The organism is Paenibacillus endoradicis, from assembly GCF_024721975.1.
The window spans coordinates 749727-1211099 of the sequence record NZ_JANQBB010000001.1; the positions used below are offsets into that span (position 1 = coordinate 749727).

General features: G+C 37.4%; 461 protein-coding genes, 8 pseudogenes, 1 riboswitch and 1 other annotated feature (1 of these 471 cut by a window edge). Of the genes and pseudogenes, 262 read left to right on the forward strand and 207 right to left on the reverse strand.

The genetic code is table 11. The annotated features are described in order from the left end of the window. From NV377_RS03360 to NV377_RS03375, 4 genes are all read left to right on the forward strand, one after another. Positions 1-152 carry the 3' end of an extracellular solute-binding protein gene (locus tag NV377_RS03360; protein ID WP_373425789.1) on the forward strand. Its footprint begins 1231 nt before the window's first position, so 152 of the gene's 1383 nt are visible here — the last part of the coding sequence; its start codon lies beyond the left edge, outside the window; the stop codon is at positions 150-152. A gap of 90 nt (positions 153-242) precedes the next feature. Then, entirely contained in the window at positions 243-1142 is a 900-nt protein-coding gene (locus NV377_RS03365; RefSeq protein ID WP_258199748.1) for an ABC transporter permease, read from the forward strand. Positions 1143-1154: 12 nt separating this feature from the next. After that, positions 1155-2036, forward strand: coding sequence for a carbohydrate ABC transporter permease (locus NV377_RS03370; protein ID WP_258199749.1), 882 nt, complete (start codon positions 1155-1157; stop codon positions 2034-2036). 38 nt (positions 2037-2074) lie between these two features. Continuing rightward, the gene (locus NV377_RS03375; RefSeq protein ID WP_258199750.1) at positions 2075-3115 is read left to right on the forward strand and encodes an endo-1,4-beta-xylanase; all 1041 of its coding nucleotides are present in this window, start codon (positions 2075-2077) and stop codon (positions 3113-3115) included. A 288-nt stretch (positions 3116-3403) separates the two neighbouring features. Here NV377_RS03375 and NV377_RS03380 read toward each other — a convergent pair whose 3' ends face one another. After that, the gene (locus NV377_RS03380) at positions 3404-4003 is read right to left on the reverse strand and encodes an HAD-IA family hydrolase (RefSeq protein ID WP_258199751.1); all 600 of its coding nucleotides are present in this window, start codon (positions 4001-4003) and stop codon (positions 3404-3406) included. Between the two features lie 70 nt (positions 4004-4073). After that, entirely contained in the window at positions 4074-5270 is a 1197-nt protein-coding gene (locus tag NV377_RS03385) for an MFS transporter (RefSeq protein WP_258199752.1), read from the reverse strand. 250 nt (positions 5271-5520) lie between these two features. On the opposite strand from NV377_RS03385, the gene NV377_RS03390 reads away from it, so the two are divergent. From NV377_RS03390 to NV377_RS03430, 9 genes are all read left to right on the forward strand, one after another. Further along, on the forward strand, positions 5521-7884 hold the full coding sequence (locus NV377_RS03390) for a DUF8725 domain-containing protein (RefSeq protein ID WP_258199753.1): 2364 nt from the start codon (positions 5521-5523) through the stop codon (positions 7882-7884). A 29-nt stretch (positions 7885-7913) separates the two neighbouring features. Continuing rightward, positions 7914-8846 carry an ABC transporter ATP-binding protein gene (locus NV377_RS03395; protein WP_258200354.1) on the forward strand — a complete coding sequence of 311 codons (933 nt, stop codon included), beginning with the start codon at positions 7914-7916 and terminating at the stop codon, positions 8844-8846. Continuing rightward, positions 8843-9757, forward strand: coding sequence for an ABC transporter permease (locus NV377_RS03400; protein WP_258199754.1), 915 nt, complete (start codon positions 8843-8845; stop codon positions 9755-9757). Before NV377_RS03395 ends, NV377_RS03400 begins: the two co-directional genes overlap by 4 nt. 126 nt (positions 9758-9883) lie before the next feature. Beyond that, positions 9884-11491 carry a DUF8809 domain-containing protein gene (locus NV377_RS03405; RefSeq protein ID WP_258199755.1) on the forward strand — a complete coding sequence of 536 codons (1608 nt, stop codon included), beginning with the start codon at positions 9884-9886 and terminating at the stop codon, positions 11489-11491. 135 nt (positions 11492-11626) lie between these two features. Continuing rightward, positions 11627-12619, forward strand: a complete 993-nt coding sequence (locus tag NV377_RS03410; RefSeq protein WP_258199756.1) for an AAA family ATPase — start codon at positions 11627-11629, stop codon at positions 12617-12619. Positions 12620-12751: 132 nt separating this feature from the next. Then, on the forward strand, positions 12752-13810 hold the full coding sequence (locus tag NV377_RS03415) for a DUF58 domain-containing protein (RefSeq protein ID WP_258199757.1): 1059 nt from the start codon (positions 12752-12754) through the stop codon (positions 13808-13810). Between the two features lie 32 nt (positions 13811-13842). After that, on the forward strand, positions 13843-15765 hold the full coding sequence (locus NV377_RS03420) for a vWA domain-containing protein (RefSeq protein ID WP_258199758.1): 1923 nt from the start codon (positions 13843-13845) through the stop codon (positions 15763-15765). Next, the gene (locus tag NV377_RS03425) at positions 15755-18760 is read left to right on the forward strand and encodes a vWA domain-containing protein (protein WP_258199759.1); all 3006 of its coding nucleotides are present in this window, start codon (positions 15755-15757) and stop codon (positions 18758-18760) included. The genes NV377_RS03420 and NV377_RS03425 overlap by 11 nt, the downstream gene beginning before the upstream one ends. A gap of 144 nt (positions 18761-18904) precedes the next feature. After that, positions 18905-19216 carry a rhodanese-like domain-containing protein gene (locus NV377_RS03430; RefSeq protein ID WP_258199760.1) on the forward strand — a complete coding sequence of 104 codons (312 nt, stop codon included), beginning with the start codon at positions 18905-18907 and terminating at the stop codon, positions 19214-19216. A gap of 125 nt (positions 19217-19341) precedes the next feature. On the opposite strand, the gene NV377_RS03435 is transcribed toward NV377_RS03430, so the two are convergent. Continuing rightward, positions 19342-19608: a DUF3953 domain-containing protein gene (locus NV377_RS03435; protein ID WP_258199761.1), complete on the reverse strand. Its 267-nt coding sequence runs from the start codon at positions 19606-19608 to the stop codon at positions 19342-19344. Between the two features lie 205 nt (positions 19609-19813). Between NV377_RS03435 and add the strand changes: the two genes are divergently transcribed. From add to NV377_RS03455, 4 genes are all read left to right on the forward strand, one after another. Then, on the forward strand, positions 19814-20860 hold the full coding sequence (gene add, locus NV377_RS03440) for an adenosine deaminase (protein WP_258199762.1): 1047 nt from the start codon (positions 19814-19816) through the stop codon (positions 20858-20860). A gap of 76 nt (positions 20861-20936) precedes the next feature. Beyond that, a complete protein-coding gene (locus NV377_RS03445) occupies positions 20937-22262 on the forward strand; it encodes a deoxyguanosinetriphosphate triphosphohydrolase family protein (RefSeq protein WP_258199763.1) in 1326 nt (441 codons plus the stop codon). A gap of 371 nt (positions 22263-22633) precedes the next feature. Then, a complete protein-coding gene (locus NV377_RS03450; RefSeq protein ID WP_258199764.1) occupies positions 22634-24910 on the forward strand; it encodes a heavy metal translocating P-type ATPase in 2277 nt (758 codons plus the stop codon). Positions 24911-24915: 5 nt separating this feature from the next. Then, on the forward strand, positions 24916-25590 hold the full coding sequence (locus tag NV377_RS03455) for a sulfite exporter TauE/SafE family protein (protein WP_258199765.1): 675 nt from the start codon (positions 24916-24918) through the stop codon (positions 25588-25590). A 55-nt stretch (positions 25591-25645) separates the two neighbouring features. Here the strand turns inward: NV377_RS03455 and NV377_RS03460 are convergent, their stop codons facing one another. From NV377_RS03460 to NV377_RS03470, 3 genes are all read right to left on the reverse strand, one after another. Further along, complete coding sequence (locus NV377_RS03460; RefSeq protein WP_258199766.1) at positions 25646-25990, reverse strand: hypothetical protein; 345 nt, start codon at positions 25988-25990, stop codon at positions 25646-25648. Between the two features lie 150 nt (positions 25991-26140). Then, the gene (locus NV377_RS03465) at positions 26141-26593 is read right to left on the reverse strand and encodes an AraC family transcriptional regulator (protein ID WP_258199767.1); all 453 of its coding nucleotides are present in this window, start codon (positions 26591-26593) and stop codon (positions 26141-26143) included. Between the two features lie 90 nt (positions 26594-26683). Beyond that, positions 26684-27526, reverse strand: coding sequence for an AraC family transcriptional regulator (locus NV377_RS03470; RefSeq protein WP_258199768.1), 843 nt, complete (start codon positions 27524-27526; stop codon positions 26684-26686). A gap of 202 nt (positions 27527-27728) precedes the next feature. Between NV377_RS03470 and NV377_RS03475 the strand changes: the two genes are divergently transcribed. Then, entirely contained in the window at positions 27729-29027 is a 1299-nt protein-coding gene (locus NV377_RS03475) for an alpha-glucosidase/alpha-galactosidase (RefSeq protein WP_258199769.1), read from the forward strand. Between the two features lie 222 nt (positions 29028-29249). Then, complete coding sequence (locus NV377_RS03480; protein ID WP_258199770.1) at positions 29250-30248, forward strand: aminoglycoside phosphotransferase family protein; 999 nt, start codon at positions 29250-29252, stop codon at positions 30246-30248. An 80-nt stretch (positions 30249-30328) separates the two neighbouring features. Here NV377_RS03480 and NV377_RS03485 read toward each other — a convergent pair whose 3' ends face one another. Next, positions 30329-30823, reverse strand: a complete 495-nt coding sequence (locus tag NV377_RS03485; protein ID WP_258199771.1) for a hypothetical protein — start codon at positions 30821-30823, stop codon at positions 30329-30331. A gap of 205 nt (positions 30824-31028) precedes the next feature. Then, positions 31029-31237: riboswitch (cobalamin riboswitch) on the forward strand. Between the two features lie 145 nt (positions 31238-31382). Between NV377_RS03485 and NV377_RS03490 the strand changes: the two genes are divergently transcribed. The 10 genes from NV377_RS03490 (at position 31383) to NV377_RS03535 (ending at position 41481) form a co-directional block, all read left to right on the forward strand. Continuing rightward, complete coding sequence (locus NV377_RS03490) at positions 31383-32381, forward strand: ABC transporter substrate-binding protein (protein WP_258199772.1); 999 nt, start codon at positions 31383-31385, stop codon at positions 32379-32381. A 2-nt stretch (positions 32382-32383) separates the two neighbouring features. Further along, on the forward strand, positions 32384-33427 hold the full coding sequence (locus tag NV377_RS03495) for a FecCD family ABC transporter permease (protein ID WP_258199773.1): 1044 nt from the start codon (positions 32384-32386) through the stop codon (positions 33425-33427). Continuing rightward, complete coding sequence (locus NV377_RS03500; protein ID WP_258199774.1) at positions 33424-34206, forward strand: ABC transporter ATP-binding protein; 783 nt, start codon at positions 33424-33426, stop codon at positions 34204-34206. The genes NV377_RS03495 and NV377_RS03500 overlap by 4 nt, the downstream gene beginning before the upstream one ends. Before the next feature lie 6 nt (positions 34207-34212). Beyond that, entirely contained in the window at positions 34213-35283 is a 1071-nt protein-coding gene (cobT, locus tag NV377_RS03505; protein ID WP_258199775.1) for a nicotinate-nucleotide--dimethylbenzimidazole phosphoribosyltransferase, read from the forward strand. Between the two features lie 4 nt (positions 35284-35287). Continuing rightward, the gene (gene cobU, locus NV377_RS03510; protein ID WP_258199776.1) at positions 35288-35872 is read left to right on the forward strand and encodes a bifunctional adenosylcobinamide kinase/adenosylcobinamide-phosphate guanylyltransferase; all 585 of its coding nucleotides are present in this window, start codon (positions 35288-35290) and stop codon (positions 35870-35872) included. Then, positions 35869-36858, forward strand: a complete 990-nt coding sequence (gene cbiB, locus NV377_RS03515; RefSeq protein ID WP_258199777.1) for an adenosylcobinamide-phosphate synthase CbiB — start codon at positions 35869-35871, stop codon at positions 36856-36858. The genes cobU and cbiB overlap by 4 nt, the downstream gene beginning before the upstream one ends. Then, entirely contained in the window at positions 36831-37676 is an 846-nt protein-coding gene (gene cobS, locus NV377_RS03520; protein ID WP_258199778.1) for an adenosylcobinamide-GDP ribazoletransferase, read from the forward strand. Before cbiB ends, cobS begins: the two co-directional genes overlap by 28 nt. Before the next feature lie 95 nt (positions 37677-37771). Beyond that, positions 37772-38881 carry a threonine-phosphate decarboxylase CobD gene (gene cobD / locus NV377_RS03525; RefSeq protein ID WP_258199779.1) on the forward strand — a complete coding sequence of 370 codons (1110 nt, stop codon included), beginning with the start codon at positions 37772-37774 and terminating at the stop codon, positions 38879-38881. Further along, positions 38871-39626, forward strand: a complete 756-nt coding sequence (locus NV377_RS03530) for an adenosylcobinamide amidohydrolase (RefSeq protein ID WP_258199780.1) — start codon at positions 38871-38873, stop codon at positions 39624-39626. The genes cobD and NV377_RS03530 overlap by 11 nt, the downstream gene beginning before the upstream one ends. Positions 39627-39708: 82 nt before the next feature. Beyond that, positions 39709-41481: a copper amine oxidase N-terminal domain-containing protein gene (locus NV377_RS03535; RefSeq protein WP_258199781.1), complete on the forward strand. Its 1773-nt coding sequence runs from the start codon at positions 39709-39711 to the stop codon at positions 41479-41481. Between the two features lie 212 nt (positions 41482-41693). On the opposite strand, the gene NV377_RS03540 is transcribed toward NV377_RS03535, so the two are convergent. Next, entirely contained in the window at positions 41694-42131 is a 438-nt protein-coding gene (locus NV377_RS03540) for a hypothetical protein (RefSeq protein ID WP_258199782.1), read from the reverse strand. A gap of 377 nt (positions 42132-42508) precedes the next feature. Here NV377_RS03540 and NV377_RS03545 point away from each other — a divergent pair, with 377 nt between their 5' ends. The 4 genes from NV377_RS03545 to NV377_RS03560 all read left to right on the forward strand — a co-directional run bounded on the left by NV377_RS03545 (position 42509) and on the right by NV377_RS03560 (position 46226). Beyond that, positions 42509-42787: a DUF1294 domain-containing protein gene (locus NV377_RS03545; RefSeq protein WP_258199783.1), complete on the forward strand. Its 279-nt coding sequence runs from the start codon at positions 42509-42511 to the stop codon at positions 42785-42787. Next, entirely contained in the window at positions 42787-43944 is a 1158-nt protein-coding gene (locus NV377_RS03550) for a DUF3900 domain-containing protein (RefSeq protein WP_258199784.1), read from the forward strand. Before NV377_RS03545 ends, NV377_RS03550 begins: the two co-directional genes overlap by 1 nt. A 111-nt stretch (positions 43945-44055) precedes the next feature. Beyond that, positions 44056-45375: a hemolysin family protein gene (locus tag NV377_RS03555; RefSeq protein ID WP_258199785.1), complete on the forward strand. Its 1320-nt coding sequence runs from the start codon at positions 44056-44058 to the stop codon at positions 45373-45375. A gap of 68 nt (positions 45376-45443) precedes the next feature. Further along, the gene (locus NV377_RS03560; protein WP_258199786.1) at positions 45444-46226 is read left to right on the forward strand and encodes an undecaprenyl-diphosphate phosphatase; all 783 of its coding nucleotides are present in this window, start codon (positions 45444-45446) and stop codon (positions 46224-46226) included. A 135-nt stretch (positions 46227-46361) separates the two neighbouring features. Here the strand turns inward: NV377_RS03560 and NV377_RS03565 are convergent, their stop codons facing one another. After that, positions 46362-47009, reverse strand: a complete 648-nt coding sequence (locus NV377_RS03565) for a TetR/AcrR family transcriptional regulator (RefSeq protein ID WP_258199787.1) — start codon at positions 47007-47009, stop codon at positions 46362-46364. Between the two features lie 126 nt (positions 47010-47135). Here NV377_RS03565 and NV377_RS03570 point away from each other — a divergent pair, with 126 nt between their 5' ends. From NV377_RS03570 to NV377_RS03585, 4 genes are all read left to right on the forward strand, one after another. After that, complete coding sequence (locus NV377_RS03570) at positions 47136-49304, forward strand: MMPL family transporter (RefSeq protein ID WP_258199788.1); 2169 nt, start codon at positions 47136-47138, stop codon at positions 49302-49304. Between the two features lie 274 nt (positions 49305-49578). Beyond that, complete coding sequence (locus NV377_RS03575; protein WP_258199789.1) at positions 49579-50313, forward strand: hypothetical protein; 735 nt, start codon at positions 49579-49581, stop codon at positions 50311-50313. Positions 50314-50386: 73 nt separating this feature from the next. Then, positions 50387-51043, forward strand: coding sequence for a hypothetical protein (locus NV377_RS03580; RefSeq protein WP_258199790.1), 657 nt, complete (start codon positions 50387-50389; stop codon positions 51041-51043). Between the two features lie 259 nt (positions 51044-51302). Beyond that, positions 51303-51575: a hypothetical protein gene (locus tag NV377_RS03585; protein ID WP_258199791.1), complete on the forward strand. Its 273-nt coding sequence runs from the start codon at positions 51303-51305 to the stop codon at positions 51573-51575. A gap of 108 nt (positions 51576-51683) precedes the next feature. On the opposite strand, the gene NV377_RS03590 is transcribed toward NV377_RS03585, so the two are convergent. After that, complete coding sequence (locus NV377_RS03590; protein ID WP_258199792.1) at positions 51684-52304, reverse strand: DedA family protein; 621 nt, start codon at positions 52302-52304, stop codon at positions 51684-51686. Between the two features lie 108 nt (positions 52305-52412). Here NV377_RS03590 and NV377_RS03595 point away from each other — a divergent pair, with 108 nt between their 5' ends. The 3 genes from NV377_RS03595 (at position 52413) to NV377_RS03605 (ending at position 56851) form a co-directional block, all read left to right on the forward strand. Continuing rightward, the gene (locus NV377_RS03595; RefSeq protein ID WP_258199793.1) at positions 52413-53861 is read left to right on the forward strand and encodes an MDR family MFS transporter; all 1449 of its coding nucleotides are present in this window, start codon (positions 52413-52415) and stop codon (positions 53859-53861) included. 62 nt (positions 53862-53923) lie between these two features. Then, positions 53924-54667: a phosphoribosylformimino-5-aminoimidazole carboxamide ribotide isomerase gene (hisA, locus tag NV377_RS03600; protein WP_258199794.1), complete on the forward strand. Its 744-nt coding sequence runs from the start codon at positions 53924-53926 to the stop codon at positions 54665-54667. Between the two features lie 243 nt (positions 54668-54910). Further along, the gene (locus tag NV377_RS03605; protein WP_258199795.1) at positions 54911-56851 is read left to right on the forward strand and encodes an elongation factor G; all 1941 of its coding nucleotides are present in this window, start codon (positions 54911-54913) and stop codon (positions 56849-56851) included. Between the two features lie 94 nt (positions 56852-56945). Here the strand turns inward: NV377_RS03605 and NV377_RS03610 are convergent, their stop codons facing one another. Both NV377_RS03610 and NV377_RS03615 read right to left on the reverse strand, forming a co-directional pair. Further along, on the reverse strand, positions 56946-57092 hold the full coding sequence (locus tag NV377_RS03610) for a small acid-soluble spore protein P (protein ID WP_373425802.1): 147 nt from the start codon (positions 57090-57092) through the stop codon (positions 56946-56948). A gap of 51 nt (positions 57093-57143) precedes the next feature. Further along, a complete protein-coding gene (locus NV377_RS03615; protein WP_258199797.1) occupies positions 57144-57491 on the reverse strand; it encodes a hypothetical protein in 348 nt (115 codons plus the stop codon). A 295-nt stretch (positions 57492-57786) separates the two neighbouring features. On the opposite strand from NV377_RS03615, the gene NV377_RS03620 reads away from it, so the two are divergent. Together NV377_RS03620 and NV377_RS03625 are read left to right on the forward strand one after the other, a co-directional pair. Further along, positions 57787-58518 carry a ZIP family metal transporter gene (locus NV377_RS03620; protein WP_258199798.1) on the forward strand — a complete coding sequence of 244 codons (732 nt, stop codon included), beginning with the start codon at positions 57787-57789 and terminating at the stop codon, positions 58516-58518. Between the two features lie 489 nt (positions 58519-59007). Then, entirely contained in the window at positions 59008-60417 is a 1410-nt protein-coding gene (locus tag NV377_RS03625) for an MFS transporter (RefSeq protein WP_258199799.1), read from the forward strand. 66 nt (positions 60418-60483) lie between these two features. On the opposite strand, the gene NV377_RS03630 is transcribed toward NV377_RS03625, so the two are convergent. Continuing rightward, positions 60484-61656 carry an ROK family transcriptional regulator gene (locus tag NV377_RS03630; RefSeq protein ID WP_258199800.1) on the reverse strand — a complete coding sequence of 391 codons (1173 nt, stop codon included), beginning with the start codon at positions 61654-61656 and terminating at the stop codon, positions 60484-60486. A 190-nt stretch (positions 61657-61846) separates the two neighbouring features. Between NV377_RS03630 and uxaC the strand changes: the two genes are divergently transcribed. Both uxaC and gnd read left to right on the forward strand, forming a co-directional pair. Then, positions 61847-63250, forward strand: coding sequence for a glucuronate isomerase (gene uxaC / locus NV377_RS03635; protein ID WP_258199801.1), 1404 nt, complete (start codon positions 61847-61849; stop codon positions 63248-63250). A 61-nt stretch (positions 63251-63311) separates the two neighbouring features. After that, entirely contained in the window at positions 63312-64724 is a 1413-nt protein-coding gene (gnd, locus tag NV377_RS03640) for an NADP-dependent phosphogluconate dehydrogenase (RefSeq protein ID WP_258199802.1), read from the forward strand. Between the two features lie 131 nt (positions 64725-64855). Here gnd and NV377_RS03645 read toward each other — a convergent pair whose 3' ends face one another. Next, positions 64856-66082 carry an AraC family transcriptional regulator gene (locus NV377_RS03645; RefSeq protein ID WP_258199803.1) on the reverse strand — a complete coding sequence of 409 codons (1227 nt, stop codon included), beginning with the start codon at positions 66080-66082 and terminating at the stop codon, positions 64856-64858. A 208-nt stretch (positions 66083-66290) separates the two neighbouring features. On the opposite strand from NV377_RS03645, the gene NV377_RS03650 reads away from it, so the two are divergent. From NV377_RS03650 to larC2, 10 genes are all read left to right on the forward strand, one after another. Next, entirely contained in the window at positions 66291-67181 is an 891-nt protein-coding gene (locus tag NV377_RS03650) for a sugar phosphate isomerase/epimerase family protein (protein ID WP_258199804.1), read from the forward strand. A 1-nt stretch (position 67182) separates the two neighbouring features. Beyond that, on the forward strand, positions 67183-68325 hold the full coding sequence (locus NV377_RS03655; protein ID WP_258199805.1) for a Gfo/Idh/MocA family protein: 1143 nt from the start codon (positions 67183-67185) through the stop codon (positions 68323-68325). Positions 68326-68346: 21 nt separating this feature from the next. After that, positions 68347-69207, forward strand: coding sequence for a sugar phosphate isomerase/epimerase family protein (locus NV377_RS03660; RefSeq protein ID WP_258199806.1), 861 nt, complete (start codon positions 68347-68349; stop codon positions 69205-69207). A 251-nt stretch (positions 69208-69458) separates the two neighbouring features. Next, positions 69459-70727 carry a nickel pincer cofactor-dependent isomerase, group 22 gene (locus NV377_RS03665; protein WP_258199807.1) on the forward strand — a complete coding sequence of 423 codons (1269 nt, stop codon included), beginning with the start codon at positions 69459-69461 and terminating at the stop codon, positions 70725-70727. A 29-nt stretch (positions 70728-70756) separates the two neighbouring features. Next, positions 70757-71527: an SDR family oxidoreductase gene (locus NV377_RS03670; RefSeq protein ID WP_258199808.1), complete on the forward strand. Its 771-nt coding sequence runs from the start codon at positions 70757-70759 to the stop codon at positions 71525-71527. Positions 71528-71694: 167 nt separating this feature from the next. Further along, positions 71695-72498, forward strand: a complete 804-nt coding sequence (gene larE / locus NV377_RS03675) for an ATP-dependent sacrificial sulfur transferase LarE (RefSeq protein ID WP_258200355.1) — start codon at positions 71695-71697, stop codon at positions 72496-72498. A gap of 93 nt (positions 72499-72591) precedes the next feature. Beyond that, positions 72592-74064, forward strand: a complete 1473-nt coding sequence (locus tag NV377_RS03680; RefSeq protein ID WP_258199809.1) for a gluconokinase — start codon at positions 72592-72594, stop codon at positions 74062-74064. Positions 74065-74153: 89 nt separating this feature from the next. Beyond that, positions 74154-74924, forward strand: a complete 771-nt coding sequence (gene larB, locus NV377_RS03685; protein ID WP_258200356.1) for a nickel pincer cofactor biosynthesis protein LarB — start codon at positions 74154-74156, stop codon at positions 74922-74924. After that, entirely contained in the window at positions 74905-75900 is a 996-nt protein-coding gene (larC, locus tag NV377_RS03690; protein WP_258199810.1) for a nickel pincer cofactor biosynthesis protein LarC, read from the forward strand. The genes larB and larC overlap by 20 nt, the downstream gene beginning before the upstream one ends. Before the next feature lie 34 nt (positions 75901-75934). After that, complete coding sequence (larC2, locus tag NV377_RS03695) at positions 75935-76405, forward strand: nickel pincer cofactor biosynthesis protein LarC2 (protein ID WP_258199811.1); 471 nt, start codon at positions 75935-75937, stop codon at positions 76403-76405. A 163-nt stretch (positions 76406-76568) separates the two neighbouring features. On the opposite strand, the gene NV377_RS03700 is transcribed toward larC2, so the two are convergent. Further along, positions 76569-77048, reverse strand: coding sequence for a DinB family protein (locus tag NV377_RS03700; RefSeq protein WP_258199812.1), 480 nt, complete (start codon positions 77046-77048; stop codon positions 76569-76571). Between the two features lie 58 nt (positions 77049-77106). Then, complete coding sequence (locus NV377_RS03705) at positions 77107-77682, reverse strand: MepB family protein (protein WP_258199813.1); 576 nt, start codon at positions 77680-77682, stop codon at positions 77107-77109. A 397-nt stretch (positions 77683-78079) separates the two neighbouring features. On the opposite strand from NV377_RS03705, the gene NV377_RS03710 reads away from it, so the two are divergent. Both NV377_RS03710 and NV377_RS03715 read left to right on the forward strand, forming a co-directional pair. Continuing rightward, complete coding sequence (locus NV377_RS03710) at positions 78080-79066, forward strand: ring-cleaving dioxygenase (RefSeq protein WP_258199814.1); 987 nt, start codon at positions 78080-78082, stop codon at positions 79064-79066. A gap of 15 nt (positions 79067-79081) precedes the next feature. Further along, entirely contained in the window at positions 79082-79696 is a 615-nt protein-coding gene (locus NV377_RS03715; RefSeq protein WP_258199815.1) for a flavin reductase family protein, read from the forward strand. A 79-nt stretch (positions 79697-79775) separates the two neighbouring features. Here the strand turns inward: NV377_RS03715 and NV377_RS03720 are convergent, their stop codons facing one another. Further along, positions 79776-80690, reverse strand: a complete 915-nt coding sequence (locus NV377_RS03720; RefSeq protein ID WP_258199816.1) for a LysR family transcriptional regulator — start codon at positions 80688-80690, stop codon at positions 79776-79778. A gap of 129 nt (positions 80691-80819) precedes the next feature. Here NV377_RS03720 and aroC point away from each other — a divergent pair, with 129 nt between their 5' ends. The 23 genes from aroC (at position 80820) to NV377_RS03835 (ending at position 98210) form a co-directional block, all read left to right on the forward strand. Beyond that, positions 80820-81875, forward strand: a complete 1056-nt coding sequence (gene aroC, locus NV377_RS03725) for a chorismate synthase (RefSeq protein ID WP_258199817.1) — start codon at positions 80820-80822, stop codon at positions 81873-81875. 519 nt (positions 81876-82394) lie between these two features. Continuing rightward, positions 82395-83195: an inositol monophosphatase family protein gene (locus tag NV377_RS03730; protein WP_258199818.1), complete on the forward strand. Its 801-nt coding sequence runs from the start codon at positions 82395-82397 to the stop codon at positions 83193-83195. A 42-nt stretch (positions 83196-83237) separates the two neighbouring features. Next, the gene (locus NV377_RS03735) at positions 83238-84044 is read left to right on the forward strand and encodes a class I SAM-dependent methyltransferase (RefSeq protein WP_258199819.1); all 807 of its coding nucleotides are present in this window, start codon (positions 83238-83240) and stop codon (positions 84042-84044) included. Positions 84045-84075: 31 nt separating this feature from the next. Continuing rightward, positions 84076-84636 (forward strand): ATP-binding protein, encoded by a 561-nt coding sequence (locus NV377_RS03740; RefSeq protein WP_258199820.1) that lies wholly within the window; start codon positions 84076-84078, stop codon positions 84634-84636. Between the two features lie 20 nt (positions 84637-84656). Continuing rightward, on the forward strand, positions 84657-85076 hold the full coding sequence (locus NV377_RS03745) for an HIT family protein (protein ID WP_258199821.1): 420 nt from the start codon (positions 84657-84659) through the stop codon (positions 85074-85076). Positions 85077-85121: 45 nt separating this feature from the next. Continuing rightward, positions 85122-85649 carry a GNAT family N-acetyltransferase gene (locus tag NV377_RS03750; protein ID WP_258199822.1) on the forward strand — a complete coding sequence of 176 codons (528 nt, stop codon included), beginning with the start codon at positions 85122-85124 and terminating at the stop codon, positions 85647-85649. 120 nt (positions 85650-85769) lie between these two features. Next, positions 85770-86582, forward strand: coding sequence for a class I SAM-dependent methyltransferase (locus NV377_RS03755; protein WP_258199823.1), 813 nt, complete (start codon positions 85770-85772; stop codon positions 86580-86582). A 9-nt stretch (positions 86583-86591) separates the two neighbouring features. Then, positions 86592-87311, forward strand: a complete 720-nt coding sequence (locus tag NV377_RS03760) for an alpha/beta fold hydrolase (protein ID WP_258199824.1) — start codon at positions 86592-86594, stop codon at positions 87309-87311. 257 nt (positions 87312-87568) lie between these two features. Then, positions 87569-88552 carry a DUF3626 domain-containing protein gene (locus NV377_RS03765; RefSeq protein ID WP_258199825.1) on the forward strand — a complete coding sequence of 328 codons (984 nt, stop codon included), beginning with the start codon at positions 87569-87571 and terminating at the stop codon, positions 88550-88552. A gap of 197 nt (positions 88553-88749) precedes the next feature. Continuing rightward, positions 88750-89127: a VOC family protein gene (locus tag NV377_RS03770; protein ID WP_258199826.1), complete on the forward strand. Its 378-nt coding sequence runs from the start codon at positions 88750-88752 to the stop codon at positions 89125-89127. Between the two features lie 110 nt (positions 89128-89237). Further along, positions 89238-89675: a hypothetical protein gene (locus tag NV377_RS03775; RefSeq protein WP_258199827.1), complete on the forward strand. Its 438-nt coding sequence runs from the start codon at positions 89238-89240 to the stop codon at positions 89673-89675. After that, positions 89675-90130, forward strand: a complete 456-nt coding sequence (locus NV377_RS03780; protein ID WP_258199828.1) for a RidA family protein — start codon at positions 89675-89677, stop codon at positions 90128-90130. The genes NV377_RS03775 and NV377_RS03780 overlap by 1 nt, the downstream gene beginning before the upstream one ends. 158 nt (positions 90131-90288) lie before the next feature. After that, on the forward strand, positions 90289-90717 hold the full coding sequence (locus NV377_RS03785) for a VanZ family protein (RefSeq protein WP_258199829.1): 429 nt from the start codon (positions 90289-90291) through the stop codon (positions 90715-90717). Positions 90718-90725: 8 nt separating this feature from the next. Continuing rightward, positions 90726-91157 (forward strand): VOC family protein, encoded by a 432-nt coding sequence (locus NV377_RS03790; RefSeq protein ID WP_258200357.1) that lies wholly within the window; start codon positions 90726-90728, stop codon positions 91155-91157. A gap of 333 nt (positions 91158-91490) precedes the next feature. Continuing rightward, a complete protein-coding gene (locus tag NV377_RS03795; RefSeq protein ID WP_258199830.1) occupies positions 91491-91907 on the forward strand; it encodes a hypothetical protein in 417 nt (138 codons plus the stop codon). Further along, positions 91904-92371: an SRPBCC family protein gene (locus NV377_RS03800; protein WP_258199831.1), complete on the forward strand. Its 468-nt coding sequence runs from the start codon at positions 91904-91906 to the stop codon at positions 92369-92371. Before NV377_RS03795 ends, NV377_RS03800 begins: the two co-directional genes overlap by 4 nt. Positions 92372-92602: 231 nt before the next feature. Then, on the forward strand, positions 92603-93055 hold the full coding sequence (locus NV377_RS03805) for a hypothetical protein (protein WP_258199832.1): 453 nt from the start codon (positions 92603-92605) through the stop codon (positions 93053-93055). A 375-nt stretch (positions 93056-93430) separates the two neighbouring features. After that, positions 93431-93664 carry a DNA-directed RNA polymerase subunit alpha C-terminal domain-containing protein gene (locus NV377_RS03810; RefSeq protein WP_258199833.1) on the forward strand — a complete coding sequence of 78 codons (234 nt, stop codon included), beginning with the start codon at positions 93431-93433 and terminating at the stop codon, positions 93662-93664. An 80-nt stretch (positions 93665-93744) separates the two neighbouring features. Further along, positions 93745-94356, forward strand: a complete 612-nt coding sequence (locus NV377_RS03815) for a hypothetical protein (RefSeq protein WP_258199834.1) — start codon at positions 93745-93747, stop codon at positions 94354-94356. 47 nt (positions 94357-94403) lie between these two features. Further along, positions 94404-94703, forward strand: coding sequence for a hypothetical protein (locus NV377_RS03820; protein ID WP_258199835.1), 300 nt, complete (start codon positions 94404-94406; stop codon positions 94701-94703). 144 nt (positions 94704-94847) lie between these two features. Next, a complete protein-coding gene (locus tag NV377_RS03825) occupies positions 94848-95219 on the forward strand; it encodes a hypothetical protein (protein WP_258199836.1) in 372 nt (123 codons plus the stop codon). Positions 95220-95321: 102 nt separating this feature from the next. Then, a complete protein-coding gene (locus tag NV377_RS03830; RefSeq protein ID WP_258199837.1) occupies positions 95322-96089 on the forward strand; it encodes an HAD-IIB family hydrolase in 768 nt (255 codons plus the stop codon). Positions 96090-96227: 138 nt separating this feature from the next. Next, positions 96228-96441: a binding site (T-box leader), on the forward strand. Between the two features lie 50 nt (positions 96442-96491). Further along, complete coding sequence (locus NV377_RS03835) at positions 96492-98210, forward strand: proline--tRNA ligase (RefSeq protein WP_258199838.1); 1719 nt, start codon at positions 96492-96494, stop codon at positions 98208-98210. Between the two features lie 138 nt (positions 98211-98348). Here NV377_RS03835 and NV377_RS03840 read toward each other — a convergent pair whose 3' ends face one another. Next, positions 98349-98780: a MarR family winged helix-turn-helix transcriptional regulator gene (locus tag NV377_RS03840; protein ID WP_258200358.1), complete on the reverse strand. Its 432-nt coding sequence runs from the start codon at positions 98778-98780 to the stop codon at positions 98349-98351. Positions 98781-98967: 187 nt separating this feature from the next. Between NV377_RS03840 and NV377_RS03845 the strand changes: the two genes are divergently transcribed. The 38 genes from NV377_RS03845 to NV377_RS04030 all read left to right on the forward strand — a co-directional run bounded on the left by NV377_RS03845 (position 98968) and on the right by NV377_RS04030 (position 133758). After that, positions 98968-100494 (forward strand): MDR family MFS transporter, encoded by a 1527-nt coding sequence (locus NV377_RS03845; protein WP_258199839.1) that lies wholly within the window; start codon positions 98968-98970, stop codon positions 100492-100494. 11 nt (positions 100495-100505) lie between these two features. Continuing rightward, on the forward strand, positions 100506-103001 hold the full coding sequence (gene uvrA, locus NV377_RS03850) for an excinuclease ABC subunit UvrA (protein ID WP_258199840.1): 2496 nt from the start codon (positions 100506-100508) through the stop codon (positions 102999-103001). Between the two features lie 144 nt (positions 103002-103145). Next, positions 103146-103952 (forward strand): DUF2797 domain-containing protein, encoded by an 807-nt coding sequence (locus tag NV377_RS03855; RefSeq protein WP_258199841.1) that lies wholly within the window; start codon positions 103146-103148, stop codon positions 103950-103952. 18 nt (positions 103953-103970) lie between these two features. Next, entirely contained in the window at positions 103971-104615 is a 645-nt protein-coding gene (gene rnhA / locus NV377_RS03860; protein ID WP_258199842.1) for a ribonuclease H, read from the forward strand. Positions 104616-104644: 29 nt separating this feature from the next. Continuing rightward, positions 104645-105115: an SRPBCC family protein gene (locus NV377_RS03865; protein WP_258199843.1), complete on the forward strand. Its 471-nt coding sequence runs from the start codon at positions 104645-104647 to the stop codon at positions 105113-105115. A 112-nt stretch (positions 105116-105227) separates the two neighbouring features. Continuing rightward, positions 105228-106448: a GNAT family N-acetyltransferase gene (locus NV377_RS03870; protein WP_258200359.1), complete on the forward strand. Its 1221-nt coding sequence runs from the start codon at positions 105228-105230 to the stop codon at positions 106446-106448. Positions 106449-106570: 122 nt separating this feature from the next. After that, a complete protein-coding gene (locus NV377_RS03875; RefSeq protein ID WP_258199844.1) occupies positions 106571-107134 on the forward strand; it encodes a GNAT family N-acetyltransferase in 564 nt (187 codons plus the stop codon). 77 nt (positions 107135-107211) lie between these two features. Continuing rightward, positions 107212-107835, forward strand: coding sequence for a hypothetical protein (locus tag NV377_RS03880; RefSeq protein ID WP_258199845.1), 624 nt, complete (start codon positions 107212-107214; stop codon positions 107833-107835). 470 nt (positions 107836-108305) lie between these two features. Further along, entirely contained in the window at positions 108306-108503 is a 198-nt protein-coding gene (locus tag NV377_RS03885) for a copper ion binding protein (RefSeq protein ID WP_258199846.1), read from the forward strand. An 18-nt stretch (positions 108504-108521) separates the two neighbouring features. Beyond that, a complete protein-coding gene (locus tag NV377_RS03890; RefSeq protein ID WP_258199847.1) occupies positions 108522-110954 on the forward strand; it encodes a heavy metal translocating P-type ATPase in 2433 nt (810 codons plus the stop codon). A gap of 30 nt (positions 110955-110984) precedes the next feature. Beyond that, on the forward strand, positions 110985-111851 hold the full coding sequence (locus tag NV377_RS03895; RefSeq protein WP_258199848.1) for a DUF8832 domain-containing protein: 867 nt from the start codon (positions 110985-110987) through the stop codon (positions 111849-111851). Between the two features lie 31 nt (positions 111852-111882). Continuing rightward, entirely contained in the window at positions 111883-112506 is a 624-nt protein-coding gene (locus tag NV377_RS03900) for a nitrite/sulfite reductase domain-containing protein (RefSeq protein WP_258199849.1), read from the forward strand. A 28-nt stretch (positions 112507-112534) separates the two neighbouring features. After that, positions 112535-112738, forward strand: a complete 204-nt coding sequence (locus tag NV377_RS03905; RefSeq protein WP_258199850.1) for a heavy-metal-associated domain-containing protein — start codon at positions 112535-112537, stop codon at positions 112736-112738. 370 nt (positions 112739-113108) lie between these two features. After that, entirely contained in the window at positions 113109-114587 is a 1479-nt protein-coding gene (locus tag NV377_RS03910; RefSeq protein WP_258199851.1) for an Lsa family ABC-F type ribosomal protection protein, read from the forward strand. Positions 114588-114644: 57 nt separating this feature from the next. After that, positions 114645-115364 (forward strand): SDR family NAD(P)-dependent oxidoreductase, encoded by a 720-nt coding sequence (locus tag NV377_RS03915; RefSeq protein ID WP_258199852.1) that lies wholly within the window; start codon positions 114645-114647, stop codon positions 115362-115364. 311 nt (positions 115365-115675) lie between these two features. After that, on the forward strand, positions 115676-116314 hold the full coding sequence (locus NV377_RS03920; protein WP_258199853.1) for a nitroreductase family protein: 639 nt from the start codon (positions 115676-115678) through the stop codon (positions 116312-116314). A 142-nt stretch (positions 116315-116456) separates the two neighbouring features. Beyond that, positions 116457-116885, forward strand: a complete 429-nt coding sequence (locus NV377_RS03925; RefSeq protein WP_258199854.1) for a MarR family winged helix-turn-helix transcriptional regulator — start codon at positions 116457-116459, stop codon at positions 116883-116885. A 59-nt stretch (positions 116886-116944) separates the two neighbouring features. Next, positions 116945-117241, forward strand: coding sequence for an antibiotic biosynthesis monooxygenase family protein (locus NV377_RS03930; protein ID WP_258199855.1), 297 nt, complete (start codon positions 116945-116947; stop codon positions 117239-117241). A 284-nt stretch (positions 117242-117525) separates the two neighbouring features. After that, the gene (locus NV377_RS03935; protein ID WP_258200360.1) at positions 117526-118653 is read left to right on the forward strand and encodes an NAD(P)/FAD-dependent oxidoreductase; all 1128 of its coding nucleotides are present in this window, start codon (positions 117526-117528) and stop codon (positions 118651-118653) included. 91 nt (positions 118654-118744) lie between these two features. Then, a complete protein-coding gene (locus NV377_RS03940; RefSeq protein ID WP_258200361.1) occupies positions 118745-119149 on the forward strand; it encodes an RrF2 family transcriptional regulator in 405 nt (134 codons plus the stop codon). Positions 119150-119373: 224 nt separating this feature from the next. Further along, positions 119374-119928 carry a biotin transporter BioY gene (locus NV377_RS03945; RefSeq protein WP_258199856.1) on the forward strand — a complete coding sequence of 185 codons (555 nt, stop codon included), beginning with the start codon at positions 119374-119376 and terminating at the stop codon, positions 119926-119928. Positions 119929-119958: 30 nt separating this feature from the next. Continuing rightward, complete coding sequence (locus NV377_RS03950) at positions 119959-121440, forward strand: AMP-binding protein (protein WP_258199857.1); 1482 nt, start codon at positions 119959-119961, stop codon at positions 121438-121440. Next, the gene (locus tag NV377_RS03955) at positions 121437-122588 is read left to right on the forward strand and encodes a thiolase family protein (protein ID WP_258199858.1); all 1152 of its coding nucleotides are present in this window, start codon (positions 121437-121439) and stop codon (positions 122586-122588) included. The genes NV377_RS03950 and NV377_RS03955 overlap by 4 nt, the downstream gene beginning before the upstream one ends. Continuing rightward, positions 122585-122989 (forward strand): FAS1-like dehydratase domain-containing protein, encoded by a 405-nt coding sequence (locus tag NV377_RS03960; RefSeq protein ID WP_258199859.1) that lies wholly within the window; start codon positions 122585-122587, stop codon positions 122987-122989. The genes NV377_RS03955 and NV377_RS03960 overlap by 4 nt, the downstream gene beginning before the upstream one ends. Further along, positions 122967-123305, forward strand: a complete 339-nt coding sequence (locus NV377_RS03965) for a MaoC family dehydratase (RefSeq protein ID WP_258199860.1) — start codon at positions 122967-122969, stop codon at positions 123303-123305. The genes NV377_RS03960 and NV377_RS03965 overlap by 23 nt, the downstream gene beginning before the upstream one ends. Before the next feature lie 2 nt (positions 123306-123307). Next, on the forward strand, positions 123308-124129 hold the full coding sequence (locus tag NV377_RS03970; protein ID WP_258199861.1) for an SDR family NAD(P)-dependent oxidoreductase: 822 nt from the start codon (positions 123308-123310) through the stop codon (positions 124127-124129). Next, positions 124130-124930, forward strand: a complete 801-nt coding sequence (locus NV377_RS03975) for an energy-coupling factor transporter ATPase (protein WP_258199862.1) — start codon at positions 124130-124132, stop codon at positions 124928-124930. After that, positions 124915-125763: an ATP-binding cassette domain-containing protein gene (locus NV377_RS03980; protein ID WP_258199863.1), complete on the forward strand. Its 849-nt coding sequence runs from the start codon at positions 124915-124917 to the stop codon at positions 125761-125763. The genes NV377_RS03975 and NV377_RS03980 overlap by 16 nt, the downstream gene beginning before the upstream one ends. Then, the gene (locus NV377_RS03985; RefSeq protein WP_258199864.1) at positions 125764-126552 is read left to right on the forward strand and encodes an energy-coupling factor transporter transmembrane component T family protein; all 789 of its coding nucleotides are present in this window, start codon (positions 125764-125766) and stop codon (positions 126550-126552) included. A gap of 16 nt (positions 126553-126568) precedes the next feature. Beyond that, positions 126569-126880, forward strand: coding sequence for a CHY zinc finger protein (locus NV377_RS03990; protein ID WP_258199865.1), 312 nt, complete (start codon positions 126569-126571; stop codon positions 126878-126880). A 29-nt stretch (positions 126881-126909) separates the two neighbouring features. Next, complete coding sequence (locus NV377_RS03995; RefSeq protein ID WP_258200362.1) at positions 126910-127869, forward strand: NAD(P)H-dependent flavin oxidoreductase; 960 nt, start codon at positions 126910-126912, stop codon at positions 127867-127869. Beyond that, complete coding sequence (locus NV377_RS04000) at positions 127857-128168, forward strand: hypothetical protein (protein WP_258199866.1); 312 nt, start codon at positions 127857-127859, stop codon at positions 128166-128168. Before NV377_RS03995 ends, NV377_RS04000 begins: the two co-directional genes overlap by 13 nt. Positions 128169-128531: 363 nt before the next feature. After that, entirely contained in the window at positions 128532-128693 is a 162-nt protein-coding gene (locus tag NV377_RS04005; RefSeq protein WP_258199867.1) for a hypothetical protein, read from the forward strand. Continuing rightward, positions 128653-130515, forward strand: coding sequence for a hypothetical protein (locus NV377_RS04010; RefSeq protein WP_258199868.1), 1863 nt, complete (start codon positions 128653-128655; stop codon positions 130513-130515). The genes NV377_RS04005 and NV377_RS04010 overlap by 41 nt, the downstream gene beginning before the upstream one ends. A gap of 112 nt (positions 130516-130627) precedes the next feature. Continuing rightward, entirely contained in the window at positions 130628-130801 is a 174-nt protein-coding gene (locus NV377_RS04015; RefSeq protein WP_258199869.1) for a hypothetical protein, read from the forward strand. Between the two features lie 245 nt (positions 130802-131046). Next, positions 131047-131682, forward strand: coding sequence for a TVP38/TMEM64 family protein (locus tag NV377_RS04020; protein ID WP_258199870.1), 636 nt, complete (start codon positions 131047-131049; stop codon positions 131680-131682). 205 nt (positions 131683-131887) lie between these two features. Next, on the forward strand, positions 131888-132658 hold the full coding sequence (locus tag NV377_RS04025; protein ID WP_258199871.1) for a class I SAM-dependent methyltransferase: 771 nt from the start codon (positions 131888-131890) through the stop codon (positions 132656-132658). A gap of 149 nt (positions 132659-132807) precedes the next feature. After that, the gene (locus NV377_RS04030; RefSeq protein WP_258199872.1) at positions 132808-133758 is read left to right on the forward strand and encodes a stalk domain-containing protein; all 951 of its coding nucleotides are present in this window, start codon (positions 132808-132810) and stop codon (positions 133756-133758) included. An 85-nt stretch (positions 133759-133843) separates the two neighbouring features. Here the strand turns inward: NV377_RS04030 and NV377_RS04035 are convergent, their stop codons facing one another. Both NV377_RS04035 and NV377_RS04040 read right to left on the reverse strand, forming a co-directional pair. Beyond that, positions 133844-134389: a TetR/AcrR family transcriptional regulator gene (locus tag NV377_RS04035; RefSeq protein ID WP_258199873.1), complete on the reverse strand. Its 546-nt coding sequence runs from the start codon at positions 134387-134389 to the stop codon at positions 133844-133846. A 226-nt stretch (positions 134390-134615) separates the two neighbouring features. Beyond that, positions 134616-135164 (reverse strand): TetR/AcrR family transcriptional regulator, encoded by a 549-nt coding sequence (locus NV377_RS04040; RefSeq protein WP_258199874.1) that lies wholly within the window; start codon positions 135162-135164, stop codon positions 134616-134618. Positions 135165-135404: 240 nt separating this feature from the next. Between NV377_RS04040 and NV377_RS04045 the strand changes: the two genes are divergently transcribed. The 5 genes from NV377_RS04045 (at position 135405) to NV377_RS04065 (ending at position 141022) form a co-directional block, all read left to right on the forward strand. Further along, positions 135405-136574 (forward strand): MFS transporter, encoded by a 1170-nt coding sequence (locus tag NV377_RS04045; RefSeq protein ID WP_258199875.1) that lies wholly within the window; start codon positions 135405-135407, stop codon positions 136572-136574. Positions 136575-136851: 277 nt separating this feature from the next. Beyond that, on the forward strand, positions 136852-138012 hold the full coding sequence (locus tag NV377_RS04050) for an MFS transporter (RefSeq protein ID WP_258200363.1): 1161 nt from the start codon (positions 136852-136854) through the stop codon (positions 138010-138012). Between the two features lie 245 nt (positions 138013-138257). Continuing rightward, positions 138258-139472: a chromate transporter gene (locus tag NV377_RS04055; protein ID WP_258199876.1), complete on the forward strand. Its 1215-nt coding sequence runs from the start codon at positions 138258-138260 to the stop codon at positions 139470-139472. A 236-nt stretch (positions 139473-139708) separates the two neighbouring features. Further along, positions 139709-140035: a PadR family transcriptional regulator gene (locus NV377_RS04060; RefSeq protein WP_258199877.1), complete on the forward strand. Its 327-nt coding sequence runs from the start codon at positions 139709-139711 to the stop codon at positions 140033-140035. A gap of 6 nt (positions 140036-140041) precedes the next feature. After that, positions 140042-141022, forward strand: a complete 981-nt coding sequence (locus NV377_RS04065; RefSeq protein ID WP_258199878.1) for a permease prefix domain 1-containing protein — start codon at positions 140042-140044, stop codon at positions 141020-141022. A gap of 212 nt (positions 141023-141234) precedes the next feature. Here the strand turns inward: NV377_RS04065 and NV377_RS04070 are convergent, their stop codons facing one another. Beyond that, positions 141235-141891 (reverse strand): YwrJ family protein, encoded by a 657-nt coding sequence (locus tag NV377_RS04070; RefSeq protein WP_258199879.1) that lies wholly within the window; start codon positions 141889-141891, stop codon positions 141235-141237. 30 nt (positions 141892-141921) lie between these two features. Next, positions 141922-143271 carry an arsenic transporter gene (locus NV377_RS04075; protein WP_258199880.1) on the reverse strand — a complete coding sequence of 450 codons (1350 nt, stop codon included), beginning with the start codon at positions 143269-143271 and terminating at the stop codon, positions 141922-141924. 443 nt (positions 143272-143714) lie between these two features. On the opposite strand from NV377_RS04075, the gene NV377_RS04080 reads away from it, so the two are divergent. From NV377_RS04080 to NV377_RS04185, 23 genes and pseudogenes are all read left to right on the forward strand, one after another. Continuing rightward, positions 143715-144725 carry an aminoglycoside phosphotransferase family protein gene (locus tag NV377_RS04080; RefSeq protein WP_258199881.1) on the forward strand — a complete coding sequence of 337 codons (1011 nt, stop codon included), beginning with the start codon at positions 143715-143717 and terminating at the stop codon, positions 144723-144725. Positions 144726-144747: 22 nt separating this feature from the next. Then, positions 144748-145323, forward strand: coding sequence for a hypothetical protein (locus NV377_RS04085; protein ID WP_258199882.1), 576 nt, complete (start codon positions 144748-144750; stop codon positions 145321-145323). Between the two features lie 189 nt (positions 145324-145512). Continuing rightward, complete coding sequence (locus NV377_RS04090; protein WP_258199883.1) at positions 145513-146919, forward strand: MBOAT family O-acyltransferase; 1407 nt, start codon at positions 145513-145515, stop codon at positions 146917-146919. 35 nt (positions 146920-146954) lie between these two features. After that, positions 146955-148241, forward strand: a complete 1287-nt coding sequence (locus NV377_RS04095) for a DHHW family protein (protein ID WP_258199884.1) — start codon at positions 146955-146957, stop codon at positions 148239-148241. A gap of 633 nt (positions 148242-148874) precedes the next feature. Further along, positions 148875-150740, forward strand: a complete 1866-nt coding sequence (locus NV377_RS04100) for a non-ribosomal peptide synthetase (protein ID WP_258199885.1) — start codon at positions 148875-148877, stop codon at positions 150738-150740. 30 nt (positions 150741-150770) lie between these two features. Beyond that, a pseudogene (locus NV377_RS25875) lies at positions 150771-151193 on the forward strand (glycosyltransferase); the annotation flags it as partial. Continuing rightward, a complete protein-coding gene (locus NV377_RS04105) occupies positions 151194-152180 on the forward strand; it encodes a glycosyltransferase (RefSeq protein WP_258199886.1) in 987 nt (328 codons plus the stop codon). Then, positions 152173-157740, forward strand: coding sequence for a non-ribosomal peptide synthetase/MFS transporter (locus NV377_RS04110; RefSeq protein ID WP_258199887.1), 5568 nt, complete (start codon positions 152173-152175; stop codon positions 157738-157740). Before NV377_RS04105 ends, NV377_RS04110 begins: the two co-directional genes overlap by 8 nt. A 23-nt stretch (positions 157741-157763) precedes the next feature. Continuing rightward, on the forward strand, positions 157764-157961 hold the full coding sequence (locus tag NV377_RS04115; protein ID WP_258199888.1) for an MbtH family protein: 198 nt from the start codon (positions 157764-157766) through the stop codon (positions 157959-157961). Then, complete coding sequence (locus tag NV377_RS04120) at positions 157958-158674, forward strand: 4'-phosphopantetheinyl transferase family protein (RefSeq protein WP_258199889.1); 717 nt, start codon at positions 157958-157960, stop codon at positions 158672-158674. The genes NV377_RS04115 and NV377_RS04120 overlap by 4 nt, the downstream gene beginning before the upstream one ends. Before the next feature lie 246 nt (positions 158675-158920). Then, a complete protein-coding gene (locus tag NV377_RS04125) occupies positions 158921-159607 on the forward strand; it encodes a hypothetical protein (protein ID WP_258199890.1) in 687 nt (228 codons plus the stop codon). 4 nt (positions 159608-159611) lie between these two features. After that, positions 159612-160949, forward strand: a complete 1338-nt coding sequence (locus NV377_RS04130; protein ID WP_258199891.1) for an oligosaccharide flippase family protein — start codon at positions 159612-159614, stop codon at positions 160947-160949. Beyond that, positions 160946-162154, forward strand: coding sequence for a glycosyltransferase family 2 protein (locus tag NV377_RS04135; protein ID WP_258199892.1), 1209 nt, complete (start codon positions 160946-160948; stop codon positions 162152-162154). The genes NV377_RS04130 and NV377_RS04135 overlap by 4 nt, the downstream gene beginning before the upstream one ends. Before the next feature lie 54 nt (positions 162155-162208). Next, positions 162209-163111: a decaprenyl-phosphate phosphoribosyltransferase gene (locus NV377_RS04140; RefSeq protein ID WP_258200364.1), complete on the forward strand. Its 903-nt coding sequence runs from the start codon at positions 162209-162211 to the stop codon at positions 163109-163111. 208 nt (positions 163112-163319) lie between these two features. Beyond that, a complete protein-coding gene (locus NV377_RS04145; RefSeq protein ID WP_258199893.1) occupies positions 163320-163472 on the forward strand; it encodes a hypothetical protein in 153 nt (50 codons plus the stop codon). Between the two features lie 192 nt (positions 163473-163664). Continuing rightward, positions 163665-164744: an AI-2E family transporter gene (locus NV377_RS04150; protein ID WP_258199894.1), complete on the forward strand. Its 1080-nt coding sequence runs from the start codon at positions 163665-163667 to the stop codon at positions 164742-164744. Between the two features lie 303 nt (positions 164745-165047). After that, positions 165048-166136, forward strand: a complete 1089-nt coding sequence (locus NV377_RS04155) for a glycoside hydrolase family 11 protein (RefSeq protein ID WP_258199895.1) — start codon at positions 165048-165050, stop codon at positions 166134-166136. Positions 166137-166262: 126 nt separating this feature from the next. Further along, positions 166263-167333, forward strand: coding sequence for a polysaccharide deacetylase family protein (locus tag NV377_RS04160; RefSeq protein ID WP_258199896.1), 1071 nt, complete (start codon positions 166263-166265; stop codon positions 167331-167333). A gap of 170 nt (positions 167334-167503) precedes the next feature. Then, a complete protein-coding gene (locus NV377_RS04165; RefSeq protein WP_258199897.1) occupies positions 167504-169552 on the forward strand; it encodes a catalase in 2049 nt (682 codons plus the stop codon). A gap of 256 nt (positions 169553-169808) precedes the next feature. Next, a complete protein-coding gene (locus NV377_RS04170) occupies positions 169809-170240 on the forward strand; it encodes a MarR family winged helix-turn-helix transcriptional regulator (RefSeq protein WP_258199898.1) in 432 nt (143 codons plus the stop codon). A 127-nt stretch (positions 170241-170367) separates the two neighbouring features. Then, positions 170368-171390: an NADH:flavin oxidoreductase/NADH oxidase gene (locus NV377_RS04175; RefSeq protein WP_258199899.1), complete on the forward strand. Its 1023-nt coding sequence runs from the start codon at positions 170368-170370 to the stop codon at positions 171388-171390. Positions 171391-171620: 230 nt separating this feature from the next. Beyond that, entirely contained in the window at positions 171621-171797 is a 177-nt protein-coding gene (locus NV377_RS04180) for a hypothetical protein (RefSeq protein WP_258199900.1), read from the forward strand. Positions 171798-172170: 373 nt separating this feature from the next. After that, positions 172171-172713 (forward strand): pyridoxamine 5'-phosphate oxidase family protein, encoded by a 543-nt coding sequence (locus NV377_RS04185; RefSeq protein ID WP_258199901.1) that lies wholly within the window; start codon positions 172171-172173, stop codon positions 172711-172713. Between the two features lie 109 nt (positions 172714-172822). Here NV377_RS04185 and NV377_RS04190 read toward each other — a convergent pair. Beyond that, positions 172823-174084, reverse strand: a pseudogene (locus NV377_RS04190) (aminotransferase-like domain-containing protein). 312 nt (positions 174085-174396) lie between these two features. Between NV377_RS04190 and NV377_RS04195 the strand changes: the two are divergent. The 10 genes from NV377_RS04195 (at position 174397) to NV377_RS04240 (ending at position 182379) form a co-directional block, all read left to right on the forward strand. Continuing rightward, on the forward strand, positions 174397-174642 hold the full coding sequence (locus NV377_RS04195; protein WP_258199902.1) for a hypothetical protein: 246 nt from the start codon (positions 174397-174399) through the stop codon (positions 174640-174642). Between the two features lie 593 nt (positions 174643-175235). Further along, positions 175236-176276, forward strand: a complete 1041-nt coding sequence (locus tag NV377_RS04200; RefSeq protein WP_258199903.1) for an NAD(P)-dependent alcohol dehydrogenase — start codon at positions 175236-175238, stop codon at positions 176274-176276. 71 nt (positions 176277-176347) lie between these two features. After that, a complete protein-coding gene (locus NV377_RS04205) occupies positions 176348-176743 on the forward strand; it encodes a cupin domain-containing protein (RefSeq protein ID WP_258199904.1) in 396 nt (131 codons plus the stop codon). A 34-nt stretch (positions 176744-176777) separates the two neighbouring features. Further along, positions 176778-177635, forward strand: coding sequence for an aldo/keto reductase (locus NV377_RS04210; RefSeq protein WP_258199905.1), 858 nt, complete (start codon positions 176778-176780; stop codon positions 177633-177635). A 223-nt stretch (positions 177636-177858) separates the two neighbouring features. Continuing rightward, complete coding sequence (locus tag NV377_RS04215) at positions 177859-178488, forward strand: LLM class flavin-dependent oxidoreductase (protein WP_258199906.1); 630 nt, start codon at positions 177859-177861, stop codon at positions 178486-178488. A gap of 8 nt (positions 178489-178496) precedes the next feature. Then, a complete protein-coding gene (locus tag NV377_RS04220) occupies positions 178497-178691 on the forward strand; it encodes a hypothetical protein (protein ID WP_258199907.1) in 195 nt (64 codons plus the stop codon). Positions 178692-178842: 151 nt separating this feature from the next. Next, positions 178843-179169: a DUF3888 domain-containing protein gene (locus NV377_RS04225; RefSeq protein WP_373425790.1), complete on the forward strand. Its 327-nt coding sequence runs from the start codon at positions 178843-178845 to the stop codon at positions 179167-179169. A 174-nt stretch (positions 179170-179343) separates the two neighbouring features. Continuing rightward, a complete protein-coding gene (locus NV377_RS04230; RefSeq protein WP_258199909.1) occupies positions 179344-179673 on the forward strand; it encodes an ArsR/SmtB family transcription factor in 330 nt (109 codons plus the stop codon). Then, positions 179670-180065: an SRPBCC family protein gene (locus NV377_RS04235; RefSeq protein WP_258199910.1), complete on the forward strand. Its 396-nt coding sequence runs from the start codon at positions 179670-179672 to the stop codon at positions 180063-180065. The genes NV377_RS04230 and NV377_RS04235 overlap by 4 nt, the downstream gene beginning before the upstream one ends. A gap of 58 nt (positions 180066-180123) precedes the next feature. Further along, on the forward strand, positions 180124-182379 hold the full coding sequence (locus NV377_RS04240) for an ATP-binding cassette domain-containing protein (protein ID WP_258199911.1): 2256 nt from the start codon (positions 180124-180126) through the stop codon (positions 182377-182379). Between the two features lie 185 nt (positions 182380-182564). On the opposite strand, the gene NV377_RS04245 is transcribed toward NV377_RS04240, so the two are convergent. Beyond that, a complete protein-coding gene (locus NV377_RS04245; RefSeq protein ID WP_258199912.1) occupies positions 182565-182921 on the reverse strand; it encodes a GIY-YIG nuclease family protein in 357 nt (118 codons plus the stop codon). A gap of 89 nt (positions 182922-183010) precedes the next feature. Then, positions 183011-183802 (reverse strand): AraC family transcriptional regulator, encoded by a 792-nt coding sequence (locus NV377_RS04250; protein ID WP_258199913.1) that lies wholly within the window; start codon positions 183800-183802, stop codon positions 183011-183013. Positions 183803-184011: 209 nt separating this feature from the next. On the opposite strand from NV377_RS04250, the gene NV377_RS04255 reads away from it, so the two are divergent. The 10 genes from NV377_RS04255 to nadE all read left to right on the forward strand — a co-directional run bounded on the left by NV377_RS04255 (position 184012) and on the right by nadE (position 193918). Continuing rightward, positions 184012-185511 (forward strand): glycoside hydrolase family 43 protein, encoded by a 1500-nt coding sequence (locus NV377_RS04255; protein WP_258199914.1) that lies wholly within the window; start codon positions 184012-184014, stop codon positions 185509-185511. A 306-nt stretch (positions 185512-185817) separates the two neighbouring features. Continuing rightward, the gene (locus NV377_RS04260) at positions 185818-187002 is read left to right on the forward strand and encodes a cation:proton antiporter (protein ID WP_258199915.1); all 1185 of its coding nucleotides are present in this window, start codon (positions 185818-185820) and stop codon (positions 187000-187002) included. A gap of 396 nt (positions 187003-187398) precedes the next feature. Beyond that, complete coding sequence (locus tag NV377_RS04265) at positions 187399-188013, forward strand: alpha/beta fold hydrolase (RefSeq protein ID WP_258199916.1); 615 nt, start codon at positions 187399-187401, stop codon at positions 188011-188013. A 192-nt stretch (positions 188014-188205) separates the two neighbouring features. Beyond that, the gene (locus NV377_RS04270; RefSeq protein WP_258199917.1) at positions 188206-188670 is read left to right on the forward strand and encodes a CBO0543 family protein; all 465 of its coding nucleotides are present in this window, start codon (positions 188206-188208) and stop codon (positions 188668-188670) included. A gap of 138 nt (positions 188671-188808) precedes the next feature. Beyond that, positions 188809-189399, forward strand: a complete 591-nt coding sequence (locus tag NV377_RS04275; protein WP_258199918.1) for a DJ-1/PfpI family protein — start codon at positions 188809-188811, stop codon at positions 189397-189399. A gap of 137 nt (positions 189400-189536) precedes the next feature. Next, positions 189537-190319: an NUDIX hydrolase gene (locus NV377_RS04280; RefSeq protein ID WP_258199919.1), complete on the forward strand. Its 783-nt coding sequence runs from the start codon at positions 189537-189539 to the stop codon at positions 190317-190319. 115 nt (positions 190320-190434) lie between these two features. Then, positions 190435-190983, forward strand: a complete 549-nt coding sequence (locus NV377_RS04285) for a cysteine hydrolase family protein (protein WP_258199920.1) — start codon at positions 190435-190437, stop codon at positions 190981-190983. Positions 190984-191017: 34 nt separating this feature from the next. After that, positions 191018-192472, forward strand: a complete 1455-nt coding sequence (locus NV377_RS04290; protein ID WP_258199921.1) for a nicotinate phosphoribosyltransferase — start codon at positions 191018-191020, stop codon at positions 192470-192472. 1 nt (position 192473) lies between these two features. Further along, positions 192474-193085: a nicotinate (nicotinamide) nucleotide adenylyltransferase gene (gene nadD, locus NV377_RS04295; RefSeq protein WP_258199922.1), complete on the forward strand. Its 612-nt coding sequence runs from the start codon at positions 192474-192476 to the stop codon at positions 193083-193085. 14 nt (positions 193086-193099) lie between these two features. Next, positions 193100-193918 (forward strand): NAD(+) synthase, encoded by an 819-nt coding sequence (gene nadE / locus NV377_RS04300; protein WP_258199923.1) that lies wholly within the window; start codon positions 193100-193102, stop codon positions 193916-193918. Between the two features lie 35 nt (positions 193919-193953). On the opposite strand, the gene NV377_RS04305 is transcribed toward nadE, so the two are convergent. Next, complete coding sequence (locus NV377_RS04305; protein ID WP_258199924.1) at positions 193954-195369, reverse strand: catalase; 1416 nt, start codon at positions 195367-195369, stop codon at positions 193954-193956. 232 nt (positions 195370-195601) lie between these two features. Here NV377_RS04305 and NV377_RS04310 point away from each other — a divergent pair, with 232 nt between their 5' ends. Both NV377_RS04310 and NV377_RS04315 read left to right on the forward strand, forming a co-directional pair. Next, complete coding sequence (locus tag NV377_RS04310; protein WP_258199925.1) at positions 195602-196915, forward strand: Spo0B domain-containing protein; 1314 nt, start codon at positions 195602-195604, stop codon at positions 196913-196915. 240 nt (positions 196916-197155) lie between these two features. Beyond that, entirely contained in the window at positions 197156-198367 is a 1212-nt protein-coding gene (locus NV377_RS04315; protein WP_258199926.1) for an MFS transporter, read from the forward strand. An 87-nt stretch (positions 198368-198454) separates the two neighbouring features. On the opposite strand, the gene NV377_RS04320 is transcribed toward NV377_RS04315, so the two are convergent. Continuing rightward, positions 198455-199051 (reverse strand): TetR/AcrR family transcriptional regulator, encoded by a 597-nt coding sequence (locus tag NV377_RS04320; RefSeq protein ID WP_258199927.1) that lies wholly within the window; start codon positions 199049-199051, stop codon positions 198455-198457. Positions 199052-199361: 310 nt separating this feature from the next. Here NV377_RS04320 and NV377_RS04325 point away from each other — a divergent pair, with 310 nt between their 5' ends. Then, positions 199362-199493, forward strand: coding sequence for a hypothetical protein (locus tag NV377_RS04325; protein WP_258199928.1), 132 nt, complete (start codon positions 199362-199364; stop codon positions 199491-199493). Positions 199494-199589: 96 nt separating this feature from the next. Here the strand turns inward: NV377_RS04325 and NV377_RS04330 are convergent, their stop codons facing one another. Continuing rightward, positions 199590-200426 carry a helix-turn-helix transcriptional regulator gene (locus NV377_RS04330; protein ID WP_258199929.1) on the reverse strand — a complete coding sequence of 279 codons (837 nt, stop codon included), beginning with the start codon at positions 200424-200426 and terminating at the stop codon, positions 199590-199592. Positions 200427-200592: 166 nt separating this feature from the next. Between NV377_RS04330 and fabF the strand changes: the two genes are divergently transcribed. From fabF to NV377_RS04380, 10 genes are all read left to right on the forward strand, one after another. Beyond that, positions 200593-201834, forward strand: a complete 1242-nt coding sequence (fabF, locus tag NV377_RS04335) for a beta-ketoacyl-ACP synthase II (protein WP_258199930.1) — start codon at positions 200593-200595, stop codon at positions 201832-201834. Between the two features lie 150 nt (positions 201835-201984). Next, complete coding sequence (locus NV377_RS04340; protein ID WP_258199931.1) at positions 201985-202557, forward strand: TetR/AcrR family transcriptional regulator; 573 nt, start codon at positions 201985-201987, stop codon at positions 202555-202557. A gap of 52 nt (positions 202558-202609) precedes the next feature. Next, entirely contained in the window at positions 202610-203284 is a 675-nt protein-coding gene (locus tag NV377_RS04345) for an NAD-dependent epimerase/dehydratase family protein (protein ID WP_258199932.1), read from the forward strand. 71 nt (positions 203285-203355) lie between these two features. Further along, positions 203356-203829 carry a MarR family transcriptional regulator gene (locus tag NV377_RS04350; protein ID WP_258199933.1) on the forward strand — a complete coding sequence of 158 codons (474 nt, stop codon included), beginning with the start codon at positions 203356-203358 and terminating at the stop codon, positions 203827-203829. A 152-nt stretch (positions 203830-203981) separates the two neighbouring features. Further along, positions 203982-205217 carry an MFS transporter gene (locus tag NV377_RS04355; protein WP_258199934.1) on the forward strand — a complete coding sequence of 412 codons (1236 nt, stop codon included), beginning with the start codon at positions 203982-203984 and terminating at the stop codon, positions 205215-205217. A gap of 257 nt (positions 205218-205474) precedes the next feature. Further along, entirely contained in the window at positions 205475-205753 is a 279-nt protein-coding gene (locus NV377_RS04360) for a hypothetical protein (RefSeq protein ID WP_258199935.1), read from the forward strand. Then, on the forward strand, positions 205746-206861 hold the full coding sequence (locus tag NV377_RS04365; protein ID WP_258200365.1) for an alpha/beta hydrolase family protein: 1116 nt from the start codon (positions 205746-205748) through the stop codon (positions 206859-206861). Before NV377_RS04360 ends, NV377_RS04365 begins: the two co-directional genes overlap by 8 nt. Positions 206862-206884: 23 nt before the next feature. Then, positions 206885-207280, forward strand: coding sequence for a MerR family transcriptional regulator (locus NV377_RS04370; protein ID WP_258199936.1), 396 nt, complete (start codon positions 206885-206887; stop codon positions 207278-207280). Between the two features lie 247 nt (positions 207281-207527). Then, complete coding sequence (locus NV377_RS04375; RefSeq protein WP_258199937.1) at positions 207528-208367, forward strand: SPL family radical SAM protein; 840 nt, start codon at positions 207528-207530, stop codon at positions 208365-208367. 259 nt (positions 208368-208626) lie between these two features. Further along, the gene (locus NV377_RS04380; RefSeq protein ID WP_258199938.1) at positions 208627-209940 is read left to right on the forward strand and encodes an MFS transporter; all 1314 of its coding nucleotides are present in this window, start codon (positions 208627-208629) and stop codon (positions 209938-209940) included. Positions 209941-210051: 111 nt separating this feature from the next. Here NV377_RS04380 and NV377_RS04385 read toward each other — a convergent pair whose 3' ends face one another. After that, the gene (locus tag NV377_RS04385) at positions 210052-210645 is read right to left on the reverse strand and encodes a stalk domain-containing protein (RefSeq protein WP_258199939.1); all 594 of its coding nucleotides are present in this window, start codon (positions 210643-210645) and stop codon (positions 210052-210054) included. Between the two features lie 115 nt (positions 210646-210760). On the opposite strand from NV377_RS04385, the gene NV377_RS04390 reads away from it, so the two are divergent. Beyond that, positions 210761-211399 (forward strand): DinB family protein, encoded by a 639-nt coding sequence (locus NV377_RS04390; protein WP_258199940.1) that lies wholly within the window; start codon positions 210761-210763, stop codon positions 211397-211399. Between the two features lie 92 nt (positions 211400-211491). Here NV377_RS04390 and NV377_RS04395 read toward each other — a convergent pair whose 3' ends face one another. Beyond that, the gene (locus tag NV377_RS04395) at positions 211492-212046 is read right to left on the reverse strand and encodes a helix-turn-helix domain-containing protein (protein ID WP_258199941.1); all 555 of its coding nucleotides are present in this window, start codon (positions 212044-212046) and stop codon (positions 211492-211494) included. Between the two features lie 282 nt (positions 212047-212328). Here NV377_RS04395 and NV377_RS04400 point away from each other — a divergent pair, with 282 nt between their 5' ends. From NV377_RS04400 to NV377_RS04465, 14 genes are all read left to right on the forward strand, one after another. Continuing rightward, the gene (locus NV377_RS04400; RefSeq protein WP_258199942.1) at positions 212329-213561 is read left to right on the forward strand and encodes a Tm-1-like ATP-binding domain-containing protein; all 1233 of its coding nucleotides are present in this window, start codon (positions 212329-212331) and stop codon (positions 213559-213561) included. 1 nt (position 213562) lies between these two features. After that, a complete protein-coding gene (locus tag NV377_RS04405; protein ID WP_258199943.1) occupies positions 213563-214558 on the forward strand; it encodes a Gfo/Idh/MocA family protein in 996 nt (331 codons plus the stop codon). Then, on the forward strand, positions 214555-215313 hold the full coding sequence (locus NV377_RS04410; RefSeq protein WP_258199944.1) for a sugar phosphate isomerase/epimerase family protein: 759 nt from the start codon (positions 214555-214557) through the stop codon (positions 215311-215313). The genes NV377_RS04405 and NV377_RS04410 overlap by 4 nt, the downstream gene beginning before the upstream one ends. Before the next feature lie 50 nt (positions 215314-215363). Next, the gene (locus tag NV377_RS04415; RefSeq protein ID WP_258200366.1) at positions 215364-216293 is read left to right on the forward strand and encodes an ABC transporter permease; all 930 of its coding nucleotides are present in this window, start codon (positions 215364-215366) and stop codon (positions 216291-216293) included. 25 nt (positions 216294-216318) lie between these two features. After that, positions 216319-217200 (forward strand): carbohydrate ABC transporter permease, encoded by an 882-nt coding sequence (locus NV377_RS04420; RefSeq protein ID WP_258199945.1) that lies wholly within the window; start codon positions 216319-216321, stop codon positions 217198-217200. Between the two features lie 28 nt (positions 217201-217228). After that, on the forward strand, positions 217229-218710 hold the full coding sequence (locus NV377_RS04425; RefSeq protein ID WP_258199946.1) for a type 2 periplasmic-binding domain-containing protein: 1482 nt from the start codon (positions 217229-217231) through the stop codon (positions 218708-218710). Between the two features lie 19 nt (positions 218711-218729). Continuing rightward, complete coding sequence (locus NV377_RS04430) at positions 218730-219092, forward strand: cupin domain-containing protein (protein ID WP_258199947.1); 363 nt, start codon at positions 218730-218732, stop codon at positions 219090-219092. A gap of 40 nt (positions 219093-219132) precedes the next feature. Further along, the gene (locus tag NV377_RS04435) at positions 219133-219969 is read left to right on the forward strand and encodes a phosphoenolpyruvate hydrolase family protein (protein WP_258199948.1); all 837 of its coding nucleotides are present in this window, start codon (positions 219133-219135) and stop codon (positions 219967-219969) included. Positions 219970-220399: 430 nt separating this feature from the next. Further along, entirely contained in the window at positions 220400-221041 is a 642-nt protein-coding gene (locus NV377_RS04440; protein ID WP_258200367.1) for a matrixin family metalloprotease, read from the forward strand. A gap of 15 nt (positions 221042-221056) precedes the next feature. Next, positions 221057-221614 (forward strand): hypothetical protein, encoded by a 558-nt coding sequence (locus NV377_RS04445; protein ID WP_258199949.1) that lies wholly within the window; start codon positions 221057-221059, stop codon positions 221612-221614. A gap of 152 nt (positions 221615-221766) precedes the next feature. Beyond that, the gene (locus NV377_RS04450) at positions 221767-222231 is read left to right on the forward strand and encodes a hypothetical protein (protein ID WP_258199950.1); all 465 of its coding nucleotides are present in this window, start codon (positions 221767-221769) and stop codon (positions 222229-222231) included. A 163-nt stretch (positions 222232-222394) separates the two neighbouring features. Beyond that, entirely contained in the window at positions 222395-222724 is a 330-nt protein-coding gene (locus tag NV377_RS04455) for a PadR family transcriptional regulator (protein ID WP_258199951.1), read from the forward strand. Positions 222725-222737: 13 nt separating this feature from the next. Then, positions 222738-223664 carry a pentapeptide repeat-containing protein gene (locus tag NV377_RS04460; protein ID WP_258199952.1) on the forward strand — a complete coding sequence of 309 codons (927 nt, stop codon included), beginning with the start codon at positions 222738-222740 and terminating at the stop codon, positions 223662-223664. 118 nt (positions 223665-223782) lie between these two features. After that, entirely contained in the window at positions 223783-224610 is an 828-nt protein-coding gene (locus tag NV377_RS04465) for a polysaccharide deacetylase family protein (protein WP_258199953.1), read from the forward strand. 81 nt (positions 224611-224691) lie between these two features. Here NV377_RS04465 and NV377_RS04470 read toward each other — a convergent pair. The 3 genes and pseudogenes from NV377_RS04470 to NV377_RS04480 form a co-directional block, all read right to left on the reverse strand. Then, positions 224692-225052: pseudogene (locus NV377_RS04470) on the reverse strand (class I SAM-dependent methyltransferase); the annotation flags it as partial. A gap of 51 nt (positions 225053-225103) precedes the next feature. Continuing rightward, entirely contained in the window at positions 225104-226396 is a 1293-nt protein-coding gene (locus tag NV377_RS04475) for an arsenic transporter (protein ID WP_258199954.1), read from the reverse strand. Positions 226397-226411: 15 nt separating this feature from the next. Beyond that, a complete protein-coding gene (locus tag NV377_RS04480; protein ID WP_258200368.1) occupies positions 226412-226696 on the reverse strand; it encodes an ArsR/SmtB family transcription factor in 285 nt (94 codons plus the stop codon). A gap of 236 nt (positions 226697-226932) precedes the next feature. On the opposite strand from NV377_RS04480, the gene NV377_RS04485 reads away from it, so the two are divergent. Both NV377_RS04485 and NV377_RS04490 read left to right on the forward strand, forming a co-directional pair. Continuing rightward, entirely contained in the window at positions 226933-227382 is a 450-nt protein-coding gene (locus NV377_RS04485; RefSeq protein ID WP_258199955.1) for a MarR family winged helix-turn-helix transcriptional regulator, read from the forward strand. Between the two features lie 206 nt (positions 227383-227588). Continuing rightward, positions 227589-228992, forward strand: a complete 1404-nt coding sequence (locus tag NV377_RS04490) for an NAD(P)-binding domain-containing protein (RefSeq protein ID WP_258199956.1) — start codon at positions 227589-227591, stop codon at positions 228990-228992. A 136-nt stretch (positions 228993-229128) separates the two neighbouring features. Here NV377_RS04490 and NV377_RS04495 read toward each other — a convergent pair whose 3' ends face one another. Continuing rightward, positions 229129-230040 carry a helix-turn-helix transcriptional regulator gene (locus NV377_RS04495; RefSeq protein WP_258199957.1) on the reverse strand — a complete coding sequence of 304 codons (912 nt, stop codon included), beginning with the start codon at positions 230038-230040 and terminating at the stop codon, positions 229129-229131. Positions 230041-230217: 177 nt separating this feature from the next. On the opposite strand from NV377_RS04495, the gene NV377_RS04500 reads away from it, so the two are divergent. Next, complete coding sequence (locus tag NV377_RS04500) at positions 230218-230679, forward strand: VOC family protein (protein WP_258199958.1); 462 nt, start codon at positions 230218-230220, stop codon at positions 230677-230679. A 341-nt stretch (positions 230680-231020) separates the two neighbouring features. Beyond that, the gene (gene fabI, locus NV377_RS04505) at positions 231021-231791 is read left to right on the forward strand and encodes an enoyl-ACP reductase FabI (protein WP_308860052.1); all 771 of its coding nucleotides are present in this window, start codon (positions 231021-231023) and stop codon (positions 231789-231791) included. A 159-nt stretch (positions 231792-231950) separates the two neighbouring features. Here fabI and NV377_RS04510 read toward each other — a convergent pair whose 3' ends face one another. Then, the gene (locus NV377_RS04510) at positions 231951-232400 is read right to left on the reverse strand and encodes a DUF1569 domain-containing protein (RefSeq protein WP_258199959.1); all 450 of its coding nucleotides are present in this window, start codon (positions 232398-232400) and stop codon (positions 231951-231953) included. A gap of 340 nt (positions 232401-232740) precedes the next feature. Here NV377_RS04510 and NV377_RS04515 point away from each other — a divergent pair, with 340 nt between their 5' ends. The 14 genes from NV377_RS04515 to NV377_RS04580 all read left to right on the forward strand — a co-directional run bounded on the left by NV377_RS04515 (position 232741) and on the right by NV377_RS04580 (position 249380). Then, positions 232741-234369, forward strand: a complete 1629-nt coding sequence (locus tag NV377_RS04515) for an eCIS core domain-containing protein (RefSeq protein WP_258199960.1) — start codon at positions 232741-232743, stop codon at positions 234367-234369. Positions 234370-234715: 346 nt separating this feature from the next. Further along, a complete protein-coding gene (locus tag NV377_RS04520; RefSeq protein WP_258199961.1) occupies positions 234716-235732 on the forward strand; it encodes a D-alanyl-D-alanine carboxypeptidase family protein in 1017 nt (338 codons plus the stop codon). Between the two features lie 29 nt (positions 235733-235761). Further along, positions 235762-236754 carry an LCP family protein gene (locus NV377_RS04525; RefSeq protein WP_258199962.1) on the forward strand — a complete coding sequence of 331 codons (993 nt, stop codon included), beginning with the start codon at positions 235762-235764 and terminating at the stop codon, positions 236752-236754. 146 nt (positions 236755-236900) lie between these two features. Then, the gene (locus NV377_RS04530; RefSeq protein ID WP_258199963.1) at positions 236901-237983 is read left to right on the forward strand and encodes an endospore germination permease; all 1083 of its coding nucleotides are present in this window, start codon (positions 236901-236903) and stop codon (positions 237981-237983) included. Further along, a complete protein-coding gene (locus NV377_RS04535) occupies positions 237983-239461 on the forward strand; it encodes a spore germination protein (RefSeq protein WP_258199964.1) in 1479 nt (492 codons plus the stop codon). The genes NV377_RS04530 and NV377_RS04535 overlap by 1 nt, the downstream gene beginning before the upstream one ends. A 5-nt stretch (positions 239462-239466) precedes the next feature. After that, positions 239467-240636, forward strand: a complete 1170-nt coding sequence (locus tag NV377_RS04540) for a Ger(x)C family spore germination protein (RefSeq protein ID WP_258199965.1) — start codon at positions 239467-239469, stop codon at positions 240634-240636. Between the two features lie 227 nt (positions 240637-240863). After that, positions 240864-241421 carry a class I SAM-dependent methyltransferase gene (locus NV377_RS04545; protein ID WP_258199966.1) on the forward strand — a complete coding sequence of 186 codons (558 nt, stop codon included), beginning with the start codon at positions 240864-240866 and terminating at the stop codon, positions 241419-241421. 18 nt (positions 241422-241439) lie between these two features. Then, the gene (locus tag NV377_RS04550; protein WP_258199967.1) at positions 241440-242132 is read left to right on the forward strand and encodes a response regulator transcription factor; all 693 of its coding nucleotides are present in this window, start codon (positions 241440-241442) and stop codon (positions 242130-242132) included. Beyond that, positions 242129-243241: a sensor histidine kinase gene (locus NV377_RS04555; protein WP_258199968.1), complete on the forward strand. Its 1113-nt coding sequence runs from the start codon at positions 242129-242131 to the stop codon at positions 243239-243241. The genes NV377_RS04550 and NV377_RS04555 overlap by 4 nt, the downstream gene beginning before the upstream one ends. Before the next feature lie 432 nt (positions 243242-243673). After that, complete coding sequence (locus tag NV377_RS04560) at positions 243674-244909, forward strand: MFS transporter (RefSeq protein WP_258199969.1); 1236 nt, start codon at positions 243674-243676, stop codon at positions 244907-244909. Between the two features lie 23 nt (positions 244910-244932). Next, positions 244933-245619: a pseudouridine synthase gene (locus NV377_RS04565; protein ID WP_258199970.1), complete on the forward strand. Its 687-nt coding sequence runs from the start codon at positions 244933-244935 to the stop codon at positions 245617-245619. A gap of 260 nt (positions 245620-245879) precedes the next feature. Beyond that, positions 245880-247217, forward strand: a complete 1338-nt coding sequence (locus NV377_RS04570) for a spore germination protein (protein ID WP_258199971.1) — start codon at positions 245880-245882, stop codon at positions 247215-247217. Continuing rightward, positions 247210-248277, forward strand: coding sequence for a GerAB/ArcD/ProY family transporter (locus NV377_RS04575; protein ID WP_258199972.1), 1068 nt, complete (start codon positions 247210-247212; stop codon positions 248275-248277). Before NV377_RS04570 ends, NV377_RS04575 begins: the two co-directional genes overlap by 8 nt. Further along, a complete protein-coding gene (locus NV377_RS04580) occupies positions 248277-249380 on the forward strand; it encodes a Ger(x)C family spore germination protein (RefSeq protein WP_258199973.1) in 1104 nt (367 codons plus the stop codon). Before NV377_RS04575 ends, NV377_RS04580 begins: the two co-directional genes overlap by 1 nt. A gap of 108 nt (positions 249381-249488) precedes the next feature. On the opposite strand, the gene NV377_RS04585 is transcribed toward NV377_RS04580, so the two are convergent. Together NV377_RS04585 and NV377_RS04590 are read right to left on the reverse strand one after the other, a co-directional pair. Further along, the gene (locus NV377_RS04585) at positions 249489-249869 is read right to left on the reverse strand and encodes a DUF2178 domain-containing protein (RefSeq protein ID WP_258199974.1); all 381 of its coding nucleotides are present in this window, start codon (positions 249867-249869) and stop codon (positions 249489-249491) included. A gap of 59 nt (positions 249870-249928) precedes the next feature. Then, positions 249929-250138 carry a helix-turn-helix transcriptional regulator gene (locus tag NV377_RS04590; protein WP_258199975.1) on the reverse strand — a complete coding sequence of 70 codons (210 nt, stop codon included), beginning with the start codon at positions 250136-250138 and terminating at the stop codon, positions 249929-249931. A gap of 433 nt (positions 250139-250571) precedes the next feature. Between NV377_RS04590 and NV377_RS04595 the strand changes: the two genes are divergently transcribed. From NV377_RS04595 to NV377_RS04615, 5 genes are all read left to right on the forward strand, one after another. Further along, a complete protein-coding gene (locus NV377_RS04595) occupies positions 250572-251027 on the forward strand; it encodes an HIT family protein (protein WP_258199976.1) in 456 nt (151 codons plus the stop codon). Between the two features lie 414 nt (positions 251028-251441). Then, positions 251442-251780 (forward strand): ArsR/SmtB family transcription factor, encoded by a 339-nt coding sequence (locus tag NV377_RS04600; RefSeq protein ID WP_258199977.1) that lies wholly within the window; start codon positions 251442-251444, stop codon positions 251778-251780. A 280-nt stretch (positions 251781-252060) separates the two neighbouring features. Beyond that, the gene (gene paiA, locus NV377_RS04605; RefSeq protein WP_258199978.1) at positions 252061-252579 is read left to right on the forward strand and encodes a spermidine/spermine N(1)-acetyltransferase; all 519 of its coding nucleotides are present in this window, start codon (positions 252061-252063) and stop codon (positions 252577-252579) included. 142 nt (positions 252580-252721) lie between these two features. Continuing rightward, positions 252722-254284: an MFS transporter gene (locus tag NV377_RS04610; RefSeq protein ID WP_258199979.1), complete on the forward strand. Its 1563-nt coding sequence runs from the start codon at positions 252722-252724 to the stop codon at positions 254282-254284. Between the two features lie 54 nt (positions 254285-254338). Then, positions 254339-257491 (forward strand): MMPL family transporter, encoded by a 3153-nt coding sequence (locus tag NV377_RS04615; protein WP_258199980.1) that lies wholly within the window; start codon positions 254339-254341, stop codon positions 257489-257491. A gap of 349 nt (positions 257492-257840) precedes the next feature. Here NV377_RS04615 and NV377_RS04620 read toward each other — a convergent pair whose 3' ends face one another. After that, complete coding sequence (locus NV377_RS04620) at positions 257841-258236, reverse strand: MerR family transcriptional regulator (protein ID WP_258199981.1); 396 nt, start codon at positions 258234-258236, stop codon at positions 257841-257843. 112 nt (positions 258237-258348) lie between these two features. On the opposite strand from NV377_RS04620, the gene NV377_RS04625 reads away from it, so the two are divergent. The 4 genes from NV377_RS04625 to NV377_RS04640 all read left to right on the forward strand — a co-directional run bounded on the left by NV377_RS04625 (position 258349) and on the right by NV377_RS04640 (position 263332). Beyond that, positions 258349-259200, forward strand: a complete 852-nt coding sequence (locus NV377_RS04625; RefSeq protein WP_258199982.1) for a patatin-like phospholipase family protein — start codon at positions 258349-258351, stop codon at positions 259198-259200. Between the two features lie 770 nt (positions 259201-259970). Then, complete coding sequence (locus NV377_RS04630) at positions 259971-261002, forward strand: protein kinase family protein (protein ID WP_258199983.1); 1032 nt, start codon at positions 259971-259973, stop codon at positions 261000-261002. A 740-nt stretch (positions 261003-261742) separates the two neighbouring features. Beyond that, a complete protein-coding gene (locus NV377_RS04635; protein WP_258199984.1) occupies positions 261743-262018 on the forward strand; it encodes a hypothetical protein in 276 nt (91 codons plus the stop codon). Between the two features lie 285 nt (positions 262019-262303). After that, complete coding sequence (locus NV377_RS04640; protein WP_258199985.1) at positions 262304-263332, forward strand: polysaccharide pyruvyl transferase family protein; 1029 nt, start codon at positions 262304-262306, stop codon at positions 263330-263332. Between the two features lie 537 nt (positions 263333-263869). On the opposite strand, the gene NV377_RS04645 is transcribed toward NV377_RS04640, so the two are convergent. Continuing rightward, entirely contained in the window at positions 263870-264004 is a 135-nt protein-coding gene (locus tag NV377_RS04645; RefSeq protein WP_258199986.1) for a hypothetical protein, read from the reverse strand. A gap of 659 nt (positions 264005-264663) precedes the next feature. Here NV377_RS04645 and NV377_RS04650 point away from each other — a divergent pair. The 5 genes from NV377_RS04650 (at position 264664) to NV377_RS04670 (ending at position 271258) form a co-directional block, all read left to right on the forward strand. After that, the gene (locus NV377_RS04650) at positions 264664-266028 is read left to right on the forward strand and encodes a cytochrome ubiquinol oxidase subunit I (protein WP_258199987.1); all 1365 of its coding nucleotides are present in this window, start codon (positions 264664-264666) and stop codon (positions 266026-266028) included. Then, positions 266028-267041, forward strand: a complete 1014-nt coding sequence (locus NV377_RS04655) for a cytochrome d ubiquinol oxidase subunit II (RefSeq protein WP_258199988.1) — start codon at positions 266028-266030, stop codon at positions 267039-267041. The genes NV377_RS04650 and NV377_RS04655 overlap by 1 nt, the downstream gene beginning before the upstream one ends. Positions 267042-267056: 15 nt before the next feature. Next, a complete protein-coding gene (gene cydD, locus NV377_RS04660; protein ID WP_258199989.1) occupies positions 267057-268856 on the forward strand; it encodes a thiol reductant ABC exporter subunit CydD in 1800 nt (599 codons plus the stop codon). Continuing rightward, complete coding sequence (gene cydC / locus NV377_RS04665) at positions 268853-270577, forward strand: thiol reductant ABC exporter subunit CydC (protein ID WP_258199990.1); 1725 nt, start codon at positions 268853-268855, stop codon at positions 270575-270577. Before cydD ends, cydC begins: the two co-directional genes overlap by 4 nt. A gap of 327 nt (positions 270578-270904) precedes the next feature. Continuing rightward, complete coding sequence (locus NV377_RS04670; RefSeq protein ID WP_258199991.1) at positions 270905-271258, forward strand: type 1 glutamine amidotransferase family protein; 354 nt, start codon at positions 270905-270907, stop codon at positions 271256-271258. A gap of 431 nt (positions 271259-271689) precedes the next feature. Here the strand turns inward: NV377_RS04670 and NV377_RS04675 are convergent, their stop codons facing one another. Then, positions 271690-273498, reverse strand: a complete 1809-nt coding sequence (locus tag NV377_RS04675) for an FUSC family protein (RefSeq protein WP_258199992.1) — start codon at positions 273496-273498, stop codon at positions 271690-271692. 209 nt (positions 273499-273707) lie between these two features. Here NV377_RS04675 and NV377_RS04680 point away from each other — a divergent pair, with 209 nt between their 5' ends. The 3 genes from NV377_RS04680 (at position 273708) to NV377_RS04690 (ending at position 277287) form a co-directional block, all read left to right on the forward strand. Next, on the forward strand, positions 273708-275123 hold the full coding sequence (locus NV377_RS04680; RefSeq protein ID WP_258199993.1) for an MFS transporter: 1416 nt from the start codon (positions 273708-273710) through the stop codon (positions 275121-275123). Positions 275124-275497: 374 nt separating this feature from the next. Then, positions 275498-276697 carry a M20 family metallopeptidase gene (locus NV377_RS04685; RefSeq protein ID WP_258199994.1) on the forward strand — a complete coding sequence of 400 codons (1200 nt, stop codon included), beginning with the start codon at positions 275498-275500 and terminating at the stop codon, positions 276695-276697. Positions 276698-277023: 326 nt separating this feature from the next. Then, positions 277024-277287, forward strand: coding sequence for a hypothetical protein (locus NV377_RS04690; RefSeq protein ID WP_258199995.1), 264 nt, complete (start codon positions 277024-277026; stop codon positions 277285-277287). Between the two features lie 378 nt (positions 277288-277665). On the opposite strand, the gene NV377_RS04695 is transcribed toward NV377_RS04690, so the two are convergent. Then, positions 277666-278430, reverse strand: coding sequence for an IclR family transcriptional regulator (locus NV377_RS04695; RefSeq protein ID WP_258199996.1), 765 nt, complete (start codon positions 278428-278430; stop codon positions 277666-277668). Between the two features lie 60 nt (positions 278431-278490). Continuing rightward, complete coding sequence (locus NV377_RS04700) at positions 278491-279960, reverse strand: MFS transporter (RefSeq protein WP_258199997.1); 1470 nt, start codon at positions 279958-279960, stop codon at positions 278491-278493. 190 nt (positions 279961-280150) lie between these two features. Here NV377_RS04700 and NV377_RS04705 point away from each other — a divergent pair, with 190 nt between their 5' ends. Continuing rightward, on the forward strand, positions 280151-281242 hold the full coding sequence (locus NV377_RS04705; RefSeq protein WP_258199998.1) for an NAD(P)-dependent alcohol dehydrogenase: 1092 nt from the start codon (positions 280151-280153) through the stop codon (positions 281240-281242). Between the two features lie 91 nt (positions 281243-281333). On the opposite strand, the gene NV377_RS04710 is transcribed toward NV377_RS04705, so the two are convergent. Then, on the reverse strand, positions 281334-281501 hold the full coding sequence (locus NV377_RS04710; protein WP_258200370.1) for a winged helix-turn-helix transcriptional regulator: 168 nt from the start codon (positions 281499-281501) through the stop codon (positions 281334-281336). A 38-nt stretch (positions 281502-281539) separates the two neighbouring features. Here NV377_RS04710 and NV377_RS04715 point away from each other — a divergent pair, with 38 nt between their 5' ends. Then, complete coding sequence (locus NV377_RS04715) at positions 281540-281746, forward strand: hypothetical protein (RefSeq protein ID WP_258199999.1); 207 nt, start codon at positions 281540-281542, stop codon at positions 281744-281746. Between the two features lie 1183 nt (positions 281747-282929). Here NV377_RS04715 and NV377_RS04720 read toward each other — a convergent pair. From NV377_RS04720 to NV377_RS04735, 4 genes are all read right to left on the reverse strand, one after another. Then, the gene (locus NV377_RS04720) at positions 282930-283697 is read right to left on the reverse strand and encodes an Imm51 family immunity protein (protein ID WP_258200000.1); all 768 of its coding nucleotides are present in this window, start codon (positions 283695-283697) and stop codon (positions 282930-282932) included. Between the two features lie 529 nt (positions 283698-284226). Next, the gene (locus tag NV377_RS25990; protein ID WP_444850874.1) at positions 284227-285042 is read right to left on the reverse strand and encodes a DUF5713 family protein; all 816 of its coding nucleotides are present in this window, start codon (positions 285040-285042) and stop codon (positions 284227-284229) included. A gap of 415 nt (positions 285043-285457) precedes the next feature. Then, on the reverse strand, positions 285458-285760 hold the full coding sequence (locus NV377_RS04730; RefSeq protein WP_258200001.1) for a hypothetical protein: 303 nt from the start codon (positions 285758-285760) through the stop codon (positions 285458-285460). 301 nt (positions 285761-286061) lie between these two features. Further along, positions 286062-286415 carry an acylphosphatase gene (locus NV377_RS04735; RefSeq protein WP_258200002.1) on the reverse strand — a complete coding sequence of 118 codons (354 nt, stop codon included), beginning with the start codon at positions 286413-286415 and terminating at the stop codon, positions 286062-286064. A gap of 384 nt (positions 286416-286799) precedes the next feature. Here NV377_RS04735 and NV377_RS04740 point away from each other — a divergent pair. The 3 genes and pseudogenes from NV377_RS04740 to NV377_RS04745 form a co-directional block, all read left to right on the forward strand. Then, positions 286800-288227, forward strand: a pseudogene (locus NV377_RS04740) (purple acid phosphatase family protein); the annotation flags it as partial. Between the two features lie 42 nt (positions 288228-288269). Continuing rightward, the gene (locus NV377_RS25885; RefSeq protein ID WP_373425803.1) at positions 288270-288800 is read left to right on the forward strand and encodes an S-layer homology domain-containing protein; all 531 of its coding nucleotides are present in this window, start codon (positions 288270-288272) and stop codon (positions 288798-288800) included. 234 nt (positions 288801-289034) lie between these two features. Beyond that, on the forward strand, positions 289035-290081 hold the full coding sequence (locus NV377_RS04745; RefSeq protein ID WP_258200004.1) for a stalk domain-containing protein: 1047 nt from the start codon (positions 289035-289037) through the stop codon (positions 290079-290081). Positions 290082-290333: 252 nt separating this feature from the next. On the opposite strand, the gene NV377_RS04750 is transcribed toward NV377_RS04745, so the two are convergent. The 101 genes and pseudogenes from NV377_RS04750 to NV377_RS05240 all read right to left on the reverse strand — a co-directional run bounded on the left by NV377_RS04750 (position 290334) and on the right by NV377_RS05240 (position 364491). After that, on the reverse strand, positions 290334-290726 hold the full coding sequence (locus tag NV377_RS04750) for a serine hydrolase (protein ID WP_258200005.1): 393 nt from the start codon (positions 290724-290726) through the stop codon (positions 290334-290336). Positions 290727-291326: 600 nt separating this feature from the next. Further along, a complete protein-coding gene (locus NV377_RS04755; RefSeq protein ID WP_258200006.1) occupies positions 291327-293198 on the reverse strand; it encodes an ABC transporter ATP-binding protein in 1872 nt (623 codons plus the stop codon). Next, complete coding sequence (locus NV377_RS04760; protein WP_258200007.1) at positions 293182-294936, reverse strand: ABC transporter ATP-binding protein; 1755 nt, start codon at positions 294934-294936, stop codon at positions 293182-293184. The genes NV377_RS04755 and NV377_RS04760 overlap by 17 nt, the downstream gene beginning before the upstream one ends. 261 nt (positions 294937-295197) lie before the next feature. Beyond that, on the reverse strand, positions 295198-295542 hold the full coding sequence (locus NV377_RS04765; RefSeq protein WP_258200008.1) for a hypothetical protein: 345 nt from the start codon (positions 295540-295542) through the stop codon (positions 295198-295200). Continuing rightward, entirely contained in the window at positions 295520-296257 is a 738-nt protein-coding gene (locus NV377_RS04770; protein WP_258200009.1) for a hypothetical protein, read from the reverse strand. The genes NV377_RS04765 and NV377_RS04770 overlap by 23 nt, the downstream gene beginning before the upstream one ends. Positions 296258-296301: 44 nt before the next feature. Further along, positions 296302-297027, reverse strand: coding sequence for an MOSC domain-containing protein (locus tag NV377_RS04775; RefSeq protein ID WP_258200010.1), 726 nt, complete (start codon positions 297025-297027; stop codon positions 296302-296304). Between the two features lie 60 nt (positions 297028-297087). Next, positions 297088-297858, reverse strand: coding sequence for a nucleotidyltransferase domain-containing protein (locus tag NV377_RS04780; RefSeq protein ID WP_258200011.1), 771 nt, complete (start codon positions 297856-297858; stop codon positions 297088-297090). Between the two features lie 66 nt (positions 297859-297924). Next, the gene (locus NV377_RS04785) at positions 297925-298089 is read right to left on the reverse strand and encodes a hypothetical protein (protein ID WP_258200012.1); all 165 of its coding nucleotides are present in this window, start codon (positions 298087-298089) and stop codon (positions 297925-297927) included. A gap of 22 nt (positions 298090-298111) precedes the next feature. Next, positions 298112-298516, reverse strand: a complete 405-nt coding sequence (locus NV377_RS04790; protein ID WP_258200013.1) for a zinc ribbon domain-containing protein — start codon at positions 298514-298516, stop codon at positions 298112-298114. Between the two features lie 589 nt (positions 298517-299105). Further along, positions 299106-299768 carry a hypothetical protein gene (locus NV377_RS04795; protein ID WP_258200014.1) on the reverse strand — a complete coding sequence of 221 codons (663 nt, stop codon included), beginning with the start codon at positions 299766-299768 and terminating at the stop codon, positions 299106-299108. 26 nt (positions 299769-299794) lie between these two features. Then, positions 299795-300547, reverse strand: coding sequence for a DUF4184 family protein (locus NV377_RS04800; RefSeq protein WP_258200015.1), 753 nt, complete (start codon positions 300545-300547; stop codon positions 299795-299797). A 132-nt stretch (positions 300548-300679) separates the two neighbouring features. Continuing rightward, positions 300680-301297 carry a nucleotidyltransferase family protein gene (locus NV377_RS04805; RefSeq protein ID WP_258200016.1) on the reverse strand — a complete coding sequence of 206 codons (618 nt, stop codon included), beginning with the start codon at positions 301295-301297 and terminating at the stop codon, positions 300680-300682. A 140-nt stretch (positions 301298-301437) separates the two neighbouring features. After that, on the reverse strand, positions 301438-302313 hold the full coding sequence (locus NV377_RS04810) for an alpha/beta fold hydrolase (protein WP_258200017.1): 876 nt from the start codon (positions 302311-302313) through the stop codon (positions 301438-301440). A gap of 462 nt (positions 302314-302775) precedes the next feature. After that, the gene (locus NV377_RS04815; RefSeq protein WP_258200018.1) at positions 302776-303228 is read right to left on the reverse strand and encodes a GNAT family N-acetyltransferase; all 453 of its coding nucleotides are present in this window, start codon (positions 303226-303228) and stop codon (positions 302776-302778) included. An 84-nt stretch (positions 303229-303312) separates the two neighbouring features. Further along, a complete protein-coding gene (locus NV377_RS04820) occupies positions 303313-303567 on the reverse strand; it encodes a hypothetical protein (protein WP_258200019.1) in 255 nt (84 codons plus the stop codon). Between the two features lie 85 nt (positions 303568-303652). Next, positions 303653-304159, reverse strand: a complete 507-nt coding sequence (locus NV377_RS04825) for a DNA topology modulation protein (protein WP_258200020.1) — start codon at positions 304157-304159, stop codon at positions 303653-303655. A 99-nt stretch (positions 304160-304258) separates the two neighbouring features. After that, positions 304259-305071, reverse strand: a complete 813-nt coding sequence (locus NV377_RS04830) for an aminoglycoside adenylyltransferase domain-containing protein (protein WP_258200021.1) — start codon at positions 305069-305071, stop codon at positions 304259-304261. A 52-nt stretch (positions 305072-305123) separates the two neighbouring features. After that, positions 305124-305747, reverse strand: coding sequence for a M24 family metallopeptidase (locus NV377_RS04835; protein ID WP_258200022.1), 624 nt, complete (start codon positions 305745-305747; stop codon positions 305124-305126). 6 nt (positions 305748-305753) lie between these two features. Continuing rightward, on the reverse strand, positions 305754-306215 hold the full coding sequence (locus tag NV377_RS04840; protein WP_258200023.1) for an NUDIX domain-containing protein: 462 nt from the start codon (positions 306213-306215) through the stop codon (positions 305754-305756). A 39-nt stretch (positions 306216-306254) separates the two neighbouring features. Beyond that, positions 306255-306968, reverse strand: a complete 714-nt coding sequence (locus tag NV377_RS04845; RefSeq protein ID WP_258200024.1) for an HAD family hydrolase — start codon at positions 306966-306968, stop codon at positions 306255-306257. Positions 306969-307132: 164 nt separating this feature from the next. Further along, positions 307133-307456, reverse strand: a complete 324-nt coding sequence (locus NV377_RS04850; RefSeq protein ID WP_258200372.1) for a low molecular weight protein tyrosine phosphatase family protein — start codon at positions 307454-307456, stop codon at positions 307133-307135. 708 nt (positions 307457-308164) lie between these two features. Further along, positions 308165-308551 (reverse strand): hypothetical protein, encoded by a 387-nt coding sequence (locus NV377_RS04855; protein WP_258200025.1) that lies wholly within the window; start codon positions 308549-308551, stop codon positions 308165-308167. A gap of 286 nt (positions 308552-308837) precedes the next feature. Then, positions 308838-309425 carry an HD domain-containing protein gene (locus tag NV377_RS04860; protein WP_258200026.1) on the reverse strand — a complete coding sequence of 196 codons (588 nt, stop codon included), beginning with the start codon at positions 309423-309425 and terminating at the stop codon, positions 308838-308840. A gap of 29 nt (positions 309426-309454) precedes the next feature. Beyond that, positions 309455-309754 (reverse strand): antibiotic biosynthesis monooxygenase family protein, encoded by a 300-nt coding sequence (locus tag NV377_RS04865; RefSeq protein ID WP_258200027.1) that lies wholly within the window; start codon positions 309752-309754, stop codon positions 309455-309457. Positions 309755-309922: 168 nt separating this feature from the next. After that, complete coding sequence (locus NV377_RS04870; RefSeq protein WP_258200028.1) at positions 309923-310444, reverse strand: DinB family protein; 522 nt, start codon at positions 310442-310444, stop codon at positions 309923-309925. 9 nt (positions 310445-310453) lie between these two features. After that, positions 310454-311257, reverse strand: coding sequence for an aminoglycoside phosphotransferase family protein (locus tag NV377_RS04875; protein ID WP_258200029.1), 804 nt, complete (start codon positions 311255-311257; stop codon positions 310454-310456). Between the two features lie 122 nt (positions 311258-311379). After that, a complete protein-coding gene (locus tag NV377_RS04880) occupies positions 311380-311790 on the reverse strand; it encodes a GNAT family N-acetyltransferase (RefSeq protein ID WP_258200030.1) in 411 nt (136 codons plus the stop codon). Between the two features lie 4 nt (positions 311791-311794). Further along, positions 311795-312418, reverse strand: coding sequence for a hypothetical protein (locus NV377_RS04885; protein WP_258200031.1), 624 nt, complete (start codon positions 312416-312418; stop codon positions 311795-311797). Positions 312419-312628: 210 nt separating this feature from the next. Then, positions 312629-313177 carry a GNAT family N-acetyltransferase gene (locus NV377_RS04890; protein WP_258200032.1) on the reverse strand — a complete coding sequence of 183 codons (549 nt, stop codon included), beginning with the start codon at positions 313175-313177 and terminating at the stop codon, positions 312629-312631. Positions 313178-313375: 198 nt separating this feature from the next. Next, entirely contained in the window at positions 313376-313756 is a 381-nt protein-coding gene (locus tag NV377_RS04895; RefSeq protein ID WP_258200033.1) for a MerR family transcriptional regulator, read from the reverse strand. Positions 313757-313822: 66 nt separating this feature from the next. Continuing rightward, positions 313823-314803 (reverse strand): aldo/keto reductase, encoded by a 981-nt coding sequence (locus tag NV377_RS04900; RefSeq protein WP_258200034.1) that lies wholly within the window; start codon positions 314801-314803, stop codon positions 313823-313825. 114 nt (positions 314804-314917) lie between these two features. After that, a complete protein-coding gene (locus NV377_RS04905; RefSeq protein ID WP_258200035.1) occupies positions 314918-315391 on the reverse strand; it encodes a hypothetical protein in 474 nt (157 codons plus the stop codon). Between the two features lie 168 nt (positions 315392-315559). Then, complete coding sequence (locus NV377_RS04910) at positions 315560-316063, reverse strand: DinB family protein (RefSeq protein ID WP_258200036.1); 504 nt, start codon at positions 316061-316063, stop codon at positions 315560-315562. A gap of 157 nt (positions 316064-316220) precedes the next feature. Beyond that, positions 316221-316823 (reverse strand): GNAT family N-acetyltransferase, encoded by a 603-nt coding sequence (locus tag NV377_RS04915; protein WP_258200037.1) that lies wholly within the window; start codon positions 316821-316823, stop codon positions 316221-316223. Positions 316824-317101: 278 nt separating this feature from the next. After that, entirely contained in the window at positions 317102-317563 is a 462-nt protein-coding gene (locus NV377_RS04920) for an NUDIX domain-containing protein (RefSeq protein WP_258200038.1), read from the reverse strand. Positions 317564-317653: 90 nt separating this feature from the next. Continuing rightward, positions 317654-318163, reverse strand: a complete 510-nt coding sequence (locus NV377_RS04925; protein WP_258200039.1) for a DinB family protein — start codon at positions 318161-318163, stop codon at positions 317654-317656. Between the two features lie 103 nt (positions 318164-318266). Then, positions 318267-318920, reverse strand: a complete 654-nt coding sequence (locus NV377_RS04930) for a zinc dependent phospholipase C family protein (protein WP_258200040.1) — start codon at positions 318918-318920, stop codon at positions 318267-318269. 148 nt (positions 318921-319068) lie between these two features. Further along, complete coding sequence (locus tag NV377_RS04935; protein ID WP_258200041.1) at positions 319069-320622, reverse strand: cellulase family glycosylhydrolase; 1554 nt, start codon at positions 320620-320622, stop codon at positions 319069-319071. Positions 320623-320686: 64 nt separating this feature from the next. Further along, a complete protein-coding gene (locus NV377_RS04940; RefSeq protein WP_258200042.1) occupies positions 320687-321427 on the reverse strand; it encodes a class I SAM-dependent methyltransferase in 741 nt (246 codons plus the stop codon). Positions 321428-321603: 176 nt separating this feature from the next. Continuing rightward, a complete protein-coding gene (locus tag NV377_RS04945) occupies positions 321604-322044 on the reverse strand; it encodes a GNAT family N-acetyltransferase (RefSeq protein WP_258200043.1) in 441 nt (146 codons plus the stop codon). 454 nt (positions 322045-322498) lie between these two features. Further along, entirely contained in the window at positions 322499-323182 is a 684-nt protein-coding gene (locus NV377_RS04950; RefSeq protein WP_258200044.1) for a hypothetical protein, read from the reverse strand. Positions 323183-323353: 171 nt separating this feature from the next. Further along, the gene (locus NV377_RS04955; RefSeq protein ID WP_258200045.1) at positions 323354-323512 is read right to left on the reverse strand and encodes a hypothetical protein; all 159 of its coding nucleotides are present in this window, start codon (positions 323510-323512) and stop codon (positions 323354-323356) included. Positions 323513-323525: 13 nt separating this feature from the next. Further along, positions 323526-324317, reverse strand: a complete 792-nt coding sequence (locus NV377_RS04960; RefSeq protein WP_258200046.1) for a lipid II flippase Amj family protein — start codon at positions 324315-324317, stop codon at positions 323526-323528. 160 nt (positions 324318-324477) lie between these two features. Beyond that, positions 324478-325284, reverse strand: a complete 807-nt coding sequence (locus NV377_RS04965) for a phosphodiester glycosidase family protein (protein WP_258200047.1) — start codon at positions 325282-325284, stop codon at positions 324478-324480. Positions 325285-325870: 586 nt separating this feature from the next. Beyond that, positions 325871-326401, reverse strand: coding sequence for a DinB family protein (locus NV377_RS04970; RefSeq protein ID WP_258200048.1), 531 nt, complete (start codon positions 326399-326401; stop codon positions 325871-325873). A 67-nt stretch (positions 326402-326468) separates the two neighbouring features. After that, on the reverse strand, positions 326469-326912 hold the full coding sequence (locus NV377_RS04975) for a GNAT family N-acetyltransferase (protein ID WP_258200049.1): 444 nt from the start codon (positions 326910-326912) through the stop codon (positions 326469-326471). Positions 326913-327036: 124 nt separating this feature from the next. Continuing rightward, a pseudogene (locus NV377_RS25890) lies at positions 327037-327435 on the reverse strand (NUDIX domain-containing protein); the annotation flags it as partial. Positions 327436-327743: 308 nt separating this feature from the next. Continuing rightward, on the reverse strand, positions 327744-328535 hold the full coding sequence (locus tag NV377_RS04980; protein ID WP_258200050.1) for a phosphotransferase: 792 nt from the start codon (positions 328533-328535) through the stop codon (positions 327744-327746). 245 nt (positions 328536-328780) lie between these two features. Next, complete coding sequence (locus NV377_RS04985) at positions 328781-329392, reverse strand: hypothetical protein (protein WP_258200051.1); 612 nt, start codon at positions 329390-329392, stop codon at positions 328781-328783. A gap of 135 nt (positions 329393-329527) precedes the next feature. Then, positions 329528-331033 (reverse strand): annotated as a pseudogene (locus tag NV377_RS04990) (amidase family protein). Between the two features lie 18 nt (positions 331034-331051). Beyond that, positions 331052-331600, reverse strand: coding sequence for a GNAT family N-acetyltransferase (locus tag NV377_RS04995; RefSeq protein ID WP_258200052.1), 549 nt, complete (start codon positions 331598-331600; stop codon positions 331052-331054). A 70-nt stretch (positions 331601-331670) separates the two neighbouring features. Then, positions 331671-332216, reverse strand: a complete 546-nt coding sequence (locus NV377_RS05000; RefSeq protein WP_258200053.1) for a nucleotidyltransferase family protein — start codon at positions 332214-332216, stop codon at positions 331671-331673. A 163-nt stretch (positions 332217-332379) separates the two neighbouring features. Next, positions 332380-332784 (reverse strand): hypothetical protein, encoded by a 405-nt coding sequence (locus NV377_RS05005; protein ID WP_258200054.1) that lies wholly within the window; start codon positions 332782-332784, stop codon positions 332380-332382. Between the two features lie 234 nt (positions 332785-333018). After that, positions 333019-333468 (reverse strand): hypothetical protein, encoded by a 450-nt coding sequence (locus tag NV377_RS05010; RefSeq protein WP_258200055.1) that lies wholly within the window; start codon positions 333466-333468, stop codon positions 333019-333021. 55 nt (positions 333469-333523) lie between these two features. After that, a complete protein-coding gene (locus NV377_RS05015; protein WP_258200056.1) occupies positions 333524-333661 on the reverse strand; it encodes a hypothetical protein in 138 nt (45 codons plus the stop codon). A gap of 67 nt (positions 333662-333728) precedes the next feature. Further along, complete coding sequence (locus tag NV377_RS05020) at positions 333729-334157, reverse strand: GNAT family N-acetyltransferase (RefSeq protein ID WP_258200057.1); 429 nt, start codon at positions 334155-334157, stop codon at positions 333729-333731. A gap of 82 nt (positions 334158-334239) precedes the next feature. Beyond that, entirely contained in the window at positions 334240-334635 is a 396-nt protein-coding gene (locus NV377_RS05025) for a hypothetical protein (RefSeq protein WP_258200058.1), read from the reverse strand. Between the two features lie 166 nt (positions 334636-334801). After that, positions 334802-335068, reverse strand: coding sequence for a hypothetical protein (locus tag NV377_RS05030; protein WP_258200059.1), 267 nt, complete (start codon positions 335066-335068; stop codon positions 334802-334804). A 653-nt stretch (positions 335069-335721) separates the two neighbouring features. Next, positions 335722-335904, reverse strand: a complete 183-nt coding sequence (locus NV377_RS05035; RefSeq protein ID WP_258200060.1) for a hypothetical protein — start codon at positions 335902-335904, stop codon at positions 335722-335724. A 187-nt stretch (positions 335905-336091) separates the two neighbouring features. After that, on the reverse strand, positions 336092-336634 hold the full coding sequence (locus tag NV377_RS05040; RefSeq protein WP_258200061.1) for a hypothetical protein: 543 nt from the start codon (positions 336632-336634) through the stop codon (positions 336092-336094). A gap of 23 nt (positions 336635-336657) precedes the next feature. Next, entirely contained in the window at positions 336658-337053 is a 396-nt protein-coding gene (locus NV377_RS05045; protein WP_258200062.1) for a hypothetical protein, read from the reverse strand. A gap of 157 nt (positions 337054-337210) precedes the next feature. Next, the gene (locus NV377_RS05050; protein WP_258200063.1) at positions 337211-337663 is read right to left on the reverse strand and encodes a hypothetical protein; all 453 of its coding nucleotides are present in this window, start codon (positions 337661-337663) and stop codon (positions 337211-337213) included. Between the two features lie 30 nt (positions 337664-337693). After that, complete coding sequence (locus NV377_RS05055; RefSeq protein ID WP_258200064.1) at positions 337694-338479, reverse strand: Cof-type HAD-IIB family hydrolase; 786 nt, start codon at positions 338477-338479, stop codon at positions 337694-337696. A gap of 223 nt (positions 338480-338702) precedes the next feature. Continuing rightward, complete coding sequence (locus NV377_RS05060; protein ID WP_258200065.1) at positions 338703-339581, reverse strand: hypothetical protein; 879 nt, start codon at positions 339579-339581, stop codon at positions 338703-338705. Continuing rightward, on the reverse strand, positions 339582-339704 hold the full coding sequence (locus NV377_RS05065; RefSeq protein ID WP_258200066.1) for a hypothetical protein: 123 nt from the start codon (positions 339702-339704) through the stop codon (positions 339582-339584). 540 nt (positions 339705-340244) lie between these two features. Continuing rightward, entirely contained in the window at positions 340245-340541 is a 297-nt protein-coding gene (locus NV377_RS05070) for a hypothetical protein (RefSeq protein ID WP_258200067.1), read from the reverse strand. Positions 340542-340697: 156 nt separating this feature from the next. Next, positions 340698-341102, reverse strand: a complete 405-nt coding sequence (locus NV377_RS05075) for a GNAT family N-acetyltransferase (RefSeq protein WP_258200068.1) — start codon at positions 341100-341102, stop codon at positions 340698-340700. A gap of 35 nt (positions 341103-341137) precedes the next feature. After that, entirely contained in the window at positions 341138-341677 is a 540-nt protein-coding gene (locus tag NV377_RS05080; RefSeq protein ID WP_258200069.1) for a P-loop NTPase family protein, read from the reverse strand. A gap of 276 nt (positions 341678-341953) precedes the next feature. Continuing rightward, the gene (locus tag NV377_RS05085; protein ID WP_258200070.1) at positions 341954-342496 is read right to left on the reverse strand and encodes a hypothetical protein; all 543 of its coding nucleotides are present in this window, start codon (positions 342494-342496) and stop codon (positions 341954-341956) included. 40 nt (positions 342497-342536) lie between these two features. Then, entirely contained in the window at positions 342537-343337 is an 801-nt protein-coding gene (locus NV377_RS05090) for a GNAT family N-acetyltransferase (RefSeq protein ID WP_258200071.1), read from the reverse strand. A 34-nt stretch (positions 343338-343371) separates the two neighbouring features. Beyond that, positions 343372-343755: a nuclear transport factor 2 family protein gene (locus tag NV377_RS05095; protein WP_258200072.1), complete on the reverse strand. Its 384-nt coding sequence runs from the start codon at positions 343753-343755 to the stop codon at positions 343372-343374. A 49-nt stretch (positions 343756-343804) separates the two neighbouring features. Then, complete coding sequence (locus NV377_RS05100; protein ID WP_258200073.1) at positions 343805-344341, reverse strand: histidine phosphatase family protein; 537 nt, start codon at positions 344339-344341, stop codon at positions 343805-343807. Between the two features lie 337 nt (positions 344342-344678). Then, positions 344679-345158, reverse strand: a complete 480-nt coding sequence (locus tag NV377_RS05105; protein ID WP_258200074.1) for a GNAT family N-acetyltransferase — start codon at positions 345156-345158, stop codon at positions 344679-344681. A gap of 85 nt (positions 345159-345243) precedes the next feature. Then, complete coding sequence (locus NV377_RS05110) at positions 345244-345549, reverse strand: GRAM domain-containing protein (protein WP_258200075.1); 306 nt, start codon at positions 345547-345549, stop codon at positions 345244-345246. A gap of 274 nt (positions 345550-345823) precedes the next feature. Further along, the gene (locus tag NV377_RS05115) at positions 345824-346276 is read right to left on the reverse strand and encodes a hypothetical protein (RefSeq protein ID WP_258200076.1); all 453 of its coding nucleotides are present in this window, start codon (positions 346274-346276) and stop codon (positions 345824-345826) included. Positions 346277-346482: 206 nt separating this feature from the next. Further along, positions 346483-346611: pseudogene (locus tag NV377_RS05120) on the reverse strand (VOC family protein); the annotation flags it as partial. 93 nt (positions 346612-346704) lie between these two features. Further along, entirely contained in the window at positions 346705-347214 is a 510-nt protein-coding gene (locus NV377_RS05125) for a DUF6985 domain-containing protein (protein WP_258200077.1), read from the reverse strand. Positions 347215-347321: 107 nt separating this feature from the next. Then, complete coding sequence (locus tag NV377_RS05130) at positions 347322-347996, reverse strand: ATP-binding protein (protein ID WP_258200078.1); 675 nt, start codon at positions 347994-347996, stop codon at positions 347322-347324. 225 nt (positions 347997-348221) lie between these two features. Continuing rightward, positions 348222-348857, reverse strand: coding sequence for a histidine phosphatase family protein (locus tag NV377_RS05135; RefSeq protein WP_258200079.1), 636 nt, complete (start codon positions 348855-348857; stop codon positions 348222-348224). Between the two features lie 175 nt (positions 348858-349032). Next, complete coding sequence (locus tag NV377_RS05140) at positions 349033-349581, reverse strand: ATP-binding protein (protein ID WP_258200080.1); 549 nt, start codon at positions 349579-349581, stop codon at positions 349033-349035. 502 nt (positions 349582-350083) lie between these two features. Beyond that, positions 350084-350527, reverse strand: a complete 444-nt coding sequence (locus NV377_RS05145) for a hypothetical protein (RefSeq protein WP_258200081.1) — start codon at positions 350525-350527, stop codon at positions 350084-350086. Positions 350528-350704: 177 nt separating this feature from the next. Next, a complete protein-coding gene (locus NV377_RS05150; protein WP_258200082.1) occupies positions 350705-350884 on the reverse strand; it encodes a hypothetical protein in 180 nt (59 codons plus the stop codon). Between the two features lie 380 nt (positions 350885-351264). Next, complete coding sequence (locus tag NV377_RS05155) at positions 351265-351645, reverse strand: hypothetical protein (protein ID WP_258200083.1); 381 nt, start codon at positions 351643-351645, stop codon at positions 351265-351267. Positions 351646-351826: 181 nt separating this feature from the next. Then, complete coding sequence (locus NV377_RS05160) at positions 351827-352267, reverse strand: hypothetical protein (protein WP_258200084.1); 441 nt, start codon at positions 352265-352267, stop codon at positions 351827-351829. Positions 352268-352584: 317 nt separating this feature from the next. Next, the gene (locus NV377_RS05165; RefSeq protein ID WP_258200085.1) at positions 352585-352815 is read right to left on the reverse strand and encodes a hypothetical protein; all 231 of its coding nucleotides are present in this window, start codon (positions 352813-352815) and stop codon (positions 352585-352587) included. Between the two features lie 263 nt (positions 352816-353078). Further along, positions 353079-353387 carry a hypothetical protein gene (locus NV377_RS05170; protein WP_258200086.1) on the reverse strand — a complete coding sequence of 103 codons (309 nt, stop codon included), beginning with the start codon at positions 353385-353387 and terminating at the stop codon, positions 353079-353081. Between the two features lie 408 nt (positions 353388-353795). Then, complete coding sequence (locus NV377_RS05175; protein ID WP_258200373.1) at positions 353796-354104, reverse strand: GNAT family N-acetyltransferase; 309 nt, start codon at positions 354102-354104, stop codon at positions 353796-353798. 406 nt (positions 354105-354510) lie between these two features. Beyond that, on the reverse strand, positions 354511-355032 hold the full coding sequence (locus NV377_RS05180) for a DUF6886 family protein (RefSeq protein WP_258200087.1): 522 nt from the start codon (positions 355030-355032) through the stop codon (positions 354511-354513). A gap of 177 nt (positions 355033-355209) precedes the next feature. After that, positions 355210-355701, reverse strand: coding sequence for a GNAT family N-acetyltransferase (locus tag NV377_RS05185; RefSeq protein ID WP_258200088.1), 492 nt, complete (start codon positions 355699-355701; stop codon positions 355210-355212). 208 nt (positions 355702-355909) lie between these two features. Further along, the gene (locus NV377_RS05190) at positions 355910-356329 is read right to left on the reverse strand and encodes a hypothetical protein (protein ID WP_258200089.1); all 420 of its coding nucleotides are present in this window, start codon (positions 356327-356329) and stop codon (positions 355910-355912) included. 175 nt (positions 356330-356504) lie between these two features. After that, a complete protein-coding gene (locus tag NV377_RS05195; RefSeq protein WP_258200090.1) occupies positions 356505-357029 on the reverse strand; it encodes a hypothetical protein in 525 nt (174 codons plus the stop codon). Between the two features lie 143 nt (positions 357030-357172). Beyond that, the gene (locus NV377_RS05200; RefSeq protein ID WP_258200091.1) at positions 357173-357685 is read right to left on the reverse strand and encodes an NUDIX hydrolase; all 513 of its coding nucleotides are present in this window, start codon (positions 357683-357685) and stop codon (positions 357173-357175) included. Between the two features lie 594 nt (positions 357686-358279). Then, positions 358280-358567, reverse strand: a complete 288-nt coding sequence (locus tag NV377_RS05205) for a TIGR04104 family putative zinc finger protein (RefSeq protein WP_258200092.1) — start codon at positions 358565-358567, stop codon at positions 358280-358282. A 440-nt stretch (positions 358568-359007) separates the two neighbouring features. Beyond that, the gene (locus NV377_RS05210) at positions 359008-359193 is read right to left on the reverse strand and encodes a hypothetical protein (protein WP_258200093.1); all 186 of its coding nucleotides are present in this window, start codon (positions 359191-359193) and stop codon (positions 359008-359010) included. Between the two features lie 232 nt (positions 359194-359425). After that, entirely contained in the window at positions 359426-359764 is a 339-nt protein-coding gene (locus NV377_RS05215) for a hypothetical protein (protein ID WP_258200094.1), read from the reverse strand. Positions 359765-360006: 242 nt separating this feature from the next. Beyond that, positions 360007-360498, reverse strand: a complete 492-nt coding sequence (locus NV377_RS05220) for a hypothetical protein (RefSeq protein ID WP_258200095.1) — start codon at positions 360496-360498, stop codon at positions 360007-360009. A gap of 84 nt (positions 360499-360582) precedes the next feature. Beyond that, entirely contained in the window at positions 360583-360750 is a 168-nt protein-coding gene (locus tag NV377_RS05225; protein WP_258200096.1) for a hypothetical protein, read from the reverse strand. Continuing rightward, positions 360726-360914, reverse strand: a complete 189-nt coding sequence (locus NV377_RS25895) for a tyrosine-type recombinase/integrase (protein WP_373425804.1) — start codon at positions 360912-360914, stop codon at positions 360726-360728. The genes NV377_RS05225 and NV377_RS25895 overlap by 25 nt, the downstream gene beginning before the upstream one ends. Then, entirely contained in the window at positions 360850-361458 is a 609-nt protein-coding gene (locus tag NV377_RS05230; RefSeq protein WP_258200097.1) for a hypothetical protein, read from the reverse strand. The genes NV377_RS25895 and NV377_RS05230 overlap by 65 nt, the downstream gene beginning before the upstream one ends. A 126-nt stretch (positions 361459-361584) precedes the next feature. Beyond that, positions 361585-362172, reverse strand: a complete 588-nt coding sequence (locus NV377_RS05235; RefSeq protein ID WP_258200098.1) for a stalk domain-containing protein — start codon at positions 362170-362172, stop codon at positions 361585-361587. Positions 362173-362514: 342 nt separating this feature from the next. Continuing rightward, positions 362515-364491: a glycoside hydrolase family 127 protein gene (locus NV377_RS05240; protein ID WP_258200099.1), complete on the reverse strand. Its 1977-nt coding sequence runs from the start codon at positions 364489-364491 to the stop codon at positions 362515-362517. A 150-nt stretch (positions 364492-364641) separates the two neighbouring features. On the opposite strand from NV377_RS05240, the gene NV377_RS05245 reads away from it, so the two are divergent. Then, positions 364642-365511: a helix-turn-helix transcriptional regulator gene (locus NV377_RS05245; RefSeq protein ID WP_258200100.1), complete on the forward strand. Its 870-nt coding sequence runs from the start codon at positions 364642-364644 to the stop codon at positions 365509-365511. A gap of 135 nt (positions 365512-365646) precedes the next feature. Here NV377_RS05245 and NV377_RS05250 read toward each other — a convergent pair whose 3' ends face one another. From NV377_RS05250 to crcB (NV377_RS05260), 3 genes are all read right to left on the reverse strand, one after another. Beyond that, complete coding sequence (locus NV377_RS05250; RefSeq protein WP_258200101.1) at positions 365647-366636, reverse strand: glycoside hydrolase family 43 protein; 990 nt, start codon at positions 366634-366636, stop codon at positions 365647-365649. Positions 366637-366804: 168 nt separating this feature from the next. Continuing rightward, complete coding sequence (gene crcB / locus NV377_RS05255) at positions 366805-367167, reverse strand: fluoride efflux transporter CrcB (protein WP_258200102.1); 363 nt, start codon at positions 367165-367167, stop codon at positions 366805-366807. Continuing rightward, complete coding sequence (gene crcB / locus NV377_RS05260; protein ID WP_258200103.1) at positions 367164-367556, reverse strand: fluoride efflux transporter CrcB; 393 nt, start codon at positions 367554-367556, stop codon at positions 367164-367166. The genes crcB (NV377_RS05255) and crcB (NV377_RS05260) overlap by 4 nt, the downstream gene beginning before the upstream one ends. A gap of 131 nt (positions 367557-367687) precedes the next feature. Here crcB (NV377_RS05260) and NV377_RS05265 point away from each other — a divergent pair, with 131 nt between their 5' ends. The 3 genes from NV377_RS05265 to NV377_RS05275 all read left to right on the forward strand — a co-directional run bounded on the left by NV377_RS05265 (position 367688) and on the right by NV377_RS05275 (position 368797). Next, the gene (locus NV377_RS05265; RefSeq protein ID WP_258200104.1) at positions 367688-368011 is read left to right on the forward strand and encodes an alpha-helical endospore appendage domain-containing protein; all 324 of its coding nucleotides are present in this window, start codon (positions 367688-367690) and stop codon (positions 368009-368011) included. 31 nt (positions 368012-368042) lie between these two features. Continuing rightward, positions 368043-368384: an alpha-helical endospore appendage domain-containing protein gene (locus tag NV377_RS05270; RefSeq protein WP_258200105.1), complete on the forward strand. Its 342-nt coding sequence runs from the start codon at positions 368043-368045 to the stop codon at positions 368382-368384. A gap of 209 nt (positions 368385-368593) precedes the next feature. Continuing rightward, a complete protein-coding gene (locus tag NV377_RS05275) occupies positions 368594-368797 on the forward strand; it encodes a hypothetical protein (RefSeq protein WP_258200106.1) in 204 nt (67 codons plus the stop codon). Between the two features lie 23 nt (positions 368798-368820). On the opposite strand, the gene NV377_RS05280 is transcribed toward NV377_RS05275, so the two are convergent. Both NV377_RS05280 and NV377_RS05285 read right to left on the reverse strand, forming a co-directional pair. Further along, positions 368821-369618 (reverse strand): hypothetical protein, encoded by a 798-nt coding sequence (locus NV377_RS05280; RefSeq protein WP_258200107.1) that lies wholly within the window; start codon positions 369616-369618, stop codon positions 368821-368823. Then, entirely contained in the window at positions 369611-370336 is a 726-nt protein-coding gene (locus NV377_RS05285; protein ID WP_258200108.1) for an alpha-helical endospore appendage domain-containing protein, read from the reverse strand. The genes NV377_RS05280 and NV377_RS05285 overlap by 8 nt, the downstream gene beginning before the upstream one ends. A 223-nt stretch (positions 370337-370559) precedes the next feature. Here NV377_RS05285 and NV377_RS05290 point away from each other — a divergent pair, with 223 nt between their 5' ends. The 6 genes from NV377_RS05290 to NV377_RS05310 all read left to right on the forward strand — a co-directional run bounded on the left by NV377_RS05290 (position 370560) and on the right by NV377_RS05310 (position 379868). After that, positions 370560-371720 (forward strand): exosporium glycoprotein BclB-related protein, encoded by a 1161-nt coding sequence (locus NV377_RS05290; RefSeq protein ID WP_258200109.1) that lies wholly within the window; start codon positions 370560-370562, stop codon positions 371718-371720. Between the two features lie 200 nt (positions 371721-371920). Further along, positions 371921-372049, forward strand: coding sequence for a hypothetical protein (locus NV377_RS05295; protein ID WP_258200110.1), 129 nt, complete (start codon positions 371921-371923; stop codon positions 372047-372049). Positions 372050-372129: 80 nt separating this feature from the next. Next, positions 372130-373455, forward strand: coding sequence for a cytochrome ubiquinol oxidase subunit I (locus NV377_RS05300; RefSeq protein WP_258200111.1), 1326 nt, complete (start codon positions 372130-372132; stop codon positions 373453-373455). A gap of 11 nt (positions 373456-373466) precedes the next feature. After that, a complete protein-coding gene (locus NV377_RS05305) occupies positions 373467-374480 on the forward strand; it encodes a cytochrome d ubiquinol oxidase subunit II (protein WP_258200112.1) in 1014 nt (337 codons plus the stop codon). A gap of 5 nt (positions 374481-374485) precedes the next feature. Beyond that, positions 374486-374593 (forward strand): cytochrome bd oxidase small subunit CydS family protein, encoded by a 108-nt coding sequence (gene cydS, locus NV377_RS25900; protein ID WP_373425791.1) that lies wholly within the window; start codon positions 374486-374488, stop codon positions 374591-374593. A 118-nt stretch (positions 374594-374711) separates the two neighbouring features. After that, on the forward strand, positions 374712-379868 hold the full coding sequence (locus NV377_RS05310) for a beta strand repeat-containing protein (RefSeq protein ID WP_308860053.1): 5157 nt from the start codon (positions 374712-374714) through the stop codon (positions 379866-379868). Positions 379869-379917: 49 nt separating this feature from the next. Here the strand turns inward: NV377_RS05310 and NV377_RS05315 are convergent, their stop codons facing one another. Further along, the gene (locus NV377_RS05315) at positions 379918-380118 is read right to left on the reverse strand and encodes a hypothetical protein (protein ID WP_258200113.1); all 201 of its coding nucleotides are present in this window, start codon (positions 380116-380118) and stop codon (positions 379918-379920) included. Between the two features lie 80 nt (positions 380119-380198). Beyond that, the gene (locus NV377_RS05320) at positions 380199-381005 is read right to left on the reverse strand and encodes a helix-turn-helix domain-containing protein (RefSeq protein ID WP_258200114.1); all 807 of its coding nucleotides are present in this window, start codon (positions 381003-381005) and stop codon (positions 380199-380201) included. A 211-nt stretch (positions 381006-381216) separates the two neighbouring features. On the opposite strand from NV377_RS05320, the gene NV377_RS05325 reads away from it, so the two are divergent. Further along, positions 381217-382422 carry an MFS transporter gene (locus NV377_RS05325; RefSeq protein WP_373425792.1) on the forward strand — a complete coding sequence of 402 codons (1206 nt, stop codon included), beginning with the start codon at positions 381217-381219 and terminating at the stop codon, positions 382420-382422. A gap of 51 nt (positions 382423-382473) precedes the next feature. Here NV377_RS05325 and NV377_RS05330 read toward each other — a convergent pair whose 3' ends face one another. Further along, entirely contained in the window at positions 382474-383565 is a 1092-nt protein-coding gene (locus NV377_RS05330) for a metallophosphoesterase (protein WP_258200115.1), read from the reverse strand. 168 nt (positions 383566-383733) lie between these two features. Here NV377_RS05330 and NV377_RS05335 point away from each other — a divergent pair, with 168 nt between their 5' ends. Beyond that, positions 383734-384180, forward strand: coding sequence for a thiol-disulfide oxidoreductase DCC family protein (locus NV377_RS05335; protein WP_258200116.1), 447 nt, complete (start codon positions 383734-383736; stop codon positions 384178-384180). Here NV377_RS05335 and NV377_RS05340 read toward each other — a convergent pair. The 7 genes from NV377_RS05340 to NV377_RS05370 all read right to left on the reverse strand — a co-directional run bounded on the left by NV377_RS05340 (position 384146) and on the right by NV377_RS05370 (position 394234). Then, the gene (locus NV377_RS05340) at positions 384146-385069 is read right to left on the reverse strand and encodes a tyrosine-type recombinase/integrase (RefSeq protein WP_258200117.1); all 924 of its coding nucleotides are present in this window, start codon (positions 385067-385069) and stop codon (positions 384146-384148) included. The two genes, NV377_RS05335 and NV377_RS05340, sit on opposite strands and share 35 nt — an antisense overlap. A gap of 303 nt (positions 385070-385372) precedes the next feature. After that, positions 385373-386278, reverse strand: a complete 906-nt coding sequence (locus NV377_RS05345; protein ID WP_258200118.1) for an NAD(P)/FAD-dependent oxidoreductase — start codon at positions 386276-386278, stop codon at positions 385373-385375. A gap of 171 nt (positions 386279-386449) precedes the next feature. Further along, positions 386450-387235 carry a hypothetical protein gene (locus tag NV377_RS05350; RefSeq protein ID WP_258200119.1) on the reverse strand — a complete coding sequence of 262 codons (786 nt, stop codon included), beginning with the start codon at positions 387233-387235 and terminating at the stop codon, positions 386450-386452. Positions 387236-387414: 179 nt separating this feature from the next. After that, entirely contained in the window at positions 387415-391083 is a 3669-nt protein-coding gene (locus NV377_RS05355; protein WP_258200120.1) for a choice-of-anchor I family protein, read from the reverse strand. A gap of 411 nt (positions 391084-391494) precedes the next feature. Further along, positions 391495-392400, reverse strand: a complete 906-nt coding sequence (locus NV377_RS05360) for an alpha/beta hydrolase (protein WP_258200121.1) — start codon at positions 392398-392400, stop codon at positions 391495-391497. A 74-nt stretch (positions 392401-392474) separates the two neighbouring features. Further along, positions 392475-393197, reverse strand: a complete 723-nt coding sequence (locus NV377_RS05365; RefSeq protein WP_258200122.1) for a YebC/PmpR family DNA-binding transcriptional regulator — start codon at positions 393195-393197, stop codon at positions 392475-392477. A gap of 650 nt (positions 393198-393847) precedes the next feature. Beyond that, positions 393848-394234 carry a hypothetical protein gene (locus NV377_RS05370; RefSeq protein WP_258200123.1) on the reverse strand — a complete coding sequence of 129 codons (387 nt, stop codon included), beginning with the start codon at positions 394232-394234 and terminating at the stop codon, positions 393848-393850. Positions 394235-394731: 497 nt separating this feature from the next. On the opposite strand from NV377_RS05370, the gene NV377_RS05375 reads away from it, so the two are divergent. Both NV377_RS05375 and NV377_RS05380 read left to right on the forward strand, forming a co-directional pair. Continuing rightward, complete coding sequence (locus NV377_RS05375) at positions 394732-394905, forward strand: DUF4083 family protein (RefSeq protein WP_258200124.1); 174 nt, start codon at positions 394732-394734, stop codon at positions 394903-394905. Positions 394906-395270: 365 nt separating this feature from the next. Then, positions 395271-396478, forward strand: a pseudogene (locus NV377_RS05380) (IS110 family RNA-guided transposase). A gap of 216 nt (positions 396479-396694) precedes the next feature. Here NV377_RS05380 and NV377_RS05385 read toward each other — a convergent pair. From NV377_RS05385 to NV377_RS05410, 6 genes are all read right to left on the reverse strand, one after another. Beyond that, positions 396695-397585 (reverse strand): alpha/beta fold hydrolase, encoded by an 891-nt coding sequence (locus NV377_RS05385; protein WP_258200125.1) that lies wholly within the window; start codon positions 397583-397585, stop codon positions 396695-396697. A gap of 503 nt (positions 397586-398088) precedes the next feature. Beyond that, positions 398089-398700 carry a DUF2239 family protein gene (locus NV377_RS05390; protein ID WP_258200126.1) on the reverse strand — a complete coding sequence of 204 codons (612 nt, stop codon included), beginning with the start codon at positions 398698-398700 and terminating at the stop codon, positions 398089-398091. A 201-nt stretch (positions 398701-398901) separates the two neighbouring features. Next, complete coding sequence (locus NV377_RS05395) at positions 398902-399762, reverse strand: NAD-dependent epimerase/dehydratase family protein (RefSeq protein ID WP_258200376.1); 861 nt, start codon at positions 399760-399762, stop codon at positions 398902-398904. Positions 399763-399932: 170 nt separating this feature from the next. Then, complete coding sequence (locus NV377_RS05400) at positions 399933-400847, reverse strand: tetratricopeptide repeat protein (RefSeq protein WP_258200127.1); 915 nt, start codon at positions 400845-400847, stop codon at positions 399933-399935. A 263-nt stretch (positions 400848-401110) separates the two neighbouring features. Continuing rightward, the gene (locus NV377_RS05405) at positions 401111-401791 is read right to left on the reverse strand and encodes a hypothetical protein (RefSeq protein ID WP_258200128.1); all 681 of its coding nucleotides are present in this window, start codon (positions 401789-401791) and stop codon (positions 401111-401113) included. A 697-nt stretch (positions 401792-402488) separates the two neighbouring features. Further along, entirely contained in the window at positions 402489-402686 is a 198-nt protein-coding gene (locus tag NV377_RS05410) for a hypothetical protein (protein ID WP_258200129.1), read from the reverse strand. 1498 nt (positions 402687-404184) lie between these two features. On the opposite strand from NV377_RS05410, the gene NV377_RS05415 reads away from it, so the two are divergent. The 3 genes from NV377_RS05415 (at position 404185) to NV377_RS05425 (ending at position 406719) form a co-directional block, all read left to right on the forward strand. Continuing rightward, on the forward strand, positions 404185-404610 hold the full coding sequence (locus NV377_RS05415) for a MarR family winged helix-turn-helix transcriptional regulator (RefSeq protein ID WP_258200377.1): 426 nt from the start codon (positions 404185-404187) through the stop codon (positions 404608-404610). A 5-nt stretch (positions 404611-404615) separates the two neighbouring features. Beyond that, complete coding sequence (locus NV377_RS05420) at positions 404616-405050, forward strand: flavodoxin domain-containing protein (RefSeq protein ID WP_258200130.1); 435 nt, start codon at positions 404616-404618, stop codon at positions 405048-405050. Positions 405051-405198: 148 nt separating this feature from the next. After that, positions 405199-406719: an MDR family MFS transporter gene (locus NV377_RS05425; RefSeq protein ID WP_258200131.1), complete on the forward strand. Its 1521-nt coding sequence runs from the start codon at positions 405199-405201 to the stop codon at positions 406717-406719. A gap of 248 nt (positions 406720-406967) precedes the next feature. On the opposite strand, the gene NV377_RS05430 is transcribed toward NV377_RS05425, so the two are convergent. The 5 genes from NV377_RS05430 to NV377_RS05450 form a co-directional block, all read right to left on the reverse strand. Then, complete coding sequence (locus NV377_RS05430) at positions 406968-407453, reverse strand: GNAT family N-acetyltransferase (protein WP_258200378.1); 486 nt, start codon at positions 407451-407453, stop codon at positions 406968-406970. A gap of 202 nt (positions 407454-407655) precedes the next feature. After that, positions 407656-408594 (reverse strand): hypothetical protein, encoded by a 939-nt coding sequence (locus tag NV377_RS05435; protein ID WP_258200132.1) that lies wholly within the window; start codon positions 408592-408594, stop codon positions 407656-407658. 265 nt (positions 408595-408859) lie between these two features. After that, positions 408860-409444, reverse strand: coding sequence for a sugar O-acetyltransferase (locus NV377_RS05440; RefSeq protein ID WP_258200133.1), 585 nt, complete (start codon positions 409442-409444; stop codon positions 408860-408862). A 390-nt stretch (positions 409445-409834) separates the two neighbouring features. Beyond that, on the reverse strand, positions 409835-410200 hold the full coding sequence (locus tag NV377_RS05445; RefSeq protein WP_373425793.1) for a DUF6713 family protein: 366 nt from the start codon (positions 410198-410200) through the stop codon (positions 409835-409837). A gap of 263 nt (positions 410201-410463) precedes the next feature. Then, positions 410464-412020, reverse strand: coding sequence for an ABC-F family ATP-binding cassette domain-containing protein (locus NV377_RS05450; protein WP_258200135.1), 1557 nt, complete (start codon positions 412018-412020; stop codon positions 410464-410466). Positions 412021-412241: 221 nt separating this feature from the next. Here NV377_RS05450 and NV377_RS05455 point away from each other — a divergent pair, with 221 nt between their 5' ends. Next, on the forward strand, positions 412242-412529 hold the full coding sequence (locus NV377_RS05455; RefSeq protein WP_258200136.1) for a hypothetical protein: 288 nt from the start codon (positions 412242-412244) through the stop codon (positions 412527-412529). 200 nt (positions 412530-412729) lie between these two features. Here the strand turns inward: NV377_RS05455 and pyk are convergent, their stop codons facing one another. After that, complete coding sequence (gene pyk / locus NV377_RS05460; RefSeq protein ID WP_258200137.1) at positions 412730-414148, reverse strand: pyruvate kinase; 1419 nt, start codon at positions 414146-414148, stop codon at positions 412730-412732. A 142-nt stretch (positions 414149-414290) separates the two neighbouring features. On the opposite strand from pyk, the gene NV377_RS05465 reads away from it, so the two are divergent. Continuing rightward, positions 414291-415079 (forward strand): helix-turn-helix domain-containing protein, encoded by a 789-nt coding sequence (locus NV377_RS05465; protein WP_258200138.1) that lies wholly within the window; start codon positions 414291-414293, stop codon positions 415077-415079. A gap of 237 nt (positions 415080-415316) precedes the next feature. Further along, positions 415317-415958: a pentapeptide repeat-containing protein gene (locus tag NV377_RS05470; protein ID WP_258200139.1), complete on the forward strand. Its 642-nt coding sequence runs from the start codon at positions 415317-415319 to the stop codon at positions 415956-415958. Between the two features lie 70 nt (positions 415959-416028). On the opposite strand, the gene NV377_RS05475 is transcribed toward NV377_RS05470, so the two are convergent. Continuing rightward, positions 416029-417531, reverse strand: a complete 1503-nt coding sequence (locus NV377_RS05475; RefSeq protein ID WP_258200140.1) for a copper amine oxidase N-terminal domain-containing protein — start codon at positions 417529-417531, stop codon at positions 416029-416031. 178 nt (positions 417532-417709) lie between these two features. On the opposite strand from NV377_RS05475, the gene NV377_RS05480 reads away from it, so the two are divergent. After that, the gene (locus NV377_RS05480; protein WP_258200141.1) at positions 417710-418315 is read left to right on the forward strand and encodes a pentapeptide repeat-containing protein; all 606 of its coding nucleotides are present in this window, start codon (positions 417710-417712) and stop codon (positions 418313-418315) included. A 59-nt stretch (positions 418316-418374) separates the two neighbouring features. Here the strand turns inward: NV377_RS05480 and NV377_RS05485 are convergent, their stop codons facing one another. Further along, positions 418375-419184: a YqjF family protein gene (locus NV377_RS05485; RefSeq protein ID WP_258200142.1), complete on the reverse strand. Its 810-nt coding sequence runs from the start codon at positions 419182-419184 to the stop codon at positions 418375-418377. Positions 419185-419531: 347 nt separating this feature from the next. On the opposite strand from NV377_RS05485, the gene NV377_RS05490 reads away from it, so the two are divergent. Continuing rightward, a complete protein-coding gene (locus tag NV377_RS05490) occupies positions 419532-419936 on the forward strand; it encodes a hypothetical protein (RefSeq protein WP_258200143.1) in 405 nt (134 codons plus the stop codon). An 83-nt stretch (positions 419937-420019) separates the two neighbouring features. On the opposite strand, the gene NV377_RS05495 is transcribed toward NV377_RS05490, so the two are convergent. The 8 genes from NV377_RS05495 to NV377_RS05530 form a co-directional block, all read right to left on the reverse strand. Beyond that, positions 420020-421306, reverse strand: coding sequence for a DUF4179 domain-containing protein (locus NV377_RS05495; RefSeq protein WP_258200144.1), 1287 nt, complete (start codon positions 421304-421306; stop codon positions 420020-420022). Continuing rightward, positions 421299-421844, reverse strand: coding sequence for an RNA polymerase sigma factor (locus tag NV377_RS05500; protein WP_258200145.1), 546 nt, complete (start codon positions 421842-421844; stop codon positions 421299-421301). Before NV377_RS05500 ends, NV377_RS05495 begins: the two co-directional genes overlap by 8 nt. Positions 421845-422255: 411 nt before the next feature. Further along, the gene (locus NV377_RS05505) at positions 422256-422951 is read right to left on the reverse strand and encodes an SDR family oxidoreductase (RefSeq protein ID WP_258200146.1); all 696 of its coding nucleotides are present in this window, start codon (positions 422949-422951) and stop codon (positions 422256-422258) included. 94 nt (positions 422952-423045) lie between these two features. Then, entirely contained in the window at positions 423046-423600 is a 555-nt protein-coding gene (locus NV377_RS05510) for a GNAT family N-acetyltransferase (RefSeq protein WP_258200147.1), read from the reverse strand. 175 nt (positions 423601-423775) lie between these two features. Continuing rightward, the gene (locus NV377_RS05515) at positions 423776-428773 is read right to left on the reverse strand and encodes a DUF4132 domain-containing protein (protein WP_258200148.1); all 4998 of its coding nucleotides are present in this window, start codon (positions 428771-428773) and stop codon (positions 423776-423778) included. Positions 428774-428787: 14 nt separating this feature from the next. Next, the gene (locus NV377_RS05520) at positions 428788-429210 is read right to left on the reverse strand and encodes a hypothetical protein (protein WP_258200149.1); all 423 of its coding nucleotides are present in this window, start codon (positions 429208-429210) and stop codon (positions 428788-428790) included. 62 nt (positions 429211-429272) lie between these two features. Further along, positions 429273-429728 carry an OsmC family protein gene (locus NV377_RS05525; RefSeq protein ID WP_258200150.1) on the reverse strand — a complete coding sequence of 152 codons (456 nt, stop codon included), beginning with the start codon at positions 429726-429728 and terminating at the stop codon, positions 429273-429275. A gap of 516 nt (positions 429729-430244) precedes the next feature. Further along, positions 430245-431126: a radical SAM/SPASM domain-containing protein gene (locus NV377_RS05530; RefSeq protein WP_258200151.1), complete on the reverse strand. Its 882-nt coding sequence runs from the start codon at positions 431124-431126 to the stop codon at positions 430245-430247. A 210-nt stretch (positions 431127-431336) separates the two neighbouring features. Here NV377_RS05530 and NV377_RS05535 point away from each other — a divergent pair, with 210 nt between their 5' ends. Both NV377_RS05535 and NV377_RS05540 read left to right on the forward strand, forming a co-directional pair. Next, positions 431337-431714, forward strand: coding sequence for a DMT family transporter (locus NV377_RS05535; protein ID WP_258200152.1), 378 nt, complete (start codon positions 431337-431339; stop codon positions 431712-431714). After that, positions 431714-432028 carry a DMT family transporter gene (locus NV377_RS05540; RefSeq protein ID WP_258200153.1) on the forward strand — a complete coding sequence of 105 codons (315 nt, stop codon included), beginning with the start codon at positions 431714-431716 and terminating at the stop codon, positions 432026-432028. Before NV377_RS05535 ends, NV377_RS05540 begins: the two co-directional genes overlap by 1 nt. A 92-nt stretch (positions 432029-432120) precedes the next feature. Here the strand turns inward: NV377_RS05540 and NV377_RS05545 are convergent, their stop codons facing one another. The 3 genes from NV377_RS05545 to NV377_RS05555 form a co-directional block, all read right to left on the reverse strand. Further along, the gene (locus NV377_RS05545) at positions 432121-432339 is read right to left on the reverse strand and encodes a cold-inducible protein YdjO-related protein (RefSeq protein WP_258200154.1); all 219 of its coding nucleotides are present in this window, start codon (positions 432337-432339) and stop codon (positions 432121-432123) included. Between the two features lie 63 nt (positions 432340-432402). Next, positions 432403-433479 carry a lactonase family protein gene (locus tag NV377_RS05550; RefSeq protein WP_258200155.1) on the reverse strand — a complete coding sequence of 359 codons (1077 nt, stop codon included), beginning with the start codon at positions 433477-433479 and terminating at the stop codon, positions 432403-432405. Between the two features lie 94 nt (positions 433480-433573). Beyond that, positions 433574-434275, reverse strand: a complete 702-nt coding sequence (locus NV377_RS05555) for a DsbA family oxidoreductase (protein ID WP_258200156.1) — start codon at positions 434273-434275, stop codon at positions 433574-433576. 145 nt (positions 434276-434420) lie between these two features. On the opposite strand from NV377_RS05555, the gene xerS reads away from it, so the two are divergent. Then, the gene (gene xerS, locus NV377_RS05560) at positions 434421-435503 is read left to right on the forward strand and encodes a tyrosine recombinase XerS (RefSeq protein ID WP_258200157.1); all 1083 of its coding nucleotides are present in this window, start codon (positions 434421-434423) and stop codon (positions 435501-435503) included. 81 nt (positions 435504-435584) lie between these two features. After that, positions 435585-436571, forward strand: a complete 987-nt coding sequence (locus NV377_RS05565; RefSeq protein ID WP_258200158.1) for a YpdA family putative bacillithiol disulfide reductase — start codon at positions 435585-435587, stop codon at positions 436569-436571. Positions 436572-436717: 146 nt separating this feature from the next. On the opposite strand, the gene NV377_RS05570 is transcribed toward NV377_RS05565, so the two are convergent. From NV377_RS05570 to NV377_RS05660, 19 genes are all read right to left on the reverse strand, one after another. Beyond that, positions 436718-437959: an aminopeptidase gene (locus tag NV377_RS05570; protein ID WP_258200159.1), complete on the reverse strand. Its 1242-nt coding sequence runs from the start codon at positions 437957-437959 to the stop codon at positions 436718-436720. After that, positions 437956-439365: a Sapep family Mn(2+)-dependent dipeptidase gene (locus NV377_RS05575; protein ID WP_258200160.1), complete on the reverse strand. Its 1410-nt coding sequence runs from the start codon at positions 439363-439365 to the stop codon at positions 437956-437958. The genes NV377_RS05570 and NV377_RS05575 overlap by 4 nt, the downstream gene beginning before the upstream one ends. Positions 439366-439398: 33 nt before the next feature. After that, on the reverse strand, positions 439399-440565 hold the full coding sequence (locus NV377_RS05580) for a MalY/PatB family protein (protein WP_258200161.1): 1167 nt from the start codon (positions 440563-440565) through the stop codon (positions 439399-439401). Next, positions 440555-441034, reverse strand: a complete 480-nt coding sequence (locus NV377_RS05585; RefSeq protein ID WP_258200162.1) for a RidA family protein — start codon at positions 441032-441034, stop codon at positions 440555-440557. Before NV377_RS05585 ends, NV377_RS05580 begins: the two co-directional genes overlap by 11 nt. A gap of 19 nt (positions 441035-441053) precedes the next feature. Beyond that, the gene (locus NV377_RS05590) at positions 441054-441677 is read right to left on the reverse strand and encodes a helix-turn-helix transcriptional regulator (RefSeq protein WP_258200163.1); all 624 of its coding nucleotides are present in this window, start codon (positions 441675-441677) and stop codon (positions 441054-441056) included. A gap of 18 nt (positions 441678-441695) precedes the next feature. Then, complete coding sequence (locus NV377_RS05595; RefSeq protein ID WP_258200164.1) at positions 441696-443063, reverse strand: TldD/PmbA family protein; 1368 nt, start codon at positions 443061-443063, stop codon at positions 441696-441698. An 11-nt stretch (positions 443064-443074) separates the two neighbouring features. Further along, a complete protein-coding gene (locus tag NV377_RS05600) occupies positions 443075-444454 on the reverse strand; it encodes a TldD/PmbA family protein (protein ID WP_258200165.1) in 1380 nt (459 codons plus the stop codon). A 61-nt stretch (positions 444455-444515) separates the two neighbouring features. Beyond that, positions 444516-445475, reverse strand: a complete 960-nt coding sequence (locus tag NV377_RS05605) for an ABC transporter ATP-binding protein (RefSeq protein ID WP_308860062.1) — start codon at positions 445473-445475, stop codon at positions 444516-444518. A gap of 2 nt (positions 445476-445477) precedes the next feature. Then, positions 445478-446509: an ABC transporter ATP-binding protein gene (locus tag NV377_RS05610; RefSeq protein ID WP_258200167.1), complete on the reverse strand. Its 1032-nt coding sequence runs from the start codon at positions 446507-446509 to the stop codon at positions 445478-445480. Between the two features lie 11 nt (positions 446510-446520). Then, complete coding sequence (locus NV377_RS05615) at positions 446521-447453, reverse strand: ABC transporter permease (RefSeq protein ID WP_258200168.1); 933 nt, start codon at positions 447451-447453, stop codon at positions 446521-446523. A 12-nt stretch (positions 447454-447465) separates the two neighbouring features. Then, on the reverse strand, positions 447466-448386 hold the full coding sequence (locus NV377_RS05620; RefSeq protein WP_258200169.1) for an ABC transporter permease: 921 nt from the start codon (positions 448384-448386) through the stop codon (positions 447466-447468). Positions 448387-448486: 100 nt separating this feature from the next. After that, a complete protein-coding gene (locus tag NV377_RS05625; protein ID WP_258200170.1) occupies positions 448487-450163 on the reverse strand; it encodes a peptide ABC transporter substrate-binding protein in 1677 nt (558 codons plus the stop codon). A 463-nt stretch (positions 450164-450626) separates the two neighbouring features. Beyond that, positions 450627-452009, reverse strand: coding sequence for a hypothetical protein (locus NV377_RS05630; RefSeq protein ID WP_258200171.1), 1383 nt, complete (start codon positions 452007-452009; stop codon positions 450627-450629). Continuing rightward, positions 452006-453130, reverse strand: coding sequence for a DUF58 domain-containing protein (locus NV377_RS05635; RefSeq protein WP_258200172.1), 1125 nt, complete (start codon positions 453128-453130; stop codon positions 452006-452008). The genes NV377_RS05630 and NV377_RS05635 overlap by 4 nt, the downstream gene beginning before the upstream one ends. 9 nt (positions 453131-453139) lie before the next feature. Beyond that, complete coding sequence (locus NV377_RS05640; protein ID WP_258200173.1) at positions 453140-454099, reverse strand: AAA family ATPase; 960 nt, start codon at positions 454097-454099, stop codon at positions 453140-453142. A 95-nt stretch (positions 454100-454194) separates the two neighbouring features. Then, complete coding sequence (locus tag NV377_RS05645) at positions 454195-455124, reverse strand: polysaccharide deacetylase family protein (protein ID WP_258200174.1); 930 nt, start codon at positions 455122-455124, stop codon at positions 454195-454197. A 27-nt stretch (positions 455125-455151) separates the two neighbouring features. Further along, entirely contained in the window at positions 455152-456153 is a 1002-nt protein-coding gene (locus NV377_RS05650) for a phosphotransferase (RefSeq protein ID WP_258200175.1), read from the reverse strand. Positions 456154-456551: 398 nt separating this feature from the next. Next, complete coding sequence (locus tag NV377_RS05655) at positions 456552-458168, reverse strand: APC family permease (RefSeq protein ID WP_258200176.1); 1617 nt, start codon at positions 458166-458168, stop codon at positions 456552-456554. 646 nt (positions 458169-458814) lie between these two features. After that, complete coding sequence (locus NV377_RS05660) at positions 458815-459540, reverse strand: phosphonate ABC transporter ATP-binding protein (protein ID WP_258200177.1); 726 nt, start codon at positions 459538-459540, stop codon at positions 458815-458817. A gap of 142 nt (positions 459541-459682) precedes the next feature. On the opposite strand from NV377_RS05660, the gene NV377_RS05665 reads away from it, so the two are divergent. The 3 genes from NV377_RS05665 (at position 459683) to NV377_RS05675 (ending at position 461295) form a co-directional block, all read left to right on the forward strand. After that, on the forward strand, positions 459683-459907 hold the full coding sequence (locus NV377_RS05665; protein WP_258200178.1) for a hypothetical protein: 225 nt from the start codon (positions 459683-459685) through the stop codon (positions 459905-459907). A gap of 103 nt (positions 459908-460010) precedes the next feature. Further along, positions 460011-460733, forward strand: a complete 723-nt coding sequence (locus tag NV377_RS05670) for an HAD family hydrolase (RefSeq protein WP_258200179.1) — start codon at positions 460011-460013, stop codon at positions 460731-460733. Between the two features lie 139 nt (positions 460734-460872). Beyond that, entirely contained in the window at positions 460873-461295 is a 423-nt protein-coding gene (locus NV377_RS05675; protein ID WP_258200180.1) for a YhfM domain-containing protein, read from the forward strand. Positions 461296-461373: the final 78 nt, after the last annotated feature.

The following is a 461373-nucleotide window of genomic DNA, read 5'->3' on the forward strand; positions in this document are numbered from 1 at the left end:
TGGCTTCTCTCCAACAGATGGAGGAAGAAGTATTCACCAAAGTTATTATGGGACAATCAATCGATATATTCGATAAGTTTGTAGAAGACTGGAATAAACTTGGTGGAGAGCTAATTACAAAAGAAGTCAACGAATGGGCTGCCAAGCAGTAATATCGCTGCATCGATAATAATTATAGATCATGCGATGGGGGAAGCGTTTAGCGGCTTTCCCCATCTTTATTCTGGATAGGAGGTGACGTCATGTCCTGGAACAAGAAGCTACAGGAAATACCTTTTCACCTTATGTTAATTCCGGGGGTCGTCCTCACTATAATTTTCAGTTATGTACCGATTGCTGGTATCGTAATTGCCTTTCAGAAATTTCAGCCTGCGAAAGGTATTTTTAACTCGAAATGGATCGGATTCGATAACTTCGAGTATATGTTAAACATGCCGAATTTCACGAGCGTATTGTGGAATACGGTGTTTATCGCGATCATAAAAATTATAGCTGGTCTGATCGTGCCAATTGTCATAGCGCTTCTTCTTAATGAAGTGGCGAATGCTTTCTTTAAGCGGACGGTGCAGACGATCATTTATTTTCCGCATTTCCTATCATGGGTCATTCTCGGCGGCATCGTCGTAGATATTCTGTCACCGTCGAGCGGCATCGTTAATCAATTCCTTGGCTATTTCGGTATAAAGCCGATATTCTTCCTTGGAAACGAGAGTTGGTTCCCGTATACGCTTGTCATTTCAGATACATGGAAAAACTTCGGCTATGGTACGATCGTTTACTTGGCGGCATTGACCGCTATCAATCAACAATTGTACGAAGCTGCCGTCGTTGACGGAGCCAATCGTTGGCAACAGACGTGGCATGTTACACTGCCCGGTATGATGCCAATCATTACACTGATGACTGTACTTAGCTTGGGAGACGTGCTGAATGCTGGTTTCGAACAAGTGTTCAATTTATATAGTCCGATGGTCTACAGCACTGGTGATATTATTGATACCTTTGTCTATCGAATCGGTCTCATCGAAGCGCAGTACGGTGTTGCGACTGCGGTCGGTCTGTTTAAATCGATCATTGCTTTCGTTTTGATCGTATGGTCGAACAAGCTTGCGAACAAATATGCCGGCTATCGGGTTTTCTAAGGGGGTATCATTATGCATAAACTTTCGACCGGACGCAAAGTATTCCTCGTTGTCAACTTTACCGTATTATTCCTTGCTGCCTTATTGTGCATCCTGCCGCTGATCAACGTATTGGCAATCTCTTTCAGTTCGAAAGCAGCGGCGTCGGGCGGTTACGTTAATTTTTGGCCGGTGGATTTTACAACGGCTTCTTATCAATACGCGCTCTCAAAGCCCGAATTTCTAGCCGGCTTTCTTGTCTCGCTCAAACGGGTTGCGCTTGGGTATAGTATCAACATCCTGCTGGCGATTCTGACAGCTTACCCGCTTGCCAAGGAAAGATCGACATTCAGCTACCGTCATATATACGCATGGTTCTTTATCGTTACTATGTTGTTCAGCGGCGGCTTGATTCCTACCTATATCACGATCAAGGAAGTTGGATTGTTAGATTCAATCTGGGCGCTCGTACTTCCTGGCGCGGTACCGGTCTTTAGTGTCATTCTATTAATGAACTTCTTCCGCAATATGCCGAAGGAAATTGAAGAGGCGGCATTAATTGACGGAGCAGGCCAATGGCGCATTCTATGGTCAATCTTCTTACCGCTTTCGATTCCGGCAATTGCCACGATCTCGCTCTTCTCAGTAGTTGGACATTGGAATGCCTGGTTTGATGGTTTGATCTATATGAATTCACAGGCGAATTATCCGCTACAAAGCTATTTGCAGACAATTATTATTACGCCAGAGCTTAATGCGGTGTCAAGCAATGAACTGTTAGATATGAGCGAGGTGTCTGACCGTACTTTCAAGGCAGCACAGGTGTTCTTAGCGTCGTTGCCTGTACTGGTCATCTATCCTTTCCTACAGAAGTATTTCATGAAAGGTCTTGTTATGGGTAGCGTCAAAGGCTGATCGAGGCATTCGAATGAATAGAGAGGGAGCTGAAAGTTATGAAAAGGAATATCGGTTATGAACAAGTAGTCTCGGGTCAAAGTAACAGAGGAGAGATTCCGTCGCTGCATGAAGCGTTCGCCAAGGATTTTCCGATTGGTGCTGCAGTAAGTCCAGCAATTCTGGACTCTACGGGTTCGCTAATCGCCAGGCATTATAATAGCTTGACCGCCGAAAACGATATGAAGCCGATCGAACTTCAACCGGAGGAGAACGTCTTCACTTTCGAAAAGGCGGACCAAATCGTTCGATTCGCGAAAGAGCATAATATGCGTCTTCGTGGTCATACATTGGTGTGGCATAATCAAACGCCAGATTGGATGTTTGAAGGGCAAAACGGAGAACCTGCCGATCGGGAGCTATTGCTTGCTCGTATGAAGTTGCATATTGATACTGTCGTTGGGAGGTATCGCGGGGATGTCTACTGCTGGGACGTCGTGAACGAGGCGATTCAGGACAAAGAAGAGAATTTGCTTCGTCAAAGTCGCTGGCTCGAATTGGCAGGAGAAGAATATATACAGAAAGCTTTTGAATACGCGCATGCAGCGGATCCAAACGCATTGTTGTTCTATAACGATTACCACGAGACGGTTCCTACTAAGAGAGAAAAAATTTACAAGCTCGTGAAGGATCTTCTGGATCGCGGTACGCCGATTCATGGAATTGGCCTCCAGGCGCACTGGAATATTTACGAGCCGTCGATCGAGGATATACGAATCGCTATTGAAAGATATGCATCATTGGGCTTGCAATTGCACATTACGGAGCTTGATCTTCCGATGTTCGGTAATGATGATAAGCGTAGAGAGGTAATGACACCAACCGAAGAAATGATCGAGAAGCAGGCCAAGCAGTACGAGCAAATTTTCGAACTGTTCCGGTCGTATAAAGATGTGATTACGAATGTGACGTTCTGGGGAGCCGCGGACGATTATACTTGGCTCGATTATTTTCCAGGGAAAGAACGCAAAACATGGCCGTTTTTGTTCAACGACCAGCATGAGCCGAAGCCGTGCTTTTGGGGAGTAGTAGCCAAATAACTAAGTGGAGAACTGTATTTCAATGTTTCTCTTCATAGGTAGGACGAGGGAGTGACCAAGGTCACTCCCTCGTCCTTTTCGCAAACAAATCTATAACATGAAGATATAACAGATGACTTCTAGAATAGGCATAGGGTACTTAGAACGTAGAAAAGGAGTTAACCAGAAGGTCACTAATGTAAATGACAAAGGGTATTGTTGAGCTTAGAGGTATCGTCGTTTCTAAGTTCGGTAGGTAGATAGCGTATAAAGTAAAGTGGAGAAAACAAGTTAGCATACTATTGTTTATTATACTTGGCTATTGCTTGCTGATTGAAGTTGCGTGCTTAATGTAGCTATCCACTCTTGGCTCTGATCTGCTAAGAGGGTATGCCACCCTAACGACTTTGCAGCTAAGATATTACTTGCGCTATCGTCTACGAACCAGATGGATGATCCTTCTATAAATTGTTCATGAAGCAACTGAAACCATTTCGGATTTGGTTTGCTTAGACGGATTTGATCTGACACATGTGTCCATTTAATATATGGTTGATAAGGTGCTAACAAAGGCTGAAGCCAATCGCTAAGATGATTACTCATAATATGGATATCTGCTAGTTTAGACCAATACTCTAAGTAATCAAGGGCTGGTAATGGCTGTAGAGCTTGTGTTATTAGTTGACGCTGACTGTCCCTAGTAAGCTGAACACCATACGATTCTAACCATTGCCAAAACTCCCCCTCAGTACACTCCCCAGTCCAAAGCTTCTTACTAATTTCATTTTTATAGGAAGCGTACATAGTATCGACAGATATATTCGCTAAATTAGCTAAGTCTTGCCAGAGTCGCGGCGTAAGATTAGTAGCTAATACTCCCCCAACATCTAAAACTAAGATATTTTTCATTTTTTCTCTCCTTCTTGAGCTACCTCTTCATATTGAAGTCGATTAATCTACGTGAGTCTAATCATCGTTATCAAAGTGCGCTTTTTGAACGACCTCTTTGTTTTTTGAAATCTACGTAGAGCGACCACGGTATTACTATCAATGCACTAAAGGCAAGTATACTCCCGAATAAAAATCCACTATTAATTCCAAAGTTATCATTAAGAATGCCAGCAATAAGCGGGCCAGAGAACATACCTACTGAATAAAGTGCTTGGTATAATCCCATTGCTGTTGCTCTAACATTACTTTCCACTTTATAAATAGCGAAAGAGAGTAATAATGGTAGATGAAGACCTTGAGCGAATCCATTCAATAGTTGTGTAAAGTACATAGCTGGAAGTGAATCGACAAACATTAATGCTAACGTACAAAGTCCACTAATGAAGAAGCTGATCGCAAATGTACCACGATGATGAAACTTTTGCATAATGGGATAAGCAAATCTAGCAGCAATAGCATGTGGTATCATAAAACAAGCGATTAATATAGTCAACTGTGTACCTGTTGCACCAAGTTCAATCGCTTTAAGTGGTGTGAATCCAAACATCGTAATGAACAGCACGCCATGCGCAAGAATAGACAGGAGAGAGGCAAACAAGACGCGATGTGAACGGATAACTGATCCTATTTGTTTGATCGACATTCCTTTTTGTTCACTCGTTGGAGGTTTCTCGTATAATAGAAACGAGAGTGCCAACCCGATCGTACCTATCACTGCGCCGATAATAAAGGTCATACGATACTGATACATATCAGAGATCCAACCTGATGCCATCATCCCAATAAATTGACCTAGCACAGTATATAGGCTAATTTGCCCCATTGCTTTTGGCATTTCATGCTGTTCAAAATTGCTAGCATACATTATTGTGAACGCAACCCATGTTGAAGCACAAATACCAGCGACAGCTCGACCGAGTAATGGGAAAACTGCTAGATTAGGTACAAGAAATAGTAGACAACTACATACACTGCACAACATACCAACGACAATAAAAAGCTTTCTTTTCTGCAGATGGTCGGACAATATTCCGAGTGGAAAACGAAATAATAGTTGAATTAATCCATATGTAGCTAAGACTATTCCAATAAATTGAAAAGAATAATTCAAATTGGATAAATATGGTGTTAAAATAGGTACGTATATGTACATTGATATCCAGAAAGATAAGGTGACGAATAGAAAAATAACAGATTGAACGTTTCTAGATTGTAATTTGCTCATTTGTAATCCCTCCTTACAATAATGTAATAGAAGAAAATCACTTTGTCACATTATTATTTTGCAGTGGTTTACCCAAGTTTGTTCGTCTATTAGATATGAACGCTATGAAAGGGGTTTACAGTTCTTATTTGATTTGCAACTATTCTATTAATAGGGACGTTAATAATGTGTGAAGAAAGATGGATAAAGAAGGTAGATAGGCTCAAACGGATAATAATTAATATGGTTAATTAATGGAAGGGGAAAAATTGTGATTAACGTAAAAAAACAGAAAACATTGCTTTATGCACTCCTTATGCTTATTCCTCTATTGTTGTTGTCGATAACAAGCTCTTCATTAGTATTCGGTTCAACAGTAGAAAACAAAGTACCACAAAGTATACATATAGGAGCTAAGGTTGGGTACGATGGACAGTATCAAGTGGGAACTCCCACACCAGTATTTGTTACATTGAAAAATAGCTTTGATCGAGATATTAAAGGAGATCTAGTATTTAATATTAGTACGGATCATGGCAATACAGTTTCACATGTTGTTCCCGTTGAAATTGTATCTGGTAGTGAGATTCAATTGACTATGAATGTCGATGGTAATTTTGGTGCTAAGTTAAATTCATTCCAGTTTTTCGAAGGTAATATGGAAAAAGGAAAACTATTAGATGTAACAGGAGATATTAATCTTGTTGGTAAAAGCGTTGGGTCGTCCACAATGATAGGTATTATTTCTTCTGATCCTGATACATTGAATTTTCTATTGCTGCTAAAAGGACAAGGTTATGATCTTTCGACAGTCATCTTAAAAGAAGATTTTGTTGCTGAAACATCGGATTCATTAGAAATGTTTAAAGTACTAGTACTTAATGATGTTATAACTAGCACATGGTCAGAGCAGAAAGTAGATGCACTTAAAGATTGGGTGGCTAAAGGCGGAACGTTATTAGTTGGTGGTGGTGCCAACTACGGGCAAACAATGAAAGCTATTGAAGATATTGTACCTGTTAGTGGTCAAAATACAACTACGTTGGCAGATACATCGGCAATTGATCAATTTGCTCTATCAGAAAACCCACTTGGCCCAATTCAAATCACACAAGGAACATTAACTCGTGGTGAGTCGTTTGTAACGAGTAATAATAACCCGATTGTGGCTAGAAATACGGTAGGTAAAGGTACTGTATTCTATACAGCATTTGATCTGGGCTTAAAACCATTTTCGGTATGGGAAGGTAGAACTACTTTCATTCAAACGCTACTTTCTGAAAGTCTCATTCCGACAGCGGTATCGGGCAATTATTACTATGATGATCCGAGTAGGATATTACAGGAAGCTGTCAACTTTTTCCCTAGACTTGAAGCACCTCCTGTTATGATATTAATGTTAGTCTTTGCAATCTATGTATTTTTAATTGCACCAATTCTATATTTAATATTAAAACGTGTAGACAAGCGTGAATGGGCGTGGTGGATAATTCCAGCAAGTGCCGTGCTTACGACTTTTATAGTTATATACCTTGGAGCGATGAACAAAACAGAAAACTATGTTCATAGTGTTGATATTATCGAACAATCAGGAGATACAACGATTGTTAGAGGAATCGGATCCGTGTTCCTTGCAAGTAACAAAGATATCTCGATAGATGTTCCTAGTAATCAATATGTTAAGTTATCTCCTACCAATAGCTACGGTAATAATAACCCGTTAAAAAGTAATAAAGAGCATGTGATACGATATGATGGAGATCATAAAGAATTGCAATGGAATGAAAATAAATATTGGACAACGCGTAGTTTCTTGAAATCTCCTACTGTTTTTGAGAAAGATGAATTTAACCAAATCGACGTTTCTATCGAAAATCGTAATGATCAATTTATACTGATTATTCAGAACAATACCGGGGTCGATCTTTCACATCTATCGTTCATTAATGGTGGGAATGTAGAAGTTATTGGTCAACTTGATAATGGAGAAAGTACAGAACTCCCATTGACTTCACCTCTGCAATTTACAACTGGTAATCCATATAGATATTCTTATGGTAGTCAAATTTTCGCTCAATCTTCGAACTATTGGAAAGAATATGCTAGAGAATCTGCATTAATTGACAATGGAGCATCAATCGGTGACTCACTTAAATTAGTGGGCTTTAGCTATAGTGATCAGTCATTATATCAAGTTAACAATAAAAAAGTGAAAACAGATCAGTTAACGATGTGGAACGTTAATCTTGTAGATCTTATTCTAGAACAAATGCCTGATTCTTATCTCGTAGAGCCTATCGTAACGAGTGAAGAGAGTGCATCGCTTGAAATGCAAGGTGAAAACTCTTTCTATCTATTTAACGGTGCTATTCTGTTAACGTATCAACTGAATGGAACAAATACAGCAAATGCGACGGCTTCATTACAACCTATAATTGATCCGTATTACTTTAATAATTTTAACATGTCATTCTATAACGAGACGACACAAGCTTGGGATAAATATTCTGGTGAACCATCGATTAATATAGCAGATTACTTGAATGACAAAAACGCTTTAGTACTTAGAATTGAATCTATAAACGGTGGAGAAGGTGTTATTCCAACACTGCTTGTGGAAGGGGAATCACAATAATGAACGTAGAACAAGAACAACCACAATTGATGATTGAGATTAAAGGTCTTAGCAAATCATTCGGCAACTTCCAAGCGTTGAAAGGAATTGATTTGTCTATTAAGAAAGGTACCGTATTCGGATTTGTTGGTCCCAATGGAGCTGGTAAATCAACGACGATGTCGATTCTAGCTACGCTAATGATTCCGTCTTCAGGTTATGCAAAAGTAGATGGCATTGATGTTACAGAGCATCCGCATCTTGTTCGGAGAAAAATAGGCTATATGCCTGACTTCTTCGGCGTATACGATCAATTGAAAACAGATGAATACTTACATTTCTATGGAGCAAGTTATGGGTTAACTAAACCAGAACGTGATGTGCTTATTCCTCAGTTACTGGAACTTGTTAATTTATCAGATAAGCGTGAAGCGTATGTTGATTCATTGTCTCGTGGCATGAAGCAAAGACTTTGTTTAGCAAGAAGCTTAGTTCATGATCCTGAATTGCTTATTCTTGATGAGCCAGCTTCTGGCTTAGACCCACGCGCTCGTATCGAAATGCGTGAAATATTGAAAGAACTGAAAAGTATGGGTAAGACGATTATTATATCCTCTCACATACTGCCTGAACTCGCGGAGATGGTAGATGAAATTGGCGTAATCGAGCATGGGGAAATGATAGCAGTTGGTAATATTAGCAACATCCAGCAGCAATTAATGGCGAAACGACTAATTACGATCAAGTTAGCTAATGGTCAAGATCAACTAAAAGCATTTTTGAGTGATCATTCGCTTGTACAAGGTATGTTTGTAGATGGAGTGTCTGTTCAAGTTCAATTTGCCGGAAATGATGAGGAACAAGCTTTGCTATTACGGACAATTATTGAAGCGGGATATCCAGTTGTCTCATACCAAGAAGCTCAAACAGATTTGGAAGACATATTCTTAGCTATTACGAGAGGAGGAGCATCTGAACAATGAGTAGCATATTAGCAAATATGAAGCAGTTATTTATTAATCCGGTTCTTGATAAAGAATATCGATTAAGAATGCGATCCGCCAAATCAATGTGGACGATATTAAGCTATCTGTTTGCAATCGGATTGTTTGCAACAGCTACCTTCTTTATTGTCGGAATTGAGTCAAATGGAGCGGGTATATATACGAATGATTTTAATGATATTTTATTTATCGTAATGAGTTTTGCTCAACTAGGATTAATTGCATTTATGGCTCCAGGATTAACAGCTGGCGTAATAAGTGGAGAACGAGAGAAACAGACACTTAATCTGCTACTCACAACACAGCAAAGTTCCTCGTCGATTATTATTAGTAAATTAATTTCTAGTTTAAGTTTTATGTTCCTAATCGTGTTTAGCACATTGCCGATCTATGGCATCGTATTTTTGTACGGTGGAGTATCGCCTTCACAACTACTAGCTGTCTTCGGTTTCTTCCTCTTCAATATGCTTATATTTGGCGGGTTTGGAATTCTATTTTCAACATTGTTCAAACGTACTATGTTAGCAGTTATCGTGACGTATGGGGTTGTATTGTTCATGTTCGCAGGTACAGGTGTTATATTCTTGATCTGCTTCACGGCACTTCAAGATTATATTTATAGTGGCACACCGACTCCTGCATTTGTTGAATGGGTTATTCATATACTTGCATTCAATCCTGCATGTGCGTTACTAAGTATATTTGAACCGGAAATGTTTAAGGAAATGTTGAACAGAGCAAGTTCAACGCAAAAAGGATTTTTCGATTATGTACCGATGTGGTTAGAGTATATGTTGATTTATACTGTTGTCCTTGTTATTTGTTTATGGCAGGCGATTAGGAAGCTGAGACCGATATCTCGTAGAGGTCGTTCAAAAAGCGGAATTTGATAACGATGAGTATGCTTACGTAGCGTAGTCAACGTCGAATATGAAGAAAATCAAATTTTATATGCAGAAATGGAGTCTGAATCAGGGACTCCATTTCTGTTATTACGTATAGAGGGGAGTGAATAAATGACAACGCTCATTACCTTATTGAAACGGATTCAAGCGAGATGGAATAAAATATTTCTAGTTGCCTCACTTGTGAAGGCGATTGTATTAGGTAGTATCATCCCAATCTTGCTGCTCATCGTAAGTCGATTCGTACCAATTATATATAATGAATGGATTGCTATTGGATTATGGATAGTTAGTATTATTGTCATACTAGCGCTGAAATGGCGCAATCGAAGTGATGTGAAAAATGTTGCTAGACTAGTAGATATAGAACTAGGTCAGGATGCTGTCATAACAGCGTTGGAACTGGAAGACGCAGGGCAACCGAATCTATTTCAGTCGATGATTTTAGAGCAAGCAACGAGTGCAACTACGAAATATGAGCAAGATTTAAAGCTAAGATTACCAATGTCGTATGGTTGGAATATTCGAAAATGGATTTCATTAATGTCATTAACTATCGTTGTTCTTTTATTATTGACTCTACTTCCTAATGTACAGAATGATAAAGCGAAGCAAATTGTTGAAAATAAAAAAGTGATTGAGCAAGTTGAAGATCAGATTACTGATATGAAAGAAACAGTAGAAAAATCTGAGATTGATGAACCGACGAAGGAACAATTACTAGCTTCGCTAGATGAACTTCTGAGTCAGCTTGATATGAAGGAAGGCTTAACTTTAGAGAATGCTAACGAATTAGCAGAATCATTGAAAGCGTTAGAGCAACTAAAACAAGAGTCTTTAGAAAAGAAACAACAACTCGATCAACTTCAACAAGCTTTAGCAAATAATCCACAATTAGAAGAGTTTCAAAAAGCATTCAAAGAAAGTCTAAATAAACCTCAAGGTCAGCGTGAGCAAGCTTTGAAGCAAACGATGCAAAGCTTGGACAGTGAAACTGCGAAAGCATTAGCAGAAGCGATGGCACAGTTGTCAGAGCAGAATAATGAACTTGCAAAGCAGATGCAACAACTAGCGGAACAAGCGCAAAATGGCGAAATAAGTGAGCAGGCGATGAATGAACTAAGTGAACAATTGTCTCAACAACTATCCGCTGAGCAAATTGCTACATTAGCATCACAACTTAGCCAGCAAATGCAACAAGGTATGGGTGCTTTAAGTGAAAATATTGGCTCGTCTAATCAAGCATTAAGTGATCAATTATCTAATGCAATCGCACAAAATAACGCGAATAACGCTAATGCAGGCTCTCAAGGTCAACCTCCTTCTAGTAATAACCAAGGAGAGGGACAAGGCCAGGGTCAAGGACAGGGACAGGGTCAAGGCCAAGGACAAGGACAAGGACAGGGTCAAGGCCAAGGTCAAGGTCAAGGAAGTGGTACTGGAGGAGGAGCTGGAACAGGTTCTGGTAATCATTCGACGATAACAACTCCTCGCAAATTTGCAGGATCAAGTGAGACTAGTGTTGATGGTGGTCCTACTACAGGTGGAGATATCATGTCTGGTGGTTCTTCTCCTACAATCGAAGGATCACAAGGTGATTATGCTGAAGTGTTCCGTGAATATGAGACAGAAGCGAAAGATTCCCTAACGCGTACGACATTACCTGATCATGTACAAAGCAAAGTAAAACAATACTTTGACGCAATACAACCTAATTAGTTAAGAAGCTACTTTTCATGTACAAAGTAGTGTATCGAGTGGTCTATGAAAAGTTAAGATAATGCTTTCGAAGCTACTTTTCATTTACAAAGTAGTGTATCGAGTAACCAATGAAAAGTTTTAGGAGGGATTCATATGGAAGCGAAACAGCAAATAGATGAAGCCATGAATCAAATTACGCAGCTTCAAGATGAGATCGGAAAAGTTATTGTAGGTCAGAAGCAAGTTGTTGAGCAGTTAATCTGGTGTGTTATTGCTGGTGGACATGCGCTACTAGAAGGTATTCCAGGACTAGGCAAAACAATGCTAGTTCGGACACTTTCCGATGTGCTATCGTTACAATTTTCTCGTATACAATTTACTCCAGATCTAATGCCAGCTGACATTACAGGAACAACATTAATAGATTTTGGATCGCAAGGCATTACGTCACAACGATTTGGAAAAGGTCCGATATTCGGGAATTTAGTGCTTGCGGATGAGATCAACCGTGCAACACCGAAAACACAAAGTGCGCTACTTGAAGCGATGCAAGAAGGTACAGTTACAGCAGGTGGAGAGAGTTACTCTTTACCTAAGCCATTTTTTGTACTAGCTACTCAAAATCCAATTGAGCAGGAAGGTACATACCCACTTCCTGAAGCACAATTAGATCGTTTTCTATTAAAAATAGGAATTGAATATCCGAATCGTGATGAATTGAAGGAAATCGTACGTAGAACAACAGGGGCGAAAACACCAGAAGCACAAGTTGTAATGTCCGGCGAACAACTTCAAGCATTGCAAGCACTTGCTAAGCAGGTTGTTATATCAGAAGAAATGCTAGATGCGGCTGTTAGTATAACAATGCGTACACATCGACATGAAGAAGATGCTCCGCAAGAAGTGAAGCAATTCGTAAGATATGGAGCGGGACCACGTGCATTGCAATCACTAGTATCCATTAGTAGAGTAAGGGCACTATCGCAAGGTAGAGCGCATGTTTCATGGAATGATCTTGTAACTGTTGCTGCTCCAGTTCTACGTCATCGTATTGGACTTAGTTATGAGGCACAGGCACAAGGAATGCTGGGAGATCATATTGTTGCGAGTGTTATCACCTCTTTGGAAAAGGATCGGATGAAGTGAGAAAACCTCTATAGAAGCAATACAGTGATGAGCAACTGCGTTTTTAAGGTAGGTATTATCGCCAAATAGAATATGTCCAGCGTTGTCCTTGGAAATTAATACATTCTATTGTGGTAAGAGAGGGTGGCTATCATGTCTAATAGCTTACAGTCAAATAATAGTCAACAACAAGATGCTATGCAGTTGCTTCAATTATTGTTTCCCGATCAGAGCTGGTTATCTAAGCTTGATCAGATGATGATTCGTTCAAATTCTCGTGTCAAAGGAATGTTAGCGGGGAAGCGAAGATCGAGTCAGCTTGGAAGTTCTCTTGAGTTTGCAGATTATCGACCTTATGTTAGTGGCGATGATGTACGTAGAATTGATTGGAACTTGTATGGAAGAACGTCAAAAGCATATATTCGTCAATATTGGGATGAACAAGAAAGATCATTCAATCTTTATGTAGATAGCTCGAAATCAATGAGTAGTTTTGGTCGTGGTGACACTAATAAATGGCTTTTCGCGCTTAGATTTGCTGCTAGTATAGGATACCTATCTTTAATTTGTGAGGATCGTGTCCAAATAAATTTATTCAATGAACTGGAAGTGGTTGATTCTGTTCCTTCGTTATATGGTAAGCACGCCAAGTTCACTTTAATCAAACATCTCGGACAGCTCATTCATCATTATCGTAGTGAAGATGGTCATTCTATAGGCAATATAATCGGGCGTAAACGTGAAGGGTTAAACGAAGACATGAATCCATCTCGCTCTGACATAGATATGCAAGCGGATTGGAGCGATATGATGCGTGCTTTTCAATCCGGAGCATCATTACCGAGACGAGCAGGCGTTACGTGGCTTTTCAGTGATGGATTGTATGATGAAGGGTTAGAAAATTTGCTTAGTCAATTACAAGCAAGAGGTCAAGAGGTTGTTTTTGTACATATTCTGCATGCGGAAGAATGGAACCCTCAATTAGAAGGTGAATTAAAGCTCATAGATATTGAAACGAACCGAAATACCGAAGTCGCAATAACTCCAGCGATTTTAACTAAATATGAGCAAGGTGTAGCACAATTTCAACTCACATTAAAGCAATTATGCGAATCTCGCGGGATTGCCTATTACTGCATGAATAGTGGACAACCATTCACAGAGCAATTTATCGGATTATTAAGTAGTGGCGAAACGATTATCTATAAGTAGCAGTAGGAAAAGTTTTTAGGAGGTGGTTCTACTTGCAATGGCTTTCTGCATCATATGCTTGGTTTGGTATTTCTTTACTTGTTATTGTTGCGATGTATATATTGAAAAAAAGTTATCAACCTAGGATGATTTCAAATCATATTTTATGGCGTCGCGCACTACAAGAACAAGAAGCGAACAAACCGTGGCAAAAGCTTAAGAAACGCCTTTTATTATGGCTACAATTATTGGTAGCATTATGTATCGTAATTGCGCTAATGGAGCCAGTTATTGAAAAGCTGATTGCTAAAGATGAACACGTCATTGTTGTTCTTGATCGTTCAGCAAGTATGGTAGCGATGAATTCATCAAGCGGAGATAGTTATTTCCAATTAGCGAAAGATAGAATGATAGATTGGTTAAAAACTGAAGTAGCCGGTAGTCCAATTACACTTATTGTAAATGGTGAGTATCCAGAAATTATTACAAGTAGAGAAGAGCAAGCTGATAAAGTTATTAATGCCATTAAAGACCTACAACCTTACTACGGAGTATCTGATGATGAGACGACACTTTCGTTAGCGAGAGCATTAGTGACAGAAGATGAACAGCAAGTTATAAGTCTCTATGTAGATCAAAGTTTTAAGGGGACTTCAATACAAACTGAGACTACTCATTCTAACACTAGTAGAGAGTATTGGAACATTATTGGAAATGAAGAGGTTCATCGCAATGTAAATATTCGAAGTTTCACGATCAACTCGGATATTGCCAATGAGGCAGAAGGGTTTATAACGATTGCACACCCACAAGGCATGCAACAACCACTTACGTTAATTGTTACAGCCTATGATTCTAACAATAAAGTCGTCTCTACTGTGGAGAAATCTCAAATAGCCGGTTCAGGGCAATATACTACCGTTGAGCTTAATAAACTTCCGGTTAGTTATTATTACAAAGCAGAGGTAAAGGCTACCGATGGTGATCATAATATTAGTGATAATATGATGTATCAAGTACTGGCTGAGGATTCAGAGTATAATGTGCTGCTAATTTCTGAAGGTAATCTATTTCTCGAAAAAGCGCTACAGCTTATGAATGCAGACCTTACAAAGCTTGCACCTAGTAGTGAGCCTCCTACTGATTCGAAAAATAATCCATATCATCTAATCATAGTAGATGGGGACTACGATCGATTACAACTAGACCCAGCTTGGAGTAGCTATATAGCTAAGTATCCATTGTGGATTATCGATCATCCGAAGAAAGGGAATACTAGCTCAGCAGCACCTACATCACAAGAAGTTACTGTAACTGATCATGAGGTTACTCAATATATAACTTTCCAAGACACCTATATTTCGCAAATGAGAAAATTAACGAATACTGAGTTGAATTTCGGAACTGTCATACTTAAATATGGTGGCTTGCCTGCAATTATAGCAGGTTATGAGATGCAAAAACCGAGATTAAGATTCACATTCTCGTTACAAGATACGGATCTACCATTGCGAGCAGAATTTCCGATTTTAATGATGCAATCCCTGCAATATATGGCGAAAGGTACGTCTGATCAATTGGGTACTTATCTAGTTGGAAGTGAACCTGCCATTACACTATCTACGAATACTGCAAGTAGCTATTGGCAAGCAATGAGCGATACTGGTAGCACAGAGAAAAGTAACACGACGAGCTATGATCAACCTTTACTAACACCGGATGTTCCAGGGGTATATCAGTTAGTCGAGTTAGATAGTAACAATGAACGAGTACAAACGAGAGTTGCAGTTGTTCATGCGGAGTTATCTGAGTATTCATACTCAATGAATAGCCAACTTTCAGAGTTATCTCAAGAGCAATTACAATTAAGTGATGCTGGTGAAGGACAAGGATTGCAAAGTATTATACCTTGGCTTGCTATGCTTATTATGTGTTGTCTTGTGTTGGAATGGGAGGTGTACCGTCGTGGGCTTTAACGTAGAACAGCCATGGTGGCTATTATTAATTCTGATTATTCCAATATATGTATGGTACATGATAAAATATACAACTCGTTTAGTAGGTGCTCGAAAAGTAACTGCAATAACGATACGATCGTTGATACTATTACTCATTATTTGTTTAATTGCAGGAATCATGCCTTATAGTAGTAGTGATCGTAAAAATATCGTGTTTGCAGTCGATCGTTCCGCTTCAATTAGTAATAACGATCATGCACTCAACGTTGTCAATAATGCGATTTCTACTGGAGATGAGGAAAGCTATCAAGCTATTCTATCATTTGGTAATGGAATTGCGATCGATCGAACATTAACACCGTTACAATCATTGACACAGTTCCGTACGACTGTTGCAGAAGATGGAACTCAAATATCTAATGCATTACGTCAAGCGAGTGGGATGTTAAGTCAGCAAGGTGGCGGACGAATTGTTCTCATTAGTGATGGGAATGAAACGCAAGGTGATATGCTTCGCGAAGCTCAATTACTTCAATCTATGGATATCGCAGTTGATGTAGTAACACTTCCTTCACAGCAGGAACAAGATGTAGCGATTTCTGAGTTCAAAGTGCCTGGTCAACTGAAAGCGGGCGAGAAGTATCAGTTGTCTATCTCACTTGAGAGCACCACAGAGACTAATGCAGTATTGTATATCTATGAAGATGATGAATTGATGAATCAATATGATGTATCACTGCTACAAGGTGAGAATACATTCCTACTTGACCAGCTTGCGACAGAGGCAGGTTTACACAAATATCGTGCAGTAGTTCAAGCAACCAATGATCATGAGCCAATTAACAATACGGCATATGGTCTAAGTAGAGTAGATGGACCGGCAGGTGTATTAATTGTTGAGGGAAAAAAAGGTAGCTCTAGCAATATCGAGAATGCACTTGCCTCTTCGTATATTGGTTATAGAACTATTGTAACTGAAGAGTTAAGTTATGAACTAGCGGAATACGTACAGTATGATAGTATCATTTTTAATAATGTAAGTGCAGTGGATTTACCACAAAATAAAATGGACAATATTGAAACAGCTGTACGAAATTATGGTGTCGGTTTTATGATGCTCGGTGGTAGTAATAGCTACGGTTTGGGTGGTTATTTCGATACACCAATAGAGCGGATTTTGCCAGTTGATATGGAGTTAACAGGTAAACGACAACTACCAAAGTTAGGTCTAATTCTAGTTATCGATCATTCTGGTAGTATGAGTGGCGATAAGCTTGAGCTTGCCAAAGAATCAGCGATACGTACTGTTGAGTTGCTTCGTCCTGAGGATACGGTAGGTGTTATTGCATTTGATGATCGGCCAACTTGGGTTGTCACTCCAACGAAAGTAAGCAACAAGGATGAGATTATATCTTCTATTAGTTCAATTAACGCTGCAGGTGGAACGAGTATTTATCCTGCTCTACAGAGTGCTTATCAAGAGATGCTGACACTTGATAGTGAACGTAAACATATTATTCTCCTCACTGATGGACAGTCTGGTACCAATGATAATTACAAGCAGTTAACAGACGATATGCTTTCGAATATGATGACGATGTCTTCCGTCGCAGTAGGAAGTGATTCCGATACGAAGCTATTGGAAACCTTGGCGACTAATGCAGGAGGTCGTTATTATTATACGGAGGATCAATCTACCCTTCCTGCTATTTTCAGTAGAGAAACAGCGTTAATGACACGCTCATATATCGTTGATAAAACATTTGAACCAATCATTGGCTACGCTGGGGCGTGGAGTCAATTGTGGAACAATGGTGTACCTGATGTCGATGCGTATGTTGCAACAACTGCAAAGGATTTGGCTGAAGTATCGCTTTACACCCATATGGAAGATCCTCTTCTTGCAAGATGGAATGTCGGTGCAGGGAAAACCGTCGCATTTACAACTGATGTGAATGGAGAATGGGCTAGCTCGTGGATTAATTGGAGTGAGTTCCCTAATGTTTTTGTAGAATGGGTGAAGTGGACCTATCCACAATTCGTATCTTCTCCGTACACGATTGATGGTAGTCATAGCGCTCAATTATCGATTACAGGACATGATGGGTTGTCACGTGGTGATCTAGGGATGGTTGTACGTGATGGGGAAAGTGAACAAATTTATCCACTTATTCCAGTAAGTAATGGTCAGTATGAAGTTGATAGTGGCGTTCTTGATAGTGGCGTCTACTTTACGCAAATTGGTGAGCTTACATCTGTTGATGGCAGCAATACGATTCAAAATGGTGTGACTACAGGTTTTGTTGTTCCATACTCAGCGGAGTATCAATTGAATATGGATTCATCTGTGGGAGTAGAATCTATGACGGCGTTAGCAGAACTTACAGGTGGGCGTGTCATAGGTTTAGATGAAGCAGATAAGCTATTCCAATTTGCACCGACACAAGTGAAGCAGATCATTAATTGGAATAAAATGCTCCTGATCATCATTCTCTTATTATGGTTAGTTGATATTGGTAATCGTCGTTTATCATTGCCTTGGAAGTTCTGGTTAAATCGTGGATTAGCTATCGTTAAAGTGCAGCGCAAGACGCAACAAGTATCTCATCAAGCTGAGAATGAGACGATGTCACGACTATCCAAACGGAAAAATTCTAAAGAGCAATGGTATGCAAGTATGAACGGTAATAAAGAGTCTCAACAATGGAACGGGGAAAATGCGGAGAAGACTAATAAGCAACAAGTGGCTGATAATAGTGCGAAACATAATGTCGCTTATAAGGCTTCTAATGATACGAACAATGTTGCAAAAGCGTCGACTGATGTCGCTGTTAATGGTCGAAATGATAATAAACTTACTAAAAATCCTGATCAATCAACATCGACAACTTTGAATAAAGCTGCTAATAGCAATCATGTGGTTCAAAGTAATCATGTAGAGCAAGGTAATAAAACTACGGATAGAACGGATCATATGAATCGACTATTAGCTGCGAAAAATCGCAAGAAATAACTGTGAGAATAAGCAAGATACTAAACAAAAGATCCCGCAACATAGAAAAGATTCGAAAGCATACAAAAGATTGGACATCGACGCTTCCGTTATGTAAAATTTGAATATAAGCTAATATAGTCTTGAGAGGATGAACATAAAAGTATGATGAATGAAATTACAGCAGACGAATTACAAGCGAAACTTGAAGCGGGAGAATTGATTAACCTTATAGATGTAAGAGAACCAGATGAATGGGAAGCTGGTCATATCGAGCAAGCTCGTCTTATTCCATTGTCCGAATTCAATACGCGTGTGGAAGAAGTTCATGCTGTTGAGGGTGATGTTATTTTCATCTGTCGCAGTGGAGCTCGCAGTGGACGTGTATGTGAATTTATGCGTTTACAAGGTTTTGAAGTAACAAATGTGAGTGATGGTAATCTTGGTTGGCATGGTCCAGTAGTTTTGGGTCAATAATCAATAATATGAATATACCGTTCAAATGTGGTGAGATATGACTACATTTGAACGGTTTTTTTTATAAAATTAATCATCGAATGGTAGTTATTGTTTTTTCTTTCGCTGATCTTTTGGAATATTCTTTAGAAGAACACAGGGTACATATAGATTGAAACGGATATATTTAATGCTGATACAATAAAACTCATAAAAGCATATGTCTTTCGTTTTAACTGGAGTTCAGAAAAACCTACGACTAAGAAAAACAATCCTAAGAAGAAATTCATAATAGGCAATGCGTTAAACTTATCTGTTCTTGAACTATCGAAATAAAAAATATTATCAATTATAATATAGATTGCAATAATAACAGTTAGTAGCCCAAATAAAAATTTCATTTTTTTAAGCAAGGTATTACCTCCTTATTTTCCTATATTTACATTATATATTAATGTTTGTTATATATGTTGAAAAGAATAGTGTATGGATCGTTGTAGAATCCTAATGAAAGTAATAAATTGGGTTGATTACCATAGCATTTAGTGCCATTTCATGTTATATTAGCTAACAAAATATTTTTATCATCACATTTAAATTGAAAGCGAGCTGTGAACAATGACATTAACCTACGAACAATTACAACAAATGCCGAAAGTAGAGCTTCATCTTCATCTTGATGGAAGCATATTGCCTGCAACTTTAATTGAATTAGCTAGCCAGCAGAACATGTCATTGCCAACGACAGACGTATCTCAGCTCCTATCCTATATGATAGTGCCAGCGCAATGTGAAGATTTGAATCAATATTTAAGCACTTTTGATTTTGTACTGCCATTCACTCAGACCGCTAATGCGCTCGAACGAATCGCCTATGAAGTTGTCCAGCAATGTGCAGAGCAAAATGTTCGTTATGTTGAAGTACGTTTTGCACCACAATTACATGTTAACAAAGGCTTAACGGTAGCTGATACTTATCGGCATGTCATTGCGGGGTTACAACGCGGTGAACAACAATTTAATGTCGTAGCACGCTGCATTGGTATTTGTTTGCGAGGTCATAGTGCTGAGCATAATATGGAAGTAGTAGAGGAAGCCGCAGCATTTATTAATAAAGGGCTTGTTGCAGTTGATCTTGCAGGTGCAGAGGCAATGTATCCACCAATGCTATATCGTGATATTTTCGATAAAGCACAACACCTTAACCTCCCTATAACGATTCATGCGGGAGAAGCAGGTGGCGCTCAAAATGTTGACGTATCAGTACATGAACTAGGTGCAACCCGAATTGGACATGGTGTCCGAATACAAGAAGATTCTAATATATTTAATGACATTAACAACCTTCAAATCCCACTTGAATTTTGTCCGATTAGTAATTTGCAGACGAAAGCAATCGAGAGCTGGGAGAAATATCCGTTAGTTCATTACTTGAATTCAGGTATCATAGTTACTGTCAATACGGATAATCTTACCGTTTCAAATACGAATCTGACAAAGGAACTGTGGACGCTACAGCATAAATTATCACTTTCATTAGAGCAGTTACTGCAGCTTCAATATAATGCTACACATGCTGTATTTCTTGAACAATCATTGAAAGTCGCTTTTATTGAGAAGATGGAAGAAGAATTGAAATGTTGGAAAGCTAAGTTCGGACACTAATCATTGCGATGAGCGATTCAGTGATAGGTAAGTATGTAATAACAAGCTTGATACAACAAGAGAAGGAGGTAAAACGATGAAAAGCATTCGTAAATACCGTCTTAATGATATAGATCATATTAAATCTAGTGAAGATCGAGAAGAGTATGAAAAAGATTATGCAAGGTTAATTCAATCTCCAGCTTTTCGTCGATTACAAGGGAAATCTCAAGTTTTCGGTGCTGGATCAGGTGATTATTATCGTACACGATTAACCCATTCCATCGAAGTATCGCAAATTGCTAGAGAAGTATCTCGTAAATTGGGTAAATTATATCCGTTTCTCAATCAAGATATCCATCCAGGATTAAAAATAGTACCAGAGGTAGTAGAGATAGCATCTCTTGCTCATGATCTCGGACATCCGCCGTTTGGTCACAAAGGCGAGGAAGTACTGAACGAGTTACTACAAGAGAAGTATGGAAGTCATTATGAAGGGAATGCACAGAACTTCCGCATTCTGATGTTTCTGGAGAAAAGAGCAGGAAGCGATAAAGGGCTTGATCTAACTGCAGCAGCATTGCTTGCCATTAATAAATATCCTTATCTCATTGGTGAGAATGGAAAACAAAAAGGGGTATATAAAGCGGAATGGGAAGGCATCTCGTATTTACGAGATTTATGGAAAATTCCAGAGGGATGTCGAACGCTTGAAGCGCAATTGATGGATCTATGTGATGATATCGCCTATTCTACTCATGATATCGAGGATGGTATTCGTGCAGGAAAGATTCAATTAACTGAAGATTTTTTGTTAGATACCAGATTAATCGATAATGTTGTATTAGAAATTGTGAATGATCCTGCTAGTATGTCTGCATTCCATTGGGCTAATATCGATATTCGTCAAATGGTTAGCAATGTACTTGATGAATATTACTTACAATGGAAACGAATTTATGACAAGTACGGTCGTGAAGTTTCTCGTTCTCGTCGTGAGATGAAAGCGCAATGGGTGAATCACTTCGCTTCGCTCGTAGGAATTATTGATGATCCGCATACGATTGGTTGGAAGAAAGTTACGTTTGTTAAAGACGGAGTCGAAGATGTGTATGCCCTTCGGACGATGGAAATATTGAAGAAACTTGCGTGGGTAACGATGATCAAAGATTTTCGTGTACAGCGGCTACAAAAGCGGAGTGAAAATATGCTTCATAAGCTTTGGGATAGCTTAGAAGATGAAGCGGCAGGAAGGTTGATTCTTCCTCCAGATTGGATAGAATCTTATGATCTTCTAAAACATGAATGGCCATGGGAGAAATTAATTACCGACTACATTGCGGGAATGACCGATCATTACGCTGAGAAAGTATATACCGAATTATTTGCCAGTCGTAGCGGTTCCATCTACGAACGGGACTAACTAAGCATGATTAGCAACTTTCGATCATACAGTATAAGACAACCTTCATTTAGATGAAGTTCAAAAAACGGGATTTGATAACGATGTGATGCAGGCGGCATATTCGGCATCGAAGGTGCCATTCATCAGTTGTTCCAGTGCTCACGTACCAATAACGTACGTTGTGCGCTTCACTTCCTTAACTTCATGGCATCTTCTCGGTTCTGAAAGCCCGCTTTTTGAACCTTTATTGGAAGAGGAAGTTCAAACAGTAGAATTTGCTAACGATGATTGTCTTCATATCATATTCTACAACGAATATGAAGCGAACTCCTCCTTTTTGAGCATGCTTTAGATGAAGGTACTACTACTTGCCGATCGGAGGCGCATTTATGGAGCAGAAGCTTGACCAGGAATATTCAGAGGAAATTGTCTTATCCGTTCAGGGAATGAGTTGCTCTGCTTGTGCAACTCGGATTGAACGTAAGCTGACACGTATGCCAGGTGTTGAAGAAGTAGCGGTTAGTTATCCACTTAGGACGGCATGGATTCAATCTTCAAGTAGAGAGATCAATGTCAAGCAGGTAATGAAATTAATAGAGCAGCTTGGATTTCTAGCACATGTTCATCAGTCAACCATCGAAGATATGAAACAAGAGAAACGTTTGCTACAGCGAAGACTATTGTGGGCAAGCGTTTTTACTTTGCCGTTAATATGTTCGATGATTCAACATTTCGCTCCTCTACATGGCTTGATGAACATAATTCCAAACTGGTTATTCGCCCCGTGGTTACAGCTAATTTTGGCGACGATCGTACAATTTATAATCGGAGTTCCATTCTATATTAGTGCTTATCATGCGATAAGAGAAAAGCTCGCCAATATGGATGTACTTGTTGTCATTGGTACGACATCGGCATATTTGTATAGTCATTACGAAGTATTGCGCAATGGGCTTGATGGAATATGGCAATATGCAAGCTACGATACGGCTGCACTTTACTTTGAAAGCTCTGCTGTCGTCATTACAGCCGTATTACTAGGGAAATATATTGAATTAAATGCTTCACTTAAGCTACAGCAAGAACATGATGCATTTGCAAAATTAGAGGTAAATGAGACGATTGTAGAGCGAAATGGTCAGTTACAGTCTATTCGTACAGAGTTTGTTAAAGTAGATGATATTGTTCATGTCCAGGAGCAACAGTACATTCCTGTAGATGGTTTCGTACAGCGTGGTGAAGCTTATGTGGAGGAAGCTTTACTAACAGGGGAACAAGGTCTCATAAGTAAGGGATCAGGGGATCGCGTATGGGCAGGAACGTTTCAAGCGCAAGGTACGCTCGTATTGTTGACTACTGCAACTGGGCATCAGACGATGTTGAATCGAATCCGGGAACTTGTAAGGCAAGGGCAACGCTCTAAGACAAGCATACAGCGTCAAGTTGATAAAGTGATACGTTGGTTTGTTCCGGCGATTCTACTATTAGCGGCAAGTACATTGCTTTGCTGGATCGTTTGGGGTGAAGCTGGTACTTTGAGTGAAGGGGTGTTTAGTGCACTTGCTGTACTTCTTGTGGCATGTCCTTGTGCATTAGGGCTTGCCGCACCAATCTCACTGTCGATAACGAGTAGTAGACTTGTAAAGCATGGGTTAATTGTGAAAGATGCTAGCGTACTTGAGCGGCTTGCCGATGTCGACGCTGTAATATTTGATAAGACAGGCACATTAACAGAAGGAAAGTTAAGTATTAGTTATTTGAAAAGCTTCAATATCTCACGTATCCAGCTCTTAAATTATGTAGGCGCATTAGAACAGAAAGAAGAACATCCCATTGCTCATGCTATTCAAATGGAATTGCGGTCACAAGACGCTCGTGCTACATTGGTTCCAAAAGTTGAGCGACTAACATCATATCCAGGTAGAGGTGTAACGGGCTATATTGCTAATCATCAATTTATTGTAGGTAATGAGCGCTTACTAGAGCAACATCATATTAAGCTTCCTGCATATATCGTAGAGATTGCTGCAGAACGATTGATACATGGCGAAACGCTAATTTATTGTATTCAAAATGAACGTTGTGTTGGCTTGATTGGTCTATCCGATGGACTAAAACGCTCCGCAAAGAAAAGTATCGCACTGTTGCAAAAGCTAGGTGTGCATGCCATTATGGCAACTGGAGATCATCCTGCACCAGCATATCGCATTGCTAGAGAAGCCGGAATTTCTGAAGTCAATGCAAAGCTATTACCAGAACAAAAGCTAGAATTGTTGCAAAAACTACAAGCCAATGGCTCTATTATTGCAATGGTAGGCGATGGATGGAATGATGCTCCAGCGTTAGCAAGTGCACATATCGGTATCGCGATGAGTAATAGTACTGAAGCGGCGCTTCATGCAGGGCATATGACATTACTATATTCACAGCTAACGAGTATCCCGATATCCATCGAGATGAGTCGAATGACTGTACGTAATATTAAACAAAATCTTGGATTTGCGTTAGTCTACAATAGCATTATGCTTCCCTTTGCAGCACTAGGATTTTTAGAGCCATGGATGGCAGGTATCGCGATGGCATTAAGTTCAGTCTGCGTTGTGTTCAATGCTCTTTCATTGCATGTTCGTCTGAATCGTGCCGAGAGAGCCGTGGAATCAGTATGATGACAATGAGCAGTATGATCTTAGTAGTAATGACAGGTCTACTAAGTAGCGCACATTGCATCGGCATGTGTGGTGGTATCGTTACAGCAGTTACGCTGCAATCGCCACTTTCAGCTACAAAAACAACACTTCTTTATCATGCTGGTCGAGCGTTTTCCTATACGTTATTCGGAATCTTACTTGGTGCTGTTGGCTCATTTGTTGAAGTAGCGGGACAAATAGCAGGTATGAAAGGGATCGCATCAATTGTTGGCGGTTGTTTTCTATTATTATGGGTATGGCGTAAATTTCAAATTCCAGGGATGAGCAAGTTGTCAGCGAAATTACATAAGAATTTATTTAATGGCGTTAAATACATGCGTGGAGGTCAACAGTGGTATGTGCTGGCGACCGGTGTTGCATTCGGTTTCTTGCCATGTGGTCTTACCTATGCGATGGGGATTGAAGCCGCGGCGACTGGTCACTGGTATACGGGTGGGCTTACGATGTTGTTATTTGCCGTTGGGACATTTCCAGCGCTTCTTCTAGCGGCATCGGTCTCCATCGTCGCTAGTAAGAAATGGCGGAAAGTGATGCGTGAACTAGGAACTTGGACTGCTGTAATTATAGGTATTATCTCTATTATGCGTGGGTTGGCTGCAGGTGGGATTATCCCGTCAATACATCATTGGTTGTGGTAGCGCATCGGGTTTCATTGCGCAGTAGTTGAAGATTACTTAAATGAAAACAACAGCCTTAATCGGCTGCTGTTTTCATTTTTTTTGCTTTATAATAAGAACCATTATCAAGTACTGCAATATAATCGATTGGCTCGACATCCTTTATTTTAAATAGTTTTGTTCCTTTTTGATACTTATTGGAAAAAAGATTCGGTAGATCATCACTTTCATTCGTAGAGTGTATTTTTATTGCTCCAATTTCACTCTCAACCTCAGTAATGACTTCATTGGTCATCGTATAAACTTGATTATTCCAAGTCACAACCTCATAGGCCCAACTTTGCAATTGGTTTGGATTCGAATTTGAACATGCCACAAGCAACAAGATCGAAGTAAGTAATAATACTAACGATTTTTTCATCCAAATCCTCCTTGTATTATATGATTAGTATCTTATGATAGTAGTACCTCTGTTTCTATTCTTCATCAAAAGACGTTTACAATCATTGTAAGGTTGCGGGAATTCAAGAAATTATATGGAATAATATTACAAGATGACTGTAGGTTCGAACTATAACGATTTAACAGGTACACATATATCGCAATAATCATATGCAGTCATCTCACTACTGTATCTTTCTAATATCGGTCTGTTATCTATTTGATAGCCAACATTCTGCAAAGTTGGGAAAATTTCAGCCCACGCTTTCTGAATATCTTCTGCCGTATGTTTAACTTTGTAAATAAAATAATCCCCTCCTGAAAGTTCACCTTCACCAATTGAATCGTCAATTTGATAATCTTCTGAAATGACAATACAAGCATCGTATCTACAATATTGAGGTGGTGTTGTTTCAGGATTATCTTGCGAAATTCCAAAAATAATTCCTGATGTGTAAAGGTTTTTCTCCTTAGCCCATGTCTTTAACTTCTCCATTGCTTGAATGTTTGCAGGGCCATATGGACCAACTTGTCGCACATAGGCAATACGAGATTGTGGAAGAGTTTCAATGGTATGTTTCATAGTCTCATTCTCCTTTTACTGTAAGTTATTGCTACATTTCGAATACTATTATGATATAAAAAAATAATCAATTACTTTTTTGGAAAATGCTTAATGCCCATATTTCTTCTCATATTCTGTAGGTGAAACTCCATTGTGTCGTTTGAAAAGCTTAGAGAAGTAAAGCGCATCGTTAAAACCTACTGCTTGAGCCACTTGATTAACAGGGATATGTTGAGCAAGTAATAATTGAGCTTGCTCTAGTCTTACTTTAATAAGATAAGCTAATGGTGAAATTCCTATCGTTTGCTTAAATAATTTACAGAGATGACTACGATGATATCCAACACGTTGAGCTAATTCTTCAATCGTAATTGGCTGTGGATAATGATAATCGATATACGCAATAGATTCCTCAATCTGTCGCTCTGAGGTTACTTTATGATCAAATTGATTTGATTTGAAAGGTTCATTTGCTTGACAATACTTTGCAAGCAGCAATTGAAGATAACCACTTGCTTCTAGCGAAGAATAGAGCTCATTAGAAGAGAGTAACGTAATAATTTGTTCGATGTACGGATAAATTTCGTCAGTCGATAAAGATTGAACGATAGGATGCTTAGTGGTGATGTTACTACGCTGCAAAATATGTTTGAACCGATTACCTTTGAATCCAATCCAACAATATTGCCAGGGTTCATGTTTATTAGAGGTATACTGCACAGATTCACCTGGAAAGATGAAAAAACTATCTCCACTAGTTAGAGAATAAGTATTTCCTCCAACTTTCATCTCACCTTTGCCTGCTATTACATAATGCACAATATAATAGGGATGAATTAATGGCCCCATATTGTGTAACGCATTTGTTTGAGCTTGTCCTGCAAATAAAATATCGTCAATTTGAGGATCGAAGCTCGTATGAATACTCAATAACTGTAACGTCTCACTCATGGAAAAGACCCCCATAATATTATTAATATTTCAGTAAGTTAATACAACTCTAACTACATAATAGTAAAATGAAAGAAAACTACAAATGTCCATATAACGATTCGAAAAGTCTATATGCGTTATTGTAATTAATAGATATATTATAAAGGAGAAATGCTTATAACAACAACTAATTTTCAATTCGAAAGGTAGGGAAATATCAATGTCTAAAATTACTTTTCTAGGTGCAGGAAGTACTGTCTTTGCAAAAAATGTACTAGGTGATGTAATGTTAACTCCTTCATTACAAGGTTTTGAATTGGCATTATTCGATATTGATCCAACTCGCTTGAAAGAATCCGAAATTATATTAAAAAATGTATGTGAGGCTGCCGGTAGTTCATGTCGCATTGTAGCGTATTCTAATCGTAAAGAAGCCCTGAAAGGCGCAACGTATATCGTTAATGCGATTCAAGTAGGTGGCTATGATCCATGCACGATTACGGATTTTGAAATTCCGAAGAAATACGGGTTACGTCAAACGATAGCGGATACTGTTGGTATCGGCGGTCTGTTCAGAAATCTTCGCACAATTCCAGTAATGATGGAGTTTGCTAGAGATATTAATGAGGTTTGTCCAGACGCATTGTTCTTGAACTATAGTAATCCGATGGCAGTATTAACGAATGTGATGAATACACATGGTGGAGTAAATACTGTAGGACTTTGTCATAGTGTGCAAGTATGCGTACAAGATTTATTGAAACATTTGGAAATCGACAATAGCGGCATTAGATCTAAAATAGCTGGTATTAATCATATGGCATGGTTGCTTGAAATAACAAAGGATGGTCAAGATATTTATCCTGAAATTAAGCGTCTCGCTCGTTTGAAACAAGGTGAGAAGCATCATGATATGGTACGTTATGAACTGATGGTCAAGTTCGGTTACTACATTACGGAATCAAGTGAACATAATGCTGAATATCATCCTTACTTCATTAAGTCGCAATATCCCGAGCAAATTGAACGTTTCAATATTCCTCTTGATGAATATCCTCGTCGTTGTGTTAATCAGATCAATGAGTGGAAGCAGAAGCGGGATGAAATTATGAACAATGCTTCTCTTGAACATTCTCGCACACATGAATATGGATCTTATATAATGGAAGCGATCGAGACGAATATTCCTATTAAAATAGGTGGTAACGTCATGAATACAGGACTTATTACGAATTTACCGAAAGAAGCTTGTGTAGAAGTACCATGTCTTGTTGATGCAAATGGCGTTCAACCAACTTACATTGGTGATCTTCCTCCACAGCTTGCTGCACTTAATCGCACGAATATTAACACACAACTATTAACGATCGAAGCTGCAATAACAGGTAAAAAGGAACATATCTATCACGCAGCACTACTTGATCCTCATACTTCAGCTGAATTGTCGATAGATCATATTATTGCACTGTGCGATGAGTTGATCGAAGCACATGGTAGCTGGTTGCCGACGTATAAGTAATTACCAAAATGCAGTTCAGTTGATATTAACTACAAGCGCGATAGATTAGCTAGAGAACGTAAATTGAAGATACCTCCAAATATACGATTAGCTTTTCGCTTCGTATGTTTGGAGGTATATTTTTCTGTGCTGAATTAATTTGTGTCTATGATGAACAGAGTGTTATTCTATTCATTGACTTGAAGTGTAACTATACATATTTGGATAAAGGGAGGAATTAAAGTGGAACTGCATCTCAATGAGAATCAGATCAAGAAATGGGTCGTAAGAAACGCTGATTCATTAGGATTAGATGAATCGAAGTTAGATGTTCGTTATATTTACAATCCAGGCGGTTTTGTTAATCAATCTTACCGTGTATCTGATGGCCAAACAACTTTACAGATTAAACTAGCACGTACTGAAAAAGCACACAGACTCAAGCAGTGGGCATCAATAAGTGAACATCTGTCTACTCATTATAACGTTCCAAAATTAATAGAAGTAATCACAGAAGAAATAATAGAGGGCTACACTTTTGGTTTAGTGTTTAATTATATTGAAGGGAAATCATTAAGTACGTTAACTAATGCAAATCCAATTATAGAAAATGTATTACACTCGCTTCATCATCTACATACTGATCAAGCAATCCAACAGATGATTCGAACCGATAAGCAAGAATACTCTTATGCTGATGCATTTGCGCAGGAATATATCAGTCGATTCCAAGAAGATCTAGACATCATTAGATCCCAGCAGCATTTGCTTGATTTTGTAACATCAGATTCAATTACTTGGTTTGAGTCTGAAGTAGAAGCATTAGAACAATTGGTACGTTCTACGCCTTCATTTCAGATGAAAGCTACAGATATTGTTCATAACGATATTAATTGGGAGAATGTATTAGTAGATAACGATAATGAGTTTTGGATTATCGATTGGGATGACTTAACGGGATGTGGTGATGCGGCAATGGATTACTCCGTATTCTTATGGACGAAATATAATAAACAAGAGTGGCCATATTGGAGCGAACGAGTTTTAACATTGGCAGGTGTGGAGCTATTCGAAAGGTTAGAATACTATTTCAGAGCAAAACTATTGGATAATGTCATTGATTTACTTGCTGATTATATTGAAGCAGACAATATACCCGAACTTAAAGAAATAACTCAGAAGCGGGCTAAAGAGATTCATCTCAGTGCCTACTCCGAGTATAAGAGAATATACGCGCGATAACTACTATGTGTGCTTCAACCTCTGAACACAAGGATTCCTAGGTAGCGAATATGAAAGCGAATAATCATGGAAAGTACAGACTACTTTACATCGAATGTGAAAGCTAAATGTATCGCTTCGTCTTGGGGTTGATCATCATACGTAACTGTTGCTGTAGCGACCCAAAGTCCAGGCATAACAGGAATTCCTTCGCCATGGTAAATACCGTGCTCATCAGGCGTCATCATGAATTGAATCGTTCCACAATCCATCCTCAACATATTAAGTGTAACGGATACTTTAGTATGTACTGGTAGCGTATTACTGTTGAATTGTTGATTTAATTTTCCGTTTTCTGAATCTGAACCTGCTTCTGGCAGTAGTTGTAACGAGAACGCACTATTTGTCAGAGCAACGGCGGCATCATCATCTATTTCAAATTGTAATTTCCCTAGTGATGTTGCATTCGTTGTGGTTTGTTTCTGGAGTGATTGATCGCGTACATTTGTACCTTGTGCCACAATATAGCTATAACCTACCCCGAATACTAGTACAAATACAAGCAGGACAAACAGTCTAGTTTTCCATTTGGTCACAAGATCCCCTCCCAAAAATTTTCGTGGTTACTTACTTTTCATTGGATATGAAAAGTAGCATCAGAATCACAATTTAATAGCTAGTTCGCAACAAAACTCTAGTTTAGTCAATATTGTAGTTAATATGTTATATGTTGAGATGCTTGCTCTTTATGTATAGGTGACATCATACAGTAAAATCGTGTATAGTAAGACAGTGAAACAATTGAATAGCGTGTACTTAGGTTCTATCTTGCATATTGCATAATAGATGAAAAGGGAAGCTGGTGTAATTCCAGCGCGGACCCGCCACTGTAAGAATGGATATACGTTGTATATCGAAGTAATGTCATTTGTCACTGGATAACAATGATCTGGGAAGACGATATTACGATTCGTTCAAGTCAGGAGACCTGCCTAAGGAAAATATAAGCATATTCCTACGTGGACTTAGGAGGTGTTGGATAAACTTAAACTTTATGAACTTATCGTTTAAGTAAAGGCGTCTCCAACATCGGAGGACGCTTTATTTTGTTGTACACGCATTTGAATTGAATAAAGAAAAAGGGGATAGGAACAAATGATTTCGAATTTTAAGAAAGCTCTACAAAGCAATAAAGTTGTACTAGTATTGATGTTAGTTATGATGTTAGCTCTTACTGCATGCGGTAATAACGCAGCAGAAGGTAATAAACAGAATCAAGGGGCTAACAATCAGAATCAACAAGTAGAAGATACGAATGGCGCAGCAAATTCTGAGTCAGTCTATCCGATGACATTAACTGATGCAACGAACACTGAAGTAACCCTTACAGAAAGTCCAAAAGCAATCGTATCGATTGTACCAAGTGAAACAGAAATTCTGTTTGCTATCGGCTTAGGAGGAAATGTTGTAGGTGTGGATGAGTATAGTAATTATCCTGCAGCAACAGCTGATATTGAAAAAGTAGGAGATTTCACTACTAATATAGAAGCAGTAATGGCATTGGAACCAGATATTGTGCTAGCTTCATCTAGTATGAATGGTGATGCGATCACGAAATTACGTGAACTTGGAATTGTGGTGTATGCATCTAACCCAATTACATATGACGAAGTAGTTGCCCATATTAATCAACTAGGAGTATTATTAGATGCACAAGCACAAGCTGGAGAAGTTGCGGCTGAGATGAATAAGGTCAAAGAAGATATTGTTGCTAAAGTAGCAAATGCTGAAGATCGTAAAGTTTACTTAGAGTTCTCTCCGGGTTATACGGTTGGTTCTGGCGAATTTTTAGATGATCTTGTAACGCTTGCTGGTGGTATCAATGTTGCTAACGGCCAACCAGGATGGTTCGAAGTTGATGCTGAAGCGGTTATTACTGAAAATCCAGCAGTTATTATTTATCCTGATTTTGGAGAGGAGCAAAGCTCTATTCTAGCAGGTATTCAGGCGCGTCCTGGTTGGGAAGCGATTGATGCTGTGAAAAATAATGAAATGGTTATGGTTACTAATGATCCGTTAGTTCGTGTAGGTCCACGCCTAACGCAAGGATTATCTGAAATTGCAGCTGCCATTCATCCAGAGCTATTTCAATAAATATGAATAAGAAACTAATCGGATATGGAGGAGCAGCAATGCTCCTTCTTTTTATAACGATCATTACAGCAATTTCCCTCGGCTCATCAGGTATCTCATTGGCTGATGTGTGGGGGATATTGTGGCATTCGCTTCCTTTTAATGATGATGCACAGCTCTATTATTCGAAAGGTGAGATAGCAATTGTCACGCAAGTTAGGCTTTCTCGTGTGCTACTCGCAACCTTTGTAGGAGCGTGCTTAGCATTAGCAGGAGTCGGCTTTCAAGGAGTCCTTCGTAACCCTTTAGCAGATCCCTATACACTTGGTGTCGCTTCGGGAAGCTCTGTAGGGGCAGCATTTATTATATTAATGGGTTATCAGATGCTAATCGGATTATGGACAATTCCACTTGTTGCTTTTGGAACTGGCATTGCGACGTTGTTCGGAGTCATTGCATTAGCCAAATCTCAAGGATCAATGCAAATTCAGACTCTTGTACTAGCTGGAGTGATTATACAATCGTTTCTAGGTTCATTTGTCTCATTAATGGTGTCAATGTCAAATGGCGTTGTGAATGAAATATTGTTCTGGATTATGGGTTCTATCTCTATGAAAAGTTGGGAACATGTCTATATGCTATTCCCATTTGTAATCATAACACTACCGATTCTCATGTATTATGGTCAAATTTTGAATTTACTAGCTCTTGGCGAACGCGAAGCTGCATATATGGGTGTCAATGTTGAACGTAGTAAAATCATCGTCCTTATTGTTTGCACATTATTAACAGCTGCGGCTGTATCTGTGTCAGGTGTTATAGGTTTTGTAGGACTTGTTGTACCTCATATCATCAGATTGATAGTAGGTCCAGATTATCGGATTCTTATTCCGCTATCCGCTATAGGCGGGGGGATTTATATGATTATGGCAGATACTATCGCTAGATTAGCGTTAAGTCCTAAGGAGTTGCCACTGGGTGTTATTACAGCATTAATTGGTGCGCCAATCTTCTCTTACTTATTAACTAAGAAAAACCGTAAGGAAGGCGGTGTTCAACCCTTATGATTAGGGCACAGTCATTAAGCTACAATTATGATGAGATTAATATTTTTCGGGATTTGAACTTTGCTTTCGAAATGAATCGATTTTATGGCATTATTGGTCCAAATGGAGCGGGTAAGTCAACGTTTCTCCAACTTCTAGCAGGGATTAGAAAGCCAACTACCGGTTCTGTTCTGTTTCAGGAGCAACCTATTCATCACTTCCCACGTAAAATAATTGCTCAGAAGATTGCTGTGTTACAGCAGGGTGGTCTTCCGCCGCTTGGATTCTCCGTACGTGAAGTTATTGAAATGGGCAGATTTCCTTATCAAAGTTGGCTTGGTGGTGAAAAGGCTAACATAGATGGTATCATTGAAGAAGCTATACAATTAACGGGGTTAACTAATCTCGTGCATCGTAAATTAGATCAACTAAGCGGTGGCGAGCGTCAGCGAGTCGCTTTAGCGAAATTGATTGTACAGCAGCCGGAAATTATATTACTTGATGAGCCGACAACATATCTAGATATTGGCTATCAGCAAATTATTATGGATGTTGTGAAAAGCTGGCAGCAACAAAAACAATTATTAGTTATCGCGGTTATGCATGATCTGAATGTATCTGCATTGTACTGTGATCAGTTACTAGCATTACACAATGGACAAATCATAGCTTCTGGTACACCTGAGCAAGTACTTACTACAGATAGAATGAAAGAAATGTATAATGCATCTACCGTTATCATTGAGCATCCAGTTAACCAATCACCACAGTTATTGTTATCGCAAACTAAAGGAGAATGATTCATTATGGAAAAGTGGACAGAACAACAATTACAACAATACATTTCATACATTCAGTTACCTGATGAACAATTTGCTCAGCAAGCAAGAGAACATTCTGATCAATTAACAAAACCACCTGGAAGTCTAGGAAAGCTAGAAGTTATTACGGCACAATTAGCTGCAATTACTGGGAAGTTATGGCCAGATCTTAGTCGTCGAACTGTCATTATTATGGCTGGTGATCATGGTGTATGCGACGAAGGAATTAGCGCATTTCCACAATCGGTTACTCCGCAAATGGTACATAACTTCTTAAATGGTGGAGCTGCTGTTAATGTGCTTGCAAGAGGAGCTCATGCTGATGTTGTATGTGTAGATATTGGCGTAGCAGCTGAGCTTGAACATCCTCAATTACGTTCTCACAAAATCAGGTATGGCACAGCGAACATGGCAGTAGGTGCAGCGATGTCGCGTGAGGAAGCAATTCAGGCTATTCAAGTTGGAATCGAAGTGGTAGAAGAGCAATATGGACAAGGTGTCCGTATGTTTGCTACTGGTGAGATGGGAATTGGTAATACGACGGCAAGTGCTGCGATTGTAAGTGTACTAGCTAACATTGATGCTACTTCAGCAGCAGGTAGAGGGACAGGCATTAATGACACAATGCTTCAGCACAAAATTAATATTATTGAACGTTCGATTGCAGTGAATGCACCTGATGAGAATGATCCGCTAGATGTTCTCTTAAAAATAGGCGGTTTAGAAATTGCGGGCTTAGTCGGTGTAATGATCGGAGCAGCTAGAAACCGTTGTCCCGTTATTATTGATGGATATATTTCAACAGCAGCCGCATTAATCGCAGCCAAGTTAAGTACAAACGCAGCTCGATATATGATTGCTTCACATCAATCCCAAGAACAAGGTCATGTTCATGCGCTTGCTTCTATTGGCCTACAACCTATGATTCAACTGGATCTTCGAGTTGGTGAAGGAACAGGGGCAGTATTATGTTTCCACTTCATCGATGCTGCATTAAGCTTGATGCAAGAGATGGCAACCTTTGCGAGTGCTGGAATTGATGGTAGAGAGGACTAGATAGATGATTATACTCGTTACAGGCGGCGCACGCAGTGGCAAAAGTCATTTTGCTGAACAGTTTGCTAGCTCGTTATCCAATCAAGGCATCTATATCGCAACTGCACAAGCGTTTGATCAAGAGATGAGCGATCGTATCGCATTACATCGCAATCAACGTGACAATGAATCCTTTCAATGGGCAACTTGGGAAGCGCCATTAGAGCTTACACAATGTCTAGAAAGCATTCGTAATCATACGATAGATAGTGAATTGCATGAAAACCCAGTTATATTAATTGATTGTATGACATTATGGCTCAGTAATTGGTTCATGGAATTAGATGTGGAACATCAGGGAACTGATAAATTGCTCGAAGTGATCCATACATTTCTTCAATATTTGCAAGATTATCCTTACTCTGTTGTTATCGTTAGCAATGAGGTGGGGAACGGTATTGTACCGATGAATAAATTAAGCAGAATGTATCGCGATGAAGCAGGTCGCCTTAATCAACGAATTGCTGCACTAGCAGATAAAGTGTTTCTCGTTACAGCAAGTATTCCGATTGAGTTGAAATCGTTAGCTTACAAGTTGGAGGAACAATGATGTGGTATAGCTTGCAAGAATGGTTACTTATCATCATTGCTGCCATTCTAATTGATTGGGTAATCGGAGATCCGAAATGGCCAACACACCCTGTTATTTGGATGGGAAGATGGATTAAGTGGCTACAAGGGAAACTGTATCATTCTGAGCGCAATTATAGTACTCGCTCGCTTTTGTATAGAGGATTGATTCTTACGGTAAGTACAGTCGTGCTCGTTGGCATTATAATGGTCAGCATTCATTTACTGACCTATGCTATTCACCCATGGCTATCTTATATTGTCTCCGCTTGGCTATTATCAACGACTATTGCTGTAAAAGGATTGAAGGATGCAGGTAATCTAGTCCATGATCCATTAATAAGCGGTGATATGGATAGTGCTCGCCGCTATGTAGGTTACATTGTTAGTCGAGATAGTGAAGTAATGGATGAAAGTGATATGACGAGAGCTACAGTAGAAACGATTGCCGAAAATATTGTCGATGCTTTTGTCTCTCCTATATTTTGGGCGTTAATTGGTGGTGCTCCACTAGCGATGGTTTATCGTGCATGTAATACACTAGATTCAATGGTTGGTTATCGAAATGAGAAGTTTGAATATTTTGGAAAGTGTTCTGCTCGACTAGATGATATACTTAATTATATTCCAGCGCGTCTAACTGGATTAATTATTGTTACGATTGCTTGGTTACATCCAAAGCTCGATGGACGTAAATGTTATCAATCCATTATAACTTTTGCTAAAAAACATCCTAGCCCTAACAGTGGTATTCCTGAATCAGCAGTTGCCGGAGCACTTCATATTGAATTAGGTGGACGCAATCGTTACTTCGGTCAGTGGCATGAACGCGCACGATTAGGCTGGCCATCACAGCCATTACAAGCGATTCATATTAAGATGAGTATTAACGTATTATACGGTGTACGTATTTGGATTTTAATAGGAGTGATCGCAGTTTGGTTAATGATGAGCGTGAACAAATAAAACCATATATCTATGGATGTGTTGCAGCAATACAGTTTCTAACGATATTGCCTATTCGAATGCGGATCGAATTTGAAAAAAACATTCTACATAAAAGTGTTATCTTTTTCCCTGTAGTTGGTGCATTGATCGGGTTAATTGTTAGTATTTGTGGATGGGGAGTAGGCTATGTAGCTCCACCTATGGTTGGAGCATTATTGTTAGTAATATTATGGATCGCTTTGACAGGCGGATTGCATTTAGATGGACTGATGGATAGTGCGGATGGATTATTAAGTCGAAGAAGTAAAGATCAGATGCTAGAGATTATGAAAGATAGTAGAGTTGGCGCTTTTGGAGTCATTAGTGCAATTATCAACATTGCACTAAAATGGTCAGCTCTAGTATATTTGCTGCAAGAAGTTGCAACTAAGCAACTTTCGATCGCTTGGCTAGTATTAATTATTATTGGAACAGCGATGTGGAGCAGATGGTGGATGGTCATTGCTGTTTCAAGCTGGAAGCCAGCGCGAAGTAATGGTTTAGCATCTATGTTTCATGGGATCAAACGTCAGTATGTCAGTGCAGCGACGACAACGTCATTATTCTTGTATTTAATGCCATTAATGTTTTATGTTATTAACATTCCTATTTACAAAGACATTCTATGGTTAGCGCTGCTAATACCTATGTCTTCTGCAATTGTTGGATGGGTCGTAGCTAAATGGATGAAAGCCAAATTAGATGGTTTAACAGGAGATACGTATGGAGCAATGACAGAGATAATTGAAAGTGTGAACTTAATAATCGCTGTTATGTTTGTATACACTGTTTTATAGTTGTAACGGTCTACAATGATCTTAATTCAATATAGAAACGATAACTAATGGTATGTTTAGGTAACGTCTAGGAAATAAAGGAAGGAGGAAAACAATTGCTCGAAAGATATGGACACGGTGGTGATTTGCTATCTGCCTCCGAATTATATGGTATTCATGAAGATCATTTATTAGATTTCAGCTCCAATATGAATCCATTAGGACCTCCTCAAGTCGTAGCTGATATATTGTCGCAATATATGCAACATATTACGAAGTATCCTGATCCAGCGATTCGTCAACTAAGATCAACGATTGCAAGTAAGCATCTAGTAGACCTCGAAGAAGTTATCGTAGGGAATGGAGCAGCTGAGTTGATCGATCTTGTTGTTCGTTATTTCCAGCCGAAAACCGCAGCAATTGTTGCGCCTTCTTTCATAGAATATGAACAAGCATTACAGAAAAATGGCTGTAAAATTACTTACATCGAAAGTGAAGCTGTAAATGGATTTACTCCAAATGAACAACAAGTAGATAAGTTAATTCAACAACAATCGATTGAACTCTATATGCTTGGACATCCGAATAATCCAACAGGGCAACTACTAAGTGAACAGATGGTTACGAATCTGCTTCGTTCAGGCGCTATTGTTGTACTAGACGAAGCATTTCTAGATTTTCATCAACATGAAGATGAACTGAGTTGGATTTCAAAAGTAAGTAAGTACCGTAATCTATTTGTTATCCGTTCAATGACGAAATTCTATTCGATACCTGGCATACGACTTGGCTATATGATCGGTGCAGTTAATCAACTACAACATATGAAGCAGATGCAGTATCCATGGAGTGTGAACTCATTAGCACAATTAATTGGACATGCTGTATTGCAAGATCAATCATATGCTAGTGAGTCAAAGTCTTGGTTAGTTGAGGAAGCAAATTGGATGTATGAGCAACTCGCTTGTTTACATGTTAAACCATTTCGGACGGTTACCAATTATATATTAGTTGATCTCGCATATGGTTACGAAATCACGGCCTCTGAGCTGCAACAGTTAATGGGTAAGCAAGGTATATTAATTCGTGATGCTAGTACTTTCAAAGGATTACAATCTTCATATATTCGATTAGCGATAAAGTCTCGACAACAAAACATCCATTGTATTAGTGTATTAACCAATATTCTATCAACGCATAGAAAGGATGTTGGAGATGAATTGTAATGATATAGAAAGTGTAGCGTTGCAGTATACGATTACTCAGCCATTCCAGCATGGAATCAATCAGTTTTCTTCACAGTTTCAGCAACATTTATCGGCTAGATATCGTCATAATAGTATTGTGATTGAAAGTGACATGCCTTTGAAAGTGATCAGCAGTGCTGTGTGGAATGGAGGATTACATACCGCTCAAGCCTTTGTTAATTACCGGGTTCCACTTCATTATGAAAGCAATGATCCTATCAATGATATGCTTGAACTCATTGCTCATGAGAAGCTGTCGGAAGATAGTACTGTTGGACTAATGACTGCCGCGAAATTGTCTGATGCAGTAATCGGAGAATGGCATCAACAAGACTATAGCTTACTTGTTCTAGTTACATCTGGAACGTCTAATGCGGCTCGAGCAGGAATGTCTCGTCAGACGTACCCAGCATATCATGCAGGAACAATTAATATATTTGTCATTATTGATGGGCGATTAAGTGAATCAGCGATTATTAATAGTCTTATAACTGCAACTGAAGCCAAATGTGCAGCGCTTGCTGATTATGGGATAACAGAGCAAACCAATGGACTAATTGCTACAGGAACAACTACTGATGCTCTAGTCATCGCTTCATCACAACAACAATGTTACATTCAAGAGCATTTGTATGCGGGGACGGCCACTGAAATAGGCTGCCAACTTGCAGAGCTTGTGTACAATTCGGTTTACAAGGCAGTTTCATCACAACATGAGCAATAACAAAACATAATTCGCTTTGAATACGATATTCACATAAGTGCATCGTATATCGAAGGTAATGGAAAGCATCAGGAGGCTAACAATGCGTAAAAAATGGGTAGCATTAGTTTTAAGTACAAGTATTCTAGCAGGTTCGGCATTTGTCGTTCCAGAGCGAAATGTGGCAAATGCCATAGCAACAAGTACAGCTCAAGTTGTTCTCTATTTAGACAAGAAGGAAGCATTTCGTAATGGACAGCAAGTAACTTTAGATTCTCCTGCTACGGCAATCTCAGGAAAAACATATTTACCTGCCAAATTTTTAGGAGATACATTTGGCATGGATGTAACCTATAATGCAGCAGCTCGTTCTGTCAAAATGGTAACGGAAGATCATGTTATTGTTCTAGATACTAATAAAAATATTATTACGCTAGATGGTGTGACGCAGCCTAACAACAATATTGCTCGCATGATTAATGGTAGAATTATGGTGCAATTAACATGGCTTTGCGATGTTATGGGCGCCACGTATACTTATAATAATGAACAGAAAAAAGTTACAGTGACATACGTACCTAAAGCAAAAGATAATTATGATAAAGAACTAGGTTCAACTCCTGTTGCAAAGTTCTCTGTAGACAAAGAAACGTATAATATTGGCGAAACTATTACTTATACGAATCTAAGTTACGATCCTGACTCAGAGTCTGTCTCTTTATCATGGACCGGAAAGAAAGATGCTTTCTTTGAAGCGGGAACGTATGAAGTATCGCTAGTTGCAACTGATAAAAGCGGAAATAAAAGTAAACCTTATACAAAGAAAATCGTTGTAACAGATAGCGTTATGTTTGATGAATTTGAATACGGTGTATATTCTGGTAAAGCAGGTTCTTTTATTAAAGCATCAGATTCAAAATTCAATTCGCAAATCTTGCAAATACCACAAATTTCCAAAAAAACGACATATGACACAGCTCGTAAATTACTTGTAAGTGATAGTCCTGAAAATATTAGAACGTCAGGAATTTTATATCAAGATAATATTAATGGTAAAGCTCGTTTGTATGCTAACCATGTCAATAAATCAGGTAAAAATATGCAGTTCGCGATCTTAGCAACGAATAACGGATCTGAGCCAGTAACTTTGAAAACGACAAATGTTGGCGAAGTATTCCCATCGAAATATGCGATGCTGCTTGGCAGTGAAGCTGCGATTGACTTCTTAATGAATAATAAGATCACTGAAGAATTTGTTGTAAAACCAGGTGAGACTATCGTTTACCGTCAATTCCCAACATTCTTCCCAGAGTACGGTATTAATACAATGTATGATGTTGAAGCATCAGGTCAACTACAAATTACCTTTGCGGCAGATACAACTGCTAGTTCGAAAATGCTTTCGTTGAATAAATTAGCATATGATGGTCATGTTAGAGGAACATTTGAAGCTTCTGATATTCAATGGGATCTTGATTTGTCTAAAGTAGGCAATAAGAAGTTACAAAGACTTGTTATCGGTGATGGTAATGCCGATCCGTTCATTAATGGATATGATGTGCAACGGGATGTTGCAACGTCGCTATCTGGAAATTATGGAGCTGTCTATCGTATGACCATTAATAATCCAGGCAATATGACGGTATTGTTAAATGCAAGAGGAGGTTCTTTCAAAGGTGCCTTCAAAGTGAATGGACAGTTTGTGCGAGTGCCTTCTTCAGGCGTGCTAACACCATTTGACGGATTTGTATCGCTAGGACAAACTTCGACGAAAGATAAAAAATTAACAATTGAATTTAGTCCGCCAGCAGGATCTTCATTCCCGCTTAATCTTATTTTCTATCCGTTAGATTCAAGAATCGAACAAATGAAGTAGTATGATTAGATTCCTTGATGTAAGAAATTAAATTTTACACAATAAGAAACACCTTTAAGTAGGTATCGATTGGGTAAACCAATCGTACAACTTAGAGGTGTTTTTAGTTTTATATACATGCGCAGTGGTTTGAGTAATAGTGTTCGTCTAATGTATGGAAAGGAGGAAGCAGATTAATGGGTAGAAATGTATGAGTAGTATTGCAGTAATTACTAATACCCAGATAATAGAAAAAATGAAGTAATTCTACGATCTTCTATTCCAGGAGCATAAGTAGGTTCTTGGCCGATAACTATATCTGATACAAATGATCCTTTGTTGTCAATATAAAGTCTATATACTCGATCTCCTACCGATGCAGATGAACCATAGTCTTTATTATAACTTTCAATAATATTAAATTTATCACCTTCAAACATACCAATAGAAAGTGAATCATTATTAATCTCTTGGTGCGTAGCACAGTGAATTTCATCATGACTAAGGAAGTTCCAATGGTCAGATATCCGTATGACACCCTCAGGTTTATATCCCCAATCTACTTCTTTGTTATAGAAACTTTTGCTATACGGGGACTTGTGCACTTCCTTAAAGTTCTGATTAATGAAATCACATAATGCAAAGATAGCGTCTTTGTCTGCATTTCTCACAGATCATCAATCTCCTTTAGTATTTAATTACATCTTCGTTCTTACTCCATCTTCAAGGTATTTAAAAGCCTGCTTTTGGAACATTCGCTTACAGTAGATTATACCGTATTACTAACTATAAACCTAATCGTAGGAACGATTAACACATCATGATCAACTATTTTCCAGCAGTCGAAGAGTAGTTCAAATTCAATTTAGGTGCAAAGTAGGGAAGGACTGTAGTAGAATATATATACTACCGTCTAGTTGAAATTAATAGAGGTTAGGTTGATAAAGTAGATTCTACTGATTTTTTTATATACATATTATGTTAGGTCTCTTCATGGATCTTTTGAAAAATCGTAGCGCATATTTTTATAGAATGAGGAGGCAACAACGTGGATACTTTGTATTGGATAGTAGGTTATATTCTGTTTCTAAATGTGTATTTGTACTGGATAATGGGTAAGGATAAAGAAAGTGCACGTCGTAATACTGCACGTATTCCTGAACGCCATATTTTTCTGTTTAGCGCATTAGGCGGAGCAGTTGGTACGTATATGGCAATGTATCATTTCCGTCATAAAACTAAACATCGTAGTTTTAAAATTGGTATTCCCGTTATGATCATTATTCATATTATACTTGCTATTTTAATCGTAGGAGCGTTGAACTAATGGATTTTCGTATGAATTACTTATCATTTTTCGTTATTCAGTCGGAAAGTGATAAAGGCTCTGTTGGTAGTTATAAAGCTTTCAAACATTATCAAACGATGGATGGAGACGAATACGCTGATAGTGCGTTAAAAGAGTTTCTCGATGAGGAATTTATTAAAATTGTTAAGCGTAAAGTAGAGCGTCATCCTAATACTCCTAACGCTCCAACTAAAGTCGGTATGTTTATGGTTGAACCAGGATATGAGTTAGGCAGCAATGGAAATTATAATTTGTTTCAACGTATTCGTGAAGCAGATCACAAAGAAAGATTTCATAGTTTAACTGATGAACTTGTACGTGTCTATATGGATACATCAGCTGTTCGAGGCGGTGCATTTATCGTTGCATCATGTACTCTGAATACGTTTTTTGATGAGCCTTTTCTGTTTATTTTAAAATGTGACTTTGAACCAAAAATTGCTCGTATATCTGATGAGAGAAGCTTGATTGCTCAAGTGGAAATGGCATTTAGTGCGCGTAGCATTAAGTCAATTCAGTATCCTCATATGGAGCAAGAGGGCATCCTCGAGCGTTGGGAACTGAAAATCCATCAAGCATCGCATGCAAGATACTTTGAAGATTTTTTGAAGTATGTCAGCTATGAGAAACCTATTCCAGAAGTTGTTAGTGAACAAGTCGTTGAAATGGTCCATCAGTATATCGAAGAGAAATGGCAAGACAATGTAAGCAGTGAACGTTCTCAAGAGGAAAATGCAGTTGAGGTATGGGCTGCAAGTGAGAAGCGGGAATTGCAAGAATGGTGGACACCACAACAAGTAGAAGAAGCCAATTATTCCCTCATTCAACAGAAGGAAGACTTAACGATGGCGTTCAAAGTAGGAAACGTATCTATTAAAGGACTATTAGCAGATTATGGAGTATCGGTACATATCGCCAAGCATAATGGACGTTATGTTGCTGTTATTGAAGGTGATGCGTTGCAATTCGAGAAAGGGATGTCTCCAGTTGAATTGTTGGCGCCACCACCTCTGGAAGACATTATGGAGATCATTGGTACGAAAGTTTCAGATACAGCGGATGGGACTGATTCATTTGATACAGCTAATGAAAACGTTCAGCCGGTTGAAACTAATGATGATACACCCCCATGGTAATAGCAATTTTTATTGTATAGAGTAATGGGCACAAAGCATTTGAATGCATAATAACTCATCTCTGAGGAGAATCTATTTCGGTATATGGTACTCGAAAGGAGCTCTGAAGAGATGATTTTGAACTTAATTGTATTTCTTGTGTTATTAATACTAACAGCTTTTTTCGTTGCGACGGAATTTTCCATAATACGAGTTAGACCGAGCCGAGTTCAGCAAATGGTTGCAGAAAACATTAAAAATGCAAAAGCAGTGGAAATCGTAACGAAGGAACTCGATGGCTATTTATCTGCATGCCAGCTTGGTATTACGATTACTGCATTAGGACTTGGTTGGTTAGGTGAACCAACGGTAGCAAAGGTACTTCATCCTTTGTTTGTTAAATTACCGATTTCTACTGAGATTAGTGATATCATTGCATTTATTATCGCCTTTCTGTTTGTAACTTTTCTTCATGTAGTCTTTGGTGAACTTGCACCTAAAAGCATTGCAATTATTAAATCAGAAGCATTGGCGTTGAAACTTGCTCCACCAATTATTTGGTTTCATAAGATAGCTTACCCATTTATATGGGTGCTTAATGGTTCCGCCAATGCGTTAGTAAAGCTGATGGGATATACATTAATGAGCGAAACAGATGCTCATAGTGAGGAAGAGATTCGCCTAATACTGAATGATAGCTACGAGAATGGCAAAATCAATAAAAGTGAATTTGGATTTATGAAAAATATTTTTGACTTTGATGTTACATTAGCACGAGATATTATGGTGCCACGAACGGATATGGTATGTGTTTTTGTTGAAAATAGTACAGACGTGAACATAGATACGATTATGCAGGAACGATATACTCGCTTTCCAGTCGCTCAAGGTGACAAAGATAATATTATCGGGTTACTTAATACGAAGGTATATTTATTTCAACATATTACTAAAGCAGAAGAGCATCCGGACGTTACTAAATTGATGCAAAATGTATTGTCTGTTCCGGATACGATTCCAATTCGTAAATTGCTTACGATTATGCAACGAGATCAGATTCATATGGCTATTTTGCTCGATGAATATGGTGGTACATCAGGATTAATTACTATTGAAGACATTATCGAAGAAATCGTGGGTGAAATACGCGATGAGTTCGATTCAGATGAACGAGAAGAAATTGATCGTATCGATGAGAGACGTTTTCTTGTTGAAGGTCGCGCACTAATTACTGATGTGAATGAGATGACAGGCTTGGATTTGGATGTAGGAGAAACGCATACCATTGGAGGCTGGTTGTATCAATTACAACCGGATCTAGATGAAAATATCGAGTGGAAGTATGCCGACGCCACTTTTATTATTCGTGAGCGAGATGAAAATCGCATTCGCAGTATAGAAATTATTGTTGAGGCACAAGAACCAGAAATGTCTGGACTCGGTCATGCATAGAATAGAGAATGTACAAGCAGAAGGTTTGTACAAATTCTCATTCTAAAGACGAGAAGGAGTGTGTCTAAGTGTTGGATTTAATTAAAGCAATTATTATGGGTGTTGTGGAGGGTCTGACGGAGTTTTTACCGGTTTCCTCCACAGGCCATTTGATTTTAGTTGGTCATTTGTTAGGATTCGAAGGAGAGCGTGCTAAGACGTTTGAAGTTGTAATTCAGTTTGGTGCAGTACTAGCAGTTCTCGTACTATATTTCAAAACATTTATGAAAGTATTGCAATTCAAATTAAATAAAGGTATGAATTTCATACATATATTACTAGCTATGTTACCTGCAAGTATTATTGGCTTATTACTTCATTCTGTAATTAAGCAATATTTGTTCGGTCCATCTACAGTGTTGATTGGTCTAGTACTTGGCGGTATTTTAATGATTGTTGCAGAAAGAAGTAAGCGTGAAGTCACAGCGGAAGAAATAGATGATATTAGCTACAAACAAGCTTTCATTATCGGATGTTTTCAAATTTTAGCGTTATGGCCTGGATTTTCACGTTCTGGTTCTACAATCTCAGGTGGTATTTTGGCAGGAACAAGTCAGAAGGCAGCTGCAGAATTTACATTTATAGTATCAGTACCGATTATGGGGGCAGCGAGCTTGCTTGATCTTATTGACAATCGTGCGGGTCTGACAACGTCTGATTTGCCGTTATTCCTAGTCGGATTATGCGCATCATTCATTGTCGGAATGTTAGCAGTTGTAACGTTCGTTAACTTGATGAAAAAATTAAAACTATCATGGTTCGCATACTATCGTTTCGTACTAGCAGCAGTATTTGCAATAATAATTTTATAAGTTAAGGTTATCGTTGAATCTAAACTTCAAGTGCAATGCAGGCGTTCGTAAGCCGAGAAGATGAAGCTATTTATCGGAAGGCGGAATCGCAAGTCGCTATCAAAGGCTGCAAAAGAGGGACAACCAATGAGTCTATTACATAGACTCATTAGATTGTCCCTCTTTTTGTATACCTGTCCACAATATTTCAATCATCTGCGCTACCAGTTGTTCCACAGGAATTTGTTGCTGTTTAAGATTAAGATGGTTTTTCATCGTCAATAATGCTACAAATGTGTGTGCAAGTACGACGGGTGAGTGATGATTCGTTATTTCACCACTAACAATACCATCTTGGAAAGCATCATGGACAATATCATGAAGTTTTTTCTCCGCTTTCCGAATATTTTCGGTCTGTTCGTCAGATAATTCAACAGCGGCATCACGCATCATAGATTCAAAATCAAGATGGGCATTACTCATTTGTCGAATGGCGATTTTAATTAATTTATCTTTCAAAGGCATATCTTCATTTAATATTTTAGCGGTTGCATTATGTGCGATCGTCATTACTGCAACAAGACACTCCGTAAATAATTCTGATTTATTATTGAAGTAGTAATAAACACTAGCCTTCGTGATTCCACATGCCTTCGCAACAGATTCTAATGATACTTTTTCATATCCGACCTCCATAAATAAAAAAGCACCAGTTCTTAAAATGCTCATTTTCGTAGGTGATTGTTCAACTTTTGGTCTACCTGGTTTACGCTTTGGTATAGAGTTAGGTTGGTTTTCGTTCATAACGAGCATCCCTTCATCAAAAATTCATTAAATAATATGTTGATTTATTTACTAACTAGTATATATAATTAATTAACCGAACGGTATAGTAAATTAATTAGTGAATACGAAATGGAGGAAATATTCATGATTCAACGTATTGCAGCTTGCTTTACAGGCAAGATCAGCAAGTGGGTTACACTAGTAGTATGGATATTAATTGCGCTTATATTAACCTTAACATTACCTAGTGTAGGGGACAAGGTGCAAAATAATGCGGCTAATTTACCGAGTGATGCACAATCTGTATTAGCAGATCAAGTTATACAAGAGTATTTCCCGAATTCCACAGGTGTGCCTGCCTTATTAGTATGGCATCGCGACGCTGGATTAACCGATGAAGATTTCTCTATTGTACGACAATTAGCTGAGGAACTAACGAACAGCCCATTACCTGCACAAGAAGCGATTATTCCATTGCATATGGGCATTCCGATTGAAGTATTAACGTCAGAAGATGGTAGTACACTTATATTACCAATCACATTTACTGATGAGACAGAAACTGAAGTGCTGAAAGAAAATCTCAATCACATAAGAGAATTCATTAACGAACAAGCTGGCGCAGATATATTTGAAGCTGATCTAGCAGATGGCTTATCAGCAAGATTTACTGGTCCAGTCGGGATTTCTGTTGATGCAACAGATCTATTTTTAGACGCAGACATTATATTACTAATCGCAACTGTGTTGCTTGTACTCGTTCTATTATTACTTATTTATCGATCTCCGATTCTTGCCTTCATTCCGTTAGTTGGTGTAGGCTTTGCTTACCTTGTGACGAGTCCGATACTGGGCTGGTTAGCTGGAAAAGGTTGGATTACTGTAGATTCACAAGCGATAAGCATTATGACTGTATTATTGTTTGGTGCAGGAACGGATTATTGTCTATTCCTAATTACTCGCTATCGCGATGATTTGCGACATGAGAAAAATCCGAGAACGGCATTGATTCACGCGTTCAAAAATGCTTCCGGAGCAATTGCTATGAGTGGGTTTACTGTTGTGATGGCATTACTTGTATTGTTATTTGCGCAGTATGGTTCATCTCACCGTTTTGCAATTCCATTCTCACTTTCGATCCTAATAATGGGAATTGCAAGCTTAACACTAGTTCCGGCTATATTAGCGATTCTAGGTAGAGCTTCATTTTTCCCTTTCATTCCTAGAACAGAGGAAATGGAAGAAGAAAGAGCAATTAAACGTAATAAACCAGTTAAAAAACAAAAAACTCAACATCGCCTATGGGGGAAGATCGGTACTTTTGTTACTGAAAAACCTTGGCTAGTAATCTCCATTACGATGATTGTATTAATTGTACTCGCTGCCTTCTCGACACAAACGAAATATAAATACGATCTATTATCATCCTTCCCCGACGATATGGAATCAAGAGAAGGATTTACTATTATCGGACAGACGTATACACCTGGTGAGCTTGCACCGATCACAGTCATTGTGAAAGATAATACTGATGTAAATGCACTAGCTAATAAAGTTGCAGCTCATGAACTAGTTAACAACGTTACAGAAGCAGTTGTTAGTGAAGTAGATTCAACATATAGCTCATTTGAAGTAGTTCTAGATATTGATCCTTATTCAACTGATGCGATGGCCTATATTCCTAATTTGGAAGAGCAGTTAACTACTGAGTTGGGTAACACTGATAACTTTTGGATCGCAGGTCAAACAGCAGGTCAATATGATAATCAACAAATTAATGATAGAGATAATAGTGTCATTATGCCAATTGTTATCTTATTAATTATTATCTTGTTATTAGCTTATCTTCGTTCAATCATTGCGACAATATATCTTGTGATTACCGTATTAGTGTCATTCTTAGCAGCACTTGGACTTGGTTGGATCATTCTTCACTATGGTCTTGGTATAGATGCGATTCAAGCGGCAATTCCATTATACGCATTCGTATTTCTGATCGCGCTTGGTGAAGATTATAATATCTTTATGATCTCAGGTATTTGGAAGAAAGCGAAAACAATGCCATTGAAACAAGCTGTCAAAGAAGGGGTAGCTGAGACAGGTGAAGTTATTTCATCTGCTGGATTAATTCTAGCAGGAACATTCTTTGTTCTAACTCAAGTACCGATTACAATATTATTGCAATTTGGGGTTATTACGGCGATTGGTGTATTACTTGATACATTTATCGTTCGTCCGTTCCTTGTACCAGCGCTTACTGTTGTCTGTGGAAAATGGGCATTCTGGCCAAGTAAGCATAATACTAAGAAATAATTTGATAAATATTGTAAAATGTAACATTTTTCCTCCTAATATCGTTCTATCTAATAGAGAACGATATTAGGGGGATTTTTCATGTCAATCAATATTTACTTCATTAGTTAATCAAAAGTTGATAAATATGTTCTATATTGAAGTGTCCTATTGTTCTAGCTGAAATGTTAATGTTCAGAAAAAACAGGAAATAATATATGAAGTGTGGTTCAAGAAATTAGTTTAAATGATTCAGTCAAATGTTGATTAAGTGAAGAGTAGGTGATGGCGAAACATGGAATTGAAAAGAATAAAAATCGTACATCTGTTTGTAATGGTTATAGTACTACTGAGTGGAGTTATGGTTGGTGAACATAAAAGTGCATATGCATGTAGTTGCGCTGTTGGACCAGGAAGTTTTGAAGATGAACTAGCGGATAGTGACTATGTATTCGATGGTGTTGTAACGGACAAGAAAGAAGAAAGTTCATTTCTAGGATTTAAGAGTTCAGATGAACCAGTAGAATGGACGTTTCAAGTGAACGGATCATGGAAAGGTGAAGTTACTGAAATTATGCAGGTCACTTCAGCTCAATCCTCAGCTAGTTGCGGTTATGAGTTCAAAGTAGGAAAACGTTATGCAGTATTTGCTAGTGAGGCGGATGGCACAATCAAAGTCACATCGTGTAGCAAAACATTAATTATTGCAGATAACTCTGACATTTTCACTGAGTTAGGATCATATAAAGATGAATTTAATGTCCCACCTATTGATGATCTTGTAGAAGAGATAGTGGGTGATCCTAATTCATCCGTCGCACATAATCCCCGCACAATCAATGAAGAGGGAGATAATACAGTTACGCAGATAACAATTACTGATCAGAACGGGGCACTTTATAGCGAAGAAACAACTCAAAAAGATTCTATTGAAAAAGTTAACGAAAACGGTATAATTACATTCGTTGTTGTGTTGTTACTATTTATAATGCTTACTGGAATGCTCATTTACAGAAAAAGAAGGAATTAGTAAGAGATTAGAGTTTTGCTCAATAGCGTGAAAGATTAGCTAGTATAATGAGTAGGAAATGGAGGACTAGAAAGTGAAGTGGAAACATCTTGTCCATGTTTTTTTAATTGTTATTTTACTATGTAGTGGATTAATGATTAGTGAACGAAATAGTGCACATGCCTGTACTTGTTCAGATCCCGGGAGCTATGAAGAGGCTTTAGAAAAGAGTGATTGGGTATTTGACGGTGTTGTGACAAATAAGAAAGTAAAAAGCTCACTATTAGGAATACAAAATTCGTCTAGTCGAGTAGAATGGACGTTTCAAGTGAATGGTTCTTGGAAGGGTGAAGTGACTGAACTTATTAAAGTCTACTCAGCCCAATCATCCGACAGCTGTGGCTATGGATTTAAAAATGGAAAACGTTACGCAGTATTTGCAAGAGATGTGGATGGCATAATAGAAGTCTCTTCATGCAGCAAAACATCAATAATTGCAGATAACTCTGACATTTTCACAGAATTAGCTTCTTATAAATTCGAAATTAATGTCCCACCAACAATAGATTCTGTAGATCATAGTGAGATTGATCCTAGCTCACCGGATTCTATCGTGAAAATTGCAACAGAAGAAGAAGTAAAGCAAAGTATTCAAGATAGAAAGACGATGTTAATGATCGCATTTGTCATTGTAGGTTTATTATTTATCGTTGGTGCTTTTGTGCTTATACGTAGAATTAGTAGGAGATAATGGATTATATGGGCTAACCTATCTGCTACTCCCATGATCTAGCGCAGATAACAGTTGAAATATACATAGAAGTAAGTGTATGCTGTTGTATACAGTGTTATTTCGATACTATAACAAAAAGTTAGCTATGCTTACGAAGTGACTTTTTGTTACGTAGAAGTTGAACAAGCAGCAACAAAAAGTTAGCTATGCTTACGAAGTGACTTTTTGTTACGTAGAAGTTGAACAAGCAGCAACAAAAAGTTTAGGAGGATATATAATGAATGTACAAATATTACATGCAAAAATGACACATACGAAAGAAGATGGTCATGTAGGGGCTGTTCACTTTCAAGTAGAAGGTCATCCCAAACCTTATGAGATGGCATTACATAAAAGTAGAAAAGCTAAAGAGTGGGGTTATGGATTATTTTTCTTAGCTGGTTCAGGTGATGAAGAGCTATTGCTTGAAGTTGAAGATGAAATTGAAGAAAATGATGAATTGTATGAGCAATTAGTTGAAGCGGCTCTAGCTGCATTGGAGCAAGAATAACAGTGTAGTCAATGTTACAATAAGAAGCCGTATCAAAGGACTACCTTTTGATACGGCTTCTTATTGTCAAAACTATAAAAGCTGTACATTACAGTGTCTGTCATTACGTTATTTTGATTGATTTCCATCTGAATGCTTCAATTTGTATCGACGAATTCCACGTATTAAAAGTATACTTAACATAATAGCGCCTAAAGTGAAAAATAATGCTTCATATTGACTAATAAGTACTATAAACTCGGGAATACGGTCACCAACGAAATGTCCTAGTGTGAAATAAATCGACGTCCACAGAGTTGCAGCTGAAAAAGCAATAAGTGAGAATTTAGAGAATCTCATATTGTTCATTCCCATTACATAAGGTGTTGCATGTCTAACAAATGGGAAAAACACACTAATTGGAATAGCATATAAGCCGTATTTATCAATGAGATAATCTGACTTCTTAATAAACTTCCCAAATTGTTGTTTCTTAGAAAACCATTTCCCAAGTCGACTACTCGTAAAGCGGCCTAAGCTATAGTTGAATGTCATTGCTGAACAAATACCGAGAGTCACCATAGCAAAAGCAATCGGAGAATCCATTACTTCAGCTTCAGAAAGTGCGCCTGCGGTTAACACAACAGCTTCATTTGGAATTGGTAAACCAATTAATCCGAGACATAGAACTAGAAAAAGTGCGATAGGTCCTATCGTCTCAATAATCTCTAATAGTAAATCATAACCCACATTCATTCTCCTTGATTCAAAATCTATAATCAATTAATTGTATCATAACCATCATCAGAAAAGCTTAATCTAACATTAAAGTTTCGTGACGAAAGGGAGTATGTAGTTTTGAAACCGTCTAGCCTAAAAGTAGTAATAGCACTATATCTCACTACTTTTCTAGCTGCAATAGAAGGTACGATCGTTTCTACTGCAATGCCAATTATTATGGATAATTTAGAGGGCGCCGAATTGTATAGTTGGGTCAATACGATCTATTTGTTAGCAATGGTCGTTGCAACGCCGCTGTATGGTAAGCTCTCTGATATTTATGGTCGTAAGTTATTAATTAGTATTGGCATCATAATATTTATTATCGGTTCAGCACTATCAGGTATTGCTTGGAATATGTCCAGTCTAATTGTATTCCGCGCAATACAAGGTTTAGGTGGAGCAAGTCTCCTTACATTACCAATGGTTATTATTACGGATCTGTTTCAAGATCAACAACGGTATAAGATTCAAGGGTGGCTCTCTAGTATATGGGGAGTAGCGGGTATACTTGGCCCATTAACAGGTGGTCTATTAGTAGATTATGTATCTTGGCGTTCAATTTTCTATTTAAACGTACCGTTTGCCTTAATAGCACTTGTGCTTATATACAAATTCTTGCCTAATCATTTTGCCAAAACAATAAGTAGGATTGATGTTAAAGGAATTTCTACGTTCTCTATCGGTATCTTATTGCTACTCTATGGATTGAATGGGTTTGTAGAACACGATGACATATCGGCCAAATGGTTATACGGCATATTGATGTTTATAGCATTGATTTGTCTCTATACTTTTGTGAGAGTAGAGAAAAATGCGAATGACCCATTTATTCCGTTAGAAATTTTTACAAATAAAATGTTCCGCTTTACACTAATTTCAGGATTTGTATTATCCGCAATTACGGTAGCAATTATCTTCTATATCCCATTGTGGATGCAACATGTGAAAGGATTTTCGGCAACGGGTTCAGGATTAATTATGATTCCTTTGTCGATTACATGGCCATTAGGTTCAATTCTAGCTGGTCAATTCGCGTTTCGTTATGGAATGAGGAAAATGGGATTAATCGGGTCTATCTTTTTATTACTAGGTAGTGGGGCTATGGCGACGATTACAGTGGATACTTCGCCCATTCTTATTATGATCTATATATTAATTTCGGGAATGTCCTTTGGTGTTTTATTATCTTCATTCTCATTCTTAGCATCAGCAGTTGCTAGTGAAAAGGTAAGAGGAGCAGGTTTGTCCGCAGTACAACTTTTCCGTTCACTCGGACAAGCTGTAGGACTTGTTTTATTTGGAATGTTACTCTATAGTCAGACCAAATCGCCACAATATGTTAGCTTATTAGAAATAAGTTTGCGACAAATCTTTGGTGCAATTGCGATAATATCGCTCTTGTTGGTGATCTATATTACTTGGGCATTACGTAACAAAGAATTACTAGCATCATACAATTTTGCAGGAGAACCCAAAACAACTAAAGTTAAGCAGGGAGCTCAAGTATCAGCGGATAGAAGTTGAGACAGCCAGTTTGATATGTTAATGTGATAGATAACAGTAGAGATAGAATAGGAGAATGTAACTTGAAATTCAGACCTTGTATTGATTTGCATGATGGAAAAGTGAAACAAATCGTGGGAGAAACGTTAAACAATCAACTTGTTGAAAATTTTGTATCTGAATATTCCTCTAGTTACTATGCAAAGCTATTTGAGAAGGATCAGTTGCGCGGGGGACATGTTATTATGCTCGGTCCTAATAATGAAGCAGCAGCCAAGGAAGCTTTAAGTGCTTATCCGGGAGGCTTACAAGTTGGTGGAGGAATCACTGCAAGTAATGCTTTACAATACTTAGATGCAGGGGCTTCACATATTATCGTTACTTCCTATATTTTCAAAGATGGTGCTTTGAACTGGGATCACTTACATGCAATCCTAGATGTAGTAGGCAAAGATCGATTAGTTATCGACTTGAGCTGCAAATCTAAAGAGGGTAAGTGGTTTGTCGTTACGAATCAATGGGAGCAATTCAGTGATTTTGAAGTTAATCAACAAAATATTACTGAACTTGAGAAATACTGTGATGAATTTTTAGTTCATGCGGTTGATGTTGAAGGTAAGCAGTCAGGTATTCAACAAAGTCTTGTTCGTGATCTAGCCCAGTGGACGACAATACCAACAACATATGCTGGTGGAGCCAGGTCTCTAGAAGATATCCAGTTGTTTGAGCAAATTAGTCAGTCCAAACTAGATTTGACGATAGGCAGTGCATTATCAATCTTCGGTGGCGCTTTGCCATATGAATCGGCATTGGCAGCATTCAAATAATTTGAACTTAAATAAGTACTCATTGCAAATAGTTATAAATAGCATTGAATGTCATTTTTATAGAGATGACATCAATGCTTTTTTTGTTAATAATTATTTTTGTAAAAACAAAATTTATAGATGAATAGCCTTCATTCGAATTAATTTCAATCTAAGGCTATTTCATTTCTCATGCTATAATAATGAGAATGAGTATTGAATAAGATGTCCGAGGATACTACATATGGGGGTCGTATATTAGATATGAACAAAACAATTGGAATATTAGCGCATGTCGATGCTGGCAAGACGACCTTTTCAGAACAATTACTATATCATACCAACAGTATTAAGCAGCGTGGTCGAGTCGATCATCAAAGTAGTTTTCTTGATAGCCATGAGATTGAAAAGCAAAGAGGGATCACAATTTTTGCAGATCAAGCAATATTAGAATATGAACAATCACTCTATTATCTTATCGACACACCAGGCCATGTCGACTTTTCCCCCGAAATGGAAAGAGCAATTCAAGTGATGGATGCTGCAATTATTGTCATAAGTGCTGTCGAAGGGGTAGAAGCTCATACAGAAACCGTTTGGGAGCTTCTGAAAAAACATCAAGTTCCAACCTTTTTCTTTATTAATAAAGTTGATAGAACTGGTGCTAATGTTGAACTAGTCATCGATGAGATTCGTCATCAATTAACTGGAGATGTATGTGCGGTTACTACTTCGATAGCAACTGGAACGATGAATGACGATGTTATTGAATGTATAGCTGAACGTGATGAAGGATTGCTAGAACGATATATGCAGCAAGGGTATGAATGGGAAACATGGTCAACTAAGATGAGGAAGATGATTCAATCTTGTGAAATTTATCCATGCTTTACTGGTTCAGCATTGCAAGATATAGGAGTTAAAGAGTTTATAGAGAACTTAGACTTTTTAACGGTTACGGACTATCGCAATGAACTTGCATTTGCAGGACAAGTATATAAAATTCGTTATGATGAGAGCGGAACGAGAGTAACTTATATTAAAGTATTAAGTGGAGTATTGAGTGTGCGAGACGAGATTGATTATGGCGATGGGGAACAAGAGAAAGTAACTCAAATGCGTCGTTATAATGGAAAGCTATTTCAACAAATCAATCAAGCTGTTGCGGGGGAAATCATTGCTCTTACTGGTTTGACAAAAGCTGTTGTCGGTGATGGATTAGGCGTATTGCAAGAGAAGGCAACATATGAAATGTTTCCACTGTTACGGTCTAAAGTAGTTTTTGAAGCAGCCATTAATGTGAAAGAATCATTGAAGTATTTTCGTATATTAGAGGCGGAGGATCCTTCACTTAATGTGATCTGGGAAGAAAAACTTCAACACATTCAGTTGCATGTTATGGGAAAAATTCAGTTAGAAGTGTTGGAGCAAGTTGTGTTTGATAGATTTGGGCTCCACATAACGTTTGAAAAACCAGAAATTATTTATAAAGAAACAATTTCGGCGGAAACTGTAGGGTATGGACACTTTGAGCCACTTCGACATTATGCCGAAGTACATTTGAGAATAGAACCTGCAGGACGGAATAGCGGTATAAGTTTTGAGAGTGTATGTCATGCTGACCATCTAACGGTAGGATTACAAAACTTAGTAGGGCAGCATCTGTTAGAAAAAGAACATCATGGCTTACTAACAGGATCTGCGCTTACTGATATGAAAGTAACCTTATTAACTGGACGAGATCACAATAAGCATACACATGGTGGCGATTTTCGCGAGGCTACATTACGTGCGTTGAGGCAAGGTTTGGAGAAGGTAGAAAATATACTTCTTGAGCCTTATTATCAATTTAAAATTATTGTACATATTGAACAAATGGGCAGAGTATTATCTGATATTCAATCTGCTTATGGAAGTTTTGATCCACCTATGACAGATGGAGATAAAGCGATTCTAGTCGGTAAGGTACCCGTAGATACTTTCATGGAATATAGCTCAACTCTTGCCTCTTTTACACAAGGTAAAGGTAGAATTCAACTAACGTTTGCTGGTTATTTTCCCTGTCACAATGAACGTGAGGTTATTGAACGGATTAGTTATGATAAAAATGCTGATCCCGAATATAGTTCTTCTTCGGTATTTTGTGCGAAAGGAACAGGTTACACGGTGAAATGGGATGAAGCTGAGCAGATGATGCATTGTTAATAATTAAGCATTAGATAGCTATATAGCGGACTTCGTTTGACTTATAACAATAACATGCACCCCGTAGGGTGCATGTAAGGAAACAAGTTATACTTTAAGAACCTTCACCATGGTTATTGCGTGAATGATTATGATTTTTTACCTTTTTAGAACCTGAAAGAGGTTCGTTTGGATGTTTAGGATCTTTATGATTATTATCATTGTTGTGCTGATCACCGATGTTGGGATCAACTGTAAACATGGTTTTTGACATAAATGTTCCTCCTAAAACTTCTCATTAGCTGAGCTTTAGTTAACGTTGTGTTAGTTCTTTCAGATGTTGTGCACATTCGTGAATGTGTTTAACATAGTCTTTAGCTAAAGACTGAATAATATCTGACTGTTCGTCGGTTGACTGCTGATCCTTTTCCACGTCAATAAATTCAACATGAACTTCACGATCATCGACATATTTACATCTAAAATCAAAAGAATAATGAGTTCGTCCAGCATTTTCGATGTGAATTAATAATGTATCTGGAAATTTCGCATCGGCTTGGACAGTGCATTCATCCGATGATTTTAATAAAGTTGAGAGCTTTTCTTGCCAAGCAGTAACTAAATCTTCGGCACTAATTGTAAGAACTTTCGTATCACTCATTGATCTCACCTCCAAAACGTATTATGTCTATATGCAGCAAGTCATATACAGTGTTTTTGTGACAATGATTGGGGAGTCTGTTAGCAGCATTAATTTTGTAATTATATATAGTTTGGCTATAGACAATCAGTGTCTAAATTCGAGAATTGTATATAATAAGTTTAATTAATGTAATGAGTTAGATGAAAATAAATGGTATTAATAACAAATATAACTTTTGTTGATTATAGGGCTCATAGTAGAATATACAGAGGGAAATAAATGCACAAAGTTAAATAAAGGAGATCACTACAATATGCTAAGTGCGTTGATAGGAAGTTTCATATCTGCCATGGCGACAGTACTAGGTGCAGTACCATTACTATTCGTTAAACAATTGTCTGAAAAATGGAAAGATATATTAATTGCATTTACAGCAGGGATTATGGTTTCAGCTACGACTTTTGGATTAATCCCACAAGCGTTACTAGAAACGAATCTGCTCATTATGACTTTAGGTTTACTATTCGGTATCGTTGTGCTTGATTTGTTAGAGAAAAATATACCGCATATCGATGTGGAGCGTGGTAAAAGTGTTAAATCGTTTGATTCAAAATCTTTACTTATCATTATAGCGCTAATTATTCATAACATTCCAGAGGGACTAAGTACAGGTTTTAGTTATGCCAGTTTGAATGAAGGTCTTGGACCTCTGATCGCCATTGCTATTGGAGCACAGAACATCCCAGAAGGACTTATACTGGCAGTTTTCCTTATGCAATCGAAAGTAAGCAAGTGGAAGACTTTAGCTATTGTAACGATTACCGGATTAGTTGAAGTAGTTTCTGCTATTATTGGTTATTTCACAGCAACATACATTCAATGGTTAATTGGCTTTGGTTTATCATTTGCAGCGGGTGCGATGTTATTTATCGTTTACAAAGAATTGATACCTGAAACACATGGTCACGGATATGAAAGACCGGCTACATATTCATTTATTATCGGACTTCTAGTTATGATCTATCTTAGTTATTTCGTTAGCTAATAACATGTAAAAACATCCTATAATTGTAATTATTACAAGCATCTTATCGAGTAAAGGCGCTAAAAGGCCTACTAGATAAGGTGCTTTTTTATATAAAAATTTACAATTACGTAATTATAGTTATGTTAACTAAGTTCATTTAAAACAAATGGCTATAAGAGCAAAAACTGAAACCCCAAAAAATTACAAGCAAAAACACTAAATCCAAAAATAAATGAAATGCTAAAAATCCTAGATTAACTTCAATTGTGTATTTTAATTTAGGTGAAGAAAGATAATAAGTGAGGGAGAAACAGTGATTAACAAGTCATATAAAATTTACTTGTACCTTACTGTTGAAAACATAATATGTGGAATAATATTTTGATTTTAGTTGTTGACGCTTACATAAAAGGGTGATATATTTCTATTAATTAGTTTAGTAAACTAATCAATTAGAGAGAGATAGAGTTTATACTTCTATTTCACAAAATTATTGGGGGAATGACAATGTCTGCACAACATGAACAGTCAATGAATCAAAACAGACAAAATCGAGCGTTTGGAATGAGGGACAAACTCGGTTATATGTTCGGTGATTTTGGAAACGATTTCTTTTTTCTTTTAGTTTCATCTTTTCTTATGGTGTATTACACTGATATTTTTCATCTTAACGCAGCACATGTAGGTATTCTTTTCCTCATTGCAAGAGTATGGGATGCATTTGCTGATGTAGCATGGGGAAGATTTATTGATTCAAGAAAATCAAGTAAGCATGGGAAGTTCAAACCATGGATATTAAGAATGTCGTTTCCATTAGTTCTTTCTGGCATTTTAATGTTTATTCATATTCCTGGTATGGGAAATACATTCTATCTTGTGTATGCATTTGTTACTTATCTTCTATGGGGAACTTTATATAGTACTGTAAATATTCCTTATGGATCAATGGCATCTGTTATAACTGGCGATGTTATGGAACGAACAACATTATCAACTTATCGTACAATGGGATCAATGCTTGCGAGCTTAATTATTACAGTAGGCGGACCATTTATTATTTTCGTAGATAATCAGGCGGTAGCAGGGAGATTTACGTTAGCTGCAATATTGTTTGGTATATTATCAATAGCTTGTTATATTGGTTGCTACACTCTTTCCACCGAACGTATTACGCAAGTGAAAAATCCTGAAGTAAAAGCTGATTTCAAGAAAACATTAAAAAGTTTCTTGAAAAATAAACCATTACTTTCAATGCTAGTTGCTTCATTGTTATTTATGATGTGTACGATGTTACTGAGTGCGGTTAACGTATATTTATTCAAAGATTATTTTAACAGTGCTGCAAAAGCGTTAAGTATAAGTGGATTGATGCAAGTAGCTACTGTCTTTATAGCAATACCTATATCCAAGCCTTTAGTCCATCGCTTTGGTAAGAAAGAAGTTGCGACGGTAGGAATGTTACTTGCATCTATCGTATATCTAATTCTCTTTTTCTTACCAGACATATCTGCTCTGCAATATATTGGAATTGCAGCAATTGGAATGTTCGGTTATTCGTTCTTTAACCTTGTGGTATGGGCGTTTGTAACAGATGTCATTGATTATCATGAATACCTAATGGATATGAGGGAAGATGGTACAGTTTACTCTGTATATTCTTTCTCAAGAAAAATTGGTCAGGCAATCGCCGGTGGTATTGGTGGATTTGCTTTAACGTACGTCGGTTATCAGTCTGACGCAGCTGTACAAAGTGAAGAAGCACTGAAAGGTATTCACAATCTTGCAACTATAGTTCCATCAATAATATACTTTATTATTTTTCTAGTCATGTTATCATTGTATCCCCTTACTAAACAGCGTACAAAAAAATTAGCTGAGGATCTAGCGGAGCGTAGAAAAAACAAAAGTATCACATAGCACAACAAAAACAGGAGCTACTTCAACAACGTTGAAGTAGCTCCTGTTTTTGTTGTAATTTATTTATTAATAATTAGTTGCCTCGTAAGGTAAATTCAACACAGAAACATCTAAAAATACTTGAATAGCTAGAGCACAAGCACCCAACACACAAGATTTTCTACCAATTATCGAAATAGATAATTCACGGCAATGACTGATTTTCGAATGTAAATTATTGTGAATTGCGTTCGTAGCATCAGGATATAGATGTAGTAATTCGCTATCAATAACAATAACTTCTGGATTGTAAATATTTATCATATTATTCAATCCGATGGATACATATCGAATAAATTGCTGCAATATTATCATAACTTGTTCATCGTCATCCGCAATCCATTGTGCTACTTGGTCATATGTTACTGATGAAACTCCTTTGACCTTTGCAAGTCGATCGATAATAATTAGATCGGAAGCATAACGTTCCCAGCAACCATGATTACCACATGCACATTCATTACCATCTGGAACAATGATCATATGACCGATTTCACCAGCAAAACCATCATGGCCTCTTACGAATTTGTTATTCATAATCATCCCAAGACCTATACCTGAGTAGAAAGTTGCAGTTAATAAATTTTCAGTATCATGATGTGTAAAGATTCGTTCGGCAAATGCACTTAAGTTCGCATTGTTCTCAATATGAAGAGATAAGTTTATTAATTTCTCCAAATCACGCTTAAGTTGAACATCATTCCAGCCAAATTGAGGGACGAAGTGGACAATCTCGTCATTACCCACTAGTCCGTGCACTGCAACACATACACCAACAATGCCATATCGAGCATCATCATATTGAATAGCGTAGCGATTAATATTTTCTGCAAGGATAACAACAATTTCATCATAGTTGTTAGTATGTAATGCAATATTCTCATGGGCAATAATCGTACCTAATAAATTTGTCAACGTGTAAGTGATTTGTTGATGATCTAAATCAATACCAAGTGCATAACCAGCTTCCGCATTAAGAGATAGCATGATTGGTTTGCGGCCAACGGCATTATGCTCAAGATGTGTTTCAATTACTAATCCATCATCTAATAAATCAGCAACTTGTACAGAGATAGTAGCCCTAGTTAAATCGACTTCTTTAGCAAGATCTGCTCGAGAGATCATTCCTTTATTAACGATTTCTTTAATAATTAAAGAACGATTAATTTTTTTTATATACGAAGCATCGCCAGTAATCATGAATAGCCCCCTAATTTATTTACATCATGCCGTTCAAGTGTATAGTTATCAATCATTATACAGTTGAAACAATCATTTGACAAAAGGAAATAGAATTGATAAATTGATTATATAATTAATTAGGTTACTAAACAAACTAATTATCTTCACCTCTGCATTATATATTAATTTACTTAAGGAGGATATAAATATGGAGAAATTTATGAATGATTATTTTATGTTATCCAATGAAACTGCTAAACAATTATATGATGACGCAGCAAAAAATGCTCCGATTTTCGATTTTCATTGTCACCTCGATCCTGAGCAGGTATGGGTAAACAAATCATACAGCAATATGACTGAGATATGGCTGGCAGGTGATCATTACAAATGGCGTGCGATGCGTATGCATGGTATTGGAGAAAGATATATTACAGGGGATGCTTCCGATTGGGAAAAATTCAAAGCATGGGCAGAGACAGTTCCTTATTTGTTAGGAAACCCGTTGTATCATTGGACTCATTTAGAATTGAAAAAATACTTTGATATTGATTTGCTGCTTAGTCCTGAAACAGCAGAGCAAATTTGGAATGACTGTAATGCAAAACTTCAACAAGATGATTACCGCGCAAGATCATTTATAGAGAAATCCAATGTGAAGTTTATTGGAACGACAGATGATCCATTATCAGATCTTAAGTATCATCAATTGTTAGCCGAAGATGATTCGTTTGATACGATTATTGCACCAACATTCAGGCCCGATGGCGCTTTGAATATTGATGCTCCTACATTCTCTACATGGGTTAAACAGCTAGAAGAGATAACAGGAAACAGTATTGCGTCATTAAACGATTTTGTAACTGCCTTAAAAGAACGTGTTAATTATTTCCATGAACATGGTGGAAGAGCATCCGATCACGATATACCATTCTTAATCTATCGTGCAGTAGAAGAAACTGAGGCTGAAACTATTTTCCTGAAAAGATTGCAAGGTTCATCGTTAGATGAACAGGAAATTATCTCCTATCGTGCATACTTGATCACTGAGCTAGGCAAGATGTATGCAGAGAAGCAATGGGTTATGCAACTCCATATGGGAGCGATTCGCAACAATAACACCAAGTTGTTCCGTCAATTAGGTAAAGATGCTGGATTCGATTCTGTAGGCGAAAGTAATTTTGCTGAAGGTGTCTCCAAATTACTGGACGGTTTAGAGTTACAAGATGCATTACCTCGTACAATTCTTTATAACTTGAACCCGAAAGATAATGCTGTTCTTACTGGAATGTTAGGCAATTTCTATGAAGAAGGTATTCCTAGTAAAGTGCAATTTGGTTCAGGTTGGTGGTTTAACGACCACATAGACGGGATGGAGAAACAAATGCGAGATCTAGCTAATGTTGGATTACTGACACATTTTGTCGGAATGTTGACCGATTCTCGTAGCTTCCTATCTTATACTAGACATGAGTACTTCCGCAGAATATTGTGTAATATGTTCGGACAATGGGTAGAGAGTGGATTGATTCCAAACAATAAAGAATTTAACAATAAAATTATAGCTGATATTTGTTATGGTAATGCTCATCGATATTTCCTAGACAGATAGATACAAGCACGAAAAGAAACAAAGCATGAATCGAAAGAATAACTTTAAGGAGAGAACTATCATGTCAAAACAACAAATTGGTGTAATTGGATTAGCAGTAATGGGCAAAAATTTAGCATTAAATATTGAGAGTAGAGGATATACCGTTGCTGTATTCAATCGTTCATACGATAAAACAGAGCAATTTTTACAAGAAGAAGCCAAAGGTAAACAATTTATCGGCGCAAAAACGATGGAAGAGTTTGTTGCATCATTAGAATCACCTCGTAAGATTTTATTAATGGTGCAGGCTGGTAAAGCTACAGATGCAACAATTGATGCATTGAAACCGTTGCTTGATAAAGGTGATATTATTATCGATGGTGGAAATACTTATTTCCAAGATACAATTAGACGTAATGCTGAATTGCAAGAACTAGGTTTCAACTTCATCGGTACAGGCGTTTCTGGTGGTGAAGAAGGCGCATTAAAAGGACCTTCTATTATGCCAGGAGGCAAGGAAGAAGCCTACGAATTGGTACGTCCAATTCTAGAAGCGATATCTGCTAAAGTTGGTTCTGATGCTTGTTGTACGTACATCGGACCTAATGGTGCAGGTCATTATGTGAAAATGGTGCATAACGGAATCGAGTATGGTGATATGCAGCTTATCTCTGAAGCCTATTACATCTTGAAAAACGTGTTGAATCTGAACGCTGATGAGCTGGCAGAAGTGTTCCAAGAGTGGAATAACGGAGAACTAGACAGCTATCTAATTGAGATCACAGCTGATATCTTCCGCAAAAAAGATGAAGAAACAGGTCAACCGTTAGTAGACGTTATTCTTGATAAAGCTGGACAAAAAGGAACAGGAAAATGGACAAGTCAAAATGCACTTGATCTAGGAGTACCGCTTCCGATTATTACAGAGTCCGTATTTGCTCGTTACATTTCAGCACTTAAAGATGAGCGTATTGTAGCTAGTCAAAAACTTACTGGCCCAGAAGCTACTTCATTTGACGGAGATCGTGCTGCTTTGATTGAACAAGTTCGTAAAGCGTTATTCTTAAGTAAAATTTGTTCATATGCTCAAGGTTTTGCGCAAATGCGTACTGCATCTGAAGAATATGATTGGAATCTTCGTTACGGAGATATTGCAATGATTTTCCGTGGTGGCTGTATTATCCGCGCACAATTCTTGCAACAAATTAAAGACGCATATGATGCTGAGCCAGCACTTGCTAACTTACTGCTTGATCCATATTTCAATAATATTGCGGCGAACTATCAATCAGCTTTGCGTGATGTTGTATCTATTGCAATTCAAAAAGGTATTCCTGTACCTGGATTTGCTAGCGCAATCAACTACTATGATAGCTACCGCGCAGAGACATTACCAGCAAACTTAATTCAAGCACAACGTGATTACTTTGGTGCTCATACGTACGAGCGTAAGGATAAAGCAGGTACTTTCCATACACAATGGATGGTATAGAAATTATATAGAGATACCATTGGATAGATTAGTGAGAAATCTTCATTTGTGCGAAAGATATCAATAATGTAGAGCCATTTCAAAGTGTCATGACACTTTGAAATGGCTCTATTTGCTTAAAGACTCTACCCTCATTGGCGATATTGATGTGGGGTAACTTCATAGTGCTTCTTGAACACTTTAATAAAGTAATTCACATCATTATAGCCTACCATATGCGAGATATCTGTAATGGATAGGTTTTCATTGTTCATCAGCTGTAGCGCTTCCTTCAGTCTTATATGGTGAATGTAATCGGGGAAGGTTAGGCCAGTTTCCTTCTTAAAAGATCTAGACAATTCATACTTGTTAATCCCCACCTCGTGAGCAACTATAGCCAGTGTTATTTCATCGGTTAGATGCCATCTGATGTATTCTAGTGCTTTACGAATGAGTGGAGAGTAGGCGCTTAGCGATAACTGCTGTACTAATTTACAATATTCCAAGCACATATTGTCTTGGAGTAATTCGAGTTGTTTAATACTAGTAGTCTTTTCAATTTGAATTGCAAATTTTTCTGAAATGCTATCGATATATATTGGATGGACCCCGCCGTTTTCAGTTGCTTTGCGAAGAAGAGTATTTCTTACGAAGCTTAAATTTTTTCTTGATCGGAGTGGATCATTAGGGAAGCGATCAGGTAATGGATATTTGGGTTGATCGTCTTTAATTAATAATTGCTCTACTAATGATAAATTACCCTGCTGGACAGCTCCTATCAAATTGTTCTCGTTACGGTAACGCTCTTCAACAATATGTTTTTTCTCGATGTTCTCAATTGGAGACGACAAGGAGTTATTTGAAGTGATATAGTTTTTGCTCTCAATAGTTACATGCGACTTAGAAGATAGAGATGAATGTTGGAATATATATTGGATGAACTCAATAATATGATTGAGCTTTTCATTGCTTATTAATGGTAATGACAAATAATATTGCTGAATCAATGATAATAACGAAAGAGGCCACTGATGTTGGAAAAGTATATCTTGTACTTGAATCATGGAAGGGTCTGTTTGTAGAAAAGGACCAACGATCATTGTACCTTTTTCTTGATCATTAAGTTGAAGAAAAACTGTAATATATAACAATTGCTGTGTGGTGGTATTTACATGAATATGATACTCATTCTTATCAGTTTGAAGCAGTATATTAGAACGAACTGCTTCAAATAGATACTGCAGCGGTTCAGGTATATGCATTGGTCCATAAGCCATCACCATTTTGTGATTAGCATCCATATAAATTGTTTCCATGTCTGAAAATGTATAGGTAAACTTCAAAAGTTGATCTAACTGTTGTACTTGTGCAGGGATCATATAATCAATTCCTTTAAGTAGTTTTAATAATATATCAACATTTTACTATTTAACGCAATAATATGCGAGTAATATAAAGCGTTTTCTTTTATACTGAACTTATTCAATAAAAATAAAAAGTTAGCTTATGCTTTCGATGTACTTTTTATTTTAGAAGTATTTCTAGTCGTAGAATCAATAAAAATAAAAAGTTTTAGGAGAGATGGAGTTGTATAATGACAAGCTACACATATCTGGATTCTCGGATGAAATCTCATCTGACTTTGTAACTCAATTGCAAGCTGTTCGAAAGCTTGATATGAATTATTTATCATTACGTGGTATTGATGGACGAAATATTGGTGATTACTCGCTTGAAGAGATTCAAGAAAAGGTGTTGCCGAAGTTAAATGAATATAAGGTCGCTGTATCTTCAATAGGATCACCTATTGGGAAAATCTTTATTACCGATGATGAAGGATTTACGAAACAACTTGATCTACTAGATCGTTTATGTCAAATTTCGAATTTGTTAGATTGTAAATACATTCGAATTTTTAGTTTTTACATTCCTAAAGGTGAAGAAGCAGATCAATACCATAATAAAGTAATCTCACAAATAAGCCAATTTGCAGCAATCGCTGCAAAGTATAATGTCACCTTGCTCCATGAGAATGAAAAAGATATTTTTGGTGATATCGCTAGACGTTGTAATGAGATGTTAGTGGAGGTTAATTCACCTTATTTCAAAGCGATATTCGATTTTGCGAATTTTGTCCAATGTGGTGAAGATACTTGGAATTGTTATCAGTTATTAAAACCTCATATAGAGTACATTCATATTAAAGATGCAGTTTCAACTAGTCAACAGAACGTCGTATGCGGTACTGGGGAAGGGAAGATTAAAACTATTCTAGCTGATCTTATTGATAAGGGTTATGAAGGCTTCCTGACATTAGAGCCTCATCTAGTATTATTCGATTCGTTGAAAGACTTAGAGCTAGAAGCCGCTGAAGATATTATTAAAGAAGATAAAGGTTTAACTGGAGAAGAAGCATATGCATTACAATTCCATGCACTAGTTGACATACTACAATCTATTGAGAGTGAGGCAAAGTAATATGACAAATGTAAGAATGGGAATTATCGGTGTCGGTGCACAAGGCGCAGCTTATGCACAATTTATAACTGAAGGTAAAGTGAAAAACATGGTGTTAGGTGCCCTTAGTGATGCTGACCCTGCTAGAAAGCAATGGGCTACTGACAACTATCCAGATGTTCCATTTTTCGATAATTATATCGATATGCTTGATAGTGGCACGGTTGATGCAGTCGTTACATGTGTGCCTCATTTCTTACATCCTGAGATCGGAATTGCTGCACTGCAACGTGATATACATGCATTACTTGAGAAACCTGCAGGTGTATATACGAAGCAAGTAAGAGAATTGAATGAATATGCAAAAACCAAACCAGAAGTTGCTTTTGGAATTATGTTCAACCAACGTACTAATCCTTTATATCAAAAATTGAAACAGCTAATTGATGATGGTGAGATTGGAGATATCCGTCGCACGAACTGGATGATTACAACATGGTGGAGACCACAAGGTTATTACGATCAAAGTGCATGGAGAGCAACGTGGAAAGGTGAAGGTGGTGGTGTTCTTGTTAATCAGGCGCCACATCAGCTTGATCTACTTCAATGGATTGCTGGTATGCCGTCTAAAGTTTATTCTAATGTGAAATATGGTTATCAACGTAACATATCTGTTGAAGACGAAGTTACTGTTATGATGGAGTATGCCAATGGTGCAACTGGTGTTTTCGTAACATGTACGCATGATATTGTGGGAACGGATCGTTTCGAGATATTAGGTGACAAAGGTAAAATTGTTGTTGACGATAGCAAGAAAATTACGATTAAACGACTAACCAAGCCTGAGCGTGAGATGAGTGATACGATGAGTATGGCTGACGTGATGAACATCTTTATGGGCGGGAAGTCAGACGATATTTACTCTGAGGAAGTTATTGAATTTGAAAGTGTATGGGGAGCACAACATATTGCTGTATTTGAGAATTTCGCAGCACATATTGTCGAAGGTTCACCACTGTTAGCTCCTGGAAGTGACGGTATTCATGGTGTGGCATTAGCGAATGCGATTCATCTTTCTAGTTGGTTCAACAAAGAAGTAGAGTTGCCAATAGATGAAGAATTGTATTTGTCAGAATTGAATAAGAAGATCGCAGCTGAACAATAATCTGAATGGAGTGAATACGTGATGACGAAGCAATCGAAGATCGGTGTGCAAATGTTCAATTTGAAACAAAAAGTTGAAGAGTTAGGCGTATATGCAACACTTGAGAAATTACATGAATTAGGGTTTCATTCCGTTGAAGTGACGCAAATTGCGATGACTTCAGAAAATGTAGCACAATTGAAAAAAGCTAGTGAAGATTTTGGTATTCAAATTGCAGCAGTATCTGCTCCATTGAACAAAGGTGCAAACGATCCCGGAGAATCATTAGAAACTCATTTCGATAAAATAGTAAATGATTGCAAGGAACTAAAGTGTAAGTATATTCGAATCGGGATGATGCCCCTTGCCATTATGGGACATAAAGATCAAGTGATGCAATATATTGCAGAAGCTGAAACTATGGCTCATCGTCTAGCAGAATATGAATTGGAACTTTATTATCATAATCATCATGTTGAATTTGAGAAGTATGATGGAGAGTATCTCATTGATATGATGCGTAATCATACAACTAAGCTAGGGTTTGAACTTGATGTTCATTGGATTCAGCGTGGTGGAGAAAATCCTGTCGCAGTTATTAATCGCTTCAAAGATCGTATCGGATTATTGCATTTGAAAGATTATCGTATCGGAAGATTAGAAGTGGGCGAAGATGATCTTAAGGATATATCCAAATTCATGCAAAAATTTACTAACATTATTCAGTTTGCTGAATTGGGACAAGGCTCATTAGATATACCAGCAATAATCGATGCAGGGATAGATAGTGGAGTCAAACACTTCTTCATTGAACAAGATGATACGAACGGTAGAGATCCTTTTGATTGTCTACAAGATTCCAAACAATATCTAGTTAGACAAGGTTATGCTGATTGGATTTAATAATTAATTAAGCTTAAAAAGTATGTGGGAGCTGGTAAACTAGCGCTCACATACTTTTATGCTATACAGATAGTAATAAATAGCCCTAAATAGCAATTATCGCGTTGACGTATAGGGTATCCAATGATATTATTTAATTAATTAGTTTACTATACTAATTAATAGACAAAAGTAATTATTTGCTTTAATACATGCAAGTTACTTATTTGGTAAAATTATAAATAAAACATACGAAATGGAGTGATATATTTATGGGTATTCTTCAAGAGCTTGTAAAAAATATTCCTGTTCCAAAAATGGCAAAAGTAAAGGTTACTTTTGATAATAGTCATATTGATAACTTGAGTGAACAATTGTTAGTAAAATTAGAACGTGATGAAATTGTTCATCAGATTAAACCAGGTATGGAAATCGCGATTGCAGTTGGTAGTCGTGGTCTTGATCGTCTTGTTGAATTAACGAAATGCACAGTGCAATTTCTACAAGATCATGGAGCAAAACCTTTCATCGTACCTAGTATGGGAAGTCATGGTGGCGCTACGGCTGAAGGACAAAGCGAAGTTCTTGCGCATCTAGGTGTAACAGAAGAAACTGTTGGTTGTGAGATTCGTTCTTCGATGGAAGTTGTGAAGTTAGGTGAACTGCCTAATGGTCTTCCTGTCTACGTAGACCAATATGCTGCAAGTGCAGACGGGATTGTAGTTATTAATCGTATTAAACCACATACTGCATTCCGTGGTCCAGTTGAGAGCGGCATTATGAAAATGATTAGTATCGGACTTGGAAAACAAAAAGGTGCTGAAGCTTGTCACCAACTTGGTTTCAAATATATGGCTGAAAATGTTCCCGCGATGGCGAAAATGATTATGGCAGAAAAACCAATATTGTTCGGTGTTGCGACAGTTGAAAATGCGTTTGATAAAGTGGCGGTCGTTGAAACATTAACACCAGCAGAGATTATCGAGAAAGAAGCTAGCTTGCAAGTACAAGCAAAAGCATTGTTACCGAAATTATTTTTCGAACAATTAGAAGTGCTTGTCATTGATCAAATTGGCAAAAACATTAGTGGTGATGGTATGGACCCTAATATTACAGGGCGCTATCCTACTCCTTATGCTCATGGCGGTCCTGATGTTAATAAAATGGTTGTACTTGATCTTACACATGAGACCGAAGGAAATGCGAACGGCGTAGGTACGGCAGATTTTACAACGCAACGTCTAGTAGACAAAATGAACCTTGAAGTAACTTATGCGAACGGACTTACTTCTACTGTAGTTGCACCTACAAAGATCGCTACTACTTTAGCCAATGATAAAGAAACAATACAAGCAGCGATTAAGACTAGTAACATTCTCGATTTTACAGAAGTGAAAATGGTTCGCATTAAAAATACATTAGTCTTAAGTGAAATTGAAGTATCAGAAGCACTAATTGACTATGTAAACCAACATCCACAGATGGAAGTTGTATCTCCATTGTTTGACTTACCTTTCGATGATAAAGGGAATTTGTGGTAGTAAATATAACAACTAAGGGAGAGATTATAATGAGTAAATTATTCGACTTAACAGGCAAAACAGCAGTAGCTATTGGTGGTAATAGTGTGTTGGGTTCTTCTATTGCTCATGGATTAGCCGAACATGGAGCAAAAGTAGCTATCGTTGGTCGTAACATGGAAAAAGCAGAAGAAGTAGTAAAAGCTATCGTTGACAACGGTGGAGTAGCAAAAGCTTTCCAAGCGAATGTTAGTGAGCGTGAATCTTTACTACAAGTAGCGACCGACATTGAAGCTTGGTCAGGTGGTTGGGACATTTTATTGAATGCACCAGGTAAGAATAGCAGTACACCTTTTCTTGAACTAGAAATGGATGAGTACGATGATATTATGGATGTTAACTTAAAAGGTATCATTCAAGCATGTCAAATTTTCGCTCAGAAAAATATTGAGCAGCAACGTTCTGGTAGCATTATCAATATTTCATCTGTTTCTTCAACAACACCACTTTCTAGAGTGTTTACGTATTCCGTTTCTAAAGCAGCTTTGAACAGTGCAACACAATATTTGGCAAAAGAGTTTGCACTTCATAATATTCGTGTTAATGCACTTATTCCTGGCTTCTTCCCAGCGGAACAAAATCGTAAAATTTTAAACCCTGATCGCATAGAATCAATAATGAAGCACACGCCAATGCAACGCTTTGGAACACCTGAAGAATTACAAGGTGCAGCAATATGGCTTGCTTCAGAACAAGCATCAAGCTTCGTAACAGGGGCATTGATTCGAGTAGATGGCGGATTCGGAAGCATGACTATTTAATGATGCAAGAAATAAATGAAAAGTTTTAGTGAATGCTTTCGATGTACTTTTCATTGCAGAGTTGGTAATCTATAAGTAAATGAAAAGTTAGGTATTTGCTTTCGAAGTACTTTTCATCACGAAGTCGTTATTCAAGAAGTACTTGAAAAGTTGGAGGAGGAGAAATGATGCTGACAGCGAAATATGAAAAGCTACAATCTATTTTGCGAGAAATGCAAAGTGTTGTTGTTGCATTTTCTGGTGGGGTAGATAGTACATTTTTGTTAAAGGCAGCCGTAGACACATTAGGTAGCGATCATGTTATTGCTGTTACGGCAGATTCAGAGACATATCCTTCGAGTGAATTAGAAGAAGCGAGAGAACTAGCGTCTCTTATTGGAGCTACACATGTAGTTATCGAAACTTCCGAGTTAGCGATTCCAGGGTATTCAGAAAATAATAAAAATAGATGTTACTTTTGTAAAAGTAGTTTATTCGATCATATACTACCAATTCTTGAAGAGAGAAATTACAAAAATATTATATACGGTGTAATCGCCGATGATCAGAATGAGCATCGTCCAGGTATGCAAGCTGCGAAGGAACGTGGCGTTAGAGGTCCACTACTTGAAGCAGAACTTTATAAAACAGAAATAAGAGAGTTATCCCAATCCGCAAACTTACCTACTTGGTCGAAGCCTTCTTTTGCTTGTTTATCATCACGTATCGCATATGGTGAACAGATTACGAATGAGAAGTTACAAAAGATTGATGCTTCTGAACGTTATCTGAAATCATTAGGTATTCGCCAAGTAAGGGTTCGTACTCACCAGGAGATTGCAAGAATTGAAGTGGAATTATCGGATATGCCAATTCTTCTTGAAAATCATGAGGTAATCGTTGCACAATTACAGTATTATGGATATAAATATGTCACAATGGATCTATTAGGATACCAAAGTGGCAGTATGAACAAAGTACTCGCACTTTAAAGTAACTATAAAGTACTGAATAATAAAAACCACTATTCGCTGTGGTTTTTATTATTCATGTTCATAGACATATATCTGAAAGGAAGATCAGCAATGGGAAGGCAACTTGTAATAGGAATTGATCTAGGAACAACGAGTGTAAAAGCGTGCGCATTTCAGACCGACGGTCATGTGATAGCTGAAGTTGAAGAGATGACTAAGACGGAATACCCCAAGCAAGGTTACGCCCAGCAAGATGTTGAACTTATTGAACGCTCTTCAGTCTTAGCGCTTAAACGATTGATCGCAGAGGCTAATATTATTGAAGGGGAGCTCTTGGCTATTTCCTTCTCAGCAGCAATGCACTCTCTAGTATGTATTGATGAATCAGGTACACCGATTTCACCACTCCTTACATGGGCAGATGGTCGAAGCACAGATCAAGTTAAAGCGTTATCAGATGTGGACAAACAACATTACTATGAGATAACAGGAACTCCTGTACATCCTATGACTCCGTTTACTAAGCTACTTTGGATGAAAGAAACTAACTATGCTCCTTATCTTGCAGCAACTTACTTTATGTCTGCCAAGGAATATATTATATATAAATGGTTTGGTAAGCGTTTGATTGATTATGCAATGGCTTCGGCGACAGGTCTTTTTAATCCGAATACGCTGCAATGGGAACCAACATTACTACAACTAACGAATATTGTTAGCGATCAATTATCAACAATCGTTGAACCGACAACTATTCTTACGGAACTAAGTTCTGATATTGCAAAAGAAGTGGGGATTTCAGCTTCAGTTCCTTTCGTTATTGGCTCTGCAGATGGTCAACTTGCTAATCTAGGTAGTGGTGCAATATTACCTGGTGAAGTTGCTATTTCTGTAGGTACAAGTGGTGCTATTCGTCAATTCACTTCATCGTTCCAAGTAAGTGAGACACAATCTACATTCTGTTATTCATTTAGCAGTGATTCCTTCATTGTAGGTGGTCCGACAAACAACGGTGGCGTTGTCTTACAATGGACAAAAGATCTATTACAATATGATGGTGATTTTGCTGCATTTATATCCGAATCAGAGAAATCTGAAATTGGTTCAGAGGGGCTAGTATTTCTGCCTTATTTGAATGGGGAACGAGCACCATTATGGGATCAAGCAGCGAAAGGTAATTTCTATGGCTTATCAATATCGCATCGACGTGAACATCTTATTAGAGCGGTATTAGAAGGAATTACTTTAAATCTATATCAAATAGGCAACGCTCTTGAACAATCGATTGGGCCAACTCATAAAGTTTTTGTTAATGGTGGATTATCAAGATCACCGGTATGGTTACAAATGTTAGCGGATATATTCAATGCAGAGATATACGTATCTGAAAGTCACAATGGTGCCGCTTGGGGAGCTTCATGGACAGCACTAGTTGCGCTTGGATATGCATCATCTTTTGAAGATATTAAAAACTATACTCCTATGAATGAACCAGTCGTTCCGATTGCTGAAAATAGTGAGAAATATAAAGCGATTTATGAAAAGTACATTTCTGTACAGCAAGTCGTTGCACAACTATTTTAATGTCAATAATATATTAATGCTTCCGAAGTACTTTTCATTAACACGAAGTATAATTGAAAGCTATATGAAAAGTTTTAGGAGTGATGATGTTGCTAGAAGATATATTGAAACAAGTACAAAATGGACAATTAACTATAGATGCAGCGAAGCAACAATTAAGTGCTTTCGAAGATTTAGGCTTTGCTAAAGTTGATCATGATCGCAAGAAGCGACAAGGATTTCCTGAAATCATTTATGGGGAAGGCAAAAGTTCAGAGCAGATTATTGCGATAGCTAATGCGATGCTACTTAGAAACGATCAAGTGCTTATTACACGCATTACAGCAGATAAGGCTAGTGAAGTGCAGCAATCGATTCCACAAATGGTCTATCATGCCGAGGCGCGTATTTTATACTGGGTGCAAGATTTTCTCAAAAAAGATCAATCAAAACAATATATTGCTATTGTTGCAGCAGGCACATCAGATATAGCTGTAGCTGAAGAAGCAGCTGTAACAGCTGAGGTGCTTGGATGCCCTGTACATCGTATATACGATGTAGGTGTCGCTGGCATTCACCGCTTATTATTCCATGCGGAAGAAATTCAAAATGCGGTAGCCTCAGTTGTCGTTGCTGGTATGGAAGGTGCTTTACCAAGTGTTGTTGGAGGATTAGTTTCTCATCCAGTGATAGCAGTACCAACAAGTGTTGGCTACGGTGCTAATTTCAATGGTCTATCAGCATTATTAACGATGTTAAATTCTTGCGCTTCCGGTATTAGCGTAGTAAATATAGATAACGGGTTTGGCGGAGGATATAATGCCGCGTTAATTCATAAACTCAGCGAGAGAGGTCAATATAATGAAAACACTTTATCTTGATTGTATAAATGGAATCAGTGGAGATATGTTTATCGGAGCATTAATTGATGCTGGCGCTGATGCAACAATAATGCAAGAAGAGCTGAAAAAGCTTAACATACATGATGAATACACATTATCATGGGTAAAAGTTATTAAAAATGGTATTTCAAGCACGAAATTTGATGTGCATTTGGTGAATGAGCATAGTCACGAGCATGATCACGATCATGGACATAGTCACAGTCATGAGCATACACATGATCACGACCATGGACATAGTCACAGTCACGAGCATACACATGATCACGATCATGGGCATAGTCACAGTGATGAGCATACACATGATCATGAACATGGACATAGTCACTCGCACGAGCATACACACGATCATGGACACAGTCACAGTGATGAGCATACAAGTCACACACACGATCATAGCCATAGCCATGGGCATGGGAACAGTCACACTCATGATCATTCTCATGACCATCGCTCATACAAAGATATTGTGAGTATGATCGAAAAGTCACAATTGTCTGAAGTTGTGAAAGATACTTCATTACGCTTGTTCCGAAAAATTGGAGAGGCGGAAGGGTTAATTCATGGACTTCCTCTAGTTAAGGTTCATTTTCATGAAGTAGGTGCTGTAGATTCGATCATTGATATCGTTGGAGCAGCAATTTTACTTGAACAACTTCAAATTGAAGTTATCAAATCATCATCAGTTCCAGTTGGCAATGGAAAGATTCATATCGATCATGGTATTTATCCTGTTCCCGCTCCCGCTACATTAGAGATTATGCGAGGCGTTCCAATTGAACAGTCAGATCTTCGCTCTGAATTAACTACTCCTACTGGTGCCGCTTTTGTTGCAGTACTTGTTAAAGAGTTTGGTAATCTACCGTCAATGAAAGTTCAAACAGTTGGTTATGGAGCGGGTACAAAAACCTTCCCTAAACACCCTAATGTACTTAGAGTCATAATTGGTGAGTAGTACACCATTGTCTTAATAGGAGGGAGTGAAACGGATGGAGAAAAATCATCCACCATCGCATGAGCATGTCGATGATCAAATGTATAAGTTAGAAGTTAACTTAGATGATATTCCAGGCGAATGGCTAGGTTATGTGATGGATTTACTTCTTAATAACGGAGCAAATGATGTATATTATACACCGATATTTATGAAGAAAAATAGGCCGGGGACATTATTACAACTACTTTGTTCTATTGATAAATTAGATGCTATGAAAGATATTTTGTTTCGTGAAACAACAACTCTAGGTATCAGATATTACCCTTTGACGGTACATCGCTTAGAGCGAGATTATGAACAAGTGGAAACTGAATGGGGCACGATCAACGTCAAGAAAGGATTCTATAATGGACAACTCGTTCAATGGGCTCCTGAATACGAAGATTGTAAAGCAATCGCGACATCTCATCAAATTCCACTTAAAGAAGTGTACGCTGCCGTTAGAAGACATGAAACTCGTTAAAGGGCGAAGGATTGAGCTTGATAGGCTGTCTGTATTAAATAATAGTATTGAAGTGAACCACCATTTCTAATTCAGCAAGCTGAGTTAGAAATGGTGGTTTTTAATACATATACCGATGCGTGAATATGGTGTTTATGTGAAGGCTCGTTATTCTTGAGATATTTTACATACTAATCTCTCTATTAATGAGATTTCTTCCAATAAAACTTGAGCTAGCTGGTGTTACGCCAAGTTCTCTTGCCCAAAGTGATAATTGTCCAATATGATGAACTTCATGAACTAATAAATGCTTGAATATTTCCTCTTTGCTATACGACTCATGCATCCAAGAAGGATATATCTTGTCCTCGACGTCTTCATACTTCCAATGATTTAAATACCCTTTTATCTCTTCTCTTAATTGACTAGATAAGATTGAAATGGATTGAAGATCGTTATATCTATCAAAATCTAGTGGTAAATCGGGTTTATTAAAAATAGCTCTAATCCAACTATATTCAACATCGATGATATGTAAGAATGTCTTTAGTATTGAGCCTATTCCTGCTTGACGATCTTTAACAAGCTCATCATTTGACACTACTTCAAAATTCTTGAGATACTCATCTCGAACTTCCCAGTTGTACAGGATAAGACTTATCATTATCTCATTCCTTTCAAAATTGTTTTTAATGCTCTTTCGAACTTCACCTAACGTAATGTTAACGAAGTGGTGTATACAATTTATGGATACGTTCATTGTCTACTGGAATATGTATAGACATGTCTAAGAAATAAAGTAATTGCCATTTCTGAGTGTTTTGTGCTTGTCGACTAGTAGGTGCATCCCAAGGTGGATATATACGGATCGCTCTTTTCCCACCAACTCCTTGATCGGATAAAATGTTCTTATCACGTAATACAGATGATGGAAACACAAATTGACCAAAGTTGTTGCCTTCACGAGCGCAAATGACATAATAATCAATGGCTTCAGAAATGTCATACGGCTGTATTATTCCATTCTCATCACGCTCCCATATCGTTACAAATTGACCGACCTTGGTAGGTGTAATCTTCGCGACACGAAACCTGATATTAAGTGAGTTAAGTTTAACGTGATAGGAGCCATATTCTGCATTGTGTAGTTCTGGTTGAAGTTGAGTACATTGTAATTTAGGTGTCACGTAAATACGTTCTATTGCTTCTATAAGATCACCATGCCATGGGGTAGAAGTCGTTAAGACATCATTCAAGTTGGTGTATGTCTTAGATATAGCTAAGTTATTTTCAGTCATTAGATGAGCTCCTCCAGATGTTCATATCAATTGTAAATCGTTCGTTTATTATTATACTCAACATTATAGAACGTAAGTTCGCTATTTTCAATGCTACATATTTTCAATCCTTACTAAGTGAATTGACAATCCCAGGCCAAATTCAGATGTTAGATAAGAAGGGATTGACAAAGAAACAGAGATGATATAATATTATCTTAAAGTTAAGACAATATTTCGCAAATGACTTAACAACGTAACAACTCATATCCAATGTGAATATATATTAAGCGTTAATAAGGGAAAAGAGTAGTCGTTAAAACTGTCTTATATCTTAAAATTAAGATACATGACAATAACTCATAACTATATCTCATTAATCGAGTACACTAAAATGGACTTACTGGAGGGATTCATAATGAATCAATTAAAAGGTATTCACCACGTAACAGCAATAACAAGTAGCGCAGAGAAAAACTATGAGTTTTTCACTAATGTATTAGGGATGAGACTTGTTAAGAAAACAGTTAACCAAGATGATATTCAAACTTACCATTTATTCTTCGCTGACGATAAAGGATCTGCCGGTACTGATATGACATTCTTTGATTTTCCAAACATTCAAAAGGGAGTTCACGGTAACAATGAAATATTCAAAACATCTTTCCGTGTCCCAACAGATGCAGCGATCGATTATTGGGTAAAACGTTTTAATCGGTTGAATGTGAAGCATACCGGAATTTCTGAACAATTTGGTAAAAAGACTTTATCATTTGTAGATTTTGATGATCAGCAGTATCAAATGATCTCAGACGAACATAATATTGGAGTTGAGTCTGGCACTCCTTGGATAAAGGGACCAATTCCATTAGAATTCGCAATCACCGGATTAGGACCGATCTTCGTGAGAATTAGTGATTTTGTTTATTTCAAACAAATGTTAGAAAAAGTAATGTTATTCGAGGAAATTGCTTCAGAAGGATCGAATCACTTATTTGAAGTAGGTGAGGGGGGTAACGGTGCTCAAGTTATTGTTGAGCATAACATAATGCTTCCACCATCTCGTCAAGGTTTTGGCACAGTACATCATGCTGCATTCCGTGTGGCGGATCGTGAGGTGCTTGATGAGTGGACAGAACGTTTTGCTGATTTCAATTTCCACACATCTGGATATGTTGATCGTCATTTCTTCGAATCATTGTACGTACGTGTAGCACCCCAAATCTTGTTCGAATTTGCTACAGATGGTCCGGGCTTTATGGGTGATGAGGAGTACGAGACAGTGGGAGAAAAGCTATCGTTACCACCATTCCTTGAAGGTAGACGTGAGCAAATTGAGAAGTTGGTTAGACCTATTAATACAGTCAGAAGCACGATTGAATTTACGAAAGAATATGAAGGCTAAGTAAGGAGTGGTCGCATGATCTCTATTCATCCACAACAACAAAGTGAGCGAGATAACTATAAATTGTTAGTTGGTACAATTATTCCAAGACCAGTTGCTTTTGTAACGACATTATCAGATCAAGGGATAATTAATGGCGCACCGTTCAGCTATTTCAATATCGTCTCATCTAATCCTCCAATGGTATCGTTATCGGTACAGCGTCCTGAAGGACGACTGAAAGATACAGCTCGGAACATATACGATTGCAAAGAGTTCGTCGTTCATATTGTTGATGAATACAATGTATCTTCGATTAATGAAACGGCAGCATCTTTACCTCCAGATGAGAGCGAATTAGAGCTTGCTGGATTATCACTTGTCACGAGCAGTGTAGTTAACGTACCTGGAATTAAGGAAGCAAAAGTTCGGATGGAGTGTAAACTTGTTCATGCGCTTCCATTAGGGGGAAATCAAGAAGGAATAGCCGGCTCTGATCTATTCATTGGCGAAGTGGTTATGTTCCATATCGAAGAATCAATCTATGAAGAAGGTCGAATAGATGCAAGTGAGTTAAAGGCGGTTAGTCGATTGGCAGGTAATAATTACGCTAAAATCGGTGAAACCTTCTCAATCGAAAGACCGAACTGATCTATTAATATAAAGACCCTTATGTTCAAGTAATATTGAATGCAACTAGCCTATTGTAAAAACAGATAAGAAGCTCTTGCTAATCGCAAGAGCTTCTTACTTTGTCAGTAGGATTACCTGGTCTTAAATATTGCATAAAAGTTTCAGCTGCTATAGATAACTTCGTATGTTCACGAACAGCAAAACCAATACTACGAGAAGGTAACGAACTATCTATCTTAAGTTCAAATAACGTTCCTCTTTGTAATTCATCTTGAACAAAAGATCGACTAATAAAGGCAGCTCCATAGCCTAATCTCGCAAATTCTGATAATAACTCAATACTACCTAATTCAATGTCAGGAGTTACAGATATCCCTTTAGCGGCAAACCACTGATCGATAAATATTCGAGTACTACTACCAGGAGATAATAGAATTAAAGGGATCTCAGCAAGCTCTTGGATCGTAATCAACCGAGTGGACCATTGTTGATAGGCTTTACCAACGACAAATATATCCTCAAGCTCCACTAGCGTTTGAATATTCAAGTCAGCATCTTCGATAGGCATATGTACGAGCGCAAAATCAATTTCACCTTCTTTTACTCGCTTCGTAATTTCGGGAGTTTTCCCTCGTGATAAACGGATTCTAATTGCAGGATGTTCACTGTGAAAAGTATTCAACTGTGGAAGGAGTAGATGCTTAATCAGGGAATCACTTGCACCTATTCGAATTTCACCTACATTAAGCTGCTTAAGATTTTGTAAATGCTTCTGCCCGGAATCAAGCATATCGAATGAATGCTCTACATATCTAAGCAAAGCTTGTCCCTCCTCGGTTAACTCTACACCTTTAGAAAGCCGATGAAACAATTGAACTTCTAACGATTCTTCCAGCTGCTTAATCGCATAGCTCACTGAAGGTTGGGTAATATGAAGTTTCTGGGCAGCTTTTGTCAGATTTTTATGCTGTGCTGTATACATAAATATTCGATACCACTCTAAATTAATCATTTGATATAGAACACCTCTATGGCAAATTAGTAAAATTTCAATTTCACTTATTGCAAGTATCTCATTATAATAAAGATATATCAACATTACAGTAGTTTGATCAAGAAGTTTTAGGAGGCAGATCATATTATGGCAGGTAATACTTTTGGAGAGAATTTTAGAATTACGACTTTTGGTGAATCACATGGTAAATCAGTAGGAGTAATAGTAGATGGCGTAACGCCAGGCGTAGAAATAGACGAAGCCTATATTCAAAAGCAAATGGATAGAAGAAAGCCGGGTCAATCTTCCGTAACAACTCCACGTAAAGAATATGATATTATTCAAATTCAATCAGGAGTTTTTGAAGGTAAAACAACAGGCGCGCCACTTGCAATTATGCTTCATAATCATGATATGAAATCAGAAGCATACAGCGAGATTCAACACTCATTCCGTCCAGGACATGCAGACTTTACATATTTGCAAAAGTACGGCATTCGCGATCATCGTGGAAGCGGGAGAGCGTCAGGCAGAGAAACAGCCGGTCGTGTAGCGGGTGGTGCAGTTGCTCGTAAACTACTTGAAAATCGTGGTGTACAAGTTGTAGCATTCACGAAGCAAATTGGCGATATTAAAGCAAACTCATTCAATGAAGAGTTTATCGAACAAAACCCAGTGCGTACTTCTGATCCTGAAGCGGCTCAGCAAATGATTAGTAAGATTGAGCATCTAGCTTCAATTGGAGATAGTTGTGGAGGTATCGTAGAATGTCGTATCCGCGGTGTAGACCCAGGACTTGGTGAACCTGCATTTGATAAATTAGATGCAGAACTTGCTAAAGCAATGCTTTCTATCGGCGCAGTTAAAGGCATAGAGTTTGGTGCAGGTTTTGCTGCTGCCAGCATGTTAGGTAGTGAGCATAATGATGCAATGAATAAAGATGGTTTCTTGTCTAACAATGCTGGTGGTATTGTCGGAGGAATCAGCACTGGTCAAGAAATAGTTTTCCGTATTAGTGTTAAGCCTACATCATCTATCTCTGTAGCACAACGTACGATGAATGAACGTGGTGAAGAGATCGAGATTAAAACTGAAGGTAGACATGATCCATGTATTTGTCCGAGAATCGTGCCTGTCGTTGAAGCAATGGCTTGTCTAGTAGTAGAAGATCTATACAAAAGACATGCAGCCGTTCGTTTCTAGCACATCGAAACAACTAAGTATAGAAGCTAAAGAAAATATCTGTTCGTCGAGTCATTGGCGAACAGTTTTTTTTGTATATAGCCATACTGACCCAAAACTATAGTGAACTGGGATTACTCGTATTGAAGGATGGTTGATAATATCACTAGCGCAAGAACTTGAAGATGGTCGTACGATTTTTGATATTAATCCTTCAGTTAATCAGATTTTGAAATTGATAAGCTGAACTTTGAAGTTCTGAAGAACAATCGTATCATCAAAAGACCAGCTGGGTCGAATGCTAATATTGTTGAACGTATAATAAGGTTTCCAATAAATAGGTCAAATGAATGGGAGAGTCACTTCTTGAAAAAGATTGATGTATGGCAGCAAGACTATATGCTAAAAAATATGATGCAATTCTGAAAATTCCTCATCAATATTCTATTGCCATATTAAGGTATTCAACGTTATAATTGTCTGAATATTCGGAAATGGGATTTGTTTCAAATTACTATTTAAATAATGATGAGGTGTTTAATGGACGTTCAAATAATTAATGAGGCAAGAAAATTATGTGAATCAATCATTATACAAGCCGGACACTTAGCAAAAAGTAAATTCGATAACTATAACAGTTTAGAAATGAAAGATGAGTTCGGAGATGTAATAACTGAGGTTGATCATTTGACTGAACAATTAATTGTCAATGCGATTCTAACCGCATTTCCAGACCATCAAATTCATAGTGAAGAAATTGGCGATCTAGGAGTACCAAGTGAATGGCTTTGGTTAATAGATCCACTAGACGGGACTAACAACTTTGTAATTGGTCTTCCGGTATTTTCTACGTCAATCACACTAATGTATCGATTTGAGCCCGTTCTTGGAGTTATCTATGAATCGATGACAGAACGATTATTTATTGCTGAGAAAGACAGTGGAGCAACATGCAATGGATTACCAATGATAGTTACAAATAACACTAAGTTGTTCAAAGGTAATATTGGCTGGATTCAAGGTCATAAAGTTCAAAATGAAGAGACTGCGGTTCGGTTGAGACATTATATAGATGTGAAATTCAAGCGAATGTTGAGACTTTGGGCTCCAACATTGCAATGGTGTATGTTAGCAAAGGGAGATCTTGATGGGATTGTTTTATATAATTCTGAGGGCGACGATCTATATTCTGGAATTTTAATGGTTAAGGAAGCTGGCGGAATCGTCATTGATTTTGAAGGTAATGACTTTATAGGTATGAACAATGAGCCTTATTTAATCGCATGTCATCCAGACCATAAAGATGACCTCCTAAGAGTAGTTAACGAAGGTTTACGCTAAATATTACATTTTATATTACTAAACTAGAATGAGGGATTCGATATGCAAACGACTTATACATTTGATGCATTTGAAGACAATTTAAAACACACTGAAATAGAAAGACTTACTAAAAATGTTGATATTCATTCGAAAACAATAACGGATATTTTCCTTAATCACGGGTTAATTCATTCGAATAAAGTACTTGATGTTGGTTGTGGAACTGGTGCGATGCTTAATTTATTTGCTGATATGTTACCACAGGTCGAATTTATAGGAATAGATAGTAGCAAAGATATTCTAACAAACTTAGAATGTAAGCAGCAAAATAACGTCACAGTATTACAAGCTGAAGCAACGGCATTACCATTTGAAGATAACACTTTTGATTTTGTTTATACACGCTTAGTTCTTATGCATAATCAACAACCCGAAAATATAATTCAAGAAATGAGACGAGTCTGTAAACCTAACGGAACCATAATATGTGTAGATGTTGATGATGAGACGATGATCTTCTATCCATTTGCCCATGAATTTTCGGAGTTAATTCGAGCTAATGTACAATACTCAAAAATGAACGGTACAGATCGATTAATTGGAAGAAAGTTATTTTCTCTATTCAAATCAGTTGGTATAGACGCAGTTAAAGTCATTACCGACACTAGTGATTTCACTGGGTTTTATGATGAAATTCCATTCCCGTTACGATTAGCAATGGGCAGAGAACAAGCAAGGCATCTCGTTCAAGAACAATTAATTACAGAAGCACAACGTATGGACCTCGTCCAGAAAGTCGAAACTTTCTGCCAAGATGCTAATAGATTTTATTCAGGTTCATTCTTTTATTGTATTGGTACCAAATAAATTACTCCTTAATGAAAGAGGCGCAAGTGATATGAAATTAATCATCATATTTGGACCACAGGCTGTTGGGAAAATGACCGTAGGACAAAGCCTTGCTGAGATTACTAATCTGAAGCTTTTCCATAATCATATGACGATAGATTTAGTGTCTAATTTCTTTGATTATGGAAGTTCATCAGGTAAACGGCTGGTTAATTTGTTTCGACAAGAAATATTTGAAGAAGTAGCAAAAAGCGATCTTGAAGGTCTAATCTTCACATTTGTATGGGGACTGGATCTTGAGGGAGATTGGGAATATGTTAGACAGATTAGCTCTTTATTTGAAAATGAAAATGGGATTGTATATATGGTGGAGCTTGAAGCAGATCTAGATACACGTTTGGAGAGAAACAAGAGTGAAAATAGACTACTACATAAACCTACTAAACGAGATATGGTAAGATCTGAGCATGATCTAATAAAAACTATGAAAAACCATAGATTAAATTCTCAACCAGATGAAATCCAATCAGATCATTATTTGAAGATTAACAACACGAACATATCTCCATCAGAAGTAGCGACTATGATCCGCGATACATTTAATCTGTAAAATGTGAAAGGCGGGAAACTATGAGTTGTCTTGGATGTCAATTAGCGAATGGTAAAATCCCTTCGCAAATCGTCTATGAAAATGAACTAGTTACTTGTATTCTAGATATAGCACCACTGAACGATGGTCATTCTCTTATTTTGCCTAAAAAGCACTATAGTGAACTTGATGAAATAGATGAACAAACTCTTCAAGCAATTATGGTAGCATCAGTTTATCTTTCCAAAGCAATAAAAAGCATTTACATGCCTAGTGGTGTATCGATTATGCAAAACGGTGGCTCATTTAATGATTTAGATCATTATCATATGCATATTTTCCCAAGATATATTGGAGATGGTTTTGGGTGGACAGAGCCGACCAATCTATCACTTAACAATTTAGAAACGGTTAAACAACTCATAATGGATCATATCAATCAAATAATCACCATTAATTAACATCATTAATTATCTTAAATAATTAACTATGCCTGAGGTGCGACTATGAATACTATAAATATTAAGCAACTTACGAAGAGAGAAGAAGCGGAATTGTTGGACTTACAATTCTCTGTACAATTTCCATGGTATAGTCGAAGTGATTATTACCATAACTGTCTGCTAGAAAATGAGAGTGGCAGAAGAGTAACGTTAATCGCTTACTTCAATGACCAACTTGCTGGTTGCTGCCATCTGCTTTATGAATCTAAGTATCCTTATTTCTTACAAAATAATATTCCAGAAATTAATGACCTGAGTGTTTTTCCAGAGTTTAGAAGAAACAAGATTGCAAGTACTCTATTGGATGAACTTGAGAGAATAGCGTCTCTTACTAGGATTAATGTTGGTTTGGGTGTAGGTTTGTATCGAGACTATGGTAACGCGCAGAGAATGTATGGTAAGCGTGGCTATATTATGGATGGCTATGGACTAACATATAACAACGAGTACATACCCCCAGGAAAGACTGTCCAAGTAGATGATGAACTACTAGTGTATATGGTAAAGTCATTGAACTTATACTACAAATAAACAATACAAGTGGTCCCAATCAATCAAGAATTTGGGAATTCCATTAATGGTATGGTTAATTTATTATGGGATAAATTGGGTAGTGGGTTGTTTGAAAGTCAATAGTGGAGGCGATTCCTAATGAGTATTATCATTGATTACTACAATAAGTTTGACGAGTGGGGTCGTCTTGATCGAGAACCATTGGAATTTATAATCAATATGCATCATATTCGAGCTAATTTACCTACAGCAGGTCGTATACTTGATAATGGTGCAGGACCTGGAAAGTACTCAATTGAACTAGCCAAACAAGGCTATCAAATAACGCTATCTGATCTAACACCGCGATTAGTGGAGGTTGCACAACAAAAGGCAACAGAGTTCAAGCTTATAGATCAATTTGAAGGATTTCACGTTATGGATGCTTGCGACTTAAGTTCATTTACAGATGAACAATTCGATGCCACAATTATGCTTGGTCCAATGTATCATTTGCAAAGTGAAAAAGCTAGAATCCAAGCTATTCAAGAATTACATCGAGTAACTAAGTCAGGTGGAGTTGTCTTTGTAGCATTTATGTCGAGAACAAAATTTCTACATACATCGTTGCATTATCCACTATTTTGGAAACCTAACCATACCTCGCAAGGGATAAGCACGTTTCTAGAAACGGGAGTATTCAATCATATTGATGAAGGTCGATTTACTGAAGCCTACTACTATCCCATTGAGGAAATAGCTACGTTTATGGAAGTTCAAGGTTTTCATACGGATAAACTAGTTGGCTCTAGTAGTGTAGCTACAAGCATGTCGAAGGAACAATGGGATTACTGGAAAGACAGAGGGGAAGATGAATTTAATACAATTATGAATATCATATTAGAGCAGTCTGACAATCCATACATTCTAGGAAGCTCTTCACACATAATGTACATTGGTAGAAAACAATAGATATTGAAGGTGAACCCGCTGAAAATACGTTCAGAAATAATACAATCCAACGTAAATATTCATTACTTAGATTCCAACGAAGATGCCGATCCTTCCTTAGTTCCACTACTAATATGTCCTGGGCTATCTGAGACTGCTGAAGAATATGAAGAGCTTCTTCATGAAATTTGGCCAAGACGAGGCATCGTATTGTCGTTCAGAGGTAGAGGACTCAGTTATTCTCCAGTTGTTGGTTATGATTTAGAGGATCATATCAAGGATATCGTCAACGTTGTGCAACACTCAGGATTAACTAACTTCCACATTTACGCATATTCAAGAGGTGTTTCCTATGCTCTAGGCTATATCGTACAACATCCCGATTATATTCATAAAGTGATACTACAAGATTATCCACCAGAACATAAAGAGATGGAAAATAACTGGGCTGATGATTATTACAATAACTATATTATTCCATTTAATAGGACGAGAAATATAACTCGGGAAGCAGTTAATGGAATTGGAACTGAATCTACAACGTTCAAATTTTCTGATTTTATTGAAAAGAATGCACTTATTGTTAGAGGTACCCAAGTAGGAACATTGATTAATCTATCTCATATGAAGCAATATGAAACATTATTCGCTCATATCGACGAAGTTCAATTTATGAAATCAGGACATGATATTCGAAATACAGAAAAACAAAAGTTGTATGAAACTATACTACGTTATTTGAATTGTTAACCAAGTATGACCATCCATGTAGTAAGGAATACAATGTTGTTACATTTACGACAGTCTCGATGGCGAGGAGCTCTCTCATGACGAACTAGCAATATCAATTTGAAAACGAGGAGGACTGAAAATTGGATGAAAGCTTATCCCAGTCTACCCGTGCACTGACTACGTTGACAGCGGCACAGGCGCTTGCACTTAATCATGTTAAATCGAACGCTGTGCTAATGCGATGTCGCGCGCGTGAGTCAGCGGAGAAAATTCTAATGCGTACTGGCGTGAACCCTTTGACTTTTGATGATCTCCTGTCGAGCATTGGTATGCACGCTCGTGTCACATTAAACTTCCATCCGGACCGAATTCTGCCTAGCGGTCTGACCGTTGTTGAGGGCCTACTGCGAGATGGAACCTACCATAGTCAATTTGTGACCAGTGTTTCCAATGGAAGTCGTACGGCGTTCTCAGGCGGTGATCGCGATCGCTGGGAGGAAAAGCTTTTCGGTGGAGTTTACCAGTCGGGCGGCGTACGAGACTACGAGCGGCCGAAATACGGTGCTCTCAACCTAATGAATTATGTGGATGGTGCATCCCCACGATTTGGCTCATGCTACTTTCGACTGCGCCCTCATATATTGAGCCGTTGCACATTTACATTCGGTGATAGTCATACCGATTCGGAGCATATAGGGACGATAGATACGCTCGATACGGTGTTAGCAGAGCTGCTAGGAAACACCTACATCACCGGCGAAGCGCTTGGCTCTTTAAATATTGATGTACCTACGCTTGTAAAAAGTCTTCTCAAGCTACACGAAGTTACACCCGCCGATGCTTGTGCTGTTCTTGGACGATCACTAGATGACTACATTGAGACTCAAGTCCATGGAGACATCAAAATGTCCAGGGATGTCGAGGCTCTAGTCGCGGACTCGTCGTTTAAAGAGACGCAGATTGGTGATCAACTTGAAAACTTGTGTTCTAAATATAATGTAAACCTAGCTTGGTATCCTGGTTTTAGGATTTCAGTGCAGGCTGTGCCGGACGATTTTCGGGGCCTTGCGATGCCTCCTTTTGCAAAACGTGTGAATCGGGGATTCGCTACAAGACCTGGTGAGATAGACGCAGCCACGTTGGGCAGAGCAGCAGCAACACTCCACTATAATCCTGAAAGTTGGCAAGACTGGGGCACTCCTAACGAGACATCCCAGCACTTCAAACAGCTGTGGCACATCCTTGTGAGATACGGATGACCTGTATATTAAAGAAATCATATTTCCGACATAATTGGTAGCTGTCGAAATGGATGCTGTAATAAACTAGCACATTATCAAACCATTATTATACATTTATGATATAATTTTTATATGTTGTTCTAATCAATGAAACGTATATATTCGGAAAAGTTAATGGTGTTAATCATTATATTATAGCGAAGGATGATGACAAATTGATTAAGGGAATACATCATGTTCAAATTACAATTCCAAAAGATACGGAACAAGAAGCTAGACTTTTTTATTGTGAAGTATTGAACTTACCAGAAATAGAAAAGCCCGCTTCCTTGCAAGGTAGAGGTGGATTTTGGATTCAGGTTGGTGACCGTGAGGTGCATATTGGTTCAGAAGATGGGGTTGAACGAAACCTTACCAAAGCACATATCGGCTATGAAGTTATTGACTTATCTGTTATTAAAAATATTCTCATTGAACATGGCATCACCATTATTGAGTGTGTTCCTATTCCTGGATATGAACGATTTGAGTTTAGAGATCCATTTGATAATCGGGTTGAATGTATTCAACGTGTCGTTCAAAGCACAGATTAATAGATTCACAAAAGATATTGTTGCATCGATAGGTTTTCTAATTGTCATCATGATAATTTCACAATAATTCAGACTTAACTAACTATTAGTTACTATTTGGAGGATTGATCATGAAAAATTTTGCAATACGATTAATACCCGCTACAGTACATTGCATCCTTACTTTATTATGCTTAAGTTTACTATTGAAAGCAGATCATTCTAATGTCAATTCTGAAGTTACTACAGCTTTTATTGTACTTATATTGACTTCTGCGGTTAGTACTTCACTTATTTGTAAAGGAACTTGGAAGGTAATGCGCACATCAGTTACAACCTATACTTTGTTTGCTCTAATATTTGGTGCTGCTACGATTACAAAACTAGAAATTGCGCTTGAAACGTTGTTTCTTCCTAGCTTTGTATTCTGTCTTCTTGTGTTATCCTATTCCTTACTCACTATCGTAATCGGAACAATAATTGGAATAATTGCTTATCGTATGACGACTAGAATTATACATAATAGAAACCAAACAAAACCAATCGTTCAAGTAAATGAGGGAATGTAATGACTAACTTAATAGATGAAAGATTAATGGTATTAAATATCGAATTACCTAAAGCAAGTAACCCTGCTGGGAAATATACAAATTTCGTCATTGTTAATGGATTAATGTTTGTCTCTGGGAAAGGACCTAGTGGTAATCCCAAAGGGAAGTTAGGCAGTACATTTACAACAGAAGAAGGATATCAATTTGCTCGCAATACGGGTATAGAGTTATTAGCGGTATTGAAAGACGCATTGGGTAGTTTGGACAAAGTGAAAAGAGTTGTTAAGCTTCAAGGTTTCGTTAATGCAGAGCCCCACTTTGAAGAGCATCACAAAGTATTGAATGGTATTTCCGACTTAATGTATGATGTTTTCGGCGAGAAGGGTGTACACGCAAGATCAGTATTTGGCGCTGTGAGCGTCAGAGAAAACTTGCCAATCATTGTAGATTCTATCTTTGAAGTGGAGAAGTAAGCTTAGCAATAGAGAAATACATATGAAGCAAACTCGTATAAGACATTACTTAGTACTGCTTCTAATCGTTGTCATGGTGTAAATTTCAATTACAATCTCTACAGTACCTCTCATTCTTTCTATGATGAGTTAGAATCTAATTTGGTAGGACGTTAATAATGAAAGCTAAATATTCTTTAATACTTTTAATTCTATACACGTTGTTGCTTGTCTATTGGATGCTCTTCGGTTTTGGGAGGAGTCAGCAAATACACTATCAATACAATTTAATACCTTTATCTACAATCATTGAAATGTTTCAACTTTATCCATTGTTGAGTAAGCCACTATTGATCAATATTATAGGAAACATTATTGTATTTGTTCCGGTGGGCATATTACTACCAACACTAATTAATAAGAAACTAATTGTTCTTATTTTCGTATTTCTTATTGGAATAACGATAATGGAACTATCTCAATTATTATTGCGGAGAGGTAGTTTAGATGTTGATGATTATCTTTTGAATAGTATAGGTTTCATGTTAGGATATATCTTTGTAATCTCTAACCGTAAAAGGAAAATAAACATTAATAATCAAAGGTAGGGATAATGATGAATAGAATTAATCTTATTACACTTGGTGTACGTAACTTGAATGAATCTCTAAAGTTTTATCGTGATGGCTTAGGCTTCGAGACGACAGTAAGTGAAGAAAATCCTGGTATTGTATTCTTCAACAATGGTGGTACTAAACTATCATTGTACGCAATAGATGAGTTAGCTAAAGATATTAATGAAGAGCAGCCTCCGACAGTAACTGGTTTCTCAGGACTTACGTTAGCTTACAATGCTAAGAGTCAAGCAGAAGTAGATGACATTATGAAGAAGGCAGAAGCAGCGGGTGGGACGATCGTTAAAACTCCTCGACTTGTTTTTTGGGGTGGCTATAGTGGATATTTTGCTGATCCTAATGGTTTTTACTGGGAAGTTGCTTACTCTGAACATTGGAAGTTCGATGAACATGACATGCTAATTATTGAATAATTATTGTTAGCGTTCAATATTCTTAGAGAGACGCTAACTACATACAACTTATAACAAACACACCTAGCTAATCATGCATACTTAGCTAGGTGTGTTTGTTATTTTGAAACATATTTTCCAAAATTACGTCTATGTTTATGATTCCATATATTAGCGATAAGAATGGAGAGGTGTATCTAGATGCAATTTATAATTATTTTACTACTATTAATAATCATTATATTGTTGCTTGATATAAGCAGCAGAATCCCAAGGAGAGATTATGTGAAAGAGGCTATGCAACGAGATAAAGATCTTCGTGATCAATTTCACGACCAATGAGGAGTCGCAACTATGACAGCTTCTAGTGTAACTAGATCATTAGTGATGATATTACTAGTGCCAATACTCTTTATCATTATTAATGAGCTATTGTTCTACTTTGTATATCGTGATAGCCTTCCTTTTAATTACATGCTCCTTCTATTTTTGATTACTACTGGCCTTTTAACCTATATAACGTATATAAGTTATGCAAAACGTTACCTAGGGCTTGCGTTCATTAATATTATTAGTAGTCCAATTCTATATTTCTTCTTTCTCTTAGCTTTTGGAGGTTCAACGGAAGTTCAGGGAGACGATTATCTTGTTGGATTTAATCTTATAACTCAATTAGCTTTCACAATATTTTCGTTAATTAGTGGAACGATTTTAGGGGTGCTTATTAAGCTCATTACATCTACAAGAACGATAGAAGTGGAAGATAGGTGATTGTTATTATAACCATCATTGAAGAAATACTAATTGCAGCTCCAGTTGAAGTATGTTTTGATGCGAGCCGAGACATACAATTACATACGAAAACAGTTTGGCCACTTACCAGAGAAATCATTGTCTCTGATAGAAAAACTGGATTGTTGGAGCATAACGAATTGATAACATTCGAAGCTCGTCATCTCGGTATAAGGCAGCAGTTAACCTCTAAAGTTGCTGAGTATATGTATCCTAATTACTTCGTAGATGTTATGCAGAAAGGTGCATTCAAGCAACTATCACATCAGCATGAGTTCGAACAACACTCTAATGGCACATTGGTTCGAGATATCCTGCAGTTTCAATCACCTTATGGCTGGATTGGGTCATTCATTGATGCAATAGTTCTCAAACATTATATGCGTTCATTTCTGCGCTACAGACAGAGATCTCTAAAGGAATATATTGAAAACTCGATGTAAGAGTTAGTATAAAAGGGTTAAGTGTTAACATCATTGTATAGTACTTTATTATCTTTCATTTGATTGTATATTATTGTAAACTTACATAATGTGTGTAATTTCCACGTGCAATGATGATACAACTAAAATGTAATAATAGTAGAGATGCATAGTCTAGTTAATTAGATGTCTTTACTTATAACTTTTACTAGAAGGAGAATACAACAGCTTTAATAGAGACGAGGTGAAACATTGTCAACTTATAAGTATATATTTCGAAAAATAGTTACTGCACTTATTTGCTCACCGCTACTCTCACTGTGGATTGCATGGCTTAATGGACCGACTGAGAATGCTTCACAAATATCTATGATGTTATCGTTACTGTACATCGTAGTTCCGGTATATATAACCATTGGCATAGGTAGCTCTATTCTTATTGATAAATTATCTAATAGGATGAGCATGCGCTTTAAAGTTTTAAGAGCGTTAGTAAAGATATTATTGTATAGTATTGCCGCTGCTATTACGTATCTAGTGTTTCTAATATATTTCAGTCCATCATTGGACCTGAGTTTAATTATTAGTCATTCTATTTTCTTTCGAATGTGCTTAGTTGGTGCAATATTTTATTCATTAGTTGATGCAATACTTACTATTTTAACCGATAAGAAAAAAACAGTACCAACTTACATCGATATATAGAAAATTCAATTAGTTGAAGTATAGACAATTCAATTATCTGTTTCAGTGAATGAAGTAATAGTTTATTAGACTATGTATGTAGTTATTGTATTCACCTAAGAATAGGAGTGTTTTTATGAAAGTACTGATAGCACTGATGTATGTAATATGTTTTGGGTTAGGTTCATCTTTATTTCTTAATACATTATGGATTAGAATTGGCCTAATATGTGTTGCCCTAATGATTGACCTTATTCTATCTGAGAAACTCAACAAGAAATTTGGACTTGGAATGGCATTATTTTTCATAGGTGGCATACTCGGTTATACCATTAAACTATTTATCCTATAGTAGTAACATTAGAATAATAATATTAATGAATAGGAGGAACTATCGTGAGTTCACAACTTTCAGAACATCAACTACCTAAAGGGTTGTCGCAGCCTGCAATAAGAGCACTACTCAGTGCTAATATTCGAACAGTTGAAGATGTTAGTAAGTATAGTACTAATGAACTACTGAAATTACATGGGTTTGGTCCTAAAGCAATACGTATCCTTCAACAATCACTTGATGCAGAAGGATTGCATTTTGTCTCATCAAACATTTTTGAGGAGAAAGATTGTTAACAATTAATACTCTTTATATTAAGATGTAGGAATGAGTTCTTAAACTGAATGTGTGAACTAAACGTTTGGAGGAAGTACATATGAAATATTCTAAATATCTTATCATGATCGTGATCATAGGTGTAGCCATGCAATTGCCCACACATTTAGAGTTAACTATCGGTGAGCAATTATTTCTGTGGCTGAACATTCCTATTAATTCTAATGGTGAAACAGGTTTTCATTATCCAGTTATAGGATTTTTCGCAGTCTTGGTTAGTCTAATCGTACTTCGAAGGATACATATAACAAAATATCCAAAGTTATTTTTCCACTCGATATTATGCATTGTGATTGTAATGGTCATTTTTCCTTCTGTCACGAAGGGAGTGAGTTATGCTGTCTTCTATTATTCCTCTTCTACTGCTGCGATTGATGTGACAAAAGAGAGATGCGATTTAACAATAAACGACTCTCTCGTTGAGGGATCATGTAGTATGACTGTATTCAATTATGGGAATGTAAATCAAATTGAAGTCGTACCTATTTTATCAATTGATAATGATCATTCAAAGAAAATTGATTTTGATCCGAATACTGTCCAACTAATTCCCCATACAACAAGAAACCTCACATTTAAAGTTACCGGTATAGCTACTGAAATAACTTCAGCGGATTTACATTCACCCGTTGATGTTCGCATCATTAATTAAGTTAATTAGAAAATACCTAGATGACATTGGAATAGGAGACGTACATAATGTGGGAAATAGCGATTAGCTTATTAACTTGGTTAGTTGGATTATGCTTAGTCATCATGTTAGTGTACTGGATTGTATCCAGTGCTATTGACTCTTCAAAATTAACTACTGAAGTAAATGAATTAAAACAGCTCGTCCAGCAGTTAATTAATGATAGAGAAAATCCAGCCAATACTACCAGACAAGGACAGATCGAAATATTTACAGATCAATGTCCAGCTTGTGGTGCGTCTATATCAGAAGAAACTACGTCTTGTCCAGAATGCGATCTAGTATTTCTCAGTAAAGCGGATTCGTAGTACTGTGGAGAAAACACTAGTTAAAGCTGGTATTTATGCTATTCTTGTTAATTTTCTAGTTGCTCTCTTAGATTGAGTCGAATATAATGAGTCAGTAATGATTACCTCTTATACATAATTAATTGCTTTCAAAGGAGAGTAGACGTGAACCGATTAAGCTCATTTCGATTTCTTACATATGCCTCGATTGTAGTAACGATTATATGTTTCATCTATTCCATCATTACATATCATGATAATAAAAATACTATAGCTGTAGGTTTTTTAATTCTTGCAATTATACTAACCTTTCTAAGCATACTATTGTTACTTGATCTATATAGTACAACTAGAAATACTGTTAATGCTGAAGTTATCTCCATATATGGGAGAGATATGAGAATAAGATTGAGTAATAGTAAAGAAATGACTATTCGTATAGCAAAGCGAGAGTATAAGTTATACAAAGTAGAAGATCTTCTTACAGTAGATCTCACTACTCGGACGAGACAAATCATTTCTTTACATAAAATTTAACCTAGAAGCAATAAGGTCCGCTTAGGATCTTATTGCTTCTTTCATTCGTAATATACAAATACAGTAAGATTTAGATTACATAGAATTGAGAGTGTGATAATAATGAACTATATATTTGATCTCGATGGAACGATCTGCTTTAAGGGCAAACCTTTAACACAGCATATGGTGCGGGCACTACAGCAACTTGAATACATTGGACATGCTATAATATTTGCTTCTGCTAGACCAATACGTGATTTACTACCGATCCTCCCAGAATCTATGCATCATTTTCCGATGATTGGAGGGAATGGAGCATTTGTCGTTCCTGGTGAGTTAAAGATTTCTACTACTTTTTTTGATCCAGCTATAACGGAAGCACTTTTACAACTCATCAGGAAGTACAACGCAGATTATCTTATCGATAGTAGTTGGGACTATGCCTATTACGCTAGGAAAGAGTACGCGATCCGTGGAAATTTAGATCCTCAGCAAAGAGCTGTAAATAAATCATTAGACAGCTTAGAAGGCTTAGTTAAAGTAGTCATCTTACATAGTGAAGACAATGAAGAGATGTTGAAAGAACTTACGAAGTTACCCGTAGTGATTTCGAAACATGGCAATGAGGATATTATCGATATAAGCCCACAAGGAATTGATAAATGGGCTGGAATTCAAGCATTAGGTATAGCCCCATATGACTATATCGCGTTTGGTAACGATGCGAATGATCTTTCGATGTTCACTTTTGCGAAGTACTCGGTTTGTGTAGGCAATCATCCTCAATTAGGAGAACTAGCGAACGAAGTTATCGTATCCGATGAGGAACAGGTAATAAGCAAAATTGTAAATATATCAAATAACGAAGTTCTCAATGCAAATGAATGAATATTATAGGTACATAACATGATTTGCTATATAACTAGATGACGCTAGTAAATCCAGTGAATAGTGTAATTACGAATAAATAGTTATCATTATTGATCTTTATATACAATTTAGTTATACTATTGAAAATAAAATATGAACAAAGCATTGATCAAGGCTCAGTAATTTCATTCGATGACCAGAGAGAAACTCACTAGCTGAAAGAGTTTTCATCCGATACAATCATGTCCTACCTTGAGAGCTATAATGGAGAGTAATACAACCATTATCGGAGTAATCCGTTATAAGATGAAGGATCATGATTGAATTCATGATCAAATTAGGGTGGTACCACGACGCATTCGTCCCTAGCGAATGCGTCTTTTTGTGTTTTATTATGAAAATATTGGAGCGTGTACGGCTATGAAACAAAGTAAACTTTTACTATCCACGTTACGAGAGTCACCTTCAGATGCAGAAGTGATAAGTCACCAACTTATGTTGCGTGCAGGTTACATTCGGCAGCTCGCTGCTGGAGTGTATGCGTACTTACCACTTGGAATTAAAGTATTACAACGAATCCAAAACATCATCCGAGAAGAGATGGATCAATCAGATGCGCAAGAATTATTAATGCCAGCTATACAGCCTATTGAATTATGGAAGGAATCCGGTCGGAATGAGGTGTACGGACCAGAGTTAATGAGAATCTCCGACCGCCATAATCGAGAATTCGCACTCGGACCTACGCATGAAGAAGTTATTACTTCACTAGTACGTAATGAGATTAACTCTTATCGTAGATTACCTGTGACATTATATCAGATTCAAACGAAATTCCGTGACGAACGTAGACCTCGCTTTGGACTACTACGAAGCAGAGAATTTCTTATGAAGGACGCCTACTCATTTGATACGGATTGGGAAGGATTAGATCATTCCTATAGAATTATGTATGATGCGTATCATCGTATTTTCACTAGAGTAGGACTTAATTATCGAGCAGTCGAAGCAGACGCAGGGGCAATAGGTGGAGAAGGAGGTACTCATGAATTTATGGCTTTAGCTGATATTGGAGAGGACACGATAGCAGCCTGCCGCTGTTGCGAATATGCAGCTAACCTAGAGAAAGCTGAGGCTAATCAACAGGTGCCAACATCAACCGATTATAATCCGCAAGTACTAGCAGATTTAGAGCAGATTCATACTCCACATACACGCACAATTGAAGAACTCGTACAATTTTTACTAGTAGACTCAAGGCAAATATTGAAGACGTTATTATATATCGCGGATAATGCACCAATTGCAGTCGTTGTACGCGGTGACCATGATGTCAATGAGATTAAAGTAAAACAGTACATGAATGCCGAAACAATCATGCTAGCTGAATTGGAGCAAGTCGAGCAGAGCATTAAATCAGAAGTTGGATACATCGGACCAATTGGATTAATGATTCCAATTCTTGTAGATGCTAGTGTACTTACAATTACGGATGGAATTGCAGGAGCAAATGTAGCAAACTATCATTATCGTCATGTCAATGTAGCTCGAGATCTTAATCTGACACATATGGGTGATTTCCGTAATGTTGTAGAAGGTGATCCTTGTCCACGTTGTGAGCAAGGAACACTACAACTACATCGAGGTATAGAAATCGGTCATGTCTTCAAATTAGGAACAAAATATAGCGAAAAATTGTCTGCAACGTTTCTAGATCAATCTGGTAGGGAGCAAGCAATGATTATGGGATGTTATGGCATCGGAGTTTCTCGTATTTTATCAGCGGTCGTGGAACAGCATCATGATGATCAAGGAATTATTTGGCCGATGGCATTAACACCATATCACGTTCATATTATAGTTATTTCTATTAAAGACGATGTTCAAATGGAGTTAGCCAAGCATATGACCGCACAGTTAGAGAAAAATGGGGTAGAAGTGCTTATCGATGAACGCGACGAGAGACCAGGGGTTAAATTCAAAGATTCTGATCTCCTTGGTATTCCTTATCGAATGGTAATTGGCAAAGATGCAATCAATAGAAATGTCGAGTGGGTAGAGCGTATTCATAATTCGAAAGAACTTATTACAGCTGATGCTGCAATTCAGCGTGTTAGGGAAAACATCATGCAACAATAACTCATCCAGCGCATATCCTCATAACAATGGATCGAAATGTTTAATATACCATAACAGGCACAAAGCAAGGACGTTATCCCTTATCAACATCAATCAAAGGGATAACGTCCTATTCATTACTTACATAAAAAATAATAGTTACTTCTTTACTCGCGGTTTTGCAGTCAGATGTCCAGTCTGTTCTTCGATCACGTTACCAGCTTCTTCTAAAAATTTGGAAATGAGTTCAAGCTCTCCAGCAGTATACTTAGATCCTAGAGCAATCATTGCTTCATGCAGCGGGTAATATGCATTACTGACTTCTTCTTTTTCCTCATATTGCGGGACAATAATCACCTTACGTCGATCATTAGGGTCATTTTCACGACGAACATAGTCGTGTTTTTCTAGTCGATCGATTAAAGCTGTCACGCTACCCGTTGTAAGTCCAGTTAATTTGGATAGTTCTCCAGCAGTAATTGGACCTTTCTCCCGTAATATATCTATTGATATATAATCATTATTGTATAATTCCAAATTGGTTGAGACCACTTGCTGATATAATACCGTTCGATTTCCTAAACCTCGCATCTTATTGACGAAATTTACTAAAGATTCGTTTGTTGGAATATTCGGTTTTCTTGACAAAAGCGTAACCTCCTTATAATATTAGTTTATCTTGATGGTCAAGATATTTGCTAGTCAAGATGTTAGTTTGTCGAGTTATTATTATGTACATAATAACGAATAGAATTCTAATTTGCAAAGGGGTTAACCAATGGAACTTAAAAAAAGTAATATTTCATTAGTTTTAGCAGGCTTATTATTAGCTATATTCATGTCAGCAATTGACAATACGATTGTAGCAACTGCAATGGGAACAATTGTATCAGAGCTTGGTGGCTTAGAAAAATTTGTGTGGGTAACATCAGCTTATATGGTAACAACGATGGCAGGGATGCCGATCTTTGGGAAGTTATCAGACATGTACGGACGTAAAAGATTCTTTATATTTGGATTAACTGTGTTTCTAATTGGTTCAGCTCTTTGTGGCTTAGCTCAGACGATAGAACAATTAAGCATTTATCGTGCGATTCAAGGTATTGGTGGCGGTGCATTAATGCCAATTGCTTTCACAATCATCTTCGATATCTTTCCTCCAGAGAAACGCGGAAAAATGGTTGGTATGCTAGGTGCGGTATTCGGTCTAGCAAGTCTAGTAGGACCTTTACTTGGTGCATATATTACAGACTCTATCGGCTGGGAATGGGTATTTTACATCAATGTGCCACTAGGTATCGTTGCGTTATTTCTAATTATAAGAAATTATATAGAAAATCCTATTCATACGAAGCAAAAGATCGATTGGTGGGGAGCATCAACACTTGTTATTGCGGTTGTCAGTCTAATGTTTGCTTTAGAACTAGGTGGGAATAAATACGATTGGAACTCTACTCCAATTATTACGTTATTCGCCAGCTTTGCGCTATTCTTCATTATATTCTTCTTTGTAGAATTGAAAGCAGAGGAACCGATATTACCCTTCTTCTTATTCAAACGTCGTTTATTTGCTTCATCGCAAATTTTGGCATTTTTATATGGCGGTACATTTATTATATTGACCGTATATATTCCAATCTTTATTCAAGCGGTTTTCGGTGGTTCGGCAACGAGTGCGGGTCTGTTTCTTACGCCGATGATGTTAGGCTCAGTTGCAGGTAGTGCGATTGGTGGTATTTTCTCAACGAAAACGAGTTACCGTAACCTGATGATATTGTCTGTTGTGTCTTACCTTTCGGGAATGTCACTATTAAGTACACTTACACCTGATACTTCTAGAATACTTCTTACGGTGTTTATGATTATTGTAGGTTTCGGAATGGGCTTCTCATTCTCATTACTACCTACTGCCTCACAACATAATTTGGAACCACGTCATCGTGGTACTGCTAATTCTACGAATGCATTTCTTCGTACACTTGGTATGACGATGGGAATTACAATCTTCGGTACGATTCAAAATAAAGTCTTTACTAATCAGCTAACAGAGAGTTTCAAAGACATGGGTGGTAGCGCTGATGCAGCAATGGCTAACATTGGTGATACCAGACAAATTTTCGAGCCTAGTGTGCGTGAAACGATACCAGCTGCAATTCTAGACAAGATTGTAGATGCGATGTCCAGCTCAATTGCTCATATTTTCTTGCTTGCAATTATTCCAATCGGAGTAGCTGTCATATTCGTATTTATGATGGGTAATTCACGTGTTGTTATAGAGAAAAAGCAAGATAGCCCACAACAGTAAGGAGAATTGGAATGAAGGATACGATATATATTAAAGGTGCGAGAGAAAATAATTTGAAAAATATCTCGCTTTCGATTCCAAAATATAAACTTGTCGTATTAACTGGACCATCTGGATCGGGTAAATCCACACTTGCTATGGATACTTTGCAAAGGGAATGTCAGAGACAGTATATGGAATCGATGGGGATGATGGCTGATACGATTAGCAAGCCAAAAGTTGAGATGATAGAAGGGCTTTCACCGTCGATAAGTGTGGGGCAACATGTAACGAATCGTAATCCACGTTCGACACTTGGAACTAGTACCGATATCTATATGTTCGTTCGATTTATTTTCTCACGATTAGGAGTTAGACATTGTCATGCTTGCAATGGAATAATAACACCTACTTTCGAACCTAATACGGCAATTCCTGATGAAGATGAGTATACGGATCATCAAGTAATTCATTGTCCACATTGTCATGTAGAGCTTGAAAAGTTAGGGATGTCACATTTCTCATTCAACAAGCCAGAAGGTGCTTGTGAAACATGTAGTGGTCTTGGTCATGTAGCAACAATTAATGAAGCTACCGTCTTTAATCAAGAGCTTAGTTTGAAAGATGGTGGAGTAGCTTCATTAAATGGTGTCCATCGTGATATTCAGACTCGTATTTTAGTGGCGGCAGGGAAACATTATGGGTTTGAGTTTGATCCTGAGCAACCATTGAAAGAGTATGGGCAAGCTCAGCATGATTTATTATATTACGGTGTCGAGAGTGAGAAGTTTAAGCGTCATTACCCTGATGTGAAGCCCGTTCAAGGCACGAAGTTCGAAGGCGTAATTCCTGGTTTGTGGCGTCGCTACAAAGAGAAGGAAGGCGAGTCAGGTGGTCAGGAGAAAGATGGCGGTTTCTTTCACGAACAGCTTTGTCATGAATGTCATGGCGCTCGTTTGAAGCATGAAGTGAGACTTGTTCAAGTAGCAGGTGCAACGATTACGGAAGTATCAGAATGGTCACTCGGTCAATTATTAGAGTGGACGGAGGGACTTATCGCTGCGTTACCTACAGAAGGGCTACATCTACTTGAACCGATCCTTCATGAAATGCCACTAAGACTTCGTCGTATTATTGATGTTGGACTTGGTTACCTCTCCTTAAACCGTCAAACGGTAACGTTATCTGGCGGGGAGGCACAACGATTGCGTCTTGCCTCCTTACTCGGTTCAGGACTAACTGGAGTACTATATATTCTTGATGAGCCAACAACTGGACTTCATCCAAGAGATACGAAAGGGTTAATCAGCGTACTACAACAACTACGTGATATGGGTAATACTGTACTCGTTATCGAGCATGATGTAGATATGATGCGCGCTGCGGATCATATCATTGATATCGGTCCTGGTGCAGGAGTAGATGGAGGAACTGTTGTTGGCGAAGGTAGCTTAGAAGATCTTATGATGTCACAGCACTCGGTTACAGGTGCTTATTTGCGAGAAGAACAATCTACTTCTATTATTAGATCGCGAAGACAAGGGGATGGTCAAGTCATCACAATCCATGGAGCTCATGCACGTAATGTCAACATCCCGAAAGTAACTATTCCGCTTGGTTGCCTTGTTTCGGTTACTGGGGTATCAGGTTCAGGTAAATCTACACTAGTATTCGACATTTTAGCGCAAGGAAATGCAGAAACTAAGCAGCAACTAGGATGCGAATCAATCAATGGATTCGCTGAAATCGGTAATGTCGTTATATTTGATCAATCTCCGATGGGTAGAATGCAAAGATCCAATGTAGCGACTTATACAGATGTATTTACTCATCTGCGTCAAATATTTGCTAACTTACCAGAAGCGAAGGAAAGAAAGCTAACAGCCAAACATTTCTCATTCAACACATCAGGTGGACGCTGCGAGACATGTCAAGGATTAGGAGTACTATCCGTTGATATGAATTTCCTACCAGACCTAGAAGTGAAATGCCATGACTGTAAAGGCAGAAGATTCACCGATGAAGTTCTGCAAGTTCAATTTAAAGGATTATCGATTTCTGATATTCTCAATATGTCGATCCAAGAAAGTTTACCAATATTACAAACGGAGAAGAAAATCTCTAGCTTAATTGAAATGTTATGTGAAGTTGGCCTCGGTTACCTTCAGTGGGGACAATCTGTCAAAACATTATCTGGTGGTGAAGGTCAGCGAGTTCGACTGGCGAAAGAATTGAGTAAACCCTCTAAGAAACATACGTTATATTTACTGGACGAGCCTACGACAGGACTTCATCCGTCAGATATTAAGCAACTTCATCTTCTATTAAGTAAGTTAGTTGATTCTGGCAATACGGTAGTTGTTGTGGAACATAGTTTGGAGCTTATTCGAGAATCCGACTGGGTCATTGATATCGGACCTGAGGGTGGAGCAGCAGGTGGAAAACTTATGGCTGAAGGAACGCCAGAGCAACTAGCTCGCGTATCATCTTCATATACTGGCATGTTCTTGAAAGAAATTCTTGCTTAACCAATTGTCCAAATTTGAACAGTATCGTCTTCAATCGTCTTCAATTTACAACCTCTACAATCGTAGGGGTTGTATTTATTTTTGTGCCAATACGTTATTATTAATAGAGTATTAATTCTCTATATGATTTGGAGTGTTTGCACCATGCAATATGATGGAATGTTAAGAGGCTTTACACATCAATATGAAAATCCCGTGCAATATAGCTTGAAACTGGACAAGACAGAGCTACCATGTAATGAGTGGATAGGTCAGCAACTTGAAATCAAATTTCTCGATGAAATAAGATGTATACATTGTAATCGTAAAATAAAAAAAACATATAATTCTGGTTATTGTTATCCTTGTTTTATCGAACTTGCAGAAAATGATCTTTGCATCGTGAAACCTCATGAATGTCATTTCGCTCAAGGCACATGCCGGAATGAACAGTTTGCTCAAGTTTACTGTATGGTACCGCATTATGTGTATTTATCTGTTAGTAGTGGTGTAAAAGTAGGTCTTACTAGAAAAGGTAATCAGTTAAAGCGCTGGGTTGACCAAGGTGCTATTCAAGCTATACCTATTGCTGAACTTCCTACGAGACAAATGGCGGGTGAACTAGAGTTTGAACTAACCCAATATGTACGCGACAAGACAGATTGGCGTAAAATGTTAAAGGATCAAGCAGATCTTGTAGAACTTTTAGAAACTAGAGATGAACTCTTCACATTAGTTACAGAAAGATTTCAGCCATATCTTATACATGATGCACTTATATCTGAATTCGAACATCCGAAGTTAAACTCTCCTGATAAGATTAAAACATACGATTTAGGTAAAACTCCGATTATTAAAGACCGCTTAATAGGAATAAAGGGAAATTACTTTATTTTTGAACATGCAGTTATCAATATGAGAAAGTTTTCAGGGTATAAAGTTAGCATTACAATAGGAGATCAGATTAATTAGTAGATAGGGGATTCAATAATGGTAAAGCAAAAGTATTATGTCGTGTGGAGCGGGAAAAAACCTGGAATATATATGAGCTGGCCAGAATGTCAACAACAAGTGCTTAAAGTATTTGATGCGAAATATAAAGCATTTGATACAAAGGATGCAGCAACAAAAGCATTTAAAGACGGCTGGGAGAAACATTGGGGACAAGGAAAAGCAAAAACAAGCTCCAAAATAAGTTCGAACAACGTCGTTAGTCCTAGTAGCGGAGAAATTGATTATGATGCGATCTCTGTAGATGTTGGCACAAGTGGAAACCCTGGGCCAGTTGAATACAAAGGAGTCGACACACGTAATAGTGAGATTATATTCTCTGTCGGTCCTATATCGAAAGGCACGAACAATCTTGGAGAGTTTCTTGCTATAGTTCATGCGCTTGCTTACCTCAAAAAAATTGGAAGTTCAAGAAATATATATAGCGATTCAGTTAATGCAATCAAATGGGTGAACAATAAAGCAGTTTCTTCTACATTAGTCCGCGATGCTTCTACACAAGAAATATGGGATTTAGTTGATCGTGCAATTGCTTGGTTACAGAATAACCAATACGACACCAAAGTGATGAAATGGAACACGAAAGAGTGGGGGCAGATTAAAGCAGATTATGGTCGAAAGTAACTCGAAAAATAGTCATTGGAGGTAAGCTGATGAGCACAACATTTACGACTTTAGTAGATGGAAAAACTTTAGCAACAATGGAGCGTGTGCTGAACCACTCTATTCATAATGTTTGGAATATGCTTACAGATAACAGTAAACTAACTCAATGGTTTTCGGAACTGAAGGTAGAAGATTTACGTATAGATGGTACCATTTCCTTCGATATGGGGGATGGTACATACGAATACATGAAAATTTTAGATGTACAAGCTCCTTATTTACTTCAATATACTTGGGCAGAAGATAACGTTCGATTTCAGCTTTCTGAAGTGGATGGGGGAAGCAAACTTATATTCTGTGAGGAAATTAGTAAAGTGACGGAGCATACTCCAAGAGATATAGCAGGTTGGCATGTCTGTTTAGATGTTATTCAAGCTATTCTTGATGGAGAAATAATCGAAGATCGAACGAAGATTTGGAGTAAATGGTATGAGCAGTACAAAGCTATATTACAGTAAATAACTGCATAGTGAATGCTTCTCAAACATTCCTCAATCATCATGTATTTATTGTGAAGATATTAACAATAATAACTAGGAATTCCGTAAGGATGAAGCGGAGGTATTTATGATGAGTCGTAGTAAGTTAAGAGACAGACTCAAATTGGCAAATGTAGAACCTAAGCACGGGGACCAATTTAATGATTTATTACGTTATGTATTTCAAGTAACTAATCGCGATTTACAAACCTTTGGCTGGGAAAATAGAGAAATTACTAAGTCTAAGTTAGCTGTGCTTAAACATGCAGATGTTTTTGGTTGGTTTGATAGAGAAAAATTAATTTCACAGTTAGCGATATACCCATTTCAAGTTAATATTTTTGGACGTATTTATGAGATGGGAGGGCTAACTGCTGTTGGAACTTATCCCGAATATGCTAACTTAGGCTTAATGAATCAATTAATGCTTCATGCTCTAACCAAAATGCGAGAGCATAAACAATCCATTTCGTTTCTTTATCCATATTCTATTCCTTACTATAGGCGAAAAGGCTGGGAAATTATTACGGATAAAATATCTTTTGAAGTTCCCGATACCCAGTTGCCTAAGACGAAGTATGTGCCAGGCAGTGTTGAAAGAGTTACTATTGACCATCCTGACATTAAGGCAATATATGAAAAGTTTGCTTTCTCTCATCATGGTGCGATGCTCCGAAACGAGTTAGCTTGGGAAGAGTATTTACGTTGGGATTTAGACGATATGACTGTAGCAATCTATTATGATGACAACGACTCACCGATGGGGTATTTGTTATATTGGGTTGCTGAAGAAATATTTTATATTAAAGAAATGGTATACATTATAGAAGAGGCACGAACTGGGTTGTGGAACTTTATTAGTGCTCATTTTTCAATGATTAAATTAGTTAAAGGCGACATTTACAAAAATGAACCGTTGTCCTTTATTTTAGATGATGGGGATATCAAAGAAACGCTTGCCCCTTACTATATGGCAAGGATAGTAGACATTAAATTATTCGTTGAGCAATATCCATTTCGGTGCCTAGATAAAGTATACGAACTAACTTTCAACTTAAGTGACCCTATGTTGGAATGGAACCAAGGAACCTTTACTTTGACTGTGGATACTACTGGCAAGGGGGAGCTTCGAGAAGGGGGTGTAAACCCTTCCTTAACTGCAGACGTCTCAGCATTAACTACAATGTTGATGGGTTACAAACGTCCAACGTACTTAGCAAGAATAGGGCGCATCCAAGCAGATGATAATTCAATCGAATTACTTGAACAATGGATTAGACAAGAGCACCCATACTTTTCAGATTATTTCTGAGAATAGATCCCTTTATAGTGATAGACACCATTAATCCCAAACCATTAAAGGTGACTATCGACTATAGTGGGACTTTTGTGTGAAAATAGTAGGTAGTGATATAACAACAAAAGAGGTGCAACATGACAAACGTACATATCATAAATTCTTCTATCAACAATGACGTATATGCTTCACATGCTGGTCCTGAAGATATGAATGTGATTCGCGATTTGATAGTAAAAACAGTAAGTTGGTTTGAAAGTATAGGTTCGACGCAGTGGAATAACCTGCCAAATGAGCAAGATGACCAATATCTTTTATCCGCTATTGCCAATGGTGAAATAATTATTTTTCGCAAAGCTGGAGAGACTGCTCTAGCTGGTTCTGTCATTTTGCAACAACATCCAAGCCAGTGGGATCAGAAACTTTGGGGAGAAGCAGCGACAAGCGAGAACAATGCGGTTTACTTGCATCGCTTTATTGTCAATCGCGAGTATGCTAGACAAGGTTTGGGGTTCGAAATACTGTCGTGGATTGATAATGGAATACAATTTACTGGAAGAGATAGAATTAGACTAGATTGTATCGCTCATAATGAAAAGCTTAATAATTATTATAAGCAATGTGGCTATACCACCATAAGTGAAAATGATGGTTTCATTATATATGAAAAGCTACACTCACAACGAACAACATCGAATTAGGTACAATGAGATGATTAGTGGGTATAATTGGCAATAATATCTTACTTATGCTAATATTTCCTATCAGGAGGGATGTTATGCGTACAATCGCTTGTCTTGTCATATTATTACTAGCTTTAACGGGGTGCACAACAGAACTACAAACCTCTGTTCCTGAGAAGAAAGATGAACCAACTGAAATTACTCTGACACCTGTTGAACTATTCAAAGGAGAAGAGGCCAAGTACAAACCATTTCTTGGTAACATGTGCGGTGCATTCAAACTGAGCTATAAAGGTAACAAACCAAATGCAAACTTGGATATCGATATATGGAAAAATGGAGAAAAAGTCGAGTCTTCCGGATCATTAGGAGATTTATTTTTCAGTTCAGAAAATCTAGAAAGCACAGAAATAGAAATTATTATATCCATTGATACGATTTCTATGGAAGGGCAAGACGATGTTAACCAAGTTAAAGTGAGTAAAATGAATGGCTCTGGTTCAAGCACTGCTATCTATACGATTCCTCGGGACAAAGAATTAATTACAAGAGGTTTACTGAATAACCCTAATGTCCTTACATTTACGACAGAAAATTCTGTTCCTTTATGGGGAATGCAATCAACTAGCGGCAATTATATTTCTGGTGGGGATTTATCAACAGAATCGTTAATTAAACTCGAACATGCAATCATCTTCACCTTACGCTTCGAAGATTAACTAAATATCGTATAGCATAACAATTTTGCTGCATTTTTTATAAACTAACAGACTATATAATAAGTTGCTAATTGCTTGAAAGAGTTTCCTTGCGGAGCTCTTTTTTGCAATTAGCATTGAATGGTGTATGTAGGAAAACTTTTGTTAGAACATCATATGAAAAGTTGCGTGATGGATCGTTAAAAAAGGATTCAACAAGAGAATCCTTTTTTAATACACTATCATATAGGGGGGGAGTATGTGAAGTGGTCATGCTTGAAACAAACAATCTCCTTCCTAAATACTTAATACAATGTGTGGAATTCTAATGAAATATAATAATTATGTTGACTTTTATAGGGTAGGGGGGTATACTATATTTACAGTGAGATGTTAACATTCAACTTTATCGTCAAGGTCGCTACTTGTGAGAACGCCAATGACATTTACATCTTATCTGAATAATTTGAACATTAAAGGAGAAATCATCAATGCAAAATATAGTTCTAGAAGTAGAAGGAATGTCTTGTAATCACTGTGTCAACTCAATTGAAAGTGCTCTTAAGGAACTTGGAGCTACAGGATCAGTCGATCTGAAAGCTAACACGGTTACTGTACAATTTGACGAAAGCAAGCTTACCCTGGATAACATCAAAGAAGCAATTGAAGAGCAAGGATACGAAGTCTAAAAACGAGGTGTTTATATAATGTCAACTACTGAAGCGGGTAAACAACAAACTTCGTTACAGATTACTGGGATGACCTGTGCCGCTTGTGCTAACCGTATTGAAAAAGGCTTGAACAGACTGGAAGGCGTGTCGGAAGCAAACGTGAATTTTGCAATGGAAAGAGCGACTATTTCTTATGATCCAACTAAAGTAGACGTAAGTAAGATGGAAGAAAGCATTGAAAAGCTAGGCTTTAGTACAGCAAAAGAAACGATAGAATTACAATTGGAAGGTATGACTTGTGCTGCCTGTGCACTTAAAATCGAAAAAACATTAAATAAACTACCTGGGGTAAGTAGCGCCAATGTAAACTTTGCAATGGAAACTGCCCATGTTGAATACAATCCAATTGATATTTCAGTTAATGATATGCAACAGCGAGTTGAAAAGCTGGGCTATAAAGCTAATCTTAAACAAGAACAAGGTGACCCTTCTGAGCGCAGAGCAAAAGAATTGTCAAGACAGAAACGGAAACTGCTCATCTCAGCAACTTTATCGCTTCCACTGCTATGGGCAATGGTCAGCCACTTTTCGTTCACCTCTTGGATATGGCTACCGAATCTCTTCATGAATCCGTGGTTCCAATTGATACTTGCAACTCCAGTGCAATTTTATATTGGTAGACAATTTTACATTGGCGCTTTTAAAGCACTTCGTAACCGTAGTGCTAATATGGATGTATTAGTATCACTAGGTACATCAGCAGCTTATTTTTACAGCTTGTACTTAACTATTGATTGGGCAATCAAGGGCGGCAGCGCTCATCATGGTCCTGCGATGTATTATGAGACGAGTGCAGTCCTTATTACACTAGTATTAATGGGCAAATTATTTGAATCATTAGCAAAAGGTAGAACATCAGAGGCGATTAAATCGTTAATGGGTTTACAAGCGAAGACAGCATTAGTTGTTCGAGATGGTCAAGAATTAACAATTGCAGTAGAAGAAGTACTTACAGGAGATATCGTACTTGTTCGTCCGGGTAATAAAGTACCTGTCGATGGTGAAGTATTGGAAGGTATCTCATCCGTAGATGAATCTATGCTCACTGGTGAAAGTCTTCCCGTTGAAAAGAAAGCTGGAGATTCCGTTATCGGAGCTACAATTAATAAGAACGGTATGCTTCGCATAAAGGCAACAAAAGTAGGCAAAGAAACCGCACTTGCTCAAATCATTAAAGTAGTAGAAGAAGCACAAGGTTCTAAAGCTCCAATTCAAAGGGTGGCAGATGTCATTTCGGGAATATTTGTCCCTATCGTGGTCGGAATTGCAGTTATTGCTTTCTTAGTATGGTACTTCATCGTAACACCTGGTGATTTTGCTGGGGCATTAGAAAAAGCTATCGCAATTTTAGTTATTGCTTGTCCTTGTGCTTTGGGTCTAGCTACACCGACTTCTATAATGGCTGGATCAGGACGTGCTGCAGAATTAGGAATCTTATTCAAGGGTGGAGAGCACTTAGAACAAACACATAAAATTGATGTGATTATTTTAGATAAAACAGGTACTGTAACTAAAGGGAAACCTGAGCTTACTGATGTCTTAGTTGAAGGAAACGAAAAGGAGTTTCTACGACTCGTAGGTTCAGCCGAGAAAAACTCAGAGCATCCTCTAGCAGAAGCAATTGTTGCAGGTATTGTGGAAAAAAATATTGAGCTTCCACTAACGGAATCATTCGAAGCAATTCCAGGTTATGGGATCAAAGCTATTGTCGAAGGTAAAGAATTGCTTATCGGTACTAGACGATTATTAGAAAAATTCGAAGTTGAAGCTAAACATATTTATAACACAATGTCTGCTTTAGAGGAATCCGGAAAAACAGCGATGCTGGTTGCTATCGATAAGAAATACGTAGGTATGGTAGCTGTAGCAGATACGATTAAAGAAACCTCACTTGCAGCAGTCAGTCGTTTGAAGGAAATGGGTATTCAAGTCATCATGATTACTGGCGATAACAAGCGCACAGCCAAAGCAATTGCGGCTCAAGTTGGTATTGAGCATGTCCTCGCTGAAGTTCTTCCTGAAGGGAAAGCGGACGAAGTGAAGAAATTGCAGGCACAAGGTAAGAAGGTAGCAATGGTCGGCGATGGCATTAACGATGCTCCCGCTTTAGCTACAGCGGACATTGGAATGGCAATCGGTACTGGCACGGATGTGGCAATGGAAGCAGCAGATGTGACGTTGATGCGTGGTGATCTTTCAAGCATACCAGATGCCATCTATATGAGTCGAAAAACGATGTACAATATTAAGCAAAATCTATTCTGGGCGCTCGGTTACAATACACTTGGTATTCCAATTGCAGCGCTTGGCTTATTAGCTCCATGGGTAGCAGGTGCAGCGATGGCATTAAGCTCAGTTTCTGTTGTGCTTAATGCACTTCGTCTACAACGTGTAAAAATACGCAACTAATTTTCAAGGGGAAATGGAGATAGTAATCGAATGTATAAGAACAAAATAATGTTCCTTTCAATAGTTCTTACTTTCAGTTTATTAACGGCATGTGGTACTAGCAACAATACAGCGGCAGATGATAATCATACTGCAGGTCACGTGGCAACACAAAATGATTCAAACGCAGCTGAACATAGCGGTCATGCAACTACTAAGCAAACAGAAAGTCATTTACAAGCTTCTTTTTCCTTCGATACAAATCAAACAAAAGCTAATGAAGAAACAACATTGACGATCCAAATTAATGATCATGATGGTCAACCTGTTAATAACTTTGAGCTAAACCATGAGAAATTGCTTCATCTCATCATGGTCAATGAAGACTTATCATATTTCAATCACATACACCCAGAATTTGTTGGTGACGGTAAGTTCACAATAAATACGACTTTCCCTGTCGGTGGAGAGTATAAGCTCTTTGCTGACTTTATTCCAAGCGGAGGGTCCAGCACTACGCTAAGTGAGCGGATACAAGTAGAAGGGAAAGAGAAAATTCCAGTCGCTATTACAGCTGACAAGAAGTTGGTAACAGAAGTTGATGGTAAAGAGATTACACTTTCGCTAAGCGGAACTAAGCCGAATGAAGAGGTAACGTTAACGTTTAATATAGTAGATGCTAACAGTAAGCATGGAATTGACAACTTAGAACAATACTTAGGTGCTGTCGGTCATGTCGTAATCCTTTCCGCAGATGCAGAGCAATATATTCATGTTCATCCGTTAGATGAGAAATCTACAGGACCAATTGCTGAGTTTGCTACATCATTCCCAACTAGCGGTACCTACAAGTTATGGGGACAATTTCAGCAAGATGGAGAAGTATTTACCGTTCCTTTCGTCGTTGATGTGAAGTAATTGGATAAATCCAACTAGAAGGAGTACCGAGATGTTAGACACGATAAAAATTGCAATAAGCCCACCAATCCAGGTGGGTGGAATTCTTTTTACTGTAGAGCAGCTTACCACAATCGGAGTTGTCTTAGGTCCAAATGTAAAGATTGAAATGACACCTTTTGGGCAACTTTATATGGAAGTTCCCTTAGTCGAGCGAGAATTAATTACAGAAAAGCTTGAGTATGCAGGGTTAGAAGTAAATCCCGCAGGATTTGTTACAAAAAGCTTAATTGCTTGTAATTTTTGTAAAGGTGCTGAGGAAGCTGGCCTTGCAGTAGCCCAAACTTTAAATGTTTCAATCGCAGGAATTAAGACACCGATGCCGATCAAAATAGGCTATGCTGGTTGTGCTCTTGGAACAAGCGAACCTTTATTGAAAGATATTAGTGTCGTCAAAATGCGTAATACGTATGAAATATTCATAGGTGGCGAACCGAAAGGACTCAAAGCCTCGCTTGCTCAATCACTAATATCAGGAGTACAGGAAGAGCAGCTTGTTCCGATTGTTATGGCACTTATTCATTACTATAATGAGCACGCTAAAGGAAAAGAGAAGTTCAAGAAATTCATTCAGCGCGTTACGCTGGAGCGTTTACAACAGTTAATCGCAACATAGCACAATAGACTACAAGGAGGTGAATCATATGCAAGAGGCAATCGTCAAAGTAGAAGGTATGTCTTGTCGTTCATGTGTGAATAAAATTGAAGGTGCACTTGATGCAATCGGTGTTGAAGCAAACGTAAATATGAAAGATGGCACAGTTAACGTGACATTTGATGCATCGAAAATAGACTTAGCAGTAATTGAGGGAACTATTAAAGCAAACGGATATTCTGTTTCCAAATAGAGAAAGTTCAATGCGCATTCTTTGTTACCTATTCGATAGAGGCAGTATCTTCTTCATCGAATAGGTACTTTTATTAATTCGTTTGAATTGTTGAATTTCCAAAATAACCATGATATGATACTTATAAATTAAGGATAGGGGCTGAAAAGAAGCATGTACAATTTCTTGTAGAAATATAAATTATTAAAACTATGAAGGCTTATTTTCGTATGTTTTATTTTTTATATGCAAGAAAGTTGCTACATCTTTTCACTCAGAAAATATATCCTACTCTAACTCTATTTTGGGTTAGTTTAACTGTATTTATTTGAGCTACAAGAATGGTAACTTTCTTGTAGCTCTTTATTTTTTTATACAGGAGGATTATATTATGTCATTAATTAATGTTACCAATCTGACGTTTGCCTATGATGGCAGCTACGATAATATATTTGAGAATGTAAGCTTTCAACTTGATACCGATTGGAAGTTGGGGTTTACCGGAAGAAACGGGAGAGGGAAAACAACGTTTATGGCGTTGTTGCAAGGGAAATATGAGTATAGTGGAAACATTTCTGCTCATGTTGGTTTTGAATACTTCCCATTCCATGTGCCTAACAAGGAGAATAATACGCTCGATGTCATCCATGAGATCTTCCCTGATTATGTTCATTGGAAATTAATGCGTGAACTATCATTGCTCCAAGTTTCTGAAGATGTACTGTATCGTCCTTTTGCCTCATTATCTAATGGTGAACAGACGAAGGTGCTATTAGCTACGTTGTTTATTAAAGAAAATAGCTTTCTTTTGATCGATGAACCAACTAACCATCTTGATATGCATGCAAGACAACTAGTCAGTAATTATCTCAATACGAAACGTGGTTATATATTAGTATCCCACGACCGCGCATTTCTCGATAACTGCGTGGACCATATCCTTTCCATCAATAAGACAAACATCGAGATTCAAAAAGGCAACTTCTCAAGTTGGTGGGAAAATAAAGCAAGACAAGATAACTTTGAACTTGCAGAGAATGAAAAGCTTAAAAGCGATATTAAGAGACTATCCCATTCTGCCAAAAGAACGGGCGACTGGTCCCATGAAGTAGAGAGAACGAAAAACGGTACAAGAAGTTCTGGCAATAAAATAGATAAAGGCTATGTCGGACACAAGGCTGCGAAAATGATGAAACGTTCTAAAGCAATTGAGCAAAGACAGCAATCTGCCATTGAAGAGAAGTCCAAACTGCTCAAAAATATCGAAGGTTCTGAGCGTCTCGAACTTGCACATCTTACTTATCATAAACACCAACTTGCTGAACTTGAAAATGTATCGATTTATTACCATGATAAGAATGTAATCTCTGATGTCAGTTTTACGATTGAACAAGGGGAAAGAATAGCACTTTCGGGTATCAATGGCTCAGGGAAATCAAGTATTATCAAACTTATTTGCGGTGAGGATATGAATTTTACGGGGAGTTTCAAGAAAGATAGTCAATTAAAAATATCTTATGTATCTCAAGATACTTCACATCTGCAAGGTAATTTATCTGAATATGCTGCAAATAATGGGATCGATGAGAGTATCTTCAAAGCAATGTTACGAAAGCTAGATTTTTCAAGAGTTCAATTTGAAAAGGATATTTCGACTTTTAGTGGAGGGCAGAAGAAGAAAGTACTCATTGCAAAAAGCATAAGCGAGAGGGCTCATTTACTCGTATGGGATGAACCACTTAATTTCATTGATGTTATTTCACGTATGCAAATTGAGGAGTTACTGCTAGAATATGCACCAACTGTTCTTTTTGTAGAGCATGATAGAGAATTTTGCAATAACGTCGCTACAAAGGTTGTTAAGCTTTAGAATAGCTTTTTTGTATGCTATTGGACGATTGTAGTAAGGGCATAAAAGGAGAATCAGATGAAAAAATATATTATTTTTGGCGCTAGTCAAGGATTAGGAGATGCTTTTGTTAAAGGACTACCAACTGCTGGAGATCATGTTTGGATAGTATCTAGAAGAAGACCTGATAGTTTGGATCTACAAGATGGAGTCCATCGAAGTTGGATTCAGGCAGATCTAGCTGAACAGCATGTTGCGAAGAAAATAGTAGCTTCACTTCAAGAAGAGATGTTAGATGTGCTCATATATAATGTAGGTATCTGGGAAAAGTCTGGGTTCGAGGATGAATATAACTTTGACCACGATGATCCTGTAGATATTGCTAACATTATTCACGTAAATATGACCTCAACAATAACTTGCATTCAAGCATTATTGCCTAATTTACGGAAATCGGAAGCAGGTAAGGTTATTCTCATCGGCTCTTCGGCTGGATTAGATCACACCAATAATTCTCAAGTTTCTTTTGTCGCTTCCAAATTCGGTCTACGTGGAATAACAAATGCCTTAAGAGAGCATGTAAGGAAGGATGGTATTACAGTCACTTGTATCAACCCAGGTGAGCTAGCAGCCGATATTCCTTATGAAGACGGTCCTGATAAGGCGATTAATGAATATAATGGAACCCGTATTCCAGTTCAAGATATGATATCACTTGTGAAGTGTGTAATTAGTCTTTCTAGAGCAGCTTGTGTTAAAGAAATTAATGTTCCTGCAATAACTGATACAAATGCATAATTGTAAGAATATGCTCCAACAGTTCTATTTATAGTACATGATAGTGAGTTTTTCAATAACGTCTCTACAATTGTTATTAAACTTTGACGTTGCTAGTTCTTTAATATGACTTCTATAGCACAATTCCAGATCAGCGGCGATGTAACTTCGTCGCTGATAATCCGACATAGACACAAGGTAAGTATTTACAAATGAATGAAAACAATTGCGTAATGTAATAAACTATATTATATTAGTTGATGTATCAACTATTGACTAATCAATTATTGATACATCAATAAAATAACCCATCTAAGAGGAGACTACACATCATGAGAAAATATCAGAAAACGAATGACTTTAATGAGATCCTAAACGGTCGTCGCTCGATCAAAGTTTATGACCCAAGTGTAAAAATCAGCCGTGAAGAAATGACTGAAATATTAGAACAAACTTCAACAGCTCCATCTTCAATTAATATGCAGCCTTGGCGCTTTGTCGTAATTGATAGTGAGGAAGGAAAAGCGACGATAGCCCCTCTTGCACAATTCAATAAAGACAAAGTATCAAGTTCTTCGGCAGTAATCGCTTTGTTTGCAGATAAAAACAATTTTGATTATTCTGAAGAGATTTATGGTACAGCAGTGGAATTAGGATATATGCCTGAAGAAGTTAAAAATGCTCAACTCGGTTATTTCAAAGGACTTTATGCTAACATGACTGATGAAGTAATGAAAGATACGATTATGTTGGATTCAGGACTTGTCGCTATGCAACTTATGCTTGTTGCACGTGCTCACGGATATGATACGAATCCAATCGGTGGTTATGAGAAAGAGCTTATTGCCGAGGCTTTTGGGCTTGACAAAAACCGCTACATCCCGGTGATGTTGATTACAATTGGTAAAGCTGCAAGTGAAGGGTTCCAATCCTATCGACTGCCTGTTGAAACAACTACGGTATGGAAATAATACAGACTCTCCTTTAGTACAAGTTGCAATATTTTATATAGTACTTTAATATATTAATTGATAGCTCAATGATTGAGTGCTCAACTGGAAGATATACATTTATGTATTTCTTAAATATATTAAGCACTCGGGAGGTCAATTGATGGATTGCGAATTTTCAGAACAAGAACATATTCTACACATTTTAAAAGGTTTAGGTAATTCAGTTAATCCTAAGTTTGAACGTTGTACCGGTATTAGCTCATCACGATACGATTTATTGTATCAATTATATATTGCTGATGAAGTGAATCAATCGACACTTCAAAAAGCAGTGAATATTGACAGTGCAGCTATCACTAGGCATCTAAAGCAACTTGAATTAGAAGGTATGGTTTCAAGATGGAAAAGCCAAGCTGATAATAGAGTTACTTTCGTTCGGCTCACAGATAATGGACGTAATCAGATTGAAGTTTACAAAAAGGAGAAAATTAATTTTCTATCCCAAATGATGCATGATTTTGATGCAGAGGAGTTAAAAATATTATCTAACATGCTCACACGCATGCAACACAATATTATTAAGTATTAAACTTATTATTTATTAGTTTTTATGTTCGAACCATAATAAAATAAAAAGGATGATTAGACATGATTATTATTCACGCAAACCTTCAAATTAAACCAGAGCAAGAACAAGCTTTTTTAGATGAAGTGAAAACACTTCTTGTAGCTTCAAGAGCAGAAGAAGGAAACATCAGTTATGAATTATTGAAAACTACAGAACAAGAACATCGTTATACAATGGTTGAACTATGGAAAGATATACAAGCTACGACGTCCCATAATATGAGTGAACATTTCACAGCTTTTACTCAAAAAGCCCCATTGTTTATGGCAGCGCCTATGGATCTTAAAGTGTTCAGCGGTGAACCATTAAAAGCTTAAGAAATATATCACATTGCATAAATAAAAACACGAAAAACAGCCGAAAAATTTCTGTCTTTCGTGTTTTTTCTATGATTAGAAAAATAGTTAGTTAATAATTTTTTCTCACCAAAAAAGAAGAACCTCGTGATTTATGTAGTTGAATCTATTGTATAATAGATTCAACTACTCTATAGCCGTTTTGAAGTACATACTTAAAATAGTTCCTAGCTAGAGATAGTCGATAAATTAATGTCATAAAATATTCGGAAATGGATATTATGATGAAGAAAAAGGATGGAATCATGAAGAAGGTCATCGTAATTGGATCAGGAATTGTTGGCGCATCTACCGCATATCAATTAGCAAAATTAGGTGCAGATGTTATTATAATAGATCGAAAAGATAAAGGACAAGCAACAGATGCCGCTGCTGGTATTATCTGTCCTTGGCTTTCTCAAAGGCGTAATCAGGCTTGGTATCAGCTAGCCAAAGCAGGTGCACGTTTTTATCCAGAATTGATAGCTGACCTAGAAAGCGAAGGAGAAACAGCAACGGGGTATTCACAAGTTGGAGCTCTAGTTATTCATAATGATTTGGAGAAGCTCAACAAAATAGAACAACGAGCACATTTACGTAAAGAGGATGCACCTGAAATCGGCACAATAACTCCACTTAACGATAAAGAAACTAAAGAACTATTTCCATTGTTAGATGAAGGCTATCATTCCATTCATATTAGCGGTGCTGCGCGTATCGATGGTCGTGCGCTTCGTGATGCTTTAATACGATCAGCAGAGAGAAACGGTGCCGAACTGATCAACGGAGATGCAACACTTCTGCATGAAGCCGACCGAGTAATAGGTGCATCTGTCGGTGAAAAAAGCTTCTTGTCTGATCAAGTTATCATTTGCGCAGGGGCATGGGCCAATCCATTGCTCCAGCCTTTAGGCATCAACTTTAAAGTAAGTTATCAAAAAGCACAGATTATGCATTTACAGGTTGAACACAGTCAAGACTCTGGCAATTGGCCAGTCGTTATACCACCAACGGACCAATATCTGCTTTCTTTTGATGATCAGAAAATTGTGATAGGTGCTACTCATGAGAATGATATAGAAGGATACGATACAAGGGTCACACCTATTGGAATGCAAGAAATACTTAATAAAGGACTTGAACTCGCACCTGAAATAGCCAATAGTACATTTGAGGAAGTAAGAGTTGGATTTCGTCCATTTACACCAGGATTCCTTCCTGTGATCGGTGCAGTTCCTGGCTGGGACGGTCTTCTGGCGGCCAATGGATTAGGTGCTTCAGGATTGACAATGGGTCCATTTATAGGAAATCAGCTAGCTAAATTGGCACTTGATTTGCCTTTAGATCTAGATATAACCGAATATAATATTGGAAATGCAATGGATGTTAGTTAGTCTCATTGCTGCACTTGAGAAGTTACAACTTGACAAATTAGCAACACTATAGATATTATGGACACAATAAGTCTTTAATCGAGGTGAAATGATGAAATTTACAAAAGCAACGAATTATGCGTTACACACAATGTTTATGCTCGTTGAAGCTTCTCCAGTTAAGCCTGTAGGCGTTCAACAACTCGCAGAGACCCAAGGTGTTTCTCCAACATATTTATCTAAAATTTTAACGAAACTTGTCAAATCTGGATTAATTGATTCCGTATCTGGAGCAAATGGAGGGTATCGATTATCTCGCAAAAAAGAAGAGATTACGTTTTTGGATATTATTCAAGCTATCGAAGGTTCTACTTCCTTATTTGAATGCAACTTTGTTCATGGCGAAAACTGTTCGATTCAAGCTGTTATGAAGGAAGCAGAGATGAAAATGGAGCTACATCTCAAAAACACAAAACTAACTGATTTGAGCCCAATGAAAATAAGAGCTCTTGATTGAAATAACGAGAACCCATAATGTAAGAAAAGGAGCAGCTTGCTAAGGCAACTGCTTCTTTTTTGTATGTAATCAATGGATGTTTCAAATGTACCAAGCTTAATTGTTAACCTAATTATTTAAAATAATGGTTTACAATGATCGGAAGTCGAGATATCATAAAGTTAATACATAGAAGTCGACTCTAGTAGGAATAAAATTTTCAATATAATGACGGAGGAAACAAGATGAAAACAAAAGAAATGGTATTTGCTGCATTATTCACTGCATTTATAGCAGTTTTAGGTATGATCCCACCAATTCCACTTGGGTTCATCCCGGTACCAATTACGCTTCAAACGCTTGGTGTCATGTTAGCAGGATGCTTTCTTGGCAAGAAAACGGGGACAATTAGTTTGATTTTATTTATCGTGTTAGTTGCTTTAGGATTACCTTTATTGTCTGGCGGTCGTGGTGGTCTTTCAGTATTTGTAGGACCGACTGCTGGTTACTTCCTAAGCTGGCCAATTGCTGCTTTTTGTATTGGGTATATGACAGAAAAAGTATGGTCGACGTTAAAGCTATGGAAACTTATCGTTATAAACATTGTATTCGGTGTTGTATTAATTAGTTTAATTGGAGCACCAGTTATGGCTCTTATTACACATACATCTATCTGGGCTGGACTTATTGGAGCTACTGCATTTTTACCAGGAGATATTATTAAAGCAATAATCGTAGCTATTATTGTGTTACAAATAAAAGCAATTAGCCCGATTGAGGAAAAAGTACAAAACTCATAATAATTGTAATGAACAATAGGGGGTTGAACGATGAATCTGGTAGAACCGTTACTACAGTATGCAGCGCAGCAACCCAATAAAATTGCATTATCCGATGGAATAAAGTGTCAATCGTATTCTAATTTGGTACGGAAGATGAAAAAAGTAGCACGAGGATTAATTCAAAATGGACTTACTCGCGACAACGTTGCGATTCTCTCTTCAAATCGTATGGAATTTGTAGAGGTTTTCCTAGGTACCATTTATGCAGGCTGTGTCCCTATCCCTATTGATCCCAAATGGAGTACAAACGATATAAGCATCATAATGCAGCAGTGTGAGCCTAAAGTTATATTTACAGAGACTGAATTTGCAAACAAGTTAGTCATGCAGGACAGTGACGTTCAACGCCTCACATTTTCTGACGACGATAATGGTTCGTATGACAACTGGTTACATCCTCTAAAGCCTGAAGCAACCATAGATGAATCCAATGAATTATTATTTATTGGATTTACTTCAGGTACAACAGGTGCGCCGAAAGGGTATTTACGCACACACTCATCATGGTTTAATAGCGTCAAGGCGACGAGTGAAGCTTTTCAACTAAACAACTTGGAACAAATATTAGCTCCAGGTCCATTTGTTCACTCCTTGTCGTTATTCGCCTTAATGCAGAGTCTACATAGTGGTTCAACTTTCCATATCGTAAAAGATTTTAATTCAGCATCTATTTTGCAGTTGTGCAAAGAGGTTCCCGATATGATTTTGTTTGTTGTGCCAACAATGATAGAATCCATGATGCAGCAAGGTTTACAAGGTAAAACACACATTCAAGCAATAATAAGCTCAGGTGGGAAATGGTCAGATGCATCTAAAATAAGGTGCAGTGAGTTCTTCAACGGAGCAAAGCTATATGAATTTTACGGTTCATCTGAAGCTAGCTATATCAGTTATTTAGATATTGATAATAAAGATAAATATAATTCCGTAGGTAAGCCGTTTTCAGGTGTTCAGATATCCATTCGTGATGAACAATTTCAGGAGGTAACTACTGGTATCATCGGGCAGTTATACATACGAAGTAACATGATGTTTGCTGGATATCATAAAATGCCCGAAGTAACTACGGCAGCATTCAGGGACGGATGGCTCATTATTGGCGATTATATGTACACTGATGAAGATGGGTACTTATATCTGGCTGGACGAGCACATAACAAGATAGTATCGGGCGGATTAAATATATATCCAGAGGAAATAGAAACTGTACTTCTACAAATCCCTGAAATAGAAGAAGTAATAGTGATTGGCATTGCAGATGAATATTGGGGAGAACAGGTGATATCACTAATAAAGTGGAATGGACAACAGCGTTTAACTTTAGCAAATATTAAAAAATTCTGTCGTCAACATTTAGCGAAATATAAAGCCCCAAAACAGATTATTACGGTAGATCAGTTCATCTATACGAGTAGCGGTAAGATTGCTCGTCAAGCAATGAAAGAATACACGAAAAGAGTGATGTTATGACAGAGGCTGTTATTGTTATGGCAAAACGTACGCCTATTGGTAAGATTGGTGGCGTGTTAAGTACTATTGAGCCAGAAGTATTATTGTCATCTCTTATTCAGCATATAGTAGCTTCAACGAAATTACCGTCCGACTTAATTGATGATGTTATAATTGGTAATGTGATTGGTCCTGGTGGGAATATAGCACGAGTTGCTTCGCTAGAAGCTGGGCTACCAGTCACAGTTCCAGGTGTAACCATTGATCGGCAGTGCGGGTCTGGTCTAGAGGCCATTAATATAGCTGCCCGATTCATTCAGAGTGGAGCAGGTGAAGTTTATTTGGCAGGTGGTGTTGAAAGTACTAGTCGAGCGCCATGGAAAATGACCAAGCCAGTAACGTTAATGGGAGTTCCGAAACTATACACACGAGCACAATTCACGCCTAACTGCTACGGTGACCCTGATATGGGAATTGCAGCAGAAAATGTCGCAAAACATTACGAGATTACTAGGGAACAACAAGATATATATTCCTTGAAGAGCCATCAAAAAGCGATTCAATATGAGCAATCTGGCCGATTTCAGCATGAGATTGTACCCATACAAGTCCAAGGTGCATGGGTTAACGTTGATGAGTGCCCAAGAGCCAATACTAGTCTCCAAAAGTTACAACAACTGAAACCAGTATTTCTGGAACAAGGGACAGTAACTGCTGGTAATGCTTGTCCCCTGAATGACGGGGCTGCTCTAGTCCTCATCATGTCACTTGAAAAATGTCGAGAGCTTGGACTTAAGCCTATTTTGCGTGTGGTGGATGCTCAAACTGCAGGGGTAGATCCTAATTACTTAGGTATAGGACCTGTTCCGGCGGTGCAAAAAGTGCTGAGTCGTCAGCATTTGACGGTAGACGATTTAGACATCGTGGAGTTTAATGAGGCATTCGCTTCACAAGTGTTGGCCTCATTGCAAGAACTTCGAATTCCACAGAAGAAAGTCAACCTTGGAGGTGGAGCTTTAGCAATTGGCCATCCATATGGTGCTTCTGGAGCGATTTTGATGACACGCTTATGTTCAGAAATGCAGAACAAACCATACAATAGAGGCCTTGCGACTCTCGGTATTGGTGGTGGGATAGGTATAGCAACACTAGTGGAGGCGGTCGAATGACTAGTGTTCAATTTCGTCTGCAAATTACGGAAGATTGGATTTCTCGTTATGCTCAAAGTATTGATTCACCACTGCAAACTATTAATAATCAACTTATTGCGCCCGCAACTATGCCGATTATTTTCTGGCGAGCATTCGAGATACCTTGGCTAGAGATAAATATGAGTGCACCCTTAATTCATGGTATGCAAAGTTTTATATATGAGAGTCCGATTATTGCGGGTATGAACTTGGATTGTGAATTACAGTTAACGAACATAGTTAAGAAGACAAGTAGAAATGGCTCACTAACACTTTATTATCACAAACTTATTTGTAAATGTGACGGGGCTATGATCGTAACAGCAGAAACAGTATTGATTCGAGTAGGTGATCAAGATGAAGAAACTAATAACAAGTAAAGCGATCAAACAATATGCGGCTGTTTCAAAAGATAACGCTGATATACATCTCAATGCTGAAATCGCTATGAAAACAGGCTATAAACGACCTATTGCACATGGAATGTATGTGATGGGTCTAGCACAATCAATATATCTAATCAATCATCCAACGAAATGGATCACAAACTATAGTATGAAATTTCAAGAGCCACTTTTAGTAGATACTGTGGTGATTTTCGAATATAAGGAATGCAACGGTGAAATCGTTGTGATCGTATCGATTGAATCTGGTGAAGTCATTGCATCAGGTGCTTTATCGGTGAAAGAGAGGTAATTATGACGAAAGTAGCCATTATTACTGGAGCAACGAGAGGTATAGGCCGTAGCATTGCCATTCAATTAAGTCATGTTGGTTATATAATAGTAGTTAATGGTACCAATCAATTATTAATCGACGATGTGTTACATCAGATTCATCGAATGGGTGGTCAGGCATGGGGTTATTGTGGCAACGTTGGAGATGCTGTAAAAGTCTCGACGATGATAGATTCCGTTATTGCTAAGTATGGTCGGATTGATGTATTGATACATAACGCTGGTAATCTACATGACCAACAATGTTTGCATATGACGGATGAACAGTGGCATTCTGTAATAAATGTTCACTTAAACGGCGCCTATTATTGCATTCAACGAGCGCTGTCTCATATGCAAAAAACTGGAGGTGACATACTATTAATGACCTCTACTGCTGGGTTACTCGGTTCTATTGGACAAGTGAACTATAGTGCGTCCAAAGCTGGAATACTTGGAATGGTGTGGACACTTGCTGCTGAACTAAAGCGTAATCGCATTAGAGTTAATGGTATTTCACCAGCTGCTTTAACCGATATGACTAGACCTATTATCGAGCATATGCAAGAAAAGTGTAAAAGTCGTAATGAACCTTTTCCAGATTATTGGAAATTGGGGGAATCAGATGATATTGCTCGCTTTGTAGTTACATTACTAAGTCAGCAGGATGCTGATTTAACAGGTGAAATATTTGGGGTTAACGGTTCGATGGTGACGAGGTGGCAAAAGCCGGAGCCAGTCTTTGTTGATAACAGCCTGGACTCATTTTTTGCAAATTGGCGACATGAGAAAGGAAAGAAATGAATGCTTACATTCGATCAAGTTCGTTTTTATTATAAAAAAGGACAGCCAGTTGTAGAGAATTTGGACTTAACAATTGAACAAGGAGAATTTGTAGCAATTGTTGGAGCAAATGGTTGTGGAAAATCAACGATTGCAAAACTAATGGATGGACTGTTGCTTCCCAAGGAAGGCAGCGTGAAATATAACGGTTTACACACTTCAAAGCAATCAGATCTAAATATGATTCATCAACAAATTGGCATTGTTTTTCAAAATCCAGAAGATCAATTTATTACCACAACTGTTATGGATGAAATCATATTTGGATTGGAAAATATACGTGTGCCGAGGGAGGACATCCATAGCAGACTGGATGATGCACTACGAGCTGTTCAGATGGAGGATTATAGAGAGATGATGCCGCATCAACTATCAGGTGGTCAAAAGCAAAGGGTGGCTATTGCGGCAATTTTGGCAATGCGTCCTAATGTTATCATTTTTGATGAGGCTACTTCTATGTTGGATACTCAAGGCAGAGATCAGATAATGTCCATTATGCATGAACTTCATCGCCAAGGGATGACTGTCATTGTCGTTACTCATCATATGGAGGAAGTACTTTATGCAGAACGTGTTTTACTCATTCATCAAGGTAGACTTGAATTTGATGGTGAACCAAGTAAGTTATTCTTAGAAATCGATATCGAGAAGTATCAGTTAGAGCTACCATTTGCAGTAAGAGTACACAATACCTTTCACCTCATATCGCCTGTTCGTGCAGATTGGAAGGAGATGATTCGGTTACAATGGTCTATCAACTAAATGATATTAGTATTAAATATAATGATCGCGTAGTTTTACACAATATCAATTGCACCATTCAAAGTAGCAAATGGATTTCAATCATTGGACAAACTGGGGCAGGTAAATCTACATTCGTCCAAATGTTGAAAGGTCTAATCCCCAATGTAACTGGAGAATACTTGATTGATCAGCAGCCTATTGTAAGAGATCGGAAAGGACAGATAAAAGTCATTCCCGATATAGGTTATGTTTTTCAATATCCGGAGCATCAATTATTTGAAACGACAGTCTATAAGGAACTTTCTTTTGCGCCGAAAATTAAAGGTTATTCAGATCAACAAATATTGAAATTAATTGAAGCTATTTTACCGCAGGTAGGTTTGACAGAAGATATTCTCCCGCAAGCACCATTTCAATTGAGCGGTGGTCAAAAACGCATTATAGCTATCGCATCGGTATTGATGATGGAACCCAAACTGCTAATTTTGGATGAACCAACAGCAGGTCTTGACCCAGTCAATAGAGTTAACTTATTACAACTACTACAACAATGGCAACAACAACATAATCGAACTATTCTATACGTATCTCACCAAATGAATGATGTTGCTGAGTATTCGGATGAAGTCATAGTTTTACACGAAGGGAAGCTTGAAGGGCATTTCGATACGAACCATTTATTTTTGGAGCAAGCGGAGCTATTGGAAAAACTCGGATTGTCACTACCTGAACCTGTTCAACTTTTAAAGTTAGTGGAAGAACTATCTGGACTAAATATTGAAGTTTCAAGCTGTAAGGAAAGGTATATTTTCGAGAAAGTATTGCCAATCTTACATGCAAGGAGTTTATAAATGGATAACAATGTATTAATAGGACAATATCGGGAGACGAACTCCATTTTTCATCGACTAGACCCACGTACTAAGATATTAAGTATACTACTCTTGATGGTTAGCTTCCTTTTGCTAGATTCGTTAGCTAGCTACACGATTGCAACGATCTTCGTAATAAGCATATTGTTACTATCAAAGATCCCTTTACATGTTTTTGGCAAAGGCTTGAAACCTATCTTTATCATACTAATGTTCACCTTTTTTTATCATGCAGCATTCACTCCAGGAAACGTCATTTGGTCTTGGTCATTTATCCATTTAACAGTGGAGGGGTTACTGAATGGAGTACGTTACGTTTGGCGTATCCTTTTGCTCGTCTTACTTGCCTCAATATTAACGTTAACTACAAAACCACTAACCTTAGCAGATGGCTTAGTTAAATTGCTGTCACCGCTAACTAAATTTAATGTGCCTGTGGAGCAGTTTGCATTAATGATCGTCATTGCGATTCGTTTTATCCCTACCATTTTTCAAGAACTACAACGTATCATTTTAGCACAAAAAGCTAGAGGTTATGATGTAACTGCTTTGCCGATTCACAAAAGAATCTTTGCATATATTCCAATGCTAATTCCGCTATTATTCACGATCATTCAGCGTGCTGAACAACTAACTTACGCGATTGATGCACGAGCATATGGTAATGGTAAAGGGAGAACAACTTTTAAATTGATGGAATTTCAACAATTGGATTATCTAATCGGCTTAATCGTTATTTTAATTATAGCTATTTTGCTGCTTTTATAGATTGGGGGGAGATAGAATGTTCATCTATGGGGATGTCATAGATAATGAAACACGTTGTGTTCATTATCATACGGAAAAAGATATTGTTGCTATCAAGTTTAAATGCTGTAATAACTATTATCCTTGCTACAAATGCCATGAGGAACATGCTAAACACAGCATCGAACGGTGGCCACTAAAGCAATTTGACGAATTAGCTATCCTCTGTGGTAGCTGTCACTCAGAAATAACGATTCATCAATATATGAATGCAGCAAATTGTCCTCATTGTGAGGCAATCTTTAATGAGCGGTGTGCGCTTCATTATCATATTTATTTCGAAGAGTAGCTTTCAGAAAGTGGGAGAGGGTGACGATGATGAATTGGGAGACAAGAGTAACCGAACTATTACAAATAAAGTACCCAATTATTCAAGGTGGACTTGCCTATCTAGCATATGCTGATCTCGCTTCAGCAGTTTCCAACGCAGGTGGTTTAGGTCAAATAACTGCTATGAGCTTGCCTAGTGACGACGCCTTGCTCCAAGAAATTAAACGTGCACGTACTTTAACAAACAAGCCATTCGGTGTTAATTTTGCTATTGGCATGCATGGTATTGATTATAAGGAGCGCGTCAAGATTGTAATAGATGAGCAAGTATCCGTGGTTACAATTACTGGAGGTGATCCTACAACAATATTACAGATGTTACAACCTACCAATGTCAAATCAATGGTGCTCGTTTCTTCGCGCAGACAAGCACAAAAAGCTGAACAACTAGGTGCATCCGCGGTTATTGTTGTTGGTCATGAAGGTGGAGGACACCTTGGACGTGATGATGTTGGCACGATGGTGCTCGTACCACAAGTCGTTGATGCCGTTAAAATCCCTGTTATTGCATCAGGAGGTATTGGTGATGGCCGTGGATGGATGGCTGCTTACGCGCTTGGAGCGGAGGGAATCGAAATGGGAACCCGTTTCATCGCCACTCAGGAATGTGTCGATGCATCTGCTTCATATAAAGAAGCAATAATTAAGAGCTCTGAGGTTGATACCTCTGTGATCAAACGTTCCATACATTCTCCTGCTAGAGTATTAAGAAGTGACTACACTGATAATATTCTCGCTATCGAAAAAGCTTCACCAACCTATGAGGATTTAAAAAACTACATTAGTGGTGAAGCGAACAAACGTTGGATTCATGAAGGAAAGGCCGAAGCAGGCTTTGGATGGGCAGGTCAGGTGATCGGCATGATCAATGATATTCCGACGGTTGCAGATTTGGTTGAACGAATGGTTAAAGAAGCAGAGCAAGTCCGAGGGAAATGGAGAGCATAGCGTTCAATGATGCTATTTATTATTTTGAAGATGTTGATGTCATCGTTATTTTTAAGCAAGAAGATACACATCTTGATATTTTCGATATTATAAGCAAACATAAAGTTGATTATGATATTATTTTGCACAGCATAGTTTCAGAGCAAACAGAGATTATTCATTTTTATTTCACACCTGATAACGATAATGAGCATCTGCAGATTGAGCTTATTTCAGAGTGTGATGATACATTGTTTGTACGTCCAATATGCAAATGTGAAACACCACATTTCTTAATGCCATTAACTTCACATGCATAACGGCTATTAGCTTAAATGTATTGGGGAACCGTTCGATGTATTTAAATGTTATATTGACCTACATCCTTTTTAGAGCTCGGTCTTTCGACCAGGCTCTTTTTTTGTGAAGTTTTTCTCAAAATTTCGATGTGGAAAATAATTGAATATAGTTATGGAAAAGTGCAACCATTCTAACTGGTAATCGTCATAATATAGAGGGAAAAATTGGGGGTAAATTATGGACGATCAATTATTTATGCGGGATTGGGCGTTATCTCAATATATAACAAACTTAGCGCGTACATACTTGGAACCAGAAATATCAGTTGATGAGACGATGAAAAAGTATTGAACTCACCAGAATACGATGACTGGTGTAGGGAGATGCGCATATTTGGCATTGCATGTGATCAACGATTTTATTATGAAGATATACATGGGAGATTAGGTATGAAAGTAACAGCTCAAAAATTAGGATATGAAATCGCACAGATAGGAGGTACTAATGGCAAATTTACGCTTAATGGTGTTAGTAATTATGTTTGAAGTACTTATTACCGCTTTATTTGTTCTCGGTATTTATTATGATTTTTCGATATTCCCTTTCTTCGAGACAGCGGTCACAACCGCAGGTCCTGTTGCACAATCAACTAGCTTCAACGCAACAATCCCGTTAAATATGCCTACGCTCTCAGATATTAAAGTCCCCTATACCCACTTACAAACTGGTACCCAGTCATGGGGAATGTTATCAATTCTGCTATCAGCAGTATTTGTAGTTTTACAAAGCTTTGTTCGCGGTATGTATCTTGGAGGGCTTAAAGGCTCCATACAAAAAGGAATATCGATACCATTGTTTGCCTGTGGACGAAAATATTTCAAAGGAATGCTAGCATGGTCGATATTCCAGTTAATAATGGGTTTATTAACATTTTTCCTAGCTGCAGTATTCTTTCCAATCGGCATAATCTTAATAGTTGCTTTGATGTTTTTCTCACTCGTACCTTATTTGATTGTACTTCAAGATATATCATTTAGTGAGTCATTGTCCAATGCACCTCGAATGTTTCGGCGCTATTTCTGGTCGATGTTTCCATTAGCTTTGCTTGCATTATTGGTCACATTTTTCATAAGTCTTACGAAATCATTGACAACACCGTGGGGGTATGCGATTCCGCTCGTTGCATATGCAATAGTTGGGACTTGGCTAATCGGGGAGTTTATGAAGCTACTCATCGTCAAGTTGCTGGAGAGTAATGAAAAGATTGCTGAACAACCATTTCATAAAGTCCGTACTAGCCGAATCTCAATATTTATTACCATCCTGCTAATACCAGTATTGGTTGGGGTCGGTATTTATTCTACATCTGGTAAGTATCTTAGTGCCTTTGACTGGGGTAGTAAAGATAAATTTGAAGGGATTTCTTACAATGCAAATTTCTCTGATATTTTCTATCTGTCGGATCAAGGGTACACAGCCTATGAGTGGCAAACAGGGGGTTTTAACATTGATATGAAACTTCCAGACTTATCAAGCGATCAAAAACCAAAACAATTACGAGGTATTGCCGATATTACTTGGCAGATCAATGAGGAAGTTCGTACTGTAAATGGAAACACGACAAATATTGATGCACAATCATTTACACGAGATAGTAAACTGTTGTACCGACTTGTTCAAGAAATTTCACTAGATGGTACGATTTACTATTCAAGCTTGAATGGCTCGGCATCGATCATTCAAGGGAGTGAAAATGCTCTAGAACCTTTATCTGTGCAGGTAATGATTAGCGGGGATGGAAGCAATATATTCGTGTTCCAATATCCAAATAACATTGATATCTCACAAGTTTTTTATGTTTCAGATAACGGAAGATACTTAATCCCGAGAATAAGTAATGTAAATCCGATGTATGTTAAAACTTACTGGTTCAGCCAACAACAAAAGGTTGAAGAAGTTTTTGAATTACTAGCATCTAAAAACAAATCAAATTATGTGAGTTCGTTTAACCGAATATATGTAGCGCTTGCTGTAGCGATGCAGGAAGCAGATGGTAATATGGTCTTAGATATTTTGGAAATGTCGAGACAGAACGATATAAATGTGAAAGCACCTGATTGGGATGAACGTCAGTGGACGGATTACTTACGGAAGCAATACGAAGGGACCAGCTTACAGCATTCATTGAATTATATGACCAAAGCTGGAACTCAATCTAGTTATGAAGCTAAGGAAGTATCTGAAAAAAGTAATGAGACGATCGCTTCCTATTTAGTCGAAGTACCATTCCCGAATGAGACGATAACTATCCATTATGAGGAGAACAAAGAAGATGGCAGATTGCTGTCCATCACCGTACTCGACTAACTGAATTTAATGTCAATCTGGTAATTTGAAACATACAGGGGAGTGTCAGTATAGATCTAGGCTTTATAACATATTCTAAGTTGTATGCGTAGAAGGAAGGGAGTGTTGCGATATGTCAGATGAAAAGAATTATATTCATAATGATCATGAACTTACTGATAATAATGATCAAAGGCAGAATAAAGTTCATGGCGGTGAGTACCGTAATGGTCGACTTAGCCAAATTAAAAATAATAACCCCGATGGTGATGAAGTACCGAATGAATTTATAAGTAAAAAAGAATAGTTTAGATTAATGAAATAGGAGCGAAATGGACTAATATGAACACAGCCATTTTCGCTCCTATTTCAATTTTTTATATTATAATTATTTCCATTCCGCAATCCTTCCAATAGGTAGACGCATTGCAAGATAGCCTAATAATAATCTTTATAAAAGATCCTATAACATATAAGGTTAAATTATAAGTTGACATAATGTACACTGAGAGATAGATTTAATGAAAGTAATTACTAGAAAGTGATCGGTATATGAAAACTTATAAATGGATAGCTCTTTTTCTTAATTTATCTTTATTTATCATACTCTTTCTAAATTCGGAAAGCTTAATGGGTTGGATAAGTGTACATGATGATAGCAGTTTGTTTATTGTTTTTTTTGTGAGTACGTTATTAGCGTCAATACCTGGAATTCCGTTTGGAATTGTAAGTGCTGTAATGGGTGCAAAGTATGGGATATTTCTAGGGACATTTATAAGTGTATTAGCATCAACTATATCCTCTGTAATTATCTATACACTATTTCGGTATTTATTGCTCCAACAAGGAAATAAGTTACTTAACAAATATCGATCAATTGCTCAATTTGATCGTATCATAAAGAATCACACATTTGGGATGATTTTTGTTGCTCGTATACTTCCTGTAATGCCTGCTTTTGTAGTTAATATCTATTCAGGCGTATTCGGTTTATTATTCAAGTCATTTTTCTGGGCAACAATGATAGGAAAAATCCCAGTTATGACTGTGTATACTTTAATTGGTGATAATATGTTATCTGGTTCTAGGGATTGGATCATAATCTCAGCAATTTATATCTTATTCATCATAATTATTTACTTCGCTTATCGATATTTTCTAAATAGAAGGGCTGTTAAATTAGAATAGAGCATCGATGTTCGGAAGTGATTCTTGACAGGAGTGTTGTATCATTGCTATTATAGATACTTAAAGTCTATGATGTGACGTGACAAAGCATATAACATTGAATTGAATTACTCATTAAAAAAAGTTTCTCTTTACCTCTCTATATTTATAGACATAATATATCTGGAAAGACTTTAAGGAATCATACAAAAAGGAGAATTTATCAATGAATAGTGAACTATCTAACAATAATTCCAACCCTGAATCAAATCATTATCAACTAAATTTTGTCACTTCTCTTGGGGCTGACGCTATGTTTTTGTTACAGCCTCAAAAAGGGGAACGAATTTTAGATTTGTGCTGTGGAAATGGGAATTTAACAGCACAAATCGCAGCTGCCGGAGCAATCCCTACTGGTATTGACCTGTCGGAAGACATGATCAAGCGAGCAAAGGGAAATTACCCGGATCTTAATATACATGTAGCCGATGCCACTCAATATCGAACGGATACTCACTTTGATGCTGTTTTCTCCAATGCTGCCATACACTGGATTAAAGATGCTCCAGCAGTTGCTTCCTCAATTTGGTTAGCACTTCGAGATGGTGGACGATTCGTAGCTGAATTTGCTGCTAGCGGCAATATTGCCGTAATTACTAACGCTATCAAGCAGGAGCTTCAGGCACATGGTTATGAATGGGAGGGACGGAATCCGTGGTATTTTCCTACTATTGGTGAGTATACTAGCCTACTGGAGCAGACTGGTTTCAGAGTTATGTTCGCTCAGCACTTTGATAAACTATCTCCCCTCAAAGGAGATGGAGGTATACGGAGATGGTTAGACGGGTTCAATGATCACTTCTTTCACGATGTCTCATCAACAGACAAAGCGTCGATCTACAATGCCATCGAAGATAGAGTTAAGCCTCAGCTAGAACAAGATGGGCAATGGTTAATTGACACATCCCGCATGCGTATTATTGCAATCAAAATTTGAATAGCATAACAGTTGAGTTCACTTATAGCCGCCAATGACATGGTGGCTTTTTTTACTTAAAAAGTTAACAATTTAGGTAAATGCAAAATTTTTGTAACATATATAATGCTACCTTCGTCTGAATATAAGAAAGGAGCTGTCTATTGATTATGAGAAAGTTTAAAGGAAAGATCATAGTATCGACCATAGGTATCTTTATTATGTTGTTAGTTATAGGTATGTTGGAGTTTCAATATGGCATGATTCAAAAAACAGTATATACATATAAAGTGAAACACTATCTTGAACAAACATATAACGAACCTATGATCTTGAAACGGGTTAATTACTTATGGGACAATATCGAACCTATCAGTGCTAGAGTATCCCCTAAGAGCTTAAGTAACCTTGAATTTATTGTATACCCAAGCAATGAGGATTCCTCAGAATTACGAGATAACTATATGCACACCCTATGGCTTTATCAGGCAAATGAAGATCTGAATACGAGTTTAATGGAGGTGGAAAGTGATTTCACTAAGCTACCTTATATCGACTTCACTTGTTGTGAAGTCGGCAGTAATAATGTCAGTTTAAGAGGGGGGAAAGTTTCTTCATACACAGAAGAAAATTTAACTTTCGATGTAACTTTCCAACTTAATCGAAGTATGCAGGTAAATGATTTCGAGCAGATGTACCAGATTATTACTGTATTAAAGCAAAAGGAGCAACCTACTTTTGGTACAATACTTTTTTTACTACAACCAGAAGATGAATCATATCGTATCGAATATAAAATACCAGGTGAATCTATAGAGAAGATTCATACTATAGAAGACCTCAAATCCTACAATGAGAGCCGCTTTCCGGCTAGACAGATTGCTTCTATGATCGGAGCTGAAGTTAAGTGGGATGCAACGACCTCACGGGTAGTATTTACTAAAGATGAAATCGTCTTGGACATTAATAGTTGGGGTGCAGAAGTTCTGATAAATGGAACTCCTGTTCAGAACCCATTACCCTCATACGCAGGAGACAAAGGGGAAATACTAGTTCCTGTAGCTATCTTAGAACAAGCATTTCAATTAGAAGTTCCCTTAATAATACCATCTTCTAAATGATTCTTTAACAGATTAAACGTTCTTATGACAAAGAAAATAGTAAAGAGGAGCAGCTTGCCACGGCATCTGCTCCTCTTTAATTGATCTAGATGTTTCTCTCTAACAATGAACCCAATTGTTCTGCTAATTGCTCGTGCGAGATAGGTCTTTCATTAGTGAACCACCATTCCACGACCCCTACATATGCCGATGCAACAAATCTAACGATAATATCTTCTTCAAATCCCTGGTTTATACCTTTGGTTAAATCCACTTCATTCGTAAACTCTTCGACAAGAAGATTTAAGAAACGATTTCGAAAATACGGAGCGCCTTTACTCGCTAACATCATCGAAAAGAAGGAGTAATTATTCTCAAAATATTCGGTCCACATCAGCGTTGACCCAATGAAGTCCATATCAGCTGCAGCATGGCATGATTCTCGGAGTTCATGGATATGCGATTCTATAAGCTTATCAAGCAAATCATACTTATCCAAGTAATGAAGGTAGATCGTTCCTCGGCTTACATTCGCTCTGTCAGAAAGTTCTTGGATGGTAATGTCATCAAACTTTTTCTCTGACATCAGATCAATAACTGCTTTTCTTAATGCTTCCTGAGTTTTGAGGATTCTTCTATCCACTTTAGTCATTAAAGTTCACCAACCTTCTGAAGATAATAAACAATTCTCAGCATTTGTTTATTACAAATCAAATTACACTAATCTAACATTTAAATGTTTTCTGTATAAGAAGATATTAATAGACATGAGTTCATTAATGTATCAATATTCATTATTGTACCTAAATCTGATTTTAATGTAAACAAAGAAGCAGTTCGCATTCAGCAACTGCTTCTTTGCTTTATCTATAATATAATTATGAAAGATTCGTTACCAACAACTTGTCAACTTGCTCGTCCATGACATGAGGAGGATAAGGCATATCGTTGTTGAACCACCATTCTACGATACCTACATAAGCTGGCGCAAAAAATTGAAGTAGTATATCTTTATTTATTCCACGTTTTTCACCCTCAATCATTTCCCATCCATTCTGGATATCATCAATTACAAATTCTAGGAAGCGTTTGCGAAAAAATGGTGCTCCTTTACTTGCTAACATGGATGAGAAAAATAAATAGTTACATTCAAAGTATTCGAACCAAGTCATTCCCCGATCTTTAGAATCCATTTCTGATTCGGATAAACATAGAACTCTTAGTTCGTTAATATGTTCCTCAATAAGTTTATCAAGCAAATCAAATTTATCCATGTAATGAAGATAGATCGTTCTGCGGCTAACATTGGCTCTATCGGAAATATCTTGTATTGTAATTTGATCAAATTTCTTTTCTGACATCAGTTCAATAATAGCTTTTTTAATTGCATCTTGAGTTTTTAGTATTCTTCGATCTACTTTAGACACTCATTAGTCACCTAGCTTTCAATTTAGTACACAATTATCTTCTAATTGAGCATTAATTCACAAAACAACATCTTTTAGTAATTGCGAATAATCTATAACTCCAATAATATTACACACGAGTGCAGTAATTCAACCAAGTGTATTGAAGCGGGAGATTGGTGCGAAACTGTTAATTTTATAATTTGAGATGTTTATATGATCAGTTAGATATATCCATAAATAGTGAAGGGGTTTTTATGTATGAGCAAGCAAAATAATTTATTTATCTATATTTTAATAATCGGAGTTTTTGGCATCTTAACAACTGAAATGGGAGTAATAGGGATATTACCTCAGATTGCAGATTACTTTCATGTCAGTGTTTCAAAAGCGGGGCTGTTAGTAAGTCTTTTCGCACTTGCAGTTGCTATTGCCGGTCCTACGATGCCGTTATTATTTTCTGGTATAAACCGCAAGACAGTAATGTTACTTGTACTCGGTATTTTTGTTTTGTGTAATATAATATCAATATTTGCACCAAGCTTTACCATCGCGATTATTGCTCGTGTTATTCCAGCATTTTTCCATCCTGTTTATTGTTCATTGGCTTTGACAGTAGCTGCTAGCTCGGTGAGTAAGGAAGATGCTCCAAAAGCTGTTTCTAAAGTCATGCTGGGAGTGACTGGAGGAATGGTTCTTGGAGTACCAATCGCAAATTATATTGCAAATGGAACTTCTGTAGAAATAGCAATGTTATTTTTCGCTATCGTAAACGCTCTAGCATTCATAGCTACTTGGATATTTGTACCAAGCATGCCCGTTACTGAAAAGCTTTCTTACGGATCTCAATTAAGCATATTAAAAAAGCCTATTGTATGGTTAGCTATTGTTGCTGTCGTATTCATAGCTTCAGCAGGTGCTAGTGTTAATAGCTACATTGCAGAGTATCTTGGCACCATTACTCATATCTCAGGTAAAACGTTGAGTTTGGTGTTATTTCTTTATGGCTTGGCTAGTTTAATTGGAAACTTTGCTGGAGGAAAGTTACTTTCTAAAAATGCAAGGCGAACGGTTATATTATTTCCTGTTGTATTAGTAATCGTTTATCTATTATCATTTCTAACCGGTACGTCTACTGGGCCAATGATGGCAACAGTCGTATTATGGGGTTTATTCTATGCAATTGGTAACTTGATTAGTCAATATTGGATAACCTCTGCGGCTCCTGAAGCTCCCGATTTCTCAAATGGATTGTTTCTCTCGTGTGGGAATTTAGGAATAACTATCGGTACTGCTGTAGGAGGAATGTTCATAGCGGGTATGGGCACACAATACATCGTTTTAGGAGGCGTGTTATTCTTGGTATTGAGTTTGTTAGCTATTTTACTAAGAATTTTTATCTATAGTTCTAGAAATCAATATTCTAGATAAGGACTTCAAACATGAATCCATAGTATTGAAATCAAAAGTACGGTAATAAATCTAATTGAATCATTTATTATAATGAACTAAATACAATAACTTGTTCATTAATAAACAAAAATCAGTATTTTAACAATTGAAAGCTTCATCTATACAGTTAATAATAAATATAGTTACTGAAGTAATGCTCTCCTGAGCATCAGCTATTTATAAAGTGATAATCTTACAGCAGAAAATGCTATAAGCGTATATAGAAATCAAGTTATCATTTGAGGAGGTCTGCATGATGGAACGCTTATGGACGAAGTCATTTATTCTGATGACTTTGAGTCTACTTTTTCTATTTACTGCTTTTTATATGCTGTATCCAACGCTACCTCTATTCATTAAAGAGATGGGCGGCAACGAGAAACAAGTTGGTCTTGTAATGGGGGCGTTAATGTTATCATCCGTTATTTTTCGTCCACTTGTCGGTGGGCTACTGGATCGGTTCGGTAGACGTCCGTTTATTATCTGGGGGCTAATCATATTTATAATTGCCATGTACATGTATAACTGGATTGGTGGAATCATCATGTTGATTGGACTAAGAATACTACACGGCATGAGCTGCGCAGTTTCTACAACCTCCATGATGACGTCTATTACAGACATGATTCCAACTACTCGTCGAGGAGAAGGCATGGGTTGGTTTAGCATCTCCATGACTTTAGCTATGGCTATTGGTCCAATGTTTGGACTTTGGATTATGCAAATCCTATCGTACGAAGCTATGTTTCTATTTGGAGTGGGACTCTCTACTATAGCGTTGTTTTTAACTTTCGGTGCGAAAATGCCGTTCAGACCAATCACGAACAGGAAGGGAATCCAAATTTTCGAAAAATCTGTCTTACCTGTCATGGCACCAATTTTCTTTCTATTCATTGCATATGGAGGTATTACCACGTTTGTTCCACTATTTGCTGAGGGTATCGAATTGAATTCCGGTGCATTTTTTATGGTCTATGCCGCAACACTGGCTTTGTCCCGTCCAATTGCCGGAAAATTATCGGACCGTAAAGGTGAGATATTTGTCATAGTGCCAGCTCTTATCATTACCGTTATAGCTTTAGTCGTCTTGAGCTTATCGACGAGTTTGTTCGGCATGCTTGTTTCGGCTGTTCTATATGGGATCGGCTTCGGATCAGCACAGCCTGCCCTTCAGGCAATAACACTTCATCTTGCTCCTGAGGATCGTAAAGGTGCTGCCAATGCTTTCTTCTCAACCGCTACTGATCTCGGTATTGGTCTGGGTGCAATTGGTCTTGGCCTCGTGTCCGAGTACATGAACTACAAAGTATTATTTATGGTTAGTGCATTTTCAGTAGTCATTTCCTTTTTACTGTTCTATTTTTATGTAAGACGTTTGTTGAGAAAAAAACATCAATCGCCTTTAGTTGAAAGTTGAGGCAGTTTCACTGTCCCCCAATAATAATGAAGAGCAGATACTCCGTTTAATAATTCTAATCCTTCTATTTATCACTTCGTACTTTCTAATGAAATCTGCTACTAGTTTATATATGAAGAGTTTGTAAATCGACTGTATCTTGACGATGATAAGCTTACAATATAATCATCTTTCAATGTCACCTTTCAAGTCGATGTTTTTTACTACAAAATTTTTCATTGAAATAAAAGGAGCTAGTAATCGTTATGGAGACACATCAAAAAGAGCTAATACCGCGTAAAAAGAACGGAAAGTTCACTACCCTCATTGAGGTATTTAGAGTATCTACAAAACTTGGCTTTACCTCTTTTGGAGGACCGATTGCACATCTAGGATATTTTCATAATGAGTACATACTGCGTCGGAAATGGATGGATGAACGAAGTTATGCTGATCTTATTGCGCTATGTCAGTTTCTACCGGGACCAGCTAGCAGTCAAGTCGGGATAGGCATAGGAATTGTAAGAGGAGGACTATTAGGCGGTGTTGTAGCATGGTTAGGCTTCACGCTACCCTCAATCATCGCCTTAGTGCTTTTTGCTTTTCTACTGCAAGGTTTTGATATAGGAAATTCAGGTTGGATTCATGGATTGAAAATTGTAGCTGTCGCAATCGTAGCTCAGGCCATACTCGGGATGGGGCAAAAGCTTACACCTGACCGTAATAGATTAACGATCGCAGTGATCGCTACAGTAATTACGTTATATTGGCAGACAGCATTTAGTCAGGTGCTGATAATTGTAGCAGCAGGTTTTATCGGGATATGGTTATATCAAAAAAAAGAAGAACATGAAGTTCATGAGTTGCATATTACAACAAGTCGTTCTGTGGCAATCGTCTGCTTATCCTTATTTTTCATCCTTCTTTTTGCATTACCTATGTTAAGTAAATGGGGCGGAGTCGAGTGGTTAACTATGTTCGATAGCTTTTACCGTACAGGTTCTTTGGTATTTGGAGGTGGGCATGTTGTATTACCACTTCTTGAGAGCGAAGTCATTGCTAATGAATGGGTAAGTGAGGCAGATTTTCTTACGGGGTATGGTGCTACTCAAGCTGTGCCAGGGCCACTATTTACATTTGCAAGTTATCTTGGAGCGATGGCTGGAGGATTATCCGGAGCATTTATTGCAACAACTGCAATATTTTTACCAGCATTTCTTCTTATTGCTGGGGCATTACCTTTTTGGAACGCCCTAAGAACTAATTTGAAGGTTAAAGGGGCTTTAGTAGCGATTAACGCAGCTGTAGTTGGTATTTTACTGGCTGCACTATATGATCCTTTATGGACAACTGCAATCTTGGAACCTAGTGACTTTGCACTTGCAACAATATTATTTGTTATGCTTGTATTTTGGAAACTTCCTCCATGGATCATAGTACTTACAGGTGCTGCAGGAGGTATACTGCTTAGTATTTGGTAATAATTCCAAAAAACGGTTAATCACCAAGAAGAATGATACAATGCAATATTATGGCATATATTAGGTTCATATCTATGATAGTGAGATACAGTCACAATATACTAGCTTATCCACGCCTTGACAACGGTGCGGATATTTTTTTGCCTAATTTCTCCCAAACTACTTCATCTGTCGTAGTAATTATGTTATACTTCAACTACTACGACAGATGAAGTAATTAAGGAGGGACACCATTTGTGATCAGCAGTGATGTTATACGTGGCTATAATGATACCCTCATCCTCTACATGCTGCTTGACGGTGAATCATATGGGTACGAGATTTCCAAAAATATTAGGCAGCTAACGCAAGAAAAATATGTCATGAAGGAGACTACTTTGTATTCCGCCTTCACCCGAATGGAGAAGAACGGGTACATTGAATCATTTTACCGGGATGAAAGCCAAGGTAAGCGACGCACTTATTATCGGATTACTAGGATGGGATTGACTTATTATAAGGAGAAATGTGAGGAATGGAAGGTTACGCAGGAGGTTGTAAACCAATTTATTAAGGAGTGGTGACAGAGCATGGAGACGATTAAAGTATATCTCGATAATATGTTCGCTGGTCTGCCAAAGACCGAGGAACTAGAGCATCTGAAGAAAGAGCTACTATCTGGTATGGAAGAGAAGTACCATGAGTTGAAGAGAGAAGGTAAGTCGGAGAACGAGGCAATCGGTATTGTTATATCAGAATTCGGTAATATTGAAGAACTGACAGCCGAGCTAGGTATTGATAAGAATAGACAGGAGTTTGATTTGCCTATACTGTCAGAAGAAGAGGCTTACGCATATACGACTGCCAGACGTAGCTCAGGGTTTTGGACTGGTCTCGGCGTTTTTCTTTGCGTGAGCGGGGTTGCACTATTAATTTTTCTTGATGCATTGTTTGAAAATAACTCAATTATGGGTGATAACAGTTCAATGGAAATGGGATTATTGTTGGGACTCATCGGAATGTTCGTGCTAATCGCGGTGGCTGTCGGAATGTTCATTTACAGTGGGATGAGACTTGACCGCTTCAAGAATCTGGAGCAAGGCTTCCAATTACCTTACTCTCTGAAGACGGACCTGCAACGTGGTCAGAACCTGTTCGCTCTGACTTATCGAATTTCAGTAATTATGGGTGTCTGTCTATGTGTGTTGTCGCCGACTTTAATTATTGCGGCAACATTTATCAACGATGACCTCATACTGTATGGAGTCTCTGCTTTTCTGGTGACTGTGGCTTTGGCAGTGTTCCTGTTCGTCTATTACGGTAATATTCAAGGAGCTTATACGAAACTGCTTGAGGAGCAGCAGACCTCCAAAGCAGAGAAGAAGGAATCTGAACGCATAATCGGAGCTGTAGCTGGAATCGTGTGGCCTTTAGCTACGGTGGTATTTCTGTTCACAGGCTTTGTCTATCAGCGATGGGACATCAACTGGGCTATATTCCCGATAACAGCCATCCTATTCGGAATGTTTAGTAATGTCTATCATATAATGAAGCGAAAAAAAGTCTCCTAAGCAAACAAACAGCCTGAATCCAGTGGAACACCTGGAATAAGCTGTTTAGTCTACTTCGATATTGTTTTATTGTTGCAATTACTAGTTAAATAACCAATCTTCTATGCTCATAATTGCATAAATTTTAGAAGCATTAGCTAGCCTTTTTTTGAACGACTTTCTTTTTTTTGAAGGTCGTTTTTTTTAACCCTCTATATGATAATTATATCGGATTAAGGCATATAGACTGTTTTTAGATGTTGAATATTCCAGCATTGCTTGTTTCCATCGGCAGTTATTAACTCCATGATTTGGCTGTTAGCCTTCTGGAGTAAGCCTATTTTATTAGGGTTATCTCCCATATCAAAAACAACTATATTGCCTTCGAATTTTTTACACTGTTCTGCAAATGTTCGAGATAAGGTGAAGTTGATTATTGGCAAGGTATGATTATTAAGAGAATATGGGGTGACATCATTGCTATATGGAATTAACCATTTCAAATGATTCATTGAAACAAACATCGCTTTGTAGACGGGAGAGTAGAATACGAAATAGTCATTCATAATACTAGTTAAATAGCCGTGGATAGATTTATTACCTGTAATATATATTTCTACAAAACTACCTTTTGCATGCTGTAGTGTTTTTCGAAAAGAGAGGTTATCCGTGTCAAGATCAATGGGAACTTTTGGAGGATTATCTGCTTCATTAATAGACGGTGAACCTTTTAAGCTTTGTATGTGGACTAACGGGATATAAAAGTAGCGCTGCTCGGATAATAATACAATTAGATCAGTTCCAACATCAATTAATGTTCCTATATATATGTTATTTCCAGAGATTTCTACTTCTACTTTTTCATTTATGAATGGGTAAAGATCATTCATATATAAAACCTCCAATTTTGATTATAGTCATTAAAATAACCAAGATACCCAGTAAAACAGAATAATTAAAGTGAAAATTACAGTGATCGGGATAACAATGGATGTTACCTTCAAATAGTCTCCCCAACTTATTTTAACTTTACCTTTCTTAAGAATGTGCATCCACATTAACGTAGCAAGCGTTCCAATCGGTAGTAGCAGTGATCCGATATCACTACCAATTACACTTGCTAGATATGAAATTTTCAGAGTAAGAGGATCTAGATTCATATTGGTTAAGGTAAGTGTTCCTACCATTAGTGCAGGATGATTATTGAATAAGTTGGAAAGGACAGACACCAGAATGCCCATCATGACACTCGCTTGAAGTAGATCTCCAGATATTATCGGTTGAAAAAAGCTTATTAGCATATCGGTTAACCCAATATTATGCAGCCCATATATAATGACATACATACTGAAGGCAAATATAAGGATATACCATGGTGTTTTCTTCAACATATCAGTAGGAGGGATTTTCAAGTAAATCCACCGCCAAGTTAGTAAAAAGATAGAACCAATAACTGCCATTAGTGGGACAGGAAAGTGGAAGTAGGACGCTACGAACAGACTAAGACGTACAAGAAATACAAATACTAATATATTTATCATGTACTTGGTTTGTTTCTCTTTCGGAATGAGTGGTCTGACTTCTTTTAAAGGATGATATCCTTTTTCAAAGGCATGATGCGAAAATCTTCTTGCTTCAGGTAACTTTCGCGGTAGTACGTGGTAAAAATAGGCAAAGAGCAATAATGAAAGGAGGACAAGCCCTAAAGTAGCGGGAACGAACATCATCGCTGTGTGCATGTAAAGATCCATATGAACAATTTTCAATGCAATCAGATTAACGATATTGCTAACTCCAATTGGTGCGCTTGAAGCAGTCGCGATTAAAGCTCCAGACAATAAATAAGGAATCTTTTGATGGTTTTTAAGTCCTATATTATGCAGCAACATCATTAATATCGGTGTTGTAATTAAAATGCTACCATCATTATTAACGAATAACGTCATTAGAAAACAAAGAAGGTTAGTTAACCAGAACAATCGGACACCTGAGCCTTTGGCGTATACCAACAATTTTTCAGCAGCCCAATGAAAGAAACCAAAACTTTCTAAAACGATTGCCATAACAATTGTAGCAATGATAGTCACGGCGGCACCGCCTATCGTTTCAGTTATGACTCCTAAATCGGTTACAGAAACGCTACCAGTAAGGAATACGATAATAGCACCAATAGTTGCTGGTATAGCCTCATTTACATGAGGACGCCAGAAAATGAAAGATACAGTACACAAAAAAGTAAGAATGGTAAGGGCTATCATAACATTGTGCATTAACTTCAACCTCTATTCACATAGAATTAGTCTCTTTTTCTCTCTCTCTCTTGAAGTTAAAGTTTCTCTTACTCTATGTTCATAGTACTCATCCTCCATCTTTAAGAGACTTATAGTCACATTTGTATTGTATGTACATGCATCCTAACAGGAGCTAAGCGGAATACCTATTTCTATTATTTTCAACGAATATCAAGTATTGATATATATCATTAGTAGATACATGCCATGGATAGCAAAATGTCATTTCACGAAGGATATCTAGGGGAAATGCCGAATATTTTAACAAATCATATTTCTAATAACAAAGTGAGGAACATAAGAGTTCCACAATATATGAAGTATAGTGACAAAAGTAATGATTGCTATGATAAAGATATAAAGCATTGCGTTAGAGAAATTATAGAGAAACTAAAAGGGGATTTTTAAGGAGAAAAACTAAAATGAGCGATGTACAGTACAATTTGCAATTCGAAAAACTATGTAATAATCTAACATTAGGCGAAATAATCGGTGTTCCCGAACCAATTTCGGGTGGACTCTTACATCGAATGTTTGCTATTGAAACAACGCAAGGAAAATATGCAATTAAAGCACTAAACCCTCAAATAATGTTACGACCAGTGGCAATGCAGAACTATATCAATTCAGAACGAATTTCTAATATTGCAGCTAATAATATCAATACACTTCCAGCGATTAAAGTTCACGGTACATCCATACATGAACTAGATGGTCAATTCTATCTTCTGTTTCATTGGATAGGTGGTAAAAGTTTGAAACCTCAAGAAATCAATAATTATCATTGTGAAAAGATCGGTACAATTCTTGCAGAAATACATATGACTGATTATTCTGAGTTAGGCATCCATAACGATTCTTTAGATGATCTTCAGCTATCGGATTGGAAATACTATTTGCAAAAGGGGCAGGAAAATAAGTTAGAATGGGCTAAAAATCTACTAGAGATCATTGATGATCTTGATATTTGGAATGTACGAGCTGTTCGTTCAGCTCAACTCCTTGCAAAGAATAGCGTTATAAGTCATAGAGATCTAGATTCCAAAAATGTGATGTGGGATAACAATACGCCGATAATTATTGATTGGGAAGCTGCTGGATTTATTCATGCTATGGTGGAAATGACTGAGACAGCAATTAACTGGTCTAAAAATATGGAAGGAAACATTGAAAAGAAGAGATTCACAGCATTTATTAGAGGTTATAAACACAGATATGGAGCATTAAATGAAAACTGGAACGTTATTTTTGATAATGGTTTTCTGGGGAAATTAGGATGGCTGGAATATAACTTAAAACGTTCATTGTGGATTGAGTGTACAGATGAAACTGAACAGCAACTGGGAACTGCTCAAGTGCTAGAAACAATTAACGAGATCATAGGCTATGCAAATATGATTCCTCAATTAGAAAAATGGATAACTAAGGAATAGGTATACGGGAGGATAGATAATAATGAGGGCATTATCAATTTCTTTACTTATTATTGTTGTTGTTATTTTATCTGGTTGTAATTCATCTGAACAGTTAAAGCCGATAAAAGAAGAAACTATTGATTTCGACATTAAAACTGCAATTGAAATGGTTGAAAAGAAAGAAAAACTTATCCTTGATATAGCGTTGAGAGAGAACCTTTCAAAAATTGATTATGATCAAGCAGAGAAAGCTTTGACCGAAGAGTTTGGTGATCGTGGTGAAGAAATTTTAACGATGTTCATTATAAATGATATGGATTCCATATCTGATACGTATGTAATGGCTGAGACATTTTATCCTACTGTTTTCCATGAAGGAATAGTTGTAACAGATGCGAGCATTTATAAGAGCTATTATGAGTATGAAAGTTTAAATATGACTAGATTAAGCATTAAAGAAGAATATATTGGTGATGACGAGAAGTTAAAAGGTTGGAACAGAGAATATATTTTCGATCAAAACGAAGAAGGTCAATGGGAATTCCATGGATTTTCTGGAACAGTGAATTTAATGGGAGAAGATTATGATATGGGTTATTTGGAGTTAAACTATTAAATGACATTAAATTACTGTTTATAGATAATAATCCTATTTCCGTTGATGAAGATCCAATAATTTTCAAATAAACATAAGATAGTTATAATTTAATTTTTGTGGTAAAATGTGTTTCGCGGTTGATGCTTTTATAAGTTTAATAGATTCAAGCAATCATTCACATAATTCAACAGTAGGGGGAAGCTAGTCTTGGTTTTTAGTTCAGTAATCTTTATATTTTTCTTTCTACCCCTTGTTCTTACCCTGTATTTCTCTGTTCCATTCAAATTCAAAAATAGTATTCTATTAATTTTTAGTTTAGTATTTTATGCATGGGGTGAACCAAGGTATGTAGTTCTAATGATCGTGTCCATAATCATTAACTATGGATACGGCATTTGGATTGAAAGGGCGGAGCACAAAGAGAAAAAACGAGTCTATATACTAGCGTTTGCAATCGTTGTAAATATCGGACTTTTAGGGTTTTTCAAATATGCTAACTTCGCCGTTAATGTAATCAATTCTGTCTTTCACACGACTCTTAAGTTGCAGGAGATACCACTTCCTATAGGTATTTCTTTTTATACGTTTCATGCACTCAGTTACTTAATTGATGTTTATAGGAAAAAAGAAAAAGCACAACGAAATCTGTTCAAATTGTCGCTTTATATTACCTTTTTCCCGCAACTTGTAGCAGGTCCTATTATTCGTTACAATGCTGTAGCTAAGCAACTGAGCAAACGGGTTTTCTCTTCAATACAATTCGCTGAGGGTATCCAACGATTTATTCTAGGCTTGTCCAAGAAAATACTGTTAGCTAACCCTCTCGGATCTGTAGCAGACAACGTGTTCATGAGTTCTACATCTGACCTTTCAACCGGTAGTGCCTGGATTGGTATTCTCGCTTATACACTACAAATCTATTTTGATTTCTCAGGATATAGCGATATGGCCATTGGTTTAGGTAAAATGTTTGGATTCGAATTCGCAGAGAATTTTAATTATCCTTATATAGCTAAAAGTATTTCGGAGTTCTGGAGACGCTGGCATATTTCTCTTGGGAGTTGGTTTAGAGATTATGTCTATATTCCACTAGGCGGAAGCAGAGTAGTTCGATGGAAGATGTATCGAAACTTGTTCATAGTATGGGCACTAACTGGGTTCTGGCATGGAGCAAGTTGGACCTTCATTGCTTGGGGCATCTACTATGGGGTACTTATTGCTTTAGAAAAAGCAGGTTTAGAAAAGCTACTTTCTAAAGTTTATCCATTAAACCATGTTGTCGTACTGTTGCTTGTCATGATAGGGTGGGTGTTCTTCCGGGCAGACAACTTTGGCTATGCAACAGATTTCATTGCTGCCATGTTCTATTCCCGTGGCAATGAAATATTCGATGCTCAAGCACTGTCATTGCTTTCTTTGAATTGGTTCTATTTCTTGATTGCTATTATGGTTTCTATGCCATTATTTCCGAAGCTACAGAAACTGAAATTTAATAAGTATATGACCAAAGTACAAGTCACGATAGCATTTCTTTTCTACTTTATCTTGTTCGCGGAAGTAATATTATATCTGATTAATTCAACATATAATCCGTTCTTATATTTCAGATTCTAAATATGTCACAACAAAGTTACCAAGGGAGTTTCTAAGTGAATAAATCTACTTCAATCGTTTATATGTGCACATTTCTAGTTATTATACTCGGCTTCTCAATTGCGACTGTTATTATACCGGATCGAAAATTTTCGACTAGTGAGAATAGAACGTTAAGTACGTTGCCTACGATCAGAGTCGATTCCTTAATCTCACGAAGCTTCTTCGAAGATATGAATCAGTATTTGAATGATCAAATTGTTTTTCGTGACGGGATGGTTAAACTATATCAGCGACAACAAAATTCCAAAATATTTAATGCTATGTTGTTTGAGAACATGCTTCACACAAATTCTCCGCTGAAACCGGAGGATGGGACAGAAGTTAAGGAATCACGAATTGTGTCCAAGCTTGTGTTGACCAACAATAAGTGGATGTTTCCAATTCCTAGCAAAGTCGTCTATACGAAACACATTGATGTTTCAACTACCAAATTAAACGAGGCAATAAAATTCGCCGAGGAACAAGGAACCGAAACTTATTTCGTATCTAACCCATCGAGAACAAAAGCATTAATGCATTTATATCCTACCTATTTACGAACTGATTCTTATGCGAAGTCCAAGGAATATTTCCTTTCTAAACTTGATAACAATATTAATGTCGTTAATGTTGGGAATAAGTTTGATACATTTACAAAAGCAGAATTGGAAGAGATGTACTTAGAGACCGATCATCATTGGAATATTAAAGGAGCATTCACTGCTTATCAAGAAATGATTACTCAAATTTCTAATAGGTCGCCTATATTCGAAGACGAGCCTATGACTCTAGATGAGATCAACATTTCTCAATTAGTAGACGGCAGATTTGAAGGTAGTTATAACAATCAGATTAATTTTGTTATTAATCCAAAGAAAGCAGATCGAACGATTATTTACGAGCCGAAAATACCTTTCGCTTTTTCTAATTTCGAAGTAATTAACAAAGATGGAACACAAACTATTACGGACTTTAACGATTTTTATGGATTTAAAAGAGGACGAAGTACGTATGCTTATGGAACCATCTATGGGGGGGACCGACAAAGAATCGCATATGAGAATCCGCAAGCAAACAATCAATTAAATGTTTTGTTGCTAAAAGATTCGTTCATGAATCCCCTAACTCCTTATTTAGCTCAGCATTTTAACAAACTAACCGTTCTCGATAATCGTTATTATTCGGAGTTTAGTTTGCAAAATGTACTAACTACAGAACATTATGATATGTTAATTATTGCTTTTCACGATGATAATCTGTTTAGTGGAAATTATGAGTTTGAGAAGAAGAACGACAATTAAGCTGTGTCTAAACCTTACTTTCAAAAAAGAGCTCCTGTCACCCATCACTAGGGTAGCAGGAGCTCTTTTTCTTTCAGAGTTTTAAATCAAGAATCTATAAAGTTCTCAATAAGGATTTTTTCAGAATGGTTTATGATATGTGATTTAGCTAAATATCGTTAAGCATTTACCATCACATTGGTCGCATCCTATGTCTAAAACTGATGCTCTATAGTATCGTAATTTAGAATTCTCTCTTGTGAATTCAATATCCCAAAACATTCATAAGTATGTAAATCTACAATGGCAACTCAATAGTCACCGAATAGTTCAATTGTATACAATTTGCTATCAACAAATACAGGATACTCAAGTATTGCTTCGTTTTCCCATACTTCATATTTTTCCTTCCAATGAATCCCCTCGGAATAATTCGTTCGAATTTTGATAGATGCTCCAATAATATCGTCTAATCGTACAATGATTTCTAATGAATAGAATCTAAATTCTATTTCGGAGAAATAACCATAATGGGTCATCTGAGCGTTAAAGTAGTCATTCCAGCATTAGTTCTTTCGATCATAGTGAAATAGTATAAAACTTATACATAAAATGTCAATTTAAACAGATTACTACAAATAGAGGAGTGATTGAATGCAATCAACAGGCTTGATACACCAGTTGTTCGAGCAACAAGCGGATCGTACGCCCTATCGTGAAGCGGTAAGATTCGAGGGGGTTGCGGTGACATACGAGGAGTTGAATCGCCGCGCAAATCACCTATCTTATCGGTTACGTTCGCTTCGTGTAAGACCAGACGTACTGGTTGGAATATGTATGGAACGTTCGATTGAGATGGTCGTCGCTCTTTACGGCGTCTTGAAAGCCGGGGGTGCATATGTGCCGCTGGATCCGGATTATCCGAAGGATAGACAAGACTATATGATTAAGGACAGCAAAGTAAGACTAGTCATTACGCAGCATCATTTTGCGAAACAGTTTGATGGGTTCGACGGTGATGTACTGATATTAGATGAATCAGAATCATTGGATAGATATGGAGAGGAGGAAGGGAATCCGAATATTAAGTTAGATGACAACCATCTTGCATATATCTTCTACACTTCGGGATCGACAGGTAGGCCCAAGGGTGCGATGAATACTCACGCCGCTATTCGGAATCGAGTTCTTTGGCTACAGCAAACTTTCCAGATGCAGCAAGATGATAAACTTCTTCAGAAATCTCCTTACAGCTTTGACGTATCCGTATGGGAATTTTTCTGGCCCCATATGTGCGGTGCATGTCTTGTCATGGCCAAGCCTAAAGGCCATCTGGATACTGCATATTTATGGGAGGTCATTAAGCATGAATGTATCACATTCGTACAGTTCGTCCCGACGATGCTCCAAACATTTTTGAGTGAGGATCAGACCGATGATCTCCCATTCCTAAAACATGTTTTTTTATGCGGAGAGCCGTTGTCTTCAGCATTAAACGAACGCTTCTGTCGTACGATGTCTGCACAACTTCACAACTTATATGGTCCAACCGAGGCAGCTGTATTCATTACTAATTGGACCAGCGACCGCAGCTTAGAACGTTCTGTCATTCCTATTGGGGCAGCGATCCCCGAAAACGCAATGTATGTCTTAAATGACCGCTATGAACCGGTCGCACTTGGTGAAATCGGAGAACTCTTTATTAGTGGCATTGGGCTTGCACGCGGCTATTATGGTAGACCGGATTTGACTGCTGAGCGATTCGTTCCCGATCCATACAGTAAGCAACCGGGAGCAAGAATGTACCATACAGGCGATCTTGGACGTTGGCTACACGATGGAAATCTAGAGTGTCTTGGCCGCAACGACGATCAGGTCAAGGTAAGGGGGTTCCGAATTGAGCTCGGAGAGATCAGCAATGTGCTTGAACAACATCCAGGCGTTCATCAAGTCGTAACAGTCGTCCGCGAGGATCAACCTGGTGATCAGCGAATTGTCACCTATTTTTTACCCAACCATACAATTTCCCCCTCCATAAGTGAACTAAGAAACCATCTTCAACAGCATTTACCAGACTATATGATCCCTTCATACTTCGTGGAGATGGAAATCTTCCCGCTAACCGCTAGTGGCAAGACAGACCGGAAGTTATTGCCGAGTCCTACGGTATCACGCCAAATGATTGGGCAGGAATATGTGCCGCCAGAGACTTATATTCAGAAGGAGCTTGCCTTAATCTGGTCCGGATTCTTCAGCTTTGATCAAATCGGGCTTGACGACGATTTCATCGACTTAGGTGGTCATTCTCTTGTTGCCACTCAGATTCTTGTCCGGTGCGAGCATCACTTTGGGCTGAAGGTATCGTTGAAGGATATGCTTACGCAAGGAACGACGATTCGCTCCCTCGCATCGATCCTAGAAGCCAAATTGCTTGCAGAGACTGATGATGCTGAAATCGAAGCGATGCTGAGCGAGATGGAACATCTTTCAGAAGCTGAAATCGAGGCACTGTTGAAGTAACAATCAACAGAAGTCAGGAGGAGAAGATTCGTGGCAAATTTTGTTCTTAGTACGCACATGACAAATGGAGATGTGCTACCATTCCTGCGGTTAGCGTCTGCACTTCGCAGACGTGGTCACAAGGCGACGCTAGTAACTCACGGCGCATTTGCATCGCTAGCTGAGAAGTCAGGCATAGCATTTCGCGGCATTGATAGAGCTGAGGAATATACAGAAATTATGAAAGATCTCTACATGATGGAGGATCCTCTCAACAAACCAGATCTCTATGAAGACTACCAACGCAAGTATTATTCGAAGGAGAAATTTCAGAAGGAGTATGACATCCTAACGGAGCTGTGCCAAGAGGAGAATTCCGTTCTGATTTGTAAAGATCGCGACGGCTTTGTAGCAATGATCGTCTCTGAGATGATGGCGGTTCCCATCGTCACCGGTGTGCTTGCCCCAAGCTATGTGACACAGCTACACATCTGGGAAGAACTTGGACTTGATTTTGCGATATCGCTAATAAATACATTCCGCAGAGATCTTGGACTTACTCCAGTCTCGAACTGGATGTCGTGGATGGGTGCAGTGAAAAAAAATATAGGCTTCTGGCATGAGAGCTTCGATGCTGCCGTTGAAGCTCCTGAATGGGCACTGAAAGTGGATACTGTTGGATTCCCACTAGCTGATGTTATCGAATACGAACCTTTACCAATTGATTTACTAGATTTTATTAACGCTGGTGAGAAACCGCTTTTGATTACAGGTGGTACAGGGAAAATGATCAAACCTAACTTCTACCAGGCGGCGATCGAGGGCGTTAAGCTGCTGGGGCAACGAACTATTCTAGTCACTAGACATGAAGAATTCATAGAAGGCGAATTGCCTGATTATATCCGCTGGTACAAAATACTACCGCTTGCAAGTGTATATCCGTTAGTCAGCGGTGTCATCCATCATGGTGGGATCGGTACAATTACGGGAGCTATGACCGCGGCAGTACCGCAACTTGCGCTCGCAGCAGATACGGATCGACCTGATAATGGAATGCGGATCAAACAACTGGGCATAGGAGATTATCTGCCACCTATACAGTGGGAACCTTCCATGATCGCAAATAGTTTGAAAGACATTCAATCTAACGCAGTACAGGAACGTTGCCGTCAGTTGGCCAAGGTCATAGCGGAGCATGATACGATGACTTCGGCTTGCTCATCCATCGAATCGGTAATCGGCAACCTTGATTATGCCATAGCCTCTGGTCAGCTGAGTGCTGACTATATCGCAGCGCAGCAACAGCAGTCTTTATTAAGCATAGTGACAGTAACCGATCATCGCCTGAATACAAAAAATCAGTCACTCACATCAGGTAAGCGTTCACTGCTTGCGCAGCGACTGGTGCAGCGCCAACTCGGTAGACATCGGTTGATTCCGAAGGAGGAGCTCTATGACTAAGACAATTGATCGACTCGAGCAGCTATCACCCGAACGCCGGGCGCTCCTAGCACTAAAGGCTAAACAACAGAAAGCTAAGGCGGCTGCAGCCACAGCCGTCATTCCCAAGCAACCTAGAGAAGAGGGTGAGAATAAATTTCCACTCTCATTCCCACAACAGAGAATTATGTTCTTCGAAGAGTATATGCCTGGGACTGAACGATATAATTTTGCCAACGGTTACAAGCTGATTGGTAAGCTAGACGTCACTTCCTTGCATAAAACACTTAACGAGATCATTAAACGCCATGAAATTATGCGCGCTGTTATTTCTTACGAGAACGACGATTACGTACAGATCATTCGACCAGAGTTTACAATTGACCTCCCGGTTATCGAATTGATCGATGAAAACAAAGTCTTCGAGCGTATGGAGAAGGAAGCCACGGCACCATATGATTTCCTGAACGGACCACTTGTGAAGGCGACACTATTCCGCCTAGATCCTGAAAAGCATGTACTGGTTTGGATGACGCATCACTTGATCTATGACGGCTGGTCTGCCGACGTATTCGACGAAGAGCTCCCAGCGATTTATCGTTCCTTCGTTCTAGAAGAACCGTTGGTACTACCAGAGTTGCCGATTCAATATCCGGACTTTGCCGTCTGGCAGAGGCAATGGATGACAGGAACGGAATATGATAATCAGCTGAGCTACTGGAAAAAGAAGCTGACGCCAGTACCGGCGACACTTGATCTGCCAACTGATTATCCGCGACCCTCGATTCAAGTTGAGCGCAAAGCAGGTTTCTTCAGCATGTCACTAGAACCTTCATTCTCACAGCGGATCCGCGATGCGAGTAAGCAACTTGGTTGCACGTCGTTTGTACTGCTTCTAGCTGCATATAAGGTGCTACTTGCAAGCTATAACGGAAAGAAAGAGATCGTTGTGGGGACACCCATGGCGAATCGAGGAAAGCAGGAAATCGAGAAACTTGCAGGTTTTTTCGCAAATACTGTGGCACTTCGCTCTGCAATTGACATGGGTGGTACCTTCAGCGACTTTATTGCGGCAGTTCGCGACACAGTGCTCGAGGCAAACGATCATCAGGATTTGCCGTTCGACAGGCTCGTTGATGAGGTGAATCCAGATCGTGTAATTGGCCATTCACTTTTCTTTGATACGATGTTTCTGTTCGAACGCCATGGTCAAGCAATGGTCGATCTACCTGACCTCCAAATTGTACCGTTCGTGGGTGATCGCACGAGAGGAGGAATGCTGGATTTAACGATGACAGTATTTGAGAATCAGAAGTTAGGAATGGAAGTAACTTTGACTTACCGCCTAGATCTATTCCGCGAATCAACAATCCAGCAAATGGCAGACCATTTTTGCAATATTCTGGAGCATGTCCTTGACAATTCAGAGCTGCCGCTTTATACAGTTGCAGCTCTTTCCGGAGATCAGCTGAGGAAGGTATTAGTCGATTGGAATGCCATAGAGACTTCACCGGCAGACCTCCAATTTCCACATCTGCTAGCGGAACGCCAGGCGAATCTTACACCTACAGCTATAGCCGTATGTTCTGAGGGGAATATGCTTACTTATCAAGAATTGAATGAACGAGCTAACCGCTTAGCGCATTATCTGCGACGTATGGAAATTGGACCGAATCATACTGTAGGTCTCTACATGGAACGAACAGTCGATATTATCGTTGGCTTGCTCGGTATCTTGAAGGCAGGGGGCGCATATGTGCCGCTCGATCCTAAGTTACCAGTAGATCGTTTGCGAATGATTGCCCAAGAAGCGGATGTATCCGTCATTGTGACCGAAGATTCCTTAGCGGATCTACAGCCACAATTCGATGATAAGGAATCAACACCAATACGCATGGTTTCACTGGACAGTGACTGGGTTACGATAGGTCAAGAAGATTCAAGTAATCCAGAAGTAGTCTCGAAGCCGAGTGATCTTATGTATGTTCTATTCACGTCAGGTTCGACGGGAACACCTAAGGGTGTAGCGGTCGAACACCGAAATTATGCCAATTATTTCGAAGGAATCATGCAACGTTTGGAGCTGAGGCAAGGCTTGAGTTTCGCCATCGTCAGCACGCTTGCAGCTGATCTGGGAACTCCAATGATCTGGGGAGCTTTGGCAACAGGAGGAACACTGCATGTCATCCCGTACGAACGAGCCGCCGACCCTGATGCCTTTGCTTCTTATTGCGAGACGTATCCAATTGACGTCATGAAGATCGTACCAAGCCATATGGAGCTACTTCTCGGAGTATCGAAACCCAGCGTCATTATCCCGCGTGAATGTTTGATTTTAGCAGGCGAAGCCTCACATTGGGGAACAATCGCAGAAATTCGTCGTCTTCATCCGGGTTGCCGAATTCAGAATCATTATGGACCTACGGAAACGACTGTTTCCGTGCTAACTTATGAGGTTCCAGTTGGTGGTAACGAGCAAGATCATCAAGCGGTACTTCCGCTAGGACGTCCGTTACCGAATGCACCTGCGTATGTCCTTAACGATTATCTTCAACCGGTTCCTGCTGGTTCAATTGGCGAGTTATATATAGGCGGCAGCGCAGTGACCCGCGGTTACTACGGCAGACCAGATTTGACAGCTGAGCGATTTTTGCCGAATCCATTTAAAGACCAGTTGGGAGATAGAATGTATCGCACTGGTGACCTCGTTCGCCATTTACCTAACGGGACAATTCAGTTTATTGGAAGAATGGACCAACAGGTTAAGATCCGTGGGTACAGGGTCGAAACCGGTGAGATCGAGCATGTTCTCCTGCAAGTAAAAGGATTGCATGACGCGGTCGTGACAGTTCGCGAAGATGAACCTGGAGACAAACGATTGGTTGCATATCTGGTACCCGAGCATCACTTCGTATCGCCCAGTCAGGACATGTCTCTGCTTGGAGCACAGATTGATCTAAAGGCAATTCGAAAGTACTTGAAAAGCGTTTTACCGGACTATATGTTACCTTCTGCTTTTGTCGAGATCGAACGACTACCGCTTAACGAAAACGGGAAGCTAGACCGTGCCAAGTTACCAGTTCCAAGTAATGAAAATCGTGTTGGCGATAGCGGATTTTCTGCACCAGAGACCAAGGAAGAGCATCAAATCGCCGCTGTTTGGAGTGAGGTGCTAGGTCTAGATAAAGTAGGGGTCAACGACGAATTCTTCGACCTAGGTGGAGATTCGTTCAAGGCGATTAAAGTTGTACGCAAGATGGGCAATTCGTTCAGCGTCATGGATCTCTTCCAATATCCGACGGTTCGTGAACTGGCGGAGCACCTTACATCCGGTGCGACGCGGAGCGACGACTTATTAATCGAATTTAAGAAGGCATCCAATATCGGGGGCAAAGCTATTACACTAGTATGCGTACCGTATGGTGGCGGTAGTGCGATCACTTTCCAACCGCTGGCCAAAGATTTACCACCCAACTATTCCTTGTTTGCCGTCGAATTGCCCGGGCATGATTATAGTCGACATGGTCAGTTGTTAGCCTCGCTAGATGAAACTACTTCTCGGATTGCTGAAGAAATTAAAAGCAAGGTCAAGGGTGAAGTATATCTCTATGGACATTGCTTAGGTGGCGCAATGGTGCTTCGTACAGCGCTGTTGCTGCAGCAAGCGAACGTAGAAGTAAACGGGGTCTTTATGGCGGGTACTTTCCCAGGAACTAGACTGCCATTTAAGCTGACGGAAAGGTGGCATCGAATGTTCCCGAGCGAGAAGTGGACATCTGATAAGTTCGCACGCGATATGCTCCGCGCTTTCGGTGGCTTTGATGACGAAATCTCTCCAGAAGAGCAGAAGTTCGTCCTTCGTAACTTGCGCCATGATGCTCGAGAAGCGGAGGATTATTACACTGCGCTCTACGCACTGCCAGAGAAACCGAAGCTAAAGGCTCCAATATCTTGCATTGTGGGCGGCGCCGATCGAATGACCGAGTTCTACGAGGAACGATATTTGGAATGGCAGGATTTCAGCGAGGATGTGGGATTACATGTTGTTGAGCATGCCGGGCATTATTTTCATAAACATCAATCCAATCTTGTCGTCAAAATCATCTCGCAGCAGATTCGCAATTGGGATGAAAATAGCGACTATGAGGGAAAACAATCGACTTTGAATCACTTCTCTCGTATCAATTCTGCAACTCAACATGCAACGCAACAAGAGCAGGATAAAAGGGGTGTTCAGCCAAGCGTAAAATCATTTCTGATGGTAACGTTATGCTTGATCATTGCCACGATAGGTACTTCGCTGACCGGATTCGCATTAGGAATATGGGTATACGATCGTACTGGATCAATCTCGGATTATGCGACGATCTCGCTTTATGCAATTTTGCCAACATTACTGCTACTTCCTCTAGCCGGTGCGGTTGTGGATCGCTACGATCGACGAAAGGTAATGCTTGCAGGACAGATGTTAGCGTTATGCTCATGCATCTTTCTTGCGACTATGCTTTATTTGGATGCGTTGTCGCTATGGGCGATATACGTGGCTGCGGGCGTGGGATCAATCGCTGGAGCTTTCACGATGCCGGCCTATCAAGCTGCAACAGCGCAACTCGTGCCTAAAAGGTACTTGGGACACGCGAACGGATTAGGACAGCTCGTTATGTCCTTGAACGGAATTATGGCACCAGCACTTGGTGGTGCTCTGGTCGTATTGATTGGACTGCAAACAATTGTCATACTCGATTTGGTGTTGATTAGTTTATCGATTATCATTTTGTCTCTAATCCGCTTCCCGAACCTGATGTTCAAAAAGCGCGAGGAACCGATGATCAGAGAAATTGTCGGAGGATGGAAATACATCATACAAAGGAAGAGCTTGATTGCGATGGTCGTGTTTTTCGTAGTCGTCAATTTCTTCATGAGCTTATATAACGTGTTGACGACACCTTTTCTACTACAGTTCATGACAGCTGACAAAGTAGGCATTGTTATTGCATTTGAGGGTGCAGGACTATTAATTGGTTCAATACTCATGTCGATATGGGGTGGCTTCGACCGCAGAGCGGACGGAATGGTAGGTTTCGTTATGTTGACTGGAGTATCAATCGTGATTGTTGGCATCTATCCATCACTTGTAACTGCAGCCATCGGATTATTCGGATTTGGTCTAGCGCTTGCGCTTATCAATACACACTGGCTTTCATTAATACAGACAAAGGTTGGGCTTGAGCTACAAGGACGCGTATTAGCAACGAACCAAGTTATGGCCTTCAGTATGCGTCCGCTTAGCTTCCTACTTGCAGGACCACTTGTTGCATCTGTTTTCGTTCCGCTAACATCGGCGTTACCAGCTGGTATAAATTCTAAAGGATTGTTTGGAACGGGAGATGGGATGGGCATCGGGCTGCTGATTACTTCGATTGGTGTCATCTTGTTCGTCTGGGGATTACTCGGCATGAGATATCGGCAATTGCGTCATATGGAGACTATATTGCCAGATGCAGTACCGGATGCCGTCATTATTCGAGATAAGGATCAGTTGCAGCACCAAGCAGATCGCCAAATAGGAGTAGGAATCTAATAGATGAATAAGGGAGGATACTGATGATGGAGAATCAATTGTCAGAAGAAAACTACAAAGTAGTTGTCAATGCTGAGGAGCAATATGCGTTATGGCCTGTGCACCTGCATAATCCATCGGGCTGGAGTAATGCTGGCAAGAACGGAACGAAAGAAGAATGCTTAGCTTATGTGAAGGAAGTATGGATTGACTTGACGCCGCTAAGCTTACGTCAAGCATGAGATCTGTCCCAGCTATATTTGCAGTTCGTATGGATAATTGTTCGGTTCAAGTGAACCTTGAGCGAATTGCACGCTGGTCTGCTCTTGTGCCAGTTGAACGAGCGCTTCGGATTGCACGGTTTCGGCATTGGGAGGATCAATGGCGATCGCTCGCCGGCGATATGTTGTTGAGTTTTATTCTGCGAGAGAAATACAGACTGCCTAGTCATCGGATGATATTTACTCAAAGCGCATATGGCAAGCCAAAATTGAGTGGGAATGACGTTCATTTTAACGTCTCTCATTCTGGTGTATGGGCGGTCGCAGCTTTCCACTCGGAGGCGATTGGCATCGATATTGAGCAGATAGCCATAGTGGATATGGAGCTTGCACGTTCGATATTCCTAAGCAACGAATATGAAGCATTATGTAGCCAGCCGGCTTATGAACGCGATCGTATGTTTTATATGATTTGGACTGCCAAAGAAAGCTACATCAAAGCTATAGGCAAGGGATTGTCAATACCTTTAGACTCGTTTAGCGTAGCTGGAACGCTTGGCAACGTTAGAAATAAACCTTCCGAGGTCGTAACTGAGTTTGGATCAACTGCATATTCAACTAACTGGCATTTGCGTCAATTTGAGCTGGATCCTGACTATATGCTAACGGTTTGCTCAACGTCGACGAATTGGCCAACCCGCTTGTTGGTATTAGATGCTACGCAACTGAACTAAATCATAAGTGCATGGGAGACTGTCGACTCTTTGGAGGCCGACAGTTTCTAAGTGCACGACTAAGACAATAATTTGAAATGTGGAAAATCTTTATAACGGTGTCGAGGGAAATAACATACCTTGTACTTACCGAAAGATAACGTCCATGCCTTTTGGAATGTTACTGAATAAAATGTGTGTTGCTAGTCGATTTGTATTTTGAAGTTAACTGTTTCAAAAGATATTAACAATAATGGAGGTATACTTATGGATTTAATTCGCAGACATTTATGGATCGCTTTTCTTTTACTAGGAATTGTAGGTTTCTTAGTTGTGTGGTTAGGAATTCCTCGTGAGCCGGAAATTGAGAAGCTCTGGCACTTGTTTGTTAAGTTGGCCAGTTATGGGTGTATTCTAGGTTGCATTGCATTTTTTCCAAACAAACTAAAATACGGTCATCTGTTGGTCTATGCACCGTTCATAGTTTTCTTGGGTTACTTAATTCCTAGAGTCAGTTTCTTCGGCGTAACAGGAAATGTTATAGTGACGAACTTCGAAACTGTTGGGGAATGGTATACGCTACTGTATTTGTTGGTCGTTCAAATGATCAACTTTTCCGTTGCCTTTGCATACCGAATGGGTGGAGGCACACCTGGAAAGACAATCAAAATTTCATTACTGGCGACCATCACACTATTCTCCGGATTTCTTGACTTAGCGTTCTATACGATTAATCCAGTGGAAATTCCAGAAGGCGGGTTGATTTATGCTCATCATATTATCGTATTTCTAGGATCCGCACCTTCTTATAATGAGACGATTTTGTTCGCAATTGCTCATATTCCGTTATTCCTATTAGTTGTATTTGCACCTCTAGATAAGTGGTTCGGCCAGATTTCCAATCGGGTGCAAAGTAAAGGTAAACAGGTAACAACGCCAGTAGTTAATTCCTAATTCCATGGAAGAAGAGACTATTGTCTTAACAGGTAAAGTAGGGCGTATAGCCGCCGTTATATCAATTTTCCGGAAACTGGTAAATAGGCCAGGGAGTACACTTTTTCTCCGGAATTTTAGCGTCACCTTCATCTTCAAGACATTATCTCTTTTACTGACGCTAGTCGTATATGTCATAAGTATTCGTGAGCTAGGTGTTATTACATGGGGGCAAATTGCGCTTATCGGTAGTGTTGCTAATATTATGCTAATTCCGCTGACCTTTGGCCTGCACAATGGTGTTATTAAGTATGTACCTGTTTCATCTGCGGATGAAACTAGGGAAATAATGGGAACAGCACTCATTGCTAACTTAGTGCCGTCATCCATTCTTACCTTACTGCTTGTTATCGCAGGACCGACTGTGGAGATCTGGTTTGGTTTCCCGCTTCAAAATTGGATAGCTACTGTTGCACTCGCTATGAGCATTAATATGTACATCTTGACCGAATCCTTTCTACGTGGGCAGCAGATGTTTTTCCGCCTGGGTATGTATAAACTACTCGGTTCTGTTGTGTTTCTAGGAGGGACTTTGTTTGGGATGTATGTATTAGGAGTTAAGTCCATGTCTAGCTATATGATTCCATTAATCGCACAAAATGTGTTCTTCTTTGTTAGTGCACTTGTGAAGAGTGGTCTAATTCCACTTCATTTTTCTTTAAAAACATTGAAAAAGCTTTTTTCCTACGGATTGCTCGTTATGCTGTCCTGGCTAATGTCAGCTTTGCTTTTTACGAGTGATTTATTTCTTGTAGCTCATTTTGGTGCTCAGTATGATCTCGGCGTGTATTCTGTCTATCAGAATACAATTCGAAATCTCTGTACGATACTGTTCCACGATGTATTCGCTGTCGTGTTTATGCCTATGGTAGCAGCAATGAACAGGCGAAAAGTTGATCGAATGATTATGAAATTTTCAATTCCAATTTTTATTGTAGTATGGCTTGGTGCGGCTATCGTGACGACTGTGCTTATTCTACTATATGGTAAGTCAATACCACTAGATTGGCTATATGTTTGCTTAACATCTGCTGGTATTGCAATGAATATGTTGTACCTTTTGATTAGCACGGTGATCTCACTAGATGGAGTCAAAGCAGCGAAATGGATTTTCACCGCACTCATTATTCCTATACCAGCAATGCTCTATCTTCAATATTTGTTTGTCAAACAATGGGGAATGATAGGTGGAATGAGCGCAGTTATTTTATTGAACGTATGTTTGGTCATCGTTCTTCGAATAACAGTACGGTATTTCTACCAGATCCAATCGGCTTCTAAGGAAGGAGATGTGTCCTTTTGATTAAGTATAGTGTAGTAATTCCAACCTATAATAATATGGTGTTGCTCAACAATACGCTGGAATCCCTTAACGACCAGCTTGATTTTGAGAATAATCAATATGAAGTTATCGTCGTAGATGACGGTTCAAGCGAAAACACATTGAATGCGATACAAGACACACCGAGAACTTATTCTTTTCAGTACATCTATCTGGAACGTACAACCGATTCCTGTCGAGCACGTGTGCGTAACATTGGGTGGAGAAAGGCTCAAGGTGTATTTGTTGTTTTTCTTGATGCAGATATGGTTGTCAACCGGAATTACTTGAGCGAGCTTAGCCGTTATGTTGACCAACATTCCGATCTAATTGTGATTTCCTACCGTTATATGTTGAAAGAACCGATTGCATTCGAGGATATCAAGTTAGGACGAATATTTGAAAAGAACTACCGAACACTAGATTATTTCGAAGCTCGTCACTTCGACAGCCAACAACATTCATTTAATCTTGCTACGCTCAAGCATCCCTGGCACTGCGTATATTCTTGCAATATGGCTCTTTCAAAAGAGAAACTAGAGTTGCTAGGTGGATTCGACGAAAGATACAAAGGTTGGGGAATGGAAGATACCGATATTGGATATCGATGCTATCGACTCGGGATGAGCATTGTTTCCCACCTAGGTATTGAGGCTTTGCATCAGTATCATGGAGAAGCGTTTGGCGATATAAAAAATCAACAGAAGATGTATGAGTGGGATAAAAACATTACACTTATGTACGAGATTCACCCTTATCTACACAAGGAGCTTCCTCGGTGGCGAATCAACTTCGCCTATTTTGCCCGCCGTGTTCCCAAATTGCTTATGCGGTCCGAACGTAATCGATTTGAATATCGATTTGACGTTCGACAAGAAGAAGAAATACCGGACTTAAAAGTTCAAATTATCGAGCTCTCAACTAAACCCGGGAACTTGATCGTCATATGGGATGAAGTTGAATCAGTGGACCTTCATTTATGGATTCAATTATTAGGATACACGCAGAGCGAAATCCGGTATTTTCCGAAATCATACATGCTTGAACAAGCGGAAATTCGTCAGTTCTTCAATAAGGTATTTCCATTAAAGAAAATTATCGTACTTAGCTACATGTGTCTGAAGTTGATTGGCAAAAAATTCTTCCGCTGGGCTACTGGGTTTCGGTTGCAACTGTCAAAGAAGTAAGCTTGATTTTCTATGTTCCTCACTAATAGGATGGAGGTGAGACGATAGGTGGAACTGGGCAAGGATGCCATCCAGTTGGAAAAAAGGCCTGATTTATATGAAGTAGCTATATTATTGTTTAAACAGCTTCGGCCTCGCCAGTGGAGTAAGAATCTGCTCGTTTTTGGAGCGTTAGTATTTTCCGTCGAAAAAATGAATATAGACGGCATATTAGCAAGTCTGATCGCGTTTCTTTTATATTGTTTAGTATCAGGTTGTGTATATATTCTGAACGATTATGTGGATATAGAGGCTGATCGCCAGCACCCTGACAAAGTAAAACGTCCGATGGCTTCAGGACGGCTTAATCCAACAACAGCTCTCGTTTTTGGAGGGTTTTTACTAATTATTTCGCTTACATTAGCATTGTATCAGGATATGTTGTTTGGATGTTTGCTTACTGCCTATTTCATTATGAATGTATCTTATTCACTTAAACTGAAGGATTTCGTTATCTTGGATATCATGATTATTGCTTGCGGATTTGGAATGAGAGCTTTAGGCGGAGGTCTTGTAATTAATGCGAGTTTTACATCATGGTTTTTGATGTGTGTTTTTTTTGTATCCCTATTTCTAGCAATCGGAAAGCGCAGACATGAGTTACTCCTACTAGAGCACGACAAAGGCTCCCATCGCAAGGTTTTAATTAACTATTCCGAGCCTTTGCTTAATCAATTATCTGGTATAGTAACGACCATGACGATCATGTCCTACTCGCTATATACTTTTGTATCTGACCAATCTATCTACTTAATGTGGACAATACCCGTTGTAATCTACGGAATGTTTAGGTATCTATACTTGGTTCATGTGTTAGGTAAGGGTGGGAAACCGGAAGAATTATTATATGAAGATAAAGGAATACTTGCTTCCATTTTGCTGTTCGGCATTTCAGTAGTGCTAATTCTAAATATTTAAAGTGTACTCAACCCAGAATGGTGGACTCTTAACAACAGTGGATCTATTTAGGAAGCCATTGAAATAGTCAAAAACTTATAAAAAGGGTAGCCATCTTCATGTATAAGAGGGTGGCTACCCTATTTAGGGGGATAATAAACTAGGTTGAATAGAACCTATTTCAGAAGAATGCATACATTAGGATAAACGACTAAAGGAAGTGATATCAATGAACAAAGACGCTCAAATTGAAGAAGCTAGAAATACACTAATAGGTAGATTATTTACATTAGGTGGGTCAGCTCTATTCTTAATTGGTTCTCTAATTATTGCAATCCTTGGGTATCAATCGTATATAAGTTTACTAGATCCAATCAACTGAACAAAAACACTCATTCACTCAAAGTAAGTTAGAAATACTTATCTAGAGTTTAACATGTGACAAATAGTGGAAAGACCTCCTTAGCGGAGGTCTTTCCACTATTTGCTTCTGATTCATTATTGTTGTATCTTAAAATATAATGCTTTGTTCATTCAACATGATGACGAGTTACTCATAAGGAGTTGGTATTTTTTGTTAAAAATTAATCATTTTATTAAATTATGTATCGCTGTGTTTATGATATTGGCAATCGTGTATGTGGGTACGCTTGTTGATTTTGTATTTAAGCCGATTTTATCGCTGGTAACTAACATAACGATACCATTAATGTTATCAGTATTTTTCTATTATTTGCTTCTTCCACTAGTTAATTGGATGGAAAAGAAGAAAATCAACCGTGCTATAGCAATTCTCCTAATATATTTATTTATAGCCATTCTATTAATTGGCTTCTTTATTGTCATTTGGCCAACATTCCGTACACAAATGCTTAACTTGTTTAATAATGCTCCTAACTTGTTAAACGCCTTAAACGAACAATTGAAAGAGATTGAGGAGAGCGGTTTCTTATCCGATTTTTTCCCAGCAGATGTAAGCCCTTTGACACAGATCACCAATTATGTGAATAAAGGTTTTATGATATTGACGAATTACATAACGAGTCTGTTTTCAGTTATTTCTAATGTAGCGATCGTCTTGTTTATTTTCCCTGTTATTCTTTTCTATATGTTGAAAGAGAGCGGAGGGTTTTCAAAAAAACTGGTCAAGTTTACACCGAAAAGATTTCATGAGGAAGCTACAGAAGTCGTAACAGACATCAATCAGTCGCTCAGTAATTTTATCGTGAGCAGAGTACTTATTAATCTAGCACTTGGTGTTCTGATGTACATTGGATTTCTTATCATTGATCTACCGTATGCACTTTTACTTACTGCCGTAGCAGTTATTATGAATTTCATTCCGTTTATCGGTGCTATCTTATCAGCCATTCCAATCATTATCATAGGATTCATTGAATCACCGTCCACCGCGATTTGGTCTCTAGTTATCATTTTAGTCGCACAACAAATTCAAGATAATCTTATCGCGCCTTATATTTTGGGAAAACAATTGGATATCCATCCAATAACAACGATAATAATCGTCTTGATCGGAGGAGATTTGGCTGGAATCTTAGGAATGTTATTAATCATACCTGTTTATATGACTATCAAAATCATTGTGATCAAAGTATATGAATTGTTCATCAAGCAGAAATGGGAAAATGCATAATTAAATTAACTATTTCGATCGTACATGGGGAATGTCCTTATGTACGATTTTTTTAGTTTATCATCGATGTAATATAACGGATTGTCCTATTGGACCTCGATTTTCCATTTTCAACCAAACGACTAAGTTTTTTATATTATAATCTAAATTTCTTCAGGTTAAATATTATCAATTTCTCTGATAAAGTAAGATTGTAATCGCTTTCAAATATAATTTGAGAGGAAGTGTAAACAAAGTCCAGCTACGGACTGCACCGCATCATAGTTAGACTAACCGTAATTTAACTAAAAGGAGGAAAGCCAAATGAAACAAAAAAGAATGAGGTTATTATTAACACTTTTCATTTGTTTTGTGCTTACAATCCCTGCAGTAATCGTACAGGCGGCAACAACGATAAACTCAAATCAAACTGGTACCCAAGACGGCTACGACTATGAGCTGTGGAAGGATTCTGGGACAACAAGTATGACCCTCAATAGTGGTGGTGCGTTCAGTGCCCAATGGAGTAACATAGGCAATGCGTTATTCCGCAAAGGTAAGAAATTCGATTCGACTAAGACACACTCACAACTTGGAAATATATCAATAAACTACAGTGCAACTTTCAATCCTGGCGGCAATTCCTACTTGTGCGTCTATGGGTGGACGAAGGATCCGCTCGTAGAATATTATATCGTTGATAGCTGGGGTACTTATCGTCCTACTGGAACGAAAAAGGGCACTATTACCGTTGATGGGGGAACATATGACATTTATGAGACCACTAGAACCAATCAACCTTCTATTATCGGCACTGCAACTTTTAAACAGTATTGGAGTGTCCGGACGTCGCAACGCACGAGCGGAACCATTTCTGTTAGCGAACACTTTAAAAAGTGGGAGAGCTTAGGTATGCCAATGGGTAAGATGTATGAAGTCGCACTTACGGTAGAGGGCTATCAAAGCAATGGAAGTGCTAATGTAACTAGTAACACACTTACTATCGGTGGCAGCACTGGTGGCGGTACGACACCAACTACTCCTCCAAGCTCTGGTACAAAGAAGGAAGCGGAGAGTATGACGAAAAGTGGGCAATACACAGGAAATATTAGCTCTCCGTTCACTGGAGTCGCTTTATACGCCAACAATGATTCGGTAAAGTATACACAAAATTTCACGACAGGTACCCATAACTTTTCACTTCGTGGTGCTTCGAATAACTCCAACATGGCAAAAGTCGACTTGAAGATCGGCGGACAGACGAAGGGCACCTTCTACTTTGGAGGCAGTAATCCAGCGGTCTATACAATAAACAATGTCAGTCATGGGACTGGAAATCAAGAGATTGAGCTCGTTGTTACATCCGACGACGGAACATGGGATGCTTACATTGATTATTTGGAGATCCAGTAACAATCCGAGAACGGTAATTCAATCGTTTTAGTTTTTCATTTGAATTATCACCAACTATTTAGAAGAAAAACCAACTTATTTTCCACGCTGGAATTTCTTACATTTTAATAAGAGGAGGTACTATATATGTTTAAATCAAAAATATTTAAAGTGGTAGCGGTTCTATCGCTCTTCGGAACGTTATTCTCCAATCCACTTATGCCTAACGCCATTGCTGCTGATGCTAACTGCCCGAACGGTTACGTGGGTCTGACTTTCGACGATGGTCCCAATGCAAGCAACACGACTAATCTACTCAATGCATTGAAGCAGGCAGGTTTGCGTGCAACCATGTTTAACTTGGGGCAAAACGCGCAAAATTATCCCTCATTAGTGCAGGCCCAAGTAGCTGCGGGGATGTGGGTAGGCAACCACTCCTATACTCATCCTCACATGACTACGTTGAGCAGCACGCAGATGTCTTCGGAAATCACACGGACACAGCAGGCGATCCAGTCGGCTACTGGAACCGCACCGAAGTTGTTCCGTCCGCCTTACGGCGAGACCAACGCTACCTTGAAGTCCATCGAGTCTCAGAACGGTCTTACTGAGGTCTTGTGGAACGTTGACTCTCAAGATTGGAATGGAGCTACTACCGCACAGATCGTAGCAGCAGTTGGCCAACTACAAAACGGAGACGTGATTCTTATGCACGACCAGTACCAGACTACGCTTCAAGCGATTCCACAGATCTCACAAAACCTCAAGAATCGCGGCCTATGCTCCGGGATGATTTCTACGAGCACTGGCAGAGCAGTTGCGCCTGATGGCGGAAGCGGTACGACTCCTCCAGGTACAGTAACAAAAGTGGAAGTTGAGAGTATGACCAAAGGCGGCCAGTACACGGGGAATATCAGTTCACCATTCTCAGGAGTTGCTTTATACGCTAACAATGATTTGGTGAAATATACACAAAATTTCACTACAAGTACCCATAATTTTTCACTCCGTGGTGCTTCTAATAATTCGAATATGGCCAAAGTCGACTTGAAGATCGGCGGACAAACGAAGGGCACTTTTTACTTCGGGGGGAGTAATCCAGCAGTCTATACCATAAACAATGTCAGTCATGGAACTGGAAATCAAGAGATCCAGCTTGTAGTAACAACCGATAATGGAACTTGGGATGCTTATATTGATTATTTGGAGATCCAATAAAACACTGAAAAAGGTACACGATGACTAATCCTCGTCAATAAGACTGGGATAAAAATCCGTCTAAAAATCAGTTGCCGAACAATAATCGGTGACTGGTTTTTTAGTTTCTTGTCAATCGAGTATATTCCTTTAATTGTACTCATAAATTTTATTGATAAGGAGGGTAATTAATGGATGATGAGCGTAAGGTTAATGAAAACAGTAAAAATGAACAGCTTGAATCATTTCGAGTGGATGATGAAGGCAAGTTCCTTACTACGAACCAGGGATTAAAGGTATCTGAAGATGAATTCTCATTAAAAGCTGGTGAACGCGGTCCTACACTATTGGAAGATTTTCATTTCCGTGAAAAAATAACACATTTTGACCATGAACGTATACCTGAAAGAGTTGTTCATGCACGTGGTTTTGCTGCACATGGAGTGTTCGAATTATACGAAGATATGAAAGATTTTACTAGAGCTAAATTTTTGCAGGATACAGCTGCAAAAACACCAGTTTTTGTTCGTTTTTCTACAGTGAATGGGGCACGAGGCTCTTCTGATACGGCTCGAGATGCGAGAGGATTTGCTACGAAATTTTACACAGAAGAAGGAAATTATGATTTAGTTGGTAATAATATTCCAGTATTTTTCATTCAAGATGCGATTAAGTTTCCAGATCTTGTTCACTCCTTTAAACCTGAGCCTGATAATGATATTCCTCAAGCTTCCACAGCGCATGATACCTTCTGGGACTTCGTAGCGAACAACCAGGAATCTGCACATATGATTATGTGGATTATGTCAGACCGAGCGATTCCAAGAAGTTTCCGTATGATGGAAGGATTCGGTGTACATACGTTCAGATTAGTGAATGATCAAGGAAAAGCACATTTTGTAAAATTTCATTGGAAGCCTTTATTAGGAGTACATTCACTAATATGGGATGAGTCCCATACTCTCGCAGGAATCGATCCAGATTTTCACCGTAATGATCTATGGCATGCCATTGAGAACGGTTTCTACCCAGAATACGAATTAGGGGTCCAAATTCTTGATGAAAAAGATGAATTTAACCTTGGTTTTGATATATTGGATGCAACAAAACTATGGCCAGAGGAAGTAGTGCCCGTACAAATTATAGGTAAGATGACATTAAACCGTAATGTAGATAATTTCTTTACGGAAACCGAGCAAGTTGCTTTCCATCTAGGAAATGTTGTACCAGGAATCGATTTTACGAATGATCCATTACTACAAGGTCGATTATTTTCATATTTGGATACACAGTTAATCCGTCTTGGCGGTCCTAATTTTCATGAAATACCAATCAATAGACCTGTTGTGCCTTTCCATAATAATCAGCGTGAAGGATATCACCGTCAAACGATTAATTTGGGAAAAGTGAGTTATCATCGAAATTCTTTAGCAGGAAATACTCCCAAACCTGCTAGTCCAGCTGAAGGTGGATATGAAACTTATCAAGAAAAAGTAGAAGGTAGAAAAATTCGTGCGAGAAGTGATAGCTTTAATGATCATTTTTCTCAAGCAACACTATTTTGGAATAGTATGAGTCCAACTGAAAAAAAACATATCGTTGATGCTTTCAGCTTTGAGCTTTCTAATGTTAAGAGTGAATCTGTAAGACAACAAGTTGTCGATATGTTTGCGAACGTGAGTTTAGAATTAACTAACTCATTTGCCCAATTTGTAGGAGCAAATCCTCCAACTTCAGGAGGTTCAAATGTTACGCAGTCTTCACCAGCACTTAGCATGGAGCATACTATCAACAGTCCAAAGACACTTACAGTCGCAGTTATTGTTACAGAAGGATTTAACGGGCCAAATCTTAAATATGTATTGAACCGTTTGACAGCTGAAGGGATCATGCCAAAAATAATAAGTGAAAAGATAGGTGTGGTTGAAGGAACCAATGGAATAACTTTAAAAGCTGAATATACATTTTTAACAGCAAAGTCAGTGCAATTTGACTCCGTTTATCTAGTAAGTGCTAGTAATGATAGTCAGAAGTTTAATCAACAAGCTGCTAATTTTATTGATCAAGCATATGCTCATTATAAACCGATTGGTGCAAGTGCTGGGGTGAAAAACTGGATGCAAACAAACAATTTAGCTGGTAAGCCTGGAGTAGTCATAGAAGATGATATGGTACAATTTACAAACGATTTTATAACTGCTATATCAAAACAGCGTTTTTGGAAAAGAAATATAATTTAGTGAAGGATATGTGTTAATAAAATTAATGAATGATTTGTTTAAGTTAGATAGTTGTTATATTATTGAAATGAGTCCGTCATGTAACGGGCTTATTTCAATTTCCACCTTTATCCGCTTGGCATACATTAAGAGAAGTTAATGAAAACGCTGGTTTCGCCACACAATAAAGGTTATACTATTTCTGAACAAAATATTGCAAGTTCAAGATGATCAATCGATCGATTAAATATTACGAAACAGAACAGGTGAATACTTGATGCATAATAATGAACTTTTGAATAATTGGTTGTCTCTATCAGATATCCAAACAAGCATTAATAATAAATTAGAGACTGCGTTACAAGATAAATATAGCTTATCCTTAAAAGAATTTTATGTTCTTTATTTTTTATCTCAAACTAGTGAAAAAAAATTAAGACTGCAGCAATTACAAGAAATGGTAGGTCTAAGTCAAAGTGCAATATCGAGACTAGTAGGTAGAATGGAAGCCAAAAATTGTGGTGCCTTGCAGCGAAGTATTTGTGAAGATGATCGGAGAGGTATTTATACACGCTTAACAGAGTTAGGCGAGAATAAATGTAAAATGGCGTTAGTTACTGTTAACGAAATTTTACAAGAGGTTCAATTACAGGAGGGACTCCAAAAAGAACTCCTAACGCTAATTCAACAACTTCAAATTACAGAATAAGTCATTTCACAGTGAAACAACGCGGAGTATACCACCGGGTTGTTTTTTATTTGACAAATAAAAAATCATCGTGTTACTATAAATGCATGCGCAAGCATATAAAATAAAATTTAAAGGAGTTTTTACGATGATTAATTTATTTACCCCATACAAGTTTAAAGGCATGGAGTTGAAAAACCGTATTATTATGCCACCTATGTGCCAATACTCGGTCGAAAAAAAAGACGGAGTTGCGACGGAATGGCATTATTTGCACTATGTTAGTCGAGCAGTTGGTGGGACTGGTATGATAATAATTGAAATGACTGATGTAGAACCGGATGGCCGAATCTCTGATTATGATCTTGGAATATGGTCTGATGAACAAATTCAACCTCTAAAAAGAATAGTAGACGCATGTCACGCATACGGTGCCAAGGTTGGAATTCAAATCGCTCATGCTGGACGTAAAGCTGAAGATGCAGTTGTTCCTGTAGCTCCTTCTGCAATTCCTTTTGATGAGAAGTCAAAAACACCAAGAGCACTTTCAACCGATGAAGTAAAAGGATTAGTAGAGAAGTTCCGTAGTGCAGCGAGAAGAGCTGTTGAAGCTGGATTTGATACGATTGAAATTCACGGTGCACATGGTTATTTGATCCATCAATTCCATTCACCACTTACAAATAAAAGGCAGGATGAATATGGTAAAGATCTTACCAAATTTGGCAAGGAAATTATTCAAGCAGTCAAATCAGAAATGCCTGAAGATATGCCTCTCATTATGCGTATTTCTGCAAAAGAGTATGTAGAAGGTGGCTATGGTATCAATGAAAGTATTCAGTTCTCTCGCGTATACAAAGATGCTGGAGTAGACATGTTCGATGTTTCGTCTGGTGGAGAAGGCCAAATCGCAGCGTGGGGCAGACCAGGGACACATGCAGCCTATCAAGTTCCTTTAGCTAAAGAAATCAGAAATGCGCTTGATGTTCCTGTAATTGCAGTCGGAAGACTTGACGATGCTATTCTCGCTAACGCTGTTATTGGTAATGAAGATGCTGATCTAGTTGCGGTAGGCAGAGGTATGCTGAGAAATCCATACTGGTCATTAGAAGCTGCAAAACAATTAAGAATAGAAACTACTGTACCGAAACAATACTCATTTGGTTTTTAAGGGAAAAGAAATTAGTATGAACTTAATCCGAAAAGTATATTAATAATATTGCTAACATAACAATCCGCGCCTAGCGCGGTTTTTTATTTTAAAGATATTTCGGTCATTTTTGGATATAAGTGATTAAAATATCAATACCCTATACTTCAGAAGATGGCAGCCATTTTACGAGTAGGATATATAGCCGTGCATACGAATATTCAGGTAAAGCAAATCGTGAGGATTATTTTATGGAAAGTAAAAAGTGTTTTGGTGTAGTTGGACAATTTCCAGCGATTACTCAAGTTTTATTGGGAACTACTTGGACGAATGCGCAGATTTTGGAGATACTTGAGTTCTATTATCTACAAGCGGAGAAAAAGTCTGAACAAACGCTAAAGGAACTGATACCATTACTTTGTAAATGAGTAGTTAATTGATGATTTTTCCCGATGTGTTGAACAAATAGTATTGTACATGATGAGGTTTGTGATGTCGTAATTTATATTAGAATTAATCGTATGTCTTTGCCTATCCTTTATTGCTAGTGAAGAAGTAGCGACCAAACTATAGAATGCTGTAAGTCCAATTCAAGCAAAGTATTGTTCATCTTAAAAAAGGTGCTACACTCATTAGCGCCTTTTTTGTGTTTATCGAGTGAATGTTAACGGTTAATGTACATCAGGCTTCCTAACAAAGAAAGTTATGGACTGCTTAATAAGTATATTTATGGATGTAACAATTCAATCCAAAGGCTGCTATACTAGCGAAAATAAATCAATATTATAGGAGTGGTTGAGAATGGATAGTGTTCGTTACAAGATAAGAGAAGTATTAGATAAGGACATCATTGATGCTTTTCTAAGGAAGGCGAGAATTGGTAACCTCGGCATGGTTGATGGGAAATTGCCCTATGTTGTTCCGCTCAATTTTGTATGGGTAAACGGGAAAATTTATTTTCATGGAGCATCAGGTGGGAGACGTAATCAAGTTATGAGCGAGAATAATGAGGTTTGTTTTACGGTTTGTGAAGAATATGGAACGATTACTGATCCAGTACCAGCTAAGACCGACACTGCATATATGAGTGTTATCATTTTCGGAAAATCCGAGCCCATCAACGATTTGGATGAAGCTACATATATGTTGCAGGAAATGTTCCTAAAATATGTGCCTGGTTATTATGACCGTCCGTTGTCCAAGCAACATGTAGACAAATATAGATCATCTATATTCAATTCCCCTGTTCAAGTATACCGAGTTGATCCCTATCATATAACAGCGAAGGGAAATCCGATTGAGGTAGAAAAAATGTACAAAGAGAAGAAACAGGTTAATGAATAATTGTATGAGCTTTGTGTCGTTTGGAAGTTGGTAATAGAAAGAAGGAAGTAGGAACATGAGTCACTTAGTAGAAGAGAAACTTAGATACGTACGGAGGGAGATGCTTGAATTATAACAGCATCTCCGCAAGACGATAAATACCTGTTTCTATTGATTTCTCATCAACTTTAGCGAACCCTAGCACCCATCCTTTTCGATCGCTTTCCAAACAATACGTACTAAGCGGATAAACCCGAACTCCTTTTTCTAGTGCTAAGTTTGTTGTCGTTTCTTCATCAAATGAGCAAGCGTCAATTGCTCCATAATTGGAAGATGACGATACGTTAATTCATGGACATGGGCAAGCTGGCTAATGGCAGTTGTTGGTCCAACAATCGCAGATATACGAATACCAGGCGCAATCATCTTGGAAAAACTCATCATATACAATGTGTTTTGTGGTTGTTGACTATATAAAGTTGGAAGGGGGCCTCCTCGATATCGAAATTCACTATCATAATCGTCCTCCACAATCCAAAATTGTTGCTCTGCAGCCATATGTAGTAATTGCTGCTTACGGGGTTCTGACATGATAACCCCAACTGCACACTGATGTGATGGCGTAACATAAACAAGCTTTGATTGAGGGTGAATGCAGTCAACTTGTATCCCGTAATCATCAACGGGGACTGGAACAACATTCATTCGACGAAATTTCATCGCCATCCATGCGGCAGGGAATCCAGGATCTTCTACAGAAACTGTTTCGCCTTCGTTCAAAAGCGCCTGGGCGATTAAATCAAGGCTATGTTGTGCTCCTGAAGTTACTATGATTTGATCAATATTAACGTATATTCCACGTTCAAGTGACAAATAACGTTGAATTTGTTCACGCAGCGGCACGAAACCATAAGCATTGCCGTAAGCCCAGCTGGTTAAATCTGTTTCTTTGGACGCTTGTAAAAATGAATGTCTCCAGTTTGTTTGAAATTGTTGGTCCAAATAGGGCTCATGCGGTGTGAAATCAATCTCTACTTCACGGTGTTCTTTGCCTCTGAACCAGCTTTGTAAATGGCTGACTGCATCGTTTAAGTGAGGTAATTCTGGGGTAATAGGACCTCGAGGGTTAACATTCTCTATAAAATTAGTTTTAGAAGTCCAGTCACTTATCCTTGTTCCACCACGCCTTGATGTAACTGTGTAACCACGACTGAATAACTCCTCATAAACAATCTGAATCGTTGAGCGGGAAACACCAACCAATTGCGCAAGTTCGCGAGAAGGTAGTAGTAATTCGCCAGGAAGCCATATACCGGTTGTAATATTATGAATAGCCTGGTCTAGTAGTTGTTGCCATATGGGGCGTTCGTCCTCACGATTTACTATTAGCACTCGTTTCACCTCTAATTGTATTCTCATTATAAATAAGGATTGTTAAATAGCATTATATATCAATACTATATAACAATCCATTAATCGAAATACGATTATAGTATCATTTAACCAAGCAATGTGATAATGAGTGTTACAAAATATTGAATATATTGGATTTTGAAAGATTGGCATATATATGTTAACATAATTTACTAATAACATACCTAATCTCACAACGAATCATACTTTTAATGTTGCTCCATTAGTAAGAGTCTAATATAAGTTTATCCCATTTTATGGCTGAGCATAGTTTCAATTGAGGTGAAATATATGAAGAAAAGTTACTATAGCACGATTATGTTTATCTCTATACTCCTAAATGTTGTATTGATCGTGTTTTTTATTAGTCAATATTCAAATCTTTTTGGTTCAAAAGATAAAATTTCTGCCTATTACAATAGTTTCTACGAAAGTGTGAGTACTTTGGATCGGACGTTAGATCAAATCGATGAATCTAAGGAAGACATGCAGATTATCAGTAATATGTATGAATCCAATATCAAGTTAGACATTTAAATGATCGTTTTGTCTATTTAGAAGATAATATAGGAAAATATTCGAAATTAGATTTGCCTGATATTAAAAATAAATTAGGTTTGATTAAATTCAATTACTACTCATTCATGCAAGATCAGATCTTGGATTACGATAAGGTTGAGTCAGAAAATTTTAAAGAATACAGAAAAGAAATTAAAGATTTTTTGGGGAATCTACCTGAAGAATATAGTGATTCCAAACAGTTCGTGCAAAAGTTCAATGATGCAGTTAAATCTTTAGAAATTATCCATTCGTTTTGATTAGATTGGCACTGAGAATGCAGAAAAACTCGACAATATGAGTTTTTCTGCATTCTTTTTTGTTTAAAAAGTGCTTGACTTGGAGTTAACCTCAACTGATAAAGTTTAGGACAAGGAGGGTTTATATTGCACTTAATGAGGAATTATTAGAGAAAAACAAAGCTATCTATACGATAAGACCGTTTTAATGAACAGTTTTAATAAATAAGTTTACTATTATACAAATGCGCTTATATTAACCATTGAATCAAAACTGAACGAGAGTATAATAAAAAACATCTCAGATTTATATATAAGGAGAAGAGAGAAACTATGTGTAAAACTCATGTATTAAGTGTTAAAGGTCCAAAAGCGCCTTTCGAAAAAACGATTATTGAACGTAGAGAGTTACGTGCAAACGACGTATTAATAGATATCAAATTTTCTGGAATTTGCCACTCTGATATTCATAGTGCATTTGATGAATGGGGAGGCGGGATATTTCCAATGGTACCAGGTCATGAGATTGCTGGAGTAGTATCAGCTATTGGGACTGAAGTTAAGCGATATAAAGTAGGAGATCGTGTCGGTGTTGGTTGCTTCGTTGACTCTTGTGGAGAATGCGAATATTGTCTTCGTGGAGATGAACAATATTGTACAAAAGGTGTAATTAACACATATAACTCACTAGATTATGATGGCAATCCAACATATGGTGGATATAGCCAAAAAATCGTTGTAAAAGAAGAGTTTGTTGTTCGTATTCCAGAAGTATTAGGTTTGGACGTAGCAAGCCCGCTATTGTGTGCAGGCGTAACAACGTACTCTCCATTAAAAAAATGGAACGTCTCGCCAGGCAAGAAAGTCGCTATCGTGGGAATGGGCGGTCTGGGCCATCTAGCTGTTCAATACGCACATGCTATGGGTGCTGATGTAACGGTATTAAGCCAGTCGATGAATAAGAAAGATGAAGCTATTGAATTTGGTGCTGATTATTACTTTGCAACAAGTGATCCAGCTACGTTTACAGAGCTAGCTAACAGCTTCGACCTAATATTAAACACAGTTTCTGCGAATCTTAACGTAGACGCATATTTATCTATGCTACGTGTAGATGGAACACTAGTGAATGTTGGCGCTCCAGCCGAACCAGATCAATTCAGTGTTTTTTCATTGATTATGAGTCGACGCAACCTCGCTGGTTCACTCGTTGGGGGAATTCGTGAAACTCAGGAGATGCTCGATTTCTCTGCACAACACGGCATTGCACCTAAGATCGAAGTTATTCGAGCAGATCAAGTAGACGAAGCGTATGAACGTGTCCTGCGTAGTGATGTGCGTTATCGTTTTGTTATCGATATGTCCACAATGTAAAGCCAATTGTTCTGCTAATACTTGGTAGGTTACAGTTCTTTCATTGGTAAAAGAGAAAGTAGGAATAAATAATGAAAAATGAACATTTAAGCAACAGCACAATATTTCCTTTGGGAGAAAAACTAGGCACAAACTTTATTGGCGATGCCTATTTACAAATGATACTTACCGATAGTTCACCACTAGATGCAGTGATAGGAAATGTTACCTTTGCACCTAAAGCTCGCAATAATTGGCACTCTCATAAAGTTGGTCAAGTACTATTAGTCACTGGCGGAGAAGGTTGGTATCAAGAAGAAGGTAAAGCTGCCCAATTACTTAAAACAGGTGATGTAGTTAACATTCCATCAAATGTGAAACATTGGCATGGTGCAACGAAATACAGTTGGTTTGTACACTTGGCCATTTCCCCAGGAGAAACGAATTGGTATGAATCTGTTGAAGATGAATGGTTCGACAAGTTGTAAACGTATCGAAGTAATATATAAATGAGGTGATTAAATGGACTATGTAACATTAAATAACGGAGTGAAAATGCCTATTTTGGGATATGGAGTTTACCAGATAACAGATCAGACTGAATGTGAAACATGTGTTGCTGATGCTATAAGTGTGGGTTACCGTTCAATTGATACTGCGCAAGCATACGGGAATGAAGAAGCGGTAGGTCGCGCGATTAAGAAAAGTGGAGTAGCAAGAGAAGAGCTATTTATTACAACAAAAGTGTGGATCTCTAACGCGGGATATGATAAGGCTAAATCATCCATCATAGAATCTATGAGTAAACTTCAATTAGATTATTTGGATTTAGTTCTTATTCACCAGCCATTCAATGATTACTATGGTACTTACCGTGCAATGGAGGAACTGTATAAGGAAGGAAAAATAAAAGCTATCGGTGTAAGCAATTTCTATCCGGACAGATATATTGACCTTGTTCAATTCACTGAAGTCGTTCCAGCTGTCAATCAGGTGGAAACTCATGTGTTCAACCAACAGATAAAAGCACATGAAATTATGAATAAATACAACACACAAATCGAATCTTGGGGTCCATTTGCCGAAGGACGTAACGATTTTTTCACTAATGTAACATTGCAAGCAGTTGGAGATACTCACAACAAATCTATAGCACAAGTTGCTCTGCGTTTTCTGATTCAAAGAGGTGTAGTCGTTATTCCAAAAACTACACATAGAAATAGAATGGAAGAAAATTTCAACGTATTTGATTTTGAATTGTCTGCTGCGGAAATGGAAAAAATAACTGCGTTAGATACGGGTGAAAGTGCATTTTTCTCTCACTATGATTCTAAAACTGTAGAGTTTTTAACTGATTACGGTAAGAAAGAATTGAAATAATCTTCGGTTCAACAGTAAGTCCTTGGTTGTCAAGCCAAGGGCTTTTTGCTTATCTCAATGTCTGATTCATCATTGTTAAAATTGGAATTAATCGGCTTTGACTAAACTTAGAGAGGTTGATATAGTTAGCAGACAAATAAATCGTACACGATTGAATAATGTGATATAGATTATTGTAACTAGAATGAAGTATTTAGGAGATACACCGGCCCTAGGTGTCGACTTGACGAATCGGCCACCTCAAAGTCCAATGGATCCTATGTTGGCATTAACAGTAATTGCAAGAGAGACTGAGCGTATAGGACTCGTAGCTACTTTGTCCACAACGTTTAATGATCCATATAACGTAGCCCGACAGTTTAAAGCTTTAGACGTCATAAGTCATGGACGTGCAGGATGGAACGCAGTTACTACTTCAAATCAAGCCGCTGCTGCCAACTTTGGTAGTCATGTTGCAAGCCAAACAGAAAGATATGAGAGGGCGCACGAGTTCATTCAGCTAGTTCAATCTTTATGGGGCAGTTGGGAAGAAGGTGCAATGAAACTAGACGTGGAAAGCGGCATTTATGCTGATATGGATAAGATTAAACCAATTAATTTAGGTGGAAAATACTTATCTTCTCATGGCCCATTACGGATTCCTCCATCTGAGCAAGGACAGCCTGTTATTTTCCAAGCAGGTGGTGGGAATGAGGGACTAGAACTTGCAGGTCTTTACGCTTCAGGCGTGTATGCTAGTCCATACGATATTCCCTCGGCTAAAGCTTATCGTGAAATGGTACGTCAAAGCGCAATAAACTTTGTGGGGTTATTAATTATCACCCAGTCGTTGCCGGAACTCCTGAGCAGGTAGCCGATTTTATGGAGCAATGGTATGTTTCAGGAGCGTGTGATGGCTTTGCAATCCAGCCAGATGTTAGCTTTGACGGTGTTGCTGATTTCGTAGAACAAGTCATTCCGATACTACAAAAGCGTGGCTTGTTCCATAAAGATTACGAAGGGACTACTTTACGCGAACATATGGGAGTAACCTATCAATATGGACTCAGATTATAGAAAATAACCATATTTCGTTATTTCTGTTATCTTTATTACAACTAAAAAGCATCTCCAGTAACTGTGGGGATGCTTTTTTTGTCTTTGCAGCTGACAAATTACGTGAGTGGAGTATGTTACTATACACGCACCCTATTGTATGTAAAAAAGAATGTGGGAAATCTTAATTTATAACATGACTGAAGATATAGGATCTATTTATTACCCTCAGTTTTTAACAATTAAACCTGAAATTGAAGGTAGGAAAATCAACATTATTAAAACAGAAAGAATAAATGGATTTAGAGGATTCATTCTTGAAATCACATTAGAAGTTGAACCCACAATGGCTCACCACGTCCCAGTAGGAAAAGATCTTTTAACTTATCAAATTTCCTATGGTCCAGTTGTGAGACTAATATTCTCAAAACATCTAGAGACATATACTTTGCCTGATGATTTACAGCAGTTTCAAGCTAGAAACGTATTCCAAAGATAAATTAAATCAATAGTTGACAAGACACCAAATGGTGACCTATTATTAAAAGGACACTAGATGGTGTCTAATTAGCAATTCTCTCCTTGTGGGCACTATTTCCGAAGAACCGCATACATTAAGGAATTTATGCAATTAACGACTGTCCCTTGGTAATACTATTTAGGAGCGGGTGTTGTGAGCGAGAACAACCAGTTACGGGATGTGTTTGACGCGATTGCAGATCCAACTAGGCGCCGGCTGATTCAACTATTAGCAGAGTCAGAGGAGATACCACTTCATGAATTAACGGTACAATTTCAAATGGGCCGGACTGCGGTTTCGAAGCATTTGACAATCCTTAAAGAGGCTGGACTGGTAATTGACCGAAAAGTTGGTAGAGAAACGCGATTTAGGTTAAACGCTGCTCCACTTAGAGAAATTCAAGATTGGGTGGCTTTCTACAGTAAGTTTTGGAATACGAATATGATGCGCTTGAAGCAACTATTAGAGGAGGAAGAAATATGAGTTTAAAATTAGAATTGGATTTTCAGTATACGGCAACGATTGAGAAGGTTTGGTCTGCCTTAACAGACGCTAACAAGCTTGCTAAGTGGATTTTGGCAAATGATTTTAAGCCTGTCGTGGGACACCGTTTTCATTTTCAAGCTGAGCCAAATGAATGGTGGGATGGTCTTATTGAAGGAGAAGTGCTAACCGTGGAGGGACCTAACCTGTTGTCCTATACTTGGGCAAGCGCAGGAGAGCAGCACACAGTAACATGGACTTTGCAAGATTTAGGGGATGGAAAAGTTAATCTTCATCTTGAGCAAACAGGATTCTCAAATCCTCAAGGACTCGAAGGTGCTAAGTATGGCTGGAGTGCATGGTGCGGCCAGCTTGAAAAAGCTTTGGATTAATAACAGAATCCGGTATTTACTTTAAGAACCAATTTACACTATCGGAAGGATGTTAGTCATGAGCGAATCTAATCAGGAATATATCGTTATCTCGGCTGCTAGAGAAAACAATCTGAAGAACGTATCTTTGCGGATTCCTAAGCGGAAGATAACGATTTTTACTGGTGTATCCGGATCTGGAAAGTCATCGATTGTATTCGATACGATTGCCGCAGAATCTACGCGTTTACTGAATGAGAACTTTAGTATGTTCGTACGTAATTTCCTACCGCGCTATCCGCAGCCAGATGCTGACGCGATTGAAAACTTAAGTATGGCTGTAATCGTGGATCAGAAACGACTGGGCGGAGGTTCCCATTCTACGATGGGTACGATTACTGATATCTCTCCCATTCTACGACTTCTCTTCTCAAGAGTAGGAAAGCCCTATGTTGGTCAAGCTCATATGTTCTCGTTTAACGATCCGCAAGGTATGTGCCTTGAGTGTAACGGAATCGGACGCAAGCTTGGCGTAGACATGAAAAAAGCAGTAGATATGTCAAAATCGTTGAATGAAGGGGCATTAATGCTTCCCGACTATACAGTAGACGGCTGGGATTGGAACATTGTCCTACAATCAGGCTCCTTTGATCCCGATAAGAAGCTAAGTGATTATTCAGAAGAAGAACTAGATTTATTACTATATGGCAAGGCGCGGAAAGTAAAGATGGATTTCGCTGGTAAGGCAACAAATATTACAGTTGAAGGCGTCATTGAGAAGTTCAGCAATAAATACATTAAGCAGGATGTGAAGACGAAGTCCGAGCGCACACAAAAAACTGTTGCACCGTTCATCACCGAGGGTCCTTGTTCCAGTTGTAAAGGCGCGAGACTCAGTCAAGCCGCACTCAGCTGTAGGATCAACGGACTTAATATTGCGGATATGTCCTCGATGGAGGTAGGAAAACTGAACCATGTCCTTCGGGAGATTGACGATGCGATCGCCACGCCGGTAATCAAGTCACTAACGGAACGTCTGCAGCATCTGGTGGATATCGGACTTGACTACTTGACTCTTGACCGCGAGACGGATACATTGTCTGGCGGAGAATCACAGCGCGTCAAGATGGTAAAACACTTGAGCGGCAGTCTCGTGGATGTTACTTATATTTTCGATGAGCCTAGCGTCGGCTTGCATCCCCGTGATGTAAACCGGTTAAATGCATTACTCCAAAAGTTACGCGACAAGGGTAATACCGTAATTGTCGTCGAGCATGATCCCGATGTAATTAAGGTGGCGGATCATATCGTCGATGTGGGTCCTTACGCTGGTAGCCGTGGCGGTACCATCATGTATGAAGGAAGCTATCAAGGACTACTAGAAACAAATACTTTGACAGGTACTCATATGAAACGACCGCTCCAACTGAAACAAGATTGCAGGCAATCATCAGGAAAGATGTCCATCAAGGATGCTTCACTGCATAACCTACAGAATGTGAGTGTAGATATTCCAACTGGAATACTGACTGTTGTTACGGGTGTCGCTGGTTCAGGCAAGAGCACGCTAATTAACGACATATTCCTTAGACAGCAGTCAGATGCAATCGTTATCGACCAATCAGCGATAGGCGTTTCAACACGTTCGAATCCCGCTACCTACACTGGCATTATGGATGATGTTCGTAAAGCGTTTGCTTCTGCGAACAAAGTCAATCAAGGCTTGTTCAGCTTCAATTCCAAAGGAGCTTGCGAGAATTGTCAAGGGCTTGGCGTTGTATATACTGATCTAGCATTCCTCGAAAGCGTAAAACTGCCGTGCGAAGTATGTGGCGGTAGACGCTTTAAAGATGAGGTACTTGAATACAAACTTAACGGTAAGTCGATTGCTGAAGTGCTAGAGATGACTGTGGAACAGGCATTGGAATTTTTTCAGTTAAAAGAGGTAGTTCGCAAACTCCAAGCAATGAGTGATGTCGGACTGAACTATATTACACTAGGCCAACCGCTCAGTACGCTTTCGGGCGGGGAATGTCAGCGCATCAAACTGGCAAGTGAGCTTCATAAAAAGGGTAGCATCTACGTGATGGATGAGCCGACAACTGGACTACATATGTCAGATATCGGTCACCTTTTGGAAATCATGAATCGCCTTGTGGATGCAGGCAATACGGTAATCGTCATCGAGCATAATCTCGATGTGATTAGCCAAGCCGATTGGATCATCGATATGGGACCAGACGGAGGTAGTAAAGGCGGCAACGTAGTGTTCGAGGGCACACCTGGGCAGATCATCCATGTGGAGCAGTCGATTACAGGGAAATACTTGAGATAATTCATAACTTGACTAAAAATCGCTACAATATAACTTAATTGAAATAGCAACAAAACCCGTATTCCATGAGTGAGCTGGAATACGGGTTTTGTTGTTTCTAATTGTTTTTAGCTAATTAAAATGTACATGGTTGCTTCTTTTGGGAAAATACCATACTCAGAAGAGTTAGGCATCTTCCTTATTCATTACTTGTAATACACTTTATCCATATTGTATCTCGCTCTACGGCGATTGATAATGAATGTCTCATAGATTTCCCGATCAACTGCATCTTCGACCAAGCAAACTTCGATTTTGAATATTTCATCGCGTTTGTCTTTCATTACGGATACTGAATCTTCGAAATGTTTCTTGATGCGAGGGCGTAGCTTACGCGCCTTGCCAACGAACAATAGCTCATCTTGCTCATTGTAGAACATAAAGATGCCGCCTAGTTCACGCGAAATAAGGTGAAAATCGGTAAAGCCGTAAATATTGCTAAGCTCAGGATTTTCTTGTTTCATAATAGTAACATCGGGTGTTGGTACAGTAATCTGAATCAAGCGTATTCACTTCCTCTTTCGTTATAAGTAAAATCGTATCATAAATCGAACAAGAATACACCTCATATAGCAATTCTGCAAAAAAATACTTAATCTGAATGAGAGTTTCGTGAATCTAATGCTAACAACTTCTGATATTTACGAGGAGAATAACCTGTGATTTGACGGAACTGGCGACTAAAATGTTCAATATTAGAATAACCGCATATTACTGCGATTTCGGCAATCCGATACGGACTATGGAGCAGCTTTTCCTTGGCAAGCCGAACACGGCATTGAATGACGTCATCCATACACGAAATGCCAAAGGTTGTCTTATAAATGGTTTGTAAATAACCAAGACTAAGGTGCACCTGTTCAGCCATAGACTGAACCATCCAAGGATGACCTGGATTGTTGTAAATCGCTTTACGAAGATTCAACAAATTTTGATAGTGCGGAGTATTATTCGAACTTTTCGAAGCTTCAATAAGTTTATTAATGATTATTCGGAATAAGTAATCCATAGTTAGCTCTCGATAGTCACAAGAAAAGAAATGCTCAGCCGAAAGAAGCTGAAACAATTGGTGGAAATATTCCGGGTCAGGCATAGGAAAAGGGACTCCATGTGGAAGCTTTGATTCCTTCAGATAAGTTTCGTCTGAATCAAAATGAATCCAGTCATTCCCATAGCTATCAGCACATGCTTGGTAGAGAATCTTCTGATGAGGTTGGAAGAGTACTGCGCAATTGGCAGGGTATTCCTTCATTTCATCATGAACCCAGAATTGGGCAGGCGTTCTAGTAAGAAGTAGCAACCAGGTGTTATGTCCATCAGGGACATCATAAACAAAATCAGCTGAATGGATGCCATCATACCCAGCATAGTGTATTGTTATCATGTCATTAACCTTTCTTAGAATAAATCAAATTTATGTCAGTATATATCATTCAATTGAATGTTGTCATTAACTTATAATTTTATGTAGTAGCTTTACTTTTTTACTACATCTTATATTGATGTGGCAGTAAAATAGTGTCATTCGATATTAGAAAAAATCAAAATATATTATAAGCATTAATTTATGGAAAACTATTATGAGGTGAAATCATGAAATTCCGCAATCCTATAGTTAAAGGCTTTTACCCTGATCCAAGTGTCTGTAAAGCAAATGATAAATACTATCTCGTTTGCAGTTCTTTTCATTATTATCCTGGAGTTCCTTTGTTCGAAAGTGATGATTTAGTTAATTGGAGACAAATTGGACATTGCTTAACAAGACAATCACAAGTTTATCTTGAGAATATAGAGAGTTCTGGAGGAGTGTTCGCATGCAACATTAGATATGATAATGGTCGTTTTTACATGACTACAACTAATAATTCCACCCAACAAAATTTCTACGTCTGGACAGATGATATATACGGAGAATGGTCTGAACCAATTAATGTGGATCAAGGCGGAATAGATCCTTCTTTTTATTTTGAAGGAAATTCAACTTACTTTATGAGTAATGGTATCGATGAAAATGGAAGAAATAGCATCTTTCAATGTGAGATAGATATCGAAACAGGAGAAAAACTTACACCTAGTCGTGTTATCTGGCATGGTACAGGAGGAAGGTATTTGGAAAGTCCTCACTTGTATAAAATCAACGATCTCTATTACTTAATGGCAGCAGAAGGCGGAACAGAATATGGTCATATGATTATCTATGCAAGGGGAGACTCTCCTTACGGCCCTTTTGAAGCTTATCTCAATAACCCGGTTCTAACAAACAGGAATCTTGGTGGATATGAGATTCAAGGTGTTGGCCATGGAGAGTTAATCCAAGATCACCATGGGAATTGGTGGATTTTTCATTTGGGATTTAGACAAATCGGTAGATGGATTATGCATCACCACCTAGGTAGAGAAGTATTTTTGATGCCAGTTACATTTCATCAGGATAAATGGTTTACGGTGGGAAGCGATGGTACGACGCAGGACGAAGTTGAAATAATGCATATTCCCAATACGACAAAACAGATTGAACAAACGCAATATACTTTTCATAATACAAAATGGGATATAGATTGGTGTTATTTACGTTACCCCGATAAAGCGAATTATATTGCTCAAGAAAGTGAATTGAAATTAAGAAGTTCACTGATTACATTAGATATGGCAAATTCACCGACCTTTATTGGATTGCGGCAAAGAGATTTCCATGTTGAAATTTCATGTGAAATTAGAGTCAATGATGGTGAGGCCGGAATAACACTATATATGGATGAAAATCATCATTATGATTTTGCTTTAAGAAAATCAGGTAATACAATCGAAGCCATTAAGCGTCTGAATATAGGAGATATTAAGTCCATACACAAACAATCAATTATTAATTCGAATATAGCAACTTTAAAAATTACTTCAAATCATGAAACTTACTCTTTTCAAGTAATAAGCGATGGCAAAGTAATTGATTTGGGTTTTGCGCAAACTAGATACTTATCCTCAGAGGTTGCCGGAGGTTTTACCGGTGTTGTAATCGGATTATATGCACAAGATGGAACTTGTTCTGAGTTTAATGACTTTAATGATTTCATATGTACTTACTTAGATGAATAATATTTGTTAATTTAATAATGGTCTATAATGAAATGCTCTGGAAATTAGATTTAGTTGGCAAGAGTTTAATTGAGTCAACACTTGAACTCTTTTTAATTTCACGTTATAATCATTAAAACTATACAAATGTTCAATTTGGAGGAGCCTGTCACCAAGGGTGTACTATGCTATTTTTTAGCAAAGTAGACCGTTGGTGACGGGCTTTTTGTGTTTAACTTTTCCTATGTACATGGGAGCAGTATCAAATTGAAATTACTGTGGCTTATTACAATAAGTAGTTTAACTACACATGAAGGGAAGATTTAGATGGAGTTCATTTTGTATTTAGTATTAATTCTCTTTTTCACAAAAATTGCCGGGCATTTATCTGTGAGGCTTGGTCAACCATCTGTTCTAGGTAAGTTGATCGTAGGTATTATTTTAGGACCCGCTGTATTAGGTTGGGTGGAGAGTACTGAATTTATCCATTATATATCAGAAATTGGCGTACTCTTGCTTATGTTTATGGCTGGTTTGGAGACTGATTTGAAGCAATTACAACAAAATTGGAAAGCTGCATTTTCAGTTGCAATAGCTGGTATTGTACTGCCTTTTATAGGGGCATATGGAGTAGCCGAGTTATTCGGATTAACTCAAAACTCTGCATTATTTATGGGCGTATTGTTTAGTGCAACATCTGTAAGTATTACTGTTCAAGTGCTGAAAGATATGGACAAATTAAATACGCGGGAAGGTACAACTATTTTAGGTGCTGCAGTAGTTGATGATGTTTTAGTAGTTATACTATTAGCAGTAATGATGAGTTTCATGGGTACAGGCGAAGAAATATCATTAGGATTACTTGTTGGTAAAAAAATACTATTTTTCGGTATCATTATTGTAGTGGGTTGGTTAGTTGTTCCGAAATTCATGAAATTATTATCAATGCTCAAAGTGACAGAACCGATCATTACAGTAGCATTAATCGTATGTTTCGCTTTTTCATATTTCGCTGACCTGATGGGTATGGCAGGCATTATAGGTGCTTTTGCAGCTGGTATTGCTATTTCACAAACAAACTTTAAGCATGTAGTGGAGACAAAAATAGAACCGATTGCATATTCAATATTTGTTCCTGTGTTTTTTGTAAGTATAGGATTGAACGTTTCTTTTGAAGGAGTGGGAGCTCAACTTGGCTTTGTTCTTGTCCTAACGATCGTCGCAATACTTACCAAGATGATCGGCGGAGCATTAGGAGCTCGCTTAACTGGATTTAATAATAGATCTTCAATGTCTATAGGAGCTGGAATGATCTCAAGAGGGGAAGTAGCGTTGATCATTGCCTCTACAGGTCTACAAGCAGGATTATTGCTACCTGAATATTTCACATCTGTCATTCTCGTTGTAATTGTAACAACGCTTGTTGCTCCACCAATATTAAAGTTGTTTTTCAAGGAGTCCGCAAAAACAATTATCAATAGAAACGATAAAGATTTTCACCAAAGTTTTTAAATTATTTCGCAAATGAGTGGATAGTTAGTTCTAAACGAATATACAAATTTTTAGAGGAACCTGACATTTAATTCGCAAGTGTATTTCTTAATAAAATACCGCTGATATCAGGTTCTATCTAATTTTATTTTTGTTAAGTGCAATAAAGATTAGTATAGAATAATGCTTCTGTTTCAATTTTTCAATATTCTACTGGAATTAACAATTACAGCTTTATTAGCTATTTAAGTACATTTGACCTTATACCTAGAGGTGATTATTATTAACGATCATACGATTTATAAAAGCAGAGAAGGTAGGCAAAAAATTCTTGACAACTACGATGCCTACTTGAAATTGTTTGATGAACAATTAGAGAGTGTTTATGTTGACACACGTTTTGGGAGCACGCATACGTTGGTCACTGGACCCGTATACGGAAAGCCAATCATTATATTTCAAGGAGGAAACTGCATTAATCCGATGACCTTATCATGGTTTTCTTCATTGTTTAAGGAATATCGAATATATGCACCAGATACAATTGGACATCCAGGATATAGTGCAGAAACAAGGGTTTCAGCTCAAGATGATAGCTTCGCTCTGTGGATTTCTGACCTGATGAAATACTTCAATGTAGATAAAAGTGCATTTATCGGTCCTTCCTATGGTGCAGGTATTATTCTAAGACTAGCTGCATTCATGCCTGAGAAAATCTCATGTTCGGTTCTTGTTTCCCCTGCTGGTATTCAGTTAGGTTCGAAAATGAAAATGATACAAAAAATCTTGCTTCCTATGATGTTGTTTAATATGACCTCATCTCAAAAGCAATTACAAAAGATTTCTGATGTAATGTCATATCATACGATGAAATCAATCGATAAGCTTATTATTGGTGAAATTTTCACACATGTGAAATTAGAACAGGATATGCCCAAACTTACAGAGAGCGAGGAGCTAATTAGTTATTTATCTCCTACAATGGTCATAGTCGGTAATCAAGATATATTCTTTCCATCAGAAAAATTATAAATAAGGCTAAAGCGATTATTCCCAACTTAGTAACAGTTACCGAGTATGAAATGGGTCATTTTCCTTCCGAGGATTACTTGGAGAAAATCAATAATGATATTAAGGAGTTCCTTAATTTAAACTATTGAATATGATTTACTAATAATATGTATCCTTTCTGATCATCATAGAAATGAAAGGATGTGTCGCACATTGTTCTCAAATATCATTATTGGTTTCCTTATTCCTTGGATTTTTGGTCTATATCTAATTAGAAAGGCTCCAGTTGTGATTCTTATTACATTACCCATTGCAAGTTTAGTTGCATTACTAATTAATATTTTTGGTTTTCACTTAAACTTTTGGTCATTTACCCCGTTTATTTCTGGTGAAGAATCGATGTCAGTGTTGCCCATGGATTTGGGATTGTATCCAGTAATCTCATGTTATATGATCCACTGGATAAGAATATCCCAAATAAACCATGTAGTCATATTATTTGTTGTAATTACCTTCACGACTTTCCTTGAATATCTCACATTGCTTATGGGAAAGGCATCATACAGTAACAGTTGGAATATCTATTGGACATTTATTTCGTATTTATTGGCATATGGTATCGTCTACGTGTATTATCGTATTCTATATAAGCAACATCGATTAATTCGCATACCGTAGTTGAATTCTGAAGATATAGAAAGAGAGTAAATAAAGTCTCAATTTACTTTTTATAAATTTATAGCTATAATATTTAAAATTTAAATAACGATGTTACTGATACAATAATGCAGAATGCTAGAGAAGGGGATGATTTATATGAAAAAGGTATGTTTACTATTACCGAATGGCTTTGAAGCTGTTGAAGCAAGTGTATTTACAGATGTAATTGGATGGAATAAGGCAGAGGGCGATGGATCAACTGAACTCGTAACAGTTGGAACTCGAAAAGAGCTAAAATGCACTTGGAATTTCACTGTAATTCCCGAAAAAATCATTTCAGAAGTAAGCGCTCTTGAATTCGATGCTTTAGCAGTTCCTGGCGGTTTTGAAGAGGCAGGATTTTACGAAGACGCCTTTAGAGCCGACGTGCTTGAATTTATACGGGAGTTCGATAGACAAGGAAAGATCATTGCTTCTATTTGTGTAGGCGCTCTATCAATCGGAAAAAGTGGTATTCTACAAGGAAGGAATGCTACGACCTATAATCTAAATGACCGGAAGCGTCAATCTCAACTAGAAGAAATGGGCGCCAATGTTATTCCGGATCAACCTATTGTAATTGATAATAATATTATTACATCTTTCAATCCTTCAACGGCCTTTGATGTTGCCTTTACTCTTCTAGAATTACTTACATCTACCGAAAATACAAACCACGTTAAGAAGCTCATGGGATTCCTCCAATAAGCAAAGTATGGATTAGTATAAGCAAATAACCATATTGAAAATTAATGGTTGACAAATACAAAAAGAAATAGTTTAATGAATTCAAGGATATTAATTAACAATTTGTTAATTGTAAATAAAAAACTAGGAGGGTAGAGATGAGCGCCCAGCAAAATAAAGCAGCACTTGAGCAATACAACGTTAAAGATTATCGCACACCAGATGGATATACAGCAGATATCGCGGTATTTACAATTGTTCCAATTGAGCAGAAGCCATTCTCTCCACCAGTTATGGATTTGCAGATGATGCTAATTCAACGCAGTATGCGGAACTCTGAAGGCAAACCCAATATCGAAGCAGGGAAATGGGCAATCGCAGGAGGATTTATCGATGAGACTGAAACGAGCTACATCGCTGCACATCGAGAGTTAGAAGAAGAAACAGGAGTAACGGATCTCCATATCGAGCACTTTGGTGTGTATGATAAGCCGGGCCGTGATCCTCGTGGTTGGATTATAAGTAATGCATTTTATGCCATTGTTCCTCATCATAAGCTTGAGAATCGAAAAGCAGGGGATGATGCTTCTGATGTTCGAATGTTTTCGGTGAAAGAAATTCTTTCGTTGGAATTAGCATTTGATCACAAGCAGATAATTCTAGATTCTATTGCTGTCATTTCGCAGAAGCTGTTACAAACGACAACGGCTAAAGAATTTTTACCAACGGAATTTACGTATTCTGAATTACAAGCTGTGCTTGCAACGGTAACAGATGATCCTGTTATTATGTCAAATCCATCTTTCATTCGTAAGATGAAACAACTTCCGTTTATTGAAGCGATAGAAGGAAAAACGGTTACACGTACTTCCAAAAGAAAGACTCAACTATACCGCTTTAAGGAAGTACCCATTAATTACTCGATTTACCACATGAGCTAATCAGGTGGTACTTTCTTTTAATCTAAATAATTAACAATTTGTTATTTGTTAATTATATTTAAATGAGTTATAAATTCTAATGAATTCTTTATTAATAAACAAGGAGGCGTTTACGATGAAAAGAGTGTTATTGAACATTGATTATACAAATGATTTTATTGCTACAAATGGAGCTTTAACCTGTGGAGAAGCAGGTCAAAGCATCGAAGCTGCAATTGTCTCTATTACAAATAAATTTATTCAAAACGGTGAAGATATTATTTTTACCATCGACGTACACGATGAAGGAGATACTTACCATCCTGAGACAAAATTGTTTCCACCGCATAATTTGCGGAATACTAATGGGAGAATGCTCTATGGACAATTGCAGCAGATTTACGAAGAAAGTCAAGACAGAGCTAATATACATTGGCTGGATAAGACACGCTACAGTGCCTTTGCGGGAACAACTCTAGATATGATGCTTCGTGCTAGAGGCATTGAGGAGGTCTACTTGGTTGGAGTATGTACGGATATTTGTATATTACACACTGCTGTAGATCTCTATAATCTTGGTTATCGCATTGTCGTTGTGAAGGATGCAGTAGCTTCATTTAATCAAGCCGGTCATGAATGGGCGTTAGGACATTTTCAACATACATTAGGAGCAACGATAAGTTAATACAAGTTATTCTACAATAAAAGGAGCGATTGAAATGAGATACAACTTACAGGATGATAGTGTAACACTTCACACTGATAGATACCAAATTAATATGGCAGAGGTATATTGGAGACATAATGAGCACCAGAAACAGGCAATTTTTGAAGTGTATTTTCGCAAGTTGCCGTTTGATAATGGCTATGCTGTTTTTGCAGGTTTAGAGCGGGTTGTACACTATTTACAAGATTTCAAATTTAGTGAAACGGATCTTCAATACTTGCGCGAAGAGGGCTATCAAGATGATTTTCTTACGTTTTTGAAAACGATTCGCTTTACTGGGAAGTTGCGAAGTATACGTGAAGGCGAGGTAGTATTCGCCAATGAACCATTAATGGTAATTGAGGCACCATTGGTAGAGGCTCAATTAATCGAAACAGCAATTCTCAATATTGTAAATTATCAAACATTAATCGCCACAAAGGCTAGTCGTTTGAAAAATATAATAGGCAATCAAACTGCAATGGAATTTGGTACACGTCGTGCACAAGAAATGGATGCTGCGATATGGGGAACACGTGCAGCCTACCTCGCGGGCTTTGATGCTACTTCTAACGTAAGAGCAGGAAAGCTATTTGGTATTCCGATTGCTGGAACTCATGCTCATTCTTTGGTTCAAGTGTACCGTGATGAATATGTTGCATTTAAGAAATATGCTCAGACACATCGAGATTGCGTTTTTCTAGTAGATACCTACGATACACTCAAATCAGGTGTACCTACTGCCATAAAAGTAGCCAAGGAAATGAAAGAACGCATTAATTTTGTAGGAATTCGATTAGATAGTGGAGACTTAGCTTATTTATCTAAAGAAGCACGGAAAATGCTTGATGGTGCGGGATTTAAGCATACTAAGATATATGCGTCTAATGATCTAGATGAAGATACTATTCTATCTCTTAAGCGTGAGGGGGCTTGCATTGATGTTTGGGGTATTGGCACAAAGCTCATTACAGCATATACGCAGCCAGCTCTTGGTGCAGTTTATAAGCTTGTACAAATTGAAGATGAAGGACAAATGGTGGATACGATTAAAATTAGTAGCAATCCAGATAAAATATCTAATCCTGGAAATAAGCAAATGTGGAGAATAATTAATATGGAAACAGGGATTGCAGAGGGCGATTACATCACTTTGATCAATGAAAATTTACCTCAGGACGAGATCAAGTTAGTTCATCCACTACACAGTCATATGAAGAAAACGGTAAAGAATTTTAAGGCAATTCAACTGCTGGTGGAAGTGATGGTAAAAGGAGAGTTAGTGTATGATCTTCCTACTCTAGACAATAATAGGGAGTATGCGAAACAGAGCTTAGCACTGTTCTGGGAGGAATATCGCCGCTTACTAAATCCTCCTATCTATCCAGTAACATTAAGTGATGCGTGCTGGAACAACAAACGACAGCTCATTGAAAAAGCATTATATCAAACGCGTGAGGAGAGATAAGATGAAGATTGGAATCTACGGCTCTTCCTTTGATCCAGTTACTAATGTCCACTTATGGACAGCAAGTACAATTGCTCATCGATGCAAATTAGATAAGGTCATTTTCTTACCTTGCTCTAGTAAACGTCAGGATAAGCACATGCAAACAACAGATGCGCATCGCATAGCAATGTTAAAGTTGGCTATTGCGGACAATGATAATTTTGAAATTGATGATTATGAATTTCAGCAATTAGGCTGGGAGATAGCAACTTACCAAACACTTCGTCACTTTAGAACGAAATATGTCGAGGATGACATTTATTTCATAATGGGCGCAGATTTACTCGTTGATATTGGGCAAGGAAAATGGCAAAAGTCAGAGGAGCTAGTGAAGGAAAACAAATTTATAGTGATGGCGAGAATTAATATCGATATGCTTTCTGTCATTGGTCGCTCGCCCATATTGCGTCATGTTGACGATGGTCAAACCTTTCACCTTGTAGATAAGGGGCTCACAATGGAAATTAGCTCAACGTATGTGCGTGAGGAATTTAAACTTGGCGGTGAAGCTCGTTATCTTATTCCTGAAAGTGTGTATGCGTATTTGAAAGATAACCATTTATATAGATAAGGGAGAGAAAAGATATGAAAACTAAAGCAGAGATTATAGCAGAGCTGCATGTTAGTCCAACTATTGATATTCAAGCTGAAATTCAAAAACGAGTAAATTTCTTGGTAGAGTACAGTGTGAAAACAAACACAAATGGCTTCGTGCTAGGCATCAGCGGAGGAGCAGATTCAACACTTGCTGGAAAACTCGCACAGCTTGCGGTAGATCAAATGAACCAACGTGGCTATAACAAAAAATTTATCGCTGTTCGTCTGCCCTATGGGGGGCAAATGGACGAGGAGGACGCGCAAAAAGCACTTGTCTTTATCGAACCAACAGAAAACGTGACGTTCAATATTGCTGCTGGGGTAGATGCGCTAACGGAAACTTATGAGCAGAGTGTAGGTAACTCTATTTCAGATTTCCATAAGGGCAATATAAAAGCAAGAGTTAGAATGATTGCACAATACGCCATTGCAGGAGAAAAAAATATGCTAGTTATTGGGTCAGATCACGCTGCTGAGGCTGTGACTGGATTTTACACTAAATTCGGGGATGGTGGTGCAGATATCCTACCATTGAGTGGATTAGTAAAATCTCAAGTTAGAATGATTTTGCAAGCATTAGGCGCAGAAAAGATTCTTTTTGAAAAGCCCGCTACAGCAGATTTGTTAGACGATAAGCAACAACAGTTAGATGAGGTTGAGCTTGGAATAAGCTATGACGTGTTAGATAAATTCCTTACCAATCAGCAGATTTCTGAAACCACTGAGCACCAAATTCGTGATCGTTATACGATAACAACACATAAAAGAGAGATGCCTGTAACCATATTCGATACGTGGTGGAAGTAAAAAAGGGGCCCTTAAGGGCCCCTTTTTGCTATTAATTATCCTTGTTGTAGTATTTGAATTTGTTTAGCAACACGTTCTCCTAATTGTGCAGATGCCTTGTAGAGATAGCCTATCACAATTTGCTCTATATCATTAGAGATTGTTGCTAAATCAATGGCTAGATTTTCTACGAGATGCTGCTGATCTTCCGGGGAAAGCTCTTCATAGAATTGACCTGCTTGCGTGAAATCGTCTGTAATAGGTATTTCAGAGCGTACGAGTTGCCCCTCTACGTATTTACCACTGCCACTTGTAATAAGTGATTCTGGTGTCCAACTCTGCTGATGATTAATAGGAAGCTTACGGAAATCAGGTCCTATACGTCTACGCTGTGAATCTGAATAAATATTTGCTCGCCCCTGCAGCATTTTATCTTCGGACAACTCGGCCCCATCTAGCAGATTAGATGGTGAAAATGCTATTTTTTCAACTTCATCCATAAAATTATTAGTGTTGCGATTGAGAACTAATCGTCCGACAGCTTGCAGAGGATATTGCTGTTCGTCCCACACCTTCGTATCATCAAGAGGATCAAAAGTTAATTTCACCTCATCACGAGGATCCATAAGCTGCACATAAAGTCCATATTCTACGAGTTCACCTGCAGCAAGTGTATCGTATAGATCTTTTCCTGCGTAATCTGGATTCTCACCAGCAAGCTTTGCTGCTTCTTGACGATCAATATATTCTAATCCAGCAATGGGAAGCCAGTGGTATTTCACATAGGTTGCATTTCCTTGAGCATTTCTCCATACATAGGTATTTACACTATGACCTCGAATGTGACGTAGACTCTTAACAGTACCGTAATCTGAGTAAAGCCAAACCAGAAAGTTTGTTGCTTCTGGTGCTCTAGCGATAAAACTCCAGAACCGTTCGGGGTCTATTAAATTATTCACAGGAGATGGAAGGAAAGCATTAATTGATTCTGGGAAGCGAATAGGATCTCGCACTGAAAAAACGGGAATATGATTGCAAAGGAGATCGAAAACACCTTGACCAGTATAAAATTTAGTTGAAAATCCACGCACATTGCGGGATGTATCTGGCGTACCTTGGTTGCTGACTGCTAAAGAAAATCTTACTGCAACTGGCACCTGATCTCCTGGATTTTGTAAAAAGCTAAGCTTGGTATGTGCTCCCATTGAGTTGATTGTTTCAAAATAGCCAAAAGCACCATAGCCTTTGACATGTACTGGACGATCAATAATTTTAGTATGTATAAATATTTCCATTGTCTCATGCAATTTGCTATCTTGTTCTAGTATCGGTCCTCTTGGTCCAACGGTTTGCGAATGCAAAGCTGCCGGAACATCTTCCTGCCAAGGCAAAGCTGACTGATCAGCTTCTAACCCCGTTGACTGCGTTATTTGCGCTGGAAGTCTATATGAAGATTCATCATTTGTATTCATAATTCAATCTCCCATCTCGTTTTTTCTTCAATTATTTACTATGCTCATGTATAACCAAATATGACAATATAGTACGAAAAACATAACGATTATGGAACTATATAAAGTCTTTAATATGCTAATAAAGTATTAAAATTCATAGTGTTATCAAATTAATAGTACATTTCTGTCTCGACTATCTATATAATAAAGTAGTAATCACACAATACTTCGACAGAATAGGAACTGAACATTGAAGCTTAGAAAAAAGTATCCCAGTAAAAGAATTATTATTTTTATGCTTATTTCCATTGTTATATTTAGCATTCTGACGGGCTCAAAATTACTCATCTCATACTATTCAACCGAAAATTCAGCGCGAATTACATTGGCGAAACAATATATTGAAATCGCAAATAATATAGCAGATGAATTAGATAAAAAAGCCTATGAAAAGTTTTTAGAAAATCCGCGAGTTAACGATGAAAATCGAGTGCAAATTAAGCAATTTTTGGAACTGTATCAACTGAAAATTAATTCACTTTTCACTTATATTTTGATGTTAGATGAAAGTAATATTTCGAAAGTAATGGTAACAGCAATGCCGAATGGTTTAGCTGAAATACCAATCGGTGCAATATGTACTGTTCCTGAAGCTCAGATTATACAAGCTAAAAACGGACAGAAATACTTTACAAAAATAATAAGCGGTGAACATAACACTTCGTATTTCTCTGTTGGTGTTCCATTCTATGACGATTATGGCAAAATTTTAGGTGTAGTTGGCATAGATATAGATGCTAAGGATCTAAAGCAAGTAAGCCATCAAGTAGTAATGAATAATCGAATTGCTTTCTTCATTGATATATTATTTGCTATTGTATTGATCTTAGTTGTGTTCTTATTACATAAGTGGTATAAACACAAATTAACTCAGGATCAAAAAGAAATTGAAAAAATGTATATCTCCGAGTTGGGTAAAATAGTAGGTACGCTAAAATCTAGCAGACACGATCTTATGAATCATATTCAAGTTCTTAATGGATTGATTTATTTGAAACAATATGAAAAAGCTGGTGAATATCTCAAACAGCTTACTGTTGATTCAAAAGCATTAGATGTATCACTACGGATACAAAATCCAGCATTAATGGTCATTTTGCAAAGTAAATGGGAACTGGGCCAGTCAAAAGATATTCATATTCAATTCGAAGTTGATCAAAGTGATTTCAGTCGAATTGAAGCCATGGATGTAGTCAAAATTCTCTCAAATCTATTAGATAATGCAATTGAAGCTGTTGATGTATATTCAGGTTTAGAGCCAAAGATAATTAAAGTTATTTGCAAAACGATTGGTGGTAAGTATATATTCTCTGTCGAAAATCCTACCCAGCTTTCCAGTAAGGAGTATAAGAGCTTATTTCAAAATGGATATACTTCAAAAGTAAATACTGATGGGTTAAGAGGAAATGGCTTAGATATAATTAGTAGAGTAACCATTAAATATTCGGGAGATATCTTTACTCATTATGAACATGAAAAGCTTACTATCCAAATTACGATTTAGTTTAACTATAAACTTTTTGAGCAATGGACATATCCCTAAGGGATGTGTCCATTTTTGCTTATAATGATATTTTTAAAAAGTTTTTGAATCCATTGGCACATTCATACGTATTTTACTTCATAATACTGAATGTTTGTTCTATATTCTCGAAGTTTGTGTACCATACTTATGTAGAAGACTATCGAACATTCATTATTCAAGCTAGAAAAACATATTCAATTGATACTTGGAGGATAATGAATGGAATTATTATTTAGAAACAAAGGTGCAATGATCCTATTAATGCTTAACATTTTCTTGTCTATGGCTGCTTTTGGCCTAGTTGTACCTGTAATGCCAAGTTTTATTGCAATGCTTGGTTTAGATGGAACTACTGTAGGCTTGTTAACTGCTGCATTTGCAGTAACTCAGCTCATATTTTCACCATTTGCAGGTAAACTTTCCGATTTACTTGGAAGAAAAAAGTTGATTGTTGTAGGATTACTAATCCTTGCAGCTTCAGAGGCGATTTTTGGACTTTCTAATTCAGTAGTCTGGTTATACGTATCAAGATTATTGGGTGGTATAGGGGTTGCTATGGTAATGCCAGCGGTGATGGCATTTACTTCTGATATAACAACTGAAGATGAACGTGCGAAGGGCATGGGGTTGGTGTCAGCAGCAATGTCTACAGGGTTTATTATTGGTCCTGGTATAGGTGGATTTCTTGCTGAATATGGAACGCGAGTTCCTTTCTATACTGCAGCCATTGCAGTGGCATTTGCTGCAATTCTCACCTTACTTGTATTACCTGAACCCCAGCGAATCAAAAGCACTCCTGCTTCAGAGCCAAAGACTACCAAACAAAGCATAGCTCAGCAATTTATTAGTTCTATGAAAGCACCATATTTCTTGGCACTAATTGTATTACTCGTTCTTGGATTTGCTCTTTCGAATTTTGAAACAGTATTCGGACTATTTTTAGATGTTAAGCATAATTCTGGTCCTAAAGATATTGCACTGATTATGACAGTCGGGGCAATTGCTGGTGTAATTATTCAAATAGGATTATTAGATCTTCTAGTTAAGAAGGTGGGGGAGATGAAAGTTATCTACCTCAGTCTAGTTGTTGCGGGAGTAGGAATTCTTGGCATCCTGTTCGTTAAAAGCTTTTGGTTACTACTAGTAGTCACAATTATTATATTTGCAGCATGTGATCTTTTGAGACCTGCAGCAGGAACATTTTTGTCCAAATTAGCCGGGGAAGACCAAGGTTATGTAGCCGGACTTAATTCTGCGTATACAAGCCTAGGTACAATTTTAGGCTCTAGCTTAGCTGGAATGCTTTATGACGTTAATTTGGTTCTTCCTTATATTGTTGCTGGTTTCACTTTGGTTGGTTGTTACGTAATACTAACGTTAGTACAGGCAAGATCAAACAGTAAAAGTAAGCTAGCAGAAGCGAAATCTTAAACTAACTATAAACGTAAAGCCCGATTCCTGGTGGAGTCGGGCTTTACGTTTATAGTTAGAGAATAAAATATTATTTAACATGGTTAACTATCTCTTTGCAAAACCATACAATAAAACATCAATAGCTTCCTTGTAGATCAACAACGTTTCCTTTAAGTCCAAGTCTCTGCATGTATAACTAAGTCCATTGACCATACCATCTAATATTTTTGCCAATCTTAAACTATCATGTTGCTTAAACTCATCAGAATTCATACCATCGAGCAATAATTGCTGACAGAATTGTATTCGCCCATTAAAACTCTTTTGAAGTCGTTCATGTACTTCACTATTTGATTTCTCACTAGTATAAAATTCATCTGCTACATTTGTTAACGGGTGATTAAATTCATCTTCGACTAAATGTTCTGCTAATCCATATAGCTTTTCAATAGTAGTTGTATACTTTTGTTTTTTGATCTCCCACTTATCTGCCCAATCAACTTCCCATTCATCTAACATATCTAGAAATAATCCTTCTTTACTTTTGAAGTGATAATAGATATTCCCTTTACTAAATCCAGTAATATCAGATATTTCCTCAATAGAAGTGGCGGCATAGCCTTTTTTAATAAATAGCTCTTTAGATGCTTCTAATATTCGTTTTTTTGTTTGAGTTGATTGTAACTGTTTCTTATTCATCATATCACTCCAAAACTTTGCTCACGAACTGCCCGTATCTTTTACACTTGTCATAATTATACATGAAGTATAATCATTTTGCGAAAGAGAGTTGTGCTGATATATGTATAATGTACCAATAGATTGGTTCTCTGTTATTCAAAGAGCTATCAGATTATTATGAGAGATACATGATTGCACAAAATAAAACTGACCAAAGACTTAGTTATAGGAGTAGTATTGTATACTTGATAGCAGGAATAAAGTATAGTGAGCCAATATTAAAGAAAAAATAATGTGATACACATAACCTAAGGGGGAAAATATACATTTATTGTTAAGACTTTTACTAATAGTAATCATTCTATTTGGTGTTTCATCATTTGTTTGGTTTCTATTAGGTGCGACGGCATACTTCCAACGAGGAATGGATATTACAACAGGAACTTCTAGAAAGCTGCAATAAAGTAATAATCAATAGCGAATATATGTAAATACGCTCCAAAGACACTTGATATTATATCAAGTGTCTTTGGGTTTAATAATAAGTTAAAGACTTTTCTTACCCTTCAAGTAGCTTACGCAGCTTCATCTCGGTAGATGAATTCTCAACAGGAGTATATATGCTTAGTCTTAAATCTGATTCACCTTTAGCTTGCAGAGAAGATAGATCAAAGACCATTTTTCCAGCCTTCGCATGTCGAAACTCGACCATAACTTCTGGTGCTTCACTAACCTCGCTTTGATTCCAGAGTTGTCTAAAATCTAGGTAATTACTCTCCATATGAGAAATGAATTCTGGATACCAAGGATCAGCAACATATTGACCGTAATAGGTGCGAAATATAGCGAGATAGTCTTTTACAAAATGTTCCCAATTTACTGCCAAACTGCGGAATTCTTTTTTAGTAAAGAGTAGGGAGATCATATTACGTTCTTGTTCAGGGATGAGCCGAAAATCAATAAATACATGGCAAGCTGCTTCATTCCAACCAATAATATTACAATGTCGATCTGAAACAATCGTGGGACAATATTTAAGCTCTTGTAATATTTTAAGCAGAGAAGGGCTAATTGCTGTAGATTCTCCAATTGAAAGCTTTGGATGAAATGAGTTATCTAAAGCAAGATCATATAGATATTTTCGCTCATCACTATTTAGTTTCAGCGCTCCTGCTATAGCATCCAGAACGGAAGCGGATACCTTAATGTCTCGTCCTTGCTCGAGAAAAGTATACCAACTGGTACTAACACCAGCTAATTGAGCAACCTCTTCTCTACGTAAGCCAGGTGTTCGCCTGCGAGAACCTGAAGGCATTCCGACACTTTGTGGGGAAATTTTTGAGCGCTGGTTTTTTAGAAAATCGGAAAGTGCTTTAAGTCTGGGTTCTTGCTTCATACAAACCTCCAAGGTAATTCATACCTATTTATATAGTAACCTGATTGAATTTCATTATTGTAACACTACTTATACTAGTATAACTGAAAACTGGTAATAGGATAAGGAAAGCGTACAATAAGGGAATCATAAGGATGTAAAGACAATATATTGGGGGGGATTTACGATGCATAGAGTAGTGATCACTGGCAGGGGAATAGCATCGCCGTTGGGTAATGAAGTAGATGAGTTCTGGAGCAATTTAAAAAAAGGTGTCTCAGGAATAACAACGATTGATTCATTTGATGTATCTCAATTTGGAACTCGTATCGCTGGATTGGTACGTAATTTTGATTCTGAGGAATTATTTGGTCGTAAAGAAGCACGAAAGATGGATAGATTCTGTCAATTCGGGCTGTATGCGGCCAAACAAGCGGTCCATGATGCTGAGCTTCCTTTGGATAAAATAGATTTAGAACGTCTAGGGGTGTACGTGGGTACAGGGATTGGTGGTATTCAGACACTAACTGATAATTATGATGCTTTCCTAAAAAGAGGGCCAGGTAGAGTAAGTCCAAGCTTGGTTCCAATGATGATCTCCAACATGGCAGCATCTCAGATCAGTATTCATTTTGGAGCAAAAGGACCAACTTTATCTCCTGTGACAGCCTGTTCAATCGGAAATACGGCAATTGGCGAAGCATTTCGGTTGATTCGATATGGAGAGGCAGATGTTATAATTGCTGGAGGCACAGAGGCTGCGATTCATCCTATATCATTAGCGAGCTTTGGTAATGCAACTGCGCTCTCAAAGAGAAATGATGATCCAAAGACTGCAAGTCGTCCATTTGATAAGGATCGTGACGGTTTCGTTATGGCAGAAGGGGCAGGTATTGTGGTTCTCGAATCATTGGAACATGCCATGAAAAGAGGGGCTAAAATTTATGGTGAAGTGATTGGGTACGGAGCTAGTTCAGATGCATATCATGTTGTTGCTTCGCATCCACAAGGCGATGGTGCGTTACTAGCCATGAAGAGAGCCTTACAGTCAGCATCCATTGATCCACTTGACATTGATGTAGTGAGTGCTCATGCAACGAGTACTGAGGTGGGGGATCTTGCCGAGACAAATGCGCTTAAGAGATTATTAGGTGATCAAGCAACTAAAGTCCCAATTACAGCAAACAAATCAATGCTTGGACATATGTTTGGAGCAGCAGGAGGAGTAGAAGCCATTGCTTTAATAGAGAGTCTTAGGGAGGGAATCATTCCCCCAACGATTAATCTGAACAATGCTGATATGGAGTGTGATTTAGATTACGTGCCAAATCATGCAAGGAGTGCAAACCTCAATGTTGGCTTGTCTAACTCATTCGGATTTGGTGGACATAATGCCGCAATTGTTCTGAAAAAATTTTCTGAAGCTTGACTTGAAGTTGAAAAGTTCAAAACAAAAGAGGTGCATTGTTTGCACCTCTTTTGTTTTGTTCAATAGCTCAGTGATAGGAGGATAAATGAAGACGACGCTCATAATAGCAGATTATTTGATTTTAAGTGAACGATCATTTATTATTGTTTTATGAGAATAAGAGATGAAAACAAAGTAGAGGCTATTTTTGATGCAACAATACAACTCGTAAATGAGATAGGGTTTGCGGAAGCGTCTATCTCCAAAATTGCCAAACGAGCAAATGTATCAGCGGCGACCATTTATATATATCATGAGAATAAGGATGATCTGCTTTATAAAACTTACTTGAAGATAAAAGGTAAGATGAGTGAAAGAATGTTTCAAAGTCTGGATGAAACTCGAACGGTAAAGGAGTGTTTTGATTTCATCATTAACAACTATGTTGAGTTCATACTAACCTATAAAGACTATTTTTTGTTCCTAGAGCAGATTATGACTTCACCGCTGCCTCAGAAATGGTGTCTAGATGATACTGCGAGTCTTTTTCAACCTGTTTTTGAAATGTTTGAAGTTGGCAAAAATCAAGGTTTATTCAAGCAAGAGGATGTTCGTATGTTAATTGTGTACTCCATCCTTCCCATAGCTGAGCTGGCAAAGGCACATGTGCAGAAAGGAACTCAATTTGAAAAACGACAATTGAATGCAGCTATCGCTATGAGCTGGGATGCCATAAAAGCGTAAAAACCTTCTAAAAGAGCGATAAGGATTAGTTATTCAAAGGAAGGATGTCAGTATGAAAGTAATCGTATATGGTGTAACAGGTATGATCGGACAGTTAGCATTAAGAGAATGTCTATTAGATCCAGAAGTAGAGAAAGTTATAGCAATTGTTCGTAAGTCAACGAATAACAAACACCCCAAATATCAAGAATTTGTGTTATCAGATATTTCAGACCTTTCTTCTATTCAGGGAAATGTGACTGGTTTCGATGCTTGTTTATATTTAATTGGTGTCTCCTCATCAGGTATGTCAGAAGCCGACTATACACGTATCACCTATGAAATGACGATAAAGAACGCTAAGCAATTAGTGGAATTCAATCCGAATATGAAAATAATCTATGTTTCTGGAATGGGAGCAGATAGTACAGAACAAGGAAAAGAGATGTGGGCACGAGTAGAGGGGAAAACAGAAAATACATTGCTTAGCATGCCTTTTAAAGCTGCTTATATGTTACGTCCAGCTGCAATTTTACCAATGCATGGTGTTCGTTCAAAAACAGCACAATATCGTATACTATACAATATAATCAAACCAATAAATCCGTTGTTAAAACGAATGAAGTCGGTATTAACGTCTGAACAATTAGGTCAGTTGATTTTGCATCTAGCTAAAAGTGGAACAACAAAAGAAGTACTAGAGAAAGAAAAGTTAAAAGAACTGGCATTATCGATTCAAAAAAAATAAGTATTTACTATTCTTGAAATTCAAACAATTATATAATAATGTTAATGCACCAACGGGTGGGAGGACAGGCAATGAACAAAGAAGAACAGGTTATATTGGGTTTTAGAGACCTTTATAACAAGATAGTATCGCTTAATAAGGATAAGATGGAACAAAGTCTTAAGGGTCATACGTCTTCTGAAGTGCATTGCATCGAATTCATTGAAAAAAATGTAGATTCCAACGTGACAAAACTTGCGGAGTCCTTTTATATGACTCGCGGCGCTATAAGTAAAATAACTCAGAAGCTCATAAAAAAGGGCATTATCGAAAGCTACCAGAAGTCGGATAACAAGAAAGAAATCTATTTTAGGCTTACTGAGCAAGGGAAAGATATTTATAAAATTCATGAGAACTTGCACCAAGAGTTTCATGAGCGGGATAAAGTCGTATTCGAGCAAATAACTGAAGAACAATTCGACAGTATGCTTAGCTTTGTAGAAACGTATAGTAGGCATCTGGATTCAGAAATAAAGAAACAGAGTATAGATCTCACGTCGCAATAAATTTGAAAGTATAAAATGAAACTACATGCAGTCCAACTCTATTGAGAATGGGCTGCATTTTTATTGTTTATTTTTGTTGACAAGGAAACAATTAGAAGATACTATTTTGTTGAAAAGGAAACAAAATAGTATCTTCTAAGGAGAGAATTTTAATGTCCATATCTAGATCACAAAATGAACCGAACACAGAACAAACCGTAGACAAACACGCTTTAATATTCGGTCTTATATCTGTGTTCCTTTGCGGTGTAGGCTTTAGTATCATAACACCTGTCGTCCCATTCTTAGTGGAGCCTTATATAAGCAATCCGGGAGACCAAGCTATTGTTGTTACGCTACTAACTTCTGTTTATGCATTTTGTGTATTTTTTGCAGCCCCCGTACTTGGAACTTTAAGCGACAAATATGGCCGTCGTCCATTGCTCTTAGCAAGCTTATTGGGGTCAGCAATTGGATACCTAGTTTTTGGCATAGGAGGAGCTCTATGGATACTTTTTGCTGGGCGCATCATAGAGGGGATAACGGGCGGTAGCATAGGTACGATCTTCGCTTATTTTGCAGACATCATTCCTCCGCAGCAGAGAACCAAATACTTCGGATGGGTGAGTGCGGTTGTTGGTGTAGGGACCGTCATTGGTCCAACGCTAGGCGGATTACTTGCCAAGTTTGGTTATGCTGTACCTATGTTTTTTGGAGCAATTATAACGTTACTGAATGTTGTTTATGGATTCTTTTTTATGCCTGAGAGTCTTACCAAGAGTAATAGACTGAAAAAGATTACCTTTATTAGACTTAATCCATTTTCACAGCTTGCAAACCTACTTTCAATGAAAAATCTAAACAGACTTCTTATCTCAGCATTTTTACTTTGGATACCTAACGGATCTTTACAGGCAGTTTTTTCACAATTTACAATGGATACTTTTAGTTGGAAGCCTGTACTAATCGGACTTATGTTTTCGATTATGGGCATCCAAGACATCATTTCACAAGGTTTCATAATGCCAAAGCTTTTGAAAAAATTTAATGATAATCAGATCGCTATTCTAGGAATGGTTTCGGAGATTATCGGCTACAGTCTTATTGCGCTATCTGCTTTATTCTCATTCTATCCTCTTTTTATCTCTGGAGTGTTTATATTTGGTTTTGGGGATTCGATCTTTGGGCCATCATTCAATGGTATGCTTTCCAAGTCAATCGATTCTAGTGAACAAGGACGGGTTCAAGGAGGTAGCCAATCTATTCAGGCTTTAGCAAGAATGATTGGGCCAATCATTGGAGGTCAGATTTATGTATCACTTGGGCATGCTGCACCAGCCTTTATGGGTATGATCCTTATAACAGCTGCAGTAGCAGTTATGTATAAGAGAAAACCGTACACAAAGTAATTTTAACTCTAAAGTTTGCAATATAGTAAAATTTAAGGCCAATCCTTCTGGATCGGTCTTTGATTTTAGATAGGGAAGAGGCTTTAAGGTGAACTACTTGACTATGAAGTATACTTCATAGTTTATCCTATACTTATATTGATTAGCAGTCTTTTATTTAGTGAAGGATTGAAGTAAAGGTGGAGGTTAAGTAATATGAGAATATTCGAAGTCATTTTGGTTGTAATGAGTATGGCCGCTGCTGGGGGCATTCTATTTTGGAGAAAAAGCCGGCGTCTGGACCTTGCAGCACTATCGTCGCTGGTACTGGTATTGTTGTTGCACGGAATCATCGAACATTATCGTTGGCAAATGATGCCTTCTTATCTAGTTACGCTGGTACTCTGCATCGTATTAATTGTGAGACTGTCCAAGAATCAAAAAAAGAGTCGGCCCCGATCGTATATACAGAGGGGACTGCTATCATTAGTAATAGTGGCCCTCAGCGCTGGTTCACTCTATTTGGGCAATTTATTGCCGATTTTTACAATGCCTGAACCGACCGGAACCTATGCGATCGGTACACTTTCTTGGCAATTAACAGACGAGGAACGTGAAGAGACATTAAATCCAGAGTCCGGAGGCAAGAGGGAAATGCTGGTGAATGTCTGGTATCCTGCTGATCCGGATCAGGTCAAAGGCAAGTCGAGGGAGAGTTATCCAGGCGAGCTAGGTGAAGCGATTAGTCTTGTCTTCGGAATTCCGAAACAGCTGTTCAACTATTTGACATTGGTTTCTACGCATGTCGTCGAGGGCGCAGAGTTGTCGATGACGGAAACTAGTTATCCGGTGCTGCTATACTCGCCCGGTATTAGGTCTACCCGATTCCAGAGCATGACGACAATAGAGGAACTGGTCAGTCACGGTTATATTGTGGTAGGTATTGACCATCCCTATACTTCCGCTAAAGTCTCACTTTCCGACGGACGAGACATTTATTATGTGCCAGAACCTGAGTTCACAACATCGGCTGAGGTTTACGAGAATAATGTCACAGGAGTTGGTATACGGGCAGAAGATGCCCGGTTCGTTCTGGATACACTTACGGAATGGAATCAAAAAGCTTCGGGCGGTATGTTCGCTGGTAAATTAGATTTGGACCGAGTTGGCATATTCGGACATTCTTACGGTGGCGCTACAACAGCCGAGGCGATGGCTTTGGATGAGCGGTTCAAGGCTGGTGTTAGCTTAGAGGGCGGATTCTGGGGGACTGTCTCCCATACCGGCTTGAAGCAACCCTTTATGTATATGATGACAGGTGAAACTGCAAACAGTCTGGACCCGTCTTATTCTGATAAGGAAGTCGTATTCTATGATGAGTTCGCTCCTGACCTTGATTTTGTTATGAGGAACAGCACCAAGGATACTTATTATTTGACTGTAGACAAGATGTTTCATCAGAGTTTCACAGATATTACCTTACTGTCATCGATGTTTGATCGTACGAAGATCGGATCCTTTCACAACATCGATATTACTAGGTCGTATGTACGTGCATTCTTCGATCAATATTTGAAAAGCGAGCATCAATCGCTTCTGGAAGGAGATTCATCAAGGTTCCCTGAAGTAAAGTTTGATCAGACGTATACTCACAAGAGAGGTTAAGCGACTAGATGGGAGGAGAAGGTATGCTAGGAATGAAGCGGAGCGAACTGTCTGCTCGTACAGGAGTTAGCATTGCGACTCTACGCTATTATGAGTGCATCGGTATTCTTCCGGCCCCTAAGCGGGCTCCCAACGGGTATCGAATGTATACGGAAGACTATGTGATACAAATTCAATTTATCAAAGCAGCTCAATCGCTTGGGTATGAATTAAAAGAAATCGGAGCAACGCTACAGCTTCTTGTTCGGGATATGGACATAGAGGCGTTGAAAGAGCTCGTAAGGAATAAAATTGTTGAAATTGAGACCAACATTCGAGAGCAGCAAAGGCTGCAAACACTGTTGTCTGGGTTATTGCAAACAAGCGATGAAGATATTCAAAATTTTATTTCATCTTTCAGAGTCTCTGAAGATTGTTAATAACATACCTGCCAGAACAGGCTGAGGGAGTCAGGAATGACTGTCTTACCCTGTTTCATCAATACATTAGTTGTAAATTAGAAAAGTAGGAGACACTCCAATTTTGCGCAATGCAAGTGAACATTAGCACTTAAGATTCAATTAAACCACCGATTACCTACGCTTTCTACGAAATTTCAATAGGTGTATAATGATTACGAGGAATACTTAAGAGTTATTAATTCTAAAGAGAGTGATATCGATTCATATGACCATTGAAATCAAAAATATATTGTCGAAGAAAATTTTAAGCGAGGCAAAAGGATATCTAGATATTGGATTTACACATACGTTGAATCCATACAGTGGTTGTGCTTTTTCTTGTAGCTATTGTTACGTAAGAGAAATGCCAATTCAAAAATTCAAAGATATTCCTTGGGGAGAATGGGTAGACATTAAAACAAATGCTGCAGAAAATTACCGAGAAGAACTTAATAAACTTCGCCGTAAGCACAAACCAGTGAATGTTTTTATGTCCTCTGCTACGGACCCTTACCAACCGATCGAGCGAAAGGCTGAAATTACTCGGGGAATTTTAGAAGCGATGATTGAATACCCTCCTGATTTGCTTCAAATACAGACACGTAGTCCACTCATCTTAAGAGACCTTGATTTATTAGTCGAGTTAAAGAAATCTTGCGAAGTATTTGTTTCAATGACGATAGAAACAGATCGGGATGATATTAAACAGATTTTTGCTCCGTTAGCGCCTGGAATCAAGTTGCGCTTAAAAGCATTAAAAAAAATGCACGAGGTAGGAATTACTACGCAAGCATCCATTTCGCCTGTATTGCCGTTTACCCCAGACTTTCCAAAATTGCTGGAGGGTATTGTAGATCGAATATGGATCGATACACTACATATTGGTGATGGATCGATGGGTAAACGATCGGAGCGGCTAGGAATGCCTCAGTTGTTTGCAGTAAATGGTTTGTCCGCGTGGTACCAGAGAGATATCCATATTCGAGTTGAGAAGTATTTTCTAAAAACGTTTCCTCTCGATATGATACATGTATCACGAAATGAAGCTTTTCCAAATCAGAAATAACTCTAAATTTTAAAAAGAAAAGTTAGATTTTGCTATAGGTATCATCGCAACAAAAATGTGTACTGAAGACATAGTAAAGAAGGTTGCCTCTTCTATTGAGACAACCTTTTTTCAATATATATACCCTCACCCTCTATTAATTCTATGAGGATTCTGCTAAGATTCTATTGTCTCAATATGAATAGTCATATTGTTGCTCGCATACATCCAGAATGGTTCGACGAAATAATTACTATAACTAGAAAGGTGGTACTACGCGATGACGCATGAACCCCAGAATAGAAGTAACAGTGGTGATCGCGCTTATGTCGATTCCACAGAGATGCAACGGAAGTTATATAAAAGATCCTTACTTATTATTGTCCTTTCACAAATTTTTGGAGGAGCTGGACTTGCTGCCGGAGTAACGGTAGGCGCACTGCTTGCGCAGGATATGTTAGGGTCAGAAAGTTATGCAGGCATTCCAACCGCATTGCTTACGCTTGGCTCTGCTTTGGCTTCATTGCTGGTAGGACGACTGTCACAACGACATGGACGCCGATTGGGACTTGCTGGAGGATTTATTACCGGAGGACTTGGAGCGATCGGGGTCATCACGGCCGCGCAATTGAATAGTGTAGCCCTATTGTTCGTATCACTGCTTATCTATGGAGCAGGAACGGCAGCAAACTTGCAAGCGCGATATGCAGGAACAGATTTGGCAATGCCGAACCAACGCGCCAAAGCGATTAGTATTGCAATGGTTTCAACTACTTTCGGGGCAGTTGCCGGTCCAAATACGGTTGAAGTTACGGGTCGTTTTGCCACGGCAATCGGTTTTCCAGCCCTTACGGGTCCGTTTCTATTAGCTGCCTTGGCATTCATCTTGGCGGGGGTAGTTTTATTGATCTTTCTTCGTCCCGATCCATTGCTTGTCGCTCGAGAGCTGGCTAAGAATACTATATTACCTTCTCGACTGGCAACCGACAATAAGAAACCACAGATTAATAACAACAGAGGGCTAGTTGTAGGGGCAGCGGTAATGGTATTGACCCAAATCGTCATGGTCGCGATTATGACAATGACTCCAGTCCATATGAAACATCATGGTCATAGCTTAGGAGATATAGGATTAGTTATAGGTATTCACATAGGTGCCATGTATTTACCATCACTTATTACAGGTGTTTTAGTCGATAAATTTGGTCGTACCTTCATGTCAATTACTTCAGGGGTGGTTCTATTATTCGCAGGAATTGTAGCTGCAATAGCGCCTCCTGATTCAATGGTTGTACTTATCATTGCTCTTGCATTACTGGGAATCGGTTGGAATTTCGGATTAATTAGCGGTACCGCAATTATTGTAGATGCAACTGATCCTACAACTCGTGCAAAAACTCAGGGAACTATAGATGTGTTAATTGCACTAGCTGGGGCCTCAGGTGGAGCACTCTCGGGTATGGTTGTAGCACATTCAAGTTTTGCAACACTTTCACTTGTTGGAGGTGGACTTGCACTATTACTTATTCCAGTTGTTATATGGTCACTAAGCAAACGAAATATACCAGCATCGCAAAATATTCCGTTTAACTAACTCAGTAAAATCGACTGTCCGAGTTGAAAACAAAAGGTTAATATATAAAAAAACATGACTAGGCTGCCAATAATATTTTGGCAGCCTAGTCATGTTTTTACTGTATTCGCGTTACTTGCTAAAACCAGCTATTTTCCATTGATTGTTTTCTTTTACTAATAGGTACTTGGACTGTGTGTATTTGAGCTTAGTATCGGCACTATCTTTGTAATAGAGATCAACCAACACATCCGTTTTTTCAGTTGTTGTGTTTTCAAAAATGAAGTGGTTCGTTATTAGAATATTTAGATCAGGGAATGTCGGAAAATTTTCAAGCCCTTCTTTAGTGAAGAGAGTTTCATATGCTGTTTTGTCCCCGGAATTAATTGCTTTCACTTGGCTGTTAATTAAATTTACAAATTCTTTATTAGGGCTGCTGAATTCTTTCTCCCCTTCGAGGTAAAAGTAATCATCATTGATTTCTATTTGCCCTTGTTTTGCATTCCACTTAATGTCTTTGTCGAGTAAATTGGTTACTTCACGTAGCGGAACATAAGTGGTGTCTTTATAGTTAAGTATAGGTGCAGTTGAATTATACTGCTCACCATTCACAATAATGGGGGCGGATAATTTCGTAAGGATATACTTCACTTCATCAGCAGCCCAAATAGTAGTCGCGCCAACAAAAACAAGCACAGACATTGCGATTATTACTTTCTTTTTCACTGAGTAATCACCTCCTTCCAAATTAAGGTGAATATTAACTTTTTTTCAAATTTCATTTCGATAAATAGAAAAAATAGGGGGATTTGTTATACTCATTAAAATTACTATTGCGACATTGATTGGTAAATCGTATCATTTATACAACATATTATCTGGTTATCATGAAACTGCTACTGAAGTTGATAAGGGGGGATTTAATCTGAAGGAGAACATAGTATGGAATGAAGATTTTATAGCCAAAGAGAAACTCACAAAGGAAGAAAGATTGATAATTATCTCTGAAATACCTCAAATTATCAATTCTATTAGAAAACTAGTTAACCCTTTGACTGAATCTCAACTTGAGTATACATATCGCGAAAGTGGATGGACAATTCGCCAAGTAATAAACCATCTCGTAGATAATGATATAAATGCATATTTTCGATTTAAGCGTGGATTAACCGAAAGTGATCCAATGGTAAGTTCTTATCGAGAAGATTTATTTGCAGAACTAATAGACTATCAAATAGTTCCCATCAATCGGTCATTATTGTTTCTAGAAATGCTACATCAAAGATTTTCATATTTATTAACTCATTTAGAACCTATTCAATACGATAAAACTATTTCTACGGAAGTGCTTGGTAGCATAACGCTAGACATAGCAATTCAAAGATTTGTGTGGCATAACGTTCATCATATTAAGCAAATTGATAAGGCTATACAAAAGAATATTTTTAACACTGAATCAAGTACCTATAAGAAGCAATAGTTAGTATTAAGTAGTTACTACTATGAAGTTGTTAGATGAATCTCTTCCTGAATGTTTTCTTCCTCAACGACTTCACCATAAAATAAATAATTCTAGTCGTTATTAGATTGTTCGGTAAAAATAGCAAGGTACACTACTTCTTCGGAAATCGGATATACACGATGCTCTTCCATAGAATTAAAATATAAAGTATCACCGGAAGTTAATCTATATTGTATATTCCCAACTTGATAGTTCATTTCACCAGAAATAACGTAAATGAATTCTTCACCCAAATGTGAAAAGGTATGCGTGTTGGGAGTTCCTTTATAGGCACGAAACAAGTAGGGTTGCATAAGTTTATCTCGTTTTGAGGGAGCAAAAGGAAAAAATGAATACCCTTTGTTAGTATCGATCCACTTATTAAGTGAATCGTATTGATCTTTTGTAACTAGTATAGTGCCTAAATCACTTTCATCTTCTAGTAAGTCTGCGGTTCTTACACCGAGAGCCGTAGCAATTTTCATAAGTGTTGCAACCGCAGGCATAGCTCCACCACTTTCAATCTTAGAAAGCATGCTTTTAGTAATACCAGCAATTAAAGCAATATCCTCTTGCGTTCGTTTTTGTTCTTTACGAATAAGACGAATTCTTCGGCCTAGTTCCATCCATAATCCTCCTATGATATAAGTAACATCTACTATAATTCAACTTATTAGAAAATTCAACAAAATGACAAAAACAAATAAATTGTCTTATAAATAGGGGCTTTATGTCGATAAATTTTTCGGTAAAAGCGTCATTAAACCCATTGTAAATATTTATATGCAGGAATATAATGAAATCAATTCAACTAGGTTGAATAAAATGTTAATAAGTTGAATTAGAATGGAGGTTTGTTGAATTTCATTCGTGTTAGTGCTGAATTTCAATTGATTGGAGGGAGCTGTATGGCAACTATCTGTCTTATTGGAGCAATGGATACTAAGGGGAAAGAATTTCAATTTTTAAAAGATCAAATCCTGATGCAATCGCATCAAGTAATTGTAATTGATACGGGAGTTATAGGAAATTCTCAAATTGAAGTAGATATAAATCGTCACGAAGTTATGGATGCGGTGAACGGTAGCATAGAAGAATTAATTGCGTTTTCAGATCGTGGTAAGAGCATTGGAAAAATGGCCGAAGGTACAAAACTTATCGTGCGTAAACTAATCGAAGAAAGAACTATTCAAGGAATAATTGGGATGGGCGGTACAGCAGGTACAACACTAGCTAGTACCGTTATGTTAGCCTTACCTATCGGTTTTCCCAAACTAATTATATCAACCGTCGCATCTGGTGATACCTCTAGTTATGTTGGCACGAAGGATATTATTATGATTCCTTCTATTGTTGATATTTCAGGAATTAATCGTATAAGTAAGCAGATTTTATCTAAAGCAGCTGGAGCAATGTGTGGCATGGTAGAAATGAAAGACTTCGAAAGTCTAGAAGAAAAGAATGGTGTTGTGAAACCAATTATTGCTGCTAGCATGTTTGGTAATACAACAACGTGTGTCGAGAACGCTAGAAACCTATTAGAGCAGCAAGGGAATGAAGTTCTCGTTTTTCATTGCACAGGAATTGGTGGGAAAACAATCGAGAGCTTGGTTGAAGGGAACTATATTGATGCAATTCTAGACATTACAACTACAGAATGGGCGGATGAGATTGTAGGAGGTATATTTGCAGCTGGCAATACACGGGGAGATTCCGCTGCAGAATTAGGCATTCCACAGGTGATCGTTCCAGGATGTGTAGATATGGTGAATTTCGGTAACATTGCAACCGTTCCCAAGAAATATGCAAGCCGTCAATTGTATGAATGGAATACGAACACTACCTTAATGCGTACCACTCCAGCTGAAAATAGATTGATAGGTGAAAAGCTAGCCGATAAAGCAAATTCAAGTCATGGACCCGTTGCATTTATTATACCAAAGCAGGGATTTTCCATTTTAGATAGTCCAGGACAATTGTTTTGGGACCCTGAAGCAGATGAAGCATGTATCCAGGCAATTAAAGAAAATATTAAACCCCATATTCAATATATAGAGCTAGATTGTAATATTAATGATCCGCAAGTGTCCGAATACGCAGTTTCTATATTAGTTTCAATGATGACGAAGGGGGAGAATTAGTATGAAGCAATACAAGGTTGGTTTAATTGGTGCAGGTGGAGTAACTGAATTACATTTAGAGGGCTATAAAGCACACCCTGAACGAATCCAAATCGAAGCGATTTGTGATCCGAATGAAACACTATTGAATCAAAAAGCCGAGCAATATCAAATTCCGAAGCGTTATACTTCAATCGAGGAATTTATTGCTAACAGTGAGGTTGATATTGCAATCGTCTGTACACCTACCTCCATTCGTAAGCAAGTAGTATTTCCTTTGCTAGAGGCAGGCTTCCCGTTATTTGTGGAAAAGCCTTTTTCAGATACGCTAGTTGAGGCTCAAGAGATTACAGATAAAGCAAAGAGCTTAAATATTCCAATAGCAGTGAACCAAAATTTCCGATTACATTTCCCATTCTATTTGGTTAAAGAGCTAGTAAAAAATAATCGAATCGGAAAAGTAAATAGTATGATTTTTAATAACTTTTTCTTTCGGCAAGACCAAGGTTGGAGAACTCAATGCGAACGAAATGCAATATCTGTCATGGGTATCCATTGGATAGACGGTTTTCGGCAAGTACTGGGTGAAGAGGCTACAGCTGTCTCTAGCCTTATGACTTCTTCAAATTCCATTCAGTGTGTAGGCGAAACAGATTCACATGTTCAAGTGGAATTCGAAACAGGGGCAATTGCTTCGTATACACAGAGCTTCTCTTCAGCCTTCAATCGTACGGAGTTAATCGTTATTGGAGAGACGGGCACATTACATTGCGAGCATGGCGCCGTACATTTATACGAGGTGGGAAATCGAACGGCTGTAGATAGCTTCAGTAATGATCTAAGTCGTGAGTATGCAACGTTTGATGGTCTAAATCAACTGATTGACTGGATCGAGACTGGTAAGGAATCAGCTAATAGTGCGAATGACAATCTAAAGACTGTAGCTATTTTGGATGCTGCTTATCGATCTAAAGTGGAAAATCGAAGAATTGAGCTTCACCAAGGAGTGATTCAATGAGTATAAAGATCGCTTTCTCCGCACCGACTGCCACTCCATCAGAACAAGATCAACTCTTTCAACAATATCAAGTCATTGGATATGATGGACTACAATTAAAGCATGGTCAGTATGCACAGTATTTGCTAGAACCTGAATTATTTCTAGAACAGTGGGGTCATCTTCCAGGTATTGCATCAGCGTTAATTATGGGAGGGCAGTTGAATGAAGAAACCATTCAAACTCTTAAACCTATTGTCAATTTTGCTAAGAAACTAGGAACGGATAAAATTGTGTTTTGTCATGGTGTAAGCAGAGCTACAGTAACTCATAATGATATAAAAGATTTTGGTAGAAAGCTTTCACAGATCGGACTGTATACCGCAGAACAAGGAGTAAAGCTTTCCTTACATCATCATTATGACCAACCCGTCATGTATCGTGAGGATTTTGATCTTTTTTTTGAGAATGCTGAGCAGGGTTCCATTGGTTTGACAGTAGATACTGCCCATTTGGTCAAATCTGGAATCGCGGATGTTGCTGAAGTGCTTTCTAGTTTTTCAAGTGTGATAGACAATATTCATCTTAAAGATATAAAAGGAAACGAATGGAAAGTGCTAGGTGAAGGTACGATTGATTTTACGACCATTTTCAATCAGCTTGCAAAACAAAACTATCAAGGTTGGATATCAGCAGATGAGGAAAGTGGGGGAGATCTGATCGTAGGTATGCAGTCCTGCTATTCCTTTATTAATTCAATGCTACATAAATCCTAACTAAGGCGAGTGATACGAACATGAATCATAGAGCCGAAAACGAACTAGTCATGGTTCATCAAAAACGAGATAGATATCAAAAGCTATGGTATGACTTAAAACGAGATAAATTTTTATACCTATTAATTGCTCCTGGTGTGCTCTATTTTCTAATTTTCAAGTATTTACCTATGTGGGGCGTTATTATTTCCTTTCAAAACTATAGCCCATATTTGGGAATTCTTAATAGTCCTTGGGTAGGTTTTGAGCATTTTCAAAGATTCTTTTCTAATCCAGATTTCGTTATCATTTTTCGGAATACGATGGTGATTAGTTTACTCAACTTAATATTTTTCTTTCCTCTACCAATTGTGCTCTCATTAATGCTAAATGAAGTGAGGAATCGTTACTTCAAGAGCGTTGTTCAATCTATCGTATATCTTCCACACTTTCTATCCTGGGTTATCATTGTCGGGATCTCCTTTCTTCTTTTATCGCAGACATCAGGAATTATCAATATGCTTATACAGTATTTTGGGTTTAGTAAATTTGATTTTCTTACAAATAGTAACGTATTTTGGATTGTGTTAACGGTTCAAAATATATGGAAAGAAACGGGATGGGGAACGATTATCATCCTAGCTGCAATTACTTCTGTGGATCAGCAACTGTACGAGGCTTCTAAGATTGATGGGGCTAATCGACTTAAGCAAATGTGGCATATTACTCTACCAGGAATCCGAAATGTAATTATCGTACTACTAATATTGCGACTTGGAAATATTATGGATGTTGGATTTGAACAAGTATTCCTTATGATGAACGGTGCTGTAGCGAATGTTGCCGATGTATTTGAAACCTATGTGTATCGTAACGGGGTACAAAATGGACAATTTAGCTATAGTACAGCAGTAGGGTTATTTAAATCTATTGTAGGACTTGTTTTAGTCATCATCGCTAACAAACTGGCGAAAAAGTTCGGTGAAGAGGGAGTCTATTAAGACTTAATGTTTGGGGGCTCATTTGATGAGGGAAAGCATTGAATCAAAAGTTTTCAATATCGCTAATACGATTATTTTAATTGGAATTGGTATTATTACACTATTTCCATTGTACTACGTTTTCGTTGTCTCATTTACGGATGCTAAGGAGTATGCCGATAAAAATGGCTTCATTCTATTTCCAACGGAATTTTCTACGGCAGCTTATCAGTATTTATTTACAACCTCCTCATTCATAAAAGCAACGGGGGTCAGTGTCTTTTTAGCAACAGTGGGTACTGCATTAAGTTTATTTGTGACAGCTGCGATTTCCTTCGGTCTATCAAGAAAGAGATTAAGAGGTCGTTCGTTTATTATGATTGGAATTGTTCTTACGATTCTATTTAATCCTGGTATCATTCCTCCGTACCTTGTTGTACGAGAATTTGGCTTAATTAATAGTGTATGGGCATTAATAATTCCAGTTCTTACAAGTGGTTGGTATGTATTACTCATGAAAAGTTTCTTTGACAGTATCCCTGTTGAGCTAGAGGAAGCTTCTATGATTGATGGGAATAGTGATTTAGGGACCTTTTTCAGAATTGTGTTACCGCTTTCAATTCCTTCGTTAGCTGCGTTTGGGCTATTTTACGCCGTTGCCTATTGGAATACTTTTTTCTCGGCTGTGCTATACATTCAAGATTATGCCAAGATGCCTCTACAGATTGTATTACGCAATATGCTCGTGGATTCTTCAATGTCAACATCAGGTGCAGCCGCTATGGAGATGATGTCAGAGGGGCACATACCTACCGAAACAATTAAAATGGCAGCGGTTGTAATTTCTACTGTCCCTATTTTATGTGTCTATCCATTTTTACAAAAGCATTTTGCGAAGGGCGTCATGCTTGGTTCAGTTAAAGGATAAGTAAAAAAAAGTTTTAGGAGGATCATTGATGAAAAGATATAATGGTCAATTGATAATTCTGCTATGTTTATTCCTTATCTGTCTTACAGTTCTATCTGCTTGTAGTACCTCATCTAAGGACAATGTAATTCATATTGTTTCTGATTTTACAATCGCTCAACCTCCAGCGGAAGATAGTCAAATTATTAAGGAAATTGAAAAGAAGACAGATTCTAAGTTAGATATTACTTGGGTGTCAGGTGTAAATTGGATGGATTATATCGATAGACTTAATGTTATTTTAAGCTCTGGCGATTTACCAGATCTATTAAAGCTTGATGATATGACGAATCCTTTATTTCAGCAACTGGTGGAGCATGGTGAGTTTTGGGATTTGACACCATATATCAAAGACTATCCGAATTTGAATAGTTATCCAGAAAATGTTTGGAAAAGTACAACAATTAACGGAAAAAATTACGTAATTCCTGTTTCGCGTCCACTCAATGGATTTGTGTTTTTTAATATTCGTAAAGACTGGTTAGATAAATTGAATTTAGAAGTTCCTAAAACTATTGATGATTTTTATAATGTTTTGGTGGCATTTAAGAATGCAAAACTAGACGGAAAAGATGAAACCTTTGGATACACGATGAGATCAGCTGATTCAATCGATGGTGTATTTACACATTCTAATGGCAGATGGAAGCTAGTAGATGATCAATTAATGGATGTGAACTTTGATCCAGGAACAAGAGAAGCCATCTTGTTTAAACAGAAGCTTTATAAGGAAGGGCTAATTCCAGCTGATTTTGCGGTAATGAAGGATAGTCAATTTTGGGATTTGGCAACTACAGGTAGAGCTGGAGTTACTGCCGAGACCATTGAAGCACAATTCCGTTGGACCCATGACCAGTGGAAAACAGATCCAACTGTAGATTGGCTACCTATGACTTCTCTAACCTATGAGGGGATTGAATATGTTCCACAATATCGTGGATACATCGGTGTACTTGCCATTCCTAAGAAAGTATCAGAGGAAAAGATGAAGAAAATACTTTCTGTTCTTGATTTTGGAGCATCTGAAGAAGGAGGGAACCTATCCTTATATGGAATTGAGGACGTTCATTACAACGAAGTCGATGGGTTAAAGGTAGCAACCGACCAAGCAGCGAAAGACAGTGTAGGTGTGGGGGCATTTGGGAAGTTATTCATGAAGTATGATCCATATATGTACGCTTATGCTCCAGGCATGACTATGGAAATCTTTGAACGAAATAAGGAAATTATTGATGCTAGATCAGCCGTGGCTTTTGAAGATCCGACGATTGGACTAGTTTCTGAAACCAACAATAAGCTTGGTGCGGATCTTTTGAAGAAAATGAATGATCTCAAAACACAAATTATTATGGATAAGGTATCAATTGACGCATGGGATCAGATCGTCATAGAAATGAAAAACAACCCTGATCATATTAAAATTACGCAAGAAATGAATGAAGCTTATCAAGCTAGATTACAAGCAAACTAAATAAAGGAGATGGAAAGTGATGGCTACTATTACACATTTGAAAGATCAGCAGGAGGAACGCGTACTGAATATGGAATGGGGTAAAATTCAATGGCTTTGCGGAAAGGAAATTGATCCAGAAGCTGAGTTGACATTTGGCATGGTGTATATTGAAGCGGGAAAGGAAAATGGTAGACATATTCATCCTAATTGTGAAGAAATCATTTTCGTATTATCAGGTGAATGTGATCACACACTAGGTGATGAAGTACACCATTTGGAGCCCGGAATGATGTTAAGAATACCGCGGAATGTACCACACAACGCTTTTGTTACAAGCTGGGAGCCTTGCCGCATGATTATTGCCTACTCATCTGGTGAACGTCAAACAATCGGAGAGTAGATATATAGATCAAAGTATAGAGTACGAAAGGAGAAACATAATGGAAATATCACAAATGCTACATCGCTTTAATCGTCAGATAGAGGCTGGGCAGGCTATTGTTGGTGCAGGGGCTGGAACTGGATTATCTGCAAAATGTGCGGAAATGGGTGGTGTAGACTTAATCATTATATATAACTCAGGTAGATATCGAATGGCAGGGCGTGGTTCACTCGCAGGTTTAATGCCATACGGAGATGCTAACCAGATCGTTGTAGAAATGGCATCAGAGGTTTTACCGATTGTAGAGCATACTCCTGTCTTAGCTGGTGTATGTGGTACTGATCCATTTCGATCGATGAGATTATTTTTAACGCAGCTAAAGGAGATGGGTTTTGCTGGAGTTCAAAATTTCCCAACCGTTGGATTATGTGATGGTCTATTTCGGCAAAATCTAGAGGAGACTGGTATGGGCTATGATCAAGAGGTTGAAATGATTCGTATAGCGCATGAACTAGGCTTATTAACTACGCCTTACGTATTTAATGAAGAAGATGCAATCAAAATGACAAAAGCAGGAGCCGATGTACTTGTTGCCCATGTTGGCCTAACAAGTAAAGGGGCGATCGGTGCTAAAACAACAATTAGTTTAGATGAAAGTGTTACAATTGTACAGAGAATAAGAGATGCAGCAGTTGCTATTAATTCTAGTATCATCGTGCTTTGTCATGGTGGTCCTATTTCTGAACCAGAGGATGCACAATATGTATTGGATCGGACAACTGGAGTAGCTGGTTTTTTTGGTGCATCTAGCATCGAACGCTTACCAACAGAATTAGCTATCACAGAACAAGTTAGAAGTTTTAAAAAGTTGATACATCATTCAATTATCTTATAGCTAAGTTGCATATGTGGCTGTAGTTCCGAGACCTGGTGCGATCATCAAACACAGCCCGCTGTGTCGACTTAATTTTGAATATTCTTCTAAAGATCCGCTCGCGTCACAGGTGAGTTGTTTAAAAATGTTAAAAAGAGACGCTATCCGAATGATTTGGATGGCGTCTTTGTGTTAATGGAATATAAAATACTCGATTGTGCATTCACCGGTAAAACATACATAGTACCTACAAACGTTGTTTGATATAGCGTTGACAGTCCTTTGAGACGGCTGTATATGACAACGAGGAGGGTTCATTAAGTAATCAAAAATTTCTTTAAAAACTTCAGTCTTTACTATAATTATTCAATGAAATTCAAGGAATGACTCTGCTATGATAGTCATAATAAACAACATATTAATTGGAAAGGTTGTGAATAATTTGAAATTTGTGTATAGACATAAAATTGGTTACAGGACGATACTTATTGCTATGATTCTTATTTGTTGTTCATTCTCTAGCGCAGCTGCTTACAGCTATTGGGGAAGCATTATCGGGTTTTACAAACTTGATGGAGGAGTTACCTCAGGTTACTATCATAATTTTGCTTCTAACATAACCCATAACGGAAAAAGCTACAATATGAAAACATCATTTGATAGTGCATTTTCAATTTGGATGTCAGATACAGAAGCTAACCTTATACCTTTACCTACAGGCTCTACAGCAACTCCGAAAATAACCGCTTACAGCTCGAGCTTCCCAGAAAAACCAAAATTATATGGATGGGCAACCATGTATAAAAATGGGGCCAATATCTCTCCATTACTAGGTGAAGGCGCACCTTCAAGTTCATGGGATAAAGCTTTTGTTTTTCTTAACGTTGATGGATTGGATGATTATGGAATGAATTATACAGCAAGTAGAGCGGTTGCTTTCCATGAAATTGGACATGCATTGGGTTTGGCTCATTTTTCGGGTCAGCCAAGTATTATGGATGATACTACTACAAATGGAGTTCTCAAAATACTTACTCAAGGATGGACTATTCCTCAGACCGATGATATCAATGGAATAAATAACTTATATTAGAGGAGGGACAAACCAATGAAAAAATACTTACCTTTACTTATGTTAATGATAACGATCATTTATGTTACTGGTTGCGCTTCGGCTCAAGATCCAAATGGCAAATTTGAAATCGGACCAGCGTACGATAGCTTATTATTAGGCGAATATGCAACACTTGATACAATGATGGTAGAATCTGAAACGATTGTAGAAGTAGTTAAAACAGATAAAGTGGAAGATTTAATTGATCAAAACGTTGATCTAACCCTTACTGAAGTTAAAGTTATCAACGTATTGAAAGGCGATTCAAGCTTGATAAAACAACATATACGAATATTGGATCTTAGACAAACTAGTATGGGACTATATGATAAGGAAGACCATTACGTTTTATTCCTATATCCGAAAACAGGCAGACTGGGCGATGATATTTATTCGATTGTAGGGGAATATCAAGGTAAATTTAAAGTAGATAGTAACAATAGACTGTATTATGACGCAGATCAGTATGGAGGATATAAAACTTTTCAGGACGAATTATCCAATCTTTCATTAAAACTTGCTACTAACAAGATTCATTCTTTGAGTGAATAATAAAATAAATGATCCAAATAATTAAGCGAGTCGACATATACCTTAGAAAAGAGGTGTCCCTTATTAAGCTTCTAGATAAAGCTCTGTTGTGTTGTTTAATCCTGCTGCTCATTACAGGCTGTGTTAAGAAGGATTCAGATGAAACGGGACTTATGGATACTGAAGGTCCTGATTCCTTCGAACAGATGATCAAGGAATCCGAGTCGATTGTAGTTGCCCATAGGACAGGAGTGGACACCATTATAAGCTCTGAAAATCAGATAAATACGGTTCGTTTTCAGATCGAGGTTTCAGAGGTACTAAAAGGAGATCTTGACCTTTCGCAGCAGAAAATAAAGATACAGACGCTTGAACAGCTTCGAGCGTGGAGAGATGAAGGACAGGAAAAGTATATTCTGTTTCTAGAACCTTATTCAAGGGAAGATGAAGAAAATGTTTATAGGGTAGTTGGGCTCACGTTTGGCGTACTTAAAATAGACGAGTTCAATCAAGTGTTTTGGAGTCGAGGTCTCAACCAAAGCGGAAGCGGGAATCTTTTTTACATGGATGAGGAATTTCGAGGACTCTCATTAGAAGATACCATTAATAAAATAAAGATGGCTATAAATAACAATTAGATATCTAATCATATGTATTTAAGACGGCAGAAATGCCGTCTTTTTGTTGTTCACGAATTGCGCAGTGATTGAAATTATTGAGTAGTATTAATAGTGTTTTGATTGAAATAGTACCTTGACTGTCATAGTAATATGTCGTATTATACAGTTGCGGGGTGATTAAATGAACGAGAACAAAATTACATCCGACCTGCTGCGCGGACATACCGACACGATGATTTTAAGGCTCTTATCCGAAGCTGACCGCTACGGGTACGAGATTGTCAAGTTGATAGCCGAACGCTCGGGCGGGGATTATGAATTAAAGGAAGCCACAATGTACTCTAGCGTCCGGAGGCTTGAGATAGACGGTGATATCGAGTGGTATTGGGGTGACCAATCACAAGGCGGCAGGCGAAAATATTTTAGAATAACCGAAAAGGGTAAGGAGACTTACGCCCGAAACAAAAACAACTGGGAGTACGCAAAGCGTGTGCTTGAAAATTTATTGTAAGGAGAGTGCATGTATGAATCAGAAATTGACGAATTATTTGAACGGCGTATTTACACCATATGATGGGGTAAAAAGCGTCACCGAATTAAAAGCGGACCTGCTCTCCGATTTACAGGAGAGGTACCGTGAACTTATAGAGGAAGGCAAAGACGATGATGCTGCCTTTAATATGACTATTGAGAGCATTGGCGACATTGAAGAAACGATACTGGAGGTCGCCAATCTTTCCCGCTCGCTGGAGCGGCAGCTACTGACAAACTTTAGCGCGAGCAACTTCCCAAAGAGCGACTTTGCTGGCGTTATTGCGCATAAAGGACAATTTAATGCTAGCACGTTACATGGTTCCGACTTCGCTGGCGCAGACTTGACTGGCAGTTCGTTTAATGCTAGTGACGTGAGCGAAACTATTTTTGCAGGTGCAGACTTGACCGGCAGTTCGTTTAATGCAAGTAATGCGAACGAAGCTATTTTTGACGGTGCGAATCTCACAGACTGTAGCTTTTCTGTCACACCTCTTGCAAATGCAAGCTTTAAACAATCGATCCTTGTACGAACCAACATTAGCAAGTCAGATCTAAACGGAGCAAAATTCAAAGACGTAAATTTGACAGATGTCACGCTAAACATGACCGATCTTAGAAATACGATCTTTGAAAGTTGTTCCTATATTGGCGTGAATTTCAAATATTCCGACCTGCGCGCGATGAATTTTGAAGGACAAAAATTTATAGGCGTTAAGTTTGACAAGTCATCATTAGACGAAATTTCGTTCAGGGGCGCTACACTCAAGAACGTGTCTTTTCAGGCGTATTTTTCATTGACTAATAAGTATTACCGTACGATCAAAACCATCTGCTTTGACGACGCAGTTATGGATAAGTTGACCTATGCATCCCTTAAAGGCATGGGAGCAGATCTATCAAAAGTTAAGGTTATATAAGGAAGGGTTTACACCAAAATCGTTCCTTAATTTAATCAATTGCAGGATTCTACTAAATGCCCTATAATCATTATTTATATTACTTAAGTAGAGAATGATAGGAATTGGAGTGTAGCAATTGTACCGTAAATCGTTTATTATCGTTCTAAGTTTTATCGTAATGATAGCTATTAGTTTAGTAGTTATTTTTACCATGACGGTGAATAAGACAACTGGGATAGCAGTACTAATGTATCATGACTTTGGTTACAGAGGTAATCCTGCCGTTATTAACAAAGAAGTTTTTGCTGATCAGATGAATTCACTTGCTGAACATGAATTTAACGTAATCTCTATGGAACAATATGTAGATTACATGGAAGGGAAAATTGAACTTCCTAAAAAATCAGTTTTGATTACATTTGACGATGGCTATGAAGATTTTTATGAGATCGCTTATCCAATTTTGCAACAACATCAGTTTCCTGCGACTAATTTTGTTGTGGTGAAATCATCAGACGAACCTAATCCGGAATACTTTCCGCATCTGACTTGGGATCAAATGAGAGAAATGAAAGCCAATGGGATGAGCTTTTATAGCCATACCTATGATTCGCATATAAAGATTAATGAAGAGGAAGATAAGTATCCATTATTAGCTAATTATCTAGAGGGCGAAACATCTTTGGAGTATAAAGCACGCGTTCGTGAGGATTTGGAAAATGCACAAAAGTTGCTTGTAAAAGAGCTAGGCGAACAAGCAAACATCTTAGCTTTTCCATATGGCAGCTACAGTGATGAGCTGCTAGAGGTAATGGATGAGATCGGTATTGATCATGCATTTACAATTAAACGTGGCATTAACGAACGTGGTGGAGATGGCATATATTATCGTATTAATGCAGGCTTATCTTCGTTAGATGGGGAAGGGCTTGTTAGAAAAATTGAGGAGTTTTATCAAAAATAGAACACGATAAAGCCATCGTTTACAAACTAAAACGATGGCTTTTTTCTAATCACACAGAGGCAGTATAATGAGCTTTATTCTAATTACAAATCCGGCTTTTGCTAAGGCATTCACATAGGTTGATAGTTCACGGTCCGATAATGTTAACGTACTTTCGTTAAGCGATACTGAATACCAGGATTCATTGAAATAACATTTTTAAAAAACAAGCGTATCATTTTCTGCAACAACACATTTATGTATAGGTAGACCTACCCCATAGTTCTGATGCTTTGCGTACCCCCTGATATTGCAAAGATTGATCGCTTCCACAGCCTATCTCCAGCATCTTTTTCCCTGAGACATCACCAAAAAGTTGGCATTGTACATCTGACACAAATGATCCATAAAGAGGGAGGGCGGTTGCTCCTAAGATATCATTTCCTTTTGTATCCCAGTACATAAGAAATAAACCAGTTTCTTTTCCATTTTTCAGATCTCCTTCGAAATTCAATTAGTGTATGATACTAAGCCATAAGTAAAGCCCTAATAGTGTACTAAATAGAACAGGGATTGTTAAAATGATTCCTATCTTAAAGTAATAGCCCCATGTTATTTTCACACCTTTTTTGGCAAGTACATGTAGCCACAACAAGGTAGCTAATGAACCAATTGGAGTGATTTTAGGGCCTAAATCAGAACCAATCACATTCGCATAAATTAGAGCTTCTCTTATCACACCACTTGTATTTGTGCCTTTAATTGCTAAAGCATCAATCATAACCGTAGGCATATTGTTCATAATTGACGAGAGTATGGCAGCAATGAAGCCAGTACCAATCGTTGCCACGAATAAACCTTGATCTGCTGTCCATTGAAACACTTTTCCAAGCTGTTCCGTAAGTCCAACATTTCTCAGCCCATAAACCACAACATACATTCCAATAGAAAAGACGACAACCGACCAAGGTGCTCCCTTGATCACTTTACCTGTTTGAACAATTGGACTTCTGCGTGCTGCAATAATAAATATGATTGCTGCTATACCTGCAATAATAGACACAGGAATATGGACAAACTCGCTTATTAGGTAAGCAATTAATAGAGCCGCTAATACAATCCATGATAGCTTAAACATGCGCATATCTTTTATTGCATGACGAGGCAGTTTTAGCTGGTTAAGATCATAGCTCTTAGGAATACTTTTCCTGAATAACAAGAATAAAACCAGTAAACTAGCACCAACTGCGAAGATATTCGGAACAATCATTCGACTTGCATACTCTGCAAATCCAATTCCGAAGAAATCGGATGAAACGATATTAACCAAGTTACTGACAACAAGTGGAAGAGAGGCCGTATCAGATATGAACCCGCTAGCCATAATGAATGGTAGTATCATTCGATCGTCAAATTTTAATGCCCTAACCATAGCAAGCACGATTGGAGTTAAGATCAGTGCAGCTCCATCGTTAGCGAAGAACGCTGCAACAGCTGCTCCTAGCAAAACGACATAAGTGAACATAAGATAGCCGTTGCCTTTAGCAAACCGGGCCATATGAAGGGCTGACCATTCAAAAAATCCAATATCGTCGAGAATTAGTGAAATAAGAATAACTGCTACAAATGCAAGTGTCGCATTCCATACGATACCGGTGACATCCCAAACGTCCTGTAGGTCGACGACGCCAAATAGAAGGGCAAGGGTTGCTCCACCAAGAGCAGAATATCCAATGTTTAGACCTTTAGGCTGCCAAATGACGAAAATGAGTGTAATAATAAAGATAATAGACGCAAAGACTAACATGTGATCCTCCTTGGCTTACTTACAACAATCCGGATTTAACTTATTTAATTGGTCTTTCATAGAAGGTAGCTCCTCAATAATACCTATTAAAAAGGGCTTATCCTCTACATTTAATGAATAATAAATCCATTGACTACGTCTGGTTTCTAAGACAAGTCCACCTGTTTTTAATTTTCTTAAATGCTGGCTTATGTTGGGTTGCGTCGTTTCTAGAATATCTACGATATCGCATACACAAAGTTCTTTCTCTTTAAGGAGAGCAAGGATGTTTAAACGTGTTCTATCGGCAAGTAACTTCATTGTTTCCGCAAGTGTTTCTATGTTTTTTGTCAAAAAATCTCACTCCTTTACTTTATCTCTAAATTTGGTGTGGCATTGACCACACTCTATACCGTTCCCTTACAGTTTTTATTATACATAGTCTTATATATAAGTAAACAATTATATTAGTGTTTGCTTATATATAAGTTATCTTTATTTGAAATAACTTGCAAACTGCAAGTATTTGATTTAAACTAATAGTAGAGGTGATGGCAATGGAGAATAACCCTAGAGAATTACTACAAATCATGGCTCGACGCTTTGGTTTGCTTAATAAAAACTGCTGTACCATAGGTAATAACGACATCTCATTAATTCAAAGTCATATTCTTTATGAGATTGCTCGTCAAAGTATACCATCCATGCAACAGGTCGCTGAGACACTGGGAATGGATATCACAACGTTCAGCAGACAAGTTCAAACTTTAATTAAAAAGAGCCTTGTTAAGAAGACACCTCTACCTGAAGATAGAAGAGTCTATATACTAAACTTAACCGTTGAAGGTAAATTTATTGCAGATGCCATCGATCAAATGATGAACGATTATTTAGAAGAAGTTTTTTCATTCATGAATGATATTGATAAGGAAAACGTAATGCGTTCCCTAAAACTACTCAACGAAAGTATGCTAAAGTCCAAAATGTGTTGTACACCAATGGGGTAATGTCATCATTGCTCCATTTGTTTTTCGATAATACTTGCAAAATGCAAGTAAATTCTTTAGAGAGCATGATTCACTTTTAGAGGAGGTGTATCCCATGACGATATTGAAACCTACGACTGATTAAATTGAACTTTCGAATAAGGGTGGAAGAAAAATCATCTCGATCAGAAATGAAAAATAACGATTCTAATGGAGGAAAAATCAATATGAAAAATATCGAATTTAAACAAACAGACTCTTGCTGTGTATCGCCTTCCATTAAGAAAGAGATGAATATACAACCCACTACAGAATCGAATCATTTACCAGTTGCAATCATTGGAGCGGGTCCAATAGGTTTAGCTGCAGCAGCGAATTTAGTGGAGCGCGGGGAGAAGTTCATATTATTAGAATCAGGCTCGCATGTAGGCAGTAACATTTCGGATTGGGGTCATGTACGTTTGTTTTCACCTTGGCAATACAATGTAGATAAAGCAGCAGCAAGATTATTGTCCCAACAAGATTGGAGTGCTCCATCTCCTGATGAATTGCCGACAGGGCAACAATTATTGGAGCAATATTTGATTCCATTAGCTAATCATATGGAAATTAAATCCCAACTTATACTAAATACTAAAGTTATAGGTATAAGTAGAAAAGATACAGATAAAATGAAATCGCAACTTCGAGATAGCAATCCCTTCGTGATTTATGCAAATGAGAAAGGTACAACACAACGTTATGAGGCCAAAGCAGTAATCGATGCAACAGGCACGTGGGGACACTCCAATCCTGTCTATGCAAGTGGTATCTTGACGAATGAAGAACAATCTCTGAGTACGAATATTTATTATGGCATTCCAAATGTACAAGGAAAAGATAAGGAAAGATATATTAGGAAAAGCATAGCTGTAGTTGGTGGTGGTCATTCTGCTTTAAATACTTTATTAGACCTTGCTCATCTCAAAGAGACTCATCCAGAAATGAATATCATTTGGATTATGAGGATGAACAGAGTAGAGGACGCATATGGTGGAGAAGCGAATGATCAACTTGAAGCAAGAGGGGAGCTAGGAAGTCGAATTCATCAATTGGTTAATTCCGAACAAATCCAGGTAGTTACACCATTTAAAATCCAAAAGCTAAGTCGAGAAGCTGGTAAAATGACGATTCATGGTGTATACAAAACAGAGAGTAGGGACTTACCGGGGATTGATGAGATTATTGTCAATACAGGTAGTCGACCGGATTTCTCATTCTTGCGAGAGCTTCGACTTAGTATAGATCAAGCAACAGAAAGCATAGAGACTCTTGCGCCGCTTATTGATCCAAATATTCATAGTTGTGGTACAGTTCGACCTCACGGTGAAAGAGAACTAAGACATTCAGAAAGGGACTTTTACATTGTAGGAATGAAAAGTTATGGTAGGGCTCCAACATTCCTTATGGCAACCGGTTACGAACAAGTAAGATCTGTTGTAGCATATCTTTCGGGAGATTATGAGGCAGCAGAGAAAGTCGAACTTGATTTACCAGAGACAGGTGTATGTAGTATTAATAATTCACTAACGAAAAAGGAAGAGAGCAGTTGTACAACTATTCCTACAAAGAACTCTTCTTGCTGCAGTTAAATAATCCATAACATGTGGTAATAAATGTACGATAAGAAATCAAACAGGGAACATTCATCACTTATTTGATGGCTGTTCCCTGTAAGCATTTTAAGACCTGTTAGTATTTAGGGAAAAATATTAAAGTGGGACCTTTTCAAGCATATTTCTCCATCATTTTATTTAAATAATTGCGAAAGTCATCAACATATGTTTTGGGCGCTATGATTTTTAAATGTATACCGAAGCTTGCTAAAAATTGAAATCCAATACTGTTTTGAGGAACGTAGATTGTTACTAAGAAAAACTCAGAACTATAGTTTTCAATACTCTTTCGTCCGTATCTTTCAATGAATTGATCTTTTATGCTAGGCGAAATCAATACTTTAATAGGGACTAGTTGCGGTTGATAATTTGCTTCATGTTCAAGTTCCAATAAAGAATCTCTAGGCTTAAATGTTTTTTCATCTATTTTAAGATTATCGATCCTATATAATTTAAAAGTTCTGTAACCCATACGATCTAAACAGAATCCTTTCAAATACCAACTCGTTTCGCTAAAATGAAGCTGGTATGGCTCGATAATTCTATTCGTTATATTGCCGTCTTTATCAATATAATCAAATAAAATTAACCTTCTCTTTAATATTGATTCTTGACATGACCTCAAAGTATGAAGAAGTTCAGAACGACCCTGCCAATCATAAAATGACAGTTGTATGGAAGCTTTGAGAGACAGTGGGCTAATCATTGCTTCTATTTTTTTTATCGTCACTTCAACTTCCTCGTTAATTAGAATTTGTTCTAATCCGCTTAACGCAGTTAATATATTTTCTAAATCGGAGCTACTTAAAAGACGTTTATCAATCTTGTATTCATCCATTATACCGTAGCCGCCATTAACTCCGTGGATAGAATAAATTGGAATGTTAGATAAACTTAGTGTTTCCATATCACGTAGAATCGTTCTTTTAGATACTTTAAATAATTGTGAGAACTCGGTTGTTGAAACAACATTTTTTTGCAGTAAGATCATTATTATAGATATTAATCTTTCGATTTTCTCCATTTTGGCCTCCCTAGCTCGAACAGTTATAAATAATCCATTTATGAAAACTCACAAAACTTCCTGATATTCCATTTTAGAAATAAAAAATAAATTTTTCCAAAGCTATAATAGGTGACAGAATAGTTGTCACCTATTATAGCTTATACTTCATTTATTACAAGAAGGAGGTTTTTATTTATGTCAGTTATTGCATACTTAAATTTTGATGGGAATACAGAGCAAGTCATTGAGTTTTATTCAGAAGCACTGAATTCAAGTGAAGTGAAAAAAGTAAAGTTTAAGGACTTTTCACAAGATCCAAACTATCCTTTGCCAGAAAATGAGTTGAATATGATTATGGAGTCATCGTTAGAATTCGCTGGTGGAAAAATAATGATGTCTGATATTCTACCCTCGATGAAGAGCGTAACAGGTGAGTTAGTTAAAGGTAACAATATTCTGATTAGTATCGTTATTGATGATAAACAGATACTGGAAAAATATTTTTCTAATTTATCTGTAGATGGTTATGTAATCATGCCGTTATCAGAAGTACCTTGGTCTTCCTGCTTCGGAATGTTGGCTGATAAATTTGGTGTTGTTTGGAAGTTTAATAGTGATGCTGATAAGTTTCTTAATAAGGTCATTTCTAAAACATAGTAACTTTTCACAAAAAATGGTCTTCAATTGAAGACCATTTTTTGTGCCTCTTGTCCTAACACATTTGGATATATTTAGGACGATAAGTTTGTGGCGATCTTACTATAAAGTTGACCGTATCGATTTTTAAAATAATTTATTGAGCTGTTACTATAGAATAATCAATGAAATGCCATTAAACTGATAATTTGATATAATGTAATTGATTATAGATGACCAATATATTGGTCATTAATAATCGAGTATTAATTACATCACGAAATTCTTGAAAAAGAGGTTATTTGATATTTGAATGATTATACGATTTCTGGAGTTTTTAGATTTGTCTAGGAGGATTAATAATGTTATTAAAAGAAAAAAAGATAGTTATTATGGGTGTAGCTAATGAGAGAAGTATTGCATGGGGTATTGCAAAATCTCTTCATCATCAAGGAGCTGAACTAATATTTACATACCGTAAAGAGCGATCTCTAGAAAAACTTGAAAAACTTCTAAAGGATAATGATATTACACCATTGTTTACTGTTTCCTGCGATGTACTAGATGATAACAGTATAAGATCTGCATTTATGGAAATAGAAAATGTTGCTGGTCAAATACATGGCGTTGTACATTCTGTGGCTTTTGCAGAGAAGGATGAATTACAAGGGGAGTATGTTAATACAACAAGAGAAGGATATATGTTAGCACAAAGTTCAAGTTCATATTCTCTAGTTGCAGTAGCAAGAGAATCCAAAAGACTTATGCTTGAGGGCGGAAGCATTGTAACTCAGTCCTATATTGGAGCTGAACGTGTTGTAAAAAACTATAATGTTATGGGTGTTGCAAAAGCGGCATTAGAAGCAAGTGTTAGATACTTAGCTGAGGATTTGGGCAAATATGGGATCAGAGTGAATGCAGTATCTGCAGGTCCAATTCGTACATTATCAGCAAAGGGTGTTTCTAGTTTTAACGACATCATGTCCACTATTGAAGATAGAGCTCCGCTCAGACGAAATACTGACCAAGATGAGGTAGGAGATGCAACGATGTTCCTCATTAGTAATCTTTCAAGAGGAATTACAGGTGAAGTATTACATGTGGATGCTGGTTATCATATATTAGGAATGTAATTATAGTGAAGATCCATGTATACCAACAAAGACATCCACCTAAGATTGAACTATCTCTGGTGGGTGTCTTTCATGAACCATAATTCTTGTATACTAGATAATTCAATATGATATTGTCTCCGATAAACGATGTACATCGATTCATGTTGTATGTAATGTTTAAACATCAAATTGTTTTAAATGATGGTCAAGATGCTTGTATATTCCTATACCCCATTGCTCAGAAGTTAGTTTCCCAAAAAAAGGATGTGGGTGCGCTGTGCACTTCTCTGGTCCGTTATTTTGGAATGTGATAATTTTTTGTTTAAGCTTTTCTTTTTCTATGTCAAACTCTCTATTGTCTGCTATCAAAATGGTTGGGATAGTAGACATATTACGGGGTAATGTCTTGTCATTGTACATGATTTGTTTTGCAAACCTTCCTACTATTATTCCTAACCAACTCCTAGGTGGAAAAGAAGTTCCCATTGCAATGTCTTGGAAAGATGAACAATGCGCTAGCATTTGGGCAACATTCATTTTTCCCCATTGTGGTTGTGAATTTGGACTCAATTTGTCAATTCGCTTTAAAACTTCTGCTGCACGCATTGGATTAAAAATAGTTTTCATTAGTGCATATCCCCTTTAGTTTAAGTGCATCTGTTCACAAACTTCCATATATCATTCATTTATTTCTATAGTTTCAGTTTACACTGAACTACTTAGTTGAGTTAGTCCTTTTACTACGAAACACCCTTAATTAAAAAATCCAAAAGGACAAAATGGTATAACTTTGTCTAAAGAGCTTAAATTGTTTTGTCCACTAAGTAAATATCCTATTCGATTTAAAGCTGGTAAAGTGAATATTCCTTATTTTAATACAGGAATCTAAATTAAACAGTTTCGAATGTTCTGCCTAAAATATTATGATATAATATTTTACAATTATAACAAATATTATGGAGGTTATATGAAAAAGTCCGACTTTTCAAAAAAGTCTGAAACACATGCAGCGGCACCGGTACAGCGTACTGCATATCACCAGCATGGCACCGGATCGAATGCGATGGTATCGGCATATTCGAAACATATTTTACAGCTGCAACGCATGGTAGGAAATCAAGCCGCCATGCTGTTGTTTGACGGCAATGGAGCTAGGAATCCGGTAACTCAGCGCGCAGTAGAAGATAATAAAACTGGAATGCCAAATGAGTTAAAGTCAGGACTTGAATCGATGTCAGGCTATGATTTGTCTGACGTGAAGGTTCATCATAATTCGGATAAGCCGGCAAAGTTACAGGCACACGCTTATGCGCAGGGTAACGATATCCATGTAGGACCAGGACAGGAGAAGTATTTGCCGCATGAGGGCTGGCATATCGTCCAACAAAGACAAGGCCGCGTGCAACCGACATTGCAACTGCAAGGCATGGCTATCAATAACGATCCAAGCTTAGAGAAGGAAGCCGATGTGATGGGCAGCAAAGCTTATGACCGGGGCAGTAGGGCGGGTGAGGGAAATGAATCACGTATAACAAATGCTTCTCTAGCATCACCTGTATTGCAAGGTGAATTTGGAATGGGTAAAGAAAGTAATGTTCCGGTAAAAAGGAATACGACCATCCGAGATAAGGCTATGCAACTGCTAAGTCGGAGTAATACCGATATAGCAATAACAACAACGAGACATGTTATTCAACGAGCTTTAACGCTCGATAATGCAGACTTTTCAGGGGTTAACAATATCAGGAAACTTGGAGGTGCAGCGGATGGCGCGTATTTGGTTGAGGATGACTCAGGCAAAATTGTCGTAAAAGTTGTCGCAAAAGTAGACAATACAGAGGGGATTGATAGTACGGTCATGTCTTACAATTTGGCCAAAGACTTCGGAGTTAAAATACCGAGCGCCCGTTACCTCAAGTTAGATACTGAAGAAGGTGAGGCTTTTATTGACAAAGCCAATTCATATCCCGATATTGATCTTGCAAAAAAACTGAAAGGCGCGAACGCTATCACACTCTGGGAATACATACCTGGAAAAATACTCGAAGAATTTAAGGGCAGAGCACTTGAAGATGAAGAAGTGAAAAAATTCAGAGAAAATACGGAAAATTTCGTCAATCTGGGGAAAATGCTCGTCTTCGACGCGGCCATCTTGAATGGAGACCGTTTTAAGGTAGAATCCGATCAAGAGGCCAACCCAGGTAACTTGATGATTGCGGACAATCAGCCAGTGGGACTAGATCAAGATTTCGCACATATCGATAATTTATTCTCTCCCGGAGAGACTCTTTCTCTTAATGACAAGGATGATTACGGGCATATGTTTGTAACTAAGCTCAAACCGCTTCTATCCAATCCGGCAGAATTGGCACAAAAATTAGTAGCAAAAATGGTAAAAGAAAGGTATGTTTTTTTTAGCGGTATGGACAGGCATATCACCGAAGGAATTCAACTAGGGATTGAAACCCTTAAAGTGCTTGCGAATAAAGACAATCTCCGTGTTGAAACATTAATTAATTGGTCCAAGACATTCAAGCCAGAAACTGATCTGGAAACTGATAAAGTAAAGGCATACTGGAATTCGCTCATAGGATAGTCGAATCTATCCAAGATGCGACTAGCTCCCTCCTGAAGCTACTTGCCCTAATATTAGCTTCAGGAGGGAGCTAGTCCGTTCGATTATTGTCGAGTAAGTGCCCCCAACAAAAACACCGCCTTTATAAGGCGGTGTTTTTGTTAAGCTATAACAGCTAATAGCTTGTTAAGATTACCAGTAAAGTAGAGATTAAATAAATGATATAGTTTAAATAGACGAGAAATAAAGACAATATACAACATTTTACGACATTGAACCGTCTATATAATAGTAGAGGTATGCTAGATTGGTTTTATATTCTAGTTTATTGTAAATCTACTATAAAATAATACGTAGGGAGTAGAGTATGAATACGCGAGTAAATCAACGAATGAGTCAACAGAAACATATGAAGAAACGTAGAAGAACATTATTTTTCTCTGTCGTATGCGTGGTTGCTATAGCGAGTTTTTTGTTAATTTGTTATGAGAAATCAATTACTCAAGCGCCTGAAGAAAATGTAGAAAATATAGTGCCTTCTAAAGAAAAACCTATACCTTCTGATCAACCTACAGAAGTACCGACAACGGAAGCACCGAACACCGAACCAACGACAACAGATATACCAGTTACAGAACCACCAATTCAGTCGAATAAGCCAGAGTCAACACCAAAACCTGAGGTAACTCCAAAACCTGAATCAACAACAAAACCTGAATCAACAACAAAACCTGAATCAACAACAAAACCGCAGGCAACTCCAAAGCCTAGTCCAGATTCTTCTGAAATTGCGGTAATTGCTAAGCCATCCAGTATTGGAGTATTGGTAAACAAGCAGAATAAGCTACCTGAAGATTATAATCCAACTGATTTAGTATATCCGGATGTTGCATTTATTTTCAAAGAAAAAATAGACAAACGTAAGATGCGCAAGGAAGCAGCTGGCGCATTAGAAGATATGTTTGCTGCGGCTAAGGAGGATGGTATTCACCTGGCGGGTGTATCTGCCTACCGTTCCCATGCCACTCAGACTGCATTGTTTAATCGTTATGTCAAAAAAGATGGCTTAGAAAAAGCAAGAACCTATAGTGCATATCCAGGTACGAGTGAGCATGAAACAGGGCTCTCGATTGATGTCTCTGGTAGTGATGGTAAATGTGCGGCTCAGGATTGCTTTGGAGGTACTGATGAAGCCGAGTGGTTAGATAAGCATGCTTCAGAATATGGATACATTATTCGTTATCCTAAGGGAGAAGATGCGATAACAGGCTATAAATATGAACCGTGGCATATTCGTTATGTAGGACAGGAGATTGCGCAAGAGATCGCAGATAATGGAATTACTCTTGAGGAGTATTATGGTGCCATTCCGGTTTCGAAATAACAAAAAAATATTAGGAAGGAACTAGAATAATGAACAAGAGAGTTAAAACAATTTCCATAGTAGCGATAGTGCTAATCTTGATAGCAACAGGAGTTTTTGCATTCCGTAAACCTTTGGCTATGCTTGCATTTAATATATTTCTATCCGATCGGGTCGCGAACACGTTAGAGGATAAGTCATATATGCCTCTGGAAGGAGAGGGAGATATATCTAGTACTATAGCAGAAACGCTGAACCCTTTTTCTGTTTTACTATTAGGTACAGATCAACGTAAAAATGAAACGGCGCGTTCAGATACGATGATTTATGCGGTGATAAGACCTCAAGAATCAAAGGTATTATTGGTTTCAATTCCACGGGATACCTATACTGAAATTATAGGAAAAGGAAAGAAGGATAAGATCAATCATGCCTTCGCTTTTGGCGGACAACGGATGGCGAAAGATACCATGGAGGCTTTGCTCGCCCATACATTAGACTACTATGCTACGATTAATTTTGTAGGATTAAGGAATGCGGTGGATGAGCTTGGAGGTGTGGAACTTCCGATTCAGAAGGATATTGTCAATAAAGGGATAGACCATGAAAAATTCACGATTAAAGCAAATCAGTCTATTTATAATGGTACGGATGCTTTAAATTATGTGAGATATCGTGAGGATAGTGATTTCAATCGTACGAAGAGACAACAGGTCTTCTTAAATCAGGTAGCTAAAAAGATGATGAACTTAAGCCAAATCATTAAGATTCCAAAATTACTTGATATTATGGGTTCTAACCTACAGACGGACATGCAACCTAAGTTCATTATTGATCTGAGCAAACAACTACTAACTGGAAACAAAGTTCAAATTACAAGTTATACCGTTATGGGTGAGAGCATACGATTGAACGGTATTTCTTATGACCGTGTGGATGAAAAAGATCTTAAATTTGCTCAAGATCTAATTGATAATTGGATGGACAGCAACATACCAACAGATCAGTTACTGTTGCCTGAAGATCAGGATAAAACAGAGTAACTTAAGTAAATAAAACAAAGAACGAGGGGTTCAAGCAGACAATATGCTTGGACTTTTTTGTATATTAATGAATCAATAATGCATAATAAAACCAGGTGAGGGGGAAAATACAAAATGCTGTTATATCACTCACCTGGAGGGAAGTTATGGATGTATCCTTTTCTAGACTTCAGATCATATTTTTGTTGATTCTATCACTTGGCATATCAAATCATGTGCTTGTCATTCCTCATCTTCTTAAGGATGCAGGACGGGATTCTTGGATCAGTATTTTGGCGGCCTATCTGGTATTGGTTGGGTGGAGCATTTTATTGTTTCTAATTCTAAAATCTTTACGCACTACATCGTTTAATCATTGGCTAATATCTCGTATGGGGATTTATGTTTTTTGGATAATTAGCAGTGCAATCGCTCTATATTTGCTTGTTGCTGGAATGATGATTATTTTTGATACTACGACAAACGTAAGCATATATTTCCTTCCTAATACACCAAGCATAATTGTTATTCTTAGCTTTATATTAATATCTTACAGCACGGCAAGATCGGGACTAAAAACGATTGTATATATGTCAACCGTATTATTGCCAATCGTATGGTTGTTGGGGATTTTCGTATCTATATCAACCATTGGCAGCAAAGACTATGGTATGTTACATCCGCTCTTTACGGAGGGTTTGAAACCTACTCTACGTGGAGGAGCAGTTGTGTTTGGCGGAAGTATAGATTTGCTGGTGATATTATTCCTCCAGCATAAATTGACTAAGCCAATGAACTATTTAAGTATTTTTGTGCTACTCACTTTATTAGTCGGCCTAATCTTGGGACCTACTATGGGAGCGATCTCTGTATTCGGCCCTTCCCAAGCTGCATATATGAGATTTCCCGCCTTTGAACAATGGAGACTAATTATGATAGGCACCCATATTAGTCATGTGGATTTTTTAGCTGTCTTTCAGTTGATGGCGGGGAGTATCGTTAGAACTTCTCTATTGATATATATTTTATCTGATATAATTGGAAACCAATTTCCAAAGTATCGACAAACTATTATGATTTGCGGCACAGTGATTATGTCCATACCCGCGATTTTTAAGGTGAGCGACATAAAGATGCAAGATATTATTCATAACTACTTCTACAAGTATTCGATTTGGTTTGGAGTAGCGTTAACAGTTGCTCTCTTTGCAGCAACCTATTTTCCACAAAGAAAGGGGAGCACAACATAATGAATCAATCTCCTGAGGAAACTACTCTTTTTGCAGAAATGGAAATAGATCTTCGCAATGGAAGTTTACTTGTTGATCAATTAAAGCAATCCTTTTCGCTATATGCGGACATTAAATTTCCATCCCTTGCGCAATTCGAAATGTCAGATAAATTAACGGCATGCTATTGCGAAGGAATGGTAGATAAAACTCAGTTAAATGAATATCTTACTAGGATATGTAAGTATATTAATGATAAAGTTTCCTATTCGATCGAAGGTAGAGGTAATTTTGAAGAATTACCTCTATTGGAAACAAAACATTCAATCGAAGATATGATTACAGGTCTGTTCACTGGTAACTTAATACTTTACCGTGAGGGGTCCACTCATTTCTGGTTGGCAGGTATATCCGACGTTCCGCAACGTTCTCTGCAAGAATCTAATACTGAAATATCGATAAAAGGGCCAAAGGATGCTTTCACGGAAGATATTTTCACGAATATATCTCTTATAAGAAAACGAATGCAAACGGGTTTATTATTCTGTGAACAGTTCGTCTTAGGGAGTTTAAGTAAGACGAATGTCTCCTTGATCTATTTAACAAATAAAGCAAATCCGGACATGATTATTGAAGCAAGAAAACGATTGAAAAATTTTCAAGCAGAGAGTGTAGTAAGCAGTGGTCAATTAGAGCAATGGATATCAGATCGAACGTTCTCACTGTTTCCTTTGATTGATTATATAGGACGACCCGATTTTGTTGTAGAAACGTTACTTCGTGGGAGATTCGCAATAGTTGTAGATGGTTCTCCCATGGTACTTATTGGGCCAAGCAACTTTCTGGAATTATTGAAAACTCCTGAAGATGTCCATTTCCCATATTTTATTGTTATGTTACAACGGTTACTACGGATTTTGGGTTTGCTACTTAGTATTTTCTTGCCGGGCTTTTGGATCGCAATTGCTTCCGTGAATCTGGACCAAATTCCATTTGAGCTATTGTCTACCGTAGTTGTTTCACGTTCTGGGGTTCCAATGCCATCATTTCTTGAAGCATTGGTGTTGTTATTTCAATTTGAGCTACTCCGAGAAGCAGGTGTTCGCCTACCAAAAGCCGTTGGGCAAACGGTGGGAATTGTCGGAGGACTTATCATCGGAGAATCTCTTATTCGTGCTGGTCTTGCATCTCCAACCTTGCTCGTCGTCATCGCTATTTCCGCAGTAGCTTCGTTTTGCTTGGTTAATCAATCTCTGTCGGGTACCGTTAGCTTGCTAAGATTAGGTATTTTGTTGGTATCCTCTTATCTAGGCATATATGGTTTCTTTCTTAGCATGTTCTCTATTTTGATTTACCTTTGCCGATTAGAATCTTTTGGGATGGCTTATTTAGAGCCGATATCTTCTTTACAAATTAAAGATTGGTTGTCTGCATTTTTGCTCGACCCATTCAGGAGATCTCGTGTTTCGTCATCGATGATCAATAAAGAGAAAAGGTGAGGTAGTTGATAAGTAAATCAATATTTGTCCTTGTTCTGTTGTTTGAGTTTTTTCTCGTATCAGGTTGTAGTAATACTGATGTCAAAAGTATTGAAAAATTGAATTATGTGTCTTCTATAGGTGTAGATTATGTAGATGGTAATTTTCATAGTTATCTACAGTTATTAGAGTTTCTTACTGTGGCTAAAACAGATTTTGGACAACAGTCACCTCCTAAAATATGGATAGGAGAAGGCATAGGATTGTCTTTTGAAGAGTCACTCTTTGATCTTTATCGAACTTCGCAAGAAAAAATATATTGGGGACATATGACGGCTATCGTGATAAGTGAATCAGCAATCAAGCAAGGGTTTGGAAACATTTACGATAGTTTTGTCCGTTATTATGAATTTCGTTTAACACCTTGGGTGTATGGTACAAGGGAGTCGGTGAAAGACATTTTTGCCATATCGGGATTTTTCCAACAGTCTCCACTAACGACTATTCTACATGAACCGCAAGGAGTCTACTCTCAAAATTCTTTAATACAATCAGTTAGACTTCATAGATTAATTAGTCAGATTAATGAGCCCGGATTCACATCTTGTATACCTACGCTTGTCGTAAACAATACGCAATGGAGTGAAAAATATCAAACTGAATCTAAATTAATGATTGACGGGGCTTTTTTCCTCAAAAACGATGAATTCCGTAGCTATATCCCCTTGGAAAAGCTGAATGGACTTCGTTGGATTCAGCAAGGTACGATACGAGCATCAATTGCCGTCCCCAATAAAGAGGAAGAAGATGTTCAAATGGCTATCGATAAACCGAAAACAAAATTGAAATTGGTCAAACAAGGGATCAAGCCGCAATATAACATCCTAATGAAGGCAACTGGGTCTATAATAAGTCGAACAAATGATAATCTAACGGAGTTACAACAATTAACCGACGAAACAAAGGCAGCAATCGAACAAGAGATAAGGGAAGTATACCAAATTGGTGTATCAGAGCGGACAGATATTTTGAACCTTGAGCACACTTTATACAGAAGTGACTACGAAAAATGGAAGGCCCTGTCCCCTGAGGAAGAAAATTTACTTACCGAAAATACGATCAATGATATCAATATTGACTTAAATATCACACATTCTAGTAGTATGAAAAATAAACGTATGGAGCGAAGTAAGTAATGAATTTGATGAAGAAATTAGACTATACGATATAGATATATACTCCAATATAGGAAAAGGCAGCTGTTAAATCAGCTGCCTTTTCCAAGCTAACGGGTAGATTAGTCTAATAGTAACGTTATTCTATAAACATTCTTAAGAATTCTTAAGATATTTCACCCCAATTTCTTTATTTTTTCTATATACACTAGGAATAAAATAAATCAAATGAACTGGGGCAGTTAACTATGAAAGCCGTATCCTTCTTATTTCAATATATTGTACATCCTAAAGAGGTTGGTGCTATACTTCCAAGTTCAACATATTTAGGGAATAAGATGATTGAAGGGATTAATTTCCATACAGCAAAGTATATCGTTGAATATGGTCCTGGCACTGGTGTGTTTACTGAAAAGCTGATACTAAACCGAGATCCTCAAACAAAATTGATAATATTAGAGAATAATAAACAATTTTATATGCTGTTAAAAGAAAAATATAAACACGAAACAAATATGATAATTATTAATGGATCTGCTGAAAATATTGTAAAGTACTTAAAAGAATTGGATATTCTATACGTCGATTATGTAGTTTCAGGTCTACCATTTGCAAGTTTACCAGTGCAAGCTTCAAATAACATATTGATAAATACACAGAAAATCTTAGGCAAGGACGGAGTCTTCATAACATTCCAATACACTAAACTAAAGAAGTCATTCATTGAACAGTTTTTCCCGAAAATTAAAGTGAAAAGAGAAATTAGAAATATGCCGCCAGCTTATATTTTTCAATGTACGAAGTAAAGGACTATGGAGGAATACATGAGATTAGAAACTAAAATATTAATTGTTGAAGATGATAAAGAAATAAGAGATCTTATAGCGGTCTATTTAGACAATGAAGGCATGATAACTGAGAAGGCAGAGAATGCCATTATTGCTTTGCAGCTTCTGGACAAGCAGGATTTTGATCTTATTATTCTGGACATTATGCTTCCTGAAATGGACGGAATAGAAGTATGTATGAAGATTAGAAAAGAACGACATCTCCCAATTATTATGCTTTCAGCAAAGTCAGAAGACATGGACAAAATACAAGGCTTAGCTGCAGGGGCTGACGATTACTTGGCCAAACCATTTAATCCATTAGAGCTTATAGCTAGAGTAAAGTCACAGCTACGGAGATACAAGAAATACAATACGGATAAGGACCGTAATGCACAGGTGATTGAAATTGGTAGTTTAACGATAAATACAGATACTCGACAAGTGTGGATTAGCCAACAGGATATCAGACTAACGCCTAAAGAATTTGACATCCTCGAACTGCTAGCACGTAACAAAGGAATTGTTCTAAGTGTTGAAAAAATATATGAGTCAGTGTGGAAGGAGAACTATTTCAAATCAGACAATACGGTTATGGTGCATATTACTAACATTCGAGAAAAAATAGAAGAGATCCCAAAACAACCAATATATATTAAAACGGTTTGGGGTGTAGGGTACACATTATGAAGGGCTTTCAAGTTAAAAGTAAATTAACTCATAAGCTGCTTTGGGCAATAAGTATTAGTTTAGTAGGTTCTCTTCTAATACTAACGGTCATTACTCGAGCTGTAGGTAATGCCATAGATCATTATAATGCTAATATAGATTTAAGCGAGATTAGTCATATTTACTTTTATATCATCTTTTTCATTCTGTTTGTTATTGTAATCGTATCATTTATTTCTATTTTTTTACTTTTAGCAAGATCAAAGCTTACTTATTTGAAGCATATAACGGAAAGTATTAACGATATTGCAAAGGGAGATTTGAGTTTGAGAATCGACATAAAAGGAAGGGACGAATTAACACAGCTTGCCTATAATATTAATGGTATGTCAAAGGACCTTGAGCACAAATTTGAACATGAACGACAATTAGAACGAGTGAAGAATGAATTGATTACAAATATTTCACATGATTTACGTACACCGTTAACATCAATAATCGGGTATTTAGGTTTATTGAAAAAGGGGCAGCATCAATCACAAGCTCAATATCAGGATTACCTTGAAATTACGTACTCTAAATCACTACGACTAAAGCATTTAATTGATGAATTGTTTGATTACACACGACTATCCGGACCAGATGTGAACTTAAATCTAAATGAGGTTGATCTATCTGCTCTTTTGCAACAGATCGTAGGCGAGTATATTCCTTTATTCGAGAAAGAAAATCTTACGGTGATAAAGACCATACCTATAGATACTATTTCTATAATGATAGATATTGAAAAAATGGTTCGTGTGTATGAAAACCTTTTTATGAATGTTATCAAATATAGTATAAAACCATCTGAGATAAAGATAACGCTTGAAGTAAAGAAATACAACGCTATAGTAATGGTACAGAATAGAGCACACAAGCCCCCAGTTGCAGATATGAATCAGCTATTTGATCGATTTTTTAGGGCAAACAGCACAAGAAGTGATAATAGTGGTTCGGGTTTAGGACTTGCTATTGCTAAAAGGATTGTTGAGCTTCATAAGGGAATCATTAATGCGAAATATGAAGAAGGGTGGATTCATTTTTCTGTAGAGCTTCCAACAAATACAGAGAAGCTACATTTAATTTAGATGCAATTTGACGATTATTCAATACAAATCTTACAATAATTATTGCTTTCCACCACAGTTCACTGCATATCCATTATGGAAACAGCAGAGTTTTGTGGTGCTTTTTATGTTTTTCTATACTCAGAAAGTATCTTTAGTTTTCTTTCTCCGTGGATGTGGGCTCTCATCACTCGTTTTTTCTTTGTTTACTTACTATAACAAATAAGCTAACAGCGTCTCAATAGCGAACAAAAATTCCATTTAAATCTGTATAGATGTTACTTCATATTTTTTCTCCATACTAAAGTGATGTGTTCCCATGGTAATATATAATATAGTTCGCTAAGATACGCCCATACTAATAATAGGCGATATTATTTCTTTTATTAAGTAACTATAATCGAAATGATCATGCCAAGCGGGTAAATATATAGAATACGAGGAGCAGAGATTATGAAGATATCAGCTTTATTACGCGAACCCAAACAACGTAAATTGTTGTTTAGTGCGGGGCTCAGCTGGCTGTTTGACGCGATGGAGGTTGGGATGATCTCCTTCATTGTTACCGCACTGGCTGTAGAATGGCATTTGGGTGCACAGCAGGTAGGAATAGTCATGGCTATTAATTCGATTGGTATGGCGGTGGGAGCAGCGATATCAGGGTTGCTTGCTGATCGATATGGACGAAGAGCGATTCTGATTTGGACATTGCTTATTTTCTCCATCGCAAGTGGCTTATCAGCATTGGCAACCAGTTTTGTCGTACTATGTGTACTACGCTTCATAGCTGGATTCGGCCTTGGCGGCGAGTTGCCCGTCGCCACTACGCTCGTATCAGAGTCAGTACCAATAAAAGATAGAGGTCGTGCGGTCGTTCTACTTGAAAGTTTTTGGGCATTTGGTTGGATTGCTGCGGCATTGATCGCTTACTTTGTTATTCCGGAATATGGCTGGCGTATGGCCTTTGTAATCGGTACATTTCCAGCTTTTTACGCACTATATCTTAGGAGAGCCATTCAAGACTCGCCAACCTTTAATAAACAGCAAAGTCGAAAGCTTACTTTTAAGACTAGGGTAGCATCTGTCTGGTCAGTAAAACACCGCAAGTCGACGATTACTTTGTGGATCTTATGGTTTACCGTAGTTTTTTCGTATTATGGTATGTTCCTGTGGCTCCCATCAATCATGTTGCTAAAAGGCTTTGATCTAGTAACAAGCTTCCAATATATACTGATCATGACACTGGCACAGATTCCAGGCTATTTTACCGCGGCATACTTTATTGAGAAATTCGGTCGAAAATTCGTACTTGTTGTTTATTTGCTGCTAACTGCGTTAAGTGCGGTGTGGTTTGGAAATGCAGAGACGGAAGGAATATTAATTGCGTCTGGAATTTGTCTATCTTTCTTTAACCTTGGTGCATGGGGTGGCATGTATGCCTACACACCAGAGTTGTATCCTTCGACAGTACGGGCGACCGGTGTGGGACTGGCTGCATCTTTTGGACGAGTTGGTGGCGTGATAGGTCCATTTCTAGTGGGGATGTTAGTTGCACGAGAAGTAGCAATCACCACTGTTTTCATGATGTTTTTTATTACAATCGTTATTGGAGCACTTACAGTACTGTTCTTTGGCAAAGAAACCAAGGGTATAGACCCTGATAAAGACGCTGCAACAGAGATAGCTTAGAATAGTAGGAAAGCAGGCCTAGCATGAGAATTAATAAATACATAAGTGAAACTGGATTTTGTTCGAGGCGGGAAACTGATCGATTAATTGAAGCAAAAAGAATTACGATAAATGGTATTGTATGTGAGGCAGGGACTGATGTAGATCCGAGTGATGTTGTACTTATTGATGGAGTTCCGATAGCTGGTAAAGCAGAGCCCGTCTATCTTGCACTCAATAAACCAATAGGGGTTACTTGCACAGCATCAAAAGAAGTGGCAGGGAATATTATCGACTTTATAAATTATCCTACTCGGATTTTTGCTATCGGCAGATTGGATAAAGCATCAGAGGGTCTAATTCTGTTAACGAACGATGGAGATATTGTTAATAAAATGATGCGCTCAGAGAATGGACATGAAAAAGAATATGTGGTGACAGTGGACAAGCCGATCACCCAATCATTCATAGAAGAGATGTCCAGCGGAGTACCTATTTTGGGAGTGATAACGAAGCACTGTGATGTTTTTCGAATAAATGACTATGAGTTCCGAATTATATTGACACAAGGTCTAAATCTTCAAATCAGGAGAATGTGCAAAGCTCTAGGATATAGAGTGCAGAGACTCGAGCGAGTTCGGATTATGAATATTACTATTGATGAATTAGATAAAGGGCAATGGAGAGAATTGGCAGGCGATGAATTAATAGCACTTTTCGCTCAATTATAATACACACAAGTGAAGCGGGATAATATCTATTGTGTTAAACAGAAATTAGGGGATAGAGATACAGATTTATAGCTAGAGCAGTGAAAATTTAAGTGTAGGCAGGAGACAGAACAGGACTTATTAATGCGATACTGACATTAAAATTGCAGAATATAAGAAAAGTAGCAGTTGCAAACCAGCAACTGCTACTTTTCTTATATGTAGAGTCCTGAATAAAGATTATTTCTGAAGAAATACTACTTTACAAGAGGTGGTAAAATTTGCAGCAAACCCATGGGCAAAATAAACAGAACATCGAAAAGCAACTCTGCGAGCGTTTAAAGATCAACTCGGACTTTGTCGAGAAGAATGTGACAGTAGCCAATCATCAATATAAAGGGTATTACCTCAACACTTTGGTCAATCTTCCAGCGACTCTATCCGAAATTAACCATAAAGTTCAAGGGGAACCCAACGAATCTTATGCGGATAAGTTCAGGTTCGAACGGGATCCATCCTTGGATCAATTATCGAACGAGATATTACAAGGTAAACTTGTATTGTTTGACATTGAAGGATTAGTTATGGTTATTTCGCCAGAAAAGTTGGATATCTCTAGGTCAGTAGGCCCCCCGCAGAGTGAAAATCCCCTTCAATCCGCATTTGATGCCTTTACAGAGGACATTGACATTAACCTCGGCATGCTGCGCAAAAAAATGGTAAGTGATCAACTGGTGATTGAGACCCGCTCAACTGGTGTAAGGTCTACCAAGAAACTTGCGGTTGTTTATATAAAGGGAGCCGCTCCAGATAGAGTAATCGAATCTATTCTAGGAAAACTTGAAGAAAACAAGGAACAGGAAGTGACAACGGTTCGGGATCTGCTGGGAGTCCTCGGGCACCCCAAATTTACAATTACACCTACCTACATATCTTCAGAGCTGCCCGGAGAAATGGTGCAGAACTTGATGAATGGAAGAGTGGTTATTCTGATTGACCAATTCTCTTTTGCCTTTGCATTTCCGGCAATTGTCACGGATTTGTGGTCCACTACCCTAGATGTAAATTATCCATATCTCTTTCAGATTTTTCTGAGAACGGTTCGTGCTATCGCCGCATTTCTCGCCATTACCCTCCCTGGATTGTACGTCGTACTGAATTCGGTGAACCCGGAATTGTTGCGCATCCAGTTGGCAATCACGGTAGCGAAGAGCAGGGAAGGAGTACCGTATCCGTCTTTAATTGAAATGCTACTGGTGATGCTGCTATTAGAGATGATTATCGAAGCGACCATTCGCTTACCCAAAAATATCGGTCCCACAATAACGATGATCGGTGGTATTCTCCTGGGCCAAGCCATCGTACAGGCCAAACTTGTCAGCAATCTGCTGCTCATCATTCTTGTTGCATCAGCCATTGCCAATTTCGCCCTTGTGGGATACATGAATACAACGGGAATACGAATATACAAATACGTGGTCATGCTTATCAGCACCTTTTTCGGAATATGGGGGCTTGAAGTAGCAATGATTTGGTTCGTACTTTATCTTGCCTCGCTGAAAATATCCACTGTTCCTTATTTGAGTTTCAGTGTGAAAGGAAAAGCTACGGATGAATAAGGCACATATACTTATGCTGTTCATACTGCTTCACTTGGCTTCTATTTTTGCAATTTTACCTGAACGCATCTTATCTTCGACTTCTGAAGGCCACTGGGTAGCCATCACAATTCTTTTTGTGACAGAATTGATGGTTCTTTGGTTATATATGAAATCGTTGCAGCCGTTTCCCGGGAAAAGCGCGATAGATATATGTTTGGCATCACTGGGAAATTGGGGGACAAGACTCGTCGTTTTACCGATAATCGTCTTTATGTTCATTGAAGTTCTGCTGCTTATGTACTTTCAAGAGGTGGAGATCAAAGCGGTGCTTCTTCAAAAAACACCAGCGCCGGCGACACTTCTCCTTTTTATCTCGCTTTGCTTCTATGCGGCTTGGAAAGGGTTGACTGTCATCATTCGAGCAAGTATCGCACTTAGCATACTTCTGATGCCGTTTATCGTTTTCTCTATATTGATCAGCATCCAGAATTTCCGGATCAGTTATATTTTTCCGATTTGGGATAGTCATTGGTCTTTTTTTGCCCAACCGGATTTTTACTTGTGTACGGTTATTTTTAGCGGATTTTTGTTCCTTGGCATGTTACCCTCGAAGCAGCGAATCAGCTTTGGCCAAATATCCCTTGCAATGGGGATCATTTTTGTGTTGGCAATGGGATCAGTATATGTTCCGCTAATGGTCTTTGGACATGAGACAGCGGTTAACCTCCAGTATCCGATGCTTATGTCATCGGATACAGTTGACTTGGAGTGGGTTATTTTCGATTGGCTTCCCAGCTTCTACGTGGTTGCCTCCAGCGCTCTTGGCTTGCTGAAGGTTTCTGTGTTGTTATGGATACTTGTTACGCTGGCGCATCGCCTGTTCTTACCCGGGATCGGCGCTGTCTGGATACTCGCAGTGATTTGTGCTGCTTTGTATCTTATTTCTATGATAATTCCAAATGTTGACGCTTTGAATCATTATTTTCATCTGAATACCATCGTTTGCGTCTATAGTGTCATAGGTTTTCCAATTATCGTATTTCTAGCGTCACTGCGGCAAAGAAAGCGGGTGATCTAGTGATATCGAAGTTGCTAAAAACACTTCTTGTAACGGCGTTAATGTGTATGCTGCTTGCAGGATGTTGGGATACGAAGGACATTAACAAACAATATTTACCTGTAGTTATGGGCGTGGGAAAAGGTGAGAGCGAAAAATATCGGATCGTTCTTCAGATCCCCGACGCGGCAGGGAAAACGCAAATATTGGACAAAGAAGCATCATCTATTAGTAAGGCTATTGACTTGATTCGGACCGATTCGGAGAAGAGCATTGACCTAGTACATTTGAGATTGTTACTGATCGACAAACAGATTGCCAGTGAAGGTATTGAGAATCTGATTAACTTTTCGGTAAGGGCAAATGACATTTCTATTAAAGGATTGGTCGCTATCATTGACGGTAATTTCGAAAAAACGATGTATCATCAAATATCGGCTACTCCAGAGGTTTCATCCTATGACTATTTTAGTCAGGATGCTGGGTGGACCCCTAATCAATCGATTGTTCGAATTTGGGAAGCTTACCAAAGCCTTCATTCTTATACCGAAGATATGGCACTACCAATGCTCAAAAACGGCGAGCGAACCTTATTCAGCTTTATAGGAACGGCTATTATGCAAGAAGACCGCATGGTCGGTACGCTGGATCAGGAAGAAACGCTGTTATTCAATCTATTTAAAGGAAGATATACGGGAGGAACCATTGAGGTAGCACAGAACACCAGCGTTCTGATTGACAATGCTAAAATTAAGCATCATGTCAATTGGAGGGAGCAGGGGCCGTTGCTTCAAACCGAAATCAAGCTTAATGTGCTGATTACAGAAAGCCCCGAAGGAAAATCCACGTCGATAATCGAAAAGGAACTGAGGGAACAACTTAGCAAGCAATTCAATGATACAGCCAAAAAAATTCGTTCCTTTGAATCTGATGTCTTGGGTATAGGCATGTTGTTTCGCCCTCGATTATCCGAAGAACAGCTAAAAGAATGGAAATCGAAATGGTTTCTGAAGTTAGAACAGGAAATTGACGTTAAAGTCAATGTACTGAACGAGATTTATTTTAAAGAGAACGCAACCGATCAACAGGAGCAGGGACGCATGCTAAAAAAAGAGGCAAAATAGCACGATAGCATTATCTGTATTGTGAATAAAGATACTAAGCGGGCAGTTAGTATTAGACTGGACCCCATAATTGAAAACAGTAGAGGACTAAGACCTGAAAATAAAGTCTTAGTCCTCCACTGTTTTTATTGTGGTGGAAATCCTTGTGAGAAGGATCACGATCAGTACTGCAAACAGAGTGATCGAAATCGTAACGTTAAAGAAGCCAAATACAATCGCCGCCAAAGAGACGGAAAACAAAGTCACGTACAAACTCAAAGAACTTGCCTTTTCCATGATAAGCTTCTTCCGTTCGTCATGCTCTTCGATGTATAGCGTCTTTAGCAACGATTCATTTCGCAGCGCAGCCCGCAATTTTTTCCCGAACAACAAAATTATGATCTGCATGCCGATAAAAATCCCAACTTGCACTCCGTGTACCAAATCGCCCGCGTCGCTTTGGAACTTATACCCGTACAGTGCAGTCAAAATAACGATCAGAGAAAACACACCGGTTGCACCGATAAGCCATCTTAATCTTCACTTTAAAACCGCCCGAAACTCTGTCATTACCCTTCAACCTCCACATCACTGAAATTAAACACATCTTCAATACTTAAGTGAAAATATTTTGCGATTTTATATGCTAGTACGAGCGAGGCAACATACTTCTCGTTCTCGAGCGAAGTTATCGTCTGACGCGTCACGCCGACCGCGAGTGCAAGCTCCTCTTGACTGATCTTGTGCTTTTTACGCAACTCCTGAATCTTCGTCTTCATGGTCTTGGTCCTCACCCCCCAAATGTATAGTTAACTTTACACTTTTAGTATAGTATGCTTTGCATTTAATGTAAAGCTCACTTTGCACAAATTGTAAAAATTGTACCTCTGTACCTGAGCAAGTGAAAGAAAAAGGAGCAGCTGAGTTGAAGATGGTGTAAATGTTGCTCTTGCATTAGCAGCTTTCACAGCAGGCATTGAAAAGCATAGGTAAATAGTTCATCCGCTATAGAAAAGACATGTTGGAAATTAACTGGAAGTAAAGATCGAAGAGTTATTTACAGGAAGATATTGTTAATTATAAAATTGAACTAATATCATTTTAAGACTTTAAATATTCAAGTACCGCGCTTGTTAAAAACCTATCGCCTCTTTGCAGGTGTAGGTTTTTTTATTTAGATTTTAATTTGACGATAAGGAAGTGCCTATTAAAATGATCTCTTCAAATGATTGCTTTATCTGCAGCAAACATAAAGGTCAACTTAAAGTAAATGGTGGGTGCATTTATGAAGATGAATTTGTGTATGTGGGGCATATTGGGTCTAATGAACCTTTAATTTATTTGGGCTACCTTATTGTGGATCTAAAGCGGCATGCGGCTGGTTATGGTGATATGAACGATGATGAAGCGCGCGCTATTGGATTTATTTTAAATAAGTTAGGTGGAGTATTAAAAAACTCAGAAAGTGCAGAACATATATATAGCTTTGTACAAGGTGACGCTTTTCCTCATTTTCATATTCATCTTATTCCAAGGTATCCTGGAACACCCAAAGAGTTTTGGCATCCAACAAATATTAGAAACTATAAAGAAGTACATGGTACAGTTAATCAAGTAGAAGAAATCTGTTCCAGATTGAGAAGTGTTTTTCAGCGTGAAATTGAATAGTCTAACAAATTTAAACTGGATTGGATCTGAACGAACATATCTTCATAAAAAATTGATGAACAAGTCCTTCAGTGAGCTATCTAAACTAGCTAATTCGACGCAATTCAGTTAGGCAGTCATTCCGAAGATGAGTACAGACCTAATAGATTATGCTCTTCACGTTGGCGATTTGGTGTGGTGTAGAATTCGGGTGTGATGTTGGTATTTATTAATATCTCAAAATAGTGCATAATCAAGTTTATAGGTATTTCTATTTGTACTATCGAGTTAAGTATTTCACACAATATTACACTAGACCTTCCCTTTTTTAGTAGGATAAGTATATGATATCTAAAATTCAACTTATTGAATTATCCTAAAATAAACGTTGACATGTGCGCACGAATGCATATAATAAATTTAGGAGGTAGCGTAATGGGATTAAATCTTGATCCAAATAAATGTAAAAAGCTGATCGAAGACAATATTGATATTGAGTTTTTTCGAGCAGTATTAGATCCAGTGCGGAGTGAGTTGTTGATTTTTCTTTCTGCAAATGGTGAAATGACGATCGGTGGTATTGCAGAATATTTTCCACAGAATCGTTCAGTTATTTCTCGGCATCTTGATTACATGAGTCGTTTTGATATCGTTCAAAGGAGAAAAGAAGGGCGAGAAGTTTATTACAAAACAAATAATAATTTCATTGTGAATAAATTTGAACAAACATCTAATAATATGAAAGCACTCATGAATTTGAATTTGAAATTGTGAATAAATTTGAATAAATAGCTAACAATATGAAAGCACTAATGATTTTGAAATAATGCAGTGCTTTTTAATTTAACGTATACGTGCAGTTGTACGCACGTATACATGAGAGTATTGTTTATTTTGATAAAATCAAATATGCACGACCTGGATTCTCCGAGAATGAAGTGAAAAAGATGTTTAACCTGATGCTAAGAGACAGATAAAATGTAGAAAAAGATTGTGCAATTGTAAAAAGGGAAACAAGAGAAACCATTAATTTCGTAAACGGAGGATAAATAAATTGACAATAAATATAAAAAAGTGCACGTTAGAATATCTAGGATTACTTCAAGAAATTAGTGTTGAAACATTTAATGAAACATATAAGAATCAAAACTCACCTGAAAACATGAAAACCTATATGGATAAAGCATTTAACACTAAACAATTAGAAGAACAATTATCAAATATCTCGTCGGAATTCTATTTTATTTATTCTAATGAGGAACTTGCAGGGTATTTAAAGTTAAACTTCAATAATGCTCAAACTGAAACAATGGGGAATAATTCGCTTGAGATCGAGAGAATCTATATAAGAAAAAAATTTCAAAAACAGGGTCTTGGAAAATATCTAATAAATAAAGCAATAGAATTAGCAATGGAACGGAATAAAGAGAAAATCTGGCTAGGGGTTTGGGAAAATAACGAGAGTGCAGTAACCTTTTATAAAAAAATGGAATTTGTTCAAACGGGGACCCACATTTTCAATATGGGGAATGAAGAACACCTAGATTTTATTATGTGCAAAACACTTATATAACATTTTCACTGTAGCTAATAGTAATGGTGTTCTGAAAAAGGGATAAATATGAAAGCACTCATGAATTTGAAATAATACTGTGCTTTTTATTTTAATAAAAGCGTGCATTTATGCACATATACACATGAGAGGAGTGTTTATTTTGATACAATCAAAAACAAAATGGTGGGTTTTAGCTACTGTTAGTTTAACCGTGTTTATGGCGATGTTAGATATTACAATTGTCAATGTTGCATTACCAGAAATACAACAAGATTTTTCATCGAATTTTTCAAATTTACAGTGGGTGTTGAATGCCTATACTTTAGTATATGCTGCAATGTTGTTGCCAGTTTCAAAATTAGGAGACATTATCGGACGTAAAAAAGTCTTTTTATTAGGATTGGGTATTTTTACGATTGGTTCTTTGGCCAGTGGATTTGCAAGCAGTGATATTTGGTTAAATATATTCCGTGGATTTCAAGGAATTGGTGGAGCAGCTATGATGTCATTATCATTAACAATAGTTACTTCTTCATTTCCTGAAAAACAAAGAGGACTTGCACTGGGTATTTGGAGTAGTGCCGTTGGGCTTGCTATTGCCGGTGGTCCTTTGATTGGTGGGGCATTAGTTGATAGTTTTGGTTGGCGATCTATTTTTCTAGTTAATATTCCTGTTGCGATTGTAGCAATTATATTAGGAATATTTGTTATTAAAGAAAGTGAAACTAACAAAAATGCAAAAATTGATATTTTAGGACTGATTTTTAGCACAGCCATGATTTTTACGATGATTTTGGCCTTAATTCAAAAATCGACGAATGGAGATTATGCATGGACTGATTGGCACATTTTAAGTCTACTTGGATTATCACTTGTTTTACTTATTGCTTTTATCATTACCGAAAGAAAAGTAGCACAGCCGATGATTGAATTATCTATTTTTAAGAATTGGACATTTAATGGGGCTAATATCGCGGCTTTTGTATTAGGTGCTGGACTATACGGAGGTTTTACCTACTTGACCATTCTTATGCAAAATTACATGGGGTATTCAGCTTTTGATACAGGTGCAAAAATGTTACTCATTAGTGGTTTTACGATAGTTCTTGGTCCAATTGCAGGAATTATCTCAGGTAAAATTGGTAATCGTTGGTTAGTTAGTGGAGCACTATTAATTGGTGCAATCGGAATATTTGTTATGCGTTATATGATCAAAGTTCCGTTTGAATGGAGCTATCTGATGCCTGGTTTTATTCTTTTAGGTATTAGCAATGCTCTAGTCAATCCACCTATTACAAATGCTGCTATGAGTTCAGTTGACAAAGAGTATGTAGGTATGGCTTCAGGTATCTTAAATGTCTTTAGACAAGTGGGTATCTCCTTTGGTGTTGTAATGCTGGGAATTAAATTAACGGAAGGTTATAACACTTCGTTGAACACTAATATTATGAATTTAGCCAATATTCCTACCGATTTTAAAAATCAAATGCTGGATGTTTTCCATAAAGCTGGAGCTTTTGGAGGTTCACAAATCTTTGGTAGCGAGCAAGCTGAAGCATTTAAAGCTATGCCAGCTTTTGAAGAAATGAAGACGCTCGTTTTTAATGCTTTTAATTCAGGTATGCAAAATGTAACGCTATTGATTGGTATCTTCTTATTAATTGGTACATTCGCGAGTGCAATTATGATTAAAAACAAGAAAAATACTCAGAATGGGAATTAATCTTCATTCATCTGATGAATTCTTAATTTTACTTTATTTGAAAGGTGATTATAAATGAGAACAATACTGAAATTTAAATGGTTGGTGCTTGCTGTTTGGCTAATCGCAGCGGTGGTACTTATGGCTACCGCACCGGGCATGCAGGATCTGGTACGAACAAAGGGGCAAATTAATGTTCCAGATGGGTACTCTTCTACCGTAGCCCGCGAATTAGAGAAAGCCATTGGGGAGAGCGACAGCTCTGGTGCCAGCAGCGGAATGCCAACCGTGCTTGTATTCCATAAGGATGAAGGGTTGTCAGCTGCAGATATTGCAGAGGTGAAGGACGGTATCGATAAGCTTAAGAGCGACGGAAAGTCGATCGGCGTGTTGTCGGTCACGACTCACTTTGATACCAAGGAGCTGGCAGAGCAGATGGTATCAAAGGATGGCAACACCATCATTGCCCTCGTTAATGTCGAGGCGGGCGACCGTGAACTCTCCGAGCTTCGAGACGGCCTGTACGGAGCGATCTCGGACGTAAAGGTGGAGCATTATTATACGGGTAACTGGCTAATATCCGAGGACGTTCTCCAAAGCTCGCAAGATGGACTTAAGAAAACAGAATTCATTACACTTGGTTTTATTCTAGTTATTTTATTCGTTGTATTCCGTTCGGCCATCGCGCCGTTTGTGCCGCTTGTAGCGGTAGGATTTACGTATTTAATTTCGCAGTCCATTATTGCTTTTCTGGTCGAATACTTCGACTTCCCGTTGTCTAATTTTACGCAGATATTTTTGGTCGCCGTATTGTTCGGGATAGGAACCGATTATTGCATTCTGCTCATCAGCCGCTTCAAGGAAGAGCTTGCCCATAGTGGCGGTGATAAGACGGAAGCGATCATCAATACGTACCGTACAGCAGGAAAAACAGTATTGTTTTCTGGATTAGCTGTATTGGTCGGTTTTTCTGCTATTGGCTTCTCTACCTTTATGCTTTATCGCTCGGCTGTTGCCGTTGCGATCGGCGTAGCTATTATGCTCATCGCTTTGTTTACGATTGTACCATTCTTTATGGCGTTGCTCGGAACCAAGCTGTTTTGGCCGGCAAAAGGCTCTTTGGAGCATAAGCCAAGCAAGCTATGGGGAACGGTCGGCAAGTTTTCCTTGAAACGTCCATTGTGGGCGCTCATTATATTAGCCGTCATTATTGTTCCGTTCTTAACAGCTTATAAAGGCACGATCTCTTTTAATTCGTTAGACGAGATTGGCTATAAATACGATTCGGTTAAAGCTTTTAATATCATATCAGACAGCTTCGGCCCTGGGGATTCACTTCCGACAACCGTAATTGTCAAAACCGATAAGCCGCTGGATACGCCTGAAGGGCTTGCTACGTTGGAGCAAGTAAGCCGAGAGCTGGCAAATACGCAAGGTGTAAAAGCAGTGCGCAGCGCTACTCGTCCAACAGGAGAGGTTATGGAGCAGTTTCTTGTCTCCGATCAAGTGGTAACTTTGGAGGAAGGTCTTGGCCAAAGTGGCGAAGGCTTAGGGAAAATTGGGGATGGGCTGTCAGAAGCAAGCAGCGCTTTGAATGAAAATGCGCCAAAATTGAATGAGGCCGTTGATGGCGCCGGACAGCTCGTTGTAGGCACCAATAAGCTGAAGGATGGCATTGTGCAGCTTGGTGATGGCTTGAAACGGATCCAGCAAGGCTTGAATATCGGCTCGGTCGGTGCGGACGAGCTTAGCGAGGGACTAAAGCAAGCGCAGTCGAGCGCCGAGCAGTTAGCTGACGCAAGCAAGCAGCTGCAGGTCAGCTATGAACAGCTGGGTGGAGGTCTTGGACAATTGACAGGTGCTTATACCGCCATTGCATCGGAGCAAGCGAAGCTTGCGGATGGTTTGTCAGGCGTCGAACAAGGGCTATCAGGCCTGCAAGAGAGCTACCCAGAGCTGCAAAATGATGAAAACTACAAGCAAGCTCTAAGCACACTGGCTCAACTGCAAGCGGGAGCTTCAGGCATTAGCGACCAATTGAAACAGCTAAACGAGCAGCTTGTCGGCATTTCTTCTGGCATGACGCAGGCCAATGTAGGCTTCTTACAGGCAGCAGAAGGCCAGTCGTCACTGGCTTCGGGTCTTGGCAAGCTGGTCGCGGGACTGTACGAGCTGCAGAAAGGGATTGCGCAGGCCGCTGCAGGACAAGGAGAAATCGTCTCTCAGCTACCAAGCGTAACGCAAGGTTTTAACGAGCTGACCGATGGCCAGAAAGAGCTGCAAGCGGGCTTCGCTTCACTTAACGATCAGCTTGGCGAGCTTACAAGCGGCCTTGACCAGAGCGTAGAAGGCTTGACACAGGTAACAGATGGACTTGCTTTGGCAAGAGTCTACCTTAATGGTCTTGCCGGATCGCCGAATAAACAAATGACGGGGTGGTACATTCCGCAAGAAGCCATTGCGAACGAGGAGTTCCAAGCGGCGCTTAATGTTTATATGTCGGAGGATCGTCAAACGGCTAAGTTCGATGTCGTGTTTGCCAGCAACCCTTACTCCCAAGAAACAATGGCGCAAATCGACGAGCTTGAAGCGGCTGTGAATCGCGTAATTCAAGGCTCCGAATATAGCGGCGCGCAGGTGGCCATTGGCGGCATAACGAGCATGAACAACGATTTGAGCAACATATCGAAAGCCGATTATTCGCGTACGGTTATCTTGATGTTGATCGGAATATCGATTATTTTGATTATTTTGTTCCGTTCGATCGTCATGCCATTGTATATGGTAGCCTCACTGCTGGTTACCTATTATTCCTCCATGGCGATTGCAGAGGTCATATTTGTACGGTTGTTAGGCCTATCGGGCATTAGCTGGGCGGTTCCGTTCTTCGGCTTCGTCATGCTGGTAGCGCTCGGTATCGATTATAGTATCTTCCTGATGGATCGGTTCAAGGAGTACCGCCATCTCTCGCCGCAGGAAGCTATTCTTGAAGCGATGAAGAACATGGGAACTGTCATTATGTCTGCAGCGGTTATTCTAGGCGGTACGTTTGCAGCGATGCTCCCTTCTGGCGTAATGTCGCTCCTGCAAATTGCGACTATCGTGCTTTGCGGATTGTTTATGTACGCTTTGCTCATGCTGCCGCTATTCATTCCCGTTATGGTCCGTACGTTCGGACCAGCGAACTGGTGGCCTTTCATGGGCCGCAGGCAGAATGAGGAGCAATAGAGTCGTTCACGCGGCGGGCATCAACTTAAGGGGGAAGCAAGTCTCCCATAATTCCACGCATTAAATAAATAGAAAAAAGGATTACCTAGGGCATGCATCAGCGGCTCAGAGGTAATCCTTTTTGTTTATGCTTATTTTTGTACGGCTAGAATTTCATTGATTTGCAGCTGCTGCTCATAAAGTAATAGCTGCAAATGCTCGGCTCGTTCCTTACAAGCGAAGGCTTCTTGCTCTGCAATGGAATCATGCTACCTCACTTTAATTTACCGTGAAGGTGATGAGGCACGCTATAATAGTATTTATGTCTCCTAACAGAGTCGTTCTCTCTAGGGACATACCTCCACTATGATCATGAGGGGTAAATCGTCACATCAGTAATTTTTTCATCGCTGATTTTTAAGTTTAATTTGTTGGTTAGCATTTTTCTTAATATCATTTCTGTCTTATTTAAATCCTCTTTTTGTTTTTCGATTTCGGCTAGCTTACGATATATCAGCTCAATTTTCTTATCGATCGAAATATCATCACCATTACTGGATTGAATCTCGGTGATCTCCTTCAAGGAGAAACCTACAGAATGAACTGTTTTGATCATTAACAGATGCTCAATTACATCGAAAGAATAATTTCTATAATTGTTATCATCTCTGTCTATATATTTTTCAGGAAGCAGACCTTGTTTCTCATAAAATCTGATTGTTGACACAGCTAATCCAGTTGCCTTGGAAACTTCATTAATTTTCATGAGGGCACCTCAAAATTTTGTCTTGACCTTAAACATTACTTCATAGTTTATGATGCTACTAGTAAATAGCATAAGAGTCAATACTAAAATAAAAAGAATGGTGGTAGCTACAATGTACAATGAGAAGCACGAAACACGGGCAGTTGTATTGGGTGGGGGAGGAGTTACCGGAATAGCCTGGGAGATCGGGATGCTAACAGGCTTACTCCATGCAGGGATCAAATTAGAAGATGCGGACGTGATTATTGGAACATCTGCTGGTTCATTTGTTGGCGCCGCACTGGCATGTCATTATGATCTAAATAAACTTTATGAATCTCAGTTAGTCCCAAATACCGCTGAAATCAATACTTCAACTGATAATTTAACTAAGTTTCTATGGATTAGGGCTGTTCTCTTGGGTGGAAGAAATCCTAAAAAAACAGGAAAAATGTTTGGAGATATTGCTAAAAGGCACCCCTCTAAAGTTACACAAGAAATGCGGAGATCCGTTGTAAAATCAAGGCTTGTGACAACCGAATGGCCGTCCAATTTAAATGTGACTGCAATCAATGCGGCGACAGGTGACCTTCATTTATTGAATAAGGATTCGGGAGTTTCTCTGTTGGAGGCCGTATCTGCAAGTGGTGCTGTTCCAGGAATATGGCCGTTTATAAGCTTTGGCGGACAAGACTGGATTGACGGTGGGATGGTATCAAGCACGAACGCTCATTTAGCAAGCGGTTTTAATAAAGTCATCGTGTTATCACCCATGCCTAAGAGACACGGGCTTGTTCCAGGTGTTAAGAATGATGTAGCAGAATTACAAAAAAGTGCAAAGGCCTCTCTTATTATACCCGATGGAAACAGCATTGTAGCGATGGGGAAAAATCGTTATGATCCAAGCTGTGTACCAACATCGGTAAAAGCCGGATACGATCAAGCTATACAAGAAGCTCCGAGTATACGGGAAATCTGGGACTAATTTTCAGAAAATAGTGTGCGTCCAGGATTGAAAAGAATCGAGATATTTGGAGAATGGGAATACATGTGGACTTGTGATATCTAATGCATAACATTTTTGACTATTTCCTAGTATCAATTTATACTGTAGTTAGTTTCAATATTAGGGGGATGTATCAAGTGTCTGCTGTTGTTCTTAGCTAATTAATTGCATTAGGTTTATTCTATTTAAATTTCAGAATTCCACTTATTTGAGTGGTTTATTTCTTCATGAAATAAATGGAATAACCCTGCAATAGTTAAGAACATGGGACATCGACTACTTTTAGTTGACTGCGGAACCGTGCTCTCATGCACGGTTTTTTACATTTTGCCCTAATTGTCAAGATTCATTTGTTTTGACATTCGTTTGAATTGGGACATCATGTTATCCGTTAGTCAATTCCCTATGGGGGCAGGAGATGAACGATATGTTCATTTTCTGCCCTTTTTTTGCTTTTAAAAATAATGGGGAAGTGAGTGATTTCTAAATGAGTTTTATGTAAGGCTCGGCATTTCGACAAAAGAGCTTTCCGGAAAGATATTTCTGCCCGATCCTATTGCTGCATCAATATAGAAAGAGCTTGTGGCGAAAGATACAGATTTCGATTCAGAGCTGTGCGATATTTATTCCGGTCGCCCCAATTGAAATCGAAGTGCAAGACGGAGTCCAGTTTGTAGAGATATTCTTTGGAGTGCGTAATATGCTCTACTGAGTAAACCAAAAATAAATAGATTGGTAGGTAGATTAACTTGGAACAGAATATGATCATTATTGCTCAAGGTTTAGCCGAAGTACTTCAACGCGGAAAGGTACGTCATTTAGAGAAAGGGTATATGACAGATGCTGAACGTGGGTGGTCTGGTGCGGAAGTACGTCGTATAGAGGTTACTTACGAAAATGGTCAAAAGGAGAGCGTGATATTTAAAGAAGCCGCTCTAAAAGAACGCATGGCGATGAAAACGTTAACTGACCAGGGCCATCGAAACTCGCCCGCAGCTTTTTCACTCGATATAGAAACAGATGAGCCTAGATGGATGGCGATAGAAGATTTGGGAAGTGTTAAATCTCCTCCGTCTTGCGTAGATTGGTCGCCAAGGGTTGCGGAGGCATTAGCTAGAATCCATACAAGTAATATGGGTAGAGGTGAGGAGATGCTGTGGCTGCCTCATGCTGACGGTCATTATTGGAAAAATTATTTGGTTACGCAAGTGTCTGTGGACCATTTTGAAACGCTTATGGAGCAAAATCCCGAATTTTGCAGGGAATTTGGTGCTTATATGCCATCACTGCGTGAAAAAGCTAACGCTTTTGCACGCGATATGGAGGCTTTGTACGATGAGAAGGAAAGCCTGACTCTTACGCATGGAGATTTGCAGTCGGTAGATGGTTCCCACATACATTATTATAATGGAAAACCATATTTTATTGATTTCGGGTGGTGCTATTATGCGCCTTTTTATATTGACCTGGCCAGTTATTTTAACCTTGAGCATGCCAAACTTTATTACAACGAATTAATTTCAAACGGTATCTCACTTAGCTATGATGATTTTTATGAAAGATTGAGGGCAGCATTTCGATACTCTGGCTTGATATATTTATGTCCCAGCATTAGACAATGGTCTCTCGGGCCTACTGAACAAACAGGTAAACGTCTGCTTCATATGTTGAAGATTGTACTTACAGGAGAATTCCCTGAGCGTAGGATAGATTACTCTAGCGAGCTTTTCTCAAAGCTGCTCAAGGAACATAAGAACGGTACACTTCATAAGCTCAATTAAATTGTTTCTTTTTTAATCATCTTGATTTATCCGATGCTTCGACAACGATAACGACTATTCCTTTGGATGAGCTGTAATATATCCATGTGAAAGGGAAGTAGATATTGCAAGATCTGAGAGGATGTTGGATCAACTGAAGCATATAAAAAATAAATTATCAGTAAGTATATTCCGTCTTGAACCAATTAGCCTCAAACGAAAACTACATTGCGACTAACTAGATGGTGAAAGTCAGCCTTTGTTATTTGATAAATGAAGGTAGTATTCGGTTAACTATATAAGTTGTTGTTATCCGACACATAGATTTCAAGTCAGTGTAACGGGTTCCGTTAAGTTATAGACATATGTACAAAGTACTATATAATATTAAATGTAATAAATTGTTTACTATGTTATATTATTGAACTATCTTATAAAGGATAGTCCAAAAGCGAGTACACGTAATTATTGAAAAGCGAGTGAAATTTTTCGTTAACATATATGTTGTTGGACAACAATTTATTTAAAAGTAGGTCGAGATTGTTTTGAGTTTATTTAGTCTAAATAGTCTCGATTTTTAAAAAGAGCTGTCGTAAAAATAAAAAAGGGGGCTTGCTGACACCATATATACTATGAAAAAAACATAAAGTAAATCGTAAGCTAGATTGAATGAAAAGAAGATTCTTAAAGGTAGGTTGTTTTCTAAAGATTGTTGTTTTTGGAATTTAGATCTGTATTAATAGTAAAAGGAGATAATGTATATGAAAAAAATAACAATGACATTAGGGATATTAATACTATTAGTTACACTTACAGCATGTAATATTAAGAATAACAGCTATACAGACCCCGACGGAAACGAATATAAATATAAATTAGAATTAACAGGTACATTACCTAACGCTTCAAAAGAATCAAAATATATTATTTTAACGAATGACAACACATTGACCTATGATAAAGTAGCAAAGAGTATTTATAGTAGCAATAGTAAAGACAGTGATGGAATAGATTATTACCTATTGTTAAGTGAATAATGGATGAAGAACAAATTATATTACTATGAAAAATGAAAGGGGAATCGATTAACTATAAGTTCTTGTCTTCCGACAATAGTTTTAGACCTATCACAGCAGAAGTCTTTAACGAACGAACTTTTGGAAGGGGAGTGAGGAAAATGACAAATATTAAAGATATATCGTAAAAAATCATGTTAGGATGATTTTTTTCGATATACTGTTTCAAAATTTAAGTTAATGTAGACTTTTCGGCACTTTTCTTTCATTCCTGTTTGTGCCTACTTAGTCGGAATGGAGATTATTATGAAAAGAGTTGGAATTATTACTCTTTATTTCAAAAACTATAATTACGGGGGCCAACTTGGAGCTTATGCACTGCAAAAAGCTATAGCTAAGTTAGGATTTCATTGTGAGCAAATTACATTCATGTGGCTAAACGAATACACCTTACAAGCATATGAAAGTGCTAAAAGTGCTGAACATTTTAGCACTTTTTCCGAAAGCATTCCCCACAGCGAATGCTTATATACAGTATCTGATATTGCAGAATGTGTTGATGATTACGATATTTTTGTTTGCGGTAGCGACCAAATATGGGGTTTACCATGGGTTATTTCGGATGACATTTTACCCTGTATGGCACTTTCTTTTGTTCCAGCATCAAAAACGAAAATCGCATATGCAGCAAGCATGGGAGGAGCAGAAATAGGGCCCGATCGAAAAAATATCCTTGCTCCACACGTTAACTCCTTAGACTTTGTTTCTGTTCGTGAAAAAAGTGCAATCCCTTTCGTGAAAACGATGAAAAATGGACAGGTCACTCATGTATTGGATCCTGTAATGCTTCTTGATAAATCCGAATGGGATGATATAGCTGCTACTCCGCCAGAAAAAGCCTATATACTCACTTATGATTTACGAAATATTACAGGGGTTCAAGAATATGCTGAAGCACTTTCAAAAAAGTATGGATACGTGATTATATCTCTTGCAACTGCTGGATCAGCCACGGTTGGTCCGAAGGAATTTGTAGGGTACATAAAACACGCTAAGTATTTTATTACTAGTGCTTTTCATGGGGCTGTTTTTGCTATTTTATATAAGGTTCCATTTTTGGTTTTCCCGGTATCTGATAATCCAAAAGACCCCAAATCAATGGATTCAAGACTGATAGCTCTGCTGGATACGTTTAGCTTATCTTCTTGCTATGTTTATGATACAGCAAATATTCCAGATATTAATGATGTTACTTTTCATCATATAGACGAATCAAAAACAAGTGCATTTCGTCATCATTCACTTCAATTTCTTAAAGATGCTTTGGAATCTTAAAATAAACCAAAGCATGTGTGCGCTAGGTGATGATATCAGTCAAGTTTCGAACCTTTTCATACCGAATATATGCAATGTAGTGTTAAAAGGGGAGACGGTAACAGTGAAAGTGTTACGGTTCAATCCGAGTATAGAATCGTGGGAACTGTCGATGAAAGAAGTCGGATCGTCTGGCAAAAAAAGCGTTCCATTGATGAGCACTGCCATGTCTAAGGCGTTAGAGGACGCAGAAAAGAATTTAAAAACGAAATATATTTGAGGCATTTAGTGTATGACACTAAATGTCCAAGGACACAAAAGTACCTACATAATCGTGTTTAATCAACACCATATTTTAGCTGCAATATATAGTAACAATGTTGTAAAACCCTTGCATGAGGCCCCGAAAGAGATTAAACCCGTTTATAACAAAGACGATAAACGAGTCTAAAGCTGATAGGTTTGACAACACAATCATCAGCACCCGCTTGAAAACTCTCCCGCATCAGATGGTCATTAGTATAAGACAACATGATAATCGGCACATCATAGTGTCTCTTAATCCAAAAACAAATTGATTGGATCTTGAGATTCCTCTACAAGGTAGCCTTCCTTCTCTAATGCAGATTTCAAAAGCTTTCGAATACGTTTATCTCGATCAACAATGAGAATTTTTACTGGTTTTCCATACATCTTACTTCTACTAGTTGAATTTAATTTTTTTTGATGAAGAAGCATCCTCGTTTCTCAGTTCACTCTAAATTGTGATTTACTAAGTATATACCCCCGTTGCACCCGAATCCATTGGGGAGTATACATCATACTCCCGCCCTCGAACCGTAGGTGTAATTGTTCAAGCAGAAACTAAGCCCGTCGTTCCTCAACGAATGACTTTTTTATTCCAATACTGATTTTAAACAGAAATTAGGGGATAGAGAAGTAGTTATGTTTTTAATCATACGTAAAATTTATATGATATCCGTACAGCAACGATATAATTGTCGAAGGACAAGAACATGTATCATTTGCCGAATTGAACGGCCAATGCCAAACGTTAAAAGGTCAATGACTCTAACAGGTAATTAATATCATTTTCATAAATTAGTCAAAAAGGGGTGACTGTTCCTTGAAGATTTCATGTCAAGGAAGTGACCGCAATTGTATCATTCAAAAGTAAAGATATAATAAATATATATAAGGCTTGTATTCAAAGAACTACGAGAGCGAAGATGATTCAAGACTTCATCGTTTTTGTATAGATTTGAATTTATCATCACAAGCTAGAATGTGAAAATTTTCTCATTCTATTTTATATAATGAGCGTCGAAAGAGAAAAAGGAGGTTACATGAATATGGAGATTGACACAGTCTTATGGAGCAGACTGGTGACCGGGTTAACACTTGGTTTTCACGTTATTTTCGCAACACTTGGTGTAGGTGTCCCGCTAATGATTGCTATTGCAGAGTTCATCGGCATCCGGAAAAAGGATCCACATTACATACTTATGGCGAAGAGGTGGTCACGAGGGTTTGTTATTTCAGTGGCAGTTGGTGTTGTGACAGGCACAGCGATATCCCTCCAACTTGCCTTAGTATGGCCAAATTTCATGAAACTGGCCGGGAATGTTATTGCATTGCCGCTATTTATGGAAGTATTCGCGTTCTTTTTTGAAGCCATTTTTCTTGGGATTTATCTGTACACGTGGGATCGGTTCAAAAACCCTTATATTCACTGGCTGCTGACCGTTCCGATTGTCATCGGAGCAGGGATGTCTGCTGTTTTTATTACAACCGTGAACGGATTCATGAACCAGCCTGAGGGATTTGTTATAGAGGCAGGCCACTTCATGGCTGTTAACCCCGTGCAAGCGATGATGAATACAGCGACGTTCTCCAAGGTCTTCCATGTACTAAGCTCAGCCTATCTGACGGGAGCTGCTCTGTTAGCTGGGATTGCCGCTTTTGCAATGCTTAGAAAAGGGGTATCTGCTTACCACAAGAAAGGCTTAAACCTTATGATGGCCGTTGTTTTGGTATTTAGCTTACTAAATACCTTAGCTGGAGATGTATCTGCTAAGTTTTTGGCCGAGCACCAGCCGGAGAAGCTTGCAGCTGCAGAATGGCATTTTGAGACAGAAAGTGGGGCAGATTTGATTTTATTAGGGTGGCTAAATGCAGAGCATGAAATTATAGGTGCTCTTCACCTGCCCAAACTACTTAGCTTCCTCGCCTTTGGAGATTTCAATGCCGAGGTAACCGGTCTGGAAGAATTCCCACTGGATGAGCGTCCGCCACTTCTGGTTCATTATTTGTTTGATGTAATGGCTGGGATTGGATTCGCCCTGTTCGCGATCTCCTGTCTATATTTCCTGTTTGTGTTTTGGAAGAAGCGCAATGAGCTGAACAAGTGGCTGCTTCGTCTCATTGCGCTAAGTGCACCACTTGCTTTTCTTGCAGTTGAGATGGGCTGGTTTTATGCAGAAGTCGGCAGACAGCCGTGGATTATCCGAGGGTATATGCGTGTGAAGGAAGCTGCTACATCATCACCGAGTGTGAGAGTTTTGTTTTTCGTCTTCTTGCTCTTGTACATCGTACTCGGCGTCATATGTGTTTTCGTGTTAAGACGATTGTTCAATAACAATCCTGCTGATCTCGAGATGGAGAGATGGTTGAAGGAGAAACATAATGAATCCGCGGAGAAAGGAGAGCAAATCTGATGAGTTATGAATTGATTGGAATTTCAGTGCTTTGGCTGTTCCTATACGGCTATCTCATTGTAGCTTCCATTGATTTCGGTGCAGGATTCTTTGCCTTCTATGCACGTCTGACGAAGCAAGATCACCTGATTAATCGTCTGATCTCCCGCTATCTATCGCCGGTCTGGGAGATTACAAATGTATTTTTTGTCTTTTTCTACATTGGCATAGTCGGATTCTTTCCGGATACCGCCTATTATTATGGATCTGCCTTAATTGTTCCGGGAAGTATAGCTGTCATTCTACTTGCCATTCGTGGTTCATTCTATGCTTTTGAGAATTATGGTTCCAAAAATAACATCGTGTTCTTGTTTTTATACGGAGCTACAGGTTTACTTATTCCAGCATCGTTGTCAGTGGCTCTAACACTGTCTGAAGGCGGATTTATTCTGAAGCAAGGCGAGTTGATTTCTCTGGATTACTGGGCGCTGTTTACCAATCCGTTATCTTGGAGCATCGTTGGACTAGCCATCGTCTCCGTATTATTTATTAGCGGATCGTTTCTGGCATTTTATGCTTCACGGGCAGAGGATCATGCTGCATTAAAGCTCATGCGGAACTATGCTTTGTTTTGGAGCACACCGACCATTATACTGGCACTGACCGCATTTATATTTTTAGGTCAACATAATGATCGTCATTTTCAAAATATGATGGATTTGTGGTGGCTGCTTGCGCTATCTATTGCTTTTTTCATGATTGCCATGTGGTTGCTATATAAGGGACGCCGTTACGGATTAGCTTTTAGTTGCATCATGCTGCAATTTTTCACCGCTTTTTTCGCTTATGGGATTGGCCAATATCCTTATATTCTTGATCCATATATTACGATTCAGAGCAGCGCCACCTCGCCAGCAATGGGTTTCGCGCTGGTAGTTGTATTTATCGGGGGACTTTGCTTGTTAATTCCGTCTCTTATTCTGGTCTTCAAACTTTTCCTATTTGATGCGGACTATGTAAAAGGGAAAAAATAAAGGGAGGTGGAATCAGTGAAAGGGAAAATCAATCTAATCTCTCAGCAAATGTCTTTACAACGAAAAAACAGGCTTCTGCTTGCGATTATTTCGCTGGTACTTGGTATAGCGATTATAAGCCAGGCTGCACTGCTGGCTGAAGCAGTCCAACGAATCTTTGTAGAAAAAGCCTCCTTTTCATCCGTCATTATATTGCTCGGTATACTGCTGGCTGTTATGGCAGTACGTACTCTGTTGGTGTATGGCAATGGGAAAGTGGGGTTGTACATGGCTACCCGTGCTAAGTCCAACTTGCGAGCTAAAGTGTTGCAGAACCTGACCCATTCTTCCATTCTTCCAACCCTTGACGGACAGACGGGAGGGAAAGTCAGTATTGCTCTGGATGCTGTGGATGAGTCAGACAGTTATTTCAGTCAGTACATGCCGCGTATGATGGAAGCTGCGATCATCCCGATTCTAATTTTGGTCTTTGCATTTACTCAACATGCCAACACAGGTTTAATTATGTTGTTGACTGCTCCGTTTATCCCTTTGTTCATGATTTTGGTTGGACTGCAAACGAAGAACAAATCCGAAGAAAAGTATGCGCAACTGGCAGAGTTTTCTGGTACGTTTCTGGACTCGCTTCAAGGGCTTGTCACATTAAAAATATTCGGACGAGCTGATCGTCAGCAGCAGGAGATTAAACGCAGCAGCCTGGGTTATCGTGATGCCACGATGAGCATTCTAAAGATTGCATTTACGAACACCTTCATGCTGGAATCCATCGTCATGTTAAGTATCGGTATTGTTGCTCTTGAACTGGCTATTCAGTTGCTCGTTTTCAAATCGATAACTTTTCACACGGCCTTTCTCGTTTTGTTACTCGTTCCGGAGTTTTACAGTCTATTGAAAAATACGGGGACGGCTTTTCACAGTGGTCGAACCAGTATGGGAGCGATTCGCAAAGTGGAACAAATGCTTGCCGAAACTGCACAAATCGATAGTGAAGATAAAGCAAACAAAAGCGATATAACTGATGTAATGGTTCAATCAGAACCATCGCAAGCAGAACTTTCGAAGCTGTTTTCTATGCCACCGTCCATTAAACTGATGAATGTTCAGTTCCGGTATGCACCTGATTCATTTGAACTTGAGACAGGTCAGATATCTCTTAAACCTGGAGAGAATATCGCGATTGTCGGGAAAAGTGGCTCTGGTAAATCGACCCTATTGCATCTCATTTCCGGTTTATTAAAACCGACATCCGGGGCCGTTCTGATAAACGGAAGACTGCTTTCGCAATATGATGAGGTAGCCTGGTTCAAGCATGTTAGCTACATTACACAGCATCCGTATATTTTCGCAGGCACACTGGCAGAAAATATTGCGATTGGTGCAGGTAAGAACGTATCCAGGGTCGAGATTGAACAAGCGGCTGAGGAAGCTGGACTCGCTGCAGTCACCGATGAATTGGAACAAGGACTGGATACCTTTGTCGGTGAAGGAGGTAGAGGACTATCTGGCGGGGAAAAGCAAAGGCTTGCTTTAGCACGTGCTTTTTTGAAACGACCTGCCATCATATTGTTTGATGAACCGACTGTGGGATTAGATTTGCGCACTGAGCGAGTACTGCAGCGTTCCATATCATCACTGGCAAAAACGGCAACTATGATTACGGTAGCTCACAGATTATATACGATTCAGCATGCGGACAACATTTTATTTATGGAAAATGGCGTATTAGTTGACTCAGGACATCATGATGAGCTTCTGCAGCGATTGCCTGAGTATGCCGAGATGGTTAATATCCAACGAAAAGGGGGGTTAGCATGAATGAGCTAGCTATGTTGACGAAGGCGATGTTTCAGGAACGCAAAGATATATTGCTTTCCATTTTGGGCGGATTCATGGCCGGTATAGCAGGAGTGGCACTCTTTTCCGCGAGTGGGTATTTGATTTCGCAGACGGTATTTGCCCCGCCGCTCTACACATTAATTGTACTCACCTCAATGGTCAAACTGCTCGGTTTTCTTCGAGCGGCGAGTCGTTACGGAGAGCGCTTGTATTCACACCGAGCGACGTTCTCCATGTTGAGCCGTTTACGGACCTCCTTTTTTGCAAAGCTCATTCCTATCACGCCTGGTATTTTGAACAAAAACCGAAGTGGAGATCTGCTAGCACGGATCGTTGGGGATGTGGAGAGCTTGCAACATTATTTTTTGAGAGTTGCGTATCCACCGATTATAGTCGTCATGGTCTTTTTGGCTACCGTGTTGTTTACTTCTACCTTTTCATTCTGGATCGCGTGCTTGCTCGTACTAGGCATGCTGATCACAGCGTTTGTTGTACCGAGTATTGTTTCACTGGGACAACGTAAAATACACGGTCATGTACGTGAGCAACGAGCGTTGTTGTCTACGGAAGTAACCGAGGTATTGTATGGTTTCCGAGATTTAAAAGTATACGGACGATTGTCACAGCGGGAGCAGCAGCTTCAGCAGATTTCCGCTAAATTGGCATTCGAGCAGCAAAGAGCAGCTGGGCACTTGCTTCGCGGGCAATCCATGCATATTTTTGTAACATATCTCGTAACATGGGGTGTGCTTGTACTGAGTGCCTTTTTAATTATGAATGGAGCGCTTGCTGGTGTATTCCTCGGCATGTTGATCCTAGCCACACAGACAGTATTCGAAGAAGCAGCCGCGATGGCCACGTTACCCGCTTATAAACAGGATAGTGAACACGCAGCCAAACGACTGAACGAAACGGTTCAGCGCTCCGATGTACAGTCTGTGCAATCAGACGGAATATTGTTAGCCAATCAGGCCGTTTCGATGGAGATATCCTTTGTTACCTTTCAATATGAAGGGGAGTGGAGACCAGCATTGAGCGATATTTCCCTACATTTTTCACCAGGCTCCAAAACAGCGATTGTGGGAGCAAGCGGTTCAGGAAAGTCAACGATTATTGATTTGTTGCTTAAGCTACGCACACCAACTTCAGGTGATATACTATTGAATGGTTTATCCACGAAGGAACTGGATGAAACGAGCATATGGCAAACTACTAATGTTGTCTTACAGCAAAGTCATTTCTTCAGAGGAACTATTCGGGACAACATGCTACTGAGTGGAGAAGAACATAGTGACGAGCAACTGGTGGCTACACTGGAAAAAGTTCAACTGCCACATATGTCGTTGAACGATACTGTATATGAAAGGGGAGAGAATCTATCGGATGGCGAAAAGCAGCGGCTTGCTCTAGCACGGGCAATGCTGCACAACGGACGGTTATGGCTACTGGACGAACCGACATCTTCGCTGGATTACGTGACAGAGCAACGCGTATTGCAGAATCTCATGGCACAGGCGGCAGATGATACACTTCTTCTAATCTGTCATCGACTTACGGGACTCGAGAAGATGGATCAGATTGTTGTCATGGATCGAGGCAGGGTAGTGGAACTGGGGTCGTTCAAGGGGCTGATGGAGCAAAAAGGGTATTTTTATGAGATGAAGAACATTGAGCTACAACTAATCGGAGACACAGATTAAGAGGCTTTGTTCGAAAAGTTAGAATATTGTTCAAGATTAAAGAATCATTCCTTATAAATGCTGGGATAATTCTTTAATCTTTTTACTATATTTGTTGAAGTGAGAGCGAATTTTAGTTTACAAAGAGTTTCCAATTAAATTAAGGATTCATAAAGAAATAATCAAAGTTAATGAGAAATCACTTTAAACATTTTATGTTAGAAAAGTTATTTAATAGAATTTATTTATTAAAAATTTAATGTGTATAAGTGTCCCAACCAGCTTCAAACATGGTAGTTACAAGTAGAATGACTGAATACTACTATTTATTTTATGGGAGCTGATAGTATGGAGCAGGTTCGGCAAGCAAGAAATGTAGCGATCTTGATTATCAAGCAGAACTTGTACTATCCGTGTGTACTGGTGCGTTATTTAGCGAAAGCACAGCTGTTAGATGGTCTAAAACTTACCACAAACCGTCATGCGATAAACGAACTAAGGGAAATCATTGGCGGATCGGAAATCATGCAAGAAGCACGATATACCGATAACGGGAAATTTATTATGTCTGCTGGCGTGTCCGCAGGTATAGATGCGTCACTACACGTCGTCGGAAAATTATTTGGGGTAGAACGAGCAAAACAAGCAGCAACGATAATGATTGTCCAAGGACACAAGTGTTCCAACATAATCGTGTTTTGACAGAAAGTTACCTACATTGTCACGAATATTGTTTGAATTAATTTAACTGCATTCAGCTGCCGTTTTCTAAAAGCTGAACTCCACAGTATCAATATCGTGTCAAAGAGATGGGACTATTGCAATCCATTTCACGTCGTGGAAACTGCTTAGATAACGCTCCAATGGAATCATTCTTTGGTCACTTAAGAGATGAATGTAAATCTTATACTCAAACTTCGCTTTGTGCAGCTATTTTGCAAAAATGAATTGATTATTCTATTCCTCGCAAACAGCTTTAGGTACTCCGATGTAGTTAACTTTTTCACGTATATATCTTGCAGGGTTTCAGACATCCAAGGATTATGGACAGGGCTACCCACCATATCTATTGTAAAGGATTTTTTTTGTGTTTGTATTTACGAATAGCTAGATACGTTCCATTGAAACTTACATTAACTCGAGTTCATTTTATTTCTTTGAATAGCCACTATATGAAGAGCATCCTGCAGTTCATTTATATCTTGTTGTATATTGGTAAAGTCTGTGATCTCAGGAACGTACTTTCTAGTGAACGGACGTTGCTGTTCTATAGCGATGGCCATCGTTTCAAAAACAAGAAGAAATTGGGAGAGGCTCTCATCTGACAGGATGGGTCGATCAGCGTATTTTTGACTAGATTCTAGTAAATACCCCAATTGTTCTATATAAAATATAGCGGGCCTAAGTGCTTCTAAGGCTGTTGTGTTGCTAGGGATTTCTCCAAATGCTGTTGTATATACAATGTTTAGATTCGTTAGATTTCTTCGCATTTTGCCTTGAGCTGCGGATTTTTGTACATCAGCGTTGCTTCTATGTTCCGAGAACAACATCATGAGAAATTGCTGTTCACTCCGAAGGGTTTTGGCCATGACATGAGGGAGTAAATTTGAAGCTTGACTCTTGCCTATCAATAATGTTCCAATAAGGCCAATTAATGATCCAATAAGGACGTCGGTTATTCTTGCAGATGCCAAGAAGGCAGTATTATGTAACTGAGTCGTGCTTTCGGCAAGAAGTAAAGCATTCGATGTGATAAACAGTGCGGCAATCGCATAATTAACAACAATCGCAAGCTCTGTAAGAGCTGTTAGTATCACGATAGCGATGACGATGACCAATCCCTCAGGATGAAGGGAAAGGATGATCGAAGCGATCAGAATACCGAGGATCGTTCCAATAGAACGCTGGATCGCACGGTGGAATGTGGAAATAATGGTTGAACCCGACATGACAGATGCACAGGATAAGGTAATCCAATATGATCGGTTAAAGTCAAATGAATAGGCAATAATCGCTGCGATTGTAAGGACTACTCCATATCTTGTCGCTGTAAGAAACACAATAGAATTCTTATCAAATGATCCCCCAAATACGGTCTTTAGAGATGGCTTAAAAATTTGAATACCGGGATTAGTCTGGTTCATAAGTTCATTCATGGTAGTGCGGATTGATGCTCCTAGTTCTAGGGGAAGCTTATCCTTACTCTTCTCAATACGTTCAAGGACATCCATGTAAATTTGATTGGCTTGATTATTTAATAAAAGTAATCGTTTATATTGATCTGAAATTCTCCAGGATATGTACCCTGCGGACAGGTTATCCTCTGCTGATTTTAACGATAGCACTAGTCTCTGCCTTGCCTTGTTAGAGTCATCTGTACCTACGGAATCCATATAAAGGGCAAGATCTTTATAAACTTGTTGTACTGCAATGGTTTCCGGCCCATGCGGGTTCATGAACCCGCCCATCATTCCGATGATCCAAGCTAATACCCCACCCAATAGAACTAGACCTGTACGAAGGGGAGCGAGGGAAGGATCTAAAGTCATCCCCGTAGCCATCGTAAAAGCTAGAACAAAGAATATTGCTGCTGGGCCTGCAATTCTTAAGGAGCCAAAGACAAATGTTGCTATCGCACCAATCAGGCCGACTGTTATTGCTGAGGTAAGCGAGAAAGGAGCAAGAAGAGTTCCTAGACCAACGGATAAAGACATTCCAAGGAGAGCGAAAAGGAGCTTTTTTGCTCTTAATGCATAGGGGATATTGAATACATAAAGATAGGTGAATCCACCAATGCCTGCTAGTAATCCGTATTGGAAGTTTCCTAATAGCAACCCTATAAGGGGAGGCACACCAGAACATATCCCAGCACAAATTGCCTTTGTCCAAGGAAGAGGATTCTTATTCATCTTAAATGCTCGTTTTATTGCAATCTTATACATGCAGACCTCTCCCGTTAATTATATGGCTATCTTATGGTTGCGTATATATTTCATAATCGATTTCACGCTATAGGGAATTCAGTTATTTTTTTATTATAATGTGCCCTAGCAAAGAATGAAGTATCCCTTTGATGACGGTTTGACAATATTTTATAAATATCGGTACTGTTGCTAATAATACCTCCATCCACATAAGGAGGGTATAACTCATGGACACTAGCTATAAAGGGACAAACAAAATGATTGCGGGAATTGTATTTGGTGTTTTAACGTTCTGGCTTTTTGCTCAGGCAATGGTCAATGTCGTTCCTGCAGTTCAATCAGATTTAGGTATTTCAATGGGAACGCTAAATGTAGCCATTAGTTTAACATCATTATTCTCAGGGATGTTTATCGTTGCTGCTGGTGGATTAGCAGATAAGGTTGGACGCAAAAAGATGACATATATCGGGCTAATATTAAGTGTTGTTGGTTCTTTACTCCTAGTATTTGCTATTGGGTCCGTTATGTTAATTATGGGTCGTGTTGTTCAAGGTTTATCCGCTGCATGTATCATGCCAGCAACCATCGCATTAATGAAGACGTATTTCGAAGGTGCAGATCGACAACGTGCACTTAGTTATTGGTCTATCGGATCTTGGGGTGGTTCTGGTGTATGTTCTCTTGCCGGAGGTGCGATTGCGACGTATTTGGGATGGAGATGGATATTCATCTTTTCGATTGTGTTCTCACTGATTGCGATGTGGCTTATTAAAGATACGCCCGAGAGTAGAGGACAATCAACAGGCGCATTTAAATTTGATTACGCGGGCTTAGCTATTTTTATAGTAACGATGCTTGCATTAAATATCTTTATTACTCAAGGTGCAGATTTGGGTTGGACAAGCCTACGTACGCTAGGTTTGGCCGTTGTTACCATCATAGGAGCTATCGTGTTTGTTAAAGTTGAAAAGGGAAAAGCTGTTGTATTAATTGATTTCTCCTTATTTAAAAATAAACCATATGCGGGTGCAACATACTCAAATTTCTTGTTAAACGCGGTTGCAGGTACACTCGTTGTTGCCAACACGTATGTTCAAGTAGGTCGAGGATTTACTTCTTTTCAATCAGGGATGTTATCCATTGGATATTTAGTAGCCGTGTTAGCTATGATTCGTGTCGGTGAGAAAATTCTGCAGAAGGTAGGGGCAAGATCACCAATGATATGGGGTTCAGTCATAACCTCTGTTGGTGTAGCAGCCATGGGTTTAACTTTCTTACAAGGCTTTGCCTATACAGTTTCTGTGTTTATTGGATTTGCCTTATTTGGTCTTGGACTTGGTATATATGCAACCCCATCAACAGATACAGCGGTATCTAATGCACCTTCCAACAAAGTCGGTGAAGCTGCAGGGATCTACAAAATGGCAAGTTCCCTTGGTGGTGCGTTCGGTGTTGCAATTTCAGCAACGGTATATAGTTCAATTGAAGCAGTGGCAAGTCTAGAAGTGGCTGCAACAGCCGGGATTATCACAAACGTTATATTCGGTGTACTTTCAATCATTTCTATTGTTTTATTTGTTCCAAGAAGTGCTGGAAAAAAGACGTCACCCCCATCCCCGTTTGCTAAACCTGTGACAAAATAAAAGGAGACAATTATTTGAAAAGTCGATTAATCATCAAAACCCAAAACTATCTTTTAAAGAAGAAAAGACGACACAATATATTGCCGATTTCTATAAAGGAAAAGATGATGTATAAGTACAAATGAATGTTGGGAATTGACACGGGATTATGTAACGATTAAAGGTGGAAAATCTGGTTAGACAGTCGGATTGCATGCATATTTCGATGCACTTCCAATTCATGAGTCATTGGTTGTAAACCAAAAGGAGTTAAAGAAGCCTATTCCAATCACCATCCGAAATTTGATATTGATGAAGATGCTCTAATTGTTACTGCAAAGTTAGTGGCTCAAGTGGTTTGTAGTTATTATGAAATAAATTAAGGGGGTATTCACATGTTATTGAATGATTTAATGGAGAAGTTAGATGCCAAAAAGGAACGTATGATCGAGATTCGCCGACATCTTCATGAGCATCCGGAGCTTTCTTTCCATGAAGATCAAACGGCTGCCTATATCGCCGATTTTTATGAAGGAGTACCGGTGGATTCCGTGGAAACGAACTTCGGCGGTCAACGTGGGGTCGTTGTAACCATTAAAGGTACTAAGCCAGGAAAAACTATCGCTATTCGTGCGGATTTCGATGCATTGCCTATCAAGGAAGAAACCGGCTTGCCATTTGCGTCAAAGAATGAAGGTGTTATGCACGCTTGTGGACATGATGTGCATACGGCCTATATGTTGGTGTTAGCAGAGACATTAGCGGAGATGAAAGAGCAGTTGAAAGGTACTATTAGAGTCATTCATCAACCAGCAGAAGAAGCACCTCCAGGTGGCGCACTCGGAATGATTAAAGCAGGTGTGTTAGAAGGGATAGAGGCTATCATTGGGATTCATGTCATGTCTACCATGCCAACAGGACATATTTATTACAGAAGCGGGAACACTCAAACAGGAAGATCATACTTTAAATTACGTGTTCAAGGTAAAGGTGGACATGGTTCATCGCCCCATATGGCGAATGATGCCATTGTTGCAGCAAGTTCATTCGTTATGAATTTGCAAACGATTGTTAGCCGTCGGATCAACCCATTTGATACAGCTACCATTACGATTGGTTCTTTTGATGGTAATGGTACATTCAATGTGATCAAAGATGCTGTAACGCTTGAGGGAGATGTTCGAACAATGTCTAATGAAACACGAGACATTGTAGAGTCTCAAGTTCGTGCCTTTACGGAAGGATTAGAGAAATCATTTGGTGTAACAACAGTCCTTGAATATGCTAATGACTATCCTGTTCTATATAATGATCCTGAAGTCACAGAACATGTGCATCAAGCGTTATTAGAAGCATCCATTCCTGAGGTGGAAGCCGTACTGGAGACAGCACCGCAACCGCCGTCAGAAGACTTTGCTTACTACCTTCAACAAGTGCCCGGGTGTTTCTTCTATGTAGGTGCGATGCCGGAATCGGGGGAAGCCTACCCACATCACCACCCTAAATTCAATATCAATGAAAAAAGTCTTATTATTTGTGTAAAAGCGATGGCTTCTGTTGTTGCTTCTTATTGTGATGGTAACGATTTTACATAAAATATAAGAGGGTAAGATAGATGGACGGAATTATAATCAGTATGAGTAAGAATTCATGCTGCCCAAAAGAGGATTCTATTGAACAGCATAAATTCTTAAAAATAGAAGTAAATAAGGTTTATTGCTTGTACACTGGCTTGGATTAGATCATGGGTATTGCATAAAGTCAACAAAGACACCTTGTCAATACGTAATAGATTATTGATCTAGAAAAGCAAATTAAAGATTTCAAAAAAATGGTAGAGGCAGGTTAATCGAAATATTAGAACCAAAGTTAACAAAGTATATTTAAATTAAGAATAAACTTATCTTGAAAAGAGGATCACATGGAATGGAATATTAAAAAAGAGTGGGTACTTCCATTTGAATTACCATGGTCAATTTCAGAAAAAGTAAAATCTTCAAATAACATTAACACAAAACAGTTACTTCAATTTTTCGGAAGTAGTCAAACAGTTGGAATGAAATATGGAATGGTTGGAAAACAGTATAAGGGAGTTGTTCATATGAAGCTTCTGGATCATGGACTTCTGGAGGAACTTTTGAGTACCAATATCAAAAACCATACACACAAATACATAGATAAATAACAGGTATGTTTCGATATTACTTAAATAATGAGTTTTTATTTTTAAAGGGATTAACATATTGTGAAGATAGCTTAAATAATAACCATCATAGCATTTTGAATCAATTTCTACTCACTAACGAGTGTCCGTTTGATCTTAGTAAATTAGAGTATGTTTGTTTCTCATCTGATGGAATGCCAATCGTTTTGCAATTTATCGGTAAACCGTTCTCAGAAGGTGAATTGTTAGGAATATCATATTTTGCATTCAAAATTAAATTCGAAGTTGGAGTAGTAGGAGAATTTACTAAGACTAGCCATGGTACGCAAAAAGAACGACTTAACCATATAAACAAGAGGAGCATCCAATTTTTTGGATGCTCCTCTTGTTTATAATTAGTTAGGAGGTAAATCCTAATAATTGAGACATTTTAAACGCTGTTTGCTGTAACATTCTTATAAAATCTGAATGTTCTGAAGTATCCAGAACATTTGCCATTGATACTACCGTTAATGCTGCCACAATCTCCCCATTCAGTTCAAAAACTGGTGCACTAATAGCTGTGATGCCAGATACCACTGTGCCTGTTGTTACGGAAAAGTTTTTATGCCGAATGTTGTCTAGTTCTTTAATAAGCTTATCATAATCTTTTTTGTTATTTTCATCTAGTTCTTTGACAATGAGATGCTCAGTTTTTTCCTTCGGCAAATAAGCGGAAAATAGTAATCCAGGAGCGCTTTCGGTCACACTGACTTGTGACCCGGCTTTGATACCCAAATTTACAGCGCGGTTACTTGCTTCCCATCTTAAAAAGAAAGGGCCATTCTCTCCCCAAATGGCTAGTGCTACTGTCTCATTAAGTGTTTCTCTTAGTTGTATTAGAAAGGGATGGCATATGTCCTGAATATTTAATTGTTCAGACGCCTTTAAACCGAGGAGAATTAGTTCCGTACCCAATGAATACTTAAGATCTTGATTTTTCCTAAGAAAACCTGATCTAGAAAAACTAGTAAGATATTTATGGAGTTTGCTCTTTGGTATATCACATAAAATGGATAACTCCGTTACAGTTAGAGGTTTTCTTTCTTCAGAAATTTTCTTAAGGATATATAGTCCCAATTCAAGAGATTGGATACCCTGTCCCTTTGGTTCAGTTACTGCCATTAGATTCATCCATCCCTTCCTGAATAACGGCTATTTCGCCGGCTTTAGCTTCGTATATTGCTAATTTTTAGCGGGTTCATGATTCAGATGCGGCTTATGAGCCAATTTGTGGCCTTTTCCTGTTAAATGCAGTCCTAAAGAAAAACAACATAAGAGTCCACCAACGATTAGTGAAGCCAGAAATAAATCATGATAAGTCAATGTTAATGCGACTGCTTGTGCTGATTGCACTTCTGTAAGAGGATTAAGCTTTAATTCTTCATTAAAAGTAGTCTCATAATCGTTTTTAGAATACCAGCCAATTATTACTGTTGCAGCAGTATATATAAGAAATCGAATGAATTGAACTGCAGTCATTCTTTTAACAAGGTCAGGCAAAGCCCCCCCGAGTGCAGCACCCATTAGGCCTGATCCAACCGTTATTCCAACCCCGGCTATTAGGATCGTTAAGTTAACGGCGATTAGAGGTAATGAATAGGATTTTTCTAAGAAAAACCATTGAATATTGACCGCAACTATAGCAAGTGATCCAATAAAACCCAGTAACCCAGGTCCTATTTTATCATACATAGTAGTACTGAAACCAGCAGCTATAATTACACCGATAAGCAAACATCCATATAGTAATAAAAGTTGTTTGTTTGGAATGCCATAAATATTGCGAAGTATTCCTTGTATCGCTAATAGGCTAAGTGCCATTGTGATATTGCTCGTAATGGCCATTAACATGCCAAGTAAAGGCTTAGGGTGCATAATTAATTTAAATGCTATAACAGGATTTTTGGTTTTGTTCTCGGCAATGATAAATAGAAAGAAAATAACAATAAGACCTATAATAATAATCCAAATATCAAGCTGAGAACCAAACCGATTCGCAAGATAGTTTAATGTTATTAAGGCTATAACTGAACAAATCATGATGAGACTTATACCTAGCCTATCCAAGTCAGCCCCTTTGCTGACATTGTGAAGTTCATTACGCAAAAAAAATTGGCTAAGGATAATTCCTGCTAAAGCTATTGCACTAGCTATATAAAAAATCCATCTCCATTGATTATAAATCAATGCCACATTACCTAAGTACATTCCAACTATAGCGGATCCAAAAAAGCCTAACAAAAGCACGAATAATGCCAAATTTCGTTTTTCAATAGGAAAAGAAAGGACAAGCAATGGAAGCATAATCATAAGCATTACACCACTACCCATACCTTGTAGAAAACGACCAAGTGTCATCCACAACATATCAAAAGTAAGTGCAGATAATAGAGCGCCTATTATAAAAAGGAGCATTGCGATAAGGTAAGTGTTCCGGACTCCTATTCTCTGTCTAAGAGGAGGGCCAAGTGGAATAAATAAAGCGAACGTGATTGTGCTGATAATTAATGGGACGAATGTCGTAGTATTGTTAGTACCTAAAGCTTTTTGAATAATATTTTGAATGGGGATTAAAGCGCTGTTTACCATTAGCCCAGGTCCAATAGCCATTATGGCTAGTAATGAAATTTTCCAGTGTTTCTGTAATGTCATTTTAATTGATTCCCTCTTTACAAATTAATATTGAAACCTTTCCCGGCTTCTTTTTTCTTTTCTTGTATTGTTCACCATTAAGAAACAATGTTTATTTATAGTTTACAACATTATAACAGAAGGTGTATATTAGTACACGTGTTAAGCATAATAAGATGCAAAACGTTCATACAACTAGGAGGAAATGGAAATGAAAATTAAAGCTGCAGTAGCCCATACTATCGGAGAAGGATTGAAAATTGAAGAGATAGAACTTATGGAACCAAAGAGCGACGAAGTGCTAATTAAAATTGTAGCTACAGGCATTTGCCATACAGACGCTGAAGCAATCAAAGGTAATGGTTCGCCGCTTCCAGCTGTATTCGGTCATGAAGGTGCGGGTATAGTAGAAAAAGTTGGTTCTAATGTATCCACAGTAAAACCAGGAGATCATGTTGTATTGTCCTACTCTTATTGTGGGGAATGTGTTAACTGTCTTTCCGGTCATCAAAATCTATGTGAAAGAACAGTAGAATTAAACTTTGGTGGAAAAACGAAAGATGGTTCGAGCCGGTTACACCAACATGATCAACCCCTATCCAACTTTTTTGGTCAATCCTCTTTTGCAACATACTCCATAGCTAATAAAAATAATGTTGTCGTAGTTGATAAAGATGTAGATCTTGCGTTGTTAGGACCTTTAGGTTGTGGGTTGCAGACAGGCAGCGGTACAGTCTTAAATAGCTTGAAACCGGAATTCGGGAGTTCTATCGCAATATTTGGTGGTGGTGCAGTGGGATTGAGTGCAGTAATGGCTGCTAAAATTATTGGTTGTCGGACGATTATCGTAGTTGACGTTCATGAGAGCCGACTTGAACTAGCAAAAGAACTAGGAGCAACACATGTTCTGAATGGTAAAGAGGTGGATGTTGTAAAAGAAATTAAAGAGATTACGAATGGCGGGGTGCATTACGCGATTGAGACAACAGGTGCCGTACCAGTAGTTAAACAGTCTATTCATGCATTAAGAATTTTAGGTACGGTTGCGATTGTAGGTATGTCAGGTGATGTTACACTGAACTTTATCAATGATATCTTAATGGAAGGTAAAAAAATCGTGGGTACCGTTCAGGGAGACTCAATTCCACAATTACTTATACCTCAACTCGTTATGTATTATAAAGAAGGCAAATTCCCATTCGATAAACTGGTGAGTTTCTATGAGTTTGAAGATATCAATAAAGCGTTCGAAGATTCGAAAAAGGGAATTGCTATTAAACCAATCGTTAGAATAGCTAAATAATTCGTAAGTACTTTTAGAAAATTATTAAAAAACTGTCCAATACATGGGACTGACCCCATAATTGGACAGTTTTTTTTATTTTCGAGTCATTTCAGGAGAGGGTATTTTGTGTTTCTTCTATTTCTTCATTGACGATTTTTTGGTAATTATGGCCCCATACCTGCATAACATCGATGATCTGTCTTAATGTATTTCCTAGATCGCTCAATTCATATTCGACCTTTGGCGGAACTTCAGCATAAACCTTCCGAGTGAGAATTCAATTCTAATACGGATGTTCATCTGGATGTAAATGATATGATAATGTCTGCCAAAACAATATCTGGGATTCTACAAGGCAGCAGTATTCCGCAAGTATTCATTCCAAAACTGATCCAATTTTATAAAGAATTAATTTTCCCTTTCGATAAGCTTGTTAAATTCTACGATTTTGAAGAGATAAACCAAGCTGTTGAGGATTCTGGAAGTGGAAAAACAATCAAACCAATTTTAAATATTGGATAGTGATGAGGAGTGGTTAAGAAATCTCAGCGAAACCGATTATTAGATGTGTATTAAAAGGTGGAATAAATGTAATTGTAAAAAAAGCTGAGCTCATGTACTTTAAACGGGAAGGTAGTTATAAACAAATTCAAAGTTCAACAGTGCTAATAAGATATGCAAGAATATTTCAAAAAGACTTATAAAATATAACAAATGCTGATCATCAGATTCTTGATAATCAGTATTTGTTATATGATGAATGAAGAGAGGATTCGGTTAACTATACAAGTTCTTGTCTTTTAACCATATAAGTTCTTGTCCTCGGACAAGTAACAAAGGCTAATATGACATGGCTTAATGTAAACTTTAATACATATGTACAAAATACGAGTTTTGTGTAAAAGTATTATTTGAAATTAGTAATTATATGCTTTAGATATTTCATGACTTTCGTTAAACCTCTAATTTGGCTATTACATTCTAATTTATCTATGTATAATAATTAAGTGTTTCATCTTACTAATACACATTCAATCAACGATTTTATTTTTAATGTCTTTCGCTTAACTTAATTCTTTTAGTTACAATTTACTGTTCAAATCTTTCAGCATTTCATTTGATTAATTACTTTAGGATCTTAGGCTTAATATATTTGCTTAATTAAATTGAAATTCAATTAGAATTGTATTTTGGTTTAATTGGACTTAACAATTTCTGCTGTAATCAATCTATACCTAAATATATTTATTACCAAATTTTTGAATTTAATTCTTTGAACTACTTTTCGACCCTAATATTATTTCCAACTTAATAAAATGCAATAAATTTACAATTTCAATCCTGAATACTATTTCGTAACATTAATATATCCTTTCAATAAAAAGCGTTACTCACTTGTTTCTTTTCCAAAACATTTATGAGGGCCTCAATCTTATCGAAAAGTTTTTGCGCGGTTGTTTCCTCATTCGGTCTTAATAATCCTTTTGCTCTGCTATATTCGAATTCGGTATACTGAGAGATTTCAACCACATACACGAGCTTCTGTGTGATAATCAAATCATGCTGTTCCGCAAAACAAGGATCGGATCAAGTTTGAGTCGTTGGGAAATGACACAAACTTGATCCGATAATAAAAAATTCGCTACAATTAAGGTTCTGTCATTTCGATGCAACAAAAGATACTGTTGCACCTTGATATTTCCAATCAATCTAATACAGCTCGTGAAAAGAGGTCTCTAATTAATGTGTCATCTTCACATGCTTCCTTAAAGGCGATTGCAAAACTAAACATTGCTTCTTTATTGTCTGTATAAATGCAGAACGTATCAGCTTCAGGGTCAAATCGTATGATATCAACTAAGTGAGGCATTTTTTCTTCAAGAAACACGGCTGCTAATGAACCCCAATCATAGCCATTCCCTTCAAATCCTTCTTCAGCTCGTGTTTGAAAAATTTCATGCTTATATTTGCCAACACCTAAAATCATTGAAATGCTTCCATTATGATGAGCAACTAGCCCAAATGGGTTTATTTTTTCTTCAACTTCTAAGAAACGGGGGTCAGTCCCAATCCTCATCCCCTTTTCATCGTTTACTATATGGATGATTTCATTTCCTGCTCTAGCAGCGGCGTTGCGGCTCCTTTCTAAAAATGTCCTGCCATGTGAATCTTCAGGATCTAGTGCTACAGATTGTTCAAAAGCAACGATCGCTTCCTTATATTGTTCAAGGTAATAATAAGCATATCCTATTCGGAAATGCCAAAGAGGGTCGTGTTCGCCTTGCTCTTGCACAGATAAAAAATATTGGATAGCTTCATTATAATTTTCTTGATTATTCAATGCTCTTGCCAAAAGGCAAACTAAGTCATAGTCCCTGTCTATCTCGGGTATATCCATAATTTTGCTAATGATTTTCGCATGCTGGTTCTTGTTATGCCAAAGAGTAAGCTGTTTTAATAAATCCTCTTCCATCTTTGTATCATCTCCTCTTACTTTAATCAAAAAAATTTCCATATATTAGAATAACCCATATGATCTGTGAAGTTCAATCATTTATGTATGGTGTGCCTTGGACGCCTAAGAAATGAGAGCAGCAAATGAATAACTAATGCGACGAGCTACGATCAGCTTTGCTTTTGATTCAGATAAATTAGCGGATTTAATAAAATCAGATATAATGGTCCTGTCCCAGCTGGTTTGAAAAACGTAACTGCCTTGCATCTAAGCATGAAACAAAAGAAAGACTTAAATAATCTTCAGTACTTGCAGTTAAACGGTAAATTCGAAGATTTGTCTCCCATAGCAAACTGTAAAATTCTTAGCAATATAATCCTTCAGTGTACAGTTGAACAATTGAACTTTGTCCGTGAGTAGTATCAATAATAGGACATAGCGAACCACTGATTTGATTAACCTTTGAAATTTAGCTTCTTTTTGGGCTATTATAGCTATTCTCCTCTTGATGTTCTGGTTACTTTTTCAAATCTTCTGCTCAAACCAACTACCAATCACGTTCACGAATGGCTTCCTCTGTATCTATTTCGATATCAAAAAAGGCTAAAATATCTTCAACAGTTTGTGCAATTGATTCTCTCGCAACTGTTTCAATTTCGCTGTCATTTTCGTCAAACTCTTCTGCAAGATCATTGATCGCATGAATGGCAAAATCGAGCTTTGATTGAATTTCTTCGATATCTTGATTTCCTTGTTCCAAAAATTCAACAACTTTAACTAGTTCAGCTTTGACTTTATCAACAAGAAAATTAGGGTAGTATCCATCGATATACATATCCTTTAAATATTCAAATGACGCACTATCATTATCTCGCACTCTTTGCACAAATGGTATAATTTTGTTGGTAACATTTGCTACAGCTTCAAAGGCATCTTCACTTACTTCGTTATCCGTAGTTTGTTCATTCAGAACTTTCAATGCGGCAGATTGCTTAAGTTTCTTTTTCTTTCGGTCGATATTACTTCGACTCCATTCTAATAATGTCAAAGTATCTCTATCTTCTGGATCTAGCTTATCTGTTATTTCGAATTGTCTTAATGCTTCCTCATATTCTTCAAGATAATAGTAGGAGTAGCCCACTCGAAAATGCCAAAGTGGGTCATTCTCACCTAGTTTTTCAATAGTCAAAAGCTGTTGAAGTGCTTCATCGTAACGCTCCAGATTATTCATAGCTTTTGCCAATAAACTGACCGTATCATAATCTCTGTCTGATTGGGGAATTTCCATAATTCTATCTACTATTTTTTCATGCTCATCTTCTTGATGCCAAATAATAAGTTGTGCTAAAGGATCCTTTTCCATCACTTTGCCTCTTTTCGTTTGGAAGATAGTAACTTTTATCCAAATTTATCGTAAATGAACAATCATTATTTTGCAAATATCAAATTTGATTCAGCAGAAGAGAGATTATGAATACCTCTCAATATGTTGGAAAATGCTTATTGCGTGGTATATGTAAAAGAAAAATGATGAATCCTTGTTAGGATTTTATGCAAGTCATTTTAATTTGGGTGAGGTTTTCTAAGTTGATTTCAATTTGTAATTCGGTATGCTCATTAATAGCGATTAAGGTTTATCTTTGATTTCTAAGTTTCTTATAGGGTTTGAATGTTTAAAAATATTCCCCATACTAAACGGTCTTCAGCTTTTGTACAAGCAATAAATCCTTCATTTCCCATTTGACCAGCACCGCCATAGATTTTCCCGTCGTGATGATCTATAGTGACCCATTCATCAACGATCGTCCAATATGCAATGCTTTCAATGGTTGTGTCACACAAGGGAGCCCAAAAGAATTCACTTTCTTTTGTGTTGGGGTCATATTCACAATAAATCTTCCTTTAGATTCTATTTTTATATAACGTAATATTATTATCGGATTGTCGGAACCATCCATAGAGATGACATAGCTGTTTTGTAAAACCTCTGCAAAGGGAGGCTCCTTGATTTGCTCACGGACCACTATAGTCAAATCGACAACCGTTTCGTTTCTGGAGACTGAAGCCATTTGAGAATGCATATACGCCCCCAAAAAACGTCCGAATAACATGCATATTAGTCTTCATGAAAGGTTACATTCAGAAGCTGCTCTGCATAAGTAATTACCTCTTAGTTTGCCGGACTCCATACTAGTGTGCTATTATCCTCCCAATGTAGGAAAGTCTTTAATCACAATTCTTTCAGTACAAATCTTGTAACACATTCAGTATATTAATTAATCAATAATATCTTCTATCTTATTGATATCTATCACTGATATTTGTATATCCATAATCGGCTTAGCAGCTACACCTACTATGGAGGTCTTACCTAGTTGTACTTTATTCTACTATTTTAAAGCCTTGATCATCCTCATCAATAGGGAGATCAATAATAGTTATATTCTTTACTGAGGCCCGCTTCAATGACTTCATGATTTTGACCAGAGAATCTATTTGCGACTCATCTCCTTGGAATTCTGCTTCTACACTTCCACCTATTAAATTTTTTACCCATCCAGTTAAGTTCATTCTTCGAGCAATACAATATATTTCTAAGCGGAATCCTACCTTTTGTACCCTGCCAGAAAAAGTGATTTTTTGTCTAATAATATTATTTGACTTGAATTTTGGAATTGTAACGCGATTTGCATGCCAAATTACATAATCGTTTCTTAATTTCTTAAATACACTCATATTTCCGTAGACTCCTTAATAAAACTTGCTTTTACTTTTTATTTTTAAGCATATTTTCTTCAATAAATTCACAGTATATTTCGTTTTCTCGAAATTCGAAATGAAGTAATGTAGTCTTCTCAATTTATTTCTATATACTCTCAAGAAGCCGTCCAAGAGTGAGCAACGACAATCCGTATGCAGAATCAATAAATTAAATAATCTATTATATAGACGTTAGCAACCTATGGGAAGTTTCTCCATTTTGCACCTTAATGTAAGTTAAATTAACACACCTACTTTTATTTTACAAAGTAAGACATTACTGAAAACAATGTAATAACAATTATTTGATATGATCATATTTGTACCTAATTTATATTTACATCTAAGAGGAGTGTTTAAATGTTTAAAAATATTAAAAAATGGTCAGCAACAATGCTTTCTACTGCACTTGTGCTCGGTATGGTTACTGTCCCTTCTGCGATTCCTGCATATGCAGAGTCATTAGGAAACACAAGTAATGGTATTAGTAAAATTACTGCTACATTTTATGGTGAAACTACGAGTTCCAAAGGTTTTACTTGGTATACTTCAAAACTTCTTACGAACAGTACGGTTCAGGTAACAAAGAAAACGACAGCAAATGCTGATTTTATGAATGCCATTCAATTTGGGGGTTCCTCCTCTCCATCGACTAATTCTAAAGACGAGCTTGTCCATAAGGCAATAGCTACTGGGCTTGAAGAGAACACAATGTATTATTATCGTGTGGGTGACAAAACTAGTGGAATTTGGAGCGAGACAGGTACGTTCCAGACTGCCCCTAAGAGTGGTAAGTTTACCTTTATAGATCTTGCTGATACTCAAGCCAAAAATGAAGATGAAGCAATATTGTCTGCACAAACACTTGAGAAAGCACTACAAACCGTTAATAATGCTCAGTTTGTAGTCCACAATGGAGATATCGTGGATACGGGTACTAAGGAAGAGCAATGGAACTGGTTGCTTGGTCATTCACAAACAAGTCTATTGAATACAACGTTTGTTCCTTCAGCAGGTAATCATGAGGATGAGAACTTTGCTTTTTATGAGCACTTTAATATTAACGAACCTGCTGGTTCTGCTACTGAAACAGGTGCGTACTATTCTTACGATTACAGCAATGCTCATTTTATCGTACTGAATACTAATGAAGATTCAGAGAAATATGCTAATTTCTCTGAAAATCAAGTTGAATGGTTAAAGCAAGATGCTAAAGCAGCTAAACTAGCTGGAGCAGATTGGATCATTGTTAATATTCATAAAGGGCCTTATACTACGTCTAATCATGCTACAGATTCTGATATTATGGATGACAATGGAGTTCGTAATCAAATTGCTCCATTAATGGCTGAGCTTGATATCGACTTTATTATGCAAGGTCACGATCATATTTATGCTCGCACAAAACCAATCGCACAAGATGGTAAAGCGACTACGCCAACAAAAGTTACAGAAACATTAAATGGACAAACAATTGAATATAGCGTTAACCCTGATGGAAGTATTTATGTGATTCCGGCGACTGCAGGACCAAAAGTATACTATAAGAACCCTAGCGAAAAACTTGGCGATAACTACTATAACCTATTCGAGCTAGCTGAAGAAAGTCATGCTGCACCATATGGTCCTGATCCTAATGACGATCGTAGACCAAAACGCGCACAGATCCAGAACTTTGTTGGTATTACAGTAGACGACAATAAACTTACGGCTGTAACGTATGAAATCGATCAAAGCAAAAATGATGCTAAGCCGTTTATTGTAGATCAATTCGGAATCATTAAACAAGATGTAGCTCCACCTACTACAAACCCTGAAACTATCGCATCTATGAAAGACATTTCAGGACATTGGGCTGAAAGTGTTATTAAAGCAGGTGTTTCCGCTGGCTACATTACAGGTTACAGTGATCAATCATTCAAACCTAATGCAACAATTAATCGTGCTGAATTCATAACAATGCTTGGCCGTGCTTTACAAATGAAAGCAACAACGAATTCACTGACATTTACTGATTCTAATAAAATTCCTACATGGGCAACTACTTATATTTCTCAAGCTGTAGAAGCAGGAATCGTTAGTGGGTATACAGATGGCAAATTTAGAGCAGATAAAGAGTTGAATCGTGCTGAGATTACAGCGTGGATAGTTCGTGCTACAGATATTAAATTAGATAATACAGCATCACTATCCTTCTCTGATAAAAAATCCATTCCTACGTGGGCTACGCCTTATGTTGTGACAGCCTTTAAAGAAGGACTTGTGAGCGGTGTTGGTCAGAATAAATTTGCTCCTCAAAATATTGTCACTCGTGCTGAGGCAGCAACCTTTATCGCTAAGCTTCTAAAAGTAATCAACTAACTTAGTTATACGTTATAAACAAAGTAACACCTACACAATAAGCTGGTTTCGGAATTCATACGGAACCAGCTTATTTTTTATTCGTTATGTTAGATAATGGTCATCATAGAATACTCTCTTAATCCCCCGCTTCTATTCTTACTTTTTATAGTATATCTATATCAATATGGTACAATTAGGTTATTAATCTAGTTAACTATTAATATAATAAACAATAAAAGGAGAGTCTAACACATGCTCAAAAGTCGCTATACGTACTCATTACTTATTCTGTTGCTATTGGCTTCTTATTCGACTCCGTACTATGCTGCTTCTGCGTCGCCTAATCCTTCCGATTCTAGTCAACGTTCAGTCAGTCAACCTTCCGTTACAATTAATGGACAGTTAATTACGCTTCAAGGTCCTCTACCGACGCTAGTAAAAGGAAAAACTTACGTTCCAGCCCAACTTTTTGAGCATCCGGACATTCAAGCCGAGATTAATGAGTTTCTATTCGAAGATGATTCGAGCGTTTCTATTTTATATTTCAATGGGAATCTTTCAATTACTCCAGATAGTAGCGAGTACTGGGTTCAGGATTACAATGATGCTGACGATGGGTCTTATACAAAAATCGAATGGAAAAGTCGTCCGCCTTTTCTCTTGGAGAATGATCTTATGGTTCCAATGCGTGAAGTTGCCGAACGAATTGGGATCTCCGTTGATTGGGATGTAACGACTAGAACAGCGATGCTCACTACCGATGCTGACTTTCGCGCTGAACTTGAATCCCCAGATGATTGGGCAGAATGGCTGGGGAGGAAACCTCTCGAGATTGATGACCCCTCAGGGAAATCAATAACCGAAGAGGATTTGTCTGATTATATCATTTTAAATGACCTTACTGTTCTGGACAAGCTCATACTACATAAATACACAGCAGTACTGCTAATTATTGAAGAGGAAGATGACAAGAAATTTCTCTCTAGGAGTTACGTCGACCGTTTGAGAAACGGGAAACTGGACTCGAGTATGGCAATGATCACAGATGAGTACGATGGACCAGATGTAGTCGTTCATAGGTTTGGACATCACGTTAGTGTTGGTATGTTTGAGCAAGGCCTTGCTACGGAATACACACATTTTGAGGTGAATTACTTTGTTGATGGAGAGAGAGTCGAAGTTACCTATGATATCGCGGGTAAACAAGGCATGTTTTTTGACATTCCTGAGGAAGTCACATTCGGTAATATAACATTTTACGGGAAAAACGGTTATACTTTCGAGACTTACTTCTGGTAAATCGACTAATTTGACCTCTATATTTGAATAAGTAGTTTTTACCACCCACCTTGATACCTATCATCTATTATTTTGAAAATATTCTTAGGTGTTCGTATAGTGGGTGGCTACACTACCTTAAAATTTATTATTGATACAATGATTGTTTACCCCAGTATTTTTCTAATAATTTGAAGAGGCTTAAGCGTATCTCCATATGTATCATTTGTTATAATAATTACCATTCCTTTGCTAGGAGCTACACAAATATAGTTACCACCCATCCCAATTAGGACTATGTATCATATGTGGCCACCCTCCCCATTCTCCCATTTCTGGCCAATCGAATCCCGCACTCATTGTAAGTAAATGTTCAATCGTTATGTTCTGCTTTCTTGGATCAGAATCATGGATTATTGAAGGGAAGAATTCTGATATTGGAGTTGAAAGATCAGGTACTAAGCGTTGCTCAAGTGCTATGCCAATAAGACTTGACGTAATACTTTTTGTGACGGAATTAACTTTGTGCATTTTCTTCTCTGTTTTGTTATTTTTATAATATTGAAATAAAAGTACATCGTTTTTACTTATTAAACAGCTATGAATTTTTTCACGCTTCAATACGTCACTTAAATGGGCACTATTCTTGTTCCATGTAATTTGCAAATATTATTCCACCTTCTCATATTGTGTAATCACTCACAGAAATACAATGCATTTATATTCTCAAGTTGGGCTAATTCTAGAATTGCATTATAGTCTAGAATTGCATTATAGTAATGTGTTCTATCTCCAGCGACATCATAATCTATGGCGTCAAGCTTAGATAAATATTGGTTAAACTTTAGTCACTATAATCGATTCGGATTGTACCCTACAGCCCCTAGTTCGAACATATGTTCTGAAAAATTCAAATAAGTCATTTTGAGCATTATTACCATATTACACCATAAAACCTTGATATTACATCATAATGATGAGTTTCTCTTATATTAATGCTGATTTTTTCGATGAGGGCTCAATGAAAAGTGCCACTTTTAACCTTATAGAACATTTGTTCTGTTTTTTTTTGTGCAACAAATCATCATCTAAGGACTTTTACCTCTCCATGAACTAAAATCCTTTCATCATAATACTGATGAAAGGATTTTAGTTATAACTTCTATGCTTCTATGCTTCTATGATTGTTAGCTTATAAACTAATAACTTCAAATCCTATTATATAATCTCATGAAGTTGCTGCTAGAGTTCATGCGTACGTTTTCGCTATCTACCTACATCAATCAAAACTTTAATTGGAATATTAGAGTCCTGTTCTTTCGTTTCACTTTGAGAATGACGATACAATTCCTCATAGAAACCATTTAGCTCAAGTAGCTCCGTATGTGTCCCTGACTCGACGATCTCACCATGTCGCATAACGATAATCCGATCGGCATGCATAATAGTAGACAACCGGTGCGCGATAACCATCGTTGTTCGACCTTCAGAAACAACATGCAATGCACGTTGAATCAACTGCTCTGACTGTGAATCAAGATTCGCAGTAGCTTCATCCAGAATAAGGATCTTTGGACGAAAAACAATGATACGAGCAAAAGATATTAATTGGCGTTCGCCTGCTGACAAACCGCTGCCCCGCTCAGACAATTTTGTATCATATCCATCGAGCATTCGACGTACCATAGGATCTGCTCCAACGAATTCACAAGCTCTAATTACTTCTTCACGGGAGATGGATTCATCGAACATCCGAACGTTATCAATGATGCTGCCTGCGTACAAATAAGGCTCTTGCTGAACCAGACCGACAATTCGGTGTAACTGTGCTTGTGGCATCTCTCGAATATCAATATCATCTACGCGAATGCTACCATCTTGAACATCATAGAACCTGCACAACAGGCTCAATAGTGAGCTTTTACCTGCTCCAGTTGTACCAACGATACCTATCATCTCACTTGGACGGATATGTAAATCCAGTCCACAGAAGACAGGTGATCCATCTCCATATGAAAAAGTGATATTGTTAAAATCAATGCGTCCTTTTACAGATTCTACTTCCATTTGATTAGGCTTTGGATGATCCGTTATTTCTGGATTAAGATCAAGCACTCCCCAGATCCGATTCACGGCAACGGTCGCCGATTGTAACGTATTCCACTGCTGGGTAATAGCATTAATCGGCTGAAAGAACTGACGGATATATGTGATGAATGCGTATAGAACCCCAAATTCTAGTGTATGACCTAGCACTGCATTTCCTCCCACCCATGTCACGAATGCGATGCTAAGGTTACTTAATAGATCAAAGGACTTATTGAATACCACATGAGTACGTATCTCGCGAATATTAGATTTGAGATACGCTTCATTACGTTCTTCGAATCGTTCTGCCTGTGCCTTTTGTTGTTGAAATACTTGAATCAAGTTCATACCCGACAGATTTTCAGCTACAAACGCAATCAGGCGAGATAGTCTTGTACGTGCCATCTGATACGTATTGCGCATAAATGAACGAAATGATAACGCAATGACTGCAATGATAGGGAGTAATATAAGACAATACATACCTAGAGTAGCGTCTAACTGGAACATCATAATTAAGATGAAAAATAGCGTAAGACCATCACGTAGTAAAGTGTGTAATACTTGGTTAAAAAATTGGTTTACCGCTTCGGTATCACTTGAAACATGTGTAATCAGACTGCCACTAGGTGTCTTATCGAAATAAGACATAGAGAGTTTCGTAATATGTTCGAACAACTGCTTTCTTATCTTTGCCACGATACTTTGTCCTGCAAACTGCAATAAATTATTTTGCAAATAAGTGAACAAAAATCCGGATATCGACAGTCCTAAGTAAATCAAGCAGATGATTAGTATACTGCCGAATTCGTTCTTGCCGGACATTAGATTATCATCGATCACTACTTTAACTAAGTAAGGTTGGAATAACTCAGAAGCAATGGATATTACGGTGCAGATTAGAACTAAAATAAATGTAACCCTATGAGGTACCACATAAGAACCTAAAATTCGAAAGGCAGAGCGATATTGATATTTTGGCTTCTTACCTTGTTCCGTATGATGTTCCTTGTGATGTTCCTTGGCTAGATTTTTATTTGAATGTGGCATATTGGCTTCCCTCCTCTTGAATCGCATGAACCGTAGCATATTGTCCTGGCTCAGCAAGCAGTTCTTCATGCTTACCTCGCTGAATGATTCGCCCTTCGTCCATTACGATAATAAGGTCAGCATGCTTTAATGCACTGATTCGGTTTGCGATAATAATTGTAGTCTTACCAAGACGTTCTTCTTGAATTGTCTGTAGAATTTCAGTCTCAGTAACTGAATCTACAGCGCTGACACTATCGTCTAATATCATGAACGGTGCCTGCTTGATAAATCCTCTGGCAAGACTCGTTCGCTGACGTTGTCCTCCTGATAAAGTGACGCCACGTTCCCCTAGTTTTGTCTCAAATCGATCAGGAAATTCCATAATATTGTTATACATCCGTGCTTGTTGCGCAGCAATTTCTATCTCGACTTGCTCCGCTTGCTGTTTAGCAAAGGCTATATTTTCACCAATCGTTGTGCTAAAAAGGAATCCGTCTTGTGGTACATAAGCGATTTGACTGCGCAAACTGTTGAGTTTAACCTCACTGATGTCCGTTCTACCAATCTGAATTGAACCTTCAGGTGCTTCATAAGTTCTTAGTAGTAATTTAACAAGCGTTGTCTTACCGCTGCCAGTGCGACCAACAATGCCCAGAGTCATACCAGGTTGAATGATTAGATCGATCTCCCGTAAAGCTGGCTGAGTTGCTTTTGGATATGAAAAGGTGAGATCTTGGATATGTATAGGGAATCTATCTAGCTCAACATTCACAGCATCTGCCGCCTCAACAATATCCGGTTGTACAGCGACCAATTCGTTCAACCGTTGCAATGATGCACGAGATCTTTGCACAGTATTTATTACGTTCCCTATTTGCTGAAGTGGTGTCATTAGCATACGAACATATAACGTTAAAGCGACGAAATTACCGAGCGTAATCTTTCCAGTTATAGTTAGATAACCACCGAGCATTAATGCAACAATTAAGGATAATGAGCCTAAAAAAGGAATGATCGCTTGGAACAATGAGGACATACGAACTAGTGCTAATTGGTTGTCACGAATTCGGTCGACAGTTGATTCAAAACGTTCGATCATAAGTGGCTCAACCGCGAATTTCTTGGTGACCCGAATACCACCAAACTGCTCCTCGGCTGACTCAGTCATTGTAGCCAGAGATTGTTGAACTTTTAATGAACGCTTGCGAATAGCAGGACCTAGACGTGTCACAATCCAAGGGATTAGAAATAAAGGACCGACAGTTGCTGCAATTAAATAGATTGGAATGTCACTAAGGAGCATAGCTCCTATACATGAAATTGATAGCATTGTGCCCGTGGCCAGCTGATTGACACCCATGGAGATAGATTCTCTAACTCCAGTAACATCATTCATAAAGTAGCTGAGCATCTTACCCGTACCGTTATTTGAATAATATTGCTCACTTAGTGCGGAGAAATGGGAGAATAGTTTACGTCTAGTCATATATTCAAACAATCGGCCAACATACATAATGAGATATTGTCCATAACCCCCGATAAGAACATGACCTCCACCTATCAGCAGTAGTAATAAGCTATAACGCACGACATCATGTGAAATCAAACCTCCCGACTGGAGTCGATCTGTGAAATCACCGAGCACCTTCGGGAAACAGGCAAATATGATGCTGGCGAGCGCATGCAACGAAATCGATGAGAGATAGATGCGCCATGTGTCTTTGAAATATGGTTTTAATATACTGGATGACTTCAACTTCAATTTCCCCCTTTCATCTTATGTATACAATCGTATACAACCATGATTATGTATACGATTGTATACATAATCATGGTTGTATGTCAACAATTATATGTTAAGGATTGCGCTTGAAAAAAATTTATAAATGCTATTAGACAATGAATTACTATTAATAAGTACAAAAAAAGCCCTATTCAGTAAGGCTTTTTTTATACTTATTAATCAACCATATTAATTACCATTCATACAAACTATCCGCGCAACATATCTGTTGTGTTATTTTCTAGCCGTTTTACGCCGATGAACAGAAAAGCGTATGATGTAATACACTGCCGCGAAGATTAGAAGCACACCAACGATTTCAAGTAAATCATCTAAACCGAATGGTTGATCAACCCCAAGTAATATGGATGGGCTTGACCAATATGCGATGTGAAAATTGCTATTAGCTTGAGAAATAGGAATAGCGTCAACAGATAGCTCAGTATGTAGTTGCGCACTTGGTGATTCACTGAGTAATCGATGAGAGTTCTGAAAAATCTGTAAAACTTGCCAACCGATAATTAATGACATTAACAATACTGCAAAGATTATGGATTCAATCAATATCCTTTTCCTCATTGATTAACCTCCACTCTCGATTCCGATGAACTAACCATATTTTGTAGTCAGTAATTTCATCTTTCAGATTGTAAACGGCATCCATATCCATGTAATGTCCAACCGCAGTAATTGGGATTCTTATTTCAAACTTAGTTTTTTCAAGTTTTGAAAAATCAATAAACAAACCTTCCTTTGTCGCTTCTAAAAGTATTTTTGAAATAACATTCGGTAAAGGGGTGATCAGCTTTCGCGAGAAATTTTTCAACTTTAACGTAATGACTCTTGCTAACATCACTTCATAGTCTACTAGCTCACTGACATAAAGTTTATTGAACCAACCATCATCATGTGCATAATATGCAAATCTCTGTTTAGGTATAACTTGTAAGTTTTTTGCAAGATGGCCAAAGTAGAGCAGTTCAGCAATTTGAAATGAATTCAAATTATCTAGATCGTCTACTTTGTTGAAATCAACCCAACAAAAATCCCCATATCCGTATACATCATCCGCAATTAATTCATCTATTTCTAGAGAAGTTACATATTCGAATCTTGAGGCAAGGTTCAACTGAGCATTATCAAAGTTATGCTTCAATAAGATTAGATTTTCTGGTCTATGCTCAACACATGACATTAATTCATGAAATTCTATTCCGTACGAGAAAAAGCATTTACTAGCGAAATCTCTACCACTTACATAAATTACATCTCGTACAGTCTGTTTCTTTTTCATTAGAAAATCCCTCAACTGTGTTCATATTTGCGTAATGTCTTAATTCAATTGACCAAATATACTTGATCATTAATTGTCACAGTCCCTACTTTAGTTACATCAGCATATAAGCCAAATTTTAAATTCATATTTTCATTTATGAGTTTAAGCAGCGTTACATCCTTTTCTAACGTATCTGGATCTATTGTAATCATTGTGCAACGTTCACAAGGGTATTTAATTGTAAGTTCACTATCACCGATGATTAGTCGTCTACCAATGAGCTCATCTTCATTAATACCTTCTTCAAGCGTTATATAGAAGTTCGCTCTAAATCTACGATGATCAAGTCGTTTACCATATAGCTCCTGTAGCCTCTCAATTGAACGATCTGTAATAATTAATATACTTGCATCATCGACACCGAGAAGGTTATTAGCATTCAGATCAAACTGTTCCATCGCTATCGATGTTTTGGAATACTGCTGAATTTCTTGCCTAAGTTGTTCATCCCAGTTATAGTTCACTCCTTTTGGAGATTTAATAGATACCGTTAATTTATGTTCGCCTTGTGAAGATACTAATTGGGCATGATAACCGATCATTGCAGGAATTTTTCTAGCAGTAATATAGCGGTCCCAACCAGTCTTTTCCTTGTTAACGAAGGCATGTCCACGATCACCTAATAGTCCGTATGCTGCTAGTTGGACAGTATCTAATGTCTCCCCAGAAAAAGACTTCACAGGGTATCTATTAATTTCAATGAGTTTGCCTATTTGAGTTGTATACATAGTATGTAACCCCTTCATTCATATCGTGATGCTTCATATTGACTTTAGAATTTAGCCTAGTTAACTTAGTTGTAATTTACTCCGTAATTTCCACCCGTCAATATTGAATCCACCGGTTTCTTTCAGAACATATTCCGTTAAAATTTTATAGCAATGAATCATGTTGTCTTCTTCGTCTGCTTTCAATGCTTCTATAAACATAGTCTTGAATTGTTGGTCTGGAAAAGCTTGCTTCATATACTTTCTCAAGTAAGAAGTTTCCGTTAAGTATAGGCTAATTTGATAATGAGGAATTTGTTCTATCTGGAGGACCGAACAATATATATCAAATAAATCACATAAAGAATTGTTATAAACAAACGAGAAATCAAATCGTTTTTGCTCATAACAATCCAATAAATTATCGTAGGCGTCCCATAATGTATATTTCTTAATTTCTATTAATGACGGTGATAAGTTGTCGTATGTTTTGGATTTCCAATGTAATGCTTCCTGTTTAAGTTGTTCAATAACACCTATATGATCAAAGATAACTTTTCCAGTAATAAATTGAACCATTGCCATCGTGCGTTGATCATTATAATCTTCTTGGAAGTAATATCTTATTTGTTGAGGTGGGTTGGAAAAATATTCAATTAACAATCCATCAATAATACAATTGCCTCGTTCTCTCCACTCTACATCTTCCGAAAGAATAAGATGAATATCGATATCTGATCGATTAGATGGTTCACCTGTAATATAGCTGCCGCAAACTAAAGCCCCAACGACATCTTTGTTCTCAATCCAAGTGTTAATAAATTGTTCTACTGCTATTTCCCATGGTTGCATTAACGAACACCTCCTGATGTGTAGAATAAATGTTTTCTACCTAAATTTAGCTAATCATAACCAACCTCAATGTTCTGTCCGCTGTGAAGATGATCGATCTTTGAGTAAATAAATTAATTGCTTCAGAGATTTATCTATTTCTTTGGAATGATTCAATTGGCTTTTTAATGTTACTTCGATACTAATCACACAGATTAGTATAATAAACAGTAAAATAATGACTATAAACATGAAGATAACCTCCATTCATTTGTTAACCAAAGAGTATATCCATGACAGTACCTAATGTTCCTGCGTTCTTACCCCTTAAGACACTAGGATCATAGATTTCAACGAAGCCACAGTGATTGCATGAGACAAATAGGAAATGATTATGTTGAATATCTAATAGTTTACTAAGTCCAGTGCCTGTCATCGCCACTTCTTTTACTCGGCAATCATCGCATTGACACTTTGCACACTTAAAGTTGTCATTTATCGTATCCACTACAGACGGATTATTGTCGTAGTGTGTATCTGGATAATGTAATGGTTCTGAGTCAGTTGAATCTGAGATATCAAAATCACTATCGGATACGTCATGTAACTTTCGATGACATACTGGACACTTACCGTTTTTGATTTCTATCTCATTTTGACACCACGGGCATTCGATCATAATTACACATCCTGTCAATATAGATTTCTGAAAACTTATTCATTGTTAAGAATGATAGCTTCAACTAACTCACGAAATTGAAGTTGTGTTTCTTGCGAAGCAATGAATTCTTTATTCTGAGTCATTAATAATTCCAATATATCCCTTACATTATCATTTTTCACTCTGTTGAGTTCATCATGAATATCAACTAGCTAACCCATGATGTTGGATATGATTTGAATTTCAGTAATCTCCTTCTCATCTAAGGTGAAGTAATTCCGTTCGCCATCATTAAGAAAGTGTTCGGCGTGAGTATTATACAGATGATCGAAATATACTGATTAACTTTGAAATACATCAAATAAAGTAAAGTTAGTATTACTTAGTGCAATTAGGTTCATAGAATCTTTGGGATGTAACGCATTGTGTATCATTACAAAATTCACTTTGGATAGTTTCCAAATTATTAAAATCTCTTTGTAGATAATTATGATTGGATCCAATCAGACCAACATACAATCTACGTTCAAATATTGCTTGTTTTAATGATTCATTAAGTAATGATATGTTGTTATAGTATTTCGATAGTCTATAACTGATAGAAACTTCATATAGTGCTAGTTCTATTCTTCTCAATCCATGCAGTAATAATAGCAAAAAATATGTAACAGAAAAGTAAGAAACCAGCTGCTATTTGAGAGCTAGGTGGTTTTATTCCCCATACTGAATTTATTCCGAATAAAATGATAACTATCATAAAAATATATAATCCGTAGACTCCTACTTTTTTCTTGCCGGAAGTCACCGCTACATAGAAAAGAAATCCGATCAGTAGGAGGATTACTTCTAATGAAAAGCTTATGAATGCATGATCATACAATCCAAGGCCAATCTTGTAGTTATTTAGCCATAATGGAAGGTCTGCACTATGGACAATAACATCAAGTAACCAATGTGAAAATACAGCTAGAGATACAATAATTGCTTTCTTAAAACTTCTATTTTTAAGTATTGGTATGTATTTAATGATTAGAAAGGCAATTCCACTCCAAAATATAGCACCAAGTAGACTGTGAGTATAAGGCATGTAGATTAAGTTCAATGGTGAACCTGATGCTTCGTGAGATATCGTTGCTTTTTCGATTCCAGTAAAAATGAATAATGACCATATAATATCTACAAATTGAACAGCAAGAAAAAGTACCCAAAGTGGTATTTGCGGCTCATATTTTTTTGATATAAAACTAACAGAGTAATGACCTATAAACAAATTAATTCCCCCAGTTTAAAAATTGACTATGTTATGCTCATTCTCATTCTCCAAACGATCGAAGATACTGTAATCCCAAGAAAAATACCACTAATTGGTGCAACAAACATGATTCCGAGAACATTATGACTGGTTGACAAAACTAGTTTCAATAACGTAACTAATATGGCCGTTAAAATAACGATAAGCCAATACTTATATTTTTGTTGCTTAGTTACTTTTATTCTAACCGTGCTGACTGTATTACTGCGGTACAAGTAGTATCCTAGCAGGCAACAAAGTAGACCAAATCCCATTATAGATGAACCATATTGAAGTGCTTTATAGGTTGGTATATTCATCAATAGTACATCATTTAATACTGGCATTAGATCGACAAAAAAGCCGTGTGCATGAGTAAAACCATCAATTAATATATGAGTTACAAATCCAATGATTATTGACATGATGAGTACAATCCATGATCTAAACGATTTTAAACTCTCTAGTTGCAGGAAATGATAGAATCGTGTATTCAGGTCATAACGGGAAGTGATATGAAGAGATAATGGCACTTTAATAACATGATGAACGAGATACGCTATGATCATTGATAGTGGAATCGCCTGAAGAATTAACCCTAACATAGAATGGCCAATACTTCTGTATGGTTCAAGCTTAACGAAATATTCGAGGTCAGGGGACATGCTCCCTAATATCAAACCTGTTGTACTGAAATATTTTGGCTTTATGTACTTTATTGGTATAGCAAACATTGCATGTGACAAAGTAAATGGCATAATAAACTCCTACTCAATACATATTATATTTAATAAAATTATGAGACCTTCCAGAACGGGTGAAGTAAAATAACTAAACGATGAATACTAACAACCAAAGATCGAATTTCTCAAAAAACAATCCTTAAAGACTTATTTGTGTAGCTCTTTAAATCTATCATAATGATTGTGTGATAATGCTTTTTTTAATAATTCATTATTATAGCCACAATTTTTCATTGTATGAATAATGGTATCAACACGATCTTGTCTATTTCTTCTCAAGTTTGATTCTAGTTGGATTTCTAGTGGAACAATAGGAATGTTATAATTTCTAAATTCGACATGTGTGGCAAGGGACCAAATATATTTACCGCCTTCCCATATGCCTTCCCCTGTATCCGAATCAGGAATACCTGCCGAATCGGCTATATGAACGACTTCTACGTTAAATTGGTTGATCATCCATTTACCTTTAGTCCATGTGAAACCCGAAGGAAAGGTTTGAGTGAAGTAAGGATCTTCTACCGATGATAACCATTCCGATTCAAAATAAGAGCGTTCACTTTTCTTAGTTATACTATACGTAGATAACAAGGAAGCTAACTTACTTACATCCTCCTTATTCTTAACATAAATATCTATATCATTTGGAATCATCTGTGCGGTTTGCAAGACTGAACTAACAGAACCTACAAGTATCCAGTCGCATTTCAAATTAGATTTATAGTAAAGTTCGCAAAATGTTTCTAGTGCATTATCCCAGCCCATAAATACATCCTTTCAATCTTTATAGAGATTGTTAATTAACACTCGCAAACCATTAACACATTCCCATCAGGATCCTTAAAGTTGAACCAATTATGTTCTTTCCGTTTAATATTGCAGTCATATAATACCTCCATTATCGGTCAGGAAAGATAGTTAATTATTTCTGTATTTACTAACTGGGATTGTTCGTGATTGATCGAATGCCCAGTATTTTCAATGATCTTATAGTGTAATTTATTCTCATTAAGTCTATTGATTGCTTTTGGGTAATAACTCAATATATCTTTGTCACCAATTAAAAATAAGGAATTATCTCTGATTAATTTGATCTGATCATGATCAAACATAGTTAGTTTATGCTGCATCATGGATTTATTATTGAAATACTTAAGAAGATAATACCAATGGTTCATGAGCTCAGTATTGTTCTCAAAAACAGAATAATTAGGTCCACTTAGTTTTCTGAGTAGCTTCTTACAATTTTTTTCGGTTGGAAATATAGCCTCGGGTAGAAAAGCTTTCATCATCTTGCTCATTACTTCAAATTGGCTAACAGCAATACTTCCCGCCATACAAACAATTTTATTGACTTTAGATGGTCTCATGATTGCATAATGATAGGCTAGATAGGCACCATAAGATACTCCTACAATGTGCGTTGTTTCAATTGATAACGATTCCAGTAATTCATCTAACCAAGTTGTTTGATCAAATTGTTTATAATACTTTTCATTCGGCTCACTCTTACCAGAACCTCCAATTGCATCAATAGCAATAACATAAAAACTTTCAGATAGCTGTTGTATATTATAAATCCACATCATCGCCGAGTTGTCTCCGGTACCATGAAGTAGGAGTAAAGGCGGATTAGTAGGAGACCCTACCGTTATAAGATGTGTACTACCATAAGAGGTCGGAATATCCTTTTCTTCGTAAGGTACCTGCCAATCTACTAACAATCTATCATACGATTGATAAATTAATTTTTGAGCTTCACTAGATTTGTATCTTTGCATTAGACTCACTCCTTACTATGATTAAATTACCATTTACCGAAAAATAATAGAATTGAGACAGACCCCAACCTGCTTTAGCTCTCGCTTTATCTAGGTAAGGGTCTGTGTCGGTGGAAATAATATAAAGTTCTCTGAATCATAATTCAATTCTATCATTAATTGGGATATTTTGTGCATAATGTCGTCATTTTGTACGTGGCGTAATCTGAACATCCATTTGCTTGTCACATGCTAGCTATTGTTGGCGACTGGTATCTTTCAAATACGAGTTGTGCATTTCTAAAAATTAATAGTTTATACAATTCTGGAAAGAAATTTGTTGATGTATGATCTAAATAGAATGACAAGAGACATCAAGTAATGTCACCTGATGTCTCTTATTCTGGTGCAATAATATAGTAGTGAAAGAATAAGCTAACCTTATATAAATTACTTCTCTCTAAAAAGATAAGTATAGATATATTATAAATCTTTACCCATACAGACGCTCTCTTCGCTATTCACATATGGTTCGTACTTATCGATAACTGTATAACCAATTTTTTTATATAATGATATAGACTCGGGTTGATTTATTCCAGTTTCAAGAATTGAACTTTGGTTTCCCTCTTCAATTGCCCATTGTTCTAGCTCACTTAATACTGCTTTCGCAATGCCTTTTCCTCTAGCGTTTTCTTTCACATAGATTCTTTTCATTTCAACAACATTATCGTTCTTCGTTTCTTTATAACAGCCACATCCTACAGCGATGCCTTCTTCATATGCGACAATTACTCTGAAATCTAAGTTGATGTTATTAAATGGAACGAAATCTTGTTGCGTATCTGGATATCTAATCCATAGATCTTTATCTAACAAATCAATTAAGTATACAAAATCCGGATCATTATATAGCGTTCTTTTCAAAATTATCATTATGTACTCCCTTTAGAAACAAGTATTATTGAGATATTATTCACGAATTTTGAGGTTTAATTAATTAGCTTAGAATAGCTGTTTTTAAATATCTTCTTTTTTCAAACTTGAATTTGCTTCATCAATAGCAAACAATTGCTGTTTCAACTTATTTTGTTCTGTGATATAACTTTTGCTACTATTCATATCAGCTGATTTTTTACTAATCTTATCATAAATCATGACCAAGAATATTGTAATAACTGAAAAATTATAAATTAGAAATCCTTCAATTTCAAAATTCATATAGATAATACTGTTAATAAAGATAAAAACAAAAAACGCCAATAAATAACGCAAATAATTCTCCTCCTATTGTAAGAATAGATTGAATTCTTTAAATAGATATTAAGGTCTTCTCAACCGCATGGACAACAATACTTTACTAAGATGTCCAATTACGCAATATTACTTCAGCTTCTTTGGAGGTTTTTATAATAATAATCATTGTATTCTCAGAGGATTTTTGTAATCTTTCAATTATTCCAGGTATCCTATTTTTTCTGAAATTCCAACTATACTTTACTAATTCCCAATCTAATGACTCAGGACATCCTTCATTAAGGTCGGGTCTCGACTTACCATGATATTGAATTCTTCGCTTAATTACCCTATATGTTGTAATCCACGGAGATAGGTCAAAAAGAATAATTACATCCGCTGCTTGCATCCGAATATCAAGTGTCTTTCCATAATAACCATCTATAATCCATTTATCATGCATTACTAGGTCCTCATTAAACACCGTCCATTCGTCAACTGGAGTTTGAACCCATCCCGGCTGCCAAAAGTAAAGATCTAAGTGATATACAGGTAAGTTAAGTGCATCACCAAGTTTTCTAGAAAAAGTTGATTTTCCCGATCCAGGTGAACCAATGATCATTATTTTCATTTTAATGTCCTTTAATTGTCAGAGTTAAGTTCAGCATAAAATATGACTCTATTAATTCTTTGAGATGGTCGACTTCTATTCCTAATTTCATTCCGGAAGTTACCTCGACTCTTTATTGATTTCATTCATAATATAGTTCATATAATTGATTGCTTCATGTTTTCTTCTTATATTTGATCGATAAAGTGATTTTGATATACTACGTCTTGTATGAATTGATTCATTGATGATCTTATGGAATTGTATAGGTACAACATTTAATGCATATTCACCTGCTCTGACTTTGGTCGTTATCTTTTGTTCACGAAAAGTGTAATACAAACGTGTTATCCCAAGTACTCCCCATTCAATCTCTGATACTCTGAAGTATAGTAAATAAGAATATAAGGAACGCCAATCGGATGATTTCTTTATCCAGTTGTTCCAGTAAGTATTTAAGTTTTCGTGCATCTTTGTAATTAATAGTTCCCAATCTACAGAAAAGTCTAATTCCTTTGTTGCAGGTCCAATAACATTGATCCCAAAATGTTTCAACTCGTACCATGTTACTAAGTTCATTTCAAAGTAACCACATTCATGCATATGACCATCTGAATAGTAAGGAAATGGTTCTACTTCTTCAGGAAGCTTTCCTAAGTCATTCCATGTAATATATATGCCATTTAAATTAGGTTTTTTATATTTGGACTCTATTTTTCGATGGATTTGGTTACATCTTTCAATATCAGACTTACTTAATCTTTCATCAGATATTGCTATAAAATCAATATCGCTCAGTTCTAATGAATAGTCTCCCATTGAAATAGAGCCATATATATAGAAGCCGTTAATCAGATTGAAATTCAGTTGTTGAATTTCATGTAAATATAAATCTATTATTTCAATAATTCTGGGATGTAAGTTAGGGCTCATTAATTGGACTCCTATGATTAATAATTATTTACTAGAGATTAATTAGAAAACGTTAACATGTTATTACATTCTCAAATTTTGCTCCGTACCCCCACTTTCCGATATGTGGCTCAATAGCCCACTTTCTACCTTTTAAGCTGACTTGTTCATTGTCAGGACATATATAGATTCGTTTATTTTGATTAGCATAATCTTCGATCGAATGTCCAATATTTCCATTAGGATCGAGTAATTCATATCCTCTAGATTGGATTAGATCGTTACTGAACTTGAATAACTCTCCGATTGTAGCTGCATGATTTGCAAACTCATAAGATAATTCAAATATTTGCTTTGCATCATTTATTAACTGGGAAATTTTCATATCATGCCCCACCTGTATCGTTTCCGAGTAATCTCCCCATTTACCATTGAGCATAGGACTATAATCAACTAGTACAATATCCGATTCTTGTAGAATAACATCATCAGAAGGTAAATGATTTCCACGTGTGCAATAAATAGTATTCCTATTAAAGTTTACAAGCATGGGATACCAAAGGGCTTCTGCTCCTAGTGAGTACATGATCTCCTCACATATATTCGAGAACTCTTTTTCTGAGATCCCAGGTATTAAATAATGTTTTGATCTCTGACAAGCGATAATAGCCAATGATTGTGCGTCTATGTTTATCATTCCTTTTTAATCTTTATAGTAACGAAGTAAGTATTGATCAATTTCATCTATTCGCCCAATATCATCTTGTCCATTCCAAAATTGAATTTTATCTGCTTCTGTATTTTTGATAAATGGTCTTGTTTCCTGTATCCACGCAGTGAATAAACCACCGTATTCTGTCTTTCCATTATGTAAATTGAATTTCATCAATCCCAAGAACTTTATCTCCATTGGTATCTGATTAGACTCTTCTTCCATTTCTCTTAAAGCACGTTCTCTTAATGTTTCTCCATCTTCTTTAATTCCGCCTACTAGCTCCCAATGCTGTCTCCAATGATTTAGCATAAGTAAAAATCCATCACTATTTTTAGCTACTACGAACGCATGTGTTATATTGTAATTTAAACTATTTATCTCTGCTTCTTTCTCTGTTACCGTAATAAGGGTCTCAAAAACATCTCCTCGTTTATTCATACAATGTACCATTAAGATTTCTCCTCTGTGATCTAATCTATCTAAAATGTTTTATTGTAATAATGGATTTGTTAGTCGACGTGCGTTAGTCGACGTGCAAAAGTTCCTATTCAGATCATTTATGATGTCTGTTACTTCACTTAATTCATTAATCGTATGACAGGATACTTCAGGCTTTGTATAATATAGATCTTCTTTCCATATGCCTATCATCCCTGCTGTAATACACCCTTCTACATCCTTTTGGGGGTGATCTCCTACATAGATTGCTTCGTTTGCAGTTACTTGCAACCTATGCAACGCTCTTTTGAATATCTCCATTTCTGGTTTCTTTATCTGTTCTTCCTCTGATACAATAATCACGTCAAAATAATCAGTTATACCAAGTCCTCTTATATTTGATCTTTGAAATTCGGAATATCCATTCGTAATGACACCTAATTTAATATTTTTACTTCTTATTTCATTCAGTAACTCGTGCATGCCGTTAAAGCTAATACAATGATGCTCAAAGCGTTCTAGGTAGTCAGCTAATAATTCATCACGTGTTATATCCAATTGATATTCATTAATCAATTGTTGGTAGACAATATCTTTCCACACATAGCCACGTTGATCTAATTCAATAAATCGTTCACTATATATCGAAAAATCTATTTTCTGTAATGCCGTTATGGCGTAATACTGAGATAATAGCATCTTTTTTAATGAATTATCTCGATCTAGCAAAGTACCATCCAAATCAAAAATTACTGCTTTAATCATTCCTATTACTCCTTCTTCATCTCTATTACGTTCACTGGGTACGACAAACGCCCGCCTTAGATTGCTCTTATCTTAGGTGGGCGTCTATGTTGTGCGCAGCTTCTGGGATTTGTTCTTTTTATCTAAATTTCTTATAGCAGGCAATTGCTCTTCTCTTTTTTAGATTAAATATCTATATATTCTGACACTCTTGATTGTAACAAATCAATTAGTTCTTCATCCATGTATTCATATTCATCTGGAATATCTAATCTTATCATTTTCTTCTGTTTTATTTCATCTCTAAATTTGTTTTGTAAACGTACTTGATGTTTTTTCTCCATAACAAATATTATATCCGCCCAACCAATATGTCCTGCTGTAACTTTTACTCTGGCATTTTCTTCTGTGCCAGCTGATCTAACTTCATATAAATTAATGCCATTAAATATCTTTTCAGCCGTTAAACTTCTCCACTTGTTTCTACTACAAATAAATAATAACTTGATCTAGTCCACCTCATCTTTGTAATCATTGCTCTCGTTAAATCCTTCTTCTTTCTCTACTTTATTTATTAAGTTTGTACATAAAGTGGTGAAAGTCATAGCTAGAAGGATGCTTATTGCTCTAAATAATATTTCGTTAAAATTTAATTTACTACCATTAATGATCAGATGATAAATACCATAAATAACTATAAAAAGAGTCGAAATTATTAAAATATACTTAATAGTTGTTATAATTTTAGGATTAAACTTCCGATCTTTCTTTAATAATTGAAAAATAATGAGTACAGTTATAATAAGAACGAATAAAAAGACTACCACGTTTCACCCACTTATAAAGTCTATCATACATGTTCTTAAAACGTTGATTCCCAATTCCTTACTTAAATTCTCTTCGATTTCATCATCTTTAATCATTTCATGCTCATTGTTCTGGTTGTTTAGGCTGGTAGTTTTGATGAATTGTTCGATCAGCATATCCTTCTCTTCTTCTTTATTCTTGAAAGAGTAATAGAGACTATCCTTTTTATATAGGTATACTTTTCTACTGTTATTTTTGAAGATGCTGATATCATTATTTTCTGAAACAGGCATGTGATTCATGGTTTGAGAAATACTTTTTAATAAGGGCTTATTAAGTTCGCTACATCTTACAACGATGGTAGGTCTACGAATGTTGCATTATGGGACTGTTAAACTAAAGTAATATCTTTAGTTATTCTCCGCATTTCTAATTATTCCTTTAAAAATATCGGCTCTTCTTGATTCTATAATTATTATGTCATCATCTACTAAGTATTGGTTTTTGTCTTCTTTTAGATCGATTTTTATACGTTTTGTTTTCCCTCTTTCATTTTCATAGGTAACTACATTGTTTGAAATTTCTATAATCTTTCCTTTTATTTTCACACTATCTTTTGTAATATAATCAGTTAACACAACTGCAAATAATATTAAAAAGACACCTAATATAACGCTTTCTATTACGATTATAAATAATAACTTTGTACTGATGAGGGTTACTGTCAAGTTTACGAGTGTAATAATCACCCAAAATATCACAAAGTATAAAGTTCTTTCAACATATTTGTTAGTCATAGTTCACCGTTCCTAAACATTATATTTGTTTTACTTCATAAGTCAGACAGATTAAAACTTGCCCAGGAGAAATAGAGGCAAATTAACGCGAGAGCTAGAAAGAATTTGATTTTTTGCATTCATCACCAAACCTTTCGATCTCAAAATTTTTGAGTTACTTAAGAACAAAGCCCACCTCAGATAATTATTATCTTAAGTGGACTTCTTCGTTTTTGTGCATGCTTTATAAGTATTCTATTCTATGTTTCTGGCGAAAGTAGTTAATGCGCTTCTTAGTTAAATCATGTTATTGAGATAGTATTCCTTGCTCTACCGAATTATTAATAATCGATTGTGCATATTCCCATAACTCATTAGAGCCATTAGCAATCTCTTTATTGCGCTTGAAAACCTGTTCACTAGTGATATTGTATTTCTGCCAAGTATCACCATTATTATTATGATTGTGAATTAAAGGTTGCAAGCGATCCAGTGATGAAGCGAATTTCGCCTCTTCTGTCTCCTTATTTTCAAATTCAATCCATAGATCCATTAGTTCTTTCGCTTGTTCCGCTGGTAACATACCGAATAGCCTTTTGGCTGCTTGAACTTCTCGATCATACTTATCAACCTGCCCAATACTATCGTAGGCAAAAGTATCACCTGCATCTATTTCTACTAAATCATGTATTAAGATCATTTTGATTACTTTAAGTAAATCAATTTTGTTATTTGCATTGTTCTGTAAAATTAACGCCATCATTGCGAGATGCCAAGAATGTTCAGCGTCGTTCTCTAATCTTGAACCATGCATGATCTTTGTCTTTCTCTCAATTGTTTTGAGTTTATCTATTTCTATTAAGAAATTCATTTGTTCCTTCAATAAAGTTTCCATTTAGCAGCTCCTTATATTGTAGTAGAATACTAGTCATTCAATGATATCTCTCTATAGTGCTCTACAACAGGGAATGGACTGTAGTAATGGTGTAATAATGATTTCCATTCTTGATATTGTTCTGATCCTCTGAATCCTATCTCATGAGCCTCAAGCGTCTCCCATCGAACTAATAAAATATACTTGTTCGCTTGTTCAAGACATTTTTGTAATTGATGTTCAATGTAACCTTCCATGCTAGCAATAATTTTTGAGGCTTTCTTGAAAGTCGATTCAAAACTATCACTTAATTCAGGTTTAATATGTAATACAGCTACTTCTAGTATCATGATTGCGTCCCCCTCTTGTAGTGATCACTTTAGCTTTCTTTGTTTGAATTTTTGAACACCATAAATCAATATTTAATCCTCGAATCAACCAAACGTTATTGATGTCACTATTGGTTATATTGTCTGCGACAAGGAAGCACCACTTACGTAAATCTAACTATTTCTTCTTCAATAGGAGGATAAATATTTTGTTTTAATAAGATTCATATGATGTAGTTCGTGTCCCGCAATTATGTAAATGCATGCACGAACAGATAAATCATGATTATTGAACATGCCTAATCTTACAAAAGCATCATCCGGAAGATTGTTTATCAATGATAAACTTGAATCTCGTACAGCTTTATAGTCGTTTAATACGTTAACTATACCAATATTATGATGACCTGAATATTCTACAAAACGATCTCTATCATAGCCAGATAACTCTCCAACATCTCCTCTCGCAATTCTCAATATTCGATAATTCCATAATCTTTCAACATCTGAAATATGACCGATTACTTCTTTAATACTCCATTTATTCTGTTCATATCTATATGTACCTTGTTCTTCGGTTAATGAACTTATTAGCTGTGAGGTCAACTCTTTTTGTCTTTCAAGAACTGTAATTACATCTTCTTCAGTAAATAAATCAATATATTTCTTTGCTAACGGTAAATATTCATTCTCATATGGTTTTTGTATCATAAAGGCCTCCTATAATATTGAATTCAATCGTCTTCTAATCTCTAATACTAATTCATTCTTTTCAGTTTGGGGTATCCATTCTACTAGTCTTGCTGCAGCCATAGGTAATACCCACTTATCTATGTCAATGTAATCTTTACCAGAATGCTTTAAATAGTGCTTTACATATTCATTGTTAATTCGCTTTCTTATGAATTTAACAATGGTAGTTATTAATTTCGGGGTTCCTTCGTGCATTGTTCCGTAGGTCAACAAAATCACAGATCTTGCAATATCCGCGGATGGATTACCAACCATTCCTGTCATCCAATCAATGATCCAAGCATTATTCTTATCAATTAAGATGTTATCTGGATGAAAGTCACCATGACAAAGCTTATTATCTTCAGGTAATCCTTCGAGGTAATTAATAATCTTTTTCTTTTCCTCTTCAGTTAAGATAGGAGCCATGTTTACATTATTCATGATTACATCTCTTTGTTTCCTTCTTAATTCATTCGCTTCATAGGAATGTAATTGATAATGGAGAGTAGCTAATTTTTGAGAATAGTACTTAATTCGCAAAGGATTCCGTGTCATAATATTCAGTAAAGTTAATCCAGAGATACGTTGAAAAATTATCCCCTGTCTATCATCTATTTCAGTCATTTCAAAAGGTTTTGGCGTGTTTATGCCAAGTGCATAAACAAATTTACTATTTAAAAATTCTTCGTTAATAGCTTGATGAGGGAATTCCTTTCTATATAGTTTTAGTACTTTATTTTCATGCGCATCATATATTTCAGCAGTTCTACCTTGACCGATAATTTCCAACAATATCAACTCCTCAAAAAGTATTATGTATCATTTGGGAAATATTACTTTTAAAACTAGCTACAGTGAAGTGATTAGATGGTGGATTACTATCTTCAGACGGTGCAATATATTTCGAATATTTACAGTGGTCTTCTTACCATAAATCGATCTGCATTTTTATTAAATCCAAATTGTTCATATAGCCCATGTGCATCTGCTGTTCCTAATACTCCAAGTAAATCTTTGTACTCTTCCGCCTGAGTAATCGTTTCAATTAATTTCTTGCCTATTCCTCTTCCTCTATATTCTTCATCAATCACTACATCACATAGATAATAAAATGTAGCCCAATCCGTTATAACCCTTGCAAAACCAATCTGAATGCTCTCATGATATACTCCGTAACAATAGGATGTTTCTATTGATTTATTAATTGTTTCAGTTGATCTTTTATTAGCCCAATAAGATGCTGATAAAAACTTATGTATTCTTTCTTTGTTTAATAATGCTTTATCTGAACTGATCAAATAATCATTAAATCTCACATTCATAGGACTATCCTCCATTACTTGATAATAAGATTGGAATTTCAATAAAATGAGTGCCCATAATCTTGTAGGTTCCTTTGTAAGAAGATCCAACTTCAACAACGAAATTGATTATTCCAGTTTGGTCGGAATCTCCATCAGGAACGATATCAATGACAATAGTTCCTTTTCCACCAGCATTGGGTTTATAACTTCGTTCTCTTCCAACTTCTATTATCGAACCCCATTGCTGTTTTTCCTTATCAGTAGTTGTCCATGTGGATATAAACTGTTCACGTTCTAATTGTGTTTCGTTTTCAGGATAGCTGCTAATTATATTGGCAATTTTCCACTTCTGAGGGATATTAACTGCTACACCACCCCAATCTTCTGGGTCAATCTCAATTATCGCTACAATACGTATTTGTTCAACTTTATCCTCTTCACCACTAACAAAAACCGTTCCCTTAGCTGATGTATTCAATTCAGTAGAATCAGAATTCACAACAAAACTATTGGTACTTATAATATTTTTGTTGACTGGTGTATCTTGTAATGGGTTTTCTTTGTACGAAGGTAATTGTGAAATGGTAATTATCACAGCAGCAAGTATTACAGTACATAGCAATAGGCGTCTAGTTCTTATTGGCATATCTACCTCCTACAATAATAATTAATTTGAAATTTTTAATTATCTTTTTGATTTGTTTAATATTCTAGGTGACTTGACTTTAGAAAGGTTTAGATCGTGATGTTTAATAAAGAAGAAATTGAAAATTTAATAAGGTGAGGGTTATTTGGAGTGTGGTTCTACAGTCAATTATAACAAACAACGTGAATTATTTCAGGGTTTTGACTTTTTCTAGTTTTGATTATTCCAATTTTTCTTCAACAATGAATGGATTACTACATCAATATACTCTTGATTTTTATAAAAATATTCGTGTAATATTCCTTCTTCTTGAAACTTAAACTTATCTAATATCTTTCTTGTATTTTTATTCTCGGAATGATGTAATGCTTCCATTCGATTTAATTCAAGTTCCTTAAATCCATAGTCTATTATTAATGACAACGCTTCGGTCATATATCCATGCTTCCAGTGATCTGGTGATAGTTCGCATCCGATCTCTGCTTTGTGATGATTCTTTATCCATTTATGAAATCCACATGTTCCGACAATACGATCTTCATTCTTAAGTGTTATACCCCATCTGATAACTTCAAAAGTATGGAACTTATCATTCCAATACTTAATTATTGTCTCTGCTTCTTCTATTCTGGTTAAGTTATTGATGTCATAAAACTGAGTTACTTCATCTTTTGCTAAATATGCGAATAAATCTGGAGCATCATTAATAGTCAGTTGTCTGAGAACTAGCCTATCTGATTCAAGTACTTGAAACCTCATAATTTTCCTCCTCAGTTTAAGTTCATTTGAACTAACATCAATTCGCAGGTTCATTTTTCACACCGATTTCATTAAATTCACATAAAAGCCCACCTTAGATTACTATTATCTAAAGTGGGCTTCTATACTAACGAGCAGTTATTTCAGACATAAGATAAATCTCATATCTAATTCTAAAGTAAGTCTCTAAAATTAGTTTTACATTTTGACTAATTCTTTTTCTTTTTCCAATATAGTCTGTTCATACCTATCAATTTTGCCATCCAACCGTTCAAATACTTTTTTCATCTCTTCCATTTTTAAAGCAAGCTGATTTCGTTGCTCAACTAAGAGGTTTTTCCTCGTAGCTATTGTTTCATCACCTTGTTGATACAGTCTGACATATTCAATTAACGTCGCTACTGGCAGACCACTACTTCGCATACATTTAATAAAATCTACCCAGCGACAGTCATCATCCGTATAATCTCTAATTCCTTTGCTATTACGGTTCACCGCCGGAATTAGTCCGATTTTTTCATAATAGCGAAGAGTATCAGGAGATAAATCATATTTTTTGCTTACTTCAGCTATTAACATCAAAATTCACTTCCTTACATTAGATAAAAAACACCAGAAATCGTAATGGATTACCGATTTTTTCTATTATAGTGCACCAACTACCGGATGTGGAACATAAGGCTCTTCCATTGACGCAACTTCTTCAGCTGTTAACGTAATGGATAACGCTGCAACAGCATCCTCGAGATGATTCGTTTTTGTTGCACCTATAATAGGAGAAGTTACTGGTGTATTTTGTAACAACCAAGCAAGTGCAATTTGTGCGCGAGGAACGCCACGTTTTTCTGCAATTGCCGCAACCCGCTCCACAATTAACCGATCCCCGTTGGCAGTCGCATCATACTTAGACTTCTGGACTTGATCCGTTTCAGATCTATGTGTTGTTTCTGACCAATCCCGTGTCAATCTACCTGATGCAAGCGGACTATATGGAATCACACCAATTTTCTCTTCTCTACAAAGTGGCATCATTTCTCGCTCCTCTTCTCGATAGATGAGGTTTAAATGATTCTGCATCGATACAAACTTCGTCCAACCATTTTTGTCAGCTACATGTAATGCCTTTAAAAACTGCCAAGCATACATCGCAGAAGCACCAATATATCTTGCCTTACCAGCCTTCACGACATCATGCAGTGCTTCCATTGTTTCTTCTATAGGAGTATTATAATCCCATCGATGAATTTGATAAAGGTCAACATAATCGGTTCCGAGTCTCATCAAACTTTTATCAATTTCACTCATAATAGCTTTACGAGAAAGACCTGCACCGTTTGGTCCTTCATGCATACGGAAATGAACTTTTGTCGCAAGTACGATCTCATCGCGATTAGCATAATCCTTTAGCGCGCGTCCAACGATTTCTTCGCTTGTTCCATCTGAATACACATTTGCGGTATCAAAGAAATTGATTCCAAGATCTAGTGCCTTCTTAATAATAGGGCGACTTTGCTCTTCATTAATTACCCATGGGTGAACCCATCGTTCGGCTACTCCAAAGCCCATACACCCAAGACAAAGTCGAGATACATCTAATCCAGTATTTCCAAGTTTCATATATTCCATATGTTTTCCCTCACATTCTATAAGAAATTGTAGTTATTCTCTAAAGTTTAACTCTTGGAGTTAACTCCAAGTCAAGCAATTAGGCTATAAAGTAATTTATTAATAATAAAGGGGCTACATTTTCTTTGATTTGTATCGACGTCCTATGTACATAATTGAAAGTCCGACAACCATAAGGATAATAAATCCAGTAATCAATCTCCACTTGTAAAATTCAATAGTTAGACTAACATTGATATATGGTTCTAATCCCTGCCCTAATTGCTTAAGATCTGACTCAGCACTAGCTAAAGTTGTTGACCGCCCACAATTCATTACATAGTAATTACCTTCATGGTTATAGGAATAAAGTAAATAATCTTCTTCCTGTTGAAAATCAAACTGGCAACTCGACCAAGTAGTATACACAATAATTTGTGTTGTATGTATCCCTTTCCATATCTCATTAACTTCAATCAATACAGCATTGTATGATTCATTGTCTATCGTAGTTTTTTTGATACCTTTTACCCTTCCAGTGAAAACAGCATCTGACTTTTCTAATGCTTCGATTGCATCTTCTGGATAAAAACAATTACAAGCTAACACATGGATTGGAGCGAACACAGCAAATAATTGAAATATTAATACAGCGATAATAATTCTCTTTGTAGTCTTTATTATTATCCCCCCACTCTATGAATAACTGCAAACTATTCATTACTCGAATACAGTGTGTTGTGATTATTTCTCCAACCTAGATTACCTGACAAATAATTATAGAGTATCTTTAATTTCAATAATTTGCTTGATATGTCTTTGTTCATGTAATTCGAGAGATCTAACCCATTCAATTAATAACATTTCTTTGAAGACCGGATGTGTAAATTGTCTTTTGTTCAGAATAGATGGGTCTTCTAATGTGTTTAATATGTCGTGTAACTTCTCTCTAGATTTATTTAAAGCATCAATGATTTCTCCATATTCTACAATCTCATCAGTAGGTTTAGCGATGTCAGGAGCTTCTAGCTTCTTCGTTCTATCTAGCAGAAATTCAAGTGGTTTATTTCCAATAATTGAGTCATCCTTACTTTTCAATCCTCTTCTTATAGCTATAATATATAACTCTTCTGTCTTAATTAGATGTTGACATACCTGTCCGATACTCCAACTGCTAGAGTCTTTTTTTTTGTTTAGTTGATCTGAATTCAATCCATCAAGAATACCTAGCAATACATCTCTTGTTTCTTGTAATTTCAGAATAATATTGTGAAGTTCCATGGTAAAACTCCCTCTCATTTTGTATTTAAGATTATCTTATACAATGAACTTATATTCATAAACACCGCATAAGTTGATATCTTCTGCAATTAAATCAATTTAGGTACAGTATCAGCTTGCCAATGTTTCAATTTCTGTATTGAGTACATTATCACTCTCATTTATGTTTTTTACCATTGGATGTTTCGTAACTACCCTCTGAGAGAAATCCTTCAAGCCTAGTTTTTATATCTTTCCATTCAGATTCAATAATACTGTATATTACATAATCCATATTGTTATATTTCCGACGCAGAATCCCTTCTTTAATTGCGCCTAGTCTCTCAATTGCCCTTTGCGATTTTTTGTTTTCTATTGTAGTTATGATTTCAATCCTATTCGTGTTTAAACTTTCAAATCCATACTTAAGCATTAGATATTTAGTTTCAGTATTTACTCTCGTTCTCCATACTTTAGAGGAATACCAAGTTGAGCCGATATTAAGATTGTTATTTTCTTCTGATATTCTAAGAAAACGAGTTGTTCCTACAATTTCATCCCGCTCTTTATCAAATACAACATAAGGAAATTGATCTCCACGTTCACGAGCTTCTATTGCTTTCTCAATAAAGCTATCCATATCTTCTATCGTATTAATCTTAGTTGGATAGTTGGTCCATATTTCAGGGTCTCTTGAACATTCAAATAAAGGAATGGAGTGTTCCTTCTCTAATGCTTTCAATGCTACCTGCTTTCCTTCTAATCCAGTGAATTTAAACATAATTAATTCCTCACTATACATTACTTCGAATATTGTCTATAGAAAAATTCCCAACTAAGGAATTATCACTGAGTTGTATGTTGAGTACTGTCATGTTTAGACCTCCCACTTCTAATTTAATGAAAATATCTGCGTAGAAATGTTCAAGATACTTAAAATTTCACGACAGACGCCCACCTTAGATAGCAGTTATCTAAGGTGGGCGTCTGTCGTTGCTTAGCTTAATTCAATAATATTCGATTTAGTCTGTTTTGGCATTCAACGACTCATAAAGTTAACTATAAGATGGATTTATATTGTTCAGATTCAATAAACTCATTAAGAATGATTCTAATCATCTCAATAGTGTTTTCGGGTAATTCCTTAGGTTTGAAGTATCTATATTCTAGTACTTCAAACTCATCAGGCCTTATAATACCTGTAAAATGATTTGTAATATAAGTTACAGCAACGTAATGTGTTTTTTGTCCTGTTTCAGAAGTAATATAAAATCGACTATCAGAAAAAGTTTTGAATTCAATTAGTTTTTCTACACTAATTTCAAGTTCCTCCATTACTTCTCTTCGGATTGCATTTTCTATTGATTCTCCAGGTTCTAATAATCCCCCAGGTAGACCCCAAAAATTATCATTATGTTTTACAAGTAATAGTTCTCCATGTGAATTATAGATAATAAGTGTGGGTCTAACTAAAATTAAAGGTAATTCTTTATTACCACTCTTTAAGTCATTAATATTCATGAGTTAAATCCTCCTTAATCATATCCAATTCTAACAGTGAAGGCTGAATCTATATTCTTATAGCACATTTAATTCCGATCAGGTTTATAGTTAGCTTTGAAGTGATCTAATATTCCCTTCACAATCTGCTGTTTTTTCTAAATACTCCTTTAATGGTTTCAGGTGATGTTGATCATGCCATATAAAATCCTTTAAGTACTGTGGAATGTTAAATATACTACCATCTCCATCTATATAATTTTGAGCCACTACTTCTTCTGATATTGCTGAAATCTCATTAAGAATACTTTTACGATAATAAACTAGCTGCTCAATTAGTTTGTCTGTTGTGATTCCTCTTGCATATTCCATTGCATTGCTATTAAATTCATCATAGTTTAAATGTTTAACAGTAATCTTTTCATCCGAAGCAATCTTATTTATTGCTTCTTCGTAAAAATACTTGTCCCAAAGCATAATATGACAGATAATATCTTTTATTGTCCATTTACCTTTTTCAATGCTTGAGTTCCATGTTTCATTACTCATTCCCTTTAAGCGGTTGGAAAAAGTAATCAACTCTTCGAATAGTGTAATCAGTTCTTTTATTTCATTTGACATAGACTAGTCATCCCCTCTTATCTTTTGAAAAAGACTTAATATTAAGAAACCAAGATTATCAGGGATTGGTGGTGAAATTATGAATTGCATCTCTCCAACCCATCTATTTCACTCCTCCAATTTCCTTGAAATTATTGGTATATTCTAGAGCTGAAATGATAGGCTTTAGTTTCAACAACCCCAACTCAACGGATGTTTCTATATACCCGATTATCTGATTTAAAGTAAAGACATTAAGATTTTCATTTATATCTTCCTTATTGTACGCTATATCTCCAAATACATAGGGTATGAATTGTTCAACATCTGTGGACTTAACCTCTTCTATATCCAAGATAGCAGGACGTTCACTGAGCATTCTTTTCAATTGATCTGTATAACCATAGTATTCTAGTAATTTCCCATTCAGTAATCGGAAATCATTATGATATAAATTTATTAAATCTTTATCTGCATCCATTCTGTTTCTCAACCAAGATAGAAAAAAACCTTTTAACCATATATCATCAGCAATCAAATGTGTGTAGTATCCCAGTATATAATGACTCTCTCTATACGAGCTGTAATTATCTAAAAATCTATTATAATTAATGAATCTTGAATAATCTCGTGATCTACCTTCAAAGAAATGAGATAAGTCTTTAGGTGAAACAGCATCTGGAGCAATGCTACCAAGTAAAAATGATGTTCTATCTTCTAACTCTAGACACTCTGAAATTCGATTAGCAATAACCAAGTGCATTATTCTTGAACCCATAATTCCTATCTCCATTCTATAATTTCTATATCTTTTCTTCGCGGTTAATTCCATTATATTCTATAGTTCGTATTTTTCTAGTATTTTCTAGTAATTACATTATAGAACATACAATTCGCCATATTCCTTCCTTTCTATTTGTCTTACACTAATTTACGAAATATACTTTGAAAACTTTTAATGCAGCACCCGTATCTCCAATTAGCAAAGCGTTAAGGTTACTGAATGTTTCATCTTTATAGGCTAAAGCCATATCATCAAATTTAAAATAAGCTATTCGATCAACTTCTTCCGCTGGAGCAACCTTTGCCCAAGGTTCCCCACCTGACCAGCTTTGTAAGATTAGTTCAGGTACATTTACACCTTCATATTCGACAGCAATTATAATGTCTTTTGATAGATCATAAGGCATAAAATCAATTCTTGGAGATAAAGTAACTGCTTGCCCCCACTCACCATTTGAAGACTTTTCACCTTCGAATAAAATTGTAGAATCTGAGTCACTCACTTCATCAAAGGCGGGATCTTTACCATTGTATACGTTCACCATTGCCTCCATAATTTCAGGATAAATCCAGGTCAATGTTCTTCTATTGAATAATGCCATGGCATCTGTACCAAATGCATCAGAGTAGCCGTTATCCCACCAAAAAGTTGGAATACCTTTTTGCTTAGCGGACTTTACAAAATAAGAAGCGTGAGTAACCCTAGCGTCTAAATTCTCCTTGTTAGTAGAAGCAAACTCACCAAGAACAACAGGAGTGCCTTTACTAAGGAACATAGTCTCAAGCAACTCAAACAAATTACTTGTGCTTTTCTTGTCTTGATCGCTCCCCCATTCTCTTTCACTTTCTCTTGTAATTTCCATACTAAATTCGAATGGAGAATAGGAATGTATGGAGATTGCAATGTTTTTATCATCTGGAATAGTAAAAGCTACTAGAGCGTCATAATTGGCAGAAGCAGCATACGTCGGAAGCATGACAAGTCGTTGCTCATTATTCCCACCTGTAGCTCTGATCGTTTCAAGTGCTGCCGCATTATATCCATTGACTATCTCATAAGCCTCAGCATTTCCGTTCCAATCATCTCCATTACGTGGTTCATTCATTGCTTCGAAAATAAGGAAGTCCCCATATTCTTTAAAGTGCTCAGCAATTTGCTGCCACATCTTCTTAAGTTGATCTGTTGCAGCAGCTTTGTTTTCTACATTAACAGCTTCCCAACCATAGTGATGATGGATATTAATAATCGCATACATATCATTAGATAACACATATTGTACGATCTCTTCAGCTCGATCTAAATATCCAGCATTAATTATGTAATCTGGTTCATTCCCTATATTGTCATCCCATGTTATAGGTATTCGAACGGATTGAAATCCAGCGTTCTTAATCTCATCAATCATTTCCTTTGTCGTTGTGGGATTTCCCCATCTTGTTTCGCCACCGAATGAATCGAGTGTATTGCCCAAATTCCAACCGATCTTCATATCTTTAACTAAATCCATAGCTGAAATATTACGCATATCCTTTGAATAGTGTAGATCTTCCAGATCTTGCGGATCGACGATTGCTATAGGAAATGACATGTCATTGTTTGTAGCAGTAGGCTGTACTACAGTGGTAGAATCGATCATATTTCCTTTGTCGACACTTTTTTCGCTGCAAGCACTAGTTATCAATAACATAGCTAACATTATAAACACCCATGATCTTCTTTTTATTACAAGAATCAAGATATAAGCACCTCTAACCTATATATTATTTTTCTGCAAGAATAGTAAATTCCCATGGAATATTCTCACCCTTCCATCCACGATGTTCATCAAACTTCTTCAGTAGAAATCCTTGTGAAAGAATTGAATTTATTATCTCGCTCAAAGTATAGGATCTAACAACGACATCAGGAAAATCTTGTTGTTCCTCTTCATCAAAAAAACTCTTGTATGCCACATCTCCACTTTTTATTTCCGTATCAAAATAACCAATCTCACCTTGACTTGTCAGGCATTTTCTTAAAGGATGAAAATCACTTAAAATGATAGTTCCCCCATTACTTAATAGTTCATAGAGAACAGACATAAATTTATCGATATCACTAAAATAATGCAATATTCCTCCTTCCAAATACAAAATATCAAAATAACCTTTATATTTATTAAGATCAATATCATAAATGTCCGTAACGATATAGTCTATGGTGGTTTGAGCACAGTCGGCTAATTCTAAAGCATATTTTTTATTTTCCTCTGAGATATCGAATACAGTTACTTCTGCACCTAATAATGCTAAAGGAACAGCTTTCCTTCCATTTGATCCACATAGATTGGCTACTTTTCGTCCTTTTACATGTTCAAAATAATGTTTATGTTTTTTAAGACTTGCTCTAGGATCTTTTAATATTTGTCTTGCTTTCTCCATAGGTGTACCATCTCTTTTATGCCAAAATTCATATGCGCGATATTCCCATGCCTTTTTATTCTTTTCACTTTGTGCATTCAATTTAGTTTCCCCCTCTTTATTTTACAAATCTGAATTATTAGAATTGATTTCTGATATCTTTCAAAGGTTTACAACGAAAACCCACCTGCAACTTTACTCTCGCTTTTACAGGTGGGTTTCTATGTTAGTGTATATTCTTATAAGTGTGGAATGATGTTCATGGACAGATCGGAATCTTAAGCAAAACTATACTTCGCTATAAGCTCCCCCCAAGGAGCTAATCCTACTTCTTGAAAACCTACCTTCTTATAAAACTTCTTTGCGTCTTCATTATTAGGTTTATAACCTAGCCATATTACATCTGTTCGATCTTCTTTATTCGAGATATCATTAATGATCAATTGCATGGCCCTCTTACCATATCCAAGTCCTTGATATCGTTCATCAATCATTAATCTGTAGATCCAATAATTCCCGTCATCAGGATCTATTCCGTACATTGAAAATCCAACAAGTATTTCTTCAAAATAAATAGATTTAGTTGAAAAGCCAGGTATAAACTGTGCCTCTGCAATTGAGTATAGATTCGATGTAATGAAGCTCTGTTGTTCTTGTTTAGTCTTTAAGTGAATACATTCTTCCCAGTTTAATTTAGTAATTGTTCTTAAAGTTATCAAATTCTGATTCCTCCCATAGTAGTAGAGAAATCTGTAATTCAGACTCTCTACGTATTGCTTGACCTCACAATTATTGTAACTGTGTTTTTAGTGTTCATTTCACATCACTCCTCTCAAGTTGTTATTTCAGATTTTACCTTTATCTTCTCTTTTAGTTGTTATTTTTGATCTAATTATGAATAAAATCAGTAATGAAAATAATAACATTCCTGAATATTGCATGTACAAGCCAAGTTGCATTGAGTTCAGTACTTCATTTGCATAAAAACTAAATATTATTGTTAATACACTAATTATTAGCAAGAGATAAAATAGAATATTAAGTGCTTTTGTTAAATTCTTAATGTAATCTCACCTCGATTTATAAAAAACTTAAATTCCCTTAATTTGTTAGACGCAAATTATACTCCAATTGTTTCTTCTAATGTAATTATTATTGATGATCTTTTTGAGTTTAGTTATTATTATCAAACTCATCCATTTTGAGATCGAGCAGTTTACCCTCTACTACATCATATGAATAAGTCCCGCTGTAAAGCTTGTCTTCTAAACCAGTCCATTGAAAGGAAACACTCACTTGGGAACTATTCAACCATTCAACGACAAAGAAATAAGGGTCAGAACGTGCTTCATTTATAGTAGTATCAGTGACCCAATTTTGTTGCAATTGTTCCACATATGGAAGAGCGATTTCAGTCATGTTTTGCGTGTCTAGAATGTATGTTCCACCGGATATCCTTGATTCAAAATTTACCGCTACATATCGGTCATCAGCTGACCAAAGGAATGAGTTATTATAGTAACCAGGTGTATTCAACCATTGCACTTGCTCAGAAGCCGTATCTACCAATCGAATACCTTCGACTGGATATAAACCTCCCGCAGTAATTTCTTTATTCACTCCAAATGTTTCTATACGATAGATTCCATCAGAAGATGTTGCTGAAACATGGTTTACTTCTGAGTCGACTTCTTCCACTAAATTATTAATATCTGAAGGACTAAACCCTTGAGGTGCTACCTCTACAATACTTTCATTATTGTTCATTACTTCTTGATGTAGTTCAATCCTAGAAGTAGTACATCCAGAAGAAGTTATCATAATAATGATCATTGTTATCAAAATTCTGTTTTTCATATTCGAACTCTCCTCTAACATTATTTATTTCGATTATTCCTTGAGAAGATCAGAAAACTAACGACGAAAACCCACCTGATACTTACTTAAGCTTTCATCAGGTGGGTTTCTATGTTGATATATCATTTCGAAGTTTGTACGTTATTGATTGTAAATAATTTGGCGATATAATTAATAGTTTCTATTTCTCTTCTCATTAATGTAGATATCTAATGCCGTAATTCCTCTTTGTGCAAGTTGAATAAATAATATAAGGCAATAAATGCCTAACCCTCCTAATACAAGCATGAATAGGATCGGTATAATACCAAAAATTGAAGCGGATGCCATAATGTTTCCTCCTCTAAATGAGTTTTATTATGAAAACTATGAAATAAGAAGCGGGTATTAAAATGACTTGTGCAAGTAATGTACCTACTAATCGAGATAACATTAAGACATTATATATTCGGCCAAGTTGGTCTCTATATTGTTCATTGTTTGTTGCTTTATCCGTTAACAGACCAATTTGTGGGTCTATAAATATTGTTAATAAAATCGTGGCTATTCCATTAATTAATCCTGAGGATTGAGATGCTGTTGTGCTTAATTCTGGCACTAAGAAAGCAGCATATAATGCTGATAATACCCCTACTGTATAGATAGCCGTAACTACAATGTTCAATATAATAAATCTTTTTGAAATCCCTAAATATCTATAGTTATACAATCGAACAGATGGTTTTCTAACATAAGAACCTACATTCTTTAACTGCGCTATTGTAACGCTTGTTATTAATCTAGGTAATGAACCCGCTATCTCCAACTTAGAAATCACTCTAGACCAGACATTAACAAAAGTAGGGAAAAGAATAATCGCTATTAACGTCCCTATCGTAGAGGCAAGTAATATAATTCTTAGGTAATCTATTACATTAAAAGATAAGTTAGTTTTAGCATAATCAATAATCTTGGCTGTTAATGGCGCTTGAATTAAATTAGCAGTTCTTGAAATAAGTACTATTATTCCTGTTAAAGATAGCGCTACTGCAATTTTATTGATTTTGACTCCAGCATATCTTAAAGAGTAGGATAATGTTTCTGCAGTATGTATGACCATAGTAAAGATAAATATTGCTATCAGATAATTAACCATGTATTTACTCTCCTGAGATAACTAATTTAAGAAAATATATTTGTAAAAGATAAACTCACCTTCAATTTACTTTCATCAGATGGGTTTATCTCGTGGGGTTTAGAAGGAATTAAGAAAATTAAGCTGATAATGTCCTTTTTGATCTTCTTTTAAATTAGTTCTAATGCGTATCCTCCTTAACCGCAATCATCTGCACTACCGTTCGATCGTCGCCTTTCAGTTGAACTTTACCTGCTAGTAGTTGTGAGGAACCATCTCCATCTAGAAATATAGCCTCATCTAATTTGCCTATAGCAATATTCTCCTTAATTGCAGTGCGAAATTGCTCAATCGTACATTTGTTAGAAGTTACGATCAGGTAAATCTCTCCAGAACTATCGTAGGCCATTCCACTGCGAAGCCGATCTTCGTCGGGGAATGGAATCGCTTCTTCTTGGACTGCAACGTTATACCAATTGCTGTCGTCTTTCAAATTCATACTGATTCCGCCCTGAGCCCAGAACTTCGACTCGTCTGTCATTTGCAATTCGTCGACACTTGCAGCTCGTTGCACATTTATCACCTTCGTGACTCGATCGTACACGATGGTTCCTCGTGCGTATTTGGCGTTAAACCAGCCTGAGCCGTAATCATTAGGATTTCCGTTTGTGGGCATACCATCCATAACCGCTATACTTAACAAGCTATCGTCCCAAAAGAATCCACCATTGATACCGTTGATTCCAGATTGCACGACGTTGTCATTGATACTAGTAAGGGATATGCTACTCGGTTCCGTCTGTAGGACATTAAGAACAACCCCGTTGTCAGCAGTTATTTGAGTGTACTTACTACCCTCTGAAGAGTCACCTTTACTTAAGAACCAGACGGTAATAATCCCAATAATTAGAATGAAAGCACATAAGTAAATCAGAAAATAACGTCTTGTTACTACGAATCTTTCATTCTCTTTCCCTGTCAAATCCATTCTTACTTCCTCCTACTATGTGTGAGTCTAAGATCGGGATATCTTTCTTTGATAATAAAAGTACTTGCTGTCCATTCCATCTCAATTCCATTTGATATATGAATGAAGTATTCTTATGCTATTTAGTGTTTTATAAGCTCTCCACTCTAATCTAAAGGTTTCCCTGGCTCTAATGCATTCCCAAAACCACCATCCTCATTTTGATAAGCTTTTAGAGAATCTAAAACACTCTTCTTTTGATCCACCTTGGAAAGAATATTCAAAAATTCTTCGTACTAATAATCTTCAAGTCATATGTCGATCCCTGAATATGATGATGCAAATGGTCTTGAAAATGGATGGATGTCATACATTATGTATTTTCCATTGCAGAGAAGTATTGTCTCTTTATTTCATCCCATTCTGATTTAATGATACTAAAATAAACGTCATCTCTACGTTCGCCATTTCTCATAATCTCCAATAATTATGTTTAACTCTTTAGCCATTTTAATATCAAAAGGTATAATTTTTACAACTTTATTCTCAAAACAATCTGAGTGTCAAATATATCTTTGTTCAAGATGGTACTCCTTTTTTAAGATCTTTATTTGGATAGTGAGTTTTCTTGATACCACTTTCTAAGCTGATTAATATGCGCTTGATGATAGCGACTATGATCAGCCATATGCCATAATCCCCAGCGAATAGTTGCCTGCTTTTCGTTCCCATGTCCAAAAGTTACAATTTTACCAAGATCATCATCAATTAATTGTGTACATGCATTTTTCAACGTTATTAATACAATTTCATATTCAGACATCAGTGTGTTCAAAGACTTTCCTTCGATCATAGGCAGTCTATTATTTGCATCTATCATGGGGCCATACTGTGATATTAGTAACTGTGAAAGTGGTATATCCCTAATTCTATAAACCCAATTCAGGTCAACGTACATAATATGTCTTAATAACTGTGCTGTACTATTAAACTCGTGATTAGGTCCCTTGTAATCAACTTCTTCTTGGGTCATGTCGTTAGTGATTAATTGTAGTCGTTGACTATTTTCTTTTACAGTGGAATACAAAATCCCTACAATAGGTGTCATATTGGGTTCACCTTGTAAATCGTATAACATCCTAGTTTTACCTACTGACATGATTTCCGTTCACGTTCATGTATACAAAGTTGTAAAAGTACCAAGGTCATTTGAATTTCTTCTTCAAAAAATATTGTTTTATTCCATCTGGATATTCATCATTTATACCGAATATTTCATATCCCGCATTAACATAAAAATCTAATGACTGGTATGAGAAAGTACAAGTATGTGCGAATGTACATCCTAGTTTTTTCCCTTGTCTTTCAGCTTCAGTTAGCATTAATATTCCATATCCTTTATGTCTGTAATTCTCATCTATCCAAAAAACATCAAGATACAATCCATATAACCATGTTTCACAAAACAAACCACCGATTGCTTTTCCAGATTCATCTCTTAAATACAAATTAATATCTTTACCAGGCTTACTTAATAATTCATTCGTTGCGTTTACGTTAAACTGATATAAGTTATTACAAATCTCATTATATTCACTTTGATTGGATTCTTCTGTTATCTTCATATTCTCTATAAATATATCAACCATGGCTATACCCCATTATTTTCTTATTTTATCTCTTATAACATCAGAGGTCATTATTCTGGCGTTATATTACATATAATACTCTATTTTCTAGTAAATAAGGCCAGATCATGTTCTTGTTTTCACTTCACTCATTCACTATCCAGTCTTCAAAGGTCAAACTAATCAATTCGAAATTATTAGTAATTATGTATTCTTTTGCTGTTACAACTAAAGGTGATGAGTTTTCTTTTGTGATGAAATCTAGATTAACCCACTCCGAACCGGAAGTATCATCAGATAGTATAGAATTTTCAATAGATGATTCTATGCTAACCTTTAGAAATATTGCTATATGTTGAATATGTGTACTTTCTCTTATGTTATATTTAACAATGAATTCTGAAGTTCCAATATTTTTGTCTACATTAATAAGTAGTCCAATTTCTTCTTGGAATTCACGATAGAGTGCTGGAATGATAGATTCATTAGCTTCAATAGTTCCGCCAGGTAAATCAAACCTGTTCCTGTATGGTCCTCTTGTTTTATGGACTACTAGTAGTTAATTATCACGATAACAGATTCCGTACACCCCTAAATGCCGATGATACTTAGTCATTTACAACATCCTTACTATTGAGTATTTTTGATAAAGCATACTGTGTTATTCAATAGATTAAGTAGTTTTAAAGTCCATTCTTATCCTACAATACTACCCCAAGTTGATAATCATCTTCGTCTACTAATTTAGCTAGAACTTCAACCGAGTTTAACTTAATTATTTCAATCCTCCAATCTTTTTATTTTTGTGATTTAGGTAATGTAAAGGTATTCATGCAATCCATAACTAAATACTTATATGACTCTACTTAACCTTATTTGTAAATTATCTTTAATTTCTTGTCTATACTCGCCTTGCATCTCATCAATTCTTGCTGCTAAAGTTGGTATCATCCAACGCTCAAGAAATTCATCATTCATATCATTGAGCTTAATATACTCACTTAAGTATTCTTTATTAAAGAGCTCACGAAGTTTTCTATCAATTAACCAACTTGGAGCACTAGGCGGTAGCGAATGTGATTGAATCATCATTGATGTTCTAGTGATATCAGCTTCTTGGTTACCGACTAATAGATTCATCCAATCAATTATTATAGGACCATTAGGTGAAATAATAATGTTGTCTGGATGGAAATCATAATGACAAATGCTATTTCCGTCAGGTAATGAGTTCAATATATCTGTAATAATTTCTTTCTTTTCATTTACGATTTCTTGTGATCTATTAACTTTATCAGCGATTTCGGATTTAAGATTCGGAAGAACGTTATTTTCAACATTGTGCATCTCAGATTGAAGATTTGCCATAAGCCTAGCATTATTAGAAATACTCTTTTCTGTTGGTTCGATGTGCCACAACATCGTGGGACCATCAATTTTTTCGTAAACGATACCAATTTTCCCCTCACACTCTAATAGACCAGAAAATTTGGGAGCACTCAACTTTAAGTTATTTATTAGTTCTGCGTTTTTCGCTTCAATCAACGCAGAACTTTGATCATAAAATAATTTTAATACTTCATTCTTCCCCCATTGATATACCTTTGCAGTATTTCCAATACCAATTAATTCGCCGATTTTCATTGTAACTTCCTCTTTTCAAACAACATTAAGTTGCGAATGTACTACTAATGAATGCCTATTTAAAATCTGGATAAAGTACATTTAATCACGAAGGAAACCCACCTAATGCTTGCTCTCGCTTTTATTGGGTGGGCCTATACTAGGAGATTATTCTACTATGCAAACAAATACTTTCTACTAATGAAGAATGTACGCTAAGTAAGACTTGTGCTAGCTAAAGTGACTGGTATCCTGAGCTAAGAAAATCATTTGGCAACCGCATTGAAATTATACGTTTGCAGATTTTGTACTCGGTCAACGATTACAACATAATCTAAACCTGTTACATCTACTGAGATATTTTCAGGGTAAATTTCATCAACTGGTATTACAGTCTTTAAGATTGGATTACCAATTTGCTCTCCTTCTTTCGTGGATTCACTAATAATAATCTCCCCATCCAAATCGCTCTTCCCTAAAATCGCCAAACTATAAACGGAGTAGTTCAAAGTTGTAAACTGTTTGTTAAGATGAATGACAATACTGTTTGCTGTTTCGTCCTGTTTATTAAAGATCTCATAGACATGTCCATCTGAATCCATCAAGCTATCAGTGACCGTGACTACTGAATCTGATAAATTCGCTATGGAGATATCTACTACATCCCCAGAATTGTAATTTTTGTTCAGAAGATTCTCATTTGTTAGTGTTGGAGTCGGTTTTACCGTCGGCGTTTGCGTTGAACTTTCATTTACTACTGGTGTTGCTGAAACTACCGGTTCACTATCTTTAGATGACTTGGAAATTAACATACCAACAGTAATACCAATTACGAGAATAACAATAGTAATTATATAAACTGCACTTTTACTTTTCATTAACTCACTCCCACTTCCTCTAAATCCTGTCATTAACATATAACGGATTAATATGGAAATAAGTTGCTCCTCGAGACTAACTGCAAAATCAATTAATTTGCTTAGTGTTTTTTTCTCTGTTTATATTAATAATCTTTAGTCTTTTCTACTTGGATCATAATTACAATCCGGATTTTTACGATGTTTAGTTCGTTGTTCGAAAGCATAGCCAATGTGAATTAACGTTGGCTCACTGAATGCTTTTCCAGCAAACGTTATCCCAAATGGTCGTCCGTTCTTTCGATACCCTGCAGGAATGGCAATTGACGGATAGCCTGCTTTGGCACTTATATCTGCTCCAATATATGCAGGGAACATTATCGCATCCAATTGATTGCTGTCTATAGCGTAATCTATGCCTTGTGTCTGTGAGAGATACAGATCCATTATTGAATCCAAGATATAATCCTTACTTTTTAGAGGATTTGTCAGCTTTTCTCGATAGATTAAGCTATCTTGTCCATATTTCAATGCTTCTTCAGCATGATCGGTATTCCATTTGACTAGCTCGGACATTGAATGAATGGGCATATGAGATGGAAGTTTAGATAAATAATTATCAAGTCCATGTTTGAATTCCAAATCCATTTTGTTCCATTGCCAAGGTCCATGGAAAGAAGGAATACTGATCTCTTCAATAACAACAGCACCTGCTTGAATCAACTCTGAAACTGCTTGTTTGTAAAGAACTTCATCATATTCGCCAGAATTTAAGACATGATCGGGTACCTCCTTAAAGACACCAATTCTTGCTCCATATAATCCCTCTTTATCAAGAAACGCGGTATATTCCCTCTTTGTAGGAGCGTTATCATTTCTCCAGGTAGCAGGGTCGTGTTCATCCCTTCCCACAAGTGCATTAAGCAAAATTGCCGCATCAGACACAGTTCTTGCCATCGGGCCGGCCGTATCTTGAGAGTAAGAAAATGGGATGATGCCAGAACGGCTGATTAATCCTACAGTCGGCTTAATACCCACGATGGACATTTGTATGGCAGGACTTAGAATGGAAGCGGAGGTTTCTGTGCCTATTGCGGCGGTTGCAAAATTCATCGCAATTGCCGCAGCTCATCCAGTACTGGACCCACCTGTGAAAAACTCACCATAAGGATGAGAGACCTGTCCTCCCTTTGAACTGTAACCTGCCCACATCGAAGAAGAGACTCCGTTTGCCAATTCTGTCATATTGGTTTTACCTAGAATGACTGCTCCAGCTTCTCTTAACGAATGAATCAGAAAAGCATCCTTCGTACTCACATGCTGTGATAATGCCAGCGTTCCTGCACTAGTACGCATCTTATCACCAGTTTCAATATTATCTTTGACAAGTATAGGGATACCATGTAAAGTTCCTCTACTCCCCTTATGTACCCTCTCTAAATCAAGTGCTTCGGCTATAAAAATAGCATCAGGATTTATTTCCATAATAGAATTTATATTAGGACCATCTTGATCATACAGTGCAATTCGAAATAAATAATAAAGTACTAATTCTCTCGAAGTAATACTTCCTTGTTCCATCGCAGATTGTAAATCTAAAATGGTCGCTTCTTCTACATTAATATTCATGATTTGAAAAGGATTATTCATATATACCTCCATGTACCACTATGATTATTACTAGTTAATTTCTTTCCAATCTTCTTTCAATAAACCATAAATAACATGATCTACATAATGATCGTTAATCCATTCTGCTTGTCTAACTAACCCTTCATAACTAAAATGAAGTCTTTCTGGAATTGCCCGACTCTTTAAATTTAATTCAGCTGCCCTTATTTCAATTCTGTTAAGAGACAATTCACTAAATACATAATTAATAACTGATTGACATGTTCTTGTTATAATTCCATTTCCTTGATGTTCTTCTGCCAACCAATATCCAATTGTCGTTTTTTTATTATCCCAGTCAATGCTATGTAATCCTATACAACCGACAATCCTTTCTTTATAAAAGATACCCAAGTTAAATCCGTTGTTATTGGCAAATAAATTCAATGAGAATTGTATATAATCTCTTGTTTGCTCAACACTTATCGTTTCATCAACCCAAGGTAACCACTTTCTTAAGTAATCCCGATTGCAATCTGATAAATTAAATAGTTCTTCAGCATGACGCATTTCAAAAATTCTCAATTGAAGGTCATCATTAATAATATGACTGAACATATATTGCCTCCTGTAATGTATTGTTTATTAGGTTTGTAACCTTATGATCAAAGTTATACTTAGTTAGCAGTTATTCCACAATTCTTAATTTAGGCCATTTATGTAACCAATTCTTTGAGTTGATTCTATTATGAAAATAATCTACGTCTTGAAAATGAGTGCTTTTTCTTATCTTTAAGTCAAATAAATCTTCTAATCCTAGTGGGGCTATGACTTGAATGTCATTCTCCCAATTCATCCTTATTCCTACGGCCGTTGCGGTTTCTGGCCAATGTCTCATGGCATCTTCTATATCAACATAGGGTTTAGTATTATTTGTTATATGCATCCTTGCCTGATTCTTTATTGACCAATTATGTGTTGACTTCTTTAGCTTTAATTGCTCTTCATATTCAATTTCTTTATCAAAAGTTAAATCAGATTGATCATAATAAATAATATCGACATCTTCGAGTAAAGATTGACGATGATATTCATGTAGACTATCCCAACAGTAATTTCTAACATAACCTGCTGCGATCCACGAGTTTGGTAAATTCAGATCTCTCACCAGCGTTAAGTCCTCTATTAATTCATCATTTCTTAACATGATTTCTATTAACCTTTGTTTTAACAACGTTGACTTTAACCCCTTTAACTAATTTGTCTTTGATCTTATGTATAACGTTCTTGTATACATGATAGACGTCCACCATAGATAGATATTATATGAAGCAACCGAATTTTCAGAAATTGAGGCTTAGTCTATATGTATATGTGGTGATATATGTTACTAGCGCTTACCACGTATCTCTTCCGTAATGCTTTTTAAAAAAAGATCGAATATGTTTCTCAAACTCAGTATTTGTTTGCATATATGTCCCATTCAAATTAGTAGATGTAAACCCGAAAACTCGTTCTCCGTCTTCATATAGTGATATGCTAAAATTGAAACCAACTCTATCTTCTTGATTTTCGTGAGGAATTAATTGAATATCCTTTATTGAATTAATAAATGTTGTAATTTCACTCTTATCTTCTATTATTTTCCGTTCACCAGAATTCCCGTCTAATAGTTCAATTTTATCTACGACTTGTATATTCGTAGGATATACTTCTGTCAAACTTAGAGGTTGCGGAACTACGGACTCCGCATTTTCAATATTATCTTGGCAACCCATTAAAAAACATACCAATAATAACATAAGTATATTCTTCTTAATAATGACGCCTCCCTTTTACTAATTACATTTGAATTTGATTAAGTTAATATAATTGGACTTAACATATTTGTATTTACATTATTAATGATATCTTCAAATTTACAAGCTGCTATTGATCCCAAAGGTGTGACAATAGCGTCATTGTTGATTAAGAATATTGAATCTAAATTATATTCATTAATGAACGTGTATATCCAATCAATCAAAGTATTCGTATCAGAATCTAAATGGATACGATTCTATAACTTTCTGCTTGTTAATAGTGCTAATTTCAATTTTCATTTGTTCTGCACCTGTAAATATTCGCTCAGGGTTTAACATTGAAACATAGAGTTCACCATTATGGTTTGGATGTAGTATGGTTTCTCCTTCAATATTCCCAATTTTTATTTCTAGATTTGCTTCAGGACCAAAGATTACTCCTCCATTTTTATCATTGTAAACAAGTGCGATTTCATAGTCTTCTAGAGGGTCAAGATCTTTCGTCCATACAATAATATCAACGCCACGAGATTCATTGAAAACAATGGTTACACGACCTGGTTTATTTATAAATGAAATTTCCTGTATCTGATCGGGTTCAATCAGAATAATCTCTTCGGTGATAGTTTCATTAGAACATCCAATACTTAATAATATAAGTATAGTAGCCAATAAAAGACGCATACTGCACTTCTCCTTCTTTTACTAGGATTTTAACTGACTTTCTTGTAAATTAGAGTTAACATCCGTTCATTCGTTTTTCTAACTCATCTAATGTCATTGGATTTGAACTACCCTCATCATCAATTAAGCTTTTATTCATTTGTGCTAGATATGCTAGATCATTATCAACTGCTCTTAAAAGGTTTAGACTCATGAGTATCATACCTCCCCAAAAAAATTGTTACTTCTCTCATAAAGTTAACTTTGAGTTTCAAAAAAATTTACTTAATGTTACCTTCATGCATGACTCCAAATATTCCTGTCATTCCCTCATGTTCATTAAAACCATACTTTTTGTAAAATGACTCTTTTCCATGAGAAGCAAACATTCCAATAAATGATTTTTCAGGTGCGTTAACCTTTAAGAATTCAGTTATTGCAGTCATTATTAAAGTACCTATTCCCTTATTCTGATGATCGGGGAGAATAGCTATATCTTGAATATAAAAGTAAATATTGCCGTCTCCAATTACTCTTCCCATCCCAACTATATCATCTTCATATTGAATAACTACACCAAATAAGGAATTGTTTAATGAGGCTTCTGCGACATCAAAATTCATAAAATCGTTCCATCCAACGGCAGAACAAATGGATTTATATTCTATAATCGTGGGTACTCTGTTTAACGTTTTATATTTATTATTCATTGATATCCTTTCTGACACTGTATTTTTGATTGGGTTACGTTTTTTGTTTTACCAGCAATTGTACTTCATTTGATTCAAGTTTTTATTCACTTACCAACCAGGTTTTTGCATCTTCTGGGTCTATATAATATTTCATTGGATTTACCTTATTATATGGGATCTTCTTTTTTAGCCTATTGAGTTGCCATTTTGATTTATTTGAAAGTCCAACAACAGATAATTTTAAGATATGTCTTTCAATTTCAATCAAACTATTTAAAAATTCAATTAATATCGTATTATTAATAGTTGTGTCATAAAAATCTACCCAAATGCGTAATTGCTTATTGTTTTTTTGGATAAATTCCACTTCTTCTTTCATTACACATATCAATTTTGCGTGGTCTTTGAAGTAGCTTCCGAATTTTAGGCAATGTACTTCACCACCTTTATAGTAATATGGGAAAGTGGATCCACCAGGAGATTTAATTGTAGACATTATAATCACCTCTAATTTTTAATATGTATATTGTTTCTAGACGTAGATTTCAAATATCGTTCAGGTATTCATATCTTAATCATGCAAGTTTCCAAGCCGTAGCCTCACGTGGATTTTGTGATATGTGAAATAGTTAGAGTATGCATTATTTTTTTTAGGAAAATATCTAACTAGAAATACTATTAATTAATGAATAGATCTGAAAGCCTAAGAATGAAACTACCCAGATAATAATTATGATCTTTACATATTTTCTTATTCTATTAGGTAGTTGTTCTAGTCTCTTTGGTGTTTGATGTCCATTAATTGCATCATAATGTTTAATTACATCATTGAATCCTTTCCGTGCATCTATTGATTCTCGAATTTCTTCTTGTTGAATAGAGTGTAATGTATCATCATCATAAGGATTATATTTATCATTTTTCTTCAACTAATCACCTGCTCTCTTTAATTCCACTTTTCCCAACTAATTTGGATATTGATTAGATCCTGCTAGATGGAATCAAACGTATCCTGTTTTCCAAAGTTTCTCCTAACTTTCAGGTAGCTGTCATGTAAATCCTATAAGATTTATTGTGCTGAAATTAATTATGAATTTGTCATTAGTGGTTCTTAGAATAGTTTATTAACTGAATACTTTCCTTGTGCGGGACATGATGCGAGGAATACACTAAGTACTGAATGGACTGTTTTCATTTTCAAACTTATAACATAATTAAATTTACCATTCTACTAGGAGTAATATCCTCCTTGATAAAGATATTCTCCGGTTTCCTTATAATGTTTGAATATCTACTATACTTCAATGAATGACTTACAATATTTCTAGCATGCTCTTGTCACTATAAATTACGTAATAATCTTCAACAATTTTTATATCACCTAATTTCATATACTCTAGCAGTCTTGATGCTTCTTGAAGTATCATCGGTCTTGCATTTAATAATCCATTTATGTTATTTGGCTGCTCTAATCGATGATCGAAATCGTAACATATAGAGGTAAGTGCGATATCTTTCAAATCACAAATTTAAGGAAGTAATCATTAATATGTCTATCATAATAATTCATACTCACACCTCATCAATCTTTTGTGTTATTAATATTTTGATTGTCTAATTTTTTTGAAATTTCTTTTTGAACTATTAATATATTATTTAATGCCAACAAAATAAAACCAAGCATAATAAACGTTACTATCTCTTTAGTAAAGATCGAAATGATTCCTACAATTAATACATAAAAGGTATTTAAGGTGTCCTTCATTTTATCCTCCATGTAACTCTAAAAATTAGATTTAGCCGTTCATTTAAAACTAATCTTTCAGTCCTCTCTTTGCGTTACCAGAATTAACTGCTTAAATCCTGCACTTAGTAACTTAGGAGCGAATGTACTGATTCAGAATGCATTTGTTAGTTATCGGTTATACCTTACTCTAGCCTAATGAAAGATATTACTCTCTTGAATAAATTAATGCACCACCTGATCCCATAATAACCAGTTTATTACCCGATGGAGAAAATCCACTTCTTATGTTCCCATCTAACCTGTTTAAATCAATCATAGTAGCGTCATTAAGGTATTTATAATTCGATCTAAAAACATTTTCGATAATTACAGATTCTATTGGCCACCATGGACTTATAACTTTAATAACCCACCCATCATTTGTTGAATGAATCCCATCACCTGATTCAAAACCAAAAACACTTATACACTCATTACTTAATGGCACTTGAAAGGTTAAATTGTTATTACTTATTTTTTCGTAAGTTAAATTGGAATCGCGATCTCTATGGATTAACAATCCCGTTTTTGCTTCAGTAATGCTGTAACCTGAACTGCTGATGAGAACAAGATTCTCATCGACATTCCATCCACAAGCTACACAACCAGCTGCGGGGACAATAACTTCATCAAACTTAGTTCTTTTTTCTTGTTCAGATCTGTTAAAAAACTTCATATTAAGCTTCTTTAAAGTTGATAAAATTTTCACTAGAATTTCCCCAGAGTTACACCCTAATCCCAGTCCATATAAAAATTCACTTCTAGCTTTTCTTGCCCACATTCAGGACAATCGAGTGCATTATTTTGAAGATTATCTAAGGGCATTGATGGCATTGGAGCTGTACAACGTGGACATATGTAACTGTTAGTATAAGTTTGGGATTCTGAACTAATATGTAAATATACTTCATTTAGTTGATAATGGCACTTATGACATACATACAGACCATCAAAGCAATCAAAAGTCGTGTCCTTTTCATTCATAAACTCGCTGATTCGCTGTTTACCTTCATCATCTTTATACCATTCTAAGATGGAAATCAAATTCATATATCTAAATCCAAAACCTAAAAACACCTTTTTATTGTAGGAACAGTGACTACAGCTCAACTTACAAGCCTCACCCATAAACTCAATCACCTCTCAAAAGTTAACTTTACCATAATCTCTTTATTTCTATTAACTAGCAATTCTTAATAGACTCCCCTCGAGGCAACGCGTAATCAGGATCATAAACATCTTTTTATCATAAACTAACGGATGTCTCAGACTTCTAAGATAAAACTTATTCTTCTCTTCTGATTTTTAGTTCGTTTTTTCTTGCAAATATGGTCATCTCCTCTCTTAATTGTTCCATGTATTTTTGGTCTTTGACACTCATTCGAATGCTTCGTCCTCTATTGATATTATGTAGTCTGCTTATTTTAATACTACGATTAGCTATCACTATTTCTTTTATATGTAACGCTTTAATAGTTTCTTGATCATATATTAGCTGGTGATTTTCAATGTGTAGTAACTTTTCCTTTCTTACTTGCCTTGTATGTATTACTAAAAATATTCCTGCAAGAACTAGGAAAAATAAAAAAATGGAAATTTTATACTTCATAGTATTAATAAAAGATGCAGTTAACATTAATAGTTGGCAAATTTGACTTATAATCAATGGATAAAGTGTCCATCTATCATATTGGCTATTCATTATAAAATTCCCATACTTCTTTTCTGCTTTTTCCAAGAGGAGACCACATCCTTAATGCAAAGTTACCTACAATAGCCGTTCCAATATTTTTGCCACACCATCGTTATCATTCGTATCTGTAATTTCTTTGGCTATGGCTTTTAATTCTTCAATTGCATTTCCCATTGCTACTGGCCACCCACAAATCCTAAATAATCCAAGATCATTAAAGTCGTCCCCGAAAACCATAACGTTATCTAATGCTATACTCATTTCTTTACATAAAATTTGTACAGCATTTTCTTTTGAAGCCTTTATTGAAGAGACTTGAACGAGATTTCCACCATCTGTGACATATATGTTTAATCGAGAAGCAAATTTTTCTTTGAATAAATTAATATCTATCTTGCCTGAGAATAGGATTTTTGTTGCATCGATAGTTTTGAGTTCTTGTAATGATTTTACAATTGGATGTCCTTTGACTCTCATAAGTGTTGTATAGTCGTATTCCCTTAAACTCATCCATTCATCTTTCATTTCAATGCTAATATCCAGTTCAGGATTAATATTCAAACAATAATCTAAAACATCAGCTGTAAGAATTGATTCAATTGGTTCATGACGATGTATACCTGTGTATTTACAATTGATATACGCTCCATTGTAATATATTAATGAAGCTATATTTAGTAATTCATCGCTTAACAAAGACCTTACTGCTCTCGGTGGGCGTGCAGTAGCGAAGAAAAATCTTATTCCATGATTAGAACAATCCATAATAGACTTAAAAGTACGATCTGAAATCTGTTTATCCGAGTTTAGAACAGTTCCATCTAAATCTAGTACTACAATTGGATACTTTATTGATATCACCTCTAATGCGTCTCAAGTTATTCACTCAGCATTCTAATAATAACTTCCTAACGATGGATTACCCCTTATACATCGATATCTGAAATTTCCTCTGCCCTACCAGATTCAGTAAATCCAGAAGAAAAGCAGATTAATCCAAAATGACCACCAGGCTTTAATACCTCGATAACCATTTGAATATATGAAGCCTTACGATGAGGTAATAAATGATGAAGTAATCGATCTATGAGCCTAGATCCTCTTTGCTTTTTACCTTTTTTAATATTCCCTCGTTATATGAATAGTTGTAGATTTTTCCGTTCTCATTTTCGAAATTTGAAATAGTTATAAATGGTGGATTTGTATCAATATTTAGATTAGCAAAGTCTCCTTGATTTTTTTGTATGGAGTTGAAAACAGAATCACTGATTTCCAATTCTCCATTCATTGTTCTAATAATGGAGAGATCAGGCAACGATAAATGTAATCCTTGAAATTGTATAATAAATTCTTCATTCCCATCAGCATCTAAATCGATAAAGCTAGGTTCTCCCCATAAATCAAAGTCCAATATTTTGCTTGTAGTATTATCGTAAACCAAATATTTTCTCAATCCAGGTCCATTGAGTGATATATCAACAGTTCCTATTAATTGATAACGGTTTTGATTTGAGAAATAATGTTGAAACATACATACTTGAGGGCAAATATTTGAATCATTTTCAATTAATGTGCGTGATAGATCAATAATGAGAAATTGTTTGTTATTGAATTTCAATACTCCATTTATTTGATTTAATAGTATTTCACTAGAGTCAGTTATTTCGTATATTTCTAATACAGCATTACTATTCTCTATTTCTCCAAATGATATTGATTTCATATACTTCCAATCCGTTGCAACCTCACCCTCTTGAAGTTCCTTCATCTCTAAAGAGCTGAAAGTTAAATCAATTAAGTCGGGTAATGAATGTAATTCATGAAGATCAACATTATCTATATTGGCATCTTCTGTATCAATTATTAGAACTGATGTATCGCTTAAAGGTGAAAATGATTTATTGATGCCACATGCCGACAAAAACAATAGAAATAAAAGCATTAAACTTATTATTGATTTCATTCAATCGCCTCCGATTGTTTGAGAAAATACTGCATAGTTATCACCAACACTGTAATCTGATACGATTTCAAGTAACCACTTCTTATTAATACGAGGAATAATTGGGAATTGTTGCAAGTTCATTCTTTCTACCTTTGGATAAAGTTTAATGTTTGCACAGCAACTATATTTATCCATTTAGATTTAATAGCTTATTCAGTAAGTTCAAATTTATTAAATTGTTATGTCTCCTGTAAGAATGTCTACTTGAATTCACTTAATCGCTCGTTTAAGCGCTATGATCCTTCCTATCTAACGGCGAGTTTAGAATACCTAGAAGTAAAATTATCCAAAGCGGAGAGTTTCCAATAGCATGTACAGCAAATGAAGCCCAAACTGTGAATTTCTTAAGTGGATTTAATGGTAAACGATGAAATTTTTCTATGAAAACGGAAATTGACAGGATTCCACCATCTAACCAATAGAGAAAGATTGATATAGGTAGCAAGATAATGACGGGCATCCATAAAAAGAACCAAAAAGAAAAATAATGGAACACCTCTACTTATTAATTTCGGTGTGCAATAGTAAAATCAACAATATAACAGAAACCCACTTTAGATAACTTTGATCTGAAGTGAGTTTCTGTGTTGGTAAGCGTACTGCTATACTAGAAATTCGATATTAATCTCGTTCTACTTTCTTTCGACGGAAAAGTGAAACTCCGCCGAAACCACTTATTACAGCGATGTAAAATCCAAAGTCATACCACCAACCTGAATTATATGTTTCATACAATCTAATATCATGGTTGAATAAACCAAGTAGTAATGAAATAGGAGCAATCCATCCATGCCAGATACCCATAAAAAATCCCGCATGATGTTCAGCGTTATTATTTCCATCTCCAGGAATACACCCCGTTAGAAGAGTCATAATCATCAAGAACATCCCTATCATGACAAAATACTTAAATTTCATTTCCATCACCTTCCACTTAAATTCTTGTTATTATTTATAAGGTATTTACTTACAACCTCAGACACCTTACTGCCAAGTATAACAATTTCCCTACTATTTTCCGAGCCCTATTCTATGCTTCCCCTAAAGTGATTATGTCGCAGCAGACATGTGATTTTAGAGCTTTTTTATCAGTATGACTTCAAGAGGTTGAGTCTCCAGTAGTAAACACCCGGCATCTCGATATCCAAGTTTTCTATAAAAATGTTGTGCTTCTTCATCAGATTGAGTTGATGTCATAACTAGCTTAAATCCACTTTGCCTCATCATTTCTTCCCAATACAATACAATTTCCTTTCCAATTCCTTGTCCTCTATATTCTTCATCAATCCATATCATGTTCATAAAAGGGATATTATCCCAAAAATATCCGTATCTCATCCAACCTATTTCTTTCTCTAATTCTTTAAGTATAAAGATCTCCTTTTCATTAATTTTCGCTCTTACAAGGGACTTAGGAATATGGATATCTCTTTCCACAATGTATGTATAATCTTTTTCAGTTGCCAGTTCTATCTTCAATTTAATTCCCCCGATATACTCTTCTAATTACCGTGTTATGTAAGATCATTCACTTTGTAAACTGTTAACGAGTGTTCTTCGATGTGTTTCAAAATCTCTTGATTGTTCTTTACTATTACTCTCTTGTATGAGAAACTACTTGTCAATTCCAATATTGTATAAATACCTTCCTTGTCGTATCCGCGATTCCATATGAATAGCATCTGAAATAAATTTTTTAATGATTGTTTATAATTCCATTGTTCGATACCCAATCTTGTTTTTATAAATCTATAAATAACTCTAAAATCACGAATAAACTTATTAGGTTTAATGATAAATATTAAATCAGCATTTTTGAAACTATCATGTCCCCACTTATAATGAACGCCTTCGACTATCCAAGACTCTTTATTAATAATTTCGCATAACTTAGAATCTCGTATTTCTATTGGATATCTCACATTTACTGCACTTTTATCCCAGACGAGGTTATCTAGTTCATAGTAGTTAATTCCATATTTTTTTGATAACACTTTTGCTATAAATGACTTCCCACTCCCGCAAGCTCCAATTATACGGATTTTAATATACATCGTCCCCTTCATTTAAGCTAATTCCATCTCCAACCAAGGCGAATACCTCGGCGTGAATCTGGCATTAGATTTTCTCATCTAATTCTAAACAGTTTCATGTATTAATAGCGAACCAATTTCCTTGTTCCAGAAAGCAGTTTCTCCAATAAATTGATCCCGGCATGCCATCAACTAATATTAGTTTTGTATTCATTAATATCAGTCCCATCTGAATGTCTAGTAATATAGATGCGTTTCGTTGATTTAATTTCTTAGAAGATTTATATACTATTTCTACTAAATTACGTCTTGCTGATTGGATATTATTCGATTAGTCTCACTATCTACTTTTGACAATATTGTAAATCTTAATTTATTAAAGTCTATACTCGAAAACGAAGAAACAACAATACTAACTGAATAATCCCTTCCAAAAATTCTGTCTATTTTTTCCGAAAATGACGGTTTACTTTGGTCTTTAGCCCATATTCCAAACATAGTTACACCGTTTTCTCTGTAAAAAGAAATTTGATGTATTTTATTTAATTCAATAATTTTATGACCAAATAACCACTTATATTCAAGATACTGGTCAGTAACAATTAAGTAAGGCTTATTAATGAAAACTGTTGAAAGCCAGAAATATCCGAACAATACTAAAAATAATAGAGAACTAATATTCAATATGACCTTTGTAAAATCGTTACCTGGTATAAGAATGAAACCAACAAAAAGCATTATTATAAACAAATATAAAATAAGAACTGCTCTTTTGAGTTTTGCCTTTTGGTACAATGGCAGGGTATATAATCCATTGTCCTCAATTAATGTTTCATTCATGGTAATCACCTTTCATATTTCATAAATTGATTTACAACTATTAAAATGTAACATTTAAAATTCTATGAGAACTAATAAATCCAGCCTTCTCTATAGTTTTTTTAGATCCTATATTTGTCTGAGAACACGAACATATGGGTCTACAATTAACTTCATAACAATGCTCTTTTAATAGTGTAAGAATATATGTGCCAATTCCCATTCTCCTATGTTCTCTTGAGACAACCATGCCCACATCTGCATAAGGCTTTTGCTTCTGACTAATAATACACTCCCCAGTTCCTAAAATTTTTCGATCATTATACAAAATAAATAATTGTTCTCGTAGTAGCAACTGCTCTATAAAGTCCCTTATCCATTCGCCGCTACCTTCAGTATTAATTGTGTAAAAATCAATTACTTCTTCCAAATCTCCTAACGTCGCTTTCTTGAAGATTTTATTGTTGAAATTAGATAGCGATGGTTTTATCCTTATCCCATCATAAAAGAGATAACTGTTAATAGAAATTTTCCTAGTTAAATCAAAGCATAAAGATAAATAGAAAGGCTCAATAGTGCTGCAAATCGCATTACTAATATTTTTGCAAGAAATTATAAACCGGAATATGTCTTGAGCAAGCATTCGAAATTCTTCTAATAAATGAAACTGAAGTAAACACATGTTTGAGTCTACACAGAAGTATCCTGCTTTATTTCCGTTATATTTTATAATCGAAAAGGTTGAATTTCCAATAATAGAGCTCTCCCACATGCCATCCATTGGTGCAACAAGTGATTCTAGATATTTTAGTCTAAAGTTTTGTATTTCTTCTAAGTTATTTATTTCACAACATTCAATCATACGATAATTACTCCATTCGGTTTTTTAATATTCTTTAACTATGATCTTCGATTAATGATAACTTTCCATTCTTGATCTTAAATATTGATTGTCCTCTTAGTTGAATCTTATCTCCTGCTTTCAGACCATTAGGTAGATCCTTAGCAATTATTGCTTCATAATCAATTTCAGCTTTAACTCTATCATCACGATACTTACATTCAATAATTCTCTGACAACGTTGTGAAAATATCTCTGCTGATTGTTCTGCTAAACCTTTAAATGCTTGAATGCCACTTGTTTCTGCATTAATCACTCCGCTTGAAATGTTTCTAAATTCTATATCCTCATTCAAAAGATTTACGATTCCGTTAATATCAAAAGAGTTATACGATTTAATATATTTCTGAATGATCTTATCAATTTCTTTTCTGTCCACAAAAATTCCCCTCTCAGGTTATAAGTACATTGTGCTTCAAGAGCTATTATCAAAAATCTCTTTCAAATAAGTAAACCTTACCATTTAGAGGTCTCAAAAAATTGTCACCTATATAACCCCTTCTTTTCAGTTCTTTACTTAGTACTGTCATAAAGGCGCCGTGAGTAACTACCAATATATTGCTATTATCATTTAATTCAATCTCGTCAATTACTCTTTTTGCTCTTAATATAGTGTCTTGTTTACTTTCCTGTGTAGAATGATTTAACAACCAACCTACTCTGCCCAAGATTAACCAGAATGAACGATGTAACTTAAATTTAGTTTGTAATATTGCCTTAATGTGTATTTCTCTCAATAGGTTTGTTGTAATTATTTTGTCTTTAAAGATCAGTTCAGCTGTTTTTACTGACCTAGGTTGATCACTGGAATAACAAAGATCCCAATATATTTTCTCTATAAATTCATCACTTTTAATATCGCATTGGTCATAGTATTCGACCCAACTATTAAATTCTGATGATGTCATCCAAAGAGCTTTCGTAATATCCACTACGCTGAAATGTCTAACTAATCCAACTTTCATTCATTTTTCTCCTGATTTTGTATTCTCTCGTCATATTTCATATAACTTTCTTGATTTCACGATGTAAGTTCACATGTTATTAGAATGGTTTCTTAGGAGGTCCTTCAACTGATGTTGAACATGATGCGAGGATTAAACTGTTTATAGTTGCTGGTGATCTTTTCTTACGTTTATTCACAGTGTTTTATCAATTCAGATGTTTCACCTAACGTTCAGGTATTTATCAACTTGTGCAGCAAGTTGTCAGACAGCCATTGTATTCTTGATACTCCTCTGCTGACCAAGGCGCAGCTACTGTGAGAATACTGTGTTATCTGATGTAACATGACTTCTATGATTAGTTTTCAAAATCTTGAATCTTTCTTTTGTTTTCAATACGCTCCTTAAAATTACCTTGAGTGTATTCATTAATGGTTTTATTCCAAAATAATTGTGCAGGTTTATTAGTCTCAATTTGATAGACTTCCCATTGTCCTTTGTGTAAGTTGAAAATTTGTTTAGCTACTGCTTTACCAATTCCTTCTTTTCTATATTTTTTCAATATAAAAAACTCAGCAATAGAAAAGTAATTGCGCTCTTTTGATTCAATAAGTCTTACCAATACAAAGCCTACATATTTGTCATTTTGTTTAATAACATATGGAAATCTATGATTTACCTCTCTCCAATAGTCTTCTAAATGTGGGTATGTCCCAAATAATCCATCGTCTTCGACATCGCATTTGACAAATTCAGAAAAATCATAAATATAGAATTGCATTAGATTTCTTAAAACATCTTTGTAATCTTCTGTAGCTTTTATTAATTCATAATTCATATATAGTGATCACCTTTATTCTTTAATTTATTTGTATTTTCTTATAACGTTCAATTAATCACGAACTTGCTCAGCCACTTAGTTATTACCTACTTAATCTTTTGTTTATAAATTCAATAATTTCTTGTCTATTCCAAACTACAAATTTATATTGTACTTCATCTCGCGTTGTAATTAATATTCCATTCGGTACTATTCCCAAGGTATTTCGTTTTTTAATCGAAGTTATTTGGTCAATCTTAATCTCGGTACTACCTTGTTGAATATTTAAAGCATGTGAAGCAAATAACACACTTCGGTCGGAAATCTTCAATCTACCACCTACAGACTCAATTCCTCTAAACAGATTTGCAAATACATCAAAATGGATATATTCTTTATTATCACTCAATTTATTCATCCTTTTTTAATTCGAATTTTGAAATACAGATCTATTTATATCTTTTTATTTATCCAAAGATTACACCTTTCGTTCTTGCATTAACGAACCCGAAAGGCTTAAGTGAGCGCAGCGGTCGGTTCGTCAGACTTAGCCTTGCAGGGTTGTTACGTGAATCTGCTTCTCTGTTAAAATCTTCACCAGTGACAGAGTAGTGTATACAACCATGCATTTATGCGGTGTTATCTGAGGCAAGTGACAACTTGTGCTGCTTTCGTCATCTGCTCTATAACCGTCTTTTTATTCTTTCACTAGTTATATTTATGCCATTCTTATCAGCCCACTTTTTAAAATCCTCTATATTCATATCTTCATTATTTTTGAATCTAAAATGTAGATCATTCAATATGAACTTTTTCCCATATAATTTAATACCAAGGCTTTGAATAAAATAACCCTGAATGATAATCTTCTCGATTTTATCTATTGAAACTTCGACATTGTTTAGCTTTATTTTATCATCCATAATTTCCAATTGATTATTTTTCATCAATATCTTGGCTAGTAAACCTAATATAACGCTTACTAATGCTAGGTTAAATATTAAGTGAATAATAAATAGTAGCGTATTCTCTTTAATTAGCAATGCTAATCTTAAATGAAATAATGCTAATAAAGAAAATGTAATTAATTGAAAATACATAGATGTTGGGGTCTTTGTTTGAAATTTCTTGGTCATTCTTTGTTTTATCTCCTTTTCACTGGTTTGAGATAACGTTCAATTAATCACGAACTTGCTCAGCAAGTTGTCATATGAGTCTGCTACTTTGTCAAAAGCTTCAGAGTGACCAAAGGCGTATGCCATATGCGTGTATACTGTATTATAAGATGTCAGTACCTTCTTCAAATACTCGCACAAAATTTTTAGTGGATAAGTATAAACGATTAATCTTCGATCTCCCACTGTGGGTTCCAAACAACTTCCCACAAATGTCCATCTGGATCTTGAAAGTATCCCGAATATCCACCCCAAAATGTATCATGGGCTGGAACTGTTATAAGAGCATCATTACTTACTAGTGATTCCTGTTAGTGCAATAATAAAATAACTTGTTATTCATCTGTTATACTGATAATCGTCATAATGTTCTTTGCATTGCATAGAACTTACTTACTATTTTCCAAAGTTTCTTTCCATATTGCAGATTTTCCGTAACCTAAATACTCACCCACCTCAATAACCTTACTGCCAAGTATAACAATCTCCATACCATTTTCAGTGTCCCATTCTGTGCCTCCCCCTAGAGTTACACCAAATGTATTATCGTTTCTATCATAAGGATTTCTATAAAGATCAACTTCCCCTACCTCCATATAGCCCAAAATCTCCCTTCCAAAAGCTTGGGCTAATCCATTAGGATACTCCATGGTATCACTGGACATTTTGACGGTTTTCCATTCACATGCTTTAATGCATATTTCATTAATGGTTTCATCCGGCAAATGATTTAAAACATCTTGAATATAGCATTCTGCTTCCTCCAAACTCATGTCTTCGGTACTAAAACGATATTCAACATTACATTGGAATAAAGTGAGTAACCCAAATCCAGACATAAAGTTCTCGTCTGAAGTATCTACTACTCCAACGTGTTCTAAATGAAATTTTTCAGCCATAGTATTTCCCTCCTAATTATTAAGCACCTCAACTAGAATATCCAAAGTTTTAATCATGACACTAATGAGCAAGCTCTCCTTCGAAACGATATAGCGTTAATGCTATGTTATAAGATGGTCGGGCTCTCTTCGAGTTTGCTATCAAAAAATGCCTTATTTGTCTTTGTCCAATTAACCATAAAGTCAAAAAGATCAAGAGAATATCTATGATTATGCTTACAATTAACTAATTCACTCTTTATCTTATTTACGTTACTTTCAACTTCAACCGACTCAATAAAACAGACTAATCCTGGGCAAAACTCATTCAATGCTTGAAAATATCTCATTTGAGGTTCAATGAATTTTAGGTTTAATTCGAATCCTCTTCTCAATCTAGTTTCATCTTTTCTCTTCCTTTCCCTTAAGGTAGATTCACTAGTATAAAGTAAAAAATACTTATCCGGAAAACCTAATTTTCTTTGACTCAATAACGGTCTATAAAAATTTTCAACAAATTCTAATGTTTGTCCGTTAAATAACTTAAAATCAAATGCCCAGTTATACCAAAAGGGCTGATATAAATCGATGTCAATTATCACTAGACCATCTTGCTCTTTTTCAGAAGCAATCTTCCATCGGTCGATCTGTCTTTCGAAAAACCATTCTGGGTATTCTTGTTTAGGCTTCTTCCACCATGAAGCAACCTCTGGAATATGAAATGCCCCTATTTGATTAGTAAGTGCAGCTGAGGTTGTTGTCTTCCCACCTGCACTTGCTCCTTCAATGCTTATAATTGTCATAATTATGATTCCCCTTTTGTTTACCAGGTTGCCCTTCTCTCTTAAAACTTTAAGGTATTCATGAACCTTCACTTCCTTAAACGACCATAGCAAGTGGCCACGACGCGGTTAGGCAGTGCAAGGTTCTTCGGATAAATATGCTTCCCTGTAAATATCTCCTACCGGAGCGAGGGCGTATGCCCGATGCGTGAATATAGTGTTATGCGAAGGTCCTGGCTTCTTCGATTAACTCTCATCCAATTCTTCCTTATAATGACTCATGTCACCATGTTGTAATATCGAAGAATTCTCTTTATTAATTTCTATTTTACTTAGACAAGTTGGGTGAATGTACGGCGGGTGCCAAATATTCTTTGTTACACTCTGTTCAAAATATGCCATGACCATCTTAATAACCACTGTATGAGTAATTATTAAAATAGACTTTCCTTTATTGTTATGTATAATTTCATCTAGTTTCTTAATTGCTCTATCAGATACTTGTTGGAAAGTCTCGCTATTCTCTACTTGAAATGCTTCTGGATCATTCCAGAAGTTATAAAACTGAAGTGTAAAATTATTCTTTGCTTCTTCCTGAGTAATACCTTCCCAAACTCCTAGATTTATTTCTTTAAATGCCTCAGATATTTCAATCGGTATATCTCGATGTCCTTTGACTATTTCTGCGGTTTTTATAGCTCTTTGACTTGAACTCGTGTATATCAAATCAATTTTCTGATGTTGAAGTGATTCTCCTAACCATGCTGCTTGCTTAATGCCCCGTTCTGTAAGTGGAGAATCATTATGACCTTGGAAACGTTTCTGAATGTTCCATTCAGTTTGTCCATGTCTTGTTACATAAATTGTAGTTGTTTCTAACATGGTGTTGTTTGCTCCTTTAAATAGATTTACAGGGCTTTCGCATAACGTTCAGCTACTCACGAACTTGCGCAGCAAGTTGTCACTGATTCTACTACTTCTGCCAAAAGCACCAAAGTGACTAAGGCGGAGCCGATGTGTGAATACGTTGTTATATGAAGGATGGGGCTTCATGGAATCATCTAGGTGCACTGATTGCTCTTATCTGTTGAATAATTTCCACAGTGTTTTGGGGCTCCTTAATAACATATAAATAATTAGATTCATCTTTACTTGGTTGTATTTCTATCGATTTTTCTTGTCTCTCCAAGACTTCAAAAAAATTCGAGGCATTTCTAAATATAGCTTTACTTCTTTGGGTTCCTAAAACACGTTCTTTTAGTAAATCTACAGGTAAGTCAAAGTAAACAATAACACTTTTAAATCCTTTATCATGGAAAAATCGGAGTACATTTGATCTTCCTGATTTATTCAAATTGGAATTGCTTAGAATAATATGAAAATTACTTTGCTCCGTAGCATAATTAACTACTGCATTTGTTATAGAGAATTTCAAAGTGTTAGCACCAACTTTAGGTAGAAGTTTTTTATAATGATAATTAATAAATTCAGCGTGATTATCCTGATCAATGACAATGGCTTGTTGCAATACTGATTCTAGTTCTTTAGCAAAGGAGGTTTTGCCACTATGTGTTTTTCCAACAGTCATAACTACTAAGCGTTCCATAAAGTTCACCCCTACTTCCTCGAATAAAGACAGGACGTCGACCTTCAAGTAATCGGTTTATTGATTTTAAAATCTGTATTCAAATGTTCTTATACTTATTTTTCTTAAGTATTTAAGTGTTGTATGTGTTTCAAGCGTTTAAATTTTCAAGCGTTTCAAGCGTTTCAAGCGTTTCAAGCGTTTCAAGCGTTTCAAGCGTTTCAAGAATGATTTTCTTTATTCTGGTTGCTGTTGTAAAGTTTTTTCAATAGGTTTTGATTATTTGCGAGGTTACAAAGTGACCCTTTGTATTCAGAGTCTAACTAAGGTGAGGAACGTTAGTGAAGTAATTATTAATATTGTAATTGTGATTTCTCCAAACAACAAGGACGTTGTGGACGTACTGGCTATCAATACAATTAGGATTACAATGGCGTATAACGTTCAGGTATTCACGACGGACACCCCCAGAGTGAATATGGTGTTAGGTGATGCCCTGTCTTCATTGTGACACTAAATATTTCTATTCCAATTTACTTTTTAAACTTTCATCAGATAGAATAAATAGTATAGACAAGTCATTTATGGATTTAATCTCTAATATTTTTTCATTTATTGGATTTTTTTCTGTTCCAGTTACATGGATTTTACCTTTATTACTTTTATCAGTTGGTTCGTAAATAAATGAAACCTCAAAATCAGAATAACCCTTTCGATATACATAAGAATACATATAGTCTTTACCTTCACTACCATTTTGAAAAATAAAATATTGTCCTTCTTCTCCTGTCAAAATAGCATTAACTAACCATTTTTTTACCTTATCAGATTGTTCTGACCCTACTTCGTACAACTTATAATCGATTATTGCATTCATACTGTCTTCTAAATTTACTTTTTCCTCTGTTGAGCATCCCGAAAATATTAAGACAAATAACATAATAAAAATTAAAATATTAGTTCTCATGCAACCTCCATTTAAGTTTTTAGGTTTATATATGTCTTTACAGAGTTTCGCATAACGTTCAAGTATTCACGAAATTGCGAATGCAAGTTGTCACTTGAAACTACTACTCTGCCAAAAGCACCACCAGTGACCAAGGCGAAGTCGCCACGTGAATACTGTGTTAGGCGATGCTCCTCCTCATTGAGAAAACTTCACTTCTATTATCTGTCTAGTCCGTTTCGTTAAAATTAATTCAAGTTCTTGATCAATTTTAAATAGACCGATTTCACTCTTAATAATTCGTATTTTCTGTTTCTTTCCATTAGGTTTTAGTACACTTATGATTTCATTATCTGTTTGTATCACTCGAACTTTCATAGTTCTTTTGTCCCTTATTAATAAATCCAACGTTAATAATGCAGTAATAATAATATAAAAAATAAAAATGATGCAAAAAAATACAATTAGCATTTTTCGTTCATAATAGAAGTTTAGTAATATTTGTGTTCCTGCTAGAAAAGTAAAGCAGATGTCAGAAATCAGAATATATCGAATTGAACATAAATAGGTTTTCACTATTTCCTCCTACTAAATCTGATTGGGTAGTTTCGCCTAACGTTCAGGTATTCACAAACTTGCGTAACAAGTTGTCAGTCAGAGTACTCTTTCTGAATTTCCTCTGCTGACAAAGGCGTAGCCGCCGCATTAATACTGTGTTATGCGATTTACTCGAATTACTATTAACTTACTTTCACATATCACTTTTTATAATAGTGTATTTCAATATCTTTGTTCTTTAATACCATTTCATCTTTATTTAATTCAATTGCGAACAATGAATCTTCCACTAAGATTTCTTTCTCGGCTTTCCATTGATAATTCATATTCTTTTCTTCCTCATTATATTTCTTTTGTATACTCCCACCTTCTATTGATACCAAATTAAAAGATTTAGCATTAATATTGGTCTCCGTTACTTCTAAATAATTATAATGTCCTAGCTCTTCGTCACTTCCAACTGTTTCGCTTACTTGATCTGATTCCCAAACACCGAGTAACATAGCTTTATTATCTTGTTCACAACTTGATAAGAAAACTGAAACAATCAGTAATAACATCAATGTCATTAATTTAGGCATTTAAGTTTCCTTTCTTTATCGGTTTTGTTTTCGAGTATTTCGCCTAACGTTCAGGTATTCACGAACTTGCGTAGCAAGTTGTCACTGAATCTGCTACTTCTGACAAAAGCATCATATTGACCAAGGCGTAGCCGCCCGTGAATACTGTGTCATATGATGCGGGGGACTACCTGACATACGATCAAAAAACCTTTATATTGTCTTCACCAAAATAAAATCCCTTAAGCTTTTCATTAAAAAAACTCTTTAATTCTTTTTTATCAATTGTATAAAGGATTCCCTTACCTTTTATATCTGTTCTTGTTATATAAATCTTTTCAAGATCATATTGAATTCGGATTTCTTTATTGGCCTCTAATCCAATAATAATGCCTGCACTGATACTCGTATTATTCGGTATCTGTTTCAATTCCGTTACTTCTGATTCCGACACAGGATTAATCCAATATATAATATTTTTAATTTCTTCTTCATTCAATATAATCTCTTCCGTTGAGACATATCCGATTCCACCTGTTTTTGAATAGACTCTTTTTGACATCTCTGTTTTTGAAATTTGTTTGAGTTGAATCTCCTTGTCTAAAATATGTTTAACGGTATATTCATTATTTAAATCAAACATAAAATATACAGTTATAATTAAAAGAATAGGTAAAAAAAATCGCCTCAATTTGATTGATTGAATTTCAATTCCTCCATTTCATATAACGTTCAGATATTCACGAACTTCCGCAGGAAGTTGTCACATGTATATACTACTCTGCCAATAGCATCAGAGTGACCAAGGTGTAGCCGATGCGTGAAAACTGTGTTATGCGATGGGATTGACTACTTTAAATATTCTAAGCAATCAATGCAAATACTTTTCTGTTCTTAAATGACTATATAATTTTAACTATTACTTTCCTTATTGTTGACACTAGCTTTCCTAGCAATTTTCTATTCGCGTTTTTTCTTATAGTGTTCCCAATAAGAATAGCTTACTAAAAAAGCTCCTGGACCAAATAAAGTGATAAAATTTGCTGATATTCCATAAATAACAAAATACATTAAACAACCAAAACTAATGATAATGATTCTATTTAGTTTCAGTTCTTTATACTTGTCTTTTTTACTGAGTATATTATAGATAATCATTCCTACTATTATTGTATTAATTATTTGTATCATTTTTCCTCCTAATAGGACATTAATGTAAATATTTTCAATTATTTCATTGCATTTCTTAGCAATTCTGTTTGATACATTCTAATCCTTTCGTATAACGTTCAGGTATTTTCCAACTTCCGCAGGAAGTTGTCAGACAGAATCCTCTTCCTGGATTCCCTCTGCTGACCAAGGGCGTAAGCCCGCAGAGTGTATACTGTGTTAGACGAAGCCTGTGGCTTCTTTGATTTAATCAAGCTATTATTATATTTTTAATGAATTAAAATTTATTTATCAATAACCATCCATAAATTCAAAAATAGAATACCTAAGATTAAATGAACTAATGGTACAAGAGCCTTCCATATTTTATTTTCACTTTTATAAAAAATTAAGCATACGATATAGGTGACTGGATATGTAGTAGATACAAACATAAATGTTTTCACAACAAATTCTAGTAACAAATTCCCATCCCATGATCCTTCCGCAGCCAAACTCATCAAGTTAGCTAATAATATAAATGGATAGATTACTAGTGGGATTCCTTCAAATATAAATAATATATATCCAATATTTATTTTCCTGTTTTTCATTATTCACCTTCAAATCACATGTTTTTTGCTTTTTCCGCAGGTTTCGTTTAACGTTCAGGTATTCACGAGCTTCCTTAGGAAATTGTCACTGAATATGCTACTTCATCAAATAGAATCAAGTGACCAAGGCGTAGCCGACGCGTGAATAGTGTGTTGTAAGATGTCAGCGACTTCTTCGAATTAATTACAGTAGTTCTTTATCAATAGTTTTCCGTTACTTAAAAGAAAGCCAACGTTTAAAACCGCAGCAGTCTTTTGTGTACAAACCACCATTGGATTGATAATTACTTCTCAAAAAATTTCATATATACTCAGATATTTATCCGCTCTTATAAAAGTAAATCCAGTTTTTCAAGCACATTGCGTGATTGCCAATTCTCATGTTCTACATTTCCTTCAATTTTGGGTTCAGAACAAAGCTCGCGTAATCTTTTCAATCCCCCAGGTTACCACAGTCTTTGCGGCTTCGGTTGCATACCCATTCCCCTGGTAAGCTTCACCAATTCCAAAACCTATCTCTACATAATCAAGCTCCTTTTCTGATCCATGGAATTTATTTAAAGAGATTGTACCTACCAGCTCTCCGGTTTCTTTTAAATATAAACCTGAGTCAAAAGATTCTTTAAGTAGATTCACCAGGTGATTGCTCGTTTCAATCATTTTTTCGATTTTTTTAGCAGGCGTCAAAAGAGTTGGGGATCTTGAAAGTAAAACCATTTTCAATATGATTTCTCGTTTTGAAATCCAACACAGGTCTTTAAATCTTCCATTCTCAAGGGACTATAATCCAAACGTTCACTACAAAGAAAATCAAAAATTCCTCAATTGTACCGCTCCTCTAAGTAAATTATTCGTGCTACAACCGATTTTATTACAAAAAGTAACCAATGCTTTTTACTATATATTTTCCTGACCTTCAAATTTTCAATTCCGTTAATAACAATTTTCAACTCACTTGATTTAATTATCCTTTTAATTTTTTCTCTGACTTCCGATAACTTTCAGGTATTCATGAACTCCCACAGGAAGTTGTCAGACAGCATTTACTTCCTTAATTCCCTCTGCTGACCAAGCCGCAGCCACTGCGTAATACTGTGTTATACGTAGTTGCTTCATCTACAAATTATTTAATTGTTCTAATTGCATTATCAAATTTATGTATACCAAAGTCGTTTATTGAAGATTCCAACAATTCATTTCGGATCGTATTTAAATCTGGTGTAAATCTTACTTCAATATTCATATTCATTAGTCTTTCTAATCCATTATTAATTATAGTTGTACCAATTGGTTTTACTTCCTCATATGAAATGTGGTAGCCTGCTGTTTCATCGAACAGTGAAAATGTGTCAGTTGGCATCTCATATCTAATTAAAGGTGTATTCATTATTTTCATATACCAGCTTGTTTCCACTGTTACAACCACATCAGCATTCGTCGTTCCAAAGAATCTCATTTGATCTTGTTCCGTTATCCTATCACTCTTGGTATATACAATTCGTGGGCAGCTTCGAGGGAAGAAAAAAGTGAATTGATGTTCACCATCAATAGCCCAAACAACTGGCGCCATATCTTTTCTATTTTCTTTAACTCTTGGCTTGAAGAGGGATATTTGCTCTTCTTCGCTAAAATGATATAACTTCATTGATTTCCCCCCATTCATCCTAACTAAGCAATGGCACATAACGTTCAGGTATTCACGAACTAGCGCAGCAAGTTGTCACTGAATCTGCTACTCTATCATAAGCATCAAATGACCAAGGCGAAGCCGACGCTGAATACTGTGTTAGGCGATGCCACTTTGACTTACTTTCTAAGAGCCTTATAGGTCAGCAACCATGGTGATTGATGTATCCACCATTCCAACTTCTTTAAAACCAAATCGTTTATACAATTTCACTGCTACTATATTATCAGAATCTACACTTAATGATACTCTCTTTATCTCCTTCTCTTTCATCCTATTAATAAGCATATTTAATAGTGCTGTTCCAATTCCAATTCCTCTATATTCCGCTTTTAGTGCCATTCCTAGTTCTGCTATATCATTACTTACAAACCCAAATCCTTTATTACTTTCATTAAAATATCGAATGGTTATGGACCCTAACAACTGCCCTTCTTCATCTACGGCAATATAACCTAAATCTCCTTCTCGCCCCCACTCTTCAACATACTTAGATAGAGAAGGTTCTTTTATCACATCTCTATTAAAGGGATCTTTTCCTTTAGGTACATATAAAGATTCATATAACATATCCCACAAAAAGGGTATATCTCTCTCTGTTATAGGTCTGATCGTATATTTATTCATTGATAACTCCTTCTGTTTATAATTTTTATTCTTCGGGTCGTTTCGCCTAACGTTCAGATATTCACGAATCCCATCACTTAGATAACTCCTATCTTAGTCGAAGTGGATTGGGGTCTGAATCCACTTCATTACAATCCACTTCTTGCGACCGAGGGTGTAAACCCGATGAGTGAATACGGTGTTAGATGAAGTATCACGCATCATTGAATTAGCTTTCAAAGTTCTTTAACTGTGGTTCAATTAATTTCTTAATTTGTATCACTGCTTTAGTTCGTCTATAATACTGAATTTCAATTTCTTGATGTAATTTCAGTTCATTAATTTCTTTAGCAAATTCTTTATTCGCCCTAAACTTCTTTACATTACCATTTTCTATTAAAATTCCAACGGTATATACTTTCTTTTCAACTAATTCTCCCTTTATAGTCACATAATCCTTTTTGACTAAATCAAGATTAACCATTGTTAGAATAATCAAAAAAATTGGTAGTGGAATAACTTGTATTAAAATTATCCAGATAGGTGGTTGCACAAGAACATTTGAAAACAATCCAATTAATGCAATAAAAGTGAATAATACCGAAAGAAGTCTTAATGACTTAAGTCTTTTTGGAGTCTCTAATTTCATTGTTGTTTTTGTCCTTTCATTATTTGTGGTATTTCATCTAACGTTCAGGTATTCACGAACTTCCGAAGAAAGTTGTCACTGAATCTGCTACTTCTGCCAAAGCATCACAGTGACAAAGGCGAATCCGACGTGTGAATACTATGTTATAAGATGTCTGCCTCACCTTCGAATAGTCCTACAATTTATCTACATTCTTCATTTGAACAATTAACTCTTTAACTATCTTTTCTTGTCTATACCTTACTGTTATTTCTTTATTGTTGAAATAGTCTTTTGGTAAATGAATTGTTCGACTTTCTTTAATGCTTTTTTTCAAAAGCATTGAGTCAACTGCTAAACATGAGTCTTCACTGTTTGCAAAATTATCATTTGAAATAAAAGATCCACAATCAGCAATTAAATCGATTGATTGTTTAATCTTATTAATGAATATTATCTCTGTCTTATAGTTAAGTAGATCTGCCTCAATCTCTGCATGAATACTGACTTTCAGGATTTCGTCTTCTATCGAACCCTCAAGTAGACTTGTACTTTCAGGAGCCTGTTCGTCAACGACTTTAATTGGGTGATCTTCCTCAAGCATAACTTCTTCACTTAAACTAGTACTAAGAGCAATTTCGTCTATTTCAGTTTGACGACTACATCCAACAATGATTAAAATATGAGATAAAATGATAGCTAGAGAGTATTGTTTCTTCATTGATATTCCTCCATACGTGCCTTGCGCTGATTTCTTATAACGTTGCTTGATTCACGAACTTGCACAGCAAGTTGTCACTGAATCTGATACTTCTGCCAATAGCATCAAAGTGACCAAGTCGGAGCCGCTGCGTGAATAATATGTTATGTGATGCTACTACCTACTTCGAATTGCTTTCCAAACTTGTGTTTTAAATAGTACTTTAACCCAGCTCGATCAACATCTGAAAACTGTCTTGGATCTTCTATCATTAAGCTATAGACTTCATCAACAGTTTCCCATCTAATATTTGTCGTTTCATCCCCTACTTCAAAGTGATTACCTTCAACTTTACATATAAAATACATACCTATAGAATCAACTGGACCCTTTATGGTTTGGTATACACAATAAGGTTCTAAACACTCGACTTCAAAATTCGGGTTAATTCCGCATGTATCTATACGCTTTTGACTACCTTCTACCTCTATAACAGTTAAACCGGTTTCTTCGTATACTTCTCGTCTCAGTCCATCTAATATTGATTCATATAGTTCTAATCTCCCACCTGGTAATTCAAGTGATTCCTCATTCTTTTTATTTCGGGTCTGAATGATTATTTCTGTAATATCGTTTCCTTCACGTTCAACAATTGCTCTTGCATTAACATAAAACATCAACAAATCACCTTCTTTTTATGTATTTGGATCTTTAATAGTATTGCAGCAGTTTCACATAACGTTCTTGTATCTACGAACCCTCACTGCCTTAAGGGACATAGTCCCAGCCGCGATGCGGTTAGGCAGTGCAGGGTTGTCCGCTGGTTGGACTTCCTGCAACTGAATATTCTTCTTTATGTATACGCTTCTTATGCTTCGTTCGGAACAAGGGGTGTAAGCCTCGCAGCGTAGATACGGTGTTATAAGATTGAGCCGTCTTCTTCGAATTTGCTACTAAAATGCTCTAACGTTCTTCGATTATCGCGCCCGTTTACGGAATATTTTTTTTATACAACTATGCTATATGGATAAGCAAATATAAAAGGTATAATTCCGATGAAGGTTACGATTTCCCCCTAAAATTAGTAATAGAACTGAAAGCTTTCTCATAAATATATCTCCTGTATTTTACCTACCAAAAATATCCAATTTTCTTAAATTAGTGGTCGATAATCCGGCTTAGAGTCAAAGGGTTGCACACTCATGCAATTACTGCGCCCGATTACAGAAAGTTGAATTATTAAGAAACTAGCCCTCATTAATAAATTTAGTTCAATCGACTTTAAATTTCACAAAATACGGCACGAACAAAGAGCCAATACTAAGTATGGCGAGTCCCACACCCAGCGTAGTTAAAAGGTTATTAAAAGGTGAAAAGAAATTAACAAAAAGTAGCGTTGGCAAAACAGTAAGCGAAACAAAAATCAATCTGCCTGAAAAGGTTATTTTATGTTTCGCACCACAATTATCGCATTTAACTGGTTTATATACCCAACCCAAAAACGCTTTGTATATTTTACTCCAGCTGAATTGCAGATTACAGTTTTGACATTTTTGCAATTTGAACCCCTCCTTAGTCAACTTATCTTATTCGGAATAATCGCCCGATATTCGAAGGGACATCTATGCATTACATGACGCTACGGAGATTATAAGGTTTTATACTATTATGGCTATTTCTTATAACGTTCAGGTATTCACGAACTTCCGCAGGAAGTTGTCAGACAGCAATTACATCTTGAATTTCTTCTGCTGACCAAGGCGTAGCCGCTGCGTGAATACTGTGTTATACGAAGCATTGCCTTCCCTGAGTCACAAAGAACATTTTATAATCCATTATTATTGTTAATTAATACTTCTTTAATGTGATTCGGAATTCCAATAATTGATTTAATCACCTTTTTAATGCCATTAATGTAAATATTCTAATAGTTCCAGTACACTATCAATCTATTAGTTCCATTTACAAACATAAAATCCATCCAACCGTCAGCAATTAATTAATCTTCAGCATCAAATATTGTAAATCCTGAAAACCTATCAATCGATCCATCTAAATAATACATGCACTTACCTTCTATACAACTCTCCGACCAATCGAAACGGAACTCCTTATTAAAAATATGATAATAACTTAAATCTCTGACTGACTGTAATTCAACTTCTTTTCTTAATTTTGGTCCCATAGTAACAGAAAGCCCCTGGTCCTGATAATTTGGTATCATATTATTTTCATCTCTACTTTGTTTTTTTATTTGTCAATGTTTCGTATAACGTTCAGGAATTCACGAACTTCCATAGGAAGTTGTCACTGCATCGGCTACTTATGGCAAAGCATCACAGTGACCAAGGAGGAGCCGCCGCGTGAATACTGTGTAATATGAAGTACGGATCTACCTTGATTTCACTAAAAAGGATTTACATGATCTGTCTTTTTACATGTTCAGGCATACCAAAATCTTTTAATTCTATTTCAATCCCAGATTGTAAATCGTCCAAACAATCCCAATAGACTATAAACATATTGGTTTCTTTATTAAAATAGAAGTTCATCCATCCTTCTAGTATCTGTTGATCTTCACTATCATATAGACTGATCCCAGAGAAGTTTTCAACTGCTCCATCTAAATATTGAATCCTCTTATCTTCAATACAACTTTCAGACCAATCAAAGAATAATTCCTTCTCTAAATTAATGTAATGTTTTAAATCTAATAACAACTGTTTTTCTACTTCTGCACGTAACTTTGGACCCATCCAATCTGAGAATCCAAGTTTTTGATAATTGGTTTCATTTTTTCACCCTTTCTAACTATAGGATTTAGATTTCACCCGTATTTCATATAACGTTTCGTGAATTCACGACGTTTCTTTTCCTTAGATAGCTCTTATCTTACGGAATGTGTTGGGGAGTTATTTCTCCGCTACATTTCTTCTTCCAACCAAGGGCGTAGCCACAGCGTGAATCTGGTGTTATGTGAAGTCCCTAACATCTTGAGCTACTTATCAAAACTTATTCTTTTCCATTCATCTGGAACATGAAGACATAAAGAAGGTGTCAAACATTTGGTGTAATAAGGTTCTTTCACAAATTCATCTGTTATGTATTTAAGAATCATATTATTTAATTGAAATACTTCTGTTCCATTCTCAATGTTTTTGATTCTATCAAATTCTTCATTTTCTATAGAATAATAAAATTCTGTTTCACTAAAGCATCCATCAAAATAAGTGCTTAGAGGTCCTCCTAACCCGTGTGGACAGCCTAGTTCAGACTTCGATGTTTCTGTGAAGTGACACCACCAAGACACTCCGCATATAACAACTCCTAGTTCCGTTAATTGCTTAATTAATCCTTCTATTAATTGGGGGGAAACAATAAGATCAAAATAGCCTGAGCCTACAATCTCAACTTGATATAATCTAAATATTTTTTCTAATTTTTTCTGTATATTTTTTTGTTCATAATTGAGAAATTCATAATATCTCAAAATATTTCACCGTCCTTTAGGGATTTCGCCTAACAAATTATTTGCGTATTTCGTGTTACATGTTTCTTTGTGTCTATTTGCGTACTAAGTTAACTTCTTCGTACTACTCTCTGCCTTATTTGTCTGTTGAGCAACAAAGTCTTCACCATCACATTGTTCAAATACTTTCTGCACGGTACGCTCTGTAATATGACCTTTGTTCTGCTGACCTGGAAAGAGCCAGTTTTTTATAATGCTATTTGATCTATACATCTATACTTCTCAATAGCTTGCCATGCTGTTTCAGATAATAATGTATAACGATCTTTCCTACCTTTACCTTGCCGTATTCGTAGTAATTGTTTATCAAGATCAAAATCCTCCAACTTCAATTGAACAACTACACTTACCTGTAGTCCAGCTGAATAGGTGATCATAACAAATGCGCGATGTTTTTCGTTTTGAATAGTATTGAAAATGTATTTGATTAACATAGGAGTGAGATCTATCTTGATTTAATAGTAGTAGTGCATAAGTTTCAATGATTCCTTTAAGCAATCCACTTACTATCTCTCTAACTTTCATATAATCTATATATCGTGTGACATGACTTCGATATACGGCTGATGTGTGGGCACTCTTTGCTGTAGATGTTTGTGAAGTGATAATTGTAGAGTTGTCATACTGAGAAGCATCTTTAATATTTTGGCTTATGTTTTCTAATTCGCTTAATCTTAGAAACTGTTCTAACTCCATTTTCTTTCTAGTATGTGCTCTACAATCAGCGAATAAATTACATTCATCCTTTAATAGTATCTCAACGATGATGTTCTTCTCATGAAAAAGATGAATGACTTGAGCAACAGATGAAATCGTATAAGGAATATTCCATTCTTTCTTGATAGGACCGTATCTTTTTCCACTGATCTCTCTAACTTTCTGTAAAAATTTTTCATTATAACTAAATAAAACAACAACCACTACTCATCAAGCGTTGTTAAATTGATCATTGAAAGTACCTCCATTATACAATATTATACATTTAATAGAAACGACAAAAAGGTCTCAAGCATTTGCTTGAAACCCGATTCTTTCGACGTTATCTTATTATTTGATATTAATATAAATCCTGTTATTATCTTTGTCAAATGTTATTGTAGCTCCCAAGTCGCCAACAATATCTCGAATTGGTGCATAAGTAGTATTATTTTTGGAGATCACATTTTTACTTGATAATGATAGTGTTGCACTCTTCTTATTTTTTGTGATCTTAATAACATCTGCAGTCTTATCAATTTCAAGTGTAGCTCCTATTGCTTTTACCACATCTCTAACTGGGAAATAATTACTATTTTCTTTAACTAGTATATCATTGTCTAATTTGACTAGAACATCATTAACATATAACGTAACACTCGACTTTTCATACTCTGCTTTTTTTACAGTAGTAGTTTTCGATTTACTTGAGCTACTATTACTTTTCTTAGTTGAACTATTGCTAGATGAGCTTGAACTACTTGTTGAGCTTGAACCTGAATGATAATGGTAGCCTGTACATAACCCCTTGCTCTTAGATTTTTCAGAGCAATTATGTCCTCCGTTCGCATCTGTTCTACCCGAATGTGCTGCTGTTGTCGGTACCAGTAACGCAATAGATAGAATGATAACCATAAATAACTGAATCGTTTTCTTCATAATGTCCTCCATAAATGTATTTTAGGTATAACTGGTTTGAATCTTAGCCTACATGCGATGACTATGTAAAAATGTGATGAATCCCATATCCAGTATCCCTAGAACTATTATACAGTTATATTACAATATTGGTAGTTTAGATAGTTTTTTCAAATAAAACGATATAAAGTTTGTTACAGCGTTGCTTCTATATAGGGTTACTTACTAATCGGCTCCCAATAACATTACTTTCAGCATTAACACAGTAATCAAAAATACACATTCAATGAGTAGAATAATCTTCTACCATTGAACGTGTATTTATGTATCTTAGACTTCAAGCTCTTTATACTTAAAGTACAATTACTTTACTAGCTCATTGACCCATACCATCATTTCACCCTCACCACGATTAGCCCATGTATAGTAAGGGATAAACGTTAGTGAAATTGGTGTTTCTGGTAGTACAGTATCTGCTGAATATAATTGATCTGTCCAGCAATTAGCATCTATACTTACCCCTTCGGCTTCTATCGTATATACACCATCAGCTAATGACTCGTTAAATTTCAGTGTTAGCTTGGCATCGCTAGGTAACTTCACTTGTTGTAATAGCTTCCCATTGTCAGCTTCTTCGATGCAATAAACGATTGGTCCACGTTGCAGGGCAACTTTACCAGCATTTGCTTTCACTTTAGGATGACTCTTCATTCGTTTAATACTCATATCAAAACCTAACTCCACGATATCTCCCGTTACCCACTCACGTGAGATCTTCGCATATCCGTCTTCTGTAATTTCTGCTATTTCAACAGTTACTCCATTTACTTGAATAGTGGATTTGTTAGACCAGTTTGGAAGACGAATTGCTAAGGTCATATGAACTGGTGCTGAAGTTGATAGCTCGTATTTCACAACCCCACTCCAAGGAAGGTCAGAAACTTGATTCAGTGTTACAGATGCCCCCTCAACATTCAGTTCTGTTGTTCCACCGATAAATAAGTGAGAATACACAGTGCTGCCAGTAACAGAATACATATAATCTCCTAATGATGCTAATAAACGAGCTAAGTTAGGAGGACAACATGCACAACCAAACCATTCTTGACGTACTGGTTTCACATGATTGTAGTTTTTATTATTTCCATTACATTGTTCAGGTGAAACTTCAAGCGGGTTAACATAGAAGAAATGCTTACCATCTAATGACATTCCAGAAATAACTGTATTATAAAGTGCACGTTCCATCACATCAGCATATTCGCTTTTTGTCTCCAATTGAAGCATACGTTGTGCTGCAAAGATTAAGCCGATCGATGCACATGTTTCGGAATAAGCAGTATCATTAGGTATATCATAATCTACGGAGAAAGCTTCTCCTTGTACCATTGAACCAATTCCACCTGTAATGTACATTTGCTTATGAACAATATTGTTCCATAGAGTGCGACTTGCTTCTATTAAGCTGACATCATTCGTCTCTTTTGCAATATCAATCATACCCGCAAGCATATATACTACACGTACTGCGTGCCCCGTAGCTACATCTTGTTCCCTAACTGGTTTGTGTGATTGGAAATATTGGGGATCTATCTGAATACGATCTTTATGCCAAATACTACTCCAACCACGTTTTTCCGCTTCTTCAACAAAGAAATTATTCGTTCCACGTTTGTCGATAAAGTATTTACTTAATTGAAGATACTTATTTTCACCAGTAATATGATATAGCTTCACTAAAGCAAGCTCAATCTCTTGATGTCCATCATATCCTTGAATCTGACCTTCCCCATCACCGAATACATTGCCAATATCATCAGCCATTTTGCATACGATATCTAATAATTGACGTTTGCCTGTAGCTTGATAATAAGCAACACCTGCTTCGATCATATGTCCTGCTGTATACAATTCATGAGCTTCTGTTAGATTTTTCCATCTAAGTTGAGGTTCCTTAATTATGAAATACGTATTAAGATAACCGGTAGATTGTTGTGCTTTCTCAATAATAGTAATCATCTCATCCGCAATCGCTTCAAGTTCGCTATTAGATTCTTTAGTTAAGAGATAAGCAACTGCCTCAATCCATTTCGCAACATCTGTATCTTGGAAGACAAATCCGTAAAATTCACCTTCAGCTAAGCCAGCTGCGATCTTGAAGTTTTGCACCGCGTGACTTGGTTCTGCACCTTCAACCCGATCATTGATCGCTTCCCACTGATATGGTACGACAACATCTCGTACTAATTGTATATATGGACTCCAGAAAGGATCCACAATATTTACTTGCTTCATTGGAATAAATTGAATTGGTTTTGTCAATTGAACTGGCGTAGTCATAATCACACTCTCCTCAGATTCCCATAATTATTTATAATTGTTATTAGATTCTCACACTCTACAGATCTATTGTATGTGTTAATATGAATATGTACGATACAGAAATGAAACCTAATTATTATAAAATATCACACTAATGGAGTGATTATTATGAAGCCAATCAACCATATATATTTCAATGCGCCACCTCCTCCATATTTCCTGGAAAGTGGATTTCAAATCCATGAGAAAAATGATACACATCCGAATCGAACTCAATTAGGTTTTTTTGATTTTATACTAGTTAGGGAAGGGCGTTTACATATCGGGGAAAATAATGAACAGTGGATATTAGAAGCGGGTCAATCGCTTATTCTATTACCGAATGAATCGCACTACTCCGTAAGACCCGCAGAAGGACATACGCTGTTCTACTGGATTCATTTTCAAACGATAAGTGCCTGGACACAAAGTGAGCAAGAACATATTAAGCTTAATTTAGAGGAGCATCAACGATGTTTTTACCCAACACCATACACGATCCAATTACCGAAACATATGAGCTTTCCCTTTCCTCAACAAGCTTATCAATTATTGGAACAAATGAACCAGGCGAATACAGAAAGAGAGTCTAATGCTTACTGGAAAAAGCAACATGCCTTTGAACAACTACTGAAGATGATGGATACTAGACAGAACGATGATGATGTATCACCGATCATAAGACTAGCCGAGCAAGTGGAAAATTTCATTAGGAATCACTATCAGGAGTCAATTACGAACGAGCGGCTTGCTTTTACTTTTAACTATCATTACAACTATATAACACGGGCTATGAAACAGATGTATGGCATGACACCCAATGAATATGTAATGAAAGTTCGTATTGATCACGCGAAAAGTTTGTTATTAAATACACATTGGACAGTTTCTACAATTGCAGAGCATGTCGGATTTGAAAACATACCTTATTTCTCCAACTGCTTCTCCAAACACATCGGTATATCACCTTCTCAATTTCGCAATCAATATTATGAGTAAACCAAAAAGCTCAAAGTACATTTACAAGTACTTTGAGCTTTTTGATTTAATACGGACACAGATCAGATCATTATTGCTTCTAAGTTATTTATTGTAATTTGACAATCAAATAGTATTATTGCCTTATTAATAATTTTAAGCCTGTTCTCCATATGGGAAGATCGTTACAATTGAACCGTCGTCCTTATACTGAAGTTCAGTGAATTTAACGCTGCGTTTATGGTTTACTCCTCCAGATAGGGAGCAATCATGATAGAACAGATACCATTTATCTTTAAACTCAATGATAGAATGATGTGTTGTCCAACCAAGTACTGGCTCAAGAAATCTTCCTTTATACTCGAAAGGTCCTGTTGGTGATTTACTTGTAGCATATACTAAATAATGAGTTGAGCCTGTTGAGTAACTTAAGTAATACGTATCTTTATATTTATGCATCCAAGGGCCTTCGAAGTATCTTCGATCCTCATCACTAGCAAGAATAGCGTTACCATTCTCGTCTACAATGCTAATTTCTTGAGGATCTGTTTTGAAAGTAAGCATGTCATCAGACATTTCAGCGACTAATGGTCCAAGTGCTGGGCCGTTTACATCTGGATCTGCTTCATTAGCAACAAATTCCCCAGACTGCCATTTTTCAAGTTGGCCACCCCATAGTCCGCCATAATACATATAAGCACGATTATCTTCATCTACATATACAGCTGGATCGATCGAGTAGCTTCCTGGAATGTAGTTTTCTTCTGGTTTGAACGGACCTTCTGGCTTGTCACTTGTTGCAACACCAATACGGAAAATTCCATCATGGTCACGAGCTGGATAATATAAATAGTAAGTATCATTTTTGAAAGCTGCATCTGGTGCCCACATTTGAGCACTAGCCCATGCAACATCACGAACATGAAGTGCTTCTCCATGATCAATAACTGGAGCATCTACATCATCCATAGATAGAACGTGGTAATCCTCCATTTTGTACTGATCTCCATTGTCGTTATCTGGACCATCATGATCTAGGTCATGAGATGGGTAAATGTAAATTTTATCGTTAAATACATGTGCAGACGGATCTGCTGTGTAAATATGTGTTACTAGGGGTTCATTTTGCTTAGCTGGTTTGGTCATCGAGCTCTCTCCTTTGAATAGCTAGCTTATTATTTTTTATAAATGTACACGCGTTCATTATCACGTATAATGATAGCGTTGTCAATAGTTATTTTAATCGCTTACAATTTACTTCTACTATATAAAAATGCTAATTAAAATAACCCTTTGATGAATTACACCAAAGGGTTATAACTTGAATATCCAATAGGCTAAGTAAGCAGCTACTATACCCACAACTAAAGAAATGAAAACATAACTAATTGCTCTAACATACTGTTTTTCTCTCATATAAATGATCCATTCATAACTAAATGTTGAAAAAGTCGTAAAGGCGCCAAGAAAACCAACGCCGAAAAGATACCACAACCACTCCGATAGAATCGCTTGCTCATAAAAGGAAATAAGACTGCCAAGTATAAATGATCCCAGTATATTAACAAGAAAGGTTGCTCTAGGGAAATAATCAATGTTCTTAGTGACATGATAAGAACTTATAAAATATCGAGCACATGCTCCTAACGCCCCCATAGCTCCTATTGCTGCAATCATGAGGTAACCTTCTTTCTCTTTAACTTATCGACAATTATGATAGCGACAATAGAAGCAATGCCTCCACCTACTACGCTTCCTAACAAATATAATATAGCAGCCCAATATTGATGTTGCTCCAAGTAGCGCAACATATCGACTGAAAAAGTCGAAAACGTAGTAAACGCTCCGAGCAATCCTGTGCCAAGTGACCATCTAATTTCTTGATGCCATGGAATGTTAATCGTTACTGCGCTATACAATAACGCTAATAAAAAGCTACCAATAATATTAATCCATAGCGTAGGTAGAGGTTGTTGTGTTATCCAGTGCTCACTAATTACATATCTAATGATCGCACCAACAAAACCACCTATGGCAACATAACCATATGCTTTCATTACGTTCATCTTCTTCCTAATGACTTTAGCTGTATTTTTCACAGTTCATACTGTTCAACATAATAAATTTAAGCAGACATAAGACATGCCTATATTACCATATATTAAGTGAAGTGAATACGTATAAGGAGTGATATTTAGTGTCCCAAGCCAATATACCAAACATAACACCAGACATTAGTGTAACCAAAGAGCAGAGTCTACATCTTTTACTTAGTTCTGTAGCTTTAAATGAACTTGCGTTTTCTCATTTAATCAATGCTGAAGCTGAGAAATTACAAGCATTCGTTGCTTTTGCACAAGAAGCTTCTTGTTTAGAAACTCGTGATTTTTTACAAATTAACAAAGCAGTTTCGACATTTATTGAAGACTTGACTATGGGACAATGGATTAACTTGAAAAAGTTGGATCGTACAATCGCTTTACTCGAGGAAGATAATTTTGAAGAAAATTGTGATGAGTAAGCTACATTCCGCCAGTAAAGGAGTGAACTAAATGTCCTTACCCAATATCCCTAATATAGACCCTAATATCACCCTATGCACTGAAGATGTATTCAATATGTTAATGGCCTCAATTGCAATGAAAGGTCTCGGTTTAAGTCATCTTGTAAATGCTGAGGCCGAAAAAGTACAATTCGCATTAGGTACGTTACACGCTTCTCATGATCCAGCATGTTTAGACGATATTTTGAAAATAAACGATTCAGTACGAAAAACGCTAACTGGAGTCATGCAAACGGAGTTAATATTACTAATGCAATTGTCAACAACTTTAGAAAATTTTTGTGATGCGAAACAATGCGATGCGGAAAATGATTCGGATTGCATAGAATAAAAGCATAGACACTCGAGCTTCTTTTTTTGAAGCTAGAGCGTCTATCTTTTTTTCATTTAATACTAAATTTTTATATTATATTTTTACAGCATTATCTATTAGGTAACTTTTCTCATTTGATAGTTAAGTAGGTCAATGTCGTCATAGTGTGTCCTTCTCTATTAATCTCGCATATTATATATCATTACTGAAGGTTAGGAGGCATTATTATGAGCAGAGAAAATCTTAAGTTTGATAGATCCAAACAAGTTACTATTTCTTGCGGATGTAGACGCAATAGAATTGGATTTCTAGGTTGTTGTGGTGGTCTTCGATTCAATAATGATCGACGTGATCGCAACTGTTTTTGTAATCGCAGACGCAATGAGAACGTACGTCGTCATAATCGTCGACGTATTAATTCATGCTGTTAATTACTTTATAACACAAAGAAAACCTAGTCTCTTTTTAAGACTAGGTTCGAAGATGTTATAATCGGTTCAATTATCGCAAGTTGACCAATCTTACCGGATATACCGACTGATTTTAAATAGTCGGTATATTTCTTGTTTCCTATTGTTTGTTGTTTGGGAGTAGATTCAGAATTAATCGATTTATCTGGAAATATTTTATGAGAGGTAGCATCCTTCTCAACTTTATTGTCTAGCTTTAATATGTTCTTGTTGATTTGTTTATTAGATTTTACAATTGCTTGACATATAGTCACTCGTTGTGGAGCAACATACTTTGCTTCTAGTAAGTTGTCTTGAACTAATTGTTTCTGCGGAGATAAATCAATGCTTTGGTGATCTGCTTCAATATTCGTATCTTGCTCCACTAATTTAGGTTTTCTTACATAAGATGCACTTAATGAAATGCCTGGATTAGGCTCAAGATTGTTGTGCCAAAAATCTAGCCTTGATGATGGCTTTAACTTACTAACTATATTGATGATGTTCCAAATTCGAGGGGCATCTAAATTAATCGATCTATGGGTTAAACTTAATTGATTGGAAGGATTTCGCACATACGTATTCTCAAGATCATCAAGTCGCGGAAATAATTCATTAACTTTTTGATATGTTCTCATTTGCATTAAGATTGCCTCTTCTATATTCACGCGTAAATGAGGAAGTTTATGCTCGATTTGTTTATCTATTTTCTCAAGCAATTCAATATTGCCTTTCACTATTGTTGCTAGCTTCCATACAATTATTTCAGCCTGTTCAATATATTCAATATCATCTTTATTCAACTCGCTCACCTTGTTGAAACAACTTTATTGAAGAATCTAGAAGCTTAATGTGAATACGTTGCTTCTCATTAAGTGAATCAATAACCTTCCCTACCGTTTCTTGAAATGCTACAATATCTTGTCTCGTCGGATGTGTTGAAAAATGGCTCTCTTCTGAGAGAAATGCTTGAATATGGATAGCTTCAGCATGAAGTAATTGAGACAAAGCAGATTGATCATGCAATAATAGCTCTAACCATTGTATATATAAGGCTTTTACTCGCTCTGCATAATTCACTTCTGTTGGAAGCTCATTCGACGACTCTTCTGAGTGTAGCTTATTATTAATCAGATCACTATTAGTAGTATTATCAACAGCTGCATAGAAGATATTATCTTCTAAAACATTATTTTCATATAATTGTTCGTTACTATTATAATTAAGCTGAATCTCACTATAAACATCCACGTTGGGATCATTACATATATTTTGAATACGCTGTTGGTCTATATCTTCAAGTTTTAATTCTAGCTGACTCGTATCTTCAATCTCGAATTTCGACGGATTCGTATTTTCAATTTCTAATACTATTTGATTAGTCCCATCTGCTATTATTGTTTGATCTTCCATCGCTAACAGCTTATCATCTAGTGCTTCCACATCAGATGAATCAAGATGATTATTAATCTCACGTTGCTTCTTAAGATCATCATTATTCACTTTTTCATGCCATTGCAATACATACACCTCCATCACTCTAATATATGTAAAGACTCATCTAAGTGAAAAATGATATTCATAAGACATTCCTCTTACTTACTATATGAAGAAGATAAAGCAATCATGACGAGTCCAAATACCATAAATAGTTAATGACCTGTACTAATATGCTAGTCTAATGACATAAGAGATAAAATCCATAATAAACTATAAGTAGATTAATTAAAGGATGTGAATGCAAATGTCTCAAGCTAACATTCCTAATATTACTCCTACTATTGATCTTAGCCGAGACCAAGCAGTAAACTTACTACTTTCCTCGATTGCTATGGAAGAACTTGGATTAAGTCATATTATTAATGCCGAGGGTGAAAAAATTCAGTATGTACTTGGTACATTACCTGGTGTCACTGGGCCAGGTGCCACAATCTCAGACTTACTATCTGTCAACGAGAGTGTAAGGAATACTCTGAGAGAAATTACTAAAACTGAATTTGGGTTACAGAATAAACTTGAAACGGTATTAAGCACCCCCATTGCGGTTGGACCTACCGGTCCCGCTGGTCCAACCGGTCCATCTGGTGGTCCAGTCGGGCCAACCGGTGCTACTGGCGTAGCTGGACCAACTGGCGCTACGGGTGCTACTGGCGTACAAGGACCTATTGGACTAACAGGTGTTACTGGAGCAACGGGAGTTGATGGTGCAGCTGGTGCTGTTGGGGCGGTAGGTGCTACGGGTGTCACAGGAACTGATGGAGTAACGGGTGCTACTGGAGCAACGGGAGTTACAGGTGATGTTGGGGCAACTGGAGTTACTGGACCAACCGGCGCTACCGGTGCAACCGGTGCAACTGGTGCAACTGGGTTAACGGGTGCAACCGGATCAAGTGCAATTATTCCATTTTCTTCAGGATTACCAGTTACATTAACAACTTTAGTTGGTGGCGTTGTAGGTTTACCCGCAGTTGTAGGTTTTGGTAGTTCTGCGGAACTAGCTACCGTTTTGGGTGCAACGATTGATCTAACGGGAGCTGCAGGAACGCTGCTTAACTTTGCATGGTCAATACCTAGAAATGGTACGATAACTGACATTAATGCATTCTTTAGTGTAACAGCAGGTGTAAGTTTAGGTGTTGGTACAATTGCTATTAATGCTCAATTATATGAATCTACTGCCCCTAATAATACGTTCACACCATTAGCGGGTACTACATTAGCATTAACACCTTCATTAGGTCCAATTATTACGATTGGAGGAATAGCAACAGCAAGCGCAAGTGGTCTTGCCATTCCTGTTGCTAAAGGTTCTCGTCTATTATTAGTATTTAGTGCAGTTCCAACTGGCATTACGTTAGCACAAACATTGGGTGGATATGCTAGTGCGGGCATCGCTATAAGTTAATTTGTGACTAAACATATTGAAGAAGATAGGAGAACTAATCTCCTGTCTTCTTCTTTTGCTTTTTAGAGAAAGTTCGGTTCTTAAAGCCCACTTTTTGGACAAGTACTTTTAAATATAGTTTACATACATAAAATTTCTAACAATTGGAACATTATGAATATACCAACAAGTAACTAATTCCAATATGCAAAGGAGTCGACATGAAAAACTCAATGTGGTCAGATGAGAATAGAAACAAAAAAATACAATTCCAAGAGAAAAAATTGATAATGGTATGTTTTATTGTTGCAGGCATTATGTCACTTGCCTTGTTGCGTAAATGGTTGTAGCCATCGCTTTCGAAGTGACTTTTTGTTTATAAAAAGCAGTATAAGAAAGCTAACAAAAAGTTTTAGGAGAGAAAAACAATATGAACTATGATCCAGTAGTACTGAGCAGAATGTTAACATCATTAACTTTAGGATTTCATATTATCTTTGCAACAATAGGTGTTGGGGTTCCACTCTTTATTGGTCTAGCTGAATGGATCGGCATACGTAAAAACGATTTTGAATACATACTAATGGCACGTCGCTGGGCTAGAGGTTATGTCATAACCGTAGCTGTTGGTGTCGTTACAGGTACTGCTATCGGTTTACAGTTGAGTTTATTATGGCCAAGCTTTATGCAAGTAGCGGGACAATCAATCGCCCTCCCTCTTTTCATGGAAACGTTCGCCTTCTTCTTTGAAGCTATTTTTCTCGGTATTTATTTGTATACTTGGGATCGTTTCAAGAAAAAGACAACGCATCTTTGGCTACTAATTCCTGTAGTTCTTGGATCATCGGCTTCAGCGCTGTTTATTACCATTGTTAATTCATTCATGAATTATCCGGTAGGGTTTACATATTTGGATGGTCAAATTGTCGGCATTAATCCTTACAAAGCAATGCTTAGCCCAGCAATGCCATCGAAGGTAGCACATGTATTGTCATCTGCATATTTGACATCAGCTTTAATACTTGCTGCTATCGCTGCGCTAGCTTATTTGAAAGGACAAAAACATAGATATCATCGTAAAGCATTAAAATTAACGATGATATGTTCATTTGTATTTATGCTTTCAACAGCTTTAATAGGAGATCTTTCAGGTAAATATCTTGCAATCTATCAGCCTGAAAAATTAGCTGCTACTGAATGGCATTTTGAGACTACAACACAAGCTCCGTATGTATTCGGCGGAACGTTAGATGAAAATTATAATATTAAAAATGCTATAACCATCCCTTATGGGTTAAGCATTCTTGCTTTTAATAATCCTAATGCAGAGGTCATAGGGTTAGATCAATTTCCAGAAGAGGACTGGGCTCCCTTATGGATCCATTATTTGTTCGATATGAAAATGAGTTATGTTGCCATTCTTACGGCAATAACTACCCTTTTCGTCGTTCAGTTAGTAAGAAAAAAAGGAAATATATATGGAAAATGGCTGCTCTGGTGTGTCGTTATCTCAGCTCCAATTGCCATTCTGACGATAGAACATGGTTGGATATTTTCTGAAGTCGGTCGACAACCATGGATACTCCGTGGAATTATGAGAACAGCGACAGGTGCAACGAAATCTGATCATGTCGATCTAATGTTACTCTTGTTCTTTCTACTGTATCTTGTGCTTGGGATTGCTTCAACAAGAGTACTTGTCAAAATGTTTCGTAATAATAAGGCAGAGGATGAACTCGCCTTATATGAAAATTAGAGGGTGATAATATGAGCTATGAAGTACTTGGTATCACTGTCCTTTGGACATTTCTTTTTGGATATCTGATTATAGCATCCATTGATTTTGGAGCTGGATTTTTCATCTATTACAGTACGATTTCTGGAACAAGACATTTGATCCATAACATAATAGATCGTTACCTCTCCCCCGTCTGGGAAATAACAAATGTTTTCTTTGTTTTCTTCTTTGTTGGAATTGTAGGCTTCTTCCCAGATACCGCCTTCTATCTAGGAACTGCTCTACTAATCCCAGGAAGTATTGGGATTGTGCTACTTGCCATTCGCGGAGCATACTACGCTTTCAATCATTATGGCACTACAACTAAATCATGGTATACATTACTTTATGGTGCAAGCGGACTGCTTATTCCTGCTGCCCTATCAACAGTACTTACCATATCGGAAGGTGGCTACATAGAGGTTAACGCTAACGGCCAAGTTATATTACTTACGAAAAAGCTTTTCACTAGTTCCTATTCGTGGAGCGTAGTTATATTAGCATTAGTTAGTGTGTTATACATTTCTGCAATGTTTCTCACATACTATGCGGACAAAGCAAAAGATGTAGCAGCTTATCGTGTAGTGCGTAATTATGGTTTAGTTTGGAGTTTACCAACCATTCTAAGTAGCTTGTTTGTATTCTTTGCTATTTACAATCATAATCGTGAACATTTCGATAAAATGTTAGATATCGCATGGGTCTTTGTCCTATCATTGATCTGTTTTATCGTTGCGGTTACTCTTGTTTGGAGAAACAAACACCTTGGCTGGTCATTCATATTTGTAATGCTACAGTATGGATTTGCATTCTATGGATATGGAGCTGCACATTTACCATATGTGTTATACCCTTATGTATCGATCTATGAGAACTTCACGAATGAGAATATGGCTATGGCATTAGTTGGCGTATTTATTCTAGGGCTCATATTACTTATTCCGTCGTTGTACTTAGTAATGAGACTATTTCTTTTCAATACTTCTTACGTTAAAGGAGAATGAGCGTAATGAACTTTCATGATTTTACTATTTTCGTTCTACCTCTGGTCGTTGTTGTATTAGCAGTTATCTTTCTTTTTGTATGGGGTGCATTAGGTAATACGAAAGAGAAATAACTTGTCATTGACGCACTATAGACTAATGTCACGATAATTTGGATCAATTTCATCACAACCCAATCAATATAGTCATAGGATACCTATAATTATATTGCATATCAGGTGGTGAATTGATGTGGCAGATGGAGATTACCCAATAACCCCTCCCTTTTCTATCTCAAGAGAAGATGCAATCAGTGCAGTAATTGCATCAATTGCGCTTGAAGAAGTCGGGTTGAGCCATATACTAAATGCAGAAGGCGAAAAAATTCAGTACGCACTTGGCACAATTCCAGGTCAAACCCCAACATATTCTACGATTGAGGAAATTCTAGAAGTTAATGAAAGTGTTAGACAAACAATAAGAACTGTTACAGAAGCGAATAAAGTTTATCAAATAAAATTAGCTACGGTACTAGGTCAACCAATACCATACGGACCAACTGGACCTACTGGTCCGACAGGTCCACCCGGTGGAGGTCCTACTGGAGCAACCGGTGCTACTGGTGAACAAGGTCCAATTGGAGCTACCGGCGCTACGGGTATTCAGGGAGAAACAGGCGCTACTGGTGAACAAGGAGTTACTGGATCTACAGGAGCTACTGGAGTTCAAGGAATCACCGGACCTGCCGGTGCTACAGGTATTCAAGGAATCACCGGACCTACTGGCGCTACCGGCATCCAAGGTATTACGGGATCTACCGGTGCGACTGGTGAACAAGGAGCTACTGGCGCTACTGGCGCTACTGGTATTCAAGGAATCACTGGTCCTACTGGTGCTACAGGAATCCAAGGAATTACGGGACCTACCGGTGCGACTGGTGCTACTGGTGAACAAGGAGTTACTGGATCTACCGGCGCTACAGGCATTCAAGGAATCACAGGTCCTACCGGTGCTACAGGCATTCAAGGTATTACGGGACCTACGGGATCTATTGGAGTTCAAGGAATTACTGGACCTACCGGTGCGACTGGAGCTCAAGGAATCACCGGACCTACTGGCGCTACCGGCATCCAAGGTATTACGGGACCTACGGGTGCTACTGGAGTTCAAGGAATTACTGGACCTACCGGTGCGACTGGTGAACAAGGAGCTACTGGAGCTACTGGCGCTACTGGTATTCAAGGAATCACTGGTCCTACTGGTGCGACTGGTATTCAAGGAATCACGGGACCTACTGGTGCTACCGGAAATCAAGGAATCACTGGTCCTACTGGGGCAACTGGTGAACAAGGAGCTACTGGATCTACCGGAATTCAAGGTCCAACTGGACCTACGGGTGCGACTGGAGTTCAAGGGATCACTGGACCTACCGGCATCCAAGGAATTACTGGACCTACCGGTGCGACTGGTGAACAAGGAGTTACTGGACCAACTGGAGCTACTGGTATTCAAGGAATCACGGGACCTACGGGTGCTACCGGAATTCAAGGAATTACCGGAACTACCGGCGCTACAGGCATTCAAGGAATCACTGGTCCGACTGGTGCGACTGGTATTCAAGGAATTACAGGTCCTACGGGGACGACTGGTATTCAAGGAATTACCGGACCCACGGGGGCTACAGGAATTCAAGGAATTACTGGACCCACTGGTGCGACTGGTATTCAAGGAATTACCGGACCTACCGGGGCAACTGGAGTTCAAGGAATTACGGGACCTACCGGTGCGACTGGTGAACAAGGAGCTACTGGATCTACTGGCGCTACTGGTATTCAAGGAATCACTGGTCCTACTGGGGCTACAGGTATTCAAGGAATCACCGGTCCCACTGGTACGACTGGTGAACAAGGAGCCACTGGATCTACAGGCGCTACTGGCATTCAAGGAATCACTGGTCCTACTGGGGCAACTGGTGAACAAGGAGCTACTGGATCTACAGGTGCTACAGGTATTCAAGGAATCACCGGACCTACTGGTGCTACAGGAATTCAAGGAATCACTGGTCCTACTGGGGCAACTGGTGAACAAGGAGCTACTGGATCTACCGGAATTCAAGGTCCAACTGGACCTACCGGTGCGACTGGTGAACAAGGAGCTACTGGATCTACAGGCGCTACCGGAGTTCAAGGAATCACTGGTCCTACTGGTGCTACAGGAATTCAAGGAATCACCGGACCTACTGGTGCTACAGGAATTCAAGGAATCACCGGACCTACTGGTGCTACCGGCATTCAAGGAATCACCGGTCCTACTGGTGCGACTGGTGAACAAGGAGCTACTGGATCTACTGGCGCTACTGGCATTCAAGGGATTACGGGCCCTACTGGTAGCACTGGAGTTCAAGGGATCACCGGACCTACAGGCATCCAAGGAATTACTGGACCTTCTGGCGCAACAGGCATTCAAGGAATCACCGGATCTACCGGCGCTACTGGAGTTCAAGGTATTACGGGACCTACGGGAGCTACTGGAGTTCAAGGAATTACTGGACCTACCGGTGCGACTGGTGAACAAGGAATCACCGGACCTACAGGCGCTACTGGAGTTCAAGGAATTACCGGGCCTACGGGAGCAACCGGAATCCAAGGAATCACCGGACCTACCGGTGCTACTGGAGTTCAAGGTCCAACTGGACCCACTGGGGTGACTGGTGAACAAGGAGCTACTGGATCTACTGGCGCTACTGGAATTCAAGGAATCACCGGACCTACTGGTGCGACGGGTATTCAAGGAATTACGGGAGCTACTGGATCTACCGGAATTCAAGGTCCAACTGGACCTACTGGTGCTACAGGTATTCAAGGAATTACAGGACCTACTGGTGCCACTGGAATACAAGGACCTACCGGACCAACAGGTATTCAAGGGATCACTGGACCTACAGGAGCTACTGGTATCCAAGGTCCAACGGGACCTTCTGGATCAACAGGCATCCAAGGAGCAACTGGACCTACTGGGGTTACAGGTATCGAAGGACAAACTGGAGCAACCGGAATTCAAGGAATTACGGGAACTACAGGCATTCAAGGAATCACCGGATCTACGGGTGCGACTGGTGAACAAGGAGCTACTGGATCTACTGGCGCTACTGGTATTCAAGGTATCACCGGATCTACGGGTGCGACTGGTGAACAAGGAATTACTGGACCTTCTGGCGCAACAGGCATTCAAGGAATTACCGGACCTACGGGAGTTACAGGCATTCAAGGAATCACCGGATCTACTGGTGCTACAGGAATTCAAGGAATCACTGGACCTACCGGTGCTACCGGCATCCAAGGTATTACGGGACCTACTGGTGCCACTGGAGTTCAAGGTATTACGGGACCTACGGGATCTACTGGATCTACTGGCGCTACTGGTATTCAAGGAATCACCGGATCTACGGGTGCGACTGGTGAACAAGGAATTACTGGACCTTCTGGCGCAACAGGCATTCAAGGAATTACCGGACCTACGGGAGTTACAGGCATTCAAGGAATCACCGGATCTACAGGCGCAACAGGAATTCAAGGAATTACAGGTCCTACCGGTGCTACCGGAATTCAAGGTATTACGGGACCTACCGGCGCAACAGGCATTCAAGGAGCAACTGGACCTACGGGTGTGACTGGTGAACAAGGAGCAACTGGATCTACGGGCGCTACTGGATTTCAAGGAATCACGGGACCTACTGGTGCTACAGGAATTCAAGGAATTACAGGGCCTACAGGCGCCACTGGAGTTCAAGGAATTACCGGTCCTACCGGTGCTACCGGAATTCAAGGAGCAACTGGACCTACCGGTGCCACTGGAATTCAAGGTATTACAGGTCCTACGGGAGCTACAGGCATTCAAGGGATTACGGGACCAACTGGTAGCACTGGAGTTCAAGGGATCACTGGACCTACAGGTGCTACCGGAGTTCAAGGAGCAACTGGACCTACCGGTGCGACTGGTGAACAAGGAGCTACTGGATCTACCGGTTCCACTGGAATTCAAGGAATCACTGGGCCTACAGGCGCTATTGGAGTTCAAGGAATTACCGGTCCTACGGGAGCTACTGGCATTCAAGGAATCACCGGACCTACAGGGGCTACAGGCATTCAAGGAATCACTGGTCCTACTGGGGCAACTGGAGTTCCAGGTATTACGGGACCTACAGGCGCTACTGGTATTCAAGGAATCACCGGTCCTACTGGTGCTACAGGCATCCAAGGAGCAACTGGACCTACCGGTGCCACTGGAGTTCAAGGAATCACCGGACCTACAGGCGCTACAGGCATCCAAGGTATTACGGGACCTACGGGAGCAACCGGAGTTCAAGGAATTACCGGGCCTACCGGCGCTACTGGTATTCAAGGAATCACCGGACCTACCGGTGCTACTGGAGTTCAAGGTATTACGGGACCTACTGGTGCTACTGGGGCAACTGGAGTTCAAGGTATTACGGGACCTACAGGAGCTACTGGAATTCAAGGAATTACAGGTCCTACCGGTCCTACCGGAATTCAAGGAATCACTGGTCCTACCGGCGCTACAGGCATCCAAGGTATTACGGGATCTACGGGAGCAACAGGCATTCAAGGAATCACGGGACCTACTGGTGCTACTGGAATCCAAGGAATTACCGGTACTACTGGTGCGACTGGAATTCAAGGGATCACGGGACCTACCGGTGCTACAGGCATCCAAGGTATTACGGGACCTACGGGAGCAACCGGGGTTCAAGGAATTACCGGGCCTACTGGAGCAACCGGAATCCAAGGAATCAACGGACCTACCGGTGCTACTGGAGTTCAAGGTCCAACTGGACCCACTGGTACGACAGGCATTCAAGGAATTACAGGTCCTACCGGACCTACTGGTGCGACCGGTCCCAATATCATGAGTACTGGAATTTCAGTTAATCGTGCAGCTACTAACATTAGTGCAGGTGCACAAATTGGAAACTGGTTATCAGCAGATCCTTACTATACTTCTGCTGATTTTAATACAACGACCGGAGTTTATACTGTCCCTGTTTCAGGGCGATATCAGGTTAGTGTTGTAATATCATATGCAACAACTGTCTCGATCGGCGTTCAATTAGGTTCAGGAAATACACCAGCAATTGTGTTAAGAAGAATTTCACCGGCTACATCGGATCTTGCACGAAGTCCATTCCCTGTTTTAGATGTAAATATCCTACTTTTATTGTCTATTCGGGTTTTACTCGCGTCCGGTAGTGTTATTATTAATACTGAAGTAAATCTCTCTGCTGGCGATCAACTTGCGGTATTCTACGATAATTCAGGGATTACTATAACTCTCAATTTGGGTTCTGGCTCAAATGTTGGGCAAATATGGTCAATTCATCGAATCACTTAATTCAAAAACAAAGGTAGATCAGTGCTATTACCCACTGATCTACCTTTGTTTAGTTAGATTGCATCCAAAGCAGTGAAGCAACCATAGGTACAACAACTATAATAATAATGCCAATAACTAAAGAAAGAAAAAACGTTAGCCTTCTCTTCTCGCTCATCTTCTTAGGTGATCTAATATGACATGTCGGGCATATATCCGTTAAATCAGGAATAACTGAACCACATGATTTACAAGTAATTGTTGCCTCCATAAAATTCGCACCATACTTTCTTATCAATTACTTTCAATGTCACTATTATATTAAATTTCAACAAGTATCAGCTACACTTTTCACAAATTAATACGTTCTTGCCATTCTCGTTTTCTGAATTGACTAGGTGACTCTCCCATAATTCGCTTAAACAATATAGTAAAGTAATTAGTGTTCTCATAACCTAGTACTTGAGCAATTTCTGATACCTTCATTTTAGTCTGAACAAGTAATTGCTTTGCCTCTCCCATTCTTCGATTCAAAATATAATTTATCGGTGAGTCGTTATATTTACTCCTAAACACATGCGACAAATAAAAGGAGTTCATGTGAAAGGCATTCGCAATATCATTTAACGAAATGTGACGTAAATAATTCAAATCTAAATATTCTTTAATTCTAATGGCTAATGATTCAGAATCTCTATCCAACATTTTATTTGATTGCTCGAGTTCAGACAATCTTTTCACCCATATCATTAATGTCATTAATAAATATTGTGAAGCTTCCTGAAACTCTTCTCTTTGTTGTTGCGATTCCTCATATATGAGTGAAAACAGTGCCTCAATCGTAGATCTATTATCTTTGGTTTTAATAATTGGTCTATTCTCAAGTGGAATTAATAATGATCGATTGGGATGTGCAATACCACAATAATAGGTTTCAAGAGGATTGGTCGTTGATGAATATTCCTCATGGATAATCCCTTGATTATATACAAGTAGATCGCCCTCTTGAACAGCATAACGTTCCCCACTTATTGTAACGACACCTTCCCCTTTAACTACGAATATGACTTCACTCCAATTCGGATGATGATGACTTGGAAAACTCCAAATTGTTCTTTCAATAATTCTACCAATATACAATAATTTTTCATTTGTCATTTTCTGTAATCTCTCTGTGAAAAGATATTTTCTAAAAAGTAAGCCATTTATTATTATACATAAAGCTACGTTACATTTCATCTTCAGAAAGCAAGATATATCACATTATTTGAAAGGAAACCAAGATGTTGCATTGTAATATATCGTAGATCATCTTATGCTAAATTAGCTTCACATAGAGAGAATATGGATTGGATAGGAGTTTACATTTATGAGTAACACTACTGCAGCAGTGGTTTCTGCTGAAATTGGGACTGCAAAGAAAGAGAAAATGCCCATTTCATTAATATGGTTAACTATTGGGGCGTTTGCTATTGGAATGACAGAATTTTTAGTCATGGGTTTACTGCCTAATGTTGCTAATGATCTGAACGTCTCGATCCCAAAAGCTGGCCAAATCATTACAAGTTATGCATTGGGCGTTGCGTTTGGCGCACCTTTATTGACGATCCTTACCCATTCGATCGCCAAGAAAAAATTATTAGTATTACTTATGTTTATTTTCATTCTTGGAAATGGCTTATCTATGATCGCACCTAATTATACTTTGCTTATTATAGCTCGTATAATGACAGCTCTAGCACATGGAACATTTTTGGGGGCAGGTACATTAATTGCAACACATCTTGTTGCTCCTCACAAAAAAGGTAGTGCGGTAGCATTAGTACTAGCCGGACTAACTATAGCAAATATTGTAGGTGTTCCTTTCGGTACATTTATCGGTCAACAATTTGGTTGGAGAGCTTCGTTCGGTGTAATCACTATTCTAGGATTTATTGCTTTACTAGGTATAGCGAAGTATATACCTTCAATTAAAGAAAATCAGCATGTAAGTATTATGCAAGAAATTAATGCTGTTATGAAACCACAGGTGTTATTAACATTAGTGGCTGGATTATTTGGCTGTGCTAGTCTGTTTGCATTATTCACGTACATCTCACCCATATTGCAACAAATTAGTGGTTTCCAAGAACACAGTGTAACTTGGATCTTAGTATTGTTTGGTGTGTCAGTTACCATTGGTAATCTTATCGGTGGAAAACTCGCTGACTGGAAAACAACTCCCTATCTTATTGTTAATTATGCGATTCTGAGTATCGTTCTTGCCATTTTTACTGTAACATTACAAAATCCTATTTTAGCAATTATTACATTGTTCGTATGGGGCGCAGCAGCCTTTAGTATTATGCCAGGAATTCAACTTCGCACGATGACTCTTGCGAGCGAAGCTCCAATGTTAGTCGCTACCTCCAATCATTCGTTCTTGAACTTAGGAAATGCAATTGGAGCTTATCTTGGTGGTCTTGTCATAACTATTGTAGGTCTGGAAGGATTACCTTGGTTGGCCTCTGCTCTTGCCTTTATAGGATTTATTCTAGTGCTTATCATTTATAAGACTGATGAGAAAACTGTGTAAAATAAATAAGCCGGTAGATTATAGGTTTCTCCTACTCTACCGGCTTTTTAATTATTCGAAATCTACATTAATAACTACAATTTCAGATTGGCTTCCAAGACGAATCGGTGGTCCCCAAAATCCATATCCCGATGAAACGATCGTATGAAGTTTACCTTTTTGCAAGTATCCATAATCGTTCTCGAAGAGTCGATTCGTTATGAGATTACCTGGAGCAATTTGACCTTTATGGGTATGCCCTGCAACTAGCAAATCGATTCCTGCATCATCAGCTTCAGCAAATTCATATGGCTGATGATCTAACAAGAAAATCGGCTTGCTTTGATCTAGTCCAGCCACCAGTTCTTCCGTAGCCATACGATTTTCCTCGGACTTATCTTTTCTTCCCACGATATATATTTCATCATTTAACAGAAAAACTTCATCATACAATAGTTCAATGTCAGCTGTCTCAATAGATGCAATAAGCTTATCCATTTGACCACGATATTTATCATGATTACCTAGAGAGCCGAATACTCCGTATTTACTCTCCAAACCAGCTAATATTTCAAAAATACCTTTCTTCTCTACAATTGCTAAGTCATCGTCAATAATATCTCCAGGAATAAGAATAAGATCTGCATCTAGCTGGTTTACTTCTTCAACTAATCGCTTAGCATGCTTTATGCCAGATAAGTATCCAAAGTGAGTATCAGAAAGCATAACAATTTTCAAATCTTCACTACCAGTCTTTTGTACTGCAATATTATATTCCGTTACTTTAGGAGTATAAGCGAGATAACTACCATACATTAACGTTCCCAATACGATAACAAGTACAAGAGTTGTAGCAACCACACGCGTTCGATTGCGGTCAATTTTCGTAAATCTCATAATCAGCATAACAATATGTACGACTGGCAATGTTAGTAACAATAATCCAAATATAGATAACCAATAATTGCCGATAATACTAAAGACCGCTGATCCATTACCTAATCTTCCAATAATAAATGACGTAGATAAAACGATAAGAATAATGCTGTAGCAGGCTAAGAACCAACGGTTACCCTTCAAACCAAAACCGCGATATCCACTCCACCCAATATAAAATACTAATAAACCATATAAGAGCAGTGCAATTATAAATGCGATGATCAATTTGTTTGTCTCCTTTTCTAATACGAAACATTGTGATATACTTCACATACACTACATAATAACAGATTACTACTACTAACTCTTTACGTATCAATAACCTTTTCATTTGTGGACATATAGAATAGCTACATTAATAGATACAATTAAAATTGTGAAAGGAGTAAAGTTATGATGACAACCGATCTCCCCCACACGATTAAAACAGAGGCTCAACCTAATATACCAGCATTAATTGTGCTTTATGATGGTCAATGTTCATTTTGTAATGGTGCCACACAATGGATCATTGCTCGTGATCGAACAGCTAAAGTATCATATGCTGCAATTGAAGGTGAGCTAGGTCAACTTCTTATCCAACAATTTAACATACCTTCTAACGTGGACAGTCTTATCTGTATTGACAATAATAAAGCTTATTTATACTCTTCTGGCGCCATCCGCGTAACGAAATATTTAGATGGCGCTTGGAAACTATTTTATCTTCTAACGATCATTCCAACATTTATTCGCAATCCAGTTTATCGCTTCATTGCGAAAAATCGCTATCGTTGGTTTGGAAAGCAACAATCTTGCTTACTTCCTACACCCGAGATACGTCGACGATTTCTAGATTAGGTATGTTAGGAATCTGAATAGAGGAAATCGCTTGTTTCTTATCATCATCCTGAATATGTGTGTAGATCATCGTAGTCTCGATCGATGTATGTCCCATTAACTCTTTTACGATTCTAATATCAACTTGGTTTCGTAACATTAGAGTAGCGAACGAATGTCGAAGTTTATGACATGATAATTTCAAATGTCGTAACTCACTATAATCATCTTTCATTGCTTGAAACATCATCGACATTATTTTTTGAATTTGCCTAATTGATAATCGACGCCCTTTCTGAGATACGAAAAAGGCGTCTTCTTTTTGTTTATAGGGAGTTAGTCTCTGTTCCATAATATGTTGCATGTAAGTATTCACTTCCGCAGTGAGTGGTATCTCATTCCATTTCCGCCCCTTCCCGAGAACAGTAATAGAACCTTTCTCAATATGATAATGAGCTATATTCAAGCGATGAACTTCACCTACACGTAAACCTGAATAAGCCATTAATAAAAATATAGCCAGATTCCTCTCTTTATATTTTCCTTCAATATAATTCATCGTACTCTGTAATTGATCCTGCTCCAAATATACAGGTAGTACATTTTTTTCTGTTTTTGATTTTTTAACATCTAACGCTGGATTACATTGCATCATTTCAAAATCATTCATTGCTTTGAAAAAACTTCTTAATGCAGCAAGTGTTCGATTACGAGTAGCTTCTGACACATGCTCTTTATGTTGAACGAGATAACTTACGACAGTCAGCTTCTTAATTTTCTGCAAGGGTAGCTCTTCAATATACTCAAGAAATGAAAATGCCTCGCGCTCATATTCTCTCTTCGTTGTGTCTGTATACCCAGCTTGCTTCATCCACAACTTGAATGCCATCATATATTCATCATGTTCCATTCCGTCATCGTCTCCGCCCATGTTGTAATCAACTAGTCAATTCTAACAATATTTGAGAGTTTTTATTGTCGAATATCACCTATACTTACTCGACTAACTCTATTAAAGTCGTTCTAAATCAAAAGTGCGCAAAATATGAGTTTTGCGCACTTATTGTAGCATATAATGTCGTCTATATCTAACCAAACATTACCAATTACGATGTTTTACTATCCTTTAAAATCAATAACGAAAAAAAGGTCAAATACTCATGAGTATTTGACCTCTAAGGTTAAAAATGAACTATATTAAAGTAATTTATTATTAAAATCGTTCCATGGTTAAATCAGCATTTACAGAGAACGCAGCTTTACTGCCATCTCCTGCTGAAATAAGTAATGATGATGGTCCGGACTTTTCCGTTTCTCCAGCAATATAAATATTATTAATTGTTGTTCTTCCTGCACCATCTGTTACAACCATTCCGTTTTCTTCTATTTCACAACCGAGCTTCTCAGCAAATTGATTTGGGCGATAAAAAGATGGGACAACAAAGCCAGCTGAACATTCAAATGTTTCTCCCGACACAAATTCAATTTTTTCTAGAATTCCACCATTACCAAGTAAGTTCTTTATCTGATCTGAGTTAATAATGATATTACGTTGTTGCAGTTGTTGAGTTGCTTCTTCAGAAAGTTTGAATCCATTCGTAATGACAGTAAGATCCTTCGACCAGTTGTATACTAACTTAGCCATGTGCAGCACTTGTTCTTCTTTTTCTGCCATCACAATTAAGGGTTTATCCTGCAGTTCCCAGCCATCACAATAAGGGCAACTAAAAATACTCATACCATAATAATTTCTCACACTTGGGACAGAAAAATGCTCTTGAATACCAGTAGCTAAAATTAGCTTATCGGTAAGAAAATCTTGTCCATCCTTTGTTCTTACAGTAAAACTCTCATGTTCATTATCTTTGAAGATCTCCGTAATTGTTGTATTAAATTGTGATATCGAAGGATATTTCTCCAATTCCGTTAGCCCTAACTCTTTAAATTCTTGTGGTTTAATCCCATCTCGCGTTAGAAACCCATGAGACTCCTGCGTAACTCTATTTCTATTCGTTCCATCGTCAAATATTGCAACTTCTCTTCGCGCTCTTCCTAGAGTAAGACCAGCACTTAAACCAGCTGGCCCTTCTCCCACAATGATACAATCATATTTTTTCATGTCTCTTCATCCTTTGCATTTTAATTGTTTTTATACAATTACAGATATTATGTATCTATTATATATGTTATATAGCGATCAGTCAACTTGGTTGTTCTATTTCAACTTAGTATATTTACTCAAAAAAATAACAGCCAAGATAAACTTGGCTGCCTTAATAAGATCTTTAGTTTAATTTAGTATTTCTATTTTTTTTATGAAGTCTTCGCTTGATCGATTCAAAACAAAAACTTTAGACTTAACGTTATCAACTTCATATTCTAAATACCATTTATTATTTTCGCCCACTAAAGCCAAATCTGGATATGGTTCTACTAGTATATATTTATTATCTTCTTTCTTGAAATAACTCTGTATAATTACTTTATCCCCCCAATAGCCATTTATAATAAGATTATCAGCTTTTAATGTGACTTCTTCTAAATCTTCTGCAACACGAATATAGTGAATTCTCAGAAGATTTATAAAGTAACTAGGATAATCTTCCACTTTCATTGCTTCCCATCCCTTTACACTATCGGTAAATTTCATAGGTACAATAATCATATTCAAAGTTAACAATTTGCTATCTCGATCATATTCTATTAACTGTGGTGAATTGTCTAAGGTGCTTGGATAGAAATTAAGATACCTATAGTCAATATGAGATTCAATCTTTTGAATGTTGGGTTCCAACAAATGAACATTTATTTGATTTTGAGCATAAGGAATAACTATTAATATCATAATTGGAATAAGCAAAACAAATGCCATAATTCTCTCTTCAGATAACCACTTTTCACCTGCAATTAGTAAGACTATTGCCAATAATATAGCACCGTATGGATAAATCATTAAATAGACCATTAACATTGGAAATGAAAGTATGAATACAAGCTGACTTAAAATAAAACCCAACACCCATAATATGAAGCTACCATAAATAATATTTAAGCTAATTCTTCTGTAGTCCATCATACACCCACCTATTTTACACTAGAATTAGTATATAAACTTCAATAATACCGCTAAATATTACCATTTATATTCAGTGTAACCCATCCCCTCCTAAGTTGTAAGTAGTATAACTGATATATATAAAAAAGAGCCTAATATTAGGCTCTTTTCGTACTGCAATGGTAACAATCCAGGCGTTACTACTTGTTTATTTGCATCATTCGATAAAGTAGAAGCATACCTTCTTCTCTTGTTAAAGCTTGTTGTGGTTTGTACGCTAGATTTCCAGAAGATGTAGCATAGCCTTGTATAATTCCTAGACTAGCTAAGTACTGAATAGCTTCAAAGCTATAGCTAGCAATCTGAGCACTATCTTCAAAGATGATTTCATTATTCGAAGTCGTTGGTTTATTAAATCCTTGTTGCATCATAAATCTGTACATGAATACTGCCATCTGCTCACGCGTAATTTGCTGCTGAGGACCAAACTGAGTAGCAGATATTCCATTCACTATCTGTTGATTAACCGCCCAATTCAAGCCATTTGCATAATAAGCATTATTATTTATGTCTGTGAATTTCGTACTTGAGTTTTGTTTCTGATCTGCTCCAGCTATTCTTGCTAAGATCGTAACAAGTTGTGCTCTACTCAATTCTCCCTTAGGCGCAAAGCTTTGTTCACTTACTCCATTGATCCAGTTTCTTGCTAGCATGTACTGAATCGCCGTCTTAACGTCATTACCTTGTAAGTCTGAGAATGTTAGATCAGTATAAGTAATCATATACTTACCATTTGTTACACTTGGAAGAATGATCTGTTGTTTTATTGAATCGAAATTATAATCTTTAATTTCAATCAATTTCCCATTAGCTAATTGTTCGAAGATCACTAATCCTGCAATACTAGAGTTTGCAGTCGGTAAAGAGTATGAAAGTGTTACGTCTAGTGGCAATGTAACTTCTTTACCATCTACTTTAGCAGTAATTGTAATCGAACCGGTTGCATCTGAAGTGATTTCAATTTCTAACTTTTCAGTCCCTGTTAAACTCAATTTTTTCTGCAGATCAGCCAATACTTGTTTATCCAAAGTAATTGTAGCTTCATTAGTAACGATATCAATCGAAGTTCCTGTTATCGCATTAAGTGTATTGAATGATGATGTTACGACTGAACGATTGTTGGCACTATCATTGACAATTTCAGGTTTGTTGTTTTCACTAGGTGTTTCAATTTCACCATTGTTTACATAACTATTGTTACGTTTTGATTCTATTGTTGCTGTCGCTTCTGAGTACCCATCTTGTGATGTTGCTGTTATAGTAACCGTTCCTGCATTCTTCAACTTTATTATGCCTGCTTCATCAACTGTAGCAACGTTTGTGTTCGAACTTGACCACACAACATCAGTATCAACATTAGTAACACCCTCTAATTGGTCAACTAGTGTCACTGTTGCTCCTTGTTGATAAGAATAGCTATTTGATTTAAATGAGTACGTCGCAACATCTAACTCATATACAGCTACCGTTCCACCAACTTCATGCGCCACTAGTAAGATAGGCTTGCGAGTCGGACTATCTGTCGCACTAATAAATTCTAATCCTTCCGGTGCGCTATCTGTATCTAGTCCCTTAGTATAATCACGTGTGTTCGTGTAATTCACAAAGTGCGCATTACTCGGTTCTGTTACATTATATACTGCTACACCACCAACACGTTCAAAACCGATAAAAGCAAGAAGCTGCGAACCAACTTTACCAATTTTCACGTCTTCAGGTTCTGGACCTTTCTTAGTACTGCGTGAATCTAATGTTGTATTACTATTGCTGACATTAAAATATTCAGGTAATCGTTGTCCTACAACGCGTTCAAATTCACTGCCAGAATCATATACTTGTGCCATTGTACTGCTGTCCCAGATTGAGAAAGATCGAGCACCGTATAAGTAAATGCTATCATTTGGCATACCGCTTGCAGCTTCTAATTTATCATAAGTCTTTGTATTAGCAAGAAATTGTGCTGCAGCAGAACTAGAATCTAATGAAGCTTTCAAATCGCTAACTTTACTCTCATTCGAACGATTATCCCAACCTGTTGCGTCACCCTCATTGGCAGTAAAGATATAGTTAACACCATTAATTGTATATGATGCTATTCCGTCCGGCATATACATTCCTTTGAATGGAACATTTTCAAGTAATATCTTATCATCTTTGACTACATCTAGCGCATTACTTGGTGCCGATAGATCCTTATAACCTAACCCTTTAACACTAATAATAGATTGAGTTTTCATTGATATTGTTGCAATGGCATTATTCTCTTGTAATGCTACATAAGCGTAGTTTCCATCTTCAGAAATGGTAATGTATTCAGGCTCCAAATCGAACAATGCATCTGCCTTTGATCCTAAAGTAGTTATCTTCCCATTCGAATCTGTTGCACCGCGAATAATAACATTATCATCTATTATCGATGGATTATCGAAGTAAAGATTTTTAACTTTTCCAGTAGTTGTGTCAATGATTGAAACGCTACCTTTTGGATCAATTCCTGCATCACGAGGCTCTCCTTCGTTAGCAGTCATAATATATTTACCATCCGTAGTTCGTGTGATCATATCTGGTTGAATCCCTACCTCATATTCACGAAGCAACTTACCATCATAATCAAGAACTAACACTTTTCCTGCTTTATCACTTGCTTGCTCTGCAACAGATACAACAACTTCTTTAACAATAGTGTTCACATTAACACTTGTTAGATCACCATATTGGAAGCCGTCGTGTTCAGCTAATAGTTGTACATCGATGCTCTTCTCGCGCGTCAGTGCCTCATCTTCAGTAAGTGAGACAATTTCAAGGCTTGGAGGGTTTGTAGAGCCATTAACAAGATAGAATTTCCCATTATCTTTATTAAACTTTACAATTTCTGCTACGCCACCATCTTCATTCGTAACCCCAACTTTGTATTCGGAGATTTTGTTAATCGCAATAGAATCAAGCAAAGTTTCCCCTAAATTAGAATCGACTGGAACTTCTGGTTCGACCTCAACAGCAGGTGGATAAGTTGGTGTCCATGCTTCGTCTACAGTGCCACGCGGAGCAACTTCAGCAAGTAATGTCGAAGAAATGCTACTATAATCTAACTGTACAAAATCTTTTTTGTTATTATCGTTATCCTGGCCTAATTTACGGATAATAGCTTTCTTTTTTGAAGTACCTTCAAGATCTCCAGATGGATAGGCTGTTTCATATCCATCAATGTCACTTCCATCATCATTACTACCTGAACCCACTAAATCAACATAACTTGCTTGTTTATTATCAAATGGATTAATTTCAGTAAGTACTGTTGTATTATGAACTAATGCTACTTTTAATCCTTTATTATTTATGAAGCGATTAATAGAGTGATCGGCTTTATCTGTAAGATCCTTAATAAGAGTTTTAGCTTCCGCGCCCGTTGCTTTACCGATAATTAAGTAAGAAGAATGTGCTGGAATTGTTCCTTCAAGCGGATACATTTCCCAAGAGTTTGTTGCTCCAGTCGTAGCATTCGAGCCTCTATCCGAATATTGTAGTGACCAATCACTCAAATCTACGTCGTCATTCGTGGGATTATATAATTCGATGAAACCATGAGAGAATAGGCTATCCGTCGCAGTTTTTAGACCAGCACCATAAATTTGCTGAATGACAATATGCGGAACTGTGACATCATATTCGCCAGCTTCGTTATATGGTGTCCCCAATGTTGCTAGTGCTTGAGCATACGTTGTTGTTACTGCTGGTACCAAAGTCGTAGACACTATTGAAGCAATAATTAACCCACTAGTAACCTTTTTGAATCCTTGAATGATTCCCATAATTCCACTCCTAAATTTTTTTGTTTACTTGTTGAAGCAGTTCATAGCTAACGAAAAATAGCAACGTAAGCATAATCTTTATGTATGATGAGTCTTATTATATCTATCAATTGTTAACTAATTAGCTTAATAGTATTAAGAATATGTAAAAAAGGCTGTCCCTAAAGTAGTATGATCTACTTTAGGGACAGCCTTTAGTTGTAGGTTGGTAGTTACCTATTTTCAAGAAAGTTCAAAATGCCGGCATTCAGAACCAAGAAGATGGAGCGCTACTTGTAGGGAGAGGAAACGAAAATGTCCGTTATTGGTGCTCGTATACCGGACTTCCCAAGGAAAGCTTTCTTTTCGATGCCAACTAAGCTACGTTAGCATTCTCATCGTTATCAAATTCCGATTTTTGAACTTCCTCTTCTATGAGAATTTACTTTGTAGCCATTCATCAGCTAGTGTAATCCAACTCGCTGCAGCACGATTAATTTGAGTTTCATTAGCAGCAGTAGTTCGGTCAGCTAATGATAGACCATGTCCACCTTGTTCAAATACATGAAGTTCATATGGAATACGATGTTTCACTAATCCCATCGCAAATTGCAATGAGTTTGCTGAGAGAACAAGATCATCTTCAGAAGTATGCCATAAGAAGGTAGGCGGTGTATGTGCTCCTACAAACCTTGAAGGACTAAAACTTTCAAGTATTTCAAGAGATTGCTCTGACGAACCAAGAACAGCTGAATTCATAAGTCCTAGCATATCTCTGTACTTCACTGTTTGTTCTTCATTCATTAATTCCATAGAAATGACACTATCAAGTAGTGCATAACCAAGAATTAGTGCGTTCGGTTTAATATATTCAGCAGATACGCCAATATGTTCACTAACATAAGGTTTGTCCCAATGTACACCAATGCTTCCTGCGAGATGTCCGCCTGCTGAAAATCCAGCAACAGCTATTTGATCGACATGAACATTCCATTTGTCTGCATTATCACGAACCACCGCAATAGCCTTAGCCACGTCATATAGTGGTTGCGGGAATTTAACTAGCGCATTCGGATTTTGTTGATTAGCAGGTTGAATTGGTGCTGCACCATAGTAAGTATTGTAATGTAACACAAATGTTATATATCCTAATGAAGCAAATCTCAACGCTACAGGCTCAGCTTCACGATCAGAAGTGTATAGATAGGCACCACCAGGGCAAATGATAATCGCGGGTCTTGGTTGGCCAACTTGATCACTGCCTACTTGATATGGAACGTATGACGTAAGTGTAACATGCTCTTGATCATCCCATAATTGGATAGTTTCAATATGCATACTTGCCCCTCCTAAACTTTTTGTGGCATCCTTATATGCTGCTAAATAAACTAAAATAGCTTCTAAACAGGCAACTATGCTTCGTCAAAATTAACGTTATGATACACTTGTTGAACATCATCAAGATCTTCTAGCGCATCAATTAATTTCTCGAATTGTGCTTGAGCATCTTCTGCAAGGTCAACTTCATTAGCAGCTAACATCATGATTTCAGCTACATTAAATTCAGTAATTCCTGCTGCTTTAAATGCATCTTGTACAGCTTGAAATTGATCTGGTTCTGCATAGACTACTACATTATCATCTTCTGCAATAATATCATTAACATCAACATCAGCTTCAATCAGTAACTCCATTACTTCATCTTCTGATTTACCTGATACGCCAATAACTGCCGTAGAATTGAACATATAGGCTACGGAACCACTTACACCCATACTTCCACCATTTTTATTGAATGCCGAACGAACTTCAGGTGCAGTACGATTTACATTATTCGTTAACGCATCAACGATGACCATCGTGCCGTTAGGACCGAAACCCTCGTAGCGCAATTCAAAGAACACTTCATCTGAGCTACCTTTAGCTTTATCTAATGCACGATCAATAATTGCTTTTGGTACATTATATGTTTTCGCACGTTCAAGCACGACTTTAAGTGCACGGTTGGCTTCAGGATCTGGCTCGCCTTTTTTCGCAGCTACATAGATCTCAATTCCGAACTTAGCATACACTTTACTAGTGTTTGCATCTTTTGAAGCTTTCTTATCTTTAATATTATTCCATTTGCGGCCCATGGTTCTCCCACTTTCTACTTATTATTCTTTACTATTATAACTGATATCAATAGTAAAATAACAGTCTATCTATAATGTAAAGAATAAATTATTGAATTATTATTTGTACTTTGTGTCTAATCCTTTAATTAGTTGAGTTTTTTCTCTATAGATAGTTCCAATGATTATCTACAGTTGCAATATGAAGAGAAGTAGTTTATTGCTGTTAAACTATATTTTTTATTAAATAAGTTTACATAATTATATTTACGTATTAATTATAAATGTTCCACTTTCGTTTCATGCAGTTAGAACTTTGCAAAAGAAAAGGCAATGACCTCGATCAAGGTCATTGCCAGCTAATATTTAAAGTTTCATCATAGTGCTACACCCGATTGGTCGCCTAACCAGAGGATGTATTCTTTTTCCTAATGTGAACTGATATTTCGGTTAATGTCTAAAGTGCTACTACAGTAGAACTAAATACGACTAGAATTTTTCTAGAATTTGCTTCATACCAGTCTCTTTCTTAAATTAAGAGTTCTACTCATTCAATAATATGATGTTGTAACACAGTTAACATAACTATTGTTCCGTACAACAATCATCACTTTTACAGCACATATTTTATTAACGTATTTTTATTAACGTATTATAGTACGATACTGTTTCTAACTATTATTAATAAGAAGATTATTAAACTCTACATTTTTTCCTGAATAATCAATAGTATTACACTCTAAAATCACTTCAACTTTATATGTATCAGACTGAATGAATTGAATCGTCTGATCTTCCATCTTGATCATTAATACTTCATCTTTCTCTTTAACACTTTCGAATAATGCAAATATAATTTCCTTATCTTTCGTCGATAATTGCCCATAAATGTTCACTTCTGCAATGGAATTTATCATGTTTTCTCTGCTGTTTGGAACCATATATTGCTGCATAAATTGCTTTGCTTTCTCATCATTCATTTGCTGAAGGAAAAATTGAAATGGTACTCCTTGGAATGCAGGCAGATAGGCGTTACGCCAAGGCATTGTCTTGATCAAAAGATTGAAGAACCAGCGGAACTTCAGAGGCTCTGGAGGTGAAATATCTACTTTCTGAGCAAGTAGTTTACTATAGGTAGCTTGAATGTCTTCGACTTCTAATGCAAATCCAATTAAACCTCGATGTCCATTATTATATTTTGTAGTCCAATCTTGAATCCAGCCACCGCCATCTTTTCGCTTTATACGTACGAACTCAAAATACTCATTTCCAACCCATATATTTGATACTTTGAATCATTTACATTTATAAATATTGGAATTAACTTACAAGAAAGTATTCGATTAAACTAAATATGAAGTTTACATAATTATTATTTCGTATTTTTTCTGAAAGAGAATAAAGCCCTAGACTACCGCTGATGAATTGGACTATCGTTCCCCGTTAGTTGAACAGGCACGCTTTCATTTATTACACAATGTCGTCGAACTGTGACACACTTTATATTATTTTTGTGGTATAATTATCCAAAAAAAGATAGGAGATAATTATATTTATGGACTTTATTAGAAGTGTTATTGGAATTTCCCTACTAATTATAGGTTCTATGCATATCACTCTCTTTATCAGGAGACTGCTTGTTAATATTAAGGTAACAAACAATACTTCAGTCGAGATAAACAATAAATTAGATAGAATTATTGCTTTACTTGAGAAGCAATCTAAATAAACTTAGACCTTGCGATGCTCTGTGCGTATAGAGCATCTTTTTTATTTACTTCCTGCACAGTTTGTGTCAAATGCGACATAAAACCTCCACTTATCTTGTTGAACTATCCTGCCCGTTCGTATTATGAGATTAACCAGTTCTTTCTGGTTGATCCTTTTTTCATTTGCATAGAGGATTAAGATAGCCTGGTCGAACGTTCCTGCCCGTGGGACTTGATCCCGAGAGCTATAGTGTTCACCCCTACTTGTCATGACCATGATTGAGGCTGGTTGGGACGTGTGATCCCGTATAACAAGCGATGCTATGGAGCGATAAGAAAAACCTTAGGGGATGCCGGTGAATCTAAACTTACAGGGAGAGATAAAATGAATCCAGTTATCGGTCTAGATATTTCTAAAGAAGAAAGCCATGGACAAGCCTTTCTAGAGCGCGGAAAGCCATTCCAAGGGACATTCCACTTCGAGCACACTCGAGATGGTTTAGCAAATCTCCTTCAAGTTTTAACAGAAGTTGAATTTGCATCTCAACAACGTCCTTTGCTTATTCTAGAAGCAACCGGTCATTATCAAAGTCCCGTTGTTCATTTCCTAGAGGAACATCAATATATTTATATTGTTATTAATCCGCTCATCTCAAATCGGCTTAGGAAGTCTCAACTTCGTAAAGTAAAGACGGATGCTGCTGACGCTTACCTATTGGGAGAGCTGTACTACAAAGAAGAATTTGAACCATTTAAGAAAAGAGGTGTGCAACTTCTCAATCTGCGCTATCTTACAAGACAATATGAGTCTCTTTCAAAGATGTGTGTACAAACTAAACTACAATTCCAAGCTGTTTTAGATCAGGTTTTCCCTGCTTACAAAGGCGTCTTTGGAGCTATGTATTCCGGTATTTCATTACGATTTTTAAGTGAATTTCCAACCTCATATTCAGTATTACAGACGGATGAAAACACACTCAAGTCTAAGATGAAAGAACTACTTTCTTCAAAACGGGGGCGTTCAGAGGACTGGATTAACCAACGGGTGCAACGGCTGCTAGATGCGGCAAAACAAAACCCATTTCAGCAAACCATGTATGCCAGCCACTTAATCAATTTGAAAGTCCTTATTACCCTCATTCTTCAGTACCAAGAGCATCTTACTGGATTGGAACAGAACATAGAGCTCTGGCTGAAGACATTGAAGAATATGAATTAATTCAGTCGATTCCCGGTATTGGGCATAAAATTGCGGCAACAATTTTATCTGAAATTGGAGAAGTCGACCGATTTGATCATCCTAAAAAGCTAGTCGCCTTTGCAGGCATTGATCCAAGTGTCTTTGCTTCAGGCAAGTTTACAGCAACTCAAAATCGAATCACGAAACGTGGTTCCAGGCAGTTGCGTTACGCGCTGGTTTTGGCTGTCCAATGCGGATTAATTCGCGCTCGTAATATACGAATCAAAGAATTCTACGATCGTAAGAGAGCCGAAGGAAAACCACATAAAGTAGCTCTAGTCGCATGTGCCAATAAATTGGTGCATTGGGTATATGCCATCATGAAAAACAAAAAAACATTCCGAACTGCTTAATATGAAACCAATGGTATAACCTTCCAAATACAATACAATTGGAGGGTTATTTGGCTTACTTACTTTTAAATATAACATATGATTGTGCTTTACTTTACTGGTAATCTTGACAAGCTATTAGCTGGTATAGTTTAATTCATCAGCACTGCGCCCCTAAGCCTACTCAGCCCTATTGGGCATCGCAGGACTCCTGCTACGCTATTCAGGAAGCACTTGTCAATTGCTACGAGCCGTTCGCTCTATGCCATCAGCGATTACATTGTACAGTTGGTGCGGTAAGTCGTGTCCCATGCCGTCAACAAACATTAGCTCGGCGCCCGGAATGGCAGAAGCCGTGTCCTCACCACACGCCGGGACGAACAAGGGATCATCCACCCCATGAATGACAAGTGCTGGTACTTTTATGGTCACCAGCCGCGGACGACGGTCACCGGAGACAGCCATCGCAGCAATTTGTCGTCCGACACTGCCTGGATCGTAGGCTCGCTGGACTTCCTCCAGAATGAGCGCCCGATAAGCCTCCTCTTCAAACGGATAGCCGGTGCCGGCGATGCGTTTGGCAAAAGAGATGCTGTTCGCCAAAAATCCTGCTTCATCCTCAAATGGGTTCGGCGCCGGTTTAGTCATCATCGCCATGACATCCGGGTAAGTTTGCGGAAGTGTGGGATTACCGGAACTGGACATAATGGAGGTGAGTGATAAAACCCGTTTAGGGTACTCACTGGCAGCAATCTGGGCAATCATTCCACCCATCGACCTGCCAACGAAATGTGCCCGGTCAATTGATAGGGCGTCGAGCAGTCCGATAGCGTCGTTGGACATGTCATCGAGAGTGTAAGGGATGTCCGGTCGCTGTCCCGACATGAGAGCAGTCGCCAGTGCGTTAAAATCCAGCGTCGGATAATAGCTAAAGTGCGTCGAGCAACCTACGTCGCGATTGTCAAAGCGGATCACGCGAAAACCCCGATCTGCCAATATCTTACAAAACGAAACCGTCCATCGGATCATCTGGGTTCCAAGCCCGGCGATTAGGATAATAGCCTCGTCATTTTCATTACCGAAACTGTCATAGGCCAAATCAACGCCGTTGACTTTCAAGATGTTCATGGTTATGTTCTCCTCCTTTTATTTTGATATCGGAAGTTCTGTCATAGGCAGTAGGCGTGAATCTTCGATCGCTGCAGTCCGATGCCCGATACCTGCCAGGTAGTCTTGATGACTTGAAAAAGCAAGAAACGACTGCGCACTGCTCTAGCGGATCATCATGACAAGATCCTATCTTTCCTCTTCGGGTCCGATAAGAAACTCTCCGCATTGCCAAGAAACATCACTTCACCTCCGCTTTCACGGAGAAATGGGAGGGTGTGCTCAATATAGCGGTTGAAAGCTTCGGCACCGCTGATTGGGACCTCCGGTGTTAGTTAAGGATTGGTTGTGTAATCGGCAACATCACAAAAACGCATGAGGTTCAACATGACGATGCTGCCCTCAATGCCTCGCTGTATGAACCTTATGCCAGCGCGTTACGATGGGTCGATGTAACGAAAAGATTCAAACTCTGTCATAGTGTGGCACCTTTCGTAGATCCTTTTTTTATTCCATACTTTCTTTCATAAGTTCCCTTCAGGGAATGCATTAGAGGCTAATCTTTTGATATGGTTTCCTATATCAGGCGCCCAGTCATCGATGTAGTGGTAAAAACGATCCAAATCACCAGCATACAGTGCCCGCAAAGCTTCTTCGTATTGATGGAAGTTCCCCGCCATAGCTGTCATAAAGTGATATGTTGCTTCTTGTGACTCTCGTATATTGCTCTGTTTTCCTCCAACACGGCGAGCATCACCAACGAGTTTTCGTAATGTTACCGACGCCCCTCCAGGTTGACTCTTGAGCCACTCCCAATCTCGTGGCAATAATGTAACCTCACCGGATACAACCCCCAGCTTGGGTCGACCGACCCGCCGTGTAGGCTGATGATTCATTTCCGTACCGGGCAAGTCACCAAACTGTTCTCCTAATTGTGTGAGCAAGTCATCTGTCTTCCCACGAAAATCGACATCTATTTGCTTCCCCGTAGTATCGTCAAATATAAGAATCTGTGTAAGGTCTCTCTCATCCAGAGCATCCTTCACTGTAGAAATAACGTGCTGTAACGAACCACTGGCGACGACTCCCACACCCAAAAATGCCGTGCAGTAAAAGCTCGTTTGATCATCTCTCATTCTATATATCCTCCTCTGAATGCATAGATGTATTTTACCCGGGTAAAATATATTTTGTCGCAAAACTGCCCTTTAGCTTAATAAAAAGAGCAGGCTATTGAAGCACCTGCTCATGAATCTGTATTATTCAACTATCGTTCCCCGTTAGTTCAACAAGCTGCATCGGTAGGTAGTTCATAATGATGCGTTTATTCGCAATACTTATAGCTGGTTCAGACTATCGGTAAAGCCTGTCCGCCAAGTCGGGTATAGCGGTTTCCAGCCGTATTCCTGACGGGCCTTCCTGTTCGATGCCCCTCGCTCCCAAGCATTGCTGTTCGAAAGAGTTTCAGGGATAGGTGCTCCTACGGCTTGTGCATAAACCGGGAGCCAGTCAATTCCTCTTGCCGGATCGTCGTCCACGATGTTCACTGCTCCAGAGGGCCATTGTAAGGCCAAAAGTGCTACCTCAGCGGCATCCTCCACATGAAGAAAAGAAGTGACACCTTCGGTTGCAGGGACCTGCATTTGATGAATTTGTTCTGCCATAAATCCATTATGCTCGTACCAAGTATTCGGACCATATAACATTCCATAGCGTAAAATTACATATTGTGGTATTTGAGTCACAGCACTTTCCAATGCTAATATGCCATCAATTGTCGATTTCCGGGGTTCTTCGGCTACTACATGTAAGGATACATCTTCGGTTGCCGGTCTCTCTCCCGGTTCATATGCCCAAGAAATGCTTTGTGCGATGATGCGTTTAACACCAGCCAAAAGGGCGGCATCTACTAAATTTTGTGTTCCTTCAATACGTATCCTTGTGTTGTCTGAAAAATTACGACTACTCAAAGAAGTCAATTGATGAATGATAACCTCGGGTTGAGATTCAGCTAATGCTGATCGTATTGCCTCGCGATCAAAGACATCAGCGATTAATGCTTTTGCTCCCGTATTCTCAATGATCGATTTCTTACTCTCGCTTTGTGTGATTCCAATTACTTCATGACCTGCACGAATCAATTTTGGAAGCAAGAAACTTCCGACAGCTCCAGTAGCTCCAGCGACAAAAATTCTCATAAACCTTTCCCCCAATAAATTTGCATGAATAGGTAAGATTATACACTGTATCAAAATAAAAATAATATACCTGCTCATTCTACTTTGACTATGTTATTATCACGCAATCCTGCCCGTTAGTTGAAGCACCACTGTCTGATTTTAACTGCCATTTCCATCGTTAAAAAGATTCAACCATTATATTCAGCATGGTTATGTCTTGAACATCCAAATAAATAACAACTTGAACTCAAAGATGTTGAAAATTTCAACGGAGGAATAAAGCCTCTAGAAATCATAATTATAATATTTTCATATTCCTGTTTGTCATATTCTAATTGCTTAATGTATGTGACTTTTTCGCTCTCTGTCCAATCCTCATTACATTGAACTACATGTTCTTCTTGAATATTGTTTATTTTTAGTTGAATACATTCGTTCGCTATTTCAACGGCACGATCCAATGAATTTGTTTTGATTAATGAATAAATATACCTACAAACCCAATCTGGAGTCTTGTAATATATGTCCCATGATTTTTCAAACCAACGGACTGCCTCGGAAAAACATTGCAACTCAAAGTACAGTTCAGCAACATGAACTTCTCCGACGAATTCATCATCATTTTCCGAAAACGCATCCAATTTACATTTTGCTTCAGTCGATTGACCGATTTCAATTAAACATTTTATATGACTATACATTGCGTAATCAGAAGGCTCGGCACTTTTTAGAAATAAAGCTGAAGCTTCATCCAATTCCCCAAGATGATATTTAGCTATGGCTAAATTATTATATGCTTCTTTAGAAGGCTCGATTGCGATGGAGTACATCAATACATTCGAGGCATCTTCCCATCTTTCCAACGCAACATTTATTTCACCTAAAAGGTTGTAAGGAAAATGCGAAACTGGATTTAGAATAATAGCTTCTTTAACTAATTCCATAGCCGATTCTGCGTCACTTTCTTCATGATAATAAATCCAAGCAAGGTTCGTTAAAGACTGAACATTTCTCGATTCATTCAAAGCTTCTTTGAAAAGAGACACTGCTGCATCATATTCATTACGTTCGAAATATTCGATGGCTTTCTGGTTAATATTCAACTCTTTCCTCCCGTCAATTCACTCAAATGTTGAATATGAAGTATACTTAAAAAAAATTATATCACTGATTTCAAAACCTTTTTCGTCAACCTGATTGTGCCCGTTGTTTCATTAAGCTAATCTGCACTTTAGCTTAACAAAAAAAGCAGGGTACCGAAGCACCTACTGATCTATTGTATTATTCAACAATCGTTCCCCGTTAGTAGAATGATTTAAGGTCTACTTCCGATAGATTCCTGGTGAGCTCATTCCACACATTCGACTTATTTATGTCCTGAAAAATCATCTTGAATCTTTTTCAATCTTTCAAGGTGTGGTTTCAAATTCCCTAGCATCAACGCTTTATAATTCTCCGCTAGATAAAACATGTGAGTTGCGTCGATATCCTTAAACGACGTAATCGTTTTATTTAACTCATAGAGCTCCGTCGCCAGCAAGCGCAAGGTGTCTCTAGTCTTGGTGTCTATCGTTTTAGGATTAGACTTCCAATACGAATAGCTTATATCGTATAACGACCACCATATTCTCGCCTCACGAGCAAGAATAAACATGTCCAGCTGCTCATCTGTTGTCATTGCCGTATTATTAACAAAATGCTTAGGAACAGCATTATTAATGTAGGCATCACTAAATTCAATGAATGTTGATAGTTGATCATCAATTTCTTCCGCTTGTATCTTCGCCTTATCGATCAATTGTCGAATCTTAGCAGGATCTTCATTTTCCTTCGACTCACTGATTGCCATTAAAGTGTCAGCAAGCGGAATCGTTTCAAAAGCGTGCTCTGCTAAATAAACAAATGCCGAGTCGTTCTTCTGCTGATACAGTGAATAAAGGTCGTTGTATTTTACTGATGATTGGTTATCCAAATATCTGAACAACGCAACGTTTATTAATGTGAAAATAATAAATATTAGTACGTAGATCTTTATGGGCTTGCGCAAAGTGTTCTTCCTTTCTAAAAAATCTATTATTAGCACTATTTTTCTAATAGCTCCGTAATAAAGTCGCAAATCTGATTGAAACATGTCAGTTATTACAATCCTACTTTGTACACATTTAAAGATATACTTTAGCATGGAGTTCACGAACCATAAATGCATAAAATATTCCATTAAGCCGCCCAGCATACCATGAATGAAATCCAGTAATGCACCGTTATCAAGTAGTTGGCACGCATAGGTATGTCTAAATCGATGATATATACATTTGCTTCGAGCTCTCCCCGAGCTGCGAGCCGATTCAAAACACACATGATCGTAGGAATAGCAATTCGTTAAGTCAGGTTTGTAGCGATTTACGAATAAGGCTTTACAGGTGTCAGCACGGCTGCACAGATACCTCTTAGCCACACTTTGTACTCCGTCCTAAAGCTAACTACTCTCTGCTTTGCCCTCTTTCCATTAACTATTGCAGAGCAGTTTTCCCAGTTGAGATTCTCCATCAAAAACTTAGGAATACGTTTGTCAGACTCGTACAAACTCTATAACTCAATTAAGTTCATAATAAAACCTCTCATTAGAAGCTATTAAATCTAATTTGCTTCTAATGAGAGGTTTTAATCTGCTTGCCTTTTGAACTAGCGTTTTTCGATAGTTGAGAAACAAATAGATATGTAAAAGCTGAAGATCTAAGCATTTTTTATTTCAACTGACGCTTAAGAATATATGTATTTTGGCTTTCTTTGACTACCAGTTCCCATCCTTGATCTCCAAGAATATTTAAAACTCTTATGAGGGAGATATCATTGTATTTTGGAAGGTGCTCCTTTTCATCCAAAATGTATCTGACACCGTATATATCATCCTGCTTTCTCAAGACAGTATATTCAAACTTCATGACAATCACCTCTTATTCTTTTTCTCATATATACTACCATAAGTTGGTTACATTGTAAGTTCGGATTACTTTATCCGTTATTTGCGAAAAGACTTCCGTGCGGCAGCCTTAATTTAATTGACCTAGCGTTTCCCGTTAGCTTAATTACCTTATCATCAACCTGTGGTAAGACTTAACTATTATTTAACATACAACCTACTTTATAGATTCCTCTATTCCAAAAAGTACATCCGCGGTAACATCAGTCCCTATCCGACTATCTACTGCGAGACGGTACTGCCATCCGCTTTCTTCAAACACTAAAATATTGAATTCTCCAACAGCCATTCGGGTTTTATATTTTTTCCTATCTCTCTTTGGTTTCCCAAGGTCTAACTTCTGCTCAATAGGTCTTACATCAATCTTATAGTGGTTTTCCCTCCTGAGATTCATGGAGGTAATCTATTTGAAATTCGTCGTTATAATTCTCCTTGTCGTTTACACATCTACCCAAATTATGTGTAAAATTTCATAGGTGGTAATTTAATCGGCAATTTAAGTTCTCTTTGATTAAGCGTTTCTTGATGCAAGTATTTCTTTTGTAAACAAGTTACTTAGTAAAAAATAAATTATCAGAAAACGGCTCATGATATAGCACAACCCTTATTTAGGTAGTGTACCTATAGTCGATTATTTGTACTAGAACCACGAACCGCTTCAAATTTAGAGTGTGTTAAACTACCCGTTACTTCAATGTTCAATTAATATCAACCTCGGTGATTTCCATATCTTATTCCCATATCTAACCCAATACTTCTCTACAACCGCAATTACACCACTAATATTCAAGGATCTTGATATGCTGGTTATCCTACCAATTTCATTTTCTAAGGAAATTGAGTTAGGTGTTTTCTCAACAATTGTTGCATATTCGTAAGAACCGTCATATTTGAAAACCAAATATAGACTACAAATATGATCAGGGTAATAAAAACTGTTATCATTATTTTCCACTTCGTTTTTACTCTATGATTTTTATCTACTTCCCTTTTTTCAACTTGGCAATATCAGTAAGACAGTTACTCATCGGTTTAAATATACAATTCTAGTTCATTATCTGTTAACTCGTGCAAAATTGAACGACCTGTTCTTTCTTGAAGGTCTTGATGTAATGATTCAACATCATTGTATTTACGTCTAGTTACCCATATTTGATTTTCACTAATCAGCCTAAATCCATTAGATTCGAGTAAAACCCTATCAATAAAGGTTATATCGTGGTTCGAAGTGAACTGTTCCAATCTTTCAGATGAACCTCAAGCTCCACTCTCCACTTTACCACTACTTATAATACGGTTCACCTTAACACTCTAACGGAGAAATAATTGACATCGAAGGCGCAATATAGTATCTTGATCATTAAGTATCTTGGTTATCAAGATAAAATAACTTCCAAGGAGGACTATTGTTGTCAATTCATCGAACCAAACAACCCACGAAGCAGCAAGAAAACCTTACGATGAGTATGCGCGGATTGGGAAGCAGAACGGTACTTTACCAGCAAAGTGTCGCTGCTTCTTTAGGACTCTACAATAATGATTTTTTGTCCGTTGACATTCTGCATGAAAAAGGGCCAGTCACCGCCGGCGAGCTGTCTAGACTAACTGGACTTACAACGGGCAGTGTTACCGCATTGATCGACCGACTAGAGAAAAGCGGATTTGTTCGCAGGCAATATGACCCCAATGACCGTCGTAAAGTGATTATAGTTCCAATGTACGAGAATAAAGAAGAAGTCAGCAATATGTACCTTTCGCTCCACACGGCAATGGTCAAACTGGCTTTATCCTATTCAAATGAAGAGCTCGAGCTCATAAATCAGTTTTTACGCAAAGCAAACATTGTTCTAGAAGAACAAATTCATATTCTAAATGATAAGGGATGAGTCAAATGGCAGTACTAATTCTATATGCTACGAAAACAGGAGCAACAGAGCAATGTATACAAGTTTTAGCAAAAGAGATTTCGAATTGTACACTTTGTAATATTGAAATGGAGAAGCCCAATATCGAGGATTTTGATCAGATTATTTTGGGTGCGGGAGTTCGAGACAAAAAAATATACAAACCCATTCGCGACTTTATCAAAAAAAATCATAATGAATTACTGAAGAAAAGAATGGGATACTTTATTTGCAATGAGAAGCCAAAGGAGACGGCAGAAATAATAGAGCGGAATATCCCCGCTGATCTTAAAGAAGCTGCTGTCTGCATTGAATCTTTTGGCGGTTATAAGGCTTATGCTGCACCAAAAGAAGGGACAGATCAACTGAAAGGAATTTTCTTGGATAAAATAAAAGCTTTTTCCGAAAATTTCAAGAAGTAATCTTTATGCAGGGCTAAGACAAAATTTTGCAAGCAAGTATTTCGATGGGGCATTTCAATTTATTACTTTTACTAGGCATGAAGAAGAGTTTAACTGTCTAGGCAAGGCAATAGGTTGGTCATATAAAAAATGGAGGGAACAAAAGAAAATGGTAAAAGGAAATAACATAGGAGTTATACTGGCGGGTCTGCTGTTGGCCATTCTTATGGCATCGATGGATAACACCATCGTAGCGACAGCTATTGGTACAATCGTTGGAGATTTAGGCGGTTTTGACAAATTAATGTGGGTGACATCTGCTTATTTAGTGGCTGAGATGGCCGGCATGCCGATTTTCGGTAAATTATCGGATATGTATGGCCGTAAGCGTTTCTTTATTTTCGGTATTGTCGTATTCATGATCGGCTCTGCTTTATGTGGTACAGCAGACACGATCATAGAACTGAGTATTTATCGCGCTATTCAAGGTATTGGCGGCGGAGCCCTGATGCCTATCGCATTCACGATCATGTTTGATGTGGTAGCACCGGATAAACGCGGAAAAATGGGCGGTTTGTTCGGTACCGTATTCGGCATATCCAGTATATTCGGCCCTCTCCTTGGGGCTTATATTACAGATCAAATACATTGGTCATGGATTTTCTATATCAACCTACCGCTAGGCTTGATTGCATTCGTTATGATCGCTTTCTTTTACAAGGAGTCTGTCCAGCGCTCCAAACAAAAAATCGATTACCTTGGCGCAATTACGCTTGTAGCTTCTATCGTCTGCCTAATGTTTGCGCTTGAACTTGGCGGTAAGCAGTACGCTTGGGACTCTAGTATGATTCTTGGTTTATTCACTGCTTTTGCGGTGCTTATTTTTGGTTTTATTTTCATCGAACGTCGTGCACAGGAACCAATCATCACCTTCAGTATGTTCAAGAGTCGTCTCTATACAACAAGTAACGCAATGGCTCTTTTTGCCGGCGCTGCATTTATTACGGCCTCTATCTACATTCCAATCTTCATTCAAGGCGTTCTTGGTGGCTCGGCAACGAATTCGGGACTTGTTCTGCTTCCAATGATGCTCGGGTCTGTCGTAACTGCTGCAGGCGGCGGTTCATTCCTTGCTAAGTTTAAATATCGCTCCATCATGATTCCAACATTAGCTCTGCTAGTTATTGGTATTGCTCTGCTCACCACGTTAACGACCGATTCTTCGCGATTTATTGTCACGATCTTCATGGTTATGGTCGGTCTTGGTATCGGTGCGTCGTTCTCAGTATTGAGCAATGCGGCGATACATGGCTTTAGTGCAAGGCAGCGCGGCTCTGCAAGTTCGACGCTTAACTTCATGCGTTCACTGGGAATGACGCTCGGTATTACAGTATTCGGTATTATTCAAAGTCATATGTTTACGAATAAATTGACTGCAGTATTCGGAGGCGGTCAATCGATGGAGGGTGTCGATCTAAGTGATCCGCGTAAAATCTTGACTCCGGAAACTCGGAGCCAAATTCCTGAACAGGTTCTTGACAAGATTACAGAGGCACTCTCCTCGTCTATCGTACAAACCTTTGCTTGGGCGATTATCCCATCTGTCATCGCACTGCTAGCAGCATTTGCCATGAGCAAAGAGAAATTTGATCCAGCAAGTGAACTAGAAGAATATTCGGCTTCACATTAAGTAGGTAGGTCTGTACGAAATGCGAAGTTATTTCGTAACTCTACTTGCGAAAGCCTTCAATGAGAGATTAGATGCCTCATTGAAGGCTTTCTGTTTATCATGTCAAAAAAGACAATGCGTCCTATTAAGGAATAGCGGTTTCGTGTGAGTGCTTATTTTTAACACTCATTAGCAGACCAAGCATAGTAGCATCGACATTCAGTCCAACTCTCCGATATACCACTAGACGGTTCACAAGCTAAATTGCACTAGTCTTGCGATAAATCTTTTATTAACCAAGCGTCCGTAGCATTATGCTCTGAACCATCTAGTGGTCTTTCAAGTTGTTGGAAACCTAATTTGATGTAAAGGAGATTTGCTGCTTGGAGTTTCTTCAAAGTTTCTAAATAACAGTGTGTATAGTGTTCCTTGGCGAAGTCGAGCGCAACTTTCATAAGATCTTTCGACAGGCCCATACCTTGAGCTTCGGGTGTAATGTATAGTTTTTGCAATTCGCAAATTCCCATTCCCTGCCCAAATGGTGCAATCCCCACACCACCTACCACTTCATTTTGTACATTCACTGCAACCCAATATTTTGAATTTGATTGTTCCTTGTAATATTGTGCCAAACTACTCAGTTGAGGATCAAAATATGCTGTTCCCGGAATATTTAGATTAAATGATTCTAATGAGCGTTTTATAATTTTCTCTATTATTTGATTGTCCTTTTCTTCAATTTCACGAATTTGCATTGTTTCATTTCCCTCATTATCTAACATTTTCAATTTACTAACTCTAATACTTTTCGCCAAATAATTCAACCTATTCAAACAAAAAGAGCCACTCATACCCATTACAGGTATTGTGGCAAGAGAAAATCTGAACTCTATCCATTTCTTTTTCTTATTCACAATAACATTTCCTTGTTCGAACTATCGTTCCCCGTTAGTTCAATCAAACCAAAAGTCGATCCAATCCAATTGCACTTATTAATAATCGTTCCTTTTTAGTTCCGAGCATTTTTTGTGTCCAATCTACTAAGCCTCCATCACCAATGTAATACTCCTTATCCTCAATAACTGTCTTAATAGTGAATTGTATACCCTTATAATACTGATTTTCCTTTTGAGGAGAACCTGTACTAATGACCACATCATTTAATTCTAAACTTTTTCCATATTCAGTAATTCTTGACACTAAACCTAAGCTGTCTTTATATCCACCTCGCTCACTAAAAATTACCTCTATTTTGGAATTGAAGAGTGATTTAAAAATCGTTCGATAAATTTCTATATGTTCCCACAATGATTTTTTCTCGAAATCGTATGATCCTTGGTCTACTCCAGAGGTCACCATACAGAATAAATGAAAATGAGCGAGCATTCCTGGAGAATCACCAAAATACTGTGCTCGTACATGTCTATGGGTAGTACAAAATCGCATGTAATCCTCTCTAGAGGATTTATGGTATTTAATCAGATCCGCTATATGTAACGCGATAAGATTCGTCGCATCTGAAACAACTTCCGTCCCCCGGAGTGCCGAAATGACCTTATTTTGATCGACTGTACCTACTACTGAAGTACAGCCCAAAGGGGCAACAGGTGACAACTCGAGTGGGGATACTCCCTGATTTACAGCCACTTTCAGAATATCCATTTCCAATTGTTTTAGCTGAAGCGGTTCTATCTTTGCTGGATGAACAAACCGATTTTCTCTGTATCTCTTAAGTAGATCATTTGGATTAGACTTTCTAACCTTCTCATTAAATACCTTCAAAAGAAGCGTATTTAGATCGCTGCCCGAAATTTGTTCTGTCATAAGAGTTATCAAATCAGATTTCTCAAGTCTATTTAGTATTCTTTCAATGTCTGCTGTAAGTGTAGGTTTCAATTTATTCACTCCTTTTTTTAGAGTTATCACATCAATTGACTCATTCTCATATTAAAAAACAGCTACAAGCCTTGGACGTTTATTTATCACACTAAACTGCAAGTTATCTCAACGCCCTGCAGTACATATGTACCAAATATCTTATTTTATAAATATGTAAAAGGAGCAGCGACCGCAGCTCCTTTATCGTTGTATATAGTCCTTAATTGAACTTACTGTTCGCCGTTAGTTCAATCATGATTTTATTAAACAGCTAATCACATGTTCAGTTTTCCAAATTATTATTAATTTTCTTTAGTTCTTTTGCTGGTACTCCTGCTACGATAGTATTCTCTGGAACATCTTTCGTGACAACTGCTCCTGCCGCAACAACAGAGTTATCCCCAATCTTCACGCCCGGCAGTATGGTTGCGTTTGACCCGATCCATACGTTTTCCCCAATTATAACTGGAGAGGGATATGTTGTATTTCTCGTCTCCAAAGGTAACCCATGATTAAGTGTAGCAATCGTGACATTCATACCAACCATTGTACCGTCTCCTATACTAATTCCACCTCTATCTTGGAAGGAACAGCCTGTGTTGAAAAATACATTCTTTCCTATACTAATATTTTTCCCATAGTCTGTATAAAACGGCGGGAAACACACAAAAGACGAATCAACTTTATTGCCTGTTAGTTCACTAAAAATCTCCACTATTTCTTCTCTTGAATGATAGGAAGTATTCAATTCCATTGTGATCTTTTGAGCTTGGTAACTACATTGAATTAATAAACCATGTAATTCTTTATCCTCCCCCGAAATTGGGTTGCCTTTCTTACAAAAGTCTATAAAATCTTTCATGTCCATTTTTAAAAATCACCTACCTAATTTATTCATACTTCTTGTTTTGTTGGTCGAATAATCAAATCACTAACAGACCCAGGTTAAAAAGTATCAAGTAGATATAAGATGAGGTTACTTCAATACTCCCTGGATAGTTTTCTAATACTTAGATACCCTCCGTGATTTGCCTAATGATATTTATTCAATTCACGAAGGTTTTTAAACACATTCTACACACTAACAGTATATTACACAACTCTCATATCCCAAATCTATTGTTACGCTAAACTGCCCGTAAGTTTAAGACAAAGAACAGGCTATCGTAGCACCTACTCATCCATCTGTTTTATTCAACAATCGTGTCCCGTTAGCTTAACACTTGTCAATGTCGGAGTCCGAAGATGAGAAAGAACATTAAAAATACATTAATCCAAGCAGATGTAACACCCCTAATAAGCCCATTGAATAAATAATTAATCTTGAGTATAAATTTTTAAAATTATTATTTTGATGCTTCTCAAAAAATAAATGTGCGATTGAGTGAAAAATTAAAAACACATCTATTATAACGAAAGATAAAACGTGATGACTTACAAATGAATACAACAAAACCGTATAAAGTGGCAAATGCAGAATTGTAAATATTTTGAATGCACGTTCATCTTCCATATCTTTAAGGATTGCGAACATTTTCCATTCTTTAGCTCTTATCGCATCCATTTCATGCAAAAGTAGGAGCGAAAAATTAATTAAAAAAATCATTAGTAAAAATGATGACAAAGTTCTCACCTCATTTATTGAATATACTCTGAGTTAATCACATCTCACTTCGGTTTGTTACTTATACGATTAAGAAATAATTATGTTTCCAAACATGGAAAATTGCGCTAAACCCGCCCGTTACCTTCATGAAGCGGCGGCAGTCTACAACTTAATTTTTCCGTATATCACTTTATTTTCTTTTGACATGTCAATCTATAACTAGATCATTATTATTACAAAAAAGCAGCATACCATATAGCATGCTGCTTTATAAAATACATTTAGAATACTTTCGTAGTCCAATCTTCACAATTCCAAGTTTCTGTAACAACATCACGATAGAATTCAGGCTCATGCGAGATAAGCAAAATGCTACCTTTGAAAGCTTTAAGTGCACGTTTTAATTCTTCTTTCGCATCAACGTCCAAGTGATTCGTAGGCTCATCGAGTACTAGCAAGTTTGTCTCATGATTAATAATTTTACATAGACGAACTTTAGCTTTCTCTCCCCCACTTAGTACTACGATTTTACTTTCAATATGTTTAGTCGTTAGACCACATTTTGCAAGCGCAGCACGCACTTCAAATTGAGAATAAGAAGGAAACTCACTCCACACTTCTTCAATACAAGTTTTATTGTTAGCGTCTTTCGCTTCTTGTTCGAAATAGCCGATTTGTAGAAACTCTCCGCGTTCAACTTCCCCTGATACTGCTGGAATTAAACCTAGAATGCTCTTCAGCAATGTGGATTTACCAATACCATTAGCACCAACTAAAGCAATCTTCTGTCCACGTTCCATACGAAGATCAAGCGGACGAGATAATGGCTCACCATAACCGATAACCAATTGTCTAGCTTCAAAGATCAACTTACCAGATGTACGTCCTTCTTTGAAGTTAAATTGCGGCTTTGGTTTGTCTTTCGCAAGTTCGATAACATCCATCTTATCGAGTTTCTTCTGACGAGACATAGCCATATTTCGAGTAGCAACACTCGCTTTATTACGAGCAACAAAGTCTTTCAACTCAGAAATCTCTTGTTGTTGACGTTTATAAGCAGACTCAAGTTGTTGTTTACGCATTTCATGAACTTCAAGGAAATGATCATGATCACCTACATAACGGTCCAACTTTTGATTTTCCATATGGTAGATCAAGTTGATTACACTATTAAGGAACGGTAGATCATGCGAGATCAGAATAAATGCATTTTCATACTCCTGCAAGTAACGACGTAACCACTCGATATGCTGCTCATCCAAGTAGTTCGTAGGCTCATCCAGTAGTAAGACATCTGGTTTCTCAAGTAACAGTTTCGCAAGTAATACTTTCGTACGTTGTCCACCACTAAGATCATCAACGTCTTTATCTAGACCAACATCTGTTAAACCTAGACCACGAGCGATTTCATCAACTTTAGCATCGATCAGATAGAAATCTTGATTCGTCAATGTATCTTGGATATTACCTACTTCTTCAAGCAGCTTATCTAGCTCTTCAGGGGTAACATCACCCATCTTCATATACATATCGTTCATTTCCTGCTCCATATCGAGCAAGTACTGGAATGCGCCTTTTAATACATCACGCATGGTCGTTCCTTTTGAAAGAACAGCATGTTGATCCAAATAACCAACGCGCATACGTCTTGACCATTCAACTTTACCATCATCAGGCTGAAGTTTCCCTGTAATGATATTCATGAATGTAGATTTACCTTCACCATTCGCACCAATTAGACCAATATGTTCACCTTTAAGTAGTCGGAATGAAACATCATTGAAAATAGCACGATCACCAAAACCATGACTTAGACGTTCAACGTTTAATATACTCATTTAGCACCCTATCCTTTGTTCGTATCTCGATATATTATAAGCGTAATCAGTGGTCAGACTCAACAGTAAATTGAAATTTTTCATAATCAATTCTACAAATCTTTCGCTATTTTTGTCGATAAGTATATGCAATATGCCATCCACAAACCGACAAACATTGTTCTTAACCTTTGTTAGTATAGAAACTAATCTGGTTAATTAACTTTTGAGGTGACTATACTATGGAATTAAGTTTGATCATGAATGAACATTTTCAAAATGAAACAATTTGCTTTGACGGCTTTGCATTCAAGAACTGTGTCTTTACGGATTGTGTAATTTTAATTACTTGTATGGATTTCGAATTCAAAAATTGTACGTTCTTCGGTTCGACATTGCATATTGAACCATCATTGCCGATATTTGAAATCTCGCATCAACTCTCACAATCTCTCTATGACGATTCAACGCACTGCTATCGTGATGATTATCAATATCCTCAGACTGCATTGCCATTACCAGCACGTTAATAAAGCTTAGATTGAATATGGTGTCTTGACAGTTTGCGAAATAATAATTGTACTTAGTGTAAATGATTCATCACACCTTCGACTTACAAGAAAAGAGCAGTTACGTTGCAATCTACGATTGCGGAACGTAACTGCTCTTTCTATATGTTATTTCAATAAAAGTTCAAAATATTCTACTTGTTAGCACCAAGACAAGGGAACTATTCAACTTGATGAATTTTGATAAGATTGGTAGCACCAGCACGTCCTGTAGGAATACCAGCAGAGATAACTACGAAGTCTCCTGCTTCAACAAGACTTGTACGAAGACTGTTACGAATTGCTGAATTGAACATATCGTCTGTTGTTGTTACATATTCACCTTTTACTGGTACAACACCACGAACAAGTGTTAGTTTTCTTAAAGTCTTCTCATTAGGTGTAATCGCAATGATCGGAGCTTTTGGACGGTATTTAGATACCATACGAGCTGTAAAACCACTTTCAGTCGGTGTAAGGATTGCTTTTGCATTAATTTGCAATGAGCTGTTAACAACGGCTTGAGAGATTACTTCTGTTACTGAAGTTGATTCAACGTTCATTTTCTTCGCGTAATCATCATTGTAATCAACAGTAGACTCAGCACGTTCAGCGATCATCGTCATCATTTTCACTGATTCAAGTGGATACTTACCTGCAGCAGACTCACCAGATAACATAATAGCATCTGCGCCTTGAAGCACTGCGTTAGCAACGTCACTAACCTCTGCACGAGTCGGACGAGGATTCACTTGCATAGAGTCCAACATTTGCGTTGCAACAATAACTGGCTTACCAGCTTTATTACATTTATCAATCATCTGCTTTTGAATCATTGGAACATCTTCAGCAGGAATTTCAACACCAAGGTCACCACGAGCAACCATAATACCATCAGAGACTTCGATAATCGAATCAAGATTATCTACACCCTCTTGATTTTCGATTTTCGAAATGATTTGAATATGTGCTGCATTATTATCTTCAAGAATTTGACGAACTTCTAATACATCTTCAGCTTTACGAACGAATGACATCGCGATCATATCGATACCTTCTTTAATACCGAAGTCGATGTGCATTACATCTCTTTCTGTAACGCCCGGTAAAGTCGTGCTAATACCTGGAAGGTTTACACCTTTACGAGGTTTAAGTGTTCCGCCGTTCATTATTTCACAATGCATATTTGAACCTTCAACGTCTTTCACATGCAGCTCAATCAGACCATCATCAATAAGAATAACATCACCAGGATTGATAACACTTGTCATATCTGGATAGTTCACACTAACGCGAGAACCGTTACCAGCAACTTGCTCAGTAGTTAATGTGAAGATTTCACCTGCAACTAACTCGTAGCTAGATTCTTCAAGTGTACCGATACGAATTTCAGGACCTTTAATATCCATCATCGTTGCAATGATTTTACCAGCAGCGTTCGCTGATTCACGAACTAATTGAATGCGTGCGCTATGGTCAGCAAGTTCTCCATGTGCCATGTTTAGACGAGCAACATTCATACCTGCAATCATCATTTCCTTAAGGATTGAAATAGAATTACTTGATGGACCCATTGTACATACGATTTTTGTGTGGCTCATATAAGTCTCCTTCTGATATCTGTTATTTCTAGTGTCAAAATGCTTAATTCAGTTAACCAATGAACTTATTGTATTCCTTTTTCAGCACCTAGTACATGAAATATAGTATAATGGGTGTACTATAGTATACCGAGGTGCGATAATGATCGAGGGATTGACAATAAAGCATGATCAAGGAATGAATTGGCAGGAAATGATAAGCCATAAATCCAAAGAATACCATTTATATATAATAACTTATGGTACTTGCACTTTCACATGCACCGATGTATCTCTATTAGCCAGTAAAGGTGATTTCATTCTTACTCCACAGCAAGCCACCATTGTAGAGGAAACACCTCATCGAACGATTCATCAGAAATTCAGCTTTCACTTTGTAGCCACGGACGAGCTATATCAAATGCTGCCTATGTTACATAATAAATCAATGACTCATTCTTCTTCCGGTTTGTTTGATAGAACAATGGAAACATTTCGGCCAATCTGGAATGAATACGGTGAAGATCAAGCATATACAAGTTTGCGTGCGAGCTCATTTCTGCTGGATACATTGGCGCTTTGGCAAAGAGAGTTAGATCGTGGTGAGCTGGCTCCCGCTTCAATTATGCATATAGATCGAATGAAATCTTATATTCAAAGTCACTATCGCGAACATATTACAAAAGAACATCTTGGTGACTATATCCGTCGCAGTCCTAATTATGTAGCCAATTTATTTAAGAAAGGTACAGGACAAACGATTAGTGAGTATATTCATTCGATTCGCATGAAAACAGCTATTTATATGCTTTCCCAATCTGTATTAACTATTACAGAAATTTCGGATTATCTGGGATATTCAGATGTCAGTTACTTTCAACGAATTTTCAAACGAACATATGGCAAACCAGCTAGTAAATATTTAGATGACCGTAGAAGCAACGATGGCTAAATTGTAACATGCAACGGTATTTAATAAACTCGCATTATATTTTAATACTCTCGACAAACAATCCAGGGATCACCTTAAGCATAAATATAGATCTAGTATATCTTACTAATTCTTCTTATTCTTGTTAGCAACTGCACACACTTTTGAGTATTTTACAAGCTTGTTTATTAGTTAGACAATCTTTATAGTTGATTACACATTGACTAGGTAATCTATTATAAATTTATGGAGGTATACATGAGTAACAAGATTGAATTACCCAAAATTCCTGTGGAATTGCCCCCACTCACAGGGGAGTTATATTCCTTGAAAACAAAGGATGAATTCAGCAATGGTAAGATAAATGACATTACAATTGATGATCAGCATGCTAATAAAGTTTCTTTCGATAAAGTAGTCTTCACCAATGTTACGATTATGGAGTCCACGTTACAGGAACTAGAGCTTACCGATGTTATCTTTGAAAAATGTGATTTGTCTAACGTTGACCTAGCTGGATCTTTTCTTCATCGGGTCCAATTCAATAATTGCAAATTGATCGGAACGGATTTCACGAAAAGCAGATTTCAAAACGTCTCATTTCAAAATTGTGTTGGAGATTACTCCGTCTACCGCTTCTCAACATTTAAGTTAGTAGATTTTGAGAACTGTTCGCTCATTAGCTCTGACTTTTACCACTCTACTCTTCAAAAACTATCTTTATCACATTGCAATATTGATCAAGCACTTCTGTCAGGAACTAAGCTTAATGGCATTGATCTAAGTGATTGTGAATTTGATGCGTTACAAGTGGATATTGAAGATCTAGCTGGCTGCACTATTGCTCCACAACAAGCAACTTCGTTTGTCGGACTAATAGGACTAATATTGAAATCGTAAATATACCGAAAAACAGCTCGTCCCTCAGTTGAGGGCGAGCTGTTTCTGTTATACTACCTTCTCTTAATAATTACATCTCAATGTACACATTATTTTCTGCTTGTACCCATTTCACCTTCGCACCTAGAGCCTCACTTAAAAATCGAAGTGGGATAAGCGTGAAGTCACGGTAGATGACAGGTGCTTGATTCAATGTGTAAGACTCGCCATTTATTGTTGCTTTGGATTGATTAACTTTCATAACTATTTGTTGCTCGCCATATTGAATGTTCACCCCGCCATCTTGCCATATAACCTTTCCTCCAAGTGCTTCTACAACCCCTCTAAGAGGCACCATAATCGTGTTATCGATGTTTTGTGGTGAAACATCATAACTTTGCTTAACATCATTAAGATAAACACCTACAGCTGGGTTGGCGATATTTATTCTGGAAATAACATTTTTACTATCGATTCGATATACAATACCTGAGCCAGCATATAAAAACTGATCATTTTTGTTCGCTTGAGTTAATTTCATTGAATGAAGAAGCGATAAATCGGATGCCCTATAGATTTCTATTTTTTTGTCATTCTGTAACATGACCGTTTGATCATCTGCGGTTTGGAAATAATGATCACCCATCGTTAACTGTTGGGTTTTTCCTTTGGAATCAATTAGGAAAAACTTATTACCTACTGTTCCCCCAAAATAGTTTTTAAATGTACCTTCCCCTGGATGATGATCATCGTAGAGAGTGTCTCGACCAGCTTTTCCAGAAAGCTCCTTACTCCATACTTTCTTTCCAGTAGAATCTTTTGCAAAGTATGTTGTCTTATCTGTTGCACTATTGTATTTATAATAAATAACAAGACCATCAGTCGTAATTCCCGAGTAGTAACCATCGCTAAAATTAAAATCTTGTGTGAATTTCAATTTCATGGAATCATCGTAATATGAAAGTCGAGATTTTTGTTTCCCTATTACATTAATCGTTGTAAAGTACCCATTTTGATAGCCATCAACATAGCTCTTCCATTCTTTCTTCTCTTTCAATTGACCTTTCACATCATAAGTATACGTTACAAATCTTTCTGATGCTGTTTCCAAATAAGTCATGATCGAGCCATTATCTAAAATTAATACGCCAGCAATCGATCTAATCTTTTCTTTATAAGATTTTTCCCACAGTTTTGTACCTGCATCATTATAGGCAGTAAGTTTGTATGCATATACACCTGAGCTACCTTTAGTTGCCGTCAAAGCATAAACATTGCCTTTATTATCAACTTGAGCTAATGTTCCGAAAAAAGAATACAATACATTCGAATTTTTCAAGTAATCAATGCTAGATTTATGTTTACCAGTATTCGTGTTCACAATATGTATTTTGTCATTAGAAAAATAATATAAATTACCGTTACGAATAACTGAGGTGTACTGACTTATATAGGCATACTGGTCTTCATTGTTAGGGGCGGTATAGCTCCAATCCGCCTCTGGTACATTTGTCCATGACCGTGCCAATACTTGTGTCGGTAATAATAATAAAACAACAATCATTGTACTAAGGAATAACTTTTTAACATTCATGTTCACAAAATCCTCCCAAGATGTAAAATTAATATAATTTCTATATTAATATATAGTACAACAAAAACTGGGACAATTGTCATAACTTTTTTCGCTGAGATTCATTATAAATTTTACTTGAAAATTAAGAATTTTACCGATATAGTACTTATCACATCATCTAATTTGGGGGTTCATTATGTTTGAATATATTGATCAACACTATACAGAAGTAAATTTTAATCATAAGGAGTTAAATGAAGGGGATTTAATTCGATGCACGTTCGAACGTTGTACATTTGTAGATACTTCGTTAGAAGAAATTAATACGAGTAATTGCCGCTTTATTGAATGTAGCTTTAATGGTGCTTCATTAAATAGTTCGATACATACGGAGTCAGCATTTGAGAACTGTATTTTTGACGAAGCCAATCTGTTCGTCTCTAAGTTCAATAATTGTAAAATGACCGGATCAAGCTTTATTAAAGCTCGTATGGAAGGAATTTCGATTATAAACGGAGATTGGTCCTACACGAATTTGAGACAAGCTCGTTTTGAGAAACAAGATTTGCGCGGCGTTCGTTTTTATGAGGCTGATCTTACTGAAGCCAATCTACAAAAAGCAGACTTACGAAATAGCGATTTGACGAGAACTGCTCTGACAAATGCCAAATTACTAGGAGCGGATTTGCGTGGTGCAAATATGGAAGGCATTAATTTCATGTCAATTAACGTTAAAGGCGTTCGCTTAGATAGAGAACAAGCTGTATATCTTGCTCTTTCTTATGGTGCAAAGATAGATTAGGGTAAGCGAATTCGATTGGAAATAGAGCAACTCTCTTCAGATTAGAGAGTTACTCTACCTCATATCATCTTATTTCTACTGTCCATTGTTCTGTTGCCATCTGTTTGGCAAGATTCTAACAACCAAGCATGCACATGAAGTTTTTTGGCAAAATGGAGATGAGGTTTCCTTTGTGATAATTCAATTCCATACGAAGAAAGCAATGAGTTAATTTCAATTTCTGCTTCTGCACGCTGTAGTGGCCATCGACAATGATCGATTTCGCCACGGTAGACTCTCCCTGTAGTATCCACACTGTATAGACAATATCTCTCCGTCAACCAATACTCCAAAGATTCAGGTTCACTTATCGTTACCTCGTCAATTGGACGATATGACGCTTGGAATTGTTCGCTATTCGCTCTCGAGTCTCTTCGCGTACTGTAATAACTCACATTATGATTTTCATCTGAATTATATTCAATAGATGCTCGAAGGTAAGGAAGTTTAAAGCCAATCCTCGCCAATTCCACAACGATAGATTGATCTGCATCTAGGCTAAAGAAATATACTCCCGGTTTCCCGTTCAATGTGACGTAGGTTCTTACATTAATTTGAGGGAATTGAGACAAATATGGAACCGCAGGTATAAATCTTGGTCTCACCCCACTCATCAAGCAAGGTACAACGCTTATCCATGCTTGTCCATCATACGAATCGAGAGGTAAGCAGCTTGGAACTATTTCTTGAAGTTTTTCAATTGGGATCGGCCAGTGGGCAAATAATACGTCGTTCCATATTTGATGCATGACCCAAGGTCTTTTTGATATAGGGTACGGACGCTGTATGTCTATTAGTGAGCCAATATTGTCTTGTTTGTACATTGGCATTGTTCATTACCCGCTTTCTAAAGTAGTTTCCTCCATAACTTCTGTATTAATTTCCTTCTATACAATTACTATTTCCTTATAAGAAGATACTTATCGATCGCATGATAATATTATTGCTTATACTTATTTATTACGTATGATCTCGACGATACTTAGATTTCTTGAGTCCTATGCAAATATGATTTTTGGATGGTCGCTATCACTGTATTCACATATTAATGGTGTATCTTTCAAGCATTTGTAACATTACCTGACTATGTCTCGATATGTAGATATTAAGGAATATAAAAATACAATATTTAATTAGAAAAAGAAACGTTTCTATTACGTAAAGGGAGAGTGTAGTAATGAGGGGAATCATTTCTCTGTTTATTGCAATAATTATGCTCACAGGATGTAACCAATCAAAAGCAATGAATGCACAACAATCACAGAATGAGACAACTATTGGTAATCCTACCGCAAAAGAAGTACTCGCTCAAAATCCGAGTGTAGATGTTTTTCAATACAAAGATATTGTTTACATGAATGCTAGTGACATCGAATGGGTACAACAAGCAGAACTAACAATTGGTGAACGTGTTGGAACCATAACTAAGCAATATAAAGAAGATCTTACTTTCGAACAAGGAATGGCAACTAAACTTCCTGTTGAAACAGAAATTTATGAACCCCTGGAAGCAAAAGGATCAATATTAATTGTTAAATTAAAAGATGACGAAGTTAGATATCTTGGTTTATTCGAAGGTTGAATATTAGTATCTAAATAAAAAACGAGGAAGTATTCCTGAATCATCTCCAAGAATATTTCCTCGATATCATCTTTATTAACTTCCTACTTTACTGGAATTTCAATCTCGTAATTGTATGTTTTCATATAATGCATACCTTCAATTAATATATATTGTGGTTCGTTCAAAGTATCAAATAGTAACGTACGTTCCTTCATTATTGTCCCATCAGCTTGCTTTATCGTGTCTTGTTTAACTGTTGTATTTAATGGAACTACTCCATTGATCGTTACTATTGATACACCATCAAGCATAACATCCTCATCTGTCGCAATCGTTACTTCTACTCCATTGGAACTTGTTGAAATATTGTTCAACCATAGCTTCTTCTCACCTATCTTAAATGGCTCATTTCTATTCGAATCTAACGAAAACTTAGCTTCTAACTTCTCATACCCTACAAACTCATTGATAACTAATTGCAATGAATTAAGTTCTTTTGGCAGCACGTCATATTTGATTTCAAATGTGGTCCCTTTATATGAAGTTGTTCTGCCACTACCTATCATTGAAATTGCTTTTTCATTGGCGATTAATTCGATCCCATCTAATGCTGAACTCACTCTATCAAAGTTATCAACATTCATCGTTCCTTTGATCAATGTCATCGTTGGTGTCGCGGTAATCGACTTAAAAGTAATTGACCCTTGATCTACCTTAAAACTTTCATTAATCTTTTTCTTAATTTCAGTTTGCATCGCTTTATCTGGATAATAGTCAAATATAATGCTATCTTCGACCATCTGTGCATTAGACGCGTTCTGCCAGTAAGAAAGTGTTAATTTCTTAGCAAATGGACTTACAGGATCGAAAGTCATCATCCCTTTTACTTCCGTTTGATCATCATTGATGATCGAAGTTCCCGAATTAAAATTAGAATTTGTTAGAAAACCGTTAATATGAGGTCTACTAAATACATCAATAGAATTTTCTAGCCCACTCGGGTTAGATAATGTATAGTACATAATGAATTGATTAGCATCCGACATAATCCCGTCGATGACTAGCTCTGTACCATCTAGAAGTATTTTTCTTGCGTCTACACTTTGTCCCATTCCCGCTTCATTAAGTTCTAGTAAAGTACCGTCAATTAAGGCATCAAATCCAAATATCTTTTTGCCATAGTAAGCAAACGCATTGTAATTGTAACTAACGATGGAAGTCATTATTAACACAACTGCTGCGACCTTCCAACCCTTTGGAAAACGTTTTGTTTTCTTATATGCATTCTTATCTAATGCATTGCGCAATCTAGATTCTAACTCATCTGGTGCTGTTATGGAATCCATACGATTATGCTCATCACTTAACAATTTTTCGATATCATTCATTAACATCACCCCCATATTTTTCTCGTAATTTCTTTAACCCTTCAAATATTCTGGATTTAACAGTTCCTAATGATACTTTAGTAATATCTGCGATTGTTTGATTATCGAGATCATGAAAATACTTTAGTTGAATCGCTTCTCGTTGATGATCATTGATGTGTAATAACAATGACTGCAAATCTATCTGTTGTTCGCTTTTTCGATAAGCGTCTTCCTTATTAGAACTGGATAATTCATTATGTTCAATACCGTTCAAATCATCTATTAACAGTAGTTTATTACGCTTAAGGAGCAAGCTTTTACTGCAATTCACTAATATAGTTTTACTCCAGCTATAAAATGATTCTACCTTATGAAGTTGCTGTATTTTTTCGTAAAGGATTACGATCATATCTTCCAGCGCATCTAGTGCATCCTCCTGATTCCCCGTATAGGAGTAGGCAAGTCTGTAATAAGTATCTTTTTCCGACATAATTAGTTGAAGTAACGCTTCTTTATCTCCTTTTTTCGCCTTCTTCACTAGCTTCACTACATTCATTTCTTCACCTCTCTCCCTTATAAGAGTGACTAGTATAGTAAAAAGTTCATTTCTTAGAAAAAATGTTTTGATACACCAGTTTATGATTTTGAATACAGCAATTATATTTAAAATAATTAAAAGGTGCAATTCGTGAGAATTACACCTTTACTCTGTACTTCCAACTCAACAACCCTCCAAGCTCTTTATTAACTGCTAGAAAACTTAGCAAAAATAAAAACAAGCCGAAGCGCATGATTCAGCTACGCTCCAGCTTGTTCTATCTTATGTTATATTAGAAAATGTGTGGATAAATAAGTGGATCTTAATTAGAAAGAAAGGTTTGTTTTCGCTCTTAGCTTTATCTAAAGATGCATTAACCAAGGGAACCAGCTGACTAGATTATATAAATGTTGCAGCACAAACGATATGTTATTGTAATACATAACCTCCGTCAGTAAATAATGTCGTCCCAGTTGTATAACTATTCGTCATTAAATAAATAACCGAGTGAGCGATCTCATCCACGTGGCCTACCCGTTGAAGAAGCGTCATCCCTTCATACATCTCGTAAGCTTCTTTACGATCTTTCTCCGTTCGTATCGTACCAGGAGAGACAACATTAACTCGAATTGGAGCTAGCTCAATAGCAAGCGCCTTGCCTAAGCTTTCAATAGCTCCATTACATGCAGCATAAGAAGCTGCTCCAGGTATCGGTCTTTGACTCGCTGCGCCAGACATTAGAACGATAGATCCACCTTTGGAGATATAAGGGACAGCGTATTTTACAGCATAGTATTGCGGCCAAAATTTATTTTGAAAACAACTCTCAGCTACCTCTTTATCCGATGTAATAGGACCAAGCATATAAGCTGCTCCCGGAGTAAACAAATGATCAAATTCACCGATTTCACGGAAAAATGTTTGTAGAGAGTTCTCATCTTTATTGTCCACCTGTAATATTTGCAACAAATCACTGTTGATATCGGATTGAGCTTGCTCTAACTTTTCTAGTGACCGCCCCGCAATCACGACATGTGCCCCTTGTCTAATCGCTTCCTTAGCCGTACCTAGACCAATTCCGGTACTTCCACCTATAATTACAACACGCTGATTTATTAGATTCATTCTGTAATTCTCCCTCTTGTTTAATATATAACTGCAAATTATTAGTGCATGACCCATCCACGCTCTAACTTGTCCTATTTCAGGTTATTGTGAATTAATCGTTGTTAGTAAATAATCTTTTCTCGAATTTCTTGAAGTTACCCGCTTGCCCCATATATTCGTAATGATTACTCTCATAGAAAGAAAATAGTTTACGGTTATTGGCAATACAATCTAAGCGCATGAACTTCTTCTTCCGAAAGCTTATCGACGAATCACACCAATTCAATAAAGCAGATCCAAGACCAGTATTCGCACACTTTCTGCTAATCGTGAGTCGATGCAAATAAATCGCTTCATCATCTGCATTAGCTTCACTTCCCCATAGCTGGTGATCCCAAGCACTTGGTTCACGTTTCAGTATAACGACTCCAACGATTTCATTATGATGCTTGCATACAAACACTTCTTCTTTTTCGATTGATCCTACCGTATTGTGAGAATCATGTCCTCGCAATAGCTCACCCCACTGCTGAGAGCCTTTATTTTGCAACCATTTGGCTGTATCTAGTAGAAGCGACATTATTTCGTCTGCTTCTTCTTTATGTGCAACACTTACTGTGTAATTCCCTTCAATATATGGGTTTATTATCGTAAATTCGGATTTCATAATTGAACGACACTCCTAAGCTGTTTATGTTGTAATCAGATCTTATGATTTAAATTTAGTATAGCTCAATTAAGTTCCTTTTCAAATTACTACGAGCTTCATATTGAGACCTTTACAATAAAAACACAGAGCAAGAGTGCTATATTACCGCACTCTTGCTCTGTAAGTGATTCAATCATTTATGCAATTGTATCAATATTTGTGGATCTTTAATCTTCGTATCTTCTGCCAATAGAACGATTTTTGACATAATTTCCGCTGTTTTGGGGTCCTCATCAAGGAATGGCAGGAAAATCCGTCCGCGATGTTGAGAATGTACAGGGATAATATGCAACGCCCCTAGGGCTTGTTTGTAAACCATACCACTTCCCAAATGAACAGCATACTCACCTAAACTTCCAGTAATATGAGCATAGCTTCCATCCAATCTAACATTAGTCAGTCTCATCAGTCTTAATGACTCCTGTACGATTGCTTGACGCATCTCAATTGTCGTTAAGCTGGCTTCAGGATCTACTCCGCCTACATGCGCTACACTCACTACAAGATCAACATCTCTCATCACTTCTGAGAACAGTATTGGAGGTACTTGATCTAATGGTACATGTTCATACGTGGATCGATTTATAAATCGGATAATTTCGAGTGTAGGTGCTTCAGTATCTGCAGGTGAGAACCAATCTGCCATAGCATACAGGCTAACAATTAAGTTCTCAGCGTAGAATACCTTCTGCAATCCTTCCTCGTAGCTAACTGTCCAATGTCTGCTCTTCAAAAGTGCAACAGTTTTCTTTGGCTGCACTTGATATCCCGCATAACGACGAGAATAAGTAACATGATGAAGCTCGTCAGCATTAGGCATATACAACTCACGGAATACTTGCTTGAAAGGCTGTCTGATCTGACGCTCGAATAGATCACGCTGGAAACTACTCCATTGTCCACTTTCATATAGATGTACAGGGTGAGCAATAAGCAAATGATCATCTTCGCTTAATGTCATAAGATTACCAGATGCATTACATAGCGATAAATTCTCTCCATCGAAATAGCCTAAATGATCACCGACTTTGAATACTAACGAGCTGATTAGTGGGCGGATCACCGGATTATTATCCAAACCTAAGATTTCCTTACCAGTAAAACTATTGCTTAATTCCATTGATCGCTCTAGTTCTTTGCGTGCTCTGCGATATTGCTCAATCAACTCAGACTTCATCTCTTTAAGTGTTGTAATGTATTCATCTTTTTTATATTTAGCAGGAACGGATTTAAGTTCTTTACCTTTGCGATTAATTTGAATATCAGCTTGCCCTTCATCATCCACAACTAATTGTACGGTCGTCTCTTCATCAAGATTGTAAGGCTCGAAGTAGCTCTTCATCTCATCTAGCTTACGTGCTTCCATATCCCATTTCAGACGAGTAACATCTTTGTAACCTGCATTACGCGCCAAATTATCTAATGCAATCTGAGATATAATGCCCTCACTTGCTCGACGCTGCGCTCCAAACTTTTTACTTTGCAACAGAAAATGCTGAATATAGTCATAGCGATTGCGTAAATCTTGCTCTTTATCAGTTGCAAACGGAATTAAGCTGTAACTTAGCAAATGGTCTTTGTTTCGTTTATCAGTAACTGAAGAACGCATAGCTTCAAGTTTGAGCTTTCCAAGCGTAGCATCTGCGAATAATTGAGAACGTCGATGATTAGCACCTGCTGAAATGTACTTAGCACACTCATATAACATGTTAAACCGTTCTTCTCCCAATGTTCCATAAGCTTCCTTGAACCAGTCAATATCAAATGCCCCATCATTAAAGTTCTGAGGTGAGATAGGAGAGTAATGAGCAACGACAGTTTCCTTTTCTGCCGAGAAACTTTCATTGATGTGAGCGTGGAAATACCATGCCGCACTACGCAATCCTTTCCAGTCTAGATACTGGGCTACAATATCAATCCATTGCGGTGCATACATAGCAGCTTCCAACAACTTCTTATTAGTAATACTTGGATGATCTTTAAGCAATGTGAGAAGAAGTACTGAATCTTCTCCTGATTTAGGATGACAATTTTTCAATAAATGGCTGAATGCTTCCTTCTTAGTCAAATTGCCATGGTAGCTATATACGTAACCACGAACGAAAGCATCCTGATCCAGCGCTGCTAGCAGTCGTACGAAGTAATCCATACCTTCAATTCTCTCAAGACTAGTTACATATTGTGTTACATCTGTCGCCATATCTCCACGCAATAGTTCAATACTGACTATTCTATCTATTACCGAATGCCGAATAGCTAATAGCTTGGGACGATCTTGTAGTGAACCTAGACGCGATGACGTAATGTCCCTCAAATAGCTAGTACTATCACCACTATCAAGTAAAGCTTTATAGAGCTGACCCTCTCCAATAATGCCATCCTCAAATGCACGAATTTGATCTTCGAATACATAAGAGGAGCGTTGTTCTGGATCGTTCAGTAGCTGATCATATGCAAAAACGGTGTGATAAAATGATTTAAATGATTTCTGATCATATACTCGCGAGCGCTGCATTTGTAACCAAGGACGAGAAAGCAATTCAAATAAAAATAGCTTATCATGCTTTTCTTGCTCATCAATTAGTCGAATCCACTTACGAACAGCAAGTTCCGCCAAAGTAAACGTTTCTGCTTTATTACTATCGAAGAAGTAGGCTTGTATAAGAAGACTAACTTGATTGTTGTATGTCAGTTTACTCAAAGCAGACTGAACCTTCAATATCAGCTCCAGCGGATAAACTTCTGTTAGAAATAACTTACGCCAGTCTTCCAGCAGCTTGTGGTTTCTTAGCTCGTGATATTCCATTTCTATTTCGGAACGGTAGTTATAATATCTGTCCAGTGTATTATCTAAATCATCTATTATCGCTATATAATATAACTGCATAACTTCTTCAGCCTTCATACTGCTCTGATCCAAATATTCTTGCCATTGCTCGTGCAATGGATATCGTTCTAATTGCGAAAAAGCTTCATCACTATGAGAATTATGACTATATGATTTAATTTCACGCAAATGAGTGCCGATTAAGAGCGTATCTTTATAGCCAGAATAGTACTCCGACACATACTCAATATCACGATTCTGATGTATAAGTTGATCTAATCCCACTATAAAACTTTCAATCTTGTCAAAGGTTAGTGTAAATATATCCTTATGGAATGAGAAATCGCCAATTTCTTTCTTCTCCAAAAGCCAAGGCTCTGTTACTCTCGGATCAAATAACCCAAAGCCATCTGCCCTGTTCGTTCCTTTTGTAGTTATAAGCTTGTTCAGCAATGCTTTTTCCTTTGCTGAAGGCTCGGTAATAATATCTGCTAACGGTAGTAGTCGTTCCATTTGCTCTGCTCTAGCGTCATCCATAACAATTTCGCTAATAACCTCCAATGCACCTAATCTTTGTTGTTCATTTTTAGTTTTTAACAGATTAGTTAAGGAAGCAATAAGCCTTTCTTCTGGCTGTAGCATTAGTACACTAATTGTGTTTTGTCTTAGCGAACCTGATTTCAGCTTTAATAAACCTTCTATTGGTAACAGTTCATTTGCAGATAACTTCATTTTTTTTATTTGCTCTAGCCCATGCTCACGATTGGTCATGCTTTTATCCGATAAGCTATCTAGAATGAATGCTCGAATGACATAATGCTCCTTGTCACTCATGAAATGTGACAATAATTCTCCACGCATGTTAGGCGTAAACTTATCTTTTCTTGCAATAAGCTCAGCAATCCATGTACTGTCCATGTCATATGCGACGAGATACAGTAATTTGGTAACAGGTAACTCTGAGGTGAATTGAACATGTATGAATTCCAATGCTTTCGAAGTAGAACTATATTGTTGATCCATTCCATCAAACATCGCTAACAAAAGTTCAAAATCGCGTTGTCTTTCAACTTTATCTTCCAATATCTCAACACGCTCAAATGTGATCGTAATATCTTCTGTTGGCGTGCCAGCCCTACGCCATATCGGTTGATAATGATAACAGTAGTTCGTTAGTACCCAATATTGTAATTCAGGATCTATCGCATCTAAATTCTCTCTAGCTAATTGCAGAGACAGTTTTTTATTTCGACTATTTGATAATATGTACAAAGCGATAATCTTTTGATAACGTTGTCCATGCTTCATCAATTGCTGTATGTTGGAGTACAAATCCTCTTCCTCATATACAGCTGTTGCCCAAAGTGCAATATAGACCTCATTCGAGTTGGTGCTGTTTAACCATTGCTCGCGTATATCAATATCGGTAATTGCGTTGTAAACTTGTTGGATTAATCCACCAACAACTCTCTGATTTGCAGCTTCTAATTCCATTCCTAGCCATACACTCAGTGCTCGCACAACAGAACTATAACGGATATATTCTTCATCTAGAATAACCTTTAACATAAACAGGTAAGCATCAATCGTTCCCTCGTCCATTGTCTCAACAATACTTTGACGTAGACCTTCTTGGAGCCTTGCAGCTATTAACAACTCACCTATCATGTGGTACATATCTTCCTGATGACTCATAAAAATACCTTTGATCATTTCGCTTCGCAGAAGAGCGGTTTGGTTCTCTCCATAAATAATTGTTTTCAAAGCATCTATTATTTGTGAATTGCGTTGATCTAATTCATAGCTAATAAGATCTCCTATGATCTCCCTAAAATAATATGAAATAGCAGTTGTAACATTTGAATTAGTAATGGTATAATCCGCTTTTGTTAAATAATCTGACAAATCGAATGAGTATCTGTCCACCATAATGAGAGCAACCGTCTTTTGTGTAATGATTTCCAAATGATTATTAACATTTTTTGTTCGAAATGGGCGTCTTGCATACCCTCTATCATAAGGATATTCTAATGCATGTGAAACGACATGATCTATCACATTTCCTAGATCATTACGGAGCAAGTGCTTCGCGATCGCTAGAAACGTTCCGTTAATTAGTTGATCTATATCCGCAGCTTGATTTTCCAGAAAGTCTTTGAACTGTTTAATATGAGTTTTTGATATAACTCTATTATTGCTTCTATCAATTAAAATTTGACCAATAATACGTTGTTCTCCCTCAAGCTCCTCTAAGCGCTGCTGAACAAAAATTTCATACCGCTGCTCTTGTTCTTCGTTTGTCATTTCCCAGACTCCCTTCACCAGTAACTTCCAGCTAACATTGTAAGTCGAATTAAAGTTATCTCATCATCGCCTTTTAATGATAGAGACTCATCCAACAACTTTATCTCTTCATCATTTATAAATACTCGATACAAATCATCCGTGTAGGCAAGTATAGCCGTATCAATTGCAGTTGCTAGATTGGGTTTGCCCTCATGATAGATGGCACCAAAGCCAACTTTTCCATTGTCTGCCCTTTCTCGTACCTCTTGCTCATTCAAAAAAGGGAAAATGGATTGCGCTTGCTGACGCTCCATCAAGCCCTGAACATTCCACTCTACTAAAGCCTCTATTAACTCTCTTAATGTTCGAGGTTTATGTAATAGCTCAATTGGAAGACGTGTAAGAGCAGCTTTACGCTTACCTATGCTTTTGACCGTTACAAACAGTTGTATCATTCCGATGCTCCCTTCTTATTTTATATCTAGTATATGTTCCTTAGAATAATTATTTCATATATTCAACTAATAAGCCCTTCTTTTACAATAATAGGTCGTGTCTCTATAGAGACATTACCCGCTAATGCTCTGGAGATCATACAGGACTCTTCTGCCAAATGTGCCAGCCGTTCTGCCTTCGCCAAATCAGCCTCTGTTGCATCCGCTTGGAGTACAATTAGTGGTTTATGAACGATCCGTTCATAAGTAAACACGTTATTCGTTACATCCACAATCGCTTCAGACTCAAGAGTCAGACCTTGTGGTGTAATATGTGAACGCTCAAGCATCGCTGCCAGGGTGATTAGATAACAGGTCGACGCTGCCCCCAAGAGCATTTCGTCAGGATTAGTACCTGTTCCTGGACCTCCCATTTCTTGCGGAATTGAGATTATTGTTTTTAACCCACCTGCTTCTATTTGTCCTTCACTGTTACGTCCACCATTCCATACCGCTTTCAGATGAAAAGGATGTTTCATCTCACTCATTCCTTTCAATGATCTCCGGATCAAGCCCGAATATACTGTAAATTATTTTAGTTCAATCTATATGGTATCCATTTAATGTGAAATTTGATTTTCCAACAGATTTTTATTCATTCCATCATACCACATCGTTACAGTAAGAAAAATTTCGACACTCTGCACTAAAGAACTTCAACAATTAAGGACGTTGATACTTCAAAAGTATTTAATTCACGTGTATATGATTAACATCTTGTTAGATTCTCACTACCATGAATGTATGGACTACCAGTTGCACTCGTACCTATTGTTCCAAATTTCACCTACATTTCTTCTTGCTCTTAGTTACTTACGACTCAAAACGATTATTAATGCCATTAACTAAAATTCATCTTCTTTAAAATGTAAAAAGACCACAATGGCAAACACTGTGATCTCTAAGGGATTTCTAGTTTTTATTGTATCCAATACATGAACCATCTGACCTATCCACAATCTTAAACTCCATAAGTTTAATTTTGTTATAGTCTGCTATCCAAATCGCTTACGGTAACCACATTTGCGACAAAGCTCTTCAACAGCTTGTCGCTTAGAAAATCCATCGTAAATAGCAGTTGCTCGCGAACCCTCAATGATCTCCTCAAATCCTTGCTCATGAACATTACCAAGCTTCAAGATACCTTCACCATCAAGGCAGCAAGGAATCACTGTACCATCAATAAGAACTCCAGCTTGATTACGCAAGGCATGACAGAAGCCAACACCTTCATCTTCTTCCTCGTCAAGTGCTGGCCAGCGGAATTGTGGATCTTGATTCAAATAGACTCGATCAGCAATTTTAAGACCTGATCCTGTTCCTGGTAAATAGTATTCTTCAATTTTATAATCTAATTGAAACGCTGATTCGATCATTGCCAATAGCTCACGATTTCGTTCTTTTTCAATATTTACTTCGTTATCTTCTGCTAAGTTCCATAGACGGAATGAGGTAATCATTTTCGTAGTTGTTCTAGCTTCTTCCACAAAAGCTAAAATATCTGCTAAATACTTTTTCAAATCACGATTTCCGGGATCGCCATCAAAACTATGTAATGAAAAGTTCATCTGCCGCAGGGCTGGTTTGCCAAGCAGCTTCTCTCTATTTTTATTAATAAGTGTGCCATTCGTCGTTATGTTAACTTTGAATCCTTCTTCATATGCTATATCTAGTAAAATATCAATTTTGGGATGTAGTAGTGGTTCACCTTTCACATGAAAATAAATGTAATCAGTAAATGGCTTAATTTGTGATAAAGTATGACGATAATCCTCCACCGACAAAAAGCCCTTCGCACGCTCAGTTGGAGGACAGAAATAGCATGATAGATTACAAATACTCGTTGTTTCTATATAAAATTTTTTGAATCGTTTCATATGTACAATCCTCTTCATTTATATTAGATACATCCATCATATCATAAATGATAGAAAATATTCATTCGCATCACATTTTGTTATTTTATACAATCATTGCGTCAACATTCATTGATTGATATAATTGCACCTGTTGTAATTTCATCCATGACGGCTTACAAAATACACATAACCGTCTACGGTAAGTCAGAGAGAAAGGTTGGATTAATCTTGAAAAAATCAGAAAATAAATATTGGGCTTTAGTCGTGTTTGCAGGATTATTTGAAGTGTTTTGGGTATCTGGACTGAAATACTCCTCTACTCCACTTCAATGGTTTGGTACTACAATAGCCATTATCATTAGTTTTTATTTACTTATCCTTACCTCTAGTAAATTACCAGCAAGTACGGCTTATGCTGTTTTCGTCGGACTTGGCGCTGCAGGAACAGTTGTGGCGGAAATGGTTGTATTCGGAGAACCTGTGCATATAGCAAAAATCATTCTACTATGTACATTACTTATTGGGGTTATCGGCTTGAAATTAGTAACTCATGATTCTCCTTCCACAGAGCAACAGGATACTGCACGTGCTAAGGAGGGCAAATAATGAGTTGGTTATTCGTTATTATCGCTGGGGTATTTGAAATAGTAGGTGTAGCAGGTATTAATAAACTCAACGAGAAAGTTAATGCCGTTAATATTTTATTTATGGCTTTAGGCTTTGGTCTAAGCTTTTTGTTCCTTACTTTAGCACTTGAGCAGTTACCAATGGGTACTGCCTATGCCGTTTGGACAGGAATTGGTGCCGCAGGAAGTGCTGTTGTTGGTATCATCTTCTATAAAGAATCCAAAAGTATAGCTCGACTTGTATGTATTGCGGTCATCATAGCTTCAGTTATTGGCTTAAAACTAGTTAGTTAATATCATTAATAATTCATGTGGTTAACTATGGTTATCATTATAAAAGGCTGGTCGTGCTCTTAATTGAGCACGACCAGCCTTTTCATCATATTTTAAATATCAAATTCATTTTTTGGTTTACGTGGTTGACGTGGTACTTTGTTCTGTACAGCAGGTAGATGACGCATACTTCTCATCATAGGTCCTTTGCAGATCGGACAAGTTTGATCCTCTTGAGCAAATTCTTCTCTAACCCATGCTTTACATTCAGCATTTTTACATTTTAAAATTTTAGTTGGTTTAAGTTCGGATGTTGTATTCGTAGTTGACACGCTTGGATGAGTCCCTTCACTTACAGTTGATTTTCAACTTGTTGTTTTTATGTTTTTTTTATTTTACACGATGACTGGAACGACACATACTGGTTTTGAAGAGTGTACTTCTACACCGATGTTCTCTAGTAAGCCATTACTAAAATTACGTTTGAAAGTAACAATGTTGTTACCATCACGATTTGCCACTAATAAGTATTCACCACTAGGTGTTATAGCGAAGTTTCGCGGATGACCTCCAGCAGTTGAAATATGCTGAATTGTAGTTAATGTTCCGTCATTCGCATCTACTTCGTATACAACAATACTGTCATGTCCACGATTAGAGCCATATACAAATCTACCATCAGCAGATATTGTAATTTCAGCACAACCATTTTCACCAGTAAAGTCTGGAGGTAATGTAGATAATGTCTGGATTTCAGATAAAGTACCAGTTGATGCCTCATACTTGAAAGCAGTTACTGTTGAATTCAACTCATTAATTACATATGCATAAGTAGCATTTGGATGGAATGTTAGATGCCTTGGACCTGCACCATCTGCAAGTTTCGTTACATTTACTTTAATCAATTTACCATTCGCTTGATCTACCTTATATCCAACGATTCCATCTAGGCCAAGATCTTGTACATATAGATATTTACCATCTGGGCTATAGAAACTAGAGTGTGGATGAGGTATTGGATTATCTTGACGCTCTGGATCAACTGTCGTCACGCTATGTTGAGCAACATCTAATACATTACCTAGAGAACCGTCTTCTTGCAAAGCAATTAGACCAATCATGCCACCATGATAGCTTGTCACTGTTAAATATTTACTTTGTTGATCACGCGCGACATGACAAGTCGTGCCAGTAACGGTAGCCTTTTTTTCTACTAATGATAATGTGCCAGCTTCCGTGTCTAATGAAAAATGTGAAATTTCTCCAGACTTCGTACCATCTGCATTCACAATTTCAGAAACCGCGTATAATTGCTTCTTCGCAACATCTACATTAAGAAAAGTTGGATTTTTCAGACCAACATACTGGTCTGTTTTCGTTAATTGTCCTGTCTGCTCATTTAGTGTAAATACTTCTACACCACTTTCATGGGTTTCTGCATATGAACCTACGTACACATTTACTTTAGACACGAATAATCCTCCTAAAACTTTTTATTACTGCTCGAGATACTTGATGCATATAAAAAGTACCTCAAAGGCATGTTCTTCGACTTATTATTCAAATTTACTTGATTTCGCAGTTATCTGGACCACATAGTCCAACTTCGTCATCACCTTGAATATTAACTAATGTTGGATTAGTCTCAGCCCAAGTTTGTTCTAATGCATTCAAGAATACATGTTGTGGTTGCGCACCACTAATTGCATACTTATTATTAAGTACAAAGAATGGAACACCACTAATACCAAGATTACTAGCTTGCTGCTCATCTGCTCTAACATCACTTGCATATTGATCAGAAGATAGTACGCTTTGAACCTCTTCTTCAGAGAGTCCAGCTTGTACTGCTAGCTTTATTAGTTCAGCATGATCTTCAATATCTACATTATCTGTGAAATGTGCTGCAAATAAAATGGATACAAAAGCTGATGCAATATTTTGTTCTTGTGCAAGAAGCAATAAACGATGGGCATCAAAAGTGTTAGCATTGTACTGATTCTCAAATTCAAAGCGTAAACCTATTTCTGCAGCTTGATTAGCTACACCTTGAGTCATTTCCTTTGCTTTTTCCGCAGTCATACCATATTTCTTCGCTAGTGATGCAATTGTTAATTGTTTAGCGTGTTTACCTGGATCAAGTTCAAAACATTTATATATGACTTCGACCTTATCCTTATGAGCAAATTGTGCTAAAGCACTCTCAAATTTCGTTTTACCAATGTAACAAAATGGACATACAAAATCAGACCAAATTTCAACTTTCATTTCTAACACCTCCTGCGGCTTATTTTTTTGAGCTTTCCGAACTAATCCTGTTTCCGATCCGTTACGAACTAAGCTTAAATCATTGTACCGCACTAATTCTGTTGGTACAATATTGACATAACAAATAATAGGGGGTATGAGAAACTTGAATATACTAAAACAAAAAGATCGTTCTGATCTTGATCGACGAATTCCTCTTATGCCTTGGTATGTTGAGCAATTTATTCAATATAAATTACCTGATTTATCACCATCTTCCTTATTAGAATATACAAGAGATTACGAGACCTTCTTCAATTGGATAATAGCGGAAGGTTTGTCTGAAGCCACCAAGATGAACGAGATCACATTACTTGAATTAGAAACATTGAAAATGGAATCGGTCGATGGCTACAAAATGTATCTCTCTACATACAAAGAAGATCGAAATAGTCGTACAACGATTCAACGCAAACTGTCGTCACTTCGTTCTCTATTTCACTACTTAAGTCAAATTGCTGAAGATGATGACTTTTACCCGCTTTTGAAACGTAATGTAATGGCTAAAGTTGCAATTAAACGTACACATAAACCAAAAGATACGGCTGCCAAGCTTGAAGGAAAACTTCTGCAAGAAAATGAAATTGATGAGTTTCTATCTTTTGTGCGAGTAGATTATGGTCATGAGGTTATAAGCAACAAACAAGCTATTTATTCTTATCAGTTAAATATGGTTCGTGATTCATGTATTATAAGCCTCATCCTCCACTCAGGCTTACGTGTATCAGAGCTTGTAAATTTGAATGTAGATGATATAGATCTTAAGAAGAAACTTTGTTATGCATTTCGCAAAGGTGACAATGATGAGTCGTTTAAATCACCTGTCTATTTCCGTCAAGCCGCAATTGAAGATATGAAAGCTTATCTCGAGCTTCGTGAATCCCGCTACAAAGCACCGAGAAAAGAAAAAGCACTTTTTCTGGCAATTGCTAATGGGAAAAATGAAGGATCGAGAATGACGAAGCGAGCGATCCAAGCTATGGTTATTAAGTATGCGACGCATTTTGGAAAACCATACTTATCGGTACATAAATTACGTCATTCTTTTGCTACAGATTATTACTTACGTAATGATATATATAAAACTCAAGAGCAATTAGGGCATGCATCACCCGAAACGACTCAAATATACGCTCACTTAACCGATAAAACGATGGCAGAAGCGATTGATCGCTCCTCTCTGGAATAACGTCTTCAGAAAGAGTACAATAGATCAAGAAAGTTAGAGGAAGCAGCAACTAGAAGCCACAAAAAGTTTTAGGAGGATTATATGATTACCGAACATACGATTATTATTGGAGCTGGTCCTTGTGGGCTGGCAGCAGGAATAGAGCTACAACGAGTTGGCATAACGCCTCTTATTATCGAGAAGCGTAATGTCGTTCATTCAATCTCACAATACCCTACATATATGAATTTTTTCAGTACTGCTGATCGATTGGAAATTGGTGATATTCCATTCACTTCACCAAACGATAAGCCTTCTCGTCTCGAAGCATTAAACTATTATCGTATGGCTGCACAGCGTCACAAGCTTCGCATTAAGCCTTATACATCCATTACAAAAATCACAAAGATTGACAACCACTTTATTCTTGATGCGGTTGATCAATATAATGAACCTTCACAATATCGTGCTGATCATGTGGTCATATCAACTGGCTATTTCGATCATCCTAACTTGCTTGGCATTGAGGGAGAAGATTTACCTAAAGTAAGTCATTTCTTCCGCGAAGCACATCCTTATGCTGGACTTAACGTTGCCATTATCGGTGGTAGTAACTCTTCTATCGATGCAGCGTTAGAACTTGAGCGCGTTGGCGCACATGTAACGGTTATCTATCGTCGTGCTGAATTATCTAGAAGTGTCAAAGCTTGGGTACGTCCTATCTTCGAAACGAAAGTGGAAAAAGGATCGATTCAACTACTATTACAATCTCAAGTTCAATCGATATCGAAGTATCATATCGAAGTAAACACTTCAGAAGGTGTAGTGACGCTACAAAACGACTTTGTACTAGCGCTGACAGGCTTCCATCCCGATCAACCATTCCTTACTACTGCTGGAGTTACCATTGAAGCAGAAGGGCATCCAACCTTTAATGAGGAGACGATGGAAAGTAATGTTCCAGGTATCTATCTTGCTGGCGTCGTTGTTTCTCGCAAAGAAGATGCAAATGAGATTTTCATTGAATCCGGACGCTACCATGGCAATAAAATTGCAGCTCATCTAAAACAAAAGTACAAATTGGATTAACTGCATGAATAGACCATAACAAATAGACCATAACAAACCAACATCTTGGCTGTTATGGTCTATTTTTATATTAACGAATTGTTCAGATCACTCAATTTGAAAAACTAACCACTAGATCATAGAATCATCTATGCAAGCAATTAATTTCACAAGTTATACTCACCCTTGTTCATAATCACTTTCTCTTCACCGTTTGCCAATAGCGCTGTAACGATCATATCGGGTGTTCCGAACATGAAATCGACATGGATTGCAGATTGATTTAACCCTTTAGAGAGCAAGTTATTACGACTACGATCCGTATCTACAATGCAACCCGGATAACCTGCACCAAGTGCAATATGGCATGTTCTGTTCTCATCACATAATGTTTCATAGAATAGTAGGTTTTGCTCAGCTAGCCGAGAGCCATTATGAACAAGCGCTACCTCCCCAAGTCTTCGAGCTCCTTCATCAGTAGCTAGTAACGCTGCCAAATGCTTCTTTCCTACTTTTGCATCGAAACTAGTAACTTCTCCACCTGAGAACGTCAGCTGAAAACCATCGATACACTCATTATTCAAATACAACGGTATAGAATTATAGACGACACCAGTCACTTTAAGGCGATGTGGTGCTGCAAATATTTCCTCAGTAGGTATACTTGGATAAAATTCTTTGCCTTCAATATCAAAGCAATTGCCACCAAACCATTGATTATTATCTGCAAGCTCTACTTCAAGATTCGTTCCCAATTCATTAATGAAAATTAGCTTTTTAATATCTAGAGCATTCAGTTTAGCTTTATTACTGAGCAGCGTAGCGATATGTTTATCCCATGATTCAATAGAGTTATTACTATTACAATAAGTAATATGGAATATAGTCTCCCAAAGCTTAGCGAATGCCTCTTCCCCGTGTAGAAGAGGAAATACCTTCTCAGCCCATGCGATCGTCGCTACAGGCGAAGCTTGTCTACGTACAACAAATGCAAACTGATCTATTAAGGACGGTTTACGAATAGATTTTACTATATTAGACAATAGTAATTCCCGCTCATCCGTTAAAGCAATAACATCATCAGTTGGCGCAATTAATCGAACAAAACATGCTTTAGACTCAATATATTGTTCATTCAAACTACTTTGATTACGATATTGAATCAATAGTTGTTCTTCCGTCGCATATTGATTTCGTAGCGCATTTAACCCCTCGTCTTCCAACCTGATCTGCACATCACCTGCTCCTGCAGCGTAACCAGCACTTGCAACGATTTTAGCAAAGTACAACGTATCAGAACTGCATGTGACGACTAACAATTGATTACGTTCTAAAGAAACGCCACGTGTGACAATGAGTTTAGCATATTCCGCTAACTGCTTTACTATTTCATTTGACAGCTTCATCATTTTTCACCACAAATATCAATAATGACACTTGTGAAAATTTTAGCTGACGTAATTATATCTTCGATGATGATGTATTCGTCCGCACCATGAATATTTGTCTCTACTCCTGGCATGGTACAACCGAATGCGACTCCGCCTGGAATACCATGTACATACGTCCCACCACCTACATGCTGGCAATACCCTTCATTACCAGTATATTGTTCATAGTTAGCTAGCAATGTTTTGACAAAGTCAGTATCTTCAGGAGTATGATGTGCTTTCGAGAATCCGCCTAATTTCAATTCAACATCGTATTTCTGAAGCGAATTAGCAAGTACATGCATCGTATTATCCTCTGTTGCACAGATAGGAACACGACTATCAATAAAACCGTATAAAGAAGTTGGAGCGAATTTGAAAATAGCAAAATTCATTGTTAATTGGCCTGATTTCTCATCTTCCATCTTCAATCCAGCAGCCTCCGCATAATAATCCCCATGTGGGAATACGTCATTGACACCTTTCAATGCACGGAAAGCAGCACAATCTGCAAATGGCAGTTGTACAAGTAGTGACAACAGTGTTGTTACTGCATTTATTCCTTTATGCGGCAGAGAGGCATGTGCTCCCTTACCTTCTACATTAATCTGAATGAGATTGCCTTCATGTGACACTAAAGTTATAGAAGCTCCCGTTTCCGATGATACTTGCTCAGCAAGCGGTGAAATAAGTTCGATGGTTAGTCCTTCTACTACTGCTTGGGCGTTAGGCGGCACAACATTAACACGGTATCCACCTTCAACGCTTACGATGCGCGGTAATTGTGTTTCCTCGCTAAAATTTCCACTGAACGAAGTTCGCAGACCCCCTTTTTCCGTATTGATTACCGGAAACTCTCCGTCAGGCGAAAATACATAAGTAGGAGGCTGCTCTTTCTGGAAGTAATACTTCGTGTCGGCACAACCACTTTCTTCATCCGTTCCAACTATTAATCTAGCATTTGATTTCAATGGGATGCCAAGTTCTTTCACTGCCGCTAGAGCGAACAAAGATGCAATCGTAGGACCTTTATCATCACTTGCACCACGACCGTACATTTTACCTTCTTCGATCTCGCCGCCGAATGGTTGCTTAGTCCAATTCGTTCCTTCGCCAACAACATCAACATGGACAAGTATTCCTAATTCTGACGGTAATTCGTTCAAATTGATTGTACCTACATAGTTTTCATGATTCGTAGTTAGTAATCCTAATTCATCAGCCATTTTCAATGTGAGTTGAAGTGCTTCAGCAGGACCTTCTCCGAATGGAAATTGCTCAGTAGCTTCTCCCTTCACACTTTGCACAGCGATTAGCTTTTGAATATGTGATAGAAACTTATCATAGTTGTTCTCAAAGTATTGTTCAATTTGTGCTTTCACCATTATTCACCTCGAATTATGTTTACATAATACAAATTATGATCGTGTTAGTTTTAATCGTGCTAATGCCTTCACAAGTTGCTCATGAGGAGTTGCTAGATTGATTCTAGTAAAACCTGATCCGCCCATTCCAAAATGCCAGCCTTGATCAAGATCAAGTGCAGCTTCTTCTAGTAAGAAGCTTTCGAGCTGTTCATTATTAAGCAATAAGTTATTCCAATTAATCCATGCTAGATAAGTACCCTCAATTGGACTAACCGTTACGTCAGGGAAATGATTACGGAAGAATTGTTCAACATATTCAATGTTTTTGCTAACATACTGTAGCATTTCATCAAACCATGCTTCTCCTTCGTCATAAGCTGCTATAATCGCATCACGGATAAATGGGTTCATACTTCCATAATGATCAATGCGTCGTTGTGCAAGAAACTTCTCACGAATGCGATCTGATGAGATAATCGCATTGGCATGACTAAAGCCAGTGAAATTAAAACTTTTACCAATCGAAGTTAAGACGACTGATATATCTCTAGCATGCTCTATTTTTAATAAAGGAGTTGTCTCATTTCCCTTGAATACAATTTCAGCAAATATTTCATCGCTAATTAGCATTACATCATACTTGATTGCCAACTGAACGATTCTTGAAAGATCGACATCATTCCATACTTTCGATACAGGGTTATGAGGATTGCAAATAATCATAATTTTATTAGAAGGAACTGACATTAACTCTTCTAGCTGTTCAAAATCTATACAGTATAAGCCTTGTTCGTAACGTAGTTGATTCACTGCAATCGTTCGATTATTAGTCGTAATCACTCGCTCATATAACATATACACTGGAGGCTGAATAATTACGCCGTCTTGTTCGTTAGAAAATGCTTTAATACATGATCCTATTGCATGCAATGTACCATTCGTTGGCACAATCCATTCTTTCTGTATCTCCCAGTTGCGTCTGCGTCTCATCCAAGATATGATGCTGTCTGTATATTTTTGATCAGCAAGCGTGTAACCGTATAAGCCATTTTTTGCGCGCTTTGTTAGGGCTTCGATGACTACAGGAGCTGTAGGGAAATCCATTTCAGCACCACAAAAAGTAATCCCATCCCGCTCCATTACAGTAGCTGGTGTTTCAATATGCTTCATGTTGCCAAATGATTCTCGAACGGCTAACTGATCGAAATTATACTTCATAACTTCCCTGCTCTCTTAACTCGAATATTCCTTCGATTTCAACAGTTACATTCATTGGAAGTTGATTCGTACCTACAGCTGAGCGAGCATGTTTACCCTCTTCGCCGAAAATATCCATTAGTAGTTGAGAAGCAGCATTGACCACAATATGTTGCTGGTCAAAACCTACTTCACTACTTACGAAAGCCATTAATTTGATACAACCTTTAATATCATCCAAATTGCCTGTATAGTATTTTAGTGCTGCGACCATATTTGTTATACATAATCTCGCAGCATCCTGTGCGTAAGCAATTGAGCGTTCAGTACCCACTTTCCCAGTGTACACTGGTACTCCGTTAATCATCGGTACTTGTCCTGATACATATAGTACTTGACCAACTTGCTTCACAGGAACATATAAAGCACCAGGTGGTGAGTTAGGAGGAATTTTGATTCCAAGTTTTACAATTCGTTCTTCTATGTTCATATGTCCTCCGAAAAGAATTCTATTCTTCTTCAATCTCATTCAAATAGTTATAGATTGTGTATCTTGAAACTTTCAATTTCTCCGAAACAAATGGTACAGATTTATGCATATCGAACACATTTTTCTGTTTAAGTAGCTTAATTAATTTCATGCGATCCCGTTTATTCATATCTTCAACTGGCTTTCCAATAACTGCTAAGCATTCATCAAATAAAGTACTTACCATACCTTCACCAGCTTGGGATATGGCACTTTGCAAATCACCGCCAACATTCATCAAGTTCAGTAATAAGCGATTCGCTTGTACTAACTCAGAGAAATCAAAGTTAATCCCTAACGCAAACTTATAATCTTCCCCAATCATATGAAAGGTAGAACTTTTTATTTGCCTGCCGTCTGGTGTAATTGCGAGATGATTAATAAAATCTACTTCTTTCAACACTTCATTCATATCTTTAGTTGAACCTAATACATCAACAATCGAACCTACTTCCCGGCCTGTAACTTCATTATTGTAAATTGACAGTATCGGGTTTCCTTTTACATTCATGTCGTGGATTAAAGTTTCACACTGTTTACCAAAAGTCTCTGCAAGTCCTTTAGCTACGCGATCGAGGAATGAATAAGCTTCATCTCTATTCATCTAACTGCCTCCACACTTTTATTTACCTGAAACTGTAATTCCTTTTACTAATAATGAAGGTGAACCATAACAGCCATATGCCATTGGCGCACCTGGTCTGAAACTCGTTGGCAAGCCATATATAAAGTCGTTTCCAACCATTTCGATATTTTGCAAAAATTCATATAAGTTACCAGCAATCGTCACACCATCAAACGGCCTAACGATTTTTCCATTTTCAACAACAAATCCAGTAGCTGGAATGGAATATTCACCTGAAATCGCATTGATTCCTGCACCATGGAAATAAGCCGTAACATCCGTCACATATAATCCATTCCCTAGTGCGGCAAACATCTCTTCTTCACTACTCTCACCTTGGGCAATTGAGAAATTAGATGGATATACTTTCGGAGCATAATTATAATCCAAGCGCCAGTAGTTACCGCCAGTAGCTTGATGATCTTGGAATTGTTGCGATGTTTCTGTGTCATGTAAATACGTTTGTAGTATTCCCTTATTCACTAATTCTTTCCTAGTTGAAGGATGTCCAGTCGTGTCAAACGGCCAAACAAACACACCATGATAGTCATGGGGATCGTCGATTATCGTTACGCAATTTTCTGCTACTTTTTGTTGTATCTTATCGTTCAAATTAGAAATGTTATTCAACACCGAAGCAGCTGAGAAAAATACGGAAATTCCTTGAACAAATAACGAAGCGGTATCATTTGGGAACATAATATTATACGTTCCTGTTGTCACTTGCTCTGCTCCAAAGTATCCTGAGGATTTACGATATCCAGATAACACCATACCTTTAACATCAATATGTTCAATCGTTGAACCACCGCGATAAATAAGGGAGTTTTTCAACTGTCCATCTTGCTCAGCTACAACATATAAAGTGCAATAGATATAGTTCATCTGATGACTAACATCAAGTCCTTTTGTATTCACGATGCGAATCGTACAACTATTCGCATGTAATACGCCTGTTGTTTTTTGCAGGTTACTATAACTATTAACCTCATTAACAATATTTTGATGCAACTCTTTAATTAACTCGACATCTTCAATTCGTTCATCGCGCTCTTGAAGCGTCTCATACTGCCCTGAACCATCATAATAAAGATACGGTTTTCCACCAATCGCCTCAATATTATTCGAAACTGCTGCTAGTAGGAAATGTGCGGATTGCTCTGATAGCAATTCTGAATAGGCTGTTGCCGATGATCCATTTTTTGTACCTGTAAATGCAACACCAGTTTTGATACTATATTGTTCACCACTTGGAATTGTCATTAAAGTTGAAGTTCCAGTTACATAGTTCAATTGACAATCTGTAAATCCAGACTGCGCTGCTTCTTCAAAAATATAAGCACGAAACTGATCAAAATTCATCATTGCAACTCCTCCTATTTTCCACCAACAACCAGTTTTGAGATTTTGATCATAGGTTGTCCATTCGAAACTGGTAAACTTCCACTTGCAGCACCACATAAACCACCATCAAAAGCTAAGTCTTTACCTACCATTTCAACATTCATTAATGCTTCTACACCCATTCCCATTATTGTTGCCCCACGAATAGGTTTTGTAATTTCACCATTCTCAATTAGATAAGCTTCTTGTACGCTAAAGTTAAATGCACTCGTCTGTGGATTGGCAGTACCACCGCCAAATAACTTCGCGTACACGCCGTACTCAACGCTGCCAATAATATCTTTATCTTCGTCTGTACCCGGAGCAATATACGTATTCGTCATACGTGATGTTGGACTGAATCGATAAGATTCTTTACGACCACAACCAGTAGGAGGCATTCCCATCATTCTTGAACCCAATCTATCGATCATATAGCCTCTTAATATGCCATCTTCAATAAGTAGATTTTTCGTTGAAGGTAATCCTTCATCATCTACATTCAATGTTCCCCATTCGCCCGGCATCGTACCATCGTCGTAAGCTGTAACTTTACTCGTTGCGATCCGCTCTCCAATCTTGTTGGAGAAGATCGACCCACCTCGTGCAACAGAGCTAGATTCAAGCGAATGTCCACACGCTTCATGGAAGAATATCCCTCCTGTGCCATTAGCGATCACGACTGGTAATTCGCCTACTGGACTCGCATCTGCATAGAGCATCGTCACAGCGGTCTGACTCGCATCTCTACCAATTTTCTCTGGTGAAAACATATGGAACAGCTCTAATCCACCTTGAATATCAGCACGATGATTGCCTGTTTGACTCATTGTTCCATCGCTGGCTACTGCACGAACAGCAAAGCTAGTATAGATTCTACGATCTTCGCCGAAATAGCCTTCACTTGTTGCTAGAAGTATCTTTTGATCCATATCCTTATAAGTAATGACAGCTTGAACAATTTTGTCGCTATAACTTCTTGCTGCTTCATAGGCTTTTCTCATAAAATCAACTTTAATGCTAGTGGGCATTGATGAAGGTACAATTAATGTTGGTGAATAATTGACATTGTAACGTTCAACTAATGTGATTCCACTATGTTGACTTATACCTGTTAGCGAATGAGCCACTTTCTTCGCTAGTTCCAGCATTGCTGCTCTAGAAACATCATTGGTGTATGCATATACACATTCAGTACCACGAAGTACACGGACAGATGCACCAAAGTCTTGACCAGTAACCGCTGAATCCATCGTTCCATTCGTTAATATCATCGTATTTTTCATTGTGTTTTCTACAAACACCTCGGCATAGTCTCCACCAGTGGACAATGCCAGATGTATAACTTCTTCTGCTAATTGACGTGATATCATGTGATGTGCACCTCTTTCTATATCTTGAATAAGTTCGTATCATTATATTGTTAAACAATCGCTATACCATATGACAAGCTACAAAATGCGCTGGACGAACTTCACGAAGTTCTGGTTTGACAACACATTGCTCAGAAGCAATCGGACACCGACTACTGAATTTACAACCCGTTTCCTTGCTAGCTGCAGACATAATATCGCCAGATAACAGCACATGTTCACGTTGTTTCTCAAAGATTGGATCTGGTGTTGGTATTGCAGAAAGCAGTCCTTTTGTATAGGGATGCAATGGTTCATTGTATAATTCATCCGTCTCGGCTTTTTCAACCATATTTCCAAGATACATGACCGCGATATGATCAGAAATATGACGCACCATACTGAGATCATGAGATATGAATAAATACGTTAACCCTAGTTGCTCTTGTAAATCCATTAGTAAGTTAATGACTTGTGCTTGAATTGAAACATCTAGTGCGGAAATCGCTTCGTCACATACGATAAATTCAGGTTCAACAGCTAAAGCGCGTGCAATACCAATTCTTTGTCTTTGACCACCGGAAAATTCATGTGGGAAACGACTAGCATGCTCACGATTTAACCCTACCATTCCCAACAATTCGTGGATGCGCTCCGTTCTCGCTTTACCGCGATGAAGCTTATGAATCTCTAACCCCTCAGCAATAATATCACCAACGGTCATTCTAGGATTAAGTGATGCATAAGGATCTTGAAATATCATCTGCATTCCTTTAGTAAGCTGTTTATATTGTTTTCGATTGCTTTTGTGAACGTCGATGCCATCAAAAATAACTTTTCCACCGTCAGCATTGTACAAGCGTAATGCAGTTCGACCTACTGTCGTTTTTCCACATCCAGATTCACCCACTAGACCTAGTGTTTTACCACGATCAATTGAGAAACTAATCTTATCTAGCACTTTATTGAATTTTCCCCCGCCGATCGAGAATTGTTTCTCAAGTTCGATCACTTCTAGCAACGGTTGATTGGAGTTTACCATCATTACATACCTCCTAGTTGCCTTGCAGCATGATCTAGCTTAGGTCGATCTACTTTAGGTGCACTTGGATCTTGTAACCAACATGCAGATTGATGCTCACCAACAATAAGAGTGAGTTCTGGATCAACTTCCTTACATATGTTCATACAGTAAAGACATCTTGCAGCAAAGGCACAGCCTTTAGGCGGTGTTAACATATCTGGCGGCGTTCCTGGAATGACAGACAACCTGCCACCTCTTGGCTTACTATGACTAGGCATTGACTGCAGTAGGCCCCATGTATATGGATGTTGAGGATTATAGAAAATATCTTCTGCAGTGCCCGTCTCAACGATTTTCCCACCATACATAACAGCGATCCGATCAGCCATTTGTGCAACTACACCCATATCATGTGTAATAAGGACGATCGCTGTACCTAGATTATCCTTCAAATCATTCATTAATCTTAGAATTTGTGCTTGCATCGTAACGTCTAATGCTGTCGTTGGTTCATCTGCTAGCAATACGTTAGAATTACATGCCAAAGCAATCGCGATCATAACACGTTGTCGCATACCACCACTGAATTGATGGGGATAGCGTGCCATATTCTCTTTGGGGCTTGGGATACCAACCATCGTCAGCATTTCTAATGCACGCGCTACAGCATCTGATTGATTGATTTTTTCATGTTTCTTAATTCCTTCAATGATTTGATCCCCTACTTTCATCGTTGGATTCAATGAAGTCATTGGATCTTGAAATATCATAGAAATCTCTTTACCACGGATACGTTCCATTTGCTTATCTGTTAACTTCGTCAGCTCTTTGCCATTATAATTAATCGTTCCATTTTTAATCCGTGCTGGTGGATTAGGTAACAACTTCATAATTGTTTGAACGGTTACACTTTTCCCGCTACCAGATTCCCCTACTATCGCAAGCGTCTCTTGACTATTTAGATGAAAGGTTACGCCTCTTACCGCTTGTACTTCACCCGCGTAAGTATCAAAAGAGACAGCTAAATTATTGACTTCTAATATTTTCTGCATGCTATCTCCTCCTAGTTACGTAGTTTCGGATCAAGTGCATCTCGTAAGCCATCACCGAACAAATTGAATGAAAGCATAATAAAACTTATAAGTGCAGCAGGTATAAATAACTGACTTGGATAGATTTGAAATACTGAAATTCCACTGTTCACAAGCTGACCCCAACTTGACATCGGAGGCTTAATTCCAATACCAATGAAACTTAAGTATGCTTCATAAAAAATTGCCGAAGGAATAGCCATCGTCATACTAACGATTAGAATACTTAATGTATTCGGAATAAGATGTTTGAAAATAAGTCTCATTGATGAAGCACCTAATGCTTTGGAAGCAAGAATGAACTCGCGTTCTTTCAACTGTAATACAAGTCCACGAATATTACGTGCTGATCCCATCCATCCTGTAATGGCAAATGCCATAATGATGGGAATAGGTCCTGAACCGAAATAAATCATAATAAGAATGACATAAATTAATTGAGGTACACACATTCCAATATCAGTAATTCGCATTAGAATCATATCAACTTTACCGCCGAAATATCCTGAGATACCACCAATAACCATCCCTAGCAAACTAGGCAATATAGCTCCAACAATACCTACTGCAAGTGATACTCGAGCACCCATCCAAATTCTAGCCCATAGGTCTCGACCTAATGTGTCCGTTCCAAACCAATGTTCTGAGGATACAGGTGCATTAATATTCATTAGATTCGTCTGGTTATAACTATATGGTGTGAGCCAAGGACCAATAAGTGACATAATAATAGTTGCCACTATAATAATTAAGCCAAACATTGCTACTTTATTTTTAACTAGTCGAATTCGAGCGTCCTTCCAATAAGAAATACTCGGTCTCGCACTAATTTTATGATCTGAATCAACAATGCCTATCATCTCGAATCGTGAATCAACGACATTTGTTCTATCTACATTACTCACTGCTTAGCCCCCTTAATCCGCAACACGAATACGGGGATCTATGAATCCGTATACGAGGTCAACGATAAAGTTAGCGGTAACAAGGAATGCTCCGAAAAATACCGTCAATCCTAATGCCATAGTGTAATCAAGTGATTGTACCGATTGTACAAAATGAAGTCCTAAGCCAGGAATAGCAAAGATTTGCTCTACGACAAATGTTCCCATTAATACATTGGCAACGAGCGGTCCTAGTACAGTAACGATAGGCAACATTGAATTGCGTAATTGATGCCTCCATACAATCTGTCTTTCATTCAAACCTTTTGCTTTTGCTGTTTTAATATAGTCTTGCGTCGTAACTTCTAACATACTTGCGCGCATTAATCTCGTAAGCGTTGCTAGTAATCCTAATCCCATCGCTATCGAAGGTAGAATGGTATATTCAAGTCCCTTCCATTGTGCAACTGGGAACCAATTGAGCTTTACACTGAATGAATATTGCAGTAATGTCCCAACGATAAAACTTGGAACGGAGATCCCGATAACCGCAACAAACACGCATAAATAATCAGCAGCTTTTCCCCGTCTTCTCGCAGCGATCACTCCAAGTAATAATCCGATAGGTAACGCAATCGCAAGAGCTCTCAATCCTAACTCCGCAGATACTGGGAAAGAATCACTAATAATACTGTTTACTGACCGATTAACATACTTCAGTGAATATCCTAGATCACCTTGTAAAAGATTTCCCATATATTTGAGATACTGCTGGTGCAGTGGCTCATTATAACCGTAATATTCAATCATTCTTTGTTGGGCTTCTTCAGATAAAAGCACTTCTGTCTGGAAGGGATTACCTGGAAGGGACCGAAGTAAAAAGAACGAAACCGTTGCTAGTAGCCATATCGTTAGTAATGAAATCAATATTCGTTTAATGATGTATTTACGCATGTACTCACCTCCACAGGAATTGAAAATAATACAGAGAAAGAGAGGGCAACTATCGTTGCGAAGCGATGGAATGCCCCCTCTATTCTATAAAACTATGAAATTACTTATTGATGTCTGCATAAATTAATTGCGATGGTGAGCCTTGCGCTGCTTTAATAACACCAGTTAAGTAATCTTTGTAAATATAACTAACACCCGGATATAAGAATGGCTCTAATGGACCATTATCAAATAAATATTGTTCTGCAGCGAACAGACCTGCAAAACGTTGCTCTTGATCAACTTGTGCCATGGCTGTGTTATACATTATTGTATAAGTTTCATCGTTCCAACCTGTCCAGTTAATACTACCGTTAGCTACCCAATAATCAAGGATAGAAGATGCGTCCTCTGAAGCATCTAAAGATTGAACATAGATATCATACTCACGGTTCATTGTTGCTTGAATCGCTTGTGGAGTCGGTAATACTGTAATTTCAATGTTTTTCAAACCTAACACTGTACTCCAAGCATCTTGAAGAGCTTCAGAGTAAAGTTTTTGTTTACCTTCCATTGCTACATAAGTAAGTTTTGGAAGTTGTTCTTTTGTCATATTCAATTCAGCAAGTGCACTGTCTAAATATTCATTCGCTAGTTCAGGTTGTGCAGAAGATGGTACTCCTGAGAATGTATATTCATCATGGTACAGACCATTTGCCGCTTGTGTTGTAGGTAATACAAAACGATTTGCTGGTTGTGTACCAAGTGCTGCTACAGCATTTGCTATACCTTGACGATCAACGGCATAACTTAATGCTTTGCGGAAGTTTTTATTAGACATCACTTTGCCAGTTTCTTCGTTATATCCATCAACATTGAATTGTAACATTTGCACGCCACCTGCTAATGCCGAATGAGCATCAGGGTATTTGGCAATTAAAGCTGCAGCAATATCTGCTAAGTAGTCCAATTGACCTGAATCATACATACTTGCAGCAGTGTTACCATCTGGAATAATTAGTTGAGTAATACCATCTAACTTAATGTTATCCTTATCCCAATAGTTTTCGTTTTTAACCATAACAAGTTCAGATTCATGCGTCCATTTAGAAAGTGTGAATGGTCCATTTGTAATCAATTTAGTTTCATCTGCTGCATATTGATCTCCAAATTGTTCAACTACATCTTGCTTAACAGGATAGAAATAAGAATTAGCTCCAAGAACTGTTAGGAAAAATGGAATGGGTTCAACAAGTGTGATTTCAAGTGTATATTCATCCAATGCCTTAATTCCCACTTGATTACTATCTGTGATTTCTCCTTTGTTGAATGCTTCCGCATTCACAACACCATACAATGTTTCAACAAATGCAGAACCAGTATTAGGATCAATGAATCGCTTGAAAGAGTATTCAAAGTCTGCTGCAGTTACTGGGTCACCGTTAGACCATAATGATTCTCTTAAATGGAATGTATATGTACGACCATCTTTTGAAATATCCCATGTCTCAGCAATGCCTGGAATTATTTTACTATCATAGCTACGAACTAGACCTTCACTAATGTGGAATAAGATCTCATTAGACAAATCATCTTGGCTTTTACTACTGTCCAACGTACCAGGTTCTTTTGACATTGCGTAAGTTAACATTTTTGGTTCTTGTGAAGTACCGTTTGTTGAAATATTTGAATCGCCTGCTTTACTACCATTATTGTTATTTGTCGTAGCTGTACAAGCAGTTAAACAAAGTGCGCTGATCATCAACAATGTAATCAGCTTTGAAAATCCTCTCTTCATCCATATCCCTCCAGTATCATTTATAAAGTACATTTACATTATAATCGTAATTAATAATTTGACAAATAGTTTAATTTAAAATATATATTTGTTGTATTATCAATATTATTACACAATCATTGCAACAAACTGTCAACTTATTGTTTAATTATTGCTATTTTTCGCTTTAACTATTTGATCAATTATTTGCACTCTTTCCCTTGATACAATTTACTTTTTTTAGTAAAGTTGTAAATTAACAATATGTTTCATGGTAATACCATTTAATCGAGTGATGTTATGGGAAATCTGCCAACTTATCATCGATACACCAATTTATGGAGCGATTATCACTCACCAAAACATCAACAGTGACTACGAAAAATAAAGATCTAACTGTTGAAAAAATGCATAAAAAAAGGCCTAAATCGAGAGTATTTCTCTCAATTTTGGCCTTTTAATCGATAAAAATATTTTTTTATTTTTAGTTTTTCTTTACAAATTTCTCAAATAATTTTTGCAAAGAAGACTCATTTGCTGTTTTATCACCATATCTTACGTCATTATACATATCGATTAATTGATCATAATCTGCTTTATTATGCTCATTCCGGTGAATTATCTTAGTAGATTTACGCTCAGATTGAGGTCGAACTTGGACCTCTTCGATCGTTTCCTTAGCTGTATGACTCGATTGATAGTGGAAACCTGAATCGATTTGCTCTTTCACAACATGTTTATATAAGCCTCTAGCTTTATCTTCATTAGATAGTTTTGACCAACTTTGAGTATTCATAGGACTATATTTGAGCTTTACACGCTTTAGTTGTTTGGCTCGCTTAGCAACTGGCTGAAGATCCTCAACTTCGTCAATGTAACCATCATGTAAGTCTGAAGCTAGTTTATAAGGATTGAAAAGTCGTGCTATTAATTTCTTAACGCCCTTAACAATCATCATGGTTCCATATACGATGATAAATACTGCTGCTAATACAAGTAGCGTAATGGCTATGTATTTGAAAATTTTCTCAAGGATAATCCACCATGTAGAAGGATCATCCGTCGGAATAGCTTCCCCCATTCCTTCCATAGGTGGAGGTGGAGTCACTTTCTCTGCAACTTCAGACGATTCAAAACTAGATAGCCATGCGAAAAATTGTCTAATTAAGTTCATTATCCAATCTTCAATTTGTTGCTGAATTCCACGTAATAGTGCAATTAATAGTAACACAACGGAGATGATCGTAATAATGACACGATTGATACGAAGTGACATACGAAACGTTCGTGATGTTTCATCTACAATTTGATGCTCACCTAACGTTCTTTCATTTGTAATATACAGAAATAAGATTAATGCGCCCATTCCTAAACCATAAAATAATCCATTGTGATGAGCGATTTCAGTTAATAATGTTACCTTCAATATTTGCAGGACAATGTATGCTATGATACCTAAAGTCATAATCGTGGGTGTAAAACTTCCACGCCAACTATACATAAAGTTTCTTATTCCGCTATGAATGAAGAATACTGTGGCAATAAACCACACAATAATACTAAACACTCGTAGCTGACTAGGAAAAGAAGAATACAAAAATGCTAATAAAATTACGCTATTGATGATGATAAAGCCTACTCTAGTATAATTTTTATACTGCTTCCCCTCCTTCAACATTAGTTGTGGAAGTGTATAGGCAATGACTAATCCGATGAACCATCCAAGCATCGCGACTGGAGAAAATAAATAGATGCCAATGGTTACATATAACGGTGCAAGGAAGATCAGTTCTGTTAAAGCTTGTACGATGGTTCGAAAGACGTTTTTTGCAACTCGATTACTGCTAGAGACAATCATCTCACTCATCCTGCAGTCACCTCCTGCAATACCGTTTCTCTTCCATCAACATTTTGAAAATCTGTTAATTGTAATCGAAGTGCTGCGTTATTGTGACTTCTCAGTTGATTCAATTGAGCTTCCAATTCCTCATTCCAATAGGAAGAGAGAAATAAAAAATCAGTATAGGATACTTTGGAAGCAATAATAGCATCAAGTAACTCGGAGAATGACTCCGTACGTTCAAGTTCTAATGTCGCCATGGCATCTAGAATAGATAACCAATGATTCTCTCCACTGTTAGGCTCAATATAGAGACTATGAGTTTGCTGAGCAGTACGCATATTCGTTGCAAAGCCTGCTTGCATCCCTTGTTTAATAACCTCTTCAGTAATACCAGCTACATATCGGATACCATCTTCAATCATCGATGGATTGGAGACTACACGCCACATTCCTTCACGATCATCAATATTGAGTACAACCATTAATTTACGATTGGCTGTGAAATCATATTGATGAACTTGTAAGCTTCCTGCTCTAGCAGTAGCTTTCCAATTAATCTGTTTGAATGTATCTCCCGCTTCATATTGACGAGTACCTGCCACCACAAATGGATCAGGTAGAATGTATCGTTTCACAGACACATCGCCTTGCCAACTATGATATGGTATCTTATCTAACGGAATTGCAATAGGCTTTGGATAAACAGTCAATTTCCCATTCAACTGAATCGTTCGATTGACCTTTGCCAGACTCATAAGATCTCCGCTTGTAACGCTCACTGTATTCAGCTTGTACTTTCCACGCATCATCGGAATAATCTTGTGCTTTCTCGTTACTTTCGTAAACCCTCTTAATGTGAAAAAGCTATGGTGATTCTGATACAGACTACCTGAACTTACTGCAAAATTATCCGACTTTCCGAATTTTAAAGAAGCTTCAAGTTGTGACTCAATATAAAGCCAAGGGACAAGTAATCTCTTATTATTGCTAATTTGTTCAATCATTTCTATCTCTTCGCCCTCAAAGCAAACGATTTTATTGAAATCGCGAGAATAGTCGAGGTGTCGAAGAACAAAGCGACGATACCATAAATATTGTGCTCCAACAATAATTAATGCCGTTAAGAAAAACCATACTAACACCATAACTGGCCTCTATTCTGCAACAAGCTGCTCTTCAGAAGGAACAGGTAATCGCTCTAGTAGCTGATCAATCACTTTTTCAGTTCCATTCATCCCACGTTGTAAACCGCGAAGCACGATTCGATGCGCAAGTACTGGCTTTGCCATCGCCTTAATATCATCAGGTGTAACATAATCCCGACCACGCAATATCGCATGGACTTGAACTGCTCGCAACAATGCTTGACTACCACGAGGAGATACACCGATTACTACATCTTCATGTGAGCGAGTTGCTTCAACAATGTTTAGTAAATAAGCGAGGATATCATCAGACACTCGAACATCTTGATAACTATTACTAGCTGCTATTAATTGCTCTCTCGTTGCGATAGGCGTTAGCTCTGTTAGAGGATCACTTCTCATAAATCTTTTCAAAAGTATAAGACCATCATCAGTTGATGGATATCCCATTTTTATTTTGAATAAAAAACGATCGAGTTGTGCTTCTGGTAATGGAAATGTCCCTTGTTGTTCCACTGGATTTTGCGTAGCGATAACCATAAATGGTCGCTCAAGCTTCATCGTTTCACCATCTATACTTACTTGTCGTTCTTCCATACACTCTAATAGACTTGATTGCGTTCTTGGTGTTGCTCGATTTATCTCATCAGCAAGTAGCAAGTGTGTAAATAATGGTCCAGGACGGAATTCGAAATCAGATTCTTTCTGATTGTAGAAATGAATCCCGCTAAGATCTGATGGTAATAGGTCAGGAGTGAATTGAATCCGCTTGAAAGCTAATGATAAAGAGCTTGCTAATGACTTGGCTAGCATCGTCTTGCCTGTTCCTGGTACATCTTCAAGTAATACATGCCCAGATGTAACCAAAGCAATGACGAGCAATTCTATAACTTCCTCTTTCCCTACAATAACTTTCCCTACATTTTGTTTCACGGACTCATTGAGTTGATAGATAACATCTGCGTTCATTACGACGGCCTCCCATTATTTGAATAGCTACGATAATTTCTACTTTTTTAATAATTGTTGAGATATTGAAATAATATTCAGTATCTCATCTAGCATCAGAATGGGTATTGCCTCGTACTTTTACTACGTTGCAATCGTTGAAGTTCTTGCCAATGGATGAGTTTTATTCCTTGATCCTGCAAATGTTGATGCCAGCTAGCTTGTTGCATCGCTTCCCACTCTATAACTCTTTTCTGTGGCTCTCTATGAAACGTTTCTAGTTCAATAGAAGGTTTACTAGGATGAATGATGAGTTCGCTGACACCTGGTTCTAAATGAGTTACAAACTCTTTTAACGAATGGGTAAAACTTTCCATTGTTTCGTCTTTTCCTAATTCAAACGGTAAACCAACTAAATAATCTAATATGACTACACCCTTCTGATCAGCAAGATCAGCAAGCAGTTTAATCGACTCTACATATTCTTGACTTACAACATGTTGCTGCAATGGATTGACATAACGTGGTAGTCGGAATGGTAATCCATAGTAAGCGCATACATCTAAAGTTTCAAGTAGGAAGTGTCTTCCTGTCTCTAATCCGTAGAGGCTTCCCATGTGACTATCTGCATGTGTCGGCTTTACACCTAAATTCAATGCCATCTCTACTTGGCTACTCAATTCTAAGCTTACTTGACTTGGTGAGGCGCTTTGTTCGAAATTAAGGCAATTATTATGAAAATAACCTTCATTAGTAACGAGCGTCGATACATCACTATGTCTGGTTACTGGACCCCATTTGTAATTTCCCCATTCACTTGTAAATGTGAAATGTACACCAACATCATATTGTTGGTTAGAAGCACTCCAAAGTGCAGCCTCTCTAGCCCAAGCACAAGGTAGCATTAATGTAGCAGAACTAATAGAACCGTTCACTAGTAAATGCTGAACCGCCGCATTTACTGAATAATTCAATCCATAATCATCACCATTAATAATTAACAACCGATCTTCCTTAGCATAACCTAACGCTTCAGCTAAACTCATATCTTACGCCTCACCTTCATCCACATTTTATACGTGAAAAGACTTAACATATGTAATTGCGTAATCTGCATTAATGATGATCTCTGTAAGTATATGTTCATCATCTAATCCATCTTCATAACGTCCAATGAAATGCATCGCAACGTCTACTACTCGAAGCTTGACTAGATGCTCAAGAAGATTCAACTCTTCTTCTTGTAAAGGCAGTTCTTTAATAAAAGCATTTTTCAGTACCTGAAGTTTATAAGTCAAATTGTTTGTAGTAGGCTTAATAAGCTCTGCTAGTAAAACAGCTAATTCCATCACTCTAGCATCTCTTGTAACAAACTCAAAATCTAATATCGCTACTACTTGATCACTATGGCACAATGCATTACTACAATTAATATCTCCGTGTATCCATTGTTGTGGAAGTGTTGCAAATTGTGAACACATAGATTCTAACAATGCCCTCTCTTGCATAATACGTAGCAAGTGTGGTTTTAACTGAGATATTGTATCCGTAGGTGAACTTATCTTATCTATTCTTTCTTCATGCAGTGGTTCATAATTCGCTGCAATGTCAAAGTAAGGAGAGTAAGCAGGTTCGGTATCTATAGTTAATGATGCTAGACCCTTACTCAGTCTTGCAGCGGCAGTAGCAAGCCATGCAATATGCTCCACACGATCTATTGAAGGTCTCTCACCTTCAATATAATGAAACATTGCTACTAATTTGCCATTCGATAATTCAGTTATCGTACTATCATATCGATTATACACAGGGATTGGAGACATAATGTGTAAAGGCGATTGTGACTGTAGTCGCTGTAATACCTCATGCTCAAATTGCAACTTGCTTTTATCTTGATGATTATTGTAAATGCGTAAGTTATATTGTTTATTACCATCCCGGACAATACGAGTAGTATTGTTCATTCCGCTATGTCCAACTAGGATGGTTGGCTGCTCAAGACAGCTATAGTACGTCAATGCCTCGTTCAACAATTGTGTCTCAAGGCTAGGTGAAGATTGTTCCTGTTGCTCCATAAAGCCCTCCTACCATTTTTCATCGATTCTTAAGATTCTACATTCCAAGTGGAAAACTGCTTAAGAAACTTAGCATAATCAATCTAGAAATCGACTCACAACTGTGATGCTGCCACTTATTTTTTCTAATAATCAAACCTTGTCATTTGTAAAATAAGGTAATGGAGGAAATAATCTATCAATTTCCTATTGCAACATAATTACGTTTCTATTCACCATTATAACGCCTAAGTGACTTTATTGGCAAAATTGACCGAAAAAGTGAACGCTTTCGACATCATTACCGCCTTTTTCACTATGATTTTACCGTCGAAAAGTTGAATTAAAATGTAACTTTATGCGCTTCCCCAGGAAATAATTTTGGAAATAATCAATATTTCCTCTTTTTGAACTTCCTTTTAGTGGAGAGGTATTTTACCTTCTAACTCAATGGTGTCCTTCCCAATCTGACTATTATTCATCGTTAACTTCACAATACCAATGTTGATATAAGTATAGATTAGTCCGAGAACGACTACACAGCCAATACTTATCAATACAAAAGGATTCACATAATAACTTGCAGCTGCCACAATGATTAATAAAGCGAATATTAGTATCCATCGTAAATAGATCGACCATTCCCCAATCTTCCAGAGTGAATCTATCATTTTATCTCGTAAGAAGTATAGAATAAGTACATATATACTGCCATAGCATACTACAACCACCATAGCGATCGTTTCTAGTATTGCACTAACATTTAGTATGCTTAATACGATTAACGTTAATATTGCTAACAGTCCTGCCACAGCAACTGCAATATGTGGAACTTGACGATTGAATGAGACCATACCTAGTTTATTGGAAAATGGAAGCATACGATCTCTAGCCATAGCTAATATCGTTCTAGAAGTATGGGTTAAACTACTCTGACCATTTTGCCAACAAGCCAATGCTGCAATGACAATAAGGAAGTCACCCCAACCTTTTGACTCTGCAACAAGATACGTTAGCCATTGCTCAATATTTTGAATACTTCCATCCGTGCTGTAATTCATGACGAGATTTGATAAGACTAGTAATACAATGAATCCAATGATGTAAGTATAGCTACTAGCAAGGAAGATAGACCACGGTGTTCGAATGCGCGGTTCTAACGTTTCTTCTGCCCCGCTCGATGCTTCTTCAGTCCCTACAAACCATTTGCTCATTAACGCGATTAGGAGACCTATTTGCGCAAAAGTAGCTGTGCCCCCATTTAGATATAGAGATGAAGTATTATGTTGCGATATAAATATGTAGATAGCTGAGTAGCTATTCGAATACATCGTCATGATGACACAACTAATCAACGCGATGACACCTAAAAGTTGCAAAACAGAACCGACAACTTGCAATGATCTTATGTAAGAACTTTTTATACTATTAGCGATAACTTGTAATAATACAACAATAGCAGCAGTGCTATAGAAGCCAATTTCATGCTGTAACCAAGTGGTATGCGAAGATAGTAATATAGCTAGAAAGTAAGTGCAACCATAGCTATACCATATAATAAGTCCCACTTGTGCAATCAATTTGAGTATACCTATAATACTAGCTAGCATAGACCCTGAATGACGGAACACAACATGATACAACCCACCTGCTGTAGGCTGTGACGATACTAACTGTGCGAGCATAGCAGATAGAAAGATAAACACAACTCCTATAATAGGAAACAGTATTAATACAAGCTCTAGCCCTCCATTCTTCACCAAAGGCGCAAATAACAACAAAGACGTTGCAAGAACTCCGAGTGTATTGAACGATAAACTGAATGAACTAACCTCACCATAATGCCGCTTCAGAAACTGCCCTATTCCAAAGCGGTGCAAGTCATGTTTATCGTGAAAAAGTTGAATGTCATCACCATACAACGATGAACTAACATAGTTTTGTGCTTTAATCCGCTTCTGAACATATATACAAATCCCAATAATAATGAACATACCAATCGCTAATATTGCTATCATACTTACAAGCTCAATCATTACTACACCTCCACTATAACTATGTATATGTGTTTTCTTCATCGCCATGTCAATAAATGAGCTTTTTCGTATGAAGGTGTAGTTATCGTCGTTCATTGGTAGTGTTCATACAAACAAAAAAGCATCGATCGGTAGAACCTACACCAAGTGCATGATGTAGTTTCTACCGATGGATGCTACAGTTATTAATGATAGTGCAAGTTCGCTTTATATCCGATGCAGATTCTGCTACGTTAGTATACTCATCGTTATTAACGTCCGTTTTTTGAACTTCCTCTTCAAATATGAGTTCAAAAAGTGGGCTTTCAGAGCCGAGAAGATTGGACAAAGCAAGGCTCGAGGAGCACAGTGTACGGTATTGGTACGTGAGCACCACAGGACCGAAGCTGCGTTCAAGATTCGATGTCGACTAAGCTACGAAGCATACTCATCGTTATCAAAGTCCACTTTTTGAACTTCCTCTTAATAATGAAGGTTCAAAACATTCACTTGTCAGCGCCAAGAAGATGGCCCACAGCGGAAACGAGTAGCAGAGTGTACGTTATTGGTACACGAGCACACGCAGGCTTTCGATGGGGGGCATATTCGCCGTCGTCTAAGCTACGCTAGTAACTCATCGTGATCACGAGTGGATGTTTTGAACTACCTATAACAGGTTCTTTTCTCTTTCTGTTAATCTCCGCCCATACACATCTACAACCAATTCTCCGCCGTTAAGGCCAATAACACGATCGGCATATCGTTCTGCCCAATCCCCTTGATGAAGAACAGCTATTACAATAATACCTTGTTCCTTACATAATGCTTTCAATTCAGCTAATACCAAATCAGCTGCATGTGGATCAAGTCCCGCTACAGGTTCATCCGCTACAATAACTTTAGCACCATGAACTAAAGCTCTTGCAATCGCAATACGCTGTTGTTCACCACCACTGAGATTTTTCGCTTTCATCTTAGCCTTATCAAGTAAACCACGTTTTTCAATCATATCCATTGCGCCCATATAATCGTCATTGCGAACCATGCCTGTCCAACGTCTCCACGCCGGTGTTTGACCAACCGCACCGATAATAACGTTTTTCAAAGCTGTTTTATCAGGAAACAGAAAAGGTTTTTCTTCTAAGTAAGCTACTTCTTGCTTCAATTTGAACTTAGCGCCGAATCCACCTTCAAATATATTTTTCCCATTAAATATATATTTGCCAGATGTCCAGTTTTGTTGAAGCGCGAGACATTTCAACAATGTAGATTTTCCGCTACCGCTTGCACCCTTGACCGCTATGAAATCACCCTCATAAGCATCGAAAGTAATATTTTTCAACAGTTTTGGACCACCAGGAATTGATTTAGATAGTTTTTGTATTCTTAACATTTTTCGCATCCTTCCCATTTATGCAAACGCTTATACTACTAGTTTACGTTAAAAAAACAACACTTTCCATACGAACAAATGTTTGGTATAATATTATCAGAACACATGTTCTAATAATTCATTATTAGGAGGCTTGATTAACATGCATTCCAACCGTCAACATTTTCGTTTCGTAGAGAAATTTCCACCTCAGCGAGATCTTACGTTCACCTTTTTTGATGATGGTAGACTAATAATTGAAAATAATGATACTGGTGAGCAAGTTAAGCCTTCAGAGTTACATCGAGAAAGTAAAGACTTCTATGTACAACGTCGTATTTCCTATATTAAGAACAAACTATTAGAGTGCCGACAACGACATGCATAATAGTGTCATTTATGGTAATATAGATCCTTATTCATTGACTGAATCGCTCCAATGGGGTAGATTGAACATACAAGCATCCATGTAGATAAGGAGTTTTCATATTATGTCGCAACAAATTTTGTTTGATCTTGATGATACATTAATCTATTGTAACCGTTACTTCTTTCGAGCTATAGATAAATTTGCTGAACAAGTAGTAAGTTGGTTCAATAATCCTATGGTAACCGTTGATGAAGTGAAAACTAAGCAAGCTCAGTTAGACACATTACTTATTGCTGAGACTGGCTTTAAAAGTGAACATTTCCCTCAATCATTTATTGATACGTATTATCATTATTGCCAATTGATTGGTCGTGCTTCCTCCCCAATAGAGATTGATACTCTTCAGAAGCTTGGACTTGCTGTATATGGACATGAAACAGAAGCCTATCCTCATATGGAAGATACGTTGAAACAATTAACCGAGCAAGGACATCAACTTCACCTCTATACTGGTGGAGAACAGAAGATTCAATTACGCAAAATACAAGATATGTCACTTGATCGTTATTTTGATGATCGAATCTATATTCGTCAGTTGAAAAATATTGCAGCATTAGATGAATTACTTACTGCTAACTCATTTGAGCGTGAGCGTACTTGGATGATCGGAAACTCCATACGCAATGACATTGTGCCTGCATTATCTGCTGGAATCCACGCTATTCATGTCGTTGTTCCCGATGAATGGTACTATAATATTATAGATGTTAATGTTGAGCCTAAGGGTCAATTTCTATCCGTTCAATCATTACAACAGATTCCGCCTTTTATTTCACGCTATTAATATTTAACGACGTAAGAGCTAACATAGTTTGGGTTTCCCCCTACTGTGCTAGCTCTTTTTCATTCCTATCTGAATTTAATATATTTTACAAATTAAAATTTCAAGTAAATGATACTCGCTTTTAAGAAAGGAGCCCTCTATGAACATGAAATCACGCAATCTCATCGTATCGTTAGTAATCATACTATTCCTCTTAATTAGCGTATTATTTTTCTTTTTTCGGGTTACCGATAATCAAGTAATTGTTAATAAGATGTCTGGGTTTAATGAAGTTCTTCCAGATTCAGAACGGGTCATAGTAGATAAAGGTGATGTTCAACAATTCACCTATGCTGTTCGATTTGCCGACAAGCAGCAAGGGGAAGTAGATATTTCCGCCCCTCCATTTAAGTTCACACTTGGGAAAAAGCAATATTACTTATGGATCAGTGAAACTTACAGTCAAGGAACGCTTATGAAACTACCTAATACTGGAACGATCTACAAGATCGATGAATCAAGAGTGAGCAAATTATTGAAAATATTACATAAGAAATATGAAAATAATACTGTTATTCAATAATATTTTTGCAATACTGCTTTGGTTAGAAATTCATTAGATGCTTCATTCACTTAAGCAGCAAAAAAGATCAGTGACTCT

What these genes read in the sequence shown, in the direction of transcription:
- NV377_RS03365 (WP_258199748.1), top strand. Translation starts at nt 243, where the DNA reads ATGTCCTGGAACAAGAAGCTACAGGAAATACCTTTTCACCTTATGTTA.
- NV377_RS03370 (WP_258199749.1), top strand. Translation starts at nt 1,155, where the DNA reads ATGCATAAACTTTCGACCGGACGCAAAGTATTCCTCGTTGTCAACTTT.
- NV377_RS03375 (WP_258199750.1), top strand. Translation starts at nt 2,075, where the DNA reads ATGAAAAGGAATATCGGTTATGAACAAGTAGTCTCGGGTCAAAGTAAC.
- NV377_RS03380 (WP_258199751.1), bottom strand. Translation starts at nt 4,003, where the DNA reads ATGAAAAATATCTTAGTTTTAGATGTTGGGGGAGTATTAGCTACTAAT.
- NV377_RS03385 (WP_258199752.1), bottom strand. Translation starts at nt 5,270, where the DNA reads ATGAGCAAATTACAATCTAGAAACGTTCAATCTGTTATTTTTCTATTC.
- NV377_RS03395 (WP_258200354.1), top strand. Translation starts at nt 7,914, where the DNA reads ATGATTGAGATTAAAGGTCTTAGCAAATCATTCGGCAACTTCCAAGCG.
- NV377_RS03400 (WP_258199754.1), top strand. Translation starts at nt 8,843, where the DNA reads ATGAGTAGCATATTAGCAAATATGAAGCAGTTATTTATTAATCCGGTT.
- NV377_RS03405 (WP_258199755.1), top strand. Translation starts at nt 9,884, where the DNA reads ATGACAACGCTCATTACCTTATTGAAACGGATTCAAGCGAGATGGAAT.
- NV377_RS03410 (WP_258199756.1), top strand. Translation starts at nt 11,627, where the DNA reads ATGGAAGCGAAACAGCAAATAGATGAAGCCATGAATCAAATTACGCAG.
- NV377_RS03415 (WP_258199757.1), top strand. Translation starts at nt 12,752, where the DNA reads ATGTCTAATAGCTTACAGTCAAATAATAGTCAACAACAAGATGCTATG.
- NV377_RS03430 (WP_258199760.1), top strand. Translation starts at nt 18,905, where the DNA reads ATGATGAATGAAATTACAGCAGACGAATTACAAGCGAAACTTGAAGCG.
- add (WP_258199762.1), top strand. Translation starts at nt 19,814, where the DNA reads ATGACATTAACCTACGAACAATTACAACAAATGCCGAAAGTAGAGCTT.
- NV377_RS03445 (WP_258199763.1), top strand. Translation starts at nt 20,937, where the DNA reads ATGAAAAGCATTCGTAAATACCGTCTTAATGATATAGATCATATTAAA.
- NV377_RS03450 (WP_258199764.1), top strand. Translation starts at nt 22,634, where the DNA reads ATGGAGCAGAAGCTTGACCAGGAATATTCAGAGGAAATTGTCTTATCC.
- NV377_RS03455 (WP_258199765.1), top strand. Translation starts at nt 24,916, where the DNA reads ATGAGCAGTATGATCTTAGTAGTAATGACAGGTCTACTAAGTAGCGCA.
- NV377_RS03460 (WP_258199766.1), bottom strand. Translation starts at nt 25,990, where the DNA reads ATGAAAAAATCGTTAGTATTATTACTTACTTCGATCTTGTTGCTTGTG.
- NV377_RS03465 (WP_258199767.1), bottom strand. Translation starts at nt 26,593, where the DNA reads ATGAAACATACCATTGAAACTCTTCCACAATCTCGTATTGCCTATGTG.
- NV377_RS03470 (WP_258199768.1), bottom strand. Translation starts at nt 27,526, where the DNA reads ATGAGTGAGACGTTACAGTTATTGAGTATTCATACGAGCTTCGATCCT.
- NV377_RS03475 (WP_258199769.1), top strand. Translation starts at nt 27,729, where the DNA reads ATGTCTAAAATTACTTTTCTAGGTGCAGGAAGTACTGTCTTTGCAAAA.
- NV377_RS03490 (WP_258199772.1), top strand. Translation starts at nt 31,383, where the DNA reads ATGATTTCGAATTTTAAGAAAGCTCTACAAAGCAATAAAGTTGTACTA.
- NV377_RS03495 (WP_258199773.1), top strand. Translation starts at nt 32,384, where the DNA reads ATGAATAAGAAACTAATCGGATATGGAGGAGCAGCAATGCTCCTTCTT.
- NV377_RS03500 (WP_258199774.1), top strand. Translation starts at nt 33,424, where the DNA reads ATGATTAGGGCACAGTCATTAAGCTACAATTATGATGAGATTAATATT.
- cobT (WP_258199775.1), top strand. Translation starts at nt 34,213, where the DNA reads ATGGAAAAGTGGACAGAACAACAATTACAACAATACATTTCATACATT.
- cobU (WP_258199776.1), top strand. Translation starts at nt 35,288, where the DNA reads ATGATTATACTCGTTACAGGCGGCGCACGCAGTGGCAAAAGTCATTTT.
- cbiB (WP_258199777.1), top strand. Translation starts at nt 35,869, where the DNA reads ATGATGTGGTATAGCTTGCAAGAATGGTTACTTATCATCATTGCTGCC.
- NV377_RS03530 (WP_258199780.1), top strand. Translation starts at nt 38,871, where the DNA reads ATGAATTGTAATGATATAGAAAGTGTAGCGTTGCAGTATACGATTACT.
- NV377_RS03535 (WP_258199781.1), top strand. Translation starts at nt 39,709, where the DNA reads ATGCGTAAAAAATGGGTAGCATTAGTTTTAAGTACAAGTATTCTAGCA.
- NV377_RS03550 (WP_258199784.1), top strand. Translation starts at nt 42,787, where the DNA reads ATGGATTTTCGTATGAATTACTTATCATTTTTCGTTATTCAGTCGGAA.
- NV377_RS03555 (WP_258199785.1), top strand. Translation starts at nt 44,056, where the DNA reads ATGATTTTGAACTTAATTGTATTTCTTGTGTTATTAATACTAACAGCT.
- NV377_RS03565 (WP_258199787.1), bottom strand. Translation starts at nt 47,009, where the DNA reads ATGAACGAAAACCAACCTAACTCTATACCAAAGCGTAAACCAGGTAGA.
- NV377_RS03570 (WP_258199788.1), top strand. Translation starts at nt 47,136, where the DNA reads ATGATTCAACGTATTGCAGCTTGCTTTACAGGCAAGATCAGCAAGTGG.
- NV377_RS03575 (WP_258199789.1), top strand. Translation starts at nt 49,579, where the DNA reads ATGGAATTGAAAAGAATAAAAATCGTACATCTGTTTGTAATGGTTATA.
- NV377_RS03585 (WP_258199791.1), top strand. Translation starts at nt 51,303, where the DNA reads ATGAATGTACAAATATTACATGCAAAAATGACACATACGAAAGAAGAT.
- NV377_RS03605 (WP_258199795.1), top strand. Translation starts at nt 54,911, where the DNA reads ATGAACAAAACAATTGGAATATTAGCGCATGTCGATGCTGGCAAGACG.
- NV377_RS03610 (WP_373425802.1), bottom strand. Translation starts at nt 57,092, where the DNA reads ATGTTTACAGTTGATCCCAACATCGGTGATCAGCACAACAATGATAAT.
- NV377_RS03615 (WP_258199797.1), bottom strand. Translation starts at nt 57,491, where the DNA reads ATGAGTGATACGAAAGTTCTTACAATTAGTGCCGAAGATTTAGTTACT.
- NV377_RS03620 (WP_258199798.1), top strand. Translation starts at nt 57,787, where the DNA reads ATGCTAAGTGCGTTGATAGGAAGTTTCATATCTGCCATGGCGACAGTA.
- NV377_RS03625 (WP_258199799.1), top strand. Translation starts at nt 59,008, where the DNA reads ATGTCTGCACAACATGAACAGTCAATGAATCAAAACAGACAAAATCGA.
- NV377_RS03630 (WP_258199800.1), bottom strand. Translation starts at nt 61,656, where the DNA reads ATGATTACTGGCGATGCTTCGTATATAAAAAAAATTAATCGTTCTTTA.
- uxaC (WP_258199801.1), top strand. Translation starts at nt 61,847, where the DNA reads ATGGAGAAATTTATGAATGATTATTTTATGTTATCCAATGAAACTGCT.
- gnd (WP_258199802.1), top strand. Translation starts at nt 63,312, where the DNA reads ATGTCAAAACAACAAATTGGTGTAATTGGATTAGCAGTAATGGGCAAA.
- NV377_RS03645 (WP_258199803.1), bottom strand. Translation starts at nt 66,082, where the DNA reads ATGATCCCTGCACAAGTACAACAGTTAGATCAACTTTTGAAGTTTACC.
- NV377_RS03655 (WP_258199805.1), top strand. Translation starts at nt 67,183, where the DNA reads ATGACAAATGTAAGAATGGGAATTATCGGTGTCGGTGCACAAGGCGCA.
- NV377_RS03660 (WP_258199806.1), top strand. Translation starts at nt 68,347, where the DNA reads ATGACGAAGCAATCGAAGATCGGTGTGCAAATGTTCAATTTGAAACAA.
- NV377_RS03665 (WP_258199807.1), top strand. Translation starts at nt 69,459, where the DNA reads ATGGGTATTCTTCAAGAGCTTGTAAAAAATATTCCTGTTCCAAAAATG.
- NV377_RS03670 (WP_258199808.1), top strand. Translation starts at nt 70,757, where the DNA reads ATGAGTAAATTATTCGACTTAACAGGCAAAACAGCAGTAGCTATTGGT.
- larE (WP_258200355.1), top strand. Translation starts at nt 71,695, where the DNA reads ATGCTGACAGCGAAATATGAAAAGCTACAATCTATTTTGCGAGAAATG.
- NV377_RS03680 (WP_258199809.1), top strand. Translation starts at nt 72,592, where the DNA reads ATGGGAAGGCAACTTGTAATAGGAATTGATCTAGGAACAACGAGTGTA.
- larC (WP_258199810.1), top strand. Translation starts at nt 74,905, where the DNA reads ATGAAAACACTTTATCTTGATTGTATAAATGGAATCAGTGGAGATATG.
- larC2 (WP_258199811.1), top strand. Translation starts at nt 75,935, where the DNA reads ATGGAGAAAAATCATCCACCATCGCATGAGCATGTCGATGATCAAATG.
- NV377_RS03700 (WP_258199812.1), bottom strand. Translation starts at nt 77,048, where the DNA reads ATGATAAGTCTTATCCTGTACAACTGGGAAGTTCGAGATGAGTATCTC.
- NV377_RS03705 (WP_258199813.1), bottom strand. Translation starts at nt 77,682, where the DNA reads ATGACTGAAAATAACTTAGCTATATCTAAGACATACACCAACTTGAAT.
- NV377_RS03710 (WP_258199814.1), top strand. Translation starts at nt 78,080, where the DNA reads ATGAATCAATTAAAAGGTATTCACCACGTAACAGCAATAACAAGTAGC.
- NV377_RS03715 (WP_258199815.1), top strand. Translation starts at nt 79,082, where the DNA reads ATGATCTCTATTCATCCACAACAACAAAGTGAGCGAGATAACTATAAA.
- NV377_RS03720 (WP_258199816.1), bottom strand. Translation starts at nt 80,690, where the DNA reads ATGATTAATTTAGAGTGGTATCGAATATTTATGTATACAGCACAGCAT.
- aroC (WP_258199817.1), top strand. Translation starts at nt 80,820, where the DNA reads ATGGCAGGTAATACTTTTGGAGAGAATTTTAGAATTACGACTTTTGGT.
- NV377_RS03730 (WP_258199818.1), top strand. Translation starts at nt 82,395, where the DNA reads ATGGACGTTCAAATAATTAATGAGGCAAGAAAATTATGTGAATCAATC.
- NV377_RS03735 (WP_258199819.1), top strand. Translation starts at nt 83,238, where the DNA reads ATGCAAACGACTTATACATTTGATGCATTTGAAGACAATTTAAAACAC.
- NV377_RS03740 (WP_258199820.1), top strand. Translation starts at nt 84,076, where the DNA reads ATGAAATTAATCATCATATTTGGACCACAGGCTGTTGGGAAAATGACC.
- NV377_RS03745 (WP_258199821.1), top strand. Translation starts at nt 84,657, where the DNA reads ATGAGTTGTCTTGGATGTCAATTAGCGAATGGTAAAATCCCTTCGCAA.
- NV377_RS03750 (WP_258199822.1), top strand. Translation starts at nt 85,122, where the DNA reads ATGAATACTATAAATATTAAGCAACTTACGAAGAGAGAAGAAGCGGAA.
- NV377_RS03755 (WP_258199823.1), top strand. Translation starts at nt 85,770, where the DNA reads ATGAGTATTATCATTGATTACTACAATAAGTTTGACGAGTGGGGTCGT.
- NV377_RS03765 (WP_258199825.1), top strand. Translation starts at nt 87,569, where the DNA reads ATGCGTACTGGCGTGAACCCTTTGACTTTTGATGATCTCCTGTCGAGC.
- NV377_RS03775 (WP_258199827.1), top strand. Translation starts at nt 89,238, where the DNA reads ATGAAAAATTTTGCAATACGATTAATACCCGCTACAGTACATTGCATC.
- NV377_RS03780 (WP_258199828.1), top strand. Translation starts at nt 89,675, where the DNA reads ATGACTAACTTAATAGATGAAAGATTAATGGTATTAAATATCGAATTA.
- NV377_RS03785 (WP_258199829.1), top strand. Translation starts at nt 90,289, where the DNA reads ATGAAAGCTAAATATTCTTTAATACTTTTAATTCTATACACGTTGTTG.
- NV377_RS03790 (WP_258200357.1), top strand. Translation starts at nt 90,726, where the DNA reads ATGAATAGAATTAATCTTATTACACTTGGTGTACGTAACTTGAATGAA.
- NV377_RS03795 (WP_258199830.1), top strand. Translation starts at nt 91,491, where the DNA reads ATGACAGCTTCTAGTGTAACTAGATCATTAGTGATGATATTACTAGTG.
- NV377_RS03815 (WP_258199834.1), top strand. Translation starts at nt 93,745, where the DNA reads ATGAAATATTCTAAATATCTTATCATGATCGTGATCATAGGTGTAGCC.
- NV377_RS03820 (WP_258199835.1), top strand. Translation starts at nt 94,404, where the DNA reads ATGTGGGAAATAGCGATTAGCTTATTAACTTGGTTAGTTGGATTATGC.
- NV377_RS03830 (WP_258199837.1), top strand. Translation starts at nt 95,322, where the DNA reads ATGAACTATATATTTGATCTCGATGGAACGATCTGCTTTAAGGGCAAA.
- NV377_RS03835 (WP_258199838.1), top strand. Translation starts at nt 96,492, where the DNA reads ATGAAACAAAGTAAACTTTTACTATCCACGTTACGAGAGTCACCTTCA.
- NV377_RS03840 (WP_258200358.1), bottom strand. Translation starts at nt 98,780, where the DNA reads ATGCGAGGTTTAGGAAATCGAACGGTATTATATCAGCAAGTGGTCTCA.
- NV377_RS03845 (WP_258199839.1), top strand. Translation starts at nt 98,968, where the DNA reads ATGGAACTTAAAAAAAGTAATATTTCATTAGTTTTAGCAGGCTTATTA.
- uvrA (WP_258199840.1), top strand. Translation starts at nt 100,506, where the DNA reads ATGAAGGATACGATATATATTAAAGGTGCGAGAGAAAATAATTTGAAA.
- NV377_RS03855 (WP_258199841.1), top strand. Translation starts at nt 103,146, where the DNA reads ATGCAATATGATGGAATGTTAAGAGGCTTTACACATCAATATGAAAAT.
- rnhA (WP_258199842.1), top strand. Translation starts at nt 103,971, where the DNA reads ATGGTAAAGCAAAAGTATTATGTCGTGTGGAGCGGGAAAAAACCTGGA.
- NV377_RS03865 (WP_258199843.1), top strand. Translation starts at nt 104,645, where the DNA reads ATGAGCACAACATTTACGACTTTAGTAGATGGAAAAACTTTAGCAACA.
- NV377_RS03870 (WP_258200359.1), top strand. Translation starts at nt 105,228, where the DNA reads ATGAGTCGTAGTAAGTTAAGAGACAGACTCAAATTGGCAAATGTAGAA.
- NV377_RS03875 (WP_258199844.1), top strand. Translation starts at nt 106,571, where the DNA reads ATGACAAACGTACATATCATAAATTCTTCTATCAACAATGACGTATAT.
- NV377_RS03880 (WP_258199845.1), top strand. Translation starts at nt 107,212, where the DNA reads ATGCGTACAATCGCTTGTCTTGTCATATTATTACTAGCTTTAACGGGG.
- NV377_RS03885 (WP_258199846.1), top strand. Translation starts at nt 108,306, where the DNA reads ATGCAAAATATAGTTCTAGAAGTAGAAGGAATGTCTTGTAATCACTGT.
- NV377_RS03890 (WP_258199847.1), top strand. Translation starts at nt 108,522, where the DNA reads ATGTCAACTACTGAAGCGGGTAAACAACAAACTTCGTTACAGATTACT.
- NV377_RS03895 (WP_258199848.1), top strand. Translation starts at nt 110,985, where the DNA reads ATGTATAAGAACAAAATAATGTTCCTTTCAATAGTTCTTACTTTCAGT.
- NV377_RS03900 (WP_258199849.1), top strand. Translation starts at nt 111,883, where the DNA reads ATGTTAGACACGATAAAAATTGCAATAAGCCCACCAATCCAGGTGGGT.
- NV377_RS03905 (WP_258199850.1), top strand. Translation starts at nt 112,535, where the DNA reads ATGCAAGAGGCAATCGTCAAAGTAGAAGGTATGTCTTGTCGTTCATGT.
- NV377_RS03910 (WP_258199851.1), top strand. Translation starts at nt 113,109, where the DNA reads ATGTCATTAATTAATGTTACCAATCTGACGTTTGCCTATGATGGCAGC.
- NV377_RS03915 (WP_258199852.1), top strand. Translation starts at nt 114,645, where the DNA reads ATGAAAAAATATATTATTTTTGGCGCTAGTCAAGGATTAGGAGATGCT.
- NV377_RS03920 (WP_258199853.1), top strand. Translation starts at nt 115,676, where the DNA reads ATGAGAAAATATCAGAAAACGAATGACTTTAATGAGATCCTAAACGGT.
- NV377_RS03925 (WP_258199854.1), top strand. Translation starts at nt 116,457, where the DNA reads ATGGATTGCGAATTTTCAGAACAAGAACATATTCTACACATTTTAAAA.
- NV377_RS03930 (WP_258199855.1), top strand. Translation starts at nt 116,945, where the DNA reads ATGATTATTATTCACGCAAACCTTCAAATTAAACCAGAGCAAGAACAA.
- NV377_RS03935 (WP_258200360.1), top strand. Translation starts at nt 117,526, where the DNA reads ATGAAGAAGGTCATCGTAATTGGATCAGGAATTGTTGGCGCATCTACC.
- NV377_RS03940 (WP_258200361.1), top strand. Translation starts at nt 118,745, where the DNA reads ATGAAATTTACAAAAGCAACGAATTATGCGTTACACACAATGTTTATG.
- NV377_RS03945 (WP_258199856.1), top strand. Translation starts at nt 119,374, where the DNA reads ATGAAAACAAAAGAAATGGTATTTGCTGCATTATTCACTGCATTTATA.
- NV377_RS03950 (WP_258199857.1), top strand. Translation starts at nt 119,959, where the DNA reads ATGAATCTGGTAGAACCGTTACTACAGTATGCAGCGCAGCAACCCAAT.
- NV377_RS03955 (WP_258199858.1), top strand. Translation starts at nt 121,437, where the DNA reads ATGACAGAGGCTGTTATTGTTATGGCAAAACGTACGCCTATTGGTAAG.
- NV377_RS03960 (WP_258199859.1), top strand. Translation starts at nt 122,585, where the DNA reads ATGACTAGTGTTCAATTTCGTCTGCAAATTACGGAAGATTGGATTTCT.
- NV377_RS03965 (WP_258199860.1), top strand. Translation starts at nt 122,967, where the DNA reads ATGAAGAAACTAATAACAAGTAAAGCGATCAAACAATATGCGGCTGTT.
- NV377_RS03970 (WP_258199861.1), top strand. Translation starts at nt 123,308, where the DNA reads ATGACGAAAGTAGCCATTATTACTGGAGCAACGAGAGGTATAGGCCGT.
- NV377_RS03975 (WP_258199862.1), top strand. Translation starts at nt 124,130, where the DNA reads ATGCTTACATTCGATCAAGTTCGTTTTTATTATAAAAAAGGACAGCCA.
- NV377_RS03980 (WP_258199863.1), top strand. Translation starts at nt 124,915, where the DNA reads ATGGTCTATCAACTAAATGATATTAGTATTAAATATAATGATCGCGTA.
- NV377_RS03985 (WP_258199864.1), top strand. Translation starts at nt 125,764, where the DNA reads ATGGATAACAATGTATTAATAGGACAATATCGGGAGACGAACTCCATT.
- NV377_RS03990 (WP_258199865.1), top strand. Translation starts at nt 126,569, where the DNA reads ATGTTCATCTATGGGGATGTCATAGATAATGAAACACGTTGTGTTCAT.
- NV377_RS03995 (WP_258200362.1), top strand. Translation starts at nt 126,910, where the DNA reads ATGAATTGGGAGACAAGAGTAACCGAACTATTACAAATAAAGTACCCA.
- NV377_RS04000 (WP_258199866.1), top strand. Translation starts at nt 127,857, where the DNA reads ATGGAGAGCATAGCGTTCAATGATGCTATTTATTATTTTGAAGATGTT.
- NV377_RS04005 (WP_258199867.1), top strand. Translation starts at nt 128,532, where the DNA reads ATGCGCATATTTGGCATTGCATGTGATCAACGATTTTATTATGAAGAT.
- NV377_RS04010 (WP_258199868.1), top strand. Translation starts at nt 128,653, where the DNA reads ATGGCAAATTTACGCTTAATGGTGTTAGTAATTATGTTTGAAGTACTT.
- NV377_RS04015 (WP_258199869.1), top strand. Translation starts at nt 130,628, where the DNA reads ATGTCAGATGAAAAGAATTATATTCATAATGATCATGAACTTACTGAT.
- NV377_RS04020 (WP_258199870.1), top strand. Translation starts at nt 131,047, where the DNA reads ATGAAAACTTATAAATGGATAGCTCTTTTTCTTAATTTATCTTTATTT.
- NV377_RS04025 (WP_258199871.1), top strand. Translation starts at nt 131,888, where the DNA reads ATGAATAGTGAACTATCTAACAATAATTCCAACCCTGAATCAAATCAT.
- NV377_RS04030 (WP_258199872.1), top strand. Translation starts at nt 132,808, where the DNA reads ATGAGAAAGTTTAAAGGAAAGATCATAGTATCGACCATAGGTATCTTT.
- NV377_RS04035 (WP_258199873.1), bottom strand. Translation starts at nt 134,389, where the DNA reads ATGACTAAAGTGGATAGAAGAATCCTCAAAACTCAGGAAGCATTAAGA.
- NV377_RS04045 (WP_258199875.1), top strand. Translation starts at nt 135,405, where the DNA reads ATGAGCAAGCAAAATAATTTATTTATCTATATTTTAATAATCGGAGTT.
- NV377_RS04050 (WP_258200363.1), top strand. Translation starts at nt 136,852, where the DNA reads ATGGAACGCTTATGGACGAAGTCATTTATTCTGATGACTTTGAGTCTA.
- NV377_RS04055 (WP_258199876.1), top strand. Translation starts at nt 138,258, where the DNA reads ATGGAGACACATCAAAAAGAGCTAATACCGCGTAAAAAGAACGGAAAG.
- NV377_RS04065 (WP_258199878.1), top strand. Translation starts at nt 140,042, where the DNA reads ATGGAGACGATTAAAGTATATCTCGATAATATGTTCGCTGGTCTGCCA.
- NV377_RS04070 (WP_258199879.1), bottom strand. Translation starts at nt 141,891, where the DNA reads ATGAATGATCTTTACCCATTCATAAATGAAAAAGTAGAAGTAGAAATC.
- NV377_RS04075 (WP_258199880.1), bottom strand. Translation starts at nt 143,271, where the DNA reads ATGCACAATGTTATGATAGCCCTTACCATTCTTACTTTTTTGTGTACT.
- NV377_RS04080 (WP_258199881.1), top strand. Translation starts at nt 143,715, where the DNA reads ATGAGCGATGTACAGTACAATTTGCAATTCGAAAAACTATGTAATAAT.
- NV377_RS04085 (WP_258199882.1), top strand. Translation starts at nt 144,748, where the DNA reads ATGAGGGCATTATCAATTTCTTTACTTATTATTGTTGTTGTTATTTTA.
- NV377_RS04100 (WP_258199885.1), top strand. Translation starts at nt 148,875, where the DNA reads ATGCAATCAACAGGCTTGATACACCAGTTGTTCGAGCAACAAGCGGAT.
- NV377_RS04110 (WP_258199887.1), top strand. Translation starts at nt 152,173, where the DNA reads ATGACTAAGACAATTGATCGACTCGAGCAGCTATCACCCGAACGCCGG.
- NV377_RS04115 (WP_258199888.1), top strand. Translation starts at nt 157,764, where the DNA reads ATGATGGAGAATCAATTGTCAGAAGAAAACTACAAAGTAGTTGTCAAT.
- NV377_RS04120 (WP_258199889.1), top strand. Translation starts at nt 157,958, where the DNA reads ATGAGATCTGTCCCAGCTATATTTGCAGTTCGTATGGATAATTGTTCG.
- NV377_RS04125 (WP_258199890.1), top strand. Translation starts at nt 158,921, where the DNA reads ATGGATTTAATTCGCAGACATTTATGGATCGCTTTTCTTTTACTAGGA.
- NV377_RS04130 (WP_258199891.1), top strand. Translation starts at nt 159,612, where the DNA reads ATGGAAGAAGAGACTATTGTCTTAACAGGTAAAGTAGGGCGTATAGCC.
- NV377_RS04145 (WP_258199893.1), top strand. Translation starts at nt 163,320, where the DNA reads ATGAACAAAGACGCTCAAATTGAAGAAGCTAGAAATACACTAATAGGT.
- NV377_RS04155 (WP_258199895.1), top strand. Translation starts at nt 165,048, where the DNA reads ATGAAACAAAAAAGAATGAGGTTATTATTAACACTTTTCATTTGTTTT.
- NV377_RS04160 (WP_258199896.1), top strand. Translation starts at nt 166,263, where the DNA reads ATGTTTAAATCAAAAATATTTAAAGTGGTAGCGGTTCTATCGCTCTTC.
- NV377_RS04165 (WP_258199897.1), top strand. Translation starts at nt 167,504, where the DNA reads ATGGATGATGAGCGTAAGGTTAATGAAAACAGTAAAAATGAACAGCTT.
- NV377_RS04170 (WP_258199898.1), top strand. Translation starts at nt 169,809, where the DNA reads ATGCATAATAATGAACTTTTGAATAATTGGTTGTCTCTATCAGATATC.
- NV377_RS04175 (WP_258199899.1), top strand. Translation starts at nt 170,368, where the DNA reads ATGATTAATTTATTTACCCCATACAAGTTTAAAGGCATGGAGTTGAAA.
- NV377_RS04180 (WP_258199900.1), top strand. Translation starts at nt 171,621, where the DNA reads ATGGAAAGTAAAAAGTGTTTTGGTGTAGTTGGACAATTTCCAGCGATT.
- NV377_RS04185 (WP_258199901.1), top strand. Translation starts at nt 172,171, where the DNA reads ATGGATAGTGTTCGTTACAAGATAAGAGAAGTATTAGATAAGGACATC.
- NV377_RS04195 (WP_258199902.1), top strand. Translation starts at nt 174,397, where the DNA reads ATGAAGAAAAGTTACTATAGCACGATTATGTTTATCTCTATACTCCTA.
- NV377_RS04200 (WP_258199903.1), top strand. Translation starts at nt 175,236, where the DNA reads ATGTGTAAAACTCATGTATTAAGTGTTAAAGGTCCAAAAGCGCCTTTC.
- NV377_RS04205 (WP_258199904.1), top strand. Translation starts at nt 176,348, where the DNA reads ATGAAAAATGAACATTTAAGCAACAGCACAATATTTCCTTTGGGAGAA.
- NV377_RS04210 (WP_258199905.1), top strand. Translation starts at nt 176,778, where the DNA reads ATGGACTATGTAACATTAAATAACGGAGTGAAAATGCCTATTTTGGGA.
- NV377_RS04220 (WP_258199907.1), top strand. Translation starts at nt 178,497, where the DNA reads ATGGAGCAATGGTATGTTTCAGGAGCGTGTGATGGCTTTGCAATCCAG.
- NV377_RS04225 (WP_373425790.1), top strand. Translation starts at nt 178,843, where the DNA reads ATGTGGGAAATCTTAATTTATAACATGACTGAAGATATAGGATCTATT.
- NV377_RS04235 (WP_258199910.1), top strand. Translation starts at nt 179,670, where the DNA reads ATGAGTTTAAAATTAGAATTGGATTTTCAGTATACGGCAACGATTGAG.
- NV377_RS04240 (WP_258199911.1), top strand. Translation starts at nt 180,124, where the DNA reads ATGAGCGAATCTAATCAGGAATATATCGTTATCTCGGCTGCTAGAGAA.
- NV377_RS04250 (WP_258199913.1), bottom strand. Translation starts at nt 183,802, where the DNA reads ATGATAACAATACACTATGCTGGGTATGATGGCATCCATTCAGCTGAT.
- NV377_RS04255 (WP_258199914.1), top strand. Translation starts at nt 184,012, where the DNA reads ATGAAATTCCGCAATCCTATAGTTAAAGGCTTTTACCCTGATCCAAGT.
- NV377_RS04260 (WP_258199915.1), top strand. Translation starts at nt 185,818, where the DNA reads ATGGAGTTCATTTTGTATTTAGTATTAATTCTCTTTTTCACAAAAATT.
- NV377_RS04275 (WP_258199918.1), top strand. Translation starts at nt 188,809, where the DNA reads ATGAAAAAGGTATGTTTACTATTACCGAATGGCTTTGAAGCTGTTGAA.
- NV377_RS04280 (WP_258199919.1), top strand. Translation starts at nt 189,537, where the DNA reads ATGAGCGCCCAGCAAAATAAAGCAGCACTTGAGCAATACAACGTTAAA.
- NV377_RS04285 (WP_258199920.1), top strand. Translation starts at nt 190,435, where the DNA reads ATGAAAAGAGTGTTATTGAACATTGATTATACAAATGATTTTATTGCT.
- NV377_RS04290 (WP_258199921.1), top strand. Translation starts at nt 191,018, where the DNA reads ATGAGATACAACTTACAGGATGATAGTGTAACACTTCACACTGATAGA.
- nadD (WP_258199922.1), top strand. Translation starts at nt 192,474, where the DNA reads ATGAAGATTGGAATCTACGGCTCTTCCTTTGATCCAGTTACTAATGTC.
- nadE (WP_258199923.1), top strand. Translation starts at nt 193,100, where the DNA reads ATGAAAACTAAAGCAGAGATTATAGCAGAGCTGCATGTTAGTCCAACT.
- NV377_RS04305 (WP_258199924.1), bottom strand. Translation starts at nt 195,369, where the DNA reads ATGAATACAAATGATGAATCTTCATATAGACTTCCAGCGCAAATAACG.
- NV377_RS04315 (WP_258199926.1), top strand. Translation starts at nt 197,156, where the DNA reads ATGGAATTATTATTTAGAAACAAAGGTGCAATGATCCTATTAATGCTT.
- NV377_RS04320 (WP_258199927.1), bottom strand. Translation starts at nt 199,051, where the DNA reads ATGATGAATAAGAAACAGTTACAATCAACTCAAACAAAAAAACGAATA.
- NV377_RS04330 (WP_258199929.1), bottom strand. Translation starts at nt 200,426, where the DNA reads ATGAAGCAAGAACCCAGACTTAAAGCACTTTCCGATTTTCTAAAAAAC.
- fabF (WP_258199930.1), top strand. Translation starts at nt 200,593, where the DNA reads ATGCATAGAGTAGTGATCACTGGCAGGGGAATAGCATCGCCGTTGGGT.
- NV377_RS04340 (WP_258199931.1), top strand. Translation starts at nt 201,985, where the DNA reads ATGAGAATAAGAGATGAAAACAAAGTAGAGGCTATTTTTGATGCAACA.
- NV377_RS04345 (WP_258199932.1), top strand. Translation starts at nt 202,610, where the DNA reads ATGAAAGTAATCGTATATGGTGTAACAGGTATGATCGGACAGTTAGCA.
- NV377_RS04350 (WP_258199933.1), top strand. Translation starts at nt 203,356, where the DNA reads ATGAACAAAGAAGAACAGGTTATATTGGGTTTTAGAGACCTTTATAAC.
- NV377_RS04355 (WP_258199934.1), top strand. Translation starts at nt 203,982, where the DNA reads ATGTCCATATCTAGATCACAAAATGAACCGAACACAGAACAAACCGTA.
- NV377_RS04365 (WP_258200365.1), top strand. Translation starts at nt 205,746, where the DNA reads ATGCCTGAACCGACCGGAACCTATGCGATCGGTACACTTTCTTGGCAA.
- NV377_RS04370 (WP_258199936.1), top strand. Translation starts at nt 206,885, where the DNA reads ATGCTAGGAATGAAGCGGAGCGAACTGTCTGCTCGTACAGGAGTTAGC.
- NV377_RS04375 (WP_258199937.1), top strand. Translation starts at nt 207,528, where the DNA reads ATGACCATTGAAATCAAAAATATATTGTCGAAGAAAATTTTAAGCGAG.
- NV377_RS04380 (WP_258199938.1), top strand. Translation starts at nt 208,627, where the DNA reads ATGACGCATGAACCCCAGAATAGAAGTAACAGTGGTGATCGCGCTTAT.
- NV377_RS04395 (WP_258199941.1), bottom strand. Translation starts at nt 212,046, where the DNA reads ATGGAACTAGGCCGAAGAATTCGTCTTATTCGTAAAGAACAAAAACGA.
- NV377_RS04400 (WP_258199942.1), top strand. Translation starts at nt 212,329, where the DNA reads ATGGCAACTATCTGTCTTATTGGAGCAATGGATACTAAGGGGAAAGAA.
- NV377_RS04405 (WP_258199943.1), top strand. Translation starts at nt 213,563, where the DNA reads ATGAAGCAATACAAGGTTGGTTTAATTGGTGCAGGTGGAGTAACTGAA.
- NV377_RS04410 (WP_258199944.1), top strand. Translation starts at nt 214,555, where the DNA reads ATGAGTATAAAGATCGCTTTCTCCGCACCGACTGCCACTCCATCAGAA.
- NV377_RS04415 (WP_258200366.1), top strand. Translation starts at nt 215,364, where the DNA reads ATGGTTCATCAAAAACGAGATAGATATCAAAAGCTATGGTATGACTTA.
- NV377_RS04420 (WP_258199945.1), top strand. Translation starts at nt 216,319, where the DNA reads ATGAGGGAAAGCATTGAATCAAAAGTTTTCAATATCGCTAATACGATT.
- NV377_RS04425 (WP_258199946.1), top strand. Translation starts at nt 217,229, where the DNA reads ATGAAAAGATATAATGGTCAATTGATAATTCTGCTATGTTTATTCCTT.
- NV377_RS04430 (WP_258199947.1), top strand. Translation starts at nt 218,730, where the DNA reads ATGGCTACTATTACACATTTGAAAGATCAGCAGGAGGAACGCGTACTG.
- NV377_RS04435 (WP_258199948.1), top strand. Translation starts at nt 219,133, where the DNA reads ATGGAAATATCACAAATGCTACATCGCTTTAATCGTCAGATAGAGGCT.
- NV377_RS04445 (WP_258199949.1), top strand. Translation starts at nt 221,057, where the DNA reads ATGAAAAAATACTTACCTTTACTTATGTTAATGATAACGATCATTTAT.
- NV377_RS04450 (WP_258199950.1), top strand. Translation starts at nt 221,767, where the DNA reads ATGGATACTGAAGGTCCTGATTCCTTCGAACAGATGATCAAGGAATCC.
- NV377_RS04455 (WP_258199951.1), top strand. Translation starts at nt 222,395, where the DNA reads ATGAACGAGAACAAAATTACATCCGACCTGCTGCGCGGACATACCGAC.
- NV377_RS04460 (WP_258199952.1), top strand. Translation starts at nt 222,738, where the DNA reads ATGAATCAGAAATTGACGAATTATTTGAACGGCGTATTTACACCATAT.
- NV377_RS04475 (WP_258199954.1), bottom strand. Translation starts at nt 226,396, where the DNA reads ATGTTAGTCTTTGCGTCTATTATCTTTATTATTACACTCATTTTCGTC.
- NV377_RS04480 (WP_258200368.1), bottom strand. Translation starts at nt 226,696, where the DNA reads ATGAAGTTACTTGCCGATAGAACACGTTTAAACATCCTTGCTCTCCTT.
- NV377_RS04485 (WP_258199955.1), top strand. Translation starts at nt 226,933, where the DNA reads ATGGAGAATAACCCTAGAGAATTACTACAAATCATGGCTCGACGCTTT.
- NV377_RS04490 (WP_258199956.1), top strand. Translation starts at nt 227,589, where the DNA reads ATGAAAAATATCGAATTTAAACAAACAGACTCTTGCTGTGTATCGCCT.
- NV377_RS04495 (WP_258199957.1), bottom strand. Translation starts at nt 230,040, where the DNA reads ATGGAGAAAATCGAAAGATTAATATCTATAATAATGATCTTACTGCAA.
- NV377_RS04500 (WP_258199958.1), top strand. Translation starts at nt 230,218, where the DNA reads ATGTCAGTTATTGCATACTTAAATTTTGATGGGAATACAGAGCAAGTC.
- fabI (WP_308860052.1), top strand. Translation starts at nt 231,021, where the DNA reads ATGTTATTAAAAGAAAAAAAGATAGTTATTATGGGTGTAGCTAATGAG.
- NV377_RS04510 (WP_258199959.1), bottom strand. Translation starts at nt 232,400, where the DNA reads ATGAAAACTATTTTTAATCCAATGCGTGCAGCAGAAGTTTTAAAGCGA.
- NV377_RS04515 (WP_258199960.1), top strand. Translation starts at nt 232,741, where the DNA reads ATGAAAAAGTCCGACTTTTCAAAAAAGTCTGAAACACATGCAGCGGCA.
- NV377_RS04520 (WP_258199961.1), top strand. Translation starts at nt 234,716, where the DNA reads ATGAATACGCGAGTAAATCAACGAATGAGTCAACAGAAACATATGAAG.
- NV377_RS04525 (WP_258199962.1), top strand. Translation starts at nt 235,762, where the DNA reads ATGAACAAGAGAGTTAAAACAATTTCCATAGTAGCGATAGTGCTAATC.
- NV377_RS04530 (WP_258199963.1), top strand. Translation starts at nt 236,901, where the DNA reads ATGGATGTATCCTTTTCTAGACTTCAGATCATATTTTTGTTGATTCTA.
- NV377_RS04535 (WP_258199964.1), top strand. Translation starts at nt 237,983, where the DNA reads ATGAATCAATCTCCTGAGGAAACTACTCTTTTTGCAGAAATGGAAATA.
- NV377_RS04545 (WP_258199966.1), top strand. Translation starts at nt 240,864, where the DNA reads ATGAAAGCCGTATCCTTCTTATTTCAATATATTGTACATCCTAAAGAG.
- NV377_RS04550 (WP_258199967.1), top strand. Translation starts at nt 241,440, where the DNA reads ATGAGATTAGAAACTAAAATATTAATTGTTGAAGATGATAAAGAAATA.
- NV377_RS04555 (WP_258199968.1), top strand. Translation starts at nt 242,129, where the DNA reads ATGAAGGGCTTTCAAGTTAAAAGTAAATTAACTCATAAGCTGCTTTGG.
- NV377_RS04560 (WP_258199969.1), top strand. Translation starts at nt 243,674, where the DNA reads ATGAAGATATCAGCTTTATTACGCGAACCCAAACAACGTAAATTGTTG.
- NV377_RS04565 (WP_258199970.1), top strand. Translation starts at nt 244,933, where the DNA reads ATGAGAATTAATAAATACATAAGTGAAACTGGATTTTGTTCGAGGCGG.
- NV377_RS04575 (WP_258199972.1), top strand. Translation starts at nt 247,210, where the DNA reads ATGAATAAGGCACATATACTTATGCTGTTCATACTGCTTCACTTGGCT.
- NV377_RS04590 (WP_258199975.1), bottom strand. Translation starts at nt 250,138, where the DNA reads ATGAAGACGAAGATTCAGGAGTTGCGTAAAAAGCACAAGATCAGTCAA.
- NV377_RS04595 (WP_258199976.1), top strand. Translation starts at nt 250,572, where the DNA reads ATGATCTCTTCAAATGATTGCTTTATCTGCAGCAAACATAAAGGTCAA.
- NV377_RS04600 (WP_258199977.1), top strand. Translation starts at nt 251,442, where the DNA reads ATGGGATTAAATCTTGATCCAAATAAATGTAAAAAGCTGATCGAAGAC.
- NV377_RS04615 (WP_258199980.1), top strand. Translation starts at nt 254,339, where the DNA reads ATGAGAACAATACTGAAATTTAAATGGTTGGTGCTTGCTGTTTGGCTA.
- NV377_RS04620 (WP_258199981.1), bottom strand. Translation starts at nt 258,236, where the DNA reads ATGAAAATTAATGAAGTTTCCAAGGCAACTGGATTAGCTGTGTCAACA.
- NV377_RS04625 (WP_258199982.1), top strand. Translation starts at nt 258,349, where the DNA reads ATGTACAATGAGAAGCACGAAACACGGGCAGTTGTATTGGGTGGGGGA.
- NV377_RS04635 (WP_258199984.1), top strand. Translation starts at nt 261,743, where the DNA reads ATGAAAAAAATAACAATGACATTAGGGATATTAATACTATTAGTTACA.
- NV377_RS04640 (WP_258199985.1), top strand. Translation starts at nt 262,304, where the DNA reads ATGAAAAGAGTTGGAATTATTACTCTTTATTTCAAAAACTATAATTAC.
- NV377_RS04645 (WP_258199986.1), bottom strand. Translation starts at nt 264,004, where the DNA reads ATGTATGGAAAACCAGTAAAAATTCTCATTGTTGATCGAGATAAACGT.
- NV377_RS04650 (WP_258199987.1), top strand. Translation starts at nt 264,664, where the DNA reads ATGGAGATTGACACAGTCTTATGGAGCAGACTGGTGACCGGGTTAACA.
- NV377_RS04655 (WP_258199988.1), top strand. Translation starts at nt 266,028, where the DNA reads ATGAGTTATGAATTGATTGGAATTTCAGTGCTTTGGCTGTTCCTATAC.
- cydC (WP_258199990.1), top strand. Translation starts at nt 268,853, where the DNA reads ATGAATGAGCTAGCTATGTTGACGAAGGCGATGTTTCAGGAACGCAAA.
- NV377_RS04670 (WP_258199991.1), top strand. Translation starts at nt 270,905, where the DNA reads ATGGAGCAGGTTCGGCAAGCAAGAAATGTAGCGATCTTGATTATCAAG.
- NV377_RS04675 (WP_258199992.1), bottom strand. Translation starts at nt 273,498, where the DNA reads ATGTATAAGATTGCAATAAAACGAGCATTTAAGATGAATAAGAATCCT.
- NV377_RS04680 (WP_258199993.1), top strand. Translation starts at nt 273,708, where the DNA reads ATGGACACTAGCTATAAAGGGACAAACAAAATGATTGCGGGAATTGTA.
- NV377_RS04685 (WP_258199994.1), top strand. Translation starts at nt 275,498, where the DNA reads ATGTTATTGAATGATTTAATGGAGAAGTTAGATGCCAAAAAGGAACGT.
- NV377_RS04690 (WP_258199995.1), top strand. Translation starts at nt 277,024, where the DNA reads ATGGAATGGAATATTAAAAAAGAGTGGGTACTTCCATTTGAATTACCA.
- NV377_RS04695 (WP_258199996.1), bottom strand. Translation starts at nt 278,430, where the DNA reads ATGGCAGTAACTGAACCAAAGGGACAGGGTATCCAATCTCTTGAATTG.
- NV377_RS04700 (WP_258199997.1), bottom strand. Translation starts at nt 279,960, where the DNA reads ATGACATTACAGAAACACTGGAAAATTTCATTACTAGCCATAATGGCT.
- NV377_RS04705 (WP_258199998.1), top strand. Translation starts at nt 280,151, where the DNA reads ATGAAAATTAAAGCTGCAGTAGCCCATACTATCGGAGAAGGATTGAAA.
- NV377_RS04715 (WP_258199999.1), top strand. Translation starts at nt 281,540, where the DNA reads ATGATAATGTCTGCCAAAACAATATCTGGGATTCTACAAGGCAGCAGT.
- NV377_RS04720 (WP_258200000.1), bottom strand. Translation starts at nt 283,697, where the DNA reads ATGGAAGAGGATTTATTAAAACAGCTTACTCTTTGGCATAACAAGAAC.
- NV377_RS25990 (WP_444850874.1), bottom strand. Translation starts at nt 285,042, where the DNA reads ATGGAAAAGGATCCTTTAGCACAACTTATTATTTGGCATCAAGAAGAT.
- NV377_RS04730 (WP_258200001.1), bottom strand. Translation starts at nt 285,760, where the DNA reads ATGCATTCTCAAATGGCTTCAGTCTCCAGAAACGAAACGGTTGTCGAT.
- NV377_RS04735 (WP_258200002.1), bottom strand. Translation starts at nt 286,415, where the DNA reads ATGAGTGTATTTAAGAAATTAAGAAACGATTATGTAATTTGGCATGCA.
- NV377_RS25885 (WP_373425803.1), top strand. Translation starts at nt 288,270, where the DNA reads ATGAAAGACATTTCAGGACATTGGGCTGAAAGTGTTATTAAAGCAGGT.
- NV377_RS04745 (WP_258200004.1), top strand. Translation starts at nt 289,035, where the DNA reads ATGCTCAAAAGTCGCTATACGTACTCATTACTTATTCTGTTGCTATTG.
- NV377_RS04755 (WP_258200006.1), bottom strand. Translation starts at nt 293,198, where the DNA reads ATGCCACATTCAAATAAAAATCTAGCCAAGGAACATCACAAGGAACAT.
- NV377_RS04765 (WP_258200008.1), bottom strand. Translation starts at nt 295,542, where the DNA reads ATGAGGAAAAGGATATTGATTGAATCCATAATCTTTGCAGTATTGTTA.
- NV377_RS04770 (WP_258200009.1), bottom strand. Translation starts at nt 296,257, where the DNA reads ATGAAAAAGAAACAGACTGTACGAGATGTAATTTATGTAAGTGGTAGA.
- NV377_RS04775 (WP_258200010.1), bottom strand. Translation starts at nt 297,027, where the DNA reads ATGTATACAACTCAAATAGGCAAACTCATTGAAATTAATAGATACCCT.
- NV377_RS04780 (WP_258200011.1), bottom strand. Translation starts at nt 297,858, where the DNA reads ATGCAACCATGGGAAATAGCAGTAGAACAATTTATTAACACTTGGATT.
- NV377_RS04785 (WP_258200012.1), bottom strand. Translation starts at nt 298,089, where the DNA reads ATGTTTATAGTCATTATTTTACTGTTTATTATACTAATCTGTGTGATT.
- NV377_RS04790 (WP_258200013.1), bottom strand. Translation starts at nt 298,516, where the DNA reads ATGATCGAATGCCCGTGGTGTCAAAATGAGATAGAAATCAAAAACGGT.
- NV377_RS04800 (WP_258200015.1), bottom strand. Translation starts at nt 300,547, where the DNA reads ATGCCATTTACTTTGTCACATGCAATGTTTGCTATACCAATAAAGTAC.
- NV377_RS04805 (WP_258200016.1), bottom strand. Translation starts at nt 301,297, where the DNA reads ATGGGCTGGGATAATGCACTAGAAACATTTTGCGAACTTTACTATAAA.
- NV377_RS04810 (WP_258200017.1), bottom strand. Translation starts at nt 302,313, where the DNA reads ATGCAAAGATACAAATCTAGTGAAGCTCAAAAATTAATTTATCAATCG.
- NV377_RS04815 (WP_258200018.1), bottom strand. Translation starts at nt 303,228, where the DNA reads ATGATAATTTTGAAAAGAACGCTATATAATGATCCGGATTTTGTATAC.
- NV377_RS04825 (WP_258200020.1), bottom strand. Translation starts at nt 304,159, where the DNA reads ATGAAAATAATGATCATTGGTTCACCTGGATCGGGAAAATCAACTTTT.
- NV377_RS04830 (WP_258200021.1), bottom strand. Translation starts at nt 305,071, where the DNA reads ATGAGCCCTAACTTACATCCCAGAATTATTGAAATAATAGATTTATAT.
- NV377_RS04835 (WP_258200022.1), bottom strand. Translation starts at nt 305,747, where the DNA reads ATGATAAACATAGACGCACAATCATTGGCTATTATCGCTTGTCAGAGA.
- NV377_RS04840 (WP_258200023.1), bottom strand. Translation starts at nt 306,215, where the DNA reads ATGGTACATTGTATGAATAAACGAGGAGATGTTTTTGAGACCCTTATT.
- NV377_RS04845 (WP_258200024.1), bottom strand. Translation starts at nt 306,968, where the DNA reads ATGATTAAAGCAGTAATTTTTGATTTGGATGGTACTTTGCTAGATCGA.
- NV377_RS04855 (WP_258200025.1), bottom strand. Translation starts at nt 308,551, where the DNA reads ATGACTAACAAATATGTTGAAAGAACTTTATACTTTGTGATATTTTGG.
- NV377_RS04860 (WP_258200026.1), bottom strand. Translation starts at nt 309,425, where the DNA reads ATGGAAACTTTATTGAAGGAACAAATGAATTTCTTAATAGAAATAGAT.
- NV377_RS04865 (WP_258200027.1), bottom strand. Translation starts at nt 309,754, where the DNA reads ATGATACTAGAAGTAGCTGTATTACATATTAAACCTGAATTAAGTGAT.
- NV377_RS04870 (WP_258200028.1), bottom strand. Translation starts at nt 310,444, where the DNA reads ATGATACAAAAACCATATGAGAATGAATATTTACCGTTAGCAAAGAAA.
- NV377_RS04880 (WP_258200030.1), bottom strand. Translation starts at nt 311,790, where the DNA reads ATGAATGTGAGATTTAATGATTATTTGATCAGTTCAGATAAAGCATTA.
- NV377_RS04885 (WP_258200031.1), bottom strand. Translation starts at nt 312,418, where the DNA reads ATGCCAATAAGAACTAGACGCCTATTGCTATGTACTGTAATACTTGCT.
- NV377_RS04890 (WP_258200032.1), bottom strand. Translation starts at nt 313,177, where the DNA reads ATGAGGTTTCAAGTACTTGAATCAGATAGGCTAGTTCTCAGACAACTG.
- NV377_RS04895 (WP_258200033.1), bottom strand. Translation starts at nt 313,756, where the DNA reads ATGTTAATAGCTGAAGTAAGCAAAAAATATGATTTATCTCCTGATACT.
- NV377_RS04900 (WP_258200034.1), bottom strand. Translation starts at nt 314,803, where the DNA reads ATGGAATATATGAAACTTGGAAATACTGGATTAGATGTATCTCGACTT.
- NV377_RS04910 (WP_258200036.1), bottom strand. Translation starts at nt 316,063, where the DNA reads ATGGAACTTCACAATATTATTCTGAAATTACAAGAAACAAGAGATGTA.
- NV377_RS04915 (WP_258200037.1), bottom strand. Translation starts at nt 316,823, where the DNA reads ATGTTTAAATTCACTGGATTAGAAGGAAAGCAGGTAGCATTGAAAGCA.
- NV377_RS04920 (WP_258200038.1), bottom strand. Translation starts at nt 317,563, where the DNA reads ATGAATATTAATGACTTAAAGAGTGGTAATAAAGAATTACCTTTAATT.
- NV377_RS04925 (WP_258200039.1), bottom strand. Translation starts at nt 318,163, where the DNA reads ATGTCAAATGAAATAAAAGAACTGATTACACTATTCGAAGAGTTGATT.
- NV377_RS04930 (WP_258200040.1), bottom strand. Translation starts at nt 318,920, where the DNA reads ATGGGTTCAAGAATAATGCACTTGGTTATTGCTAATCGAATTTCAGAG.
- NV377_RS04935 (WP_258200041.1), bottom strand. Translation starts at nt 320,622, where the DNA reads ATGTTAGCTATGTTATTGATAACTAGTGCTTGCAGCGAAAAAAGTGTC.
- NV377_RS04950 (WP_258200044.1), bottom strand. Translation starts at nt 323,182, where the DNA reads ATGAAAAACAGAATTTTGATAACAATGATCATTATTATGATAACTTCT.
- NV377_RS04955 (WP_258200045.1), bottom strand. Translation starts at nt 323,512, where the DNA reads ATGGCATCCGCTTCAATTTTTGGTATTATACCGATCCTATTCATGCTT.
- NV377_RS04960 (WP_258200046.1), bottom strand. Translation starts at nt 324,317, where the DNA reads ATGGTTAATTATCTGATAGCAATATTTATCTTTACTATGGTCATACAT.
- NV377_RS04965 (WP_258200047.1), bottom strand. Translation starts at nt 325,284, where the DNA reads ATGGATTTGACAGGGAAAGAGAATGAAAGATTCGTAGTAACAAGACGT.
- NV377_RS04970 (WP_258200048.1), bottom strand. Translation starts at nt 326,401, where the DNA reads ATGTTATACGATTTACAAGGTGAACCCAATATGACACCTATTGTAGGG.
- NV377_RS04975 (WP_258200049.1), bottom strand. Translation starts at nt 326,912, where the DNA reads ATGGTTGATATATTTATAGAGAATATGAAGATAACAGAAGAATCCAAT.
- NV377_RS04980 (WP_258200050.1), bottom strand. Translation starts at nt 328,535, where the DNA reads ATGAAAATCGGCGAATTAATTGGTATTGGAAATACTGCAAAGGTATAT.
- NV377_RS04985 (WP_258200051.1), bottom strand. Translation starts at nt 329,392, where the DNA reads ATGAAAAGTAAAAGTGCAGTTTATATAATTACTATTGTTATTCTCGTA.
- NV377_RS04995 (WP_258200052.1), bottom strand. Translation starts at nt 331,600, where the DNA reads ATGTTCAGTCATATTATTAATGATGACCTTCAATTGAGAATTTTTGAA.
- NV377_RS05005 (WP_258200054.1), bottom strand. Translation starts at nt 332,784, where the DNA reads ATGTTATTATTGGTATGTTTTTTAATGGGTTGCCAAGATAATATTGAA.
- NV377_RS05010 (WP_258200055.1), bottom strand. Translation starts at nt 333,468, where the DNA reads ATGCGTCTTTTATTGGCTACTATACTTATATTATTAAGTATTGGATGT.
- NV377_RS05015 (WP_258200056.1), bottom strand. Translation starts at nt 333,661, where the DNA reads ATGAGTCTAAACCTTTTAAGAGCAGTTGATAATGATCTAGCATATCTA.
- NV377_RS05020 (WP_258200057.1), bottom strand. Translation starts at nt 334,157, where the DNA reads ATGAATAATAAATATAAAACGTTAAACAGAGTACCCACGATTATAGAA.
- NV377_RS05025 (WP_258200058.1), bottom strand. Translation starts at nt 334,635, where the DNA reads ATGTCTACAATTAAATCTCCTGGTGGATCCACTTTCCCATATTACTAT.
- NV377_RS05035 (WP_258200060.1), bottom strand. Translation starts at nt 335,904, where the DNA reads ATGAAGGACACCTTAAATACCTTTTATGTATTAATTGTAGGAATCATT.
- NV377_RS05045 (WP_258200062.1), bottom strand. Translation starts at nt 337,053, where the DNA reads ATGGGTGAGGCTTGTAAGTTGAGCTGTAGTCACTGTTCCTACAATAAA.
- NV377_RS05060 (WP_258200065.1), bottom strand. Translation starts at nt 339,581, where the DNA reads ATGAAATCAATAATAAGTTTAATGCTTTTATTTCTATTGTTTTTGTCG.
- NV377_RS05065 (WP_258200066.1), bottom strand. Translation starts at nt 339,704, where the DNA reads ATGAACTTGCAACAATTCCCAATTATTCCTCGTATTAATAAGAAGTGG.
- NV377_RS05070 (WP_258200067.1), bottom strand. Translation starts at nt 340,541, where the DNA reads ATGAAATTTAAGTATTTTGTCATGATAGGGATGTTCTTGATGATTATG.
- NV377_RS05080 (WP_258200069.1), bottom strand. Translation starts at nt 341,677, where the DNA reads ATGTATATTAAAATCCGTATAATTGGAGCTTGCGGGAGTGGGAAGTCA.
- NV377_RS05085 (WP_258200070.1), bottom strand. Translation starts at nt 342,496, where the DNA reads ATGAATGAAACATTAATTGAGGACAATGGATTATATACCCTGCCATTG.
- NV377_RS05090 (WP_258200071.1), bottom strand. Translation starts at nt 343,337, where the DNA reads ATGATTGAATGTTGTGAAATAAATAACTTAGAAGAAATACAAAACTTT.
- NV377_RS05100 (WP_258200073.1), bottom strand. Translation starts at nt 344,341, where the DNA reads ATGAAAGTTGGATTAGTTAGACATTTCAGCGTAGTGGATATTACGAAA.
- NV377_RS05105 (WP_258200074.1), bottom strand. Translation starts at nt 345,158, where the DNA reads ATGAATTATGAATTAATAAAAGCTACAGAAGATTACAAAGATGTTTTA.
- NV377_RS05115 (WP_258200076.1), bottom strand. Translation starts at nt 346,276, where the DNA reads ATGACCAAGAAATTTCAAACAAAGACCCCAACATCTATGTATTTTCAA.
- NV377_RS05125 (WP_258200077.1), bottom strand. Translation starts at nt 347,214, where the DNA reads ATGGCTGAAAAATTTCATTTAGAACACGTTGGAGTAGTAGATACTTCA.
- NV377_RS05130 (WP_258200078.1), bottom strand. Translation starts at nt 347,996, where the DNA reads ATGACAATTATAAGCATTGAAGGAGCAAGTGCAGGTGGGAAGACAACA.
- NV377_RS05135 (WP_258200079.1), bottom strand. Translation starts at nt 348,857, where the DNA reads ATGTTAGAAACAACTACAATTTATGTAACAAGACATGGACAAACTGAA.
- NV377_RS05140 (WP_258200080.1), bottom strand. Translation starts at nt 349,581, where the DNA reads ATGGAACGCTTAGTAGTTATGACTGTTGGAAAAACACATAGTGGCAAA.
- NV377_RS05145 (WP_258200081.1), bottom strand. Translation starts at nt 350,527, where the DNA reads ATGAGAACTAATATTTTAATTTTTATTATGTTATTTGTCTTAATATTT.
- NV377_RS05150 (WP_258200082.1), bottom strand. Translation starts at nt 350,884, where the DNA reads ATGAAAGTTCGAGTGATACAAACAGATAATGAAATCATAAGTGTACTA.
- NV377_RS05155 (WP_258200083.1), bottom strand. Translation starts at nt 351,645, where the DNA reads ATGCCTAAATTAATGACATTGATGTTATTACTGATTGTTTCAGTTTTC.
- NV377_RS05160 (WP_258200084.1), bottom strand. Translation starts at nt 352,267, where the DNA reads ATGTTTGATTTAAATAATGAATATACCGTTAAACATATTTTAGACAAG.
- NV377_RS05165 (WP_258200085.1), bottom strand. Translation starts at nt 352,815, where the DNA reads ATGATACAAATAATTAATACAATAATAGTAGGAATGATTATCTATAAT.
- NV377_RS05170 (WP_258200086.1), bottom strand. Translation starts at nt 353,387, where the DNA reads ATGAAAAACAGGAAAATAAATATTGGATATATATTATTTATATTTGAA.
- NV377_RS05175 (WP_258200373.1), bottom strand. Translation starts at nt 354,104, where the DNA reads ATGGTTTTACTTTCAAGATCCCCAACTCTTTTGACGCCTGCTAAAAAA.
- NV377_RS05180 (WP_258200087.1), bottom strand. Translation starts at nt 355,032, where the DNA reads ATGAAGTTATATCATTTTAGCGAAGAAGAGCAAATATCCCTCTTCAAG.
- NV377_RS05185 (WP_258200088.1), bottom strand. Translation starts at nt 355,701, where the DNA reads ATGAATAAATATACGATCAGACCTATAACAGAGAGAGATATACCCTTT.
- NV377_RS05190 (WP_258200089.1), bottom strand. Translation starts at nt 356,329, where the DNA reads ATGAAATTAGAGACTCCAAAAAGACTTAAGTCATTAAGACTTCTTTCG.
- NV377_RS05195 (WP_258200090.1), bottom strand. Translation starts at nt 357,029, where the DNA reads ATGAAGAAACAATACTCTCTAGCTATCATTTTATCTCATATTTTAATC.
- NV377_RS05200 (WP_258200091.1), bottom strand. Translation starts at nt 357,685, where the DNA reads ATGTTTTATGTTAATGCAAGAGCAATTGTTGAACGTGAAGGAAACGAT.
- NV377_RS05210 (WP_258200093.1), bottom strand. Translation starts at nt 359,193, where the DNA reads ATGGGACCAAAATTAAGAAAAGAAGTTGAATTACAGTCAGTCAGAGAT.
- NV377_RS05215 (WP_258200094.1), bottom strand. Translation starts at nt 359,764, where the DNA reads ATGGGTCCAAAGTTACGTGCAGAAGTAGAAAAACAGTTGTTATTAGAT.
- NV377_RS05225 (WP_258200096.1), bottom strand. Translation starts at nt 360,750, where the DNA reads ATGTATAGATCAAATAGCATTATAAAAAACTGGCTCTTTCCAGGTCAG.
- NV377_RS25895 (WP_373425804.1), bottom strand. Translation starts at nt 360,914, where the DNA reads ATGATCACCTATTCAGCTGGACTACAGGTAAGTGTAGTTGTTCAATTG.
- NV377_RS05235 (WP_258200098.1), bottom strand. Translation starts at nt 362,172, where the DNA reads ATGAAGAAAACGATTCAGTTATTTATGGTTATCATTCTATCTATTGCG.
- NV377_RS05240 (WP_258200099.1), bottom strand. Translation starts at nt 364,491, where the DNA reads ATGACTACGCCAGTTCAATTGACAAAACCAATTCAATTTATTCCAATG.
- NV377_RS05245 (WP_258200100.1), top strand. Translation starts at nt 364,642, where the DNA reads ATGAAGCCAATCAACCATATATATTTCAATGCGCCACCTCCTCCATAT.
- NV377_RS05250 (WP_258200101.1), bottom strand. Translation starts at nt 366,636, where the DNA reads ATGACCAAACCAGCTAAGCAAAATGAACCCCTAGTAACACATATTTAC.
- crcB (WP_258200102.1), bottom strand. Translation starts at nt 367,167, where the DNA reads ATGATTGCAGCAATAGGAGCTATGGGGGCGTTAGGAGCATGTGCTCGA.
- crcB (WP_258200103.1), bottom strand. Translation starts at nt 367,556, where the DNA reads ATGAACGTAATGAAAGCATATGGTTATGTTGCCATAGGTGGTTTTGTT.
- NV377_RS05270 (WP_258200105.1), top strand. Translation starts at nt 368,043, where the DNA reads ATGTCCTTACCCAATATCCCTAATATAGACCCTAATATCACCCTATGC.
- NV377_RS05275 (WP_258200106.1), top strand. Translation starts at nt 368,594, where the DNA reads ATGAGCAGAGAAAATCTTAAGTTTGATAGATCCAAACAAGTTACTATT.
- NV377_RS05290 (WP_258200109.1), top strand. Translation starts at nt 370,560, where the DNA reads ATGTCTCAAGCTAACATTCCTAATATTACTCCTACTATTGATCTTAGC.
- NV377_RS05295 (WP_258200110.1), top strand. Translation starts at nt 371,921, where the DNA reads ATGAAAAACTCAATGTGGTCAGATGAGAATAGAAACAAAAAAATACAA.
- NV377_RS05300 (WP_258200111.1), top strand. Translation starts at nt 372,130, where the DNA reads ATGAACTATGATCCAGTAGTACTGAGCAGAATGTTAACATCATTAACT.
- NV377_RS05305 (WP_258200112.1), top strand. Translation starts at nt 373,467, where the DNA reads ATGAGCTATGAAGTACTTGGTATCACTGTCCTTTGGACATTTCTTTTT.
- cydS (WP_373425791.1), top strand. Translation starts at nt 374,486, where the DNA reads ATGAACTTTCATGATTTTACTATTTTCGTTCTACCTCTGGTCGTTGTT.
- NV377_RS05315 (WP_258200113.1), bottom strand. Translation starts at nt 380,118, where the DNA reads ATGGAGGCAACAATTACTTGTAAATCATGTGGTTCAGTTATTCCTGAT.
- NV377_RS05320 (WP_258200114.1), bottom strand. Translation starts at nt 381,005, where the DNA reads ATGACAAATGAAAAATTATTGTATATTGGTAGAATTATTGAAAGAACA.
- NV377_RS05325 (WP_373425792.1), top strand. Translation starts at nt 381,217, where the DNA reads ATGAGTAACACTACTGCAGCAGTGGTTTCTGCTGAAATTGGGACTGCA.
- NV377_RS05335 (WP_258200116.1), top strand. Translation starts at nt 383,734, where the DNA reads ATGATGACAACCGATCTCCCCCACACGATTAAAACAGAGGCTCAACCT.
- NV377_RS05340 (WP_258200117.1), bottom strand. Translation starts at nt 385,069, where the DNA reads ATGGAACATGATGAATATATGATGGCATTCAAGTTGTGGATGAAGCAA.
- NV377_RS05345 (WP_258200118.1), bottom strand. Translation starts at nt 386,278, where the DNA reads ATGAAAAAATATGATTGTATCATTGTGGGAGAAGGGCCAGCTGGTTTA.
- NV377_RS05350 (WP_258200119.1), bottom strand. Translation starts at nt 387,235, where the DNA reads ATGATGGACTACAGAAGAATTAGCTTAAATATTATTTATGGTAGCTTC.
- NV377_RS05355 (WP_258200120.1), bottom strand. Translation starts at nt 391,083, where the DNA reads ATGGGAATCATTCAAGGATTCAAAAAGGTTACTAGTGGGTTAATTATT.
- NV377_RS05360 (WP_258200121.1), bottom strand. Translation starts at nt 392,400, where the DNA reads ATGCATATTGAAACTATCCAATTATGGGATGATCAAGAGCATGTTACA.
- NV377_RS05365 (WP_258200122.1), bottom strand. Translation starts at nt 393,197, where the DNA reads ATGGGCCGCAAATGGAATAATATTAAAGATAAGAAAGCTTCAAAAGAT.
- NV377_RS05375 (WP_258200124.1), top strand. Translation starts at nt 394,732, where the DNA reads ATGGACTTTATTAGAAGTGTTATTGGAATTTCCCTACTAATTATAGGT.
- NV377_RS05385 (WP_258200125.1), bottom strand. Translation starts at nt 397,585, where the DNA reads ATGAACATCTTGAAAGTCAACGGCGTTGATTTGGCCTATGACAGTTTC.
- NV377_RS05390 (WP_258200126.1), bottom strand. Translation starts at nt 398,700, where the DNA reads ATGAGAGATGATCAAACGAGCTTTTACTGCACGGCATTTTTGGGTGTG.
- NV377_RS05395 (WP_258200376.1), bottom strand. Translation starts at nt 399,762, where the DNA reads ATGAGAATTTTTGTCGCTGGAGCTACTGGAGCTGTCGGAAGTTTCTTG.
- NV377_RS05410 (WP_258200129.1), bottom strand. Translation starts at nt 402,686, where the DNA reads ATGAAGTTTGAATATACTGTCTTGAGAAAGCAGGATGATATATACGGT.
- NV377_RS05415 (WP_258200377.1), top strand. Translation starts at nt 404,185, where the DNA reads ATGAGTATGCGCGGATTGGGAAGCAGAACGGTACTTTACCAGCAAAGT.
- NV377_RS05420 (WP_258200130.1), top strand. Translation starts at nt 404,616, where the DNA reads ATGGCAGTACTAATTCTATATGCTACGAAAACAGGAGCAACAGAGCAA.
- NV377_RS05425 (WP_258200131.1), top strand. Translation starts at nt 405,199, where the DNA reads ATGGTAAAAGGAAATAACATAGGAGTTATACTGGCGGGTCTGCTGTTG.
- NV377_RS05430 (WP_258200378.1), bottom strand. Translation starts at nt 407,453, where the DNA reads ATGCAAATTCGTGAAATTGAAGAAAAGGACAATCAAATAATAGAGAAA.
- NV377_RS05440 (WP_258200133.1), bottom strand. Translation starts at nt 409,444, where the DNA reads ATGGACATGAAAGATTTTATAGACTTTTGTAAGAAAGGCAACCCAATT.
- NV377_RS05450 (WP_258200135.1), bottom strand. Translation starts at nt 412,020, where the DNA reads ATGAGTATATTAAACGTTGAACGTCTAAGTCATGGTTTTGGTGATCGT.
- NV377_RS05455 (WP_258200136.1), top strand. Translation starts at nt 412,242, where the DNA reads ATGGAATTAAGTTTGATCATGAATGAACATTTTCAAAATGAAACAATT.
- pyk (WP_258200137.1), bottom strand. Translation starts at nt 414,148, where the DNA reads ATGAGCCACACAAAAATCGTATGTACAATGGGTCCATCAAGTAATTCT.
- NV377_RS05465 (WP_258200138.1), top strand. Translation starts at nt 414,291, where the DNA reads ATGATCGAGGGATTGACAATAAAGCATGATCAAGGAATGAATTGGCAG.
- NV377_RS05470 (WP_258200139.1), top strand. Translation starts at nt 415,317, where the DNA reads ATGAGTAACAAGATTGAATTACCCAAAATTCCTGTGGAATTGCCCCCA.
- NV377_RS05475 (WP_258200140.1), bottom strand. Translation starts at nt 417,531, where the DNA reads ATGAATGTTAAAAAGTTATTCCTTAGTACAATGATTGTTGTTTTATTA.
- NV377_RS05480 (WP_258200141.1), top strand. Translation starts at nt 417,710, where the DNA reads ATGTTTGAATATATTGATCAACACTATACAGAAGTAAATTTTAATCAT.
- NV377_RS05485 (WP_258200142.1), bottom strand. Translation starts at nt 419,184, where the DNA reads ATGCCAATGTACAAACAAGACAATATTGGCTCACTAATAGACATACAG.
- NV377_RS05490 (WP_258200143.1), top strand. Translation starts at nt 419,532, where the DNA reads ATGAGGGGAATCATTTCTCTGTTTATTGCAATAATTATGCTCACAGGA.
- NV377_RS05495 (WP_258200144.1), bottom strand. Translation starts at nt 421,306, where the DNA reads ATGAATGATATCGAAAAATTGTTAAGTGATGAGCATAATCGTATGGAT.
- NV377_RS05500 (WP_258200145.1), bottom strand. Translation starts at nt 421,844, where the DNA reads ATGAATGTAGTGAAGCTAGTGAAGAAGGCGAAAAAAGGAGATAAAGAA.
- NV377_RS05505 (WP_258200146.1), bottom strand. Translation starts at nt 422,951, where the DNA reads ATGAATCTAATAAATCAGCGTGTTGTAATTATAGGTGGAAGTACCGGA.
- NV377_RS05510 (WP_258200147.1), bottom strand. Translation starts at nt 423,600, where the DNA reads ATGAAATCCGAATTTACGATAATAAACCCATATATTGAAGGGAATTAC.
- NV377_RS05515 (WP_258200148.1), bottom strand. Translation starts at nt 428,773, where the DNA reads ATGACAAACGAAGAACAAGAGCAGCGGTATGAAATTTTTGTTCAGCAG.
- NV377_RS05520 (WP_258200149.1), bottom strand. Translation starts at nt 429,210, where the DNA reads ATGATACAACTGTTTGTAACGGTCAAAAGCATAGGTAAGCGTAAAGCT.
- NV377_RS05525 (WP_258200150.1), bottom strand. Translation starts at nt 429,728, where the DNA reads ATGAAACATCCTTTTCATCTGAAAGCGGTATGGAATGGTGGACGTAAC.
- NV377_RS05530 (WP_258200151.1), bottom strand. Translation starts at nt 431,126, where the DNA reads ATGAAACGATTCAAAAAATTTTATATAGAAACAACGAGTATTTGTAAT.
- NV377_RS05540 (WP_258200153.1), top strand. Translation starts at nt 431,714, where the DNA reads ATGAGTTGGTTATTCGTTATTATCGCTGGGGTATTTGAAATAGTAGGT.
- NV377_RS05555 (WP_258200156.1), bottom strand. Translation starts at nt 434,275, where the DNA reads ATGAAAGTTGAAATTTGGTCTGATTTTGTATGTCCATTTTGTTACATT.
- NV377_RS05565 (WP_258200158.1), top strand. Translation starts at nt 435,585, where the DNA reads ATGATTACCGAACATACGATTATTATTGGAGCTGGTCCTTGTGGGCTG.
- NV377_RS05570 (WP_258200159.1), bottom strand. Translation starts at nt 437,959, where the DNA reads ATGATGAAGCTGTCAAATGAAATAGTAAAGCAGTTAGCGGAATATGCT.
- NV377_RS05575 (WP_258200160.1), bottom strand. Translation starts at nt 439,365, where the DNA reads ATGGTGAAAGCACAAATTGAACAATACTTTGAGAACAACTATGATAAG.
- NV377_RS05580 (WP_258200161.1), bottom strand. Translation starts at nt 440,565, where the DNA reads ATGAAGTATAATTTCGATCAGTTAGCCGTTCGAGAATCATTTGGCAAC.
- NV377_RS05585 (WP_258200162.1), bottom strand. Translation starts at nt 441,034, where the DNA reads ATGAACATAGAAGAACGAATTGTAAAACTTGGAATCAAAATTCCTCCT.
- NV377_RS05590 (WP_258200163.1), bottom strand. Translation starts at nt 441,677, where the DNA reads ATGAATAGAGATGAAGCTTATTCATTCCTCGATCGCGTAGCTAAAGGA.
- NV377_RS05595 (WP_258200164.1), bottom strand. Translation starts at nt 443,063, where the DNA reads ATGATGAATTTTGATCAGTTTCGTGCTTATATTTTTGAAGAAGCAGCG.
- NV377_RS05600 (WP_258200165.1), bottom strand. Translation starts at nt 444,454, where the DNA reads ATGATATCACGTCAATTAGCAGAAGAAGTTATACATCTGGCATTGTCC.
- NV377_RS05605 (WP_308860062.1), bottom strand. Translation starts at nt 445,475, where the DNA reads ATGGTAAACTCCAATCAACCGTTGCTAGAAGTGATCGAACTTGAGAAA.
- NV377_RS05610 (WP_258200167.1), bottom strand. Translation starts at nt 446,509, where the DNA reads ATGCAGAAAATATTAGAAGTCAATAATTTAGCTGTCTCTTTTGATACT.
- NV377_RS05620 (WP_258200169.1), bottom strand. Translation starts at nt 448,386, where the DNA reads ATGCGTAAATACATCATTAAACGAATATTGATTTCATTACTAACGATA.
- NV377_RS05625 (WP_258200170.1), bottom strand. Translation starts at nt 450,163, where the DNA reads ATGAAGAGAGGATTTTCAAAGCTGATTACATTGTTGATGATCAGCGCA.
- NV377_RS05630 (WP_258200171.1), bottom strand. Translation starts at nt 452,009, where the DNA reads ATGAGTGAGATGATTGTCTCTAGCAGTAATCGAGTTGCAAAAAACGTC.
- NV377_RS05635 (WP_258200172.1), bottom strand. Translation starts at nt 453,130, where the DNA reads ATGGTGTTAGTATGGTTTTTCTTAACGGCATTAATTATTGTTGGAGCA.
- NV377_RS05640 (WP_258200173.1), bottom strand. Translation starts at nt 454,099, where the DNA reads ATGAACGCAGATGTTATCTATCAACTCAATGAGTCCGTGAAACAAAAT.
- NV377_RS05645 (WP_258200174.1), bottom strand. Translation starts at nt 455,124, where the DNA reads ATGAGTTTAGCTGAAGCGTTAGGTTATGCTAAGGAAGATCGGTTGTTA.
- NV377_RS05650 (WP_258200175.1), bottom strand. Translation starts at nt 456,153, where the DNA reads ATGGAGCAACAGGAACAATCTTCACCTAGCCTTGAGACACAATTGTTG.
- NV377_RS05655 (WP_258200176.1), bottom strand. Translation starts at nt 458,168, where the DNA reads ATGATTGAGCTTGTAAGTATGATAGCAATATTAGCGATTGGTATGTTC.
- NV377_RS05660 (WP_258200177.1), bottom strand. Translation starts at nt 459,540, where the DNA reads ATGTTAAGAATACAAAAACTATCTAAATCAATTCCTGGTGGTCCAAAA.
- NV377_RS05665 (WP_258200178.1), top strand. Translation starts at nt 459,683, where the DNA reads ATGCATTCCAACCGTCAACATTTTCGTTTCGTAGAGAAATTTCCACCT.
- NV377_RS05670 (WP_258200179.1), top strand. Translation starts at nt 460,011, where the DNA reads ATGTCGCAACAAATTTTGTTTGATCTTGATGATACATTAATCTATTGT.
- NV377_RS05675 (WP_258200180.1), top strand. Translation starts at nt 460,873, where the DNA reads ATGAACATGAAATCACGCAATCTCATCGTATCGTTAGTAATCATACTA.